Origin of the sequence: Mycobacterium sp. OAE908 (assembly GCF_017872775.1) — a bacterium.
Taxonomy (GTDB): domain Bacteria; phylum Actinomycetota; class Actinomycetes; order Mycobacteriales; family Mycobacteriaceae; genus Mycobacterium.
This window is the reverse complement of sequence record NZ_JAGGJL010000001.1, coordinates 740709-1195897: the sequence shown is the minus strand read 5'-3', so window position 1 is coordinate 1195897 and position 455189 is coordinate 740709. Positions and strand designations below refer to the sequence as shown.

General features: G+C 65.6%; 443 protein-coding genes, 6 tRNA genes and 7 pseudogenes (2 of these 456 cut by a window edge). 240 read left to right on the top strand and 216 right to left on the bottom strand.

Annotation, left to right across the window (positions count from 1 at the left end; all coding sequences use genetic code 11):
- Positions 1–16 carry the 5' portion of an OB-fold domain-containing protein gene (locus J3E61_RS05765; RefSeq protein ID WP_210082914.1) on the bottom strand. 974 nt of this gene lie to the left of the window's left edge, so the window shows 16 of its 990 coding nt (coding positions 1–16); its start codon is at positions 14–16; its stop codon lies beyond the left edge, outside the window.
- A gap of 58 nt (positions 17–74) precedes the next feature.
- Between J3E61_RS05765 and J3E61_RS05760 the strand changes: the two genes are divergently transcribed.
- The 4 genes from J3E61_RS05760 to J3E61_RS05745 are packed head-to-tail and all read left to right on the top strand — an operon-like array spanning position 75 to position 4886.
- Positions 75–1106, top strand: a complete 1032-nt coding sequence (locus tag J3E61_RS05760) for an LLM class F420-dependent oxidoreductase (protein ID WP_210082913.1) — start codon at positions 75–77, stop codon at positions 1104–1106.
- Positions 1107–1149: 43 nt separating this feature from the next.
- Complete coding sequence (locus J3E61_RS05755; protein WP_210082912.1) at positions 1150–1881, top strand: acetoacetate decarboxylase family protein; 732 nt, start codon at positions 1150–1152, stop codon at positions 1879–1881.
- Entirely contained in the window at positions 1878–3107 is a 1230-nt protein-coding gene (locus tag J3E61_RS05750) for a cytochrome P450 (RefSeq protein ID WP_210082911.1), read from the top strand. Before J3E61_RS05755 ends, J3E61_RS05750 begins: the two co-directional genes overlap by 4 nt.
- A gap of 27 nt (positions 3108–3134) precedes the next feature.
- Positions 3135–4886, top strand: a complete 1752-nt coding sequence (locus J3E61_RS05745) for an AMP-binding protein (RefSeq protein WP_210082910.1) — start codon at positions 3135–3137, stop codon at positions 4884–4886.
- Between the two features lie 34 nt (positions 4887–4920).
- Here J3E61_RS05745 and J3E61_RS05740 read toward each other — a convergent pair whose 3' ends face one another.
- Positions 4921–5730 carry a crotonase/enoyl-CoA hydratase family protein gene (locus tag J3E61_RS05740; protein WP_210082909.1) on the bottom strand — a complete coding sequence of 270 codons (810 nt, stop codon included), beginning with the start codon at positions 5728–5730 and terminating at the stop codon, positions 4921–4923.
- Between the two features lie 70 nt (positions 5731–5800).
- Here J3E61_RS05740 and J3E61_RS05735 point away from each other — a divergent pair, with 70 nt between their 5' ends.
- Genes J3E61_RS05735 through J3E61_RS05725 form a run of 3 tightly spaced genes read left to right on the top strand, consistent with a single transcriptional unit; the run spans position 5801 to position 9299 of the window.
- Positions 5801–7453 carry an AMP-binding protein gene (locus tag J3E61_RS05735; protein ID WP_192724305.1) on the top strand — a complete coding sequence of 551 codons (1653 nt, stop codon included), beginning with the start codon at positions 5801–5803 and terminating at the stop codon, positions 7451–7453.
- Entirely contained in the window at positions 7453–8574 is a 1122-nt protein-coding gene (locus J3E61_RS05730; RefSeq protein WP_210082908.1) for a nitronate monooxygenase, read from the top strand. Before J3E61_RS05735 ends, J3E61_RS05730 begins: the two co-directional genes overlap by 1 nt.
- A 23-nt stretch (positions 8575–8597) precedes the next feature.
- Complete coding sequence (locus J3E61_RS05725; protein ID WP_210082907.1) at positions 8598–9299, top strand: alpha/beta hydrolase; 702 nt, start codon at positions 8598–8600, stop codon at positions 9297–9299.
- Between the two features lie 50 nt (positions 9300–9349).
- Here J3E61_RS05725 and J3E61_RS05720 read toward each other — a convergent pair whose 3' ends face one another.
- Positions 9350–10069 carry an LpqN/LpqT family lipoprotein gene (locus J3E61_RS05720; RefSeq protein ID WP_192724302.1) on the bottom strand — a complete coding sequence of 240 codons (720 nt, stop codon included), beginning with the start codon at positions 10067–10069 and terminating at the stop codon, positions 9350–9352.
- A 219-nt stretch (positions 10070–10288) separates the two neighbouring features.
- Here J3E61_RS05720 and J3E61_RS05715 point away from each other — a divergent pair, with 219 nt between their 5' ends.
- A complete protein-coding gene (locus J3E61_RS05715) occupies positions 10289–10684 on the top strand; it encodes a VOC family protein (RefSeq protein WP_192724301.1) in 396 nt (131 codons plus the stop codon).
- Here J3E61_RS05715 and J3E61_RS05710 read toward each other — a convergent pair.
- Genes J3E61_RS05710 through J3E61_RS05695 form a run of 4 tightly spaced genes read right to left on the bottom strand, consistent with a single transcriptional unit; the run spans position 10597 to position 15170 of the window.
- Complete coding sequence (locus J3E61_RS05710) at positions 10597–11349, bottom strand: AraC family transcriptional regulator (protein WP_210082906.1); 753 nt, start codon at positions 11347–11349, stop codon at positions 10597–10599. The genes J3E61_RS05715 and J3E61_RS05710 overlap by 88 nt on opposite strands.
- Before the next feature lie 35 nt (positions 11350–11384).
- The gene (fadD17, locus tag J3E61_RS05705; protein ID WP_210085445.1) at positions 11385–12899 is read right to left on the bottom strand and encodes a long-chain-fatty-acid--CoA ligase FadD17; all 1515 of its coding nucleotides are present in this window, start codon (positions 12897–12899) and stop codon (positions 11385–11387) included.
- Positions 12886–13977, bottom strand: coding sequence for an acyl-CoA/acyl-ACP dehydrogenase (locus tag J3E61_RS05700; RefSeq protein ID WP_210082905.1), 1092 nt, complete (start codon positions 13975–13977; stop codon positions 12886–12888). Before J3E61_RS05700 ends, fadD17 begins: the two co-directional genes overlap by 14 nt.
- A gap of 8 nt (positions 13978–13985) precedes the next feature.
- Positions 13986–15170, bottom strand: a complete 1185-nt coding sequence (locus tag J3E61_RS05695; protein WP_192725195.1) for an acyl-CoA dehydrogenase family protein — start codon at positions 15168–15170, stop codon at positions 13986–13988.
- Between the two features lie 161 nt (positions 15171–15331).
- Here J3E61_RS05695 and J3E61_RS05690 point away from each other — a divergent pair, with 161 nt between their 5' ends.
- The 12 genes from J3E61_RS05690 to J3E61_RS05635 all read left to right on the top strand — a co-directional run bounded on the left by J3E61_RS05690 (position 15332) and on the right by J3E61_RS05635 (position 27165).
- Positions 15332–15523, top strand: a complete 192-nt coding sequence (locus J3E61_RS05690; RefSeq protein WP_015309489.1) for a ferredoxin — start codon at positions 15332–15334, stop codon at positions 15521–15523.
- A gap of 13 nt (positions 15524–15536) precedes the next feature.
- Positions 15537–16457, top strand: coding sequence for a 3-oxoacyl-ACP reductase (locus tag J3E61_RS05685; RefSeq protein WP_192724298.1), 921 nt, complete (start codon positions 15537–15539; stop codon positions 16455–16457).
- 257 nt (positions 16458–16714) lie between these two features.
- Positions 16715–17479 (top strand): ABC transporter permease, encoded by a 765-nt coding sequence (locus J3E61_RS05680; protein ID WP_192724297.1) that lies wholly within the window; start codon positions 16715–16717, stop codon positions 17477–17479.
- Positions 17476–18330: an ABC transporter permease gene (locus tag J3E61_RS05675; RefSeq protein WP_192724296.1), complete on the top strand. Its 855-nt coding sequence runs from the start codon at positions 17476–17478 to the stop codon at positions 18328–18330. Before J3E61_RS05680 ends, J3E61_RS05675 begins: the two co-directional genes overlap by 4 nt.
- Positions 18331–18341: 11 nt before the next feature.
- Entirely contained in the window at positions 18342–19532 is a 1191-nt protein-coding gene (locus tag J3E61_RS05670) for an MCE family protein (protein WP_192724295.1), read from the top strand.
- Positions 19532–20566, top strand: a complete 1035-nt coding sequence (locus J3E61_RS05665; RefSeq protein ID WP_210082904.1) for an MCE family protein — start codon at positions 19532–19534, stop codon at positions 20564–20566. The genes J3E61_RS05670 and J3E61_RS05665 overlap by 1 nt, the downstream gene beginning before the upstream one ends.
- On the top strand, positions 20559–21605 hold the full coding sequence (locus tag J3E61_RS05660) for an MCE family protein (protein WP_192724293.1): 1047 nt from the start codon (positions 20559–20561) through the stop codon (positions 21603–21605). The genes J3E61_RS05665 and J3E61_RS05660 overlap by 8 nt, the downstream gene beginning before the upstream one ends.
- On the top strand, positions 21602–23038 hold the full coding sequence (locus J3E61_RS05655) for an MCE family protein (protein ID WP_192724292.1): 1437 nt from the start codon (positions 21602–21604) through the stop codon (positions 23036–23038). The genes J3E61_RS05660 and J3E61_RS05655 overlap by 4 nt, the downstream gene beginning before the upstream one ends.
- A 53-nt stretch (positions 23039–23091) precedes the next feature.
- Positions 23092–24234: an MCE family protein gene (locus J3E61_RS05650; RefSeq protein ID WP_210085444.1), complete on the top strand. Its 1143-nt coding sequence runs from the start codon at positions 23092–23094 to the stop codon at positions 24232–24234.
- Entirely contained in the window at positions 24234–25982 is a 1749-nt protein-coding gene (locus J3E61_RS05645) for an MCE family protein (RefSeq protein WP_192724291.1), read from the top strand. The genes J3E61_RS05650 and J3E61_RS05645 overlap by 1 nt, the downstream gene beginning before the upstream one ends.
- On the top strand, positions 25982–26677 hold the full coding sequence (locus J3E61_RS05640; protein WP_210082903.1) for a mammalian cell entry protein: 696 nt from the start codon (positions 25982–25984) through the stop codon (positions 26675–26677). The genes J3E61_RS05645 and J3E61_RS05640 overlap by 1 nt, the downstream gene beginning before the upstream one ends.
- A complete protein-coding gene (locus tag J3E61_RS05635) occupies positions 26677–27165 on the top strand; it encodes a mammalian cell entry protein (protein WP_192724289.1) in 489 nt (162 codons plus the stop codon). Before J3E61_RS05640 ends, J3E61_RS05635 begins: the two co-directional genes overlap by 1 nt.
- Here J3E61_RS05635 and J3E61_RS05630 read toward each other — a convergent pair.
- The 5 genes from J3E61_RS05630 to J3E61_RS05610 all read right to left on the bottom strand — a co-directional run bounded on the left by J3E61_RS05630 (position 27152) and on the right by J3E61_RS05610 (position 30122).
- Positions 27152–28618 (bottom strand): trehalose-6-phosphate synthase, encoded by a 1467-nt coding sequence (locus J3E61_RS05630; protein WP_210082902.1) that lies wholly within the window; start codon positions 28616–28618, stop codon positions 27152–27154. The genes J3E61_RS05635 and J3E61_RS05630 overlap by 14 nt on opposite strands.
- Positions 28619–28780: a hypothetical protein gene (locus J3E61_RS05625; protein WP_192724287.1), complete on the bottom strand. Its 162-nt coding sequence runs from the start codon at positions 28778–28780 to the stop codon at positions 28619–28621. It abuts the gene before it with no gap.
- 47 nt (positions 28781–28827) lie between these two features.
- Positions 28828–29178 (bottom strand): intersectin-EH binding protein Ibp1, encoded by a 351-nt coding sequence (locus tag J3E61_RS05620; RefSeq protein ID WP_210082901.1) that lies wholly within the window; start codon positions 29176–29178, stop codon positions 28828–28830.
- 122 nt (positions 29179–29300) lie between these two features.
- Entirely contained in the window at positions 29301–29654 is a 354-nt protein-coding gene (locus tag J3E61_RS05615) for an intersectin-EH binding protein Ibp1 (protein ID WP_192724285.1), read from the bottom strand.
- A 123-nt stretch (positions 29655–29777) separates the two neighbouring features.
- Positions 29778–30122, bottom strand: coding sequence for an intersectin-EH binding protein Ibp1 (locus J3E61_RS05610; RefSeq protein ID WP_192725193.1), 345 nt, complete (start codon positions 30120–30122; stop codon positions 29778–29780).
- A 245-nt stretch (positions 30123–30367) separates the two neighbouring features.
- Between J3E61_RS05610 and J3E61_RS05605 the strand changes: the two genes are divergently transcribed.
- Both J3E61_RS05605 and J3E61_RS05600 read left to right on the top strand, forming a co-directional pair.
- Positions 30368–31303, top strand: coding sequence for an enoyl-CoA hydratase (locus J3E61_RS05605; protein ID WP_210082900.1), 936 nt, complete (start codon positions 30368–30370; stop codon positions 31301–31303).
- Between the two features lie 45 nt (positions 31304–31348).
- A complete protein-coding gene (locus J3E61_RS05600) occupies positions 31349–32185 on the top strand; it encodes an SDR family oxidoreductase (protein WP_210082899.1) in 837 nt (278 codons plus the stop codon).
- On the opposite strand, the gene J3E61_RS05595 is transcribed toward J3E61_RS05600, so the two are convergent.
- From J3E61_RS05595 to J3E61_RS05560, 8 genes are all read right to left on the bottom strand, one after another.
- A complete protein-coding gene (locus J3E61_RS05595; RefSeq protein ID WP_210082898.1) occupies positions 32182–33096 on the bottom strand; it encodes an NAD(P)-dependent oxidoreductase in 915 nt (304 codons plus the stop codon). The genes J3E61_RS05600 and J3E61_RS05595 overlap by 4 nt on opposite strands.
- A gap of 56 nt (positions 33097–33152) precedes the next feature.
- On the bottom strand, positions 33153–33479 hold the full coding sequence (locus tag J3E61_RS05590; protein WP_192724281.1) for a DUF732 domain-containing protein: 327 nt from the start codon (positions 33477–33479) through the stop codon (positions 33153–33155).
- A gap of 73 nt (positions 33480–33552) precedes the next feature.
- Entirely contained in the window at positions 33553–34026 is a 474-nt protein-coding gene (locus J3E61_RS05585; RefSeq protein WP_192724280.1) for a 2Fe-2S iron-sulfur cluster binding domain-containing protein, read from the bottom strand.
- Positions 34019–34894, bottom strand: a complete 876-nt coding sequence (locus J3E61_RS05580; protein WP_210082897.1) for an FAD binding domain-containing protein — start codon at positions 34892–34894, stop codon at positions 34019–34021. The genes J3E61_RS05585 and J3E61_RS05580 overlap by 8 nt, the downstream gene beginning before the upstream one ends.
- A complete protein-coding gene (locus J3E61_RS05575; RefSeq protein WP_210082896.1) occupies positions 34891–35583 on the bottom strand; it encodes an SRPBCC family protein in 693 nt (230 codons plus the stop codon). Before J3E61_RS05575 ends, J3E61_RS05580 begins: the two co-directional genes overlap by 4 nt.
- Entirely contained in the window at positions 35583–37898 is a 2316-nt protein-coding gene (locus J3E61_RS05570; RefSeq protein WP_210082895.1) for a xanthine dehydrogenase family protein molybdopterin-binding subunit, read from the bottom strand. Before J3E61_RS05570 ends, J3E61_RS05575 begins: the two co-directional genes overlap by 1 nt.
- A 55-nt stretch (positions 37899–37953) precedes the next feature.
- Positions 37954–39072, bottom strand: coding sequence for an XdhC family protein (locus tag J3E61_RS05565; RefSeq protein ID WP_210082894.1), 1119 nt, complete (start codon positions 39070–39072; stop codon positions 37954–37956).
- A 56-nt stretch (positions 39073–39128) separates the two neighbouring features.
- Positions 39129–40358, bottom strand: coding sequence for a cytochrome P450 (locus tag J3E61_RS05560; protein ID WP_210082893.1), 1230 nt, complete (start codon positions 40356–40358; stop codon positions 39129–39131).
- A 92-nt stretch (positions 40359–40450) separates the two neighbouring features.
- Between J3E61_RS05560 and J3E61_RS05555 the strand changes: the two genes are divergently transcribed.
- Positions 40451–41107 carry a D-alanyl-D-alanine dipeptidase gene (locus J3E61_RS05555; protein ID WP_210082892.1) on the top strand — a complete coding sequence of 219 codons (657 nt, stop codon included), beginning with the start codon at positions 40451–40453 and terminating at the stop codon, positions 41105–41107.
- 16 nt (positions 41108–41123) lie between these two features.
- On the top strand, positions 41124–41993 hold the full coding sequence (locus J3E61_RS05550; RefSeq protein ID WP_210082891.1) for a DKNYY domain-containing protein: 870 nt from the start codon (positions 41124–41126) through the stop codon (positions 41991–41993).
- A gap of 11 nt (positions 41994–42004) precedes the next feature.
- Here J3E61_RS05550 and J3E61_RS05545 read toward each other — a convergent pair whose 3' ends face one another.
- The 3 genes from J3E61_RS05545 to J3E61_RS05535 all read right to left on the bottom strand — a co-directional run bounded on the left by J3E61_RS05545 (position 42005) and on the right by J3E61_RS05535 (position 45103).
- Positions 42005–42481, bottom strand: coding sequence for a hypothetical protein (locus J3E61_RS05545; protein ID WP_210082890.1), 477 nt, complete (start codon positions 42479–42481; stop codon positions 42005–42007).
- A 4-nt stretch (positions 42482–42485) separates the two neighbouring features.
- The gene (locus J3E61_RS05540) at positions 42486–44564 is read right to left on the bottom strand and encodes a DUF4185 domain-containing protein (RefSeq protein ID WP_210082889.1); all 2079 of its coding nucleotides are present in this window, start codon (positions 44562–44564) and stop codon (positions 42486–42488) included.
- A 173-nt stretch (positions 44565–44737) separates the two neighbouring features.
- Entirely contained in the window at positions 44738–45103 is a 366-nt protein-coding gene (locus J3E61_RS05535) for a hypothetical protein (protein ID WP_210082888.1), read from the bottom strand.
- Positions 45104–45218: 115 nt separating this feature from the next.
- Between J3E61_RS05535 and J3E61_RS05530 the strand changes: the two genes are divergently transcribed.
- Positions 45219–45872: a cutinase family protein gene (locus J3E61_RS05530; RefSeq protein WP_192725192.1), complete on the top strand. Its 654-nt coding sequence runs from the start codon at positions 45219–45221 to the stop codon at positions 45870–45872.
- Here the strand turns inward: J3E61_RS05530 and J3E61_RS05525 are convergent.
- The 4 genes from J3E61_RS05525 to J3E61_RS05510 are packed head-to-tail and all read right to left on the bottom strand — an operon-like array spanning position 45869 to position 51118.
- Complete coding sequence (locus tag J3E61_RS05525) at positions 45869–47431, bottom strand: hypothetical protein (RefSeq protein ID WP_210082887.1); 1563 nt, start codon at positions 47429–47431, stop codon at positions 45869–45871. The two genes, J3E61_RS05530 and J3E61_RS05525, sit on opposite strands and share 4 nt — an antisense overlap.
- Positions 47432–47439: 8 nt before the next feature.
- On the bottom strand, positions 47440–48549 hold the full coding sequence (locus J3E61_RS05520; RefSeq protein ID WP_210082886.1) for a response regulator: 1110 nt from the start codon (positions 48547–48549) through the stop codon (positions 47440–47442).
- A complete protein-coding gene (locus tag J3E61_RS05515; protein WP_210082885.1) occupies positions 48549–48929 on the bottom strand; it encodes a response regulator in 381 nt (126 codons plus the stop codon). The genes J3E61_RS05520 and J3E61_RS05515 overlap by 1 nt, the downstream gene beginning before the upstream one ends.
- Positions 48926–51118, bottom strand: a complete 2193-nt coding sequence (locus J3E61_RS05510) for a GAF domain-containing protein (RefSeq protein ID WP_210082884.1) — start codon at positions 51116–51118, stop codon at positions 48926–48928. The genes J3E61_RS05515 and J3E61_RS05510 overlap by 4 nt, the downstream gene beginning before the upstream one ends.
- A 154-nt stretch (positions 51119–51272) precedes the next feature.
- On the opposite strand from J3E61_RS05510, the gene J3E61_RS05505 reads away from it, so the two are divergent.
- The gene (locus tag J3E61_RS05505) at positions 51273–53108 is read left to right on the top strand and encodes an acyl-CoA dehydrogenase (protein WP_210082883.1); all 1836 of its coding nucleotides are present in this window, start codon (positions 51273–51275) and stop codon (positions 53106–53108) included.
- 12 nt (positions 53109–53120) lie between these two features.
- Here J3E61_RS05505 and J3E61_RS05500 read toward each other — a convergent pair whose 3' ends face one another.
- Positions 53121–54341 (bottom strand): cytochrome P450, encoded by a 1221-nt coding sequence (locus J3E61_RS05500; protein ID WP_210082882.1) that lies wholly within the window; start codon positions 54339–54341, stop codon positions 53121–53123.
- A 91-nt stretch (positions 54342–54432) separates the two neighbouring features.
- On the opposite strand from J3E61_RS05500, the gene J3E61_RS05495 reads away from it, so the two are divergent.
- The gene (locus J3E61_RS05495; RefSeq protein WP_210082881.1) at positions 54433–55059 is read left to right on the top strand and encodes a TetR family transcriptional regulator; all 627 of its coding nucleotides are present in this window, start codon (positions 54433–54435) and stop codon (positions 55057–55059) included.
- Between the two features lie 6 nt (positions 55060–55065).
- On the opposite strand, the gene J3E61_RS05490 is transcribed toward J3E61_RS05495, so the two are convergent.
- Genes J3E61_RS05490 through J3E61_RS05480 form a run of 3 tightly spaced genes read right to left on the bottom strand, consistent with a single transcriptional unit; the run spans position 55066 to position 59771 of the window.
- Positions 55066–56328, bottom strand: coding sequence for a DUF445 domain-containing protein (locus tag J3E61_RS05490; protein ID WP_210082880.1), 1263 nt, complete (start codon positions 56326–56328; stop codon positions 55066–55068).
- The gene (locus J3E61_RS05485; RefSeq protein ID WP_210085443.1) at positions 56325–57026 is read right to left on the bottom strand and encodes a DUF4393 domain-containing protein; all 702 of its coding nucleotides are present in this window, start codon (positions 57024–57026) and stop codon (positions 56325–56327) included. The genes J3E61_RS05490 and J3E61_RS05485 overlap by 4 nt, the downstream gene beginning before the upstream one ends.
- 18 nt (positions 57027–57044) lie before the next feature.
- Positions 57045–59771 (bottom strand): AAA family ATPase, encoded by a 2727-nt coding sequence (locus tag J3E61_RS05480; protein ID WP_210082879.1) that lies wholly within the window; start codon positions 59769–59771, stop codon positions 57045–57047.
- 254 nt (positions 59772–60025) lie between these two features.
- Between J3E61_RS05480 and J3E61_RS05475 the strand changes: the two genes are divergently transcribed.
- The gene (locus J3E61_RS05475; protein ID WP_210082878.1) at positions 60026–61351 is read left to right on the top strand and encodes a hypothetical protein; all 1326 of its coding nucleotides are present in this window, start codon (positions 60026–60028) and stop codon (positions 61349–61351) included.
- 87 nt (positions 61352–61438) lie between these two features.
- Here the strand turns inward: J3E61_RS05475 and J3E61_RS05470 are convergent.
- Positions 61439–61537, bottom strand: a pseudogene (locus J3E61_RS05470) (SHOCT domain-containing protein); the annotation flags it as partial.
- Positions 61538–62315: 778 nt separating this feature from the next.
- Between J3E61_RS05470 and ponA2 the strand changes: the two are divergent.
- On the top strand, positions 62316–64829 hold the full coding sequence (gene ponA2, locus J3E61_RS05465) for a transglycosylase/D,D-transpeptidase PonA2 (RefSeq protein ID WP_210082877.1): 2514 nt from the start codon (positions 62316–62318) through the stop codon (positions 64827–64829).
- 22 nt (positions 64830–64851) lie between these two features.
- Here ponA2 and J3E61_RS05460 read toward each other — a convergent pair whose 3' ends face one another.
- The 10 genes and pseudogenes from J3E61_RS05460 to J3E61_RS05415 form a co-directional block, all read right to left on the bottom strand.
- On the bottom strand, positions 64852–65739 hold the full coding sequence (locus tag J3E61_RS05460) for a sucrase ferredoxin (RefSeq protein WP_210082876.1): 888 nt from the start codon (positions 65737–65739) through the stop codon (positions 64852–64854).
- Complete coding sequence (locus J3E61_RS05455; protein ID WP_210085442.1) at positions 65736–66941, bottom strand: cupin-like domain-containing protein; 1206 nt, start codon at positions 66939–66941, stop codon at positions 65736–65738. Before J3E61_RS05455 ends, J3E61_RS05460 begins: the two co-directional genes overlap by 4 nt.
- Positions 66942–66954: 13 nt before the next feature.
- Positions 66955–67200: a BatC protein gene (locus tag J3E61_RS05450; RefSeq protein ID WP_192724257.1), complete on the bottom strand. Its 246-nt coding sequence runs from the start codon at positions 67198–67200 to the stop codon at positions 66955–66957.
- Between the two features lie 250 nt (positions 67201–67450).
- Complete coding sequence (locus J3E61_RS05445) at positions 67451–68227, bottom strand: hypothetical protein (RefSeq protein ID WP_210082875.1); 777 nt, start codon at positions 68225–68227, stop codon at positions 67451–67453.
- Between the two features lie 190 nt (positions 68228–68417).
- Positions 68418–68738: a hypothetical protein gene (locus tag J3E61_RS05440; RefSeq protein WP_210082874.1), complete on the bottom strand. Its 321-nt coding sequence runs from the start codon at positions 68736–68738 to the stop codon at positions 68418–68420.
- Between the two features lie 59 nt (positions 68739–68797).
- Positions 68798–69040 (bottom strand): annotated as a pseudogene (locus J3E61_RS05435) (hypothetical protein); the annotation flags it as partial.
- A gap of 62 nt (positions 69041–69102) precedes the next feature.
- Positions 69103–69267 carry a hypothetical protein gene (locus J3E61_RS05430; protein ID WP_192724253.1) on the bottom strand — a complete coding sequence of 55 codons (165 nt, stop codon included), beginning with the start codon at positions 69265–69267 and terminating at the stop codon, positions 69103–69105.
- A 61-nt stretch (positions 69268–69328) separates the two neighbouring features.
- Positions 69329–72157, bottom strand: coding sequence for an AAA family ATPase (locus J3E61_RS05425; protein WP_210082873.1), 2829 nt, complete (start codon positions 72155–72157; stop codon positions 69329–69331).
- 72 nt (positions 72158–72229) lie between these two features.
- Positions 72230–72634: an HNH endonuclease gene (locus J3E61_RS05420; protein WP_210082872.1), complete on the bottom strand. Its 405-nt coding sequence runs from the start codon at positions 72632–72634 to the stop codon at positions 72230–72232.
- Positions 72635–72678: 44 nt separating this feature from the next.
- A tRNA-Thr gene (locus tag J3E61_RS05415) sits at positions 72679–72753 on the bottom strand.
- 49 nt (positions 72754–72802) lie between these two features.
- Between J3E61_RS05415 and J3E61_RS05410 the strand changes: the two genes are divergently transcribed.
- Positions 72803–73132 (top strand): hypothetical protein, encoded by a 330-nt coding sequence (locus J3E61_RS05410; protein ID WP_210082871.1) that lies wholly within the window; start codon positions 72803–72805, stop codon positions 73130–73132.
- Between the two features lie 2 nt (positions 73133–73134).
- Here J3E61_RS05410 and J3E61_RS05405 read toward each other — a convergent pair whose 3' ends face one another.
- Entirely contained in the window at positions 73135–73836 is a 702-nt protein-coding gene (locus J3E61_RS05405; protein ID WP_210082870.1) for a hypothetical protein, read from the bottom strand.
- A 126-nt stretch (positions 73837–73962) separates the two neighbouring features.
- Here J3E61_RS05405 and J3E61_RS05400 point away from each other — a divergent pair, with 126 nt between their 5' ends.
- A complete protein-coding gene (locus tag J3E61_RS05400) occupies positions 73963–74682 on the top strand; it encodes a response regulator (RefSeq protein WP_192725189.1) in 720 nt (239 codons plus the stop codon).
- A gap of 21 nt (positions 74683–74703) precedes the next feature.
- Positions 74704–76140: a HAMP domain-containing protein gene (locus J3E61_RS05395; RefSeq protein ID WP_192724248.1), complete on the top strand. Its 1437-nt coding sequence runs from the start codon at positions 74704–74706 to the stop codon at positions 76138–76140.
- A 3-nt stretch (positions 76141–76143) separates the two neighbouring features.
- On the opposite strand, the gene J3E61_RS05390 is transcribed toward J3E61_RS05395, so the two are convergent.
- Positions 76144–76548, bottom strand: a complete 405-nt coding sequence (locus tag J3E61_RS05390; protein ID WP_210082869.1) for an HIT family protein — start codon at positions 76546–76548, stop codon at positions 76144–76146.
- 73 nt (positions 76549–76621) lie between these two features.
- Between J3E61_RS05390 and J3E61_RS05385 the strand changes: the two genes are divergently transcribed.
- From J3E61_RS05385 to J3E61_RS05360, 6 genes are all read left to right on the top strand, one after another.
- On the top strand, positions 76622–77833 hold the full coding sequence (locus tag J3E61_RS05385) for a bifunctional glycosyltransferase family 2/GtrA family protein (RefSeq protein ID WP_210082868.1): 1212 nt from the start codon (positions 76622–76624) through the stop codon (positions 77831–77833).
- Positions 77834–79058: 1225 nt separating this feature from the next.
- A complete protein-coding gene (locus tag J3E61_RS05380; protein ID WP_210085441.1) occupies positions 79059–83306 on the top strand; it encodes a PQQ-dependent sugar dehydrogenase in 4248 nt (1415 codons plus the stop codon).
- A 27-nt stretch (positions 83307–83333) separates the two neighbouring features.
- A complete protein-coding gene (locus J3E61_RS05375) occupies positions 83334–83792 on the top strand; it encodes a GtrA family protein (protein WP_210082867.1) in 459 nt (152 codons plus the stop codon).
- On the top strand, positions 83770–84585 hold the full coding sequence (locus J3E61_RS05370; protein WP_210082866.1) for a glycosyltransferase family 2 protein: 816 nt from the start codon (positions 83770–83772) through the stop codon (positions 84583–84585). Before J3E61_RS05375 ends, J3E61_RS05370 begins: the two co-directional genes overlap by 23 nt.
- A complete protein-coding gene (locus J3E61_RS05365; RefSeq protein WP_210082865.1) occupies positions 84582–86144 on the top strand; it encodes a glycosyltransferase family 39 protein in 1563 nt (520 codons plus the stop codon). The genes J3E61_RS05370 and J3E61_RS05365 overlap by 4 nt, the downstream gene beginning before the upstream one ends.
- A 3-nt stretch (positions 86145–86147) precedes the next feature.
- A complete protein-coding gene (locus tag J3E61_RS05360) occupies positions 86148–87695 on the top strand; it encodes a glycosyltransferase (protein ID WP_210082864.1) in 1548 nt (515 codons plus the stop codon).
- Positions 87696–87706: 11 nt separating this feature from the next.
- On the opposite strand, the gene J3E61_RS05355 is transcribed toward J3E61_RS05360, so the two are convergent.
- From J3E61_RS05355 to J3E61_RS05310, 10 genes are all read right to left on the bottom strand, one after another.
- Positions 87707–88537 carry an SDR family oxidoreductase gene (locus J3E61_RS05355; protein WP_210082863.1) on the bottom strand — a complete coding sequence of 277 codons (831 nt, stop codon included), beginning with the start codon at positions 88535–88537 and terminating at the stop codon, positions 87707–87709.
- 28 nt (positions 88538–88565) lie between these two features.
- Entirely contained in the window at positions 88566–89012 is a 447-nt protein-coding gene (locus J3E61_RS05350) for a nuclear transport factor 2 family protein (RefSeq protein WP_210082862.1), read from the bottom strand.
- 13 nt (positions 89013–89025) lie between these two features.
- Complete coding sequence (locus J3E61_RS05345; RefSeq protein ID WP_210085440.1) at positions 89026–90978, bottom strand: FAD-dependent oxidoreductase; 1953 nt, start codon at positions 90976–90978, stop codon at positions 89026–89028.
- Positions 90979–91028: 50 nt separating this feature from the next.
- On the bottom strand, positions 91029–92156 hold the full coding sequence (locus J3E61_RS05340; RefSeq protein WP_192724240.1) for an NDMA-dependent alcohol dehydrogenase: 1128 nt from the start codon (positions 92154–92156) through the stop codon (positions 91029–91031).
- 93 nt (positions 92157–92249) lie between these two features.
- Positions 92250–92795, bottom strand: coding sequence for a nuclear transport factor 2 family protein (locus J3E61_RS05335; protein ID WP_210082861.1), 546 nt, complete (start codon positions 92793–92795; stop codon positions 92250–92252).
- A 2-nt stretch (positions 92796–92797) separates the two neighbouring features.
- Entirely contained in the window at positions 92798–93004 is a 207-nt protein-coding gene (locus tag J3E61_RS05330) for a ferredoxin (protein ID WP_210082860.1), read from the bottom strand.
- Between the two features lie 9 nt (positions 93005–93013).
- Positions 93014–94366: a cytochrome P450 gene (locus J3E61_RS05325; protein WP_192724237.1), complete on the bottom strand. Its 1353-nt coding sequence runs from the start codon at positions 94364–94366 to the stop codon at positions 93014–93016.
- Positions 94363–95190 (bottom strand): SDR family oxidoreductase, encoded by an 828-nt coding sequence (locus J3E61_RS05320; protein ID WP_210082859.1) that lies wholly within the window; start codon positions 95188–95190, stop codon positions 94363–94365. The genes J3E61_RS05325 and J3E61_RS05320 overlap by 4 nt, the downstream gene beginning before the upstream one ends.
- The gene (locus J3E61_RS05315; RefSeq protein WP_210082858.1) at positions 95191–96387 is read right to left on the bottom strand and encodes a cytochrome P450; all 1197 of its coding nucleotides are present in this window, start codon (positions 96385–96387) and stop codon (positions 95191–95193) included.
- Positions 96384–96968, bottom strand: a complete 585-nt coding sequence (locus J3E61_RS05310; protein WP_192724234.1) for a TetR family transcriptional regulator — start codon at positions 96966–96968, stop codon at positions 96384–96386. The genes J3E61_RS05315 and J3E61_RS05310 overlap by 4 nt, the downstream gene beginning before the upstream one ends.
- A 141-nt stretch (positions 96969–97109) precedes the next feature.
- On the opposite strand from J3E61_RS05310, the gene J3E61_RS05305 reads away from it, so the two are divergent.
- The 5 genes from J3E61_RS05305 (at position 97110) to J3E61_RS05285 (ending at position 101898) form a co-directional block, all read left to right on the top strand.
- Complete coding sequence (locus J3E61_RS05305; protein ID WP_192724233.1) at positions 97110–98576, top strand: aldehyde dehydrogenase; 1467 nt, start codon at positions 97110–97112, stop codon at positions 98574–98576.
- A 77-nt stretch (positions 98577–98653) separates the two neighbouring features.
- Positions 98654–99403, top strand: coding sequence for an SDR family oxidoreductase (locus tag J3E61_RS05300; RefSeq protein ID WP_192724232.1), 750 nt, complete (start codon positions 98654–98656; stop codon positions 99401–99403).
- On the top strand, positions 99400–100254 hold the full coding sequence (locus J3E61_RS05295) for an NAD(P)-dependent oxidoreductase (protein ID WP_210082857.1): 855 nt from the start codon (positions 99400–99402) through the stop codon (positions 100252–100254). Before J3E61_RS05300 ends, J3E61_RS05295 begins: the two co-directional genes overlap by 4 nt.
- Positions 100254–100682, top strand: a complete 429-nt coding sequence (locus J3E61_RS05290; protein WP_192724230.1) for a carboxymuconolactone decarboxylase family protein — start codon at positions 100254–100256, stop codon at positions 100680–100682. The genes J3E61_RS05295 and J3E61_RS05290 overlap by 1 nt, the downstream gene beginning before the upstream one ends.
- The gene (locus J3E61_RS05285; protein ID WP_210082856.1) at positions 100672–101898 is read left to right on the top strand and encodes a hypothetical protein; all 1227 of its coding nucleotides are present in this window, start codon (positions 100672–100674) and stop codon (positions 101896–101898) included. The genes J3E61_RS05290 and J3E61_RS05285 overlap by 11 nt, the downstream gene beginning before the upstream one ends.
- Here J3E61_RS05285 and J3E61_RS05280 read toward each other — a convergent pair.
- The gene (locus tag J3E61_RS05280) at positions 101875–102513 is read right to left on the bottom strand and encodes a TetR family transcriptional regulator (RefSeq protein WP_210082855.1); all 639 of its coding nucleotides are present in this window, start codon (positions 102511–102513) and stop codon (positions 101875–101877) included. The two genes, J3E61_RS05285 and J3E61_RS05280, sit on opposite strands and share 24 nt — an antisense overlap.
- A gap of 37 nt (positions 102514–102550) precedes the next feature.
- Here J3E61_RS05280 and J3E61_RS05275 point away from each other — a divergent pair, with 37 nt between their 5' ends.
- Together J3E61_RS05275 and J3E61_RS05270 are read left to right on the top strand one after the other, a co-directional pair.
- On the top strand, positions 102551–103576 hold the full coding sequence (locus J3E61_RS05275) for a Rieske (2Fe-2S) protein (RefSeq protein WP_210085439.1): 1026 nt from the start codon (positions 102551–102553) through the stop codon (positions 103574–103576).
- Positions 103576–104661 (top strand): dihydrodipicolinate reductase, encoded by a 1086-nt coding sequence (locus J3E61_RS05270; protein ID WP_210082854.1) that lies wholly within the window; start codon positions 103576–103578, stop codon positions 104659–104661. The genes J3E61_RS05275 and J3E61_RS05270 overlap by 1 nt, the downstream gene beginning before the upstream one ends.
- Here J3E61_RS05270 and J3E61_RS05265 read toward each other — a convergent pair.
- Positions 104651–105250 carry a TetR/AcrR family transcriptional regulator gene (locus J3E61_RS05265; protein WP_210082853.1) on the bottom strand — a complete coding sequence of 200 codons (600 nt, stop codon included), beginning with the start codon at positions 105248–105250 and terminating at the stop codon, positions 104651–104653. The two genes, J3E61_RS05270 and J3E61_RS05265, sit on opposite strands and share 11 nt — an antisense overlap.
- 9 nt (positions 105251–105259) lie before the next feature.
- Positions 105260–106489: a cytochrome P450 gene (locus J3E61_RS05260; protein WP_210082852.1), complete on the bottom strand. Its 1230-nt coding sequence runs from the start codon at positions 106487–106489 to the stop codon at positions 105260–105262.
- A 59-nt stretch (positions 106490–106548) separates the two neighbouring features.
- Between J3E61_RS05260 and J3E61_RS05255 the strand changes: the two genes are divergently transcribed.
- The gene (locus J3E61_RS05255) at positions 106549–107319 is read left to right on the top strand and encodes a N(G),N(G)-dimethylarginine dimethylaminohydrolase (protein WP_210082851.1); all 771 of its coding nucleotides are present in this window, start codon (positions 106549–106551) and stop codon (positions 107317–107319) included.
- 13 nt (positions 107320–107332) lie between these two features.
- Positions 107333–108601 (top strand): phosphoribosylamine--glycine ligase, encoded by a 1269-nt coding sequence (gene purD / locus J3E61_RS05250; RefSeq protein WP_192724223.1) that lies wholly within the window; start codon positions 107333–107335, stop codon positions 108599–108601.
- On the opposite strand, the gene J3E61_RS05245 is transcribed toward purD, so the two are convergent.
- Positions 108598–109506 (bottom strand): alpha/beta hydrolase, encoded by a 909-nt coding sequence (locus J3E61_RS05245; protein ID WP_210082850.1) that lies wholly within the window; start codon positions 109504–109506, stop codon positions 108598–108600. The two genes, purD and J3E61_RS05245, sit on opposite strands and share 4 nt — an antisense overlap.
- The gene (locus J3E61_RS05240; RefSeq protein ID WP_210082849.1) at positions 109503–110081 is read right to left on the bottom strand and encodes a TetR/AcrR family transcriptional regulator; all 579 of its coding nucleotides are present in this window, start codon (positions 110079–110081) and stop codon (positions 109503–109505) included. Before J3E61_RS05240 ends, J3E61_RS05245 begins: the two co-directional genes overlap by 4 nt.
- Before the next feature lie 48 nt (positions 110082–110129).
- On the opposite strand from J3E61_RS05240, the gene J3E61_RS05235 reads away from it, so the two are divergent.
- Positions 110130–110966: an SDR family NAD(P)-dependent oxidoreductase gene (locus J3E61_RS05235; RefSeq protein ID WP_210082848.1), complete on the top strand. Its 837-nt coding sequence runs from the start codon at positions 110130–110132 to the stop codon at positions 110964–110966.
- A gap of 50 nt (positions 110967–111016) precedes the next feature.
- Positions 111017–111646, top strand: a complete 630-nt coding sequence (locus J3E61_RS05230) for a TetR family transcriptional regulator (RefSeq protein ID WP_192725184.1) — start codon at positions 111017–111019, stop codon at positions 111644–111646.
- Here J3E61_RS05230 and J3E61_RS05225 read toward each other — a convergent pair.
- Positions 111643–112485 (bottom strand): DUF429 domain-containing protein, encoded by an 843-nt coding sequence (locus J3E61_RS05225; protein WP_210082847.1) that lies wholly within the window; start codon positions 112483–112485, stop codon positions 111643–111645. The genes J3E61_RS05230 and J3E61_RS05225 overlap by 4 nt on opposite strands.
- 40 nt (positions 112486–112525) lie before the next feature.
- On the opposite strand from J3E61_RS05225, the gene J3E61_RS05220 reads away from it, so the two are divergent.
- The 4 genes from J3E61_RS05220 to J3E61_RS05205 are packed head-to-tail and all read left to right on the top strand — an operon-like array spanning position 112526 to position 116563.
- Positions 112526–113944: an adenylosuccinate lyase gene (locus J3E61_RS05220; RefSeq protein ID WP_210082846.1), complete on the top strand. Its 1419-nt coding sequence runs from the start codon at positions 112526–112528 to the stop codon at positions 113942–113944.
- 8 nt (positions 113945–113952) lie between these two features.
- Entirely contained in the window at positions 113953–115170 is a 1218-nt protein-coding gene (locus J3E61_RS05215; RefSeq protein WP_210085438.1) for a cytochrome P450, read from the top strand.
- On the top strand, positions 115167–115646 hold the full coding sequence (locus J3E61_RS05210; protein WP_210082845.1) for a RidA family protein: 480 nt from the start codon (positions 115167–115169) through the stop codon (positions 115644–115646). The genes J3E61_RS05215 and J3E61_RS05210 overlap by 4 nt, the downstream gene beginning before the upstream one ends.
- A complete protein-coding gene (locus J3E61_RS05205; RefSeq protein ID WP_210082844.1) occupies positions 115643–116563 on the top strand; it encodes a tellurite resistance/C4-dicarboxylate transporter family protein in 921 nt (306 codons plus the stop codon). The genes J3E61_RS05210 and J3E61_RS05205 overlap by 4 nt, the downstream gene beginning before the upstream one ends.
- Here the strand turns inward: J3E61_RS05205 and J3E61_RS05200 are convergent.
- Both J3E61_RS05200 and J3E61_RS05195 read right to left on the bottom strand, forming a co-directional pair.
- Positions 116484–117350 carry a DUF559 domain-containing protein gene (locus J3E61_RS05200; protein WP_210082843.1) on the bottom strand — a complete coding sequence of 289 codons (867 nt, stop codon included), beginning with the start codon at positions 117348–117350 and terminating at the stop codon, positions 116484–116486. The two genes, J3E61_RS05205 and J3E61_RS05200, sit on opposite strands and share 80 nt — an antisense overlap.
- Before the next feature lie 99 nt (positions 117351–117449).
- Positions 117450–118067 (bottom strand): hypothetical protein, encoded by a 618-nt coding sequence (locus J3E61_RS05195; RefSeq protein ID WP_210082842.1) that lies wholly within the window; start codon positions 118065–118067, stop codon positions 117450–117452.
- A 30-nt stretch (positions 118068–118097) separates the two neighbouring features.
- Here J3E61_RS05195 and J3E61_RS05190 point away from each other — a divergent pair, with 30 nt between their 5' ends.
- Positions 118098–118985, top strand: a complete 888-nt coding sequence (locus tag J3E61_RS05190; protein WP_210082841.1) for a phosphoribosylaminoimidazolesuccinocarboxamide synthase — start codon at positions 118098–118100, stop codon at positions 118983–118985.
- Positions 118982–121087: a S9 family peptidase gene (locus tag J3E61_RS05185; protein WP_210082840.1), complete on the top strand. Its 2106-nt coding sequence runs from the start codon at positions 118982–118984 to the stop codon at positions 121085–121087. Before J3E61_RS05190 ends, J3E61_RS05185 begins: the two co-directional genes overlap by 4 nt.
- Here the strand turns inward: J3E61_RS05185 and J3E61_RS05180 are convergent.
- A complete protein-coding gene (locus J3E61_RS05180; RefSeq protein ID WP_192724211.1) occupies positions 121046–121495 on the bottom strand; it encodes a DoxX family protein in 450 nt (149 codons plus the stop codon). The genes J3E61_RS05185 and J3E61_RS05180 overlap by 42 nt on opposite strands.
- An 83-nt stretch (positions 121496–121578) precedes the next feature.
- On the opposite strand from J3E61_RS05180, the gene J3E61_RS05175 reads away from it, so the two are divergent.
- From J3E61_RS05175 to J3E61_RS05160, 4 genes are all read left to right on the top strand, one after another.
- Positions 121579–122136, top strand: coding sequence for a WHG domain-containing protein (locus tag J3E61_RS05175; protein ID WP_192724210.1), 558 nt, complete (start codon positions 121579–121581; stop codon positions 122134–122136).
- Positions 122137–122145: 9 nt separating this feature from the next.
- The gene (locus tag J3E61_RS05170) at positions 122146–122637 is read left to right on the top strand and encodes a glutathione peroxidase (RefSeq protein WP_210082839.1); all 492 of its coding nucleotides are present in this window, start codon (positions 122146–122148) and stop codon (positions 122635–122637) included.
- Positions 122638–122700: 63 nt separating this feature from the next.
- Positions 122701–123405: a DUF2334 domain-containing protein gene (locus J3E61_RS05165; protein ID WP_210082838.1), complete on the top strand. Its 705-nt coding sequence runs from the start codon at positions 122701–122703 to the stop codon at positions 123403–123405.
- A 24-nt stretch (positions 123406–123429) separates the two neighbouring features.
- On the top strand, positions 123430–125073 hold the full coding sequence (locus J3E61_RS05160) for an FAD-binding dehydrogenase (protein ID WP_210082837.1): 1644 nt from the start codon (positions 123430–123432) through the stop codon (positions 125071–125073).
- Here J3E61_RS05160 and J3E61_RS05155 read toward each other — a convergent pair.
- Complete coding sequence (locus tag J3E61_RS05155; RefSeq protein WP_210082836.1) at positions 125070–125723, bottom strand: MBL fold metallo-hydrolase; 654 nt, start codon at positions 125721–125723, stop codon at positions 125070–125072. The genes J3E61_RS05160 and J3E61_RS05155 overlap by 4 nt on opposite strands.
- Before the next feature lie 45 nt (positions 125724–125768).
- Here J3E61_RS05155 and J3E61_RS05150 point away from each other — a divergent pair, with 45 nt between their 5' ends.
- The 9 genes from J3E61_RS05150 (at position 125769) to J3E61_RS05110 (ending at position 132688) form a co-directional block, all read left to right on the top strand.
- The gene (locus J3E61_RS05150) at positions 125769–126449 is read left to right on the top strand and encodes an ATPase (RefSeq protein ID WP_210082835.1); all 681 of its coding nucleotides are present in this window, start codon (positions 125769–125771) and stop codon (positions 126447–126449) included.
- Between the two features lie 27 nt (positions 126450–126476).
- Positions 126477–126716: a phosphoribosylformylglycinamidine synthase subunit PurS gene (gene purS / locus J3E61_RS05145; RefSeq protein ID WP_192724204.1), complete on the top strand. Its 240-nt coding sequence runs from the start codon at positions 126477–126479 to the stop codon at positions 126714–126716.
- On the top strand, positions 126713–127387 hold the full coding sequence (gene purQ, locus J3E61_RS05140; RefSeq protein WP_192724203.1) for a phosphoribosylformylglycinamidine synthase subunit PurQ: 675 nt from the start codon (positions 126713–126715) through the stop codon (positions 127385–127387). Before purS ends, purQ begins: the two co-directional genes overlap by 4 nt.
- A 185-nt stretch (positions 127388–127572) precedes the next feature.
- The gene (locus J3E61_RS05135; RefSeq protein WP_210082834.1) at positions 127573–127857 is read left to right on the top strand and encodes a hypothetical protein; all 285 of its coding nucleotides are present in this window, start codon (positions 127573–127575) and stop codon (positions 127855–127857) included.
- Positions 127858–127880: 23 nt separating this feature from the next.
- Entirely contained in the window at positions 127881–129203 is a 1323-nt protein-coding gene (locus J3E61_RS05130) for a hypothetical protein (RefSeq protein ID WP_210082833.1), read from the top strand.
- Complete coding sequence (locus J3E61_RS05125; protein ID WP_210082832.1) at positions 129200–129925, top strand: hypothetical protein; 726 nt, start codon at positions 129200–129202, stop codon at positions 129923–129925. Before J3E61_RS05130 ends, J3E61_RS05125 begins: the two co-directional genes overlap by 4 nt.
- 220 nt (positions 129926–130145) lie before the next feature.
- Complete coding sequence (locus J3E61_RS05120) at positions 130146–131252, top strand: hypothetical protein (RefSeq protein WP_210082831.1); 1107 nt, start codon at positions 130146–130148, stop codon at positions 131250–131252.
- A 21-nt stretch (positions 131253–131273) separates the two neighbouring features.
- Positions 131274–132008: a hypothetical protein gene (locus J3E61_RS05115; RefSeq protein ID WP_210082830.1), complete on the top strand. Its 735-nt coding sequence runs from the start codon at positions 131274–131276 to the stop codon at positions 132006–132008.
- Between the two features lie 83 nt (positions 132009–132091).
- Positions 132092–132688, top strand: a complete 597-nt coding sequence (locus tag J3E61_RS05110) for a hypothetical protein (protein WP_210082829.1) — start codon at positions 132092–132094, stop codon at positions 132686–132688.
- 81 nt (positions 132689–132769) lie between these two features.
- Here the strand turns inward: J3E61_RS05110 and J3E61_RS05105 are convergent, their stop codons facing one another.
- Positions 132770–133567, bottom strand: a complete 798-nt coding sequence (locus J3E61_RS05105) for an encapsulin (RefSeq protein ID WP_210082828.1) — start codon at positions 133565–133567, stop codon at positions 132770–132772.
- Complete coding sequence (locus J3E61_RS05100; protein WP_210082827.1) at positions 133564–134595, bottom strand: Dyp-type peroxidase; 1032 nt, start codon at positions 134593–134595, stop codon at positions 133564–133566. The genes J3E61_RS05105 and J3E61_RS05100 overlap by 4 nt, the downstream gene beginning before the upstream one ends.
- Positions 134596–134638: 43 nt before the next feature.
- Here J3E61_RS05100 and J3E61_RS05095 point away from each other — a divergent pair, with 43 nt between their 5' ends.
- Positions 134639–135895: a M18 family aminopeptidase gene (locus tag J3E61_RS05095; protein ID WP_210082826.1), complete on the top strand. Its 1257-nt coding sequence runs from the start codon at positions 134639–134641 to the stop codon at positions 135893–135895.
- Positions 135896–135910: 15 nt separating this feature from the next.
- On the top strand, positions 135911–136258 hold the full coding sequence (locus J3E61_RS05090) for a VOC family protein (RefSeq protein WP_192724193.1): 348 nt from the start codon (positions 135911–135913) through the stop codon (positions 136256–136258).
- Between the two features lie 213 nt (positions 136259–136471).
- Here J3E61_RS05090 and J3E61_RS05085 read toward each other — a convergent pair whose 3' ends face one another.
- On the bottom strand, positions 136472–138283 hold the full coding sequence (locus J3E61_RS05085) for a thiamine pyrophosphate-requiring protein (RefSeq protein WP_210085437.1): 1812 nt from the start codon (positions 138281–138283) through the stop codon (positions 136472–136474).
- Between the two features lie 77 nt (positions 138284–138360).
- On the opposite strand from J3E61_RS05085, the gene purL reads away from it, so the two are divergent.
- Genes purL through J3E61_RS05065 form a run of 4 tightly spaced genes read left to right on the top strand, consistent with a single transcriptional unit; the run spans position 138361 to position 143788 of the window.
- Positions 138361–140637: a phosphoribosylformylglycinamidine synthase subunit PurL gene (gene purL, locus J3E61_RS05080; RefSeq protein ID WP_210085436.1), complete on the top strand. Its 2277-nt coding sequence runs from the start codon at positions 138361–138363 to the stop codon at positions 140635–140637.
- Positions 140638–140644: 7 nt separating this feature from the next.
- Positions 140645–142369: an alpha/beta hydrolase gene (locus J3E61_RS05075; protein ID WP_210082825.1), complete on the top strand. Its 1725-nt coding sequence runs from the start codon at positions 140645–140647 to the stop codon at positions 142367–142369.
- The gene (locus J3E61_RS05070; RefSeq protein WP_210082824.1) at positions 142369–143010 is read left to right on the top strand and encodes a CPBP family intramembrane metalloprotease; all 642 of its coding nucleotides are present in this window, start codon (positions 142369–142371) and stop codon (positions 143008–143010) included. The genes J3E61_RS05075 and J3E61_RS05070 overlap by 1 nt, the downstream gene beginning before the upstream one ends.
- On the top strand, positions 142997–143788 hold the full coding sequence (locus J3E61_RS05065; RefSeq protein WP_210082823.1) for an SDR family oxidoreductase: 792 nt from the start codon (positions 142997–142999) through the stop codon (positions 143786–143788). The genes J3E61_RS05070 and J3E61_RS05065 overlap by 14 nt, the downstream gene beginning before the upstream one ends.
- Before the next feature lie 11 nt (positions 143789–143799).
- On the opposite strand, the gene J3E61_RS05060 is transcribed toward J3E61_RS05065, so the two are convergent.
- From J3E61_RS05060 to J3E61_RS05050, 3 genes are all read right to left on the bottom strand, one after another.
- Positions 143800–144675, bottom strand: coding sequence for an LLM class flavin-dependent oxidoreductase (locus J3E61_RS05060; RefSeq protein ID WP_210082822.1), 876 nt, complete (start codon positions 144673–144675; stop codon positions 143800–143802).
- A 111-nt stretch (positions 144676–144786) separates the two neighbouring features.
- A complete protein-coding gene (locus tag J3E61_RS05055; protein ID WP_192724188.1) occupies positions 144787–145209 on the bottom strand; it encodes a PPOX class F420-dependent oxidoreductase in 423 nt (140 codons plus the stop codon).
- A 40-nt stretch (positions 145210–145249) separates the two neighbouring features.
- Entirely contained in the window at positions 145250–146455 is a 1206-nt protein-coding gene (locus tag J3E61_RS05050) for an MCE family protein (RefSeq protein ID WP_210082821.1), read from the bottom strand.
- A 16-nt stretch (positions 146456–146471) separates the two neighbouring features.
- On the opposite strand from J3E61_RS05050, the gene J3E61_RS05045 reads away from it, so the two are divergent.
- Entirely contained in the window at positions 146472–146867 is a 396-nt protein-coding gene (locus tag J3E61_RS05045) for a hypothetical protein (RefSeq protein ID WP_210082820.1), read from the top strand.
- A 133-nt stretch (positions 146868–147000) separates the two neighbouring features.
- The gene (locus tag J3E61_RS05040; protein WP_192724185.1) at positions 147001–148527 is read left to right on the top strand and encodes an amidophosphoribosyltransferase; all 1527 of its coding nucleotides are present in this window, start codon (positions 147001–147003) and stop codon (positions 148525–148527) included.
- Here J3E61_RS05040 and J3E61_RS05035 read toward each other — a convergent pair.
- Together J3E61_RS05035 and J3E61_RS05030 are read right to left on the bottom strand one after the other, a co-directional pair.
- Positions 148524–149483 carry an NAD(P)H-binding protein gene (locus J3E61_RS05035; protein ID WP_192724184.1) on the bottom strand — a complete coding sequence of 320 codons (960 nt, stop codon included), beginning with the start codon at positions 149481–149483 and terminating at the stop codon, positions 148524–148526. The genes J3E61_RS05040 and J3E61_RS05035 overlap by 4 nt on opposite strands.
- A 24-nt stretch (positions 149484–149507) precedes the next feature.
- Entirely contained in the window at positions 149508–149939 is a 432-nt protein-coding gene (locus tag J3E61_RS05030) for a cupin domain-containing protein (RefSeq protein ID WP_210082819.1), read from the bottom strand.
- 107 nt (positions 149940–150046) lie between these two features.
- Between J3E61_RS05030 and J3E61_RS05025 the strand changes: the two genes are divergently transcribed.
- Positions 150047–151120, top strand: a complete 1074-nt coding sequence (locus tag J3E61_RS05025; protein ID WP_192724182.1) for a phosphoribosylformylglycinamidine cyclo-ligase — start codon at positions 150047–150049, stop codon at positions 151118–151120.
- On the opposite strand, the gene J3E61_RS05020 is transcribed toward J3E61_RS05025, so the two are convergent.
- The gene (locus tag J3E61_RS05020) at positions 151117–151308 is read right to left on the bottom strand and encodes a DUF3073 family protein (protein WP_192724181.1); all 192 of its coding nucleotides are present in this window, start codon (positions 151306–151308) and stop codon (positions 151117–151119) included. The two genes, J3E61_RS05025 and J3E61_RS05020, sit on opposite strands and share 4 nt — an antisense overlap.
- Before the next feature lie 164 nt (positions 151309–151472).
- Positions 151473–152546 (bottom strand): folate-binding protein YgfZ, encoded by a 1074-nt coding sequence (locus J3E61_RS05015; RefSeq protein WP_210082818.1) that lies wholly within the window; start codon positions 152544–152546, stop codon positions 151473–151475.
- A 32-nt stretch (positions 152547–152578) separates the two neighbouring features.
- Here J3E61_RS05015 and J3E61_RS05010 point away from each other — a divergent pair, with 32 nt between their 5' ends.
- Positions 152579–153457 carry an aminodeoxychorismate lyase gene (locus tag J3E61_RS05010; protein WP_192724179.1) on the top strand — a complete coding sequence of 293 codons (879 nt, stop codon included), beginning with the start codon at positions 152579–152581 and terminating at the stop codon, positions 153455–153457.
- 67 nt (positions 153458–153524) lie between these two features.
- Positions 153525–154400: an adenylate/guanylate cyclase domain-containing protein gene (locus J3E61_RS05005; protein WP_210082817.1), complete on the top strand. Its 876-nt coding sequence runs from the start codon at positions 153525–153527 to the stop codon at positions 154398–154400.
- 228 nt (positions 154401–154628) lie between these two features.
- Here the strand turns inward: J3E61_RS05005 and J3E61_RS05000 are convergent, their stop codons facing one another.
- Positions 154629–155693: a sodium:calcium antiporter gene (locus J3E61_RS05000; RefSeq protein ID WP_210085435.1), complete on the bottom strand. Its 1065-nt coding sequence runs from the start codon at positions 155691–155693 to the stop codon at positions 154629–154631.
- A 68-nt stretch (positions 155694–155761) separates the two neighbouring features.
- On the opposite strand from J3E61_RS05000, the gene J3E61_RS04995 reads away from it, so the two are divergent.
- Positions 155762–156613: an amino acid ABC transporter substrate-binding protein gene (locus tag J3E61_RS04995; protein WP_210082816.1), complete on the top strand. Its 852-nt coding sequence runs from the start codon at positions 155762–155764 to the stop codon at positions 156611–156613.
- Here the strand turns inward: J3E61_RS04995 and J3E61_RS04990 are convergent.
- The 8 genes from J3E61_RS04990 to lmeA all read right to left on the bottom strand — a co-directional run bounded on the left by J3E61_RS04990 (position 156610) and on the right by lmeA (position 161167).
- A complete protein-coding gene (locus J3E61_RS04990; protein ID WP_192724176.1) occupies positions 156610–156870 on the bottom strand; it encodes a hypothetical protein in 261 nt (86 codons plus the stop codon). The two genes, J3E61_RS04995 and J3E61_RS04990, sit on opposite strands and share 4 nt — an antisense overlap.
- On the bottom strand, positions 156870–157544 hold the full coding sequence (locus J3E61_RS04985; RefSeq protein ID WP_210082815.1) for an FABP family protein: 675 nt from the start codon (positions 157542–157544) through the stop codon (positions 156870–156872). Before J3E61_RS04985 ends, J3E61_RS04990 begins: the two co-directional genes overlap by 1 nt.
- Before the next feature lie 108 nt (positions 157545–157652).
- A complete protein-coding gene (locus J3E61_RS04980; RefSeq protein ID WP_192724174.1) occupies positions 157653–157976 on the bottom strand; it encodes a DUF732 domain-containing protein in 324 nt (107 codons plus the stop codon).
- 136 nt (positions 157977–158112) lie between these two features.
- Positions 158113–158415, bottom strand: a complete 303-nt coding sequence (locus tag J3E61_RS04975) for a DUF1416 domain-containing protein (RefSeq protein ID WP_015309369.1) — start codon at positions 158413–158415, stop codon at positions 158113–158115.
- Position 158416: 1 nt separating this feature from the next.
- Complete coding sequence (locus J3E61_RS04970) at positions 158417–159250, bottom strand: sulfurtransferase (RefSeq protein ID WP_192724173.1); 834 nt, start codon at positions 159248–159250, stop codon at positions 158417–158419.
- Positions 159240–159722, bottom strand: a complete 483-nt coding sequence (locus J3E61_RS04965; RefSeq protein ID WP_210082814.1) for a DUF4395 domain-containing protein — start codon at positions 159720–159722, stop codon at positions 159240–159242. Before J3E61_RS04965 ends, J3E61_RS04970 begins: the two co-directional genes overlap by 11 nt.
- Before the next feature lie 210 nt (positions 159723–159932).
- A complete protein-coding gene (locus J3E61_RS04960) occupies positions 159933–160355 on the bottom strand; it encodes a thioredoxin family protein (protein WP_192724171.1) in 423 nt (140 codons plus the stop codon).
- Positions 160352–161167: a mannan chain length control protein LmeA gene (gene lmeA, locus J3E61_RS04955; RefSeq protein ID WP_192724170.1), complete on the bottom strand. Its 816-nt coding sequence runs from the start codon at positions 161165–161167 to the stop codon at positions 160352–160354. Before lmeA ends, J3E61_RS04960 begins: the two co-directional genes overlap by 4 nt.
- A gap of 158 nt (positions 161168–161325) precedes the next feature.
- Here lmeA and J3E61_RS04950 point away from each other — a divergent pair, with 158 nt between their 5' ends.
- From J3E61_RS04950 to J3E61_RS04920, 7 genes are all read left to right on the top strand, one after another.
- Positions 161326–162108, top strand: a complete 783-nt coding sequence (locus J3E61_RS04950; RefSeq protein WP_210082813.1) for a response regulator transcription factor — start codon at positions 161326–161328, stop codon at positions 162106–162108.
- Positions 162105–162992 (top strand): mycothiol synthase, encoded by an 888-nt coding sequence (gene mshD / locus J3E61_RS04945; RefSeq protein WP_210082812.1) that lies wholly within the window; start codon positions 162105–162107, stop codon positions 162990–162992. The genes J3E61_RS04950 and mshD overlap by 4 nt, the downstream gene beginning before the upstream one ends.
- Before the next feature lie 100 nt (positions 162993–163092).
- Positions 163093–164229: a phosphate ABC transporter substrate-binding protein PstS gene (gene pstS, locus J3E61_RS04940; RefSeq protein ID WP_192724167.1), complete on the top strand. Its 1137-nt coding sequence runs from the start codon at positions 163093–163095 to the stop codon at positions 164227–164229.
- 48 nt (positions 164230–164277) lie between these two features.
- Positions 164278–165333, top strand: coding sequence for a phosphate ABC transporter permease subunit PstC (gene pstC / locus J3E61_RS04935; RefSeq protein WP_192724166.1), 1056 nt, complete (start codon positions 164278–164280; stop codon positions 165331–165333).
- Complete coding sequence (pstA, locus tag J3E61_RS04930) at positions 165330–166244, top strand: phosphate ABC transporter permease PstA (protein WP_192724165.1); 915 nt, start codon at positions 165330–165332, stop codon at positions 166242–166244. The genes pstC and pstA overlap by 4 nt, the downstream gene beginning before the upstream one ends.
- A 9-nt stretch (positions 166245–166253) precedes the next feature.
- A complete protein-coding gene (locus tag J3E61_RS04925; protein WP_192724164.1) occupies positions 166254–167030 on the top strand; it encodes a phosphate ABC transporter ATP-binding protein in 777 nt (258 codons plus the stop codon).
- A gap of 35 nt (positions 167031–167065) precedes the next feature.
- Positions 167066–167989 (top strand): NADP-dependent oxidoreductase, encoded by a 924-nt coding sequence (locus J3E61_RS04920; protein WP_210082811.1) that lies wholly within the window; start codon positions 167066–167068, stop codon positions 167987–167989.
- 4 nt (positions 167990–167993) lie between these two features.
- Here J3E61_RS04920 and phoU read toward each other — a convergent pair whose 3' ends face one another.
- The 4 genes from phoU to J3E61_RS04900 all read right to left on the bottom strand — a co-directional run bounded on the left by phoU (position 167994) and on the right by J3E61_RS04900 (position 173160).
- Positions 167994–168662 (bottom strand): phosphate signaling complex protein PhoU, encoded by a 669-nt coding sequence (gene phoU / locus J3E61_RS04915; protein WP_210082810.1) that lies wholly within the window; start codon positions 168660–168662, stop codon positions 167994–167996.
- A gap of 106 nt (positions 168663–168768) precedes the next feature.
- Positions 168769–170805 carry an LCP family protein gene (locus J3E61_RS04910; RefSeq protein ID WP_210082809.1) on the bottom strand — a complete coding sequence of 679 codons (2037 nt, stop codon included), beginning with the start codon at positions 170803–170805 and terminating at the stop codon, positions 168769–168771.
- 196 nt (positions 170806–171001) lie between these two features.
- A complete protein-coding gene (dusB, locus tag J3E61_RS04905) occupies positions 171002–172165 on the bottom strand; it encodes a tRNA dihydrouridine synthase DusB (protein ID WP_210085434.1) in 1164 nt (387 codons plus the stop codon).
- Positions 172153–173160 carry an acyl-ACP desaturase gene (locus J3E61_RS04900; RefSeq protein WP_192724160.1) on the bottom strand — a complete coding sequence of 336 codons (1008 nt, stop codon included), beginning with the start codon at positions 173158–173160 and terminating at the stop codon, positions 172153–172155. Before J3E61_RS04900 ends, dusB begins: the two co-directional genes overlap by 13 nt.
- A gap of 204 nt (positions 173161–173364) precedes the next feature.
- Here J3E61_RS04900 and J3E61_RS04895 point away from each other — a divergent pair, with 204 nt between their 5' ends.
- Both J3E61_RS04895 and J3E61_RS04890 read left to right on the top strand, forming a co-directional pair.
- Positions 173365–173739: a hypothetical protein gene (locus J3E61_RS04895; RefSeq protein WP_210082808.1), complete on the top strand. Its 375-nt coding sequence runs from the start codon at positions 173365–173367 to the stop codon at positions 173737–173739.
- Between the two features lie 99 nt (positions 173740–173838).
- A complete protein-coding gene (locus J3E61_RS04890) occupies positions 173839–174261 on the top strand; it encodes a hypothetical protein (protein ID WP_192724158.1) in 423 nt (140 codons plus the stop codon).
- Between the two features lie 3 nt (positions 174262–174264).
- Here the strand turns inward: J3E61_RS04890 and J3E61_RS04885 are convergent, their stop codons facing one another.
- A complete protein-coding gene (locus J3E61_RS04885; protein ID WP_210082807.1) occupies positions 174265–174849 on the bottom strand; it encodes a TetR/AcrR family transcriptional regulator in 585 nt (194 codons plus the stop codon).
- A gap of 72 nt (positions 174850–174921) precedes the next feature.
- Between J3E61_RS04885 and J3E61_RS04880 the strand changes: the two genes are divergently transcribed.
- Positions 174922–175929: a DUF2236 domain-containing protein gene (locus J3E61_RS04880; protein WP_210082806.1), complete on the top strand. Its 1008-nt coding sequence runs from the start codon at positions 174922–174924 to the stop codon at positions 175927–175929.
- On the opposite strand, the gene J3E61_RS04875 is transcribed toward J3E61_RS04880, so the two are convergent.
- Positions 175926–176282: a DUF2510 domain-containing protein gene (locus J3E61_RS04875; protein WP_210082805.1), complete on the bottom strand. Its 357-nt coding sequence runs from the start codon at positions 176280–176282 to the stop codon at positions 175926–175928. The genes J3E61_RS04880 and J3E61_RS04875 overlap by 4 nt on opposite strands.
- 74 nt (positions 176283–176356) lie before the next feature.
- Here J3E61_RS04875 and J3E61_RS04870 point away from each other — a divergent pair, with 74 nt between their 5' ends.
- The 4 genes from J3E61_RS04870 to J3E61_RS04855 all read left to right on the top strand — a co-directional run bounded on the left by J3E61_RS04870 (position 176357) and on the right by J3E61_RS04855 (position 179156).
- Positions 176357–177205, top strand: a complete 849-nt coding sequence (locus tag J3E61_RS04870) for an SPFH domain-containing protein (RefSeq protein ID WP_210082804.1) — start codon at positions 176357–176359, stop codon at positions 177203–177205.
- A gap of 61 nt (positions 177206–177266) precedes the next feature.
- Complete coding sequence (locus J3E61_RS04865; RefSeq protein ID WP_192724153.1) at positions 177267–177524, top strand: hypothetical protein; 258 nt, start codon at positions 177267–177269, stop codon at positions 177522–177524.
- A 40-nt stretch (positions 177525–177564) separates the two neighbouring features.
- Complete coding sequence (locus J3E61_RS04860; protein WP_192724152.1) at positions 177565–178713, top strand: protein kinase; 1149 nt, start codon at positions 177565–177567, stop codon at positions 178711–178713.
- Positions 178714–178790: 77 nt separating this feature from the next.
- The gene (locus tag J3E61_RS04855) at positions 178791–179156 is read left to right on the top strand and encodes a group 1 truncated hemoglobin (RefSeq protein WP_210082803.1); all 366 of its coding nucleotides are present in this window, start codon (positions 178791–178793) and stop codon (positions 179154–179156) included.
- A 9-nt stretch (positions 179157–179165) separates the two neighbouring features.
- On the opposite strand, the gene J3E61_RS04850 is transcribed toward J3E61_RS04855, so the two are convergent.
- Positions 179166–179241, bottom strand: a tRNA-Lys gene (locus J3E61_RS04850).
- A gap of 122 nt (positions 179242–179363) precedes the next feature.
- On the opposite strand from J3E61_RS04850, the gene J3E61_RS04845 reads away from it, so the two are divergent.
- The 3 genes from J3E61_RS04845 to J3E61_RS04835 all read left to right on the top strand — a co-directional run bounded on the left by J3E61_RS04845 (position 179364) and on the right by J3E61_RS04835 (position 179662).
- Positions 179364–179436, top strand: a tRNA-Glu gene (locus tag J3E61_RS04845).
- A gap of 35 nt (positions 179437–179471) precedes the next feature.
- Positions 179472–179548 (top strand) — tRNA-Asp (locus J3E61_RS04840).
- 37 nt (positions 179549–179585) lie between these two features.
- Positions 179586–179662: transfer RNA gene (locus tag J3E61_RS04835), tRNA-Phe, on the top strand.
- A gap of 15 nt (positions 179663–179677) precedes the next feature.
- Here J3E61_RS04835 and J3E61_RS04830 read toward each other — a convergent pair.
- A pseudogene (locus J3E61_RS04830) lies at positions 179678–181141 on the bottom strand (HAMP domain-containing protein); the annotation flags it as partial.
- The gene (locus J3E61_RS04825; protein WP_192724150.1) at positions 181138–181908 is read right to left on the bottom strand and encodes a winged helix-turn-helix domain-containing protein; all 771 of its coding nucleotides are present in this window, start codon (positions 181906–181908) and stop codon (positions 181138–181140) included. The pseudogene J3E61_RS04830 and the gene J3E61_RS04825, both read right to left, overlap by 4 nt.
- Positions 181909–182122: 214 nt before the next feature.
- Between J3E61_RS04825 and J3E61_RS04820 the strand changes: the two genes are divergently transcribed.
- A complete protein-coding gene (locus J3E61_RS04820) occupies positions 182123–182416 on the top strand; it encodes a PepSY domain-containing protein (RefSeq protein ID WP_210082802.1) in 294 nt (97 codons plus the stop codon).
- 61 nt (positions 182417–182477) lie between these two features.
- Here the strand turns inward: J3E61_RS04820 and J3E61_RS04815 are convergent, their stop codons facing one another.
- Entirely contained in the window at positions 182478–184733 is a 2256-nt protein-coding gene (locus tag J3E61_RS04815) for a bifunctional SulP family inorganic anion transporter/carbonic anhydrase (RefSeq protein WP_210085433.1), read from the bottom strand.
- Between the two features lie 295 nt (positions 184734–185028).
- Here J3E61_RS04815 and J3E61_RS04810 point away from each other — a divergent pair, with 295 nt between their 5' ends.
- Both J3E61_RS04810 and J3E61_RS04805 read left to right on the top strand, forming a co-directional pair.
- A complete protein-coding gene (locus J3E61_RS04810) occupies positions 185029–185337 on the top strand; it encodes a hypothetical protein (RefSeq protein WP_210082801.1) in 309 nt (102 codons plus the stop codon).
- A 56-nt stretch (positions 185338–185393) separates the two neighbouring features.
- Positions 185394–186014, top strand: coding sequence for a TetR family transcriptional regulator (locus tag J3E61_RS04805; RefSeq protein WP_192724147.1), 621 nt, complete (start codon positions 185394–185396; stop codon positions 186012–186014).
- A 13-nt stretch (positions 186015–186027) separates the two neighbouring features.
- On the opposite strand, the gene J3E61_RS04800 is transcribed toward J3E61_RS04805, so the two are convergent.
- Entirely contained in the window at positions 186028–187512 is a 1485-nt protein-coding gene (locus J3E61_RS04800; RefSeq protein ID WP_210082800.1) for an NAD(P)/FAD-dependent oxidoreductase, read from the bottom strand.
- 158 nt (positions 187513–187670) lie between these two features.
- Between J3E61_RS04800 and J3E61_RS04795 the strand changes: the two genes are divergently transcribed.
- The 5 genes from J3E61_RS04795 to J3E61_RS04775 are packed head-to-tail and all read left to right on the top strand — an operon-like array spanning position 187671 to position 193139.
- Positions 187671–189026, top strand: a complete 1356-nt coding sequence (locus J3E61_RS04795; RefSeq protein WP_210082799.1) for a cytochrome P450 — start codon at positions 187671–187673, stop codon at positions 189024–189026.
- A complete protein-coding gene (locus J3E61_RS04790) occupies positions 189023–189928 on the top strand; it encodes an alpha/beta hydrolase (RefSeq protein ID WP_210082798.1) in 906 nt (301 codons plus the stop codon). Before J3E61_RS04795 ends, J3E61_RS04790 begins: the two co-directional genes overlap by 4 nt.
- Positions 189925–190794: an SDR family oxidoreductase gene (locus tag J3E61_RS04785; RefSeq protein ID WP_210082797.1), complete on the top strand. Its 870-nt coding sequence runs from the start codon at positions 189925–189927 to the stop codon at positions 190792–190794. Before J3E61_RS04790 ends, J3E61_RS04785 begins: the two co-directional genes overlap by 4 nt.
- Positions 190791–192131, top strand: coding sequence for a cytochrome P450 (locus J3E61_RS04780; RefSeq protein ID WP_210082796.1), 1341 nt, complete (start codon positions 190791–190793; stop codon positions 192129–192131). Before J3E61_RS04785 ends, J3E61_RS04780 begins: the two co-directional genes overlap by 4 nt.
- 3 nt (positions 192132–192134) lie before the next feature.
- On the top strand, positions 192135–193139 hold the full coding sequence (locus J3E61_RS04775) for a zinc-binding dehydrogenase (protein ID WP_210082795.1): 1005 nt from the start codon (positions 192135–192137) through the stop codon (positions 193137–193139).
- 11 nt (positions 193140–193150) lie between these two features.
- Here J3E61_RS04775 and J3E61_RS04770 read toward each other — a convergent pair whose 3' ends face one another.
- A complete protein-coding gene (locus tag J3E61_RS04770; RefSeq protein ID WP_192724140.1) occupies positions 193151–193585 on the bottom strand; it encodes a MarR family transcriptional regulator in 435 nt (144 codons plus the stop codon).
- Positions 193586–193679: 94 nt separating this feature from the next.
- On the opposite strand from J3E61_RS04770, the gene J3E61_RS04765 reads away from it, so the two are divergent.
- Both J3E61_RS04765 and J3E61_RS04760 read left to right on the top strand, forming a co-directional pair.
- The gene (locus J3E61_RS04765; protein WP_210082794.1) at positions 193680–194561 is read left to right on the top strand and encodes an NmrA/HSCARG family protein; all 882 of its coding nucleotides are present in this window, start codon (positions 193680–193682) and stop codon (positions 194559–194561) included.
- Positions 194562–194703: 142 nt separating this feature from the next.
- On the top strand, positions 194704–196086 hold the full coding sequence (locus J3E61_RS04760) for an HNH endonuclease (protein WP_210082793.1): 1383 nt from the start codon (positions 194704–194706) through the stop codon (positions 196084–196086).
- Positions 196087–196107: 21 nt separating this feature from the next.
- Here the strand turns inward: J3E61_RS04760 and J3E61_RS04755 are convergent, their stop codons facing one another.
- Genes J3E61_RS04755 through J3E61_RS04730 form a run of 6 tightly spaced genes read right to left on the bottom strand, consistent with a single transcriptional unit; the run spans position 196108 to position 201380 of the window.
- Positions 196108–196872, bottom strand: coding sequence for an aldolase (locus J3E61_RS04755; protein ID WP_210082792.1), 765 nt, complete (start codon positions 196870–196872; stop codon positions 196108–196110).
- A 7-nt stretch (positions 196873–196879) separates the two neighbouring features.
- A complete protein-coding gene (locus J3E61_RS04750; protein ID WP_210082791.1) occupies positions 196880–197827 on the bottom strand; it encodes an aldo/keto reductase in 948 nt (315 codons plus the stop codon).
- Complete coding sequence (locus J3E61_RS04745) at positions 197827–198624, bottom strand: ABC transporter ATP-binding protein (protein ID WP_210082790.1); 798 nt, start codon at positions 198622–198624, stop codon at positions 197827–197829. The genes J3E61_RS04750 and J3E61_RS04745 overlap by 1 nt, the downstream gene beginning before the upstream one ends.
- Complete coding sequence (locus J3E61_RS04740; RefSeq protein WP_210082789.1) at positions 198621–199430, bottom strand: ABC transporter ATP-binding protein; 810 nt, start codon at positions 199428–199430, stop codon at positions 198621–198623. Before J3E61_RS04740 ends, J3E61_RS04745 begins: the two co-directional genes overlap by 4 nt.
- 1 nt (position 199431) lies before the next feature.
- Entirely contained in the window at positions 199432–200370 is a 939-nt protein-coding gene (locus tag J3E61_RS04735; protein ID WP_210082788.1) for an ABC transporter permease, read from the bottom strand.
- Positions 200367–201380: an ABC transporter permease gene (locus J3E61_RS04730; protein WP_210082787.1), complete on the bottom strand. Its 1014-nt coding sequence runs from the start codon at positions 201378–201380 to the stop codon at positions 200367–200369. The genes J3E61_RS04735 and J3E61_RS04730 overlap by 4 nt, the downstream gene beginning before the upstream one ends.
- A 102-nt stretch (positions 201381–201482) precedes the next feature.
- Between J3E61_RS04730 and J3E61_RS04725 the strand changes: the two genes are divergently transcribed.
- The 5 genes and pseudogenes from J3E61_RS04725 to J3E61_RS04705 all read left to right on the top strand — a co-directional run bounded on the left by J3E61_RS04725 (position 201483) and on the right by J3E61_RS04705 (position 207832).
- Positions 201483–203090 carry an ABC transporter substrate-binding protein gene (locus J3E61_RS04725; protein WP_210085432.1) on the top strand — a complete coding sequence of 536 codons (1608 nt, stop codon included), beginning with the start codon at positions 201483–201485 and terminating at the stop codon, positions 203088–203090.
- A complete protein-coding gene (locus J3E61_RS04720) occupies positions 203087–204268 on the top strand; it encodes an exo-alpha-sialidase (protein WP_210082786.1) in 1182 nt (393 codons plus the stop codon). Before J3E61_RS04725 ends, J3E61_RS04720 begins: the two co-directional genes overlap by 4 nt.
- Positions 204265–204948, top strand: coding sequence for an SDR family oxidoreductase (locus J3E61_RS04715; protein ID WP_210082785.1), 684 nt, complete (start codon positions 204265–204267; stop codon positions 204946–204948). The genes J3E61_RS04720 and J3E61_RS04715 overlap by 4 nt, the downstream gene beginning before the upstream one ends.
- Positions 204927–207040, top strand: a pseudogene (gene pdxA / locus J3E61_RS04710) (4-hydroxythreonine-4-phosphate dehydrogenase PdxA). Before J3E61_RS04715 ends, pdxA begins: the two are co-directional and overlap by 22 nt.
- Before the next feature lie 9 nt (positions 207041–207049).
- On the top strand, positions 207050–207832 hold the full coding sequence (locus J3E61_RS04705; RefSeq protein ID WP_210082784.1) for a DeoR/GlpR transcriptional regulator: 783 nt from the start codon (positions 207050–207052) through the stop codon (positions 207830–207832).
- A gap of 17 nt (positions 207833–207849) precedes the next feature.
- Here the strand turns inward: J3E61_RS04705 and J3E61_RS04700 are convergent, their stop codons facing one another.
- The 6 genes from J3E61_RS04700 to J3E61_RS04675 all read right to left on the bottom strand — a co-directional run bounded on the left by J3E61_RS04700 (position 207850) and on the right by J3E61_RS04675 (position 211500).
- On the bottom strand, positions 207850–208626 hold the full coding sequence (locus J3E61_RS04700) for an MBL fold metallo-hydrolase (protein WP_210082783.1): 777 nt from the start codon (positions 208624–208626) through the stop codon (positions 207850–207852).
- Positions 208623–209246 carry a TetR family transcriptional regulator gene (locus J3E61_RS04695; RefSeq protein ID WP_210082782.1) on the bottom strand — a complete coding sequence of 208 codons (624 nt, stop codon included), beginning with the start codon at positions 209244–209246 and terminating at the stop codon, positions 208623–208625. Before J3E61_RS04695 ends, J3E61_RS04700 begins: the two co-directional genes overlap by 4 nt.
- Positions 209239–209706, bottom strand: coding sequence for an ester cyclase (locus J3E61_RS04690; protein ID WP_192724135.1), 468 nt, complete (start codon positions 209704–209706; stop codon positions 209239–209241). Before J3E61_RS04690 ends, J3E61_RS04695 begins: the two co-directional genes overlap by 8 nt.
- Before the next feature lie 70 nt (positions 209707–209776).
- Positions 209777–210199, bottom strand: coding sequence for an SRPBCC family protein (locus J3E61_RS04685; protein WP_210082781.1), 423 nt, complete (start codon positions 210197–210199; stop codon positions 209777–209779).
- A gap of 11 nt (positions 210200–210210) precedes the next feature.
- On the bottom strand, positions 210211–210999 hold the full coding sequence (locus J3E61_RS04680; protein WP_210082780.1) for an MBL fold metallo-hydrolase: 789 nt from the start codon (positions 210997–210999) through the stop codon (positions 210211–210213).
- 9 nt (positions 211000–211008) lie between these two features.
- Positions 211009–211500, bottom strand: a complete 492-nt coding sequence (locus tag J3E61_RS04675; protein ID WP_192724132.1) for a DUF2834 domain-containing protein — start codon at positions 211498–211500, stop codon at positions 211009–211011.
- Positions 211501–211569: 69 nt separating this feature from the next.
- On the opposite strand from J3E61_RS04675, the gene J3E61_RS04670 reads away from it, so the two are divergent.
- The 3 genes from J3E61_RS04670 to J3E61_RS04660 are packed head-to-tail and all read left to right on the top strand — an operon-like array spanning position 211570 to position 214809.
- Positions 211570–212175 (top strand): TetR family transcriptional regulator, encoded by a 606-nt coding sequence (locus tag J3E61_RS04670; RefSeq protein ID WP_192724131.1) that lies wholly within the window; start codon positions 211570–211572, stop codon positions 212173–212175.
- 54 nt (positions 212176–212229) lie between these two features.
- Positions 212230–213789 carry an NAD(P)/FAD-dependent oxidoreductase gene (locus J3E61_RS04665; RefSeq protein WP_210082779.1) on the top strand — a complete coding sequence of 520 codons (1560 nt, stop codon included), beginning with the start codon at positions 212230–212232 and terminating at the stop codon, positions 213787–213789.
- A gap of 39 nt (positions 213790–213828) precedes the next feature.
- Complete coding sequence (locus J3E61_RS04660; protein WP_210082778.1) at positions 213829–214809, top strand: NAD-dependent epimerase/dehydratase family protein; 981 nt, start codon at positions 213829–213831, stop codon at positions 214807–214809.
- Here the strand turns inward: J3E61_RS04660 and J3E61_RS04655 are convergent.
- From J3E61_RS04655 to J3E61_RS04645, 3 genes are read right to left on the bottom strand one after another with little or no spacing between them, the layout of a single operon-like run.
- Complete coding sequence (locus J3E61_RS04655) at positions 214806–214970, bottom strand: hypothetical protein (RefSeq protein ID WP_192724128.1); 165 nt, start codon at positions 214968–214970, stop codon at positions 214806–214808. The genes J3E61_RS04660 and J3E61_RS04655 overlap by 4 nt on opposite strands.
- Entirely contained in the window at positions 214967–215908 is a 942-nt protein-coding gene (locus J3E61_RS04650) for a cation transporter (RefSeq protein WP_210082777.1), read from the bottom strand. Before J3E61_RS04650 ends, J3E61_RS04655 begins: the two co-directional genes overlap by 4 nt.
- A gap of 6 nt (positions 215909–215914) precedes the next feature.
- A complete protein-coding gene (locus J3E61_RS04645; RefSeq protein ID WP_192724126.1) occupies positions 215915–216265 on the bottom strand; it encodes a UBP-type zinc finger domain-containing protein in 351 nt (116 codons plus the stop codon).
- A 284-nt stretch (positions 216266–216549) separates the two neighbouring features.
- Here J3E61_RS04645 and J3E61_RS04640 point away from each other — a divergent pair, with 284 nt between their 5' ends.
- The 8 genes from J3E61_RS04640 to J3E61_RS04605 are packed head-to-tail and all read left to right on the top strand — an operon-like array spanning position 216550 to position 225734.
- Complete coding sequence (locus tag J3E61_RS04640) at positions 216550–217314, top strand: ABC transporter permease (protein WP_210082776.1); 765 nt, start codon at positions 216550–216552, stop codon at positions 217312–217314.
- Positions 217311–218120, top strand: a complete 810-nt coding sequence (locus J3E61_RS04635) for an ABC transporter permease (RefSeq protein ID WP_192724124.1) — start codon at positions 217311–217313, stop codon at positions 218118–218120. The genes J3E61_RS04640 and J3E61_RS04635 overlap by 4 nt, the downstream gene beginning before the upstream one ends.
- Positions 218121–218125: 5 nt before the next feature.
- Positions 218126–219457, top strand: a complete 1332-nt coding sequence (locus J3E61_RS04630; protein WP_210082775.1) for an MCE family protein — start codon at positions 218126–218128, stop codon at positions 219455–219457.
- Positions 219454–220482, top strand: a complete 1029-nt coding sequence (locus J3E61_RS04625) for an MCE family protein (protein ID WP_210082774.1) — start codon at positions 219454–219456, stop codon at positions 220480–220482. Before J3E61_RS04630 ends, J3E61_RS04625 begins: the two co-directional genes overlap by 4 nt.
- Positions 220479–221882, top strand: a complete 1404-nt coding sequence (locus J3E61_RS04620) for an MCE family protein (protein ID WP_210082773.1) — start codon at positions 220479–220481, stop codon at positions 221880–221882. The genes J3E61_RS04625 and J3E61_RS04620 overlap by 4 nt, the downstream gene beginning before the upstream one ends.
- Positions 221879–223204 (top strand): MCE family protein, encoded by a 1326-nt coding sequence (locus tag J3E61_RS04615; protein WP_210082772.1) that lies wholly within the window; start codon positions 221879–221881, stop codon positions 223202–223204. Before J3E61_RS04620 ends, J3E61_RS04615 begins: the two co-directional genes overlap by 4 nt.
- The gene (locus tag J3E61_RS04610) at positions 223201–224322 is read left to right on the top strand and encodes an MCE family protein (protein ID WP_210082771.1); all 1122 of its coding nucleotides are present in this window, start codon (positions 223201–223203) and stop codon (positions 224320–224322) included. Before J3E61_RS04615 ends, J3E61_RS04610 begins: the two co-directional genes overlap by 4 nt.
- Positions 224322–225734, top strand: a complete 1413-nt coding sequence (locus J3E61_RS04605; RefSeq protein WP_210082770.1) for an MCE family protein — start codon at positions 224322–224324, stop codon at positions 225732–225734. The genes J3E61_RS04610 and J3E61_RS04605 overlap by 1 nt, the downstream gene beginning before the upstream one ends.
- Here J3E61_RS04605 and J3E61_RS04600 read toward each other — a convergent pair.
- A complete protein-coding gene (locus J3E61_RS04600; protein ID WP_192724117.1) occupies positions 225731–226174 on the bottom strand; it encodes a nuclear transport factor 2 family protein in 444 nt (147 codons plus the stop codon). The two genes, J3E61_RS04605 and J3E61_RS04600, sit on opposite strands and share 4 nt — an antisense overlap.
- Before the next feature lie 32 nt (positions 226175–226206).
- Between J3E61_RS04600 and J3E61_RS04595 the strand changes: the two genes are divergently transcribed.
- From J3E61_RS04595 to J3E61_RS04560, 8 genes are all read left to right on the top strand, one after another.
- Positions 226207–226650 (top strand): SRPBCC family protein, encoded by a 444-nt coding sequence (locus tag J3E61_RS04595; protein ID WP_210082769.1) that lies wholly within the window; start codon positions 226207–226209, stop codon positions 226648–226650.
- Between the two features lie 74 nt (positions 226651–226724).
- Positions 226725–229340 carry a helix-turn-helix transcriptional regulator gene (locus J3E61_RS04590; RefSeq protein ID WP_210082768.1) on the top strand — a complete coding sequence of 872 codons (2616 nt, stop codon included), beginning with the start codon at positions 226725–226727 and terminating at the stop codon, positions 229338–229340.
- A gap of 61 nt (positions 229341–229401) precedes the next feature.
- A complete protein-coding gene (locus tag J3E61_RS04585; protein WP_210082767.1) occupies positions 229402–229611 on the top strand; it encodes a hypothetical protein in 210 nt (69 codons plus the stop codon).
- A gap of 112 nt (positions 229612–229723) precedes the next feature.
- On the top strand, positions 229724–230035 hold the full coding sequence (locus J3E61_RS04580) for a hypothetical protein (RefSeq protein ID WP_192724113.1): 312 nt from the start codon (positions 229724–229726) through the stop codon (positions 230033–230035).
- Complete coding sequence (locus tag J3E61_RS04575) at positions 230032–230721, top strand: ATP-binding cassette domain-containing protein (RefSeq protein ID WP_192724112.1); 690 nt, start codon at positions 230032–230034, stop codon at positions 230719–230721. The genes J3E61_RS04580 and J3E61_RS04575 overlap by 4 nt, the downstream gene beginning before the upstream one ends.
- Positions 230721–233279, top strand: coding sequence for an ABC transporter permease (locus J3E61_RS04570; RefSeq protein ID WP_210082766.1), 2559 nt, complete (start codon positions 230721–230723; stop codon positions 233277–233279). The genes J3E61_RS04575 and J3E61_RS04570 overlap by 1 nt, the downstream gene beginning before the upstream one ends.
- A gap of 97 nt (positions 233280–233376) precedes the next feature.
- The gene (locus J3E61_RS04565) at positions 233377–234450 is read left to right on the top strand and encodes a hypothetical protein (protein WP_210082765.1); all 1074 of its coding nucleotides are present in this window, start codon (positions 233377–233379) and stop codon (positions 234448–234450) included.
- A gap of 183 nt (positions 234451–234633) precedes the next feature.
- Positions 234634–236139, top strand: a complete 1506-nt coding sequence (locus J3E61_RS04560; protein WP_210082764.1) for a PE-PPE domain-containing protein — start codon at positions 234634–234636, stop codon at positions 236137–236139.
- 679 nt (positions 236140–236818) lie between these two features.
- On the opposite strand, the gene J3E61_RS04555 is transcribed toward J3E61_RS04560, so the two are convergent.
- From J3E61_RS04555 to J3E61_RS04545, 3 genes and pseudogenes are all read right to left on the bottom strand, one after another.
- A complete protein-coding gene (locus tag J3E61_RS04555) occupies positions 236819–239986 on the bottom strand; it encodes an AAA family ATPase (RefSeq protein ID WP_210082763.1) in 3168 nt (1055 codons plus the stop codon).
- A gap of 2 nt (positions 239987–239988) precedes the next feature.
- Complete coding sequence (locus tag J3E61_RS04550) at positions 239989–243171, bottom strand: AAA family ATPase (RefSeq protein ID WP_210082762.1); 3183 nt, start codon at positions 243169–243171, stop codon at positions 239989–239991.
- Positions 243168–246331: pseudogene (locus J3E61_RS04545) on the bottom strand (AAA family ATPase). The gene J3E61_RS04550 and the pseudogene J3E61_RS04545 overlap by 4 nt, the downstream one beginning before the upstream one ends.
- A gap of 156 nt (positions 246332–246487) precedes the next feature.
- Between J3E61_RS04545 and J3E61_RS04540 the strand changes: the two are divergent.
- From J3E61_RS04540 to J3E61_RS04525, 4 genes are read left to right on the top strand one after another with little or no spacing between them, the layout of a single operon-like run.
- Entirely contained in the window at positions 246488–247567 is a 1080-nt protein-coding gene (locus J3E61_RS04540; protein WP_210082761.1) for a CoA transferase, read from the top strand.
- 59 nt (positions 247568–247626) lie between these two features.
- Positions 247627–248070: an SRPBCC family protein gene (locus tag J3E61_RS04535; RefSeq protein WP_192724106.1), complete on the top strand. Its 444-nt coding sequence runs from the start codon at positions 247627–247629 to the stop codon at positions 248068–248070.
- A gap of 9 nt (positions 248071–248079) precedes the next feature.
- On the top strand, positions 248080–248538 hold the full coding sequence (locus tag J3E61_RS04530; RefSeq protein ID WP_192724105.1) for an SRPBCC family protein: 459 nt from the start codon (positions 248080–248082) through the stop codon (positions 248536–248538).
- 39 nt (positions 248539–248577) lie between these two features.
- A complete protein-coding gene (locus J3E61_RS04525; RefSeq protein WP_210082760.1) occupies positions 248578–249489 on the top strand; it encodes an LLM class F420-dependent oxidoreductase in 912 nt (303 codons plus the stop codon).
- On the opposite strand, the gene J3E61_RS04520 is transcribed toward J3E61_RS04525, so the two are convergent.
- The gene (locus J3E61_RS04520; RefSeq protein WP_210082759.1) at positions 249472–250647 is read right to left on the bottom strand and encodes a pyridoxal phosphate-dependent aminotransferase; all 1176 of its coding nucleotides are present in this window, start codon (positions 250645–250647) and stop codon (positions 249472–249474) included. The two genes, J3E61_RS04525 and J3E61_RS04520, sit on opposite strands and share 18 nt — an antisense overlap.
- A gap of 199 nt (positions 250648–250846) precedes the next feature.
- Here J3E61_RS04520 and J3E61_RS04515 point away from each other — a divergent pair, with 199 nt between their 5' ends.
- A complete protein-coding gene (locus tag J3E61_RS04515) occupies positions 250847–252058 on the top strand; it encodes an acetyl-CoA C-acetyltransferase (RefSeq protein ID WP_192724102.1) in 1212 nt (403 codons plus the stop codon).
- Positions 252059–252073: 15 nt separating this feature from the next.
- Positions 252074–254221 (top strand): enoyl-CoA hydratase/isomerase family protein, encoded by a 2148-nt coding sequence (locus J3E61_RS04510; RefSeq protein WP_210082758.1) that lies wholly within the window; start codon positions 252074–252076, stop codon positions 254219–254221.
- A gap of 53 nt (positions 254222–254274) precedes the next feature.
- Here the strand turns inward: J3E61_RS04510 and J3E61_RS04505 are convergent, their stop codons facing one another.
- On the bottom strand, positions 254275–255483 hold the full coding sequence (locus J3E61_RS04505; RefSeq protein ID WP_210082757.1) for an FAD-dependent monooxygenase: 1209 nt from the start codon (positions 255481–255483) through the stop codon (positions 254275–254277).
- A gap of 77 nt (positions 255484–255560) precedes the next feature.
- Here J3E61_RS04505 and J3E61_RS04500 point away from each other — a divergent pair, with 77 nt between their 5' ends.
- Positions 255561–256106 carry a TetR/AcrR family transcriptional regulator gene (locus J3E61_RS04500; protein WP_210082756.1) on the top strand — a complete coding sequence of 182 codons (546 nt, stop codon included), beginning with the start codon at positions 255561–255563 and terminating at the stop codon, positions 256104–256106.
- Between the two features lie 7 nt (positions 256107–256113).
- Here J3E61_RS04500 and J3E61_RS04495 read toward each other — a convergent pair whose 3' ends face one another.
- Complete coding sequence (locus J3E61_RS04495; protein WP_210085431.1) at positions 256114–257673, bottom strand: alpha/beta fold hydrolase; 1560 nt, start codon at positions 257671–257673, stop codon at positions 256114–256116.
- Positions 257674–257731: 58 nt separating this feature from the next.
- Positions 257732–259063: a glycoside hydrolase family 27 protein gene (locus tag J3E61_RS04490; RefSeq protein ID WP_210085430.1), complete on the bottom strand. Its 1332-nt coding sequence runs from the start codon at positions 259061–259063 to the stop codon at positions 257732–257734.
- A 93-nt stretch (positions 259064–259156) separates the two neighbouring features.
- Here J3E61_RS04490 and J3E61_RS04485 point away from each other — a divergent pair, with 93 nt between their 5' ends.
- Positions 259157–260695, top strand: coding sequence for a long-chain fatty acid--CoA ligase (locus J3E61_RS04485; RefSeq protein WP_210085429.1), 1539 nt, complete (start codon positions 259157–259159; stop codon positions 260693–260695).
- Here J3E61_RS04485 and J3E61_RS04480 read toward each other — a convergent pair.
- The 4 genes and pseudogenes from J3E61_RS04480 to J3E61_RS04465 form a co-directional block, all read right to left on the bottom strand.
- Positions 260671–261264: pseudogene (locus J3E61_RS04480) on the bottom strand (class I SAM-dependent methyltransferase). The gene J3E61_RS04485 and the pseudogene J3E61_RS04480 overlap by 25 nt on opposite strands.
- A 3-nt stretch (positions 261265–261267) precedes the next feature.
- The gene (locus tag J3E61_RS04475; protein ID WP_210082755.1) at positions 261268–261693 is read right to left on the bottom strand and encodes a pyridoxamine 5'-phosphate oxidase family protein; all 426 of its coding nucleotides are present in this window, start codon (positions 261691–261693) and stop codon (positions 261268–261270) included.
- Positions 261694–261741: 48 nt separating this feature from the next.
- A complete protein-coding gene (locus tag J3E61_RS04470) occupies positions 261742–261963 on the bottom strand; it encodes a hypothetical protein (RefSeq protein ID WP_210082754.1) in 222 nt (73 codons plus the stop codon).
- A 109-nt stretch (positions 261964–262072) separates the two neighbouring features.
- A complete protein-coding gene (locus J3E61_RS04465) occupies positions 262073–263437 on the bottom strand; it encodes a phenylacetate--CoA ligase family protein (protein ID WP_210082753.1) in 1365 nt (454 codons plus the stop codon).
- 54 nt (positions 263438–263491) lie between these two features.
- Here J3E61_RS04465 and J3E61_RS04460 point away from each other — a divergent pair, with 54 nt between their 5' ends.
- The 5 genes from J3E61_RS04460 (at position 263492) to J3E61_RS04440 (ending at position 266273) form a co-directional block, all read left to right on the top strand.
- A complete protein-coding gene (locus J3E61_RS04460; RefSeq protein WP_210082752.1) occupies positions 263492–263680 on the top strand; it encodes a hypothetical protein in 189 nt (62 codons plus the stop codon).
- Positions 263681–263691: 11 nt separating this feature from the next.
- On the top strand, positions 263692–264681 hold the full coding sequence (locus J3E61_RS04455) for an LLM class F420-dependent oxidoreductase (protein ID WP_210082751.1): 990 nt from the start codon (positions 263692–263694) through the stop codon (positions 264679–264681).
- Between the two features lie 69 nt (positions 264682–264750).
- Positions 264751–265491, top strand: coding sequence for a hypothetical protein (locus J3E61_RS04450; RefSeq protein WP_210082750.1), 741 nt, complete (start codon positions 264751–264753; stop codon positions 265489–265491).
- 20 nt (positions 265492–265511) lie between these two features.
- Positions 265512–265835: an ESX-1 secretion-associated protein gene (locus J3E61_RS04445; protein WP_210082749.1), complete on the top strand. Its 324-nt coding sequence runs from the start codon at positions 265512–265514 to the stop codon at positions 265833–265835.
- Between the two features lie 9 nt (positions 265836–265844).
- Positions 265845–266273: a YbaB/EbfC family DNA-binding protein gene (locus J3E61_RS04440; RefSeq protein ID WP_210082748.1), complete on the top strand. Its 429-nt coding sequence runs from the start codon at positions 265845–265847 to the stop codon at positions 266271–266273.
- Position 266274: 1 nt separating this feature from the next.
- On the opposite strand, the gene J3E61_RS04435 is transcribed toward J3E61_RS04440, so the two are convergent.
- Together J3E61_RS04435 and J3E61_RS04430 are read right to left on the bottom strand one after the other, a co-directional pair.
- Positions 266275–266709, bottom strand: coding sequence for an SgcJ/EcaC family oxidoreductase (locus tag J3E61_RS04435; protein ID WP_192724090.1), 435 nt, complete (start codon positions 266707–266709; stop codon positions 266275–266277).
- On the bottom strand, positions 266618–267331 hold the full coding sequence (locus J3E61_RS04430; RefSeq protein ID WP_210082747.1) for an SDR family oxidoreductase: 714 nt from the start codon (positions 267329–267331) through the stop codon (positions 266618–266620). Before J3E61_RS04430 ends, J3E61_RS04435 begins: the two co-directional genes overlap by 92 nt.
- A gap of 118 nt (positions 267332–267449) precedes the next feature.
- Between J3E61_RS04430 and J3E61_RS04425 the strand changes: the two genes are divergently transcribed.
- Complete coding sequence (locus J3E61_RS04425; RefSeq protein ID WP_210082746.1) at positions 267450–268391, top strand: LysR family transcriptional regulator; 942 nt, start codon at positions 267450–267452, stop codon at positions 268389–268391.
- On the opposite strand, the gene J3E61_RS04420 is transcribed toward J3E61_RS04425, so the two are convergent.
- Complete coding sequence (locus J3E61_RS04420) at positions 268288–269466, bottom strand: YbfB/YjiJ family MFS transporter (RefSeq protein WP_210082745.1); 1179 nt, start codon at positions 269464–269466, stop codon at positions 268288–268290. The genes J3E61_RS04425 and J3E61_RS04420 overlap by 104 nt on opposite strands.
- A gap of 183 nt (positions 269467–269649) precedes the next feature.
- Here J3E61_RS04420 and J3E61_RS04415 point away from each other — a divergent pair, with 183 nt between their 5' ends.
- Positions 269650–269982 carry a hypothetical protein gene (locus J3E61_RS04415; RefSeq protein WP_192724086.1) on the top strand — a complete coding sequence of 111 codons (333 nt, stop codon included), beginning with the start codon at positions 269650–269652 and terminating at the stop codon, positions 269980–269982.
- A 29-nt stretch (positions 269983–270011) separates the two neighbouring features.
- Here the strand turns inward: J3E61_RS04415 and J3E61_RS04410 are convergent, their stop codons facing one another.
- Positions 270012–270839, bottom strand: a complete 828-nt coding sequence (locus J3E61_RS04410; RefSeq protein ID WP_210082744.1) for an NAD(P)H-binding protein — start codon at positions 270837–270839, stop codon at positions 270012–270014.
- Between the two features lie 85 nt (positions 270840–270924).
- Between J3E61_RS04410 and J3E61_RS04405 the strand changes: the two genes are divergently transcribed.
- A complete protein-coding gene (locus tag J3E61_RS04405; protein ID WP_192724084.1) occupies positions 270925–271269 on the top strand; it encodes a cupin domain-containing protein in 345 nt (114 codons plus the stop codon).
- On the opposite strand, the gene J3E61_RS04400 is transcribed toward J3E61_RS04405, so the two are convergent.
- From J3E61_RS04400 to J3E61_RS04380, 5 genes are all read right to left on the bottom strand, one after another.
- Positions 271266–271700: a hypothetical protein gene (locus J3E61_RS04400; protein ID WP_210082743.1), complete on the bottom strand. Its 435-nt coding sequence runs from the start codon at positions 271698–271700 to the stop codon at positions 271266–271268. The genes J3E61_RS04405 and J3E61_RS04400 overlap by 4 nt on opposite strands.
- Positions 271701–271738: 38 nt before the next feature.
- Positions 271739–272104 carry a VOC family protein gene (locus J3E61_RS04395; RefSeq protein WP_210082742.1) on the bottom strand — a complete coding sequence of 122 codons (366 nt, stop codon included), beginning with the start codon at positions 272102–272104 and terminating at the stop codon, positions 271739–271741.
- The gene (locus J3E61_RS04390; RefSeq protein WP_192724081.1) at positions 272101–273750 is read right to left on the bottom strand and encodes a helicase-associated domain-containing protein; all 1650 of its coding nucleotides are present in this window, start codon (positions 273748–273750) and stop codon (positions 272101–272103) included. Before J3E61_RS04390 ends, J3E61_RS04395 begins: the two co-directional genes overlap by 4 nt.
- Before the next feature lie 72 nt (positions 273751–273822).
- On the bottom strand, positions 273823–275256 hold the full coding sequence (locus J3E61_RS04385; RefSeq protein WP_210082741.1) for an esterase family protein: 1434 nt from the start codon (positions 275254–275256) through the stop codon (positions 273823–273825).
- A gap of 53 nt (positions 275257–275309) precedes the next feature.
- Positions 275310–277562, bottom strand: coding sequence for a helicase-associated domain-containing protein (locus tag J3E61_RS04380; RefSeq protein ID WP_210082740.1), 2253 nt, complete (start codon positions 277560–277562; stop codon positions 275310–275312).
- 65 nt (positions 277563–277627) lie between these two features.
- Between J3E61_RS04380 and J3E61_RS04375 the strand changes: the two genes are divergently transcribed.
- The 4 genes from J3E61_RS04375 to J3E61_RS04360 are packed head-to-tail and all read left to right on the top strand — an operon-like array spanning position 277628 to position 279205.
- Complete coding sequence (locus J3E61_RS04375; RefSeq protein ID WP_192724078.1) at positions 277628–277819, top strand: hypothetical protein; 192 nt, start codon at positions 277628–277630, stop codon at positions 277817–277819.
- Positions 277820–277875: 56 nt separating this feature from the next.
- Positions 277876–278301, top strand: a complete 426-nt coding sequence (gene moaC / locus J3E61_RS04370) for a cyclic pyranopterin monophosphate synthase MoaC (protein WP_192725174.1) — start codon at positions 277876–277878, stop codon at positions 278299–278301.
- The gene (locus tag J3E61_RS04365; protein ID WP_192724077.1) at positions 278301–278780 is read left to right on the top strand and encodes a MogA/MoaB family molybdenum cofactor biosynthesis protein; all 480 of its coding nucleotides are present in this window, start codon (positions 278301–278303) and stop codon (positions 278778–278780) included. The genes moaC and J3E61_RS04365 overlap by 1 nt, the downstream gene beginning before the upstream one ends.
- Entirely contained in the window at positions 278777–279205 is a 429-nt protein-coding gene (locus J3E61_RS04360; protein ID WP_192724076.1) for a molybdenum cofactor biosynthesis protein MoaE, read from the top strand. The genes J3E61_RS04365 and J3E61_RS04360 overlap by 4 nt, the downstream gene beginning before the upstream one ends.
- A 4-nt stretch (positions 279206–279209) precedes the next feature.
- On the opposite strand, the gene J3E61_RS04355 is transcribed toward J3E61_RS04360, so the two are convergent.
- From J3E61_RS04355 to J3E61_RS04340, 4 genes are all read right to left on the bottom strand, one after another.
- Positions 279210–280439, bottom strand: coding sequence for a transglycosylase family protein (locus tag J3E61_RS04355; RefSeq protein WP_210082739.1), 1230 nt, complete (start codon positions 280437–280439; stop codon positions 279210–279212).
- A gap of 435 nt (positions 280440–280874) precedes the next feature.
- Complete coding sequence (locus J3E61_RS04350) at positions 280875–281129, bottom strand: MoaD/ThiS family protein (protein WP_192724074.1); 255 nt, start codon at positions 281127–281129, stop codon at positions 280875–280877.
- Position 281130: 1 nt separating this feature from the next.
- Positions 281131–282183: a GTP 3',8-cyclase MoaA gene (gene moaA / locus J3E61_RS04345; protein WP_210082738.1), complete on the bottom strand. Its 1053-nt coding sequence runs from the start codon at positions 282181–282183 to the stop codon at positions 281131–281133.
- Positions 282180–282584: a YccF domain-containing protein gene (locus tag J3E61_RS04340; RefSeq protein ID WP_210082737.1), complete on the bottom strand. Its 405-nt coding sequence runs from the start codon at positions 282582–282584 to the stop codon at positions 282180–282182. The genes moaA and J3E61_RS04340 overlap by 4 nt, the downstream gene beginning before the upstream one ends.
- 156 nt (positions 282585–282740) lie before the next feature.
- Here J3E61_RS04340 and J3E61_RS04335 point away from each other — a divergent pair, with 156 nt between their 5' ends.
- Together J3E61_RS04335 and J3E61_RS04330 are read left to right on the top strand one after the other, a co-directional pair.
- Positions 282741–283151, top strand: coding sequence for a cold shock domain-containing protein (locus tag J3E61_RS04335; protein ID WP_192724071.1), 411 nt, complete (start codon positions 282741–282743; stop codon positions 283149–283151).
- 86 nt (positions 283152–283237) lie between these two features.
- Entirely contained in the window at positions 283238–284242 is a 1005-nt protein-coding gene (locus J3E61_RS04330) for a glutathione S-transferase C-terminal domain-containing protein (RefSeq protein WP_210082736.1), read from the top strand.
- Positions 284243–284244: 2 nt separating this feature from the next.
- Here J3E61_RS04330 and J3E61_RS04325 read toward each other — a convergent pair whose 3' ends face one another.
- The 3 genes from J3E61_RS04325 to J3E61_RS04315 are packed head-to-tail and all read right to left on the bottom strand — an operon-like array spanning position 284245 to position 286895.
- Positions 284245–284787, bottom strand: a complete 543-nt coding sequence (locus J3E61_RS04325) for a hypothetical protein (RefSeq protein WP_210082735.1) — start codon at positions 284785–284787, stop codon at positions 284245–284247.
- Between the two features lie 27 nt (positions 284788–284814).
- Positions 284815–285300, bottom strand: a complete 486-nt coding sequence (locus J3E61_RS04320; protein ID WP_210082734.1) for a DUF2771 domain-containing protein — start codon at positions 285298–285300, stop codon at positions 284815–284817.
- Positions 285297–286895 (bottom strand): MFS transporter, encoded by a 1599-nt coding sequence (locus J3E61_RS04315; RefSeq protein WP_210085428.1) that lies wholly within the window; start codon positions 286893–286895, stop codon positions 285297–285299. Before J3E61_RS04315 ends, J3E61_RS04320 begins: the two co-directional genes overlap by 4 nt.
- Positions 286896–287084: 189 nt before the next feature.
- Here J3E61_RS04315 and J3E61_RS04310 point away from each other — a divergent pair, with 189 nt between their 5' ends.
- On the top strand, positions 287085–287843 hold the full coding sequence (locus J3E61_RS04310; protein ID WP_192724067.1) for a DUF3027 domain-containing protein: 759 nt from the start codon (positions 287085–287087) through the stop codon (positions 287841–287843).
- Here the strand turns inward: J3E61_RS04310 and J3E61_RS04305 are convergent.
- Positions 287840–288292: an SRPBCC family protein gene (locus tag J3E61_RS04305; RefSeq protein WP_192724066.1), complete on the bottom strand. Its 453-nt coding sequence runs from the start codon at positions 288290–288292 to the stop codon at positions 287840–287842. The two genes, J3E61_RS04310 and J3E61_RS04305, sit on opposite strands and share 4 nt — an antisense overlap.
- Positions 288293–288311: 19 nt before the next feature.
- Entirely contained in the window at positions 288312–288551 is a 240-nt protein-coding gene (locus J3E61_RS04300) for a DUF2530 domain-containing protein (protein ID WP_192724065.1), read from the bottom strand.
- 86 nt (positions 288552–288637) lie between these two features.
- Here J3E61_RS04300 and J3E61_RS04295 point away from each other — a divergent pair, with 86 nt between their 5' ends.
- From J3E61_RS04295 to J3E61_RS04285, 3 genes are read left to right on the top strand one after another with little or no spacing between them, the layout of a single operon-like run.
- Positions 288638–289069, top strand: coding sequence for a MarR family transcriptional regulator (locus tag J3E61_RS04295; protein ID WP_192724064.1), 432 nt, complete (start codon positions 288638–288640; stop codon positions 289067–289069).
- Positions 289070–289106: 37 nt separating this feature from the next.
- Positions 289107–289922 (top strand): RNA methyltransferase, encoded by an 816-nt coding sequence (locus tag J3E61_RS04290; protein WP_210082733.1) that lies wholly within the window; start codon positions 289107–289109, stop codon positions 289920–289922.
- Between the two features lie 37 nt (positions 289923–289959).
- On the top strand, positions 289960–290214 hold the full coding sequence (locus J3E61_RS04285) for a DUF2537 domain-containing protein (RefSeq protein ID WP_210085427.1): 255 nt from the start codon (positions 289960–289962) through the stop codon (positions 290212–290214).
- On the opposite strand, the gene J3E61_RS04280 is transcribed toward J3E61_RS04285, so the two are convergent.
- The 3 genes from J3E61_RS04280 to J3E61_RS04270 all read right to left on the bottom strand — a co-directional run bounded on the left by J3E61_RS04280 (position 290204) and on the right by J3E61_RS04270 (position 293040).
- The gene (locus J3E61_RS04280; protein WP_210082732.1) at positions 290204–291007 is read right to left on the bottom strand and encodes a TIGR03620 family F420-dependent LLM class oxidoreductase; all 804 of its coding nucleotides are present in this window, start codon (positions 291005–291007) and stop codon (positions 290204–290206) included. The genes J3E61_RS04285 and J3E61_RS04280 overlap by 11 nt on opposite strands.
- Positions 291008–291052: 45 nt before the next feature.
- A complete protein-coding gene (locus tag J3E61_RS04275) occupies positions 291053–291838 on the bottom strand; it encodes a DUF3071 domain-containing protein (RefSeq protein ID WP_210082731.1) in 786 nt (261 codons plus the stop codon).
- An 89-nt stretch (positions 291839–291927) separates the two neighbouring features.
- Positions 291928–293040 carry a phosphoserine transaminase gene (locus J3E61_RS04270; protein ID WP_210082730.1) on the bottom strand — a complete coding sequence of 371 codons (1113 nt, stop codon included), beginning with the start codon at positions 293038–293040 and terminating at the stop codon, positions 291928–291930.
- A gap of 146 nt (positions 293041–293186) precedes the next feature.
- Here J3E61_RS04270 and J3E61_RS04265 point away from each other — a divergent pair, with 146 nt between their 5' ends.
- The 5 genes from J3E61_RS04265 to J3E61_RS04245 all read left to right on the top strand — a co-directional run bounded on the left by J3E61_RS04265 (position 293187) and on the right by J3E61_RS04245 (position 297831).
- On the top strand, positions 293187–293708 hold the full coding sequence (locus tag J3E61_RS04265; RefSeq protein ID WP_210082729.1) for a CAP domain-containing protein: 522 nt from the start codon (positions 293187–293189) through the stop codon (positions 293706–293708).
- 168 nt (positions 293709–293876) lie between these two features.
- Complete coding sequence (locus J3E61_RS04260) at positions 293877–294893, top strand: diiron oxygenase (protein ID WP_192724059.1); 1017 nt, start codon at positions 293877–293879, stop codon at positions 294891–294893.
- Positions 294894–294909: 16 nt separating this feature from the next.
- Complete coding sequence (locus tag J3E61_RS04255) at positions 294910–296565, top strand: FAD-dependent oxidoreductase (RefSeq protein WP_210082728.1); 1656 nt, start codon at positions 294910–294912, stop codon at positions 296563–296565.
- Positions 296566–296674: 109 nt separating this feature from the next.
- A complete protein-coding gene (locus J3E61_RS04250) occupies positions 296675–297415 on the top strand; it encodes an LpqN/LpqT family lipoprotein (protein WP_210082727.1) in 741 nt (246 codons plus the stop codon).
- Positions 297416–297429: 14 nt separating this feature from the next.
- Entirely contained in the window at positions 297430–297831 is a 402-nt protein-coding gene (locus tag J3E61_RS04245) for a hypothetical protein (RefSeq protein ID WP_192724056.1), read from the top strand.
- A 6-nt stretch (positions 297832–297837) separates the two neighbouring features.
- Here J3E61_RS04245 and J3E61_RS04240 read toward each other — a convergent pair whose 3' ends face one another.
- Entirely contained in the window at positions 297838–300858 is a 3021-nt protein-coding gene (locus J3E61_RS04240; protein WP_210082726.1) for an AAA family ATPase, read from the bottom strand.
- Positions 300859–300977: 119 nt separating this feature from the next.
- Positions 300978–301292 (bottom strand): TM2 domain-containing protein, encoded by a 315-nt coding sequence (locus tag J3E61_RS04235; RefSeq protein ID WP_210082725.1) that lies wholly within the window; start codon positions 301290–301292, stop codon positions 300978–300980.
- A 114-nt stretch (positions 301293–301406) separates the two neighbouring features.
- Between J3E61_RS04235 and J3E61_RS04230 the strand changes: the two genes are divergently transcribed.
- Positions 301407–304001 (top strand): family 1 glycosylhydrolase, encoded by a 2595-nt coding sequence (locus J3E61_RS04230; protein ID WP_210082724.1) that lies wholly within the window; start codon positions 301407–301409, stop codon positions 303999–304001.
- A gap of 113 nt (positions 304002–304114) precedes the next feature.
- Here the strand turns inward: J3E61_RS04230 and J3E61_RS04225 are convergent, their stop codons facing one another.
- From J3E61_RS04225 to J3E61_RS04215, 3 genes are read right to left on the bottom strand one after another with little or no spacing between them, the layout of a single operon-like run.
- Positions 304115–304564, bottom strand: a complete 450-nt coding sequence (locus tag J3E61_RS04225) for a VOC family protein (RefSeq protein WP_192724052.1) — start codon at positions 304562–304564, stop codon at positions 304115–304117.
- A gap of 40 nt (positions 304565–304604) precedes the next feature.
- Entirely contained in the window at positions 304605–305219 is a 615-nt protein-coding gene (locus J3E61_RS04220) for a maleylpyruvate isomerase N-terminal domain-containing protein (RefSeq protein ID WP_210082723.1), read from the bottom strand.
- On the bottom strand, positions 305216–306343 hold the full coding sequence (locus tag J3E61_RS04215; RefSeq protein ID WP_192724050.1) for a citrate synthase: 1128 nt from the start codon (positions 306341–306343) through the stop codon (positions 305216–305218). The genes J3E61_RS04220 and J3E61_RS04215 overlap by 4 nt, the downstream gene beginning before the upstream one ends.
- A 116-nt stretch (positions 306344–306459) precedes the next feature.
- Here J3E61_RS04215 and pdxH point away from each other — a divergent pair, with 116 nt between their 5' ends.
- The 7 genes from pdxH (at position 306460) to J3E61_RS04180 (ending at position 315711) form a co-directional block, all read left to right on the top strand.
- Positions 306460–307116: a pyridoxamine 5'-phosphate oxidase gene (gene pdxH / locus J3E61_RS04210; RefSeq protein WP_210085426.1), complete on the top strand. Its 657-nt coding sequence runs from the start codon at positions 306460–306462 to the stop codon at positions 307114–307116.
- Positions 307116–308393: an MFS transporter gene (locus J3E61_RS04205; protein ID WP_210082722.1), complete on the top strand. Its 1278-nt coding sequence runs from the start codon at positions 307116–307118 to the stop codon at positions 308391–308393. The genes pdxH and J3E61_RS04205 overlap by 1 nt, the downstream gene beginning before the upstream one ends.
- Before the next feature lie 60 nt (positions 308394–308453).
- Positions 308454–309113: a TetR family transcriptional regulator gene (locus J3E61_RS04200; protein ID WP_192724048.1), complete on the top strand. Its 660-nt coding sequence runs from the start codon at positions 308454–308456 to the stop codon at positions 309111–309113.
- Positions 309114–309208: 95 nt separating this feature from the next.
- Positions 309209–310516: a citrate synthase gene (locus J3E61_RS04195; RefSeq protein ID WP_192724047.1), complete on the top strand. Its 1308-nt coding sequence runs from the start codon at positions 309209–309211 to the stop codon at positions 310514–310516.
- A 139-nt stretch (positions 310517–310655) separates the two neighbouring features.
- On the top strand, positions 310656–312116 hold the full coding sequence (locus J3E61_RS04190) for an MFS transporter (RefSeq protein ID WP_210082721.1): 1461 nt from the start codon (positions 310656–310658) through the stop codon (positions 312114–312116).
- Positions 312106–312525 (top strand): MarR family transcriptional regulator, encoded by a 420-nt coding sequence (locus J3E61_RS04185; protein WP_192724045.1) that lies wholly within the window; start codon positions 312106–312108, stop codon positions 312523–312525. The genes J3E61_RS04190 and J3E61_RS04185 overlap by 11 nt, the downstream gene beginning before the upstream one ends.
- Positions 312526–312573: 48 nt before the next feature.
- Complete coding sequence (locus J3E61_RS04180; RefSeq protein WP_210082720.1) at positions 312574–315711, top strand: AAA family ATPase; 3138 nt, start codon at positions 312574–312576, stop codon at positions 315709–315711.
- On the opposite strand, the gene J3E61_RS04175 is transcribed toward J3E61_RS04180, so the two are convergent.
- Both J3E61_RS04175 and J3E61_RS04170 read right to left on the bottom strand, forming a co-directional pair.
- Positions 315708–317246: an NAD(P)/FAD-dependent oxidoreductase gene (locus J3E61_RS04175; protein ID WP_210085425.1), complete on the bottom strand. Its 1539-nt coding sequence runs from the start codon at positions 317244–317246 to the stop codon at positions 315708–315710. The two genes, J3E61_RS04180 and J3E61_RS04175, sit on opposite strands and share 4 nt — an antisense overlap.
- Positions 317243–317491 carry a DUF2630 family protein gene (locus J3E61_RS04170; protein ID WP_192724043.1) on the bottom strand — a complete coding sequence of 83 codons (249 nt, stop codon included), beginning with the start codon at positions 317489–317491 and terminating at the stop codon, positions 317243–317245. The genes J3E61_RS04175 and J3E61_RS04170 overlap by 4 nt, the downstream gene beginning before the upstream one ends.
- Positions 317492–317514: 23 nt before the next feature.
- Between J3E61_RS04170 and J3E61_RS04165 the strand changes: the two genes are divergently transcribed.
- Positions 317515–317877 carry an FKBP-type peptidyl-prolyl cis-trans isomerase gene (locus tag J3E61_RS04165; RefSeq protein ID WP_210082719.1) on the top strand — a complete coding sequence of 121 codons (363 nt, stop codon included), beginning with the start codon at positions 317515–317517 and terminating at the stop codon, positions 317875–317877.
- Positions 317878–317882: 5 nt separating this feature from the next.
- On the opposite strand, the gene J3E61_RS04160 is transcribed toward J3E61_RS04165, so the two are convergent.
- Entirely contained in the window at positions 317883–319223 is a 1341-nt protein-coding gene (locus J3E61_RS04160; protein WP_210082718.1) for a HAMP domain-containing histidine kinase, read from the bottom strand.
- A 3-nt stretch (positions 319224–319226) separates the two neighbouring features.
- Positions 319227–319937, bottom strand: coding sequence for a two-component system response regulator PrrA (gene prrA / locus J3E61_RS04155; protein WP_192725168.1), 711 nt, complete (start codon positions 319935–319937; stop codon positions 319227–319229).
- Between the two features lie 151 nt (positions 319938–320088).
- On the opposite strand from prrA, the gene J3E61_RS04150 reads away from it, so the two are divergent.
- The 6 genes from J3E61_RS04150 to J3E61_RS04125 are packed head-to-tail and all read left to right on the top strand — an operon-like array spanning position 320089 to position 327888.
- Positions 320089–321078, top strand: a complete 990-nt coding sequence (locus tag J3E61_RS04150; RefSeq protein ID WP_210082717.1) for a cardiolipin synthase — start codon at positions 320089–320091, stop codon at positions 321076–321078.
- Positions 321071–321634 (top strand): chromate transporter, encoded by a 564-nt coding sequence (locus J3E61_RS04145; RefSeq protein WP_192724039.1) that lies wholly within the window; start codon positions 321071–321073, stop codon positions 321632–321634. The genes J3E61_RS04150 and J3E61_RS04145 overlap by 8 nt, the downstream gene beginning before the upstream one ends.
- On the top strand, positions 321631–322179 hold the full coding sequence (locus J3E61_RS04140; RefSeq protein WP_210085424.1) for a chromate transporter: 549 nt from the start codon (positions 321631–321633) through the stop codon (positions 322177–322179). Before J3E61_RS04145 ends, J3E61_RS04140 begins: the two co-directional genes overlap by 4 nt.
- Before the next feature lie 52 nt (positions 322180–322231).
- A complete protein-coding gene (locus J3E61_RS04135) occupies positions 322232–324124 on the top strand; it encodes an ABC transporter ATP-binding protein (RefSeq protein ID WP_210082716.1) in 1893 nt (630 codons plus the stop codon).
- 15 nt (positions 324125–324139) lie between these two features.
- On the top strand, positions 324140–326068 hold the full coding sequence (locus J3E61_RS04130; RefSeq protein ID WP_210082715.1) for an ABC transporter ATP-binding protein: 1929 nt from the start codon (positions 324140–324142) through the stop codon (positions 326066–326068).
- Entirely contained in the window at positions 326065–327888 is a 1824-nt protein-coding gene (locus tag J3E61_RS04125) for an ABC transporter ATP-binding protein (RefSeq protein ID WP_210082714.1), read from the top strand. Before J3E61_RS04130 ends, J3E61_RS04125 begins: the two co-directional genes overlap by 4 nt.
- Positions 327889–327943: 55 nt before the next feature.
- Here the strand turns inward: J3E61_RS04125 and J3E61_RS04120 are convergent, their stop codons facing one another.
- From J3E61_RS04120 to J3E61_RS04100, 5 genes are all read right to left on the bottom strand, one after another.
- A complete protein-coding gene (locus tag J3E61_RS04120; protein ID WP_210082713.1) occupies positions 327944–329326 on the bottom strand; it encodes an NAD(P)-binding protein in 1383 nt (460 codons plus the stop codon).
- Positions 329327–330436 (bottom strand): epoxide hydrolase, encoded by a 1110-nt coding sequence (locus J3E61_RS04115; RefSeq protein WP_210082712.1) that lies wholly within the window; start codon positions 330434–330436, stop codon positions 329327–329329. It lies immediately after the preceding gene.
- A gap of 3 nt (positions 330437–330439) precedes the next feature.
- Positions 330440–331069, bottom strand: coding sequence for a hypothetical protein (locus tag J3E61_RS04110; RefSeq protein ID WP_210085423.1), 630 nt, complete (start codon positions 331067–331069; stop codon positions 330440–330442).
- Between the two features lie 183 nt (positions 331070–331252).
- Positions 331253–331678 carry an Hsp20/alpha crystallin family protein gene (locus J3E61_RS04105; protein WP_210085422.1) on the bottom strand — a complete coding sequence of 142 codons (426 nt, stop codon included), beginning with the start codon at positions 331676–331678 and terminating at the stop codon, positions 331253–331255.
- A gap of 81 nt (positions 331679–331759) precedes the next feature.
- Positions 331760–332596: a helix-turn-helix transcriptional regulator gene (locus J3E61_RS04100; protein WP_210082711.1), complete on the bottom strand. Its 837-nt coding sequence runs from the start codon at positions 332594–332596 to the stop codon at positions 331760–331762.
- Between the two features lie 58 nt (positions 332597–332654).
- On the opposite strand from J3E61_RS04100, the gene J3E61_RS04095 reads away from it, so the two are divergent.
- Complete coding sequence (locus J3E61_RS04095; protein ID WP_210082710.1) at positions 332655–334346, top strand: AMP-binding protein; 1692 nt, start codon at positions 332655–332657, stop codon at positions 334344–334346.
- On the top strand, positions 334343–335956 hold the full coding sequence (locus tag J3E61_RS04090; protein WP_210082709.1) for an AMP-binding protein: 1614 nt from the start codon (positions 334343–334345) through the stop codon (positions 335954–335956). The genes J3E61_RS04095 and J3E61_RS04090 overlap by 4 nt, the downstream gene beginning before the upstream one ends.
- Before the next feature lie 79 nt (positions 335957–336035).
- Here the strand turns inward: J3E61_RS04090 and J3E61_RS04085 are convergent, their stop codons facing one another.
- Positions 336036–336752, bottom strand: coding sequence for a helix-turn-helix domain-containing protein (locus tag J3E61_RS04085; RefSeq protein WP_210082708.1), 717 nt, complete (start codon positions 336750–336752; stop codon positions 336036–336038).
- The gene (locus J3E61_RS04080) at positions 336749–338206 is read right to left on the bottom strand and encodes an APC family permease (protein WP_210082707.1); all 1458 of its coding nucleotides are present in this window, start codon (positions 338204–338206) and stop codon (positions 336749–336751) included. Before J3E61_RS04080 ends, J3E61_RS04085 begins: the two co-directional genes overlap by 4 nt.
- Positions 338207–338428: 222 nt before the next feature.
- Here J3E61_RS04080 and J3E61_RS04075 point away from each other — a divergent pair, with 222 nt between their 5' ends.
- The 5 genes from J3E61_RS04075 to J3E61_RS04055 all read left to right on the top strand — a co-directional run bounded on the left by J3E61_RS04075 (position 338429) and on the right by J3E61_RS04055 (position 344855).
- Positions 338429–339931 (top strand): aldehyde dehydrogenase family protein, encoded by a 1503-nt coding sequence (locus J3E61_RS04075; protein WP_210082706.1) that lies wholly within the window; start codon positions 338429–338431, stop codon positions 339929–339931.
- A gap of 111 nt (positions 339932–340042) precedes the next feature.
- Positions 340043–341494 carry an APC family permease gene (locus J3E61_RS04070; RefSeq protein ID WP_210082705.1) on the top strand — a complete coding sequence of 484 codons (1452 nt, stop codon included), beginning with the start codon at positions 340043–340045 and terminating at the stop codon, positions 341492–341494.
- The gene (locus J3E61_RS04065) at positions 341491–343425 is read left to right on the top strand and encodes a primary-amine oxidase (RefSeq protein WP_210082704.1); all 1935 of its coding nucleotides are present in this window, start codon (positions 341491–341493) and stop codon (positions 343423–343425) included. The genes J3E61_RS04070 and J3E61_RS04065 overlap by 4 nt, the downstream gene beginning before the upstream one ends.
- A gap of 128 nt (positions 343426–343553) precedes the next feature.
- A complete protein-coding gene (locus J3E61_RS04060) occupies positions 343554–343961 on the top strand; it encodes a hypothetical protein (RefSeq protein WP_210082703.1) in 408 nt (135 codons plus the stop codon).
- 60 nt (positions 343962–344021) lie between these two features.
- On the top strand, positions 344022–344855 hold the full coding sequence (locus J3E61_RS04055; RefSeq protein WP_210082702.1) for a hypothetical protein: 834 nt from the start codon (positions 344022–344024) through the stop codon (positions 344853–344855).
- 22 nt (positions 344856–344877) lie between these two features.
- Here the strand turns inward: J3E61_RS04055 and J3E61_RS04050 are convergent, their stop codons facing one another.
- On the bottom strand, positions 344878–346017 hold the full coding sequence (locus tag J3E61_RS04050) for an FAD-dependent monooxygenase (RefSeq protein ID WP_210082701.1): 1140 nt from the start codon (positions 346015–346017) through the stop codon (positions 344878–344880).
- Positions 346018–346111: 94 nt separating this feature from the next.
- Here J3E61_RS04050 and J3E61_RS04045 point away from each other — a divergent pair, with 94 nt between their 5' ends.
- From J3E61_RS04045 to J3E61_RS04030, 4 genes are all read left to right on the top strand, one after another.
- A complete protein-coding gene (locus J3E61_RS04045) occupies positions 346112–346657 on the top strand; it encodes a TetR family transcriptional regulator (RefSeq protein WP_210082700.1) in 546 nt (181 codons plus the stop codon).
- A gap of 237 nt (positions 346658–346894) precedes the next feature.
- Complete coding sequence (locus J3E61_RS04040) at positions 346895–347218, top strand: hypothetical protein (protein WP_192724021.1); 324 nt, start codon at positions 346895–346897, stop codon at positions 347216–347218.
- 150 nt (positions 347219–347368) lie between these two features.
- Positions 347369–347797: a hypothetical protein gene (locus tag J3E61_RS04035; RefSeq protein WP_210085421.1), complete on the top strand. Its 429-nt coding sequence runs from the start codon at positions 347369–347371 to the stop codon at positions 347795–347797.
- A 3-nt stretch (positions 347798–347800) separates the two neighbouring features.
- Positions 347801–348049: a hypothetical protein gene (locus tag J3E61_RS04030; RefSeq protein ID WP_192724020.1), complete on the top strand. Its 249-nt coding sequence runs from the start codon at positions 347801–347803 to the stop codon at positions 348047–348049.
- 3 nt (positions 348050–348052) lie between these two features.
- Here J3E61_RS04030 and J3E61_RS04025 read toward each other — a convergent pair whose 3' ends face one another.
- Positions 348053–348928 (bottom strand): SMP-30/gluconolactonase/LRE family protein, encoded by an 876-nt coding sequence (locus tag J3E61_RS04025; RefSeq protein WP_210082699.1) that lies wholly within the window; start codon positions 348926–348928, stop codon positions 348053–348055.
- 167 nt (positions 348929–349095) lie between these two features.
- On the opposite strand from J3E61_RS04025, the gene J3E61_RS04020 reads away from it, so the two are divergent.
- Positions 349096–349713, top strand: a complete 618-nt coding sequence (locus J3E61_RS04020; protein WP_192724018.1) for a DUF1326 domain-containing protein — start codon at positions 349096–349098, stop codon at positions 349711–349713.
- Positions 349710–350507 carry a DUF2182 domain-containing protein gene (locus tag J3E61_RS04015; RefSeq protein ID WP_210082698.1) on the top strand — a complete coding sequence of 266 codons (798 nt, stop codon included), beginning with the start codon at positions 349710–349712 and terminating at the stop codon, positions 350505–350507. The genes J3E61_RS04020 and J3E61_RS04015 overlap by 4 nt, the downstream gene beginning before the upstream one ends.
- Here the strand turns inward: J3E61_RS04015 and J3E61_RS04010 are convergent.
- From J3E61_RS04010 to J3E61_RS03995, 4 genes are all read right to left on the bottom strand, one after another.
- Positions 350504–351142: a hypothetical protein gene (locus J3E61_RS04010; RefSeq protein ID WP_210085420.1), complete on the bottom strand. Its 639-nt coding sequence runs from the start codon at positions 351140–351142 to the stop codon at positions 350504–350506. The two genes, J3E61_RS04015 and J3E61_RS04010, sit on opposite strands and share 4 nt — an antisense overlap.
- Before the next feature lie 69 nt (positions 351143–351211).
- Positions 351212–351910: an alpha/beta hydrolase gene (locus tag J3E61_RS04005; RefSeq protein ID WP_210082697.1), complete on the bottom strand. Its 699-nt coding sequence runs from the start codon at positions 351908–351910 to the stop codon at positions 351212–351214.
- The gene (locus J3E61_RS04000; RefSeq protein ID WP_210082696.1) at positions 351907–353376 is read right to left on the bottom strand and encodes an acetyl-CoA carboxyl transferase; all 1470 of its coding nucleotides are present in this window, start codon (positions 353374–353376) and stop codon (positions 351907–351909) included. Before J3E61_RS04000 ends, J3E61_RS04005 begins: the two co-directional genes overlap by 4 nt.
- Before the next feature lie 28 nt (positions 353377–353404).
- The gene (locus J3E61_RS03995) at positions 353405–354376 is read right to left on the bottom strand and encodes an esterase family protein (protein ID WP_210082695.1); all 972 of its coding nucleotides are present in this window, start codon (positions 354374–354376) and stop codon (positions 353405–353407) included.
- A gap of 171 nt (positions 354377–354547) precedes the next feature.
- Here J3E61_RS03995 and J3E61_RS03990 point away from each other — a divergent pair, with 171 nt between their 5' ends.
- From J3E61_RS03990 to J3E61_RS03965, 6 genes are read left to right on the top strand one after another with little or no spacing between them, the layout of a single operon-like run.
- Positions 354548–355282, top strand: a complete 735-nt coding sequence (locus J3E61_RS03990) for an enoyl-CoA hydratase (RefSeq protein WP_192724014.1) — start codon at positions 354548–354550, stop codon at positions 355280–355282.
- Positions 355282–356394: an MBL fold metallo-hydrolase gene (locus tag J3E61_RS03985; protein ID WP_192724013.1), complete on the top strand. Its 1113-nt coding sequence runs from the start codon at positions 355282–355284 to the stop codon at positions 356392–356394. Before J3E61_RS03990 ends, J3E61_RS03985 begins: the two co-directional genes overlap by 1 nt.
- 18 nt (positions 356395–356412) lie before the next feature.
- On the top strand, positions 356413–357987 hold the full coding sequence (locus J3E61_RS03980) for a serine hydrolase (RefSeq protein ID WP_210082694.1): 1575 nt from the start codon (positions 356413–356415) through the stop codon (positions 357985–357987).
- The gene (locus J3E61_RS03975; protein ID WP_210082693.1) at positions 357984–360365 is read left to right on the top strand and encodes a cation-translocating P-type ATPase; all 2382 of its coding nucleotides are present in this window, start codon (positions 357984–357986) and stop codon (positions 360363–360365) included. Before J3E61_RS03980 ends, J3E61_RS03975 begins: the two co-directional genes overlap by 4 nt.
- A gap of 9 nt (positions 360366–360374) precedes the next feature.
- Entirely contained in the window at positions 360375–360554 is a 180-nt protein-coding gene (locus J3E61_RS03970) for an antitoxin (protein WP_192724010.1), read from the top strand.
- A gap of 5 nt (positions 360555–360559) precedes the next feature.
- Positions 360560–361006, top strand: coding sequence for an SRPBCC family protein (locus J3E61_RS03965; protein WP_210082692.1), 447 nt, complete (start codon positions 360560–360562; stop codon positions 361004–361006).
- Here the strand turns inward: J3E61_RS03965 and J3E61_RS03960 are convergent.
- The 13 genes from J3E61_RS03960 to J3E61_RS03900 all read right to left on the bottom strand — a co-directional run bounded on the left by J3E61_RS03960 (position 361003) and on the right by J3E61_RS03900 (position 373546).
- On the bottom strand, positions 361003–361404 hold the full coding sequence (locus J3E61_RS03960; RefSeq protein WP_192724008.1) for a hypothetical protein: 402 nt from the start codon (positions 361402–361404) through the stop codon (positions 361003–361005). The genes J3E61_RS03965 and J3E61_RS03960 overlap by 4 nt on opposite strands.
- A gap of 21 nt (positions 361405–361425) precedes the next feature.
- Positions 361426–362139, bottom strand: coding sequence for a hypothetical protein (locus J3E61_RS03955; protein WP_210082691.1), 714 nt, complete (start codon positions 362137–362139; stop codon positions 361426–361428).
- Positions 362140–362265: 126 nt separating this feature from the next.
- Positions 362266–363051, bottom strand: coding sequence for a CbbQ/NirQ/NorQ/GpvN family protein (locus tag J3E61_RS03950; protein ID WP_210082690.1), 786 nt, complete (start codon positions 363049–363051; stop codon positions 362266–362268).
- On the bottom strand, positions 363048–364577 hold the full coding sequence (locus tag J3E61_RS03945) for a MorD protein (protein ID WP_210082689.1): 1530 nt from the start codon (positions 364575–364577) through the stop codon (positions 363048–363050). The genes J3E61_RS03950 and J3E61_RS03945 overlap by 4 nt, the downstream gene beginning before the upstream one ends.
- A 134-nt stretch (positions 364578–364711) precedes the next feature.
- Positions 364712–365311 (bottom strand): TetR/AcrR family transcriptional regulator, encoded by a 600-nt coding sequence (locus J3E61_RS03940; RefSeq protein ID WP_210082688.1) that lies wholly within the window; start codon positions 365309–365311, stop codon positions 364712–364714.
- Between the two features lie 47 nt (positions 365312–365358).
- A complete protein-coding gene (locus tag J3E61_RS03935) occupies positions 365359–366060 on the bottom strand; it encodes a hypothetical protein (RefSeq protein ID WP_210082687.1) in 702 nt (233 codons plus the stop codon).
- 27 nt (positions 366061–366087) lie between these two features.
- Positions 366088–366687, bottom strand: coding sequence for a TetR/AcrR family transcriptional regulator (locus J3E61_RS03930; protein ID WP_210082686.1), 600 nt, complete (start codon positions 366685–366687; stop codon positions 366088–366090).
- The gene (locus J3E61_RS03925) at positions 366684–367337 is read right to left on the bottom strand and encodes an NAD(P)H-binding protein (RefSeq protein WP_210082685.1); all 654 of its coding nucleotides are present in this window, start codon (positions 367335–367337) and stop codon (positions 366684–366686) included. The genes J3E61_RS03930 and J3E61_RS03925 overlap by 4 nt, the downstream gene beginning before the upstream one ends.
- Before the next feature lie 25 nt (positions 367338–367362).
- Positions 367363–368838, bottom strand: coding sequence for a long-chain fatty acid--CoA ligase (locus J3E61_RS03920; protein WP_210082684.1), 1476 nt, complete (start codon positions 368836–368838; stop codon positions 367363–367365).
- A 25-nt stretch (positions 368839–368863) separates the two neighbouring features.
- Entirely contained in the window at positions 368864–369640 is a 777-nt protein-coding gene (locus J3E61_RS03915; RefSeq protein WP_210082683.1) for an SDR family oxidoreductase, read from the bottom strand.
- Between the two features lies 1 nt (position 369641).
- Positions 369642–371198: an AMP-binding protein gene (locus tag J3E61_RS03910; RefSeq protein WP_210082682.1), complete on the bottom strand. Its 1557-nt coding sequence runs from the start codon at positions 371196–371198 to the stop codon at positions 369642–369644.
- 9 nt (positions 371199–371207) lie between these two features.
- The gene (locus J3E61_RS03905) at positions 371208–371945 is read right to left on the bottom strand and encodes a GntR family transcriptional regulator (RefSeq protein ID WP_192723997.1); all 738 of its coding nucleotides are present in this window, start codon (positions 371943–371945) and stop codon (positions 371208–371210) included.
- Positions 371942–373546 carry an SMP-30/gluconolactonase/LRE family protein gene (locus J3E61_RS03900; RefSeq protein ID WP_210082681.1) on the bottom strand — a complete coding sequence of 535 codons (1605 nt, stop codon included), beginning with the start codon at positions 373544–373546 and terminating at the stop codon, positions 371942–371944. The genes J3E61_RS03905 and J3E61_RS03900 overlap by 4 nt, the downstream gene beginning before the upstream one ends.
- Before the next feature lie 138 nt (positions 373547–373684).
- Between J3E61_RS03900 and J3E61_RS03895 the strand changes: the two genes are divergently transcribed.
- From J3E61_RS03895 to J3E61_RS03835, 13 genes and pseudogenes are all read left to right on the top strand, one after another.
- Positions 373685–374539: an SDR family oxidoreductase gene (locus J3E61_RS03895; RefSeq protein WP_210082680.1), complete on the top strand. Its 855-nt coding sequence runs from the start codon at positions 373685–373687 to the stop codon at positions 374537–374539.
- The gene (locus J3E61_RS03890) at positions 374536–375888 is read left to right on the top strand and encodes an aromatic ring-hydroxylating dioxygenase subunit alpha (protein ID WP_210082679.1); all 1353 of its coding nucleotides are present in this window, start codon (positions 374536–374538) and stop codon (positions 375886–375888) included. The genes J3E61_RS03895 and J3E61_RS03890 overlap by 4 nt, the downstream gene beginning before the upstream one ends.
- Positions 375885–377744 carry an NAD(P)/FAD-dependent oxidoreductase gene (locus J3E61_RS03885; RefSeq protein ID WP_210082678.1) on the top strand — a complete coding sequence of 620 codons (1860 nt, stop codon included), beginning with the start codon at positions 375885–375887 and terminating at the stop codon, positions 377742–377744. The genes J3E61_RS03890 and J3E61_RS03885 overlap by 4 nt, the downstream gene beginning before the upstream one ends.
- A complete protein-coding gene (locus J3E61_RS03880; protein ID WP_210082677.1) occupies positions 377745–378632 on the top strand; it encodes an SDR family NAD(P)-dependent oxidoreductase in 888 nt (295 codons plus the stop codon).
- Positions 378625–379788 (top strand): CoA transferase, encoded by a 1164-nt coding sequence (locus J3E61_RS03875; protein ID WP_210082676.1) that lies wholly within the window; start codon positions 378625–378627, stop codon positions 379786–379788. Before J3E61_RS03880 ends, J3E61_RS03875 begins: the two co-directional genes overlap by 8 nt.
- 2 nt (positions 379789–379790) lie before the next feature.
- Complete coding sequence (locus J3E61_RS03870) at positions 379791–380942, top strand: acyl-CoA dehydrogenase family protein (protein ID WP_192725161.1); 1152 nt, start codon at positions 379791–379793, stop codon at positions 380940–380942.
- On the top strand, positions 380939–381856 hold the full coding sequence (locus tag J3E61_RS03865; protein WP_210082675.1) for an acyl-CoA dehydrogenase: 918 nt from the start codon (positions 380939–380941) through the stop codon (positions 381854–381856). The genes J3E61_RS03870 and J3E61_RS03865 overlap by 4 nt, the downstream gene beginning before the upstream one ends.
- Positions 381853–383025, top strand: coding sequence for an acyl-CoA dehydrogenase family protein (locus J3E61_RS03860; protein WP_210082674.1), 1173 nt, complete (start codon positions 381853–381855; stop codon positions 383023–383025). Before J3E61_RS03865 ends, J3E61_RS03860 begins: the two co-directional genes overlap by 4 nt.
- Positions 383025–383969, top strand: a complete 945-nt coding sequence (locus J3E61_RS03855; RefSeq protein ID WP_210085419.1) for an acyl-CoA/acyl-ACP dehydrogenase — start codon at positions 383025–383027, stop codon at positions 383967–383969. The genes J3E61_RS03860 and J3E61_RS03855 overlap by 1 nt, the downstream gene beginning before the upstream one ends.
- A gap of 15 nt (positions 383970–383984) precedes the next feature.
- Positions 383985–385691, top strand: coding sequence for a thiamine pyrophosphate-binding protein (locus tag J3E61_RS03850; protein WP_210082673.1), 1707 nt, complete (start codon positions 383985–383987; stop codon positions 385689–385691).
- 15 nt (positions 385692–385706) lie between these two features.
- A complete protein-coding gene (locus J3E61_RS03845; protein WP_210082672.1) occupies positions 385707–387131 on the top strand; it encodes an aldehyde dehydrogenase family protein in 1425 nt (474 codons plus the stop codon).
- A gap of 18 nt (positions 387132–387149) precedes the next feature.
- The gene (locus J3E61_RS03840) at positions 387150–388046 is read left to right on the top strand and encodes an amidohydrolase (protein ID WP_210082671.1); all 897 of its coding nucleotides are present in this window, start codon (positions 387150–387152) and stop codon (positions 388044–388046) included.
- 1 nt (position 388047) lies between these two features.
- Positions 388048–388206: pseudogene (locus J3E61_RS03835) on the top strand (VOC family protein); the annotation flags it as partial.
- On the opposite strand, the gene J3E61_RS03830 reads toward J3E61_RS03835, so the two are convergent.
- A complete protein-coding gene (locus J3E61_RS03830) occupies positions 388178–389899 on the bottom strand; it encodes an NAD-binding protein (protein WP_210082670.1) in 1722 nt (573 codons plus the stop codon). The pseudogene J3E61_RS03835 and the gene J3E61_RS03830 sit on opposite strands and share 29 nt — an antisense overlap.
- Before the next feature lie 49 nt (positions 389900–389948).
- Between J3E61_RS03830 and J3E61_RS03825 the strand changes: the two genes are divergently transcribed.
- On the top strand, positions 389949–390677 hold the full coding sequence (locus tag J3E61_RS03825; protein ID WP_210082669.1) for a 3-keto-5-aminohexanoate cleavage protein: 729 nt from the start codon (positions 389949–389951) through the stop codon (positions 390675–390677).
- Here J3E61_RS03825 and J3E61_RS03820 read toward each other — a convergent pair.
- Positions 390667–391113, bottom strand: a complete 447-nt coding sequence (locus J3E61_RS03820; protein ID WP_192723983.1) for a cupin domain-containing protein — start codon at positions 391111–391113, stop codon at positions 390667–390669. The genes J3E61_RS03825 and J3E61_RS03820 overlap by 11 nt on opposite strands.
- 43 nt (positions 391114–391156) lie before the next feature.
- Between J3E61_RS03820 and J3E61_RS03815 the strand changes: the two genes are divergently transcribed.
- The 3 genes from J3E61_RS03815 to J3E61_RS03805 are packed head-to-tail and all read left to right on the top strand — an operon-like array spanning position 391157 to position 392991.
- Positions 391157–391960: an alpha/beta fold hydrolase gene (locus tag J3E61_RS03815; RefSeq protein ID WP_192723982.1), complete on the top strand. Its 804-nt coding sequence runs from the start codon at positions 391157–391159 to the stop codon at positions 391958–391960.
- Positions 391961–391969: 9 nt separating this feature from the next.
- Entirely contained in the window at positions 391970–392398 is a 429-nt protein-coding gene (locus tag J3E61_RS03810) for a hypothetical protein (protein WP_192723981.1), read from the top strand.
- Complete coding sequence (locus tag J3E61_RS03805) at positions 392395–392991, top strand: GNAT family N-acetyltransferase (RefSeq protein WP_192723980.1); 597 nt, start codon at positions 392395–392397, stop codon at positions 392989–392991. Before J3E61_RS03810 ends, J3E61_RS03805 begins: the two co-directional genes overlap by 4 nt.
- Before the next feature lie 70 nt (positions 392992–393061).
- Here the strand turns inward: J3E61_RS03805 and J3E61_RS03800 are convergent, their stop codons facing one another.
- The 4 genes from J3E61_RS03800 to J3E61_RS03785 all read right to left on the bottom strand — a co-directional run bounded on the left by J3E61_RS03800 (position 393062) and on the right by J3E61_RS03785 (position 397251).
- Positions 393062–393511, bottom strand: a complete 450-nt coding sequence (locus J3E61_RS03800; protein WP_192723979.1) for an Hsp20 family protein — start codon at positions 393509–393511, stop codon at positions 393062–393064.
- Positions 393512–393636: 125 nt separating this feature from the next.
- On the bottom strand, positions 393637–394494 hold the full coding sequence (locus tag J3E61_RS03795; RefSeq protein ID WP_210085418.1) for a helix-turn-helix transcriptional regulator: 858 nt from the start codon (positions 394492–394494) through the stop codon (positions 393637–393639).
- Positions 394495–394526: 32 nt separating this feature from the next.
- The gene (locus J3E61_RS03790; protein WP_210082668.1) at positions 394527–396038 is read right to left on the bottom strand and encodes a carotenoid oxygenase family protein; all 1512 of its coding nucleotides are present in this window, start codon (positions 396036–396038) and stop codon (positions 394527–394529) included.
- Position 396039: 1 nt separating this feature from the next.
- A complete protein-coding gene (locus J3E61_RS03785) occupies positions 396040–397251 on the bottom strand; it encodes an acetyl-CoA acetyltransferase (protein WP_210082667.1) in 1212 nt (403 codons plus the stop codon).
- Between the two features lie 204 nt (positions 397252–397455).
- Here J3E61_RS03785 and J3E61_RS03780 point away from each other — a divergent pair, with 204 nt between their 5' ends.
- Entirely contained in the window at positions 397456–398142 is a 687-nt protein-coding gene (locus tag J3E61_RS03780) for a GAF and ANTAR domain-containing protein (RefSeq protein ID WP_210082666.1), read from the top strand.
- Here J3E61_RS03780 and J3E61_RS03775 read toward each other — a convergent pair whose 3' ends face one another.
- Positions 398143–399420: a helix-turn-helix domain-containing protein gene (locus tag J3E61_RS03775; protein ID WP_210082665.1), complete on the bottom strand. Its 1278-nt coding sequence runs from the start codon at positions 399418–399420 to the stop codon at positions 398143–398145.
- 386 nt (positions 399421–399806) lie between these two features.
- Between J3E61_RS03775 and J3E61_RS03770 the strand changes: the two genes are divergently transcribed.
- Both J3E61_RS03770 and J3E61_RS03765 read left to right on the top strand, forming a co-directional pair.
- Positions 399807–401762, top strand: coding sequence for a GMC family oxidoreductase (locus J3E61_RS03770; protein WP_210082664.1), 1956 nt, complete (start codon positions 399807–399809; stop codon positions 401760–401762).
- Positions 401763–401831: 69 nt separating this feature from the next.
- A complete protein-coding gene (locus J3E61_RS03765) occupies positions 401832–402266 on the top strand; it encodes a hypothetical protein (RefSeq protein WP_210082663.1) in 435 nt (144 codons plus the stop codon).
- Here J3E61_RS03765 and J3E61_RS03760 read toward each other — a convergent pair.
- The gene (locus J3E61_RS03760; protein ID WP_210082662.1) at positions 402263–403219 is read right to left on the bottom strand and encodes an esterase family protein; all 957 of its coding nucleotides are present in this window, start codon (positions 403217–403219) and stop codon (positions 402263–402265) included. The two genes, J3E61_RS03765 and J3E61_RS03760, sit on opposite strands and share 4 nt — an antisense overlap.
- Here J3E61_RS03760 and J3E61_RS03755 point away from each other — a divergent pair.
- The gene (locus J3E61_RS03755; RefSeq protein WP_210085690.1) at positions 403131–403493 is read left to right on the top strand and encodes a hypothetical protein; all 363 of its coding nucleotides are present in this window, start codon (positions 403131–403133) and stop codon (positions 403491–403493) included. The genes J3E61_RS03760 and J3E61_RS03755 overlap by 89 nt on opposite strands.
- 12 nt (positions 403494–403505) lie before the next feature.
- Here J3E61_RS03755 and J3E61_RS03750 read toward each other — a convergent pair.
- The 3 genes from J3E61_RS03750 to J3E61_RS03740 form a co-directional block, all read right to left on the bottom strand.
- Positions 403506–403578 (bottom strand) — tRNA-Arg (locus tag J3E61_RS03750).
- Positions 403569–403826, bottom strand: coding sequence for an ANTAR domain-containing protein (locus J3E61_RS03745; protein ID WP_210082661.1), 258 nt, complete (start codon positions 403824–403826; stop codon positions 403569–403571). Before J3E61_RS03745 ends, J3E61_RS03750 begins: the two co-directional genes overlap by 10 nt.
- 44 nt (positions 403827–403870) lie before the next feature.
- Positions 403871–404692, bottom strand: coding sequence for a TIGR03621 family F420-dependent LLM class oxidoreductase (locus J3E61_RS03740; protein WP_210082660.1), 822 nt, complete (start codon positions 404690–404692; stop codon positions 403871–403873).
- A gap of 160 nt (positions 404693–404852) precedes the next feature.
- Between J3E61_RS03740 and J3E61_RS03735 the strand changes: the two genes are divergently transcribed.
- Positions 404853–405944 (top strand): glutamate--cysteine ligase, encoded by a 1092-nt coding sequence (locus J3E61_RS03735; protein ID WP_210082659.1) that lies wholly within the window; start codon positions 404853–404855, stop codon positions 405942–405944.
- On the opposite strand, the gene J3E61_RS03730 is transcribed toward J3E61_RS03735, so the two are convergent.
- Genes J3E61_RS03730 through J3E61_RS03720 form a run of 3 tightly spaced genes read right to left on the bottom strand, consistent with a single transcriptional unit; the run spans position 405941 to position 408011 of the window.
- Entirely contained in the window at positions 405941–406654 is a 714-nt protein-coding gene (locus J3E61_RS03730) for an anti-sigma factor (protein ID WP_210082658.1), read from the bottom strand. The genes J3E61_RS03735 and J3E61_RS03730 overlap by 4 nt on opposite strands.
- Positions 406651–407214: an ECF RNA polymerase sigma factor SigK gene (locus J3E61_RS03725; protein ID WP_192723966.1), complete on the bottom strand. Its 564-nt coding sequence runs from the start codon at positions 407212–407214 to the stop codon at positions 406651–406653. Before J3E61_RS03725 ends, J3E61_RS03730 begins: the two co-directional genes overlap by 4 nt.
- Positions 407215–407219: 5 nt before the next feature.
- The gene (locus J3E61_RS03720; RefSeq protein ID WP_210082657.1) at positions 407220–408011 is read right to left on the bottom strand and encodes a DUF1365 family protein; all 792 of its coding nucleotides are present in this window, start codon (positions 408009–408011) and stop codon (positions 407220–407222) included.
- Positions 408012–408063: 52 nt separating this feature from the next.
- Here J3E61_RS03720 and J3E61_RS03715 point away from each other — a divergent pair, with 52 nt between their 5' ends.
- Entirely contained in the window at positions 408064–409647 is a 1584-nt protein-coding gene (locus J3E61_RS03715) for an amidohydrolase (RefSeq protein WP_210082656.1), read from the top strand.
- An 11-nt stretch (positions 409648–409658) separates the two neighbouring features.
- On the top strand, positions 409659–411005 hold the full coding sequence (locus J3E61_RS03710; protein WP_210082655.1) for an amino acid permease: 1347 nt from the start codon (positions 409659–409661) through the stop codon (positions 411003–411005).
- A 4-nt stretch (positions 411006–411009) separates the two neighbouring features.
- Here J3E61_RS03710 and J3E61_RS03705 read toward each other — a convergent pair whose 3' ends face one another.
- Positions 411010–412116, bottom strand: a complete 1107-nt coding sequence (locus J3E61_RS03705) for a beta-lactamase family protein (RefSeq protein ID WP_210082654.1) — start codon at positions 412114–412116, stop codon at positions 411010–411012.
- Positions 412095–413165: a poly-gamma-glutamate hydrolase family protein gene (locus J3E61_RS03700; RefSeq protein WP_210082653.1), complete on the bottom strand. Its 1071-nt coding sequence runs from the start codon at positions 413163–413165 to the stop codon at positions 412095–412097. Before J3E61_RS03700 ends, J3E61_RS03705 begins: the two co-directional genes overlap by 22 nt.
- A 93-nt stretch (positions 413166–413258) precedes the next feature.
- Between J3E61_RS03700 and J3E61_RS03695 the strand changes: the two genes are divergently transcribed.
- Entirely contained in the window at positions 413259–413711 is a 453-nt protein-coding gene (locus J3E61_RS03695; protein WP_210082652.1) for a PaaI family thioesterase, read from the top strand.
- Here J3E61_RS03695 and J3E61_RS03690 read toward each other — a convergent pair.
- From J3E61_RS03690 to J3E61_RS03670, 5 genes are all read right to left on the bottom strand, one after another.
- The gene (locus J3E61_RS03690; protein WP_210082651.1) at positions 413665–414891 is read right to left on the bottom strand and encodes an Nramp family divalent metal transporter; all 1227 of its coding nucleotides are present in this window, start codon (positions 414889–414891) and stop codon (positions 413665–413667) included. The two genes, J3E61_RS03695 and J3E61_RS03690, sit on opposite strands and share 47 nt — an antisense overlap.
- A gap of 82 nt (positions 414892–414973) precedes the next feature.
- Positions 414974–415219: a hypothetical protein gene (locus J3E61_RS03685; RefSeq protein ID WP_210082650.1), complete on the bottom strand. Its 246-nt coding sequence runs from the start codon at positions 415217–415219 to the stop codon at positions 414974–414976.
- Positions 415220–415257: 38 nt separating this feature from the next.
- Positions 415258–415542 (bottom strand): hypothetical protein, encoded by a 285-nt coding sequence (locus J3E61_RS03680; RefSeq protein WP_192723958.1) that lies wholly within the window; start codon positions 415540–415542, stop codon positions 415258–415260.
- A gap of 30 nt (positions 415543–415572) precedes the next feature.
- On the bottom strand, positions 415573–416649 hold the full coding sequence (locus tag J3E61_RS03675) for a diacylglycerol kinase (RefSeq protein WP_210082649.1): 1077 nt from the start codon (positions 416647–416649) through the stop codon (positions 415573–415575).
- An 11-nt stretch (positions 416650–416660) separates the two neighbouring features.
- A complete protein-coding gene (locus J3E61_RS03670) occupies positions 416661–417452 on the bottom strand; it encodes an SDR family oxidoreductase (protein WP_192723956.1) in 792 nt (263 codons plus the stop codon).
- A gap of 156 nt (positions 417453–417608) precedes the next feature.
- Between J3E61_RS03670 and J3E61_RS03665 the strand changes: the two genes are divergently transcribed.
- Positions 417609–418076 carry a glucose-6-phosphate dehydrogenase gene (locus J3E61_RS03665; RefSeq protein ID WP_210082648.1) on the top strand — a complete coding sequence of 156 codons (468 nt, stop codon included), beginning with the start codon at positions 417609–417611 and terminating at the stop codon, positions 418074–418076.
- On the opposite strand, the gene J3E61_RS03660 is transcribed toward J3E61_RS03665, so the two are convergent.
- From J3E61_RS03660 to J3E61_RS03645, 4 genes are read right to left on the bottom strand one after another with little or no spacing between them, the layout of a single operon-like run.
- Positions 418077–419006, bottom strand: coding sequence for a Ku protein (locus tag J3E61_RS03660; RefSeq protein WP_210082647.1), 930 nt, complete (start codon positions 419004–419006; stop codon positions 418077–418079).
- 9 nt (positions 419007–419015) lie between these two features.
- Positions 419016–419984: a carbohydrate kinase gene (locus J3E61_RS03655; RefSeq protein WP_210082646.1), complete on the bottom strand. Its 969-nt coding sequence runs from the start codon at positions 419982–419984 to the stop codon at positions 419016–419018.
- Positions 419981–421396 carry a mannitol dehydrogenase family protein gene (locus tag J3E61_RS03650; protein WP_210082645.1) on the bottom strand — a complete coding sequence of 472 codons (1416 nt, stop codon included), beginning with the start codon at positions 421394–421396 and terminating at the stop codon, positions 419981–419983. The genes J3E61_RS03655 and J3E61_RS03650 overlap by 4 nt, the downstream gene beginning before the upstream one ends.
- Positions 421393–422394, bottom strand: a complete 1002-nt coding sequence (locus tag J3E61_RS03645) for an NAD(P)-dependent alcohol dehydrogenase (protein WP_210085417.1) — start codon at positions 422392–422394, stop codon at positions 421393–421395. Before J3E61_RS03645 ends, J3E61_RS03650 begins: the two co-directional genes overlap by 4 nt.
- A gap of 142 nt (positions 422395–422536) precedes the next feature.
- On the opposite strand from J3E61_RS03645, the gene J3E61_RS03640 reads away from it, so the two are divergent.
- The 7 genes from J3E61_RS03640 to J3E61_RS03610 all read left to right on the top strand — a co-directional run bounded on the left by J3E61_RS03640 (position 422537) and on the right by J3E61_RS03610 (position 430672).
- Positions 422537–423538, top strand: coding sequence for a MarR family transcriptional regulator (locus J3E61_RS03640; RefSeq protein WP_192725156.1), 1002 nt, complete (start codon positions 422537–422539; stop codon positions 423536–423538).
- A gap of 14 nt (positions 423539–423552) precedes the next feature.
- The gene (locus tag J3E61_RS03635; protein ID WP_192723951.1) at positions 423553–424917 is read left to right on the top strand and encodes an extracellular solute-binding protein; all 1365 of its coding nucleotides are present in this window, start codon (positions 423553–423555) and stop codon (positions 424915–424917) included.
- Positions 424917–425891, top strand: coding sequence for an ABC transporter permease subunit (locus tag J3E61_RS03630; protein ID WP_192723950.1), 975 nt, complete (start codon positions 424917–424919; stop codon positions 425889–425891). Before J3E61_RS03635 ends, J3E61_RS03630 begins: the two co-directional genes overlap by 1 nt.
- Entirely contained in the window at positions 425891–426772 is an 882-nt protein-coding gene (locus J3E61_RS03625) for an ABC transporter permease subunit (RefSeq protein ID WP_192723949.1), read from the top strand. The genes J3E61_RS03630 and J3E61_RS03625 overlap by 1 nt, the downstream gene beginning before the upstream one ends.
- Positions 426773–426787: 15 nt before the next feature.
- A complete protein-coding gene (gene ugpC / locus J3E61_RS03620; RefSeq protein ID WP_192723948.1) occupies positions 426788–427867 on the top strand; it encodes a sn-glycerol-3-phosphate ABC transporter ATP-binding protein UgpC in 1080 nt (359 codons plus the stop codon).
- Between the two features lies 1 nt (position 427868).
- Entirely contained in the window at positions 427869–429128 is a 1260-nt protein-coding gene (locus J3E61_RS03615; protein ID WP_210082644.1) for a DUF4032 domain-containing protein, read from the top strand.
- A gap of 110 nt (positions 429129–429238) precedes the next feature.
- Positions 429239–430672 (top strand): HNH endonuclease, encoded by a 1434-nt coding sequence (locus J3E61_RS03610; protein WP_210082643.1) that lies wholly within the window; start codon positions 429239–429241, stop codon positions 430670–430672.
- Position 430673: 1 nt separating this feature from the next.
- Here the strand turns inward: J3E61_RS03610 and J3E61_RS03605 are convergent, their stop codons facing one another.
- Positions 430674–430898, bottom strand: coding sequence for a hypothetical protein (locus J3E61_RS03605; RefSeq protein WP_210082642.1), 225 nt, complete (start codon positions 430896–430898; stop codon positions 430674–430676).
- Between the two features lie 31 nt (positions 430899–430929).
- On the opposite strand from J3E61_RS03605, the gene J3E61_RS03600 reads away from it, so the two are divergent.
- Both J3E61_RS03600 and J3E61_RS03595 read left to right on the top strand, forming a co-directional pair.
- Positions 430930–433221, top strand: a complete 2292-nt coding sequence (locus J3E61_RS03600; protein ID WP_210082641.1) for an ATP-dependent DNA ligase — start codon at positions 430930–430932, stop codon at positions 433219–433221.
- Between the two features lie 82 nt (positions 433222–433303).
- Positions 433304–436285: a DUF1668 domain-containing protein gene (locus J3E61_RS03595; protein WP_210082640.1), complete on the top strand. Its 2982-nt coding sequence runs from the start codon at positions 433304–433306 to the stop codon at positions 436283–436285.
- Here the strand turns inward: J3E61_RS03595 and J3E61_RS03590 are convergent.
- The 4 genes from J3E61_RS03590 to J3E61_RS03575 all read right to left on the bottom strand — a co-directional run bounded on the left by J3E61_RS03590 (position 436278) and on the right by J3E61_RS03575 (position 439190).
- On the bottom strand, positions 436278–436895 hold the full coding sequence (locus J3E61_RS03590) for an FHA domain-containing protein (RefSeq protein WP_192727122.1): 618 nt from the start codon (positions 436893–436895) through the stop codon (positions 436278–436280). The two genes, J3E61_RS03595 and J3E61_RS03590, sit on opposite strands and share 8 nt — an antisense overlap.
- A 73-nt stretch (positions 436896–436968) precedes the next feature.
- Positions 436969–437916, bottom strand: coding sequence for a hypothetical protein (locus J3E61_RS03585; protein WP_192727121.1), 948 nt, complete (start codon positions 437914–437916; stop codon positions 436969–436971).
- 97 nt (positions 437917–438013) lie between these two features.
- Positions 438014–438427 (bottom strand): tRNA (N6-threonylcarbamoyladenosine(37)-N6)-methyltransferase TrmO, encoded by a 414-nt coding sequence (gene tsaA / locus J3E61_RS03580; protein ID WP_210082639.1) that lies wholly within the window; start codon positions 438425–438427, stop codon positions 438014–438016.
- Between the two features lies 1 nt (position 438428).
- Positions 438429–439190, bottom strand: a complete 762-nt coding sequence (locus J3E61_RS03575) for an SDR family oxidoreductase (RefSeq protein WP_210082638.1) — start codon at positions 439188–439190, stop codon at positions 438429–438431.
- 56 nt (positions 439191–439246) lie between these two features.
- Between J3E61_RS03575 and J3E61_RS03570 the strand changes: the two genes are divergently transcribed.
- Together J3E61_RS03570 and J3E61_RS03565 are read left to right on the top strand one after the other, a co-directional pair.
- Positions 439247–440308, top strand: coding sequence for an AraC family transcriptional regulator (locus tag J3E61_RS03570; protein WP_210082637.1), 1062 nt, complete (start codon positions 439247–439249; stop codon positions 440306–440308).
- Complete coding sequence (locus J3E61_RS03565; protein WP_210082636.1) at positions 440305–440697, top strand: hypothetical protein; 393 nt, start codon at positions 440305–440307, stop codon at positions 440695–440697. Before J3E61_RS03570 ends, J3E61_RS03565 begins: the two co-directional genes overlap by 4 nt.
- Here the strand turns inward: J3E61_RS03565 and J3E61_RS03560 are convergent.
- Genes J3E61_RS03560 through J3E61_RS03545 form a run of 4 tightly spaced genes read right to left on the bottom strand, consistent with a single transcriptional unit; the run spans position 440694 to position 445243 of the window.
- The gene (locus tag J3E61_RS03560; protein WP_210082635.1) at positions 440694–442535 is read right to left on the bottom strand and encodes a PAS domain S-box protein; all 1842 of its coding nucleotides are present in this window, start codon (positions 442533–442535) and stop codon (positions 440694–440696) included. The genes J3E61_RS03565 and J3E61_RS03560 overlap by 4 nt on opposite strands.
- A 46-nt stretch (positions 442536–442581) precedes the next feature.
- Complete coding sequence (locus tag J3E61_RS03555; protein WP_210082634.1) at positions 442582–443340, bottom strand: STAS domain-containing protein; 759 nt, start codon at positions 443338–443340, stop codon at positions 442582–442584.
- On the bottom strand, positions 443340–444347 hold the full coding sequence (locus J3E61_RS03550) for a chemotaxis protein CheB (protein ID WP_210082633.1): 1008 nt from the start codon (positions 444345–444347) through the stop codon (positions 443340–443342). Before J3E61_RS03550 ends, J3E61_RS03555 begins: the two co-directional genes overlap by 1 nt.
- 29 nt (positions 444348–444376) lie before the next feature.
- On the bottom strand, positions 444377–445243 hold the full coding sequence (locus J3E61_RS03545; RefSeq protein WP_210082632.1) for a TIGR03619 family F420-dependent LLM class oxidoreductase: 867 nt from the start codon (positions 445241–445243) through the stop codon (positions 444377–444379).
- A 66-nt stretch (positions 445244–445309) separates the two neighbouring features.
- On the opposite strand from J3E61_RS03545, the gene J3E61_RS03540 reads away from it, so the two are divergent.
- Positions 445310–445579 carry a DUF4235 domain-containing protein gene (locus J3E61_RS03540; protein ID WP_192727112.1) on the top strand — a complete coding sequence of 90 codons (270 nt, stop codon included), beginning with the start codon at positions 445310–445312 and terminating at the stop codon, positions 445577–445579.
- 20 nt (positions 445580–445599) lie between these two features.
- A complete protein-coding gene (locus J3E61_RS03535; protein ID WP_210082631.1) occupies positions 445600–446811 on the top strand; it encodes an MFS transporter in 1212 nt (403 codons plus the stop codon).
- On the opposite strand, the gene J3E61_RS03530 is transcribed toward J3E61_RS03535, so the two are convergent.
- Together J3E61_RS03530 and J3E61_RS03525 are read right to left on the bottom strand one after the other, a co-directional pair.
- Entirely contained in the window at positions 446751–447461 is a 711-nt protein-coding gene (locus J3E61_RS03530; RefSeq protein ID WP_210082630.1) for a DUF4873 domain-containing protein, read from the bottom strand. The genes J3E61_RS03535 and J3E61_RS03530 overlap by 61 nt on opposite strands.
- A complete protein-coding gene (locus J3E61_RS03525; protein WP_210082629.1) occupies positions 447458–448363 on the bottom strand; it encodes a diiron oxygenase in 906 nt (301 codons plus the stop codon). Before J3E61_RS03525 ends, J3E61_RS03530 begins: the two co-directional genes overlap by 4 nt.
- Before the next feature lie 115 nt (positions 448364–448478).
- Between J3E61_RS03525 and cobF the strand changes: the two genes are divergently transcribed.
- Genes cobF through J3E61_RS03510 form a run of 3 tightly spaced genes read left to right on the top strand, consistent with a single transcriptional unit; the run spans position 448479 to position 450509 of the window.
- Positions 448479–449222, top strand: a complete 744-nt coding sequence (cobF, locus tag J3E61_RS03520) for a precorrin-6A synthase (deacetylating) (RefSeq protein WP_210082628.1) — start codon at positions 448479–448481, stop codon at positions 449220–449222.
- A 5-nt stretch (positions 449223–449227) separates the two neighbouring features.
- A complete protein-coding gene (locus J3E61_RS03515; protein ID WP_210082627.1) occupies positions 449228–449629 on the top strand; it encodes a phage holin family protein in 402 nt (133 codons plus the stop codon).
- Between the two features lie 16 nt (positions 449630–449645).
- Positions 449646–450509: an Fpg/Nei family DNA glycosylase gene (locus J3E61_RS03510; RefSeq protein WP_192727106.1), complete on the top strand. Its 864-nt coding sequence runs from the start codon at positions 449646–449648 to the stop codon at positions 450507–450509.
- On the opposite strand, the gene J3E61_RS03505 is transcribed toward J3E61_RS03510, so the two are convergent.
- Entirely contained in the window at positions 450502–453684 is a 3183-nt protein-coding gene (locus tag J3E61_RS03505; protein ID WP_210082626.1) for an AAA family ATPase, read from the bottom strand. The two genes, J3E61_RS03510 and J3E61_RS03505, sit on opposite strands and share 8 nt — an antisense overlap.
- A gap of 88 nt (positions 453685–453772) precedes the next feature.
- On the opposite strand from J3E61_RS03505, the gene J3E61_RS03500 reads away from it, so the two are divergent.
- Positions 453773–454522 (top strand): SDR family oxidoreductase, encoded by a 750-nt coding sequence (locus J3E61_RS03500; protein ID WP_210082625.1) that lies wholly within the window; start codon positions 453773–453775, stop codon positions 454520–454522.
- A 163-nt stretch (positions 454523–454685) separates the two neighbouring features.
- Positions 454686–455057: a hypothetical protein gene (locus J3E61_RS03495; RefSeq protein ID WP_210082624.1), complete on the top strand. Its 372-nt coding sequence runs from the start codon at positions 454686–454688 to the stop codon at positions 455055–455057.
- On the opposite strand, the gene pgi is transcribed toward J3E61_RS03495, so the two are convergent.
- Positions 455054–455189 carry the end of a glucose-6-phosphate isomerase gene (pgi, locus tag J3E61_RS03490; protein ID WP_210082623.1) on the bottom strand. Its footprint extends 1532 nt past the window's final position, so the window shows 136 of its 1668 coding nt (coding positions 1533–1668); its start codon lies beyond the right edge, outside the window; the stop codon is at positions 455054–455056. The genes J3E61_RS03495 and pgi overlap by 4 nt on opposite strands.

Genomic DNA, 455189 nt, shown 5'->3' with positions numbered 1-455189 from the left:
TTTGGCTGGTGGTCACGGCATCGAGTAGAACAGGTTCTAAGAATGGTTTCAACCACGGGTCGAGAGGCAGGCTAATGAAGCTGGGTTTGCAGCTGGGATATTGGGGCGCGCAGCCGCCGGAAAACCACGCTGAACTCGTGGCCGCGGCCGAGGATGCGGGCTTCGACACCGTGTTCACCGCCGAAGCCTGGGGCTCGGACGCCTACACGCCGCTGGCCTGGTGGGGCCGCGAGACCCAGCGCATGCGGCTGGGCACCTCGGTCATCCAGCTCTCGGCCCGCACGCCCACTGCCTGCGCGATGGCGGCGCTGACGCTCGACCATCTGTCCGGCGGCCGCCACATCCTCGGGCTTGGAGTGTCCGGGCCGCAGGTCGTCGAGGGTTGGTACGGCGCGAAGTTCCCCAAGCCGCTGGCCCGCACCCGCGAGTACATCGACATCCTTCGTCAGGTCTGGGCCCGCGAGGCCCCCGTGCACAGCGACGGCCCGCACTACCCGCTGCCGCTGTTCGGTGAGGGCACCACCGGGCTCGGCAAGAACCTCAAGCCGATCACTCATCCGTTGCGCGCCGACATCCCGGTGATGCTCGGCGCCGAGGGGCCGAAGAACGTCGCGCTGGCCGCCGAGATCTGCGACGGCTGGCTGCCGATCTTCTACTCGCCCCGGATCGCGGGCATGTACAACGAGTGGCTCGACGAGGGCTTCGCGCGGCCGGGCGCTCGCCGCGGCCGCGAGGACTTCGAGATCTGCGCGACCGCGCAGGTGGTCGTCACCGATGACCGCCCGGCGATCATGGAACTGATGAAGCCCCACCTGGCGCTGTACATGGGCGGCATGGGCGCCGAGGACACCAACTTCCACGCCGACGTCTACCGGAGGATGGGCTACGCCGAGGTGGTCGACGACGTCACCAAGCTGTTCCGCAGCGACCGCAAGGACGAGGCCGCCAAGATCATTCCCGACGAGCTCGTCGACGACTCGGCGATCGTCGGCGACCTCCCCTATGTGCAGCAACAGATCAAGGCATGGGAGGCCGCAGGCGTGACGATGATGGTCGTGGGCGCCCGGTCGCCGGAGCAGATCCGCGACCTTGCCGGATTGGTGTAGACACTTCTTGCTACTTGTCTAGAACGCGTTCTAGATTGGCCGGATGACCGGCTCAGCGTCTTCGCAGCACACCATTGCAGGCACCGTCCTCACCATGCCGGTGAAAATCCGCAAGGCCAACCAGCACATGGCGATGTTCTCGGTGGACGCCGACGCCGCGCAGCGACTGATCGACTACAGCGGCCTGAAAGTGTGTCGGTACCTCCCTGGTCGCGCGATCGTCGTCCTGATGTTGATGCACTACCTCGACGGCGACCTCGGCCAGTACCTGGAGTACGGCACGAACGTGATGGTCAATCCGCCGGGCTCGAATGCGTCCGGGGTCAAGGCACTTCAGGATGCCGGGGCGTTCATCCACCACCTTCCCGTCGACCAGGCATTCACCCTCGAGGCGGGCACAAAGATCTGGGGCTATCCAAAAGTCATGGCGGACTTCACCGTTCGTGACGGCAAGCCGTTCGGTTTCGATGTGTCCATCGACGGTCAATTCGCAGTCGGCATGGATTTCCGTCCGGGGCTGCCGATGCCTGCAGCGCTCACGTCGCGCCCGCAATCCAACCCCACTTACTCGTATCGCGACGGGGTGCTACGCGAAACCATCGGAGAGATGACGATGCACGACGTGCGCTACCGGCTCGGCGGCGCCCAGGTGCGTCTTGGCGATCATCCGTACGCGAAAGAACTGGCCTCGCTTGGTTTCCCGAAACGCGCCCTGGTCTCCAGTTCGGCGGGCAATGTGGAGATGACATTCGCCGACGCGCGGGAGATCTCATGACGGACGTTTCATCCTCGGCTGCGCGTCGGGCTACCGTCCCCGACGTCGACTTGACCGACGGCAATTTCTACGCCGACCGCCCGGCCTCGCGCGAGGCCTATCGCTGGATGAGGGCCAACCAGCCCGTGTTCCGCGACCGCAACGGGTTGGCGGCGGCCGCCACCTATGCCGCGGTGATCGAGGCCGAGCGCAACCCCGAACTGTTTTCTAATGCCGGCGGCATCAGGCCCGACCAGCCTCCGCTGCCGATGATGATCGACATGGACGATCCGGCACACCTGTTGCGCCGCAAGCTCGTCAACGCCGGCTTCACGCGCAAGCGGCTCAAGGTTCAAGACGAGTCGATCGGTCGGTTGTGCGACATGCTCATCGACGCGGTATGCGAACGCGGGGAATGCGACTTGGTCAGAGACCTTGCCGCACCTCTGCCGATGGCGGTCATCGGCGACATGCTCGGCGTACTGCCGGACGAGCGGGAACTGTTCCTCAAGTGGTCCGACGACTTGGTCAGCGGACTCAGTTCCACGGTGTCCGAGGCCGACATGCAGGCCACCATGGATGCGTTCGTCGCCTACAACGACTACACCCGCAACAAGATCGAACAGCGTCGCGCCGAACCGACCGAGGACCTGATCAGCGTCCTGGTGCACTCCGAAGTCGACGGCGAACGGCTCAGTGATGACGACATCCTTCAGGAGACGCTGCTGATCCTCGTCGGCGGTGACGAGACGACGCGTCACACGATTTCCGGTGGTATCGAGCAGCTGATACGCAACCGGGACCAGTGGGAGCTACTGCGCAACGATCCTGGCCTGCTCCCCGGAGCGATCGAGGAGATGCTGCGCTGGACATCACCGTTGAAGAACATGGCCCGAACAATCACCGCCGACACGGAGTTTCACGGCACCAGCCTCAAGCAGGGTGAGAAGATGCTGCTGCTGTTCGAGTCGGCGAACTTCGATGAGGCCGTTTTCGGCGACCCGGACAACTTCCGGATTCAGCGGGATCCCAACAGCCACTTGGCATTCGGCTTCGGCACGCATTTCTGCCTTGGGAACCAGCTGGCCAGGATCGAGTTGATCAACATGACGAGTCGCGTGCTCAACCGGCTACCCGATCTGAGGCTGGCGGACGGCGCTGACCTTCCGCTGCGCCCGGCGAACTTCGTGTCCGGCCTGGAGTCGATGCCGGTGCAATTCACCCCGACCAAGCCGCTGACCGGCTAGGACAGCGGGACTGCATACCCTGTCTCCATGGCCGGGTTGCTACAGATCGAGGAATGCCTCGCCGCCGACGGCAGTGTCGTGGTGCCGCCCGGTGTCACGCTGATCTCGCTGATCGAGCGCAACATCGCCAACGTCGGTGACTCGGTGGCCTACCGATACCTCGACTTCACGCGATTGGAGGCAGGGCAACCGACGGAGATCACGTGGAAGCGACTCGGGCTTCGGCTGGAAGCCATCGGCGCACGCATTCAGCAGGTCGCGGGCCATGGTGACCGAGTGGCGATCTTGGCTCCGCAGGGCCTGGAGTACGTCTCGGCGTTTTATGCGGCGATCAAGGCGGGAACCATTGCGGTGCCATTGTTTGCGCCGGAATTGCCCGGCCATGCGGAGCGGCTGGAAACGGCGCTGAACGACTCGCAACCCGTCCTCGTGCTGACCACCGCAGCCGCCAGGGATTCGGTTGACGCGTTCCTCACAACGATGGCGCCCGCGCGAAGGCCGCACGTGATCGCCGTCGACGAGATCCCGGATTCGGCGGCAGACGAATTCGCCCCTGTGACAATCGACGTCGCCGACATCTCTCATCTGCAGTACACCGGAGGCGCGACGCGGCCACCCGTCGGCGTCGAGGTCACCCACCGCGCCGTCGGTACCAACCTCATCCAGATGATCCTGTCGATCGACCTGTTGGACCGAAACACCCACGGCGTCAGCTGGTTACCGCTGTACCACGACATGGGATTGTCGATGATCGGGTTCCCCGCGGTGTACGGCGGCCACTCGACACTGATGTCGCCGACGGCGTTCATCCGCAGGCCGCAACGGTGGATCAATGCGCTATCGGCGGGGTCCCGCGAGGGACGCGTGATCACCGCCGCGCCGAACTTCGCCTACGAATGGACGGCGCAGCGCGGCGTGCCCGATCCCGGCGACGACATCGACCTGAGCAATGTGGCGCTGATCATCGGATCGGAACCGGTGAGCATGGATGCGATCCGTGCTTTCGATAAAGCGTTCGCGCCCTTCGGTTTACCGCGCTCGGCGTTCAAACCGTCCTACGGGATTGCAGAGGCAACGTTGCTGGTGTCGACCATCACGCCCGACGCGGAGCCCATCGTGCGTTACTTCGATCGCGAAGAACTGGCCCGCGACAGGGCGGTTACGACGACCGCCGACGATCCCAGCGCGATGCCGCACGTGTCGTGCGGTCAGGTGGCGCGAAGCCTCGTAGCGGTGATCGTCGACCCCGATGCCGCCGAGGAGTTGCCCGCCGGATGCGTCGGCGAGATCTGGTTGCAGGGCAACAACATTTGTCGGGGCTATTGGGGCAGGCCCGACGAAAGCCGCCGCACGTTCGGCGCCAGGTTGCCGTCGCGGCCCGGCGACTGGCTGCGCACCCGCGATCTGGGCGTGTATCTGGACGGCGAGCTCTACGTCGTAGGCAGGATTGCAGACCTGATCACCGTCGACGGGATGCATCATTACCCGCAGGACATCGAGGCCACGGCTGCGGCGGCGTCGCCGATGGTACGGCGGGGCTACGTGGCTGCGTTCACCGACGACAGTCAGCGGCTCGTGATCGTGGCGGAACGCGCTGCGGGCACGTCCCGCGACGATCCGGCGCCGGCGATCGAGGCCATCGCGGAGTTGGTGTCGCACAAACACGGGCTGACGGTGTCCGATGTTCGCTTCGTGCCCGCGGGTGCCATCCCCCGCACCACGAGCGGCAAGCTCGCCCGGTGGGCCAGTCGCGCCCGCTACGCGATTTCGGCGCGCTAATCCACGCTGAGCGACGGTTTGCGCGCCGAAATCGCTATTTCATCTTGAAATTCGGCGCGCGCTTCTCCTTGAACGCCAGCGGGCCTTCCTTGGCGTCGTCGGAGAGGAACACCTCGATACCGATCTTGGTGTCGATCTTGAACGCGTCGTTCTCGTGCAGACCCTCGGTCTCGTGGATCGTGCGCAGGATCGCCTGCACGGCCAGCGGCCCGTTGTTGTTGATCACCTCGGCGATCTCGAGCGCCTTCTCCAGTGCGGTGCCGTCGGGGACGACGTAGCCGATCAGGCCCATCTCCTTGGCCTCGGCGGCCGTGATGTGCCTGCCGGTCAGCAGAATGTCGCAGGCCACGGTGTAAGGAATCTGGCGCACCAGCCGAACGGCCGAGCCGCCCATCGGGTACAGGCTCCACTTGGCCTCCGAGACACCGAACTTGGCGCTCTCGCCCGCGATGCGGATGTCGGTGCCCTGCAGGATCTCGGTGCCGCCGGCGATCGCGGGGCCTTCGACGGCTGCGATCAGTGGCTTGGTCAGCCGCCTGCCCTTCAGCAGGGCATCGATGCGCGACGGGTCATAGCTGCCGTCCTTGAACGAGTCGCCCGGCGGTTTGGCCGTCGCGGCCTTCAGGTCCATGCCCGCACAGAAGTAGCCGCCGGCGCCGGTCAGGATGCAGCTGCGGATCTCCGGATCGTTGTCGACGCGGTCCCAAGCCTCGACCATGATCGAGAGCATCTCGGTGGAAAGCGCGTTGCGCGCCTCGGGCCGGTTCAGCGTCAAGATCAAAGTGTGTCCGCGCTGCTCAATGAGGGCGTCGGGGCCTTTTTCCGATGTTTGCGCGTCGCTCACGACCAGCCTTCTTTCCAGCGTCGATGCCACAGACTTGAATGAAAATGTAACACGTTCTAGTTTAGGTCTCGTGGCCCTGAACATTGCCGATCTCGCCGAGCACGCCATCGACGCTGTGCCTGACCGTGTTGCCCTGATCTGCGGTGACGAGCAGATCACCTACGCCGAGTTGGAGGAGAAGGCCAACCGCCTTGCTCACTACCTCCTCGACCAGGGCGTGAAGAAGGACGACAAGGTCGGCCTGTACTGCCGCAACCGCATCGAAATCGTGATCGCGATGCTCGGCATCGTGAAGGCCGGCGCCATCCTGGTCAACGTCAACTTCCGCTACGTCGAGGGCGAGTTGAAGTACCTGTTCGAGAACTCCGACATGGTCGCGTTGGTACACGAGCGCCGCTACTCCGACCGGGTCGCCAACGTGTTGCCGGAGACGCCGAACGTCAAGACCATCCTGGTCGTCGAGGACGGCAGCGATGACGACTTTGCCCGCTACGGCGGCATCGAGTTCTACTCCGCGCTCGAGCAGGCCTCAGCCGAGCGTGATTTCGGTGAACGCAGCGCCGACGACATCTATCTGCTCTACACGGGCGGCACGACCGGTTTCCCCAAGGGCGTGATGTGGCGCCACGAGGACATCTACCGAGTGTTGTTCGGCGGCACCGACTTTGCGACGGGCGAGTTCGTCAAGGACGAGTACGACCTGGCCAAGGCCGCAGCGGAGAACCCGCCGATGATCCGCTACCCGATTCCGCCGATGATCCACGGTGCCACGCAGTCGGCCACGTGGATGTCGCTGTTCTCGGGCCAAACCACTGTTCTTGCACCGGAATTCGACGCCGACGACGTGTGGCGGACGATCGAGAAGTACAAGGTCAACCTGCTGTTCTTCACCGGTGACGCGATGGCGCGCCCGCTGCTCGATGCGCTGACCAAGCTGCACGACGGTGGCCACGAGCCGGACTTGTCGAGCCTGTTCCTGCTGGCCAGCACGGCCGCGTTGTTCTCGACCAGCATCAAGGAGAAATTCCTCGAACTGCTGCCCAACCGGGTCATCACGGACTCGATCGGTTCGTCGGAAACCGGGTTCGGCGGTACCAACATCGTCGTCAAGGGGCAGTCGCACACCGGCGGGCCGCGCGTCACCATCGATCACCGCACCGTCGTCCTCGACGAGAACGGCAACGAGGTCAAGCCGGGCTCCGGAGTGCGCGGGATGATCGCGAAGAAGGGCAACATCCCGGTCGGCTATTACAAGGACGAGAAAAAGACCGCCGAAACCTTCAAGACCTTCAACGGCATCCGCTACGCGATCCCCGGCGACTACGCAGAGGTCGAGGAAGACGGATCGGTGACGATGCTCGGTCGCGGCTCGCAGTCCATCAACAGCGGCGGCGAGAAGATTTACCCCGAAGAGGTCGAGGCCGCGCTCAAGGGCCATCCGGACGTTTTCGACGCGCTCGTGGTTGGCGTTCCCGACGAGCGGTACGGCAACTGCGTCGCCGCCGTCGTGCATCGCAGGCCTGGCACCAACCCGACGCTTGCCGAACTCGACGCCTTCGTGCGCAACGAGATCGCGGGATACAAGGTTCCGCGCAAGGTTTGGTGGGTCGACGGGATCCAGCGGACCCCGGCCGGGAAGCCCGATTACCGATGGGCGAAAGACCAGACCGAGGAGCGGCCCGCCGACGATGCGCACGCCAACCACGTGGGGTCCTCGAGCTGATGCGCACCGAGCTGTGTGACCGCTTCGGCATCGACTATCCGATCTTCGTTTTCACACCATCGGAAAAGGTTGCCGCTGCTGTCAGCAAGGCCGGTGGACTCGGTGTGCTCGGGTGTGTGCGGTTCAACGATGCCGACGATCTCGAGAACGTGCTGTGCTGGATGGACGAGAACACCGACGGCAAACCGTACGGCGTCGACATCGTCATGCCCGCCAAGGTGCCGCAAGAAGGCTCCGCAGTCGACATCGACAAGCTGATTCCACAGAGCCATCGTGACTTCGTCGCCAAAACCCTTGCCGATCTTGGTGTTCCGCCGCTGCCCGACGAGGGGGAGCGCAACGAGGGTGTACTCGGGTGGTTGCACTCGGTGGCGCGCTCGCACGTCGAGGTGGCCCTCAAGCATCCGATCAAGCTGATCGCGAACGCGCTTGGCTCACCGCCGCGCGACGTCATCGACCAGGCCCACGAGGCCGGTGTTCCAGTGGCGGCGCTGGCCGGCAGCGCCAAGCACGCGCAGCGCCATGTCGACAACGGTGTTGACATCGTTGTCGCGCAGGGCCATGAGGCCGGTGGACACACCGGTGAGATCGGGTCGATGGTGTTGTGGCCGGAGATCGTCGACGCTCTCGACGGTAAGGCGCCGGTGCTGGCGGCCGGCGGCATCGGCACCGGCAGGCAGGTGGCCGCGGCGTTAGCCCTTGGCGCACAAGGTGTTTGGATGGGTTCGGCGTTCCTGACGTCGGCGGAGTACGACCTCGGTCACCGTAAACCGGGCGGGGTTTCGACGATTCAGGAAGCGCTGCTGCGGGCCAACTCCAGCGATACGGTCCGCCGCCGCATCTACACGGGCAAGCCGGCCCGGCTGCTCAAGACTCGCTGGACTGACGCGTGGGACGAACGCGATGCGCCGGAGCCACTGCCGATGCCGCTGCAGAACATCCTCGTCAGTGAGGCCCATCAGCGGATGAACGAGTCCGACAATCCCGACACCGTCGCGATGCCTGTCGGCCAGATCGTCGGCCGGATGAACGAGATCCGGCCCGTCGCCGACATCATCGCCGAGCTCGTAGCCGGCTTCGAGCAAGCTACTCGCAAGCTCGACGACATCCGGGAGGGTTAGCTAGAGTCCCCTGAGGGGGGATGATGGCGACTTTTGCGTTGGTGCACGGGGCGTGGCTCGGCCCGTGGTGTTGGGAAAATCTGGTACCCGAACTCGAAGCACAAGGTCATCGAGTGATCGTGATGGACCTACCGGTAGACGACAGTGCAGCAACGTTCGACGACTACGCCGACATCGTCTGTGCCGCAATCAGAGACGTCCGCGGCGATGATCTGGTTCTTGTCGGTCATTCAATGGGCGGACAAACGATCCCACTCGTCGCTGCGCGCAGGCCGTTGCGATGCCTGGTCTATTTGTGCGGCGTACCACCGATTCCTGGTCGGCCGTTCGCGCAGCAGATGATCGACGAACCGGAAATGCTCAACCGCGACTATCCGAGTGGGTTGGGCGTGAAGGATGCCGAAGGTCGTCGCAACTGGATAGACCAGAAACTGGCGCACTCTCACGTTTTCGGTGATTGCGACGAAGCGACGGCTTCGGCCGCTTTCGCCCGGCTTCGTCCGCAATCCATGGAGCCGTACAAGGTGCCGTGTTCGTTGCCCGCGTATCCCGCCGTCGACACCAAATACATAGTGTGCGAACAGGACCGCATGGTCAATCCGCCGTGGTCGAGGCGGATCGCGCGGGACTGGCTCAAGGCCGAAATCGTTGAACTGCCAGGCGGCCATTCGCCGTTCTACTCGCGGCCAACCGATTTGGCTGCTGCTCTGAGCGGTCTGGCATAACGCAAACGCCGCCGGAATGCAGATCTCCGGCGGCGTTGCGTCGCAGTCGGTCAGGGCGTGATCGTGGTGTCCGTGTCGATCACATCGGTTGCCGCGCCGATGATTTCCTTCTGGTCTTCCAGACCGTCGGCGTTGAGCTGCAGGACGTAAAGGCCGTCGCTGCCTGGGATCACGACCGTCTTCTGCGCGACGATCTTCGTCTGGCCGTCCTGGGTCCAGGTGCCACCGAGCTGGAAGGCCGGGTACTCGCCAAGTGTGCTCGTCTCGCCCTCGTTCATCGCCTTCCAACCGGGCAGGTTGTTGAGCTCACCGGGAGCCAGGTCGATGATCTTCTGGGGATCGACGTTGCCGGTCAGTTTTGAAACCAGGGCGACGATGCTCGGTGTGTAGTCGCCGGCGTCAGGTCCGGTGTAAACGATTGCGCCGTATGCCCAATCGGGCGTGTCCTCACCGGCGGGCTCCCAGCCGTCGGGAACCGGCAGATCGATGGTGGGCGAACCGGGATCGCCGCGCTTGACCGGGGTCTCCTGGATGTTGTTCTCCGCGATGTAGCTGGCGATGGTCGGGTTCGGTCCCTTTGCGTCCTCATCGCGCGGGGCCACCTTGGGTTTCGACGACGGGGCGGCCTTCTTGCTCGTCGAGGAACTGGTGGAGGTCTTCGAAGAGGTGGATGTGCTGGGTGCAGTCTTCGTGTCAGAGCCGCAACCGGACAGCAGGACGGCGAGCGTCGCGGCTATCGCGACGGTCCCAGTGATTGCTGTGCGTTTCACTAATTACTCCTGTCGATCTGTGCTCGCCGGTCGCCGTGACGGCAAACGGATTCGGCGGATGTGCCGTAGCGAAGCGTAGTGCAAAATCGCCCATATGCAGGCAGAGTAGATCTACTTATTCTTCCCCTGCGAACTACCTAGCAAGGGTCGGCGAGTGCGCACCGTTCGTGTCCGATTTGTTCACGACAGCGCCGCAGGCCGCGACCTAGCGTGCTGGACATGGACATACACCTGAATTCGGCCGTGTTCCAAGTCTTCGCGTCGGACCTCGAGCGATCGATTGACTTCTACCGCCTGCTGGGCCTGCGCATACCGGATGGCGAAACCCCGCACGTAGCGGTTGACCTACCTGGTGGAAACAAGCTGTCGCTCGACACTGAGAACACGATCGCCGGCATGCATCCGGGTTGGGCGCCGACTTCCTCGGACAGTCGACTGGCATTGGCGCTGGGGGTCGGATCACCGGCGGAAGTCGACGCGTTGTTCGAGAAGGTCACGGCCGCAGGTCATGCCGGGCCGTTGCCGCCCTATGACGCGCCGTGGGGAATGCGGTATGCGACTGTCGCCGATCCCGACGGCAATTGGGTCGATCTGTTCGCGCTACTGGATTCCTGACGCAACTTCGCCAGCGGCACTCCCGCAAGGTCGCGCACCTCGCGGTACAGGTGTGGCTGGTCTGCATATCCGGCCCTGGCGGCCACCTCCGTCGGCGGCAGCCCGTCGCGTGCCAGAACCACAGCGCGCCGGAATCGCAAGATGCGGCGCAGTGTTGCGGGACCGTAGCCGTATACAGATGTGCACTGGCGCTGCATGGTTCGGTTCGACCAACCGATCTCGCGGGCCACGCCGGCGACCGCTGAGCCCGTGGCGAGCCTTTCGGTCACATGGCCCAGCAGCGACAGCGACCAGGGCGCGGTCTCTGGGCGGGGTTCGTTGGCTGCGAGCTCCGTCGCGAGATCAACCAGAGAACGACGGCGGGGGAGCCCGCTGCGCAACTCGGTCAGTGCCACGCGGTCGTCGCGCAGCTCTGCGGCGGGCACACCGAGTAAGCGGGGCAGTACGCCTGGACGAAACCGCAAGCCCACGAACGGCTCTCCACCGTTTGGGGTGACCGACGCGCTGGTATCGGGTCCGGCGACCATGATGCGGCCGTCCATCCGAATCAGATCCATGCAGCCATCGGGAAGCACACGCACCACCTGGGGCGGGCCGTCCACCACCCACGCGCATTCGACGAGATCGCGCAGCGCGGTCGGGGGCGAAAACTCGCGATAGCCCACGATCGCCAGGCTACCGCCGCGCTACGACAACGGCGTCAGCGCTTGATCGGATACACCGGGTCGGGGCAGTCGGTGCCTTGCGCTTGCAACTGTCGCTTGATCACCTTGAACGTCTCGGTCCTCGGCAGTTGCGCGCCGACGCGCACGAACGAGGGCCATTGCTTGGGCCCGAGATCGGGTTGTTCGGCCAGAAACGCCGTGAACTTGTCGGGGTCGAACTCCGCATCCTCGGTGAGCACCAGCGCCGCCATCACCTGATCGCCGACGTCAGGAGCGGGGACACCGTACACCGCGACCTCGACCACGTCGGGGTGGCGCAGCAGCACCCGTTCGATCGGCGCGGACCCGAGGTTCTCGCCGTCGACGCGCATCCAGTCGCCGAGCCTGCCCGCGAAGTACGCGTAACCGTTCTCGTCGCGGTACGCCAGGTCCCCGCTGTGATACATGCCTCCGCGCATCCGCTCGGCCTCGGCATCGGGGTCGTTGTAATAGCCCTCGAAACGCCCTGCGTCCGAAGCGTTTACCAGCTCGCCGGTCACGCCGGGCGGGCACGGCGCACCGGTCTCGACGTCGATGATCTCGGTCCCAGGCGGTAACGGGCCAAGTGCGCCGGGCGGCGTGTCGGGTGTGCGGCCGATCGCGATGCCGCCCTCCGTCGACCCGAACCCGTCCATCACCAGGGTGTCGAACCGCTTGGCGAACCGCTCCACATCGGCAGGCGCGCCCTCGTTGCCGTAGACCGCTCGCAGCGGGTTGTCCGCATCGTCGGGACGCTCGGGCGTGGCAAGCACGTACGACAACGGTTTGCCGACGTAATTCGCATACGTCGCACCGTAGTGGCGGACATCGGGAATGAACTGCGACGCAGAGAACTTGCGCCGCAACACAAGTGAGCCACCGCATGCGATCGCCACCGCCCAGCCGACCAACACCGCGTTCGAATGAAACAGCGGCATCGAGACGTAGCACACGTCTTGGGGGCCGAGCGAGAAGCGCTGCGCCATCGTCACTCCCGCGATCGCGACCTTGCCTTCGCTGCATTTCACGGCTTTGGGCTCGCCGCTGGTGCCCGACGTGTAGATGAGCATGAACAGGTCGCCGGGATCGGCGTCGTACGCGACGACGGGTGTGTCCCGGTAGGTGGCCACCTCTGTCGCCCACTCCGGCGAATCGACATCGATGTAGTCGACATCGAGTCCGGTTGCCGACGCCGAATCGGCCAGCACCAGTTGGCAATCCGCGTGGGTGAAGTCACGGGCCAGCGCCGCTCCGCGTCGCACCGGATTCAGTCCCACCGGGACGATTCCCGTCAGCGCCGCAGCGACGAGCACCGCGGAGAAGAACGGCGTGTTCTGCAGTAGGACACCGACGTGCGGCGGTCGTGCGGGGTCCAGGCGCGCCTTCAAAGCGGCAGCGATCGCGGCCGCGTGCGCGATGTGGTCGCGCCAGCTGGTGAAGTCGTCCTCGAAGAAGACGCCGCGATCGTCGACCTCGACCAGCGGGGTCAGCAGGCCGGTGACAGTTGGAAGATCCACGCTAAGCGGGCGTATCGGCCAATTCACGGCCGATGCGCAGCAACTGTCCCGTCGCGCTGCCGACGGCGAACTCGGTCTGCTTGGCCGCCAGGAAGTACCGGTGCACGGGATGGTCCAGGTCGATACCGACGCCGCCGTGCACGTGCACGGTGGTGTGCGCCACGCGGTGGCCGGCGTCGGCCGCCCAGAACGCCGCCGTATTGACGTCGATGTCTGCGGGTAAGTCCTCCGACAACCGCCACGCGGCCTGGGTGACCGTCAGGCGCAGCGCCTTCACGTTGATGTAGTCATCGGCCAGCCGCGATGACACCGCCTGGAAACTGCCGATTGGCCGGTCGAACTGCTCACGTTCACGGGCGTAGGACGCCGTCAGCTCCAGCGCCCGGTCGAGCACGCCGAGTTGATACGCGCTGCGACCCAACGCGCCGTGGATGGTCAGCCAGCCGATGACCTCCTCGCCGCCGACGACCCGATCGGTCTCGACACCCTGCAGTTCGAGGTGGCCGATGCTGCCGAGGCCGGTGGTTTCGAGGCTCGTCACCGTCACGCCCGCGTCTGCCTTGCCGATCAGAAAAACCTTTGTCCCGGAATCGGTTTCGGCCGGAACCAGGAACGCGTCTGCGACGGGCCCGAAGGCGACCTGCGTGCACGAACCCGTCAACCGATAGCCAGAGCCACTAGCCTGAGCCCGTACCGGGCCTTCGCCCATCTCGCCGTCAAGCGCCACTGCGATGATCTTCTCGCCGGCGACCGCGGGCGTCGCCCACTCCTGCTGCAGCGCCTCGGAGCCGAACTTCGCCAGCGCGCCTGCGCCGAGCACCACCGAATCCAGATAGGGCACCGCGGCAAGCTGACGGCCAAGCGCCTCCAGCACGGCCACCTGCTCCAGCACGCCAAAACCGCCACCGCCCAGTGCCTCTGGCGCGGCTGCGGACAGGATGTCGGCCTCGATCAACTTGCCCCACAGGTCGCGGTCGAAGCGCTCGTCGAGCTTGTCGAGCTCGCGCTGATGCTCATTGGTGCACACCGAATCGGTGATGGTGCGCGCCAGACCGCCCAGATCGTCCGCGGCTTCCGTCGTCTTGAAATCCATGATCTTCCTTACCGATTGACCCGGGGCAGTCCGAGCGCCACCATTCCGATGATGTCGCGCTGAATCTCGTTGGTGCCGCCGCCGAACGTGAGGATCAGGCAGCTGCGATGCATGCGCTCGACGCGTCCACGCAGCAGCGCGCCGGGGGAGTTCGTGCGAAGCGTGCCCGCGGTGCCGAGCACCTCCATCAGCAGCCGGTAGGCCTCGGTGGCCAACTCGGTGCCGTACACCTTGGCCGCCGACGCGTCCGCGGGAGACGGGGAGGCCTCGGCAGAGGACGCCAGTTCCCAGTTGATCAGCTTGAGCACCTCGGCCTTGGCGTGCACCCTTGCCAAATTCAGCTGCACCCATTCGGAGTCGATCAGCCGGTTGCCGTGGATGTCCTTGGTGTTCTGCGCCCATTCGCGAACGCCGTTGAGCGCCACGAAGATCGGCTGGGCAGAAACGAGTGCGACGCGCTCGTGGTTGAGCTGGTTGGTCACCAGCTTCCAGCCGGCGTTCTCCTCGCCGACGAGGTTCGTGACGGGCACCCGCACGTCCTGGTAGTAGGTGGCGCTGGTGTCGACGCCGGCCATCGTGTGCACCGGCGTCCACGAGAAGCCCTCGGCGGTGGTCGGCACGATCAGCATCGAAATGCCGCGATGCTTCTTGGCTTCCGGGTTCGTGCGCACGGCCAGCCACACGTAGTCGGCGTAGGCGATCAGGCTGGTCCACATCTTCTGGCCGTTGATGACGTAGTCGTCGCCGTCACGCACCGCGGTGGTGCGCAGCGCGGCGAGGTCGGTGCCTGCACCCGGTTCGGAGTAGCCGATCGAGAAGTGCAGTTCACCGGCGGCGATCTTGGGCAGGAAGAACTTCTTCTGCTCCTCGCTGCCGAAATGCATGATCGTCGGCGCGACGCTGTTGATGGTCAGGAACGGCACCGGCACATTCGCGATTGCGGCTTCGTCATTGAAGATCAGGCTCTCCATCGGCGTGCGCTCCTGGCCGCCGTACTCCTTGGGCCAGTTCAGCGTGAGCCAGCCGTCCTTGCCCATCTGCTGGACCGTTTCGCGGTAGACGTTGCCGCGGCCCATCTCGCCGCCATCGCCCGCGGACAGCGCCTCGGCACGCTCAGGTGTCATGAGTTTGGTGAAGTAGGACCGCAGCTCGCGGCGCAACTCCTCCTGCTCCGGGGTGTAGCCGATCCGCATCGCCATGTCCTCACGTCTTGGATACTTCTGGTGTATTAAGAAAGCCGTCATACGGCCCGCCTTCACTCCCGGTTGTAACACGTTCTAGTCTTGGGGTCCAGGCCGGTGCCACACTGGCGCGCAAAGCAGCAGGGGCCGCGTGGCCCCGAAAGGAGACTGTCATGCGAGTGGAAGTGGACCGTGACCGCTGTGAGGGCAACGCCGTTTGCGTCGGAATTGCCCCCGACCTGTTCGATCTCGACGACGAGGACTATGCGGTGGTCAAGGCTGACCCGGTGCCTGCCGACCAGGAGGACCTGGCCGAGCAGTCGATCGCCGAGTGCCCACGAGCTGCCCTGATCCGCAGAGACTAGAGGTATTCATAAAGTGACTGTTTCGAACGACGCGACCGATCTGTCCGGACTGGTCGCGGTGGTCACAGGCGCGGCGGCGGGGCTTGGCCGCGCCGAGGCCATCGGGCTTGCCCGGGTGGGCGCCACCATCGTCGTCAACGACATCGCGAGCGCGTTGGACCGCTCCGACGTCATCGACGAGATCACGGCTGCCGGCTCCAAGGCTGTCGCTGTCGCAGGCGACATCAGCGAGCGGTCGACCGCCGACGAATTGGTGCAGACCGCCGATGGTCTCGGGGGTCTCGGCATTGTGGTGAACAATGCGGGGATCACTCGTGACCGGATGTTGTTCAACATGTCCGACGAAGACTGGGATGCGGTGATCGCAGTGCATCTGCGCGGCCACTTCCTGTTGACCCGCAACGCGGCCACCTACTGGCGGGCCAAGGCCAAGGAAAACGATGGACAGGTCTACGGCCGCATCATCAACACCTCCTCGGAGGCCGGCCTGGCAGGACCGGTCGGCCAGGCGAATTATGGTGCCGCCAAGGCAGGCATCACCGCGCTGACGCTGACCGCGGCACGTGCGCTCGAGCGCTACGGGGTACGGGCCAACGCGATCGCGCCCCGCGCGCGCACCGCGATGACCGCCGACGTCTTCGGCGATTCCCCGGAACTCGCCGACGGGCAGATCGACCCGCTGTCGCCCGAGCACGTGGTCAACCTCGTGCGGTTCCTCGCGTCGCCCGCGTCACGAGACGTCAACGGACAGCTGTTCATCGTCTACGGTCCTACGGTGACCCTCGTGGCGGCGCCGACGGCAGAGCACCGCTTCAGTGCGGATTCCGAGGCTTGGGACCCGTCCAAGCTGTCGGAAACGTTGCAGAATTACTTTGCTGGCCGTGATCCTGAAAGGAATTTCTCAGCAACGGCCCTCATGGCTCAAGGAGAATGACGTTCTCTCTTTGAGGGCCTTGTGTAGAGCTAGAACGTGTTACAGAATGACCTGGGTCACAGTGGCTTTGACCTGCACAAAAGTTACGATTTAGAGTAGTTTTTCCGTTCTTTGACACTGCGAACTTGTTCTAGTTAGTATGATCCGGCTCACTAAGAGCAACGCTTAACAAAAGGGTGGGAGAACCGCCGCGGGGAGTGGTTTCGAACTCTTCGCCAAGGCGCACTTTCCGCGCCCCGCCAGAAACGGAGCCGAGGTTGAGGGAGCAACTCGCCATTCCGGCTCGGGCCGTCGGCGGGTTCATGGAAATGTCTCTCGACACCTTCCGGGCGATCTTTCGTCGACCCTTTCAATTCGGTGAGTTTCTCGATCAGACCTGGATGATTGCGCGGGTTTCGATCGTTCCGACGCTGCTGATCTCGATTCCGTTCACCGTGCTGGTCGCCTTCACCCTCAACATCTTGTTGCGCGAGATCGGCGCCGCGGACTTGTCCGGATCGGGTACCGCTTTCGGCACCGTGACGCAGCTGGGCCCGGTCTCAACCGTGCTGGTCGTTGCCGGCGCGGGGGCGACTGCGATCTGCGCCGACCTGGGTGCCCGCACCATCCGCGAGGAAATCGACGCGATGCGGGTGCTGGGTATCGACCCGATCCAGCGCCTGGTGGTGCCTCGCGTTCTGGCTTCGACGTTCGTGGCACTGCTTCTCAACGGTCTTGTGATCGCGATCGGCCTGAGCGGCGGCTACGTATTCTCCGTGCTGTTACAGGGCGTGAACCCCGGCGCGTTCATCAACGGCCTGACCATCCTGACCGGGTTGGGCGAGTTGGTTATTTCTGAGTTCAAGGCATTGCTGTTCGGCGTCATGGCGGGGCTCGTCGGCTGCTACCGCGGTCTGACCGTGAAAGGCGGACCCAAAGGTGTCGGAGAAGCCGTCAACGAGACGGTCATCTACGCGTTCATCTGCCTGTTCGTGATCAACGTCCTCATGACGGCAATCGGCATTCGGATCCTCGGCAGATGAGCGAGCTGGGGAGCTACGACGTCACGCTGCGGTTGCGGCGGGCGCTTCGACGGGTGACGGCCGCGGTGGACAGCTTCGGTGAACAGGCCCTGTTCTACTCGACGTCGGTCCGATTCATACCTCTGGCGCTGAGGCGATACCGCACGGAAACCGTGCGGCTGATCGCAGAGATGACGTTGGGCACCGGTGCATTGATACTCATCGGCGGCACAGTGGGCGTCGCGGCGTTCCTGACCCTCGCCTCTGGCGGGGTCATCGCCGTGCAGGGCTACCAGTCGCTGGGCAACATCGGGATCGAGGCGCTGACCGGCTTCCTGTCCGCCTTCCTCAACGTACGCATCGTCGCCCCGATCATCGCGGGGATCGCGCTCGCCGCCACGATCGGCGCCGGCACCACAGCCCAACTCGGCGCGATGCGCATCGCCGAGGAGATCGACGCGGTCGAGGCCATGGCCGTGCACTCGGTGGCTTATCTGGTTTCCACTCGGATCATGGCCGGCCTGGTGGCGATCATTCCGTTGTACTCGCTGGCCACGCTCGCGGCGTTCTTCTCTGCCCGCGCGATCACCGTCTATGTCAACGGACAATCCGCCGGCCTCTACGACCACTACTTCAATACGTTCCTGATACCGACAGACCTACTGTGGTCGTTCGCCCAGGCCATCGTGATGTCGATCGCGGTGATGCTGGTGCACACCTACTACGGCTACAACGCGTCGGGTGGCCCCGTCGGCGTGGGCGTCGCCGTGGGTCAGGCGGTGCGGACGTCGCTCATCGTCGTGGTCGTCATCACTTTGTTCATCGCCCTCGCCGTATACGGCGCGTCCGGTAACTTCAACCTCTCGGGGTAAGGGGAGACGTCGTGTCGAGGACTGCCGCGATCAGAATCGCCGCCGCTGTGTTGGCGTTGATCATCGTGGCGTTCACCGTGTTCACCTATCTGGCATATACCGCCGCCTTCACTCCCACCGACTCCGTGACCGTGACGTCGCCGCGCGCCGGTTTGGTTATGGACAAGGAGGCCAAGGTCAAATACCGCGGTGTCCAAATCGGCAAGGTCGAAGACATCGCGTATACCGGTGACCAGGCCAAGTTGACATTGGCGATCAACCGCGACCAAATGCGTTATGTCCCATCGAACGCGTTGGTGCGCATCGGCAGTACCACGGTGTTCGGCGCGAAGTCGGTGGAGTTCATTGCACCGCCGCAGCCGGACCGCACGCCGCTGCATCCTGGCGCCAACGTGCAGGCTTCCTCGGTGCAGCTGGAAGCCAACACGTTGTTCCAGACGCTGACCGACGTGCTGCACAAGATCGACCCGATACACCTCAACGCAACCCTGACGGCGATCGCCGAGGGCTTGCGTAACCATGGCGACGACGCCGGCGCCGGCCTTGCGGGGCTGAATCAGTTTCTGGCGCAGGTGAATCCAAAGCTGCCAACGCTCGAGTCGGATATCGCGCAGACGGCGAAGGTCGCCAACATCTACGGAGATGCGGGCCAGGATCTGGTCACTGTGATCAACAACGTGCCGAAGATCAATCAGACGATCATCGATGAGCAGGACGACCTCAACGCCACGCTGCTCGCCACAATCGGTTTGGCGAACGTCGGAGCCGACACGCTCGAACCGGGAGCAGACGATTACATCGCCGCGATCCAGCGACTGCGGGCACCGCTGAAGGTGCTTGGCGACTATTCGCCGGAGATCGGTTGTGTCTTGCAGGGCACCAAGATCGCCGCTCAGCGCGGAGAACGGGTTGTCGGCGGCATGCACCCCGGCGCAATGGTGAGTTCCAGCTTCGTGCTCGGCGTGCCGTCGTACACCTATCCGGAGAGCCTGCCCATCGTCAACGCGTCCGGCGGTCCCAACTGCCGCGGCCTGCCTGACATCCCCACCAAGCAGTACGGCGGCTCCTGGTACCGGGCACCGTTCCTGGTCACCGACAACGCCTACATCCCGTACGAGCCCTTCACGGAGGTTCAGGTCGACGCGCCAAATACGTTGCAGTTCCTGTTCAATGGCGCATTCGCAGAGCGGGACGATTTCTGATGGGCCACCGAGCACTCCTGCTCAAGGTGAGCATCTTCGCGGTGGTCATGCTGTTGGTATCCGCTGCCTTGGTGGTGATCTTCGGCGAGTTCCGGTTCGCCTCCACCAACACCTACCACGCCACCTTCACCGACGCGTCGCGGTTGGAGAGTGGCAACGATGTGCGCATCGCGGGCGTACCGGTGGGCAGTGTCAAAGACGTGAAGCTGAACCCCGACAACACCGTCGATGTGGCGTTCACCGTCAACAAGAAGTATCAGATGTATACGTCGACGCGTACGGCGATCCGATACGAGAATCTGGTTGGCGACCGCTACATGGAAGTCACGTCGGGGCCCGGTGACCTTCGGAAGTTGCCGCCTGGCGGTACGGTCAACATCGACCACACCGAGCCCGCTCTGGATCTCGATGCCTTGCTCGGCGGGCTGCGTCCGGTGGTCAAGGGCCTGAACGGCACGCAGATCAACCAGATCAACAATGCGATCCTCGAGCTCTTGCAGGGCCAAGGCGGTGCGTTGTCGCAATTGCTGTCCGACACCGGAACATTCAGCCAATCTCTGGCCGATCGCTATCAGGTGATCTCGGAGGTGATCCACAATCTCAATGAGGTGCTCGGCACCATCGACGGGAAGAGCGCACAGTTCGATGCCAGCGTGGACCAGCTGCAGAAGCTGGTAAGTGGATTGGCCCAAGGCCGCGACCCGATCGCCGGGGCCATTCCACCCCTGGCATCCGCTGAGACGGACCTGACCGACCTCCTGGTGAACTCGCGCCGGCCGGTGCAGGGCATACTCGAAAACCTTCGCCCGCTGGCAACCGAGCTCGACAACCGCAAGGGAGACATCAACAAAGTCATCGAACCGCTCGCCGAGAACTACCTGCGGCTCAATTCCCTTGGCGCATACGGCTCATACTTCAACTACTACATCTGCTCGGTGTCGCTGAAGTTCAACGGGCCAGCGGGCAGCGATGTGTTCCTGCCAATAGGTGGCGTCCCGGACCTGTCGAAGGGGAGGTGCTCGGAAAATGGATAAGACACTGCGCTCGGGCATCTTCGGACTGGTGATCGTCATATGTGTCTTGATCGTCGCGTTCGGTTACACCACACTGCCTTTCTATCCGCAGGGCAAGCAATACGAGGCTTACTTCGCCGACGCCGGCGGCATTTCGCCGGGCAATGACGTCAACGTCTCCGGCATTGCGGTCGGCAAGGTGACCGGGGTCGAACTCGCGGGCGACGTCGCAAAGGTGACGTTCACCGTCAACCGCAAGGTCCGAGTGGGTGATCAAACGCTGGCCTCGATCAAGACCGACACCGTGCTGGGTGAGAGGTCGCTAGCGGTGACACCGCGAGGCGGCGGGTCAGTGACATCAATTCCTTTGGGGCGCACCACAGTTCCTTACACGCTGAACATGGCGCTGCAGGATCTCGGTCAGAATTCCGCCGAACTCGACAAGGGGCAGTTGGACCAGGCGTTGAGCGTGTTGACCGAATCCCTGCGCGACGCGACCCCGCAGCTGCGTCGAACACTGGACGGAGTTGCGTCGTTGTCCCGCAGCATCAATGCCAACGATGAGGCATTGGGGCAGCTGTTGGACCACGCTCAGAAGGTGACCAAGGTGCTCGCCGACCGGGCCGGTCAGGTGAACCAGCTCGTCACTGACGGCAATCAACTATTCGCCGCGCTCGACGAGCGCCGTACCGCGTTGAGCACCTTGATCGCAGGCATCGACGATGTCTCACGCCAGATTTCGGGATTTGTCGCCGACAACCGCCGTGAGTTCGGTCCGGCTCTGACGAAGTTGAACCTCGTGCTCGACAATCTCCTCGAGCGCCGCGAGCACATCAGCCAGGCGATTCGTCGGTTGCCGCCGTATGCCACCGCCCTCGGCGAATCGGTCGGTTCCGGTTCGGGCTTCAACGTCAACCTGCCCAACGCGGTACCAAACATTTCTCAGCAGGAGCTGTTGCTGGACCTCTACTTCCAACCGGGCAAGGTTCCAGACAGCCTCGCCGATTTCATCCGCGGATTCATCGACGAGCGGTTGATAGTAAGGCCGAAGTCACCATGAGCCGCTGGTTGCGTTATGGAGTCATCGGTGCGCTGGTGGTGGCACTGATCGGCGGCGTGTACGTGGTGTGGCCGCGAGTCGGCACTTACCGCGTGGTCGGCTATTTCACGTCGGCAACCGGCCTGTACCCCGGGGACGATGTCCGCGTTGTCGGTGTCCCCGTCGGCTCGATCGAATCGATCTCGGCGGAAGCCGATGCAGTCAAGATCACGATGCGGGTGCAGGACGACGTCAAATTGCCCGCTGATGCCCGCGCGGTCATCATTGCGCCGAATATCGTTGCGGCCCGGTTCATTCAGCTCACCCCCGCATTCAAGGGCGGCGCGGCGATGAAGGACGGCGGCAGCATTGGGCTGCAGCACACCGCTGTTCCGGTGGAATGGGACGAAGTCAAAACCGAGCTGACGCAACTCAGCCAGCAGCTCGGACCGCAGGCGGGCCAGGTTCAAGGTCCATTGGGCGCATTCATTGACCAAGCGGCCGACACGTTCGACGGAAACGGCGATTCGTTCCGGAAAGCCCTGCGCGAGTTGTCCCAGACCGCAGGGAGATTGGGTGACTCACGCACCGACCTGTTCGGTACGGTCAAGAATCTGCAGATCCTGATCGACGCACTGTCGCGCAGCAACGAGCAAATCGTGCAATTCAGTGGGCATTTGGCGTCGGTGTCGCAGGTGCTTGCCGAAAGCTCGCAGGGGCTGAACAACACCCTCGGCACGCTCAACCAGGCCCTGTCAGACATTCGCGGCTTCCTGGGCGAGCACAATCAGACCCTGATCAGCAGCGTCAACAAGTTGACCGACTTCACCAGCCTGCTGTCGAACCAGGGCGAGGACATCGAGCAGTTGCTGCATGTCCTTCCGAACGCGATGGCGAATTTCTACAACATCTACAACCCGGCCCAGGGCACCGCGAACGGTCTGCTCAGCCTGCCGGAGTTCACCAACCCGGTGCAGTTCATCTGCGCAGATTTCGACGCTGCAGGCCAGCCCGACAACTACAAGCGAACCGAAATCTGTCGCCAACGGATGGCCCCCGTGCTGCGGCGCTTGATGATGAACTACCCGCCCATCATGTCGCACGGAATCAACACGATCACCGCGTACAAGGGCCAGATCATCTACGACACGCCAGCGACCGAGGCCAAGGCGCAGACCTACATCCCGTATCTGCAGTGGATACCGTCAGACGGACGGTATCCGCCCCGATCCGGTGAGGGCGGTGATGTCAGTTCGTTGCTGCTGCCGCCGAATCCCACTCCCGGCCCGCCGCCACCGGCGCAGCCGTACACGTTGGGTCCCGTAGTGCCGCCGCCAGGACCAGCGCCGGACGCGCCTGCGCCCGCTGCGGCCGGTCCGCTCCCTGCGGAGGCGCCGGTGCCGGCCGACGCCGTACCACCGATGCAACCGGTCGGCCCTGGAGGCGGCGGATGATGCGAAAGTCGATGAGCCTCAACGTCGGCCGCGCTACCCGCGGCACCGTGGCCATGGGTTCCGGCGTGATGCTGCTGGCCGGCTGCCAATTCGGCGGGCTGAACTCGCTGAACATGCCGGGCACCGTTGGCCATGGCGCAGGCGCTTACTCGATCACGGTTGAGCTGCCGGATGTGGCCACCCTGCCGCAGAACTCGCCGGTGATCATCAACGACGTCACCGTCGGCAGTGTGTCGGGCGTGGAGGCCGTACAGCGCGCGGATGGCACTTTCTATGCGGCGGTGAAACTCTCGCTGGAACGCAACGTCAAGTTGCCGGCCAACGCGACCGCCCAAGTCGGGCAGACGTCGCTATTGGGCTCGCAGCACGTCGAGCTGTCGGCGCCCGTGGGCCAGCCCGCGATTGGGGAGCTGCGTGACGGGTCGCGGATCCCCGAGAGCCACGGCGGCCGCTTCCCGTCCACCGAGGAAGTGCTGTCCGCGCTGGGTGTCGTCGTCAACAAGGGCAACCTTGGTGCGCTGCAAGACATCACCCAAGAAGTCTCGACCGCGGTGGCCGGACGTGAAGGCCAGTTCGCTGACCTGATTCCGCGGCTCGCCGAGCTGGCGGCGTCGTTGAATCGGCAGACCGACGACATCATCAGTGCGGCCGAAGGTCTCAACCGTTTCGCCGGAATCCTCGCGAACCAAAAGGACAGCCTGAACCGCACCCTTGACACGCTTCCCGCAGCGTTGAAGGTGCTCAACGACAACCGCGCCAACATAGTCGACGCGTTCGCCGGGCTGCGCAGGCTCGCCACGGTCGGGGCACGCATCCTCTCGGAGACGAAGACTGATTTCGCCGCGGAAACGAAGGACCTGTACGCAGTCATCAAGCCGGTCAACGACAATCGCTCTGCGCTGGTGGACTCCCTGGACTTCCTGGCGACCTTCCCGTTCCCTGGTAAGAACCTGAAGCGCGTGGCAAGAGGCGACTACTTCAACATCTGGGAAGTTTTCGACCTGACCCTTCGCCGACTGGGCGAGACGATCTTCACGACGTCGTTGGGCCTGGACCCGAACATGAAGCACCTCGACGAAGTCGTCAGCCCGCCGGACTTCCTGGTCGGGGAGATGGCCAACCTCTCGGGGCAGGCCGCAGATCCGTTCAAGATTCCGCCCGGTACCGCGTCGGGTCAGGAGGTACCACCCAAGTAATGCTGAACCGAACTGCGCGAATCCAACTCGTCATCTTCGCCCTCGTGACCGTGCTCACGGTCGCGGCGATCGCGATGTTCTACCTGCGCGTCCCGGCTCGGCTGGGAATTGGCGCCTATGAGGTCACGGCGAACTTTGCCGCAGGCGGTGGCCTCTATCAAAACGCCAACGTCGCTTTCCGCGGTGTGCAGGCTGGACGCGTTGAGTCCGTGACACTGACCGACGATGGCGTCGCCGCGCGGTTGCGGCTCAACAGCGACGTCAAAATCCCGGCGAACTCGACCGCGACGGTCAAGAGCGTCTCTGCGGTCGGCGAACAGTATGTGGACTTCGTGCCGCCCGAGCATCCGTCGCAGGCGGTGCTGGGTGACGGTTCCGTGATCCCGAAGGAGCGGACGGCGCTCCCGCAGGACGTAGCCGACCTGTTGCACCAGGCAGACCAATTGGTGAGCAGCCTCAACAACACGCGTCTTCAGGACCTGCTGCGAGAAACGTTCAAGGCGTTCAACGGTTCTGGGCCGGAACTCGCGCGGCTGATCCAATCGACGCGGTTGTTGATCGACGAGGCCAACTCGAGCTGGCCGCAGACCTCGGCGCTCATCGACCAGGCCGGGCCGTTCCTGGACACTCAGATCCGTAGCGGCGACGACATCCGGTCTTTCGCCGACGGGCTTGCCCGCTTGACGACGGAGGTGGCCAACGCCGATCCTCAGCTGCGGTCGGTGCTGGCGAACGCGCCGTCGACGGCCGATGAGGCCAGTCAGACGTTCGAGGGCATTCGCCCGTCCTTCCCGGTGCTCGCGGCCAACCTTGCCAACCTCGGCCGCATCGGTGTCATCTACAACAGGTCGATCGAACAGGCGCTGGTCATCTTCCCCGCCCTGCAGGCTGCTCTCATCACCATCGGCGGTCAGCTACCCGCGGACGAAGGCGGCAAACAGGACTTCAAGATATCCATCAACGACCCCCCTCCGTGCAACGTCGGGTTCCTGTCGCCGATGGATATTCGATCGCCGGGCGACACGACGTTGCGCGAGTTGCCGACGGACCTGTATTGCAAGGTGCCCCAGAACGATCCGAGCGTGGTGCGCGGCGCGAGGAATTACCCGTGCCAGGAATTCCCCGGTAAGCGGGCTCCAACGGTTCAGCTCTGCCGGGATCCGAAGGGATACGTCCCGATCGGCAGCAACCCGTGGCGGGGGCCGCCGATTCCGACGGGTACACCGGTTACGGACCCTCGAAACATCCTGCCGCCGAACAAGTTCCCGTACATTCCACCGGAAGCCGACCCCGACCCGGGCTATCCGGTGGCACCGGGGTTGATCCCGCCGGGGATCCAGCCGGGTCCGGGGCCTGCGCCGCATCAACCGTGGCCGTATATCCCGCCACCGAACGACAATGGGCCCCCACCCCCGGCGACGGCATGGATACCGCCTGCACCGTATCCGGATGCATGGCCGCCACCGGCGAATCCCCAACCGCCGTTCATGTTTCCGGGACCGTACAACCCGGTGGCACCGCCACCGGGGCCGGCTCCGGCACCACCACCGCCACCGGCGCCTGCTGAGCTGCCACCGTCGGCGGTGAGCCCGCCGCTGGCCAGCGGAACCGCTTACGGCACGTACGATCAGCACACCGGTGTGTTCGTCGACCCGGCAGGCGGTACCGGGGTGTTCGCGGCAGGTGCCTCTGACATGCGGCCACAAGAGAATTGGGTAGATCTCATGCTTTATCCGAGGCAGACGTGATGACGTCCAGTCCTACACGCTCCCCGCAGGCTGCGCGCCGCCGCCGCGCATCGAGGGCCGCTGGTCCCGCGAACGGAAAGTCGGCCGAGACAATAGCGGTGCGCGTCGAGGCGCCCGTTTCAACCAGCGGCACCAGCGCTCGCAAGGCCGGCAGGCCCGCGGCGCCTGCACGCCGACCGGCAAACCGTCGGATGGTGGCGGTCGTTGCGCTGAGCGTCGGACTCGTGGCAACGGCTCTGCTGGCCACTGCGGTGTCGGTGATGGTCGTCCAGAGAAACCACGCGGAAGCCGCGCAGGCGCGCAACCAGCGATTCATCGACACCGCCACGCAGACGGTGGTGAACATGTTCAGCTTCAAACAGGACACCATCGATGACAGCGTTAACAGGTTGTACGACAACACAAGTGGGCCGCTGCGCGACATGCTCGGCCGAAGCAACAATGTCGAGAACCTGAAGGCGATTTTCCGGGACACCGGTGGTAGCTCGGAGGCGGTGATCAACGGCGCCGCGCTGGAAGGCGTTGACGGCATCAGTGGCAACGCCTCGGTGCTCGTGTCCGCCCGCGTCACCGCGAGCGACATGAACGGAAACAACAGGCCGTCGCAGCCCTACCGACTGCGCATCGTCGTGCATGAGGGCGACGACGGACGCATGACGGCATATGACCTCAAGTACCCCAACGGCGGGAACTGATGCGCTGGTTCGCGAGCATCGTCGCCGGCCTACTCACCGCCGCATTCGTGGGGTTGGCCGCGGTGGGCGGTTCGATGTATTGGCAACGAGTCGAAATGCGTAGTGAGCAAGCCGCCCGCGATGAGCTGGGACCGCTTGCGCAACAGCAGATTCCTGCCGTGTTCAACTACGACTACAAAACCGTGGAGCGCAGCCTCACCGACGCCTACAACCTGCTGACTCCGGACTACCGCAAGGAGTTCCAGAGCCGAGCGAATTCAGACATCATCCCGCAGGCGCGGCAGCGGGAGGTGGTGAGCCAAGCCAACGTGGTCGGCGTCGGAGTCATGGACGCGCAGCGCAACTCCGCAGCTGTGATGGTGTACCTCAACCGGACGGTGTCCGATAAGTCGAGTCGCGAGCGGCCGATCTACGACGGCGTGCGATTGCGCGTGGAATACAAGCGCATCGACGGCAAATGGTTGATCAACTACATCACTCCGATTTAGCGGCTTCGCCGTTCGTGCCAGCCAATGCATCGAGGAACGACCGTGCCCATCGGTCGACGTCGTGTGCCAGCACCTGCCTGCGCAGGGCGCGCATGCGCCGCCTGCCCTCTTCGGGGGCCTGATTCAACGCCGCCTCGATCGCATCCTTGACACCTTCGAGGTGATGGGGGTTGGTGAGATAGGCCTGGCGGAGTTCGGATGCGGCGCCGGTGAATTCGCTGAGTACCAGCGCACCTCCCAGATCGCTGCGGCAGGCCACATACTCCTTGGCCACCAGATTCATTCCGTCGCGCAACGGGGTGACCAGCATGACGTCGGCCGCCACGAAGAACGCGATCAATTCTTCGCGGGGGATCGGCCGGTGTAGGTAATGCACGATGGGATGACCGACCTCGGCGTACTCGCCGTTGATGTGCCCGACCTGCCGTTCGATGTCCTCGCGCATCTCGATGTAGCTCTCGACGCGCTCCCTGCTCGGCGTCGCGAGCTGCACGAGCACCGTGTCTTCCCGCTTGGCCCGATGTTCGGCGAGCAGTTCCGAAAACGCCCGCAGCCGAACGTCAATGCCCTTCGTGTAGTCCAACCGGTCCACACCGAGCAGGATCTTGCGCGGGTTGCCCAGCTCGCTGCGGATCTCTCGCGCGCGCTGCCGGATGGCGCGGCTGCGGGACTGCTGGTCCAGGGCCGTTGAGTCGATGGAGATCGGGAAGGCGCCGACCTTGACCGTGCGGAAGCCGACGTCGATCTCGCCGAATTTGGAACGCACGCCGACTGTCCCGCGTGAGGTGTTCGCCCCGACAAGCCGGCGCGCCAGGATCATGAAATTCTGTGCGCCGCCGGGCAAGTGAAACCCGACCAGGTCGGCGCCGAGCAGGCCCTCGGTGATCTCGGTGCGCCACGGCATCTGCATGAACAGCTCGACCGGTGGGAACGGAATATGCAAAAAGAAGCCGATGGTCAGATCGGGCCGCAGCATCCGCAGCATTTTCGGGACCAGCTGCAGCTGATAGTCCTGCACCCACACGGTCGCGCCCTCGGCCGCCACTTTGGCGGTGGCCTCGGCGAAGCGACGGTTGACCGTGACATAGGCGTCCCACCACTCTCGGTGGTAGATCGGCTTGACGATCACGTCGTGGTACAGCGGCCACAGGGTGGCGTTTGAAAAACCCTCGTAATAGTCGGCCACCTCGTCGGCCGACAACCGGACCGGGCACAGGTACATGTCATCCTGCTCGATCGGTTCGTCGTCGGCATCCGGTATACCCGGCCAGCCGATCCACGCGCCGCGGCGACGGCGGAGCAGGGGCTCCAGCGCGGTGACGAGGCCACCGGGGCTCCGCTTCCACGTCGTGCTGCCATCGGGCAGCCGCTCCATGTCGATGGGTAGCCGGTTGGCCACCACGACGAAGTCCGCCTCACCGGGGCCGTGCGCTTGGCGGTCCCCCGGACTCACTTAAGCCTCGAGCTTCGGTCCAATGCCGAGCATCGATAAAAAGATCCGGCATTCGTCGGCGTCGTTCGCGTATGCAGCGACGACGCGCCTGGCCTGGCGTGCAGTGCTGTCGGCAAGCGGCTCCACGTCGCCGATCTCGGCGGGGTCAGATTTCGCAGGCATATGACAACCTTACCGACCGCGTGGTCAGGAAGGGTCGACGCCGTCCGCTACGGGCTCGAACTGACGGTCGAACGCGGGACCGGCTGTGGCCCGAGGTCCTCCGATTCCTCGGCCAGGCCGATGCACTGGCCGGAGTTGTGGCCGGTGCAGGGGACGCCATCGACCGATGGCAGGTCCGGATTGCCGGGGATGCTGCTGAACACTGCCCCCGAGTTCGGCACCGTGTGCGGGACGCAGGTGCCGGTGTACAGGTCTTCCTCTTCACCCGACGGGCACTGCGCCAGCGGCACCGAGGCGCTCGGAATGGTGGCGACGGCGATGGCCGGGGCCGCCGCTACTGCGACCGCGAATCCGCCGGCCAGGATCAGACGTCGTACTGAAAGCTCAAGGGTCGCCATCGTCACGCCTCACGTAGTCATTGACAATCTCGTCGGGGATTCTATGGAAGCTGAGAGAAACCTGCAGATCTTCCGTGAGTTCCCTGAGAGTGCGACCCTTCGGCTTGCCAAGCACCCAGTGTTTACGGGCTGGCTTCGATGGTCGAGCGCGGCACAGGTTGAGGGCCCGCGTCCGCCTCATTCTCGGCCAGGCCGATGCACGCGCCTGAACTGCGCCCGCCGGTGCACGGAACGCCCTCGATTTCTGGAATGTCGGGATTGGCTGCCGTCGAGGTGAATCCCTCGGGTGAGTTCGGCACCAGGAAAGGCGTGCAGGAAGCCGTGTAAACGTCTTCTTCTTCGCCGGTGTCGCATTGCGCTATCGGCCTGGAATCCGTTGGATGCGCGGCGATTGCGACGGCCGGCGTGAGGGCAACCGCGAACGCAAATCCGCCGGCAAGCAACAGGCGTCGAGTGGTGATCGAATCTTTCGTCATCGTCGAATTCTACGAATGCTGAAAGCAATCTGCAGACATTCTCCGTGTTCGCTGGGAATCTCTCTGCGGCGCAAACAAAAAGCCGGGGCACACCTGCGCGCCCCGGCTTTTCTGAATTGTCCGCTAGGGGCTCGAGCTCACGGTCGAATGCGGCACCGGCTGCGGGCCTTCTGCCTGCTCCTCTTCGGACAAGCCAATGCACTGGCCGGAATTGCCTCCGGTGCACGGAATGCTGTCCACCTCCGGGAGGCCACCCGGCGAGGTCACGCCAACCTCAGGGGAATTCGGCACCAGATCCGGCGTGCATTCACCGGTGAACGTGTCCTCGGACTCGCCGCCGGGGCAGGCCGCGATCGTGGGCACGTGGGTGGGCGTGGCGACGACGGCGACCGCAGGCGCGGCCGTAATAGCGACTGCGAACCCGCCGGCAAGGAGCAGTCGTTGAAGTGGAAGCTTGAAGGTCGGCATCGTCACGCTTTCTGTAGTTTTGCTGTTTGTTTGTCGCCCGAAGTTGTGGCGGCAGAGGGGATCTGCTAGCGGAGACCTTACGCTGCCGACTGGGAAAACGCCCGGTCAACGTCAATAAAGTGGTGCGGTTGTGCCAATTCTGAAAAGTTGCTGTCAGGTGGCTGTGGCACCACTTCGCGACCGCTTGCGCCGGCACCGTAATGTGCAAGCCGTCAATGGTTTTTAAGCGAACGAGGTGGTCCGCTGTGGCAAGCCCTGACCTGACCAGCACCGAGGAGATCGGCGGCGACGCGCCCCAGCAGGTGACTTACGAGACGCTGGAAGACGGCACGATCGCGCGGATCTGGCTGAACCGGCCCGAGGCCCAGAACGCCCAATCGCGAACGCTGTTGGTGCAGCTCGATGAGGCCTTCGGCCGCGCAGAAGCCGACGACACGGTGCGTGTGGTGATCCTGGCCGCCCGCGGCAAGAACTTCTCGGCAGGCCACGACCTCGGTTCGGAGGAGGCACTGGCCGAGCGCAAGCCCGGACCGGGGCAGCATCCCACGTTCCAACTCAACGGCGCGACAAGGTCTGCCGTTGCGGAGAGGACGTATCTACAGGAGTGGCACTACTTCTTCGAAAACACCCGGCGCTGGCGTGATCTGCGCAAGATCACCATCGCGCAGGTGCAGGGCAACGCGATCTCGGCGGCGCTGATGCTGATCTGGGCGTGCGACCTCATTGTCGCCGCCGACGATGCGAAGTTCAGCGATGTGGTCGCCGTACGGATGGGGATGCCAGGCGTTGAGTATTACGCGCATCCATGGGAATTCGGCGCGCGCAAAGCAAAAGAGCTTCTGCTGACCGGTGATTCGATTGACGCGGAGGAAGCATATCGGCTTGGCATGGTGTCCAAGGTTTTTCCGCGCGCAGAACTCGAGGACAAGACGCTGGCGTTCGCGCGGCGCATCGCTGAGCGGCCGACCATGGCCGCGCTGCTGGTGAAGGACTCCGTCAATGCGGCGGCCGACGCGATGGGGTTCACCGAAGCCTTGCGACACGCATTTCACATTCACGAGCTCGGCCACGCACACTGGGCGGCGGCCAACGAGAACCGCTATCCGGTCGGCCTGCCGCCCGACGTACCGGACTGGCGCAGCCTTGGTGCCCCCAAGCTCGCCCACCGCGACGAGCCGTGACGTATAACTAGAACCTGTTCTAGTAACGCGGCGAAGGGGGCAGCGGTGCAGCTGTCATTGGCGGAGCGAACGGTTCTGGTCACCGGCGGTGGCAGCGGGATCGGCAAGGGTACGGCCGCCGCGGTGGTGGCTGCCGGCGGCAACGCGATGCTGGTCGGTCGCAACGCCGACAAACTGGCTGCTGCGGCCGATGAGATCACGGCGCAAGGCGGCCCCGGGGCGGTGCTGTACGAACCGGCCGATGTCACCAGCGAGGACGAAGTGGCACGTGTCGTCGAGGCGGCGACCGCGTGGACCGGACGGCTGTGGGGCGTGGTGCACTGCGCGGGCGGCAGCGAGACCATCGGACCGATCACGCAGATCGACTCCGAGGCGTGGCGGCGCACCGTCGACCTGAACATCAACGGCACCATGTACATGATCAAGCACGCCGCGCGGGAGATGGTCCGCGGCGGTGGCGGATCGTTCATCGGTATCTCGTCGATCGCGGCGAGCAACACCCACCGGTGGTTCGGCGCATACGGGGTCTCCAAGGCGGGCATCGACCATCTGATGCAGTTGGCCGCCGACGAACTGGGTGCGTCGTGGGTGCGAGTCAACAGCATCCGGCCCGGTCTGATCCGCACCGAACTCGTTGCGCCCGTTCTCGATTCACCGGAGCTGAGCGCCGACTACGCGACGATCACACCGTTGCCCCGTCCCGGCGAGGTCGAAGACATCGCGAACGCGGCACTGTTTCTTCTCAGCGACGCGTCGAGCTACATCACCGGCCAGGTGATCAACGTCGACGGCGGCGTGCTGGTCCGGCGCGGGCCTGACTACTCGGCGATGTTGGAACCGCTCTTCGGCGCCGACGGGCTGCGCGGCGTCGTCGCGACCTAGCTTCGGGCGGCGCCCTGGTCGCGTGCCGCCGGGTTCGATCCGCCTGCCTCCCAGGCGGATAGCGCGCCGACGGCCGACCAGTCCAGGTGGGCGCCACCATTGGCGAGCAGCGTCAGGAAGCGATCCCGCAGCAGGCTGGCGATCGGCAGCGGAGTCTGCAGTTCCTCGGCCGCCGCGAGAACCAGTCGGATGTCCTTTTGGCCGAGTTCTGCGGCGAATCCCGCTGGCTCGAACTCGTCGCGCGCGATCAGGCCGCCGTATGTCTTGTACACCGGGGCGCCGAACAGCGTCGAGGTGAGGATCTCGAGATAGTCGTTCTTGTCGACACCCGCTTTGGCTACCAAAGCCATTGCTTCCCCGAGAGATTCGATCACCGAGGCGATCAGGAAGTTGCCGCTCAACTTCACCAGGCTGGCTGCCTTCGGCTCGTCTGACACCTCGAACGTGCGCTGGCCGATCGCGTCGAACACAGGTGAGAGCGATTGCAATGCATCGCCGTCTCCTGCCGCGACCACGAAAAGCTTTGCGGCCGCGGCTGCTTCCGGCCTGCCGAAGACCGGTGCCGCGACGAACCCCTGGCCCGCCTCGGTGTGCGCGGCTGTCAACCGCTCGCAGAGCGCGACGCTGATCGTACTCGACGAGACATGCGTCGCGCCGGGCCTCAGCGAGGCCAGGATGCCGTCGTCGCCGAACGTCACAGCTGACACAGCGTCGTCGTTGGCCAGCATCGTGATCACGATGTCGCCGTCGCACGTCTCCGCCACCGACTTCGCCGGCTTGGCGCCCTGCTCCGCAAGGGCCGCAACCTTGTCCTGCGACCGGTTGTACGCCGTCACCTCGTGGCCGGCCTTCAGCAGGTTCGCGGCCATGCCGGCGCCCATGTTGCCCAACCCGATGAACCCAATCTTCATGGTGTCCACCATGCCGGGTGTTCCTGTGGGAAGCCGGGCGGGGTGACTGGTCGAAGCTAGCCGCCGGTTCCGGCGGGAATCTTGTCCTTGCAGTAGGCGTAGACGGCGATGCCGCCGAAGTCAGCGGATTTCTGCGTCGACCACTTGGTCTTCTTCACGATCATGTTCAGCGCGTCGTTGACAGAGCCACCGCCATTGAGCAGGTCGCACGTGGAGTGGGCCAGGTCGAGGGCGTACTGGTCCGACTTGACGGTGATGCCCTTCTGCTGAAGGCCCTTCAGGAATGCCTGGTCCAACTGATCATCGGCGGAGGCCGGCGCCGCCAGCGCCGTGGCTGTGCCGACCGCAACCGCGATCGCCGCCAACAAATGCTTCTTTCTCATCTGTCTCCCCAGTAACGTCCCCGGCCTTTCAGCAGAGTACGCCGGCAAAGGTATCGCTGCCAGGGGCAGTTAGTCAGGCTTGACTCTCTGCAGCGCGGTGAACTGCGTTGATGATGCCCTGGTAGCCCGTGCAGCGGCAGAAGTTCCCGGACAGGCCTTCGCGGATTTCCTCGTCAGTGGGTGTCGGGTTGTCCCGCAGCAGCGCGGTGATCGACATGACGAACCCAGGGGTGCAGAACCCGCATTGCAGGCCGTGGCACTCCCGCAGCGCTTCCTGCACCGGGGACAGTGCGCCGTCGGCGGACGCCACGCCCTCGACCGTCGTCACTTCGCAGCCGTCCGCCTGCACGGCGAACATCAGGCAGGAGCGCATCGCCTGCCCGTCGACCAACACCGTGCACGCCCCGCAGGCGCCGTGCTCGCACCCCAGGTGCGTCCCGGTCAGGCCGCACCGCTCGCGCAAGTAGTCAGCGAGCGTCAGCCGCGGTTCCACCGTCGCCTCGGTCGGCTGCCCGTTGACGGACACCTGCACCGGCCACTCATGCATCGCTTGCCTCCGCTGTCGCAGACTTCCAGGCGCGCGCCACCATGGTGGCCCCGACCTTGGCTCGATAAGCGGCCGACCCCTGCAGATCGGCAGGGATGTCGATCAATGCACTGACGGCCAGCCTGCCGACGTCATCGGGTGTGATGTCGTCGACGGGGCGCCCGACGACGGCCTGCTCGGCAGGCGAACCCCGCAACGGCGTCGATCCGAGACCCAGCAGCCCTATCCCGCAGCGGCTCACCCGATTATCCGCATCGAGCTGTACCGCGACGGCTGCACCGGCGATGGCGAAGTCGCCGTGCCTGCGCGCGAACTCCTCAACCGCGAAGCCCGACCGCGACCCCCACACGGGAAATCGCACCGCGGTGAGGATTTCGTCGGAGGCCATGGAGTTCTCCCACAGCCCGCTGAAGAACTCGGCGGCCGGGATGTCTCGTGCGCCGCGCGGCGAGACTGTTTCCATCCGCGCATCGAGCGCCAGCGCGACCGCTGCGTACTCCGCCGCGGGATCGGCGTGCGCGATCGCGCCCCCGAGCGTGCCGCGGGTGCGGATCTGGAAATGGCCGATGTACGGCGTCGCCAACGTCAGCAGCGGCACCGACTCTGCGACCTCGTCGTCCATCCCGACGAATACATGCGGCGTCGCGGCGCCAATCCGAATCTCGTTGTCGCGCGCGTCGATACCGACCAGCTCACTGATGCGTGAGATGTCGATGAGGTTGTCGAAATGCGTAAGGCGCATCGCGAGCATCGGTACCAGGCTCTGTCCACCCGCCAGTATCTTCGCATCGTCGCAGTACTCGGCAAGCAGCCCGACGGCTTCGTCGACGCCCTCGGGCCGGTGATACGCGAATGGGGCTGCCTTCATGACACCAACCGTGCCAGCGCATCCAGCAGATCATCGGAGCGGCGGTTACGTCGGCGACCCAGAAGGAAACCGATCACCCCGCCCGCCGCCAGCGCGACCAATGCGGGCGCGAACCGCTTGGCCATCGGCACCGCGACGACCTTGAGCAGGTCGACGGAATCCGCGGCGGCGGGTTGGCTTGCCGCCGTGAGTGTTTCGGCCGTCGGCGCGGCTGTGACGGTCGGCGCGGCTGTGGTGTTCGGTGTTCCACCGATGATGTCGGCCTCGAGCGCCTTGGCGAATTGTGCGATCAGATTGCCCGCGACATCGCCGAGCACGCCGCGACCGAACTGAGCGGCCTTGCCCGAGATGGTCAGGTCCGTCTTGATCACCACGGTGGTGGCGTCGCCTTCGTCCTTGAGTTGCGCCGTGACGACGGCGGCCGCGTTGCCGTTGCCCCTCGTCTCCTTGCCGTTCGCCTTCAGTACCACCCGATGCGCTGTTGGATCCTTCTCCAGGAACGCGGCATTTCCCTTGTAGGACACGGTGATCGGGCCGACCTTGACCTTCACCGCGCCGGTGAACTCGTCGCCGTCGACGGTCAGCAGCGTGGCGCCGGGAAGACACGGCGCGACGCGTTGGACGTCGGTGAGCACCTCCCACGTCTTCGCCGCAGGCACCGCGACCCGAAATTCGTTGTTCAGTTCCATTATTGGGACTCCTCGATCAGTGCGACGATCGCGGCTGGGCTGGCCGGTAGACGGGTGAGTGTGACGCCCAGTGGTGCCAGCGCGTCGTTGATCGCGTTGATCACCGCGGGAGTAGACCCGATGGCCCCGCCCTCGCCGACACCCTTGTAGCCGCCGATGCCAGGGCCGGGGATCTCGACGTGGCCGTACTCGATCGGGGGCACCTCGGTGGCGGTCGGCAGCAGGTAGTCGACAAACGTTGAGGACAGCGGGTTTCCGTCGTCGTCGTAGGCCATGTTCTCCAGGAGCGCGCCGCCGATGCCCTGCGCCGTGCCGCCCGCGATCTGCCCCTCGACCACATTGGGGTTGATCATCGCGCCGACGTCCTCGCTGACGATGTAGCGCGTCAGCGTGACGTGGCCGGTCTCGACGTCGACCTCACACGTGCACGCGTGGGTGGCGTTCGCCCAGTGGATCATGGTCTGCGACGTGAAGCGCGCCGTCGCCTCCAGTGTCGCAGCCATCCCCGGCGGGAGTTGCTGTGGCTCGTAATACGACCGGTAGGCGATATCGGCGAAAGTGACGCTCTTCGACGGGTCGTCGCGGACAACGGCTTTCGATTCGCTCAGCTCGATGTCGGCCTCCTCGGCACCCAGCCGATGCGCGGCCATCGCCACGATCTGCTTGCGCAGCATGCTGCCCGCCTCGTGAACTGCGCCCGCCGTCATCGGACCGGATCGGCTGCCCTGCGAGCCCGCACCGTACGGTGTCACAGCGGTGTCGCCCTGGATGGTGGAGACGTCTTCGATGTTGGCGCCCAGCGCGTCTGCCGTCAGCTGCACGACCGTCGTCTCGATGCTGTTGCCGGTCGACCCGCCGTTCACGTAGACGTTGATCTTGCCCGTGGGCTCCATCCGGATGGTCGCACCTTCGGTGGCGAGGTGCCCCGTGGCCGCGCCCGTCGGCTCGATGTAGGCCGAGAAACCGAGCCCGATATAGCGACCCTGGTCCAGGGCTTCGCGCTGTTCGCGGCGAAACCCTTCGTGGTCAAGTATTTTCACGGCCTGCTCGAAGGTGTCGGCGGGTGCGACGTGGTCGTAGGGCATGCCGTTGGGGTTGAAGTACGGCATCTCGTCGCCGCGCAGGATGTTGCGCCGCCGTAGCTCGACGGGATCCATGTTCATCTTGCGCGCGGCGATGTCGAGAAGAACTTCGCGGGCCAGCGTTTCGTACTGCCACGGCCCCCGGTAGGCCGCCAGCCCCGCGGTGTTCGAGAACACCGTCTTGTAGTTGAAGCTCGCCTTCGGTATGCGGTACGGCCCAGGGAAGAACATCCCGATCGCAGCGGTGGTCAGCACGGGGTAGGGCGTCGGATACGCCCCGACGTCCTGAAGGAAGTCGATGTCGGCGGCGAGGATGTTGCCCTCGGCGTCGAATGCCATCCTGGCCTTGCCGTCGACGTGGCGCGCCTGGCCGGCCGACATCAGGTTCTCGCGCCGGTCCTCTACCCACTTCAGTGCGACAGGGACCTTGCGTGCGGCCAGCAGAATGCACATGTCCTCGCGCATCGGGACGACCTTTTGGCCGAAGCCACCGCCGGTGTCACGCATGATGACTCGCACGCCTTGCGCCGGAATGCCGAGCAGTCGAGCGGCGAATGCCCGCAGTTCGTGGGGGGTTTGGGTGGACGCCCACACCGTCAGCTCCGCCGAAGGGGCGTCCCACTCGACGACCATGCCGCGGGTTTCCATCGGCACCGGCGCGTAAATCTGTTGGTAGACACTCGCTTCCGCGACGTGTGGTGCCGACGAGAAGGTCTCTTCGTCCGGGGGTGCGCCGCCCATACCGCCCGCAACGTTGTCGGGATACGCGTCGTGGACTATGACGTCGGCGCCGATGGCGCGCGTGAAGTCGGCGATCGCAGGCAGCGGCTCGTAGTCCACCTCGACCAATTCGACCGCATCTTCGGCGATGTAGCGGCTCTCAGCGATGACCAACGCGACCGGGTCGCCGACGAACTTGACTTCGCCCTCGGCCAGCGGCGGGCGCGGCGTGTCCGGGATGTCCTTACCGGCGACCGCGTGCCACGCCTCCTTGACCTCCGGATTGATATCAGCGGCCGTCAACACCGCGCGGACCCCCGGCAGTGCGAGCGCCGCGGTCGCGTCGATGGCGCCGAGTTTCGCGTGGGCGAATGGGCTGCGCACGAAGCAGGCGTGCAGCATGCCCGGCCTGGTGACGTCGTCGACGAACGTGCCACGACCGGTGAGAAGCCGGTTGTCCTCGACGCGAGGAACGCGGGTGCCTGCGTAACGAGTAGCTACGGTCTCCGTCACGGAATCACGTTATCGTATTTGAGAGCGACATTTCCACCCTGATTGTCTCATCTAATTAATCGTGGTGGATTCGGCCGTTGACCTCGGTCAGCGGCCGTCCGCCGCCGCCCCATCGGCGCGCGATGATCTCCGCGGCGATCGAAACGGCTGTCTCTTCTGGGGTGCGGGCGCCCAGGTCGAGGCCGATGGGGCTGGCCAGTCTGTCCAGGTCGGCGTCGGTCAGACCGACCTCGCGCAACCGGTTCATCCGGTCTTCGTGGGTGCGCCGCGACCCCATCACGCCGATGTAGTCGACCTCGGGCAGTCGCACCGCCACCTGCAACACGGGCACGTCGAACTTCGGGTCGTGGGTCAGCACGCAGATCGCCGTTCTGCCGTCGATGGCCCCCTGCTCGGCCTGCGCGCGCAGATAGCGGTCGGGCCAGTCGACGATGACCTCATCGGCTTCGGGAAAGCGGGCCTGCGTCGCGAACACGGGCCTCGCATCGCACACCGTGACCCGATATCCGAGGAACGCGCCCTGGCGGGCCAGCGCCGCCGCGAAGTCGATGGCGCCGAAGATCAGCATCCGCGGCCGCGGGGCATGGCTGGCGACGAACACCTCCATGCCCGCTTCCTGGCGCTGCCCGTCGGGGCCATACGACAGCACCGCGGTTCGGCCCGCGGCAAGCAGACCCTTGGCGTCGTCGGCGACGGCGTCGTCGGCGCGCGCAGACCCAAGCGATCCCGTGACCGCTTGGGGCCCGACGACCAACCTGCGCCCGAGCCATGCGGGGTCGGGGTGTGCGATCACCGTGGCAACAGCAGTCGGGCGTTGGCCCGCAATATCGTCAGCGATCGTCTGCAACTGCGGAAAAGTGTTGCGCGACACCGGCTCTGCGAAGATATCGATGATCCCGCCACACGTGAGACCAACGGCGAAAGCGTCGTCGTCGGATATCCCGTAGCGGTGCAGTTCGGGTCGTCCGGTTTCGACGACCTCGTTGGCGAGTTCGTACACCGAGGCCTCGACGCAACCCCCTGACACCGAACCGGCGACGGTGCCGTCGGGGGAGACCACCATGGTGGCGCCAGGCGGGCGCGGCGCGGACTTGATGGTGCGGACGACGGTGGCGACGCCCGCCGTCCCGCCGGCATGCCACACCGCCAGCAGTTCGTCGAGCACGTCTCGCACGGTCGCTAAGTCTATGCCGGTGACCCGGCCGCTCTGTGCGAGTGCTCAGCGCGACGTCAGGCCGCGTCGAATTCCACCGGCAGCATGTCGGGTCCGCTGATGCCGACCAGCGGCTTCCACGGCGCAGGACCTGCGCGACGAAGGTTGCGCATGCGGCGGGCCATCACGGTCAACGCTTCGGCCATCTCGCGCCGGGCCAGGTTCGCGCCCAGGCAGTAATGTGCGCCAGCGCCGAACGACTGCATCGGCGGCGCCCCTTCGCGCGTGATGTCGAGACGGTCGGGATCCTCGTAGACCGATGGATCCCGGTTGGCAGCGGCCGTGTTGACCCAGACGAATGTGTTTGCCGGGATCACGACACCCTCGTACTCGACGTCTTCGGTCGTCATCCGCATCACGCCGAAGGTCACGGGATAGAAGCGCATCAGCTCTTCGACCGCCTTCATCGCCAATTCGGGATGCTCGGCGAGCAGCTCCCATTGCTCGGGATGATCGCAGAGCGCATCGATGGCAGCGGCCACCTGGTTGCGGGTGGTATCGGTGCCTGCCATGAGAATGCCGCCGGCAAGCATGCGAAGTTCGGCCATGGTCAGGTGGTCGCCCTCGTGCTCGGCCCGAACCAGCCCGGTGATCAGGTCGTCGGTCGGCGAAGTGCGTCGCTCGGCCACCATGTCGTCGACGTAGTCGTCGAGTTCCCGCCACGCCTTGAGGATCTCGGCCTCGTACTCGGCCGCCCTCCATGTGAAGGTCTTGAAGAAGTCGTCGGCCCACGCGGAGAACAGCTGCCAATCCTGGCGTGGCGCCCCGAGCAACTCGCAGATCACCGGAACCGGATAGGGGCGCGCGATGTCCGCGACGATCTCCGAGCGGCCGAGCTCCATCAGCGGGTCGGTCAACTCGTTGATGATGGCGGTGATCGTCTTGTCCAGTCTCGCGACCGAGCGCGGGGTGAAGGCCTTGGACACCAGTCGGCGTAGCCGAGCGTGGTCCTCACCGTTGATGCACAGTAGCGACGAGCTGACCCGATCCCACAGCTCGCCAGACGTGATGCCCTGGGTCTCCAGGCCCATCCCCGGCGGCGGGCACATCCGCGGATCACGCAGCGCGATGTGGGCGAGTTCGTATCGCAGGATCTCGGGCCCCTGCGCCCCCATGCCGATCGCGGATTGTTCCCGCGCTCGCTTGAGGTTTTCGTGCGCCGCCTGCGGGCTTGGCGCATCTTGGTAGGAGACGATTGGCAGGTCGGCCTCGAAGACGGTCGGGCACTTGACGGTCGCAGCAGTCATGCTGGCCTCCTCTTTTCGGGACGCCTACATGGTCTGACCGCATACAGGGGGCCGATAGCGTATGCGGATACCTGCTTTTGAGAGGTGTTTGCATGCGAGTACGTGTGGTCGTTGTGCTGGCAACTTTGTGTGTCGCCGGCAGCACTTCTGTCAGCGCATTTGCCGCGCCACCGGTGCCCCCGGTGTCCGACGACGCGCGGGCGGCCGGGCTGATCGACGTGCGCACTGTAGTACCCGACGCGATCATCGACCTTCGATACGCAACGCCGGACAACTTCGTCGGGGTCCCGCTCTACCCCGCGGACGCCCGCTGCCTGGTGCACGAGTCGATGGCGCAGGGCTTGTCTGCCGCCGCTGCGGTATTGCGGTCCAAAGGTGAAGTGCTGCAGTTCTGGGACTGCTATCGGCCCCACGATGTGCAGGTGCGAATGTTTCAGAAGGTGCCCGACCCGAACTGGGTCGCCAAGCCGGGGCCGTACTCGCGCAGCCACGAGACCGGCCGATCCGTCGACGTGACGATCGCCGACACCGCCGGACCTCTCGAGATGGGCACCGACTTCGACGACTTCACTCCGCGCGCACTGGCCTACGCGACCGACGGCGTCAGCGCGGCCGCGCAGGCCAACCGCGCCCGACTGCGCGACGCGATGAGCGCAGGCGGACTGACGGTCTACCAGGGCGAGTGGTGGCATTTCGACACCAGCGGCGCCTACGAGAAGCGCCCGATTCTCAATGCGCCGCTGAATTAGGTGCTTCGATCGTCGCATGCGCAGATCGATCGCGGCCCTGTGCCTCGTCGCGGTGGTGTTGTTGCCGGCCTGCAGCGACAACAAGGCGCCCAACTCGCTGTTCGACGGCGCCGGCTACCACGTCCGCGGCGACAAGGTGTACTACCTGGTCGCGTTCCCGGGTAAGGCGTTCGAAATCCCGGACGCAGACCCCCTGTCGTTCAAGGCGTTTGACACCACTTATGCAAAAGACAAGACCAACGCGTATTTCAACGGCCACCCGATCGCGGGCGCTGATGCAGCCAGCTTCGACGTGCTGAGCCGCAGCAGCTTCGCCAAGGACCGCAGCCACGTCTACCAACTGGACCGGCCGATCAGCGAGGACCCGGTGCACTTCGAGTTCCTCGACGGCGGACTGTCGAAGGACAGCGCCGCCGTGTACTGGACCGACGGTCGGGTGTTGTCCAACGATCCAACGCATTTCGCGGTCATCTCCAGCGACGATCATTACCTGTTCACGAAAGACGGGCGAAGCGTCCACGTCAACGGCAACCCGATCGCCGAGGCGGATCCCGCGACATTCCGTGTGCTGGCAGGCGCATACGCGCAAGACGCTCACCGAGTCTTCTACTTCACCGATGCGGTAGTGGCCGCCGACGCGGCCTCATTTCGTCCGCTCGACGGGCCGTATGCCCGCGACGCCACCCGCATCTACTGGATGGGCAAGGTGATCGACGGCGCCGATCCCGCCACCTTCCGTGTGTTGAACGCGGCGTTCGAATGTTCAGCCGATGCCACCCGTGCGTACTACCGGCAGGCCGTCATCGTGGGCGCAGACCCGAAGACTTTTCCCGCTGGGCGTCAGGCGACCAACTGCAGCGACACCACCATCTCGTTTGCCGAGTAGGGCGCGCCGGCTCAACCGGGGCTTCGGGTCCACAGGCAGTGCCCGCTCAGTTCCACCGAGAACAGACTGGGCAGCAACTGAAGCGAAAGTGGTTGTCCTGGTTCGCCTTCGGAGACCAGCGGTGCGCTCTTGACGCCGGGGCTGACGACCGTCTGTTGCTCGGCTCGGCATCGGCTGCCGGGTTCCAGCGGGGTGGCGGTCCATTGACCCGATGCGACGTCGGGGTTGCGTAGCCCCTGGCCGTGCAACGTGATCGTCGGCCCGACGCTCAACCACCGGTCGTTGGGTGGTTGCGGTGCTGTGAGGGCCTGCCACTGTCCATCGACGCACACCAGGGGTGTCAGTTCATCTGCGGGCCAGGTCATCACGCCGGCCAGGTCGGACGTGCACGCCGTACCGGCCTGTGGCGCAGGCGGTTCGGCGGACGCGACGGGCAGTGCGCCCAGCGCGGCCGCCAGCACCCCGATGGCGAGCGTCGTTCTCAGCATTGGGCTACACCTTCGTCAGGTCGGTGCGCATCAACATCACGTTGTACTGCGACCACAGCGACAGGTTCCAATACAGGTCGGTTCCCGTACCCATCGTGGACGGCGACCACGGATGCATCATCGGCGCGTAAATGCCGCCGTTCTGCTGCGTCAGAATGGTTTTCGCGGTTGACCACGCGCCTTGCGGACTGTCCGAGGTGCGGATCACGATGTTGTTGAACTGGTCGCCGTAGAGGACGACATACTTGTTGAGCGTCTTGTTGTATTGCACCGACATTTCGCTGACGGTGTTGCCCGCGCTGGCGACGCCGCAGGCCCCGCCCTCCTTCCCGAAGACAGGGGTGGCCTTGCCGGGGTCGTTCTTGTACCACCCGGCGGGCGTGCTCGAGAACCAGCTCTTCGTGCCCTTGCTGTAGTACTCGTACTTCGTCGTGTCCAGGATGTCCTTGGGCAGCACGCGGGACACATACGCAGCGCCCTGACGGCCGTTCGGTGTGCCGTACGCGTAGACGTAACCGTCGTTGCCCAACACGAACGCCGCCTGCTGGAAGTTCTTGTTACCGCTCCACGACTGGTTGTACCGGACGGATGTCGGTGCGACGGTCCAGTTCTCACCGTTGTCCGTCGAGTAGGCGATCGCGGAGTAGTTCGTGGTCCACGAGCCCGGGTTGCCCCACTGCTTGACCGACATGAAGCTCATGTACTGGGTGGCCCCGAACCGAGTGCCCGGCGTCGGGAGGCTGATGCCCGCCGTCGGGATCAGCGTCACGCCCGCGGGCAGCTTGCCGGGGAAGATGACCTGCCGTGCTGTGGTCGGACTCGACAACGGCGCGCCGCCGAACATGTTGCCGTTGAACCACTCTCCGTCGGGGATCGACATGCCGTCGACGAGCAAGGTGTCGCCGCTGCGCAGAATCGTGTTGGACCGCCAGTCACCCGTCATGTTGGCGCCGCTGAATGTGTCGCCGACGGCGATGAGTATTTGGTGTTCGTTGTACGGCGTGCTCGGGTCGTCGGGAATACCGTTGTCCCACATCGTCCCGACGTCGGTGCCCCAGATCGAGAATCGCTGGGACGTGTTGTTGGGCAGGAAGTTTCCCGTGACCCAGTCGACGAAGTTCGTCGACGTGCTGAGTTGCTGACCGGGAGCGGGGAAGGCAGGTCGAGGCGGAATGGGGTTATTGATCGAGGCAAGCGCGAGGCTGGTGAGGCGCGCCACCGGCGAGGCGGTGTCGGCCGTTGCGCCGGCCAACACCGCGAAGAAGTTGTCGAACTCCTTGCGCGCGAATGCGAGCAGGCTCCAGATCAGCGGGGGCTGCGCCGGTGTCGTCGGCATGTTGCCTGCCAACGGGTCCAGCACGAAGCCCAGGACGTTCGACACCAGCTTGGTGACGGCGGTCAGCGGACTTTCCGGTGCTGTGGTGACGGCCGGCTGCGTTGTGTCGACGGAGGTGACTTGGGCCGCCATCATCGGCGAGATCCTGGTCGGCGACGCGGCGGCCAGCGTTCGTGCATCGGCGAACACGGCGACCGGATCGGTCGACTCGAGTGCCGCGGTGGGATCGGCGACGGACCGGACAGTGTGGGCGGCCACCGAAGTCGTCGACTCCTCGGCCGTTTTGGTCGACGCCTTTTTGACGGCGGCCGGCTTTGGCTTCGGAGTTTCTTCGGGTGTTTCGGTCGCTGGTGCCTGCGTGGGCTCGGCGCTTTGCGTGGGCTCGGTGGTCGCCTCTGCGGCCTGAGTCGGCTCTGTCGTGGTGCCGGTGGTGGCGGTCGTCCCGGTGTTGGTCTGCGCGCTCACCACGGTGCCGTCCTTGACCGTGGTCGTGGTGGTGCCCGCCGCAGTGCTGGGTTTGTCGGGCTCCGGTGTCGACGGTTCGGTCGACGCCTTCATGTCGGTGGTGGTGGCCGGCGCTTTGGTGTCGGTCGCCCCGCCCGTCGCTGCGTCGGTCGTGTCAGCCGACGGCGGGGTCGCGGGCGCATCGTCGGCGGCGGCGACCCCCTGTCCTGTGGCGATCGCCGTTCCAACGCCCAACGCGACCGCCAGTCCCCCGACGCGTCCGATGTACGCTGCCGCTCCCATGCCCTGCCTCCATGAAGCTTCTCCCCCGTCAATTAGCAATATGGGCCCATTAAATCGAATCGAGGGGACGGCCACAGCAAAAGGGACAAACGTCTCAAGAACAACAGCTGTCGCAGTGGTTTTGATCTTGGTGGGGTTTTTTCGCGGTTTTTGCGTGTGGAGCTATACCTGCGCTAGGGGTACAGCCCGGCCTGTTGAAGCGCCTGCTCGTAGAGTTTGCTCGCCTCGGCGATGCCGTCACCGACCCACGCGTCGACGACTCCGACCCGGTCGGCGACGAGCTGGACGCGGTTCACCCAGACCTGGAAGTCGTCGTCGTGACGCAGCGCGTCGACCTGCGCCTGGGTGCCCTGAATCAGGAAGAAGCCGCCCAGCTCGGTGGTCTGTGGCCGCAGAATCGCGATATCGAACCGCTCGATCCGGTCATTCCCTGCCAGACGCTCGAGGTAGGACCTCGACTCGGTGAGCAAGTCGAGGGCTTGTTTTTCCCGGCCCTGTGTGGGTAGTCCCCATGCGACCCAGAATCCGGATTCGGCCATGGCCCCGACCTTAAACTGAGGATCGGTCTATTCGGGGAAATGTAGGAGTTCACTCATGAAGGACCGAATCGCTCGTTTTCTGCATCTCGCGGGTGTCGCAATCCTGGCTATCGGGATGCTGCTGACCGCACAAATCCCGGCCGCGTCCGCGCAGCCGTGCCCGGACGTAGAGGTGGTTTTCGCGCGGGGCACCGGCGAGCCGCCGGGAGTCGGCGGTGTCGGGCAGGCGTTCGTCGACACGCTGCGCTCGCAGATCGGCGCGAAATCGATGGATGTGTACCCGGTCGACTACGTCGCCAGCGGCGACTTCGGTGACCGCATCGGGTTCGCGAGAACCGTCGTCGACGGGATCAGGGACGCCGGCACCCACGTGGAGGCGACCGCGGCGAACTGTCCGAACACCAGGATCGTAATCGGCGGGTACTCCCAGGGCGCCGTGGTGGCGGGTTACGTGACCGCTGCGGTCATCCCGGATTCGGTCCCTGCCGAATTCCGGTCCTTCATCCCCAATCCGATGCCGCCCGAGGTGGCCAACCACGTCGCCGCGGTCGTTCTGTTCGGCAAGCCGTCGACTCAATGGCTGAGCGACGCGGGCGCCCCGCCGGTGGTGATCGGTCCGCTGTACGTGCCCAAGACTCTCGATCTATGCGCCGACGGTGACACGATCTGCAACGGCGCCCCGTTGGGTGGCCCCTCGATGGCGCACGCCATGTATCCGATGAACGGCATGGTCAACCAGGGCGCAGAGTTCGCGGCAGGCCGGCTCTAGCCGATCACGCAGCCTTCTTCGAGTGCCTGCCCCGCCTCCTGCAGGACGACGGACTGGGCCAACTCGTACAGGCGCGTGGCGTCCTCGGGGGTATCGCCGACTGCGGTCAAACCGACGCGGCCGCACTCGGTGAGGCAGCTGATCATGTGGAACACCACGCCGGTTCGCCGAGCCTGATCGAAATGCAGACCGTGACGCACGACGACGTCGAACAGCTCGCGCACCGTCAGCGCCTTGAGGCGGTCGTCCTCGAAATGGTCGGTCGCGATCAGATGTTTCTCGCTGCCGCTGGGTGTCAGGAACACCCCGCGCTCGCCGTCGTAGGTGCCGTCGGTGAGGAACTGCAGGGTGAGGAACGGATGGGTGGTACCGCCCTTGCGGAGGTTCAACTCGATCGCATATGGCGTCCATGCTCCCGTGTTGTCTTGCACCACAACGAAATCCACTGCGAACCTACCGAGAGCGCCCAACTCGGCCAGGCGTCTGCCGATCACCATGGCGGGCTCGGCGATAGCCGCCGCGTAGTCCGGGTTGGCCGGGAAGACGCAGCCTAGATACTTCTGGCCGCTCTTGCCGCCGAGCAACTGGTCGTGGGTGGACAACAGCTCGACGGTGCCGTCGGGCAGGGCCCGCATCTGCACGCTCGGGCTTTCCAGCGCCTGGCCGGTGATCCGCTCCTCGACGATCCCGCCGTCCTTCTCGAACGCGGCCAGATACGAGTCGACGGACAGGGTTTCGGCTTCCGGCGCCATGTTCATGATGCGGTCCTTGATGACGGCCGCCTCATCGGGCGCGTCGGGAGCGGGCAGGTCGCTGAGGTCCACCATCGCGTTGCCCGCCCCGGAGACCCCTTCGTTGAGCTTAACGATCGCCTGGCTCAGCGACGGCCGCCGCCGCCGCATGCTCTGCACGCCCGCGATGATGTCGTCGACTGTGCGGAGGTCCTCTGCGCCAACCGGACACCGCACGCCGAGATCCTCGAACATCCTGCGGCAGCCGGTCTTGCTGCCAAGATCCTCGAGCCGGGGGTCCGCGCCGTACATCGGAATTCGCAAGCTCAGCGCGACGTCCCGCTCGAGCGGCGTGGTGTTGTACGGGATCAGGTGGCTGCGGTCCGGATCGGGAATCAGTGACCTGATCTCACGCAGAAGTCGCGGCCGTGCAAGCAGTTTCGCACTCAGCGGAAGCGTCGATGCGTCACCGACGGGAACCAACGTCAGGCGGGCGCGCGCGTGGCTGGGGATCACGCCGGGCAGCAGCCCGAGGTAGTACTCGATGATCGACTCGGAGACCGGCTGGCTGGTCACGTAGATCATCTGCAGCCGAGGCTGGCGCAACAACAACAGCAGAAACAGCGCCCGCTCCTCCATGGCCTGCATGACGGTGCCGCTGCCGGATGTGGTGCGGGCGATGCTGATCGAGGGCACCACCACGACCGATTCACCCTCCAGGTCGCGCCGCATCGACTCCCAGACGCCCGGCATGGTCAGCTGTAGTTTGTCGAAGTAGTTGTAGCGTTGGTCTTCGTCGAGCTCCGACAGTTTCTGACTGGGTGCCATGTCTTTCCTTAACTCTCGTTGAGTGCGCTGATGTTGTGCACCCGTACCTTGCGGCTGAATCCCTTGGGCTGCACGTCCCCAACCATTTCGGAGACGCAGATGTCCTCGGTGGCAGCGAGCACGCGGTCGGTCACCAGCACCTGCCAGGGGCCCGCATCCGAACACAGCCTCGCGGACAGATTGGTGACGCTGCCGATGGCGGCGTAGTCGAACCGCCCCTCGAAACCGATCCGGCCGAGCGTCGCATGGTTCTGGGCGATGCCGATGCCCACGGCGAGCTCGTAGCCCCTGCGGCGCCAGCCATCGGCCAGATCGCGCACGGCGTCACGGATCTCAAGTGCCATCCGCACCGCCCGCTGCGCGGGGTCGTCGCATTGGACGGGGTCGTTGAAGAACACCATGATCCCGTCGCCGGTGAACCGTTCCAGCGTGCCTTCGTAGGCATGGACGAGGCGGCCGATGGCGTGGTGATATTCGGCGAGTACGCCCATCACCTCCTCGGGCTCACTGGTCTCTGCGAACGGGGTGAAGTTCCTGAGATCGGTGAACAGGACCACGATTTCGCGGCGGTGGCTGGCAAGCAGGCTCTCGTCGCCGACCACGAGGTCAGCAAGCTGGGGGGACAGGAAACGGCGTAACCGGTTGGTGCGCTCCAATTCCGAAACCTGTTGGGCGACGCGGCTTTCGAGTTCGGCGTTCCACTCGGCCAGCTCGGCGGCCTGGCGCAGGATGGTGTCGTGATAGCGCTTGATCCGCGTCAGCGACGCCACCCGCGCCAGCAGCTCGCTCTTGTCGAAGGGTTTGGTGACGAAGTCGTCGGCGCCAGCCTGCAGTGCCGCCAGCCGTTGTTCACTGCCGCTGGCCGTGATCATCACGACCGGAAGGAATTCCGTAGCGGGAGTTGACCGTATCCGTCGGCACACCTCATAACCGTCCATCTCGGGCATCAGGATGTCGAGAAGAACGATGTCGATGTCCTCCTTCTCGAGCAGCGCGAGCGCTTCGGGGCCCGATTGCGCGGTCAGCACGCGGTGCCCGCGCGGGGCGAGCACCGCGTCGAGCAACTTCAGGTTGGTCTGCTGATCGTCGACAGCCAGTACCGTCGCCGTGATGTCCATCAGTCCGCCTGTCCGCCGAGGAACGCTTCGATCTGGCCGGGTAATGCACGCACGCTGATCGGCTTCTCGATGTAGCCGTCGAAGCCGGCACGCGCTGCCCGCTCCTTGTCCTCTGCCATCGCGAAGGCAGTCACGGCGACGATCGGCACGTCAGGTCCGAGGGTGTCCCTGCGCAGTCTGTGCAGCGTCTCGGTTCCGTCGATACCGGGCAGTTGGAGGTCCATCAGCACCAGGTCCGGGGGAGTCTCCTTGGCCGCGCGCAGGCCCTCCTCGCCCGACTGTGCCTCGATGACGTCGTAGCCGGCGAAGCTCAATACATCGCGGACCAGCTTGAGGTTCAACGGATTGTCCTCGACTACCAGGATGCGGTGTTGCGTCAAAGCGCACCAACTCGTTTCAATGCTTCGATCAACTCATCGCGGCCAATTGGCTTGCGCAGGTAGGCATCCGCGCCGAGGGCGAGCCCGCGGGCCCGATCGTCGACGTCCGTGGCGATGATCACCGGGATGGTGGCGGTGCCGGAATCGTCCTTGAGGTCGGCCAGCACCTGCCAACCGTCGCGCCTGGGTAACCCCACTTCGAGGACGACGGCGGCCGGGCGTTCTTTGCGCGCCATCTCGAGAGCCTCGACGCCGTCTCTGGCCCGCAGCACCCGCGTCGGCGAACCGTCAAGGTAGGCCGAGTTGAGGTCCAACGAGGCCCGGTCGTCGTCGACAAGGAGGATGGCCGGCACATCCGCAGGCACTGCCTCGTCACCCTTGAGCACCCCGGGGATCGAGAAACCGAACGTGCTGCCTTCGCCGGGAGTGCTGTCCAGCCACATGCGCCCACCCCACAGCCAGACGAAGCGACGCGACAGCGTCAGGCCAAGGCCGGTGCCTTCCTCCTTCGGCGCGCCACGACGGCCCTGCTGGAAGGACTCGAAAATCCGTTCCTGGTCTTCGAGTGGTACGCCGACGCCGGTATCGGTCACCGTCACCAACAAATCGCCCGCGTCGCGGAAGGCGCGGACGGCAACGGATCCGCCGTCGGGGGTGAACTTGACGGCGTTGGACACCAGGTTGAGCACGACCTGCTTGAACTTGCGCTCATCGGCATCGATCGTCGCGATTTCGTCGGCGACCTCGACGGTGACTGTGATCGCGTGCTGAGTCGCGCGCTCCCGCAGCATCGTCACGCAGTAGTCGATGGCGCTGATGACGCTGAATGTGCTTTGTTCAAGCACCATTTGGCCGGCCTCGACCTTGGACAGGTCGAGGATCTCGTTCAATAACTCCAGCAGGTGTTTGCCGGAGTTCCAGATGTCGCGCAGGTACTCGTCCTGGCGCTCGTTGAGTTCGCCGAACATCCGGTCCAGCAGCACCTCTGAGAAGCCGATCACCGCATTGAGTGGGGTCCGCAGCTCGTGGGACATGCTGGCCAGGAACTCGGATTTGTGTTGGCTGGCGACCTCGAGTTCCCTCGTCTTGGTTTGCAGCTCACCGAACAGGCGCGCGTTGACGATGGCAAGTGCCGACTGGCCTGCGAAGGTCTCGAGCAGTTCGACGTGGGGACCGAACGAGCCGGTGGTGCGGCGCCGGATCACCAGGACGCCCAAGATCCGCGCCCCTCGCAGAATCGGAACCGCCAGCACGGAACGCCAGCCCTCGCGGAACAACGCGTCCAGGTGGGGGTCGAGTTCGGTCTCGGCGGTCAGGTCAGGGACCTCGAGCGTGTGGTGATCGGTTGCAGCCAGGCCGACCAGCGTCGTCTTGCGGTCAATTGTGATGGCGCGCAACTGCTTCAGCAGTTCGGGGCTGCTGCCGTATGCGGCCCGAACGTGGAACGTATCGGTCGACTCGTCGTACTCCATGATGGATCCGCCGTGGGTGTTGGTCAGCCGCACGGCGTTGCTGACGATCTGGTCCAGCACTTCGTCGAGGTCGAGCGTCGAGCCGACGGCATCGCCGACTTCCCCCAGCACCTCCAGCTGTTCGACCTTGCTGGCCAGTGCGCGGCGCAGCGCGTCCTGGCGCATCACGATTGCGCCCTGCACGGCGAACTCCTCGAGGAGCTCGCATTCGCGGGTGTTGAAGGGCTTGACCCTGGTGCGCCACATCGACAGCACACCGACGACCTCGTTCTGCAGGATCATCGGCGTGGACAGCAGCGTGCGATAGCCGGCGAGGCGTTGCAGGTCTTGGCGCCCGAACTCGGCGTCGTTGAACACGTCGGGAATCTGGATTGTCCGCATCTCTTCGGCGGCGCGACCGACGGTGGATGATCTGTTCCTGGCGAGCGGGCGGTCGAGGACCTGCCTGCGAAATTCCTCGGGGATCTTGCCGGAGTGGCGCGACAGTCGGAACACATCCTCCTCGGGGATGTACAGCGTTGCGGCCTGCGCACGGCAGAGATGGGTGGCGCGCTCGAGGATGGTGTCAAGGATGACCTCGGGGTCGGCGTCGGCACGTCCTAGAGCTGCGAGGATCTCGCGACTTGCCGTTGACTGCTCGCGCGCGTCGCGCAGCGCCTCATTCAGTTGTGTCGAGGCGCGCGAGACTCGCGTCGTACGTTCGCTTCGCTCACCCACTGGTCCCTCCCGAACCCGTCTAAGTCTGCTGTTTACACAGCGACTTGACAGCCAATTGGCCGTGACAGTTTCGTCAATTTCGTCACACGCATGTGATATGCGGCCGCGCTGCGGCGACGGTTACTCTGAGCGCACCGACGGCGAAAGGCTGCCGATGAGCCATTACAAAGCCAACGTGCGCGACCTGGAGTTCAACCTCTTCGAGGTGCTCGACCTCGAGAAGGTGCTGGCCACAGGCGAATTCGGCGACCTCGACGGGCCGACTGTCCGGGACATGCTGTACGAGGCCGCGCGGCTGGCGGCGGGTCCCTTGGCCGAATCGTTCGCCGAGGGCGACCGCAATCCGCCAACCCTCGATCCGCAGACCCATGACGTGACGCTGCCCGACGCGTTCAAGGAGTCGGTGCGGGCGTGGAACGATGCGGGCTGGGTGCGGGTCGGACTGCACGAGGAAATCGGCGGCGTGCCTGCGCCGGCCAGCGTGGGCTGCGCGATCAACGAGTTCCTGTTCGGCGGCCAACCCGCGGCGTTCTTCTACCTCGTCGGCCCGCCCATGTTCGACGTGCTCTACCGCGTCGGCAACGCGCAACAGCGGCACTGGGCGGCGCTGGGGATGGAACGCAATTGGGGCTCGACGATGGTGCTCACCGAACCCGACGCCGGGTCCGACGTCGGCGCCGCGCGCACCAAGGCCGTCGACCAAGGCGATGGCACCTGGCATCTGGAGGGTGTCAAGCGTTTCATCACGTCGGGAGACTCCGACGACCTCTTCGAGAACATCGTGCACCTGGTGCTGGCCCGGCCCGTCGGCGCCGAGCCGGGCACCAAGGGCCTGAGCATGTTCTTCGTGCCGAAGTACCTTCCGGACCCCGAGACCGGTGAACCAGGTGCACGCAACGGAGTTTTTGCCACGGGTCTGGAACACAAGATGGGCCTGACCGCGTCGGCCACCTGCGAGCTGACGTTCGGCCAGCACGATGTACCCGCGGTCGGGTGGCTGGTGGGGGACAGTCACAACGGCATCGCGCAGATGTTCAAGATCATGGAGTTCGCGCGAATGATGGTGGGCATCAAGGGCGTTGCCACCTTGTCCACCGGCTACCTGAATGCCCTCGAATACGCCAAGACACGGGTCCAGGGTGCCGACCTCACGCGGATGACGGACAAGACGGCGCCTCGCATCGCGATCATCGGACACCCGGATGTCCGCCGATCATTGCTGACGCAGAAGGCCTATGCCGAAGGGCTGCGTGCGCTGTATCTCTACACCGCCGCCCATCTGGACGACGTTGCTGCACAACTGGTCTCGGGTGCCGACCCGGCAATGGCCGCGCGCGTCAGCGGCCTGCTGCTGCCCGTCGTCAAGGGGGCCGGATCGGAGCGGTCCTACCAGTACCTCACCGAATCACTGCAGACACTGGGCGGTTCCGGCTACCTCAACGACTATCCGATCGAGCAGTACATCCGCGACGCGAAGATCGACTCGCTTTACGAGGGCACCACCGCCATTCAGGCGCAGGATCTGGTGTTCCGCAAGATCATTCGTGATCAGCGCGGCGCCCTGGACCACCTCCTGCTGCAGGTTCGGACGTACCTCGACAGCGGTGCCGTGCCGCCGAGTCTGCGCGACGCCACCGCGCACCTTGCCGCGGCCGCCGCCGACATCGACGCCATCGTTGCGACGTTCACCGACGTGCTCGTGCAGTCGAGCAGCGAGCCTCGCAACGTCTATCGGATCGGGTTGCAGGCGGTGCCATTCCTACTCGGCCTGGCCGACCTGCTGATCGGTTGGCTGCTGCTGCGCCAGGCCGACATCGCGCTTCGCACGCTCGATCAACAGCCGTCCCCGCGGGATGAGGCGTTCTATCGCGGGAAGGTGGTAACCGCAAGGTTTTTCGCGACCACGGTGCTTCCGCGGCTGAATGCTCTGCGTCGCACGATCGAGGCCGACGATCTCGCGATCATGGAGGTCAGCGAAGACGCCTTCTGATGCGTCGGCGTTTCACCACGTGACGGGCAACTCTTTCATGCCGTAGATGTCCGACTCACCTTTGAACTTCAGTTGCTCCGGTGCTGTCGCCAAGCGCAGCCCGGGGAGGCGCCGCGCGAGCGTGGCGAAAGCGACCTGCATCTCCACCCGGGCGAGGTTCTGTCCGATGCATTGGTGCACGCCGTAACCGAAACCCAAGTGCCCGCGGGCGCTTCGTTCGACATCGAACGTCTCGGGGTTGTCGACGAACTCCGTGTCCCAGTTGCCTGCGGGAAGGTTCATCACGAGCATGTCGCCTGCCCGGATACGCTGCCCGCCCAGTGTGAAATCCTCGAGGGCCACCCGGTCCACCTGGCTGTGCACGATGGTGAGATAGCGCATCAACTCCTCGACGATGTTGGCGACGACGGCGCGATCTTCGGTGGTGGCGAGGCGTGCGAACACCTCGGGATGTTCAAGCAGCGCAACGGTTCCCAGCGAGATCATGTTGGCCGTCGTCTCGTGGCCCGCCTGCATCATGATCACGCCGTTCATGGCGGTGGTCTCGCGGGTGAGTTCGCCGGTCGCTACGTACTCGGAGACGAGATGGCTGATCAAGTCATCGCCGGGAGAGCGCTCTTTGCGGTCTATCAACTCCAGCAGGTAGACGTACATGACGGCGAAGGCCTCGGCCTTCTGCTCGTCGGAGGAGTTCATGTCCATTCCGCGCGACGTGTTGCTCTGGAAGAACTCGAGGTCCTGCGGCGGCACCCCGAGCAGGTGCGCGATCACGAGTGACGGAATCGGCAACGCGAAGTCGCGTACGAGCTCCGCGGGTGGTCCGTTGGCGATCATCGCGTCGAGGTGTTCGTCGACGAGTTCCTGGATCGCCTGCCGCATCGCGTCGGTGCGTCTGAAGGTGAAGACGCTGGTCATCATCCTTCGCAGCCGATGATGCTCGGGATCGTCGGTGCGAGCGAACATCACGGGTATGTGGTGATCCTCGGTGTCGGGAATCAGATAGTCCGGAATGGTCTGCGCGGACAGTCGTGGGTCGACGAGCGCGGCCCGGATGTCTTGGTAACGGCTCACCACCCAGGCCGGTTGGCCCCGGTACATCGCCCGTCGCAGGCCGGGTTCCGACCGCCATTGAGTGAATTCCGCAGGCGGATGCAGCGGGCAGTGCGCAGCACGTGAGGCGGGAATGACGGGCAGTTCCGTCTCCGGGGTCAGATCGGAAGTCGTTGATACCACCGGCGTTTCCCATCAAGTGTCAGATGCCTGTCAGTTGGTCCGAGCCTAGGACGCGCTTTATTGGCAGTCAACTGTCAGTTACGCTGACCACGTGACAGCGGTTACCGAACGGCCATTGCGGGCGGACGCCGCCCGCAACGCGGAACGCATCCTGCGCGCCGCGCGCGAGGTCTACAGCGAGGTGGGACCGGATGCGCAAATCGACGCGATCGCGCGCCACGCCGGCGTCGGCGAGCGCACGATCTACCGAAGGTTTCCGACAAAGGGTGACCTGATCGGGGCCGCCCTGGATCAGAGCATCGCCGAAGACCTCAGCCCGGCGATCGAAAAAGCGCGCCGGGCAGACAACCCGCTGCGCGGCCTCGCGCAACTGATCGAGGCCGCGATCTCACTGGGCGCCCGCGAACACAACTTGTTGACCGCGGCGCTGCGGGCCGGTTCGTTGAGCACCGACATCTCGGCCCCGCTGCATGAAGCGCTCGCCGAGCTTGCCGAGAGGGGCCAAGAGGCCGGCCTGGTGCGCGCCGACCTGGTCGCCGATGACCTGCCGCGAATGATCGCGATGCTCTACACGGTGTTGTTCACGATGGATGCGCGAAGCGACGGCTGGCGACGTTATGTCGCGCTCATTCTGGACGCGATCTCGACCGGTGCCCCCGAGCCGCTGCCCGTTTCGGCTCCGCTGCGTCTAGATCGCGCGTCGAGCAGTTGGATGTGACTGCCTTCAGTGTCCGAACTGTTCGATGAGCAGGACCTGCAACTCGCCGACGACGCCGCCGAGCACGCCGCCGACCGCGATCATCAGCGGTTCGTCGTCCTTGAAGATGGGCCGAAGAATCGACTCGTACTGCTCGTTGGTGAGCTGATTCATCTTTTCGACGATGGTGTTCTCGAGGTCGATGGCGCCAACGGCGTACTCCTGCGCCTCGACCAACGTGGTCGGAAGACGGTCGAGCACCAGCTGCACCACCCGGTCCTTCAGTGCGCGATAGCGTTTCGTGCCGACGGCGAGCACGACGATCGGGCCCGCGATCCCGGTCTGCGCATCGATGGCAGCCTCGACTTCCTTGGCCGCCAACGCGAACAGCTTGTCCGAGCCGGGTCCCTTGAGGATGCCGTCGAGCAGGATCTCGGGTGAAAAGAGGTCGTCGGCAAGGATTTTGGCGTAGTCGCGGGTGATCTTCTCCCGTTGCGCGTGCAGCATTCCCTGGAATGCGAAGATGCCGAGAAACTTCTTGGGCTGCACAGGCCGGAACAGCATGTTGAGTGCGATGTAGTCGCTGATGAAGCCGACGGCGAAACCGAACGCAGGCATGATCCACGGGTTCTTGAACAGGGCCCACGCGATCATCTGCACGAGGCCTATGGCAAGCCCGAAGTAGATTCCGCTGCGCCGGACGAAGGCCATCGCGTCGTCGCTGACGCCGCGCATCAGCTTGACCAGCTTCTCCTTGTTGCGCACCAGCGTGGTGACGGCGAGGAATTGCAGATCGACGTACCGGCCGAGGTCCGCCTTCATCTCGTTGAGCATGTTCTCGGTGACGCGCGGTGCCTGTGCCTGGATGCGCTCTTGCACGGCCTTTCGTGCTGCCTCGGGCAGCGAGTCCCAGAGCCCGGGCCGAATCTGCTCGGCGAGGTCGCGGGAGATGTCGTCGACCGCCTGAACCAGCGGATCACGCAGTGCCTCAACGGCTTCCGCCGCATCGATGCGTTCCAACAACTCCTCGGGCTTGAGCAGGTTCGAGGTCAGCAATTCGATGGTCTTCGAGCCGACCTTGCCTGCCCGTCTCGGCACAATGCCCTGCCAGCCGATCGGCCCGATGCCCTTGAACTCGAGCGGGCGGTAAATCATCTCCAGCGCAACGATCTTGGTGCTCCAGCCGACGAAGGCGGCCACGAACGGCATCGACAAATAGATCAGCCAGTTGGCGCCGAAGTCATGTTTGATCTCCTGCCAGGACTGCAGCGCGACCACAAGGTCGGTCACGACCCGCCCTGTCGCATCGTGGCGGCCCACAGTGACTGGCCGAGGCCGGACAGCGTCAGGGTGAACTTCTCGATCTTCGCGGCGAGGGGCCCGCGGGAGGCGGTCTTGATGGCAGCGAGTACCGACGGCTCGGCCATCAGCACTTCGTAGTCGTCCTTCAAATCGGGGTCCTCGGGACCGATCTCCACCAGGCCGAGTGAGAGCAGATGGCTGACATACGACGGGACCATGCCGGGCAATGCGACGTTGGCGGTCCGCCCGATCAACGATGCGTTCTCGAGCACGGCTCGGCCCTGGACACGGCGCCGGGTCCAATCGTGAATGCTCACCAACGGCGAGGACGAGCCGTCGGACAGCGCGCTGAGGATCCGCGCCTCGTCGGCGACCAGTTGGTCGAGGATGTGATGGAACAGCTCCATCTGACTGCTGCTGGTGCTGTGGTCGAGGGCCCGGTCGAGCAACCCGCGCATCTTCGAGCCCAGCGCTTCGGTGTCCGTGGGCTCTGCTGCGGCCTGGGGCGGGCTCGTCGGCGCCTCGGGCTCCTCAGCCTTTTCGCCGAGCAGCCCGATCAGCTGTTCCTGGGTCCGGATCGAGGTGCGCAGCCAGAATCTCGCGACTCCTGACGCCATTCCGACCAGTCCGAACGGATCTTGGGAATTCCCCACGAGTGAACCGTAGCGGCTGGGGGTACGGCGCAGCAGCGAGACGTCGTCAACTCATGACGAGCGCTCGCGGTAGGCGTTGGTCAACTGCACACGCGAGTTCACGTCGAGCTTTCGGAACACGGCACGCAGATGCGTGTTGACGGTGTTCGGTGAAACCCCCAGTTCCGCTGCGGCTGAACGGTTCGTGTGACCCGAGCTGATCAGGTCGACGACGCTGAGCTCTGTCGGTGTCAGCGCCGCCCATCCAGTGGACGGTCGAGGGGCGGGCGCGTTGATGCGAACGCCGCGGATGCCGTGGCTGCGAAGAAGAGTCGACACCGCACGGCTGCCCCCTTCCGCGCCGGCAAGCTGATAGATTTCAGCCGCTTCGACCAGAGCTTCGACGGCCTCGTCCGGCTGCGTGTGGTCCAACAGGGTTGATCCGAGATCTTTCAGCGCGTCGGCGAGCAACAACGGGCGTGGGGAATCTCGAAGGACACGCACCGCATCGGCAAGCGGGCGGGGATCGTCGGCCAGCGCACCGTGGATGTGCAGTGCGGTGCCTTCCAATGTTGGGACCCCTGGATTGCGTTGTGCGACAAGGTCAGCGATGTCAGCAGCCTTGCTCGCAAAGATGCGGTCGCCGGCGTCGAGGCCGATGCGGGCCAGTATCCGCATCCACGGCGGCGACCACGGCCACGGATCCTCGAACTCGCCGGCCCTGTCGAGCAGCGGGCTCAGAATCGTCAGGCTGCCACCGAAATCGCCCATGCTGGCCTTCAACCAGCCCTGCATCAGGCGCAGGCGCGGGGCATTTCCGTCGTCTTCGACGGGAGCCAACAGCTCCGTCGCCTTGGCCGGATCACCCCGGTAGGTCGCCACGGCGGCGAGCACCATGCGCGCGTTGAGTCGGTAGCCGTAGTTTCCGGTCTCGTCGGCAAGTGTCAACAGTGTCCGTGCGCCGGCTTCGGCGGCGTCGAGGCGCGCGAGGTTGTGATCCTGCCACATCTGGGCATACAGCATCGGCGAGCTGTCGATGTCGTCGGCGGCCTCGCGAGCCTTGACGAGCATGGCTTCGGCATCGTCGTAGCGATCCAGATGCTGCAGTGTGCGGATCTCTTCGGCCAGATACGCCGTATCCGACAGCCGGCGCAGGTCGCTGAAGCGATCCAATGCCAGGCGATGCCGGCCTTGGTTGCGGGCGGCCTCGATCAACGCGACGACGGCCAGCCGCTGAGAGTAGTTGTCGTTCAATCGGTTTCCCTCGGCGAACGCCTTCTGTGCCATGGCCTCGGCGTGTGCCGCCGACTGCGTCCGCGACGCGGCCAACGCGACAGCCGCCGACAATCGCGCTCGCAGCGCCTCGGAGACGCCGTCGTGAGCGAGTGCGACTGCGGCACGTCGCTCCATCTGAACGCATTCGCCTGCCACCCACAGCGCCCGGCAGGCGTGCAGTTCGATCCTGGCGATGATCTCGGGCTCCGCAGCGACGGCCAGCAGCCGATCCGCCACTGCCAGCGCCTCGCCGTCGCGCTGCATGTTGACCAGGGTCTCGACGGCGCACTCACCGGCGCGCAACCACAACCGGTGGCCCTGTGTCGTCAGCGCGAACGCCTGGCGCGCGAGTTCGGCGGCTTGATCCGGCATCGAGACCATGCATTCGCGCGCGGCCTGTTCGAGTGCGAGCACCGCCTCTTCGTCGTCCCGCACGGCGCTGGCGTGAAAGTGGTTGGCGGCGGCCAACGCTGATCCACCTTCGCCGGTGATGTGTCGTGCACACGCGCGGTGCAGCGCACGCCGGTCCGCGGGCAGGATATCCGCGTACACCGTTTCACGAACCAGGTCGTGTGGGAAGAAGACTTCGCCCTCGGCGCTGCCGAGCAAGCCGTTGTCGATGGCTTCCCGCGCCAACAGCCGCAGTTGGGCGTCCGACACGTTGCCGAGGAGGTGTCCCGCGTCGGCCATGCTCATGGCGCGACCCCACACCGCGGCCAGCCGGATCAACGCAGCCGTCTGCGCCGACAGCGCGTCGAGGCGAGCCCGCACCCCGACCGAAAGCTCGGCATTCAGGTCGCCGATGTCCTGGCCCCGTTCGTGGCGACGGGCGAGGCCCTCGATCACCTGCACCGCCCAGAATGGGTTACCGCCAACTCCGCCAAGAAGTTTGCGGGTATGCACCGACGGTTCGGCGCCAAGGAGATCCGCTGCGATGTCGTCGATGTCGGCGGCCCTCAGCGGTCCGAGTTCGATGCGGGTGACCGTGGTGGCGTCGGCCGTCCCCGCGATCAACTCTTCGACGGGTTCGCTGGGCAGCCACCGACTGGCGACGGCCCACACCACCGGCGAACCTGCCAGTCGGGCGGGCAGCACACGGAGCGCGAACCTGGTCAGGCGGTCGGCCCACTGCAGATCGTCGATCGCGATCAACACCGGGCTGTGGACGGTCAACTCCTCGAGCAGCGCACCGATCCGGTCGACGAGCCATAGCGGCTTGTCATAGAGCGGTGCCAGGCCCGCGAAGACCTCACCCGCCAACAATGGCTGCGGGCCGGAGCGCAGCGCCATCAGAAGTGGTGCGCCCGGCGCGATTTGGTCGCCCTGCTCAGCCTTGCCGCTGCCGACCCGGAACGCGGCCCGCGCCGCTTGTTCGACGACGGTTCGCAGCACGGCCGACTTGCCGATGCCTGGTTCGCCGCTGATCACCACAAGCGCGTCCTGACCGGTGCGCGCCGCGCGATCCAGTGCGGTCAGCGCCTTCGACATCGCGTCGCTGCGTCCTCTGAGCGCGACCCGCGCCATCAGTCGTCCATCCCGTCAAGCCCCAAATCGATACCACTGAGGCCGCGCACCCCCGACGGGCCGAACTGTGTTTTACGTAGTGACTAACGCCGCATCGCCGGAATGATTCCGTCCATCTAATCCGCGCCTGGAAAAAGATCATCCATTCATGCGATGGGCAGGCGATGGCTTTGGTGATTGAGTCAGCGCTGCTTGCGACATTACCCGCAAGTAAGTTCCGCCAGTGCCGGCGATCACCAGCCAAGGGGTTTTCCATGCAAGTTGCCAGTCGTCCACGTTTCACGACAGGTGTCGCGCTCGTCGGCGCGAGTCTTGTCGTCGCCTCGACCGTGGCACCGGTAGCCGACGTCCATCTGCCGGATATCCACCTGCCCGCGATCCGCACCATGGATGTCGATCTCACGGCCGCGGTGAATCCGCTCGCGATCTACTCGCAAGTCCTGCATGACGCGCTCACCAACGTCAGCACGCTCGCCGAGAACGCCAAGCCCGGGCAGGTGCTGCAGGCCATCCTCGCCAACCAGCTCAACAGCGCCGGAACGCTCGGCGCTGCCCTCGGCGCGACCGGTGGTGCCGTCGGTGGCGCCCTGGCTCAGCTGCCGCAGACAGTGCAGACCGCAGTCGGTCAACTCGCGGCGGGCAACGTCGCGGGCGCGGCGAACGCCCTGCTTCAGATCCCGCTGACGCTCGGGTTGCCCCTGCAGGACATCCTGCCCGCGCTCGCGACGATCATCACCAAACCGCTGGAGAACATCGTCAACGTGGTCAAGGCGTTCACCGGCGACACGTTGGGGACCGAGCTGATTCTCGCCGGTTTCATCGGACCGCTGATCAGCACGCCCGCCGCCGCAGCGACCGCCGTCCAGAACGTGATCACTGCCGTGGGTACAGGCAACCCGATGGCGGTCGTCGGCGCGCTTCTCGGCGCGCCGGCCACGGTTGCCGACGGTCTGCTCAATGGTGGTTACGGACCTGACCTCGGGCCGCTCGTCGACAGCCCCTTCCCGGTCAAGGCAGGCGGACTTCTCAGTTCCTCCACGCTGGTCTTCAATCCGGACGGCAGCTTCTTCGTCAACACCGGGGGCCCAATCGCCGCGCTCCAGGCCGCACTTGCGAAGATCGCGGGCGCGCTCGCACCGAAGACCCCGGTCGCGGTCAAGACCGCGGACGTTGCGAGTGTTCCGTCGACCGCCGCCACGACCGTGACTGTGTCGACCGGCGTCCCCGCCCCGACCAAGGAGGCGACGACCGCTGTCGAGGCGACGGCACCGAAGCCCTCGTCGAACGGTTCAACCACTAGTGAATCACCAAGCACCACAACGGATTCGAAGTCCCAGACTGCTTCGACCACCAAGCCCACGGAAACCGGCGTCGACGTGACATCCGGCAACAAAGTGGAGCCGAAGCCCGCCAGCGGTTCCGACGTGACCAAGGCGGGCGACGCGACGGAGTCGCCCACGCAGGAAGCAACGACGGAGAAGACGGATACGTCGTCCGCCGCGGACGCCGCGCCGTCCGGCAGTGCAGCGAAGAGTGTGGAAAAGAGCGCAGGCACGGCCAAGCACGCCAAAGCCAAATAGCGCCCTCTGTCGAGGGGTTGGCCTCCTCCATCAAATGCGATGGGGGAGGCCTCCTTTCATGCGTCGGCTGTCATGTGCCTGCGGTGCTCAGATCTCGGAGATGATCTGCTGGCGTTTGTGGGTGTACTCGGCCTCGGTGAGCACGCCGGTGGCGCGAAGCGTCTCCAGTTCGGCAAGCCGTTGGGCTACCGGCCGCTGTTGGGGCTGGGCCGCCTGGTTGACCATCTGCTGGATGGTCTGACCGTTGATCGTGATGCCACCTGCCGGCGGCGACGACGCGGCGAGCGCGGCGACCACCCGCTGGCTCGCCGCATCCCTGCCCACGACGAACCCGTGCGGAAGGCCCGGGGTTCGTTGGCCGGTCGCCGCGCGCTGGCTGGCGATCTGCTGTGCCATCGGACTGCTGTCGGCGTCGATGGGAAGAAAGAGAATGAGGCTCTGACGATCCTCGGGCATTCCGCTCGCCGCCAACATGGCGTCGCGCCCGGGTTGCGCCCGGAATCCCCCGCGGTCCCAAACCTTGAGCACCTGTCCGGGAACCAGGTCGCCCCGGTGCTGCTTGTCCTCGAGCGCATAGACATGAGTGCGGGTGAGGGCCAGGATGAAGCTCTTCGGCAGGCCGGTTCCGTTCGGAACGCTCTTCCAACGCATCTCGCCGCCGCCGGAGGCATACATTTTCGTCGCCTTGGTCGAGATCTGCTCGCATCGCGTGGCGGCCTCGACCGGCTGGGACAGCACCGTCGCCGCGACCGCGGCGGCTTGCTGGTTCATCAACAGCTCACGGTCGGATAGGCGTTTGAGTTTCATGAGCACAAGTAAAGGTCGACCGGTTGGCTACCGATCCCAAATCGGCGACCCTGGGAGCTTGCTGTAAGCGTCATGCGTTGTCCGCCCGCGGTTTACGTAGTGTCACGCTTTCGTCAATAACCGGAATTCGGGCGGCACCCGCGAATAACCTGGAGTTATGTCGGAGGGGCGGCCGACGGGGGCCACAGTCCGCAAGATGGCGGGCTGCTGTGTGTTGGCCGGAGCGCTCGCAGCGGCGTTGATGTTCCCGTTCGTCGGCGGCATCGGGTTCATGTCGAATCGCGCGGCGGACGTCGTCGCCAACGGCTCCTCGCAACTGATCGCGGGTGACGTCCCGCAGGTGTCGACGATGGTCGACACCGAGGGCCATCCAATTGCTTGGCTGTACGCACAGCGCCGTTTCGAAGTGCCGACCGACCAGATCGCCAACACGATGAAGCTCGCGATCGTATCGATCGAGGACAAGCGATTCGCCGAGCACAACGGCGTGGACTGGCCCGGCACACTGACCGGCCTGTCCGGCTACCTCGCAGGCAACCCCGACACGCGCGGCGGTTCGACGATCGAGCAGCAATACGTCAAGAACTACCAACTGCTGGTGACGGCTCAGACCGATGCCCAGCGGCGCGCCGCTGTCGCAGTGACACCGGCGCGGAAGCTGCGCGAGATCCGGATGGCGCTGGCGCTCGACAAGGCGCTCAGTAAAGCCGAGATCCTGACCCGCTATCTCAACCTGGTGTATTTCGGCAACGGCGCGTTCGGCGTCCAGGACGCTGCGCAGACCTACTTCGGGATCGACGCCTCCGAGCTGAACTGGCAGCAGGCCGCGCTGCTCGCGGGACTGGTGCAGTCGACCAGTCTGCACGATCCCTACACCAACCCCGACAGCGCGATCAGCCGGCGAAACGTCGTGTTGGACACCATGATCGAGAATCTTCCGCAGTACGCCGACGAGCTGAGGGCGGCCAAGAACCAGCCGCTGGGCGTACTGCCCCAGCCGAACGGGCTGCCGAACGGCTGCATCACCGCGGGTGATCGCGGGTTCTTCTGCGACTACGTGTTGGACTACCTCGCGCGGGCCGGCATCAGCACGGACCAGGTGGCCCGCGGCGGCTTTCTGATTCGCACGTCGCTGGACCCGAAGGTGCAGGGTTCGGTCAAGGCGGCGATCGACAAGCTGGCCAGCCCCAAACTCGACAGCGTCGCAAGTGTGATGAACGTGATCAGGCCGGGCAAGGACGCGCACCGGGTGATCGCGATGGCGAGCAATCGCGCATACGGACTGAACGACGATGCCCACGAGACCATGCAGCCGCTGCCGTTCTCGCTCGTCGGCGACGGCGCCGGTTCGATCTTCAAGATCTTCACCACGGCGGCAGCCCTCGATATGGGTATGGGCATCGATGCCGATTTGGATGTGCCTGGCACGTTTCAGGCCAGGGGTCTCGGCAGCAGCGATACGCCGGGCTGTCCGAAGGAGACGTGGTGTGTCAGGAATGCCGGCAACTACCGCGGCTCGCTGAAGGTCACCGACGCGCTGGCTGTCTCGCCGAACACCGCTTTCGCCAAGCTGATTCAACAGGTTGGCGTGACCCGCGCCGTCGACATGGCGGTGCGGCTGGGGATGCGGTCCTATGCGCTGCCAGGAACGGCGCGTGACTATGACCCCGACAGCAACGAAAGCCTGGCCGACTTCATCAAGAGACAGAACATGGGGTCGTTCACGCTGGGGCCGTTCGAGCTCAACGCACTCGAACTGTCGAATGTTGCGGCAACGCTGGCCTCGGGTGGGGTGTGGTGCCCGCCGAATCCGGTCGACAAGATATTCGACCGCCACGGCAACGAGGTTCCGGTTGCCACACAGCCGTGCGAGCAGGCGGTGCCCACAGGGCTGGCCAACACGTTGGCGAACGCCCTGAGCAAGGACGCGTTGAGTCCGGGGACCGCGTCCGGCGCCGCGGCCTCGGTGGGGTGGGACCTGCCGATGTCGGGTAAGACCGGCACGACGGAAGCGCATCGCTCCGCCGGCTTCGTGGGATTCACAAATCAATACGCGGCCGCGAACTATATCTTCGACGACTCCAGCAATCCGGCCGGAATCTGCTCGTTCCCACTGCGCAAGTGCGGCAGCGGCGACCTCTTTGGCGGCAGCGAGCCGGCCCGCACCTGGTTCGAGGCGATGAAGCCGATTGCCACCGACTTCGGCGATGTACACCTTCCCCCGACGGATCTGCGCTACGTCGACGGCACATCCGGCAGCCAGGTGCCGAATGTCTCGGGCATGAAGCTCGATGCCGCGCGAGAGCGGCTGAAGAATGCCGGATTTCAGGTTGCCGACCAGGCCACACCGGTGAACAGCTTCTCGAGCTACGGCACCGTGGTCGGAACCTCCCCAAGCGGTAAGACGATTCCGGGATCGATCATCACGATCAACATCAGCAACGGCGTCCCGCCCGCACCGCCGCCGCCGCCTCCGCCACCGCCGGGCGAGCCGCCGCCTCCGGTCGTTCCGCCCGACGGCATGACCGTCGTCGAGATTCCCGGGCTGCCACCGATTTTCGTGCCTCTGGTCGCGCCGCCGCCTGGCGAACCGCCTCCGCCGTTCGCGCCGCCGCCGCCACCCTTCGCGCCACCACCGCCGCCGCCATTGGCACCGCCGCCGCCACCGTGACGGCCGCGCTCAAGGGATGCGATTACGCCGACGTGATCATGTCGAGGGCGAAGGTCCGGACCCGGCCGGAAACCTGTGCGTGACACTGTGACAGCAGAGGCTCTGACATTTCCTCGCGAAGCCATACCTCGATGGGCCCCGCCGCGCCGCGAAGCAGAACGCGGATTTTGCCCTCGCCGCGCTCCACGGCCAGCGGAGGTAAGCCCGCAATGCGGTCGTCGCCGGTGGCTTCCCGTGCGAAGTATTGCGCGGCTTGCACGGCGTGCGGCAGCGAGGTGCGGCCGCGCAATAGCGTGTTGTCGAGCCGCCCCTCGAGATACAACCGCACCAGGTCGGCCGAATCGGTCGAGTCGACCCGGCCGTAACAGAGTCCCTCGGGTAGCACCAGCATGGTGGCGGCAAACCGATCGCCGCCCAAATGCGAGCATTCCCAAGTGAAGTCGGGGTACTTTGCCGCAATCGCCTTGCATGCGCTGCGGCCGCGAACAGCGCAACACTGGTCGTGCTTGCCGTGGGCGCAGACCGCGACAAGTGGATCCGTACACACCGCGCCATCGCTGCCGTCGAGTGCGAGATCCAGATAGTCGCGCGGATCGCTCACCTCCCCGCTGTAGAGCACCTCGTTGCCGACTTCGGAGTGCGCGATGAACCAGCGCCATCGCGGCGTGGACGGGCGTCGGCCGTGCTTGCGTATGGCCGCGATACGCATCTTTGCCTTCTCGACGCGACGGACAATGGCGCGACCGATTTCGGGATCGATCACCGACGGAGACCGAAGAAACGCCGAATGCCCCCAGCCGCCCGCTAATTCGAGTAGCACCCACGACAGGCCCGCCGAAGCCGTGCCGTACATCGGATCGTCCCTTGCGAGCGACTGGTCACTGCACGGCACCCGCTTAGCAGCCGTCATCCGTTCACCGGTACGACAACCGCCTCCCGCAGCAGGCGGCGGATCAGCACTGTGGCGTCCGCGCGGTCCAGACCCGGCAACGTCTCGGCATCGGCCGTCATCCCCTGGTGAAGCGCCGCCACGGCGTCGGCACACGCGATCGGAAACGTCATCACCTTGTCAGGCAACCGGAGCACGACACGCCCGTCGGAGTATTCCGTGGTGGCGACGAGCCCGCGGCGCCACCGGACCACTGAGGTGCCTGCGCGTTCTGATGCGTCGACCGCAGCAAGCGGACGGACTGCGACGGGCCGTGTCCGCTCGGCGTGGCTTTGAATCAGTTGCGCGGCGGCGCCGGCGCTGAGCACAGCCGCCTCGTCCCGCAACGTGTCGACCACTTCGGCCATCACCTTGGTCACCGTGGCGTCGAGCTCATCCTGGTCGGTCGGGTCATGGCCCAGCGGCAGCGGCTTTCTGAAATCTTCGATCGTCGCAAACTGATCGATGACCGCGCGCGCCACGTCCAGTGCCGTCACGGCAGAGATGCCAACAGTGATGTGGACGGACGTGCTGTCCAAGGCTTGCGCCGCATGCACCCACCCACGCGGTATGTACAGTGCGTCGCCTTCGGAAAGCACAGCGTCGATCACTGGATCGGCGGTCACTCGCTCCGCGATCGCGGACCGATATTGCGTCCACGGTTGAGAGGGCAGCGGATGGTTGTGTACCGGCTCGTGCACTACCCAGCGCTTCTGCCCAGCCGCCTGCAGGACGAAGACGTCGTGGACGTCGTAATGCGGATCGAACCCGCGATTGCCGGGCGGGGTGATGTACGCGTTCGCCTGCACAGGATGGCCGAATTCGTCGACCGCTTGCCGGACGAAGTCGATGAGCGGTGGCCAGAGCCGATGCAAACCCTGCAACACAATCGTTGCGCCAGAAGCGAACTGGGCGAGCACCTTGGCGGAGTCCACTTGGTCGGGCATCTCCGCGCCAAAGCCGGCCGGGCCGAGATAGCAATCCCGGGCCAAGACCTCGCCCTCCTTGGCCAACCGGATGAACGGCGCGCGCACTCCGCGCTCGGCGATCAATTCGTCGACCGTGTCGGCCGAAAGCAAATCGCTGAAACCGCGGGGCAGCGCGCTCGACGGGCTGAGTAGCGGCTTACGGCCCCAGAACTCAGTGGCGAATGATCCGGGGTCGGTCGCGATGCAGCGACTCAGTGCCGCGAAGCGCTCATGCGGTTCCGTCGGCACCGCCGTCGTGGCCTTCAGGGTTCGAGCCGCCGTCGGCCGGGCCTTCGCCGCCCGCGCTGCCGTCGGCTCCGCCGTCGTGGCCTTCAGGGTTCGAGCCGCCGTCAGCTGGGCCTTCGCCGCCCGCGCTGCCGTCGGCTCCGCCGTCGTGGCCCTGCGGGTTTGAGCCGCCGTCAGCGGTACCCTCGCCGCCGCCCGAGGTGGTGATGTCGTCGTCGTTCAGTGCCATGGTGATCCCTTCCCGCGATGCGTGGGCGCAGAGTTACCCGGGACCGTCGTTGTGAAACGCTTTCGTTCTTTCATCTGACGGGTATTGCATCGGCATGGAACCGACGAACGACCCGCAGGCGACGCCGAAGGACGCCACTAAGGCGACGGAAGAACAGCGTGAGCTCCAAAGCGAGCTCGATCATCAACATGACGATCCAGACGCTCCTGGGCGGCACCAGTCGAAGGATCAGGTCGCTGACGAAACCTAGTCACACGTAGCCCCAATCCACGACGAACCGGTGTGAGGGGTCAGCCGGGTCGACCGCACACGTCAGAGGGAGGCCGACGGCCAGGTTGGGAACTTGGGCGACGGGTACCGATTGGACGGCTCTACCGACAGTCGGAGCGAGATTCGGGAGATGAAGCTCGACTTCGAGCATGTAGTGCGGGGCGTCGATGAATTCGGGTCGGCTGGGAGTCCTGCCTAGGCTGCGGGGTGTCGATCCCGTGGCGGCGAACGACTTCAGCACTGCAGGCACGCGCTGACCCGACGCGAGCAAGGCTGCCGCCGATAACACGGCGGCGTTCTGCTGCGCGAAACCCGGTACGGCACTTGGGTTCTGGCTGAACGCACCGTCAACCGCGGCCTTGATTTGATCGGCGAGGTCAGCGGGCTGCGGTGACCCCGACCATCCTGTGTCCGGTGACCACGAGGACTGGTTGAACGTGACCTTCGGCGGCAGGTTGACAACACGCGTCTGGACAGCTGACCTCGCTTGCGGTTGGCTGCGGCCGAGTCGAAGCCTCTTCCGGTTCGTCTCACTGACTTCGACCGCGACAGTGCTTCCCTTTTGGAAGGCACCCAAGTCCCATGGCGCGATATTCCACCACACTTTGACCTCGTAGGGCTCGTGACCGAGGATCGACACCCTCAATCGGAGCCGGCAGATCATCAGAGTCGGGCCGTTTATCGCGACGGAGCCGATCTGCTTCAACGACAACACTTCCGCCGTTCCGGGCACTACCGGCCCGCGGATCTTTCGCATTTGACGAATGACGAACGGGGCCAAGACCGGAACACCGCCGAAGATGGTCGCGGAGAGGATCCCGATCTACAAGCTGATGTGGCCCGAGCCGGACGAGCCGGCAGCCAGATCGGTCAGGTGGACCGTGCCTGTAGCGGTAAACATGTTGTTGGTCATGGCAGTTCGGTGTTCCAGGGGTGGACAGTGCTCATCACAGGCACCACGGATAGCAGCGATCGCTCGGCGGGGGATTGTCTCCGTCCCAGACGTTGGACTCCGGCGGCGGCGGAATGTTCTTGGAGACGTTGCCCTTTCCATAGTCGACGCGGTACCAGGTGTGGCAGATGCCCATGTCCCACACGTATTCGTTCCCTGGCCCCGGGTAGGACATGGGTTGGCCTGGACACCATTGAAATGGCCCCTGGTTATCGGCCTGGGCCACGCCTGCGCCGAATCCCAGACTGGCCACTGCAACGCCGCCAGACAGGACGGCTCCGGCGATGATCTGCTTCAGCGTATGAGCGGAGGTCATATCGTTTTGCCTTCTGTGGTGTCTTCAGTGCGGTCGTTTCTGTCGTTCGCCGGGGCGGCGGTGTAATGAGTGAGAAACGCCGTCGCCGCGATCGCAGCCGCGGCACCGATCACGCCCCACAGCACAATCTGGAAGACCAGCGAGCCGAACAAGAAGTTGTAAGTCAACGTCAGGTACAGGGACCAGATCACCCGGTAGGCGGACCAGAATGCGAGTAGGCCGCAGCTGATTCCAATCGCCAGGCTGCGTTGGCGATCGACGCGGTTGACGTGTTGCTGGATGCTGGTCGGGACGATCTTCATTGGGTTATTCCTTTCGTTTGATGCCGCCTACTTGACGACGTCGTCTTGGTTGACACGAGTCGCTAAACCTCGCGGATCGCGGTCTGGGCGTCCTCGTGACTGCCGCCGCGAAGCTGCCGGTAGCGCCGGATGGCCTCTAGCCGATTGCCGGAGCGGGCCAGCTCGACGACCTCGAGAGGGATTGGGGCGATGGGGAGCTCGGCCGCTGCGTCGTGTTCGTTCTCCATGCGAGCAGCCTGTCGCCGGGAGCGGCGACCGTCATCAGGATCGGCACCCTGATCTTTTGTGTTAGGGTCCCGCCTCGGCGAGCAGCGTCGGCAGTTGCCGGCGCGATCGGATCGCGAGCTTGCGGAACACTCGGTGCAGATGGGCCTCGATGGTCTTCTCGGTCACGAACAACGTCTGCGCGATCTCGCGGTTGGCGAGGCCCGTGGCAGCCAGGTCGGCCACGCGGCGCTCAGCCGCCGTCAGCGCCTCCACACCGGAGACCATCAGTCGTCGTGGTCGCGCGCCGAGCACGACGAGTTCGGCGCGCGCGGCTTCCACAAGCGGCGCCGCCTCACACCGCGCGCCGAGTTCCATGCCCTCCTCGAACAGCGACCGCGCTGCGACGCGCCGCCCGTCGCGTCGCAGCAGCCGTCCGCGATCGACAAGCGCCCGCGCGAGCTCGAGGCGATAAGTGGAGTCGCGCAACGACGCGATGGCGCGGTCGAGCGTCGGACCCCCGTCGCCGTACGGGTCGACGGCCGCGCGCACGCGAAGCGCCATACCCAGGCCCCCGGGCGCGCCCCACGCGCGGGCGATCGTCAACTGCTCGTCGGCCAGCGCGGCCGCGCGCTCGCCCGCGCCCGCCGCAGCCAATGCTTGCGCGGCCCACAGCCGCCACAGTGCGCCGCGCTCCTCATAGCCGCCGGCGAGCGCGGCGTCGCCGAAAGCCAGGAAGTCAGCGGCGGCGCCGTCGGCGTCCTGATCGACGAGGAGCCGCACCCAGCCGCGCCCCGCTCGCGCCCACACGAGCTCGGGTCGCTCGAAGGCGTCGAGGGCCTGGACGCCTTCGAGCACCTTGCGCGCGGCGTCGACCTGGCCCCGGCCCAGCAGCGCCTCGATCAGCCAGCTCGAGGCAAACGCGATCGAGCGGTGTGCGATGGGCGATTCGCCAAGGGACAGCGCCGCGTTGAGTCCGACCTCGAAGTCCGCCGCCGCCGACGCGAGTCGGCCCCGTGCCAGTGCAACCTGGCCGGCGAGCATGGACGCCTGCAACAACTCGGCGACCGATCCGCGCTCTCGCGCCCGCGCCAGCAGCGCCGCGATCTCCGTCTCGGCGACTTCGAGATCCTCGGCCATCACCAGCACGTAGGTGGCTTGAGCGCCGCCAACGTTGTCGACGGGAAACTCCGCGATCAGGGCGCCATCGCCGATCGCGCGGCGGGCGAGTGCCGCCGCCGACTCGCTATCGGAACCGGGGTCGAAGGCCTGTCCAATGGCGGCCTGCACGAGCGCGAAACGCTCCTCGGGCGTGGCGCCTTGCAGGCGGCGGAAGTCTGCGAGCAACGCGTCGCGCCACGGTGGCTGTGTCGAATCTCGGATCCAGTTGGCGAGCAATACGCGCTCGGTGTCGAGCCGCAGCGTGCCGGCGCCGCCGATTCGCCTGCCCTCGCGTTCGAGTGCCGAGAACGCTTCACCGACGCGGCCCTGCGCGAACAGCGCCGACGCGAGCGTGACCGCCGCCCGCACGGACAGCTGACTGTCGGGCCGCAATTGCAGCGCCTGCTCGAGATGCCCGAGTGTCTCCGCGTTTGCGCCGCTGCGGAACTCGGACTCGCCGAGCGCGACGAGCACCGCGGCGAGATCCGCTGGCGCAGGCGGCTCCGTGAGCGCCCGACGCAGCATTGCGGTCGCCGTTTGGGTCGCGCCACGCGCCAGGGCACGCTCGCCGGCAGCGCGCAACGTACTGGCCACCCCCTCGTCGCCGGCCGGGCTGGTGAGTCCGAGATGGTGGGCGACCTCCTCGACCGGCGCCGCAGCGGCGCGCAGCGCGGCGGCCGCAGCGGCATGCAGCCACTCGCGCCGGTCGGGGCGGATGTCGTGATAGATCGCAGTGCGCACGACGGGATGGACGACGCGCGCCGGTTCGCCGGGCGCGGCGATCCCGGCGCGCACCAGGTCATCGAGCATGCCAGCCGTCGCGGGTGCCGGCCGCTGGACCATTGCCGCCAGAACCTGCGCCGACACGCCGTCGCCTGCCACCGCCAACGCCTCGGCCAGCCGGCGGGTGTCGTCACCAATTCGACTGAGGCGCAGCAGAATCGACACGCGGACCTCGTCCGGCACGAGCGTGTCCACCCGCTCGATCAGGGCCCGCTCGTCGACACCTTGGGCGTCCGGCAGCGCGTCCGCGACCTGCCCGAGGAAGAACGGGTTGCCACCCGATACGCGGTGGCAGGCCCGCGCGACCGCGGTCGGCAGCGCGCCGTCGAAGCGTGCGCGTAACAGCGCTTCGCTGCCGGCCTCGCTGAGCGGCTCGACGACGATGGTCCGGACCGCTTGGGCGCGCAGGTGGCGGATCAGCGCGGGGTCCGCGGGCAGTTCGCCCGTGCGGATCGCGACCACGATCAGCACGCGCAGCGATCCGACGCGGCGCGCCAGGTACAGCAGGAACCGCAGCGACTCCGCGTCGGCCCACTGCGCGTCGTCGACGACCAGGACGAGCGGCCCGTCGGACTCGATGTTCGCGACAAGCCAGTACAGACCGTGATCGACGCCGGTGGCCGGCGAGAACTCGACATCCGTATCCGGAACCACCGCGGCCTGTGCCAGCTTCGCCGCACCCGACAGCAGCCGATGCCGCTCAGTGGCCGGGGCGTCGTGCAGCCGTCGCTCGAACAACTGGCGGGCGATCCCGTAAGTCACGTCCATTTCGAGCTCACCGCCCGCGGCCGTCAGGATCGCCATCGGCTGCGCCCGGGCGATCGCGACAAGCTCAGTCAGCAGCCGAGTTTTGCCGGTACCCGCAAGGCCCTCGACGACGAGCAGGTTGCCGGCGCCCTCCAGCGCCTGCCGTATCAATGCGGCGCCAGCCGCCAGTTGGCCTTCGCGCTCGATCAGCTCCGCGACCACGGTCGCATTATCGGGCGTCGGCGCCGCAAACGTCGGTGTCGCAGTGATTTCGCGCCAAGGAGAGTCGCGAGTTCAGTACGACTGGCCGTCGGCGTATCGCTGCCGGCGGTAATGGCGCCCGCTGCCGCGGTTCCGACTCTTATAGGTCGGCAGCTGCGAGTCGCAGTTCGGACAGACCAGCCGCAGGTTGTCCCGTCGATTGTTGGTCGGGTCCCCATCGATGTGGTCCAACACGAACGCCAGGGGCAGGCCAAGCCAGGTGCTGGCGCCGCCGCAGATCGCGCAGCAGCCCGACTGAGCGGCTACGAGATACATCCGGATGTAGTGACCGCGGGAAGTGGCGACGACCGCATCGCCGGACTCGAGCCACCGCTTCGTACCGTTGTCGCGGCGGACCGACGCCTGACATGCGTTGCTGCAGTAGATCTTTTGGCTGCGTTTCAAGAGAACTGAACCGCAACCGCGACACTGTCTCATGCGAGTGACGCTACGGCTGGCTACCGACAACCAGCGCCGCCAAGTGGAGCCTCCTATCGGGATTGAACCGATGACATTCCGCTTACAAGGCGAACGCTCTACCACTGAGCTAAGGAGGCCTGCGGGCTAAGAGTTTATCGGGTCGCCGGTTCGGGAAGTCCGCTGCCCGTGAGTGTCAAAGACGACCTGCTCGATGACTTCTCCCGGATCTATCCGGGCCTGGCCCGGCCGGAGGTCGAGCAGCTGCTGACGCTCCTCGACAAAAGTGCCAGCACCGAGGGCCGCCTTGGCCTCAGCATCGCCACGGCACTGAAACCAGTGGCGCCCGAGGTCGCAGCCAGGATCGAGTCATACAAGCAGTCCGGCGATGTCGATGAATACGTCCGTATCTTGCGCGGCGCCGTCGTCCTATTGCTTCAGGAGTGGCAGGACGACGAGCACCCTCCGGCTCCGGAGAGCATCTCGAAGAGCATCGAGGTCGTCGAAGCGGAGGGCTGAGGTCACTCCTCGGCTTCGATGATCCGCTGCGACGGCACCGTCCGCGACGACGGCCGGCTTCTCGGCCTGCGGCCCGGGAACGGGATGCGGTCGGCGATGTTGCTCAGTGGATTGACCACCTGGCTCAGCGTGATCACGGCCTCCCGCAGCGCTTCGATCGTCGGCTCCAACGCCTCGAGTCCGGGCGTCAGCCGGTTGAGTGTGTCCGCGACCATCGCGAGCTGCTCGAGCGGACCATTCTTCGCGGTGAGGGTGTCGATCACGCCACCTTCGGCGAGAAGCCGATCGGCCACGCCGTCTTCTGCGAGCACCCGGTTGACCAACCCGTCCTCGGCGAGGAGCTGATCGATCAGTCCGCCCGGTTCGATCGCGCGCATCAGGCCACTGTTCTCCTGCGTGGCCCGGTCCAGCACACCTCCCGGCGCGGTCAGCCGGTCGACCAAGCCACCGGGCTGAAGCAGGCGATCCACGGGACCGTCCGGCGCGAGCGCGCGGCCGAGCGGTTGATCGGCATCCATCAGCCTGGCCAGCCGGTTCGCGCGTTCGACGGCGTCGTCGATGCCGAGGATGTGGGCCACCGATCCGGACCCCGATTGGGCCTGCCCCAGCGCGCTCTTGGCGATGTCGAGACCGGTTTCCGCGACCGCGATACCGACGCGTACCGGCGTGGTGGCGAGATCCGTCAGCGCTTTGCCGAGGTTCATGGGCTCAGTCTATGGGTGTAGCGTCGGCGCACCTGAGGCTTCCGCGTAGCGCCTGAAAACAAACTCACAGGGAGTTGACAGGCTTCATGCAGCATGATTCCAAGTGAAGTCGTGGACATTAGCGGAATGGCGATGGCTGCATTACCTGACAACACTCCAGAGGCGCGGGTTCTCGTCGTGGACGACGAGACCAATATCGTCGAGCTCCTGTCGGTGAGCCTGAAGTTCCAAGGTTTCGAGGTCCACACCGCGTCCAATGGGCCCGCGGCGCTGGACAAGGCGCGTGAAGTACGGCCCGATGCGGTCATCCTCGACGTGATGATGCCGGGCATGGACGGCTTCGGGTTGCTGCGCAGGCTGCGCGCGGACGGCATCGATTCCCCGGCGTTGTTCCTGACCGCCCGCGACTCCCTGCAGGACAAGATCGCGGGCTTGACGCTTGGCGGCGACGACTATGTCACCAAGCCGTTTTCCCTCGAAGAGGTGGTGGCGCGGCTGCGGGTGATCCTTCGCCGGTCCGGCCGCGGCGTCGAGGAACCCCGCAACGCCCGGCTCACCTTCGCCGACATCGAGCTCGACGAGGACACCCACGAGGTCTGGAAGGCCGGCGAGCCCGTTTCGCTGTCGCCGACGGAGTTCACGCTGCTGCGCTACTTCATCATCAATGCAGGCACGGTGCTGTCGAAGCCCAAGATCCTCGACCACGTCTGGCGCTACGACTTCGGCGGCGACGTCAACGTCGTCGAATCCTATGTGTCCTATCTGCGGCGCAAGATCGACACCGGCGAGAAGCGGCTGCTGCACACATTGCGGGGCGTCGGGTACGTCCTGCGTGAACCGCGCTAGCAAGTTCGCGAGAATAGGGGGATGGCGGTCCTGCGCGGGCGAGGCATACCCCTAAGAGTCGGGCTGGTCGCCGCCACCCTTGTGCTGGTGGCCGGCGGCCTGCTGGCGTCCGGCATCGCCGTCACCACGATCCTGCGCCACGACCTGACCAACCGCGTCGACGAGACGCTGCTCGACGCCTCCCGCAGCTGGGCGCAGGCCCCACGACGAATGCCCGCCCCGCCGATCGAGGGCCCCAACCCGGCCAGGCCGCCGTCCAACTTCTACGTGCGCGGCATCGATCCCGACGGCCGCATCTGGATGGCGGTCAACGACCGCGCGGCCGAGCCCGCGCTACCGGCCGACAACGACGTGGGGCCGGTGCCGGTGACCGTCGGCTCGATCGACCACTCGAACGTGCAGTGGCGGGCGATGAGTGTGCGCGGAATCCGCGGCGAGCTGACCACCGTCGCGATCGACCTGTCCGATGTCCAGACGACCGTGCGGGCGCTGATTTACGCGCAGCTCGGTATCGGCGGTGCGGTGCTGCTGGTGCTCGGTGTCGTCGGGTATTGGGTGGTGCATCGCAGCCTGCGGCCACTGGTGGAGGTGGAGCGCACCGCGGCGGCTATCGCCGCCGGACAGCTGGATCGTCGTGTCCCAGAACGGGATCCGCGCACGGAGGTGGGCCGGTTGTCGGCCGCGCTGAACGGAATGCTCGCGCAGATCCAGCGGGCCGTGGCGTCGTCGGAGTCGTCGGCCGAGGCGGCGCGCACCTCCGAGGACCGGATGCGGCGATTCATCACCGACGCCAGCCATGAGTTGCGCACCCCGCTGACCACCATCCGCGGTTTCGCCGAGTTGTACCGGCAGGGCGCAGCCAACGACGTCGAGATGCTGATGAACCGCATCGAGAGCGAATCCCGTCGCATGGGTCTGCTCGTCGAGGACCTGCTGCTGCTGGCCCGCCTCGACCAGCAGCGCCCGCTGGACCGTCACCGCGTCGACCTGCTGGCCATCGCCACCGACGCCGTGCACGACGCGCAGTCGATCGCGCCACCGGCACGCAAGATCACGATGGAGGTGTTCGACGGGCCTGGCACGCCGGAAGTACTTGGCGACGAGGCCAGGCTGCGCCAGGTGCTGGGCAATCTTGTCGCCAACGCGCTGCAGCACACCCCCGACACCGCAGGCATCACGGTGCGGGTCGGCACCAACGGGGACAACGCGGTGCTCGAGGTGTGCGATGAGGGGCCCGGCATGAGCAAGGACGACGCGCACCGGGTGTTCGAGCGGTTCTACCGCGCCGACTCGTCACGCGCCCGCGCCAGCGGCGGCACCGGCCTGGGCCTTTCGATCGTCGACTCGCTGGTTCACGCCCACGGTGGCTCCGTCAGCGTCGTCACGGCGCCGGGCGAGGGCTGTCGATTCAAGGTCAACCTGCCGCGAATCGCCGACGTGCCCGCTCAGGTCAGTTGAGGCTCAAGCCAATTCGTTCAGCGCCGCTTTGATCTTCGACTGTGCCTCATCGAGTGATTCGGCCGAAGGGTTCTGATCGGCGTTGGCGAAGCCGAAGTCGCTCAGGTTGCGGGCCGGGAAGACGTGCACGTGTAAGTGCGGCACCTCGAGCCCAGCGATGATCAGCCCCGCGCGCTCGACGTCGAATGCCTTGCAGACGGCCTTGCCGATCAGCTGCGAGACGGCCATCACCCGGTTGAACTCGGGGGCGTCGACGTCCTGCCACTGGTCGATCTCGGCGCGCGGCACCACCAGCGTGTGGCCCTGCGTGATCGGCGCGATCGTCAGGAAGGCGACCACATCGTCGTCCTCGTAGACGAACCGGCCCGGTATTTCCCCGTTGATGATCTTGGTGAAAACGGTCGACATGCCGATGAGCATTCCAGCAAGCTCCCAGGTAGGGCGCAGTGGGGTAGCAGCCTATTTAGAGACGCTCGACATCGTGACTGACCTGGTGGCTTCCCCCACGGCCGAGGCGGCGCCACGTTCGACGCGCAGCTGCGTCCTCGACATCGTGATTCCCGTCTACAACGAGGAGCGCGATCTTCCGGGAAGCGTCCGCCGGCTGCATCACTTCCTGGCCACCGAGGTGCCCTACCCGTCGCGAATCACGATCGCCGACAACGCGAGCACGGACACCACGCTGGCCGTTGCGCACTCGTTGGCTGACGAGCTGGCCGACGTCGACGTCATCCACCTCGACGCCAAGGGCCGCGGCGGTGCGCTGTACACCGCGTGGATGGCTTCCGACGCCGACGTGGTCGCCTACATGGACGTCGACCTGTCCACCGATCTGTCAGCGTTGATGCCCCTTGTAGCGCCGCTCATTTCGGGTCACTCCGACGTCGCGATCGGCTCACGGCTGGCGGCGTCATCGCGTGTGGTGCGCGGGCCCAAGCGCGAATTCGTCTCTCGCAGTTACAATTTGATTCTGCGCGGTGTGCTCGGCGCCAAGTTCTCCGACGCGCAGTGCGGTTTCAAGGCCGTGCGTGCCGACGTCGCACGCCAACTGCTGCCGCACGTCGCCGACACCGGATGGTTCTTCGACACCGAGCTGCTGGTGATCGCCGAGCGTGCCGGGCTGCGCATCCACGAAGTTCCGGTCGACTGGGTCGACGATCCGGATTCGCGGGTCGACATCGTTCGCACTGCGATCAACGACCTCAAGGGCTGTTGGCGGGTGGGCAGGGCGCTGGCGACCGGCGAGCTGCCGATCCGCGAGCTGCAGCGCAGCCTCGGCCGCGAGCCGCTGGTGGCCGGCGTACCGCGCGGCATGGTCGGGCAGATGGTGCGGTTCGGCATCGTCGGCATCGCGAGCACGCTCGCCTTCGCCCTGCTGTATCTGCTGCTTCACCCCGTGATGGGCGCACAGGCCGCGAACCTCACCGCGTTGTTGTTGACCGCGATCGCCAACACCGCGGCCAACCGGGCCTTCACGTTCGGCATCCGTGGGCGTACTGGCGTTGCTCGTCATCAGTTGAATGGCTTGGTGGTGTTCGCGTTCTGTCTGGCCATCACCAGCGGCTCGCTGTTCGTGCTGCATCGATTCGACCCGACCGTCGGCAGGGTTGTGGAGCTGTCGGTGCTCGTCGGGGCGAACCTGGTGGCGACGTTGATCCGATTCGTCGCGCTGCGAAGGGTTTTCAGCGCCTGACGGTCGGCGAAGGTGCGAGGAGCACATCCACTTGTGTGGCCGCTGGGCTGGTCGTCGCGTTTGCGAGGCGGCCGGTCACTCGTCTCCGCAGCATTGACCTTCCCTGCAGTGGCAGGAGAGTTACCCAGAATTCACCTGTGCATCCTTTACAGGACGGGTGCGAATATGCCTAACCGGGCCTTTGTATTGTTGCTAGCAAATTGGTAAAGGTCACCTAGACATTCGCTGTACCGGCACTGAGGCCCGAGCGCCATGGCGGACATGGCACAGCAATATTGACGCCAGTTGTGTTTGTCATTTGATGCGCTTGTCGAGACAAAAACCAGCTCAACTACGCTAAAGCCGATGTCAGGCCATTGCGGTCTCACATGGTAGTCGTTGCAAAAGCAAGATCTTGCCACCCCATGGGCGATAGATATCTCACGTTGCTGACAATTTGGTGCCACTATTCAGTAGCAAATATTGACTGCTGCTGAATATCGGGCCGATCGGTGGGGGGATCATGCGTGCAGCCACTTCGTACGCGAGTTACCGGCCAGCTGAATGGGGGGGCGGTAGCGGGGCGACTCCGCTAACCAATGGGTACGCGAAACACATTGGACGTGTGGGCGCACTCGCGGTCGTGCTCGGCGTAGGCGCGGCCGTCGTTGCCCTCCCGGGGGTGGCGTGGGCGGATGACCCGACCGGGTCCTCTCCGCCCACGTCTACCTCATCGGAGGCGAATGCGTCTCCTTCGACGTCAACGGTGGACAGCTCGACGCCAAGCGAAGCCCCACAGGCGAATTCCGCTGGGTCCTCGGACCCGAACAGCACGAGCGACAAACCGGGCGCATCGGCAACGGCGACGGAGACGGTCACGTCTGACGGCGTGATCGTGCGAAGCTCCGGTGGCGCGCACACGTCAATCGTCGACGATGGTGCTGCCGACGCTGATGAGAACCAGCCGAGCGACCACGACACCGCGGTGCCGCCAAAAGGCGGCGCGAATACTGAGGATGCCTCACCGCGTCAAGCCGTTACGCGTGGCCAGCGCCGGACTGTCTCGAGCGCAACACGATTCGCGCGGAAGCAAGCTGTCGACGCACCGTCCTATACCAGGGCTGATGCGGTCGAGCAGGTGCAGAGTTTTTCGAGCGGCACCGTAGACGCACCCGCGCGTATCGCCGGTACGACCGCCGACCTGGGCTTCAGTACGCCGACCTTTGCGCCCGCAACGGCGGATTCGATGCCCACCATTGCGGCGATTCCCAGAACTGTGATCACCGTGGCGGCAGATTTGATCCGCACAGTACTCGGCCCTATCGGACCGGGCACCGGTGCTCCGCCGGAGTCGCCAACGCTTCTGGGACTACTGGCGTGGGGTCGTCAACAGCTCGTCCAAGCCCTTTCCGGCCAGGGGGCAACGTCGACCGTTGGACAGACGACCCAATTGGAGCTCGACGCATCCGACGTCGAAGGTTTGAATCCCGAGTTCGACAGAACCACCATCGTGTCCGGGCTCAACCAGCCGACTGACTTCCGCTTCCTGCCTGACGGCCGAATCCTCATCGCCGAAAAGGGCGGCGCCATCAAGGTTTACGACGGAACGCTGCACCCCGATCCGGTGATCACCCTGGCCGTGCTGCAGACCGACAACGACGAGGAACGCGGCCTTCTCGGTATCGAAGTCGATCCGAATTTCACCCAAAACGGCTACCTGTACGTCTCCTACACCACTGCGCAGAACCACGATCGCTTGTCGCGCATCACGGTGTCCGGCAACACCGCCGACCCCACGTCCGAGGTCGTATTACTCGAATCCGACCAGTTGGGCAACGTGTTCCACCACGGTGGAGAAATTCATTTCGGCCCCGACGGCAAGCTCTACTGGGCGATGGGGATGAACACGTACAACCCCAATTCGCAGAACCTCGCCAACGTCCACGGCAAGATCCTGCGCATCAACCCGGATGGCACTGTGCCTGCGGACAATCCGTTCGTCGATACCCCCGGGGCATTGCCCCAGATCTGGGCGTACGGACTTCGCAACCCGTTCCGATTCACCTTCACACCCGACGGCAAGCTCATGGCAGGCGATGTAGGCGGCAGCCTTTTCGAAGAACTCGACGTCGTCACACCTGGCGCCAATTACGGCTGGCCGCTGGCCGAAGGAGTCTGTGACGGGTGCGGGTTCGCGAACCCGATCTATTCCTACGCGCACACTGCAGACGAGGCGCACGCGGGTTCGATCACGGCCGTGATGGTCTACACCGGTACAACTTTCGACCCGTCGTATGAGAACAAGGTGTTCATCGCAGACTACACGCTCGGCTGGATCAAGACGCTGACCTTCGACTCCACCTACAGCAGCTTCATCGGCGAGCAGATGTTCGACAGCAATGCCGGCACCGTCGTCAAGCTTGCCCAGGGACCCGACGGCAACATCTATCAACTGAACATCTTCCCCGGCGAGCTGTCGATGATCGCCCCGTCGGGCGGCAACCGCGCGCCGAGCGCAGTCATCACCGCCAGTCCCGACAACGGTCTGTCACCGTTGACGGTCAACTTCTCCTCGCAAGGCTCCAACGATCCGGACCCCGACACGACCCTGACGTATGCGTGGAACTTTGGCGACGGCGCGACGTCGACATCGACCAACCCGACACATACCTACACAGTCAACGGTCCCTATGACGTGACCCTGACAGTCAGCGACGGCGCGAAGATCGGCCAGGCCGCAAAGCGAATCGTCGTCGGCAGTACCGCACCGACCGCTCAGATCCTCAGCCCGACCTCTGCGACCAAGTACAACGCCGGTGATGTGATCACGTTCAGCGGCATCGGTTCCGACGCCGAGGACGGCACGCTGCCTGCCAGCGCGTACAACTGGTCGGTCGTGTTCCATCACGCCGAACACATCCACCCGTTCCGCAACGACATCGTCGGCCCCACCGGAAGCATCACCATCCCGCGCAGTCCCGACAACATCGACACCACGTCCTACATCCTGACGCTCACGGTGACCGACAGCAGTGGCCTATCGACCTCGCGGTCGGTCGAGATAAAGCCAAACCTCGTCAATCTCACCGTCAACGCGAGCGATCCGGAGGCATCCTTCACCATCGACGGCATCCCATACAAGGGCTCGCACACGGAACGAGCCGTCGTGGGTGTGGAACGCGTGATCGGCGGGCTTTCACCGCAATTCGTCAGCGACGGACAGTTCGTATTCGACAACTGGTCTGACGGCCAGGCCCAGACTCACACTCTCACGACGCCAGGCGCCGATGCGACCTACACAGTGAACTACGACAAGTTCTTCACACCGCCTGCGCCATGGCACGACGGCGACATCGGAGTTCGCACCACGTTGGGCTACACGTCGTTTCAAAACGGCGTATTCACAGTGCGCGGGTCCGGCAACGACATCTGGGCCGACACCGACGAATTCCATTATGTCTACCAGTCATTCGGTGGCGACGGCACGGTCATCGCCCGGGTGACCTCGCAGGACGACACCGACCCCTTCGCCAAGTCGGGAATCATCATCAAGGAGTCGACGGATCCGAACAGCAAGTACGTACTGCTGGCCGCCACTCCCGACAACGGCGTCAGATTCCAGTACAACTTCAACGGCGAAAGCGGGAATGCGCCATACACGTATCCCAACGCGTGGCTGAAGCTGGAGCGCCAAGGCGACGTGTTCAGGGGTTACACATCCGCTAACGGCACCGACTGGACCCTCGTAGGCCAGGCCACAGTGGTCATGGGCTCGAATGTCACTGCAGGCCTTGCTGTCACCTCTCATGTGAACGGCACATTGAACACCTCGACGTTCGACAACGTCAGCGTTTCATCTCACCCGGAATGGACGAGCGAGGACGTCGGGGCCCCGTCGCTCGCAGGCAGCACCACCATCATCGGCAGCACCTACACCGTCAAGGGTGGCGGCAACGACATCTGGGGCACGGCGGACCAATTCCAGTTCGTGCATCAGGGTCTGACGGGTGATGGTGAGATCGTCGCGCGGGTCACCAGTCAGCAGGTCACTGACGGATGGGCCAAGGCCGGCCTGATGGTCAAGCAGTCGACGGCGGCCGGGTCACCGTACGCGCTGATCGCGGTGACGCCGGACCATGGGCTGAACTTCCAGTCCAACTTCAACAACTCGGTGGCAGGCCCGGCGATCCCAGCAGGGACCGCGTGGCTGAAACTCACGCGCACCGGCAACACGGTGACGAGCTTCGCTTCGACCGATGGGCAGAGCTGGAACCAAGTAGGCACGGCCACAGTGGCTTTGGGTGCCGCCGTGCAGATCGGATTGTTCGTCACGTCACACAACGGCGCGCAGTTGAGCACCGCGACCTTCGACAACGTCTCGGTGACCAGGACAGTGTTGCCTGCGCCGTGGACCGCCGGCGACGTCGGGGGCCCTGCCGTGTCAGGTGCATCGTCGTATGCCGGTGGCGTGTTCACGGTCAGGGGTGGCGGCAACGACATCTGGGACACCGCAGACCAGTTCCAGTTCGTGCATCAAGCGCTGTCCGGTGACGGTGAGATCGTCGCGCACGTCACTGGCCAGGCACCGACCGACCCGTGGGCCAAGGCCGGTGTGATGATCAAGCAGTCGACGATCGCCGGCTCGCCATACGCGCTGCTTGCCGTCACACCCGGCAACGGGGTGAACTTCCAGTCCAACTTCAACAATTCGGTCGGGGGCCCGGCGGGAGCGTCATGGCTGAAGCTGACGCGTTCCGGCAACACGGTCACGAGTTATGCCTCGGTTGACGGTCAGACGTGGACTCGAGTAGGGACGGCCACCGTCGCTGCTGCGGCCGGCGCTGATGCGCAGATCGGGTTGTTCGTCACATCGCACAATGGTGGGCAGTTGAGCACCGCGACGTTCGACAACGTCCGGGTGACCCAAGGTGTCGCGGCGCCCCCTGCGGTACCCGCGCCGTGGCAGGCAGGTGACATCGGCACACCCACGGTGGCTGGTTCGAGCACGTACTCGGCGGGCTCGTTCACGGTAAAGGGTGCAGGCAACGACATCTGGGGCAGCGCCGACCAGTTCCAGTTCGTGCACCAGAAGTTGACGGGAGACGGCACGATCATCGCGCGAGTCACCAGCCAGACACCAACGGATCCCTGGGCCAAATCGGGTGTGATGATCAAGCAGTCCACTGCCTCCGGATCGCCTTACGCGCTACTTGCTGTCACCCCCCAGCACGGAGTCGCATTCCAATACAACTTCACAGGCAATACCGATTCCGTTCCGTACACACCCACGAATGCGTGGCTGAAGCTCACCCGGTCGGGCAGCGTGATCACCGCCTACGTTTCCGCGAACGGCACCACGTGGACACCAGTTGGCACAACAGTTCTCGCGTTGGGAACCGCTGCGGAGTTCGGCTTCTTCGTCTGCTCGCACAACGGCTCGATGATCAACACGTCGGTATTCGACAACGTGTCCGTGTCGCCGGCAGCAGTCTGAATCGAAAGCGGGGGGAATATGGCAACGGTGGCAGCGGAGACGGGCCTCAACTTCGCCCCCCGGATCGTGCGGTTCGCGGCGGTCGGAATGCTCTGCTACACAGTCCAATTGGGCCTCATGGCTTGTCTCGAACACAGCATGCATCTCTACTGTGCCGACTTGATCGCCTTTCTTCTTTCCGCACAGCTGAATTTCACACTGAGTCAGGTGTTCACCTGGCGCGACCGTCTGCGCGGTGAATCGCTGCTTGCGCGGTGGGCCAAATTCAACACCAGCGCGCTGATCTCGGTCAGCATCATCAATGCGGCCGTCTTCTGGCTGGTTTGTGAGACAGGTCTGTGGCTCTGGCTGGCGCTGCTCGTCGCGAACGCTGCCAGCACAGTCTGGACTTTCCTTGTGAACCACTTCGTCGTGTTCAAAGCCGAACGTAAACCTTCATCGACCGTTCATGGAGAAGAGCATCATGCGGATATTGCCCATTGCTAAAACACCACTGCCCAGTGTCGCGTTGTTCATGCCGGCATTCAACGAAGCAGCCAACCTCGTCGGCGTCGTGACGAAGGCATTCGAATTCTTCGACGCGGTCGGCATCGAGAAGCGAGCCGTCATCATCGTCGATGACGGGTCGACCGACGACACCGCCGCCGTCATCGAAAACCTCAGGAGCACTTACCCTGTCGAGGCCGTCTCACACGAGGTCAACGGCGGCTACGGTCGGGCGCTGCGTTCGGGGTTCAGCGCGGCACTGGCGACGGGTTGTGAATGGGTGGCCTTTTGCGACTCCGATGGCCAGTTCAATCCGAGCGATCTGGCGTTGCTGTTGGTGGCCGCGTACTCGCATGACGTCAACGTCGTGCTAGGGGTACGCACCAAGCGCGCCGACAACTTGGCGCGAAGGGCCGCGGGCCGTATGTGGCACGGCATCAGCCGGCTCGTGTTGAAATTCCAGGCGGCCGACGTGGATTGCGGCTTCAAGTTGATGCACCGAACAGCGATCGGAGCCGTCGTCGGCCGCTTGCAAAGCGATTACGCGGCGATCTCGCCGGAGCTGCTGGCCCGGCTCTACCGCGACGGTCAGAAGTTCGTCGAGGTCCCTGTACCGCACTATCCACGCGTGAACGGCACGCAGACCGGTCTGAAGGTCAGAGTGGTGATCCGGTCCTTCGTTGACCTCTACAACGTTCGACATGAACTCGCGGGGCCTCGTCAGCGTGGCCCGGTAGTCAACGATCCACTTGCCGCGATCGCCATCAGAATTGCGGGACAGGACGCATCGTGATCGTCACCGAAGCGGTAAAGGTCCGTGCCGCAGCCCCCGCGGCCCGTCCCGATCACACATCATGGTGGGTGGCGATCTTCGCTGTCATCACCTCTGTCTGCGCGTACATGTACTTCGTCAGCAAGGGCATCGCCCTCGGCTATGCGGACTCGATTTCGCATCTGCAGATCGCAGCACGCACGCTGGACAGCCCGACCGCGGGCTTCGCGCAGCTGGGCGGCGTCTGGTTGCCGGTACCGCACCTGTTGATGCTGCCGTTCGTGTGGGTGGATTCGTTCTACTACAGCGGTTTCGCCGGCAGTGTGGTGAGCATGGCCAGCTACGTCGTCAGCTGCGTCTTCATCTACCGGATCATCCGAGATCTCACCAATACACGAACTGCCGCGGTCGCCGGAACTCTGGTGTTCGCTCTGAATCCCAATGTGCTCTACATGCAGAGCACCCCGATGACCGAACTGCTCTTCTTCGCCACTGTCGCCGCCGCGACCTACTACGTGCAGAAGTGGATTCAGACAGCCGACCATTCGCGCGGCTATCCGTTCCTCTTCGCCGGTGCGTTCGCGCTGTTTCTCGGTTGCCTGACACGCTACGAGGCCTGGGTCGTCACCTTCGTACTGGCGGCGGTGCTGTTGTTCGCCGCGTGGCGGAAGTTCGGCCGGAGCGCCGCTGAGGGTGTGTTGCTGACGTTTCTGTTCTTCGCAGGCGCCGCCATTGCGCTCTGGATAGGTTGGAACACCCTCATCTTCGGCAATCCGCTGAATTTCCAGAACGGCGAATATGCGAAGCCGTCGCTATGGGTGAGCGAGGGCGAGAAAGCGGTCGGCAACCCGATTGTCGCGATCAAGACGTACTGGTATGCGACGGTGGACAACATCGGGCTGGTCCTCGTCCTCGTCATGTTCGTGGGCGTGGTCATGTTGGTAGTGAAGCGCAGGAAACTGGACTCCCTGCCGACACTCGGCTTGCTGACGATGGCGCCCTTCTTCGCCGTAGCCCTCACTGTCGGCCAGCGCCCGCTACACGTCGCGGAGATCACAGGCGACATCTACAACGTCCGGTTCGGTCTACTGATGGCCATTCCCGCGGCGATCCTCGGGGGATATCTCGTCAGCCTCATCCCTTCGCGCGCACGCGTTTACGGACTCATCTTGGCCTGCGCCGTCACGCTCATCCCCCTCTTCCCGGACGGTCCGACCGGCGCAGTCACTGCCAGGGAAGGCAGCCTCTTCATCGGATTGGAAAGCAACGTCAGGGAGACCAGCGAGTATCTCGCTGCCAATTACCGCAAGGGCGAAGTGATATTGATCGAGTCGTTCGGCAATGAATCGGTCCTCTTCAACGCCAGGGTGCCGCTCACCAACAACGTTTACGAGGGCAGCTACCAGAAGTGGGATCCCGCCCTCAGCGATCCGCCCGGTCAGCAGATCAAGTGGATCGTGATGCGCGTCGGGAAGACCCCCGACAAGACATTCGGCGAGCTGTATTCGTCCAACAAGATCGCTGCCTATACCGAAGTGTTCCGCAATGACCTCTACATCATTTACGAGAGAAAGGCGTGAGGCATGGTCACGCAAGCCGCCGCGCGTCCGGTGCGCTACACCGCCGCCGCTGTCGTCAATACCGGCCAACTGATCTTCTTCGCGACGGTGATTGTCCTGGTCGTCGCGTTCACAATTGTCGCCCCGCTGACCGCGGCGAAAGTGGTTGTCGCACTGGTGCTGACGTTCTTCGCCGTTTTCGTCGGTCTCTTCAAGATGGGCGCATGGTGGGCGTCGACGCGGTATCGGCATCCGGACTACGTCGTGCCGGACGTCACCGACCCAGACCTGCCGCGTTACACCATCTTCGTGCCCTTGTACCAGGAAGCAGCGATGATACCGCCGATGATACGGGGGCTGAATGAATTGCTTTATCCGAGAGACAAATTGCGGGTGATGCTGCTTGTCGAAACCCGCGATCGCGACCCGCAGACTCGTGCCGCAATCGACGAGGCCAAGCTGCCGGATTATGTCGAGGTCGTCGAAGTGCCGCCGGTCAAGCCCTACGGCAAGCAGCGTGCCCTGAACTACGGTGCGCACAAGGTCCTTCAGGACAAGTCGAAGAAGTTCAGGGCCGGCCTTTGCGTTGTGTACGACGCGGAGGACCGCCCGGAGCCGAGCCAGCTGCTCAAGGCCGCGGGTGCATTCCGCGCCTACGAGAAGATCGACCCGGGCGTTGTCTGCTTGCAGGCGCGATTGGCGTTCTCCAACCAGACCAGCAGCTGGGTGTCGCGGTTGATGTGGGTGGAGTACGCGATCCACTTCGAATGGGTGCTGCCCGGACTCGCACACCTCGGCCTGGTACCCCCACTCGGCGGCACGTCCAATCACTTCCGCTTTGAACCGTTGATCCGTGTCGGCATCAGCAGGAGTCGGCTGCCCCGCGACGCCAAGTGGATCGGGATATGGGACATGTACAACGTCACCGAGGATGCCGACTTGGCGGGCGCGTTGGCGCTGCACGGCTATAAGATCGCCATGCTCGACAGCGTCACGTACGAGATCGCGACTACGACGGTGCCTACCTTGATCGGCCAGCGTTCGCGGTGGCTCAAGGGCTACATTCAAACCGCGCTGATCTTCATGCGCAGGCCGTTGCGCACCATCCGCCACATGGGTCTGCGCCGGTGGTTCGTTTACGAATTGTTCTTGATCGGAACACCATTGAGCATTCTGCTCAGCGCATTGTCCTGGGTCTTGACGTTCGTCTACTTCGCCACTCGATCGCCCGGCATCGAAAAGCTCTTTCCCGTGTTGTTGCTCTATCTGGGCGTGCTACTGCTCGTTTTCGGCAACTTCGCGCTTTTCCTGCAGCATGTAGCTGCAGCCAACAAGCGTAAAGGGTTCAGCACGGTCAAATACATGCTCTTGGTGTTGTGCGGAATCTGGCAGATGCTGACCGTGGTGTCACTGGTGAAGGCGGTCTACGAGCTCATGACGCCGACGAAGCGGCATTTCTGGGACAAGACGGCGCACGGACACGATTTGCACACTTTGGAAGTCGCTACCGGCGACAACGTGATTCCGCTGCGGCCCGACGCCGAGAGGCAGGTGCATGAGGAAACGGCGTAGCTGAGCTGTCGCTAGTCGGCTGTGCGGATCATCTCGTCGAGTTCGTTCACCGACCATGGCGGCGACTCATTGTGGTCCCGGTACGCAACGATCGACGGTTTCGGACGGTCGAAGCGGCCGACGAAACCACCTGCGGCGATGAAGATCTGACCCGTGATGCCCTTGGCGAGATCGCTGGCCAGATACGCGTACGCCGGTGCCACGAACTCGGCTGGCGGAGCGTCGAGCGCCGCCTGCATGCTGGTGTCGTCGAGCAGACCGCGGCGGTGCAACGCGACGATGTGGTCTTCGTACTCAGGGCCTGTCGACAGCCGCGTCTTCGCGCCAGGGCACACGACGTTCGCGCGCACGTCGTGCTCCTTCAGCTCGGCCGCGATCGCCATCGTCAGCCCGTTGACACCGCCCTTGCCAGCCGGGTAGCCGGTGCCGCCGTAGTCGCCGAGGTAGGCGAACGAGCTGCTGTTGATGATCGAACCGCCGCCCTGCGCAACCATTTTCGGCGCCGCAGCGCGACACGTCTCGAAGGTCGTGCCGAGGTGCGCGTCGACCAGGTCGCGGAACTGTGCACTGGTCACGGTGAGTATCGACTCGCTGGCCAGCCCGGCGGTGCCCGCGCAGTTCACCAGGATGTCGATCCGGCCGAACTCTTGGACGCAGGTGTCGATCAACGCGTCAGCGACGGCGGGTTCGGTAGGAGAACCCGCGAATGCGACAGCGCCGGTGATGCGTTGGGCCGCTTCGGCGGCCGTGCCCCCGTCGCGTCCGTTGACCACCACGCCGGCGCCGTGCGCGGCCAGCAATTCGGCCACCGCGAGACCGACTCCTCGGGTGCCGCCGACCACGACGGCTCCGCGGCCTGCCAGAAGCGCGCTAATCCTTCTTGTCCGGCTCAGTGAACTGCATGGCGTCCATGTTCCAGTAGCCGCGCAGGTTGGTGATCAGCCCGGCGTCGTTGACCTTGTAGGTGAACGCGCCGCGCACGGTGGCAACCATGCCGTTAGGAAACTCGGTGCGCAGCACCAGAATGTAGGCGATCTCGGTCGGTGAGCTCGACGGGAATGTCTCTTCCCGAGTGACCGTGAGCTTGTTCGGGCCGATGTTCGCGTCGTAGAAGGCGGCAACGGCCTCTTTGCCGCGCACACCGGTGCCGCCAGGATTGGTGAACGCGTCGCCGATCGGGTCCTCGATCATGACGTCGTCGGCCATCAGCGCCAGCCAGCCGTCCCGGTCGCCGGATTGCACGCAGCGCCATGACGACTCCGATGCGGCGACGACGGGCGTCTTTTCAGCTGGCTTTTGCATGGTCTCCTGACTCATTTCACTCCTCTTGTTAGATGGCGCAGGCGGCGCGGGCGCCGTCCTCGGTGGCCTTGCGGATCAGCCCGAGCCCAGTGCAGTCCCCCGCGGCGTGCACAGCGGCATCGGGCAGGGCGGCGACGAGCTTTTCGTACAGTTCCGTGTTCGGTTGTAGCGTGCCTGCAACGACGACGCTGTCCGCAGCGAGCCTGCGGCTGCTGCCGCCATACGGCGTGAAATCCACGCCGTCTGGCGCGATCTGCTCCACCGCGACGCACACGTGCACCGTTACTCCCGACCGGTCGAGCCGGTCCATGTGTTCGGTCTTGCGCTTGTTGCCCAGTTCGGGCGCGATGGTCTTGCCTGTCTCCAGCACCGAGACGAGCCGACCACGCGCGGCGAGGAACTCGGCGAGCTCCAGCGCGACGAGGTCGGCGCCGATGATCACGACACGGCGGCCGAGCGGCATCCATGCCTTCGACGCCACGCGCACCGCCCTGGGGCGGACCAGCCGCTGCCGCCATCCGCCGAACTGTTCACGAAGCGCTTGTCCTGTCTGCACATGCGGCAGCGCGCTGCCTGCGATGCTGGGCACGACGACCTGGCCACCGTTGGCCACCACCACGGCGTCTGGCTGCAGGGCGACGACGTCGTCGGCTGAAACGGCTTGTCCCAGCTCGACATTCACATCGCTGCGGCTGACCTCATCGCGCAGCCACCGCAAGAACGGCTCGTTCTCTGGGTGCAGGATCGACGCCCACAGCAGCGCGCCGCCGGTCTGGGTGTCGCGCTCGAAGAGCGTGACACGGTGGCCGCGCTCGGCGGCGACCCGCGCCGCCTCCATGCCTGCCGGTCCGCTGCCGATCACCACCACGTTCTTGGCGCGCGACGCGCGGGGTGCGGCCAGTTCGCGTTCCTTGCCGGTACGGGGATTGACGGCGCAGTCGACAGAGAAGCGTTGTTCCATGGCGTCGATGCAGTTTTCGCACGAGATGCACTTACGCACGCGGTCGGCGTGACCGGAGGCGACTTTGTTCGGCAGCTCGGGGTCGGCGAGCATCGGACGGCCCATCGCGATGAAGTCCGCGCGCCCGTCGGCGAGAATCTGCTCGGCACGCTCGGGGTCGTGGATGCGTCCGACAGCGATGACCGGCACATCGACGACTTGCTTGACCGCGGCAGCCGCGCCGACGTTGAGCGCGTCGCCGTCGTCTGAGGAGTTGACCATGCCGGTTACGAGCCGGTCGATCACGCCGCCGCTGACGTGGAAGGCGTTCACACCGGCGGCTACCAATTGCGGTGCCACCTGGGCGGTTTCGAACATCGGTCGACCGCCTGCGACCCGCTCATACCCGGAGATGCGCAGCGTGATCGGCAGTGCGTCACCGATCTCGGATCTGATGGCGGCCAGCGCCTCGACGACGACGCGGATGCGGCCCTTGACCGAGTCGCCGCGGTAGTCGTCGGTGCGGCGGTTGCGCTGCGGCGCCAGGAATGAGCCGAGGAACATGTAGCCGTGCGCGGCATGTAGTTCGATGCCGTCGTAGCCGGCTTCGGCCGCTCGACGAACCGCCGCTTTGAACAAGTCGAACACCTCGACGAGCTGTTCATGGGTGACCTCCGCCGACGGCCTACCGGTCAGGTACGACGGAATAACCGACGGCCCAATGGAAGTAACGCCGTACATCTCCTGTCCCAGCCCGTCGGGTCCGGCGTGCACGATCTGCGGCTGGATCTTGGCGCCGTGTTCGTGCACCGCGTCAACCAGTGCGCGGTGGGCGTCGACGGCCGCGTCGGTGCCAAGGTGCAGGCCGCCGGGCGTCTCGGGGTGTTTGGGGTCGATTCCGGTGGCGCCCACGGTGATCAGCCCGACGCCTCCCTTCGCCCGGGCGGCGAAGTAGGCACGCGTGCGCTCCGCGGGTAGGCCGTCCGGCGTTCCGTACATGGTCTCCATCGGAGACATGACGAAGCGGTTGCGCAGCGTCATCGAGCCGATCCGGCCCGGCTGCAACAAGTGGGTGAACCCGCGGGCCACCGCTACCGGTCGTCGTCGGTGTAGCGGATCACGCCGCGAATGTTCTTGCCGTCCAGCATGTCCTGGTAGCCCTCGTTGATCTGCTCCAGCTTGTACTGACGGGTGATCATGTCGTCGATGTTGAGCTTGCCTACCTTGTACATCGACAGCAGCTGCGGAATGTCGTAGTGCGGGTTGCCGCCGCCGAAGATGGTGCCCTGCAGGTTCTTCTGCATCAGCGTGAGCATCGCGAGGTTGAGCGTCACCTGGGTGTCGAGCAGACTGCCGATCGCGGTCGCGACGCAGGTGCCGCCCTTGGCGGTGATCATCAGGTAGTTGTCGATGTCTTCCCCGTGGAGCTCGCCGACGGTGACGATGACTTTGTGGGCCATGAATCCCGCGGTGACCTCGGCGATGCCCATCAGCGCGGTGTTGATGTCCGGATATGCATGGGTGGCACCGAATTTCAGCGCCGCGTCGCGCTTCCACTCGACGGGCTCGATGACGAAGATGTGCCGAGCGCCCGCATTGACCGCACCCTGAAGGGCTGACATGCCGACGCCGCCGACGCCGACGACCGCGACGTCCTGGCCGGGCCGGATGTCAGCGGTGCGTACCGCCGAGCCGTAGCCGGTGGTCACGCCGCAACCCACCAGAGCGGCGACCTCGAACGGGATCGACGGGTCGATCTTCACCACAGAGCTCTTGTGCACGACCATGTACGGCGAGAAGGTGCCAAGCAGCGTCATCGGGAAAACGTTCTGGCCCTTGGCCTGGATCCGGAAGGTGCCGTCGGAGACGGCCGCGCCGTTGAGAAGTCCTGCCCCCAAATCGCACAGATTGCGCAGCCCGGCCTGACACGACGGACAGTGCCCGCACGACGGGATGAAGGACAGCACGACGTGGTCGCCGGGGGCGACTTCCTCGACGCCGGGCCCGACCTCGGTGACGATGCCGGCTCCCTCATGGCCGCCGAGCACCGGGAAGCCGCCCATCGGGATGCCGCCAGTGACCAGATGATGGTCGGAGTGGCACATCCCCGACGCCTCCATCTGGATCTTCACCTCGTCCTTGACGGGGTCGCCGATCTCGATCTCCTCGATCGACCACGGCTGGTTGAACTCCCAGATGAGAGCGCCTTTTGTCTTCATCCTCAGGTGCCTTCCGCTAGTGCCACTGACCACAGACTAGAGCCATTAGTTAGGTGCGTCACACCCGCCCCCAAGCAACCGCTTGGCCGGGAGTCACCAGATGGGCACCGGCGCTTGCCCGAGCGGGTAGTAGCCGGGCAGCTTCTCCCCGGCCAGCGAGCGTTCGATCCGCTTCTGCATGCCCGCGCTGAGGTCACCGGATTCGATCAGCTTCATGAACATCTTGGAGACGTGGCCGAAGTCGAAGAAGTCACGCTGCCACTCGATCTTCAGGTTCGCGTTCAGCCGGAACCAGCTGCCGCCGATGCCGTAGATCTCGTCCTGCGTGCCGTCGGCTTTGTCCACGATCTGCTTCCAGAAGCCGACGATCTCGCCGAGCTTGTCGTCGACGATCACCTTCTGATACTCGTAGCGCCAGTTCTCCAGGCCCTGCATCTCCAGACCCAAGGCGACGTCGCGGATTTCATCGATGCCGACGCACATCACGTCTTCCTTCGGGCCGATGTTCCAGCCGTAGGTGGCGTCGTCTGTGTAGAAGTCGGCGAGAGGTCGCCAGTCACCGTTCTTTTCGCAGTCGCGGTTGACCGCAAGCCACTGCTCGACCCAGTTGTCGAGTTCTTCTCGGGGCAATGACGGCATAGTCAGTCCTTATCTTCTTTGATGGACAGTGCTTGCGTGGGACAGGCCCACACGGCTTGTTCGATCTGGGCCCGATCGTGTTCCGGCGGTTCTGTATTGAGGATTTCGACCTTCCCCCGTTTGGGCACCGTGAAGTAGTCGGGCGCCTCGACCTCGCACATGGCGTGGCCCTGGCAGAGATCCAAGTCGACCTCGATCCGAAAACCCATGGTCTCCTCCTACTTGGCGCGCCTGCGGTAGCGTGCTTTGGCCGGGCGCTCCAGTTGCACCACCATCTTCGAGTGGTCATTGCGGTACGAGTCGGCGGGCTGCGCCATCTCGAACTCGTACTCGCGCAACAACACCGAGAAGATCGCCTTGATCTGCATCTGGGCGAACGCGGCGCCGACGCAGCGGTGCCGTCCCGCGCCGAACGGGATCCAGGTCCAGCGGTTGGCGATGTCGGCCTGTTCGGGCTTGTTGTAGCGATCGGGGATGAAGGCGTCCGGGTCGGGGAAGTCCTCGGGGATCCGGTTGGAGACAGCGGGAGACGCGGCGACGAAGTCACCCTTGTGAATCGGAAAGCCCTGCACTTCGAACTCGCCCTGGGCGACCCGCATCAAGATGATCAGCGGTGGATGCAGCCGAAGCGTCTCCTTGACGACGTTGTCCAGCTTCGGAATCTGGCGCAGCGCATGGAAACTGACCTCTTGGCCGTCGGCGTAGAGCTCGTCGAGTTCGTCGCGCACCTCGGCGTAGATTTCGGGATTGCGGATCAGTTCGATCAGCGTCCACGCCGATGTTCCTGAGCTGGTGTGGTGGCCTGCGAACATCAGCGAGATGAACATGCCGGTGACCTCGTCGGCGGAGAACCGGGGGTTTCCGTCCTCGTCGCGGATCGACACCAGCACGTCGAGCATGTCGCGGTCGGCCTTGTCCTTCGGCGGATTGGCCAACCGCTGGTCCATGATCTCCTGCACCAGCGCAACGAGTTTCACGCGGGCCTCGTCGCGGCGCCTGAAGCTCTCGATCGGCAGGTACGGGTCGACATAGCACAGCGGATCGGTGCCGCGCTCCAGGTCGTGGTAGTACTCGGCGAACCTGTGGTCGAGCTGTTCGCGGAACTTCAACCCGATCAGGCACGCGGTCGAGGTGTATATGGTCAGCTCGGCGAAGAAGTCGAGCAGTTCGATCTCGCCTTCGTCGCCCCAGTCGGCGATCATCTTCTTGACTTCGCCCTCGATGGTCGCGGCGTGGCCCTTCATCTGCTCCCCGCGCAGCGCCGAGTTGTGCAGCATCTCCTTGCGCCGCTCGGGGCTGGCGTCGAACACCACACCCTTGCCGAAGATCGGCGTCATGAACGGGTAGGCCTCGGCCTGGTCGAGATCTTCGTCGGCAGAGCGGAAGAAGAACTCGTTGGCCTCCGCGCCGGACAGGAAGATCACGTGCTTGTCGACGAGTTGGAACCAGCCGACATCGCCGCATTCCTCGCGGATGCGTTTCATCAAACCGATTGGGTCGGTGCGGAATTCCTCGAGGTGGCCGTGCTCTTCTTCGCCCCCGGACACCCGGGGCACAATTGCGGTGGTCATACCGGTGGCATTCCTTCCTCGCCAAGCGCAAGTTTCTGCCGGTCCTTCTTGTCGGCCAACGGCGCCTCGGGCTGCAGTTCCATGTTCGCGATGAACCCGCCACGCGGCGTCTCGGCGACGAACGTGATGGCCCGCGCGAGATCCGCCGCCCGCAGGAAGTAGTCGTGACGGGCCTGGCCCCATTTGGCCCAGTCTTCGAGGGCTGGACCGATCAACTCGGCGGGCAGGCTCCAACCCATGTTGGTCTTGGTCGGGCCGGGATGCACGATCGAGGCACGGACGCCGGTGCCTTCGAGTTCCATCTGGAAGTTGGTGACCATCGCGACCAGTGCGGCCTTGGCCGCGCCGTAGGCACCCATGTGCGGGCGCTGACGAAGTGCGACGTCGGAGCCCACGAAGATCAGGTCACCACGCTGGCGCTCGATCATGCCGGGCAGCACCGCGGCGGCCAGCCGGTTGGCGCCGACCAGGTGGATCTGCAGCTGCGACTCGAACTCGTCGGTGCTGATGTCAGCCAGCTTGCCGAAGTAGGTGTCACCGGCGCCCGCCACCAGTACCTCGATCTCACCGAGCGCCTCGACCGATTGCGAGACAAAGGATTTGACCGAGCCGGGGTCGGTGACGTCGAGGTGGAAACCAACGGCCTCGCCGCCGTCGGCGCGGATCTTGCCGACGATTTCGTCGAGCTTCTCGACGCGGCGAGCGCCGAGTGCGACGGGAAAGCCGTGCGCGGCAAGCTCGATCGCGGTGGCTTCGCCGATCCCGGACGAGGCGCCGGCGACGATGGCTGGTCTGCGCTTGGGCAGCGGTTCAAAGCGGGGCATTCAGCGGGTCTCCACGGTGATCGGTAGATGAGCGAATCCGCGGACGTTACTGGAGTGGACGCGGACGGCGTTGGCCTCGTCGACTTCATATCCGCGGATTCGCTTGAACAACTCGGCCAGCGCCACCCGAGCCTCCATTCGCGCCAAGTGCGCGCCGAGGCAGAAGTGGGCACCGCTGCCGAAACTCATGAGTTTGGACCCGATTTCGCGTCCGATGAGGTAGTCGTCGGGGTTGGTGAAGACTCGCTCGTCGCGGTGGGCCGAACCCGGCAGGAGCAACAGGACGTCGCCGTCGGGAATGGTGGTGTCATACAGCGTCAGGTCTCCGGAGACGGTGCGCGCGAGGATCTGACTGGAGGTGTCGTAACGCAGCGTCTCCTCGACCCACAACGGCACCCGCTCCAGGTCGTCGTAGACGGGCGTCAGCTGGTCAGGGTTCTTGTGCCCCCAGAACGCCGCGTTGGCAAGCAGTTTGGTGGTGGTCTCGTTGCCCGCGATGACCATCAGGAACATGAAGCCCAGAATCTCGTCGTCGGTCAACCGGTCGCCGTCGATCTCGGCCTCCAGCAGCGCCGTCGTCAGGTCGTCGGTGGGCTTCTTGCGACGCTCGGCGACCATCTCCTGGTAGTAGACGATCAGGTTGATGGACGCCTCGACCGCCGCTTGCGGCACGTCGGTGACGCCTTCGTCGCGGTGCATGACACCGTCGGCCCAAGCACGGACCTGAGCCCGGTCGGGCTGGGGAACGCCCATCAATTCGGAGATGACGTCCATCGGGAGCTTGCCCGCGAATTCGTCGACGTAGTCGAAAGTCTCTGACTGCAAAGCGATGTCGAGGTGCTGAATGGCGATCTCGGTGACTCGTGGTTCCAGTTCGCGGATGCGCCGCGGGGTGAAACCCTTGGAGACCAGGGTGCGCAACCGCAAGTGCGCGGGATCGTCCATCGCGAGAAACGACATGGTCTTGGATGCGTGCGGGCCACGTGACGCCGGGTCGAGCGAAACGCCGAACTTGTTCGACAGCGTCGTGCTGTTGCGGAAACCCTGCAGCACGTCACTGTGCCGCGACAACGCCCAAAACCCGAGCTCCTCATTGTGATACAGCGGAGCTTCGTCGCGCAGCCGCTGGTAGTACGGGTACGGGTCTTCGTGGAAGTCGTAGTCGTACGGATCGAGCACGAGGTCGCTTACGGTCACTCTTCTTCTCCCAGGATGAGGCCGACGACGTAGGTGAGGCGGTCGGCGATCTGGTGGTACGTGACGACGCCGCTGCCCGCATGGACCAGCGCGCCGAAATACGTCATCTCGAGCGCGGAAACCGTGCGTGGGTCGGCGTCTGGGCCGACCGCCGACCGGATGCGCTTGTGGATCTCCGCGCCGATGCGATCGCGCACCGCGCGCACGGCCTGATCGCCATTGCTCAGCAGCGCCGTCGTGCACGCGGCCGCGACCTCCGGCTCGTCGGCGATCATCAGTGTCAGCGCACGCAGCGCCTGCTCGACGCGACTGGTGCGGGTGTCGTTGACGTCGGTGAAGTACGGCACTTGCCGGACGAGGTCCAGGTACACCTCGGCAATCAGATGGTTCTTGGACGAGAAGTAGGTGTAGGCGGTCGCCGGGGCGACCTTGGCGCGGGCGGCCACCGCCCGCACCGTCAGATCGGCATATGACGACTCGCGCAGCATTTCGACGCCGGCGGCGAGCACCTTGCGGAACGTCTCCTCCTGGCGGCGGTTGCGTGGCTGTTCTGTGACGGCTGCCACGGCATCGCTGGACACATGTCCAAGTTATCTGACCGGATGGCCGATAGGCAAGTACGCAGGTGAATCGGGTCATGCTTGCAACAAGGACGCTTCGCGGGCTATCGTTCGGATAAGCCAAGTCGGACAGTTGTCCAGCAAAGAAGCGGAGAGTTGGTCATGGGCCTGCGCAGCGATCGCCAGAGTCAGCTGTTCATCGACGGGAAGCTGGTTGCCGGTAGTGGGGGCACGTTTCCGACGATCAATCCCGCCACCGAAGAGGTGCTCGGAATGGCCGCCGACGCGACCGTCGACGACATGGACCGGGCGATCGAGGCAGCTCGCCGCGCGTTCGACGAGACGGACTGGTCGACCAACGTCGAGTTGCGGGTGCGGTGTGTGCGCCAGCTGCAGGAGGCGCTCACCAAGAACGTCGAGGAACTACGCGAGCTGACCATTGCCGAAGTCGGTGCCCCAGTCATGCTGACCTCGATGGCGCAGCTGGAAGGTCCGATCGCCGACCTGAGTTTCTGCGCCGACACCGCCGAGTCCTACCAGTGGACAACCGACTTCGGCATCGCCGAGCCGATGGGCATCAAGACGCACCGCACCGTCGCACGGGAAGCCGTCGGCGTCGTGGGTGCCATCACCCCATGGAACTTCCCGCATCAGATCAACCTGGCCAAGCTCGGCCCGGCGCTGGCGGCGGGCAACACCGTCGTCCTCAAGCCGGCGCCGGACACGCCATGGTGTGCCGCCATCCTCGGCGAGTTGATCGCTGAGCACACCGACATCCCGCCCGGCGTGCTCAACATCGTCACCTCCAGCGACCACGGCGTCGGCGCGCTGCTGTCGAAAGACCCACGCGTGGACATGGTTTCGTTCACCGGGTCGACGGCCACCGGACGCGCAGTGATGGCCGACGGCGCCGCGACACTCAAGAAGGTCTTCCTTGAACTCGGTGGCAAGTCGGCCTTCCTCGTGCTCGACGACGCGGATCTGGCCGGCGCGTGTTCGATGTCGGCGTTCACTGCATCGATGCACGCCGGTCAGGGCTGCGCGATCACGACCCGGCTGGTGGTGCCGCGAGCGCGTTACAACGAGGCGGTCGAGGCTGCGGCGGCAACCATGGGCTCGATCAAGCCGGGCGATCCGACAGACCCCGGCACCGTCTGCGGGCCGTTGATCTCCGCGCGGCAGCGGGACCGCGTTCAGGGCTATCTGGACTCGGCCACCGACGAGGGCGGCAAGTTCGCCTGCGGCGGCGGCAGGCCCGCCGACCGCGACACCGGCTTCTTCATCGAGCCGACAGTCATTGCGGGCCTTGACAACAACGCGAAGGTCGCACGTGAGGAGATCTTCGGCCCGGTGTTGACGGTGATCGCGCACGACGGCGACGACGACGCGGTGCGGATCGCCAATGATTCGCCGTACGGGCTGTCCGGCACCGTGTTCTCGGCCGATCCGGACCGTGCCGCGGGCATCGCCGCGCGGATGCGCGTCGGCACCGTCAATGTCAACGGCGGCGTCTGGTACTCCGCCGACATGCCGTTCGGGGGATACAAGCAGTCCGGCATCGGCCGGGAGATGGGCCTGGCGGGTTTCGAGGAGTACCTCGAGACCAAGGCCATTGCCACAGCAATTTGACCCGCCGAACGTGGGTTACCCGCACGCCTAACGGCGAAAAACGTGCATCAAGTCCACGCTCGGCGGAAAGGAAAGATATGCAGTTCGACGAAAAGGTCGCGATCGTCACCGGCGCCGGTGGCGGCATCGGCCAGGCCTACGCCGAGGCGCTGGCCCGCGAGGGCGCTGCGGTGGTGGTGGCCGACATCAACACCGAGGGCGCGCAGAAGGTCGCCGACGGGATCAAGGGCGAGGGCGGCAACGCGCTGGCGGTCCGAGTGGATGTGTCCGATCCGGACTCAGCGAAAGAGATGGCCGCGCAGACGCTTTCGGAGTTCGGTGGCATCGACTATCTGGTCAACAATGCGGCGATCTTCGGCGGCATGAAGCTGGACTTCCTGATCACCGTCGACTGGGACTACTACAAGAAGTTCATGAGCGTGAATATGGACGGTGCCCTGGTGTGCACTCGCGCGGTGTATCGAAAGATGGCCAAGCGCGGTGGCGGCGCCATCGTCAATCAGTCCTCGACGGCGGCCTGGCTGTACTCGAACTTCTACGGTCTGGCGAAGGTCGGCGTCAACGGCCTCACCCAGCAGCTGGCCACTGAGCTCGGCGGGCAGAACATCCGGGTCAACGCGATCGCGCCCGGTCCCATCGACACCGAGGCGAACCGGACCACGACGCCGCAGGAGATGGTTGCCGACATCGTCAAGGGAATTCCGTTGTCCCGCATGGGCCAACCCGAAGACCTGGTCGGCATGTGCCTGTTCCTGCTGTCCGATCAAGCGAAGTGGATCACCGGCCAGATCTTCAACGTCGACGGCGGACAGATCATCCGCTCATGAGTGACGACATCAAGCTCGGCTATATCGGCCTTGGCAACCAGGGCGCGCCCATGGCCAAGCGTCTCGTCGAATGGCCCGGCGGTCTGGTGGTTTTCGATGTGCGCGCCGAGGCGATGACGCCGCTGGCCGAAGCCGGCGCCAGTCTCGCCGACAGTGTGGCCGACGTGGCGGAGGCCGACGTCATCAGTGTCACCGTGCTCAACGACGAGCAGGTGCGCGATGTTGTCGGGGAGTTGGCGGCGCATGCGAAGCCCGGCACCGTCATCGCGATCCACTCCACGATCAGCGACGGGACTGCCGCCGAGTTGGCCGAGCAGTTGCATTCGGAGGGCATTCACATCGTTGATGCACCAGTCAGCGGTGGCGACCGCGCCGCGAAGAAGGGCGAGTTGGCAGTGATGGTCGGCGCCAGTGATGAGGCGTTCGAACTCGTCGAGAAGCCGTTCTCGCTGTGGGCATCGCTCATCGTGCACGCCGGACAGCCTGGCGCGGGTACCCGAATGAAACTGGCCCGCAACATGTTGCACTTCATTTCCTTCACCGCCGCGGGTGAGGCATTGAAGCTCGCCGACGCAGCAGGTGTGAACTGCCAGGACCTCGGCAAAGTCGTCCGCCACAGTGACAAGCAGAGCGGCGGCGCGGGCATGGTCATGTGGCGCGACGATGCGAAGCCACTTGCCCCTGACCACTTTCTGTATCAACCCTTCCTGCACAACCGCGCGTTAGGCGAGAAGGATTTGCGCCTGGCGCTGGCGCTCGGTGAGGAATTGGGCGTCGAGCTGCCGATGGCGGAATACGCACTGCAAAACTTCGCCGCCAGCCTCGGCGTCCCGCATACGAAGGAGTCGTAATGGAAGAGCTGCGCAAGAAGGGCCTCGCCAAGATGAACGAGGTCTATGGGTGGGAGATGCCGGACATGCCCGGCGAGTACTTCGCCCTGACCGCAGACCACCTCTTCGGCACCATCTGGACGCGCCCCGGCCTGTCGATGCGGGACAAACGGATCATGACGCTGACCGTGGTGACCGCTCTCGGTATCTCTGACTTGGCCGAGATCCAGGCCAACGCCGCGCTCGCCAACGGCGAGATCACCGAGGACGAGCTCAAGGAGATGGCGATCTTCCTTACCCACTACCTCGGATTCCCGTTGGGTTCCAAGCTCGACGGCGTGGTCACGAAGGTGACAAAGCAGCGGAAGAAGCAGCAGGGCGAGGACAAGAAGGCGAACGTCGACGCGGCGCTGAAGATGCACTCGGGAAGCAGTCTCGATGACAAGTAGGTTTGCCGGCCTGTCGCGGGAGCAGCTCGCGACGCTGGTGCCGGAGCTGCTGTTGATCGGTCAGCTGATCGACCGCTCCGGAATGGCTTGGTGCATCAGCAATTTCGGTCGCGAGGAGATGCTGCAGATCGCGATCGAGGAATGGATGGGCGCCAGCCCGATCTACACCAGGCGAATGCAGAAGGCTCTCAACTACGAGGGCGACGACGTCGTCACGATCTTCAAGGGCCTGCAACTCGACATCGGCGCGCCCCCGCAATTCATGGACTTCCGCTACACAGTGCATGACCGTTGGCACGGTGAGTTCCACCTCGACCACTGCGGCGCGCTGCTCGACGTCGAACCGATGGGCGAGGAGTACGTCCGCGGCATGTGCCACGACATCGAGGACCCGACCTTCGACGCCACCGCGGTGGCCACCAACCGCAGGGCGCAGATCCGTCCCATTCACCGCCCGCCGCGGGCGCCTGCCGACCGCCACCCCCACTGCGCGTGGACCGTGGTCATCGACGAGTCTCACCCAGAGGTGCAGGACCATCCCGTCCTCGACGTGATACGCCGAACCCGCGCCGCCCGAACCGAACTCGACCCGATCGACGCTGACGACGAAGGGCAGTCGGATTACTCGGGCGCCTTGGTGTCCGACTTCGACTTCGGCGCGTTCTCACAGTCGGCGCTCGTGCGGATGGCCGACGAAGTATGTCTGCAGATGCACCTGCTGAACCTGTCGTTCGTCATCGCGGTCGGCAAGCGCGCGGGTACGAACACCGAACTGGCGACCGAGATCTGCACCAAACAGCTCATCGGCCTTGCCGGCATCGCCGCCGAACGTATTCACCGCGCTCTGGGCCTGCCCGGCGGCATCGAGGGTGCGGTGCGCACGCTTGAACTGCATCCGATGTTCAATCCCGCCCCGTACGTGACCGCCGAATTCGGCCCGGACACCGTGCACGTCCGCCGCTCTGCGGCGCACGAGGACGGGGCGTGGTTGTCGTTGGTCGGACCGACCGAGATGCGCCCGCTGCAGGCGGCCGTCACCGCGATCGACCCGCGACTCGACGTCGAGGCCGCAGGGACCGACAGCGAGTGGACGGCGCGAATCATCGAAACCGACACGGCGGCAAAGGAATTACCGGAGGTTTCGGTGGTCCGGGTCAGCGGCGGCGCGACGTTTACCTTCGAGCACCGAAAGTCATTGCCGCTCACGGTGATCTGAGCGCTGCACGTACGTCACGATGGCGTTCGTCAGGCCACGCCGCGCCATATCGAGGTCGTAGTAGGAACCGAGTTGGCGCTCCGAGGCGAGGCCCCGCATAGCGCCTGGGATGAACGACGCGACCTCACGGACCCGTTCGGGATCGACATCGACGTCGCGGAACGCCTCTTGGCACGCTTCGATCCAACTGCGCCCCCATGATTGGAGTTCAGCGGCCGTCTTCGGATAGAGCCGCTCCAACTCCGCGCCATCGCGGGGCAACGCTGCCCGCAGCGTCTCGATCGCGCGCGAATCGGGTGCCGACAACCCGTCGAAGAGGAGGTCGATGATGGCGGCCACCCGCTCGCGCAACGGCGCATCCGGGGTGGCCTGTGAAGGCAATTGCCCGCGCCGCTCAGCGGTGCGACGCAACACCGCGGCCCACAAGCCGTCGATATCGCCGAACTGATATTTGACCGCACCCCAAGTCGCGCCGGCGTCCTTGGCGATGCGATTGGCGGAAGCCGCGGCGACATCACCGCTCGCCAGGGCGCGCAGCGCCGCGTCGAGCATGGCGTCCCGCGTCGCCTGACCGCGGCGGTTGCTCCGCCGAGCGCTCGTCGCCGAATCTGACACTTGACGAATGATAGAGCCCTCTGTGATTCTTGTCGACATGGCCAAGCCGCCACTGTCCATGAAGCCGACGGGCTGGTTCCAGGTCGCCTGGTCGGACGAGGTCGGCGTCGGTGACGTACGCGCGATGAAGTACTTCGGCGAGGAGCTGATCGCATGGCGTTCCGAGTCCGGCCAGGTCACGGTCATGAACGCCTACTGCGAACACCTCGGCGCGCACCTCGGGTTCGGCGGCCACGTCGTGGGGGAGGTGATCCAGTGCCCGTTCCACGGCTGGCAGTGGAACGCCGACGGCCGCAACGTCTGCATCCCCTACGAGAGCAGGCCCAACCGCGGCCGTCGGATCAAGACCTATCCCGTCGTTGAGCGCAACGAGTCGATCTACCTCTGGCACGACATTGAGGGTCGCGACCCGTTCTTCGACGCACCGGACGTGTTCGCCGACTTCCATGACGGCCGCAGCCCGGCCGACTATTACCCGCAGCAGCGGCTCTTCGAGCAAGGCCATGAGCTGCATCCGCAGTACGTGCTCGAAAACGGTGTCGACTTCGCGCATTTCAAGTACGTGCACCAGACGCCGATCAATCCGATCTTCACCCGCCACGACTTCGCCGAACCGGTGTCCTATGTCGACTTCACCATCACCTTCGAGGGTGACGACCAACAGTCCATCGACGACGTGGGCAGTGGCGTCGAGGCGATCAACGGCGGACTCGGTGTGGCGGTGACCAAGAGCTGGGGGATGATCGACAACCGCACGATCTCGGCGATCACTCCCGTCGACGAATCGACCTCCGACGTCCGGTTCATGGTCTACATCGGCCGGACGCCCGGCAAAGACACGGAGCGGGCGGCGCAGAAGGCCGCGGAGTTCGGCGAAGAAGTCATCCGGCAGTTCCGCCAGGACATCCACATCTGGTCGCACCAGCGTTATTCCGATCCGCCCGCGCTGGCCAGCTCCGAGTACGAAGGGTTCACGGCGATCCGCAAGTGGGCCCTGCAGTTCTATCCTGACGGCCGCGGCGGCAGTGCCGCGGACCTTGCTTCGGCCAATCAGAAGGGTTGATGTTGTCCAACAAGCCGATTCGTGTGTTCCAGGTCGCCACGGGCAACGTGGGCTCCGAGATGATCAAGCGCTACGGCGCACAGTCCGAGCTCGAACTGGTTGGGGTGCACTGCTATTCGCCGGACAAGATCGGCAAGGATGCCGGCGAGCTTGCGGGTATCGAACCGAACGGCGTCGTCGCCACGGGCACGGTCGAGGAGATCATCGCCGCCAAGCCCGACGTGTTGACCTTCCACGGCGTGTTCCCCGACGAGGACCTCTACGTCAAGGTGCTCGAGGCCGGGATCAATGTTGTCACCACGGCCGACTGGATCACCGGCTGGCACCGCGACACCAACCACCCCCACCCATCGGGCAAGCCGGTCAGCCAGGTGCTGGCAGAGGCGTGCGAGAAGGGCGGCGCTACTTTCTACGGCACGGGAATGAACCCCGGTGTCAACCAGATCCTCGGCGTCGTCTGCTCATCGGATGTCGCCGAGATCGAGAACGTCACCACCATCGAGTCCGTCGACGTGTCGTGCCACCACAGCAAGGACACCTGGATCGAGGTGGGTTACGGTCTGCCCGTTGACGATCCGAGCATTCCGGGCAAGCTGGAAAAGTACACCCGCGTCTTCGCCGACAGCGTGCTGATGATGGCCGACTGCTTCGACCTGAAGCTCGACGAGGTCAAGTTCAGCTACGAACTGGGCGCGTGCACCAAGGACGTCGACCTGGGTTGGTACACCCTGCCGAAGGGATCGCTCGGCGGCAACTACATCAAGTACCAGGGCATGGTGGACGGGGTGCCGCGCGTCGAGACGCACCTCGAGTGGCAGATGACACCGCACACCGATCCGAGCTGGGATATCAAGGGCTGCTACATCACCCAGATCAAGGGCGACCCGTGCATCTACAACAAGCACATGATCTTCCCGAAGCCCGGCGTGGACCTCTCCGATCCGTCGAACTTCGCGTCGATCGGCATGACCGTCACTGGCATGCCCGCGCTGCATGCGATCGAGTCGGTGGTGGCCGCCCCGCCAGGGCTGCTCACCAGTGCCGATCTTCCGCTTCGCGGGTTCGCAGGCCGGTTCAGGATCTAGGCCCGACAGCCGAGCCGACCCACCGCCTCAAGTAGTCGCGCAACTCGGCGCCCTGCCGCGGCGGCCGGCCGGGATCGACGACGAACGACTGGATGATGCGCAGCAGATGCTCGGCGAGTTCGTCGAGATCCGCGTCGCTGAAGCCGAGGCCCGCCCAGTCGACGTCGAACCGACGCAGCATCGAGTTGGCGAACTGCACGGCGACGTCGGAGGTGACCGATTCGGTATGCGCATCGGCGCGGCCCGGAACGATCAGCAGGCCGATGTGCTTGTCCTTCGGTAGCCATTCCAGCGCCGTCGCAATGCCTTCCGTGACCGCTTCGACCGGATCGGTGATGCCCTGCAGATGCGTGGCCAGTCGGTCGAGGAAGTCGGTGGCGGCGTGTACGGCAGCGGCCACGAGCAATGTTTCGGTGCTGGGGTAATACCGGTAGACGGTCTGCCGGGTGACCCCGAGCGTGCGCGCGACGTCGGCGATGGAGAAGTCGGCACCCTTGGCGTCGATGGCCTTGCCCGCGGCGTCGAGGATGCGGGCGACGGCTTCTTCGTCGGTTGCGGGGGCCGAGCCCGACCAGCCGTGGGTGCGCACGCGCCGATGCTATCCGCGATAAGAGACTTGTAGCCGCTTGACCCCGTTGAGCCAGCCTGATCGAAGCCGTTCCGGCTCCGACAGTTTGGCGATGTCGGGGATCTGCTCGGCGATCTCGTTGAAGATCAGCTTGATCTCCATGCGCGCGAGGTTGGCGCCGATGCAGAAGTGTGCACCGTTGCCGCCGAAGCCCAGATGCGGGTTGGGGTCGCGCTGGATGTTGAATCGGAACGGCTGGTCGAACACCGCGTCGTCGTAGTTGGCGGAGCTGTAGAACAGGCCGACGCGCTGCCCCTCACGGATGGCAACGCCGTCGATTTCGGTGTCCGCCAACGCCGTTCGCTGGAAGCAATGCACGGGGGTGGCCCAGCGGACGATCTCGTCGGCCGTCGTCTCGGGCCGCTCGCGCTTGAACAACTCCCACTGGTCGGGGTTTTCGAAGAACGCGTTCATCCCGTGTGTCATCGCGTTCCGGGTGGTCTCGTTGCCTGCGACCGCCAGCAGGATCACGAAGAACGCGAACTCCACGTCTTCCATGGATTCGCCGTCGATATCGGCCTGGACCAACCGCGTGACGATGTCGTCGGCCGGGCAGCGGCGCCTCTCCTCGGCCATGGTGTAGGCGTAGCCCATCAATTCGGCGTTGGCGGCAACGTAATCCGCCTCGAAGTCGGGATCTTCGGTGTTCATGATTGCGTTGGTCCAGTGGAACAACTTTTCGCGATCGGCCTCGGGCACACCGATGAGGTCCGCGATCGCCAGCAGCGGTAGCTTCATCGCGATGTCGTCGACAAAGTCGCCGCTTCCCTTCTCCTTTGCCGCGGCGACGATCTCACGGGCCGCGACGGCGAGCTTGTCCTCCAACGTGGACACGGCTCGCGGCGTGAACAACCGTGACACGAGCTTGCGCAGCCGCGTGTGCTCCGGCGCGTCGTGGTTGATCAGCAAGGCCTTGGTCAGCTCGAGTTGTTCGGCGTCGGTGCCCTCGGGCATCCGCATCACCACACCCTTGCGGTTGGTCGACCACAGGTCGCCGTTGCGCGAGATCTCCTTGATGTCGGCATGACGGCTGATCACCCAGTAGCCGCCGTCGTCGAAGATCGATTCCTTTTGCTCGTTCCACCACACCGGCGCGGTCTTGCGCAGCTCGGCGAACTCGGTGACGGGGATGCCCTTGAGCAGGACGTCGGGGTCGGTGAAGTCGTAACCCTGGCCGAACGGACATGTGGTCTGCGTCATAGTTAGACCATACACCGCGATGTCAAGTGTATGGCCTGATCCGACCGTACGATCGAGCAGTGCACGGCAAGAAGGCGTTGGTGAGGCGGCCCGGCTCACGGCTGGCCGAAGGGCTCCTCACCCACATCGAGCGGTCCTCTATCGACGTGAACACCGCGATGAGGCAGTGGGAGGGCTACCTCCGGGCGTTCGTCGACGCAGGGTGGCGGGTCACCGAGGTCGAGCCCGCGCCTGCGTGTCCCGACAGCGTGTTCGTCGAAGACACCGTCGTGGTGTACGGCGACCTCGCCGTCATCGCACGACCCGGCGCCGCCGAACGGCGGCCGGAAACCGAGGGCACCGAGAAGGCCGTCGCCGAAATGGGTTACCGCATCGCACATATCGCGGCACCCGGGGTGCTCGACGGCGGCGATGTGCTCAAGCACGACGGCATCGTCTACGTCGGACAGTCGGGCCGCACCAACGCCGACGGCATCCGCCAGCTGGCCGAGCACCTCGAGCCGTTCGGCGCGACCGTGCTGCCCGTCGCGCTGTCCAAGGCGCTGCACCTCAAGTCCGCGGTGACCGCGCTGCCCGACGGCACGATCATCGGCTACGAGCCGGTGGTCGACGACCCGTCGGTCTTTCCAACGTTCCTCGCGGTACCCGAGGAGCCGGGTGCCCACGTCGTCCTGCTCGGCGACGGAAAGCTACTGATGTCCTCGGCCGCACCCGAGACCGCCGCGTTGCTGCGGACGCGTGGCTACGAACCGGTGCTCGTCGACATCGGAGAGTTCGAGAAGCTCGAGGGCTGCGTGACGTGCCTGTCGGTCCGGCTGCGCGGCATCTGATTAGGGTGTGCCTGTGCGCGTCCTCGTGATCGGATCCGGAGCCCGTGAACATGCGTTGCTGTTGGCGCTGCGCCGAGACCCCGAAGTCGAGGAGTTGGCTGTCGCCCCAGGCAATGCCGGAACCGCGATCATCGCCGATCAGTACGACGTCGACGTCGGCTCCGGCGAGGCCGTCACCCAACTGGCCCAGCGCATCGGTGCCGACCTGGTTGTCGTGGGTCCCGAGGTGCCATTGGTCCTCGGCGTCGCCGACGCCGTGCGCGCCGCGGGCATCGCGTGCTTCGGGCCGACGAAGGACGCCGCCCGCATCGAAGGATCCAAGGCGTTCGCCAAGGACGTGATGACCGCCGCGGGTGTGCGGACCGCGACGAGCGAGATCGTCGACAACCCTGCGCACCTCGACGCGGCGCTGGACCGGTTTGGTCCCGCCGCCGGCGAGCAGGCGTGGGTGGTCAAGGACGACGGGCTGGCCGCGGGCAAGGGCGTGGTGGTGACCGCTGACCGCGACGCCGCGCGGGCGCACGCCGCGAGCCTGCTCGACTCCGGACACCCGGTGCTGCTGGAATCGTTTCTCGACGGCCCCGAGGTGTCGCTGTTCAGCATTGTCGACGGCGAGACCGTCGTACCGCTGGTTCCCGCACAGGATTTCAAACGAGTCGGCGACAACGACACCGGACCCAACACCGGCGGGATGGGTGCCTACGCACCGTTGCCGTGGCTGCCCGCCGAGGTGGTCGAGCGGATCGTCGACGAAGTGGTCAAACCCGTTGCGGTGGAGATGGTTCGGCGGGGGAGCCCGTTCTCGGGTCTGCTGTACGCCGGGCTGGCGATCACATCGCGCGGCCCTGCCGTCGTCGAATTCAATTGCCGCTTCGGCGATCCCGAGACTCAGTCCGTGCTGACGCTGCTGGACAGTCCATTAGGGCAACTGCTGCGCGCGGCCGCCACCGGTCAACTGGCCGATCAGCCGCCGCTGCAATGGCGCGACGGCTATGCCGTGACCGTCGTCGTCGCTGCGGAGAACTATCCGGGGCGGCCGCGGGTCGGCGACGTGATCGTCGGGTCGGAGGCCGACGGCGTGCTGCACGCGGGCACCGCGCGACGCGACGACGGCGCGATCGTGTCGTCGGGCGGCCGGGTGCTCTCAGTCGTCGGCACGGGCGCGGATCTGGTGGCCGCTCGCGATGCCGCCTATGCGCTGACCAATTCGATTCGCTTGCCCGGCAGCCACTTTCGGTCCGACATCGGGCTGGCAGCGGCGGAGGGCCGCGTCAGCGTCTAAGCAGTCAGCAGGGGAGCCATCCAGGCGATCTCCGCCGGCAGCTGCGAACTCCAGAACGCACCGTCGTGTCCGCCGGGCGAAAACCCGCCCGATGGCGGAGTGGGCAGCTGGCCGATGAACTGCTTGGTCGCCGAGTAGAACGGATCGCTGTTGCCGCAGTCGATTCGGATAGGGATCTGGCCCAGCTGCGGCAGACCCCACACGCTGTTGGTGGCGTAGTCGTCGGCCCCGTCGAACGCACCCGGGGCCGTCGCGCCCGACGATGTCCACAGCGCGGGGCTCACCGCGCAGATCGCCGCGGTGCGGGCGGGGCCGAGTCGCGCGCCGAGCAGCAGCGCGCCGTAGCCGCCCATCGACCAGCCGAGAAAGCCGACCCGTGAAGTGTCGAGCCCTTGCGAGGCCAGCATCGGGATGAGTTCGTTGAGCACCATCGCGCCGGAGTCCTCGCCTGACGCACGTTTGTGCCAGTAGCCTCCGCCGCCGTCGACCGCGACAACCGCGAACGGCGGGATTCCCGCCGCGACGGCCTGCGCCAAACCGTTCTCGACGCCGCCCGCCATCACGCCCGCGGCATCCTGCCCCTTGCCGTGCAGTGCGATCACCGGCCGCAGCGCGGCGGTCTGTCCGGGCGGGCGCGCTATCGCCCAGTTCGTCGCAACACCGCCGCGCGCGGCGGAGACGAACGAGCCGTCGACGTACGTCGGCTGCACGGCTGCGGGTGCGGGCTCCATCGGCGGCGGGGGAGCCAGTGGAGTGCCCGCACTCGTCATCGACACCGACGGCGCGGCCGTGCTCGGCGTGTGCAGCACCGAACCCAGCGCGTAAGCACCGGCGGCCCCGGCCGCGGCGCCGACGCCAAGGCGCAGAATCGCGCGGCGACTGAGTTCAGGCATGCGGGCCATCATGCCAAAGGCGTTTCGACGATCGCCGTGAACACCGCGTCGAGCACGTTGACCAGCTGATCGGGGTCGGCCTGGTTGAGTGCGCGGGTGCCGACCGCCCGGCGCATCAGCAGCACCCCGGCGATCACCGACAGCATGACTTCGGTGCGGATCGGGCGACCGGCTTCGGGAAGCTGACGGGACAGCCGCGTGCCGACGTGACGCTCGATACCGGCGCGCACGATCTCGACGGCCCGCGGATTCGACACCGAGCGCAGCATGATCAGGAACGGCTCGAGGGGGTCGGCGTCCGGATCGGTCCTGGCGACCAGCGCGACGGCCGCGCCGTGCGGAAGGTCGTCGGCATCGTCGGCGATCACGGCCGGAATCGCGAACGACGTCTCGACGGCCTCGGCGAACAACTGCTCCTTCGAGCCGAAGTACCTGTTCACCATCATTGCCGTGACGCCGGCGTCGGTCGCGATCTCGCGCACGCCGACCCCGTCGTAGCCGGCGCGGGCGAAGTTGCGAATCGCGGATTCGAGGATCGCGTCGCGGGTGGCTGCAGCGTTGCGCGGTCGGCGGTGCGTGGATGCCATGGCTCGACGGTAGGGAATAGGAAGCGCTAAGTCTACGTCTGTAGACATATGACATCGAAGGTTTGGTTCATCACCGGAAGTTCCCGCGGCTTCGGCGCCGAGTTGGTGCGCGCCGTCCTCGCCAACGGCGATAGCGTCGTCGCCACCGCACGTAAGCCGGAGCAACTGCGTGCGCTCGTTGCGGGATATGAGGACCGCGCGCGCGTTTTCGCTCTGGACGTGACCGACGCCGACGCCGCCGTCGCCGCACTCGAATTCGCCGTCGCCGAGTTCGGTCGCATCGACGTCGTCGTCAACAACGCCGGCTACGCGAACAGCGCGCCCATCGAGGAAACCGACCCTGTCGACTTCCGCGCCCAGATCGAGGCCAACCTGTTCGGTGTTGTAAACGTCACTCGCGCAGCGCTACCCGTGTTGCGGGCGCAGCGATCCGGTGTGTTCGTTCAGTTTTCGTCGATCGGCGGCCGCGTCGGTGGCACTCCTGGCCTTGGCGCATATCAGACGGCGAAGTTCGCCGTCGAGGGTTTCTCCGAAGTGCTCGCCAACGAGGTGGCTGCGTTCGGGCTGAAGGTGATCATCGTCGAACCCGGCGCGTTCCGCACCGATTGGATGGGCTCATCGATGACGATGCACGAGCCGGGCGCCGACTACCGAGAAGCGATTTCGTTCATTCATGAATTGCGCAGAACCGCCAACGGAACTCAGCCCGGCGACCCGGCGCGCGCCGCACGCATCATCATCGATGTCGTCGAATCACCCGAGCCGCCACGGCGCCTGCTGCTCGGCAGCGACGCCGTCGAACTAGCACTGGCGAATGGCACCGAGCGCAACGAGGAGGCCCGGCAGTGGGCGGCCGTCAGCCGCAGCGCCGACTTCCCTGAGTAAAGCCTGATGATTAGCCGAAAGCGCGATGCCGCAAGGCCGTGACTGGCAGCATGCTAGAGGTGACGGCAGCAGTCACTCCTAAGGGAGAACGTCGGCGGTATGCGCTGGTGAGCGCGGCCGCTGATCTGCTGTGCGAGGGTGGCTTCGACGCGGTGCGGCACCGCGCCGTCGCCCGCCGGGCGGGGTTGCCGCTGGCGTCGACGACGTACTACTTCTCGTCGCTCGACGACCTCATCGCCAAGGCCGTAGAACACGCCGGAACGCGTGAGGCCGAACAGTTGCGGTCGCGGGTTTCGGTGCTGTCGCGGCGGCGTCGCGGTGCGGAGGCCACGGCCGATCTGTTAGTTGATTTGTTGGTCGGCGAGGCCAACGGGCTGCGGGTCACCGAGCAGTTGATCTCACGCTATGAGCGATACATCGCCTGCGCGCGCCAGCCCGGGCTGCGCGAGATCGAACGACGGATTCTGCAGCAGCGCACCGACGCTGTGGTCGAGGTCGTCGAGAGGTCGGGCCGCGCAGTGCGCGCCGAACTTCTCACCGCGCTGGTGTGCGCTGTCGACGGCGCCGTGGTGGCGGCGTTGGTTGGCGACGGCGACGGCCCGCGTGCGACGGCCCGCGCGACACTGATCGATGTGATCGATGTGCTCGCACCGATCGACGAACCGGCGGTGTCCGCCTAGCGCAGCGCCTCGCGGATCGCGGTCAATTCTTTCTGCGCGTCCTCGAGTAGCTCCATCGCACGGATGAGCCGATTCTCGAGTGACGACCGACTGCCTTTGCGCTCCGGAACTGTAGAGGTCCTGACGGGCAGCGTCGGCGTCACGATGTAGCCGTTTTCGTAGTCGCCGTAGATGGTCACGTCCTCCGGCCGGTGATACCAGTACAGCGCGACGTAGGCGGCGATGACCGCGTCGACCGGATCCTCGTCCCTGTCGAGTTGACTCGGTTTGGTGGCGGCCCCGACCCTTCTGCGGAGTTCGACCCACGAGACGCTGCGATTCGCGCGAAGCCTCGGTGTTGCGTTGTCGAGTCCCTCGATCAGCGTCATCAGCTTGAGCAACTCGCGCTGGCGTTCGTCGAACGGCCCCTTCTTGTACTTCAACGTCTTCTCGAGGTTGAAGAGGACGACGGTGGCCGGGTGCGGGTAGACCTCGATGGCCCGCCGGTTCGCGTTCGAGCCCGGATCCATGTCGAGACCGAGGTTGGCTGCCAGCACCGCGGCGCGCGGCGGATTGAAAAGGGGATTGGTGGTGTTGGCCGGATATGCGCCCGCATCGAATTTCTGGAAGTCGCGGTTGAACGCGGTCTCGGCGGCCCGATATCCGGTCGGGTTGTTCACGATCAGCGGCGCGTCGATGGCAACCACGCAGTCGTCGCCGGTGAACGGGGCCACCGCGTCGATGATGCTGGCGTCGTCCTCGGCGATGCCGACGTGAAGCAGGCGCCCGTCGGAGTCGATTGCGGCCACCCCGGTCTGCTTCTTTTCGCCCCACGCAAGATCCAGCCCAACAAAGTGCATGCGCCTAGCCTGCCTTATCCGGGCCGTAAGCTGTGTGTCTGTGACGATCCCCAATGTGCTGGCCAACCGGTATGCCAGCGAGGAAATGGTGGCGATCTGGTCGCCGGAGGCCAAGGTCGTCGCCGAGCGTCGGCTGTGGCTGGCGGTGCTTCGGGCGCAGGCCTCGTTGGGCGTCGACGTACCCGACGGCGTGGTCTCCGATTACGAGCGGGTTCTCGAGGACGTCGACCTATCGTCGATCGCCGAGCGCGAACGGGTGCTACGTCACGACGTGAAGGCTCGCATCGAGGAATTCAACGCCCTGGCCGGCCACGAGCACGTGCACAAGGGCATGACTTCTCGTGATCTGACCGAGAACGTCGAGCAACTGCAGATCCGCCGGTCCTTGGAACTTGTTTTCGCGCACGGCGTCGCGGTGGTGGCGCGGTTGGCCGAACGGGCGATCAGCTACCGCGATCTGGTGATGGCGGGCCGCAGCCACAACGTCGCTGCGCAGGCGACGACGCTCGGCAAGCGATTCGCATCGGCGGCCGAGGAGATGCTGTTGGCCTTGGAACGGCTTCGGGGGCTGATCGACCGATATCCGTTGCGCGGCATCAAAGGTCCGATGGGCACCGCACAGGACATGCTGGACCTGTTCTCCGGTGATACGTCTCGGCTGGCCGAGCTGGAGCGGCGGGTTGCCGAATTCCTCGGCTTCACAGACATTTTCACCAGCGTCGGCCAGGTGTATCCGCGGTCGCTGGACCACGACGTGGTGTCGGCCTTGGTTCAGCTGGGCGCGGGGCCGTCGTCGCTGGCGCACACCATCCGGCTGATGGCGGGCCACGAGTTGGTGACCGAGGGATTCGCCCCGGGCCAGGTCGGTTCGTCGGCCATGCCGCACAAGATGAACACCCGGTCCTGTGAACGGGTGAACGGGCTGCAAGTGGTGCTGCGCGGCTATGGGTCGATGGCGGCCGAATTGGCAGGCGCGCAATGGAACGAGGGCGACGTGTTCTGCTCGGTGGTGCGCCGGGTCGCGCTGCCCGACGCGTTCTTCGCGATCGACGGGCAGATCGAGACGTTCCTGACGGTGCTCGACGAGTTCGGCGCGTACCCCGCGGTGATCCAACGTGAACTCGACCGCTATCTGCCGTTCCTGGCCACCACGCGGATCCTGATCGCCGCGGTGCGCGCGGGGATGGGCCGCGAAGCCGCGCACGAGGTGATCAAGGAGCACGCGGTCGCGGTGGCGTTGGCGATGCGCGAGAAGGGTTCGGAGCCCGACCTTTTGGATCGGTTGGCGGCCGATCCGCGGCTGCCGCTGGACCGTCCGGCTCTTGACGCGGCGCTGGCGGACAAGCAGGCGTTCACCGGCGCCGCGGGCGACCAGGTCGACCGGGTGGTGGACGCGGTCGACGATCTGGTGGGCCGCTATCCCGAGGCGGCAAAGTACACCTCGGGTGCAATCCTGTGAGTTCGTCGTTGTCTGGGTCTTCGGAGTTATCGGAGATCGACTTCACCGATCTGGACAACTTCGCATCCGGCTTCCCGCACGCGCTGTTTGAGGTGCATCGACGCGAGGCGCCGGTGTACTGGCATGTCGCAACCGAGCACACCCCCGATGGGGAGGGCTTCTGGTCGGTGGCCACGCACGCGGAAACGCTTGCGGTGTTTCGTGATCCGGTTACCTTCTCGTCGGTGACCGGGGGGTCGCGGCCGTTCGGCGGCACTCTGTTACAGGATCTGTCGATCGCGGGACAGGTTTTGAACATGATGGATGATCCGCGGCACTCGGAGATCCGCCGACTGGTCAGTTCGGGGTTGACGCCGCGGATGATCGCTCGGGTCGAGGACGATCTGCGGGCGCGGGCTCGTCGTCTGCTGGACGCGGTGGTGCCCGGCTCGCCGTTCGACTTCCTGGTCGAGATCGCCGCCGAACTGCCAATGCAGATGATCTGCATTCTGCTGGGAGTGCCTGAGTCCGAACGGCATTGGCTGTTTCACGCCATCGAGCCGCAGTTCGACTTCGGCGGCTCACGTAAGGCATCCGTTGGGCAGTTGACGGCCGAGGAGGCCGGCTCGCGGATGTACACCTACGGCCAGGAGTTGATTGCGTCGAAGCGGGCCAAGCCGACTGACGACATGCTGTCGGTGGTCGCCAACGCCGGCGGGCTTTCGGATCTCGAACTGTACTTGTTCTTCAGCCTGCTGTTCAGCGCCGGTGCGGAGACCACGCGTAACGCCGTTGCCGGCGGGCTGCTGGCATTGGCTGAACATCCCGCCCAGTTGGCGTTGTTGCGTTCGGATCTTGCGCTGCTGCCGACGGCGATCGAGGAGATGGTGCGGTGGACGTCGCCGTCGCCGTCCAAGCGCCGCACCGCCACTCGCGACGTCTCGTTGGGTGGTTGCCTGATCGAGGCCGGGCAGAAGGTGCAGATCTGGGAAGGGTCAGCCAACCGCGACTCGTTGGTGTTCGCGAATGCCGATTCGTTCGACGTCACGCGTAAACCCAATCCGCACTTAGGGTTTGGCCAGGGCGTGCACTACTGTCTCGGTGCGAACCTGGCCCGACTGGAACTGAGAGTGCTGTTCGAGGAGCTGCTCGGCCGCTTCTCGTCAGTGCAGGTGGTCAAGCCCGTTGAGTGGACACGAAGCAACCGTCACACCGGCATTCGGCATCTGGAGGTCGAGCTGCGATGACATTCGACCAGCGCGTCTCCGAACTCGGCCTGCAGTTGCCGCCGGAGCCGTTGCTCCCACCGGGGGTCCGGATTCCGTTCGAGTGGGTGCGGCTGGTGGATTCGCGGTGTGTGCTCAGCGGCCATGGCGCGCTTGGTTTGGATGGCGCGCCTGCGGGTCCTTTCGGGCGGGTGCCGAGCGAGGTGTCGTTGGAGGCCGCCCAGGAGTCTGCGCGGCTGACGGTGCTGGCGATGCTGAGTTCTTTACGTATCGCGTTGGGATCGCTTGACCGCGTGCGTGATTGGGTGACTCTGACCGGGTTCGTCAACGCGGATCCCGGCTATCCGCAAACGACGGCGGTGCTCAACCCCGCCTCGGACCTATTGCTCGAAGTGTTCGGCGAACACGGCAGACATGCGCGAGCCGCGATCGGGGCGGGCGCGCTGCCGCTGAACCTGCCGGTGATCATGTCGGCAGAGGTGATCGTCACGCCGTGAAACCCGATGCGTTCGCGGCGGTCATGGCGACCGGCATCGTGTCGATCGCGGCTCTGGACCACGGCTTTGACGTCATCAGCGAGGTATTGATCGTGCTGGCCGCCGTGGCGCTGCCAGTGCTCATCGTCGGCGTCGCAATCACGTGGAAACGCGAGTCGTGGAGGCTCACGGATCTCGATGTCTCCCTTGGGTTGTGCACGTATGTCGCGGCGTGTGCGGTCGTCGGTGCACGCCTGGCCGAACACCGATGGGTGCTGTGGGCACTCGCCGGAATGGCGCTGCAGGGGTGGCTTTCGTTGGCGCCCGTGATCGCGCGGCGGATGTGGCGCGACCGCCCGGGCCTGCGTGACCATGCGCGTGGCGGGTGGGAGTTGGCCAGCGTCGCGACGTCGGCCGTGGCGATATTGGTGGCGGACATGCGGATCGTGTTCTGGGCGCTGGTGTTGTGGGCGCTCGCGATCGTCGTGTACCTGATGATGACGGGGCTGATCGTCTGGCGGGCGGCGAATGATTCGTCTGCGCCGGAGTTGGCCCAGCCCGACATCTGGATTGTGATGGGTGGCGCGGCCGTCGCGACTCTGGCAGGCGATCACATCCATAAGGCCGGGTTGACGGTTGTCTGGCCGGTGACGGTGGTGACGTGGATTGTTGCGACGGCGTGGATCCCGGTACTGATCTATGTGGTACTGCGCAGACGAGTTGGACTGGCGTGGCCTGCGGTGTTTCCTCTCGGGATGTACGCATCGGCGACATATGCCACCGCCGTCGAGACCGGCTGGCGGTGGCTGACGACAGTGTCGCTGGTGTTCTTCTGGATCTCGTTTGCCGCGTGGATGCTCACTGCGCTGCGAGCCCTCTCGCGAATCGGATCTCCGCCAGCACCCGCTGGGGGTACTCGGTTAGATCTAGCCACGTGAATCGCAGCACCTTCCAGCCGTGCAGCGCGATCTTGTTCTGTCGTTCGCGATCTGTTTGGAAATCTTCCTGGCTGCTGTGAAAGGCCCAGCCGTCGGTCTCGACGGCGACCCTCTGGCCAGGAAACGCGACGTCGATTTTGAACCCGGCGAGCGGATAGTTGGCTTTCCACCCGGTTATGTTGTTGTCGCGCAACAGCTTGATCAGCAGGCGCTCGGCTTCTGATCGCGCACCGTCGGATGCGGCGTGCAACAGTCGCCGCGCGGCGGGTGAGCCGTGGCGGCCCTTGTTGCGCAGGTGCGCATTCCATAGCTGCGGGAGCTCGACATGACGCTGGAGCGCCGAGTCCATCAGCTTGGCGCCACCGCCGCGTCGCGTGGCGGCCTCGAGGACCGTCAACGGCAGCGCTGTCACTCTCAGCCCGTTCCGCTCGACAATGTCCTTAGGCGCCAGGTCGCGCCGACGAGTTCGGACACCGGGTCGGTGTCGATGATTGCTCACCTTCGGAACGGTTACTTCGACGACCTCCGGAGCGTATCGAGTAACACCGTGCCACCAAGCGGCGGCGAGTCCGCTCGCGGTTGCGTTCGTGCCGTAGGACCAAACCGCCACACGAACTCGCGACGCGTCGGTGAATGGTCGATCGTCAGCGAAAAACACGCCTGGCGAACAACGCAGCCATCGGCCCGCGAGGACTCGTCTGCGGACTGCATCATGGCTGAGCCCTGCGCGCATGGCTTGAGCGAGGGTTATTACGCCATCGTGTTGGCGTAGATACTCGTCGACCACATTCAGGGTGGACGCGTCGCACGCCCTACGGGTTCCACGTCCAGCGATTCGTGCACGAAAATCCGCGCTCGCCGCGTGAAAACGTGCACAAATCGCGGGTTAGCGGCGGAGGCGGACGCCTGCCGCGCGGAGTTCCAGGGCCGCGAGGCCGTGGATCGCCGCGCTGTCGTGGCTGCGCCACGCTCCGACCGGATCATCGTGGATGGCCGCGAGCTTGGCCAGCGGTCGATTCGCCAGCGCGCGCAGCGCCAGCAGTTGCTCGCCTGCCGGCGTCGCCGCCAACGTCAACGCCGTCCACTTGCGACGGAAAAACCGCACCCGCAGGAACAGCCAGGGCATTGCGACGAAGAGGATGGGCGGCGCGGCCACGGCAATGGCCAGTACCCACGCCAGCCACGACGCCGTGGTGTCCAGGCTGTGGCCTGCCCCGGCGATATCGAGCGCGGCGTGGCTGGCTGCCCGCAGCGGCTTGCTCAACGCGTCGCCGATGAGCGGGAAGTCGTCGGTGCGATCACCAGCGGAGTCGAGGTTGTCGGCCACGCCGTTCGCCCCCGTCTCGACCTGACGGCCGACCTCGGCGATGGTCGACACCGCGGAGTGCACCGCAATCCCGACCAGCACCCAGATAGTCGACCAGGCGATCACGACCGCGTCGCTGATCAGCTGCCCGAGCAGCCGCGTCGGGGTGGTGGCATAAGGCACGTAACGGGACGTCATGGCATTGATCCCAGCAGATAGGCTGGCCCGATGCGCCCGTCTCTGTCGGACTACGAACATCTGGCCAGCGGCAAGGTTCGCGAGCTGTACCGCGTCGACGACGAGACCCTGCTGTTCGTCGCCACGGACCGGATCTCCGCCTACGACTACATCCTCGACTCCGAGATACCCGACAAGGGCCGAATCCTGACCGCGATGAGCGTGTTCTTCTTCGACTACGTCAAGACGCCCAACCATCTGGCAGGCCCGCCCGACGATGAACGCATCCCGCAGGAGGTGCTTGGCCGAGCGCTGGTGGTGCAGGAGCTGGAAATGTTGCCTGTCGAGGCCGTCGCCCGCGGATATCTGACCGGCTCGGGCCTGATCGATTACCAGAAAACCGGCAAGTTGTGCGGCATCGCGCTGCCACCAGGACTGACGGAAGCCAGCAAGTTCGCCCAACCGCTGTTCACCCCGGCCACCAAAGCCGAACTGGGACAACATGATGAGAACATCAGCTTCGTCGACGTGATCGAGCTCGTCGGTGCGGTGCGGGCCAACCAGTTGCGCGAGAAGACCCTGCAGACCTATATCCAGGGTGCCGATCACGCGTTGACGAAGGGAATCATCGTCGCGGACACCAAGTTCGAGTTCGGTGTTGACAAGCACGGCAACATGCGGCTGGCCGACGAGGTGTTCACTCCCGACTCCAGCAGGTACTGGCGCGCCGACGAGTACAAAGAAGGCGTCACCCAGCAGAGCTTCGACAAGCAGTTCGTCCGCAACTGGCTCACCGGCCCTGAGTCAGGATGGGACCGCAACGGCGACAAGCCGCCGCCCGCGCTGCCGCCAGATATCGTCGACGCCACCCGAGCCCGTTATATCGAGGCCTACGAACGTATCTCGGGCCTCAAATTCAGCGACTGGATCAAGCCGTGAAACCACCCGAAGCAAAGCGCGTCGAGCACCGCCGCGAGTACCACGGCGACGTGTTCATCGATCCCTACGAATGGCTGCGCGACAAGGACAATCCCGAAGTCGTCGAATATCTCAAGGCCGAGAACGAGTACACCGACCACACGACCGAACGGCTGGCGCCGCTGCGGCAGAAGATCTTCGACGAGATCAAGGCCCGCACCAAGGAAACCGATCTGTCGGTGCCGACTCGCCGCGGCGAGTGGTGGTACTACGGCAGAAGCTTTGAAGGCAAGCAGTACAGCGTGCAATGTCGTTGCCCCGTCACCGATCTCGACGACTGGGTGCCGCCGCAGTTCGACGAGGACACCGAGATCCCCGGCGAGCAGATCCTGCTCGACGAGAACATCGAAGCCGAAGGTCACGACTTCTTCGCGCTCGGCGCAGCAGGCGTGAGCCTGGACGGCAACATCCTGGCTTACTCTGTTGACGTCAAGGGTGACGAACGATACACGTTGCGGTTCAAGGACTTGCGCACCGGTTCGCTGTACGACGACGAGATCGTCGGCATCGGCGCCGGTGCCACCTGGGCCGCGGACAACCGCACTGTCTACTACGTCACGGTGGACGAGGCTTGGCGACCGGACACCGTGTGGCGGCACCGACTCGGCTCCGGTCTGCCCGCTGAGAAGGTGTACCACGAACCCGATGAGAAGTTCTGGCTCGCGGTCGGCCGCACGCGAAGCAACAAGTACGTCATCATCGCGGCCGGTAGCGCCGTCACCACCGAAATGCGATACGCCGACGCTACCGACGGCACTGCCGAATTCACCGTCATCTGGCCGCGCCGTGAGCTGGTCGAGTATTCCGTCGAGCATGCGATTGTCGGCGGCGAGGACCGGTTTCTGATCCTGCACAACGACGGCGCCGAGAACTTCACGCTCGTCGAGGCTCCGGTCAGCGATCCCAACACATTTCGCACGTTGATCGAGCATCGCGACGATGTCCGGCTCGACTCGGTCGACGCGTTTGAGCGCCATCTCGTGGTCAGTTACCGCAGCGAGGCGCTGCCCCGGATTCAGCTCTGGCCGATCTACGCCGACGGTGATTACGGCCATCCCGAGGACATCACCTTCGACTCTGAGCTGATGTCGGCCGGCATTTCGGCCAACCCGAACTGGAGCTCGCCCAAGCTGCGGATCGGCGCGACGTCGTTCGTGATTCCGGTGCGCATCTATGACATCGACCTCGCCAGCGGTGAACGCACGCTGCTGCGAGAGCAGCCGGTGCTCGGCGACTACCACCCTGATGAGTATGTGGAGCGGCGCGACTGGGCCGTGGCTCCAGACGGTGCGCGGGTGCCGATTTCGATCGTTCACCGCATCGGCGTGCCCTATCCGGCGCCGACGCTGCTGTACGGCTACGGCGCCTACGAGTCGTGCGAGGATCCACGGTTTTCGATCGCCCGGCTGTCGCTGCTGGACCGCGGCATGGTGTTCGCGGTCGCGCACGTGCGCGGCGGCGGGGAGCTCGGCAGGCCGTGGTACGAACACGGCAAGCTGCTGGAGAAGAGGAACACCTTCACCGATTTCATCGTCGTGGCAGGCCATCTCATCCAGACCGACGTGACGCGGCCGGAGAACCTGGTCGCCTTCGGTGGCAGCGCAGGCGGCTTGCTGATGGGCGCCGTCGCGAACATGGCACCCGAGCTCTTCTCGGGCATTCTGGCCGCGGTGCCGTTCGTCGACGCGTTGACCACCATCCTCGACCCGTCGCTGCCACTGACCGTTACCGAATGGGACGAGTGGGGAAACCCGTTGCAAGACAAGGACGTCTACTACTACATGAAGTCCTACTCGCCCTACGAGAACATCGAGGCGAAGAATTATCCGCCGATACTGGCGATGACGTCGTTGAACGACACCAGGGTGCTCTATGTCGAGCCCGCGAAATGGGTTGCAGCGCTTCGCCACACCAAGACCGACGATCACCCGGTGTTGCTCAAGACCGAGATGAACGCCGGCCACGGTGGAATCAGCGGACGTTACGAACGCTGGAAAGAAGCCGCATTCCAGTACGCCTGGCTACTGGATGCTGCCAAGGCCAACCACGACGGCAGCGGCTAGGTACACGACCTCCTCGACCGTGCGCACGTCCAGCCGCGAGGTCATCGACTTCGGCGGGTTGGGCATCCGTGCGGCGTAGATGTTGGCGGGGAACATCACCAACATCAGCACGAACAGGCACACGGCTGCAGCCACTCGGGTCGGCGGATACAGCAGCCCGGCTGCGCCCAGTAGTTCGAGGACGCCGGTGATGGTGACGAGCATTCCGGCGGCGGGCAGCCGCGGCGGCACGATCGCGATCATGTCGCGCCGAAGCGGGTTCACGAAGTGCGCGACGCCGGTCATCACGAACATCGCGGCGAGTCCGACGGCGAACGCCTGCGGCCAGCTGTTGACGTAGTCGACCCCAAGCCAGCCGACCACGCGGGCACCCAGCGTCCCGAGGACCAAAGTGATGATGACGGCCATCGCGGCTCCTATCTAGACAGTGACAAGATAAAACGTATCGAATAATCTAGCCACTGTCAAGATTTGGCGGTTAGGATGTCGTAATGAGCAGGGACACCTACCACCACGGCGATCTGAAGGCGGTCATCCTGACCAAGGCCGCCACTCTGGTCGCCGAGCGCGGCGCCGACGGAATCTCTCTGCGCGAGCTCGCGCGAGAGGCCGGGGTATCCCACGCCGCCCCTGCGCATCACTTCACCGACCGTCGCGGCCTGTTCACGGCCTTGGCAGCCGAGGGCTGGCGGTTGCTGGCCGAGGCATTGAAAGGTGCTCGCCCGGAGTTCATCGATGCCGCGCTTGCCTATGTTCGCTTCGCGCTCGACCACCCCGGCCACTACGCGGTGATGTTCGACAGCTCCCTGCTGAATCCGGACGACCAGGAGCTGATCGCCGCGGTGGGCGCCGCTGGGACCGAGCTTGTCCAAGGCGTAGGCACGCTCGACGATTCGCGTGCCAAAGGCGATCCGCAAGCCGCGGCATTGGCGGCATGGTCTCTGGTACATGGCTTTTCGCTGCTGTGGCTCAACAAGGCCATCGATAACGAAGCGGATCCGATCGCGTTGGTGCACCGTGTTGCGGGAATGCTTTTCAAGAACGGTTAATGTGCCGGTATGACTTCGCTGAACGAGATCGCTCTGACGACGCTGGACGGGCGTCCCACCACGCTGGCCGAACTTGCCGACGGCGCTGCGCTGGTGGTGAACGTGGCCTCGAAATGCGGTCTCACGCCGCAATACACCGCGCTGGAGCAGCTGGCGAAGGACTACGGTGACCGCGGCCTGACGGTTATCGGCGTGCCGTGCAACCAGTTCATGGGCCAGGAGCCGGGCACCGCGGAGGAGATCCAGACGTTCTGCTCGACGAACTACGGTGTGACGTTCCCACTGCTGGCCAAGACCGACGTCAACGGCGATGACCGCCACCCGCTCTACGCAGAACTGACCAAGGCCGCCGACGACAGCGGCGAGGCGGGCGACATCCAATGGAATTTCGAGAAGTTCCTGCTCGCACCGGGCGGCCGGGTGGTCAACCGGTTCCGGCCACGGACGGCTCCGGATGCGCCAGAGGTGATCACGGCCATCGAGGCCGTCCTGCCGCGATAGATGGTCAACTGCTGACCACGTGTTGTAAACCGTTGGGACACCTGAGGTTGCCACACTGAACACGTGGCTGGACAACTGATCGTCTCGGTTTCCGGGATCAGCGACCGCACAGTTGCCGACGTCGACGCGTTCTGCCGTCGGCTCGACGAGCGCGATGTGCCCGTCTCATTTCTGGTCGCTCCGCGGATCAAGGGCGGCTACCGCCTCGACTCCGATGCGCCGACGGTCGAGTGGCTGGCGCAGCGGCGTGAGCAAGGCGATGCCATCGTCTTGCACGGCTTCGACGAGGCGGCTACCAAGAAACGGCGCGGCGAGTTCGCGACATTGCCTGCACACGAAGCCAATTTGCGGCTGATGGCGGCCGACCGGGTGCTCGAACACCTGGGGCTGCGGACCCGGTTGTTCGCCGCGCCGGGCTGGACGGTTTCGCAGGGCACTGTAACTATGTTGCCCCGCAATGGCTTTCGACTGCTGGCCAGCCTGAGCGGCATCACGGATCTGGTTCGTCAGACTACGGTGCAGGGCCGCGTGCTCGGCATCGGCGAGGGGTTCTTGAGCGAGCCATGGTGGTGTCGGACGCTGGTGCTTTCGGCGGACCGCACTGCGCGGCGCGACGGTGTCGTCCGCGTCGCGGTCGCCGCGCGGCACCTGCGCAGGCCGGGACCACGGCAGGCCATGCTCGACGCCGTCGACCTGGCGCTGATGCATCAGTGCGTGCCTGCCGTCTACCACTGGGATCCGTATCCAGCGCTCACCGACGCAGCCTGACTCGAGACCGCTACATTGGCGGCCATGGCTGACGCTGATGTGATCGTGGTGGGTGCCGGGCTGGCCGGCTTGGTTGCCGCCTGTGAGCTGGTCGAACGAGGGCGCAGCGTGCTGATCGTCGATCAGGAGAACGCCAACAACCTCGGTGGTCAGGCGTTCTGGTCCTTCGGCGGGCTGTTCTTCGTCGACAGCCCCGAACAGCGTCGGCTGGGTATTCGCGACAGCCACGAACTGGCGCTGCAGGACTGGCTGGGCACGGCGGGCTTCGACCGGCCCGAGGACCACTGGCCGCGGCAGTGGGCGCATGCCTATGTCGACTTCGCGGCGGGGGAGAAGCGCAGTTGGCTGCGGGAGCGGGGGCTGCAGACCTTTCCGCTCGTCGGGTGGGCTGAGCGCGGCGGCTATGACGCCCGCGGCCATGGCAACTCGGTGCCGCGGTTCCACATCACATGGGGGACTGGCCCGGCGATCGTCGACGTTTTCGCGCGCCGGCTGTTAGGCAATGCGAAGGTGCGGTTCGCCTACAGGCACCGCGTCGACGAGTTGATCGTCGACGGCGGTGCGGTTACCGGTGTACGTGGCGCGGTGCTGGAGCCGACGACGGTCGCGCGCGGTGTGGCGTCGTCACGAAACACCTTCGGCGACTTCGAATTTCGCGCACAGGCGGTGATCGTCGCCAGCGGCGGTATCGGCGGCAATCACGACCTGGTCCGGCAGAACTGGCCCAAGCGGATGGGCCGGGTGCCCGAACAGTTGCTGTCCGGTGTGCCCGCGCATGTCGACGGTCGGATGATCGGCATCACCGAATCCGCTGGGGCCCGCGTCATCAATGCCGACCGGATGTGGCATTACACCGAGGGCATCACGAACTACGACCCGATCTGGCCGCTGCACGGGATCCGGATCATCCCGGGGCCGTCCTCGCTGTGGCTGGACGCCCACGGCAAGCGGTTGCCGTCGCCGTTGTATCCGGGCTTCGACACGCTCGGCACGCTCGAGTACATCTCGCAGACCGGACAGGACTACACCTGGTATCTGCTCAATGCGCGGATCATCGGAAAGGAGTTCGGGCTCTCCGGGCAGGAGCAGAACCCCGATCTCACCGGCCGCAGCGTGCGTGACGTGCTGTCCCGGGGGCGGGGAGGCGCGCCGGCGCCAGTACAGGCGTTCGTCGACAAGGGAGTCGACTTCGTCAGCGCAAACTCCTTGCGCGACTTGGTGTCCGCGATGAACGATGTCCCTGACGTGTTGCCGCTCGACTACGGCACTGTCGAGGCGGAGGTCACCGCCCGCGATCGGGAGGTGGCCAATCGGTTCACGAAGGACACCCAGATCGCCTGGATCAGGCTGGCGCGCAACTATCTTGGCGACCGGGTCGCCCGCGTCGCCGCACCGCACCGGCTCACCGACCCGAAGGCGGGTCCGCTGATCGCGGTGAAGCTGCACATTCTGACGCGTAAGTCATTGGGCGGCTTGGAGACCGACCTCGACTCCCGGGCGCTGCGCCCTGACGGCACTGTGTTCGACGGGCTGTATGCAGCGGGTGAGGCAGCCGGTTTCGGTGGCGGCGGCGTGCACGGCTATCGCTCCTTGGAGGGCACGTTCCTTGGCGGATGCGTGTTCTCGGGTCGGGCGGCGGGACGGGCCGCGGCGCGGGCGACGGCCTAGAACTCCCTGCTGCTTTCCTCCTCGAGCACCTGGAAGTCGGTGTCAGTCATCTCGGACAGCCGTCCGTAGTAGATGCCGCGGGCGTTCGGTTCGATGATCGCCTGGTGGATCGGCACCGCGCGGGCGGGCGCGACCGCGCGCAGATACTCGACGGCCTCCGAGATCTTCATCCATGGCGCGGCGGCCGGGGTGGCGAGCACGTCGACGGGCTCGCCAGGGGTGAACAGCGCGTCGCCGGGATGCATCAACCGTGCGGCGTGCGCACCGTCGCCGACCAGATACGAAATGTTGTCGATCACAGGGATTTCCGGGTGGATCACGGCGTGCCGACCGCCGACGCCGCGCACCGTCAAGTGGCCGACGCTGAACTCGTCACCGACGTGCACGGCCTTCCACGGGCCGCCCAGCTGCTGAGCGGTCTGCGGGTCCGCGTACAGCGCGGCCTGCGGGTTGGCATCGACGAGGGCCGGCAGTCGTTCTGTATCGGCGTGGTCGGGGTGCTGGTGGGTGATCAGGATCGCCGACAGGCCGGTGATCCCCTCGAATCCGTGCGAGAAGTTCCCAGGATCGAACAACACCGTCGTGTCCTCACCGGATTCGCCCTTGAAATTTGCGAGTAAGCATGAATGGCCGAAATGCGTCAATTGCATGCCTATATTGTGGCGCGCAAGGGGCGAGCAGGGGGAAGTTAAGCGGTGCGATTGCTACTGGCGATGGCAATGGTGACCTGCGGGTTGGCTGTCGCCCCGACTGCGGCCTGGCCTGCCCACGCGGTGCCAGGCGTGTGCCCGCCGATCTGCGACGCGATCCCCGATTCGGCGTGGATCGCGCCGACGTCCATCCCGCTGTATCCGGTCTATCGCTGGCCAGGACTGGCAGGACTGGCGGTGACGGCGCCGTCGCCGCGCTTCGGCTTCGAGGCGATGTGCGGCAGCCCGTTGGTTGCCAACGACCCTCGTGCGTACGCGGTGGCAGCGCGGTCGGTCGTGCTGCACGAGCAGGGCCAGTGGAACCTGTTGGTGCAGGTGATGCATTGGCGCGGTGACTCCGCGACGGGCGGCCCGACGGCGCTGACCGCGCTGGGGACCGCCAGGTCACGACTGCAGGGCTGCCAGTCGACGGCCGCGGGAGTCTCGCCTTCGATCACCACTGATGAGCCGCGCCGGATTGCTGCCGTGATCAGCGATGCGGGGCATCAGGTCATGCACGAGTACTTGCTGGCCCACCCCGAGAGCAGCACCGTCGTCGAACTGGCCATGTGGTCGACGCTGCCCCCGCGAGTCGACTGGCCTGGGGTCGCCGACGCGCAGCTCTTCGATGCGATGGCCGCGCCACTGTGCGACGCGTACCTCGGATCGTGCCGGTCGGGTGGTTGAGCAGTAGCCGCAGGTAGAGTGATCGCCGTGGCAAGGGTGGTGGTGCACGTGATGCCCAAGGCGGAGATCCTGGACCCGCAAGGGCAGGCGATCGTCGGCGCGCTGGGTCGTCTCGGCTTCGACGGTGTGTCAGATGTCCGGCAGGGCAAGCGATTCGAGCTCGAGGTCGACGACAGCATCGACGACGAGACCCTGGCCGAAATCGCCGAATCTCTGTTGGCGAACACGGTCATCGAGGACTTCAGCGTCAGCAGGGAGCAATCGTGACCGCGCGAGTGGGCGTGATCACATTCCCGGGCACCCTTGACGACGTCGACGCGGCACGGGCGGTTCGACTGGCAGGCGCCGAGGCGGTCAGCCTGTGGCACGCCGATGCCGACCTCAAGGGCGTCGACGCTGTTGTGGTGCCCGGTGGTTTCTCGTACGGCGACTATCTGCGATGCGGTGCGATCGCGAAGTTCGCACCTGTGATGGGCGAGGTCGTCCGCGGCGCGGAGCAGGGACTGCCAGTGTTGGGGATTTGCAACGGTTTTCAGGTGCTGTGCGAGGCGGGCCTGCTGCCGGGCGCGTTGACGCGTAACGCGGGCCTGCACTTCGTCTGCCGCGATCTGTGGCTCGAGGTGGCGTCGAATTCGTCGGCGTGGACCTCGCGTTACGACGTCGGCGCCGACATCCTGGTGCCGCTGAAGTCCGGGGAGGGCCGCTACGTCGCCAGCGAGCAGGTGCTCGACGAACTCGAGGGCGACGGCCGGGTGGTGTTCCGCTACCGCGACAATCCCAACGGATCGATGCGTGACATCGCCGGTATCAGCTCGGCCAACGGCCGCGTCGTCGGCTTGATGCCGCATCCAGAGCACGCCACCGAGGCGTTGACTGGTCCGTCCGACGACGGCCTCGGCCTGTTCTACTCCGCGCTGGATCTGGTGCTCGCGGCCTAACCTCCCGAACCGCCGAGCGTGCGTGTCTGCACACGACACGCGGGCGGATGTTGGCATTTTGCGCACACTCGATGGGAAGCCAAGGTGCGCAAATTGATGTCAGGGGCCCTCTCTGCCCCGTGTTAGGTTCGCATCGGTGGTCGCTGTCACGGCGCCGCCCGGCTTGGTGAACCACGGGAGTATTGGTGCTTGTCGATCCAGAAGTGTTGCGCGCCTTCGCTGCTCAAGTTGATGCCATCGCGGCGACGATCAGTGGAATCGACGTTGGTAATACCTCAACAACTGCGGCCGACGGGTTGCCGGGGTCGGAGACGCAGTGGGCGGCTCGCCAGGTCGGCCACCACCTGGGGCTCGCGGCAAAGGACATCGTGAAGGACATCACGTCCATGGGCCAAGCCGTCCGCGGTGCTGGCGACCGTTACGAGGTCGACGACCACGCGCTGGCAGGCACCCTCAAACAGCTGTTCTGATCTTGCTGCCTTCACGTTCGCGGTTGCAGAGCTGGAACCCTGAGTCGCTGTTGGCGCCGGCATCGACCATCAGGGCCGCCGGAGGATCGATTTACACCGCGGTCCGCGATCTCGATGATCGAATCGACCGGATGCCTGAGGCGCGGGGATGGGGCGGTGAGGCTCACGCCGCGGCCGCGGACATGTTCGGTCGAGCGACTGACAGGGCGTCACGATTCAAAAACTATGCCGAAGCTTTTGCCGGCGCTCTGGAAAAAGGCAGTTCGTCGATCGGTGGGGCCAGGGCCAAGCTATTGGCGACCGCCGAGGAAATCGACAGCGGACCACTGAACGTCACTGACCAGTGGGTCGTGATGATCGACCCGGCGGAGATGTCAGCGGAGAAGGCCGCTCAACTGCAGAAGGAAGCCGAAGCGGCCCAGGGCGAGGTCAACGGGCTGTTGGAGGCCGTTGACGAAGCCGACGCGTCGACCGCTCGGGCGTTGCTGGTAACGAGGGCAGGCGCTGGATCGGTTTTCACGAATCTGGAGTACGGGCCTCCCGGTCCGGTGCCGCCCCTCCCCGGCGACGACGTGGCAGATCCGAGAACAGAGGAGGGGAGGCAGTTCCAGGAAATCGCCCGTGCTCAGGACATGGCGTCGACGGTCCGCGAAGTCAGCCACTCAGTGGACAAGGACGGCAACCAGATCACCACGTTCACGATGCTGGACGGCAGCAAACAGGTAACGACGGAGTACATCGACCAAGGCTTGCCCAGCGAGCAGGTGTACCCGGCGGGGACGATCACGGTGCTGCACACCGACAAGAACGGGAAAACGGTATCGCTGACGTCGACCATTCCGCGTGAGGACGGCGGCAAGTCGACCGAGGTGTGGTACGGCGATGGAACGCACGTCGTGATGTCGGAAACCGCCGACGGAGTCCGCACCGGTAGCTGCACGACGCCTGACGGTCGGCACGCCGTATTGCCGGACTCGTTCTTCAACGACCCGATTCCCACATTGGCCGGCGGTGCGCTCTCGGGGCTGGAAACCAAAGCCGACAAAGGCATTCCGGGGCTGTCGATGGCGGAACTGGAGAAGGTCAAAGCCGGCGCGAAATGGGGTGGGCCGGCGCTGGGCATCGCGACGATGGCCTACAACATGGTGACGGCGGATACCTTGTACGACCGCTGCGTTGCCGCGTGGTCCGGTGGTGTTGGGGTGGCCGGAGGTCTTGCAACCTCTGTTGTCGTGGGAGCCATACCGGGAGTCGGTCCAATCGCGGCGTTCGGCGCAAACACGGCGGGCGGCTTCGTCTTCGGATACGTGGGGGAATTGGTCGGCAACGTAATGTGCGCGCCGTGAAGTCGTCGCTCGCTACCGCCTACCTGTGGATTCTTTTCGGCCCGTTGGGCATTTTCTGCCTCATTTGGGCATTCGTCTACATCGCGCGCGGAGAGTACCTATCGGCCGTCGTGGCACTGGGATTCGCGGTCTTCACGCTGGGCTTGATATTGATGCTGGCCGTCGTCGCCCTGCGAAAAGTGAAGGCACGCATCCAGCGTGAGAGTGATGGAATCATGGTGCGGCCGGACCGGCGAGTGGACACCCTTTTGATGGCTTCGACCTTCGGGGCGTTCCTCGGGATGGCGTGCTACGCCGTCTTCGCACCTCTCGATATGATCGCTATTCGCGTGCCACGCAACGACGTGAGGTACTTCGTGTTCGCTTGTGCCGCCGCAACGTTGGTAGGCGTTTTCAGCGTGCTGCAGATAATCAGGCGACGCGGGCCGAGTTATGTTCGAATGACGGTCGACAACCTGGAGTTGGGAAACACCGTGAACTCGGCGCTGCGAGCATGGGACGAAGTGACAGATGTCGCGGACAGAGCCCAGAACTCGCGCCGCCCCAGTGGAACCACCTATATCACAACCACCGATGGGCGTACTCGAATCTTGCCCTCTGACTCGTACACACCAGGCGGTCACGCGCTGCGGGAGTTTGTGCGCCACTACTGGAAACATCCCGACGACCGCCAGGAACTAACCGAGGGCCGGGCTCTGCGGCGGCTCGAGACAGAATCCTGAGGCACGAATGATGCTGAAACTCCTGTGCCTCATCGCAGCCTGGCTCGTGTTGGTCGGCTGCGGTGGCCGCGCTGCAGAGGAGCAGCCGCATGCCGCACCGTCGGTGACGGGCCTGCCGCAACAGACTCTGCTGTCCTCATCGATGCGTCGGCAGCCGGTGCCCGGATGGACAACGACCGCGAAGGACCTAGGTCTTCCGCCGGGAACAGTAGTGCGGCCGGTGGGCAATATCGGCGATCGTGGCGTCTTCCTGGGTATTACAGGCGAGGGGTGGTGGCTGCTTGGCCTCGACGTGACGAATGGTCGGCGTGTGTTCGGACCGGTGCGCCTCGGATCGGCCGGTGATGCAACGGATTTCAACTGTTACGTCAACGGCCCACCCGCGGTTCTGTGCGTACGACAAGGGCCTGACCCCAAACTGCCGTCAACCGCCTGGGCGGTCGATACGTCGTCGGGCACACTAACCTTCGACGGTCCTACCGATCTGCGCGTAGCGAGAACGGACGGTCAGCCCATTCTCGAGCAGATCGGCGACTACGCCGTTGCGACCGTCACCGGCAAAGGCATCTACGGAGTGGGATCGCGCGGCGAGCTGACCTGGTTCGTGCCCGGCAACGGCATACTTCCCGCTCAGTTCACCAAGATGGCGCGCGACAGCGCTCCATCGACGCTCGCAGTACAAGGCAGTGGCCAGGTAAGTGACATCGTGTTCTCTGTCGTCGACGGAAAAATTGTGAAACCTGCTGTCCCGCAGAATGTTCAGCTTGGTCAGGCGGTTGTCTATCCCGGGGGCTTCGGTTACGAATACACCGAGGGACCTGATCTCACGGAACGGGTCGCCTTCTTCGACAACACCGGCAAGAAGATCGGTGAGCCGGAGGGGGATGGCCGTCTCGAGACCCGCTCCTTAGACCTCCCCGTTGTGGGATCGGCTTCCAGCAATCGTGTTTACAGCATCGATGGCAGAAAGCTGCTCGACCTGCCGCCGTCGGTACCGTCGCCAGATGCACGTCTGATCGGGTCTCGGTTCTACATTTCGACCGATGCCGACCATCGAAGATGGCAGCAATTCGACTTGCGAACGGCCAAGGCAGGGAAAGCGTGTGAAGGCGCAAGCCTCGGTTACCAGTACATCGCGTCAGATGGCGAGGTTGCGGTCGCCCTGACGGCGGAATCGCCTGCACAAGGTGTCGACCTAGCGACCTGCGACACGCTGTGGTCGATTCCGGGTTCCGCGCCGAACGAAGCCAAAGAGGTGTGGAAGGTGAACACGACATTGGTTCAACGCACCGACGACAAGCTCTTCTCGTTGGTGGCTCCCCACTGACGGCCAGGAAGTCCGCCGCTGATGAAGATGTCCACTGCGATACTGGCCTGGCTTTTCTTCGGCACCATCGGAACTGTGGCCGCGTTTTTGGCTGTGCGCAGTCTGGTGCGTGGTGAGTACCCGTCGGCCGTTGTGGCGCTTGGTGGCTGCGCGTTCTGCTACGGGTTGATATTTCCTGTGGCTAAGGCTGTCCGAGGCACGGTGACTCCACGCGTAGAAGTCGACGACGCGGGCACGACGTTTCGGCCCGATCGCGTCATCGACACATCCATCCAGGTGTCGCTCGCCGGCGCCGTCGTAGCCTGCGCCCTGATCGTGGTACTCGTACCACTCGGGAAGCTGGATATCCCGGTGCCACCCTTCATGCGCTACTCGCTGCCGTTTGTCAGCGCCGTGCTTGTGGCGATGGGCGCACCGATGCTGTGGCGAACTGTAAGTCGGGGCAGCACCAAGTACCTGCGCATGACGCGGGCCGGATTCGAGTTGTCAGAAGGTTTTCGGTCAAATTCGGGGGACTGGGAGCAAGTCCACGACGTCACCGACGAGGAACCGAGCAAACAGGCGCCAACACCGAACGCGATCGTGTTCGTCATGTCAGACGAAAGCACCGCCACGATCGCAGCCGGTGGGATGACACCTGGCGGTGCAGCATTGCGAGAACTCGTCCGGTTCTATTGGCAGCACCCAGAATCCCGGGGCGAACTCACCGACGGGAGAGCGCTCAAGCGTCTCGCGCAGCTTCAAGCGAAGAACTGAGCCACCTGCACTGAGAGCAATTTCGCATTCCCCACATAATCCGCCTGTCACAATTGGTGCACGCTGCAGAAGGGGCACGGTCGATGATCGTCTTGACAGACCACGTGCATACCTGGGGTTGCACCGCCACGGTTCACTACTCCCACGCACCGCACTCAGTCGTCGCCCAGTCAACGCTGGCGCTGCATCTGGAGTTCAACTCCAATCTTCCGCCACATCCAATGTTCCGCAGTTATGCGCTCTTTCAGAACGTCGTCGTCAACGGGGCGGCGACCGTGGTGAACGGACCTTCCTTCGTCGCGGCGGGCGTGACCGAGATGCACTTCCAGTTGATCTCCGACAACGGTGCTGCGGCCGCCGTCGTCAACCAGTTCGACACCACGGGCTCATTCAGCGGGCCACCCCAAACGGCCAGCAGTGTGCGGATGGTCTCCTTTCATCGCCCGTCGAACGGAACCGCCGCGTACGTCCACACCACCAAGGTTTATGCCGGCGGCCGGGACATCCCTGAAGACGAAGCCGTCCAGACGGCGATGCACGGCCTGGCGGGCCTCGGCTTGAACCCGGCAGATCTCATCATGAAGGTGACGACGGACGCCGCACACCTAGCTCGTCCGCAACGCCTTGATCTGGAAACGAATGAGCTCGTCGACGAGGTAACCGATCCACGGATCGGCTAATCGAGCGCCGCGAGCGTGCGCGAAATGTACGCAAATTACCGCGTGTCGGCGTGCAGACACGCACGCTCGGCGTAGTTGGGGCTAGGGAGTCAAGGCGACTGAGGCTTCGGCCGTATAGCAGAGGAACGTCAGCGTCTCCTCTAGATAGAGCTCGACATTGTCGGCGTCGTGCGACAGGTAACCGATCGACACGTCGGTGCCCAGCTGCAGGTCGAAATCGCCGCCGCGCGTTGACAACACGAACGCACCGTCGATCGCGGGGGCCCAGATGATGTCGCCGTCGACCAGCCGGTTGAGGTGCTCGCGGATCGGATAGCCGTGTTCGGTGGTCTCGCTGACCTTCGTGTACACATCGGCCGACAGCAGCACGCAATAGGGCCCGTCGACACCCGCGAGCCGCAGCTCCGACAACGCTTGGGCAATCACGTCAGGGATCTCGCGTGCATCCTGCGGCAGGGCCAGCGCCGGGTTCGAGCTGCACGCCCGAATGCCCTCGATGGACGCGGCCTCATACCCTTCGAAGATCGCGCGGTCCTCCACGAACGCCAGCTTCTTCGCCGCGTCCTTCACCGGATCCCAATCCGAATCCTGCGCACCGCGTTCGACATCGTCAATTGCTGTGCGCGACACCGTGAACGGCACCCGCAACCGTACCAGCGGCTTGCTGTCGCGCAGATGCGCCACCACTCCGTCGCCCGGCGCCGTCACATCGCTGAGATGACCCGTGCTGATCGCCGCGGTCACCGGCCCGCCCGGTTCGCTGACGTCGACCACACGCCGTCCCGCGATGTGCCGCTTGAACGTTCGCGTCGCTTCCTCTTCGATCTGCGCCCACGCGCCTTCGGTGATCGGAGCCAGATCGCGATACAGGTTGTTCATTGGCGGGTTCCTTTCAGGCTGCCGATACCCAGCGAGCCGTTCCTGACGGGCGCGGCGGTGACTTCGGGCTGCTCTTCTTCGGGCTCCGAATTCGGAAGCGGGGGAGGGTCATTGAGAAAGTCGACGATCGGCGTGAAGAACTTGCCACCGGTGATCGCGGTCGAGAACTCCAGGATGTGGTCGGTATTGCCCGGCGGGTCGCCGATGAACATGTTGCGCAGCATCTGCTCGGTGACCGCGGCGGTGCGCGAGTAGCCGATGAAGTACGTGCCGTACTCGCCCTTGCCGATCTCCCCGAACGGCATGTTGTGCCGGACGATCTTCAGCTCGTTGCCGTCTTCGTCCTCGATGACATTCAGCGCAATATGCGAATTCGCCGGCTTGACATCGTCATCCATCTCGATGTCCTCGAGCTTGCTCCGCCCGATCACCAACTCCTGCTCCGTGACCGACAGCGCATCCCACGCCGACATGTCGTGCAGGTACTTCTGCACATGCACATAGCAGCCGCCTGCGAAATCAGGATCCTCGTCGCCGATCTCGGTGGCGGACACCGCAAGTGGGCCGTCCGGGTTCTCGGTCCCGTCGACGAAGCCGAGCAGATCCCGGTTGTCGAAAAACCGGAAGCCGTGCGTCTCGTCGACGACCGTGACCGGTCCCAGCGCCTTGACGATGCGGCCGGCCAGCTCAAAGCACATGTCCATCGACATGGCCTTGATGTGGAACAGCAGATCCCCTGGCGTCGCAGGCGCTTCGTGGCGGCCCCCGGTCAGCTCGATGAACGGCGTCAGCTCAGCGGGACGCGGGCCGGAGAACAGCCGATCCCAGGCATCCGATCCGATCGATGTGACCACCGACAACCTCTTGTCCGGGTCACGGAAGCCGACGGCGCGGACCAGTCCAGCGATGTCGGGCAGCGCGTCGTGGACTTCTTGGACCGCCCCCTCCTCTTCATTGATGGTGACCACCAAGAAGATGGCTGCAGGTGTCAACGGCGCCGTTACCGGTTGCGGCAGTGGGTCGGGCACCGTTCGACCTTATCGTCAAGATCGTCGGCAATGATGGTTAACCATGTCCGCAAGTGCACAGGGGCTGTGCGAGTTCATCGACGCCTCACCGTCGCCGTTCCACGTCTGCGCGACGGTGGCGCAGCGCCTCGTCGACGCAGGGTTTACGGAGCTGTCCGAGGCCGACGCCTGGCCCGCCTCGGGCCGCTTCTTCACCGTGCGCGCCGGCTCGCTGATCGCGTGGATCGCCGGCACCGACCCGAACACCCCGTTCCGCGTGGTCGGCGCGCATACCGACAGCCCCAACCTGCGGGTCAAGCAACACCCCGACCGCTTCATCTCCGGCTGGCAGGTTGTGGCGCTGCAGCCATACGGCGGGGCGTGGCTGAACTCGTGGCTCGACCGCGACCTCGGCGTCAGCGGCCGATTGTCACTACGCGTCGGCAACACCGTTGACCATTGGCTGGTCCGCATCGACGAACCGATACTGCGGGTGCCGCAGTTGGCGATCCATTTGGCCGAGGACCGCAAGGCGGTGGCGCTTGACCCCCAGCGGCACGTCAACGCGGTATGGGGCGTCGGCAGCGGCAGCCGATCGTTTCTCCGTTACGTCGCCGAGCATGCAGGCGTCGCGGAAGCCGATGTTCTCGGCTACGACCTGATGACCTACGACCTGACGCCCTCACGGCTGGCCGGCGTCGACCAAGAGCTTGTCAGCGCACCCCGGTTGGATAACCAAGCCACCTGCTACGCCGGCCTCGAAGCGCTGCTGGCCATCGAACCCACCGATCACGTTCCGGTGCTCGCCCTCTTCGATCACGAGGAGGTCGGCTCGCAGTCCGACCACGGCGCGCAGTCCGACCTGCTGCCGACGGTTCTGGAGCGGATCACGCTGGCGGCGCGCGGCAGCCGGGAGGACTTCCTGCGACGGGCGTCGCGCTCGATGGTGGCTTCGGGCGACATGGCGCATGCCACCCATCCGAATTACCCCGAGCGGCACGAACCGGGCCACCTCATCGAGGTCAACGCGGGCCCGGTGCTCAAGGTGCAGCCCAATCTGCGGTACGCCACCGACGGGCGCACCGCGGCCGCCTTCGCGCTGGCATGCGCTCAAGCGGAGGTCCCGCTGCAGCGCTACGAGCATCGCGCCGACCTGCCATGCGGCTCCACCATCGGCCCGATGACCTCCGCGCGCACCGGCATCCCCACCGTCGACGTCGGTGCCCCGCAACTCGCCATGCATTCTGCGCGCGAGGTGATGGGTGCCGCCGATGTCGGCGCCTACTCCGCCGCGCTTCAGGCTTTTTTGTCACCCCTGTGATCTAGGGTCGGCGCCATGGCGCTCAATGTGGAATCGATCACCTTCGACACAACCGACCCCGACAAGGCCGCGCAGTGGTGGGCACAAGCCGCGGGCGGGCAGCTAACCCCTTATGTCCCTGGCGAATACGTCGCCGTCGAACGGCAGCCGGGCCCCAAGCTGCTGTTCCAGAAGGTCGCCGACCCGACGCCGGGGAAAAACAAGATCCACCTCGATTTCTCCGCCGCCGACGTCGACGCCGAGGTGAAGCGGCTCGTAGATCTCGGTGCCACCGAAAATGGGCGGCACAGCATGGGCCCTGTCGCCTGGGTGGTGCTCACCGACCCGGAGGGCAACGCCTTCTGCGTCACCGACGAGGGCTGACCTGGTGATCGTCTAATTCCGCGGCGGCGAGGTGGTTCTGCAATCGAAGGAGGCACTGCTCGGCGTACCACAGGACGTTGTAGTTCCTGTCGCTGAAGTCAACGACGCTGCAAGGTTCGCCGGCGGCGGGCACGAGTAGCACGTACCCGCCGTTTGCCGAGCGCAAACCCGGGGCGTCGCTGACGTAGGTCTCGAGCCGCAGCGCTCGAGCGCCTACGCGCCGCTTTTGGGCGACAAACCCGCGCGCGTAAGGAGTTCCGCCGCTTTGTTTTTCGCAATTTCTCCGACTACATGCCAGCCGTTCGGGTCGCCCTTGAGGAGGGCCTCGGTCATCGACTTCATCTCGTCGTAGGTGGTGTGTGGCGGGATAGGGGGTACCTCGGGATCGGTCCGCATGTCGAGCACGATGGGTTCGTTGGTCGCCAGCGCCTGATCCCATGCCGACCCAACCGCGTCGGGGTCGTCGACGGCGATCGCCTTGAGCCCCATCGTGCGGGCCACTTCGGCGTAGGACACGTCGGGCAGTGCCTGCGACTCGTCGAACTTCGGCGCGCCGCCCATCGCGCGCAGTTCCCAGGTGACGTGGGAGAGGTCGTTGTTGTGGAACACGCACACCACCAGTCGCGGATCCGACCACTGCCGCCAGTACCTGCGGATGGTGAGCAGTTCGGCCAGGCCGTTCATCTGCATCGCGCCGTCGCCTGCCAAAGCGATCACCGGCCGGTCCGGGTGTGCGTATTTGGCGCCGATCGCATAGGGCACCGCCGGGCCCATGGTCGCCAGCGTCCCCGACAGCGACCCGCGCATGTCCGGGCCGAACCGCAGACAGCGCGCGTACCAGTTGGTCGACGACCCCGAGTCACCGACGACGATCGCGTTAGCAGGCAGCCGGCTGGATAGTTCCCACACGACCCGCATCGGGTTCACCGGATCGGCCGACAGCATGGCCTGCCGTTCCACCGTCTGCCACCACTGTGCGACGTTGGCCTCGACGGTGTCCCGCCACGAGCGCTCCGTCTTGCGGGTCAGCAATGGAAGCAGTTGCACCAGAGCGGTTTTGGCGTCCGCAACGATGTTGACCTCGGTGGGATAGCGCATGCCGATATTGGCGCCGTCGATGTCGATCTGCACCGCGCGGGCCTTGCCGTACTCGGGCAGGAACTGGCTGTACGGGAAGTTGGACCCCACGATCAGCAACGTGTCGCAGTCCCGCATCAACTCATAGCTGGCCCTGGTGCCCAGCAGGCCGATCGACCCCGTGACATACGGAAGGTCGTCGGAGAGCACGTCCTTGCCCAGCAGCGCCTTCGCCACACCGGCGCCGGTGCGTTCGGCCACCTCGTGGATCTCGGCCGCCGCACCGCGGGCACCCTGCCCCACCAGAATCGCGACGCGCGATCCGCTGTTCAGAATGTCGGCGGCCAGTGAGACCGCATCGGGATTCGCGGTCAGCACCGGTTCGACGTCGTGTGGCGCGCTCGACGGCACCTGTTTGAATGCGTGCGCCGGTGGCTCGTAGGCCTCCTCCTGCAGATCCGACGGGATCACGATCGCCGTCGGCGCACGCCGCGCCCGCGCGGTCCGGAACGCGCGATCGAGAGCATTGGGCAGCTGGCTGGCGACGTTGACCTCGACCAGGTAGTCGCTGGCCACGTCCTTGAACAGGGTCTGCAGGTCGACCTCTTGCTGGTAACTGCCGCCCATTGCGCTGCGTGCCGTCTGCCCGACGATCGCCACCACCGGGGTGTGGTCGAGTTTGGCGTCGTAGAGCCCGTTGAGCAGGTGAATCGCGCCAGGCCCCGACGTCGCCATGCACACGCCGACCTCGCCGGAGAATTTCGCGTAGCCGGTGGCCTGAAACGCCGACATCTCCTCGTGGCGCGACTGGATGAACCGCGGGTTGTTGTCGGCCTTGCCGAACGCGGCGATCAGCCCGTTGATCCCGTCGCCGGGATAGCCGAAGACCTGGCCGACGTGCCATTCGCGTAGACGGGACAAGATGTAGTCGGCGACGGTTTGGCCCATACGCGTCGCGATACCCGCCATGATCGGCGCCAAACTAGACTGGCCGGGTGACGTCGGAGCTAACCCACGGCCTGAATATCGCTGACACCGTCGACCACGCCACCGCCACTCCCGAGCAACCTCAGCCGTTTCGCGAACTCGGCCTGAAGGATGACGAGTACCAGCGGATACGCGAGATCCTCGGCCGTCGGCCCACCGACGCCGAGCTGGCCATGTACTCGGTGATGTGGAGCGAGCACTGCTCCTACAAATCCTCCAAGGTGCATCTGCGCTACTTCGGTGAGACCACCACCGAAAAGATGCGCGAGGCAATGCTCGCAGGCATCGGCGAGAACGCGGGCGTCGTCGACATCGGCGACGGCTGGGCGGCCACCTTCAAGGTCGAGTCGCACAACCACCCGTCCTACATCGAGCCGTATCAGGGCGCGGCCACCGGTGTCGGCGGCATCGTCCGCGACATCATGGCCATGGGTGCGCGCCCGGTCGCAGTCATGGACCAACTGCGGTTCGGCGCCGCCGACGCGCCCGACACCCGCCGGGTCGTCGACGGTGTGGTGCGCGGCATCGGCGGCTACGGAAACTCGCTGGGGCTGCCCAACATCGGTGGGGAGACCGTTTTCGACGCCTCCTATGCAGGCAACCCGTTGGTGAACGCGCTGTGCGTCGGCGTGCTGCGCAAGGAAGATCTGCACCTGGCGTTCGCGTCGGGCACCGGTAACAAGATCATCCTGTTCGGGGCGCGCACGGGTCTCGACGGCATCGGCGGCGTTTCGGTGCTGGCGTCGGAGACATTCGGCGGCGACGAATCCGGTGCGCCGGGCCGCAAGAAGCTGCCAAGCGTTCAGGTGGGCGACCCCTTCATGGAGAAGGTGCTCATCGAATGCTGTCTCGAGCTGTACGCCAACGACCTCGTCGTCGGCATCCAGGATCTCGGCGGCGCCGGATTGTCTTGTGCCACATCGGAACTCGCGTCTGCAGGCGACGGCGGCATGCGTATCGAGCTGGACACCGTGCCACTGCGGGCGGCCAACATGACGCCGGCCGAGATCCTGTCGAGCGAGTCGCAGGAACGGATGTGTGCGGTCGTCACGCCGGAAAACGTCGACAAGTTCATGGCCGTATGCCGCAAGTGGGAGGTGCTGGCCACCGTCATCGGTGAGGTCACCGACGGCGACCGGCTGCAGATCACCTGGCACGGCGAGACCGTGGTCGACGTGCCGCCGCGCACCGTCGCCCACGAGGGTCCGGTCTACGAGCGTCCGGTGCAGCGTCCTGACACTCAGGACGCGTTGAACGCCGACACGTCGGCCAAGCTTCCGAGGCCGTCGACGGGCGACGAACTCAAGGCGACTTTGCTTGCGCTGGTTGGCAGTCCGCACCTGTGCAGCCGGGCCTTCATCACCGAGCAGTACGACCGGTACGTACGCGGCAACACCGTGCTCGCCGAACACGCCGACGGCGGGGTGCTGCGCGTCGACGAAGCGAGCGGGCGCGGCATCGCGGTGTCCACCGACGCATCCGGGCGCTACACCCAGCTCGACCCGTACACGGGCGCTCAGCTCGCGCTGGCCGAGGCGTATCGCAACGTCGCAGTGACCGGTGCGAAGCCGGTTGCGGTGACCAACTGCCTCAACTTCGGCTCGCCCGAGGACCCCGGCGTGATGTGGCAGTTCAGTCAGGCCGTCCGTGGCCTCGCCGACGGCTGTGCGGCACTTGGCATTCCGGTCACCGGCGGCAACGTCAGCTTCTACAACCAGACGGGGACCGCGCCGATCCTGCCGACGCCGGTCGTCGGTGTGCTGGGTGTCATCGATGATGTCAAGCGCCGCATTCCGACCGGCCTCGGGGCAGAACCCGGCGAAACGCTGATCCTGCTCGGCGACACCCGCGACGAGTTCGACGGGTCGATCTGGGCGCAGGTCACCGCCGATCATCTCGGTGGGCTGCCGCCGCGCGTCGACCTGCCGCGCGAGAAGTTGATCGCCGAGGTGCTCGCCGCCGGGTCTCGTGACGGGATGGTCTCGGCTGCGCACGATCTGTCCGAAGGCGGGCTGATGCAGGCGGTCGTCGAGGCGGCCCTTGCTGGCGAAACCGGGTGCCGCATCGTACTTCCCGAGGGTGCCGATCCCTTTGTCACGCTGTTCTCGGAGTCCGCGGGGCGGGTGCTGGTCGCGGTGCCCCGCACCGAGGAGAGCAGGTTCACCGCGATGTGTGAGGCCCGTGGCCTGCCCGCAGCGCGCATCGGGGTCGTGGACGAGGCCAGCGACGCGATAGAAGTACAAGGCTTGTTCACGGTTTCGCTGGAGGACCTGCGCAGTACGTCGGAGGGCGTGCTTCCCCGGTTGTTCGGGTGAGCTTCGGGTGACCGGGGCACCTCGCGAACGACATCCGCTACTCGTCTGGGCGTGGAGCCTGGTCCACCTCGACTTCACCGGGATCGCTTTCGGTGCGCTGTTCTTCTGCCTCTCGCTGACCCCTTCGCTGCTCCCGCGTGACTGGCTGTTCCAGGGACTGATCGGTGGGCTCAACGCGGCGATCGGCTACGGCATCGGCGCATTCGTGGAAAAGATGTTGCGGCGCTTCGTGGTACGTCGCCTCAAGTGGTGGCCGCCGCCGAGGCGGGCGATGTATGCCGTGAAAACGGTGATCGTCGCGGGATCTGCGACGGCGTGTGTGCTGATGATGATCCCCGCTGCGGCATGGCAACGTCAGGTGTCGGCGGTGATGGGCATGGAGGGCCCGCACACGCTGGGTTACCTGCGCACCCTGATCGTCGCGGTGCTGGTCGGTGCGGTGTGCGTCGGGGTAACTCGGGTGCTGCTCGACCTCATCAAGACGATGGCCCGCTTCTTGATCAGGCGTTGGCATCTGCACGACGAGATGGCGTTGTTCATCGGCACCGCGATCGTCGTCGTGTTGGCCATCACCCTGATCAACGGTGTGCTGGTCCGCGGGTTCCTGGCAGGCGCCAACCGGGTGTTCCAGCCGCAGAACACCACCACCCGCGAGGGGATCGTGCAGCCGCAGCAGCCTGAACGTTCCGGCAGCCCAACATCTTTCGCGCCGTGGGACACGCTCGGCTTCCAGGGTCGCAACTTCGTCGCCACTGGTCCGCACGCCGACGAGCTCACCCGGCTCAACGGTAAACCCGCCAAGGAGCCGGTACGCGTTTACGTCGGCCTGAACACCGCCGACGACGACGAGAGTCGAATGGCGGTGCTGCTGAGCGAACTCGAGCGCACCGGGGCTTTCGACCGCAAGCTGCTCGTCATCGTCCCGACTACCGGCACCGGGTGGATCAACCCGATTGCCGCGCGAGCTCTGGAGATGATGTACAACGGCGACACCGCGCTCGTCGGGTCGCAGTATTCCTTTCTGCCGAGCTGGATTTCGTTTCTGGGCGACGAAGAAAAGTCGATGCGTTCCGGCAGGATGATGATCGAAGCGATCCACGATCGGTGGAGCAAGCTGCCGCCCGATCACCGGCCCAAGCTGGTGCTCTACGGCGAAAGCCTCGGTTCGATGGCGGGGCAGGGCGCGTTCGACTGGTTGCCGGACATCTCGCGGATGGGCTTCTCGTCGGTGCTGTGGGTCGGGCCACCCAACGCCAGCCCGATCTGGAGCGGCATCATCGCGCGGCGCGATCCCGGCACCACGGCGGTGAACCCACGCTACGACAACGGGCGCACCGTGCGGTTCTCACAAGGCGTCGACGCCAACGAGATTCACAGCGACACGATGTCGCCATGGGAGGGCACCCGGGTGCTGTTTCTGCAGCATCCGTCGGACCCGATCGTGTGGTGGTCGCAGGATCTGCTGTTCGACCGCCCAGACTGGTTGAGGGAACCGCCGGGCCGCGACCGCACCTCGTCGATGCGCTGGTATCCGATCATCACGTTCTGGCAGGTGGCCGCGGACATGACGAACGCCTCGTCGGTTCCCGGTGGACACGGCCACAACTACGGCGACTTCGTGCTCGACGGCTGGGCCGCCGTCGCCCCGCCCGACGGCTGGACGCAGCACGACACCGAACGCATCCGCATCGCACTGGAGAAGACGGAAGCCGAAGACGGGCCCGAATACTGATGCGGCCCAGTAAATTACGCGCGGTCGGCCTGGCTGCGGCAATGGTGGGGTGGAGCTTTGCCGCACCGCGAGTGCGCTGGCATCCGATTCCCAACGCGGCGCTTGGCACCGGGCTCGTCGCAGCAACCGGCTCGCCGCTGGGCCTGCGCCCGCCGGCGTTGTGGTCGGGCATCCGGTACGGCTCTGCGGCAGGCGCCGTCGCGGCGCTCGGTGTCTTCGCGACCAGTGCGTTGCCGCCCGTGCGCCGGGCGATGGCTGCGCGCGAGCTACCCGAGCATCCCGCCCGCTGGCTGCTGCTGAGCATTCCGATCGGCACGGTATGGCCCGAGGAAGCCGCCTACCGCGCCACGCTTGGCGCCGTCGCCGAAGAGGCGTTCGGCGCGACGCGCGGCCGGCTGTTGCAAGCCGCGGCGTTCGGGTTGTGGCACATCGTCGATGCCCGGGTCACCGGCCAACCGGTGCTGGGCACCGTGCTGTTCACCGGCATCGGGGGCTGGTTGTTCGGCTGGCTGCACAGGCGGTCCGGCAGCCTGGCCGCGCCGATGCTGGCGCACCTGGCTGTGAACCAGGCAGCCGGACTGGCCGCTCTTGGCGTGCAACGGCGCGCCAGGCAGCTAGGGTCTACCAATGGTCAGCGCTGATCGCGCGAGCTCGCGCACATTCGTCGTCACCGGAGTCGCGTCGGGCATCGGTCTTGCGACCGCGCGTCGGCTGTTGGCCGAGGGCGGCACCGTGATCGGCACCGACTTGGCCGCCCCGCCAGACGATCTCGGTGCGCGGTTCGAGTTCGTGGCGGCCGACATCAGCGACGAATCCGCGGTCGGCTCGGTGTTCACCGCGGTTCCTGATCGACTCGACGGCGTCGTTCACTCCGCTGGCGTGGCCGGTGGCGGTCCCATCCATCTGCTGCCGCAGTCCGAATGGGAACGCGTGATCGGAATCAACCTGACCGGGACGTTCTTGGTCGCCAAGGCAGCGGTGGCCAGAATGATCGAGCAGCCACGGGTGGACGGCGAGCGCGGCTCGATCGTCACGCTCGCCAGCGTCGAGGGCCTGGAGGGGACCGCGGGCGGCAGCGTATACAACGCCTCGAAGGGCGGCGTCGTGTTGCTCACGAAAAACATTGCGCTGGACTATGGTCCGAGTGGAATTCGGGCAAATGCCATCTGCCCCGGCTTCATTGACACGCCGATGCTCGCCAGCGTGATGGGCCTGGACGGAATGGAGGGCCCACTGCGCTCCATCACCGAGGAACATGCGCTGGGCCGCCGAGGTCAACCCGACGAGATCGCCGCGGTTGCGGCTTTCCTTGTCTCCCTTGACGCGTCGTTCGTGACGGGCCAGGCGATCGCGGTGGACGGCGGCTACACCGCCGGCCGCGACCACGGTGTGGTCAAGCTCTTCGGTTTTCCCGACTGAGGTGATGCGGCTCAACCACGCATTGCCGGAATGGTGTGGCCGGCCAGCTTTTCGAACTCGGCGATGCGGGTGCTTGGCGGCATCTCGAAGACGAACTCCGTCATGCCGATCGCGCTGAATTGGTCGACCAGCGCCTCGAAAGAGATTGGCTGGTGCCAGAAGTCGAACGGCCCGAACGGGGTGTACGACCGCCGCAACGACGTCGGCTCCCTGCCGTTGGCCACGCAGAGCTCATCGAGCAGTTTGTTCTGGCGAGCTGTGACCGCGACGATGTCGTCGGCGTCGTCGGTGATGGGGCCGATGGTGTTCCAGACGTCGGCGCGCTCGGCGGTGATGCGCAAGACGGTCGGTGATTGACCGCCCGTGATAAGGGTCGGACGCGGTCGTTGGATTGATTGCGGGGTGGTCGGAACGTCTTTTGCCCAAAGCCATTCACCGTTGTGCGTGAAGCGCTCTTCGTCGCCGCGCAGTATGCCGTCGAGAATCGCAACGTAGTCCGCGAAGCGGCCGGCTCGTTCGCGCGGCGACCACGGCTCCTCGCCGACGGCGTGGTGGTCCCATTCGAACAGCCCGGCCCCGATGCCAAGGTCCAGGCGCCCGCCCGATAAGTGATCGACGGTGAGCGCCTGCCGGGCCAACGTCGCGGCAGGTCGCAGGATCGGATTGCTGACCAGTGTGCCGATGCGGATGCGTTCGGTGGCCTCGGCGGCCAGCGGCAGCACGCTCCAGCCATCGAACCAGGCACCGTCACGATCACGCAGATCCGAGCTGTGGTCGGGTAGGAAAACTTGGTCGAAACCGAGTTCTTCCAGCCAGCGGAACTGCTTGGGCAGCTCCAACAGTGAGGCGTCCGGGTACAGCATCACTCCGAAGCTCAAGGTGGCCATTTGGGGCGCGCTCCATCTATTGCGTTGTGGCAGGGGGCTTTCCACATTAGGTGCCACTGCGGGAACCGCAAGTAGGCACCATTTGGTGCGTTAGGCACCGACGCGTAAGAATTAGACGTCGCGACGGTCCGCCTGTAGCTGATGGGGCTCGCTGAGTTGATCGTCGATGCCGAAGCTGATGATGCGCCGCGGCGTCACCCGGATGATCGCGGTGTCGAGTTCGTCGCCTGCTGCGCCGTGTGAAGGCGGGATCTCGGCCTGTTCGGCTGTGCCGCGGATTTCCAGGCAGCGCACCCGCCACGGGTCGCGTGAGGTGATGTCGTCGACGACGAACGCCACCTTGTTGTTGTGAGCGATGTTGCGGAACTTCTGGCTCTTCGACATCCGATAGCCCGCAATGTCGATGGTGCCAAGTTCTTCGTTGTAGCTGAACCCCACCGGGCTGTTCTGTGGTGTGCCATCGGGCTGGATGGTCGCCAGCCGGCCCAGTTCGGCCTGCTTCAGGAAGTCGAGTTCATGCGGTTTGAACGTCATGACCCCAACGTAGAACCTCAACAATTCTTGAGGTCAACCGTCATGGGTTGATCGTGTACTCGCCGACCTGTCTGCCCCAGACGTAGTCGACCAACAACGGCTGGGCGAGCTCGACGTGGTTGTACGGCGCGATGGATGCGCCGGTGTCCATCACCAGGTACGGCGCGGGCCACAGGTTTCGGCTGATGTCCTGCCAGCAGCCGGGCCGCCCCTCGGGACCGCCGCGGGCGTTCACCCGCGGCAGGTTGTCCGGATAGACGTACGGATTGCCCGCTCCCGCCAGCACGCCCGACGCTGAGGCCAGCGAGTAGCCGTTGCCGCCGAGCACCGCCGCCGAGCGCTTCTGGACGTTCGAGAACTTGCGGATGGTGCAAAAGATCTCGCCCTGGTACGTGTCGAGGAGTTGCGTCGTGGGAACCAGGTCGGCGGCGCCACGGACCAGATACGGCTCGCCGCGTTCGAAGCTGTCGGCGGCGTCGTTGGCGAACCCGACAGCGGCCATCAGCGCCTGATCGATGTCGGTGCTGTGCTCATTGAAGGTCTGCGCGGTCCGTACCGCGTTGTCCAGCCCGTTCCACAAGTCGGGGGATGCGTTGGCATAGACGTCGGCAAGATCGGCCAATTCGCGAGTGTCCTCATTGATTTGCGGCAGCTGCGGATTGAGGTCGTCGAGGATCTCGTTGCCGTTCTGCAGCGACTGCCCGAACCGGTCACCAAGCCCGGTGATTGCCTCGGCGGCGGCGGCCAGCGTCTGATTGAGCTTGATCGGATCCACCTGCTCGGCGATCGCCGTGACCGTCTCGAACAACGTGTTGAATTCTGTGCTCACGCCCGTTGCGTCGATCACGTCGTGAGACGAAATACGTTGCGGTGAAGGGTTTTCCGGTGAGCTGAACGAGATGTACTTGTTGCCGAACACTGTCGTAGCCTGGATCTCGACCGCGACATTGACCGGAATGTATTGAATGTAGCCGGGTTTCACGTCGAGCGTCATCCTGGCCATCGGGGCGCCACGTTCGTCGGTCATGGCGATTCGGGTAACGCGACCGATCTCGACACCGTTGTAGGTCACCTTCGCGCCGGGCTCGACGACGAGGCCCGCCCGCGGCGACAGCAGAGTCAACTGAGTCTTTCCGGACAGCGCGCCGCGGAATTCCAGATAGATGAAGGATGCAACCGCCGCGACGATCACCAGAAGGACCGCACCGGCTGTTTTGTAGGGCGGCCGGTGGCGGTCGACATGCACTTTGAGAATCTAAGGTATGGCCGCCCGCCGCAGTGTCGATCCGGCGAAGACCCGCGCCGCGGTGTCAGCCGTCGCCGAGTGGTTGCACGATCCCAACCGCTCCGAACCGGGCCGATCCGAGCTCGGCGAGGCGGTGCGGTTGACCGCGCGCACCCTGGCTGCCATGGCACCGGGCGCCAGCGTGGAAGTCCGTGTGCCGCCGTTCATTGCGGTGCAATGCATTTCGGGGCCCGAGCATCGGCGCGGCAATCCGCCCAACGTCGTCGAAACCGATCCACGCACCTGGCTGTTGCTCGCCGCCGGACTGCTCGACGTCGCCGACGCCGCCGCCACAGGCGCTGTGCAGTTGTCCGGGTCGCGCGCAACTGAGATCGGGCAGTGGTTGCCCTTGGTCACAATCGACGGTCGGTAACGGAGATGCGGAAATGTCTGGGGCCGGCAGTTTGTTGATGTGTTGCGCGACACTTTGCCGCGATTCCGTGATTACTCGGTGGTAGCCGTAGACTGAACACGTCTACCCACCCCGCCCTGGGAGCAGCCATATTGTGACCGGCCAGCAGCAGACCGATCCAGAACCCCGCGAAGAGTGTGGCGTATTCGGCGTCTGGGCGCCGGGTGAAGAAGTCGCCAAACTCACCTACTACGGCCTGTACGCGCTTCAGCACCGCGGCCAGGAGGCGGCGGGCATCGCCGTCGCCGACGGCTCGCAGGTGCTCGTGTTCAAGGACCTCGGCCTGGTCAGCCAGGTCTTCGATGAGCAGACGCTGGCCGCCATGGAGGGCCACGTCGCCATCGGCCACTGTCGTTATTCCACCAGCGGCTCCACGACCTGGGAGAACGCCCAGCCGGTCTTCCGTAACACCGCCGCCGGTACCGGCGTCGCGCTCGGCCACAACGGCAACTTGGTCAACGGCACCGAACTGGCTGCCCGCGCCCGCGATGCCGGGCTGCTGGGGACGCGTGGCGCGCCCGCAGCCACGACCGACTCCGACATCCTTGGCGCCCTGCTGGCCCACGGCGCTGCCGACGCGACGCTGGAGCAGGCCGCACTCGAGCTGCTGCCGACGGTGCGCGGCGCGTTCTGTCTGACGTTCATGGACGAGAACACCCTCTACGCGGCCCGCGACCCCTACGGCGTGCGGCCGTTGTCGCTGGGGCGGCTGGATCGTGGCTGGGTGGTCGCCTCGGAGACGGCGGCGCTCGACATCGTCGGCGCGTCATTCGTCCGCGACATCGAGCCCGGTGAACTGTTGGCCATCGACGCCGACGGCGTGCGCTCCAGTCGCTTCGCCCCGCCGTCGCCCAAGGGCTGCGTCTTCGAATACGTGTATCTGGCCCGGCCCGACAGCACGATCGCAGGCCGATCGGTGCACAAGACCCGCGTCGACATCGGCCGCAGGCTGGCCCAGGAGAAGCCGGTCGAGGCCGACCTGGTGATCGGCGTGCCCGAGTCCGGCATCCCGGCCGCCGTCGGTTACGCGCAGGAGTCCGGCATCCCCTACGGGCAGGGCCTGACGAAAAACGCCTACGTCGGGCGGACCTTCATCCAGCCGTCGCAGACCATTCGCCAACTGGGCATCCGGCTCAAGCTCAATCCGCTCAAAGAGGTCATCCGCGGCAAGCGCCTGATCGTCGTCGACGACTCGATCGTGCGCGGCAACACCCAGCGGTCCCTGGTGCGGATGCTGCGTGAAGCGGGTGCCGTCGAGGTGCATGTGCGGATCGCCTCGCCGCCGGTGAAGTGGCCGTGCTTCTACGGCATCGACTTCGCCACCCCCGCCGAGTTGATCGCCAACGCCGTCGAAAACGAGGACGAGATGCTCGAGGCGGTGCGGCACGCGATCGGCGCCGACACACTCGGCTACATCTCGCAGCACGGCATGGTCGCGGCCACCGAGCAGCCCGCCTCGCGGTTGTGCACGGCCTGCTTCGACGGCAACTACCCGATCGAACTGCCCGGCGAAACGGCGTTGGGCAAGAACGTGATCGAGCAGATGCTGACCACCGCGGCGCGCACCGGGATTCCGCTGCAGGCCGAGAACGACAACGCCTCAGCGCTGCGCAGGCCCTAACGCCCGACCTGCGCCCACTGCGGGTCGGTTGGTAACGGTCCGTTACGCAACGCGCGTGCGACGGCGTCTCGATATCCGATGAGCCCTTGCCTCGGCGGGGGTATCACCGAGTCGATGTCGTGGTCAGCCATGACCGCGTCGACTTCCAGGGATTCGATCAACGGTCGCGCCAGGCCGGGAGGCATGGGCGTGACCAGCCCCACCCACAAACTCGCGATCGTCGGAGTCAGAAACGGTATCGCCACAATCAGCCGTCTGCGCAGGCCGGCGACCTCGGCGTAACCCTGCATCGCCTCGCCGTACTCGAGCACGTCCGGCCCGCCGATATCCCACGTGCGTGATGTCGGCACCGTGACGTCGGCCGCCTCGGACAGATAGTGCAGCACGTCGTCGATCGCGATCGGCTGAATGCGGTTGTGCACCCACTTCGGAGTCGTCATCGCGGGCAGCCGGTTGGTCAGGTGCCGCATCATCTCGAATGACGCTGAGCCAGAACCGATTACGATTCCAGCCTGCAGCACCACTGTCTCGATGTCTGATTCGAGCAGGATGTCACCGACCGCCGTTCGCGATCGCAGATGAGGCGACAGGTCGACGTCCGGCGGGTGCAGCCCGCCGAGGTACACCAGTCGCTTGACATTCGCGCGGCGCGCCGCCGCGACGACGTTGCGCGCTGAGCGGGCTTCCTCGGCCACGAAGTCCTGCGAAGTGCCCATCGAGTGCACGAGGTAGAAGACGACGTCGACGCCTTCGAACGCTGCTGTCAGCGAATCCGGTTCGCCGAGATCACCGCGAACCACCTCTACACGTTCCCGCCACGGCACCGCGGCCAGTTTGTCCGGATTGCGGGCCAGAGTGCGAACCGCATGGCCGCGGTCCAGCAGCACCGGCGCCAACCGGCCACCGATGTAGCCGGTCGCTCCCGTTACCAGGCAGCGGGTCTTGTCGGTAGACACCGACGCCGGATACCCAAATTGTCCTCAGGCGACGCCGCAGCCCGGATCGGGTACATCGACGGCCTGAGGGCTGCCCGCGGGTTCGATGTAGTCGACCCACAGCACCACTGGGTCAGGCCCCAGGTTGCGGCCGTTGTGCACGTGATTCGACCCGCTCTCCTCGGTGACTGCTGAGCCGGCGGGGGAGACGACGTCGGAGCAATCCCCCATCGTGCGGGTGAGGGTGCCCTCGCGGACCACGCCGAACACCCGGCCGTCGTGATAGTGCCAGCCGGTGCTGCCGCCGGGTTGGATGGTGATCTCCTTGGTGATGTAGTCCACGCCGTTGACGGTCGACTGCGAGATGATGACCGCGTCGATGCCGACGCCGGGAGTCGCCGATGCGGGCGCTGACAGGACCGTTGAAGCCGGCACGATCGCCGTGGCGACGAACGCAAACCAGCGAACTGTTTTCATGGTCGGTCACGTTCTCACACCGGGGGTGATCGTGCGAGCCGATCTGCGGGAAGGCTGATGATCGACCGGTTACCGGCGGGTGGGCAACGACGGTAGCCTTGCTGTCGATGACGGATCAAGCCGAACAACACGGCATCTCCTACGCATCGGCTGGGGTGGACATCGAAGCCGGTGACCGCGCCGTCGAATTGTTCAAGCCGCTGGCCATGAAGGCCACCAGGCCCGAAGTGCGCGGCGGGCTCGGCGGATTCGCCGGGCTGTTCGCGCTGCGCGGCGGCTACCGCGAACCGCTGCTGGCTTCATCGACCGACGGTGTCGGCACCAAGCTGGCCGTCGCCCAGGCCATGGACAAGCACGACACGGTCGGCATCGACCTGGTCGCGATGGTGGTCGACGACCTGGTCGTGTGCGGCGCAGAGCCGTTGTTCCTGCAGGACTACATCGCCGTCGGCCGCACGGTTCCCGAACGGGTCAGCGAACTGGTGTCAGGCATCGCCAACGGCTGCGTGATGGCCGGCTGCGCGCTGCTCGGCGGTGAAACCGCCGAACACCCCGGACTGATGGCACCCGACCACTACGACATCTCGGCCACCGGCGTCGGCGTGGTTGAGGCCGACGACGTGCTGGGACCTGAGCGGGTCAAGCCCGGCGACGTGATCATCGCGATGGCGGCGACGGGCCTGCATTCCAACGGCTACTCGTTGGCGCGCAAGGTGCTGCTGGAGATCGACCGGATGAACCTGGCGGGCCATGTCGAGGAGTTCGGCCGCACCCTCGGCGAAGAGCTGCTCGAGCCGACCCGCATCTACGCCAAGGACTGCCTGGCGCTGGCCGCCGAAACCCAGGTCCGGACGTTCTGCCATGTCACCGGGGGCGGGCTGGCCGGAAACCTCGAGCGCGTCATCCCCCACGGCCTCGTCGCCGAAATCGACCGTGGGACGTGGACGCCCGCGCCGGTGTTCGGGATGATCGCGCAGCGTGGCCGCGTCGACCGGGTGGAGATGGAGAAGACGTTCAACATGGGTGTCGGCATGGTCGCCGTCGTCGCGCCGGAGGACACCGACCGCGCGCTGGCCGTGTTGACCGCCAGGCATCTGGATTGCTGGACGCTTGGCACCGTCAAGAAGGGCAGCAAGGACAGCGCCCGTGCCAGCCTGGTGGGCCAGCACCCCCGCTTCTAGGGCTTGATGCGCCAGTCGTCCTCATCGGGCGCCCATTCGTCACCCGATCCGTCGGTGCCGTTGAGATCGCCAGAGCCGTCCGACCCAGCCAGCTCGCGCTGAAGTTGGGTGAAATCAGTCTGCGGTGAGCTGTATTTGAGCTCACGAGCAACCTTGGTCTGCTTTGCCTTAGCCCGGCCGCGGCCCATGGGGGTACCCCCTCGCGCAATAACGGAGCGGCCCAATTTTTAGGCGGCTCCGATCTGTGTGTCTTTATTGTCCTGCCAACACTTTACCGTGCCCGGCTGTCGCGTGCTGGCAGGCCCGCTCCCGGCTGAGCCGTGAGTCAGGCCCGATCAGTCAGCCGACTACCTCAACGCCCCCGGCCGCGCAGCTGTTCCACCGCGACTCGGCCCGCTCCGACCACATCGGCGGGGGGTAGTGAATCGGGATCGATCACCGCCGCGACCTCCGTCTGCCCGCCCGTGGTCAACGGCGTGTCCGCCGGCAGGCCACGCTTGAGCAGCGCCAAGGCGATGGGCCCGTCGTCGACATGGTCGATGACAGTGCCCAGCCTGCCGACACTGCGCCCGCCTGCCAGCAGAGGATCGCTGGTTGCCGGGCGATCCGCCGAGCCGTCCAGCTGAACGAGCACCAGCATGCGCGGCGGTTTGCCCAGGTTATGGACGCGAGCGACGGTTTCCTGGCCGCGGTAGCAACCCTTGTCGAGGTGCACCGCCGTGCCGATCCAGCCGACCTCATGCGGGATGGTCCGCTCGTCGGTGTCCACGCCAAGACGCGGCCGCAGCGCGGCCACCCGATGGGCTTCGTATGCCCACACGCCTGCAGGCCTGACCCCGGCGTCCACAAGTCGCTGTCGCCACTGGGCGGCTTGTTCGCGGGGTACGACAAGGTCCAACTCGATGCCTTTACCTGGCATTCGCCGCAGAAAACCGCCGCTTTCGAGCGCCACAGCGGTGCCTTCGCCGGGCAGCGAATCGACGCCGAGCGCCTCGAGGACCCCGGGATCGGCCAGCCGCGGGCCGAGTAGTGACAACACCGCCAGTTCGGCCGGTTCGACCGCGACGTCGGACCAGAACACCATCTTGCGCAGGAACGCGAGCAGCGGTTCGCCGCGCCACGGCTCGGTGTCCAGATAAGTGACGCCGTCGAGCTCGGTCTGGATCCAGTGATCTTCGACACGTCCCTGCATGTCGAGGCTCAGATTCTGCGTGACCGCGCCATCTGGGAGCTCGCTGACGTGCTGCGAGGAGATGTTGTGCAGCCAGCTCTTGCGCTCACTGCCGGAGAGCGTCAGCACGGCCCGGTGCGAGCGGTCGACGACGACCGCGTGGTCGGCGGCCGAGCGCTGCTCGCCAAGGGGGTCGCCGTAGTGCCACACGGCACCTGCGTCCGGTCCGGTCTCAGGCGCGGGAACTGCGGACATGCCTTCAACTCTACGGGCTAGGCTGCTACGCCATGGCCAGCCAACCCGGAGTCGTAGTCACCCTCGACGGCCAACTGCACGACCCCGCGGCGCCACTGCTTTTCGCAGACGATCTGGCAGCGGTGCGCGGCGACGGCGTCTTCGAAACGCTGTTGGTGCGCGATGGCAGCCCGTGCCTGCTGGAGGCGCACCTGGCCCGGTTGACGCAATCCGCGCGAATGGCCGATCTGCCCGAGCCCGACCTGCCGCAGTGGCGGGCGGCCGTCGCTGCGGGGGTAGCACGCTGGCTTGCCGATGGCGAAGGCGAGGGCGTGCTTCGGCTGGTGTACAGCCGCGGCAGGGAAAGCGGATCGCCGCCGACGGCGTTCGCGACAATCGGGCAATTGGCCGCGCGGGTCGCCGAGGCCAGGCGTAACGGCGTGGCGGCGGTGACGCTGGCGCGCGGCCTGCCCGCCGAAGGGGCGTCCGACATGCCGTGGCTGCTGGCGGGCGCGAAGACGTTGTCCTACGCGGTGAACATGGCCGCGCTGCGGCATGCGGAGCAGCAGGGTGCCGGCGACGTGATCTTCGTCAGCTCTGATGGCTACGTCCTGGAGGGGCCGCGGTCGACGGTGGTGATCGCGACCGAACTCGATGGGAACCCCGCGCTACTGACGCCGCCGCCGTGGTATCCGATTCTGCGCGGCACCACGCAACAGGCACTGTTCGAGGTGGCGCGCAACAAGGGCTACGACTGCGACTACCGCAATCTGCGGCCAGCCGATCTGTTTGCCGCACAAGGAGTTTGGCTGGTCTCGAGCATCACGCTCGCCGCGCGGGTGCATACGCTGGATGGCAAGCCGCTGTCGTCTGCGCCGCTGGCCGGCGAGATCGCCGAGCTGGTCGACGAGGCCATCTTGAGCGATCGCTGACGTCGCACCCACCCATACGACATCCTGGATGGGTGGGGGACGGGTCGGCTGACGAACGGCTGACGAGGTGGCAGCGGCTGGCGTTGCGCCGCCTGATCAGGCACGCGGGAAGGCGGCCTGGAGAGAGCCGCTGACACCGGGCGACTGGCAGGCCTACTTCGAGTTCTCCACCATCACCAGTACGCGGGCGGTACATCGCGTCCTACGCTCACTGCCGGCCAGCCCGCGGTGCGGCATGTGCGGCGCGCCGTTCGCCGGAATCGGCAGCCGGTTGGTTCGGCCACTGGGCTTTCGCCCGTCGCGGAAGAATCCGACGCTGTGTGCGACGTGCGTCGAGCTGGCGCCGCCGGGTGGCATCACCACAGAGGTCGGCGTCATGTTCGCCGACCTGCGGGGCTTCACCACGCGTTCGGAGTCCATCTCCCCGCAGGAGGCGAGCGCGCTGCTGCGCCGGTTGTATTCCGTCGCAGAAGACGTGCTCTTCCCGGAAGCGCTGATCGACAAGCTGATCGGCGACGAGGTCATGGCGCTTTATCTGCCGATCTTTGTCGCAGGGAGCTCATGGTCACCCGAGGATGACGACCGGCGAACGGTGGCCAACGTGATGCTCGACCATGCCCGCAGGCTGCTCGAAGGGCTGGGCTATGGCAGTCGCGAAGGTGCGGCGCTGGACCTCGGTATCGGCCTCGATTACGGCGAAGCGTTCGTCGGCAACATCGGCGGGGGCACTGCGGTCAGTGAGTTCACGGCCATCGGTGACGTCGTGAACACCGCGGCCCGGCTGCAGTCCTGCGCAAGCAGTGGCGAGGTCATGGTGGCCGAACGCCTCGCGCGATTTCTCGACGAACCGGCCGGTCCGCTCGAGCACGTCACGGTCAAGGGCAAGCACGAGCCCGTCGCCGCCCAGCGGGTGCGTTGGTTCGAGACACCAAAAGTGCGCTAAATCGGTTGTCGCCGTGCGGATGCGAGGGTACGGTCGGCCGTACACAAGGAAGGAGGTGGTCCGACCAATTGATTGACTTACGGACATGTGAGGTGGCTGCGAGCTAGCAGCGCACGGGGAGTCCTCCGCGCGCGCTGGCGAATTCCCCGCAGTCACCCGGCCCCCGAGCCTCTCGGTTTTGTCCAACCAGGTACAACGGCTCGGGGGCCGCTTCATGTCTGCGGTCGGCTAGCCGCTGATGAAGGCCAGTCCGACGATGCCGACGATGTAGAGCACGAGCACGACGATCGAATCCAGCCCCATGCGCAACCATTGGCGCTCCGGGCGAAACACCAATCCGACCATGTAGACCACCGTGAGCAACGCCGCCAGCGCGGTGAGGTAGATATCGGTGTGGTGCGCCAACGGTAAGACGGCGGATCCCGACAGCACTTCTGCGAGCAGGAAGAGCACCGGAAGGAACGCATTGCCGCCAAAGATGTCGCTGACCGCCAGCTTGTAATCGCCAAGGCGGGTCGACGTGAGCCCGGTGGACAATTCCGGCAATGAGGTGGCGGCCGCCAACACCGTCGCACCGAAGACCACGCCGGACATCCCCCAGCGCCCGAACACCGCTTCGCCGCTGCGTTCGATATAGACGCCCGCGACCAAGGTGGCGACAGCCGCGACCGCGAACACCGTGACGGTCCGGGCCGTGCTGACGCCTCCCTGAGTTGCCTTGTCGGCGTTGGTCTTTGCGGAATGGCCGGGCGGCTTCTGCTGGCTGCCCGGTGCGTGACCGCCCTCATGCCACGGCAACTCCCGGTCACCGCGGCGCACCAAGAGCAGACCCACCGCCCAGATGACGGCTATCAACGCGGCACCCGGTGTGACCCGCCAGACGATCAGCGCCGGTGGCAGTTGCGTCGACATCACCACCACAACCAACAACGCCACCACCAACGCGCCCTCGAGGACGAGGGTCAGCGATGCCGCCAGGTAAGTCAACGGCTTCCGGGGCCGCACGCCGGCGGCGTCGAGTGCCACCAGCACTACCGTCTGGATCGCGATGCCGCCGAGGATGTTGCCGACCGCGACGTCGAGTTGATGCGCCAGCGCCGCGCTGGTCGTGATCGCGATCTCGGGCAGGTTGGTGGCAATCGCCAACAGGAGGATTCCGCCCAATGCCGACCCGAGGTGCCACCGTTGGGACAGCACGTCGGTGGCATCGGACAATTTGACGCCGGCCGCCCAGATCACGATCGCGCAGAGGAGGAAAACGCAGAGCAGCACCCACGACGGCAACGACGTCACGCCGAGGCGAATACCCGCTCGACTGCCCAGCATCCCTGTGAAGCTGGCGTGAGTTAGCTGGGTGCGCGATGATGCGCCCCATGGGCAACGTGTGGAGGCTGGCCGTCGCGGCCGTCGCGGTAGCCACCGCATGCGCGCCGATCTCCGAGCGGACCGCCACCGGCACGGCAGACAAGTGCACGAAGGACAATCTCGGAACGCTGTATCCCGGCATCTTCACGTTCGGCACCGACCAACCGGTGTACCCGCCGTGGTACATGGGCGACAACCCCGCCAGCGGTGAGGGATTCGAGGCTGCGCTCGCCTATGCCATCGCGGCCAAGATGAAGTACACGGACGACGAGGTGCGGTGGGTACGGGTGCCGTTCAACACGGCGCTGGCTTTTGGGCCAAAGACGTTCGACGCCAACCTATCTGAGTTCTCGATCACCGAACAGCGCAAGGCCGCAGTGGATTTCTCCTCGCCGTATTTCGACGTGACGCAGGCGGTCGTCACGATCAAGACGTCACCGGCGGCGGCCGTCAAGACCGTGCAGCAGCTCAAGGCGTTGCGACTGGGTGTGCAGGTCGGTACCACCAGTTACACCGCGGCGACATCGGTGAACGGTGACTTTCCTGTCGAGGTGTACAACACCAACGGCGACGCCAAAATGGCGCTGAGCAACGGCGAAATCGATGCACTGGTGGCCGACCTGCCAACAGCGTTCTCCGTCGCCAACGAGCTGCGCAACGGGTTGATGGTGGGCCAATTGCCAAGCGCCTCAGGTGATATCGAGCAGTTCGGCGTCGTGCTGGACAAGGGCAGCGCACTGACTCGCTGCGTATCGTGGGCCGTCGACAGCCTCCGCAAGGACGGCACGCTGGACCGGTTTAAGCAGCAGTGGCTGACCGACGCGGGCAGGGCGCCCGTGCTGGCTTAGCTCGCCGGACCCGGCGCCAGCGACGAGCACGCCTGCATGGCGCTGCGCCAGGTGCTCTCGTCGACGCCAGGCGGGGGACCGGCGGCCGGACCCGGCGCCGCGGGCACACCATGCTCGCTCAGACAATGGGCGAGACTTCCGTGGCCTGCCGGCGTGACCGACGTCGACGGTTGTTGTTGGGGCGGCGGCGTGTTCGACGAACATGCGGCGAGCAGGCCGGCCGCGGCGAGCCCGACGGCGATCGGTCGCACCCGCATCAGCCGACGAATCGTGACAGCCGGGCCGACAGGTGCGGGACCAGGCCGCCGTCGGCGTCCACCCGTTCTTCCACATATGCCAGGTCGCCACCCTCGACGATGCCGTAGAGCCGCTTGGCCCCGCCGACCAGCATTCCGGACTTGCTGCGGGCCAACGCGTCGGTGACCAGCTCCCAGGAGGATTGGGTACGCGGGCTGCCATAGAACAGTTCGATGTAACCGGCGGAATGGGCGAGCAGCAGCTCGATGGCCTGCGACTCGGACGGGTCGGTCGGGTCGTTGACGAACCGCCAGAAGCCGGTTTCCCGCAGACCGGGCGCCTCGTAGTCGCCGCTCTCGGTCAGCCGCCAGGAACGGGCCTCCCAGTTCAGGTAGTCGCCGCCGTCGTGCGAGACGACGATCTGCTGACCGAACCGGTAGTCACGCCCGGCCGCGCGGCCCTCACCCTCGCCGCGCCACACGCCTACCAACGGCAGCAGGGCGAGCAACGCGTCGTTGAGGTTGGCGCCCTCACGCAAATTGGCGGTGTCGGCGGGCAGCGGCAGATCGTCGAACACCGGGATGTTGCGGGCCGCCGTTGTCTTGGCGCGTTCGGCTGCCGCCGCGACGGCGTCGTCGCCGGACGTCACGACTCGTCGGTGATCAGACGGTAGAGCGCGTACAGCGCGAACCACGTGATCACCACGACGGCCGCGACGAGCATGATCTCGAAGAACAGCACCACGGCAGCGAGTCTAGCCGCCGAGGCCCCAATGGTTCTCGCCGGCCGTGGTTGGCCGAAACTACCCGAGTTCCTTCACGAACTCCGGGCAAAACGAGGTAGCCGCGGTGGTGACGAACGTCGCGGCGAGACCCTTGTTTCCGCCGAGACCGCGGCCTGCGATGTCCGCGACGGTCTCTTTGAAGGTGTCCCCGGCCGCGAAATCACGGCATACGGAGTGCCCGGCACTGATCACTCCGACCCGCGCCTGCGGCGGGATCGTGAGACCGTTGCTGGCCAATGCGTCGAGGAATTCGGTGTCGGGGCTGGCCGCAGCCAGCGGTGGGGTTGCTATGGCGAGGAGGGCGAACACCGTCGTCGCGAATCCCCCAATTGCGAATTTCATGATCGGCCCTGTTCATTGTGGTTGTCCCCGCGCAGCGGCGCAGGAACTAACCCCATGGTGGACCGGCCTAGCTAATTTCGGAGCGTTTTCGCAGCGAAAGCTGCGCTGCGGCCGGCAACCCGGCCTCAGCGTCCGCTCACGCGACCTTGACGTCGACCTCGTGGATGCCAGCTCCCGACGGTGCCACGCTGGCGTCGCCGTTGCCCGCGGGCGACAGCGCGCGCAGCGTCCACGTGCCGGGCGCGGCGAAGAACCGGAAGTCACCGGTGGCCGACGCGACGACCTCTGCGGTGAACTCGTCAGAGGCGTCCAGCAGGCGCACGAACGCGCCGCCGACCGCCTGACCCGACCCGTCGACGACGCGACCGGTGATCACCGTCTCCTTCTCGAGGTCGACGCTTGCTGGCAACGTCAGGCCTTGCTTCGGTGCAGAGCACATATCAACTTCCCAACTCGATCGGGGCCCCAACGAGAGAGCCGTATTCCGTCCAACTGCCGTCGTAGTTCTTGACGTTCTTGTGTCCCAACAGTTCCTGCAGCACGAACCAGGTGTGCGACGAGCGCTCACCGATACGGCAGTAGGCGATGGTTTCCTTCTCGCCGTCGAGGCCCGCCTCGGCGTACAACTTGGCCAGATCCTCGTCCGACTTGAAGGTGCCGTCCTCGTTGGCCGCCTTGCTCCACGGAACGTTGATCGCGCCGGGGATATGCCCTGGCCGCTGGCTCTGCTCCTGCGGCAGGTGCGCGGGAGCGAGGATCTTCCCGGAGAACTCGTCGGGGGAGCGCACGTCGACCAAGTTCTTCTCGCCGATCGCGGCGATGACCTCGTCGCGGAACGCGCGGATCGCGTTGTTGGGCTCCTTGGCGGTGTAGCTGGTCTGCGGCCGGTTCACCGGCTCCGCCGACAGCGGGCGCCCGTCGAGCTCCCACTTCTTGCGGCCGCCGTCGAGCAGCTTGACCTTGTCGTGGCCGTACAGCTTGAAGTACCAGTACGCGTACGCCGCGAACCAGTTGTTGTTTCCGCCGTAGAGGATCACGGTGTCGTCGTTGGAGATACCGCGTTCAGACAGCAGTTTGGAGAACTGCTGTGCGTCGACGAAGTCGCGCTTGACGTGGTCCTGGAGATCTTCTTTCCAGTCCAGCTTGATGGCGCCCTCGATGTGGCCGCCGTCGTAGGCGCTGGTGTCTTCGTCGACCTCGACGAAGACGGTGTTCGGCGCGGTGAGATTGCTCTCGGCCCAGTCGGTACTGACCAGGACCTCACTACGAGCCATGAACGAATTCCTTTCGGTTGCTTGGTGATTGAGTCAAACGGGAAATGAGCGGATAGAGCTGGCAACCGAGGCAGATGCCGAAGGCCGCATTGAGGAATGCCGCCACTAGTGCGAAGCCGGTGGCGATCAGGCCGAGAAGCTGTATGCCACAAGCGAATCCGACGACGCCGACGACAGCGAACACGAAACCGACCAGCTGCGCGAATTTCAGCGGCGGCACGGGTTCCTTCTCGGTGGTGGGTCCGAGCCGCGGAAGTACGAGGTGCGCGAATATCAGTCCATAGGGATGCTGACGCGGGCCTCGCCACGCGCCGATGGCGAAAACGACGGCCTGGACACCCAGGATGACGGCCGCGGCGAGCGGGCTGACGGCCGCCGCGAGCAGCGTAGCCACGAGCACGGCGGTGGTGATCCACGCGGCGAAGCGGGGGCCACGCACATCCACCTGCGTGGTCGTGGTGTTGGTCGACATGAAACAGACTCCTGTTGCGTTGACGGGCCGGGAATGAGCAAGCCGAAACGGCTGCTCCGAGCGAGCGCGCTAGACCGCGCGGCTGCGCTCAGCAGCTACAACAACAACAGCAACAACCCGCAACGCGGCACAGATCGACTGCGCGGCGCTTGGTGAGCATGGGCTCGAGGCGGGCGGACACGTCGGACAGCTTACCCAATGACATGGTGATCAAGCCAACAGCGGTTCGACGGCGGAGCGCAGGTCAGCGGCCTTGGGCACACCGGTGGTGCGATAGCGGGGACGGCCGTCCGCATCGAAAATCAACGTCGTAGGCAGCGACATCACCGAAAGCCGTCGAGCGGCTTCGGGATTGGCGTCCATGTCGATCTCGACGTGCGCGACGCCGGGCAGCTCATCGCACACCTGATCCACCACCCGCCGGACCGCCCCGCAGGGTCCGCACCAATCCGCGCTGAAGTGCAGGATGGTCGGCCCGCTTTCGGAAAGCCCGAGGTCGGAGGTGTCGACATTGCTGGCGTCGGAGGCGGCCTTCAGCATCCCGGCACGCAGCGTCACCAGCCGGCCTATTACAAAGGCCACGCCCAAAGCGGCGATCAGCACCGTGACCGCCAGTACCACTGATGAGCTCATGACAAATTGAACCGATCGAGCGGGATGGTTACTCCCTTGGTGATGCCCTCGATGATGACGTCCGAACCGCGGGCCCCCTCGCTGGTTGGTCGCACCCCGAACGGCAGCTTCTGACCAGGCAGGGAATTGCTGAACGCGGCGAGCACAGCAGGGAGTTTGTCCTCGGGGATCTCCTGGTCGGCGGTGCCCGCGCCGGTCAGCACGCCGGTCGCGGTGAAGATCAGCGTTGTCTCGTCGGGCCCGGCGATCGACAGGTCGACGGAGATGCTGACCTTCTTGTCGTAGCCCGCCTTCTTCGGAGTGCCGGTGAACACCAGCCCCCGGTTGCTGGAAATGCCGGACTCGGTGGTGCCGCCCGTCGCGTCGTTGGTCTCCCGCGACGGGGCCTCGACCAGCAGATCGGGGACGCCCATGAACCGCCCGAGATGCGTCGAATCGATGATGATGCGGCTTTCCAGCTTGCCGACCGGCAGCTTCGCATCGGGCCCGATGAGCCAGGAAGCGTCGGCCGCGTCGACCGAATGCAGGGTTGCCTCCAGGCCGACCTTGCCGACGACAGGGTGATCAACGCCACTGGCCTTGATCTCGATCTCATTGAAGTGGTCACTGGTCGCCTGCGTGATGAACGGAAAGCCCAGGATGCTCACCCACGGGTCGAAGTTCAGGTTTGCGGCCGCGCGCACGCTTCTGGCCAGCCGGTATTCGGCGTAGATCGCCGCCCCGAAGTCAGCACCCACGGCACCCACCACGACCACGGTTACGGTCGCGATGGCACCGATCAGCAGCTTTCGCACCCGGACATTCTGGCCCACCGCGACGGGTTGCCCTGCTCGACGCGGCTAACCGCCTGGTGCCGCGCTATCGTTATGTGACCATCGGCCGGGTAACGGCCGTATGTCAGGCGTGAATCTGGGAAGTCACCACCGACATCGTTGTCCGGGCGAGGTCCCTATGGCTGTTGGAGGGCCAGTTGGATCTATTGCTACTGACCGTCGATCCGCATCCCGAAACTGTGCTGCCCTCGTTGGCCCTGTTGGCCCACAACGTGCGGACAGCACCGACGGAGGTGTCCTCCCTTCTCGAGGCGGGCACCGCGGATGTGGCGATCGTCGATGCGCGCACGGATCTGGCCGCCGCTCGCGGCCTGTGTCGGTTGTTGGGTACGACGGGGACCTCGGTGCCCGTGGTGGCCGTCGTGACCGAGGGCGGCCTGGTCGCCGTCAACGTCGAATGGGGTCTCGACGAGATTCTGTTGCCAGGCACTGGGCCTGCCGAGATCGACGCCCGGCTGCGGCTGCTGGTCGGACGCCGCGGGGGCGTGGCGAACCAGGAGAACGTCGGCAAGATCAGCCTCGGCGAGCTGATCATCGACGAGGGCACCTACACCGCCCGGCTGCGCGGACGCCCGCTGGACCTCACCTACAAGGAATTCGAGCTGCTGAAGTATCTCGCTCAGCACGCCGGTCGGGTGTTCACCCGCGCTCAACTGCTGCAAGAGGTGTGGGGTTATGACTTCTTCGGTGGCACCCGCACCGTCGACGTGCACGTGCGACGGTTGCGCGCCAAGCTCGGCACGGAATACGAATCGCTGATCGGCACTGTGCGCAACGTCGGCTACAAGGCGGTGCGGCCCGCGCGCGGCAGGCCGCCTGCGCCGGGATCGGAAGTGTCCGACGACATGGTCGACGACGCGAGCTACGAGACGCCGGACAGCGTGCCCGACGCGCTGGCTGACCCGCTGCGCAGTCCGTGAGCTCAATCGGCTGGCGTGCGGGCCTGTCCGATGATGAGCAGCGCCGGATCCGTGAGCTGATCGCGGCGGCCCGACAAGAAGACGGCGTCGCACCCGTCGGCGACCAGGTGCTTCGCGAACTCGCCCACGATCGCACCCGACACCTGCTGGCCGTTGAGGGCGACGACATCCTCGGCTACCTCAACCTCACCGCAGACCCCGCGATGGCTGAGTTGGTGGTGCGTCCCGACGCCAGACGCCGGGGCATCGGTTCGGCGATGGCGCGCGCGGGGTTGTCCGAAGGCGGCGACGACGCGCGAATCTGGGCGCACGGCAACCTCGAGGCCGCGCGTGCGACAGCCAACGCGCTCGGCCTCGTCACAGTGCGCGAGCTGCTCCAGATGCGTCGGCCGCTGACCGACCTACCCCCGGTCACCGCAGCCGAGGGAGTCCGTATCACCACTTATTCCGGGGCCGCCGACGACTCCGAACTGCTGCGCGTGAACAACGCCGCGTTCGCATGGCACCCGGAACAGGGCGGCTGGACGGCTGCCGACATCGCCGAGCGTCGCGGCGAGCTCTGGTTCGACCCCGCGGGATTGTTCATGGCATTCGATGAGCAGACCGACAAGCTGGTGGGCTTTCACTGGACCAAAGTGCACAACGCCGATCTCGGCGAGGTCTACGTCGTCGGGGTCGATCCGGCCGCGCAGGGACGCGGACTGGGCGCCACACTCACATTGGCCGGATTGCACCATCTAGCCGTGCGGCTTTCCGAAAGTGAACAACCGACGGTGATGCTTTACGTCGAGGCAGATAACTCCGCGGCCGTCAAGACGTATCAACGGCTGGGTTTCGACGTATTCAGCGTCGACGCGGCCTACGCGGCGCCACCTGTGAATTAGCTGACCTGTTCACCTTCCGTTCACTTTCCATCTGAGATTCGTCCACTACGGCCGCATACGTTGCCGTGGAGTTCAAAGCCGTCAACCGAAAGTGGGATCAGTGAAGCTCAACAGCATTGGCAAGGCGCTCGGCACTACCCTCTCAGCGACGGCGATCGCCGCGCTGACGCTGACCGCCTGCGGTAGCGACAACAACGCCTCGGCTCCTGGCACGAGCGCGTCGGGCACGGGCACCGGCACCGCGTCCGCCAAGGCTGATTGCGGCGGGAAGAACTCGCTCACCGGCGAGGGTTCGACGGCGCAGCAGAACGCGATCGCCGAGCTGAACAAGGTGTGGGGCCAGGTCTGCTCCGGCAAGACCCTCGCCTACAACCCGACAGGTTCGGGCGCCGGCGTTGACCAGTTCATCGCCAAGCAGGTCGACTTCGCGGGCTCCGACTCCGCGCTGAAGGACGACCAGGTCAAGAAGGCCGCCGACCGTTGCGGCGGCAACCCCGCATGGAACCTGCCGCTGGTCTTCGGCCCGGTTGCGCTGGCCTTCAACATCGACGGTGTCGACAAGCTCGTCGTGAACGCGGACGTGCTGGCGAAGATCTTCCAGGGACAGATCACCAAGTGGAACGACCCGGCCATCGCCGCCCTGAACAGCGGCACGAGCCTGCCGGACGCCGACATCAAGCCCGTCTACCGCTCGGACTCGTCGGGCACCACCGACAACTTCCAGAAGTACCTGGCCGCCGCCGCCCCGCAGTCGTGGACCAAGGGCGCAGGCAAGGAGTTCCAGGGTGGCGCGGGCGAGGGTGCGCAGAAGTCGTCCGGCGTGGTGCAGGCCATCCAGGCGACGCCCGGGTCGATCGGCTACGTGGAGAAGAGTCCGGCCGCGGCTGCCGGCCTGAAGAATGCGGAGATCGACAGCGGTGCGGGCGCGGTCGCCCTGACCGACGACTCCACCGGGAAGGCCGTTGCCGCCGCCAAGGTCAAGGGCGACGGCAACGACCTGACGTTGGACCTGAACGCGCTGTATGCCAGCAAGGAGCCCGGCTCGTACCCGCTGATGCTGGCCACCTACGAGATCGTGTGCAGCAAGGGCTACGACGCCGACACCGCTGCCGCGGTGAAGTCGTTCCTGACGGTTTCGGCGAACCAGGGCCAGGCCAACCTGTCTGCCGCCGGTTACGTCCCGCTGCCGGACTCCTTCAAGCAGCGCCTGCTCAAGTCCGTCGACGCAATTGCATAGTTGCCCTGCGCGACAGCACGATTGCGGTGAGGATGGGTGCCGGGACCAATGACCGATAGGCTCGATGTGACCGAAGCAAACGGGCTGCCGAACCCAGCGGACGCGGGATCGGGTGAAGTGATCGCTTCACCCTTTCCCGCACCGCCGCCCATCTCCACCGACCCTGCCAAAGGCACGAAGGTCCGGTTGGGAGACAGGGTCTTCCGCGGGCTTGCGGAGGGCTCAGGAGTCCTGATCGTCGTCATCATCGCCGCGATCGGGGCTTTCCTGTTGTGGCGGGCGGTCCCGGCGCTCGCCCGCAACAAAGAGAACTTCTTCCTCTACGGCGGAAACTGGATCACCACCGACACGTCGGCGATGCACTTCGGCATCCTCGATCTGCTCCAGGTGACCGTCTTCGTATCGCTTTTCGCGTTGATCCTCGCCATGCCCGTCGCGTTGGGCATCGCGATATTTCTCACCCACTACTCGCCACGGCGGCTGGCGGGCCCGCTGGGCTACATGGTCGACCTTCTCGCGGCGGTGCCGTCGATCGTGTACGGCGTGTGGGGGCTCTACGTGCTGGCCCCGGTGCTCAAGCCGTTTGCCTTGTGGCTCAACAAGAATCTCGACTGGCTGTTTCTGTTCAAGACCGGCAACGCATCGGTGGCGGGAGGCGGAACCATCTTCACGGCCGGCATCGTGCTCGCCGTCATGATCCTGCCGATCATCACCGCGGTGACACGAGAGGTGTTCATCCAGACGCCCCGCGGTCAAATCGAGGCGGCGCTCGCGCTCGGCGCCACCCGATGGGAGGTCGTGCGCACCACGGTGTTGCCGTTCGGCCTGTCCGGTTACATCAGCGGTGCGATGCTCGGCCTCGGCCGTGCGCTGGGTGAGACGATCGCGTTGTTGATCATCCTGCGCGGCACGCAGAAGGCGTTCAGTTGGACGCTGTTCGACGGTGGCTACACATTTGCGAGCAAGATCGCCGCTACCGCAAGCGAATTCAACGACCAGTACAAAGCAGGCGCGTACATCGCCGCCGGCCTGGTGTTGTTCATCCTGACGTTCGTGGTGAACTCGCTTGCTCGTGCCGCGGTCGCAGGAAGGGGCGCGAAATGACCTCGACTCTGGACCGCCCGGTCAAGGTCACGACCTTCCAGGGCGTGAGCCTTCGCCGCAAGGTCACCAACAACATTGCGACAGTGTTGGTTACGGCGTCGCTGGTGATCGCGTTGGTGCCGCTGCTGTGGGTGTTGTACTCGACCATCACCAAGGGCATCAAGGCGCTCGCCTCACCCGTCTGGTTCACCAACTCCCAGGCGGGCATGACGGCATTCCAGGCCGGTGGCGGGGTTTACCACGCAATCATCGGCACCGTGTTGCAGGGCTTGGTGTGTGCGATCATCTCGATTCCGATCGGCATCTTCGTCGCCGTCTATCTTGTTGAGTACGGCGGCGGTACGCGACTTGGCAAGATCACCACGTTCATGGTCGACATCCTCACGGGTGTGCCCTCGATTGTGGCGGCGCTGTTCATCTACGCGTTGTGGGTGGCCACACTCGGCTTCCAACGCTCCGGCTTTGCGGTGTCACTTGCGTTGGTGCTGTTGATGATTCCGGTCATCGTGCGCGCCACCGAAGAGATGTTGCGCATCGTTCCGATGGACCTGCGCGAAGCCAGTTATGCGCTGGGCGTGCCGAAGTGGAAGACGATCGTGCGCATTGTCATTCCGACGGCGTTGTCGGGCATCGTCACCGGCATCATGCTGGCGCTGGCCCGCGTGATGGGGGAGACCGCGCCGTTGCTGATCCTGGTCGGCTACGCGCAGGCGATGAACTTCGACATGTTCAACGGATTCATGGGATCGCTGCCGGGCATGATGTACGACCAGATTTCGGCGGGCGCGGGCGCCAACCCGGTGCCGACCGACCGACTCTGGGGCGCGGCCCTGACATTGATCCTGTTGATCGCCATACTCAATATCGGGGCGCGGTTCATCGCGAAGATCTTCGCCCCCAAGAAGGTTTAGGAGCTTCAAGTGGCCAAGCGGTTGGACCTCAAGGACGTCAACATCTACTACGGCTCGTTCCACGCCGTGGCCGATGTCGCGCTGTCCGTTCAGCCCCGCAGTGTTACGGCGTTCATCGGGCCGTCGGGTTGCGGCAAGTCGACGGTGCTGCGGACGCTCAATCGCATGCACGAGGTGATTCCCGGCGCCCGCGTCGAAGGTTCGGTGCTGCTCGACGGTGAGGACATCTACGGCGCGGGAGTCGACCCGGTCGGTGTCCGCAAGACCATCGGCATGGTGTTCCAGCGGCCAAACCCGTTCCCTACCATGTCAATTCGCGACAACGTGGTGGCCGGGCTGAAGTTGCAGGGCGTGCGCAGCAAGAAGGCGCTCGACGAGGTCGCCGAGCGTTCCCTCAAGGGTGCCAACCTGTGGAACGAGGTCAAGGACCGGTTGGAGAAGCCCGGCGGCGGCCTCTCGGGTGGCCAGCAGCAGCGGCTTTGCATCGCCCGCGCGATTGCGGTGCAGCCGGATGTGCTGCTGATGGACGAGCCGTGCTCAGCGCTCGACCCGATCTCGACGCTGGCGATCGAGGACCTGATCGCGGAGCTCAAGCAGGACTTCACGATCGTCATCGTCACGCACAACATGCAACAGGCCGCCCGCGTCAGCGACCAGACCGCGTTCTTCAATCTGGAGGCGACGGGTAAGCCGGGCCGGCTCATCGAGATCGACGACACCGAGAAGATCTTCTCCAACCCGAACGAAAAGGCCACGGAGGACTACATCTCCGGCCGCTTCGGGTAGGGAATAATCGACACGCTGCGGCGGTCGTAGTGGCCATGGCCAAAGCAGTGCAGTTCGATCAGTACGGCGACATCGACGTCCTCGCGGTGCGTGAAGTCGACAAGCCTGTGCCTGGTGAGGGCGAGGTGCTGGTTGCGGTCAGGGCGGCCGGAATCAACCCTGGTGAGGCGATGATTCGCCGCGGCGCGTTTCACGATCGGTGGCCGGCGACGTTCCCGTCCGGACAGGGCAGTGATCTGGCCGGTGTGGTCGCCGAGATCGGTGCCGGCGTCGACGGCTTCGCAGTCGGCGACGGGGTGCTGGGCTTCACCGAGAAGCGCTCCAGTCAGGCCGAATTCGTGGCAGTACCCGCTGACCAGCTCACGGCCAAACCCGATCCGGTGCCGTGGGAGGTCGCAGGCGGCCTGCCCGGCGTGGGCGCCACCGCTTACGCTGCGGTCCGTGCCGTTGCGTTGAAGCCGGGTGACACGGTCGCCGTCGCAGGTGCGGCCGGGGGAGTTGGCACCATCGCCGTTCAGCTCGCAAAGCGCGCTGGCGCAACAGTTTTGGGCATCGCCGGCCCGTCGAACGACGAATGGCTCACCGCACACGGCGTGGTCCCCGTCAACTATGGCGACTCGCTGGCCGACCGGCTCCGCGCGGCGGCGCCCAATGGAATCGACGCGTTCCTGGACTTCTTCGGCGGTGGCTACGTCGAACTGGCGGTGACCGAACTCGGCATTGATCCGCAGCGGGTGGACACCATCATCGACTTCGCAGCCATCGAGCGGTTCGGCGTGAAGGGCGACGGCAATGCCGAGGGTGCCGATGCTCGGGTGCTCGCGGAGTTGGCGGAGCTGATTGCCGCGGGTGAGCTGGAGCTGCCCATTGCCGCGGTGTACCCGCTTGACCAGGTACAAGCGGCGTACCGCACGCTGGAGGAGCGGCACACCAGGGGAAAGATCGTGCTGCGGCCGTAACGCCTCAGCGCGGAGTGGGGATCTGTTCCTCGTCGGGGTGATTGCCGGTGACCTGGAAGATGACGCGGCGGGCCACCTCCACGGCGTGATCGGCGAACCGCTCGTAGAAGCGGCCGAGCAGTGTCACGTCGACGGCCGCGGCGACCCCGTGCTTCCATTCCCGGTCCATCAGCACCGTGAACAGGTGACGGTGTAGGTCGTCCATCGCGTCGTCTTCTTCGCGGATTCGCGCTGCCTTCTCCGGATCCCGGGTGATCAGCACCTCCTGCGCGCTGTTGCCCAATTCGACTGCAACGCGGCCCATTTCAGCGAAATAACCGTTGACCTCTTCGGGCAGCGCGTGTTGGGGATGGCGGCGCCTTGCGATCTTGGCGACGTGCAGCGCCAGCGCGCCCATCCGGTCAACGTCGGCGACGATCTGAATCGAGCTGACGATCGATCGCAGATCGCCTGCCACCGGCGCCTGCAGCGCCAGGAGCACGAACGCGCTTTCTTCGGCGCGCGTGCTCATCGCCGCGATCTGCTCGTGGTCGGTGATGACCTGCTCGGCCAGCACGAGATCGGCTTGCAGCAGGGCCTGCGTGGCGCGTTCCATGGCAGTGCCCGCCAGCCCGCACATCTCGCCGAGCTGGGCTGTCAGGGCATCCAATTGCTCGTGGTACGCGGTTCGCATGCGCCAAGCCTACGGTGTTTGTCATCGGTACGTCACGACGCAAGCGGTGAACGAAAGGTGAATGCCACCTGCCTAAATGGGGCCCGAAGGTGGCGGTGCTACAGCGTTATTCGCACGAGGTGTCGGCGGCGTTGGTGACCGTCAGATCCTCGGGCAGATGCGTCGGTGTCGTACTGGTCCCACGCACAACGTGAACCTGCACGGGGGATCCGCTCGGCGACGGCGGAGTCACCGACAGGAAGTCGCTTCCGAGCACCACCCGCACCACATCGCCCAAGCCGCTGACCCGTTCGATGGTGGGATTGGTGAAGGACGACGCAACGGTGGCCGCGGCCTGCTCGTTGCCTGGCGAGAAGAACACCGTCGTCGAGTTCAGCGGTCCGGGATAGTCGTCGGGGCTGGTCACGTTGAAGCCGTGCGACTGCAGTTCGCTCGCTGCGGTGGACGCCAGGCCGTCCTCACCGGTCGAGTTCGACACGCGCACGGTGATGTCCTGCGGGTTGGTGGTGACCGCGCTGACCAACTCGGCGTTCTCCGGCGCAGGCGAAGGAGACGCCTCGGGGGTGCTGGCCTTCGACTCCGGCGTACCGGGCACCGGAGTGTTGTCCGGATTCTTCTCCTCGGGCAGCGGGTCGTCGTTGATGATCGCGTCGAACAGCGCCCGCATGTCGTCGGTGCGGGGGGTTTCGTTGCCGTACTCGTCGGCATATCCGACCGTCGGAACCGTCACGAATGTGATGCGGCCGGCACTGACACCCTGAACGGACTGGCCGAGGTCGACAAGGTCCTTGGTGTCGATGTTGTCGACGAAGCTGTCGTTGATGAACATGTTGACCACGTTGTTGAGCTTGGACAGCGAGAAGAACACTTCCTTGGAGATCATCGAGCGCAGCAGCGACGACAGGAACAGCTGTTGGCGCTTGATGCGGCCGTAGTCGCCGTTGGTCTCGGTGGTGACCTGCCGGGCGCGCACGTACTGCAGCGCGGTGTGGCCGTCGACCATCTGCCTGCCCGCATTGGCCAGCACGGTGCCGAGTTCGTAGTCCTCCAGCGGGGTGGTGCTGCACACCTCGACACCGCCAAGAGCGTCGACCATCTTCGAGAAGCCGGCGAAATCGACTGCCATGAACCGGTTTACCGAAAGACCGGACAGCTTCTGGATCACCTTGACCAGACACTTGGGCCCGCCGACCGCGTACGCGGAGTTGATCTTCGTCTCGGTGTAGACCTGGTCTTGTCCGTAGGCGTCGGACTCTTGGTCGGTGACCGGACCATATTGATGCGTATCGGGATCCCAGTGCTCGCACTTGGTGGGGGTGATCGCGAGATCACGCGGGAACGACACGGCCACAACGCGTTTGCGATTGGCCGGGATGTTCACCAGCATGATCGTGTCCGACCGTGCGCCTGCGGCGTCGTCGGTGGTTCCCGCACCCATATCGCTGTTCTCGCCGAATCGGCTGTCCACCCCGACGATCAAGAAGTTCTCGTCACCGAACTGTGCATTCGGGTCCAGGATGTCTCGCGAGTTGGGATCCAGCGCCGAGACCTTGTTGAGCATGTTGTTCTTCGACGACTGCCATTGCCAGGCACCGCCGGTCAGTGCCAGCGCGCTCACCGCGATCAACGCGGCGGCCACCCGACCGGCCACCATCGTCTTGGTGAAACGCGGCCGCTTCTTCTCGGCCTTGGGCGCGCCGCGTCCGGACCCGATACGCGACGGCTGCACCCGGTCGTCGCTGCGCAGCGTCGCCAGATCCGGCACCTCAGAGGCGTACCCGGCGACCACGGGGATGATCTCCGTGTCCGGATCGTCCAGCTCGATGACGGGCGGAATGATCTCGGTCGCCGGAGCGGGCGGTTCGGGCGCAGGCCGGGGTTCCGGCGCAGGCCGGGGTCGCCTCAGTTCCTCGGGGACGCTCGAAGCACCGTTCAGCTTCGCGATCAGGTCGGCGACGGTGACGCCGTCGGTGTGGTTACCGGCAGGGGCGCCCTTGTCGTCGTCCTCGGCATCGGAATGCCCGCTGCGCTCCCACGGCGCGGCGCCTGGCGATGGCGGCGCACTTCGGGTAAGCCATCGGTTGGGCCCAGCGCTGGGAAGCCCAGGAGTGGCATCAGGGAAATCCCCGTCGCCGTCACTCATGTTCTGGTGGCCTCCGACTTTCTGGACCGTCGCGCGCGTCGGTGCGCGTGGGCGTATGCAGTACTTCGTGTGCCTCTAGCTCGGGTAACGACACTCTGCGGGCTCCGCCGTTGGAGCCGGATACGACAAGAGCCTTATCGTACTGAGACATCCTGAGAGACGGCCAGTCCACCGAAGGTACCGAGAACGTCTCGGTTTAGCCTCCGGAGTGCATGACGTCCGCTCCCGCGGGCACCGTGCAGTCGTCGGGATCGGTCAGCCAGCCCTCGGGCAGGGCCACCGATGCAGCCGAACCTTGCCGTCCGCGCGGCCCCGTCGCCGCAAGTGGAAACGGCACCTGCGGGTCGAGCTGAGCCAGCAGCGAGTCCAGCTCCGAAAGCGTCTTGACCAGGGCCAATGCCCGTCGTAGGTCGGCCCCGGCGGGAAATCCGTGCAGGTACCACGCGATGTGCTTGCGCATGTCGCGCATACCCTTGTCCTCGCCGAAATGGTCGGCGAGCAACTGGCCGTGCCTGCGCATGATGGCGGCGACCTCCCCGAGGGTGGGCGGCGTGGCAGGCGTCGTTCCGGCGAAGGCCGCCGAAAGCTCGGCGAACAACCACGGCCTGCCAAGGCAGCCACGACCGATGACGACTCCGTCACACCCGGTGGCTGCCATCATCGCCAGCGCGTCATCCGCGTCGAAGATATCGCCGTTGCCGAGCACGGGAACCGTCGTGACGTGCTGTTTCAATGCGGCGATCTGCTCCCAGTCCGCAGTTCCGGAGTAGCGCTGCGCCGCGGTGCGGGCATGCAGTGCCACGGCGGCCGCGCCCTCTTCGGCCGCGATCCGGCCTGCGTCCAGATGGGTGTGGTGCGCGTCGTCGATGCCGATCCGGAACTTCACGGTCACCGGGATGCCGGTGCCCTCGGTAGCGCGCACGGCCGCGGCGACGATACGGCCGAACAGCCGCCGCTTGAAGGGCAGCGCGGCACCGCCGCCGCGCCGGGTGACCTTGGGCACCGGACAGCCGAAATTCATGTCGACATGGTCGGCCAGGCCCTCGTCAGCGATCATTTTCGCCGCAGCAAAGGTGTTGTCCGGGTCGACGCTGTAGAGCTGCAGCGAGCGGGGCGACTCGTCGGGCGCGAACGTCGTCATGTGCATGGTGACCGGATGGCGCTCGACGAGCGCGCGGGCGGTCACCATCTCGCACACGTAGAGGCCGCTGACCGTGCCGGCCCGGGCCAGCTCCAGCTCTCGGCACAGCGTGCGGAATGCGACATTTGTCACACCGGCCATCGGGGCCAGTACGACAGGGCTCCGCAGCTCGATCGGCCCTATCCGTAATGCGGGCCGATCGTCGGTTACGACGCTGATGCGGCGAGCTCCTTTGCCGCCTTCTTGTCCGCCATCTGGGCCAGCCGCTCGAGACGGCGCTGCTTGGCGATCTCGAACTTGACGCAGGCCTCCTCGAGCTCCTCGACAAGCTTGGCCAGCTCGTCGCGCTGACGCGCGGCCTCGCCCGTGAAGTCCTCGCGCTCGAAGATGCGCCACTTCTTGAGCACCGGCATGACCACGTCGTCGAGGTGAATGCGCGGATCGTAGACACCACCCGACGCGATGACGACGGCCTTACGCCGGAAGTCCGGAATCGTGTAGCCGGGCATCTTGAAGTTGCTCAGCACCTTGTGCAGCGAGTGCATCGCCTGGTTGGGTGCGATATCGAACCCGGCCGCGGAAACGTCGCGGTAGAAGATCATGTGCAGGTTCTCGTCGGCCGAAACCCGTTGCAGCAGTTGGTCGGCGACGCTTTCGTTGCACGCCTTGCCGGTGTTGCGGTGACTGACACGCGTCGCCAGCTCCTGGAACGTCACGTAGATGACGGAGTCGAACAGGCTTTCTGCGAAGAGGTCGGCGTCGCCCTCGAGCTGCTGGTTCTGGCCGGGGGAGAAGCCGCGGGTGACCTGCTCCATGCGCAGCATCTCGAGCTCGACCGGATCGACGGCGCGGGTGACGACGAGGTAGTCACGAAGCGCGATGCCGTGTCGGTTCTCCTCGGCCGTCCAGCGGTTGACCCAGAAGCCCCACGGCCCGTCCATCGAGAAGTTCATCGCGATCTCGCGGTGATATGCGGGCAGATTGTCCTCGGTCAAGAGGTTGGTCAGCATTGCGACCCGGGCCACCTCGGACAGCTTCGATTCCTCGGGGTCCCAGTCCTTGCCGCCGAGTGCGTAATAGTTCTTGCCGTCCGACCACGGGATGTAGTCGTGCGGGTTCCAGTCCTTGCGCATCGACAGGTGCCGATTGATGTTCTGCTCGACGACGGGCTCGAGCTCGTGCAGTAGCTGCAGATCTGTCAGACCTTGCGCCATGGCCCCTCCCGGTTTATCTGTACCTGATGGTTGCACTCAATATATCTGTGTACTCCGGTGACATCAAGTTGTTGCATCGTCGTCTTCGGAGTGTCACATCCGCCTCACAGGGCAACGTGCGTCGCGCTATTATCTGCGCGGGCATATTGGGGAGCCCGTGATTTCCTACCGCAGCCACTTTGACGACTCGGAGGTCGGGCTCTCATGAAGACTCTCACTGTTCTGTTCGGCGCTGCCGTCGGGGTTGCAGCAACCATCTCGATCGGCGCGGGAGCAGCCACCGCCGCGGTCCCGGATGTCGTCGGCCAGACGTACAAGGACGCCAAGAACACCATCCAGGGCCAGGGGGCGGCGGTCGTCATCGCGACACGCACCGGCGGATCGGCCGATATCGACAAGTGCATCGTCACCAACGCATGGGCCAAACCGAGCGTCGATCAGCCGAGGCAGGCGCCCGGTCCCGACGAGGTCTGGGTGGCACTGAACTGCAATGCCGCGGTCGCTTCGGCTGGATCGGCGGGGCCATCCGCGGCCAGCCCAGAAGGTCGTCAGGCGCTGATAGCGCAAGAAGCGGGCTGACGCTGACGCGCGCGGTAGCGGTGACGCGGGCCACGCAATAGACTCCGGAAATAACAGTTTTTCCCAGGAATTTCTACGATATTTCGGAGGTCGAGCTCAGTGAAGAAGTCTATCGTTCTCTCGGCCGCCGCGGCCGTCGCCGCATCAGCCTCGATGGCGCTGTTCGGCACGGGTGTGGCTGCGGCGGACGATTATGCGGGGCAGACCTACGCGGACGCTTCCTCGGCGGCCAGTGATGCCGGCCAGACGGTGGTCGTCGCAGGCCGCGTCGGCGACAAGCTCTCACAGGACGACTGCCTGGTAACCCGTTCGCAGACAGCACCGTTCATCTCTGCCAATGACGGCGCACACTACGACAGCCAGGTGCAGTTCTACCTGAACTGCAACGGCGGATACGCGACGGCGACCAACCCCGGCGCCTCGCTGGCCAGCCCGGAGGGTCGCGAGGCCAAGGCCGCAGCTGACCAGGCTGCCGCCGAAGAGGAAGCCCAGCTGGCCGAGGTCAGCACTCCCGACCAATAGCGGTCAGTAGCTCGAAACTCGGCTCAGCAGCATGTCGACGCAATAGTCGATGAACTGCTCCCGCGTCGCGGCCAGCCGGCCGTCCAAGTAGGCGGTGAACAACGCCGTCAAGGCACCGATCAGGCCGGTGGCCACCATGGCCTGGACGGCCGGATCGGTGATGCGGGTCAGCTTTCGCTGCAGCAGGTCGATGAAGTTGGGCATCCATTCGGCGCCCGAGCGGGTGAGCACGGGTTCGACGCCTGGCGCCAGCAGCAGCACCCGGCCGCGCGACGGGTCGTCGACCATCAGTGCGACGAAGCGCTCGACGGCGTCGCGCGGGGTTTCGGCGGTCATCAGCGTGGACATCGCCCTCGTGCACACGTCGTCGTAAACGGCGCGGACGAAGTCGTCGCGGTCGGCGAAGCTCTCGTAGAAGTACCGCTCGGTCAAGCCCGCGGCACGGCAGACCGCCCGCACCGTCAAGGCCGGACCGGCGGGGCCGCCCAACAAGTCGACTCCGGCGCTGATCAGTTCGTCGCGGCGCAAGACCTGGCGGTCCTGCAGCGGAACGCCTGACCATCGGCCGCGTCGTTGACTGGACGGCACTTCACTCCCTAAGCTCTGTGGTGACAACGCCCGTAGTCAGAAATGCCACTGACTCCGATCGGAAGATCACCAGTGACTCAAGATACGTCTGAGGTGTGCCCGGAGACCACCGGATCCCCCTCTGCGGCGCCAGGCTGTCCCGTTTCCGCGGGCGGGTATTCCGCCGTGCCTGCTCCGCTCGGGCCGGACTCGTTGACCTGGCAGTTGTTCGGCGACTGGCGCGGTCTGCTGCAGGGGCCGTGGGCGGGTTCGATGCAGAACATGCATCCCCAATTGGGCGCCGCCGTCGAGCAGCATTCGATCTTCTTCTCAGAGCGCATGCCACGACTGCTGCGGTCGCTGTACCCGATCGGGGGTGTGGTCTTCGACGGTGACCGGGCGCCGCAGACCGGCGCCGAGGTACGCGACTATCACGTCGGCATCAAGGGCGTCGACGCCCAGGGTCGCAGGTACAGCGCGCTGAATCCCGACGTGTTCTATTGGGCGCACTCGACGTTCTTCATGGGCACGATTCTGACGGCCGAACGCTTCGGTGACGGTTTGACCGAGGAGCAGAAGCGGCAGTTGTTCGACGAGCACATCACCTGGTACTCAATGTACGGAATGAGTATGCGGCCGGTGCCCAAGACATGGGAAGACTTCCAGGCCTACTGGGATCACATGTGCCGCAACGTATTGGAAAACAACTTCGCGGCACGCGAGGTACTCGACCTGTCGACCATGCCCAAACACCCGTCGCTGCAGTGGATCCCGGATTGGCTGTGGAAGCTGCAGCTGAAAGTCCTTGGGCCCTTTGCTGTTTGGGTGACTGTCGGTCTCTACGATCCCGCGGTCCGCGAATTGATGGGCTATACGTGGTCGGCACGCGATGAGCGATTGCACTGGCTGTTCGGCAGGCTGGTGAACTTGTCCTTCAAGCTGCTGCCGAAGCGTCGCCGTTATCACCCTAGGGCGCGCGCGGGGTGGGATCGTGCGACGGGCCGCCTTCCTGCCGACGCGCCACTGGTGCACACGCCTGCCCGCAATCTGCCGCCGGTAGGGCACCGCGACAACGGCATGCATTACTGCCCCGTCGTCTAGCGCGGCCGCGCGTACGGCGTCCACAGTGCGCCGTCGAAATACCTTAGCTGCGAACGGTTTTGGGGATCCGGAAACCAGCCTGGCTGTACGGGCGGGTAGCGGCCGAAGACGCCGCGAGGATCACCGGCCAGGCTCAGCCGATGCTCGAATTCGGCGCGCGCCCGCAAACCCGCATCGCGGATGGCCAGCGCCCGCCTCCGCCTCGCCACGAAGATCAGCAAGCCGATGACGGCCGTCACGGCCAGCGCGTAATAGGCGCCGAGGTACAGCCACCAGAGCGCCAACACCAGTCCCGCGCCGGTGAATATCGGGTGCCGCCGCCAAAACGACCTGTGAACTTGCTGGAAGAGCATCGCCTTTGATCATACGATTCGGCGGACGTTTCCCCCTGCGAAAAGGAAGGCCCCAAGTGCCTTGGCAAGTGTTTATGGCGATACTGCTCGTCATCGTCACCGTGATCGCCCTGCTGATGCGGGCCACGTCGAAAAGCGAGGCGGCCAGTAGCTGGGCGACGCGGACCGCGGTGATCGCCGGTGGCCTGCTGGTCTTCGTGCTGATCCTCGGCTCGACGACGATCGTCTCCACCCGCAACATCGGCGTTGTGACGACATTCGGCAGGCCCAGCGGCACGCTGACCAACGGCCTGCACGTCAAGGCGCCGTGGCAGTCGGTGACCGAGATGAACGGCACCATTCAGATCGACAACCACACTGGAGACGCGGCGACGACGGTCCGGTTGGGCAACAATTCGACGGCCTTCGTCGACAACAGCGTGCGCTGGCGCATCCAGCCGGCGGCCGCCGATGAGCTGTTCCTGGACTACCGCGACTTCGAAAACGTCCGTGACAACCTCGTCACCCGCGAGCTGAGGGCCGCCCTCAACGAGGTGTTCGCCGACTTCGATCCGCTGGCTCCTGAGAACTCCGACGGCGCCAACGTGCAGGCGCTTGGCGACAAGGTGGCCGACAAGCTACGGGCAAAGGTCGGCGCGCAGATCGAGATCATCAATGTGATTGTGCCGCTGGTCAATTACGACGAAGCCACCCAGTCGCGCATCAATGCGCTGAACGTCGAGAAGGCCAACACCCGGGTGGCCGAACAGCGGGCGAAGACCGCCGCCGCCGAGGCGAAGGCCAACGAGGTTCTGGCCGCTTCGGTTTCCAACGATCCCAACGTGCTGGTGAGCAAGTGCCTGGACGCTGCGCGGGAGGCCCATATCAGCCCGTTGGGCTGCTGGCCGGGCACTTCTGTGGTGCCGACCGTGCCAGCCCGGTAACATTCGGCGTTTTTCGCTATGCCTGGAGCGATTTATGGGGCACGATTCACTTGTGTTTCGTGTGACGCGGTCTGTCGGCTGCGCGGTGATGTCATTGCTCGCCGCGGTGGTCATCGGGCTGTCCGCGCCCCCGACCGCGTCAGCGACGAACGTGACGGACGCTTACCCACCGCCGCCGTCGCCCCTGACCGTGCTGACCACACCGTTTACTTTCGGTATGCATGTCATCGAGACCATCGCCGAGGGGCTTGCCGACGCGGTCGAGATGCTCGCCACTCCTGCGCCGATCGCGGTCCCCGCACCGCGCAGCGGCGCCTAGGGGTGGTTTGACGCCGGTGTAGACCGGCTAGTTTTAGCCTATGCAGGCGCCAGAAGTGCTTGGCGGCCGCTACGAACTGCGCGGCGTGCTTGGGCGCGGCGGTATGGCGGAGGTCCGCGACGGCTGGGATATCCGGCTCGACCGTCCGGTCGCGATCAAACTGCTGTACCCGGTGTTCACTTCGCAGCCGGACAACCGGATGCGCTTCGAGGTGGAGGCCCGTGCGGCCGCCGCGCTCAACCATCCGCACATCGTGTCCGTCCACGACAGCGGCGAGCACGCCGGCATGCCGTACATCGTGATGGAACGGCTGTCCGAGCAGACGCTGGCCGATGTGATTGCCCGGGGACCGCTACCGCAACCCCAGGTGCGCTCGATCCTCGCCGAGGTGCTCTCAGCGCTGGCGGCAGCGCACGCCGCGGGCATCCTGCACCGCGATATCAAGCCGGCCAACATCCTGTTCTCGCCGTCGGGCCACGCCAAGCTCGCCGACTTCGGTATCGCCAAGAGCGCGGCAAGCGCCCACACGGCGACGGGTCAGATCGTCGGCACGATGGCGTATCTGTCGCCCGACCGGATCGCGGGCAGGCCTGCCTCCGTCGCCGACGACCTCTACGCCGTCGGTGTCGTCGGCTATGAGGCGTTGACGGGCCGTCGGGCTTTCCCCCAGGAAAACCTGGCCGAGTTGGCCCGTGCCATCTGCGACGGTGCGCCGGCGCCGCTGACCGCGCTGCGTCCCGACGTGGACCCCGCGCTGGCAGCCATGATCGAACGGGCGATGACGCGGGACCCGGCGTGGCGGTTCGGCAGTGCCGACGAGATGCGGGCGGCGCTGACGGGCCCGGCAGGCCCGCCCGTGCGGCCTGCGACGCGCGTGCTGGCCGCTCCGCTGCCCGACCCGACGACGATGGTGGTGGCGCCGCGGCGCAGCAGGCCGTCGCGGTGGTACCTGGGCGCGGCGGCGGCCGTGATTGCAGTGTTGATCGCCGCGGTCGCGTTCATCGTCGACTCGACGTCGACCCCGGGGATCCCGGAGCCGGCCAGCACCAGCACGTCGGTTCCCGCACCGACACCGTCTTTCGTGCCGCCCCCACCGCCGACGACCACACCGGTTCAGGTGGAGCAGCCGCCACCACCGAAGAAGCGCGGCGGCAACGGAAATGGCAACGGCCACAAGAAGGGTGACTAGCGGTGTGAGGCGTTGTTAGCGCCGCCGCTATTGGAGGGCAACACGGCGGCAATCGGTCGCGCGTTTCCTGGATCGGCATGACAAGCATTTACGAGCAGATCGGTGGCGCCGAGGCACTCGAAGCGGTTGTCGCCGATTTCTACGACCGGGTGCTGGCCGATGACGAGCTGGCCGGGTTCTTCACCGGCACGAACATGGCGCGGCTGAAAGGCAAGCAGGCGGAGTTCTTCGCCGCGGCGCTCGGCGGGCCGGAGCCCTACACCGGGGCGCCGATGCGCCAGGTGCACCAGGGCCGCGGCATCACGATGGACCACTTCAATCTGGTCGCAGGGCACCTGACCGACAGCCTGTCGGCCGCCGGGGTACCCCAGGAGATCGTCGGCAAGATCATCGGCGCCGTCGCACCGCTGGCCGACGACATCGCCACGGCGCGAACTGCGTAGTCCGACGCGTGGTGCCCCCAGCAGGGCTCGAACCTGCGACCTGCGGATTAAAAGTCCGTAGCTCTACCAACTGAGCTATAGGGGCGACGAGTGAACAGGATACTGCGTCCCTGAGGGCATCTCGTTTGAGGATTGGGGTCCCGGTACCCTAAGCTATCGAGGCTCCCAGCGTCACAGCGTTGGGAGTACCCCGGAGAGATTCGGCTGGCCCCCTTCGTCTAGCGGCCTAGGACGCCGCCCTTTCAAGGCGGTAGCGCGGGTTCGAATCCCGTAGGGGGTACACGCGGCGCCTCGTACGATGGAGTCGCAAAGCAAGGCCCTGTGGCGCAGTTGGTTAGCGCGCCGCCCTGTCACGGCGGAGGTCGCGGGTTCAAGTCCCGTCAGGGTCGCCAGTCATGGCGAGGCACTTGGGCGAGTTGGGTGCCTTCCGGCCAGGTAGCTCAGTTGGTATGAGCGTCCGCCTGAAAAGCGGAAGGTCGCCGGTTCGATCCCGGCCCTGGCCACCACGCGGCGGAGTCACCGATTGTGGGAATGCGGACCCGAAATGAGGTTCGCTCATCGTCGGATTCAACGGTCACCGAGCCATGGTGTGCTTCGACGATCGACAACACGATCGCCAGGCCAAGTCCCGTGCTACCCAACTGGCGCGACCGTGCCTCGTCCGCACGTACGAATCTCTCGAACAGGTGCGGCAGAAGTTCATGGTCGATTCCCGGCCCGTCATCGCTGACCGTCAGTTCGGCGTAGGGACCGTCGGCATTCGCGCCGTGCATGATCTTCGTGGTCACCGTCACCCCGGCCGGCGTGTGCACGCGTGCGTTCGTCAGCAGATTGCTCACCAGCTGATGCAGCCGGGCGTGGTCCCCACGCACCCACACCGGGCGCTCGGGTAGGTCGGTCAACCATCGGTGGCCGGGCCCCGAGACGACGGCGTCGTTCACCGCTTGCATGGTCACATCGACCAGGTCCACGTCTTCGGTCTCCAGGTCCTGAGCTTCGTCGAGCCTGGAGAGCAGCAGCAGTTCGTCGACCAGCCGGGTCATCCGGTGTGCCGCAGTCTCTATGCCCGCCAACGCGTACTCGCTCGTCGGCGGCAGGTCAGCGCTGTCCTGGCGGGTGAGTTCGGCGTAGCCCCGGATTGCGGCCAATGGTGTGCGCAGTTCATGGCTGGCGTCGGTGAGGAATTGCCTTGTCCTGCGGTCGGATTCGGCGCGATGGACCAGTGCCGCATCGACGTTCTCGAGTAACCGGTTCAGCGTGTCGCCCACCACGCCCACTTCATTGTCCGGATCGGCGTAGCGCACCCTGGCGGTGATCCGGTGGGCGTCCAATGTGAGGGGTTGGGCAGCGACATTGGCTGCCGTCGCTGCGACGCGGCGCAATGGCCGAAGCGCATACCGGACCACCAAAGCTGTTCCCGCGCATGTGACTATCAGTGCGGCGCCTATCAGGACCACCGTCGTCGCGACCTTGCGGGCTACCGCCTCGTTGGCCGGGGCCATCGACGTTCCCACCACGAGCGTGTTGCCCGCCGCGGATATGGTGCTCTGCACCCGGTATTTGCCAAGGCTCGCCAGCTTGACCGTGCGCGGCGGCCCGCCGTGCCACGCTTCGGCCTCGATCGCCGCAATGACGTCGGGCGGCGCGGACTGTGGTTCACCCTCCGAAAACACTGCCGAGGCGATCAGGGTGCCGTCGCGCACGACGGCGACGAAACTTCCCGGCGCGTGACCGGTGAAGTGCTTGATTGCCTCGTCGGTGACCGCGGCCTGCTTGCTGTCCAGCTTTGCGATTGAATGATCAAGCGCCCCAAGTGAAGTCGCAACCGCTGTATCGGTCATGTTGGTCACGAACGTACGCAGGATCAGCACCGACGCCACCCCGACGGTCAACAACACAACGGAGACGACCGCCGAAACGCCCAGCACCAATTGCTGGCGCACCGAGCGCGGCCACCACCGGCGCCCGCCGTGCGCGGGTCTCATCGAGGCGGGCGCAACATGTAGCCGACGCCGCGAACCGTGTGCAGCATCGGCTCGTGCCGCGCGTCGATCTTCTTGCGGAGATAGGAGATGTAGAGGTCGACGATGCTCGATCGCCCGTCGAACCCGTAATTCCAGACCCGCTCCAGGATCTCGGCCCGGCTCAGCGCACGCCGTGGGTTGCGCATCAGGTAGCGCAGCAGCTCGAACTCGGTCGCTGTCAACGAGATGGGCTCGCCCGCCCGGGTGACCTCACGGCTGGCTTCGGACAACACCAGGTCGCCGACCTTGAGTTGCTCGCCGTGGACGGCTTCCTGGTAGCTGGTCCGCCGGAGTAGACCGCGCAGCCTGGCGACCAGTTCCTCCAGGCTGAACGGCTTGGTCATGTAGTCGTCAGCGCCGGCGGTGAGTCCGATGACACGGTCGGACACCGAATCACGCGCGGTGAGAAACAAGGTCGGCGTATAGGTTTCGGCTTCGCGAACCCGCCGCAGGATCTGCAGGCCGTCGACGTCGGGCAGCATGATGTCGAGTACGAGGACGTCGGGGCCCAGCTCGTCGAATTTGGCGACCGCCTCGCGACCTCCGTGCGCCACGTCCACGGTCCATCCCTCGTAGTGCAGTGCCATCTTGACCAAGTTCGTCAACGCGGGCTCGTCGTCCACCAGCAGGACGCGGATCGGTGAGCCATCCAGGCGCTCAATGCGGGGCAGCTGACCGAGGATGGCCTGACGTGGACGGTTGGGCGCAGGCGCGGACGGCGGTGTCATACACCCATCGTGCGGACTGCACAGACCGTTGTCACGGAATTCATAGCCTTTTCTAAGGTGCCGTCCTGATGTGGCGGTAATCACCTTGCTGCACAGCCCTTTCCATAGACATATGAGTTCGCGATGAGTTCGGCGACAAGCCCGACACGTGCGGTCATGATCGGATGTAGACGACATGTGTTGTCTGGCAATGCAATACGGACAAAGGAGAACAATGAAGATCTTCGCGATAGCTGTCGGTGTGGCGGCTTCTGCTGCGATTGGACTCGCCCCCGTCGCGGCTGCCTCGCCCACCGGCGGCTGGCCGGCCACTGAGACCGTCGACTGGCTGCAGGAGCAGGGCTACACTGTGCATCTCAACTCGGCACCGAACGGGCCTCTATCGCAATGCATTACGACCGGCGTGCACGGGTTGCGTGACTCCAATATCGACGCGCATGGCCGCCAACTGGACCCGACGCGGCACACCGCCGTCTACGTGGATGTCGCCTGTAACGCCACGGCGTAGGTCAACGAGGCCGGCGCTGGCGCGCAACCTCGCGCCAGCGCCGACCTCGACCAGCTAACCGTTACACGCTCTCGTGGACCTCGAACGGCAGCACATACGTGGGCGTCACCTGCAGCGCCCGCGCGCTGGCGATGTCATAGAACAGTCCGAGCACTTCGACGCGGCCCTGTCGATGTGCCTCGGCAACCAGCGGATGCCGCAACAGCGTCTCGACCTGCACCGCGACGTTCACCATGCTGAGTTGGTCGACGGTGTCGAAGCCGGCTTCGGCGGCTGACTGCGCCACCGGATGCGTGCCATCTGCGAATGCCGTCAGCGTGGGTTGGCCATTGGCCAGCCACGGCCGCAGATAGGCGTCGGTGGGACTGCCTGCGCCGGGTGTGATCAGTGCGTTCATCGCGCCGCAACCGGAGTGCCCGCAGACCACAATCGAGGAGACCGCCAGTTTTCCGACGGCAAACGCGATCGCGGCCTGGGTGGACGCATCGCCGTCGCCCGCAGGCACCAGGTTGCCGACATTGCGCACGGTGAACAGGTCGCCGGGCCCGCTGCTGGTGATCACGTTGGGCACCACGCGGGAGTCAGCGCAGGTGATGAACAATGTTTCCGGGCGCTGGCCGTGCGCCAGTTCGCGCATGTGCGGTCTGAGCAGCGGGGCAGTTCGCCGGTGGTAGACCGCCAGCCCGGTGAGCACCGACCGGCTCTGTCCATTGTGGCGCCGTGAACCGTCCGCTTCGCCGTGTTGCCAAGAGTTCCATGGCATTACACCGACACGCTTGTCGATCGGTGCGAACGCCCGGGCAGGTGGACCGTCGACCGTGGTGCCGACTTCCAGGGCGCCGACGTCGTGGATGTGAACCGATCCGCCGGATGCCTGATGCTGCTGGCGCCACTGGGCGATCGCCTCGTGTGCGGCGTGATCCAGAAAGTCGACGGTCAGCTCGAGCGTCACCCTGGTCGCGGGCGGAACGGACGCCAGGGTGGCGGTCAACCGGGGCAGCGAGAGGAACGTGCACGAGCCTTCGACGACGACCCGCCACTCGTCGGCGCTGATCTGCTCGGCGCGCAGCCGGACCCGAATGACCCGCCACACCGTCAGCATCACCGCGAGCGCCAGCCCCAGCAGCACGCCTTCCAGCAGATTGAGGAAGACGACGCTGAGGATCGTCACGAGGTAGACCGCGATGTCGCCGGTTCGGCGGGCGGTTTCGATGTGTGCGCGCTTGACCAGTTGCACGCCGATCACGATGAGCAGCCCGGCCAGTGCCGCGCTTGGGATCTGGCGGGCCAGGCCCGCGAACGGCACTGCGAACATCAATACCCAGACGCCGTGCATGATCGTCGAGGCGCGGGTGCGGGCACCGGCGGTGACGTTGGCCGTGCTGCGCACGATGACGCCCGTGACGGGCAGGCCTCCGATAGCGCCCGAGGCGATGTTCGCTGCGCCCTGGCCGACCAGTTCGCGGTTGAAGTCGGTGCGCGTCCCGCGGTGCATCTTGTCGACCGACACCGCCGAGAGCAGGCTTTCGACGCTCGCGATCAGCGCGACGGTGAGCACACCGGTGGCGAACGCGCCCCACTTGCCGTCGGGCAGTGCGGGGAGTTGGAGCGCATCCAGGAGCGAGCCGTCGATCTGGATGCGGGCCACGTCGATCGGTAGCGCAACCGAGACCAGCGTCGCGGTGACGATCGCGACGAGCGGGCCGGGCACCTTCGACAGCGGGCCCCGCACCCACCGCCACGCCACCATCACGGCGATCACGAGCACGCCGAGGAACAGACCGGCGGGCTCGACGGTCAGCAACTGCGACGGCAGGTCGGTGACGTTGTTCCACGCCGAGCTGTGTGACTCGCCGCCGAGCAGCACATGTACCTGCTGGAGCGCGATGGTGATGCCGATGCCTGCGAGCATCGCGTGCACGACGACAGGGGAGATCGCCAGCGCGGACCGAGCGACACCGCTCATCCCGAAGATGACCTGAAGAATGCCTGCGCACACGGTGATTGCGCACGTGACCGCCCAGCCGAATTCGCTGACCAGCCCGGCGACGATGACGGTCAGTCCGGCCGCAGGGCCGCTGACTTGCAGCGGCGAGCCACCCAGCGCCCCGGCGACGATGCCGCCGACGACGGCGGCGATCAGTCCGGCCAGCACGGGGGCGTCAGAGGCCACCGCAATGCCGAGGGAAAGCGGCAACGCGACCAGAAACACCACAAGCGACGCCGGTAGGTCATACCGAAGTAGCGGCCGGGCGCGGTCCCGCCATGTGGGTGCCGGTTCTTCGGCGCGGGGTTGAGCTTCGCGAAGTTGCAGAATCGGAGTCTCCTTTGTTCGGTCGCGCAGCGCTGTCGGTGCGTTCGCTGGCAAAGCGTGAGAAGAATTAGAGCCCAGCGCATTACGTCCGCGTCGAGCGGTGCGAGCTGTGTGGCGGCGTTGCCTTCATCGAAGCTATTCGCGGAATACGCACAGCGACAAGGAATTCATAGACAACGCATAAAGACGTGTCCCCGATCACGTCGCGTTTCTATGTGTGGTCTATGACTTTATTGCCGACCCGCGCCGGGCGTTCTTAATCTCGAAGTGTCACAACAACTTTGATTGGAGAAACACAATGAATTCCAAACGCATTGCTGCGGCGTCGGCAATCATGCTGGGCGGCTTGGCCGGATCGCTGACGCTTGGCTCTGCTACCGCCGGCGCGGCGCCTGCCGGCCCGTCGTCAGCCGTTGAGACCATCGCGCGCCTGCAGGCTCAGGGCAGCCAGGTCATCGTCAACAAGGTGGGCTCGGGACCGATCAGCCAGTGCACGGTCGAATCGGTTCGGCCGGTTCAGACGCGGCAGGCGCCCACAGGCAACCCGCTGACCGGGGTGCCCAACATGCAGACCACCACGACAGTTCACGTCGGCCTGAAATGCTGATCCCGCAGCGCTGACGCGCGGCCGCCGTACGATGGCTGCGAGATGAGGGCGAGCCGGTGACCGCAGCCAAGACGGCGGGACAACGCGCAGGCGAGGAGAAGAGCAACTTCCGCCAGCGCCTGCTCGACGCGCTCGAAGCATCGGTTGCCGAGGACGGCTACTCGCGCACGACCGTCGCCGACATCGTGCGGCGCGCGCGCACGTCGCGGCGCACGTTCTACGAGCACTTCGACACCAAGGAAGCCTGCTTCGTCGCATTGCTTCACGATGCAAACAACGCGCAGGTTCGGCAGATAGCAGCGGCCGTCGACCCCCACGCGCCATGGCGAACCCAGGTGCGGCAGGCGATCGAGGCCTGGATCTCCACGGGCGAATCCCGGTCCCCGCTGATGCTCAGCTGGTTTCGCGACGTGCCGTCGCTCGGCGAGGCTGCGCGCCGGTTGCAGCGCGACGCGACCGAGAACTTCATCGAAATGGTGCAGGCACTCGGCGGCACCGACGAATTCCGCGCCGCCGGCATCGCTCCCGTTTCCCGTCAACGCATCATCATGCTGCTCGGTGGCCTCCGCGAACTAGCCGCGATCACCGTCGAAGAAGGTGGCCAGATGAGCGACATCACCGAGGAAGCGGTGGACGCCTCGATTGCGCTGCTGACGCCGCGCGATCAGACCGACTAGTCGACCACCCGCATCACGCCATGCTCCTGACCCGTGCTGAGACGGCCGGTGCGAATACGACGGCGTCATCGATCGGGCCGCGACGTAGCAGTCGCACGTCCTTGACGTAGTTCTGGTGCAGTCGCCATGGCGCCCGATCGCCCTGCTTGGGAAGTTCGGCGAGGCTGCGCTTGACGTAGCCCGACGCCAGATCCAGGAAGGGGCCGGCGGCTGTGGTGCCCGCCGCGTCAGGTGTGACCGATGCGTAGCCTGCTGTGTCCATGTGCTTGAGCAGTCGGCACACATACTCGGCGACCAGATCGGCCTTCAGCGTCCACGATGCATTGGTGTAGCCGATTGTCCACGCGAAGTTCGGCACACCGGAGAGCATCATTCCCTTGTAGGACACCGTGTTTGACAAGTCGACGATGCGTCCGTCGACCTCCAGCTGCATCCCGCCGATGGCGAGCAGGTTCAATCCTGTTGCGCTGACCACGATGTCGGCCTCGAGCTCGGCGCCGGACTGTAACCGGATGCCGGTTTCGGTGAAGGTGTCTATCTGGTCGGTGACGACGGATGCGCGGCCCTCGCTGATGGCGGTGAACAAATCACCGTCGGGCACCAAACACATCCGCTGATCCCACGGGTTGTAGGTCGGGGCGAAATGCGTGTCGACGGCGTAGCCCTCGGGCAGTCGCCTGATCGCGTCCTTGCGCAGCATCGACTTCATCATCTCGGGCCGACGGCGGCTCAGGTTGAAGATCGCGATTGCCTGTAATGCGTTCTTCCACCGCACAATCGCGTAGGCAAGCTGCTGCGGCAGCCGTGCCCGCAGCCAGTCGGCGATCGGGTCGCTGGCGGGCCGCGATGCGACGTATGTCGGTGAACGCTGCAGCATCGTCACGTGCGCAGCCTCTTCGGCGAGCGAGGGCACCAGTGTCACCGCGGTCGCGCCGCTGCCGATCACCACGATGCGCTTGCCGCGGTAGTCGAGGTCTTCCGGCCAGTGCTGCGGATGGATCACCGGACCGCGAAAGCCTTGCACACCAGGGAAAGTCGGGCTGAACCCTTCGTCGTAGCGGTAGTAGCCGGTGCAGACGTACAGGAACGAGCAGCTGATCGTGCGCCGCTCGTCGGTGTCTGTGCGATGCACGTCGACGGTCCAGCGCGCGTCATCGCTGTCCCAACTGGCGTTGACCACACGGTGATTGGTTCGGATCAGCTTGTCGACGCCGTACCTCTGGGCGGTGTCATGGATGTAGCGCAGGATACTGGGCCCGTCGGCGATGGCTTTCGGATCGGTCCACGGTGAGAACCGGTAGCCGAGCGTGAACATATCGGAGTCCGACCGGATGCCGGGGTAGCGGAACAGGTCCCAGGTGCCGCCGATGGCGTCGCGGGCCTCCAGTACGACCACTGACTTGTCGGGGCACTCGCGGCGCAGCTGGCAGGCGGCGCCGACGCCCGACAACCCCGCTCCGACGATCAAGACGTCCACTGTTTCCACTGGTTGTGACATCGACGCTGCCTCTCGCCCGGGTTCCGGTACTACCCTGTACCAGCCTCGGTACCAGAAAGTACCACTATTAGACGCGTGTGGAAAGGGGGCTTGTGCGAATCGGTACCTAGGCGTACCGTGACCCGGTACCTGGGAGTACCGCCAACGGAGGTGAATGGATGGCTGTGGCGACCACAGACCCGGTGCGGCTGCCACCGGCGCCGCGGATACCGAAGCTTCTCCAAGGGGTCGGGTTCGTGGCCGCCCGCGAGAAGTCGGTGGCCGCGTTGGCCAGGCGGTACGGGTCGGCCTTCACACTGCGGCTACCGATCTTCGGTGAGACCGTAGTGGTCAGCGACCCGGCCTTGATCAAGGATCTCTTCACCACCAACACCGACCTCATCGCCCGGGCCGGGGTGCTCGGCGAAATGTTCGGTCCCGGCTCGACCTTCAGCCTCGACGGGGCCGAGCATCGCGAGCGCCGCAAGCTTCTGGTTCCGCCGTTCCACGGCAAGCGGATGGCCTCCTACGAAGGGATCATCGAGGAGGAGGTGCTCCGCGAGACCGCGTCGTGGCCCGAGGGCCGGGAATTCGAGACCATGCCGTCGATGATGCGCATCACGCTCAACGCGATCCTGCGGACCGTGTTCGGCGCCGAGGGCGCCGCGCTCGACGAACTGCGCGAGCTGCTGCCCGACATGGTGTTGCACGCTTCCCGGTTCGCCGTGATGCCGCCGGTCCTGCGGCGCAACTTCGGTCGGTTCAGCCCGGGCGGCAAGCTGATGGCGAATCGCGAGCGCTATGACGGGATCATCCGCCGACTGATCGCGGACATCCGCAACGATCCGAAGTTCGGCGAGCGCAACGACGTTCTGACGTTGATGCTGCAGGCGCGCTACGACGACGGCTCGCCGATCTCCGACGACCACATCGCCGACGAACTGCTGACCCTGCTCGCCGCCGGCCACGAGACCACGGCGACGACGCTGGCGTGGACGGTCGAGCGGCTGCGCCGCCACCCGCGGCTGCTCTCGCGTTTGACCGCCGAGGTCGACGCGCGGCAATCCGACCTGGTGCAGGCCACGATCTGGGAAGTGCAGCGCACCCGCCCGGTGATCAACGGCACCGCCAGAATGACGAAGACCCGAATCCGGTTGGGTGAGTGGGTCATTCCCGAGCGCCATGCGGTGCTCGCCGGCATCTCGCTTGCGCACGCCTCCGAGCGCAGCTTCCCCGACGCCAAGTCGTTCAATCCCGACCGATTCAAGGACAACCCGCCCGACAACTACGCATGGATTCCGTACGGCGGCGGAGTGCGCCGCTGCATCGGTGCGGCCTTCGCGAATATGGAGATGAATGTGACATTGCGGACACTGTTGCGAGAGTTCGAGTTCGGGACGACATACGCGCCCGCTGAGCGTCTGCACTCGCGCGGGGTCGCCACCGCACCCGCGCGCGGCGGCCGCGCCGTCGTGTATCGACGCGCCATCAAGTCGGCATCGCGGGCCGGCCAGACGCAGCGGGTCTCGGCATGACCGCCGGTGAGGAGGTGCTGGTCGACGTCGGCCGGGGCATCGAACTGTGTTACGACCAAACCGGCGACCCCGCTGACCCGCCGATCCTGTTGATCGCCGGCCTCGGTCAGCAATTGCACTCGTGGCCAAGTGATTTCGTCACCGCACTGGCCGGCCGCGGCTATCGGGTCACGCGCTTCGACAACCGCGACGCGGGCCGGTCCACCCACATGACGTATCGGCCGCCGAGTCCTTTGGCGACCCTGCGCGGCCGCAACGAGTACCACCTCGGCGACATGGCGCGCGACACCGTCGGCCTGCTCGACGCGCTCGGCTATTCAGACGCGAACCTGGTCGGCATTTCGATGGGCGGCATGATCGCCCAAACCGTCGCCGCACACCACCCGGGCCGGGTCCGCACGCTGACATCGATCATGTCGAACACCGGTGCGCGCCGCGTCGGCCGCCCGGCGCTCTCGACCTGGCGCCGGATGCTGACGTCGCGTCCTCCGCGCACCCGCGCCGAGGCGATGGACCGCGCCGCGATGATGTTCTCCCACATCGGTTCTCATGGCTTTCCGTTCGACGAGAATGCGGTTCGCGAGTATGCGGGCATCGCATACGACCGGGATCCGAGCCCCGCCGGTATCGCCCGCCAGCTCGCGGGCATCTTCGCCTCCGGCGACCGCACTGCCGAACTTCGCAACATCGACGTGCCCACCTTGGTCATCCACGGCGACCGCGATCGCATGGTGCATCCGACCGGTGGAGCGGCGACGGCGCGCGCGATCCGCGGTGCCCGCCTCGAGACCCTCGTCGGCCTCGGCCATGACCTGCCCATCGGGGCGTGGGGCCGAATCATCGACCTGATCACCGAACACGCCACTTCGGCAACCGTCACCCATTCCGAGGAGCACGCATGAGCACCAAACGGACCATCAGCGGCCGCACCGTCGTCATCACCGGTGCGGCATCCGGCATCGGTCGTGCTCTGGCGCAACGACTGTCGGCGCACAGCTGCCCGGTCGCGATCGCCGATATCGACGAGAAGGGGCTGAAGGAGACAGAAGCCTCGCTGAGCGGGCCCGCAATGCTGCGGGTGCTCGATGTGGCCGACGCCGAAGCGCAGCGCGCCTTCGCCGGCGAGGTGGCCTCGTGGGCGCCCAGGCCGATCGGTGCGGTGTTCAACAACGCGGGCGTCGCCACCGCCTCCAGCGTTCTCGATGCGGTGCCCGAGGACGACGACTGGCTGTGGAACATCAACTTCCACGGCGTGGTCAACGGCACGCGCGCGTTTCTGCCGATCCTGGTCGAGCAGAACGAAGGGGCGATCGTCAACACGTCGAGCGTTTTCGGCTTGGTGGGCATGCCCAACCAAAGCGCTTACTGCTCAGCCAAATTCGCGGTGCGCGGGTTCACCGATTCGCTGCGGCAGGAGTTGCGCGGCACCGGCGTGACCGCCATCAACGTCCATCCCGGCGGGATCAACACCAACATCGTGCGCAATGCCAGGTTTCGCAAGGATCCCGAGGGTCGCGGCCGTAGCCACGATCAGATGGTGCAGGAGTTCGCCGCGATCACACTGACCCAACCCGACAAGGCCGCCGAGATCATCCACCGCGGCGTGGAACAGGGCAAGGCGCGCATCCTGGTCGGGCCGGACGCGTACCTTTTCGATACGCTCGGTCGCCTTGCGCCGACGCGCTATTACGACATTCTCGGTCGGCTGGAGTCCGTCCTCAGGCGACGCAGTCAGACGAACGTCCCGTCCGAGGTGACCGTGTCGTGACGGTGGCGAACCTGCCTCCGGGGCCACGGTGGCCGGTGCCGATTCAGGGTCTGGCGTACATCGCCTCGCGAAGGCGGATGATGCAGGCCTTCCGCAAGCGTTACGGCACCGCGTTCACTGTCCGGCTGCCGTTCTTCGGACCAACGGTGATCATCAGCGATCCGGCGCAGGTGAAGCAGTTCTTCCAGACGAAAACCGACGTCGTCCGCAATGTGGAGCCCAATCTGGACCTGGTGCTCGGCCCGGGCTCGACCTTCGGCTTGCAGGACGATGCGCATCGCCGACGCCGCAAGCTGCTGGTGCCGCCGTTCCACGGCAAGCGGATGCGAGCCTATGAGGGTCTGGTCGAGGAGGAGACGCTCAAAGAGGTCGCCACCTGGCCCGAGGGCCAGGAGTTCGCGGTACTGCCGTCGACCAACCGCATCACGCTGAACGTGATCCTGCGGGCGGTGTTCGGCGCCGAGGGTGCCGAGTTCGACGCGTTGCGCACGGTGATGCCTCCGTTGGTGGAACTGGGGTCCCAGCTGGTGTTCCTGCCGTGGCTGCATCGCGACCTCGGTCCATGGAGCCCATGGGGGCGATTCCTCGGTCTGCGAAGGGAATTCGACAAGATCGTCGGGTCGCTGATCGATCGCGTCGTTGCCGACCCGAATCTCGAACAGCGTGACGACGTGCTGTCGCTGATGCTGCAGTCGCGATACGAAGACGGCACTGCTATGTCGCGCAGCGACCTCGCCGACGAGCTGTTCACGTTGCTTGCCGCCGGCCACGAAACCACGGCCACACAACTGGCGTGGGCAGTCGAGCGATTGCGTCGGCATCCGAATGTGTTGTCGCGGTTGGTCGATGAGGTCGACGCGGGCGGATCGGACCTGCTGCAGGCCACCATTCACGAAGTTCAGCGCAATCGGCCCGTGATCGACGGCGCGGCGCGACAAGTCATCGCGCCGACAATGCCGTTGGGGCCGTGGGTGATCCCGCACGGCTACACCGTGCAGGTCGACATTCCGCTGACACATCAGAACGCTTACCCAGACCCGGAGCGATTCGATCCGGATCGCTTTCTCGGAGTGAGCCCCGATTTGTATTCGTGGGTGCCGTTCGGCGGCGGGATGCGACGATGCCTTGGCGCCGCGTTCGCGAACATGGAGATGAACGTCGTATTGCGCATGCTGCTGCGCGAGTTTCGGTTCGTGCCGACGTCGGCGCGTCCCGAACGAATGCACAGTCGCGGTGTCGCGTTCGCGCCCAAAGACGGCGGGCGTGCCGTGGTCTACCGGCGGATTCACACTGCGGGATCCAACGATCTGCCGAAGAGCGCGCACGTTAGCGTCTGACCCATGCGCGCGGTCGTCATAACGAAGCACGGTGACCTGTCGGTCCTGCAGGTGCAGCAACGCCCCGACCCGCCGCCGCCCGGCCCCGGGCAGGTGCGCATCGCGGTCCGCGCGGCCGGCGTCAACTTCGCCGACCATCTCGCCCGCGTCGGACTGTATCCCGATGCGCCAAAACCGCCGATGGTGGTCGGCTACGAGGTGTCAGGAACCATCGAGGCCGTCGGCGACGACGTCGATCAGGCGCGGGTGGGGGAGCGGGTGTTCGCGGGCACCCGGTTCGGCGGCTACTCCGAGATCGTCAATGTGCAAGCGGCAGATGCGGTTGCGATACCCGACTCGATGAGCTTTGAGCAGGGCGCGGCGATTCCGGTCAACTACGCGACCGCGTGGGCGGCGTTGCACGGCTATGGCTCGTTGCAGGCCGGTGAGCGCGTGCTGATCCACGCTGCGGCAGGTGGCGTCGGGATCGCGGCCATCCAGTTGGCCAAGGCAGCCGGCGCCGAGGTGCACGGGACCGCGTCGCCAGGTAAGCACAAGCGGCTAGCGGAGCTGGGCGTCGACCGCGCCATCGACTATCGCCGCGACGGTTGGTGGAAAGGCTTGCCGCCCTATGACATTGTGCTGGACGCGATCGGCGGCAAGTCGCTGAAGCGGTCCTATGAGTTGTTGCGTCCCGGCGGTCGGCTGGTGGGCTATGGCGCATCGGCCATGCAGCAGGGGGAGAAGCGGTCTCTACGCACCGCGCTGCCGCAACTGCTGTCGATGCTGCGCGGTTTCAATCTCATCAAGCAGCTGTCGGAGTCCAAGACGTTGATCGGGCTGAACATGCTGGCGTTGTGGGACGACCGCGGCACGCTGGAGCCCTGGATTGCGCCGCTGTCAACCGCGCTGGCCGACGGCATCGTTGCGCCGGTCGTCCATGCCGCGGTCCCGTTTGCGAATGCTGGTGAGGCTCACCGCATTCTGGCGGCACGCGAGAACGTCGGCAAGGTGGTGCTCGTCCCGTAGGCGTTGACTTCTCAAGCTCGACGTTTGGCTAGGAGGGATTCGAGAACTCGCCCCAGCAGGATCATGAGGTCTTCCTGCTGTTGCGGTGTGAGTGCTGCGACGGTGTCCTCCTCGAGGGTGCGCCACGCGGCGTTCACCGGACCTTCCAACGCCCGACCGGCCTCGGTCAGGGACACGAGGACAGTTCGACGATCCGAGTCGGATCGCTCACGGGCGATCAAGCCGCCTCTTTCCAAGCGGGCGAGCATCTTGGACGTCGTCGGCGGCTCTATTGCGAGCTCACGAGTCAACTCGGCCTGCGAACGCGGCTCTTTGTCCCACAGGAGCATGAGCAACAGTTCCTGACCCGCCGATAGGCCGATTCCGTGTAGCAGCGCTCCGGCATGTTGCCGATGCACTCGCGACACCGCTGAGATCCGCAGGCTGACGGTCTTGTCTGCGCTCACAGCTTTCCTCCGGAATACATTTAGCCGGCTAATGGTTGCAGCCGACGATAGTTAGCCGGCTAAGGGCTAATCGTACACAGTGGAGGAGTTGACCATGACTACATCAACGACGAGGACCATTGCGGTCGCCGGGGCCACGGGCGCCCAGGGCGGAGCAGTTGTCGACGCGCTGCTCGAGCAAGGTGCGCGGGTGCGCGCGCTGGTCCGCAGCACTGGGTCCGAACGTGCCCGCAACCTGGCAAACCGCGGAGTGGAACTCGCACAAATCGATGCGAAAGACCCAGCGTCGCTGAAGAATTCGCTGCAGGGCGTCGACGCGTTCTTCTTCATGACGACGCCTTACGGTGACTCGCACGACACCGATATCGACGGCGAGATCCAGCAGGGTGTCGAGTTCGCCGACGCAGCGGTTGCCGCACAGGTCCCACATGTGGTGTTCAGTTCCGTCGGCGGCGCCGATCGCAACTCGGGTGTTCCGCACTTCGAGTCCAAGCGCCGCATCGAAGAGTACGTGCAGGCCCGTGGCCTTTCCGCCACGATCGTCCGTCCGGTGTTCTTCATGGACAACTTCGCATCGACGGCACCGACGGTCGAAGGCAACGAACTCGTGCTACGACTTCCTGTTCCGGACGGCATCAAGTTGCAGATGGTCGCGACCCGCGACATCGGTGTCGTTGCCGCTACGGCGCTGCTGGACCCTGCGGCGGTCCCCGCGGCGATAGAGATCGCCGGCGATGAGCTGACAGGCAGCGAGATCGCCGCGGCCTTCGGCGCGCACGCCGGCTTGCCCGCACGCTACGAGGCGTTGCCCGTCGAAGTCCTCGACGGTCAGGACGACCTTCAGAAGATGTTCCGTTGGTTCGCCGATACGCCCGCATACCAAGCCGACATCGCGGCCGTTCGCGGTATCGACCCGGATCTCTGGAACCTGCAAGCCTGGCTGCAAGCCACGAATTACAGCCTGGCCGTGGTTTAGCGATCGGGCGCATCTACCTGACGGGTCCGACATCTTTGGGCCCGGGGGTGTAATTATCCCCAGGTTCGAATTCATCCACAGGGTGGCGTCGAGAGTGCTTGTCGCCGACCCGAATTGACGACGAATTCGGAAGAATCGAAGTGTGTTCGAAGGATGTGGTGATGGCGAGTTGCTTGATCTGATGGGTGATGCCCAGCAGGTCGAGCGGGCCGCGTCGGCTCAGCGGTTGCTGGCCATCGGCCAGTACACCGTGCGCCGCATCGCCGAGCAGACCGATGAACACAACTTCTGGGCAGTCGATGGCTGGGAGCAGATCGCCGCGGAGATCAGCGCGCAATTGGGCATCAGCCGCAAACGCGCGTCGTCGCAGATGAGCGACGGGCAAAGCCTCATCGAACGCCTGCCCAAACTGGCCGCGGTGTTCGCCGCCGGGCAGGTGGATTTGCGGGTGATCGCGGCCGCCATTTACCGCACCGATTTGATCACCGACGAGGCCGCGTTGGCGAGCGTTGATGCGCAGTTGGCGGTCAAGGCGCCGGGCTGGAACAAGCTCTCGCGGGAGAGGGTCGCCGAGTTGGTCGACTGGATGGTCATCGCCGCCGACCCTGAGGCGGTGCGGGTCGCCAAACAGGCCCATGCTGATCGCCATATCGCGGTGCGCCCCGGCGCCAACGGGACCGCCGAAATCTATGGCCAGGTCCGCGGCCCGGATGCCGCGGTCTTCGACACCGCGTTAGACGAACTAGCGGCCACGGTGTGCCCCGATGATCCACGCACCACCGCTCAGCGTCGCACCGACGCACTGACACCGCTGGCCGCCCGCGCAATGAACATGGCGTGTCTGTGCGGTGCCCCGAACTGCCCCGCTGCCGGCGCCGAGGTGCCTTCCACGCCGGTGGTGATCAATGTGATCGCCGAGGCCGCCACTGTCGACGGCGCCAGTAGCAAGCCGGGGTATCTGCCCGGCTACGGCGCGGTGCCCGCGGCCACGGTCGCCGAGTTGGCCAACAGCGCCTCGGTGCGCCCGGTACCCACCCCGAAAGACCTGGCCGCTGAACCCCATTACCGCCCGTCGGCGGCACTGACGCGGTTCATTCAGTCCCGCGATCTGACGTGCACGTTCCCCGGGTGTGATCAGCAGGCGGTGGGTTGCGATATCGACCACAGCGTGCCCTACCCGCACGGCCCGACGCATCCCTCCAACACCGGCTTGAAGTGCCGCATCCATCACCTACTCAAAACGTTCTGCGGCTGGAGCGATCGCCAACTGCCCGACGGCACCATCGAGTGGACCTCACCGCGCGGGCGCACCTACACCACCGCACCGGCCGGGGCCCGGTTCTTCCCCCAACTCGCCACCCCCACCGGCGCATTGGAACTACCGAACAGTCCACCGCCCGACCCGAACCGCGACCTGGCGATGCCCCAACGCAAACGCACCCGAACCCAAGACCGCGCCTACCGCATCGACTACGAACGCGCCCAAAACCGCGCCCGCTACGCAGCCGACCCACCACCCTTCTAAGCGGTTGGCGCCGGTTTGTCGTCAGCCGTCGGTCGCCGCTTTGAGGTGCGCTGCCGAGGCCAACTTCAGGTGGACGAGGTCGGAGGCGACGGTTGCAAACGTGAACCCTTCGCGGAGGCGTCGAGCCGCCGTTACGCCGTCCGGTGTGTGGATTCCCGCCGCGACACCCGCATCCGCGGCCGCTTCGCGTACCCGCTTCAGCGCTGCTTCGAATTCGTCTTCGACAGCTGGGTCCTGCGAATGCGCGCCACCAAGTGCGAGTCGCAGATCCGATGGCCCGACGTATACCCCGTCGAGACCGGGTACCGCGCAGATGCTTTCGACGTTGGCCAAACCACCCGGTGTTTCGATCATGGCCAGCACAACCGTGTCTCTGTCAGCGTCCGCCGGGCGCGGGCCGATCCGCAACTGCGCGCGCATCGGACCGTACGACCGGATGCCCGTCGGTGGATAGGTGGCTGCTGCAACGGCTTTCGCTGCCTCGTCCGCATCGTTCACCATCGGCACGATCACGCCAACCGCGCCTGCGTCCAGTGCCCGCCCGATCGCCGTCGCATCGTTGGCCTCTACCCGCACCACCCCCGCCGGTGAACCGGCCGCGTCGATGGCGGTCAACCCCGCCACCATGCCCGAGTAGCCGATCAACCCGTGCTGTATGTCGAGCGCGATGTAGTCCCACCCGACGTGCGCCAACCACTCCGTCGACACCGGACAGTCCATCACGCTCCAATAGCCCAGCAGACGTTCCCGGTTCCGAAGCCGCGCCGCGAATTCGTGTGCGCTCATTGTCTTCCTAACGGTTGTAGCTGGGCATCGGGCCGCGCAACGCGGCCCCGACATCGTCGCAAGCCGCCACCACATCGACGTCCAGCGGCCCCTTCGCGACCGCCGCGATATTCGAATGCAGATGGTCCACTTTCGAGCCGCCGAGCAGGATCGGCCCCGCCGCAGGCCTGGCGACGAGCCAGCGCAACGCCAGCTCCGTCAGCGGCATACCCGCCTTTTCCGCAATCACCGTCAACTGCTGGATCGCATCGAAAATGGCGGCGTTCCAATATCTTTCCTTGTACATCGCGGCCAACCGCGAATCACCGAAACGTCCTTCGTCGGGATCGCTGTCGAAGGAGTGCCGTCCCGTCAGCAGGCCCCCGCCGAGCGGGTTGTACACCACTGTTGTCAGCCCGGTTACGGATGCGAACTCGGCGTATTCCTCTTCGATCCGCCGTGCCAGCAGGTTGTAGAGCTGCTGCGCGGCAACCGGCCGCGGTGCGCCGACGGCATCGGCGGTGTGATTGAGTTCGGCGATCTGCCACGCCGCGTAGTTCGAGACCCCGAGCCTTCCGATTTTGCCTTCGGCGACCAGCTCGGCGACGGTGCCCAGCGTCTCGCTCAGCGGAGCCGCACGGTCGGGCTGATGAAGGTAGAACAGGTCGATGCGGTCGGTGCCCAGCCGCGCCAGGCTGCCCTCGACGCTGGCCCGCAGCCCTGCAGCCGACAGTGGCGAATGATCGCCCGCGTCGGGATGCGGGATGCCCGCCTTGGTGGCCAACGTGACCTGGTCACGTCGGCCCTTCAACAACTGCGCGAGCATGCGTTCGGATTCGCCGCCCGCATACCCATTGGCTGTGTCGATGTGGGTGATCCCGGCCTCCAGCGCGGCGTCGATCATCGCTTCCGCGCCGTCGATGTCGACGGTGTCTCCGAACGTCATCGTGCCGAGAACCAGGGCACCGAACTCCATCAGGCAACTCCCTTCAGCACCTGCCGCGGTTTGACGCCGACCATCGTGGTCGGGTCCAGTGCGGCGGCCCGCAATTGCTTCGTATAAGCCTCGGTCGGCCGGGCGAGAACATCTTCGGTCGCGCCCTTTTCAACGACCGTGCCTGCCTTCATCACAATGATGGTGTCGCTGATCTCCCTGACTACGCCGAGGTTGTGCGAGATGAACAGATACGTCAACCCTGTGTCGCGCTTGATGTCTCGCAGCAGGTCGAGCACCTGCGCCTGCACCGAAACGTCCAGCGCGCTCGTCGCTTCGTCGCACACCAGCAGTTCCGGCCCGCTGGCCAGCGCGCGTGCGATGCCGATCCGCTGACGCTGTCCGCCGGAGAACTCGGCGGGTCGTCGCTTCAGCGCTGTGGACGGCAACCCCACCTGGTCGATCAACGCGGCCGCCTTCTTCGAGCGTTCGGCCTTGCTACGGATTCCCCGCAACTTCAACGGTTCGCCGACAATATCGACCGCCGTCAAGTGTGGATCCAACGAGCCATAGGGGTCCTGAAACACCATCTGGATCCGAGACCGATACGGCCGCATGGCTTTCTGCGACAACCGGGCGATGTCGACGCCGTCGACCTCGATTCGCCCCGACGTTGGCGTGAGCAGGCGCACGATCGCTTTGGCGATGGTCGACTTGCCGCAGCCGGATTCTCCGACGACGGCCAGCGTCGATCCCTTCGCCACCTCGAAGCTGACACCGTCCACGGCGCGAAAGGCGCCATATTCAACGACGAGGTCCTTCACCGACAACAGACTCATACATGAACTCCCAACGCGTGATCGGACAGCCGGGGCACGGCGTCCAAAAGCTTTTTGGTGTAGTCGGTCTGCGGTTTGCGCAGGAGGTCTTCGGCCTCGCCGCTTTCGACGAATCGGCCGTTCTTCATGACGAAGATCCGGTCCGACATCAGGCGCGCGACGCCGAGGTCGTGGGTGATGAGCAGCAGGCCCACTCCCGTGCGCTCCTGCAGTTCGAGCAGTAGGTCCAGGATGCTTGCCTGCACGGTGACGTCCAGCGCGCTCGTCGGCTCATCGGCGACGATCAGTTCCGGTCCGGCGGCCAGGGCGGCGGCAATGAGCACGCGCTGCAGCATGCCGCCAGACAGTTGGTGCGGGTACTTCGCCAGTTGCTGTTCCGGGCGAGGAATTTTCACCTGAGTGAGAAGCTCGACCGCCCGCGCCGTTTCGCGTGCCTTACCGGTGATGCCGCTATGCCGAATCGCATCGCGCAGCTGCGCGCCGACGGTGTGTACGGGGCTCAGCGCGGTCATCGGATCCTGGGGGATCAGCGCGATGTGCCGACCCCGGATCTTCTGTAACGCCTTGGGTTTTCCGAGGATGTCGGTGTCGCCGAAGCGGGCGGACCCGGACAGCACCGCCAGGTCGTCGGGCAGCAGGCCGAGGATGCCCATCGCGGTGGTCGACTTGCCGGATCCCGATTCGCCGATGATCGTGACGGTTTCGCCGGCGTCGATGCAGAAGGACACCCCGTCGACAGCACGAACCACACCTTCTGCGGTGATGAGTTCGATCTGTAGGTCGTCGACAAGCAGCAGGTTACCCATTTCAGCTAGCCTTCTTTCGCAGCACAAACCGTTGCAGCAGAACGAATTTGAAGCCGCCGCGGTGGTCGCGCAGACCGTCGCCGAGTAGGTTCACGCCCACGACTAGTAAAGCGATGACGAGACCGGGCAGCGTCACCAGCCACCACGACGTGGTGACGTAATCCTGTCCGTCGGAGATGATTCGACCCCAGGTGGCGAACGGCCGTTGCGGGCCGGCGCCCAAGTAGCTCAATGCGCTTTCCAGCAGGACAGCCTGGGCCAGCAGCAGCAACGCGACCAGCGATACCTGCTTGATGATGTTCGGCACGATGTGACGCAGCAGGATCGCCGTCGCGCCGAGCCCGAGCACATGTGCAGCTTCGACGTAGGGCTTCTCACGTTCGACAAGGCACAGTGACCGTGTGAGACGGGCGATCTCGGGCCACTGTGCGATCGCAATGACAAAGGTGATGACCGGAATCGACGGGCCGAACAACGCGACCACGAGTAGCAGCATCATCAGCAGCGGCAGCGACAGTTGCGCTTCCAACAGGCGGCTGACGATCGTGTCCACCCACCCGCCCCGGTAGCCGGCGACGGCGCCGAGAACCAAGCCGATCACCCCGGAGACCACCACGGCCAGGACGCCGATCGTCAGCGATACCTGTCCGCCGAAAAGCACCCGCGACAACAGGTCTCGGCCGAGCTGATCGGTGCCGAACAGGTGCCCGTCCGTCAGCGGCGGCAGCCGTCGCTTCGCGAGATCGGTGATGTCGGGCGACGGGAGGGGCAGCACACGTGCGAACGCCACCGGCAAGATGACGATCAACGCACAGACACTGCCAACCAGCATCTTCACCCGACTGTCGCGTGCCCGGCGGGTGGCGCCTGCGCGGGCGACGTCGCGCGGCGTGACCGCCGACGGGCGGGCGGCGGCCGGGGGTTCGATCACGGTGGTCATTTCGCGGTTCCCTTCCCAAGCCGCACCCGCGGGTCAAGGAGCGGATAACAAAGGTCGACAAGCAACTGCACCAGGATCGCGAGCACCGCCGTCACCAGCACGGTGGCCTGGATCAGCGGGTAGTCCCTGGTGTCAAGCGCGCGTACGACGAGTGAGCCGACGCCCGGCCAGGCGAACACCACCTCGACGAGGACGACGCCGTTGAGCATCAACGCGAATCGGGTGCCGAGCGCGGTGAAGACCGGGATGGCGGAGTTACGCATCGCGTAGCGCCAGATCAGCTGTCTTTCGGAGACGCCGCGGGACCGGGCCACAGTGACATACGGCGACGTGAAGGCGCCGGACATCTCACGGCGAACCAGTCGTGAGATCAGGGCGATCTGCAGGATCGCGATGGTGACGGTCGGCAACACCAGGCTGGACCAGGTGGTGAAGCCGGCGGTCGGGAAGATCGGGATGAGAACGGCGAACAGCGTGATGAGCATGAGGCCGGTCCAGAAGTCGGGCATCGACTGCCCTGCGATGGTGACCGCGTTGGCGGCGAGCTCCCGTCTCGTCTCGGCGTTGCGGGCCATCCAGACGCCGAGCGGGACGGCCACCACGGTGGTCAGCAGGATTGCCGCGATCGACAGCGTGATGGTGTACGGCAACCTGCCCATCACCACGTCGAATGCCGGCGCCTGGAACGAGTACGAGGTCCCCATGTCGAGATGCAGGACGCCCCACAGATAGCGCAGGTACTGCACGATCATCGACTGGTCCAGCCCCATGTTCGCCCGGATCCGGGCGAGGTCCTCACTGCTCGCGAGCGGGCCGGCCATCGCGTACGCCGGGTCGCCCGGCGCCAATCGAATCAGGACGAACACCGTGGTCAGGGTCAGGAAAACCGTCAGGACGCTTTGGCCGAGGCGTTTGGCGACGTAACGCGGCAGGGCCCCGGCTGCAAGGCGCGAGGCGGGGCGGGGAGCAGAAGACTCGGCGGGTGCCGGGGCGGCGAGCTGCTGGGTCATCGGTGACCTTTCTGTAACTCAGCTCACAATGACACTTCTGCGTGTTTTGCGCAAGAGTGGAATGAAATCTTGCGTGTTCTGAGCAAGTCGGCGTACAGTCCGATGTGTCCACGATCACAACGCCGGAGGTCGACGGTGACCAAACCGCTCTTTGAGCAGCAGTTCTCGCGCCGAACGATGCTGCGGTCCAGCCTGCTCCTCGGCGCCGGACTCGCTGTCGGCTCCGCAGCGGCCTGCGCGACGCCGACCGGCACCCCCGGACCGACCACGGTCAGCCTCGGCCTGAACCGATCGCTGGTCAGCCTTGACAACAAACTCAACCAGTTCGACGCCGCCGTGACCGTCCAGCGCGGCGTCCGCCAGGCGCTCACCGAGATCGACCAGAGCCTGCGGCCGCGACTGGTGCTGGCCGACCAGTTCAAGCTGGTGTCGCCCACGCAGTGGTACGTACACCTGCGACCCGGCGTGCGCTACTCGGACGGGTCACCCGTGCGCGTCGAGGACATCGCCACGGCGTTGAAGATGTACAGCGAGGTGGACGGGTCGTTCGTCGCCGCATTCTTCCCGGAGTTCCCCACTGTGGAGCGGATCGACGACACCAGCTTCACCCTGAACACCACGCACCCGGTACCGGTGCTCGATTACCTGATGTCGAACATCCTCATCACCCCCGCCGCGACGAACAAGCCCGAGGAACTGCAGTCCGGTGTCGGAACGGGTCCGTACGTGGTGACCGAGAGCAACCGCGGCGCGGGCACCTACACACTGAAGCGCAACGACAAGTACTGGGGCGCACCGGCACACGTCGAATCGGTCCGCGTGCAATTCATGCCCGACGAGACCAGTCGCGTGGTCGCGCTCCGCAGTGGTGCGATCGACGTCATCGACTCGATCACCCCTGACTCGGCCGACCAACTCGCCGGGCTCAGCGGAGTCTCCATCGACCGCGTCGACGGTGTGCGGCTCAACCAATTGTTCTTCAATTTCCGCAAACCACCGAACCATCCGCTCGCCAATCCGCGGGTGCGGCGGGCCCTGACATACGCGATCGACGGGCACTCGCTCATCGACCATGTGTTGCAGAATTCGGCCAGCACCCCACGCGGCGTCATCCCGCAGGGGCTTGACGGTGCCATCGAGACCGGCGAATACACCTACGACCCACAGCGCGCCCGGGCCGAACTCGACGCACTCGGCGTGCGGGACCTCAGTCTCAAGATCATCTGGGAGTCAGGCGAATTCGCCGCAGACACCGACATCATGGAATCTGTGGTCCAGATGCTCGGCGCAGTCGGTGTCCGGGCCCGGTTGCAGCAGTTCGAAGCGGGCGGGGACATTTCGCAGTGGCGGCAGGGCAAGGCGGGCGACTGGGATGTGCTCGGCAACGGGTATCCGAGCCCGACGGGACTGGCGCTGACCATCATGCAGGGCATGTACGCCGGTACCGCTGAAAAGGAAAAGACGCGAGACACCTACCACGGCTACATCTTTCCCGAGATCACGGCGATCATCACGCAGGCATCCGAGGAGCCCGACCCAACGCGGCGCAATGCGTTGCTTGCCGATGCGCAGCGACGGATCTGGGACACGTGCCCGATGATGTGGTCCTTCGTGCCGAAGGCGGTCCTGGCCCGGCGCAACCGCATCGATGGGATCTCGCTACGCCCGACGAACTCCTATGACCTCGCGGCGGTGTCGCTGCACACATGAGCACAGACATCCAAGCGACCGACGGTGTGCTGCGCGACACCGATGAACCCGGCAGGCGCGAAACCCTGCTCCCGGCGCCGCAGGTGCAGAACCACGCCGCGAATCTGGCTGTCCTGCCTGATGATTCGTTGGTGTGCGTATGGTTCGCTGGCACGCAAGAAGGCGTGCCCGACATCAGCGTCTGGTTTTCGCGGCTGGACAACGGCACCTGGTCGGCGCCGGTGCAGTTGTCGGACGATCCCACCCGGTCCGAACAGAACCCCGTGCTGCACGTCCTGAACGCCCATGAGGTGTGGCTGCTGTGGACGTCGCAGCACGCGGGAAATCAGGACACCGCACGGGTCATGCGGCGGATCTCCACCGACGCAGGCCGGACCTGGGGGCCGATCCACACGCTGCTGCCCGAAACCGAAGCGGGCGGTATCTTCGTCCGGCAGCCGATCGTCGCGTTGCCTTCTGGGCGGATGCTGCTCCCGATCTTCCACTGCGTTCGGGTGCCCGGCCAGAAATGGGTGGGCGACCGTGACTACAGCAGCGTGATGATCTCCGACGATTCGGGCGTCACCTGGCGCGAGGTCGTGGTTCCGGACAGCATCGGGTGCGTGCACATGAATATCGGTCGCCTGGGCGACGGCACGCTGGTCGCGCTGTTCCGCAGCCGCTGGGCCGATGCGATCTACCGCAGCACATCCGACGACGACGGCGAGTCGTGGAGCGCGCCGATGCCGACCGAGCTGCCGAACAACAACTCGTCGATCCAGTTCGTGGTGTTGCCCGACGACCGGCTTGCGTTGGTGTTCAACGAATCCAGCGCCGCCGACGCAACCGCGCGTCGCACGTCTCTGTATGACGAGATCGACGACGACGGGCTCGTGGAGGAGGCGCAGCCCGAGTCGACGCCTCTCGATGACCGCGGCCGTAGCGCATTCTGGGGTGCTCCACGCGCACCGATGACCCTGGCGCTCTCCGACGATGCTGGGCTTACCTGGCCGATTCGCCGCAACATCGAGGTCGGCGATGGGTATTGCCTTTCCAACAACTCTCGTGACGGTCTCAACCGCGAGTTTTCATATCCGACCATCACCGCGGCCGCCGGCCGGCTGCACATCGCATTCACCCGCTTTCGGCAGGCGATCGAGTACGTCGAGGTCGCCCCCGAGTGGATCGGCACGCCGTGACCGAGACGAAGACGGCAGTGGTCACCGGGGTAAGCTCCGGGATCGGCGCCGCGGTGGTTCACCGACTACTGTGCGACGACTGGCATGTGACCGGAATCAGCCGTCGCGAGCCGGAAATCCAGCATGACGAGTTCGATTGGACAGCAGCCGATCTGGCGGAACTCGAGGCTTTGGAGAGCCGCCTGTCTGGGCTCGATGTCGTGGATGCGATCGTGCACGCCGCGGGCTTTCAGCGTTCGGCACCCCTCGGCGCATTGAAGATCGAAGACGGCCTCGACATGTGGCGGGTGCACGTCGGCGCCGCCGAGGTCATCGTCAACACCTTGTCGGATCGAATTCGCGACGGCGGGCGCATCGTGCTCGTCGGCAGCAGAACGATGGCAGGAAATGCAGGAAAAAGCCAGTATGCCGCAACGAAATCGGCTCTCGTCGGGATGGCTCGGTCATGGGCGATGGAACTCGTCGGGCGCGGCATCACCGTCAACGTCGTCGCGCCCGGCCCAACCGACACCCCGATGCTGACCGACCGGGCGCGACAGCGCACTCCGCCAAAATCGCCACCGATGGGGCGATTCATCGACCCAGACGAGGTCGCCGGGCTGATTGCATTTCTTGTGAGCCCGTATGGACGCAGCATCACCGGCCAGACAATCGTGCAATGCGCGGGAGCATCACTATGACTGTGCGCATCGCCGTGCTCGCCGACGACTTGTCCGGCGCCGCGGAAGTCGCAGGCGTGTTCCTCGACCGAGGTGTGCCGGTGTCGCTGCAGCTCAATGAGTTTCAGCCATCCGCAGGTGTCACAGTGGTGGATCTGAACACCCGGGCGATGACGCCGCAGCAGGCAACGGACACGGTGCGGAAGGCGGTCGCCGACATCCCCGGCGACTTCCGGATAGTGAAGAAGATCGATTCATTGTTGCGCGGACACATCGGGCCCGAAGTCGCCGTCCTCGCCGATCGTGGTCCGGTCGTGTTAGCCGCGGCCCTGCCTGCGCTTTCGAGGAGTGTGCGCGGCGGCGTGCTGTATCTGGACGGGACACCGCTACACGAATCCGATGCCTGGGCTGCTGAGCGTGCGCAACCGCCGCGCCGAATCGCAGACCTCTTCGCCGCCATACCGGTCGATCTCGAGATCTGTGATGCCGCCACCGACGCCGACCTCGACGCGATTGTTGCCGCAGCACCCGGCGCGCAACTGGTCGGAACCTCTGCGGTGGCTGCGGCGGTCGCACGTACACTTCCCGCCGGGCGACGGGACAACGTCGGACGGCGGTCGTCGAAAACCGTTCTGACCGTCGTCGGCACCGCGGCACCGGTCGCCGCAAGCCAAGTCGAGGCGCTCGTCGCCGACGGTGCCCGCGTTGTCGTGGTCGACGCCCAATCGCTACTGCATGACAATGCGGATCCCGGTCCGGTGCAGGACGCACTCGGCAATGGTTCCGCGGTCCTCACCGTCGGCGGCGTGGTGGAACCCGATGAAGCACAGGCGGTTGCGGCCGCCCTGGGCCAGTTCATCGCCGCTGCCCAGGCTGAGTATCGACCGGACCTGGTGTTGACCGGCGGCGAGACGGCCCGCGCAGTCGTGGACGCTGTCGGTATCACGGCACTGCGCCCCGTCCGCGAAATCCACCATGGCGCGGTCGAATCGGTGACCTCCGACGGCCGGCGCATCGTCACCAGGCCCGGAAGTTTCGGGACCGCCGGCAGTCTGGTGGCCATCGTTCGATACCTGACCCAGCGAAGCGAGGACTACACATGACAAACCCATCCCTGCCGATCGTCGCCGTCACCATGGGCGATGGCGCGGGCGTCGGCCCGGAGGTGGTGGTGCCCGCACTGCTCGACGCCGAAGTCCTCGCCATCTGCAATCCGGTTGTCATCGGTGATGTCAAGCGGCTGCGCAAGGCCGCCGAAATCGTCGGTGTCACAGCCGACATCGTCGCGGTCGATTCGATCGCCGATGCCAAGCAGACACCGGGGCGGATCAACGTCATCGACCTCGACCTGCTGCCCGACGACCTCGCCTGGGGTGAGTTGTCAGCTGTCGCGGGCAATGCCGCCTACGAATACATCCGCGTGGCAGCAGAACTCGCAGTTCGGGGCGATGTGCAAGCGATCTGCACGGCACCGCTGAACAAGGAGGCGCTGCACGCCGCCGGTCACATCTACCCGGGACACACCGAACTGCTGGCCCACCTGACAGGCACCGAAGAAGTGTCGATGATGCTGTCGACACCGAAACTGAAGGTCATTCACGTCACCACCCACATCGGGCTGCTTGACGCGGTGGCCAAGATCGAACCAGGGCTCGTCGAGCGCACGGTCCGCCGAGGGCATGACGCGTTGGTGCGGGCGGGCAACGCCAATCCGAAGATCGGCGTCTGCGGCATCAATCCCCATGCGGGGGAGGGCGGCTTGTTCGGGTACGGCGAGGAGGAGCAGAAGATCATTCCCGCCATCGAGGTGTTGAAGGCCGACGGTATCGACGTGCACGGCCCGCTGCCCGCGGACACCGCGTTCTTCCTGGCGGGGCGCGGCGACTACGACCTGATCGTCGCGATGTACCACGATCAGGGGCACGGTCCGGTCAAGGTGCTGGGCATCGAGGCCGGCGTCAACATCACCGTCGGGCTGCCCGTCATCCGCACTTCCGTGGATCACGGCACCGCTTTCGACATCGCGGGCAAGGGAATCGCCGAGCACGGCAGCATGATCGAGGCGCTTCGACAGGCGGCCGATTTGGCAAGCAGCACAGCCGTCGTCAGGTAGGAAGGCAATATGGCTGGTCGCGAGTCGGATGTCCGGCGGTCGGAGATCGTGCGCCTGGCGAGGTCCAGCGGGCTGGCCAGCGTCGAGGAGTTGTCCGCCCAATTCGGCGTGACCCCATCCACGATTCGCCGCGACTTGAGCCAACTGACCTCGCAGGGACTGATCGCGCGGACGTATGGCGGGGCAATTGCGCTGGCGCGCCAGCAGGAACCGTCGCTGCGCCAACGGGCGATGGAGGGCTTCGAAGCCAAGCGGGCGATCGCCAGGTGGGCCGCCGGACAGGTGGTGCCTGGCGAAACCATCCTGCTCGACGCGGGCACGACCGTCGGCGCGATGGGGGAGTTTCTGCGCGATGTCGACGACCTCGTCGTGGTCACCGCCGGACTGACCGCGCTGGAGGCGCTCGCCGACGCCGATGACGTCCGCGTGGAGTGCATCGGCGGCACACTGCGCCACCTCAGCCAGGGATTCGTCGGTCCGCTGGCCGAGGCGACGCTGCAACGACTGACCTTCGACCGGGCGTTCCTAGGTGCGGATGCCGTCAACGCCGATCTGGGAATCTGCGAGGCCGAGCTGGAACAGACGCGGTTGAAGGAGATCATGATCGAGCGCGCAGGTGAGATTTACGTGCTTGCGCACGCAGACAAGTTGGGGCGCAGACCCTTTCACGCGTGGGCGCCGATTCCGAAGGGCGCGACACTGGTCACCGACAAGGACGCCTCAGAGGCGCAGACGCGGCCGTTCGAGGAGGCGGGACTGCGCGTGGTGCGCGCAGGATCCGACGACGCTTGACCAATGCCGTTACGGATCTAAGCGGTGGCTTGTGCCTTCTCCAGCAGCGTCGCGTCATGCGCGCAGACGATCAACAGGTCCGGCTCCTGCCGCTGATACAGCTCGGCAAGCCGTGAATGATTGTCCATCACAGCTTTTCGATCGAATGCGAACATCGACTCCATCGCGGTCAGGCCGCGCGGCACGGGTGTCCCGTCCAGCGTGCCGAAGTGATAAAACGCGTCGCCGGCGTGCAGCACCCACCGGTGTCCGGCATCGACGGCCACACAGGCGTGGCCGCGGGTATGCCCGGGCAGAGCCACGAGTGCGATGCCCGGCGAGATCTCGGTGAGTTCCTTGGCGGCGGCGAACCCGCGCCACTTCTCGCCGCGCGGATCGTGTTCGACGATGATCGGGCTGTGCGCCCACTGCGCCGAACGATAGCGGATCTTCTCGCGCCTCGACGGAGCCCGTATCGCGCCGAGCGCCTCCGCGGCGGTGAGATGAACCCGCGCGGCGGGGAAGTCCGACAATCCACCGGCATGGTCGATGTCCATGTGCGTGATGATGATGTGCCGCACGTCATCTCGGGTAAAACCGAGTCGGTCGAGCTGATGCACGACGGTTTCGGCGCGGCTCAGGATCGGTCGAACCATGCGGCGTGACGGCCCGACCCGTCGCGGATCGTCGCAGTCATGCGTGCCATAGCCGCTGTCGACCAGAACCAGCCCGTCGTCGGTTTCGATGAGCAGCACGTGGCACACCATCGGGCTCGGACTCTTCATCGTTCCGCAGTTGAGGTGGTGCACCTTCACGGCGCACCCCCGAACCGCGACTCCAGCAGCTGCTCCACCTCGCGGCGCGCTGCGGCGAGGTCGACCTGATCGTCGAGCACGCGTTGCAGCGCCACCCCGCGCAGCATCGCGACGATCACCGTCGCCAGACCAATGGGATCGACCGACGCGTTGACCTCGCCTGCGCTGACCGCCAACTGGATTCGCTTCTCGATCTCCTCGCGGAACTCACGGTCGGCCGAGATCATCTGCGGCCGGACATCCTCGGACGGGCCGGCGACCGCATCGGCCCACAACACCAGCCGCGCCCGGTTCACCGGCTGAAGATCAGAGACCACGGAGAAGTAGAAGTCGATCAGCCGCCACAGCTGATCGACCGGCGAATCCGATTGGCTCTCTTGGACTATCGCGTCGCGAAACTGACTGGTGACCGTCTCGACGAGTCGCTGCATCAACGCACCTTTGGAACCGAAGTGGTGCGTCGCCAACCCGCGGCTGTACCCCGCGCGCTCACCGACATTGGCGAGGGTGACCCGGGTCGGCCCGATCTCCCCGACGAGCTCGGCCGCCGCACGCACCAGTCGCCGTTCGGCCGCTAGCCGGCGCTGCTCCTGTGTGCGGGGCAGGGCAGACTCAGTCACCGAGCGTCCCGGCCAGCGCGAGCAACTCGCCGCGCCCGATCTGAGTCACCAGGCTGGCGGTGTCGAAGTAGATGCGTTCGTTGACGATCCGCTCGTCTTCGAAGAAGAACACCGCGATCAGCGGTACCCGGAACGACTTGCCGGTCGGCGGCATTCCGTAGAACTCACCGAGATTGGTTCCCAGCAAATCGAATTCGACGATCACCGCGTCGTCGGAAACGTGAAAGCGGGCGTTCTCGTGGCGTTGGTCGGGGAACGCGGTGCGGGTCGACAGGTAGTAGCCCATCACCTCTTCGTCGCCGTCGTAGACCTGACCGGTGGCCATGATCTCGTAGCGGGGGTGGCCCTCCCCGTTGGTCTTGAAGGTGGCCAGGGTCGCGTCGAATTCCTTGGTCACCTCGGTGTCCATGTGCTCGCGGATGAGCGCCAGGCGCCGCTGCCGTAGATCGTCAGTGATCACGAGTCCTCCTAAAGCTTGCTTGTTGACGAACAAGTTACGGTACTCGACGGTACCGCGTCAATGGGCGCCCTTAGTTTTGCTTGGTGGCCGCTCGCGCGAGCATGCGCATCAGCACCTGGCACAGAGCCGTCAACGGCGCCTTGACCAGGGGAAAGCTGGCCGAAGTGGCGAGCGTGTAGGAGATGCGGGTGCCCGCCCCGGCCTCACTCAGTCGTACTTCACCGCGATATCCGGGAAACGGCACGCCCGACAGCGCCTTGTACCCCAGCACGTGAGGCGGTTCGGACGTGACGACCTCCTCGACGATGTCGGGTCCGGGGCCCTTTGCCGCGATACGACGAACGGCCCCAACGCCGTTGGGGTCGGTGGAGCCGACCTTGTCCATCGTCACCGTCAGTCCCGGCGCCCACCGGCCGATTCCGACGTGGTCGCTCAGCGCGTCCCATACGGTTTCGATCGGTGCGGCGACAGTGGTTTGCGATGTGACTTGCATTGCGGCCCTCCCTAAGCGGTGGCTTTGGCGTGCTCGAAGTTCGTCCGGTCGTGCGCGCAGATCATCGTCATGTCGGGTTCATGACGCTCGAACAGCTCGACGAGTCGAGCGTGATTCTGCCGCATCATCTTCCGGTCGAATGCGGTCGCCCATTCGAATGCCGCGAGCGCACGCGGCATCACCGCGGTTCCGTCGAGCGTGCCGTGATGAAAGAAGCTGTCCCCACAATGCAGCAGCCAGCGGTGTCCTGCGTCGACCGCGATGCAGGCGTGGCCCCGGGTATGGCCGGGCAGCGACACGAGCACGATGCCGGGCGCCACCTCATCGAGTTCCTTCGCCGCGGCGAAGCCTCGCCACGCTTCACCGTCCGGGGTGTGCTCGACGATCTTCGGTCCGTGCGCCCACTGGATCGCGCGGAACCGGACCTTCTCCCCGCGGGTCGGGGCTCGCAGTGCGCCGAAGGCTTCGGCAGCGGTGACGTGTATCTGCGCCTGGGGGAAGTCGGAGATGCCGCCGATGTGGTCGCCGTCGAAATGCGTGACGACGATGTGCTGTACATCGTCGGTCCGAAACCCAAGGCGCTCAACCTGATTGACGGCGGTCTCCGCGGGGTTGAGCACTGGCCGGATGAACCGTCGCGACGCACCGACGCGACGGGCGGGATCGGCGCAGTCCCGTGTCCCGAACCCGGAGTCGATCAACACCAGGCCGTTGGAGGTCTCGACCGCCAGCACATGGCACACCATCTGTCCGCATCCGAGGGGATACATGGTGCCGCAGTTGAGGTGGTGAACCTTCACATGGCAGTTCTACACGCGAGAGTCGACGGCTACCGCTGCTTCTTGATGCCGGCGTTGCCGTTCGACGGTCGCGAGATAAAACGCCCAGGCGAACGAGAAGCTGGTGAACAGGCTCGACACGAAAAACAGCCACGGGTGCCGGATTCCGCGACGGCGGCCATCGATGATGGTGAACAGCGGAAGCAGTATGACGTTTCCGATGGTGTAGTCCGCGCTCGCCGAACTGGCGGCCGGGTTGTCGTATCCCAGCGCGATGAACTCGGCCCAGCTACCGGGGCCCCACAGCACATTGTGCGAACCGGCGACCGCATATTCCTGTACGTAGCGGAAATTGAAGTACCAACACAGCGGGATCGAAGCGGCGCCGACGACGTAGTACAGCATTTCCAGTGTTGCCGGCCGGGAGTCGGCGGTGACGCGCGCGAAGATCGCCGGATTCAATCGAACGACCAAAGCAATGACCACGACCGCGAGCACGGCGTGCACGACAAGGGCAACCATGATCGGAGTCTCGCGACCGATTCGAGTTTTGTCAATATTGACATAACCGGCTTGCGGTACCTTACGGACATGGTCCGGGCTGCTCAAACGGCGCGCAGCGAGCGCACGCGCGAGGCGTTGCGGCGTGCTGCGGTGGTGCGGTTCACCGCCCAAGGCATCGAGGACACGTCGGCTGAACAAATCGCGGCCGATGCGGGGGTGTCGCTGCGGACCTTCTATCGCCACTTCGCGTCGAAGCACGACCTGCTGTTCGCCGACTACGACGCCGGCGTGCACTGGTTCCGCAAGGCGCTGGCCGAGCGGTCGACCGACGAATCGATCATCGAGTCGGTACAGGCCGCGATCATGGCCCGGCCCTATGACGACTGGGCCGTCACCGAGATCGCCGCCCTACGCGCCCAAGAGCTCGAACCCGGCCGCATCGTGCGCCACATCCGGCAGTTGGAGGTCGACTTCGCCGAAGCGATCGAGGACCGCCTTGCCGGCGACGATCCGCCGAAGGCCGGCACCGACGAACGCATGCACATCACCGTCACCGCCCGCTGCATCGCCGCAGCAGTGTTCGGGGCGATGGAGGTCTGGATGCTCGGCGACGACCGGTCGCTGCCCGAACTGGACCGGCTGTGCCGTGCGGCGCTGAAATCGCTCAGGACGGGTCTCGTCGACCAGGGCTGATTCCAAGTTTTGTCATTATTGACAAAACTATGCGAGGCATGTCAGCCTCAGCCCATGACGGACTTTGACGCGATTGTCGTTGGCGCGGGCCACAACGGGCTCACCGCGGCCGTACTGCTCCAGAAGGCGGGGCTGCGCACCCTCTGCCTGGACTCCAAGCTCTACGCCGGCGGAATGGCGTCCACGGTGGAGCTGTTCGACGGGTATCAGTTCGAGATCGCAGGCTCGGTGCAGATTCCGACCTCGGCGGTCGTGAGCAGGGAACTGGGGCTCGACGGGCTGCCAACCGTTGACCTTGACGTGATGTCGGTGTCGCTGCGAGGCGTCGGTGACGAACCGCTGGTCTACTACACCGACCCGATGAAGCTGCTGACGCACATCAACGAGGTGCACGGTGCCGAGGCCGTCAACGGTATGGCAGGCCTGATGGCGTGGTGCCAGGCGCCGACGCGCGCGCTCGGACGCTTCGACGCGGGCACACCGCCGAAGACGCTCGACGAGATGTATGCCTGCGCGACAAACGAATTCGAGCGTTCGACGATCACCGATCTGCTGTTCGGCTCCGTCACCGATGTGATCGATCGCTACCTGCCCGACAAAGAGAAGAACGGCGCGTTGCGCGGCATGCTCGCGCTGCTGGCGTGCAACACCACCTATCGCGGTCCCGCGACTCCCGGCACCGCCGCGGCGCTGGCCTACGGATTCGCCGTTCCCGACGAGAACGCGCTACTGGTGAAGAAGGTCGTAGGCGGCATCGGTGCGCTGACATCGCATCTGCTGGACGTGTTCACCTCGCACGGTGGCGAACTTCGGCTGCGCAGCAAGGTCGACGAAATTCTGATTGCCGACAACCGCGTCAGCGGCGTCCGACTCGAGGACGGCAGCACGATCAGCGCGCCGGTCGTCGTGTCGGGCATCGCACCGGACCTGACGATCAGCCTGGTCGACGGCGCCGCGGTACCCGCCGACATCCGGGAGCGGTTCTCCCGCGTCGACCACCGCGGCAGTTACCTGCAGATGCACTTCGCGCTCGACGGGGTGCCGGAATTCGCGCCGCCCTACGAGATGCTCAACGACCCCGCGATGCAGTCCAACATCGGCATCTTCAGCACGCCGGAGGAACTGCAGCGGCAGTGGGAGGACTGCAGGCGCGGGATCGTGCCCGCCGATCCCTCGATCGCGCTGCAGATTCCGTCCGTCAACGACCCTGGCCTTGCGCCGGCGGGCAAGCACGCAGCCTCGGCATTTTCGCTCTGGTTTCCGATAGAGGACGGCGACACCGGCTACGGGGAGATGAAAGTGGAGATGGGGCAGCGGGTCATCGACAAAATCACCCGGCTCGCACCGAACTTCGAAAGCCTGATCATCAGGCACACCACCTTCACCCCGAAACACATGGGCACCATGTTCGGTGCGCCGGGCGGCGACTACTGCCACGGGCTGATCCACCCCGACCAGATCGGCATCAACCGGCCGGGGCCGAAAGGCTATGTCGATCAACCGATTCCGATCGACGGGCTCTACCTGGGAAGTGCCGGCTGCCACGGCGGGCCCGGCATCACGTTCATCCCCGGCTACAACGCCGCGCAGGCAGTGCTCGCCGACAACAACTGACGCGTTTCAAGATCCCTGAGGTGGGGAACGCCACCGGGCATGGCAATCACTGTTGCCGTCACGGGTCCCACGGGCGACATCGGCATCTCAGCGGTGCAGGCCCTCGAAGAGGCACCTGAAGTCGAACGGATCATCGGGATGGCTCGCCGACCCTTTGATCCGGCCGCCCACGGCTGGACCCGGACGGAATATCTACAGGGCGACATTCTGGACCGCGGCGCGGTCGACGCGCTGGTCGCCGAGGCCGACGTGGTGGTCCATCTGGCGTTCATCATCATGGGCTCCCGGGAGGAGAGCGCCCGCGTCAATCTCGAGGGCACACGCAACGTCTTCGAGGCGACGGTGGCGGCGGGTCGCCCGCGACGGTTGGTGTACACGTCGTCGGTGGCGGCATACGGCTACCACACCGACAACCCGGTGCCGATCACCGAAGACGTGCCGCCACGCGGGTCGCCCGAGCACTATTACTCCGAGCAGAAGGCCGCATGCGAGGCCGCGTTGGCCGAGATCACCGACGGCACGTCGCTACAGGTGTATGTGCTGCGCCCGTGCATCGTGGCAGGCCCAAAGGCGCCTGCCCTGGCCGAAGCGATGCCGTGGAACCAGCTGCCGGGCCCGGTCAAGCGAGTCGCGCAGGCGCTGCCGTTGCTCAAGCCGCCTTTCCCCGACCCCGGCACTCCGTTGCAGTTGGTTCACCACGACGACGTCGCTGCCGCAATCGCTTTGGCCGCAACGACGTCCGCTCCACCGGGCGCCTACAACATCGCGGGGGACGGGGTGCTGTCGATGTCCGACATCGCCGACACGCTTGGTGCCCGCCCATTCCGGGTGCCCCGGGTGGCGGCGGCGGCGGCATCGGACGTCATCTCGCGCCTGCCGTTCGTGCCGTCGGCGCTGGAATGGTTGCACGTCGGCCGCACGTCGGTGGTGATGGACACCGCCAAGGCGAAGTCCGACCTGGGCTGGACCCCGAAATACACTGCGGCCGAGACGCTGTCGTCCCTGGGGCAGGCGATCTAACGGTCGTCGGTGTCCTCGGCGGGCCCGCTCGGCGTCGCGCCGCCTTCGTCGGACCAGTCAACGCGATCGTCGGTGCCCTTGGCGGGGTCGCTCTGGACGTCGTCATCCGCGCCTGGCGCGCCCGCGTCCGAGTCGGCGGTCTTGGGTTTGTTGCTGCTCACCCGTCCTGACTACCCGCATCGTCTGGCTCGGAAACGGTCAGCACGACGTCCACCACGTAAGGACTCCGCTCCAGTTCGTGCTCGAGCCTGCGCAGAGTACGGGCGACGGAGGACTCGACCTTGTCGCCGACCAAGTCGACCCTGCCGACGATGAAAAGCTGCTTCGGGCCGATGAATTCGAGCCGAAGGTGACGCACCGAAGCGATCTCGGGCATCTCCTTCAGCTGAGTGAGCGCCGCATCGTAGAGGGCCGGCGTGCCGGGCTCGCCGGTCAGGAAGCGGCGATTGCGGTCGATCAACAGCACTGCCACTGCGCCCAGCAACAAGCCGATGACGATCGAACCGGCCGCGTCCCACGCCACCACGCCCGTCACCTCATGCATGGCGATCCCAAGGGCTGCGACGACGATGCCGATCAGCGCGGCACTGTCCTCGGCGAACACCGCGCGCACGGTCGGATCGGAGGTCAACAGCGCGTGGTCGAGCAGATCGCGGTCGAATCGCTTTGCCTCCCTGCGCAACTGGCGCATGGCCTGCAGCCAGGAGACCCCTTCGAGCGCGAATGCCACCGCCAGCACGACATAGGCAACCAGATAGTCCTCGGATCCCCGTTCACCGTGCAGGAGCTCGTCGACACCGCGCCAAACCGAAATCGTCGCACCGATGACGAACAGGCCCACGGCTGCCAGCAGCGACCATACGTAGGCCTCGCGGCCGTACCCCAGCGGATGCTGTTCGTCGGGCCTGCGGGCACTGCGCCGGTCGGCGATCAGCAGAAAGATCTCGTTGCCGGTATCGGCCCAGGAATGGGCGGCCTCGGCAGCCATCGAGGCCGACCCCGAAACCACGGCGGCAACGGTCTTTGCCACCGCGATGGCGAAATTCGCACCGAACGCGACAAGTACGGTCAGTGTGCTTTCGCCACCGGACTCCACCACGAGAGTTCAGTCGCGGTTACGGAGTTGCGCCACCCAGTCCTTCGGCACCCGATCGCTGGGCCCGGGCGCAGGCTGGTCGGTGGGATGGGACTCGGGCGCGGCGAGTTCGGGCCCGTCGTAGTACTCGTTTGTGTCGTAATTCCAGAACCAGTCTTCACCGGGCTCGAACGACCGGATGATCGGATGACCGGTCTCGCGCCAATGTGCCGAGGCGTGCCGGGCCAACGAGTCGTCGCAACAGCCGATGTGCCCGCACGCGGCGCAGCGACGCAGATGCACCCACCAGCCGCCGACAGCGTCGCATTCGACACAGCCCGTGCCGCTCGGCGGAACTGACGGATCCACAGCGGTGCTCATAGCTGACGAGCCTACCGACGCGGCCGCCCGGCGCTAACAAGACTATTAATCAACTTGATTTGATCGAACTGAGCGAAACCAAAGCCGTTGGGGCAACCAGCGAATTCCCCTTATTGACGGCCTTGTCTGCGCACGGTGCCGCGTTGACAGCTAACCCGGGCTCTCTTAGCGTCCCGCGCAAGCTTTGCGACGATGGGAATGCATGTGGGATCTGCGGAGGGGTGCTCGCGCGCGGCAATGACGCTGCAGTCGTCGCCATGCGTTCGTCCTCTCGGCGGTCGACCGTGACAGAGACCGCTTGGTCGAAACCCGCATTCGCGATCGGAGACTTCGTCGTCCTGGTCGGCGAGACGTTCGCCGCCGTGGTGCGACCACCGTTCGCGTGGCGGGAGTTGCTCGATCAGATCTGGTTCGTGGCCAGGGTGTCGATCGTCCCGACGCTGGTGCTGTCCATTCCGTACACCGTGCTGATCGTCTTCACGCTCAACATCGTGCTGATCGAAGTCGGCGCGGGCGATCTGTCCGGTGCCGGTGCCGCGCTGGCGTCGGTGACACAGGTGGGTCCGGTGGTCACGGCTATCGTCGTCTCCGGCGCGGCCGCCACCGCGATGTGCGCCGATCTGGGCGCCCGGACAATCCGCGAGGAAATCGACGCGATGAAGGTCATCGGCGTAGACCCCGTTCAGGCGCTGGTGGTGCCGCGGGTGACTGCCGCGACTTTCGTTGCGCTGATGCTGTATTCGGTTGTCGCCGTCGTCGGCCTCGCGGGAAGTTACTTCTTCGTCGTCTTCATCCAGCATGTGACCCCCGGGGCGTTCGTCGCGGGGATGACTCTGTTGACCGGTCTGCCGCAGGTCGTCGTGTCCCTGGTCAAGGCGCTGCTGTTCGGACTCTCGGCAGGCCTGATCGCCTGCTACAAGGGCCTGCACGTCGGTGGTGGGCCGACGGCGGTCGGCAACGCGGTCAACGAAACCGTCGTGTTCGCCTTCATGGCGTTGTTCCTCATCAACATTCTGGCCACCGCGTTCGGCGTGAAAGTCGCGCCGTGACAACTGCTTTAGTCGACCGGACCCGCAGGCTGGGGGAGCAGACCGCCTTCTACGGCAAGGCGCTGTGGGCTACCCCTGACGCGATGCGGCGCTATCCGGAAATGGTGCTGCGCCAGATCGCGGGCATGGGCATGGGCACCGGGGCGTTGGCCGTCATCGGCGGCACAGTGGCGATCATCGGCTTCCTGACGTTGTGCACAGGCGCCCTGATCGCCGCACAGGGCTACAACACGTTGTCGAATGTCGGAATCGAAGCCCTGACAGGGTTTCTGGGCGCATTTCTCAACGTCCGGTTCATCGCTCCGGCGACCGCAGGCGTGGCGCTCGCCGCAACCATCGGTGCCGGTGCCACCGCACAGATCGGCGCCATGCGCATCAATGAGGAGATCGATGCGCTGGAAGTGATGGGGATCCGGGTGATCACCTACCTGGCGTCCACCCGCATCGTGGCAGGCGTGGTCGCCGTCATTCCCATTTACACGGTGTCCGTGCTGATGTCGTTTCTCGCGACGCGGTTCGGGACGACGGTCGTCTACGGGCAGTCGCGCGGCGTATACGACCACTACTTCACGACGTTCCTGCAGCCGACGGACCTGTTGTGGTCCTTCATCGAGGCGTTGTCGATGGCGGCGGCCGTGATGGCGGTGCACACCTACTACGGCTATACCGTGACCGGTGGTCCAGCAGGCGTCGGCGAGGCTGTCGGCCGCGCGGTGCGAACCTCCATCACCGCAGGCGTTTTCATCCTGCTGACCATCACACTGTCGGTATACGGGCAGTCCGGCAACTTCCACCTGTCGGGGTGACGGGCATGGACAACGCGCCGCGGCGCGGTGGAATCGATCCCATTTGGTGGGCGCCGGTGCTGATCGTGGTGATCGTGGCGCTGTCCACACTGACGGCCCTGTTGTTCAACGGGACCCTGCGCGAAACCATCCCACTCACCCTGGTCTCCGACAGGGCCGGTCTGGTCATGGAGAACGGCGCGAAGGTGAAGTTGCGCGGTGTCCAGGTCGGCGAGGTCGCCACCATCGGCGAAGACGCAAGTCTGTCGAAGCTGACGCTCAAAATGGATCGCGGGCCATTTCAGTATCTGCCGAGCAACGTCGAGGCAGAGATCAAGTCCAGCACCGCATTTGGGGCCAAGTACGTCGATCTCATCGTGCCCGACGCGCCGAGTGCGAAGCCGTTGGCACCAGGCGCGGTGCTGCACTCGCGAAACGTGACCGTGGAGGTCAACACCGTCTTCCAGAATCTGCAGTCAGTGGTCCACTCTGTCGACCCGGCGAAGCTGAACGCGGTGCTTTCCGCCGTCGCCGAGTCGGTGCGCGGCAAGGGCGAACGCATCGGCGAGGCGATCACCGACGCGAACAACGTGTTGCTCGCGGTGAACCCGCGGATGCCGACCGTTCGGGTGGACTGGCAGCTGTTCGGTCAGACCGCCGAAACGTATTCGAATGCAGCACAGGACATCCTGTCGATTCTCGACTCGTTCTCGACAACCAGTGCAACGCTGACGACGCACGCCAAGTCGCTGGATCAGCTACTTCTCTCCGCGGTCGGTTTTTCCCAGTCGGGCATCAACACGATTGGCGCCAACCAGTCGAACCTGGTGCGCGCGATGAACATCCTTGACCCCACCACCGCGCTGCTGATGAAGTACTCGCCGACCTACACCTGCCTGTTCCAGGGCGCGCAATGGTTCCTCGACCATGGTGGCCGAGATGCGTTGGGCGGCAACGGCAAGTCCGTGATCATGGACGCCGGCCTGTTGATGGGCGACGACCCATATCGCTTCCCCGACAACCTGCCGACCGTCAACGCCAAGGGCGGCCCAGGCGGCAAGCCCAGTTGCGGCTCGCTGCCCGACGTCAGCAAGAACTTTCCGGTCAAGTACTTGGTCACCGACACCGGGTTCGGCACCGGCCTGGACATCCGGCCCAACCCGGGCATCGGCTTCCCGGGGATTGCGAATTACTTCCCAGTGACCAAGGCGAACCCGGAGCCGCCGAGGATCCGTTACAACGGCCCGCCCGCACCGGGTCCGTGGCCCGCCTACCCCGGCGCACCTCCCTACGGCGCACCGGAATACGGGCCGGACGGCACGCCGCTCTACCCGCCGCCGCCTGGGGGCACGCCATGAGACGCAGGACCATTCGCGCCGCGACCCGGGTGGCGCTGTTTTCGGCGCTGTGCCTGGTCTCCATGTTCGTTCTGGTGACGGTGTTCGGACAATTCCGGTTCGACTCGCGCGTGTCCTACACCGCGGTGTTCACGAATGTCTCCGGCCTGAAGGGCGGCAACTTCGTCCGCATCGCAGGCGTCGAGGTCGGCAAGGTCAAGGACCTGACCCTGCACAAGGACGGGACCGTCACGGTCGACTTCGCCATCGACAAGGGTCTGCAGCTCACCGAAGGCACCAAGGCTGCGGTCCGGTACGAGAACCTGATCGGTGACCGTTACCTGTCCCTCGAAGAGGGGCCGGGGTCAGTGCGCAAACTTCAACCGGGAGAGACGATCCCGCTGGCGCGGACGTCGCCCGCACTCGACGTCGACGCGCTCATCGGCGGCTTTCGTCCGCTGTTCCGCGCGCTGGACCCCAATCAGGTCAACGCGCTGTCCGGTGAGCTACTGAAGGTGTTCCAGGGTCAGGGCGGCACCATTTCGTCGGTGCTCTCCCAGACATCGGCACTGACAACGACTCTCGCGGGCCGCGACGAACTCATCGGGCAGGTGATCACCAACCTGGACACCGTCCTCGGCACCTTCGCCGCTCGAGACGATCAGTTCTCGGAGGGTCTGGACAATCTGTCACAACTGGTGCAGGGGCTGGCCGACCGAAAGAACGACATTGCGACCGGTACCGCTTACATCAACGCCGCCGCAGGCTCCGTCGCCGACCTCTTGACAGATGCACGGCAACCCATCAAGGACCTCGTGCAGCAGTCCGACCGGGTAGCCGGCCAGATCGAGGCCGATCATGACTACGTCGACGACCTTGTCAAGACGCTGCCCGACGCCTACCAGGTGCTTGCCCGCAACGGCCTCTACGGCGACTACTTCGGCTTCTATTTGTGCGATGCGATTCTCAAGGTCAACGGAAAAGGCGGCCAGCCCGTGTTCATCAAACTCGCCGAACAGACCTCGGGACGGTGCACACCGAAATGACGCGCATCAAGTTGCCGAAGATCAAGCCGCTTGGCGAGCGCAATCGGGTGGTGGTCGGCGCCGTCGGCATCCTGGTTGTCGTCGTCGCCGTGATCGCCGTCTTTTCATACGACAAGATTCCGTTCATCAAAGGCACGTCTGACTATTCGGCGTACTTCTCTGAGGCCGGTGGCATCAAGCCCGGCAGTGATGTTCGGGTGTCGGGTCTCGGTGTCGGGAGAGTTTCGAGCATCCATTTGGACGGAACGAAGGTGTTGGTGGACTTCACGGTCCGCGACGGCGTCGAACTTGGCGACCAGACCGAGGCTGCAATCAAGACCGAAACCGTGCTCGGCACCAAGTTTCTCGAACTGACCCCGCGTGGGGACGGCAATCTCGCCGGCCCGATTCCGCTGGAGCGCACGAAGTCTCCCTACGATCTGCCCGACGCCCTTGGGGACCTGACCACCACCATCAGCGCGCTGGACACCACGCAGCTGTCGTCGGCGCTCACCACACTGGCGGACACGTTCAAAGACACGCCGCCCGATCTGAAAATCGCGTTGGAGGGCGTGGCGCGCTTCTCCGACACCCTCAACACCCGCGATGCCCAGTTGCGCAACCTGCTGGCCAACGCGAATACGGTCACCGCGGTGTTGGCCAAGCGCAGCGACCAGATCGCGAGCCTGGTCGCGAACACCAACGCCCTGCTGGCCGAGCTTCTGTCGCAACGCAATTCGGTCGATGCGTTGATGAACAACCTCACCGCGGTTTCGCACCAGATATCCGGCCTCGTCAACGACAACCGCACGCAACTCAAGCCCGCCCTCGACAAAGTGAACGGTGTACTGGGCATCCTGGACAACCGCAAGAAGGAGCTGCAACGCACGCTGTATCTGCTTCGGCGGTACGCGATGTCGTTCGGCGAGGTGTTGGGATCCGGGCCGTTCTTCAAGGCCTCACTGGTCAATCTGGCCCCGGGGCAGTTCGCGCAGCCGTTCATCGACGCCGCATTCTCCGATCTGGGTCTGGATCCCAACGTGCTGCTGCCGTCGCAACTGGTGGACCCCGGAGTAGGCCAGCCGGGCACGCCTGCGCTGCCCGTGCCGTATCCACGCACCGGGCAGGGCGGAGATCCACATTTGACACTCCCGGACGCGATTACGGGTAATCCAGGTGATCCGGGCTGCGGGCCGCCCGGCCTTCCGCTGCCCGGCCCCACCGGCTGCTACCCCTACCGCGATCCGCTGCCTGCGCCACCGCCAGGTGGACCGCCGCCAGGACCGCCCGCGCTCGCGCCTGCTGCCGGTGAACTGCCGCCCCCGACCTTTGGGCCGCCGGCGCCGGAACCCAGGGTCGGTCCGGCGGTACCGCAACCGAGATCTGATCCGCTGCAGCCGGTTCCCACGGGAGACCAATGATCAGCGCGCGCACGCTGAGGATTGCGACCGCGATCACCTTGGCCGTCACTCTTGTCGTGGCGATAACCGTGGTGGCCACGCCATGGTGGAAGAGCGTCGCCAGGAATACCTACGTCGCCTACTTCGCCAACACCAACGGTCTCTATACCGGCGACGAGGTACGCATCCTCGGGGTCGCCGTCGGGACCGTCGAAGAGATCGACCCGCAGCCGGCCGCGGCCAAGGTGACGTTCTCGGTCGACAGGGAGTACCCGGTACCGGCTGATGTCCAGGCCGCGATCCTGTCACCGTCACTTGTATCCGCGCGTGCGATCCAACTGGTCCCCGCGTACTCCAGCGGCCCGAAATTGGCTGACGGCGCGACGATTCCGAAGGAGCGCACCGCGGTCCCCGTCGAGTGGGACGACCTGCGCCAGCAGCTGGAGAAGCTCACCGACTCGCTGCAGCCCACCACGCCAGGCGGCGTCAGCCCCGTCGGCGAGTTCATCAACAGCACGGCTGCCAACCTGCGCGATCAGGGCGACACGGCACATGACACGGTAGTCAAACTCTCCAAAGCGATTTCGGCTCTCGGCGACCACAGTACTGACATCTTCAGCACGGTGCGCAACCTGCAGATGCTGGTGTCAGCGTTGTCTTCGAGCAGCGATCTGCTCGCCGCGTTCAACACGAACTTGGCGGACATCACGACGGTACTTTCGAACACGCCCAACGAAGTGGCCGATGCGACGAAGGGTCTTGACGCAGCGGTGAACGACCTGCGTGGCTTCGTCGCCGACAACCGAGAGAGCATCGGCGTCACCGTCGATCACCTGAACGCTGTCACCACTGCGCTGAACGAGAGCCGCGGTGACATCAAGCAGGTTCTACACATCGCGCCGACGGTGTTCCAGAACTTCATGAACATCTATCAACCCGCACAGAGCGCCGTCACCGGCATCTTGGCACCGGTCAACTTCGCCAACACCGTCCAATTCATCTGCAGCGCAATTCAAGCCGCGTCACGGCAGAACTGGGAGCAGTCGTCGAAGCTGTGCGTCCAGTATCTCGCGCCGATCATCAAGAACCGCCAGTACAACTTCCCGCCGCTCGGGGTGAATCCCTTCGTGGGAGCGTCGGCGCGGCCGAACGAGATCACCTACAGCGAGGACCGGCTGAACCCGCACCTGCCGCCACAGGCACCGCAGAGTGTCCCGGCCACCGAGCCGGGAGAGCCACTGGCGGCAGAAGCGGCAGTCGGCGACCTGCCCCCGGAAGCGACGTCCACCGACCCGAGCCAGGGTCTGCAGGGCCTGATGGTGCCGCCTGGGGGCTCTCCGTGAGGCGCACGGTTATTGCGGCGCTGATCGTCGCGTGTTTGTCCGCGATCCCTGGCTGTGAGTGGCGCGGACTCAACTCATTGTCCCTGCCGGGGACTGAAGGATCCGGCGACGGCTCGTACATCATCCAAGCGCAGCTACCCGATGTCGTTGTGATTCAACAGAACACCCGGGTGCGCGTCGCCGATGTCAACGTCGGCAACGTCACCAAGATCGAGGTGCAGGACTGGCATGCGCTGGTGACCATGCGCATCAACAAAGATGTCCATCTGCCCGCGAACAGCACCGCCAAAGTCGGGCAGACCAGCCTGCTGGGGTCCATGCATATCGAACTGGCTCCGCCCACCGACGAGCCGCCCCAGGGTGAGCTCAAGGACGGTTCGGTGATTCCGCTCGCCAGAGCCGATACCTATCCCACCACCGAGCAGACGTTGGCGTCGGTGTCGGTTCTGCTCAACGGCGGCGGGCTTGGTCAGCTTCAGGAGATCAACCAGTCGTTCGCCAAGGCGCTGGCCGGGCGCGAGAACGACATGCGCAGCCTACTGAATCAGTTGGATACCTTCATTACTCAGCTCAACGAGCAGACTGACGACATCATCGCGGCCACTGAACATCTCAACTCGCTGGCCGGCCAGGTCGCCGCGAAGGATCAGACCGTCGACAAGGCGCTCACCACGATCCCGCAGGCGCTGGCGGTGCTGTCGGATTCTCGCACCAAGTTGGCGAACGCGATCGACGCGCTGGGCAAGTTCAGCGCGATCGCCACGTCGACGGTGAACCAGACGAAGGAATCGTTCGTGAACAACCTGCGCAACATGGCGCCGGTGTTCAGGGAACTGGCCAACGCCGGGCCCGCGCTCACGAAGGGGCTGGACTTCCTGTCGACGTACCCGTGGGTGAAGAGCACGCTCGCCAACTGGTTCCGCGGCGACTTCGCCAACATCACCCTCGTCATCGATCTGACGCTGAGCCGGATCGACAGCAGCTTGTTCACCGGAACGCGCTGGGAAGGTGATCTCACCGAACTCGAAATTCAATGGGGCCGCACCATCGGGCAGATGCCCAGCCCGTACACCGCGGGCAATCCGCTGATCGCCCCATATCGCTGGGGGGCGTACTAGTGCTGCGTCTGACCCGGCAGGTGTGGATACAGCTGGCGACCATGGCGGTAATCACCGTCATCGCCGTCGGCGTGATGGCGTTCGGTTTCGTGAAAGTCCCCGCGTTGCTCGGGATCGGACGCTACACGGTGACGGTCGATCTCCCCGCCTCCGGCGGTCTGTACCCGACGTCGGTGGTGACATATCGGGGCACCGAGATCGGCAGGGTCAAGTCGGTCGAGGCCACTCGCGACGGCGTTCAAGCGGTTCTTGTTCTCAACTCCGACCCACCGGTCCCGTCCGACGTTTCAGCGGCTGTCCATAGCCGCTCCGCTGTCGGTGAACAGTTTCTCGAACTGACCCCGAAGTCGGCGAACGCACAGAAGCTGCGTGACGGTGATGTCATTCCCGTTGGCAGGGTGCAGATTCCGGCTGATATCGGAAGCCTGCTCGATGCGACGAACAGGGCACTGCAGGCGATCCCGCCAGACAATCTGCGCACGGTCGTCGACGAGGCCGATAAGGCCGTCGGGGGGCTGGGGCCTGAACTGTCGCGCATCGTCGACGGGTCCACCTCGCTGGCGATCGAGGCGGGTAAGACCGTCGATCCGATCAGCCAGCTGATCGATCAGTCTCCGCCCGTATTGAATTCTCAAGTGCAGACCGCAGATTCGATCGCGACGTGGGCGCAGCGGATGGCGTCGATCACGGGCCAATTCAAGGCGCAGGACGCCGCCTTCGCCGATCTGCTCAATGTCGGTAGTCCCGCGTTGGAGGAAGGCAGGGCGCTGTTCGACCGGGTCGCGCCTGCGTTGCCGGTGCTGCTCGCGAATCTGGTCAGCCTCGGCGACATCGCGGTCACCTACCGCAACGACCTGGAGCAGCTGCTGGTGCTTTTCCCGCAGGGCACCGCGGTCATGTCAGCGATCGCCGTCGCCGATTCCGGTGTCAAACAGGCGTATCGGGGCATCTATCTCGACTTCAACCTCAATCTCAACCTGCCGCCGCCATGCAACACGGGCTTTCTGCCAGTCCGGCAGCAGCGATCACCGTCGGACCAGGATTACCCCGAGCGGCCGGCGGGCGAGTTGTATTGCCGCATCCCGCAGGACTCGGACATGAATGTCCGTGGGGTGCGCAACATTCCGTGCGAGACGAAGCCGGGCAAGCGCTCGCCGACGGTGGAGCTGTGCGAGAGCGACGAGCAGTACGTGCCGCTCAACGACGGCCTCAATTGGAAGGGCGATCCGAACGCGACGCTGTCCGGGCAAGGCATCCCGCAGTACGCGCCGCCGCCGCCGGTGGCCGCCGTCCCTTACGACCCGGCGACCGGCGACTACATCGGTCCGGACGGAAAGCGCTACACGCAGGCCGACTTGGCGCACCCCGGCAACAAGACGTGGCAGTCGATGCTGGTGCCGCCGACGCCCTAGCGCGCCATTGTCGAGTCCGGCGAATGCCAGTCGGTCGACACGAAGCGGTGCCGGATCAACCAGTCGTCCCCGACGGGCACGAAGACGTCGCGGTAACGGCCGTAGTGGTCGAGGCCGATCTCGGTGACAACCGTGAAATAACACGCGACGTGCACCTCGGTTGGGGCTACCTGGGTGAAACGGATGTTCGTCAGGTTGTGACGCACGATGCGTTTGGTGCCTGACGTCTGCGCGGCCGCGTTCGGCGTTTCCACCACGCCGCCCAGCAGCTCGACGATCGCGGCACGCCCGCGCACCGGCTCATTGCCGCGCAGCTCGAGCTCGCCGTCCTCGCAGAAGCTTTGAGCCAGCTCGTCGAGCCGCAGCGAGTCGCCCGACCAGTTGTAGCGGGCCAACGTGTCTCTGATGCGTTCGCGAGCAACCAGCTCCCAAAGCTCCATGACGGCAACGGTAAACCCGCTAGGGTCGCGCCATGGCTACCAGCGATTCCCGTGAGGTTGTGATCGAGGCCAGTCCGGAGGAGATTCTCGACGTCATCGCCGACGTCGAGGCGACGCCGACATGGTCGCCGCAGTACCAGAGCGCCGAGGTCCTGGAGGCCTACGACGACGGCAGGCCCAAGCGGGTCAAGATGAAGATCAAGACCGCGGGCATCTCGGACGAACAGGTCGTCGAATACACCTGGTCAGACGATGTCGTCAGGTGGACCCTGATCAGCGCGAGCCAGCTCAAGGCCCAGGATGCGTCCTACACCCTCACGCCCGACGGTGAAAAGACCAAAGTCCGGTTCGACATCTCGATCGACCTGGCGATCCCGTTGCCGGGGTTCGTGCTCAAACGGGCAATGAAAGGTGGGGTGGAAACCGCCACCGACGGCCTGCGCAAGCAGGTGCTGAAGGTCAAGAAGGGTAGCTAGCGCACCTCGTAGCAAAATTCGGGCGAACTCCTCATTACTCCGCGTGGCGCCATCGCCGCTCTTACGCTTCTGAGATGCGCCTGTCGTGGCCGTTAATAGGTCGGACGGAGGAGATGCGGGCCGTCGGTGCCGCCATCTCGGCTTCGGCCGCGTCGGGCATCCTCATCTGCGGAGCGGCGGGGGTTGGCAAGAGTCGGATCGCCCGCGAGGCCCTGTCGGCGGCCGCTTCGCAGGGCTGTGAGACCCGCTGGACGGTCGGCACCGCTTCGGCGCGGGAGATTCCGCTAGGGGCGTTCACCGCGTGGGCACATTCGGGCGTCACGGACACCATTCAACTGCTGCAGGGCGTCATCGAGTCGCTGACTTCATCGTCTGCATCCGCAGGGGTGGTCCTCGGTGTCGACGACATCCATCTGCTCGACGACCTCTCGACGTTCGTGGTGCATCAGATTGTGCAACGCGGGTTGGCGAAGGTGATACTCACTGCCCGGGACACTGCGCCGATCCCCGCGGCCATACAGGAGCTGTGGAAAGCGGGCCAGTTCGACAGGCTCGATCTGAAGCAACTGTCGCTTGACGAAGCCTCTTCGCTGCTGTCGGCGGCGCTGGGCGGTTCGGTGGATTCGGTTGCTGCCGAGCGGCTTTGGAAGCTGACCCGAGGAAACGTTCTTTATCTGCGCAACATCGTCGAGCAAGAGGTTGCCGACGGCCGAATCGTGCACGACAACGGGCTGTGGCGATGGATCGGGGAGCCGATCATGCCGCCCGGGCTGATTGAACTGATCGAGTCCCGTATCGGGGACTTGCCTGCGCCGGTCAGCGATGTGATCGACGTGCTGGCTGTCGCGGAACCGATCGACCTCACGGTGCTGACGAGGATCACCGATGCGGCAGCCGTCGAAGAGGCCGAAATCCGCGACCTGATAACGCTCGAGCCGGCAGGCGGAGGCATCGAGGTGCGGGTGGCGCATCCGCTGTACGGGCAGGTGCGCCGCCGACGCGTGGCGCACACCCGGCTACGCCGGCTACGGGGACTGGTGGCCACCGAACTCGCAGCCTCCGCTGAGCGTGACGAGATTCGAGTGATTGTCCGCCGCGCGGCGTTGAGTCTGGACTCCGACCTCGAACCGGACGCCGACCTGCTGGTCCAGGCAGCGCACGGTGCCGTTTGGCTCGGGGATCTCTCGCTCGCCGATCGACTTGCAGAAGCTGCAACACATGCCGGCGCGGGAGCCGAACCGAACTTCGTTCGCGCACACGCCTTGTCGTGGTCAGGGCGGGGTGAGGAGGCCGAGGCTGTCTTCGCGGATATCGACACCAGTCGGTTGAGCGATCACGACCGCGCCAGGTTCACGTTTCTGCGGTGTAGCAACCTGTTGTGGGCGCTTGGCGATCCGGCGCGAGCCAAAGAACTGATAGACGACGCATCGCGTTTCACCCCGCCGCGCGCTCGCGGGTACATCGATGCGTTCCTCACGATCTACTGGTTTGCGATGGATCAGCCGAAACAGGCCATGCAAGCCTCGAAATCTCTTGCACTGAAGGACATTCCGGTTGTCGGCGCCGAGATAGCGTGGGTGCTGGCGCAGATATCCGCGGATGCGGGGAACACCACAGAGGCGCTGGCCGACGCGAAGGCGGGCCATGGCGTCGCGGCTCGCGCTCTCGACGCTCCGCACATGAGATTCAACATCGCCGACGCCGAGGTCGGAGCGCTACTGCTGTCCGGCCGCGTTGCCGACGCCCTTGACGTCGCCGATCGCACACGGCAGCAGGCGGCCAACCTTCCAGGCGCCGCCGAACTCCTCGGTGCCGCGGTAGCCGGGCGGGCAGCGCTTGGCGCGGGCGATCTGCACAGCGCAAGCCCCCTGCTGGAGCATGCGGCCGAGGGACTGTCGGAATCTCATCCCACCGGATTTGGCTACCGCTATCGGATACCTCACGCGACAGCACTGGCCATCCGCGGGCTGACTGACGACGCGGTCGCAGTCTTGGCCGCCCTCGATGACGTACCGCGCCGATTCCGCTCTCTGGATCACGAAATGAGCCTCGCCAGAGCGTGGGTGGCTGCGAGCCAGGGCGCGGTCAGCGAGGCGATCAACACTGTGCTGTCAGCGGCGGAGCGGGCCAAGGAAACGGGCCGATACGCCGCAGAAGTGCTGTGTCTGCAGACCGCCACCCAGTTCGGGGACCGCACCGCAGCGGCCCGCCTGCGCGAACTCAAGTCGATCGTCGAAGGCCCACGCGCCGGTTTGGCCGCACGCTTCGCCGAGGCCCTTTGTGAAGGTAATGCCACTGAGTTGGCGGCGGTGTCAGAGGAATTCGAGCGCATGGGCGACCTCGTTGCCGCCCTGGATTCGGCCGGCCACGCCGCGCTGGCCTACCGGCGCCAAGACAAGCGAGGATCGGCACTGGGGTGCTCCACACGCGCAGACGACCTGGCCGCCAAATCCGGCGCGCGCACTCCGGCACTTCGTCAGGCGAGCGAAAGCTTGCCGCTCACCGACCGCGAAGCCGAAGTCGTGATGCTCATCGGTGAGGGACTGTCGAACCGCGCCGTCGCGGAGCGACTGACCCTTTCGATCCGAACGGTCGAGAGTCACATCTACCGAGCCATGATGAAAACCGGAACCACCAGCCGCGACGAACTCGCCGCGCTGATGCCGCGAAAGCGGGCGCGAACAGAGTGAGCTGAGAATTCAGTAGCGCTCTACTGAATCGGCGCGACGACAACTGACGCATCCTGGCCCGATGGACACTGAACTCAGCGAGCGTGAGCAGGCATTACGGCGGTTGCCCTTGGCGTATTCGTTGGCACTGAGACTGCGTGACGCCGGCGTCGCCTCCGACGTCATCTGCCAGTACGTCAACGTGGAGCAGCCAGCTCTTGACGGCCTGTATCGCATCGCCGAAGCCAAGTTGCTCGCGGCCCAGCGGGCGAGCACGTATGCGAGCCGGTGACTAGGTACCCGTGCGCCGACACGGGGAGATTGCAGTAGTGCGCTACTGAGACCCTGCCGGCTGACGCGACCGACGATTAATCGGACACATCGCCAAACAAGGGGGGCCCGAAGTGTCCGATCTAGATACGACACCAGCCGATACCCAGGGGGTCGTCGAAAAACGAGAGCAGGTCGTCGGCGAGGCGACTCCGACTCAGCCGCTAGTTGTCATCACCGAGCAGCAGGTGGCGCTCAGCACGGCGGCAGCGCTGGCCGTGCCGGCCACAAAGCGCCGGCGCGGGCTGATCGCGGCGGTGCATGCGATGTTTGTGAGGACATCCGCGGATCCTGAACAGCAACTCTGTGCCCCGCCCTTCTACCCGCCGCTGCGCGACGAGTTCGTCGAGAGCGCGGCCATGCGACGCGAAATGTTCAGGCTGTGACGCCCGTACTGCAGCTCGATCGCGTCGCCAAGAAGTACCAAAGGGGCGACGAGCAGGTGCACGTGCTCGTTGACTTCGACTTCACTTTGGACACAGGGGAATTCGTCGTCGTAACGGGCCCATCCGGCGCAGGAAAATCGACCTTGCTGCACATCGCCGGTGGGTTGGACAAGCCGGACGACGGCACGGTGACCGTGGCCGGCCAGGACATGTGGGCGATGAGCGCCGGCGCCCGCGCGGCGTTTCGCCGACGCAATCTCGGGTTCGTGTTCCAGTTCTTCAACCTGGTGCCGATGCTGAGCGCCGTGGAAAACGTCTCGTTGCCGCTGGTCCTCGACGGGATGCCGGCCCGGTCAGCTGATGCGGTCGCGATGTGCCTGCTGGAGCGGGTCGGGTTGGACGACCGGGCCCGGCACCGGCCGTCGGAACTGTCGGGTGGCCAGATGCAACGGGTTGCGGTGGCGCGGGCGCTGGTGGCCAGGCCGACGATGGTCCTTGCCGACGAGCCAACCGGAAATCTGGACAGCCAATCGTCGACCGAGGTGTTGGATCTACTTCGCTCACTGGCCGACGAAGACGGAACGGCGGTCGTCATGGTGACACATGATCCGGCCGCGGCGCGGTACGGCTGCCGCGAGGTGCACCTCGTCGACGGGCGTTCCTGCGCCGCCGTCGCGGAGCGGTGATGTATCGGCTGCGCGCCGGATGGCAGACGTTTCGCCGAATTCACCTGGCAGCGCTGATCGCCGACTGGCGCCGTACCCTGCTCAGCGCAATAGGCGTCGCGCTCGGCGTGACTGTCGTGCTCGGAACGTTGATCCTCAAAACCGAGCTCGCCCGGCCGTTCGACTCGTTCGGCCCGTCGCTCACCCGCGCCGCCAATACCGGGGTGATGGAGGTAACCCCAAATGTGAGCGGACGGTTGCCAATTGAAACGGTGAGCCGTCTGCGTGCCGAGGTGGCAGGGGCAGCAGCCGTCATCCCGGTCGTCGCCGGCTTGACGCCCGTGGACGTCGCGGGCGGCACTCACGGGTTCTTCCTGCTCGGCGGTACCTGCCAGATCGAGTTGCTCGTCGGTTCGTTCGACTGTGAGCGGCGCGCCCGCAGCGAACAGCCGGCCGCTGGTCCTGGTGTCCCACTTCAGATTCCGGCCGTCATCGCCAAGCGGCACGGCTTACGGCTCGGCGACGAGTTGCATATCCCGGGCTTGCCTCGCGGTTCGGCGCACCTGGGTTGGACGTTTTCGGAGTTCGATCGTGTCGAGGGAATCAACGACGGCTACGTGCTGTTGGCTCCCTCCGCGGATATCGCCGCGCGGCTGCTGTCCTCGCTCGGCTACGCCACCGCGGCGTTCGTATTGCCGAAGCGTGGAGCCGAGATCAAGGCGGACGTCGAGCGCGCCATCGGCGGAATCGCCACGGCGGGGCCGCCGCGACCGCACCAACCGGCCGTTTTCGAGAACGGCACGCAGAGCCTCAACCTGACCGCCGCCGCAGGCGTTCTGATCGGCATCCTCATCGCCGTGAACACCATTCTGCTGGCCGTCGAGGACCGCCGGTCGGTGATGGGAACCATCGGCGCGATCGGTGCCAAGCCTGTCGGATTGTTCGCCGGCATGCTCGGTGAAGGCGCAGTGCTGGGTGTACTCGGAGGGTTGTTGGGCGTACCGAGCGGCTTCTTACTCGGAACCTATCTCGTCAACCGATTCGGGGAGGCCATGCTGGCAGGCTCCGGCGGCACAATCGCGGCACACTTCACGCCGGACCTGGTCGTGATCGGAGCGGTCGCGGGGATCGTCGCCGGAATCCTTGCGATGGCCGGACCGGCCTCGCGGCTGGTGCGCGAAGGGCCGTTGACGTCGATGGCGAGCGCGGGCGGTGTGCAGGGAGTCAGGCGAATTCCGCTGTGGCCGCTCATTTTTGGCGTGGTAATGCTTGTGACCGCCGTTGTGCTGTTGCGGGTCTTCGAGCACGGGTGGCTGCCGCTGGAAGTCGGCATCAACGGGATGTCGCTGGGTTTGTTGGGCGTCGCGTTGGTGACGGTGTGGATCGCGCCGCGTGGCGCAGTGCAGTTGATCAAGCTGCTGACCGCCGCGCGTCCCGATATCGGACGCCTGCTGCGCGCCGATGTTCAGCGTTACGCGCTGCTGTTCGGAATCTCCGCGGCGGTGCTCGCAGAAAGCTCCAGCCTGGCGATCGGCTCCCAGAGCATGCAACTGCTCGGCACCAAACAAATTGCGGAGCAGAAGGCGGATCGCCTGCCCGCCACCTTGCTCATCGCGGCCCAGTCGGTGCTCGATCAGCGCGACAGCCAGATCGCCGACGCCACTTTCCAATTGGTCGATGCCACCGCCGACGGGCGGAGCGTGTCATCGCGGTGGCGGTCGACCATCTCGTCAGGGACGTTGTCGCGCCTCGTCATTGGCGTCACTCCCGGCGATTGGTACAGCCAGGCGATGTACGAACCCAACGGTGCGCGCGACAGAATGTGGCAGGGTTTGAACGCGGGCGAAATCGGACTCAGCGAAGTTGCCGCGAGCCGGCTCGGCGTAGCAACGGGTGGAACGGTCGAATTGCCCAGTGTCGGCGGACCCAAGCGGTACCGGGTGGCCGGGACGTTTCGCCCGCGAATGATCAACGACACCGCCGTGGGCGATATCGTCCTGGTATCGGAAGGGTTGGCGCGCAAGGATTGGGCGGCCGTACGCGATCAGGTCGCCGTGGCGTATCCCTCCGACGCCGAAGCCACCGTCCACCGTGATGACTTTCTCGATCTCGGCGCTGGGCTTTCGGTTTACGACAACAACGAATGGCGGGTGGCTGCAACAGCCGGAATCAAGCGTTTCCTCGAACCGTTCACGGTCGCCGGGTATGTGGTGATGGCGGCGGCGGGCCTCAGCGTGCTGAATGTGTTCGTGCTCGGTCTTGTCCAACGCAAGCGCGAGCGGGCTGCGCTGCGCGCGATCGGCGTATTACCTCTGCAGGAGCAGGCGGTGGTCATCACCCATGCCGGCCTGCTGGCACTCCTCGTCGCGGTTCTGGGAGGGCTTGGGGGTGTCGGCCTTACGTATCTGTGGTCGCTTGGCTCGCCGGTCTACTACGGCATGAAAATCGCGTGGGGCGTCCCGGAGTTGTCACTGCGGACCGGGGTCAGCGCCGTGTTCGTCCTCGTCTTGGCGGCGGCGGTGTATCCGGTAATCCATTCGCGACGGTTGGAGACGGCCGATGTGCTGCGAACCAATTGATGCGGGTCGACCCCTAAGTATTGCCGCGCGCATCGGCCCGATAGTGCAGTGGCGGACTACTGCGGATGTGGGAGCGCCACGAAGCGACGATTTGATGATGAGTAACGCAAGCACATCCCTCGCGTCGGGGCGTCGCGCGAAAGCCTTGGTACATCCCTCCGTGCGCACCTACCTCACCAGTGGTGGCGCCGTCGCAAGCGCAGGCATCCTCGCGCTGGGCCTGGTCGTGATACCACCGGACGCCACCGCGCGAACCGAAGTTCGTGCGGTGCAACTCACGGCTTGGACACTGCCCGAGGTGGCCGAGGGGTGGGGTGCTGTCGTGCGGGAGTTCGCCAGGCATCAATCCAACCCGGTGATTCCCGAGTCGTCTGGCCCCGGCGCCGCGGATGTCCCTGCCGCGGTTGCCAATACATCAACCGGGGAGAGGACCGTGCCGCCCCGGGTCGTGGCGTCGACGGACGTGCCAACGCTTCGGCAAGAGGCGACCGCCAGTGCGCTGGCGGCGACGCCCGCCGCGTTGGCGCTACCCGCGCCGATAGCGGCGTTCCTCGGTGTCCTGGTGTTGTTTGGACCGCTGATAGTGCTCGTCATCCTTGCGTGCCCGCCATGCGCGGTCATCAACTTCCTCAGCTACTTCCTGCCGATACCCACGATTCCGCTGGCTGCTGCAGCCGCCACGGCAACGGTGGAAGAGCCTGCGACCGTCGCTCCAGAGCTCACGAGCGACCCGTCTTCTGATGCCCCCGCGGTGCCAGTGGTTTCAAACGACAAGCGAACCGGCAGCGAGCGCGGATCGGCCACGGAGACCACGACTTCAACCGATCAGAAGTCGGCAGAGACGCCGAAGGATGTCACCGAACCCGTTGCAACAGAACCAGCACCCAAGGAGCAAGGGGCAGTCGACGATACCGAGGCGCCGGTTGATGTCACCGAGCCGACGAAGCCGGCCGAGCAGCCGGCGACGCCGCGCCCTGTGGTGCGCGATTCGCTTGGGGCAGAAAAGAAGACGTCCGATCCGTCGCACCGTGGCACAGGCGGCCGGGCGACCACGGAGGAGCCGGCCGGCAGCCGGGCGGCGACGGCCGGCTCCTCCCCTGCCGACTCTTCTCCCACAGATGCGTCGTCAGCCCGCGGCTCATCGGACGGCAAGTCCGACGGATCCAAATAGATTGACTCGATTTGGCGCCAGCCTGCAGCGGGGGCAGGTTGGCGTCAAGTCGTCAGTGCTTCGATAGCGACTAAGTATCACCACCGAAGTCTGCCCGAATTGCAGTGGTGCGCTACTGCATTCGTCATGCGGTCCCGGGGCGACGATGTCTGTGGCGGAGGTTGACCGGACAGGAGATGAGCCATGAGTACCGGAAAATCCATCGGTCGAGTTGGGGCATTGGCGCTCGCACTCGGGGTGGGGTTTGCGCCTGTTTCTGCGCAAGGAGTCGCGGTTGCCGAGTCGCAGGAGACGACCGCGTTGATCGTATGCGGGACCGCCTGCCCGACACCCGACAAGTACTTTGTCGAGTCGGCCATGAACCAGTACATCGTGCCGACCCACCCGGGTCAGACCATCACGCCGGACGCGGTGACGATACCCGGGGAGTTGTGGCCTATCACGGGGCTTTTGCGCCTTATCGGCTTTGTGACCGGGGATCCGAGGATCTTCGGCCCTGGAGGCGCAGTGTGGCCGGATGAACCGTGGTGGAAACTGTCGGGGCTCTTCGACCTCATCGCCGATCAGTCCGTCCAGGGCGGAGTGGTCGATTTGGAAGCGAGGATGGCCGAGCACGGCAACGACCATCTGGTGATCTTCGGCGACTCCCAGGGCGCGTTTGTCGTGAACAAGGAGAAGCGCAGACTCGCCGCGCAGTACCCGCCAGGCACCGCAGCTCCCGATATCAGCTTCGTGCTGGTGAGCGACCCGAATGTGCCCAACGGTGGCCTCGCTTCGCGGTTCCCGGGCCTGCCTACCGTGATCCTGGGCACCTTCGACGGACCCGAGCCGACCAACACGCAGTTCCACACCGATGTGATCACGTTTCAGTACGACGGCGGCTCCGATCTTCCGTTGTATCCGCTCAACGTCATCGCCGACCTGAACGCGGTGCTGGGCTTCTTTTACGTGCACACCCGCCCGTTCGACTACAGCTTGCCTGCTGATCCCACGACGTCACCGGCCTACCAGGGCACCCACGGCGACAGCAGTTATTACTTCTTCCCGACGGAACACCTGCCGCTGTTCGCGCCGCTGCGTCAATTGGGGGTGCCCGAACCGTTGATCGACGTGGTTGAGCCGTTCTTCCGGTCGATCGTCGAGCTGGGTTATGACCGCAGTATCCCGCCGTGGGAACCCACACCCGCAAGGCTGATCCCCCCGCTGAATCCTGCGAAGGTGACGAGCGATCTTGTCAGTGCCGTCGGTGAGGGCATCAATAACGCGCTAGCTCTCGTCGGGTCGCCTGCTCGGTCGAGCAGTCCTGCGCCTGGTCCAGTTCAGGGGCTGCGTACAACGAAAACAATGACCGTGGCCGACACGCACGCCGGAGCCGCCGATGGTCAGATGTCAACGGACACAGACACTTCGACGAAGGCTGTGTCCGATACCGCCAAACCGGTGGAGCCGTCGACGGATCAGACGGCGGCCATTGCTCCCGAGCCTGCTGCGACGCCTCGGCATGTGGTGCGTCATTCGCTTGGGCCGGACGAGCAGAAGGCCACCCCGCCGAAGCGTGGCAAAAAGGCGGTAAAGGCTGAATCCTCTTCCGCCGCTTCGACGTCGGCCAACTCTCCCTCGGCGGAGGGCCTGTCGTCGGGCGACAACTCGTCTGGCGTCCACGCCGACAGCTCCGAAAGTTCGACATGAGCGGTCGGGTTGGTGCACTGGTTGTTGTGGTCGGAGTTGGGTTTGCGAGCATCACTGCATCGGGATTCGCGTCCGCTGAGCCATCAGATAGGTCGTCAGGAAATTCGACGGCGTTGATCATGGGCGGCACCACCATCCCGACGTGGCACGACGCATACATCGCCGTAATCATGGCCCAGTCCATCACGCCGACCCATCCGGGTGCCCGAACCGTTGATCGACGTGGTTGAGCCGTTCGTCCGGTCGATCGTCGAGCTGGGTTATGACCGCAGTATCCCGCCGTGGGAACCCACACCCGCAAGGCTGATCCCCCCGCTGAATCCAGGCAAGCCGACTCTCGTCAGCTCACCTGCGCCGTCGAGCAGTCCTGCCCCTGTCTCGATGGAGTCGGCGCGGACGGTGGATACCGCAAGCGCGACAGCAGTCGTGCCCGAAAACGAACAGATATCAACGCCCACAGTTACTTCGGTGAGGGACAAGGCTGAATCGACTACCCCGAAACGGCGCGACTCGGTCAGGTCCGACGATCAGCGGTCTGCCTTGACGAAGCACGCCAACCGGTCACGCAAGGCCGAATCCTCTTTGGCTGCATCATCATCCGACCGTTCGTCGGATACAGAGACCAGTGCGTCGCACGGCGACTCGCCTGAAGACAACGCAGGCGGTTCCGATTAGCGAGTCAAATCGCCATCGCTTCGGCCCACACCGTATGCCCTTCGCAGCCAAGCGATTCCGCCATGTTTCGATAGCGACTCAGCAAGTCCTGATATCCAACAGCATCGCCGCAGGCCCTGGCCAGCAGCGCACGCAGCCGCAGCAATGTGATCCCGCAGATCGCCGAACCCTGATTGCTCTGAACATTTTCCAGCCACGCGATCGCCGACCGAGCCTCGGTCGCGTCGGTATCGGCGCCGCGCTCCAGCAACGTCTCCACCAAAAGGCCGGTGCCCCAGACGCCATACGCGAGTCGTCCTGCGCGGTGCAACTCGTCGACGGCTCGACGCATCACCGCAATGGCGGCATCGCGGTCGCCGCGTCTTGCGGTTTCCCTGGCGGCCCACAAGTCGGCAACCGGGACCAGGAACGGAGCACGTTCGCGGATGAACTCACGGAACCGCACCATCAACTGCAGCCCGCGATCACGGTCCGCCGCGGCGTTTCGACTCAGCAGCGTCACAGCCAACGTGTATTCGGCCAGGCGCAAGATGAGATCGTTGCAGGATTTTGCCGCCTGCACCGCCTCTTCGCACTCACGCACCGCGGAGCCATCGGCGCGAAGCACCCCATAGTCGACCATGAGGTTGTAGGTCCATGCGACGACGACCACGAAGGTTGCCGAGTCGGTGTTTCGGGCCATCGCGACCGCATCCCGGAGGTCTTGGCGCCACTCGGGATGGCCCAGCCACCACCGGGCATTGCTGCGCCATGCCAGCGCGATCGCAAGCGGTGATCCGAAACCGAAGCCGGCGCCCTTGACGGCGTCGCCCGCGGCCAGATCGATGACGTTCTGCGCACACCGCATCACTTCACCGAATTCACCGGCATCGGCCCAGACGTTGAACCCGCCGAACGCCAAACCCATGGTCAAGGTGGGATCGCCGATCGACTCGAGCAGCGCCATCTGTTCGGATACCAACCGTGCCCCCTCAGGCGAGTCGCCTGTGTACATGAGCTCAGTGGCCAGACCGGTCATGCCGATGGCCAGCGATACCTTGTCTCCAGCCGCGGTGCACAATTCCCGCAGCTCCGCGAAGCGGCGCCGGCTTTCCTCGATCGCTGGGTTCTGGTAGTCGGTGGCACACAGCATCGTGCGGGGGCCGATGCGCATGGCCAGTCGGTCGTGGTCGTCGGCAGGTAGCGTGTCGGCGATGCGGCACGCCCGCTGCCAGCTGAGGCGGGCCGCGTCGATATCGCGATTGGTTGACCACGCGGCGGCGCGCATGTGCCAGCCGTACGCCGCGGGCACTTCGCCGGCGGCTTCGAGGTGTTCGGCGATCAGCGCTGCGTTCTCCTCCGCGGACTCCGGGCCGCGTTCTTCTATTGCGGCGGCCAGGCGCCGATGTGACTGGGCGCGATCGGATTTCAACTGGGTTTCGTAGGCCACGGCGCGGATCAGCGGGTGTTTGAATGCATACTCGGGGCTGGGACCGAATCGCACCTGATCGATGAGCTCCGCGTCCAGCAACTCGTCGACCACAGAAGCAATCCCCAGCGCATCGAGCAGCCCCAACTCGAAGCGGGCTCCGATCACCGCGGCTGCGTGCACCGTCCGCCTGGCCGGGGTTGTCAGCCGGTCGATGCGCGCCTCAATGGCCGCCTGAACCGTGGCAGGCACCGCGATGTCGGCGACGTCCGCGTGACGTACGTAGTGGCCGCGCTCGCCGATCAGCACGCCGCGCTGGGCCAATTCGCGCACCATTTCCTCGGCGAAAAACGGGTTGCCTGCTGCTCGTTCTTTGATGATCGCCACCAACTCGCCGACCGAGGGATCCGACCCCGCCAGCGCACCCAGCAGGGCTGCGGTATCCGAATCATCCAGTGGGGCAAGCGCGATCGTCTGTGCGCCGTGCACGCGCGTCAACGCTCCTTCATATTCGGGCCGATACGTGATCAGCACCATCGACGGGGCGCGCTGAAGGACGGTGAGCAAGTCCGCCAGCATCGACTCGCTGACCGCATCGATCCAGTGCGCATCCTCGATGATGAACAGCGCCGGCTGGGTGCGGTTCAACGATGCGGTATTGAGAAGTGCGGTCAGCCGCCGCCGCCGCGCGTCCGGGTCGATTGGGGCCCGCGGCACGTCGGCGGCGATGCCGAGCAGATCATCGAGAAGCTGCAGATCCTCCGCGTCCGCGTCAGGAATCTGTTGCCGCACCTGCCCACGGGCGGCCGAGTCATCAAGGCCTTCGATTCCGCTCGCTGCACGCAACAGCCGCGTCACCACATAGAACGGAAGGTCACGGGCGTGGGATTCGCAGAAGGCCCAATACACTTCGGCACCGCGATCCGCTGCGGCCTTCGCCGCTTCGCGGGCCACCCGGCTCTTGCCGATGCCCGGCGGCCCCACGAGGTTCACGACACCACCTCGGCCGGCTACCGCACCGTCGATGATGGCTTCGAGCGTCGCCATTTCCCAGCGCCGACCGACCAGGCTTGCCTCTGGGCGGCTGGCCGCGCATTTACGCGCTGTGATGGCCAGTAGCCGCCGTGCGGGTACGGGTTGGTCGAACCCCTTGATGTGCAGCAACTCCGGCTCGGTCAGTTCCGCCACGTGTTCGACTAGCCGTGACGTGGACTCTGACAGCATTACCCCACCGGGTGGGGCGGCTGCTTCCATCCGCTGTGCCATTCCGACATGCTGCCCCGTCGCGGCGTATCTCGATGAGCCTGAACCAATTCCGCCGGCGATCACCTGGCCCGAGTCGAGGCCGACCCGCAGCTGCAGCTCCACGCCATCGCGACGCCGCACTTCAGGTGCTAACCGGGCGACCTCCTGCTGGATGGCCAGGGCTGCCAGACACGCGCGGAAAGCGTGGTCCTCCAGGGCGACCGGGGCGCCGAAGAGCGCCATCACCCCGTCGCCGTTGTACTCCACGGTTCCGCCGTAGCGCCGCGCCATCGCTGCCGAGCACTCGACGACCTCGGTCATGATGTCGCGCAACCGTTCCATGTCCAGGTTGGCCGCGATCTCCATCGAGTGCACCACATCGGCGAACAACACAGTCACTTGCTTGTACTGCGCGGTATCACTCGAAACCGTAGTGGGAGAGCCGCACTCGTCACAGAACCTGGCGTTCTCCCGCAGGCCGATGCCGCATGATGCGCAGACCACTACGTATACGGTCAACTTCACCCGCCTTCGGTCATCGCCGCCGCCCAGGCCATATGTCCCTCGTAACCAAGCGATTCCGCCATTGCGCGATAGCGGGTCACCAGGTCGCGGTAAGTGACCGCGTCACCGCGGGCGCCCGCGAGCAGCGCCCGTAACCGCAGGAGTGTGATCTCGAGGATCGCCGAGCCCTGATCGGCCCGCAGGCTCGACAGCCAGTCGATCGCTTCGTTGGCTTCCGCCACGTCGCCGTCGGCGCCGCGCTCCAACAGCATCTCTACCAGAATGCCTGCGGCAAGAACGCCGTATCCGATGCGTCCTGGCCGACGTATCTCATCAACAGCATTGCGCGCCAACAGAATTGCGCCATCGCGGTCGCCACGCCTTGCCCTCTCAGGGGCGGTCACCAGGTCAGTGACGGGGAGCAGGGAGGGAGCTTGCTCGCGCTGCCACTCGTAGCCCCGCGCCGCCAGGTCCAGGCCGCGGTGGCGGTCGGCCGCGTCGTCCCGATACAGCAGCATGCCACCCAAGAGGTACTCGGCGTAGAACATAGCGTGATCACTACCAGCCCGATGGGCACTCTGTACCACGGCCTCGATCTCGCTCAGTATGGAGTCATCGGGCCGAAGCACCCCATAAAGGACCGCACCGTACGTCCAGGTGAGCACAAGGGCGGCGGTCGCCGGGTCACTGTTTCGGACCATCGCGATGGCGTCGTCGAGATCCTGCCGCCATCCCGGGCGGCCCTGCCACCACCGACCTATAGCGCGAAATGCCAGCCCGATTGCCAGCGGTGAACCAACACCAAAGCCCGCGCCCTTGGCGGGGTCACCTGCGGCAAGATCGATGACGGTCTGCGACCACCGGGAGATCTCGCCGAATTCTCCGGCTTCGAACCAGATCGCGAACGCAACGAATGCCAACCCGACGGTCAACGTCGGATCGCCGATCGAATCGAGCAGCGCCATCTGTTCGGACGCCAGCCGCGACCCCTCGCGCGTGCGCTGAGCGTAGAGCAGTTCGGTGATGAGCCCGCTCATGCCGACCGCCAGCGACACCTTGTCGCCTGCCGCGCTGCACAATTCCCGCAGCTCCGCGAACCGGCCATGGGTGTGGTGGGTTGCTTGGTGACCTTGCCAGTCGGTGGCGCACAGCATGGTGCGCGGGGCGATGCGCATCGACAGCCGGCCGGTGTCATCGTCGGGTAGCGCATCGGCGATGCGGCAGGCGCGCTCCCAGCTGAGTCGCGCTGCGCCGACGTCGCGGTTCGTCAACCACGCCCCGGCGCGCATGTGCCAGCCATACGCGGCGTGCAGCTCTCCCGCTGACTCCAGATGCTCGGCGATCAGCGCCGCGTTCTCCTCAACCGACGATGGACCGGATTCTTGGATGGCGGCGGCCAGTCGCCGATGCCAGTCGGCGCGATCGGATTTCAACTGAGATTCGTAGGCCACCGCGCGGATCAGCGGATGGCGAAACGCATACCGGGCGGACGGGGTGAACCGCACCTGATCGATCAGCTCCGTGCTGAGCAACTCGTCGACCGACTCGTCGATGCCCAGCCTGGCGAGCAGTTCGGCGTCGAAACGGGCTCCGATGACGGCTGCGGCGTTCAACGTTCGCTTGGCCGGAGTGCTCAGCCGGTCGATGCGTGCCTCGATGGCGGCCTGCACCGTGGCGGGCACGCTCAGCTCGGTGACATCCACCCGGCAGACGTACTCAGCGTGATCGCCGACCAACGCCCCGCGCTGAGCCAACTCGCGCACCATCTCTTCGGCAAAGAATGGGTTGCCGGCGGCCCGCTCGGTGATGATCGCCGCCAGCTCATCAACCGAGGGATCGGAACCGAGGAGCTCGCCCAGCAGTTCTGCGGTGTCCGAATCACCAAGTGGCGCAAGCGCTATCGTTTGCGCGCCATGCACCCGCATCAGTGCTCCGTCATAGTCGGGGCGAGACGTGATCAACACCATCGAAGGAGTACGGGGGATCACCGCCAGGAAGTCGGCCAACATCGACTCACTGACCGCATCGACCCAGTGCGCATCTTCGATGATGAAAAGCGTCGGATCGGTCCGTGCCAGCCAGGCGCTGTTGACCAGCGCGGTCAATCGCCGCCGGCGGGCATCCCGGTCGATCTCGGGCAACGTCACATTCGGCTCGGCGATGCCCAACAGATCATCGAGCAGCAGCAGATCGAGCGGGTCTGCATCGGCGGGCATACGAGCTCGCACTCGCTTGCGGGCGGTCTGGCTGTCGAAATCGGCCACTCCGCTGCCCGCGCGAAGCAGTCGCGTCGCTGCATGGAACGGGACGTCGCGAGCATGTGATTCGCAGAAGGTCCAAAAGACCTCGACTCCGCGACTCGCTGCGGCCGCCGCAGCCTCCCTGGCCACGCGGGACTTGCCGATGCCCGGCGGTCCTACCACGTTCACCACACCACCGCGGCCCGCGATTGCGTTGTCGGAGATGGCCTTCAGCGCCGCCATCTCCCAGCGTCGCCCAACCAGGCTTGCCTCTGCGCGTCTGATCGAGCCATCAGGTGGGCTGATCGCCAATAGCCGACGCGCGCGCACTGGCTCGTCGGCCCCTTTGATGCGCACCCACTCTGGTTCCGTCAGCAGCACGCTGTGCTCGACCAGTCGCGCGGTCGACTCCGACAGCATCACCCCGCCGGGGGGCGCGGCGCCTTCCATCCGCTGTGCAAGCCCGACTGGCTGCCCGGTCGCCCGGTAACCCAGTGACCCCGAGCCGATGTCGCCCGCGATCACTTCACCCGAATTTAGGCCGACCCGCAGCCGTAGCTCGATGCCGTCGCGGATCTGCACTTGGTCGGCAATGGCTTTCGCTTCGTCCTGGATGGTCAACGCCGCAACGCAGGCGCGGAAGGCGTGGTCCTCCAACGCGACTGGGGCGCCGAAGATCGCCATCACACCGTCGCCGTGGTATTCGACGGTGCCGCCGTAGCGGCTCAGCACCGACGCCGAGCGCTCGAGCAGATCAGCCATGATCTCGCGCAGTCGCTCGATGTCCACGATCGCCGCGATGTCCATCGAGCGCACCACATCGGCGAACAGCACCGTGACCTGCTTGTACTCGGCAGGCGTTGACGCCAAGATGATTCGCGCGCCGCACTGATGACAAAAATTATTGTTGGCGCGCAATTCGGCGCCACAGCCTGTGCAGAGCGACGTCACCGCAGTCATGACATCGCCGCCGCGCAAGCGATATGCCCTTCGAAGCCAAGCGCTTCTGCCATTGTGCGATAGCGAATTACCAGGTCTTGGTAGGCGGTTTCGTCGCCCCGGGCCCGGGCTATGAGGGTCTGCAACCGCAGTACCGCAATGCCGCGCATCGCCGAATCCGTACCCGGCAGCAGGTTCGCCAGCCGATCCGTCGCCTGCTGCGCTTCGGCCAGGTCGCCGTCGGCGCCGCGCTGCAGCAGCATCTGCGCCAGGATGTCGTTGGCCATGATGCAATACCCGAACCGCCCGGCCCGGTGCAGTTCGTTGGTGGCATTGCGCGCCATCGCAATGGCATGTTCGCGGTCGCCGTGCTTGGCCCACTCCTGCGCGACCAGCAAGTCGGTGACCGGCCGGAGGGATGGGGCGTGCCGGCGTTGAGCTTCGCGGGCCTGCATCATCAATTGCAGTGCGCGGTGCCGGTCGGCGGCGACGCCGCGATACAGCAGGGCGACGCCCAGCGTGAATTTCACCAGGGCCAGTGCGCTGTCGTTGGTAGCTCCCTCGGCTGTCTGCACCGCTTCCTCGATCACCGCCAATGCGGAGTCGTCGACCACCAGCACCCCAGAAGGCATCTCGATCCCATAGGCCCAGGAGACAACGAAGGCAAGTGTTGCCGGGTCGCTGTTTCGGGCCATCGCGAGCGCGTCGTCGAAATCCTGCCGCCATCCCGAACGCCCCAGCCAACACCGAGCAACGCCGCGAAACGCCAACGCCGCCGCCAGGGGTGATCCGATCCCGAAGCCGCCGCCCTTTGCCGCATCACCCTCGGCCAGGCCGACGATGGTTTCCGACCACCGCAACACCTCGTCGAAGTCGCCGACACTGCACCAGTTGAGGAACGCTACGACGGCCAAACCCATTGTCAGGGCGGGATCGCCGATCGACTCCAGCAGCGCCATCTGTTCGGATGCCAGCCTGGCCCCCTCACGTGATCGGCCGGCGTAGAGCAGTTCGGCGACGAGGCCCGACATGCCGATGGCCAGTGACACCTTGTCATCGGCCGCGCTGCACAACTCCCTCAATTCCTCAAAGCGGCCCCAACCTTCGTGAATCGCACGCCAGTCGGTGGCACACAACATGGTGCGGGGTGCAATGCGCATCGCCAGTTGACTGCCGTCGTCGGCGGACAACTCGTCGGCGATCCGGCGCGCACGCTCCCAACTGAGGCGGGCGGCGTCGAGGTCGCGGTTGGCCGACCACGCACCTGCGCGCATATGCCAGCCGTATGCCGAACGCATCTCGCCGGCGGCTTGTAGATGTTCGGCGATCAGCGCTGCGTTCTCGTCAACGGACTCTGGGGCTGACTCCTGGACTGCGGCGGCCAGCTGCCGATGGCACTGCGCGCGATCGGATTTCAGCTGTGTTTCGTAGGCCACCGTGCGGATCAGCGGATGGCGGAATGCGTATTCGGCATGCGGGGAGGTTCGCAGCTGATCGATCAGCTCGCCGCTGAGCAGTTCGTCGACTACCGCGTCGATGCCAAGGGCGGCAAGCAGGTCTGCCCCGAAGCGAGCGCCGATCACCGACGCCGCGTTCAACGTCTGCCTACCGCGACTGCTGAGCCGGTCGATACGCGCCGCGATCGCAGCTTCGACCGTGGCGGGCACGGCGATGTCGGCGGCGTTGGTATGACACACATGCTTACCGCGGCTGCCTTCCAGCACGCCGCGCTGGGCCAACTCGCGCACCATTTCCTCGGTGAAAAACGGGTTGCCTGCCGCGCGTTCGGCGATGATCGCGGCCAGTTGACTGACCGAAGCATCCGAGCCCAATAGCTCGCTCAACAGTGCAGCGGTTTCCGAATCACCCAGGGGGCAAGCGAGATGGTCTGGGCGTTGGGCATCGTGGTGAGCGCCTCGCCCTGCTCCGGGCGAGACGTGATCAGAACGATTGTCGGGGTCTGCTGAACTACCGAAAGGAAGTCGGCCAGCATCGCCTCGCTGACCGTATCGATCCAATGCACATCCTCGATGATGAAGAGCGACGGTTTGGTGCGCGCCACCATCATCGAATTGATGAGCGCGGTCAGCCTGCGCCGTCTGGCGTCCGGGTTGATCTGGGGGAGTGGCACATTCGCGTCGGAGACGCCGAGCAGATCATCGAGCAGAAGAAGATCCTCGGCATCCGCCGCTGGGATCTGCTCGCGGATCCGGATTCGGGCGGCATGGCCATCGAGGTCACTGATGCCGGTGCCGGCGCGCAGCAGCTGGGAGATGACATGAAAGTGAATGTCGCCTGCGTGGGATTCGCAGAACGCCCAGAACACGTCGGCCCCGCGGCTCTCGGCCAGTGATGCGGCCTCGCGGGCAACCCGGCTCTTGCCGATACCCGGCAGCCCCACCACGCTCACCACGCCGCCGTGGCCGGCGATCGCGCGATCCATCATGGCGTCCAGCGTCGCCATCTCCGATCGCCGACCGACCAGGCTCGCCTCCGCACGCCCGACAGGGGCCGCCCGCGGGCTGATTCCGAGCAGTTGGCGCGCCCTCACCGGGGCTTCGGCGCCCTTTATCTGCAACCATTGCGGCTCGCCCATCAGCACGGCGTGCTCGACCAGTTGTGCTGTCGACTCCGAGACCATGACTGCCCCCGGCGGTGCGGAAGCTTCCATCCGCTGGGCCATCCCGACGTGCTCGCCGGTAGCGCGATAACCCAGCGCGCCCGAGCCGATTTCGCCTGCGATCACCCGGCCCGAGTCGAGACCCACCCGCAGCCGCAGCGCCACGTCGTCACGGACAGCCACCTCGGCCGCCAGCCTGTTGGCCTCGTCCTGGATGGCCAGCGCTGCCAGGCACGCGCGAAAAGCATGATCTTCCAGGGCAAGTGGGGCGCCGAAGAGCGCCATCACCCCATCGCCGTTGTACTCCACGGTCCCGCCGTAGCGGCGCGCCACCGCCGCTGAGCGCTCGACGACCTCGGTCATGATCTCGCGCAACCGTTCCATGTCGAGATTGGCGGCGATGTCCATCGACCGCACCACGTCGGCGAACAACACCGTCACCTGTTTGTAGTTCGCCGAGTCACGCGAGCGCCTGGCCGCGGCGCCGCATTGGCCGCAGAACCTGACGTTTTCCCGCAGATCGCAGCCGCATGACCCGCAGACCACCACGTCCACCGTCATCTCGGCACCACCGATCTGAGGGCCCCGACCCCCGATTGCCCCAGAATAGGGCCTTGACCACCGGACGAACGGCGTTATTGACCGTCATGTAAAGCGATTGTTGACCGGGCAAGCCAACGTGCCCCGGCCTGCCGATCGCCGGGTTACGTTGCTCCCGTGACCTACAGCGGGCCCCTTGCCGGGGTGAAAGTACTCGAACTCGGTGGCATCGGCCCGGGTCCGCATGCGGCGATGGTGCTGGCGGACCTCGGCGCCGACGTGGTGCGGGTGCGCAGGCCCGGCGGCTTGCAGATCCCTGCGGAAAACCTCGACCTACTCCATCGCGGCAAGCGGATCGTCGATCTCGACGTGAAAAGCGAGCCCGACAAGCTGCTGGAGCTGGCGGCCAAGGCCGATGTGCTGCTCGACGGATTTCGGCCAGGCACCTGCGAGCGGCTGGGAATCGGGCCCGACGAATGCGCGGCGCTCAACCCGCGGCTGATCTACGCGCGCATCACCGGCTGGGGTCAGGACGGGCCGTACGCGAAGATCGCCGGGCATGACATCAACTACCTGTCGCAGACCGGGGCGCTGTCGGCGATCGGGTATCGCGACCGGCCACCGGTCGCGCCGCTGAATCTGGTTGCCGACTTCGGCGGCGGGTCGATGTTCGTGCTGCTCGGCATCGTCGCCGCGCTCTACGAGCGGGAACGGTCCGGAAAAGGCCAGGTGATCGACGCCGCGATGGTCGACGGGGTGTCCATCCTGGCGCAGATGGCGTGGACGATGAAGTCGACCGGCTCGCTCAAAGACGAACGCGAATCATTCATGCTCGACGGCGGCGCGCCGTTCTACCGCACGTATGAAACCGCTGACGGCAAGTACATGGCGGTCGGGGCGATCGAGCCGCAATTCTTCGCGCAATTGCTCGCTGGTCTCGGCTTGTCGATGGAGGACGTGCCGAACCAACTCGACGCGGCGGCTTTCCCGGCAGTGCGCAAACTTTTCGCGGACAAGTTTGCGGGCAAGACGCGCGACGAGTGGACCGAGATCTTCGCGGGCACCGATGCGTGCGTCACACCCGTGCTCACCTGGCGTGAAGCGGCGCAGAACGAACACCTCAGAGCGCGCTCAACACTGGTGACATCCAATGATGTTGATCAGGCCGCACCGGCTCCGCGGTTCTCCCGCACCCCGTCAGGGCCGGTGCGTCAACCGCCGCAATCGACCACGCCGATCGAAGAAATCGACTGGTAGGGCAAATTAGCTGTGAAATGAGCTGCGGGCGGCCCGCGAGTTAGCTAGACTTTGCCAGCATGGCTGTCCGAGCATCGCGAGAAGTCGTCTTCGAGGCACCGCCCGAAGTGATTCTGGACGCGCTCGCCGACATCGATTCGGTGCCGACGTGGTCGTCGGTCCACAAACACGCCGAGGTGCTCGACCGGCACCCCGACGGCAGACCGCACCGCGTGAAGGCGACGCTGAAGATCATGGGCGTCACGGACAAGGAAGTGCTCGAGTACAACTGGGGTCCGCGCTGGATGGTGTGGGACGCGGTGGACAACTTTCAGCAGCGGGGCCAGCACGGCGAGTACAACCTCACACCCGAGGGTGAAGACAAGACGCGGGTGCGGTTCGACATCATCCTCGACCTTGCCGCGCCGATTCCCGAGTTCCTGATCAAGCGTGCCAAGAAGATCGTGCTGGACGTCGCGACCGAGAGTCTGCGCAAGCAGGTCATGGAGAAGTACGCGTCGTAGGTTCACCTCGTGGCCGTCCGAACATCACGCAGGCTCGTGATCGAGGCGCCGCCGGAAGCCATCATGGATGCGCTTGCCGACGTTGAGGCCCTGCTGTCGTACACCCCCGCGTACCGGCGGGTGGAGATTCTCGACAGATATGCCGACGGTCGTCCGCACCACGTTCGTCTAGCGGTCAAGGTGCTCGGTCGAGTCGACGAGGAAATCCTCGAATTTCGTTGGGGCCCAGACTGGTTGGTGTGGGACGCGCAGCAGACCAAGCAGCAGTACGCCCAGCACGTCGAGTACACGCTGCGGCCTGATCACGTCGGTTCGTCCACCACTGTGACGGTCGACGTCACCGTCGAGCCCGATTCACTCATTCCCGATTACTTCATCAAGCGAGCAGGCAAGACGATCATCGACGCGGCGAACGAGGGTCTGCGACAACGAGTGCTGAAGGGCAAGGCTTCCGATCAATCCGAGTAGATCGGAATAGCGGGCAGCTGCATACCGGTTGGTCGCTGTATGCCAACCGGAGTGTTTCTTTTTCCCGACCCGAATGCCGCCAACGTCGTGGACGACGTCGTCTCCCAGGCGCGCCGCGCCTACGACGTCGGGGTCAAACAAGTATGGCTGGCTCAGCAGTTCGACCATGACGCGATCTCGCTGGCGGGGCTGGTCGGCGCTGCGGTGCCCGGCCTCGGGGTCGGCACTTCGGTGGTGCCGATCAACCCACGTCATCCGCTGATCGTGGCGTCGTTGGCGCAAACCGCGCAGGCAGCGGCGCACGGCAACTTCAGCCTGGGTCTGGGCCTGGGCGCACACGAGCCCGAGCGTCTGGCGTTCGGCACCGCGTGGCCGAACCCCGTCGGCCGCTTGCGTGAGCATCTGCAGGTCTTACGGTCCATCTTCGACACCGGATCGGTCGACTTTCACGGCGACGATTTCAATGCGAGCCCGGCCTGGCCCGTCAAGGTAGCCGGCGGCACACCACTTCCGGTGTACGTGGCCGCGATGGGCCCAAAGGCGTTGCGCGTCACCGGCGAACTGGCCGACGGCACCCTGCCGTACCTTGCCGGCCCACGCACCATCGCCGAGTTCATCGAACCCACGATCGCGAAAGCGGCCGCCGACGCGGGACGCCCCAAACCCGCGATCATCGCGGCTGTGCCGGCGCTGGTGTCCGAAGACCAGGACGCCGCCCGAGCCCTTGCCGCTGAGCAGTTGAGCTTCTATGAGAGCGTTCCGTCGTACCAGAAGGTGCTCGCTCGCGAGGGCGTGGCCAGCGCTGGTGACCTCGCGGCAGTCGGGTCCGCCGAATCTATCGCCCGTCAACTCCGAAGCTACCTGGACGCAGGTGCGACGGACGTCGTGATCAGCCCGGTGGACCGCGCACAACCCAGCGAGGAACTTTGGCGGTTAGCCGCCGGCCTTTAGCGCCGACAGTCGTCGGATCGCCTCATCGAGCGTCTCGTCGCGCTTACAGAAGGCGAAGCGCACCAAGTGATTCCACGCGTCGGCGTGCGCGGCACCTGGATCGCAGAAGGCGGACATCGGGATCGCCGCGACACCGGCACGTTCCGGCAATTGCGCGCAGAACTCCGTGCTGTCGTGGTACCCGAGCGGTCGCGGATCCGCGCACAGGAAGTACGTGCCGAAACTGTCGTGCACCTCAAAGCCCAGCTCGGTCAACGCCGAGCCGAGCTTGTCGCGCTTGGCCTGCAACGAGTCCCGCAGCGCGGCCACCCACGCCTCCTCGGTGTTGAGCGCATGCGCGACGGCGGGTTGAAACGGCGCACCGCCGACGTAGGACAGGTATTGCTTGGCAGCGCGCACGCCGGCGATGAGATCTGAAGGCCCGCAAGCCCATCCGATCTTCCAGCCGGTGCAGTTGAACATCTTGGCCGCGCTGGAGATCGTCACGGTGCGCCCTGCCATTCCCGGATAGTTGACCAGCGGGATATGGCGATGGCCGTCGAACACCAGATGCTCGTAGACCTCGTCGGTGATCACGAGCAGGTCGGCATCGACCGCCAGTTTCGCCAGGGCCTTGAGTTCGTCGTCGGTGGCCACCATGCCGGTCGGGTTGTGCGGCGAGTTGACGATCAACGCCTTCGTCTTGGGCGTCACGGCCCTGCGCAGCCCGTCGACATCGATCTTGAAGCCGCGGCCGTTCTGCACCAACGGCACTGCGCGCCGCGCACAGCCTGCCATCGCGATGACGGGAGAGTACGAGTCGTAGAACGGCTCTATCAACAACACCTCGGAGCCGGGTTCGACGAGCCCGAGCACCGCCGAAGCGATCGCCTCGGTGGCGCCGACGGTCACCAGCACCTCGGTGTCGGGGTCGTACTCGGTGCCGAAGTGACGCTTGCGCTGTGCGGCAATGGCCTCGCGCAGTGGCGCGATGCCGAGGCCGGGCGGGTACTGGTTGACGCCCTCGGCGATCGCGTTCTCGGCGACCTTGAGCATCGCTGGCGGGCCGTCCTCGTCGGGGAAGCCCTGACCGAGGTTCACCGCGCCGATGCGAGCAGCCAGCGCGGACATCTCGGCGAAGATCGTGACCGCATAGGGCTCGAGTCGCCGCACCGTCATGGTCGTCGAGCCTACGGCTTCGCCGAACGTGGGTTACCCGCACGCAAAACCGTCGATTTGTGTGCGGGTAACCCACGTTCGCGCCGCTGAGCGGGCACCCAACCAGCCGGTTGGGTGGGGCTGTTAGGCTTGCCGGGCAGAGGACTACCGCCCATGTGGGCTGGGCTCCCATAACCCCATCTGAACAGGAAGAATCTTCATGTCTGAAGAAGCCTTCATCTATGAGGCCATCCGCACGCCTCGCGGCAAGCAGCGCAATGGCTCGCTGAACGAGGTCAAGCCGCTCAACCTGGTCGTCGGCTTGGTCGACGAGCTCCGCAGGCGCAACCCCGACCTGGACGAGACGCTGATCAGCGACATGATCCTCGGCGTCGTGTCGCCGGTCGGCGATCAGGGCGGCGACATCGCCCGCACCGCGGTGCTGGCCGCAGGCCTGCCCGAGACCACCGGCGGCGTGCAGCTCAACCGCTTCTGCGCCTCAGGCCTCGAGGCCGTCAACACGGCCGCGCAGAAGGTCCGCTCCGGTTGGGACGACCTGGTGCTGGCCGGCGGTGTCGAGTCGATGAGCCGCGTCCCGATGGGCTCCGACGGCGGCGCGTGGGCGACCGACCCCGAGACCAACTACCAGATCGGCTTCGTGCCGCAGGGCATCGGCGCCGACCTGATCGCCACCATCGAGGGCTTCGACCGCGAAGACGTCGACCGCTACGCGCTGCGCAGCCAGGAGAAGGCCGCCGCGGCATGGTCGGGCGGCTACTTCGCCAAGTCGGTCGTGCCGGTGCGCGACCAGAACGGTCTTGTCATCCTCGACCACGACGAGCACATGCGCCCCGACACCACGCTCGAGGGCCTCGGCAAGCTGAAGACCGCGTTCGACGGCATCGGCGAGATGGGCGGCTTCGACGATGTGGCGCTGCAGAAGTACCACTGGGTCGAGAAGATCAACCACGTCCACACCGGCGGCAACAGCTCCGGCATCGTCGACGGCGCCGCGCTGGTGCTCGTCGGCAGCGAAAAAGCAGGCACCTCACAGGGTTTGACCCCGCGGGCGCGCATCGTGGCCACCGCAACCAGTGGCGCCGATCCGGTCATCATGCTGACCGGCCCGACACCAGCGACCCGCAAGGTGCTCGACCGCGCCGGCCTGACCGTCGACGACATCGACCTGTTCGAGCTGAACGAGGCGTTCGCCTCGGTGGTGCTGAAGTTCCAGAAGGACCTGAACATCCCCGACGAGAAGCTCAACGTCAACGGCGGCGCCATCGCGATGGGTCACCCGCTGGGCGCCACCGGCGCCATGATCACCGGCACCATGGTCGACGAGCTCGAGCGTCGCAACGCGCGTCGCGCGCTGATCACGCTGTGCATCGGCGGCGGCATGGGCGTGGCCACCATCATCGAGCGAGTCTGAGAGGCCTGAGAAAGCATGGCAGAGAACACAATCCAGTGGGACCAGGATGCCGACGGCATCGTCACCCTGACGCTCGACGACCCGACCGGGTCGGCGAACGTGATGAACGAGCACTACGCCGAGTCGATGCACAACGCGGTCGAACGCCTTGTCGCGGAGAAGGATTCGATCACCGGCGTCGTCATCACCAGCGCGAAGAAGACCTTCTTCGCGGGCGGTGACCTCAAGGGCATGATCAAGCTCGGCCCGGAGAACGCCGGCGAGGCGTTCGACATGGTCGAGGCCATCAAGCGTGACCTGCGTGCCCTCGAAACGCTCGGCAAGCCTGTCGTGGCCGCCGTCAACGGCGCCGCGCTCGGCGGCGGTCTCGAGATCGCGCTCGCGTGTCATCACCGCATCGCCGCCGACGTCAAGGGACTTGTCGTCGGTCTGCCCGAGGTGACGCTGGGTCTGCTGCCCGGTGGCGGCGGTGTCACCCGCACGGTGCGGATGTTCGGCATCCAGAACGCGTTCATGAACATCCTGAGCCAAGGCACCCGGTTCAAGCCGGCGCAGGCCAAGGAGACGGGTCTGGTCGACGAACTCGTGGGCTCCGTCGAGGAATTGGTGCCCGCCGCCAAGGCGTGGATCAAGGCCAACCCCGAGGCCCACACCCAGCCGTGGGACCAGAAGGGCTACAAGATGCCCGGCGGCACCCCTTCGTCGCCGGCGCTGGCGGGCATCCTGCCGTCGTTCCCCGCGTTGCTGAAGAAGCAGCTCAAGGGTGCGCCGATGCCGGCGCCGCGAGCGATCCTGGACGCGGCCGTCGAGGGTGCGCAGGTGGACTTCGACACCGCCAGCCGCATCGAGAGCCGGTACTTCACGCAGTTGGTCACCGGCCAGGTCTCGAAGAACATGATCCAGGCGTTCTTCTTCGACCTGCAGCACATCAACGGCGGCGGTAGCAGGCCCGACGGCATCGCCCCGGTGAAGATCAACAAGATCGGCGTGCTCGGCGCGGGCATGATGGGCGCCGGCATCGCCTACGTGTCGGCCAAGGCCGGGTTCGACGTGGTGCTCAAGGATGTCAGCATCGAGGCCGCGCAGAAGGGCAAGGGCTACTCGGAGAAGCTGGAAGCCAAGGCGCTTCAGCGGGGCAAGACCACCGAGGAGAAGTCCAAGGCGCTGCTGGACCGGATCACGCCGACGGCCGACGCCGCGGACTTCGCGGGTGTCGACTTCGTGATCGAGGCGGTGTTCGAGAGCCAGGAACTCAAGCACAAGGTGTTCCAGGAGATCGAGGACATCGTCGAGCCCAACGCGCTGCTCGGCTCGAACACCTCCACGCTGCCGATCACCGGTCTGGCGACCGGCGTGAAGCGCCAGGAGGACTTCATCGGGATCCACTTCTTCTCGCCTGTGGACAAGATGCCGCTGGTGGAAATCATCAAGGGCGAGAAGACATCTGACGAGGCGCTGGCCCGGGTGTTCGACTACACCCTGGCCATCGGCAAGACCCCGATCGTCGTCAACGACAGCCGTGGCTTCTTCACCAGCCGCGTCATCGGCACGTTCGTCAACGAGGCGCTGGCGATGCTCGGCGAGGGTGTCGAGCCCGCCAGCATCGAGCACGCGGGTTCGCAGGCCGGCTACCCGGCGCCGCCGCTGCAGCTGTCCGACGAGCTGAACCTCGAGCTGATGCACAAGATCGCCGTCGCCAGCCGCAAGGGTGTCGAGGATGCTGGCGGCAAGTACGAGGCGCACCCCGCCGAGGCGGTCGTCGAGAAGATGATCGAGATCGGTCGGCCCAGCCGCTTGAAGGGCGCCGGCTTCTACGAGTACGTCGACGGCAAGCGGACCCAGCTGTGGCCGGGCCTGCGGGAGACGTTCGAGTCGGGAACCGCCGATATTCCGTTGCAGGACATGATCGATCGGATGCTGTTCGCCGAGGCGCTGGAAACCCAGAAGTGCCTCGACGAGGGTGTGCTCATGTCGACCGCCGACGCGAACATCGGCTCGATCATGGGCATCGGCTTCCCGCCCTACACCGGTGGCTCGGCGCAGTTCATCGTCGGCTACCAGGGCCCGGCGGGCACCGGCAAGGACGCCTTCGTCGCGCGCGCCAAGGAGTTGGCGGCCCGCTACGGCGACAGGTTCACCCCGCCGGATTCACTGACCAGCTAGCAGCAGTTCGCAACGGCCCCTGGCACAATGGCGTGCCAGGGGCTTTTGCCTATTCAGCGGGTGGCCGCCGTTGGCCCGACGGGCAGCGGCATCGTGTCGTAGAGCCGTACGCCCCTGTCGTTGAGCCGGGCCAGCGCTTGCGTCGCGCCAAGCGGCAGCGCGGAGATCGCGCGGGCGGTGGCGACCAAAGCCCTTAACCGCCAACGACTTCCGGGCACGATCGTCTTGGCGTTGAACCGCGCCAGCGAACGACTGCCGAGGACCGAGGGCATCATCGTGCGTTCGTATGCCGCGAACGCCGCGGTGTGATCGTCACGCGCATCGGCCAGGGCGGTGGCCAGAACGTAGGCGCCGTACACCGCCAGGCTGGTGCTACCACCGACGGCCGGGCCGGGGCAGTACCCCGCGTCACCGACCAACGTGACACGACCGCGCGACCAACTTGTCGACTCCAGTTGAGTGATGGCGTCGAAGTAGAACGTGGGCGTGTGGTCCAATTCCGCCAGCCAGACATCGACTTCGGGCGCCATTGCGCTGAACGCGGCGCGCAACTGGTCGCGCTGGCGGGACGTGTCGCGGTGGTCGAAGTCCAGCGGATGTTCGGGCCGGAAGAGGAAGACTGCGCGCGCGTCGTCGAGGTGATCGGCCGTGTACACCATCGCCACCCGGCGCGGCTCGAAGTACGAGTTCATCAGGCCGTCGCGGGCAAGCGATTTGGGTACCGACACCACCGAGATGTAGCTGCCGAGAAACCGCTCGCCGAAGCTGTCTCCGAAGACGATCTGGCGCACTCCGGAGTGCAACCCGTCGGCCCCGACGACGATGTCGAACCGCCGCGGGGCGCCGTTGCGGAAGGTGACCTCGCCGTCGTCGGAGATGGTCGTGATCTGGTCGCCGAACACATACTCGACGTCATTGCGGCCTGCGTCGTAGTAGATCTCGCTGAGGTCGTCGCGCATGATCTCGACGTGGCGGTCGGACATCACCTTCTCGAGCTTGAGGTAGTTGATCCGCGCGGGCCGCGACGACCACGGCCGGTTGACAGCGAGCACCGTGGTTCCGGTGGCACGCGCTTCGATTCGCGGTAGCACGCCCATCCGTTCGGAGATCTCCATCGCGGGCCGGAACAGGTCGATCGCATGGCCGCCGGTCTTACGCAGTGCGGGGGCGCGCTCGACCACGGTGACTTCGAAGCCGACCCGGCTCAGCCAGTACGCCAGGACGGGTCCGGCGATGCTGGCGCCGGAAATGAGAACTCGCATGATGTCACCCACTTACTTAACGGTCGGTAAGCTAGCGGCATGAGCATACCGACCAACCGCTCCGCCGGGTTGGCTACGTGACGAAGCCCCCGTCGGAGACCCGGCTGCGCATCCAGGACATCGCCAGGGAGCTGTTCTCGCAGAAAGGGGTGCAGCGAACGAGCCTTCAGGACATCGCCGATCGATTGGGCATCACGAAACCGGCGCTGTACTACCACTTCAGTTCACGAGAAGATTTGGTGCGCAGCATCATCCAGCCATTGATCGACGAGGGCGAGCGCTTCGTCACCGAACACGAACGGCGGCGCAAGTCAATGCGGGCGACGCCGCGCGAATTGCTCGAGGGCTACTTCGACTTTCATTTCAATCACCGCGCAGATCTGCTGCTGGTCGTGGCGGAGTTGACGACCTTGGCCGACCTGGGTCTGATCGACCGCATGCTGGCGTGGCGGGAGCGGCTGACCAAGTTGGTGTTCGGCAACAGGCCCACGTTGGAGCAATCCACCCGCGCGGTGGTCGCATTCGGCGGGCTGCAGGATTGCTGCTTACAGTTCCCCGACACCGCATACGACGACCTTCGACGGGCCACCGTCGACGGTGCCATGGCGGCATTGGGGATCTGAGGGCCTGCTATGCGACCAGCGCCTCGTCGTGCGCCAATGGGTTCGCCGCCGGATTGCTCGCCAGCGCGTCCAAAACGACCGACCACACCTGGGGGCTGAGGACGATGCCCTCGTGGCCCGCCAGGACTCCCGGATACAAATCCTGAATGACGATGTTCGTCACGTTGGGGCCATCGAGTGCCTGCTGGGAGTACGGGGTGACCACCTCGTCATGCGTCGAGGTGATCGTGGTGTACAGGACACCCGGGCGGGTGTCGCCGTTGCCGTAGACCTTTTCCTGAAATTCGTTACCCAATGCCTGCTGTTCCAAGGCCGGGCCCAACGCGTTCGCGAGTCCCATCATCAGCGGCCCGAAGATCGGTAAAGCCTGCAGCCCAACCAAACCCATCACATCGGTACCGTGATTACTCGGGGCGAGGCCGATGAGCTGTGACACCTTGGCTGCGCCGCCCAGATTGTTGATGTAGTACGCCGGCAGAATCCCACCGCCTTGCGAATGCCCGATGAGGATCACCTTCGGCGCACCGGTTTCGGCGAGGACCCGGTCTATCTCGGCGTCAAGCTCTTTGGCTGACTGCCTGATGTCGTCGGTGGCCTGGATCGGGAAGTTCGGATCGTTTGTGACGTTGCCGTAATTGAACGTATAGACCTTGTAGCCGGCATTGGCGAGGACCGGCGCTCCGACAGTCCAGTTGGCCCCCTGGGTTCCCGTCGTCCCGTTCAGCAGAATGATCGGCAGCGGATGCTCGGGGGTGACGGTGATCGTCGGATCGTTCGCCCCGGGCGGCGGCTTCTGCGGGTTGAAGAAAGCCAAGCCGTCGATGATCCCGTAGGTGACTTTGAAAGGCCCTGTGCTGACGGTCCCTGCGGGCGCGCCGATCAGGGTTCGGCTAACGGCCGCAGCGGAATTGGCCACCGCGGTGGCCAGTGCATACGGCGCACCCAAGAATGTGTGCGGGCCGAAGGCCTCGGCGAAGGTGTTGGCCACCGTGTACACCGCCGACGCGGCGACGACCCCGACGTCTGATATCAGCCCGACGACTTCCCGAGGCTGCGGGGGTCTGATAGTGGCGGTCCCAGGCGGCGTGCTTGACACCGAGGGCGCGACCGCGGCGATCTTCGCGGTCGCCGGTTGTGGGTCGGGAGCTGATGGCGTGGATGCGACTGCGGCGAGCTTGGCGGCCACGGGCTTCGGGTCGTCGGCGACCGGCTTCGCGGGTTTTGCGGTCTTCGTCGACGCCGTGGTCGAGCCAGGTCGGTGAGCACTGTGGCGCGTACGTGGCTTCGGCGGATCGTCCTTGTCCGAAGCCGCGGCTGTTTTCTCCGCAGTGGTGGTGGTGCTCGCGTCCGCTGGCGGTTCGGATGCATCTGGTTTCGAAGCCTTCGGGGCCTGCGAACCCTGCGAGGTCGACGCATCGCCCGAAGCGGACGTTTCATCGGCATGCGCGACACCGCTGTTGAAGCCGACCGCAACCCAGGCTGACAGCACCAATGCGGCAACGGTCAGCCGCAACCACCAGTAGAGGGACTTCGTGGACACGCGCAGACCTCCAGAGCCGACTGGGATGCAATGTATCCAGACGACAGCCGCGGTTGTCTCGATTTTGGCAATGCTCGTTGTCGGTTCACCGGCAGGCGGGGGAGATCCGCAGCATCACCACGTCGTGGGGCGCGACCGTTCGGGTGATCTCGCCGGCAGTCGTGGTATCGGCGTGCGTCCACAGATCGCGCACCGTATAGCAGGGCGCATCCCGCAGGCCGGCCGCATCGGCATTCGTGACGACGTCGGTGGGCTGGTCAGTGGCGTTGAACAGTGCGAGCGCCACATCCCCGTCGGATAGCGGCTTCACCAGTACCCGGTTGTCCCGCGGTGCCGCCGTTGCCTGCGCGGCGAGCGGGTCCTGGTCGACTGCGGTGACATCGCGGTTGATCAGGATCGCGCGCGTCTGATCGCTCATCGTCCGAATGTCGTTGCCAGCCAGTAGCGGCGCCGCCAACATCGCCCACAACGAAAAGTGGCTGCGCTGTTCGGATTCGGTGAGGCTCGGCTGCGCGTTGGCACGCCACGCAACCTCAGCATCGGACAGCGCAAGCTTCACGCGTAGCTTCTGTAAGCGCTCGGGTGTCAGCTGGTCCTGCGAGACGATGAGCCGGCTGACGTCGAGGTGATTGACGAAGAAGTCGCTCCACGACAGCCCGACGACCATCATGTCGGGGTCGTTGAAGTAGCCTGCACGGCTTCGCGACACGACAGGTGAGGACGCCCGGAACTCGTCGGGCACGCCGAGGTAGGTGCCGGTGAGGAAGGCATCAGAGCTGTCCAGCGGCGGCAACGTGTTGCGCCACACCGGAACCAGGTCGGTGGTGTTGCGGGCCATGTCGGCGATGGGTGACCAGTCGTATCCGGTTCCCGCGTGGTGATTCTCGGAGCTGTTCGGGTTGATGCTGTAGAAGATGCGACGACCACTGGCGCGCAACGCATTTCGCATAGCAGTGAAGAGCCTGACCTGATTGGCATGGTCGGCATCGGTGTGGCACCAGTCGTACTTCAGGTAGTCGACACCCCAGGCTGCGAACGTACGGGCGTCGGTGTCCTCATGACCCGCGCTGGCTACGCGGGGGTCCTGGCCGCATGTCTCGTCGAAGGGGCTGGCATAGAGGCCGAGCAGCATGCCGCGGTCGTGGAGGTAGCGCGCCAACGCCGCGATGCCGTGCGGGAACGTCTTCGGGTCGGCCCGCAATTTGCCGTCGGAGTCGCGCGTCGGTGCCGCCCAGCCTGCGTCGAGGTTCACGTAGCGGTAGCCGGCGTCGCGCATGCCCGAGGACACCATCGCGTCGGCGGTGGCCTTGACGGTGTCTTCGGTCAGCGGGATACCGGAGTTCCACGAGTTCCAGCCCATCGGGGGCGTGAGCCGTTGCGGCGCTCCTGCGTCGGGCGTGGCAGCGCACCCGGTCATGCCCGCACCCGCCAGACTCAGCGCGAGCAGGATCGACCACAGCCGCGCGCCCACCGGCCGAGGATCGCCGACCAGGGTGTGCGTGCGCTGACAATGCGCTGCCTGGCCGCTGTGCATGATCCCGTTGCGTATCGTCTAGACGTGCCCGAAGGCTTTACCGAAACATTCGCGGCAGCGCTCGCGAGCTACGGCGAGCAGCCGTGCATCGAGTTCGAGGGCCGCTGGTACACCGGTAACGACGTCACCGCATACGGCAACGCCATGGCCTCACTGCTGCGCGGCGCGGGCGTTCCGGATAGCGCGCCGGTCGGGCTCGTTGTCCGCAACCGCCTCCCGCACGCCGCCGCGATCATCGGCTTCCTCGCCGCCGGCCGGCCCGTCTCGATGATCTATTCGTTCCAGTCGCCGGAGGCGATCGGCCGCGACATCGAAAAGCTCAACCTCTCGGCGATCGTCGCAGACCGCGAGGACTGGACCGACGAAGTCGTCACCGCCGCCAGTCGGGCGGGTAGCGCAGGCGTCGCCATCTCGTCGTCGCAGCCCCTCGTCGAAGCTGTCAAAGGGCTCGAGCAACGCGACGCGGACCGTCGGCACGCCGACATCGAACCCGGTGTGGCCCTGCAGATTCTGACCAGCGGCACCACCGGCCCGCCGAAACGCCAGGACATCAAGACCTCGGTGCTGCAGCGGACCGTTTTCAGCGTGACCAGCGGCGAGAAGGCCCCGCCCGACGCCCCGCCCGAATTCGCCTACTGGCAGTTCGGCGGCATCGGGGTGTGCCAACTGGTCGCCGGCGTGCACAACGCACGCCGCATCGTGATGCTCGAGCGGTTCACCGTCGACGGCTTCGTCAACGCGATCAAGACCCACCGCATCAAACGCTCCGGCGTGCAGCCCGCCGTCGTCCGCATGCTGCTCGACGCCGACGTGCCCAAGGAGGACCTTGCGTCGCTCGAATTCTTGATCAGCGCGTCGGGCCCGCTCGACCCCGAAACCCGCGACGAGTTCGAGAAGCACTTCGACATCCCGATCCGGTTGGCCTACGGCGCAACGGAATTCGCCGGTTCACTGTGTGCTTGGACACCGGGCGACATCGAGCAATTCGGCGACTCGAAGCGCAACAGCGTTGGCAGGCCGCTGCCGGACACCCAGGTGCGCGTCGTCGACCCGGAGACGGGCGCCGAGCAGCCCACCGGCGAGCAGGGCCTGCTGGAGGCCAAGGTCGCGCCGATCAGCCCGGACTGGATCCGCACCACCGACATCGCTTCGATCGATGCCGACGGGTTCGTCACTCTGCATGGCAGGGCCGACGGTGCCATCAATCGAGGCGGCTTCAAGATCCTGCCGGAAACCGTTCGGCGCGTGCTGATCTCACATCCTGCAGTGAGCGACGCGTGCGTGGTGGGGGTGCCCGACAAACGGCTGGGACAGGTGCCGTTCGCCGCCATCGAAGCCACGCCGGGCATCCCCGTTCCATCCGCGGACGAACTCAAAGACCTTGTCCGCCAAGCCTTGCCGGTGTACAACGTGCCGGTCGACTTCGCCGTCGTCGACGAACTCCCGCGCAACCCCGCGTTGAAGGTGAGTCTGCCCGCCGTCGCCGCGCTTTACGACTCGCGCGCGAACAGGTAGTAGCGCGCGTCGAACTTGTCGTTGATGGACAGTCCCGGTTCACGTCCGGCCGACAACAGCTTCCAATTAGTGCCGAACCGCTGCTCGACGTCGGCCGGTTCGATCCCGCGCACCGGAAACGATCCCGGAGGGAACGCGACGATCAGCAGCCGTGCCCTCGGCCCGGCGAGCGCGGTCACCTCCCGCACATAGGCATCGCGATCGTCGTCGCTCATGCCGTGCAGGCAGCCGTTGTCGATGATCAGCGAGAAATCCGTGCCGACACCTTCAGCGCGCAGCCGCGTGGCGTCGGCATGGACGAAGTCGACGGCCACCTGCTTGGCTGCCGCCTTTGCCCGCGCCTTGTGCAGCGCCTTCGGCACGAAGTCGATCCCGGTGACACGCCAGCCGTGCTGCGCGAGGTAGATCGACGAATCGCCGGTGCCGCAGCCGATGTCGAGTGCGGCGCCAGGAGGCAGGGCATCGTCGCCCTCGATCAGATTGCGCAGGCTCGTCGCGAGCGGGTGTTAGTCCCACGGGGTGAACCCGAGCCGGTACATCAGCTGAAACAGCAGATGCTTCGACGACATGAATCAGACGGATCCGAGGTCGGCTGACAGCCAGTGCTGCGGCTTGAGGTAGATGGCGACCATCGGGAAGTGCTCGCGCCGCGCGAATTCGAGATAGGCGTCGACCTTTTCCGGTGCGAGGTAGCGCTTGGTCATCTCGACGAGGTGCTCGTCGGTGCCTTCCTCGATGCGGCTCACCGGACCGTCGACGGAGACATAACGCACCGTCGGCTCGAGGCGCTCTGCCATCAACGTGAACTCACCTTGCGTCTCGATGAGGCGGTGCTTGCGTGAGCCGGTTCCGGTGATCACCCACGGCTCGCCGCCGGGGCTGTACTGGTACCAGATCGGCACGGTCAATGGGCCGCGCTTATCGCCTGCACTCACGGAAAGCGCGGCGATGTGTGGCTCGGCCAGAAACTGTTCGCGTTCTTCCTTGGAGAGGGCCATGCGGCCCAGGCTAGTCGCGGGTTGTGACAGGGCCGTCGAGAAGAAGCTTCAGCACCAGGCCCTTGAGAAGAAGGCGAGCGCGACGATCCCGATCGCCAGCGCGGCCTGCGTCTGTCCCATCGAAGCCGTACTAACGATCCCCGCGAGTGCGCATATCGCGATCAGGGCCAAGAGCAGGTTCTTGACCCAATGGATGCCGTCGGCATGACCCCCGGCGCCCGCCGGCCTGGCTTTGGGCCCGGGTACCGGGCGACCATTGTGATCGAGCACGGCGCCTCCTCTGTGTCCTAGCTCACAATCTAGTACTGGTGTGAGGCACACCATAGCTCATGATCAGGTTTCGCTGGTTAATTCAGGGTGTCGGTTAGGTCCCGCTTGTCTACAGGGCGATGAAGCGCTTGAGTTTGCCGCTCGCCCGATTGCGGGGGATGCGATCGACTGGCCGGATCTTGACGCTCGGATTCGACAGCCCGCAGCGCTGCAGCGCGGCCGCTACAGATGTCGCCAGGTTGTCGATGTCGGGACGTCCAACAGTCAGGATGTCGGCGCCCCTGGTGGTCTGCATGACCTGGTACTCGGAGACGTGGGGATCGGTGCCCAGAACATGCCGAAAAGTGATGGCGGGCACCGTGATCGAGCCATAGCAGAAGTCGTCGTCGCGCCGCCCGCCGATGTCGGCGACGCGGGCGTATGCGCTGCCGCACTCGCACGGACCCGGTAGCAGTGTGACTTCGTCGCCGAGGTCATAGCGGATGAACGGAAACGTTCGGTTGGCCAGCCCGGTGGCGAGGGTGCGGGCGGCGGGCTGGTCGGGCCCCACCGGCGCGCCGTTCTCGTCGACGCGTTCGATCACCACCTCGTCCTCGCAGATGTGCAGGCCCTCGCCGATACCGCAACCAACCGCCTGCACGCCGATCTCGGTGGATCCCCACAGGTTGTGCACCGGGGCATGCCATGCCTCGGCGATCGCCTGGCGATCCTCGTCGAGAAGGGGCTCGGAATTGGTGCTGACCCGCACCGGACGGCAATCCAGCTCGCCGTCCAGCACCGCGCGGGCCAGCCGGCCGATGACAGACGGGTAGCCGACGAGGTGCGTCGGCCGGGCGGCCGCCACCGCGCTCAGCACCTCGTCGAACGGCCCTCCTGCCGGTATGACGACGGTCTGCATGCCCGCCACGGTCGGCACGTCGAACAGGGGCGTACTCGCATGCGGCGGGGCGCCTGCCTCGAGGACGGCCATCCGGGTCGGGCCGGGGTGCGGCTCCCGTAGCTCCGCGCGCGCCTGAGTCCGCCATGCCAGGCATGCGGCCGAGACGTACAACTGCCAGCTCCACACGTAGACGCCGCGCACGCCACTGGAGCCGCCCGAGCTGAAAATCTGATACCCGTCGGGCGTGTACGAATACCATTCCTGTTCTGCCAGAATGCGTTCCGCGCGGTCGCGATTGAGCCTGCGGTCGGTGACGATGTCGTCCCAGCTGTCCTGCGCGTCGGCCTTCGTCATCACCGGCACCGAGGCAAGGTCGGCGACGGTGACCGAGGACAGCTCGAGGGCGCGCAGGCGCCTGGCGTGAAACGGCGACCGCTGGCGTGCGAACGACAACAGCGCGCGCAGCTGATGTTCGCGGTAGTGCTCGATCTGTTCGGGGGTCCAATCAAGGCGCGCGCTGTGGTCGACGAGCGCAGCCTGGACCGCGTTCAGATGGACCGCGCGCATGCGCTCGTACTTGGCTCGGGCCGTCATCCGCGTCCTACGTTGATCCTATTTAACGTTACCGTAAATCAGCATAGGGCGACCATGACCGATGTTTGCCAATTACCGGCACACGAACTTGTGTGTCTCCTGTCGAACAGGGCGTTGGCGTGCCGGGAGGCGGTCCAGGCCCACCTCGAATGCATCGAGGAGGTCAACGGTGCACTGAACGCGCTTGTGACGGCCGCCGACCCGGAAAGTTGCCTGGATGCCCCGCCGCCGATCGCGGCATAGAGTCGAGACTCATGCGCTTCGGCTTCTTCATCCCGCAAGGCTGGCGGCTCGATCTCGTCGACATTCCGACCGAAAAGCACTGGCAGGTGATGCGCGACCTGGCTGTCTACGCGGACAGCAGTGCGTGGGACTCGGTGTGGGTCTACGACCACTTCCACACGGTGCCGGTGCCGACACGCGAGGCCACCCACGAGGCGTGGTCGCTGATGTCGGCCTACGCGGCGACCACGTCGCGGGTCAAGCTCGGCCAGATGTGTACGGCGATGGGCTATCGCAACCCCGTCTATCTCGCCAAGGTGGCGGCCACCGCCGACATCATCTCCGGCGGCCGGGTCCAGATGGGCATCGGCGGCGGTTGGTACGAGCACGAGTGGAAGGCCTACGGCTACGGCTTCCCATCGGCGGGTGTCCGGCTTGGCATGCTCGACGAGGGTGTGCAGATCATGCGCGACGCGTGGCGCAAGGGCGAAGTCAGCCTCGACGGCAAGCATTATCAGGTCGACGGCGCGATCGTCGAGCCAAAGCCGTTGCAGGACGGCGGTCTTCCGCTGTGGATTGCCGGCGGCGGTGAGAAGGTGACGCTGCGAATCGCCGCGAAGTACGCGCAGTACACCAACTTCACCGCCGAGCCGGACGGTTTCGCGCACAAGTCGAAGGTGCTGGCCGACCATTGCCGCGACGTCGGAACCGATTACGACTCGATCGTGCGGTCGGCCAACTTCAACGCCGTCGTCGCCGAGTCGGAGGCCGACGTCGCCGACCGGGTGGCACGGGTGCGGGACAGGGCGGTCTCGGTGGCGCCCGCGGCCGCCGTCGACCCGATGCTGTCGACGGTGACGTCACCGGACTCCGCCAGCGGCACTCCCGAGCAGATCGTCGAGAAGCTGAAGCGGATGCGAGACCTCGGTTGCGAGTACGCGATCCTGAACTTCCCGGAAGCCGCCTACGACCGCTCCGGCATCGAGTTGTTCGAACGAGAGGTCATCCCCGCGCTCAGCTGAGCGGCGAAATTGATGCGGGGTGGCCGTCCGCTGCGCTGTTAGCCTCACTGAGGAAAGGGTGGCCAGCGCATGGGGATCTTCGACGTCGTCGAAAACGTCTACGACTTCGTCACGGACGCGGCGGGCAAGGTCAAAAACGCCGCACAGGTGGTGGAGTTCGTCGCGAAGCGGGCCAAGCTCTCCGACATCGCAGACGTCGCGAAAAGTGTCGGAAAGGCTGCGTCGCCACTGCATATCGCGCCGACGCCGGTTCTGGTCGGCGGCCAGAAGGTGATTGCAGGCATGCTGTCGACCGTCGGCGAGGGTGATCCCGAGGCGGGTGAGGAATTCGGCAACGGCTCGCGCGCCTTCGACGATCCCAAGAAGAGCCTTGCGGATGCGCACCCGGATTCGTCGTGGGAGGGCGGCCCCGCCCCTGCGGCATATGAGCGACGCGTCGGCGAGCAGGAGAACAGGGTCGCCACGCTGGCCGACGCCGATGGCCAGATCGCGTCGATTGTGAGCCGTGAGGCCGGCGAGCTTGTCGAGACCCGTCGGGTTCTCAATGGGCTGCACAACTGGCTGGCCGACTACGGCGAGTACACCCAGACCCTCGGTGTCATCCCTGAGGTGGGGAAGGCCATCCAGATGCAAGCCGAGATGTTGGCTGTCGGAATGGCTTTGAAGGATGCCTCGGCGAAGATGTGGGAAATGCACAACAACGCCAACGCCAACGCCGCAGCGGTGCATGCTGCGATTGCGATGTATCAGCAGGTGAGTACTGCTGCGACGCAGCAGGATTCGGTCGGCGACTTTGATCCGGCGCGCTAGGTCACGGCAGGAGGAGACTGATGACAGACGGTGAAGAACGGCGAATCGCCGCCGCCGCTATTCGCAGCCTTGCTTCGCATCAGGACGAGGCGGCGCGTGGGATCAGTTCGGCGGTCATGGCAGTGCAGGGTGTCGGCGACAACATGACGAAGACCCACGGCCTGATCTGCGCGGTGACGAGCGCCGCGGTAACGGTGGCCGAAACCGAGCGCGCGACGGCAGGGAACCGCACCGCGGGAGTCAGTGCCGAACTTGCTGCGAAACTGCGTCACGCCGCCGAGAAGTACGATGAGACCGATCTGGCGGAGAAGCAAAAGTTCGACAACCAGATGCCACCTCGCTGAGGGAGGGCCGTGACCGACGACGACGATTACTCGGCGCTAGAGGCGCTTGACGAATACATCCCCGCGCCCGAAGACGGTGTGGAACAAGAACTTTCGTCGCCGTTGTACACCGTGACGAATCCGGCGAGGACGGTGTCGGTCACCGTGTGTCTGGACGGCAGGGTCGATCACGTCGAACTCGCACCCAAGGTCACGGACATGACGGAACGCGAACTGGCCGACGAGATCACCGTCATCGCCGATCTGGCGCGCCAGAAGGCCCGGTCGCAGCTGCACACCTTGATCGTCGAAGGGGTGCGCGTGATGGGTTACGACCCGGCGATCATGCGTGACGGCCTGCGGCGCGAACTGGATATGCCGACCCCGCAGGAAGCGGCCGCTACTGCGGCAGAGGTGTTCGCATCCCGATACGCCGCTGATCAGAGCACAGACCGTTGAGTCAAGCCGGTGACGCCTGGTACTGCAGGATCAGCCATCCAGCGTCGCTGTTCGTGACAACAACGCCGAGGTTCAGACTCACCGTTTCCCTGTCCGGGTACGCGAAGTCAGCCCGAACGTAGCCGACCACCAATCCTGTTGCCGGCCTGCGGGTTTCGAGGATCCGGTAGCTGACCGTCATGCCCAGCGGTTGGCTGGCGTAGTACTCGGTGACACCGTCGCGGCCGACACTGTACGGCCGCAACCCCTGAAAGACCGCGTCTTCGGTGAAGACCGCCGCCACTTGCTGCGGCTCGTGTGCGTCTATGCCCGCCTTCCACTGATCAAGGACGGCGCTCAGAATGTCAGTGTCCTGCACTTTGACCGCCGTCCACGTGCAGGATCTCGCCGGTGACGAACGGCGCCTGCTCGAGATAGAGCACAGCGTCGACGACATCGTCGATCTCGCCGAGGCGGCCGACCGGATGCAGTGCCGCCAGCGCGTCATAGGAGGCCGGTTCGTGCATCGGCGTGCGGATCACACCGAGCGCCACTGCGTTTGCGCGAATGCCGCGGTCTGCGTATTCGATCGCCAACGCCTTGGCCGCGGCGTTCAGCCCACCCTTGGTCAGCGAGGCCAACGCCGAGGGCACCGCGGAATTCGCGTGGTCCACCAGGCTGGTCGAGATGGTCACGATATGACCGCCTCCGTCTCCCGACAGCATTGCGGCCACCGCGGCGCGCGAAACCTCGAAGAACCCACGAAGATTCACTCCGGTGACGGCGTCATACTCCTCGTCGGAGTATTCGGTGAACGGCTTGGAGATGAAGACCCCGGCGTTGTTGATCACGGTGTCGACCCGGCCGAAGCGTTCGACGGCCGCATCGACGACGCGCTGCCCGACGCCAGGCGCTCCGATGTCACCGGCCACCGTCACCACCATCGGGTCGTCGCTCTCGGCGATCGTGCGGGAGTTGGCCACCACGGCGTATCCCAGCTTGCGGTAGGCCCTCACCAGGCTCTCGCCGATGCCCTGGGAAGCACCCGTGATGATGGCGACGCGTTGCGAACTGCTCATTGTCCGATCCCTTCGTTCTGTGGACGCACGCTGCAACGCCGGCCGAGTCCGGGTCGATGCTCGAACGATACGACCGGTTCACTCTCTGGTGGTAGGCGTTGCCTACTAGGCTTGCCTCGTGGAGCTGCGCCAACTGCGCTACTTCGTGACGGTCGCCGAGGAGCTGAACTTCGGCCGTGCGGCCGAGCGGTTGCACATTGCGGGTCCGTCGCTGTCTCAGCAGATCAAGGCGCTCGAACGCGATCTGAAGGTCAGCCTGTTCGACCGGGACCGCCGCTCTGTGGCCCTGACGGCCGGCGGGGCGGCGCTGCTGCCGCACGCCCGCGCACTGGTGGAACAGGCCGACGCCTTGCGTCGACGTGCCGCTGGTCTGGTCGCGTCGGAACCGGTGCGGATCGGATACGTGAACTGGTGTCCCACCGACTGGGCGGAACGCGCCGCCGGGGTGGCGCAGTTGCGCGTCGACACGTGGGTCATGCCCTCGCATACCCAGGCCGCGCGTGTCGCCGACGGAAGTCTGGACCTCGCGATCTGCTGGGTCCAGACAACGGATCTCGAGTCGCTGGACCTCGACGCACGCCTCATCGGCGTTGACGAGCTCTATGCGTTGAGCGTCGGCTCGGACACGTCACCCGTCGACGCGAAGGACACCCTGGTGCTGGTGGACGCCGACGAGGCCACCTGGTCATCGTGGAACCGCTACGCCGAGCAGTTCGCTGCCGACACCGGCGCGAGGGTCGTGCGCGTCGACGACGGGGGCGTCACCGGGCACGACTTTTTCGAGCACATTCGTCGGCTCCGCAAGCCGGTGCTCAACAACCCGAAGGGGCAGAACGCACCTGCGCCCAGGGGTTTGGCGCGCCGCCCCGTCGTCCATCCGACGCCGGTGTGGACCTGGTCGCTGGTCTGGCGCCGCGACGACGATCGTGCCGCGGTGCGCGCTGTCGTCGACGAATTCACCCGCGACGCGCCAGAACTCGTTGATCAAGGGGACTGGCTTCCGGCCGCTGATCCCCATCGGCCGACGGGAAACCCGGCCGAAGCAGACCGGCCACGATAGCTGCCAGCAGTACGATCAGCGCGGCCGCAAGCAGTGCGTGCGAAAAGCCGTGGCGCAGAAGCGGTGTCACCGCGACCGGGCCAATGATCTGGCCGACGGAGTATCCGCTGGTCAGCAGTGCCACGGCACCGGCGAAGCCGAGCAGCCGCCCCGCGGCAAGGGCCATCGTGCTGACGCCGATGAAGGTGGCGCCGAACAGGATTGCGCCTACCAGCGCTGTGACCACACCGGGCGCCAGAGCGGGCAGCGCGATACCGAATGCCTGCAGCAGTAGCGCGCCCGCGAGCAGCGTTGGATGCGACCACCGCCTGCACAGCCACGCCCACAATGCGGCCGATGGCACCGCGGCCACGCCGACGACGAGCCAGGCGCCGCTGCCGAGCCAACCCGGTGAGTCCTGTCGGATGGCCGCTACCAGGAATGTGCCCGCGATGATGTACCCGATGCCCTCAAGGCTGTAGCTGACGAACAGGACGACGAACCAGACGCGCCCTGTCGTCCGGGGCTGCGACGCTGCGGTGGCCGCGGGGTGCGAACTCCCGCGCATCGTCCACGCGCAGGCCCCGAGCACCGCGGCCAGCGCCGCCGCCATCCACCACGCACCCTGCCAGCCCGCGGTGGCGGGCATCGCCAACACCAGCGCACCCGAGAGCGCGATGCCGAGTCCGACACCCCCGAAGCCCCAACCGGGCAGATGGGGCGGCAGGTGATCCATCATCGAGTTGACCGCGATGACGAACACCACCGCGCTGGCGAACCCAGCGACCGTCCGTAGCAGCAGCCAGCCAATTGTGTTCGGCAGCAATGGCATTGCGGCCAGGGTCGCCACCAGCACGGCCAGCGATACCCGCCACGCAACCGACGATCGGGCCAGCCGCGGAGACGCCGTTCCCGCGAGCGCACCGGCAAGGTAGCCGACGTAGTTCGCCGTCGCCAGCGCGCCCGCCGCTTGCGGTGTGAGCGCGGCCTGCGCCGTCATCAGCGGCAGGATCGGGGTGTACGCGAAGCGCCCGAGGCCCATCGCCGCGCCCAGCCCCGCGGCGCCACGGCCGACGTGTGCCCAGTGCGTGTGCATTGCCCAAGGGTGCGTCGGTGCGGTGCGTTGGCGCCACGACCGAATTGCTCTCAGCTGGGAGGCGCTTCCTCACAGCGGGGCCCGGCCCGAAGTGAATGAAGGGTAACGCGAAGCCAACGAAACTTAACGGCCCGGTGAACCTGTGGAGTCGCTGACGTTTCAAACCTCTGTGAGGATTCCTACGTGTTATCGATTCCACGCGAGGTCGACCTCGAACCCCACCGTCCGGTGTGGGTGCCCCGGCCGCACCTCGTCCGGCAGCGCGCCGACACCTGGGCGCGGCCGGCGCATCCCGCCGATATCGCGCAGGCGCGGCTGTTCGACGCCGTTCTACTAGGCGAAATCGCCGAGCTGGAAGAGCTCGTCGCCTCGATGGAAAAGCGTTGGCTGCGGCGATGTGAACGTGGCATCGATGATCCGAACCGGCCCCCGGAGAACTTGGTTCGGATGCGCGGCCGCGTCGCCGAGGCCCAGGAGTTGCTCGACGCGTTGCGTGACCGGTTCCCGTCAGAGTGAGCCTGCGACCGAGATCCGCTCACCGTGAATCAAACTGACGAAGCCCACACTCCGGTCGCGGCGGCCTCGCGGGCGTAGTCGGCGAAGTCCTTCGGTTCGCGTCCCAATGCGCGCTGAACCCCGTCGGCGAGTTCTGCCTTGCTGCCGAGCACTTCGGTGAACAGGTGGTTCAGCAGCCAGATGAAGTCTTGCGGCAGACCGTATTCCGTGAGCATCGAGGTGTAGTCCTCGATCGGCACCGAGGCGAAGTTGATGTGCCTGCCTGCGGCCGCGCCGATCTCGGCCACCGCGTCGCCGAAGCTGAGCAGGCGTGGACCGGTCAGCTCGTAGAGCTGGCCGGCGTGGCGGTCGTCGGTCAACGCCGCCACCACCACGTCGGCGATGTCATCGGCGTCGACGAACGGCTCCTGGACCTGATCGACCGGCAGTGTGACGGTGCCCGCCCGCACCTCGTCGAGCCACGCGCCCTCGTCGAAGTTCTGCGCGAAGAACGCGCACCGCACGATCGTCCACTCCAGTCCGGAGGCCATCACGACGCGCTCGGCTTTCTCGGCCTCGGCTTCGTTGCGGCCCGACAGCAGCACCAGCCTGCGGACGCCTGAGTCCTTGGCGAGTTCGGTCAGCGCGCCGACGGCGCCGACCGAACCCGGGACGGCCAGGTCCGGGTAGTAGGTGACGTAGACCTTGTCGACGCCGGCCAGCGCCGACGCCCAGGTCTGCGGGTTGTGCCAGTCGAATGGGATGTCGGCCGACCGCGAGCCGCACCGGACAGCGACGCCGCGCTGTGCCAGTTGATCGACCACGCGCTTTCCGGTCTTGCCGGTGCTGCCGATGACGAGAATGGTTGTGTTGGTCATATCTCGAATTCAACGACCCGGATTCGAGACGATCCATGGCCAGGACGCTCGATGGCATGTTCAATCGTCTGGAAGGGGATGGGCGATGGAGAAGATCTCACTGACTGCACTTGCCCGGCAGCACCTGGAGTCTGCGCGTGCGGCCAGTAGCGGACGCAGCGCCCATACCGTCTACGGCGGCCACGAACATGCACTCCGCCAGACGCTGATGGCCATGACCGCCGGCAGCACCATGGACGATCACGAAAGTCCGGGTGAGGCGACGCTCGAGGTGCTGCAGGGCAGGGTGCGCGTGACGAACTCAGCATCAGGGTGGGATGGCTCCCCGGGCGACCTGATCGTGCTGCCTCGCGAACGACACGGCTTGCATGCCATCGAGGACTCGGTCGTGCTACTGACCGTGTCGAAACCCGTTGGGCCGCATACTTAGACGGGCATCGAACAGTCCAGTAGCTGCCCCTGGCTTTCGATGTAGGCGAGTGAATGTTCGATCATCCCGCGGGTGATACCACTGAGCACGATCATGTGCGGCGAATAGCTGAGTAGACGCTCACCGTCGAACTGCGCGTCTCCGCCGAACTGCGCCAGCAGTTCGGGGGTGGTGAAGTAGCACCATCGCCGTTGGCCGTCGGAAAACTCCAAAACGACCTCCGGGCTGATACTGCCGTCGAGTGGATCCTCTGTGGTCATTCGCACGAGCTTGACCACCGGCTGACCAGTCAGGTCGAAACAGTAACTGGGGAACCAACGCTTCCTGCCGTTGTCGCCACGCACCTCGACTTGGCCCTTATCGGCGTCATGGGTCAGGATCGCGTACTCGTTGCCGAAAGTGAGGGCCCCGGCGTAGACGCCGACGCTCACGCACGTAGCCGTGTCGGGGGCTGGGCGGTCCATGGCACTCAGAGATCTCGCTGGTGCGTCAGCACGTTGATGACGTTGCCCGCCGCGTCGGCGAAGAAGAACCGCCGCACTCCCCAGTCCTCGTCGCTCAGTGGATGCACGATTTGCAACCCCGCCTCGACGGCCGCCGCATAGGCCGCGTCGACGTCGTCGACCTCGATCGACACGTTCGGGTTGACCGGTGCCGTCTTGTCCTTGGTCATCAGGCTGACCTGGTGCCGAAGTTGGCCCGAGTCGTCCGGTTCGGCCAGCGTGACGATCCAGCCGAGGTTCATCACCTCGCGCAGTCCCAGCACAGCTTGGTAGGCGCGGGCCGCTTCCAGGTCCGGCACCGTGAGGACCGGCATGACGCGACGAACGGTCATATCGCCGGGCCCAGCAGGTCGTCGGCGTCCTTGATGACATAGCCGTAGCCCTGCTCGGCGAGGAAGCGTTGCCGGTGTGCGGCGTATTCGGCGTCCAGGCTGTCGCGGGACACCACCGAATAGAACACCGCGCCGCCGCCGTCATGCTTTGGCCGCAACAGCCGTCCGAGCCGCTGCGCTTCCTCCTGCCGAGACCCGAAGGTGCCCGAAACCTGAACTGCTACCGAGGCTTCCGGCAGGTCGATGGAGAAGTTGGCGACCTTCGAGACGACCAGGGTGGAGATCTCACCGCGGCGGAACGAGTCGAAAAGCGCCTCGCGTTCGGCGGTCTTCGTCGAGCCCTGAATCACGGGGGCACCCAGCTCCTGGCCCAACTCGTCGAGCTGATCGAGGTACGCACCGATCACCAGCGTCTGCTCGCCCTTGTGCTTTTCCAGGATCGACTTCACCACCGCGATCTTGGTGTGCACCGTCGAGCACAGCTTGTACCGTTCCTCGGGCTCGGCGACGGCGTAGAGCATCCGCTCGTTGTCGGTCATCGTGACCCGCACCTCGATGCATTCGGCCGGCGCAATCCAGCCCTGTGCCTCGATGTCCTTCCACGGCGCGTCATAGCGCTTGGGTCCGATCAGCGAGAACACATCGCCCTCGCGGCCGTCCTCGCGGATCAGGGTTGCGGTCAGGCCGAGGCGCCGCCGGGACTGCAGATCCGCCGTCATGCGGAACACCGGCGCGGGCAGCAGGTGCACCTCGTCGTAGATGATCAAGCCCCAATCGCGGCTGTCGAACAGCTCGAGGTGGCGGTATTCGCCCTTGGTGCGGCGGGTGATCACCTGGTACGTCGCGATGGTGACGGGCCGGATTTCCTTCTTCTCGCCGGAGTACTCGCCGATCTCTTCCTCGGTCAGCGACGTGCGGTTGATCAGCTCGCGCTTCCACTGCCTGCCAGCCACGGTGTTGGTCACCAGGATCAGGGTGGTGGCACCGGCCTTGGCCATCGCCGCCGCGCCGACGAGCGTCTTACCCGCGCCGCACGGCAACACCACCACACCGGAGCCGCCCTCCCAGAACGAGTCCGCGGCCATCTCCTGGTAGTCGCGTAGGTGCCAGTTCTCCTGGTCCAGCGCGATCGGGTGCTTCTCGCCGTCGACGTAGCCCGCCAAATCCTCTGCGGGCCAACCGATCTTGAGCAGCATCTGCTTGACGCGGCCGCGCTCGCTGTTGTGCACGATCACGGTGTCGTCGTCGATACGGGCGCCGAGCATCGGGGCGATCTTCTTGTTGCGCAGCACCTCTTCGAGTACCGCGCGGTCGAGACTCACCAGGCACAGGCCGTGCGCTGGATGCTTCACCAGCTGCAGGCGGCCGTAGCGGGCCATCACGTCGACGATGTCGACCAGCAGCGGCTGCGGCACCGCGTAGCGGGAGAAGCTCACCAGCGCGTCGACGACCTGTTCGGCATCGTGGCCCGCCGCGCGCGCGTTCCACAGCGCAAGGGGGGTGATGCGGTAGGTGTGGATGTGCTCCGGCGCGCGCTCCAACTCAGCGAACGGGGCGATCGCGGCGCGCGCCGCGCCGGCCAGCTCATGGTCGACTTCGAGCAGCACGGTCTTGTCGGACTGCACGATCAGGGGGCCATCGGTCATGCGCGATCCGCCTGCGCTTCTCGCTTGAAGGTCATTTTGTCCATTATCCAGGCCCGGCGGACACCCGACCGTTCAGTGCTTGCCCGCAGCCAGCGGACCAGGCCCGCCGCCCCCACTGGGCAGGGCGATCTTGGCCGCGCCGGGCGTGCCGACCTGGCCGGCCAGCCACGGCAGCGAGTCCTTGAAGACGTCCATCGCAAACGGCCAGTCGTGCTTTCCCGGCGACGCGACGACCGCGCAGGCGATGCCGTTGGCCTGGCCCAGCTTGCACAGCGAGTTGGCGGCATCGGTCTGGTCACCGGGATTGCCTGCCGCGTCCTGACCGCCGAGCCCGACCGCGTTCGGATTGCCGTAGCCGCCCTTGCGCGGCGTCGGGGCGTCCGAGGAGATCGCGAACCAGCCGGCCACGCCCTGGTAACGCCCGTGCTTGTCGATCACCGTCGTGGGGTCGTAGACGGCCCATTTGGCGGCGTCCCCGCCGTAGATGCGAGCGATGGTCTGTTCCTTGGTTCCGGCGTTGGGACCCATGTCGCCTGCGATGTCGACGAACGTGCTGAACAAGTCCGGATGCATCACGGTCAGGTCTACCGCGCAGGTGCCGCCCATCGACCATCCGACGACGCCCCAGTGGTCGGCTTGCGTGCCGAAAGTGGTTGCCACGTAAGGCGGTACGTCCTTGGTCAGATGGTCGGCCACATTGCCGCGCGGCCCGTTGACACATTCGGTGTCGTTGTTGAACGACCCGCCGACGTCGACGAACACGAACACCGGCGCGTTGCCGCCGTGCTCGGAGGCGAAACGGTCGATCGGTGCGATCGCGTTGCCGGTGCGCGGCCAGTCGGACGGGGTGTTGAACTCGCCCGCGATCATCATCACCACCGGCAGCTTGGGGGCATTGGCGGCGAACCAGGCGGGCGGCAGGTACACGAGCTCGGTGCGGTGTTTGAAGCCCGACGCGTCGGCGGGAATGGTCACCGGCACCAGCGCCCCATGCGACACGCCGCCCTTGCCGCGCATCGCCATCACGGTGTTCAGATCGGTTTCGTCGGGCAGCGGGCCCGCGGTCAACTCGTTCCAGGCGGCCTGAACCGTGGGGAAGTAGCCGACCCACAGGTTCAACGCCACGCCGGCACTCAGCAGACACAGCGGAATGGCCACCAACGACACCGTCCGACGCCACCACCGGCCGCTGCGCCAGCCGAGCGCCGCGACCGCCACGGCAAGGCCGGTCAGGCCGACCCAGATCCACAACGAGGACGGCGCCGGGTCGCCTGCCATGCCCTGGGAATCGATGAACCAGTGCGTCCACGCCGCCGCGATCAGGCCGACGGCAACTGCCACCGGCAGCCAGACCAGGCGCCACTTCCGCGACCGCCAACCGATCGCGAGCAGGAGCACGACCGCGGCCACCGCCCACACCGTCGGCGGCAGCCACCCGTGCAACAAGGACAGCCCGTGCCGGTAGCCGGCCGGCGCTTGTGGTGCCTCGCTTAACAGCGTTGTCACACAGCCATATTCACCAACGGTCCTGTGAGGATGCTGGCCCGAAGCTGTAAGAACTATCCGGCGTCGGCCGCCACCACCGACGTGACGCGGTGGATCGCGAATTCGCGCACGCGGCCGGAGGCCGGATCGTAAGCGGTCAGCTGGCCGCCCCGGACATTGATCGGTGCCACCACGCGCTGTGTAGCCACGCCGGCGGGGTCGACGTAGCCGATCACCACCGACGACTGATGGTGGGCGGCCTCTTGCAACTGTGAAATCGCGACCGCGGGGTCCAACCGCACGTTCCCGAACGACGTGGAAGCCACCTTGCGCAGCACCGCGACGATCGCGCCGAGTGTCTGGTTGGTCGGCGTCGGCGGTCGATGTGCGCGGCGCCGTCCCGGCGGTGCGGGCACGCGGGCGCCGCGGGCGCGAAGGTCGACGATCGTGCCGGTCGAATCCTCGGCGGCTGGTGCGAATCCGGACTCACGCAGCGCGGCGAGCACCTCGGAAATCGGGGCTTGAGACACCGCGACCGTCGGCGCGAGCAGCCGCATCTCCAGCTGATCGGCCGCGGGCGCCGAGACGGCCTGCGCAAGCAGTGCGGGGTCCTCGCAGCGAACAAAAGACTGCGCCATGCCAACCCGCAGCTGGCCGTGCCTGCGTGCGACGTCGTCGATCAAGTAGGTAAGACCTTGCGGCACAGGTGTTTTCGAGTGCTTGCTGAACAACGCATGCAGCTCGCTTGCGGTGCGGCCGGTGTCCAGCGCTCGTCGGATCGACGCTTCGGTCACCCGGTACACCATCGCCGCGCCAGCCGATTCGACCGTCGCGACAGCAGCCAGTTGTTCGGCCAGGTCGCGTTCGAGTGGTCCGGGAACGATGACCGTCAGGTCGGCCTGCAGCAGGAAGTGGTCGATGGGCGCGGGCAGCGCCTTGTCCATTGCGGCGATGACGTCATCGGCCGGTTGCTCGGCGAGCAGCTTGCGCGCAGGCGACGCGATCGCACCGCGGCCGACCATGCCCAGTGCGTGCGCCTCGGTCAGCAGATCCTCGACCGGACCGGGTTGCAGGCGCGCCGCCCAGCGTGGACGCCGCCACCTCATCGCTTGCGACGCGGAGGCGGCGTCGACTCCTGCACCAGCGGGCAAGTCGGTCAATACGTCGAGCAGCAACCGGCGGTCGAGCGGGGCGGCGGTCGAGAACAGCGAATCCGACAGTGCCGCATAGGGTTTCCCGTCGGGGCCCCGACCGCCGACCAGGCTCGGCCTGCCAGGCAGGTCCAGCCAGGTCGATGCCAGCAGGTGCCATTTGGAGCCTGTCGGCGCATCGACGAACCGGTCGGCGGCCACCGTCGGCGCCCAGTACGGGCCGACACCGCCGTCGTGCGGGTCGGGTTCCGGCATCCCTGCTGCGATCAGCCCCGCGGCCGCCGACACCTCGAGGATCAGCCCGAGCCGTTTCTCGTCGATGCCGGTCACCTTGGTCAGCCGTTTGACGTCGCGCACGCCCAGCCCGCCGCTGCGAAGCTCGGGAACCGGTGTGGCGCCGAGGGTTTCGAGCACCAGCTCGACCTCGCGAAGCAGATCGATCACCGCGCCCGCGGCGACCGCGTCGACGTCGGCGGCCGTCGTGGTCGACACCGTCGGGTCGGGTTGCGTCAGATGAGTCGGCCCTGGCTGCTCGCCGCGCATCACCTGGCCGACCAGCCGCGGCAGGATTACGGTCTCCTCGTCCACCTGACGCAGCAGCCCGGCGGCCAGTAGCCGCTGCACGGGCCGGTCCGGCGGCGTGCCAGGGGCGGCATCGCGGGTGCGGCCCATCGGCGAGCCCTCGAGCAGCCGCTGCAACAGTTCGAGTTGCGGACCGTCGAGCGCCTCGAGCCGGGCGGGGATGTCGGTCTGTTCGCCGTGTTCGAGCACGGCCTGACCCGGGTACCAGGGCAGGCCGGCCGAAGCTTCGGCCGCCACGCGCACGGCGTCGTCACCCCACACCAGCGCGCGCTCGCGAAGGTCGGCGACGGCGGCAGCGACGGCGTCCTCGCTCGCGCGGTCCCCGATCAACGCCAGCAGCTTCGACAGCGGGACCGCGGCGGTGTCCGCATGCAGCACGAGCAGCCCGTCGAGCACCGCCAGGCGCAGGAAGTCGAGTCCGTCGGTAACCGCCTTGACCGACTGCCGGGCCTGGGCACGCGCCGCCAGCGCCGCGATCGTGCCGGGCGGCGGTTGCGTCAGGTCGGGCCGCAGCTCGAGCAGCCGGATCAGCCGCTCGTCGTCAAGCTCGGCCAACCAGGCGCCAAGCGGGACGCCCGGAGAAGTTTCGGTCATCGCTGACCAGCGTAAAGGACCCTGCCGGTGTCGCCACTGGTCGCGGCGCCTGCCACAATGTCCACGTGGCTGACAACAAGGGCAAAAAACAGTACGTCGACCCGGGCTGGCCCGCGCTCGACGGCGATGAGGATCACGCGGTCAGCGAGCTGGCCACTGACCGCACCGGTGCGCTGTCGCCATTCGGTGATCTGGCGTTTCCGCAGCCGGCCGACGAGCTTCCGTACGTTCACCCCGTCACGGTGGTCAACAAGTAGCGGTGTCCGACCCCTCGCGTCGACTTACGCACCTCGACGAGTCGGGCGCGGCGCACATGGTCGACGTCACGGCGAAAGACGCCACCAAGCGCACCGCCGTCGCCGCGGGAACCTTCCGCACGACAGCTGAGGTCGTTGCGCTGATCGCGTCCGGCGGGCTGCCAAAGGGCGACGCCGTCGCGACCGCCCGAATCGCAGGCATCCTGGCCGCCAAGCGCACCAGCGACCTGATCCCGCTGTGCCACCCGCTGGCGCTCACCGGAGTCGACGTCGACTTCGACATCGGCGACGACACCATCGCGATCACCGCGACCGTGCGCACCACCGACCGCACCGGCGTCGAGATGGAGGCGCTGACCGCTGTCAGCGTCGCTGCGCTCACACTGTTCGACATGATCAAGGCCGTCGACCCCGCCGCCCGTATCGATGACATCCGGGTGTTGCGCAAGGAGGGCGGCAAGACCGGCCCGTGGACCCGATGATGACGCGCTCGGGCCGCGTGGTGATCGCGTCGACGCGCGCGGCGGCCGGGGTCTACGACGACCGCACCGGGCCCGTCATCGTCGACTGGCTCAACGCCAAAGGCATCGCGACGCCGGCACCCGTCGTGGTGCCCGACGGCTCGGGTGTGGTCAAAGCGTTGTTCGCCGCGATCGGTGAAAACGTCGACGTGATAATCACTTCCGGCGGCACCGGCATTTCGCCGACCGACCGCACCGCCGACGCCACCGCGGACATCGTCGACTATCAGATCCCCGGCCTAGCCGACGCCATCAGGCGCTCAGGCCTGCCGCACGTGCCGACCTCGGTGCTGTCGCGCGGCGTCTGCGGTGTCAGGGGCCGCACGCTGATCGTGAACCTGCCCGGCTCGACCGGCGGCGTCAAGGACGGTCTCGGCGTGCTCGACGATGTTCTCGAGCACGCTCTTGACCAACTCAGCGGTAAGGACCACACCCGATGAAAGCCGTCGTGCTACGCGTCGATCTGACCGAGCAACCGATCGAACTGTCGGATTACGAGGCGCTGGTTTCGCACGAATCTGCCGGAGCCGTCGTGGGATTCGCCGGTGTGGTCCGCGACCATGACGGCGGCCGCTCCGTGACGCGGCTGGAGTATTCCGCGCACCCCTCGGCGCAGCAGACTCTCGCCGACGTGGCTGCCGAGATCGCGGCGGACAGTCACGGTGTGCGCGCCATCGCGGTCAGCCATCGCATCGGCACGCTGCAGATCGGCGACGCGGCCCTGGTGGCCGCGGTCGCCGCGGACCATCGGGCAGCCGCATTCGAGACGTGCGCACGGCTGGTCGACACCGTCAAGGCGCGACTACCAGTGTGGAAGCACCAGTTCTTCGCCGACGGTTCCGACCAGTGGGTGAACTCGGCCTGATCGCTTAGGCAGGCGGCAGGATCGGTGCGCCCGGTGGCGGCGGCGGGACCGGAGCCCCCGGCGCAGGCGGCGCGGCCGGATCGGCCGGGGCGACCGGCACGTTCGGTCCGGGTCCCTGGTCCGGGTACGGCGTGTTCATCCCGCGCTGCGACAGGCCCATGATCAACGCTTCTTTACCGCTGATGTCGTGGTTCTGGACCGCCTGCCACAAATCCTTGAGGTAGCTGACGTTCGGGCTGTCGTTGCCGTTGGCAGCGGGATCCATCGTCGAGCCGGGCGGCGGTGCGTCCGGGCTGGCCAGATGCGGGACACCGTCGGGCAGCGTCGGCAGCGCCGCAGGCACCGCTGCGGGATCGGTCGTCGCCTGGTTCGCGATGTCGTACGCCTGGCCGGGAATGTTGACCGCATTGAGCGGGGCCAGGGGATCCGGCGCGGGTGCCTCAGCGGCCCCCGGCGCGGGCGGCGCCGGGGGAGCCGGTGGGGCGGGCGGGAGCGGCGGCAGTACGGGGTCGAGTGGCGCCGGCGCGTGCAGCGCCCACACCTCGGGCTGATCGGCGGGTGCCGGGGCATCAGCGTGGTCCCAGTTGTCGGCCAGCGCGACGGTCGAGTCATCGACAGGCGGTGCATCGACGGGCGGTGGCGGAGGCAGCGGCGCGTCCAGCGAAGCGTCGATGATGGGGGCCTGCTCGGGAGCCGGCAGCGGCGCATCCAGTGGCGCGGCGGGCGGTGCATCGGGGGCCGGGGCGGACAGCTCGTCGATCGGCGCGGACTGCGGCGGGGGCGGGGGAGCGAACGGATCGATCGGCGGGGGCAGCTCGCCGTTGACGTCGGGGTTGTCGAGCGGCTGAGGCTCGACCACATTGCGCGGCGTCGAGCCGGACAGTCCGCGGCCGCACACGGGCCATGCGCCCTTGCCCTGGCTCGCGAGGACGCGCTCGGCGACCGCGATCTGCTCTTCCTTGGTGGCCATGTTCGCAGACGGCGCGTACTGGCCGCCGCCATGCGAGGCCCAGGTGCTCTGCGAGAACTGCAATCCGCCGTGATAGCCGTTGCCGGTGTTGATGGCCCAGTTATTGCCGGATTCGCACTTGGCGACCTGATCCCATTCGCCATCGGTGGCAGCGCCGGCCTGCCCGGCAAGGGCGAGGCTTCCACTTCCGATGACGGCGCCAGTGAAGGCGATCTTCGCGACGTTTACTGCCGATGCAGTGGGCTTGCGGTGCCGTCCACTCATAGGTGCGTTAAGTCCTCTCGTATGGGCGCCTACGAGGTCAGCTGTCGGGTTCGGGCTGGAGAGGTTGCCCGGCCGTGTTGGACACGGCTTCACCCCAAGGGGCCGCAAGCGGCTCCTGATCCTTCTGTATTTCGGTGGACCGGTGGGTCCCCCGCCTCCATCCAGAGTTGTTCGTCGTTGTCCCGTGCCCAACGGATGGAGCTCGGCGCTGTTGGGCACGGCAGGCCAAACGATTACGGGTCGATGGCTTGGGACTGAACGCTAACGGGTCGCGTAGAGCACGTCACCTTTTGACGAGCCCGGCGATTCGGCGTCAAGCTAATTCTAAAAAGGCTCTAAATCCCCAGGACGCCAACGCATTTCCGCAGGTGCATTTTCACAGGTAACGGTCTGTGGTCATCTTGTGACCATTCCGTTATGTGACGCAAATCACGCTTATCCGCCGGCGAACGGGGGAAGAACATCGAGCGTCGCAGCGTCACTCAGCGTCATTTCCAAGTCCCGCACCGCAATTCCGTCGCACAAGTACGAGCAACGGCTCAACACTTTCGCGAGGTCGGTACTGCGCTCAGCCAGGTTCTGCACCAGCATGCGGACGGTGGTGCCCGGTGCGATTCCGATGATCTCGTCGTCGAAGCCGGCAGCGGCACGCGCCGCGGCGAAGTAGCGGACTGTCACCTTCGCGCTCACGTCAGCCGCCGATCGCGCTCATCGGGCGGTCCGGCTGTACGAAGTCCGGGTCGTTGATGCCGTGGCCGGCTGCCTTGACCCACATGGTGGCGCGCCACGCCGCCGCCAATGCGTCGTCGTCGGCGCCCGCACGCATCAGGCGCCGCAAATCGGTCTCGTGCCGGGCGAACAGGCAGTTGCGCACCTGACCGTCGGCGGTGAGCCGGGTGCGATCACAGGCCGCGCAGAACGCATGCGAGACCGAGGCGATGATGCCGACCTTGCCCTTGCCCCCGTCGACCTCCCACAACTCCGCGGGGGCCGAGCCGCGCGGTGCCGGGTCCGGCTGCAGGTCGAAGTGTCGGCGTAGGGCGGCCAGCACGTCGTCGGCGGCGATCGCCCGGCCGCGCTTCCACTCGTGGCCCGCATCCAGTGGCATCTGTTCGATGATGCGCAGCTGGTAGCCGTTGTCGATACAGAACTGCAGCAGCGCGACGGCGTCCTCGAGCCCGGTTACCGGATCCAGCACGGCGTTGACCTTCACCGGGCTCAGCCCGGCAGCCTTCGCGGCCGCGAGCCCTTTTATTACGTCGTGCAGGCGGTCACGGCGGGTGATGCGGGCGAAGCGTGCGGCGTCGACGGTGTCGAGGGAAACGTTGATCCGGTCGAGCCCGGCCTCTGCCAGCTTGGCGGCGCGTTTGTCGAGCCCGATGCCGTTGGTGGTCAACGTGATTTCGGGCCGGGGCGCAAGGGCGGCGGTCGCGGCGACGACGTCCTCGAGGTGCTTGGCCACCAACGGCTCGCCGCCGGTGAACCGAACGCTGGTGATGCCGAGCCTGGTGACCGCGATGCGCAGCAGCCGGGCCAGCTCGTCGGCACGCAACAGCTGTTCGCCCGGCAGCCAGTCGAGGCCCTCGGCGGGCATGCAGTAGGTGCAGCGCAGATTGCAGCGGTCGGTCAACGACACCCGCAGGTCGGTGGCGACGCGGCCGAACGTGTCGACCATCGGTCCGTCGGTCGGCATGCCCCGCACGGGGCGCTGCACCGACGGCACGCCGAGTTCGGTGATGGTCATGCGGCGGCTCGCATCGGGGTGTTGAAGGAATCGACCGGCACGATCTCCTTGCCGAGCGGGAACAGCGAGACCGGGACCAGCTTGAGGTTGGCCAGCGCCAGCGGAATGCCGACGATCGTGATCGCCATGGCCACCGCGGTGATCACGTGGCCGATGGCCAGCCAGATGCCGAACAGGATGAGCCAGATGACATTGCCGATCAGTGCGCCCGGCCGCGGCCCCGGCTTGTCGACGATGGTGTTGCCGAACGGCCACAGCGCATAGAGCGCGATGCGCAGCGCGGCGAATCCGAACGGGATCGTGATGATCAAGACGAAGCAGATGAGCGCGGCCAACAGGTAGCCCAACGCCAGCCAGAGACCGCCGAAGACCAACCAAACGATGTTCAGGATCAGGCGCATCTTTCCTCCAGCGGTGCTTTCAGCCTACCGATATAAGGGGGTGCTGAGCGCCGAGGGCGCCGAGTAGGATCACCTAAACGCGTCCCGGCGCAGGCGGGACGCTTTGCTATGTATCCCTATGTAGTCGTTTCCGTCAGAGACAAGCAGGTGAGACCAGTGCCGACCGGCCGGGTTAAGTGGTACGACGCCGAAAAGGGGTTCGGCTTTTTGTCGCAGGAGGAGGGCGAGGATGTCTACGTCCGGTCCTCGGCACTGCCCGCTGGCGTAGAGGGACTCAAGGCCGGGCAGAAGGTCGAGTTCGGCGTGGCCGCCGGCCGGCGTGGCCCGCAGGCGTTGAGCCTGAAGCTCATCGATCCGCCGCCGAGCCTGACGCGGACTCGTCGCGATGCCGCGGCCAGCGAACACAAGCACACCCCCGACGAATTGCACGGCATGGTCGAGGACATGATCACGCTGCTCGAGGGCACGGTGCAGCCCGAGTTGCGCAAGGGTCGCTACCCCGACCGCAAGGTGGCCCGTCGCGTCTCCGAGGTCGTCAAGGCCGTCGCTCGCGAACTCGACGCATAGGGGCCACCTCGCCGAGTGTGGGCTTGACACACGCTTGGCGGCCGCGGCGCGTGCATTAACCCCACATTCGCGGGCATCCTGGTGGCATGGCATATGTCGCCGGTGGCGGTGAGTTCAACCGTGACACCAACTACATCACCACCCGCATCACGGCCGACGGCCGCGATGGCTATCCCGTCGAACCGGATCGGTACCGGCTGGTCGTTGCCCGGGCCTGCCCGTGGGCCAACCGCACCATCATCGTGCGACGCCTGCTCGGCCTGGAAGACGTTCTCTCGATTGGCTTTTGCGGCCCCACACACGACGAGGACAGCTGGACGTTCGATCTGGACCCTGGCGGCGTCGACCCGGTGCTGAAGATTCCCCGGCTCAAGGACGCCTACCTGAAGCGTTTCCCCGACTACGAGAAGGGCATCACGGTGCCCGCGATCGTCGAGGTGGACACCGGTGAGGTCGTCACCAACGACTTCGCGCAGATAACTCTGGACTTCTCCACCGAGTGGACGAAGTTTCACCGCGAAGGCGCTCCGCAGCTGTACCCGGAAAAGCTGCGCGCCGAGATCGACGAGGTCGCCCAGCGCATCTACACCGAGGTCAACAACGGCGTGTACCGCTGCGGCTTCGCGGGGTCACAGGAGGCGTATGACAAGGCCTACGACCGGTTGTTCACCGCGCTCGACTGGCTTTCCGAGCGGTTGGCGAATCAGCGTTATCTGGTCGGCGACACCATCACCGAGGCCGATGTTCGGCTGTTCACCACCCTGGCCCGCTTCGATCCGGTGTATCACGGGCATTTCAAGTGCAACCGCCAGAAGCTGGCCGAGATGCCGGTGCTGTGGGCCTACGCGCGAGATCTGTTCCAGACGCCTGGATTCGGCGACACCACCGATTTCGTACAGATCAAGCAGCACTACTACATCGTGCACAAGGACATCAACCCGACACAGATCGTGCCCAAAGGACCCGACCTATCCACATGGTTGACGCCGCACGGCCGGGAAGCGTTGGGCGGCAAACCGTTTGGTGAGGGAACACCGCCCGGGCCGACGGTTGAGGGTGAGCGGGTGCCGGACGGCCACGGGGCCGGCTAGCGTCACCTGTGGTGCAGGTAGGCCGACAGCGCCAGCAGAATGACGATCGCCGCAAGATATGCCACGGTCTTGATCGCGGCGCGCCGGTTTCGCCGCGCCATCTCGCCGGCGGTGTGATCGTCGGCGATGTGGTCTTGCAGACCGAACCTCTCAATCAGCCCAAGCCATTCCGCTTCGGTGACCACATACCCGGGTCGGTCCGAGCGATCGACGGCATCGAGCCAGCCGTACCGGTACTCACCCCAGTCGCCCTTCATCCGGTCGGGCTTGATTCTCAGCGGTGCCAATCCCGGAACGGTCACCACCAGAACGGATTCGGTGACCGGGTCCACCTCACCGCCGCCGTAGGTGTATATCGCAGGGACCGCGGTCACCTGTGCGAGTGGAGCCGAGGCGATGAGCTCACTCGTCGTCGGGTCACCGACCCGGACGACGTCGGTTGCGTCGATCTGCACGACGAGCGGCGGGGGTGTCGCCTTCGTCCACAAGTTGCCCAAATGACGCTGCGGAAGCGGGACAAGCTCATAGACGTGATCCTGAACCACGCAGGCAAGCTAGCACCGGCGCGTCTGCTACCGATCCCAAATCGTTCGCACGGACCATTCCGCGTGCGGCACCGGGAACTCGTTGCCCGCCTCGTCGCGCACCAGCGTCGGCAGTTGCACGGCGATACCGAACAGCCTGCCGTGATGCGGATCCACGGTGGGGATGGTGACAGCGAGCTTGGTCTCCGGTCGGAACTCGTCGACGGCATCGCCGCCCTCGTACGAGCGCACCAAAACCCATGGCGCACGGGCGATCTCGGCTGGCACCGATAACTGAACGGCGTGACGCGGGTCGACCCGCAGCTCGCCGTCGGTCTTGGGGGTGTCGCAATTGGTGGGGTTCAGCACCTCGCAGTACCGGTACGGTCCCACCCGCACCAGCTGGCCATCCGAATAGGCGCTGATCTCGGGATGGTCCGGCCGCGGCTGGCTGGCGAGGTGCCACACCAGCACGCCGGTGAGGACGGACGCGACGATCGCAACGATCGCCAGCGCGGCGACAACGCGTTTCACTCCGGCGCCACCGCCGCGCGATCCGGCCTGCCGCCCTCTTGCTCTGCGAGCACCGGACGGTTCCCGCCGAAGCCGGGAATCAGCGACTCGCCGAAATAGCTCACCACGGTCTGCGCCAACCCGACGATCAGGATCGCGGAGATCGCCGTGAAGCCGACCCACAGATCGGTGTACACCAACACACCGGTGGCGCCGCCTGCCACCCAGGCCAACTGCAGCAACGACTCTGAGCGGCCGAACGCCGAAGCCCGTGACTTCTCCGGCAGGTCGTCCTGCAGCGACGCGTCGAGTGAGGCCTTCGCGATCGCCGCCGCCGCAGAGGTGACCAACGTGGCCAGCGCCGCCACCATCAGCTTGCCGGTCAGCGCGGTCGCCAAGGCGAACGTGGTGACCGCGATGGTGCAGCGCACGACCAGCAGGGCCGGGTATCCGAGCTTCAACCGGGCGGCGGTGAAGTTGCCCGCGAAGTTGCCGATCGCCGCGGCCGCGCCGATCACGCCGAGGATGCGCAACTGCTCCCACCCGCTGGCGTCATGCGACTTCGCCACGAACGCGGGGTACAGGAACAGAAAGCCGACCATCACCTTGATGGTGCAGTTGCCCCATAACGCGGCAATGATGTTGCGGCCCAACGGTTGTCGTGGCTCAGCCGACGTCTTTTGTTCGGGATGGCGCCGCAGCTCGCCGCTGCCCCCGTGGTAGGACAGCGTGGTCGGCACCTCGCCTGCCGTCACCTCGACCCACTTGGGGATCCGCATCGACAGCGCCGCACCGATCAGCGTCACCGCGACGATGACGTACAGCGCGCCGGGCAGGTGCACCAGGCCGAGCAGATACTCCGCGCCTGCGGCGATTGCACCGCCGACCATCGTGCCGCCGAGCAACCCGAACGTCGTCAGCCGCGAATTCACGCGAACCAGGTCGATGCTGGGCGGCAACACACGCGGGGTGACCGCGCTGCGCAGCACGCTGAATGACTTGGACAGCACCATCATTCCGAGCGCGCACGGATAGAGCACCCACGAGGGGTAGCTCCCGGTGATGCCGTCGTAGTTGGCGACAAGCACCATCACGAGCGCGGTGCGCAACACGAACGAGGCGGCCAGCGCGACGCGGCGGCCGTGCTGCAGCCGGTCCAACGCAGGGCCGATCAACGGGGCGATCACCGCGAACGGCGCGATGGTGATCAACAGGTACAGCGCGACCTTGCCCTTGCTCTCGCCGGAAGCGGCGGCGAAGAACAACGTGTTGGCCAATGCGACGGCCATCGCCGCGTCGACGGCGAAGTTGGCCACCACCGGCCACGTCAGCGCGGTCAGGCCGGACTTGTCGGCACCGTCGGCCGTGGCCGCGCGGTGCACCAAACCGTACATTTTCGAACCCATTTCGCGGCTGCGCTGCGCGGCCGCGCGGGTGACCGTGATCTTCTCGCCCGCACCCGCGCCGACGGTGGGCGGCGGGGGAGCCGACGGATGCTCCCGGCCCGAGCGGTCATCGAGCGGCGGCAACCACCGGTTGGCACTGGGCGTCGACGACGAGCGGCGCGGCCGGCGGTAGCCGCCGCCCACATCGGGGTCGCTGGGATAGTTCGCCATCCCGGGATGCTCCCCGTCGGCATCGGCTGGCGGACGCGGCGGGTAATAGCGGTCTTCACGCCGACCCCGCGGGTCTCGGTGATCACGCCGCGGTCCGGTCACGCCTCGATTCTCCCCCATCGAGGCGGTTGCGGGCGTGCAGGTGACCGGTGTGGCTCGACGTTCCCCGGTCAGGCACTATTGATGGCGATGGACAGCGTGGACACCGAAGATCGCCCCGACCTGGAGGCGGTGCTGATGGGCGCCGCCGAGCAGGCGCGCGCGGCGATCGTCGAGTTCAGCGGTGAGGACACCGTTGGCGAGTATCTCGGCGCCAGCTTCGAGGACCCGACGGCCGCGACGCATCGCTTCCTGGCCGATATGCCCGGCTACAAGGGCTGGCAGTGGGCCGTCGTCGTCGCCGCCTGCCCGGGAGCCGACCACGCCACCATCAGCGAAGTGGTGTTGGTCCCCGGCCCCACCGCGCTGCTGGCGCCCAAGTGGGTGCCGTGGGAGGAGCGCATCAAGCCCGGCGATCTGAGTCCCGGCGACCTGCTCGCGCCCGCGACCAACGACCCGAGGCTGGTGCCCGGCTATACGGCCAGCGGTGACCCGCTGGTGGATGACGTCGCCGTCGAACTCGGGTTGGGCCGCCGTCAGGTGCTCAGCGAATTCGGCCGCAGCGATGCCGCGCAACGTTGGCACGACGGCGAGTTCGGCCCCGGGTCGGCGATGGCCAGGTCCACCCGCCGCGTGTGCCGCGACTGCGGCTTCTACATTCCGCTGGCCGGTGCGCTGGGCACGATGTTCGGCGTATGCGCCAACGAGCTGGCGGCCGACGGGCATGTCGTGGAATCCGAATACGGTTGCGGCGCACACTCGGACACGCCGCAGCCGCCAGGCACAGGGTCTCCGCTGTATGACCCGTTCGACGACGGCGTCCTCGAGGTAGTCGAGCCCGAAAGTTAGTTCTCCGCAGCCGCTTTGATGCGCGACAGCGTCGCGTTCATGCCCTCGACCAGTTCACGTTCGAAACTCGGCACACCGCCCATCAAGGCGTTCACGCTCAGATTCGAAAACGCCGTCACGCCGTTCTCGGCGTGCCTGCTCTCGACCAGTCGCGTTCCGGTTTCGGTCGGTTCGAGCTCGTAGCTCCAGACGGTGTGGTTGATCGGCACCTTGAACGCCAGCTTCTTCTCCGGAATCACCTCGGTGACAACGCTCGTCGTCGGCCAGAACAGGCGACCGCGACGGTTCAGGTTGATCGTCGTCGTGCCCTGGCGCACCGGACCCAGCGCCTTCATCAGCCGGCACTGCGGGCTCCACTGCGGCATCCGGCTCAAATCGGAAACCAGCGACCACACCTTCGCGACCGGTGCATCGATGTCGATCTGTGCCTGCAACAGCGGCTCTGCCATTACCCCTCCTCGATCGAAGTCAACTGAGCCCGCTCTGGGCTCCTCGCGATCCACGGCGCACAGCGCGGCGCTGCCACAGCATGATCGACGTGCCGAGGGCTCCGACGGCCAGGCCCGCGACGGTGAACGGCCGCCACTCCTGCAGGGCGGCCACCGTGAATGCCAGCACCACGGCGACGAGCCAACCCGCCGTTATCACCACGATGACCGGCCATGGTTTGAGCAAGGTCGCCGGCAAGGCGGGCGGTTCCGGTGCCACGCTGACAACGTAGTCGATTACCTACGCGTCAGAAACGCACCGGGTTTTCGAAGATTTCCCGAGACCCGCTAGGTACTCTTTGCCTTGTGAAAGACGTCGACACCCGGCTGGCGAGTGATCTGTCGCTGGCAGTGATCCGTCTGGCTCGCCAATTGCGGTTTCGGCGCCCGGATTCGCCTGTTTCGCTCTCGCAGCTGTCGGCTCTGTCGACGCTTGCTAAAGAGGGCCCGATGACGCCTGGCGCGTTAGCCACGCGTGAACGCGTCCGTCCTCCTTCGATGACGCGGGTGATCGCGTCGCTGTGTGAGCTCGGCTTCGTCGATCGCGACGCGCATCCGGCCGACGGCCGTCAGGTGTTGGTGTCGGTATCGCGGGCAGGCACCAACCTGATCGAGGCCGAGCGTCGTGCCAGCCAGGAATGGCTCAAACAACGTCTCGACCGCCTCCAACCCGACCAGCGCAGGACGCTGTTGATGGCAGCCGATCTGATGTCGGGCATGGTCGACGAAAGCGCATGAGCCCGCTCCGGCGGACACGAGCGAAGCGAGCGGGGGATTGGCAGCAGTAATCGACGTTGCCGACCCGGCGGATCCCAGGCTCGACGACTTCCGCGATCTCAACAGCGTCGATCGCAGACCCGACCTTCCCAGCGGAAAGGGTCTGGTGATCGCCGAGGGCGTGCTGGTGGTGCAGCGCATGCTGGCCTCGCGGTTCCGCCCGCGCGCAATGTTGGGCACCGACCGGCGACTGGCCGAGCTCGGCGATGACCTGGACGGTGTCGACGCGCCCTACTACCGCGTCGATGCCGGCGTGATGGCCGACGTCGTCGGGTTTCATCTCAACCGCGGGGTGCTGGCATCGGCCTCGCGTGCGCCCGAACTGTCCGTCGCCCAAGTGCTCGACGGTGCCCGCACGGTCGCGGTGCTCGAGGGCGTCAACGACCACGAGAACCTCGGCTCGATCTTCCGCAATGCCGCGGGCCTCGGCGTGGACGCGGTGATCTTCGGTTTGGGCTGCGCCGACCCGCTCTACCGGCGTGCCGTTCGAGTGTCGATGGGGCATGCCCTGTTGGTGCCGTATGCGTGGGCGGCGGCGTGGCCCGGCGATCTTCACATCTTGCGGGACAACGGGTTTCGTTTACTCGCGATGACGCCCGACCCGTCGGCGCGCACCCTGGCCGATGAGCTGACAGAGGCGGCCGGCGCCAAGGTGGCGTTCCTCGTCGGTGCCGAGGGCCCTGGCCTGACGGAGACGGTCATGCGAAGCAGCGATGCGCGCGTACGGATTCCGATGTCGCGTGGCACCGATTCACTCAACGTCGCGACGGCCGCGGCGCTCGCGTTCTACGAACGGGCCAGGCTCGCATACTAGATTGACTCAGGTGACCGACGACTCCACTCCATGGGCGATGGGCCTGACGGTGGCCGCGTTCGTCGCAGCGGTGACGGCCGCTGCGGTCGTCGTGCTGAGCCTCGGACTCACCCGTGTGCATCCGCTGCTGGCTGTCGGACTCAACTTGGTCGCCGTCGGCGGCCTGGCCCCGACCGTGTGGGGTTGGCGCAACCTGCCGGTGTGGCGATGGTTTGTGCTCGGCTCCGGCGTCGGCGTGGCGGGTGCCTGGCTCGCACTGCTGGCGATGGCACTCGGCGGCCTCATCGGATGAGCGCTTCGGCCAGCCTGCCCTGCCAGGCCTGCTCGTCGTCGGCGCCCAGCATCCGCACCACCACCTGATCGGCGCCTGCGGCGTGGAACTCCGCGACCCGCGTGGCGATCGAGTCGAGATCGCCCCATGCGGTGATGCCGTCGAGCAATCGGTCGCTCACCTCGTCGATATCCGGCTCAGAGAAGCCCTGCCGCAACAGGTTTCGGCGATATCCGCCGACGGTCGTCAGGAAGCCCAGCGGCTTGGCAGCGGCCTGACGCGCGGCCTCGCGGTCGGTCGTCGGCAGCACCATCACCAACACCGCCAGCGTCTTGTCCGCGCCGAGGGCGGCGCGCGCGTCCGCCACGTACGACGGCGTCACCAGAAACGGATATGCGCCGCTTGCCCGGTCGCGCGCGAGTGCGAGCATGTTCGGGCCCAGCGCGGCCAGCACCCGCGAGTCCGCGGCAACGCCGGCCTCGTCCAATGCGTCGAGGTAGGCGTTGAGTGTCCTCAACGGATGCGCCCCGTGCGCTCCGCCGAGACCGACCAGGAAGCGGCCGGGGTGGTCACGCTGTAGCGATTGATACGTCGCGATCACGTCAGCGGCGGGCACCGAGTCGATGGGGATGATGCCTGTCGCCACCGGAATGCGCGTGGTTGCGCGCACCGCGGCGTCGAGCATCGGCAGATTGCCGGAGCGCCACAGCATCGAAAAGCCAAGGGCCTCAACGCGTTGCGCTTCGTCGACGACGACGACGGCGTCGTCGGTGTATGGGTAGCTGCTTGCGAGCCCGAGCGGTCCCAAAGTCATGAGGTCGACGGTAGGACCTCAACGACGCTTTAGGTCAAGACGGGATCAGCGCTGCCCGCTGGAGCGCACCCCGAGCAGCACGTCCTCCCACGCGGGCACGGCCGGCTTGCCCTTGCGGGCCCGCGTCGGTTTCGGCGCAGGCGGCGGCTCGGCCGCCTCCAACGTCTCGATCGGCAGTTCCGGCTCCAACTCCGGCTCGTCGTACTCCAGTTCCGCCACCGGGGCCAGCGGCCGCAGCGGCCGGGCGAAGTTGGGATCGATCAATTCGTTCGCCGCGTCGTCGAACGCGGTCACGGTGCCGCCGTGCGCCCCCGGCGTGTAGCGGAAGTGCGCGACGTTGTCGGACAGGCCTGCCTTCCAACCCATCTGCACCGTCCAGCGCCCGTCCTCGTTGCGCCACGCGTCCCAATTCGTGCTGTCCGGGTCGAGGCCGCGGGCCACCAGCGCGGCCGTCACCGTCTCCAACAGCGTCAGCACCGATGGACCGTCGGGCAGCACGGGGTGCGCGGCGGTTGCCAGCTCGGCCGCGCGTGAGCGCTCGAGCAGCACCGGGCTGGCGAACCGTCGCACGCGTTCGATATCGCCTCCGGCGGCCGAAGCTACCTGTTCGACGGACGCGCCCGCCCGGATCTTGGCCTGAATCTCCTTGGGACGCAGCACGTTTTGGACCTCGGTGTCGGATTGGGGTTGGGTCGAGCCGGACGTGTCGCCGCGCAGGGCGGCACGCAACCGGTCGTCGGGCCGCAGCAGGAACTTCTCGCCGAGGCCCTCGGCCTCGCAGACGATTCGTTTGCCGTCGATATCGAGACCGACGACCCTGAGTTCCCGCATTTAGACCTCCTCCGGACCGAATCCCAAGCCCGATGAGGGGGACCCTACTGCGTTACCTGTCCGTTACCGCGCAGACACGCCCGGGCAGGTCAGAGCCGTTCCACCACCCAGTCGATGCATTGAGTGAGCGCGGTGACGTCGTCGGGTTCGACGGCGGGGAACATCCCGACGCGCAGTTGGTTGCGGCCGAGTTTGCGGTAGGGCTCGGTGTCGACGATGCCGTTGGCGCGCAGCGCCTTGGCGACCGCTGCGGCATCGACGGAGTCGGAGAAGTCGACGGTGCCGACCACCTGCGAGCGCAACTCCGGATCGGCGACGAACGGCGTTGCGAATTTCGACGCCTCCGCCCAGGAGTACAGCCGCTGCGACGAGTCCGCGGTGCGTTTGACGGCCCAATCCAGCCCGCCATTGCCCAGCAACCAGTCGATCTGCTCGGCAAGCAGGATCAGCGTGGCGATGGCCGGGGTGTTGTAGGTCTGGTTCTTGGTGCTGTTGTCGATCGCGATCGGCAACGACAGGAAGTCGGGCACCCAGCGGCCGGAGCCGGCAATCGACTCGACGCGGGACAGCGCCGCGGGGGACATGATCGCCACCCACAGCCCGCCGTCGCCCGCGAAGTTCTTCTGCGGTGCGAAGTAGTAGGCGTCGACGTCGGCGATGTCGACGGGCAGGCCGCCCGCCGCCGACGTCGCGTCGATCGCGATCAACGCGTCACCGGATCCCTCGGGCCGCTGCACGGGCACCGCAACCCCGGTCGAGGTTTCGTTGTGTGCCCACGCGATCACGTCGACGGACGGATCCGACTGCGGTTGCGGCGCGCTGCCCGGGTCGGCCTTGATGATGATCGGATCGCCGACGAACGGGTTCTTGGCGACGCACGAGGCGAACTTCGAGCTGAACTCGCCATACGTCAGGTGCAGCGAGCGCTCGTCGATCAACCCGAACGCCGCGGCATCCCAGAACGCCGTCGAGCCGCCGTTGCCGAGGATGACCTCGTAACCCTCAGGGAGCGAGAACAATTGGCGCAGCCCATCGCGGACGCGACCGACGAGATTCTTGACGGGAGCCTGCCGGTGCGAGGTACCGAACAGCTCGCCTGCGCCGGCGAGTGCCTGTAGCTGTTCCGGCCGCACCTTGGATGGGCCGCAGCCGAATCGTCCGTCAACGGGTTTGAGTTCGGCGGGAATCGTCAGTTCGGCCATGGGCTCAAGAGTAATGACCGGACCGACGCGCTTTCTGCCGGGAGGGTTGGCCGAAGCGGACGGTGACAAGGCGTTTGCTGTGAAGTTTGCTAATAATGTGCGAACACCCTGCCACTCGAGACTGGCGGTGACCATACTGTTACCTGATGGGTATGGAAAAAGCGACGGCGTTGCTATCCGCATGTGCCGCGGCCTTCACGGTCGCCGGTGCGATGCTCGCCGCCGCTCCGGCGCTAGCTGACGGCGGAGTCGGCAGCCTCCGTACCCCCATCGGCGCCGACCAGGGTGGGGCGGTGCTCAACCAGATCAACGCGACGCGCGCGGCGAACGGGTGTGGCCCTGTTGCCGCCAACCCGCAGCTGACCGTGTCCGCTGCCCGGCAGGCCGACGACATGCTCGAACACGGCGTGCAGGGCCACACGGGTTCGGACGGTTCTTCGCCGGCACAACGCGTCAAGGACGCCGGCTACGCGTCGTACGCGAACCTCGGCGAAATCGTGTTCTGGAGCACCGGCCCCGGCGGAAGCCCCGCCGCCGCGGTCACGTGGTGGATGAACAGTCCGGGGCACCGCGCCATCATCACCGACTGCGGATTCACCGACGCGGGGTTCTCGGCGGTCAGCAACGGCGACAAGTTCGCTGTGGCCGGGGATTTCGGGAAGAAGTAGCTGCCGCCGGCCAGCCCCCTTCAACTGTGGCGCCCGTCACACCCGCTGTGCGCTGGGGCGACGCACCACACCGGGCAACTGGGGCTGTTCAATATGCGATACCTGCGGTACCGTCGTTGGACATTAGGGCCCAAATGTAAACCTCATGGGAGACCTGGAAGGCTGAAAATGGCTCGCACGAAGCTGGTCCGCCGGTGGCGTCGCAACATGGACGTTAGCGACGACATCGAGTACGTCGACATGCTCACCACACTGTCCGAGGGGTCGGTGCGGCGAAACTTCAATCCGTACACGGACATCGACTGGGAGTCACCCGAGTTCGCGGTGTTCCCGAACGACCCGCGCTGGGTCCTGCCCGCGACCGATCCGCTGGGTCGCCACCCGTGGTATCAGGCACAGACGCTGGAACGGCAGATCGAGATCGGCATGTGGCGCCAGGCCAACGTCGCAAAGGTCGGTCTGCACTTCGAGTCGATCCTGATCCGCGGCCTGATGGAGTACTCGTTCTGGACGCCCAACGGCTCACCCGAGTACCGGTACTGCCTGCACGAGGCCGTCGAAGAGTGCAACCACACGATGATGTTCCAGGAGATGGTCAACCGCATCGGCGCCGACGTGCCGGGCATGCCGCGGCTGCTGAAGTGGGTGCAGCCGTTGATCCCGTTGGTGGCGGGGCCGCTGCCGATCCCGTTCTGGTTCGGCATCCTCGCCGGCGAGGAGCCCATCGACCACACGCAGAAAAACGTGCTGCGCGAAGGCAAGTCGCTGCATCCGATCATGGAGCGGGTGATGGCGATCCATGTGGCCGAGGAGGCTCGCCACATTTCGTTCGCCCATGAGTATCTGCGAAAGCGGATCCCGAAGCTGCCGCGCCGCAAGCGATTCTGGCTGTCGATCTATGTGCCGATCGTGATGCGGGTGCTGTGCTCGGCGATCATCGTCCCGCCGAGGGCGTTCTGGAAGGAATTCGACATCCCGCGCTCGGTGCGCAAGGAAGTGTTCTTCAAATCGCCGGAATCCCGTCAGATGTTGCGCGACATGTTCGGTGACGTCCGGATGCTCTGCCGCGACACCGGTCTGAACAATCCGATTGCCAGGCTGGTGTGGCGGATCTGCAGGATCGACGGCCGGCCCAGCCGCTACCGCAGCGAGCCGCAGCGGCAGCACGTGGTGGCAGTGGCCTAGGCGATATAGGAGCCTCATGCCCCACGTGATCACCCAGTCGTGCTGCAGCGACGGGTCTTGTGTCTACGCCTGCCCGGTGAACTGCATTCATCCGTCACCGGATGAGCCGGGCTTCGCGACCGCCGAGATGCTCTACATCGACCCGGCGGCGTGCGTCGACTGCGGCGCGTGTGTGAGCGCGTGCCCGGTCGGGGCTATCGCACCGGAGACCAAGCTGGAGCCCAGTCAGCTGCCGTTCATCGAGCTGAATGCGGCGTTCTACCCGAAGCGCGAAACCAAGCTGCCGCCGACGTCCAAGCTCGCACCGGTGCTCGAAGCGCCGTATGTCGAGCCTCGCGACGGCGGGCCGTTGACGGTGGCGATCGTCGGCTCCGGGCCCGCCGCGATGTATGCCGCCGATGAACTGCTCACGCAACAGGGCGTGCGGGTCAACGTCTTCGAACGGCTGCCGACGCCATACGGCTTGGTGCGCGCCGGGGTCGCTCCCGATCACCAGAGCACCAAGCGGGTGACGAAGCTGTTCGACAGGATCGCCGGACGGCGCGGGTTTCGGTTCTACCTCAACGTCGAGGTGGGATCGGACCTGACCCACGCCGAATTGCTCGAGCATCACCACGCCGTGCTCTACGCCGTCGGCGCGCCCAACGATCGCCGACTCGACATCCACGGCATGGGCCTGCCTGGCACGGGCACGGCAACCGAGGTGGTGGCATGGATCAACGGCCATCCCGAATACGCCGACCTGCCAATCGATTTGGGCCGTGATCGGGTGGTCATCGTCGGCAACGGCAACGTCGCTCTCGACGTCGCACGCATCCTGACCACCGATCCCGATGCGCTGGCCCGCACGGACATCGCCGAGTCCGCGCTGAGCGCGTTGCGGGCGTCGAAGGTCACCGAGGTCGTCATCGCGGCACGGCGTGGACCCCGTGATTCGGCGTTCACACTGCCGGAGTTGATCGGGTTGGCGTCGACGTGTGACGTGGTGCTGGACGCGGCCGACCACGACTTGGTGCTGCGCGATCTTGCCGAGGCATCGGATCCGTTGACCCGCAACAAGCTCGAGGTGCTCTCCAAGCTCGGCGATTCGTCCACCCCGGTGACGCGACCACGCATCCGACTCGCCTACCGGCTGACGCCGAGACGCATCCTGGGGGAGGAACGCACCGACGGCGTCGAGTTCACGGTGACGGGGACCGACGAAGTGCGCACACTCGCGGCGGGGCTGGTGCTGACGTCAATCGGCTACCGCGGCAAGCCTATTCGCGGGCTGCCGTTCGACGAAGCCACCGCGGTCGTGCCCAACGAAGGCGGCCGTGTCATCGGTGCGCCCGGCAGCTACGTCGCCGGCTGGATCAAACGCGGTCCGACCGGGTTCATCGGGACCAACAAGTCGTGCGCGGCGCAGACCGTGCACAACCTGGTCGCCGACTACAACCGCGGGCTGCTGTCCGACCCCGTTGGCACGTCGCTCGACAAGCTGGTGCGCAGCCGGCGGCCCGACGTTGTCGACGGCGCGGGATGGCAGGCCATCGACGCGGCGGAGATCGCCCGCGGCGGCGGACAACGGCCGCGTGACAAGTTCACCGCCGTCGCCGACATGCTTGCCGCGGCAGCAGTCGCACCCGCGCCCACTGTCCGGCAGCGGTTGCTCGCCGGCCTGCTGCGCTGAGCCATTCCAACCAACGGCGCCGCCGGCTTCAATCAAATTCCAACCCATCGTCTCTACGGTGTCCCCGCGGACGTGCTCGACGTCCACTGGACACCGACGAGGAGACACGATGCAGATGCAGCGCCGGCACATGGTCGCCGCATTCACCGCAGTTTGTTTGGCCGCAACTCTGTCGGCGTGCGGGGGTGGAAGCAAAGACAACGCTTCGACCACCACAACGCACAGCTCGAGCAGCAGTGCGTCGGCGACGGCGACGTCGAGCAAGGCGGCGGCGCCGACCGGCAAGCTGCAACCCCGCGGACTGGACACGGCGGGCGCAGGCGCGGCCAACCCCACTATCGCCGACTACATCCGCGATCAGCACATCACCGAAACTCCGGTGCACGAAGGAGATCCGGGCGCTCCGCAGATCAACATCGAGCTGCCCGACGGCTGGGAGAGCGCGGGCGCAGACACCCCCGATTACGCCTACAGCGCGCTGGTCTACACCGGCCCGGAGGCCCAGGGCGCCAACTACACGCCGAACATCATCGCGCTGCTTTCCAAACTCGACGGCCCTGCCGATCCCGACAAACTGTTGCAGCTGGCGGGTGGTGAGATGAAGAACCTGCCGGGATTCGTTGCCGCCGGCGACGAGACGGCGACGGTGTCCGGGTTCCCGGCCTACCGGATTGCCGGCGAGTACGACCTGCAGGGCATCAAGGCCGCTTCCGGTCAGGAGACGGTGGTGATCCAAGGACCTGGCGGCCTCTACGTCCTGCAGATGAACGCGACCAGCAACGAAGACCAGAGCAAGCCGTTGTTCGATGCGCTCGAAGCCATCGACAAATCCATCAACATCACCACCTGACGGGCGGACACACGATGTCCAGCGCCCCTCCGCACACCAAGGCCTATCTATTGAAGAGCCGGGGCAACTCCTGGTGGGTCAACGTCGAACTGGAACTCACGGATACGACGCTGCGCTGCGTCGCCTCCGAGTACTCCAAATGGGTCGACGAGGAACTCGGGCTGACCGACTACAAGGCAAGACTTTCCGCGGGTGAGCCGGTGGTGATCTTCGAATTCGACCGCGACCAACTCGCGATCAAGTGGCTGCGTCAGTTCTATCGCGGAGGTTTTCAGATCAGTCAAGGTGATTCGCGTCAGTGGCTGGTATCGCTGGTCTATCCAACCGGTTTCGGCAGTCTGCTCGACTTGATGACGGACCGCGCAGTGTGGCGGCAATGGCGCGAGGCGCTGCCCGAAGGTGCGGTCAAGAGCTGAGGCGGTTCACGCCGGCGTCAACGCGGCCATTCGTTCGGCGATGAGCCGGTCTTCGCCGTGTTCGCCGGTGGCATCGGCCAAACGTTGTGCCCGCCAGAGCAATTCGTGCGCGCTGTCGAATCGGCCATGGTGGGCTTCGATGTCGGCCAGCAGGACAAGAAACGTCGGGTTCATCGCCACGGACCCGTCGCTGGTGAAGATCTCGAAGGCCTCGAACGCGACGGCGGGGTCGGCGTCGCCGGTATCGAGGGTTTGTGCCCAGACCCGGATGATCCTGGCGCATGCCGCCCACTGCTGGCCGCCTGCGGCGCAGAACTCACGGTCGACCTCGTCGGCCAGTGCTGCGGTTCCCTCGACGACGCCGCGGATGGCCGCGCATTCTATGAATGTGAGCTTGGCGGCCAGGATGTTGAACACATCGCCTCTACTTTGCGCGAGTTCCCTTGCCAACCTGAGGTATTCGCTCATGGCATCGTCGTCGCCGCGCATTGCTTCTGCCAAGGCCATCCAGCAGTACACGCGTGGATGAAAGAAGTGCAGCGGATCGGTGACCGTCTGCGGTGGTGGAAACGTGCTCATCATGTGGTTGCCCGTGGCGATGAGCGCGTCGGCGTCACCGCGTAGGGAGTAGACCATCGCGTGCGCGAAGTCGCTGGCGATACCGATGTCTGGGTCCCCGGATTTGTCGTACTGCTCACGTAGCCCGGTGGCGATGACGAAGGTCTCCTCGATGCGTCCGTACGCGCACAGCATCATGCACTGAAGAGCCATCGCCCCGTAGAAGCTTCGGCCCTTGACCTCGCTGCCGATCTCGAATGCACGCTGCACCGCGTCGGAGGCGGCCTTGCTGGTCTGGCCTTCGAGGATGCCCTTGGCTCCGGCCAGGTGCAGCCACAGCGTGGCCTGCCGCTCCAGGTGTTCGGGTTTGGCCGGCAGCCTGTGGCAGACCTGCAGTGCGTGTTCGGCCAGCACCGCGATGTCGTCATACGCCGAGCGGTTCAGCGCTCGCTGGATGACGGTTTCGTGGATGTCCAGCGCTGTCTCGGCATTCAGCTCAGCGCCAGCCCGCCAGGCGTGATCCGCTGCGGCGATGCTGTCCTCGTACGCGGCGGTTGCGACGGCGGCCGTGCGGGTCGTCGCCACCGCGGCGTGGACGCTGGTGCGTTCGGTGGTGGCCAACTGCGCGAGTAGCCCGTCGCGGACCAGGCCGTGACTGAACCGATACGCCCCCGGACGCTCGACCGATTCGTCGAGTAGACCGGTGTCGTAGGCAGGCCGCAGCCGGGTCTGGACGGCCGAAATCGAAAGGTCGACGATGTCGGCGAGTTCGGCTACGTCGAACTCGGGGCCGACCACAGCGGCCGCGCTCAGCACACGTCGAGACGCGGTTTCGAGAACCCCCAGCCGCCGGCCGACCACCCCGACCACCGCCTCCGGCGGACCCGCAGTCGCGGTGTCGAGCGTCCTTGCGAGCTCCTTGATGTAGAACGGGTTGCCGCCGGACTGGCGCCACACCTCGTGCCGCACCGCCGCAGACATTGGCTCGCCGACGATCGCGTCGACGAGGCGCCCGGTGGCCTTGCGGTCGATACCGCGTAGCCGCACCGTGGCGATGTCGTTGGACTTGAGCAGACGCTCGAACGACTGCCGTTTCATCGGTCGGTCGGCACCGAAGTATGTCCAATTGCCGATGATCTGGATGGGCACGCGCGGGAACTCAGCGGCAAGCAATGCCAGCGTGTCAATCGACGCCTCGTCGGCCACCTGTAGGTCATCGAGAACGAGTAGCAACGGTTGAATCGACGAAAGTCTTTGCAGCGCAAGGACAATGCCTTCAATCAGGGCGAAGCCCGTAGCGGGCACGCCGACCGCAGAACCGATCTCGTCGGCGTGTCCCCACTCGGGAACCAGCGCGTCGACGACGCCGGGCGCGGCGCGCCGTACCTCCCGGCGGCCGGTCTCGCCGAGGGCGGTGCCAAGCTGCCGCAGCAGCTGGATCCACGTCCAGAGCTGTGGCAGCGTGACATCGGTCGGGTGACCGGCCCACGCGACCGTGATGCCGATCCCGTTGGCTTGGTCGGCGGCGGCCTGCGCCAGCGATGTCTTGCCGATCCCGCTCTCCCCGGTCATCAGCGTCATTCCGCCGATGCATTCCTTGGCTCTGCGCACGGCGGTCGTGACGGCACTCATCTCCGAATCCCGGCCGACGAAGGGCGTATGGGGTGCGTCGGGTTCGGGATGGATCCGCCCGCCGGGGGGCTCGGCCCGCAGGTCTGCCGAGCCGTCGGTGATCTTCTGGAAGAGGGTCTGCAGGCCTTCTCCGGGCCGCGTCCCGATCTCCCGGTCGAGGGTGGCGCGGGCGCGGTCGAACGCTCGCAGCGCGTCGGCCGTTCGGCCCGCCCGGTAGAGGGCCAGCATCAGATGTCCCCACAGCCGTTCCTGCAGCGGGTGCTGTGCCACCGCGGCCTCGATTTCGGGAATCAGGTCACGCGCGGCGCCGAGCATCAATTCGGCGTCGAATCGCGCTTCTATCGCGGTGGTCCGCAGTTCGGCGAACCGCAGCACGTCGGGGGCTGCGAAATCACGGAAGGCGAACTCACCGAACGGATCTCCGTGCCACAGCGCAAGAGCTTCGTTGAGTGCGCCCGCCGCGCCCGCGGGGTCGTTGCGGATCAACGCGGCCCTGCCTGCCGAAACCAGCTCTTCGAACCGGTGCAGATCGACAGAGTCGCCGGCGAGCAGGTTCAGTTGGTAGCCGTAGGGGCGCGATTCAAGCCGTTGGCGCTGGCCGTCGCCGGTCGTGTTCAGGATCTTGCGCAGGTTGGCGACGTAGGAGCGCAACGACACCAACGCCTTCGCCGGCGGCTCCTCCTCCCACACGCAATCGATGAGCCTGTCATTGCCGACGACCGTGCCGTGATTGGCCAGCAGCACCGCCAAGACGCATCTCTGCTTGGGTCCGCCGAGCGGCGCGGTCGGACCTTCGACGCGGGCCTCCACAGCGCCCGACAGGTAATACTCGACCATCTCACCCGGCCCTCAGCGATGTTTCAGTTTGCTGAGACGATACATGCGGTCGGCGGATTCGGCTGGTCAGCCGATTTGCTGGGAGTCAGCCGTCAGAACGCTGTGTGCGCCAAGGCATCTCAACCGCGCAGGGTTCGCCCCTGCGCGTCGGGTACCTTGCCCGCGAGGATGAAAATGGCGTCGACCAGCGGCCAGATCCCGCCGATTCCGAGGGTCAACCAAGTCACGGCCACCTGAGCGATTCCGATCGTGGTGTAGCCCAGGTAGAAGCGACCGACCCCGAAGCTGCCGAGGAAGATTCCAAGCAGCCCAGCGGTCAACTTGCTCTTGTCGGACAGGGGCCTGCCTGCGGCGTCAACCGCGTGCGCCGCTTGGGGAATTTGACCAGGAGCGTTCGCCTGGTGTGGTTGTGGCGTCGTCATGACGGCGATCATGCAGACCGGCGGTTGGAGTCCGGTTGGAGGCGGGATTGGACTGCGGCCAGGGGGCGGCCTGTTGTCTTTCGCAAAAACCCTCGCCGCCGACGATTGCTGGCGTATACGAAGACAATGCGTTCATCGATGTACGTCGGTCGGGTTGGGGGATTGGCCGTAGCGCTGGGGGTGGGCGTTGCGGTGGCCACTGGATTCGGGTGCGGACAGGCATGGGCGGACACATCGGGTGCGTCAGGCGAGTCGTCGTCGGAGTCGGCGTCGACAACCACTTCGGGCTCGACTACCACCGAGCAGTCGAAGGGCTCGGACACCACGGCCTCACCGTCGCCTGAGTCGACAGCGTCGCAGACCCCGACCAGTGTCGTGGTCAGCACCGGGGGCGCCAACACGAGCGCGGAATCGAAGGACGACGAATCGGCGACGAAGCCCCCGAAGCCGACGAAGACGACGAAGAAGCCCAAACCTAAGGCGAAGGTGTCGGCGCCCACCGCCAAGGTCGACGGCGCCGAGGCAAAGGTCGACACCGGTTCGAAGGCTGCCGTCGACACCGACACCAGCGAGGCCGACAAACCCGCCAGTTCCTTTGCGGCGCAGACGATGTCGGCGGCCACCGAACTGTCAACTGCCGCCATCGCGACACCGAACGTCCCGTCGCTGCGGCCACGGCCGACGGCTTACGACCCGGCCACCGTCGTCACCTATGTCGGCGGCCTGGTGTCAAGTGTGGTCAAGGCGGTGCTCGACCCGTTCGCCGCGGGCGCTCCGGCCGGGCCGGCCCAGCCGCCGACGGTGTGGACGCTGCTGGCGTGGGTGCGCCGTGAATTGTTCAACGGGACGCCGACCATCCACCCCGTGCTCAACCCGCAATCGAACGGGTTGGTCACCGGCAACCTCGGTGCTGTCGACCCCGACGGCGACCCACTGACGTACACGGTCGTCGGAACGCCGCACAACGGCGGAACCGTCGAAGTCGACCAGAACGGCAACTTCACATACCGGCCGATGAACGCGATGCTCGCGGTCGGCGGCACCGATCAGTTCACGGTCGTGGTCAGCGACGAGTCGGCAGGTCTGCACGTGCACGGTCCGCTGGGATTGGCCAAATTCGTGCCGATCCTCGGCAGTTTCCTCAACCCCGGCGGCGGTGACGCGGTGGCGCAAACCGTCATCGTCAACATCGACCCGCAAGCCGGCGTCGACCTGTCCTTCCCGGCGAGTTTCCACTGGGGCGTCGCCCACGCAGGATTCCAGGCCGAGGGCGGCCCGGGCTCGCCCGTCGATCCGAACTCCGACTGGTACAAGTGGGTGCACGATCCGATCAATCAGCTGCTCGGGCTGACGCACGGCGTGCCCGAGAACGGGCCCGGCACATACGTCCAATACGACAGCGATGCGGGCCTCGCTCACGACGCCCTCGGCATGAACACCTTCCGGATGAGCATCGAATGGAGCCGCATCTTCCCGAATTCGACCGCATCCGTTGACATCTCGGATGAAGGCGGCGGCGTCAGTCAAGCGGATCTGCAGGCGCTGGACGCACTGGCCAACCAGGACGAGGTCCAGCACTATCGCGACGTGTTCACCTCGCTGCGGGCACACGATCTGGAACCGCTGATCACGGTCAACCACTTCACCCTGCCGAGCTGGGTGCATGACCCGACGACCACGCGACTGCTGGCCCAGCTCGGCCTACCCGCGCAGGATGCGGGCTGGTTGTCGTCCGACACCCCAGTCGAATTCCAGAAGTACGCCGCCTACGTCGCGTGGAAGTACGGTGACCAGGTCGACAACTGGACGGTGCTCAACGAACCGGTGCCGCCGGTGCTGACCGAGTTCCTCGCGATCCCCACTCTGGTGCCGAGTTGGCCGCCAGGCCTGATCCGGCCGGACCTCGCGTCGACCTTCCTTGTCAACGAGGCCAAGGGATACGTGGCGGCCTACGACGAAATGCACAAGTGGGACACCACCGTTGCGACGGCCGGCCAGCCCGCCGCGTTCGTCGGCTTCGCCAACAACATGATCCCGGCGCGCCCGGCCAACCCGGTCAATCAGAACGACGTGCAGGCCGCCGACGCGTGGAACGCCTTCTACAACCGGTGGTTCCCGAACGCGGTGATCAACGGCTGGGTCGACGCCAACCTCGACGGCATCCAGACCCCCGACGAGCTGCACCCCGACATGGCGAACAAGGTCGACTTCATGGGCGTGCAGTACTACGGGTCGCAGCCGATGCAGGGTTTCGGCGTCGCGCCGATACCCGGATTCCCTTGGCTGAAGGGACTTCCCGTGCGTTGCGCGGCGTCCGAACCGACGTGCAGCGACTTCAACCAGCCCACCGATCCCGGCGGGTTGCGTGAGGTCCTCGACATCGCGGCGTCGTACGGAAAGCCGTTGTGGATCACCGAGAACGGTATCGCCGACGCCAACGACTCCAAGCGGCCGTCCTACATCGTCAACCACATCGCGGTGGTGCAGGACGAGATCGCGCACGGCATGGACATCCGCGGCTATACGTACTGGTCGTTCGTCGACAACCTCGAATGGGCCAACGGCTATGACCTCGAGTTCGGCCTCTATGGATCCGACCCGACGACACCCGAGCTGGAACGAACCCCGAAGCCGGCCAGCATCTTCGCTATCAACCAGATCACCACGAACAACGGCTTGCCGCTGGCTCTGTTGGGGATGTACATCCCGGGCGTCGTCTAGGAGGAACCTGGCTTTGTCCGGCTCTCGGCGACAAAGTCGCTACGCGCGACAAAGTCGCCAAGAGCCGGGCAATTCACCACTTATGCCCTAAACAGGGACCCGGGGGCGAGCGACTACCCCTGCTTCATCGCCTCAGCGATTTCCTCCGGGCTGACTTCGCGCACCGGCTGGCCCAGTGACCACTGGTGGCCGAACGGATCGCGGACGATGCCGTATCGGTCGCCCCAGAACTGGTCGTCCAGCGGGGCGACCACGGTGGCCCCTGCGTCGATCGCCTGCTGAAACTTCGACTCCACGTCGGTGACGGTGAGGTGGATGGTGACCGGGGTGCCGCCGAGCGCTGCGGGCGTCGACGACTTGCCGTCGTTGTACTCGGGGAAGTCGTCGTTGAGCATCACGGTGGAGCCGTTGATCTGTAGCGCGGCGTGCACCAGCTTTCCGTCGGGCCCTGGAACTCGGCCCAGCTCAACGGCATCGAACGCCTTGACATAGAAGTCGATCGCAGCGGCCGCGCCGTCGACGCACAGATGTGGGGACAGGGAGGGTTGTACTTCGATTGCCATGTTGCCCACCTAAGCACTGCCCACCGACAAGTGGGTGAACTCAGACGGTCGAGAACGACCGTGGCAACTCCTCGCGCCCCGTCAACGCCAGCAGCACCGTCGCGCCATGGCCTTCTGCTGCCGCGATCCGTGCCGCCAACACCGTCGCGTCTTCGAGCACCTCGTCGGGCGGCGTATACGAAATGCCAACGGCCCGAGCAATATCCAGGCTGTGCACCGCCAGCTCGAACGTCCGTGTGGGCAAATACGTGTGTAGCCGGATGCCCGCCCCGCCGATCACCGTGATCAGCGGGTCGCCTGCGCCGGCGAGCTCGTCGAGCACCCGCGCCACCAACGAGTCGACGGTGGCTGCCGGGTCCTCGCCCAGGTCCCGGCCGGCTTGCCTTCCGCGCTCGACGACACCGTCGGGTGCGAGTCCGAGCGCGGCCGGATTCACCCTGGCGTAGTACTCCTGCGGGCTGTGGATGTCCTCGGTCGACGCGGGCTGCAGCAGATAGGTGCTGACGGTGATCAGCGAGCGCGACGCGTGCCCGACCAGTGACCGCAGATCCCACTCGCCGAGGCCTGGTCCGTCCCAGCGGTCGGCAGGCAGGTCGTGTACCAGCGCGGCGAAACTGCGTGCCGCCGTGGCGAATATCCCGACCGGATCAGTCACGACTTGGCGACTTGGTCCCAACCCTCGACGGATTCGGGACTGCGCGGATCGGGTCCGACGTAGATGGCCGCGGGACGGACGAGCTTGCCGAGTCGCTTCTGCTCCAGGATGTGGGCACACCAGCCAGCGGTGCGGCCGCAGGTGAACATGGCGGGCATCATCTTCGTCGGTACCTGGGCGAAGTCCAGGATGACCGCGGCCCAGAACTCGACGTTGGTCTCGATGGCGCGGTCGGGCCTGCGCTCACGAAGTTCAGCCAACGCCGCCTGTTCCAACGCGGCCGCCACCTCGTAGCGGGGCGCCTCCAGTCGCTTGGCCGTGGCCCGCAACACCCGTGCCCGGGGATCCTCGGCACGGTAGACGCGGTGCCCGAAGCCCATCAACTTCTCTTTGCGGTCGAGGATGCCCTTGACGACCGCGCCTGCGTCACCGGTCTTTTCGGCCTCCTCGATCATCGGGATCACCCGGGCCGGGGCGCCGCCGTGCAGCGGACCGCTCATCGCCCCGATGGCTCCCGACAGCGCCGCTGCCACATCCGCACCGGTCGACGCGATCACCCGCGCGGTGAACGTCGACGCGTTCATGCCGTGCTCGGCTGCAGTCACCCAGTAGGCGTCGATGGCCTCCACATGCCTGGGGTCCGGGTCGCCCTGCCACCGCGTCATGAATCGCTCTGTGACGGTGGAGCATTGGTCGATGGTGCGCTGCGGGACGGCGGGCTGATAGATGCCGCGCGCGGACTGCGCGACGTATGACAGCGCCATCACCGACGCGCGGGCCAACTGGTCGCGCGCGGTCTGGTCGTCGATGTCCAGCAGGGGTGGGTAGCCCCAGATCGGTGCCAGCATGGCCAGCCCGGCCTGCACGTCGACGCGGACGTCGCCGCTGTGGATGGGCAGCGGGAACGGCTCGGCGGGCGGCAGGCTGTGGCCGAACTTGCCGTCGACCAGCAGCGCCCACACGTCGCCGAAGGTGATGTGGCCGTTGACCAGGTCCTCGATGTCGACGCCGCGATACCGCAGCGCGCCGCCGTCTTTGTCGGGCTCGGCGATCTCGGTGGTGAAGGCGACCACGCCCTCGAGCCCCTCGACGAAGTCTTCCGGTACAGCTGACGTCGTAGTCATGGCCAGATTCTTGCACTCGTTTCCCTGACCTTGTCTACCGGTCGGTAACAAGCCGGCGAACGGCGAAAGCGTAGCGTTGTCGCGTGGCCACACGTGATGAGGAATACCTGGCCAGAATGCGTGTCGAGTACGGCGCCCTCGAGAAGGACGGCAGCCCCGACCTCGACGCGGACTGGCTCGCCGATGGTTGGGTCGCGCTGCTGCGCAAGTGGCTGGCCGAAGCCGAGGACGCCGGCGTAGCGGAGCCCAACGCGATGGTCGTCGGAACGGTCGACGAGCGGGGAAGGCCCGTCACCCGGTCCGTGTTGTGCAAGAGCGTGGACGAATCCGGCATCTCCTTCTACACCAACTACGACTCCGCCAAGGGTGAGCAACTCGCGTCGACGCCGTATGCCTCGGCGACCTTCCCGTGGTATCTACTCGGCCGCCAGGTCCATGTGCGGGGCCCGGTGACCAAGGTGTCCGCCGAGGCGACTGCCGCGTACTGGCGCAACCGGCCGCGCGGCTCGCAGTTGGGCGCGTGGGCGTCGCAGCAGTCAAAACCGATTGCCTCGCGAGCGGCGCTGCTGGAACAGTTGGCCGACGTGACGCAGCGATTCGCCGACTATGCAGAGGTGCCGGTGCCACCGAACTGGGGCGGCTATCTCATCGCACCCGAGGTCGTGGAGTTCTGGCAGGGCCGGGAAAACCGGGTGCACAACAGGATTCGGGTCGTCACCGATACCGAGCTGCCGGCGGCGGTGCAAACCCGCATCGAGCGGCTTCAGCCGTAGTGCGGAAGTTCTTCGCCGACACCACCCCGCTGAGAACACCGGACTTCCGGCGGCTGTGGCTGTCCGGGATCGTCACGGTCATCGGCGGCAACCTGACCATCTTCGCTGTGCCCGTGCAGCTTTACGCCCTCACGCAGAACTCCGCCTACGTCGGGCTGTCCGGGTTGTTCGCGTTGGTTCCGCTGATCGTGTTCGGGCTTCTCGGCGGGGCCTGGGCCGACGCGATGGACCGCCGCAAGCTGTTGATCATCGCCTCGATCGGGCTCGCGCTTTCGTCGGTGCTGTTGTGGATGCAGGCCGCGCTGTCGCTGAACAACGTCTGGGTGGTGCTGTCGCTGCTGTCGGTGCAGCAGGCGTTCTATGCGATCAACAGCCCGACCCGGTCGGCGGCGATTCCCCGCATGATTCCCGGCGACCAGTTGGCCGCCGCCAACTCACTGAACTTCACGGTGTTCCAGTTCGGCGCGATCGTCGGTCCGCTGCTGGCAGGCGTGATGCTGCACTGGGTCGACCTGTCCACGCTGTATCTGATCGACGCGATCACGTGCGTCGCGCCGATCTGGGCGACGTTTCGGCTCGCGCCGATGCCACCGACCAACGGCGAAAACGGGACGTCGGGCTACGGGTTCAAAGCGGTCCTTGACGGCTTCCGCTACCTGGCGGGCAACCAGGTGGTGCTGATGTCGTTCGTCGTCGACCTGATCGCGATGATCCTCGGCATGCCCCGGGCGTTGTTCCCGCAAATGGCGCATGAGAGCTTCGGAGGACCGGTCGAGGGCGGCACCACGATGGCGCTGCTGGCCGCAGCGATGTCGGCAGGCGCGGTCGCCGGCGGGGTTTTCTCCGGCTGGTTCCCCCGCATTCAGCGCCAGGGCCTGGCCGTGGTCGTCTCGATCGTGGTGTGGGGCGCGGCGATGATCGGGTTCGGTGTTGCCGGTGGATTCGCCCACGGCCACACCGGGGCGTTGCTCTGGATTGCGTTGGCGTTCTTGGCTATTGGTGGTGCGGCCGACATGGTGTCGGCGGCGTTCCGTTCGACGATTCTGCAGCAGGTGGCGTCCGATGATCTGCGGGGCCGACTGCAAGGCGTCTTCACCGTGGTCGTCGCGGGCGGGCCACGGTTGGCCGACGCGGTGCACGGCGCAGCCGCCGCGGTGGTGGGCACGACGGTCGCAGCGGCCGGTGGCGGCGGGCTGGTGGTGGTTGGCGTACTGATCGCCGCGGCGGCGGTTCCGGCATTTGTCCGCTATCGGGTGACCGAGGGCGACAAAGTCTGACCAGCGTCAACTGTCTGGCTTTGCCACTTTCTGAGTCAATACACACTCGGCGGAGTTAGCATGCCCTACGTGGCTGATGTCAGGGGGGAGCCGGCCCTCGGTCTGCGAGAACGCAAGAAGCAGCGCACCCGTGCAACCCTGCTCGATGCCGCCGTCGAACTGTGCGAAAGGCAGGGCTTCGAGCGCACCACGGTCGATCAGATCGCTGCGATCGCCGAGGTCTCGCCGCGCACGTTCAGCCGCTACTTCGCCACAAAGGACGCCATCGCTTTCGCCCTCATCGACGACGCGATCGACCTCGCCGCACTCGAACTGGCCCGCCAACCCCCTGAGTTGAACCACTTCGAGGCGCTGCGCCGGTCATACATTTCGATGTACTCGGCCACGAAGACCGCTCCGGTCGGGTCGTTGTCCGAGGACCGAATGATGTGCATCGTCCGGATCATCATGACCTCGCCGAGCCTCAAGCAAGCCGCCCTCGAGTACCGTCCCCATGCCGTCAATGTCGAGTTGGCCAAGCGGATGGGCGTCGAACTCGGCCACCGGCGGTTGAGGCTGATCTCCGCAATGTGGGGGTCGATCATCATGACTGCGCTCGGCGATCTCTCCGAACCGGGCGTCGACTGGCAGAACGAGAACGTCGACGGCGTCATCTCTCGGCTGGAGGCGACGTTCGACGAGTTCATGGGCGAAATTCAAGACGCCGCGCAGCCCGCCTAGCGAACAGCCCGACCCCACGCGGGCACGACTGCTGGAATGGGACTACCTTTTGTAGGACAGACTTCCGTATTGCCGGCAGCGACGAAGGGATTCCCGTGGCCGATAACTCCTCCAGTGGTGGCGAGCACGCAAGCCTGACGTACCCGGGTGGCGAGCTTGATTTGGACATCGTCAGCGCCACCGAGGGGGCCGACGGAATCGCGCTGGGTTCGCTGTTGGCCAAGAGCGGCTACACCACGTTCGACGAAGGCTTCGTCAACACCGCGTCCACCAAGAGCGCCATCACCTACATCGACGGTGAAGCAGGCATCCTGCGCTACCGCGGCTACCCGATCGAGCAGCTGGCAGAGAAGTCCAACTTCATCGAGGTCAGTTATCTGCTGATCTACGGCGAGCTGCCCACCAAGGACCAGCTGGAGAAGTTCACCACCCAGATCCAGCGGCACACGTTGCTGCACGAAGACCTCAAGCGGTTCTTCGACGGCTTCCCGCGCAACGCGCACCCGATGCCGGTGGTGTCCAGTGCGGTGAACGCGTTGAGCGCCTACTACCAGGATTCGCTGGACCCGTTCGATGACGAGCAGGTCGAGTTGTCCACGATCCGGCTGCTGGCCAAGCTGCCGACCATCGCGGCGTATGCGTACAAGAAGTCGGTCGGCCAGCCGTTCCTCTACCCGGACAACTCGCTGAGCCTGGTGGAGAACTTCCTGCGGATGACGTTCGGCTTCCCTGCCGAGCCCTACGAGGTGGACCCGGAAGTCGTTCGGGCGCTTGACTTGTTGCTGATCCTGCACGCCGACCACGAGCAGAACTGTTCGACGTCGACGGTGCGGTTGGTCGGCTCGTCGCAGGCGAACCTGTTCACGTCGATCTCCGGTGGCATCAATGCGCTGTGGGGTCCGCTGCACGGCGGCGCCAACCAGGCCGTGCTGGAGATGCTCGAGAAGATCCGCCAGTCCGAAGGCGATGTGCAGGACTTCGTAAAGAGGGTCAAGAACAAAGAAGACGGCGTCAAGCTGATGGGCTTCGGCCACCGGGTGTACAAGAACTACGACCCGCGGGCGCGCATCGTCAAGGAACAGGCCGACAAGATTCTCGGCAAGCTCGGCGGCGACGACGAACTGCTGGACATCGCCAAGGCTCTCGAAGAGGTCGCGCTGACCGACGACTACTTCGTCGAGCGCAAGCTGTACCCGAACGTCGACTTCTACACCGGCGTGATCTACCGCGCGATGGGCTTCCCGACGCGGATGTTCACGGTGCTGTTCTCGGTCGGCCGACTGCCGGGCTGGATCGCGCACTGGCGTGAGATGCACGAGGACGGCAGCGGCAAGATCGGGCGTCCCCGCCAGATCTACACGGGTTACACCGAGCGCGACTACCAGGACCTCGGCGCCCGCTAGCTCTCACGGCGGTGAGCGACCATGTTTGTACGGCGACGCGCCGTTGATGGTTGGCAATTTGAGGTCGCTCGTCGCGCTGCGACGCATTTCACGACATCGGCGTTTGCATTGCGAACAGTTGTAGTTTCACAATCATTGTGTGAATGAAACTGTCGTCCGATCCTTGAGTGCACGGCGCAAGGGCATCATCCTGGTGTCCTGCTGCCTGAGCCTGCTGATCGTGTCGATGGACGCGACCATCGTCAACGTCGCCATTCCCAACATCCGCGCCGACCTGCGGGCAACCGCGTCGCAGCTGCAGTGGGTCATCGACATCTACACCCTGGTGCTGGCCTCGCTGCTGTTGCTCTCCGGCGCGACCGCCGACCGCTTCGGGCGAAGGCGCACCTTTCAGATCGGGCTGACGGTGTTCGCGCTCGGCTCGCTGCTGTGCAGCCTGTCGCCCACCATCGAAGTCTTGATCCTTGCGCGCATGCTGCAGGCCGTCGGCGGCTCGATGCTGAACCCGGTCGCGATGTCGATCATCACGCAGGTGTTCACCGGCCGGGTCGAGCGCGCGCGGGCGATCGGCGTGTGGGGCGGCGTCGTCGGCATCTCGATGGCGCTCGGTCCTATGGTCGGCGGCCTGCTCATCGAACTGGTCAACTGGCGCGCGGTGTTCTGGATCAACCTGCCGATCTGCGCGCTCGCCATCGTGCTGACAGCCATCTTCGTGCCCGAGTCACGTTCAGTAACCATGCGCGACGTCGATCCCGTCGGCCAGGGCCTTGGCATGGCGTTCTTGTTCGGTCTTGTCTACGTGCTGATCGAGGGCCCGGTGCGGGGCTGGGCCGACACCCGCATCGTCGCCGTCGCCGTCGTGGCCGCGCTGGCCTTCGCCGCGTTCCTGCGCTACGAGTCGCGCCGCCACGACCCGTTCATCGATCTGCGGTTCTTTCGCAGCATCCCTTTCGCGTCGGCGACGATGATCGCGGTGTGTGCCTTCGCCTCATGGGGCGCGTTCCTGTTCATGATCTCGCTGTACCTCCAGGTCGAACGTGGCTTCTCGGCCATGCGCACGGGCCTGCTGTATTTGCCCATAGCCGTTGGCGCGCTGGTCTTCTCGCCGCTTTCGGGCCGGTTGGTCGGGCGCTTCGGCGCACGTCCCTCGCTGCTGATCGCTGGCACGCTGATCACCGCTGCGACGCTGCTGCTCACTCGGCTGACCATCACCACCGCGGTATGGCAGCTGCTGGTGGTCTTCTCGGTGTTCGGCATCGGTTTCTCGATGGTCAACGCGCCGATCACCAATGCGGCCGTCAGCGGCATGCCGACCGACCGCGCGGGCGCAGCCTCTGCGGTCGCTTCGACCAGCCGGCAGGTCGGCGTGAGTGTCGGTGTGGCGCTGTGCGGTTCGGTGCTGGGCTCGGCCTTGTCGACGACGGGCGCGGACTTCGCGGTTGCGGCGCGGCCGCTGTGGCTGGCGTGCGCGGGCCTCGGCGTCGTCATCCTCGTCATGGGCCTGTTCTCGACGTCGCAACGGGCATTGCGCTCCGCTGACCGACTGGCACCGTTGATCGCGGGGCCGAACGTTCGATACGAGGGTGCCGATGTCAAGTAATGCTCTGGCCGACGGGGTTTGGCGCGCAATGGCCGCTTTGGTGATCGACAACCGCGACGCGTGGAAGCGGGCGGTCATCGAACAAAGCGGCCTGCCGTTCAGCAGAATTCGCGTCCTCAAGCGGCTGAGCCGCCAACCGATGACGGTCAAGCAGCTGGCGCACGCCGCGACGATGGATGCGCCCGCGGCGACCGTCGCCGTCAACTACCTCGAGGACCGCGGGCTGGTGGTCCGCGAAACCGATCCCACCAACCGGCGGTGCAAGGTCGTCTCGTTGACCGACGCGGGCCGCGACGTGATCGCCAAGATCGACGCGGTCGAGGATCCAGCGCCCGACGCCCTGGCAGCTCTGGACCCTGCGCAGCTCAAGGCGCTGAAGAAGATCCTCGACCAGATTGGCGCGAAATAATCAGGCCATTTCACAGCCGGGCCTGCGTCTCGGCGGCACGATTGAGGCGTGGCGACACCGTGCGGAACCTGCGGCGCCGAGCCACGCGAGGGCGCCCGCTTCTGTGACGCCTGCGGTTCACCCGTCGCATCCATCGAAAGTCGCGCTGAATACAAGCAAGTGACGGTGCTCTTCGCCGATGTCGTTCATTCGATGGATATCGCGGCCACGCTGGGTGCCGAGCGGCTGCGGGAGATCATGGGTGAGCTCTTCAACCGGTGTTCTGCGATCGTCCACCGCTACGGCGGCACTGTCGACAAGTTCACCGGCGACGGCCTGATGGCCGTCTTCGGCGCACCCATTGCGCTGGAGGATCACGCGGTCCGCGCATGTCGGGCGGCGCTGGACATTCAAAAGGACGTAAAGAGCCTCGACGATGAGGTCGAGCGTCGCGACCATGTGGTGTTGCAGCTGCGCATCGGGCTGAACTCGGGTGGCGTGATCACCGGCGAGATCGGCTCTGGCCCTTTGGCTTACACCGCCGTCGGCGAGCAGGTGGGCATGGCCCAGCGGATGGAGTCGGCGGCGCCGCCCGGTGGGGTGATGGTCAGCGAATCGACAGCGCGGTTGGTGGAGAACGCAGCCATGCTGGGCGATCCCGAGCTTGTCCATATCAAGGGCGGCCACGAACCAGTGCCCGCACGCCGTTTGCTGGGCATCGCTTCGGGACGGCGTGCGACTCGTGTCGAGACAACGTTCGTCGGCAGGGACTGGGAGATGGCTGCACTGCGCGGACTTCTCGAACGGGCGGTCAACGGACGCGGATGTGTGGTCAGCCTCGTCGGTCCGCCGGGCATCGGTAAGACCCGCATGCTGCGCGAGATCTGCTCGTGTGCAACGGATATGGGCGTCGAGGTGGCCACGACGCTGTGCGAGTCACACACTGCGGACATCCCTTTTCACGCGGCGGGGGCTCTGTTGAGGGCGACGACCAACGCGCAGGGTTTGACCGACGATGCGGCGCGAGCGCAGATACGGGAACGCTTTTCAGGAGCTGAGGAAGAGGATCTGATCATCCTCGAAGATCTGCTTGGCATCGGCGATCCAGCAGCTGCGCTGCCCATGATGGATCCCGACGCCAGGCGACGCCGGATCACCGCAATGGTGAACGCCGCGGCGCTTGCGAGGGATACGCCGACCGTCTACGTCATCGAGGACGCGCATTGGATCGACGACATCAGCGAGTCGATGCTCTCGGACTTCATCGCCGTCGTGCCGCGAACTCGGTCCCTTGTGCTGATCACGTACCGCCCGGAATACAGTGGTGCGCTTACCCGTGCCCCTCGCATGCAGACCATTGCTCTTGAACCGCTCGACGATGCGCACATGTCGAAGCTCAGCACTGAGCTGCTGGGTGAGGACAGATCGGTGGCCGAGTTGGCCGATTTGGTCGCCGAGCGTGCCGGCGGCAACCCATTTTTCGCCGAGGAGATCGTGCGGGATCTGAGGGAGCGCGACGTGTTGATCGGCGGGCGCGGATGCTACCTGTGCGTCGAGCCGGCTCGAGATGTCAACGTGCCGAGCACATTGCAGGCCGTGATCGCCTCTCGCATCGACCGTCTGGACCCCGCGGCGAAGCGCGCACTCAACGCCGCGGCGGTGATCGGATCTCAGTTCGGGCCCGAAATGCTGGAGGCGCTGCAGATCGAACCGGCGCTGAGCGAGCTCGTCGCTGCCGAGCTGATCGACCAGACTGCGTTCGCGCCCCGGCCGCAGTTCGCATTCCGGCATGGTCTGATCCGCGCCGTAGCGTACGAATCCCAACTCAAATCCGATCGTGCGCAGCTACATCGGCGGCTGGCGGAGACGATCGAACCCGACGATCAGAACGCCGCCCTCATCGCCGAGCATCTCGAGGCCGCCGGTGACCCCCGCGCAGCATACGAGTGGCACATGCGGGCAGGCGCGTGGTCGATCATTCGTGATATCACGGCGGCGCGAACAAGCTGGTCGCGCGCAAGGGACATCGCCGACGCGCTGCCACCGGACGATCCGGATCGGCTGCGGATGCGCATTGCGCCTCGAACCCAGCTGTGTGCAACGACCTATCGGTCGGCTTCGAGTTTCGCCGATTCCGGATTCGGTGAGTTGCGAGATCTTTGTTCGCAGGCCGACGACAAGCGGTCACTGGCAATGGGGATGCTCGGTGAGATGACCGAGCGGATGGCAAGAGGACGCGTTCGCGACGCCTCACGGCTGGCCACCGAGCACGAGGCGCTACTGGAGGCGATAGGGGATTCCGACTTCATGGTCGGAATGTGCTTCGGGCCAATGGCAATCAAACAGGAAACCCGTGAGATGGACGACATCCTGCGCTGGTCGGAGCTCAACATCGCGCTGGCGCAAGGTGATCCGACAAAGGGAAATTTCCTGGTCGGCTCCCCGTTGGCTATTGCGCTGGCATTCCGTGGGGTGGCCCGATACCAGTTGGGAATCTCCGGGTGGCGTAACGACTTCGATGATGCCGCCGAGATGGCGCGCGGCATCGACCCGCTGACTTATGCCAGCGTCATTGTCTACAAGTACGCCGCGGCCGTCGGCAACGGGGTACTGCTTGCGGACGACGATGTCCTGGCCGAGCTCGATGAAATGCGACAGATCGCGGTCAACTTCGCCGACCACAATGCAGTTGGCCTGACTACGTACACGCTGGCGCTGGCCCTGCTCGAGGGGGCGTCTGACCGCGATCGCGCACTGAAGCTGCTGTCCGAGGTGCGCCAGATGTGCGACAACGGAAGTTTCTTCAAGTCGGAACTGCCGCTCATCGCCCTCTGCACGGCCCGGGAGCAAGTCAGAGGCGGAGACTTCCGCGGGGTGGCCCAGGCAATGCAAACTGCGCTGGACGCCATCTATGACAACGAGCAGTACGCCTACTGCAGTGCTGCGACCAGGTTGTTCGTGGAAACCCTTCTGGAACAGGGCGATCGCGGTGCATTAGCACAGGCGGAAACCGCTGTTGACAGGTTGGCCGCCGCGCCGCTCCACGGTGTGGTGGTGCGCGACATCGCCGTAATACAGTTGCGCGCCATGCTCGCCAGAGCCCGTGGCGATGAGGGGGCCTACGGCGATCTCAGGGACCGCTACCGCGACATGGCCACCGAACTCGGCTTCGAGGGCCACATGGCATGGGCAGCTGCGATGCCCTAGCTCTCCAGCACCGCCAACGCAGCGTTGTGACCGCCGATGCCCGACACTGCGCCGCCCCGGCGAGAACCCGAGCCGCACAACATGATCCGGTCATGGGCGGTGGCCACCCCCCAGCGTTGTGCGGGCGTGTTCAAGGGCTCGTCGTCCTCAGCGAACGGCCACTGCAACGCACCGTGAAATATGTTGCCGCCCGTCATCCCCAGCGTCTGCTCCAGATCCAGCGTCGTCTTCGCCTCGATGCACGGCCGGCCTGCGGCATCCTCCATCAGGACATCGTGAATCGGCTCGGCCAGAACGGAATTCAACGAGTTCAACACCGCGGAGGTCAACGCTTCCCGCGCGCGGTCGGGGTCGCCGCCGACGACCAGGCTGTGCGGGGTGTGCAGGCCGAAAACCGTCAGCGTCTGCGCACCGGACTCCCGCAACCGATCCGACAAGATGCTCGGATCCGTCAACGAATGGCAGTAGATCTCGCATGGCAGCGGATCGGGCACCACGCCGTGCTCGGCGCGCTGGTATGCGACGTCGAGTTGGCTGTATGTCTCGTTGATGTGGAACGTGCCGCCGAACGCCTGCTCGGGTGTGACGCTGTCGTCCCGCAGTCGCGGCAGTCGGCGAAGCATCAGGTTCACCTTCACCTGCGCGCCTGGCGTCAACGCCGGTTCGGATTCGCCAAGCAGTCGCGCCAGAACCACGGGCGTCACGTTGGCCAACACGACGTCGGCGTGCACGCTGTGTTCCTGGCCGTCGCGGCGGTAGTTCACTTCGCCGCCTTCAGTGAGCGCGTAAACATCTGCACCCGTGAGGATTTCGGCGCCGTGTCCTGCGGCCGACGCGGCCAGTGCGCCGGTGACGGCGCCCATGCCGCCGACAGGGACGTCCCAGTCGCCGGTGCCGCCGCCGAGTAGGTGGTAGAGGAAGCACACGTTCTGCACCAGAGTCGGATCGTCGGTACTGGCGAAAGTGCCGATCAACGCATCGGTCGCCATCACGCCGCGCACCAGATCGTTGCCCACCGCCGCGGTGATCGCCTGCCCGATCGGCTCGTCGAACATGAACCGCCACGCGTCGTCGGCACCCACATGCTTGCGGGCTTCGGCGCGGGTGCGCAGCGGTTGCAACAACGTCGGCCACAGCCGGGATGTGACAGCGCGGCATCGCTGGTAGAACTGCGCGAACCCGGCTTCGTCGCCGGAAGCCCCGACCGCGCCGAACGTCGACGCGGGCCCGATCAACAGGCCGGTGCGGCCGGCCGTTGCCGGATCGGGGGTGTAGGAGGAGTAGCGCCTGCGGACCAACCGCACCCGCACGCCAAGCTCGTCGACGATGCGCTGCGGCAGCAGGCTGACCAGATACGAGTAGCGCGACAGCCGGGCGTCGACACCGTCGAAGGCATGCGCGGACACCGCCGCACCACCGACGTGGTCCAGCCTCTCGAGCACCTGCACACTGCGACCGGCGCGAGCCAGGTATGCAGCGGCGACCAGACCGTTGTGCCCGCCGCCGACGATCACGGCGTCGAAGTGCTGCTTCAGCTCAGGTAGCCCTCGACCTCATCGGCCGGTCGCACCTTGGCCTCGCGCGCGTCGCCGCCGGTCTCGCGCAGTGCTCTGCGCTGCCGCAGCAGGTCCCAGCACTGATCGAGTGCCACCTCGACCGCACGCAATCGCTGATGTTCCTCGGACTCGTCGATCTGGTGGCTCTGCAGCTTGGCCCGTAGGTCCTGCTCCTCAGCCACGAGCTTGTTGACCTGCGCGAGAATGTCTTCATCTTTGGCCACGGATCCAGACTACGGTGAGTGCGGTGACTACCAAGCCAGAGATCGAGTTTCCCGACGGCCCTGCGCCTACGGACCTCGTCATCAAGGACATCGTCGTCGGCGACGGCGCGGAGGCCGTGCCAGGCGGGACCGTCGAGGTGCACTACGTCGGCGTCGAGTACGACTCCGGAGAAGAGTTCGACAGCTCGTGGAATCGCGGCGAGTCGATCGAGTTTCCGCTGCGCGGCCTGATCCAGGGTTGGCAGGACGGCATTCCCGGCATGAAGGTCGGCGGCCGTCGCCAGCTCACCATCCCGCCGGAACAGGCCTACGGTCCCTCCGGTGGCGGGCACCGCCTGTCGGGCAAGACTCTGATTTTCGTCATCGACCTGCTGGCTACCCGCTAAGAGAACTAGCGAGGCCCTGGCAGCCGCAGCAGCAGCCGGACGCCGCCAAGCGGGCTGTCCTCCAATGAGGCTGTGCCGCCGTGCAATTCGGCCTGCTGGGCGACCAGCGCCAGGCCAAGCCCCGAGCCGGAGACCGACGCCGTCGAGCCGCGCGAGAACCGCTCGAACACCAGTTGACGCTCTTCGGCTGGGATGCCGACGCCGTCGTCGTCGATCGCGATCTCAACGCCTTCGCGTGAACTGACCGCCGACAATTGCACCCGTGTCGCGCCACCGTGTTTGACAGCGTTGGCGATCGCGTTGTCGACGGCCAGCCGCAGCCCGGCCGGCAGCCCGACGATGATCACGGTCGGTGCAGGCACCAGGGAGACGTCCAAGTCCGGGTACACCCGCATCGCGTCATGCGCGGCGCGGTCGAGCAGTTCGGTGATGTCGACGGGCACGTGGTCGTCGGAGGTCGACAGCTCGCCCTGCGCCAGCCGCTCCAGCGCCCCGAGCGTGGCCTCGATGCGCGACTGCGTGCGGATGACGTCGTTGACCACCTCTTTGCGCTGCTCTTCGGGAAGATCCAGGGTGGCAAGCACCTCGAGATTCGTCCGCATCGCGGTCAGCGGGGTGCGCAGTTCGTGGGCGGACACCGCGGAGAAGTCGCGGGCAGACGCGAGTGCCGCCTTGGTGCGGCCCTGCTCTTCCCAGATGCGGCCCAGCATGCCCTTGACGGCGTCGGCGATCTCGACGGCTTCGGTGGCGCCGCGCACTTCGATCTCGGGTGGTTCGTCGCCCGCATCGATCTGGCTCGTCTGTTGGGCCAGCCGTTTGAACGGGCGCACCGCGAAAGTGGCCAGCATCCAACCGAACACGGTCGACGCGACGATGGCCAGGAAGCAGATGATGATCACCCGCCGGTGCAGATTGTTCGTGTCGCCGATGGTCGCGTCGTAGGTGTCCCCGACCGCGACCGCCATCGGCTCCGGTGCCCGAATCTCCACGGTGCGGACGCGATATCGCACACCGTCGACAAAGGTGTCCTCGTAGCCGGCCGGCAGCTCAGGGAGCACGACATCCGAGTTGGACGACACCTGGCCGTTCTTGCGCACCGTGATGACGGCGTCCTGGTCGTTCGGCGACTTGGGAATCTCGTCGAGCCCGCGGGGGAGGAACGGGATCGCGAAGCCCGCGGCCTCATCGAGCCTGCGGTCCAGCCGCTCCTTGCGGTCGTTGGTGATGCCGACCCACACCACGGTCCCGACGATGAGGACCGGAATCGCGGCGCCGATAGCTGTCGCGACCACCACTCGGGTTCGAAGCGAAGGCGTGCTGCGGAAGATCCGCGACAGCAGGTTCATGACCTATTGCGTCCTGAGCACAAACCCCACGCCGCGGACGGTGTGCAGCAGCCTCGGCGCACCGCCGGCCTCCAGCTTGCGACGCAGATAACCGATGAACACGTCTACGACGTTGGTGTCGGCCGCGAAGTCATAACCCCACACCAGCTCCAACAGCTGCGCGCGGGACAGCACCGCCGTCTTGTGCTCGGCGAGCACGGCGAGCAGGTCGAACTCGCGCTTGGTCAGGTCGACGTCGGCACCGTTGACGCGGGCACGCCTGCCGGGGATGTCGACCTCCAGCGGGCCGACCGTGATGGTCTCCGAAGAGAACGTCGCGGTCGCGCCACGCCGGCGCAGCAGCGCCTTGACCCGCGCGACCAGTTCGGCCAGCACAAACGGCTTGACCAGATAGTCGTCGGCACCAGCCTCCAGGCCGGCCACCCTGTCGTCGACGGAACTGCGCGCCGACAGCACGCAGACGGGCACGTCGTTGTCCATCGCCCGCAGCGCCGTCACCACGCTGACACCGTCGAGCACCGGCATGTTGATGTCCAGCACGATCGCGTCGGGCCGGGTCTCGGTGGCGCTGCGCAGCGCCTCGGCGCCGTCGACGGCCGTCGCCACATCGAATCCGGACAGCCGCAGCCCGCGTTCGAGCGACGCCAACACGTCGGGGTCGTCGTCCACCACAAGCACGCGGGGCGAAGCCGCTCCACTGTCCATGCCCGCAATCTTGCCTGAAGACCTGCCCCCGATGTGCCAGGTACCCAAGCGACGCGGTATCACCGTGGCTGCGGTCTTATCACCGCCGTGTCACGGCCGGCTGAACGTTCACGCGATAGCAAAGCGACGCTAATGCCCCGGTGCTAGCATCTGCGAAATCATGCTCCCGCTATCTCCGCGTCTGATTGTCGAGCCCGATGACGGCTTGGATCCGGTCCGCGAATTCATCAATTCCGCGCAAAATTCCCTTTTGATCAAGCAATTCACGTTCACCGAGCCGAGTTTGGTCGCCGCCGTCATTGACCGGAAGAACGCAGGCGTCGATGTGAGGGTGCAGCTCAATGCGGCACGATCAGGCGGCGATCGAGCCAATGATGAGACCTTCGAGCAATTTCAAAACGCCGGGATCGCGGTGCAGTGGGCCAACCCGAAGTTCTACGTGACCCACGAGAAATCGATTGTGGTCGACGAAAAAGTTGCGCTGGTCGCGACGTTCAATCTGATGGAAAAGTATTTCACGCTGACCCGCGACTACGGGGTAATCACCGATAACCCCTATCACGTCGCGCAGATCGTCGAAGTATTCAATGCCGACTGGGAACATCGGGATTGGGACTGCTGGGCTTATGAGGGTCTGCTGTGGAGTAATTCGAATTCGCGCTATCACATGGCGCAATTCATCGACACGGCCACCGAGCGCCTGGATGTGCAGCACCCGAAGTACGTCGACGCGGTCATCATGGAGCGCCTCGCCGCCGCGGCCGACCGTGGCGTCAAGGTGCATGTGCTCTGCGGCGGTAAGCACGGCATCAGTGAATGGGACATTCTCGACACTTTCGCGTCGCTGCGGACGCTACGGCGCTTCGGCGTCAAGGTGCACAAACAAAAGAATCTGCGCGTGCACGCGAAGTTGATCATCGTCGACGGCCGACGCGCCCTGGTGGGGTCGATGAACATCGACCGCAGCGCCTTCGACCTGCGTCGCGAGCTCGGCATCATGACCGAGGACCCCGCCATCGTCGGGCGGCTGAAAGAGGTCTTCGACAACGACTGGGACACCTCGCACCACTACGAAGCGCCGGACCCACTCGATCCGGCCCAGCACCACGAGGACGACTTCCCGCACGACCACGATCTGATGCATGAGTGATGTCGACGCGGGGCCCGTCAAGGTCTCGCTCTTCGAGCTCGCGTGGACGTTCAACCACATTGCGCTCGCATCGTTCGGCGGTGGGCTCTCGGCGTGGTCACGCGAAGTGCTCGTCGTCGAGAAGGAGTGGATGGGCGAGGCGGAGTTCCTGTCCGCGATGACGATGTGCCGGATCCTGCCTGGCGCCAATCAGGTCAACATGGCGGTGTTCGCCGGTTCGAAGATGCGGGGTCTACCCGGCGCAGTGGCCGCGGTTGTCGGCCTCTGCCTTCTGCCCGTCGTTCTGATCATGGTGGCCGGCTTCTTCTACTTCCGGTTCAAGGAGATACCCGCGGTCAAGGGCGTCCTGCACGGCGCCTCGGCGGCCGCGGTGGCGTTGACGCTGGCGATGGTGATCCAAACTGGCCGCAAGTGCCTCACGGGGCTGATGCCGGTGCTGCTCTTCGCGGCGGCCTTCGTGCTGAACGGCCTTGTGCGATGGCCACTTCCGGTGGTGCTGGCCATCCTCGCGCCGGTCAGCCTGTTTTGGGCGTGGCCGAGGGAACGGCCCGCATGATCCACACCTACCTGCAAGTCGCGGGGTTGTTCGCGTCGCTTTCGCTGCTGTCGATCGGCGGCGGCAACGCGGTCCTTCCCGAAACGCATCTGCAGGCGGTCAAGGGTCACCACTGGATGACCGACAGCCAATTCGCCGACATCTTCTCGATCTCGCAGACCGCGCCGGGGCCAAGCATTCTGATCGTGACGCTCGTCGGCTACGGGGCGGGACTGACGGTTGGCGGCGTTCCCGGTGCCATCGTCGGCGGGCTGATCGCGACGGTCGCGATGCTGCTGCCCGCCGCATCGCTGATGTACGCCGTCACGCTGTTCTGGAAGAAGGCTCAGCAATCGAAGTGGCGAATCGCTGTCGAGAAGGGCTTCGCGCCGCTGACCGTCGGTCTGATCATGGCCACGTCGCTGGTGATGAGCCGCGCCGCCGACCACGACTGGCGGGCATACACGCTGACAGCGATCTGCACCTTGATCTTCATCCGCACCAAGGCCAATCCGCTGCTCGTGGTTTTCGCTGCGGGCGTACTGGGGTACTTCGGCATCGTCTGAGGTGCGGGGAAGCCGTTGACCTCATCCATTGTTGAGGTTCTACGGTGATTTGATGACCTTTGAAACTGTGGCGCGGCAAAGTCTCTACCGCCAGGTCCGCGCGCGTGGCGGCGATTTGCGGTTGTTGGCCGACCGCCGGTTGGTGGGCCGCATCTGGCGCTTCGCGGGACGGCACCACCGCCGGCTTGGCGCCTTCGTCGCGGTCAGCGTCGTCGGCGCGTTGCTCGGTTTGGCGACGCCGCTGCTGGCGGGCAAGGTCATCGACGAGATCGGCCGAGGCGCGCTCGGCGCCGTCGTTGCGCTAGCCGGGGTGATCGCAGCGGTCGCCGTGGCTGAGACGGTCATATCGCTGGTGACCCGCTGGCTCTCCTCGACCATCGGCGAAGGTCTCATTCTCGACTTGCGGACCGCCGTTTTCGATCACGTGCAGCGGATGCCCATCGCGTTCTTCACCCGCACCAGGACCGGCGCTCTGGTGAGCCGACTCGGCAACGACGTGATGGGGGCACAACGCGCCTTCTCGGATACCTTCTCCGGAGTCGTCACCAACATCGTCACGCTGACGCTGACGCTTGTGGTCATGCTCAGCATCTCCTGGCAGGTCACCCTGCTGTCTTTGATCCTGATGCCGCTGTTCCTGATCCCCGCCCGCTGGATGGGTCACAACATGGCGCAGTTGGCCCGCGAAGCCGCCGTCCACAACGCGACGATGAATACCCAGATGACCGAACGCTTTTCGGCTCCGGGCGCAACCCTGGTGAAGTTGTTCGGCAGCCCGGCAACGGAGTCGCGCGAGTTCGGGGCGCGGGCCGGGCGCGTACGCGACATCGGCGTGCGGACCGCGATGTTGCAGTCGGTCTTCATGAACTCGTTGACGCTGATGTCGGCACTGGCGCTGGCGCTGGTGTACGGGCTCGGCGGCGTGCTTGCGATCGGTGGACACCTTCAGACGGGTGCGATCGTCTCGCTGGCGCTACTGCTCACCCGGCTGTACTCACCGCTGACCGCCCTGGCCAACGCCCACGTCGAGATCGCAAGTGCGCTGGTCAGTTTCGAGCGGGTCTTCGAGGTGCTGGACCTGGTGCCGCTGATCCAGGAGAAGCCGGACGCGGTAGCTGTACCGGACGGACCCGTGACGGTGGAACTCGACGACGTGCGGTTCTCCTATCCGTCTGCCGAGGCAGTTTCGCTTGCTTCGCTTGAAGAGGTGGCCGTCTTGGACGACCGCGGCGGAGACGAAGTGCTACACGGCGTTTCGTTCACCGCGGAGCCGGGTCAGATGGTCGCCCTCGTCGGCTCGTCCGGCGCGGGCAAGTCGACCATCGCGTCGTTGTTCGGGCGGCTCTACGACGTCGACTCGGGTGCGGTACGCCTCAACGGCGTCGATGTCCGTGATGCCACGTTCGCCTCGCTGAAGGAAACCGTCGGCATGGTCACCCAGGACGGCCACCTGTTCCACGAGTCCATCCGCTCCAACCTGAAACTGGCCGCTCCGGACGCGACCGACGAAGAGCTTTGGCGTGCACTGGACCGGGCCCGCCTTGCCGACGTCGTGGCCGACATGCCCGACGGGTTGGACACCGTCGTCGGTGAGCGCGGGTACCGCTTGTCGGGCGGTCAACGGCAGCGGCTCACCATCGCCCGGCTACTGCTCGGCCGCTCGCGGGTGGTCGTCCTCGACGAGGCCACCGCATCGCTGGACTCGGCTTCGGAGGCCGCGGTCCAGCAGGCGTTGGCCGAGGCGCTGGCCGGTCGGACGTCCATCGTGATCGCCCATCGGCTCTCCACGATCCGTGCAGCCGACGTGATCCTGGTGGTCGAAGACGGCCGGATCGTCGAACGCGGCTCGCATGAGCAGCTGTTGCGCCGCGGCGGGCGGTACGCCGAGCTCTATCGGACGCAGTTCGGCACCAAAAAGGATTCCGAGGATGTCGTAGCGGCATGAGACCCTGGAACCGCTTTGACTGAATCGACCATAGATACGTTGCGCTCGGCGCCGGCGATCGCACGACCGCCGGCGCGTCAACGTACCGGTTCGGATCTGTGGCGCCTGATGCCCTATCTGCTGCCGTACCGCGCGCGGTGGATCGCGATGGTGCTCATCGCGCTGTCCAGCCTCGTTGCCACCGTGGCCATTCCGCTGATGACCAAGGCCGTCATCGACGGGCCGGTGGCCCATCGGGACCAGCACGGGCTGTGGATACTCGGCGCCGCCGCGATGGGCGTCGGCGTGTCGGAGGCTGTGCTGTGGTTCATCCGTCGGTGGTTGGTCGCCCGCGCCACCATGGGTGTCGAGGCCGACATCCGCAAGGACCTCTACGCGCGCCTGCAGATTCTCCCGATGTCGTTTCACGGCCGCTGGCAGTCAGGTCAACTGTTGTCGCGAATCATGAACGACCTGAGCACCATTCGCCGATTCATGTCCTTCGGCATGCTGTTCCTGCTTCTGAACACCATCCAGATCGCCGTGGTGACGGCCATCCTGTTGGGGATGTACTGGCCGCTCGGCGTAGTCGTTGTGGTGTCAATTGTGCCGATCACGTTGACTGTCCTGCACTTTCAGCAGACCTACACCAAGCTTTCCCGGCTGGCGCAGGATCAGGCCGGCCACGTCGCAACACACGTCGAGGAGTCCGCTCTCGGTGTACGGGTGGTCAAGTCGTTCGGCCGTGAGGATTACACCTACGACAGGTTCGACAAGCAGTTGACCGACCTGTACGACACCCAGGTCGGCAGGGTGTCGGTATCCGCGAAGTTCTGGACCCTGCTGGAGGTCATCCCCAACCTGACCCTCATCGTCGTGCTCGGCTTCGGCGCGTATGCCGCGGGTCACGGCTACGTGACGATGGGCACGTTGGTCGCGTTCATCACGATGATGCTGTCACTGGTGTGGCCCATCGCGTCGCTGGGCTTTCTGCTGTCGATGACGCAGGAGTCGTTCACCGCCGCCAACCGGATCGCCGAAATCTTCGACGCCCCACAGGAAATCACCGATGGCCCGTCGAATCGGACTCCTCGTGGCGGTCGGCTGGAACTGATCGACGTCGGCTTCCGCTTTCCCGACTCTCAGGAGTGGGCGCTGCGACACGTCAACGCCACCGTCGAGCCAGGGGAGACGATGGCGCTGGTCGGTACGACGGGTTCGGGCAAGTCGGTGCTGGCCTCGCTGCTGTCCCGCCTCTACGACGTCACCGAGGGCGAGATCCGCATCGACGGCCAGGACATCCGCGAATTGACACTGCCGGCACTGCGGCAGGCGGTGGCCACCGCGTTCGAGGACCCGACCCTGTTCTCCATGTCGGTGGCCGAGAACCTTCGGCTCGGCAGATCCGCGGACAACCCAGCCACCGACGAACAGCTGGCGCAGGCCATCGAGGTGGCCGCCGCAGACTTCGTGTACGACCTGCCGTTCGGGCTCGACACCCGCATCGGCGAGCAGGGCATGAGCCTGTCCGGCGGTCAGCGGCAACGGCTCTCGCTGGCGCGCGCCATCCTCGCCGCGCCCAAGATCCTCGTGCTCGACGACACGCTGTCCGCGCTCGATGTGCACACCGAGGCCGTCGTCGAGGAAGCGCTGCGCCGGGTGCTGCACTCGGTGACCGGCATCGTGGTCGCCCACCGGGCGTCGACGGTGCTGCTGGCCGACAAGGTGGCGCTGCTGAGCCGGGTCGATTCTGGCGGGGCAACCATCACCCACATCGGCACACACGCGCAGCTGCTGGCCACCGTGCCGCAGTACCGCTACCTGCTGGCCGCAGACGACGAACTCGACGACGGCGCTGAACGCAGTTGCGCATGGGAAGAAGACGAGGACCGCGGTCGGCTGGAGCACCTCGTGGAAGAGCACGAGCCGCGCGACTACGTCTCCTCGGAGGCTGAGCGCCGATGACCACTACCGAGTGGCGTGGCCGCCTCGACGAGGACAACGACGACAGCCTGCCCATCGACGAAAGCGTGCCGCGCCGCCGCGAAGCCCGGGCCCTGCTCTTTTCGCTGTTGCGCCCGTACCAGGTGACGGTCGCTTTGCTTGCGATCGTCGTCGTGGTGGAAAACCTTGCCCGCCTTTCGGTTCCGATCCTTGTGCAACGCGGCATCGACCACGGCATCCCGCCGATCCTGGCCGGTGGTTCGGCACACACGCTGATGGTCATCGTCGCGGTGCTGGGCGGGGTGGTGGTGATCCAGGCGACCAGCCGGATGTTCTTCCTGCAGCGCTCCGGTCGCATCGGCCAGAAGGTGCTGCTCGAGTTGCGCCGCCGGATATACCGGCACTTCCAGCGCTTGGACATCGCATTCCACGAGCGCTACACGTCGGGGCGGGTGGTCAGCCGCTCCACCAACGACGTGGAGGCCATCCAGGACATGCTGGAGACGGGCTTCGACAGCCTGATCACCGCTGCGCTCACGCTGATCGGCACGGCCATTCTCCTTGTCACACTGGATGTTCGGCTTGGCCTGATGTGCTTGGCGGCGTTCCCGATTCTGGTGGCGCTGGTGTGGTGGTTCCGCAACGAGTCGGCCAAGACGTACCGCAGGGTTCGCGAGAGCGCGGCACTGGTGATCGTGCAGTTCGTCGAAACGATGACCGGCATCAAGGCGGTCCAGGCCTATCGGCGTGAGCCGCGCAATCAGGAGATCTTCGAAGACATCGCCGACCGCTACAAGGCCGACAACGAGCGAACCTTCCGGTTGCTCGCGATCTTCATGCCCGGCGTGAAGCTGGTCGGCAACCTGACTACCGGTGTGGTGTTGCTCTACGGCGGCTATCGCGTGTTGCACGGTCAGATGACCATCGGCACCCTGGCCGCGTTCCTGCTGTATCTGCGGATGTTCTTCGAACCGATGCAGGAGATTTCGCAGTTCTTCAACACATTCCAGTCCGCCTCGTCGGCGCTGGAGAAACTGGCCGGTGTGCTCGCCCAGCGCCCCGGGATCAAGGATCCGGCGCATCCGGTGGCGCTCGGTAAGGTGCGCGGCGACGTCGTCTTCAACGACGTGAAGTTCTCCTATGTGCAGGACCGGTTGGTGCTGCCCGACCTGAGTTTCTCGGTGCCTGCGGGCCAGACGGTCGCGCTGGTGGGCACCACCGGCGCGGGCAAGACCACGATCGCGAAGCTGATCGCGCGGTTCTACGACCCGACGTCGGGTGCTGTGACGCTGGATGGCATTGACCTGAGGGATATTTCGCAGAGTGAGCTGCGACGCCACGTCGTGATGGTGACGCAGGAGAACTTCATGTTCGAGGGCACCGTCGCCGACAACATCCGGTTCGGCCGCCCCGATGCCACCGATGAGCAGGTCCGCTCAGCGGCGGCCGCAGTCGGCGCGGACCGATTCATCGAGGCGCTGCCCGACGGCTACGACACCGACGTCGCCAAGCGTGGCGGCCGGCTCTCGGCGGGGCAGCGGCAGTTGGTGGCCTTCGCGCGGGCCTTCCTCGCAGACCCTGCGGTGCTGATCCTCGACGAAGCCACGTCGTCGCTGGACATTCCGAGCGAGCGGATGGTGCAGCGGGCGCTGGAAACCGTGCTGGCCGACCGCACCGCTTTGGTGATTGCGCACCGCTTGTCGACGGTCGAGGTGGCCGACCGCGTGCTGGTGCTCGAGCACGGCCGCATTGTGGAAGACGGTGCACCCGAGCAGCTGATCGGCCGCACCGGCGGTCGGTATGCCGCGCTGCATCGCGCGTGGGTGGAGTCGCTGGCCTAGCCATCTGCGATTTGCGTGCGTTCGGGAGCGCTCACGGCTCCATAACGCACACAAATCACGTGTTGGCCTGGGCCAGCAGTGTTTCCAGCTTGGCGTTGATCGCCGGCATCTGCGAATTCAACACCGAGATGATCTTTTCGCGGGCGCGCTCACTGACCGCCGCCGAAACGTGGTGCAAGACGTTGAGCCGTGACGCGTCGACCCACGCCATCATGTCGGGGTCGGTGAACCACTGAAGCTGGTTCTTGTTGAAGGCCAACATCATTCGCAACCAGTCGATGGGCTCGCGCGGATACGGCACCGGACCGCAGAACGCATTTCGTGTCTCGTCGTCGGGATAGGCCGCTTCGACGTGGGCGATGACGGCCGCGCTGAACGCGGGCTGACACGTGCGGACCGCCTGCAGCGATATGTGGCCGTCGCTGAAAACCGGCGTCGGCTCTCGGTGAGCGAAACCGTCTGCGGTGCAGTCGATGTACAGCGCTGACCCGTCGATGTCGCGGACACCGTGATCGAGCGTGATGCGACCAGGCGCAATCGACTGCACGTGACCCATCCGCACGACGTCCTCGATGCGACGCAGTTCGGTGAGTTCGGCCTGCGACAGGATCGCGCAGCGATACATCGTCGGGTCGACGGATTCGTCGATGCGCATCAGGCAGCCCTTGGCCTCCAGCCTGTCGAACAGATCGGCGAGCGACTCCGCCTCGACCACCGCGCCAAGCTGGCTCGAGAAGTCGCGCAGCACGCGCTTGGCGAACTGCGAACCTGGCTGCACCGCAGCACGATCCAACACCCACGCATCCCGGGGCTTGATCCACGTCAACCGCTCCGGCGCGATGCCGTGCCGCAGCAGCCACAGGCAGGCGTCCATCGCGGTCTTGCCCGCGCCGACAATCACATAGCGGTCTTTGGGCTCGTGGATACGGGGCAACGAGTTGGGTGGCACGCAGTCAACGCCGTCGACGGCGTAGGACGGCGTACGCATCGACGGCACCACGATCTCCACGTGACTGGTCACGACGCGGCGCGCGGTCACCGTGATGTCCTGCCCGCCGAGCGTGCGGACTCGACCGTCGCCGAGGTATTCACTCATCGGCAGATAGGTCACCCGGCCCGAAGGCAGGAGATCCCGGCGCATCACCGCATCGAAGTACGCGCACACCTCGGCGCCGCTGGCCAACTCGTAGTACCCCGCGTTGAAACCATCCTGGTCGATGGCGTCGCTGCCCAGTTCGCGCGAGTTGACGCCGTAGTACGCCGAGGGCTGATGCAGCCGGACGAACGGATAGGCGCGAGTCCAGTGACCGCCGGGCTGGTCATTGCGATCGACCATGACGATCGTCGCATCTGACTCGCTGACCAGCGTGTCGGCGAATGCAAGTCCCATCGCACCCGCGCCGACCACCAGGTAGTCGGCCTCGATCGTCCTCCCCATCTAGCGCACCGTAGCGAAGAACTTCCGCACGTCGTCAACGAACAGCTCAGGCTGCTCGAAAGCGGCGAAGTGCCCGCCGCGCGGCATGTCCGTCCAATGGGTGATGTGGTAGGCGGCCTCGCACCAATTGCGCGGCGCGCAGAGGATCTCCTTGGGGAATGCGGCGACGCCGGTCGGCAGCTCAACCTTTTTTCGTTTGGCACCACCGAAGACGCGGAAGCTTTCCCAGTACAGCCGCGCCGATGAGGCGCCAGACCCGGTCAGCCAGTACAGCATCACGTTGTCCAGAAGCTCGTCCCGGGTCAGCACGTTCTCGGGATGACCGTCGCAGTCCATCCACGACCAGAATTTCTCGACGATCCACGCAAGCTGCCCGACAGGAGAGTCCACCAATGCGTAGCCGATGGTCTGCGGTCGGGTCGACTGTTGCTTGGCATAGCCGTTGTCCCACTTGCGGTAATGGTCGCCGCGCTCCAGGGCGCGCTTCTCCTCCTCGGTCGGGTCCTTCAGGTCGCCGGTCGGCCGGGCCAGCGGCCCGTTCAGATGAATCCCCACGCAGCGTCCGCCGTTTCGGCCGATCTGCGTCGTGACCGCTGCTCCCCAGTCACCGCCCTGCGCGCCGTAGCGCTCGTAGCCGAGGCGGCCCATCAACTTCTCCCACGTCTGCGCGATCTTCTCGACGCCCCAGCCCGTGCTCGACGGTTTACCGGAGAAGCCGTATCCCGGCAGCGAGGGACACACGACGTCGAACCCCGCTGCGGTCAGCGGCTCGATCACCTTGTGGAACTCCACGACGGAGCCGGGCCAGCCGTGGGTGATCAGCAGCGGAAAGGCGTCCTCGACCGACGACCGCTGGTGAATGAAATGGATGTCGAGGCCGTCGATCTCGGTGGTGAAGTGGTCGAACCTGTTGAGCGCGGCTTCCTGTGCGCGCCAATCGTATTCGTTTGCCCAATAGTCGGCCAGCTCACGCGTATAGCTCAGTGGGATGCCCTGCGTCCAGTCGTCGACGCACTCGGCCTCCGGCCATCGTGTGCGGGCCAGCCTGTCCTTCAGGTCGGCGAGGTCGGCGTCGGGGACCGCGATGCGAAAGCGATTGATCTGGGCCATGCACTACATCCTTGCGCGATAGAAGTCGACGAGGCTGCCGTACCCGCACGATTCGGCCAGCGCCAGTTCTCCTTCGCGGTCGACTTCTTCCAGGCGGTGCATCCATTCGTGCAGCAGGTTCGCCGCCTTTTGATGAAGCGCGTCGTCACGGCGGCCGCTCAAATGCGCCAAGTGGCGAATGTAGCGGTCGGCCAATGTCAATCGATGCACCGCGGCCACCACATCGATGGCTTCGCCTGCCCACAGTCGAACCAGGCGACGATAAGCGGTCAATTCGTCAGCGGGTAATCCGACCGCGTTCAGGGCCGCGCGTGCTTGGGCCAAACTGCTCAGCAAATTCGCACGCTCGGCCTTGAGCGTTTCGCGCGCGTTCAGCAGCGCGTCATCGAGCGCACCGGGCGGCGGCGCGTCTGCCGCGCCAACCACCGGCGGATGCATCTGGTTGGTGAGATCGAGCTGGGCCCAGATGCCGAAACTTTCGACCCACAGCGCGAATTCGCCAATGGCGACGTTCAACTCGGCACGGTGGTTGTCCAGATGTTCGGCGTACTGGCCGTAACCGCCCGCGGCCATCAGCCGAGCGGTCTGTGTCACCGCGGACGTCAATGCGCCGTGCGCGGCGACCACTTCCATCACGGTTTCCCGCGGCAATGGCGTAGCGCTCAAAGCGTCTCCAATGGTTATCCGTCTCTCCGATCCAGTAGAGCACCCCACGTCTGCTGCCTCATCTTCCACTCTCCGTTGGTCAAGATGGGGCCGCCCGCGGACAACGCGTGGGCGGCCCCGCGACGGCCTGACCCGAACCCCGCAGCCAGGTCAGGCGCTGATGGCCTGCTGTGCGCTGGGGAAGACCTCGATCTTGCGCGGCTTGACGGCCTCCGCGACGGGGATCGTGAGACGCAGCACGCCATCGGTGAAGTCGGCGCTGATTCCGTCTACATCCAGGTTCTTGCACAGCGTCAGATGCCGGGTGAACTCACCGTGCGGTCGCTCGGCCAGCAGCCAGTTGCCCTCAGTGGGTTCTGGCCGTCGGGCTGTCACGGTCAGTACGTCATGGTCGGCCGTGACGTCGATCGAGTCGGGAGTGACTCCCGGCAGATCAAGTTCGACGACGACGTTGTCGCCGTCGCGCCATGCGTCCATCTTCGCCATGGCGCGGCGGCTCACCTCGCCGCCCCACAGTTGTTGGGTCAGCCGATCAAAATCACGGAAGAACGGGTCGAACTTCAGCATGTTGATCACCTCCGATGCCAACCGTAGATCTATTTTTGTGGCATAGATAACCTATTTCTGTTGCCATATATTTCCAGGGCCGGCCTTCGGTCAGGGCAGTAACCGCGCGCGGCGAGCCTTGGCGACCGCCTCATGGCGGGTATGCGCGCCGAGCTTGGCCGTCGCACTGCGCAGGTAACTCTTCACCGTCTCCGGCTTCAGCGAAAGGCGTTTGGCCGCTTCGGCATTGGTGCAGCCGAGGGCGACTTGAGCCAGCACGTCGAGCTCGCGCGCCGACAATGCCGCAGCGGGCCCAGCCGATCGGCCCCGGGCCAGCCGCTCAGCGAGCACCCGCAACTGGGCCTGCAACGCAGGCGGTGCGGCCGGATCCGCGGCCAGCCTGCGCAGCTGGGCATGCACTTCCCGGATCTCTTCGGTTGCGGCCCCTCCCGCGACGTGCGCGTCACGCAGCCGCAGCCGACGGTCGACCTCATCGCGGATGCTGAGCTCGCGGCTGAGCCGTCGCGCCGACGCGATCATCAGGTCCGCGGTGCGACCCCCGATCGGCGCCGGCGCCCGATAGGCGCCGTAGAGAACGGCGCGCGCCCTGCCGTCCACCACGACCGGCACGGCCAGGATCGACCTGATCCCCTCTTGCAGCACCGGGCCGTCGTAATCGTGGGTGATCGAGGACGCCTTTCGGTAATCGGAGACGGACAACGGCCGCCGGGACACCACGCTCGCGCCGCCGAGGCCTGCGCTGGGCATGACCGCCAGCCCGCGCATGCCGCTGGTGCGTGCGCCGACGAACTCCGTCAGCAACAGCGTCTGCTCGTGCACCTCGCCGCCGAACGTGAGCGGCATGCCCGACTGGTCGGCGACTCGCCTCAGCTCGGCCCGCAGCGCGTCCGCGTCACGCGGGCGCAGCAGTGGCGAGCCGGAATGCAATCTGAACACCCTCTTTCGGGGGTATCGGGCGACTAGTGTGACGTAGATCCTATCCGCCATGACGTCCAACACCGATCTGTATCGCACCGCACGCGATCAGCTAGTCGACCTGATCGGCGACTACGACAAGGCCGTCGAGGCATTCGCATGGCCTCAGCTCACCGGCAGTTTCAACTGGGCAATCGACTGGTTCGACGTCATCGCCAGGGGCCCCTCCCGCGCTGATCAGACGGCGCTGTGGATCGTCGAGGAGGGCGGCGACGAGCAGAAGGTCACGTTCGCGGAGATGGCGGAGCGCTCGGACAGGGTCGCGACGTGGCTGGCCACGCTGGGCGTCGGCAAAGGCGATCGCGTCATCCTGATGCTCGGCAACCAGGTCGAGTTGTGGGAGGCGATGCTGGCCGTCGCCAAGCTCGGTGCGGTCATCATGCCGACGACCGGCGCGCTTGGCCCTACCGATCTGGCCGATCGCATCACCCGCGGCGGCGCACGGTTCGTCGTCGCAAACGACGTGGACACCACCAAATTCGACGACGTCGCCGGGGAGTACACCCGAATCGTTGTCGGCCGACCGGTGGAAGGTTGGCGTCATTACGCCGACGCATACGGCGTCGAATCGGCCGGCCCGTTCACCGCGCAAACCGCCGTCGACGATCCAATGCTCATCTACTTCACCTCCGGCACCACCAGTAAGCCGAAACTGGTTGAGCACTCGCAGATCAGCTATCCGGTCGGGCATCTGTCGACGATGGCGTGGATCGGCCTGCGACCCGGCGACGTCCACCTTGCGATCAGCTCGCCGGGGTGGGCCAAGCACGCGTGGAGTTGCTTCTTCGCCCCGTGGATCGCCGAGGCGACCATCTTCGTCTACAACTACAGCCGGTTCGACGCTGCCGCATTGCTTCAACAGCTTCGGCGCGCAGGTGTCAACACCTTCTGTGCGCCACCGACAGTGTGGCGCATGCTGATTCAATCCGACCTCGGCGAGAAACCCGACGGGCTGCGCGAGGTGCTCGGTGCGGGTGAGCCGCTCAACCCCGACGTGATCGCACAGGTCGAGCAGGCGTGGGGGTTGACGATCCGCGACGGGTTCGGTCAGACCGAGACGACGCTGCAGGTCGGCAACACGCCAGGTCAACCCGTGAAGCCCGGCTCGATGGGCAGGCCGATGCCCGGTGTGCCCGTCGTGTTGATCGACCCGGTCTCCGGTGAGCTCGCCGACGAGGGGGAGATCTGCCTTGACCTGCAACGCAATCCGCTCAACCTGATGACGGGGTACCTCGACGACCCCGCACGCAATGCCACCGTGACAGCCGGCGGCTACTACCACACCGGTGACGTCGCACAGCGCGATGCTGAGGGCTACATCACATACATCGGTCGAACCGATGACGTCTTCAAATCGTCGGACTACAAAGTGTCCCCCTTCGAATTGGAGAGCGTCTTGATCGAGCATCCCGCCGTCGTGGAAGCCGCCGTGGTGCCGCAACCGGACGAGACTCGGCTCTGTGTCCCGAAGGCGTACGTCTCGCTGGCCGAGGGTTGGCAGCCGACCGCCGAAACTGCGCGGCAGATCATGGAATACGCACGCGACCACCTCGCGCCGTATCTGAAGGTGCGCCGCGTCGAGTTCTACGAACTGCCCAAGACGATCTCGGGCAAGATCCGCCGGGTCGAACTCCGCCGTCGTGAGGAGAACTCTCAACCGATCGAGACGGAATACCGCTACGAGGATCTCGTGGATAGATGAAGTCCTACGACGCTGGTCCGACCGACGTTGCGATCCTCGAGGAGACCGTCGGGGAGAACTTCGAGCGCATCGCGGCCACCCACGCTGATGCCGACGCATTGGTGGATGTGTTCCACGGGATTCGTTACACCTACGCCGAGCTCAACGCCGAGATCGACGTTGTCGCACGGGGTTTGATGGCAATCGGCATCGAGAAGGGCGACCGGGTCGGCATCTGGGCGCCCAATTGCGCACAGTGGACCATCACCCAGTATGCGGCGGCGAAGATCGGCGCCATCCTGGTCAACATCAACCCGGCTTACCGCACGCACGAACTCGGCTATGTGCTCAATCAGTCCGGGGCGCGAATGTTGGTCGCCGCGACCTCCTTCAAGACTTCGGACTATGTCGCGATGGTGAACCAAGTGCGCCCCGAGACGCCGAAGCTGGCCGATGTGGTGTTCATCGGCACACCCGACTGGGATGCGTTGCGCGCCAGGGCCGAAGAAGTGTCTGGCGCCGACCTGCACGTGCGGATGGCCGAGTTGTCGAACACGGACCCGATCAACATCCAGTACACCTCGGGCACAACGGGTTTCCCGAAGGGCGCGACGCTGTCGCACCGCAACATACTGAACAACGGATTTTTCACCACCGAGTTGATCAATCTTGGGTCCGATGACCGGCTGTGTATTCCGGTGCCCTTCTATCACTGCTTCGGCATGGTGATGGGCAACCTCGGCTGTACCAGTCATGGTGCGACGATGGTGATTCCAGCGCCCGGCTTCGATCCGGGGCTGACGTTGCAGGCTGTTGAGCAGGAACGCTGCACCGGTCTCTACGGTGTGCCGACCATGTTCATCGCCATGCAGAACCACCCTGACTTCGCGAACACCGATCTGTCGCGGTTGCGCACCGGAATCATGGCCGGATCGGTGTGCCCGGTCGAGGTGATGAAGCACTGCGTCAACGACATGAACATGTCCGAGGTCGCCATCTGCTACGGCATGACGGAGACGTCGCCGGTGAGTTGCCAGACCCGCATCGACGATGATCTCGAGCGCCGGACCGCATCGATCGGCCGGGCGCACCCGCATGTCGAGATCAAAATCATCGACCCCGAGACCGGTGACGAAGTGGAGCGCGGTGAGCCGGGCGAGTTCTGCACGCGTGGCTACTCGGTCATGCTCGGGTATTGGGAAGACGACGAGAAGACCGCAGAGGCAATCGATTCCGATGGCTGGATGCACACCGGCGACTTGGCGGTGATGCGCGAGGACGGCTACTGCAACGTCGTCGGCCGCATCAAGGACATGGTGATCCGTGGCGGCGAGAACGTCTACCCGCGCGAGATCGAGGAGTTCCTCTACACGCACCCGGACGTCGAGGATGCTCAGGTGATCGGTGTCCCCGACGAGAAGTACGGCGAGGAGATCTGCGCCTGGATTCGGATGAAGCCCGGCCGGACACCGCTGGACGCCGACGCGGTGAAGGCCTTTGCGACGGGGAAGCTGGCGCACTACAAGATCCCGCGCTACGTACACGTCGTCGACGACTTCCCGATGACGGTCACCGGCAAGGTGCGCAAGATCGAGATGCGCGACGAGACGGTGAAGCTTCTCGGCCTCTAGTTCTCGTTGACTCTGCGTCCACGGCGCGGAAGTTCGAGTGGGCACCGCCGTCAATGCAGAGTGAATGCGTCAGGCGCAACTAGGCCAGTAGGGGGCTCAGCCGCTTCGCGCACTCGTTCAGTGCCGGTACTTGCTTGGCCAACAACACATCCTGGTCTGAGCGGCCCGACATGCTCAACGCCGCGACCAGTCCGCCGGCGGGTGCCCTCACTGGAACCGCGACGCATGCGCAGTCCTCGCGAAGCTCGCCGGTCTGCGTGGCGAACCCGTTTTGCCGCACATCGTCGAGCCGGGCCAGTAACTCGTCGCTGACCGGCGCCAAACCGGCGAGATCCTGCTTCTCGGCCAACAGCAGCCTGCCGACGGCGGAACGATGCAGATGCCTGTTCAGTGTCGCCTCGTCGACGGGCGGCGGAAACTCACTGTCCAGATCCGCGGCGCGCACGGCGGTGTTGGTGAAGTAGAACAGATGCACGCCGAACCGCACGGATAGCCGCACTTCGGCGAGCACCTCACGCGCGGCCGTGCACACCGTCGGCGCGACCGCCGCATCGATCAGCACACCCATCCGATGTCCGAGCGAGAAGCCGGAAAGGTCGGGCAGCCGGACGATATACCCGTCAGCCACAAGCAGATTCAGCAGCCGATACGCGGTCGCCGACGGCATCGAAAGGTTCTCCGCGATCTCTTTGGCCGTTACACCAACGCCGGCCCGCGCCACTTCCTCCAGCACGCGCAGCGCACTCTGCACCGCCTTCGGCTGCCGACCCGACAGACTGCCGTCGGCCGGGCTCATCGCCGTACCATCCAGGGGTTGTAGTCGGCGAGCAGGTCGCCCTCGGTTGTCTCGTCGAACACCCCGACCCGCTCGCTCAGTCCAGGCACCCGCCGCAGCCGGAATGCGTACAGCGCAAATCCTGCGGCAAGCAGCCCGCCATATACGGCGGTCGCGATCCACACCGGCGACTCCAATGTCAATGCGGCCCAGACAATTATCGTGATCATCAGCACCGCTGTCGCGACACCGATCACCAGCGGCAGTCGGGTCAGCTCGCCGATGCGACGCAGGAACGCCGGTGTCGCCAGGCACACCAACAGATACGCGCCGACATACCCGTGCGCCGACACCGCGAGCAGTCCGATCAGCGCTTCTCTGCTCGACCCGGTCACCCATAGGTAGATCAGCGGCACCACCACGATGACCGGCATCGCGAGCAGGAGCGCGACATGCGGCGTGTGGAAGCGGCGATTGGTGCTGCCGACGACCCCGGGCACCACCCCCTCGCGGCCCATCGCGAACAAGGTGCGCGACAGCGCGGTCGTCGAACCGATGATGCACGCGAACCACGATGCCGTGATGCCGAGTTCCATCGCGATGGACAACGCCGTCGAACCCGCGCCCGCGCCGGCGGGCAGTGTCAGCACAATCGGCACGGAACCGATTCCCGCCCTGATGGTTTGGGTCGACTGCATGGCTGCGGCGAAGACGTAGAGCAGGCCGACGGCGATGGGCGTCCACCGAATGGCACGGGGCACGGTGACGAACGGCTTGCGGGCCTCGCGGGCCACGGTCCCCGCGCTTTCGAAGCCGACGAACGACGTGATCGCCAGCAGCAGCGCGAAGCCGAGTGCCGAATGCGACTGCCCCTCAGCCGCATCGGGCGGCGCGCGGCCACCGGCGATCGAGCCGCCGAATGCGATCACCAACACCACCGCCGCGACCACGATCGCAAACACCTCGACGGTCAGGGAGATCCTGGCGGACAATCGAATACCCCGGATCATCAACGTCAGTGCCACCGCGCCGACGACAAGAGCGAGCACGGTGATCGTCGCCGCGCCGCTCGGCACGCCGAGCCGGCTCAGCAGTGCGGCGAGGTAATTCGCCGCGCCGACGGAACTGGCCATCGCCGCCGCCGCGTATCCGACAACCAGCGACCAGCCCGCGGCGATCCCTGCTCCAGGGCCGAGGCCCTTGACCGTGTAGCTGTAGAGCCCGCTGACCGCGACCATGCGGGTGGCGAATTGGCCGACGCAATAGCCGACGGCCGCCATCAGCAGCGCCGTGACGACGAACACGCCGAGAGTCCAGCCACCCGCAGCCGGGATCACCAGCGCGGGCAGCGTCACCATGACCGCCGACGGCGCGACCGCAGACACCGACTGACCCAAGACCTGCGCGAACGACAACTGTCCTCGTCGCAGGCCCGAGACCGGTGAGCTGCTTCTGATCGGCCGCACGTCGCCCATCCTCCCGCGTCCACCGCCGTCTGGACGTTAACTTTGCGGATCGTCAAATGAGAATCACGATGACCGTCCAGCTGCTGACCGCCGGATATTGCACGCCAACAGGGCTGAACCGACGCGTGGAATGAGAATCAGCGCGCATTTGGAATGAGAATGTGAATTCGCCGAATTCCCATTCGAAATAAGTAGTGACTTCACTCACAACACGGCGTTACTTTTGCCCGCATGACTATTGCCGCCGAAGCCACCATGCTTGATCCGCGCGTCGTCGAATTCGTGTCTGCGCCCAAGCAGATGTTCGTCGACGGCCAGTGGGTCGACGCGCTTTCCGGCCGCCGCTTCGAGACCGTCGACCCCGCCACCGAAGCGGTCATCACGACCGTGCCGCACGGCGGGCCTGAGGACGTCGAGAAGGCTGTGCGGGCGGCGCGGCGCGCATTCGACGAGGGGCCGTGGCCATCGCTCACCCCGGCCCAGCGGCAGCAGATGATCTGGCGGATCGCCGACGGCATCACGTCCCGCGCCGACCAGTTCGCGCAACTGGAAACCCTCGACAACGGAAAGTCGGTCGCTGTCGCCAGGGCCGTCGACGTGACATGGGCCGCGGAGATCTTCTACTACTACGCCGGCTGGGCCACCAAGATCGAAGGCCGCACCATCGGAGTGTCGGTGCCGTGGGCGCCGGGCGCCCGGTTCCACGCCTTCACGCTGCGCGAGCCCGTCGGCGTGTGTGCGCAGATCATCCCGTGGAACTTTCCGCTGGTGATGGCGGCGTTCAAAGTCGCACCCGCGCTCGCGTGCGGTAACACCGTGATCCTCAAGCCCGCCGAACAGACGCCACTGACCGCGCTGCTGCTCGCCGAGGTCATCGCCGATGCCGGCGTGCCGGACGGAGTTGTCAACGTGCTCACCGGGTTCGGTGACGTCGGTGCGGCGCTGTCGGCGCATCCGGACGTCGACAAGGTCGCATTCACCGGGTCGACCGAGGTCGGCCGCAAGATCGTCAACGCCGCGTCAGGCAACCTGAAGAAGGTCTCGCTGGAACTCGGCGGCAAGAGCCCGCAGGTGGTGTTCGCCGACGCCGACCTGGATGCAGCGATTCCGGGTGCGGCCAGCGGCTTCCTGTTCAACCACGGCCAGACCTGCACGGCAGGCACCCGGCTCCTCGTCGAGGACCGTATCTTCGACGAGTTCACGCAGGGCGTGGCCGAACTCGCGCGTGCGCAGAGAATCGGCCCGGGGCTGGACCCGACCAACGACATCGGGCCGTTGGTCTCGCGCGAACAGCTGACGAAGGTCACCGGATATCTCGACGCCGGCGTCGCCGACGGCGCCCGTGCGCTGGCCGGCGGCGCCCGGCACGGCGACACCGGGTTCTACGTCCAGCCCAGCCTGCTCGTCGACGTGCGACCCGACTTCAGCGTGTACCGCGAGGAGATCTTCGGGCCGGTTGCCGTCGCGATCCCGTTCAACCGCGAGCAGGGTGTGCGTGCGGCCGCCAACGACACCCCGTACGGGCTGGCCGCCAGCGTGTGGACCCGCGACGTGTCGACCGCCCACGAGGTCGCCGCCCAGATCAAGGCGGGCACGGTGTGGATCAATTGCCATAACGCATTCGATACCGCCCTTCCATTCGGCGGCTACAAACAATCGGGCTGGGGCCGTGAACTCGGTGAGGGAGCGATCGCCGAATACACGCAGACGAAGGCTGTCAATATGGCCCTCTAACCCCAAACGCCGTCAAATGAGAATTCACCCCGAAACCATTCTCATTTCATTCATTTCAAGCTTCATGACGCCGCAACCCAAAACCCGATCCGAGACGAAAGCCTTATTGCCATGACAACAGATGCCCTCGCATCCGGACCGCAGGTCCGTGATCGCGAACCCCACCGCCTCGCAGGCCGGCTCGGCCCGGCCGCGATCGTCTTCATGGTCGTGGCGGCCGCCGCGCCGCTGACCGTCGTCGCCGGAACCTTCCCGATCGGGATCGCCGCCGGGAACGGCGCCGCTTACCCGGCGTCTTATCTGGTGTGCACCGCGGTCCTGATCCTGTTCGCGGTCGGCTTCACCGCGATGGCCCGACACGTGCCCGGCGCGGGCGCGTTCTACACCTACGTCGGTCACGGATTAGGCAGGCACCTGGGGCTCGGTGCCGCGTTCCTCGCGCTGCTGTCCTATACCGCGGTGCAGGGCGGGGTCTACGGCTATGTGGGCGCGGCGATCAATGAGCTCGTCACATCCCACGGTGGCCCGTCGGTGCCGTGGTACGTCTACGGCCTGGCGATGATGGCCGTGGTCGCGACACTGGGGTATCGGCATATCGAATTGTCGGGCAAGGTGCTCGGTGTTCTGCTGATCTGTGAGGTCGGCATCGTGATGGTGATCAACCTGGCCGTGATCGGCCACGGCGGCGACCACGGAATATCCACGGCAGCTTTCGATCCCGGCAAGTTCTTCACCGGCGCGCCGGGCATTGCACTGATCTTCGCGCTGGCCGGCTACATCGGTTTCGAAGCGACGGCCGTGTTCCGCGACGAGGCGCGCGACCCGGCGCGCACCATTCCACGCGCGACGTATCTGGCACTGCTGCTCATCGGCGGCTTCTATGCGCTGTCGAGCTGGGCGCTGGTCAGCGCGTGGGGAGATGACGGCGCAGTCAAGCTCGCAACCGGCAATCCCGAGGGCATGTTGACCGAGACCGCGACCCGTTATGTCGGCTCCATTGCGGGCGACCTCGTCCAGATCTTCTTGATCACCAGCCTCTTCGCCGCGCTGCTGTCATTCCACAATGTGCTTGCGCGCTATGTCTTTTCGCTCGGCAACACCGCGGCCCTGCCGTCGAAGTGCGGCCGCAGCCACACCAGGCATGCCTCGCCCCACGTGGCGTCGGCAGTGCAGACCGTTTCGGCGCTCGTCCTCGTCGTCGCGTCGGCGCTGGCCGGCCTCGATCCCGTCACTCAGGTGTTCGCCTGGTTCGTCGGGATCTCGTCGGTGGGCATCATCGCGCTGATGACGCTGACGTCCGTCGCGGTCGTCGTGTACTTCCGCCGCAGCAAGGTCGACACCAGAACCTGGCACACCCTCGTCGCGCCTGGCCTCGGATTGGTCGGGCTCGCCGTCCTACTCGTGATGACCGCCGTCAACCTGCCACTGCTCGTCGGCGGCTCGAGCACCACGGCCGCCGTGATCGGCGTGCTGCTGGTCGGCACGTTCGCAGGTGGCGCCGTACTGGCGGCGCTGCGACCCAACGCCGGCCGTCCTTCGATCGAAAAGGAGTACACCCGATGAGCACTGCCACCGTCGAGACCGTCGACCAAACCGCATCTGCGGCACCGGATCACCCGCTGACGCCGTTGACCGCCGACGAGATCCGTGCGGTGCGCCGCATCGTCGACGTCCACGGCCTTCTCGGCGAGAGCGTCCGATTCGTCTACACCGCACTCGAGGAGCCGCACAAGGAAACCGTGCTGGCCTTCTCGCCCGGCGACCCGATCGAGCGTCGTGCCCGAGTCTTGTTGCTGGACAGGGCAACCGGCCTGGGCGCCGACCTCGTCGTGTCCATCACCGGCGACCGCGTCGTCACGCAACAGTCGATCGACGCCGGAGCTGATGGCCACGTTCCGATCCTCGACCAGGAATTCGAGGACATCGAGGCGTTCCTGCTCGAGAGCGCCGAATGGCTGACCGCGATGCGCAAGCGCAACCTCAACCCGACCGATGTGCGCGCGGTCCCGTTGTCGGCAGGCGTATTCGGACACGAGGACGAGGTGGGCCGCCGCGTGGTGCGCGTGCTCGCGTTCTACCAGTACGACGAGGCCGACCTGCCGTGGGCGCACCCCATCGACGGGGTGGTCGCCTACGTCGACCTCACCGCGCGGCGAGTGACCAAGGTCATCGACGAGTTCGACCTCGCGGTGCCCGCCGAACGAGGGGAGTGGGACGCCGAACCGCACGCAGTACCCGCTCGCACCGATCTGAAGCCGATCGAGATCATCCAGCCCGAGGGCCCGAGCTTCTCCGTCGATGGCAACCAGATCACCTGGGCAGACTGGACTTTCAGGTTCGGCTTCGACATCCGCGAAGGCCTGACGCTGCATCAGATCGCGATCGGAGGACGGCCGGTGGTCTACCGCGCCTCGATCGCCGAGATGGTGGTGCCCTACGCCGATCCGTCGCCGGTGCGCTACTGGCAGAACTACTTCGACCAGGGCGAGTACCTATTCGGCCGTTACACGAACTCACTCGAGTTGGGCTGCGACTGCCTCGGGGAGATCAAGTATTTCGACGTGACAATCGCCGACGAGCACGGCGAGCCGAAGGTGCTGAAGAATGCGATCTGTCTGCACGAGGAGGACTTCGGCGTGCTGTGGAAGCACACCGACATGTTCAACGGCATGGCCGAGACCCGTCGCTCCAGGCGACTGGTCATCTCCTTCTTCTTGACCATCGGCAACTACGACTACGGGTTCTACTGGTACCTGTACCTCGACGGCACGATTCAACTCGAGGCCAAAGCGACTGGCATCGTGTTCACGTCGGCGTACCGGGGGCCCGACGGCTTTGCCACCGAGATGGCGCCCGGGCTTGGCGCACCGTTCCATCAGCATCTGTTCTCGGCACGGCTGGATATGGCGGTCGATGGAAACGTCAACGTCGTCGAGGAGGTCGACGCGGTCCCGGTGCCGATGGGCCCGGACAACCCGTGGGGCAATGCGTTCCGCGCACAGAAGACCAAACTCACCCGCGAGTCGGAGGCGCAGCGGGTAGCCGACAACCTCAAGGCGCGGGTTTGGCACGTCACGAACCCGACCAAACAGAACCGGCTGGGCCAGGACGTCGGCTACGCGCTGTACCCCGAGGGCCAACCTGTGCTGCTCGCCGACCCGTCCAGTTCGATCGCGCAGCGCGCAGCGTTTGCCACCAAGCACCTCTGGGTCACGAAATACGATCCAGCGGAACGGTATTCGGCCGGACAGTTCGTCAACCAGCATCCGGGTGGTGCGGGCCTGCCCGCATTCACTGCCGGGGACCGCAACATCGACGGCGAGGACATCGTCGTATGGCACACCTTTGGGCTGACGCATTTCCCGCGCCCGGAGGACTGGCCAGTGATGCCGGTGGACTACGCGGGGTTCAAGCTCAAGCCGCAGGGGTTCTTCGACCGCAACCCGGCGCTGAATGTTCCCGCTGCGCCGCGGGCCCACTGCTGCGACGATTGACTACTAGATCCGCCGAAACGGTATTCCAGCAGGAAAAGTCCGAGTGGAGGCCTGCTGGAATACAGTTTCGGCGCCGAAAGGGATGAGTTTCGCGCGAACGATGTGTCTACACCTGTATGAGGAGTGAGATGTTCACCGCCACGTCCGCCACCCTCGGGCGACGGGCGTGCGCGGTGCTCGCACTGAGTTCAGCGGGGTTGCATGCCGCCATGCTGGGGCACGCGTCGAATGCCCTGGCAGGTGGTCTGCTGGCCGCGATGATCGTGGCCTGCGTGTACTGCGCGCGCGATCTGTGGACGCAGGGGTCGCTACGCGCGTGGTGTGTGGTCGGCTTGATGAACATCGCGATGATCGCGGTGCATCTGCCGATGCCGGCCCATCATCACCACATGCAGATGGGGTCCATGGGCCAGCAGTCGACGCTGATGGGTCTCGCAACGGGGATCGCCGCGGTGGAGGTGGCCGTCGCGATGGCGGTGCTGTACTACCGCACGCGCCGCCACGCGCAACTGGTCATCGGTACACGAACCCGCTGACGCCAAATCGGTTGTTGAGATCCGGTCCGCCGAGGAAAACTGTCCACGGAGGAGGCGATGATGGTCGAGGTTGGGCCGCATAGCGCGTTCGCGGTGAACAAGATCGGGTTCGACCGGACACCGTTTCCGCTGAGTTTCGCCGTTCGTACGGTCGGCGCGGCATGGGTGGTTGACGCAACCGCGGCGCAGGCTGCCGAACTGGCCGATGTGCTCCAGCGCGCGGCGAACGACACGATCGTGGTGGTGAGCCTGGGGGGCACCTACTTTCTGGATGATGGGCAGCAGCTGTTCTCGCCGTCGCAGATCGCGGCAGCGCAGGGCATCAGCCACCAGGTCCACCGCCTCGACGGGCTGACGTCCACTGACGTGAGCGAGGAAGCGTTGGTGATTCGAAGGGACGATCTGCCTCGGTTTCTCGATGGTTGGACGCCTTACGACTTGGTGTGGGTTGACGTGTCCGGCGCGCCGACGCCCCAACACATCGATGAGATTGCTCTCGCCATTGGCACGATGAATCGCGGCGACGCGGTCTTACCCGAGATTGTCGGCTCGCGGGTGTGTTTTTTTGGACATGACGACTGCTACGTCACTGTCGAGTCCATGGAATCGGCAGTGCCCCCGGCAGTTTTCAGTCGCCTGTTGGCCCTGCTGATCGGTTCGGCGTTGGCAGATGTGTCGCCGGTCGACGTATCAGATCCGGGCGCAGAGGTAGTGGAAACACTCATCGAGCAAAGCTCATCCTGGGGCGGATGGCTTAGCGCCGTGTCGCAGGCTTCGATAACTGTCGACTTGGCTGCAATGCCTGAACCGTGGCGGCTCGGTCAGCGGCTTCCAGAACGCGTTGATCGCAGTGTGACTTACGATGTCAACCAACGGGTTTGGCTTTCCTCGTAGGACAACAGCAACGCGTAGTTGGTCATCGGTATACCAGCCCGCTGAGCCGCATCGCCAGCGCACGTTGCACCGCCGGGATCCGGCCGACCGCACTGATCGCCACGTTGCGAATAGGGCGCAGTGCCCGTGGCAGGGTCGCCAAACGCGTTAGCCTGTCGGTCATTTCGACGATCTGCTGTGCAATGGGGCGCCGCGCCGCGGTGTACTCGTCGAGCACGCTGTCGGGAGCGCCGCCGAGCACCGCGGCCAGGGCGTCGGCCAGCGCGACACCGTCCTGGATGCCGAGGTTCATGCCCTGCCCTCCTGCGGGGCTGTGCACATGGGCGGCATCGCCTGCGAGCAGCAGCCGCCCGGCGCGGTACGTGTCGGCGACGCGGTGGTGGATCCGGAAGCGCGAGCCCCAGATGACCTCGGTGACGACCATCCGCCCGACACCGAGGCCGCGCTCGTCGAGCAGCTGCTGAACGAACTCCGCCGACGGCTCCTCGGGCGCATCGGGAACTGGCGCCACGATGCGGAAGATGTCGCCGGGGAGCGGGGCTACCACGGTCAGACCCGCCTTCGCCCAGAACAGGATGACCTCATCCGCCGGTACGTCGCCCCGCAGTCGGACGTCGGCCAGCGTGAACGACTCCTGATAGACGTCGCCCTCGAAGCCGATGCCTGCCTGCTCGCGCACGGTGCTGTGGATCCCGTCGGCTCCCACCACATAGCGCGCCCTGATCACGTCACCGTCGTCGAACGTGGCCGTCACGCCGTCGGCGTCCTGCCGTACTGACGCCAGCCGCTTCGGCCGGACGACCGTGCCGCCCAGTTCGGTCAACCGATCGAGCAGTAACCGCTCGGTGGTCGCCTGCGGGACCATCAGTGAGTACGCATAATCGGTCGGCAGCGCTGAGAAGTCGACAGGGATCAGGGTGCGGCTGCCGTCGCGAATCGTGAAGCGCGGCGCCTGCACACCCTCCTTGACCAGTCGCCGCGACACGTCGAGACCCGCAAGGACCTCGAGAGTGCGCGAATTGACCACGGCGGCGCGCGACGTGTTGGCGCCCGCAGTTTGTGCGTCCACCACCGTGGTCGCCACACCCTTGTTGACCAGCGACGCGGCCAGTGTCAATCCGCTCGGGCCCGCCCCGACAACCAGGACATCCGTGTCGTACATTTCGTCTCCTTCAGTTCAATGCCAACGCTTGTTGGCATAACTATGCGCCAGCCCCGGGACGTATGTCAACAGGCGTTGGCCTACACTTGTTGGCATGCGCAGATCCTCTACGGAAACGAAGGCGGTGATCTTGGCCGCGGCCAAGCAGCGGTTCGCCGAGTCGGGCTATGAACGCGCCACCATCCGGGCCATCGCGGCCGACGCGAACATCGATCCGTCGATGGTGATGCGCTACTTCGGCAACAAGGACCAGCTGTTCGCCGCGGCCGCCGACTTCGACCTCGAGTTGCCCGATTTCTCCGAGGTGGACGTGCATCAATTGGGCGCCAAGCTGGTGACGTACTTCATGGATCGATGGGAGCGCGACGAAGCGCTGGTGGTGTTGCTGAGGTCCGCGACCACCAATCCCGAAGCGGCGCAACGCATGCGAGAGATCTTCGCGGCTCAGCTGATGCCAGTGATCGCAAAGGTGAAACCGGACGCGCCGGAACGCCGGGCGGGGTTGGTGGCAACACAGATGATCGGGCTGGCGATGTGCCGCTACGTTCTGCAGCTGCCTCCAGTGGTGGAGATGACGCACGCCGAGGTGGTCGCGTGGCTCGGACCGACGATCCAGCGATACCTCGACGGGCCGCAATAACTAATCGCGAGTTGTTTCGATTGGTGATAGCGAGCAAATTCTGTCCACTAAACGAAACGCGGGGCGGTTCATGGCGCCGGCCTCAAATGGAACATAGGGAAACACCCGATTCCTCCTGTTTACATGGGCGGCAGGGTGGGTATCGACGGCTGCGGGGGGTCGTTGGGGCTGGGAACAGACGCGATCACAGCGGCTTGCCAGCAAAGGAAGTTAAATCCAACAAAAGGGGAGAGACCTATGTCATTTGCAAAGAAGGCCATCGCCGGCATCGCGCTGTCGGGCGCCCTGGCCGTGCCTGGAATCGCATTGGCGGCGACGAGTTCAGCCGACGCCAACACGACCGGCGGTTACTGCGTCAAGTCAGCACGAGGATGCCAAGCAGCCCTTGATGCCGGCGCCCAGGGCGGATCGGGCGCGGGCTCGGGTGCGTTTGGCGCCTTCGGGAACTTCGGCGACGTGCAGCATGACTGGCGCGGCGGGGCCAACGGCTTCCAGACGGGGTTGAACAACTCGGCACTCGCCGGAAACCGTCAGAGCACGCAATCTGACCCGACGCCCTGACCTCAGTGCGGCCGAGCGACCCGTGCCTAGGTGGCAGGGGTCGCTTTGGTTCTGGGCGCTGCCCGAGACCTCGGTGGCAGGCACCGTCATGGCTGTGGTCTCCTAGGCACCGTGCCAAGTGGTGACGCCGGCTCGACAATCGCTCTCGTCCTGATCGCCACCACCACGCTCGTAGCCTGCGCCACGCTCGGCGGAGGGCTCTACGAATTCCTGGTCGTCGACCCCGTCTGGCCCAAGCGGCCCGGCATCATCCAACCCCGCAACGGGGGCGTCTCGCGGGCGCGGTTCTGGGTGCCGGTGCACACCGTCTTCGAGATGCTGTTGATCGTCACGCTGGTGGTGGCCTGGGGTCACGCCGACGTCCGGACCGCCTTGTTGGTGGCGCTGGTGAGCCACGCCGCGATGCGGGTGTGGTCGTTGGCCGACTTCGTGCCGAAGGCAGTTGCTTTCGAGAAAGCAGACCCCGCCACGATCGATGAGGCGGCGGCGGTCCGGTGGACCCGCCGCAGCCTGTTACGACTGCCGCTCGACGTGATCACGTGTGGCGCGATGCTCGTGGCGTTGGTTGGGTATAGCTGAGCCATGACGATCTCGAGCGACGATGTGCGCCGCCTGCTGCAGTCCGACGAGCCGGACACCGTGCTGGTGTTGGTGGAGGGGCGAACCGAGGTGATCGGCTCCGGCCAGCTCGCCTCGGATCAGTACCGCGGTGCGCTCGAAGTCATCTCCCGCGACGACCTGGCGAAACGGTTGGGCGACACGCCATCCGAGCACGATGTGGCCGAACAAGCAGCCTTGCTCGATTCGGCGGTCAGCGAGATGGGCGGATAGCTCTCACGGCCAGCCCACACCGGGCGCTGGTGCGTCGACGACGAGGACCTGCCCGGTTCGCGCGGCAAGTGCGCTCTCCACGCCGTCGGTCCCACGCCATTCGGCCGCCATCATGAAAAGTGTTCTGCCAGTTGGTCCGCCGAGCATCGCCGCGAATATCGCGCGGTCGTGTTCGATCCGCTGCAGCACCCTGCCGCCTTCTTCGACGCGTATGCAGGCACCTTCGGGGGCGTCGGAGCGGCCGGTGTGCGTGCGCGTGTCCGCGGCCTGCGTCCACACCGCGCCGTCGGCGTCCAGACAGATCCCGTCGGGGCCCACGTTGTCCGCCCACACCCGGCGGTTCGACAGGCCGCCATCGGCTTCGATGTCGAAGGCAGTCAGCCGACCGGCGAACGACTCGGAAATGATGAGCGTCGAATTGTCGGGCGTGATCACCATCCCATTGGGAAAGTCGATATCGGTGGCGACGCAACGCGCGGTGCCGTCGGGCGTGACCAGCGCGATGATCCCGGGTTCGGGCGGCGCGCCGCCGAGGAAATCGAATGCGAAGCCGTTGAGGTAGATGTTGCCGCGGCCGTCGACCACGATCTCGTTCCAGTTCTGGTCGGCGACTGCTTTGAGATCGGCATGCGCCACCATCGACCCGTCGGGTTCCTGCCGCATCAGCTCGGGGCCGGTGACGAGGAGCCGGCCGTCAGGCAGCCAGTCGATCGACCAACCCAATCCGGGCGGTCCTTGCGCGACGACTTCGCTGCGCCCGTCCATGTCGACCGCGACGACTTCACCGGTTCCCCAGTGCGCGAACCAGAGTCGATCGTCGTGCCATCGCGGTGATTCCACGTAGGCGAGTCCGTCCAGCAGTACGCGTGGTGTGTTCATACGGCTATGACGAGTCGGCGATCATCGAATCGACAGCGTGTCGTGTAACGGTATGCGGTTGTTGACCAACGCAAGGACTCCAGCAATCGATCCTGTGAAAGCGTGACTACGCGTTATACACTCATGTGCTGCTATTTTCGGCAGCAGAAATTCGAGGTGCCAGGTTCATGGCAAACGGATACGAACTTCACGGAACCCTGCTGGAGGCATGCTCTTGTGGCGTGCTGTGCCCCTGTTGGATTGGCGAGGATCCCGACCAGGGAACGTGTGATGCGTTCAACGCCTACCACTTCGACCGCGGCACCATCGGCGATGTCGACGTCAGCGGCCGAACCTTCGTCCGCGTCGTGCAGATCCCTGGCAACGTGCTCACACCGGGCAGTTGGCGGCAGGTGGTGTTCATCGACGACGGCGCTACCGGCGACCAACGTCAAGCAATCCTCGATGCCTACGACGGAAAACTGGGCGGACCACTCGCCGATCTGGCGGCGTTGATCGGCGAGACGGTGGCTGTCCACGATGCGCCGATCAAGCACGAAGTCAGTGATGGCACCGGAATGCTCGAGATCGGTGATGTCGTCCAGGCGACGATGCGTCCCTTCAAAGGGCCCGACGGCACCGTCACGACGTTGCGGGACTCGCTGTTCTCGACGGTGCCGGGCACGCCCGCGTATGTCGCCGTGGCCGACTCGCACGACGTGAACCTTCCGCAATACGACATGGTGTGGTCGTTCACCGGCCGCAATGCCATTCAGGCCGACTACCACATCTCCTACACCCCGTGACGAGCGCGCCGCAGGGCGCCCTCACCACCCCGCGGCGCCGCGTGCCTGCCGTCGTCATAGTCGTGATCGCTTGTGCGTGGGCGCTTGTCATCCTGGCGCAGGTCACCGGGCGAGCCGGGCACCTCCATCACGGAGCGTTGATCGAGGGCGATCAGTCGCTGGTCATCGCTCTTGGGTTCTTCCTGCTGGCGTGGCAGGTGATGATCGCGGCCATGATGCTGCCGTCGAGCCTGCCTTTCTTCCGGCTCTTCGCGGCGGTGTCGGCGGCCGCGCCTCATCCACGCGCCACGGTCGCGGCATTCCTGGCGGGATACCTGTTGGTATGGACGGGATTTGGCGCGTTTGCGTTCGTGGCCGACATCGCCCTGCACCACACCGTCGACGCCAGTCCGTGGCTTTCGGAGCATTCGTGGCTGATCGCTGCAGGAGTGCTGGCATTGGCGGGGCTGTTCCAGTTCACGCCGCTCAAGGATCGCTGCCTGAACAAGTGCCGGCACCCTGGCGCCTACCTGCTGCCACGCTATCGGCGCGGCGTCAGATCCGCATTTACTCTCGGCGGTGGCCACGGGCTGTTCTGCTTGGGTTGCTGTTGGGCACTGATGTTGGTGATGTTCGCGACGGGCGTTGCGAACCTCATCTGGATGGCCGCGCTGACGGTGCTCATGGTCTACGAAAAGACCGCGAGGGCCGGGCAGCGGGTGGTCCCGTTGGCCGGCGTTGTCCTGCTCGGCGGCGCGGTGCTGGTGCTCGCCCTTTCGCCGTGGCTGCCGTCAGGCGTCATGAGTACGAACTAGGCTTCGATCTCGCCCGCGATCCTGCGTTCGATGCTGGCGCGGGTGGCCGCCGGCAGCACGAGGAGCCCGTCGAGTTCCCGTTGCGCACGGGCGTATGCGCTCTGTCGCTCCTGCGGCGTGGCCCCGTTGTCCGACGCGAGGCGCAACAGATGTTGCGCGCGCTCCAGCCGCTCCTGCGCTTCGGCCGAGAAATCACTGCGGCGTCGCCTGATCGCCTCCGACTCCGCGACGTCGAAGGCGGCAACGTATTCGCCTACGGCGTCGCGGTATTCGAGCTGCGCATTGCGATCACCCAGGATGTCGTCCACCGAGTCGGGTCGCAGCCAGTCCGCGCGGCTCTTGGCTTTGTGGAATGCCATGGTCAACGGATCCCGCACGTCGGTCATCAACGGGAAGTCCAACAGCTTGGCGATGTCTATCTCGTATTCCAGCCAGCGCGCGTCGGTGCGATTGTGGCGCTCGAGAACCTTGCTCATCTCGCGCCGGTAGCCGGCTTGATTCTTCTGCGCCCTGCCGGACGCCTCCGCGAGCGCGACCTTCGTCTCCTGTTTGATGCGGTACCGCTCGAGCCGACGCTGCGCCCGTCGTTCATTGGCCACCGCGACCGTCCGCACGGCCCCGCCGATCGCACCCATGAACGGGAAGACCAGCCACCAGAAGTGGCCCGCGACTTCAAAGAGAGGCGCCACAACGCCAGCATGCCATCAGCGCGGTTGGGTGGCGGAAATCGCCTGGCCAATGACGTCGGCGACCGCTTGCGGGTCGCTGAGCATCCGCAAGTGATCCCAATCGCGGCGCGCCACCCACCAGCCCAGCCGTTCGGCTTTGTCTGCCGCGGCATCGAACGGTGCGCCAAGCCGGACGAACGCGCACGCCACTGAGTCCGCGAACCGCGCAGGCGGAGCGGGTTCGTCGAAATAGGCCAACGGCATTCGCGGTATCTCCGCGATGAGACGCCGTCGTCGGTCCGGGTCGGGCACCCATTCCGTCAACTCCCCCGGTGGGAACCACTCGTGGTACGGCGGAAGGACGCCGTCGACGGCGAAGCCGCGCAACTGCGCCTCCAACCCCTGCGGCGCGGTGTCGAACCAGCTGCGGCCCGGTTGCGGCAGCATCGCGTCGACGAACAGCGCGCCTTTCGTGCGGTCGCCGACGGCCTCGGCGATCGCAGGCAGCAGCGCACCTGCCGCGCTGTGTCCGACCAACACGACCGGGTCAGTGCCACCGTCGACGGCGGCCGCCGCCGCGCTCGCATACTTCGGGTAGTACGGTGGGCCCGTCGTCGCCGTAGCGGTCAGGTCCGGCACGACACATTCAAAATCGTTCTGCTGCAACACTTCTGCGGTGTAAATCCACGTCGACGGTCCCGCCACCGGGCTGTGGACGAATAGCAGGGTCGTCACAACCCGATCCGGCGGTAGCGCGCCAGCCTGGCGGCCATCCGTTCGTCCTCAGGTGCGGCACGCAGCGCCGCGAGTTCGTTGGCAATGGTCGCCGATAGCCGGCGCGTGAACTCCATCGGCTCGTCGGCGGCGTCGGGACGTTCGGGCACGATCGCGTCGACGATGCCGTGGCGCAGCAGGTCCGCCGACCGAATACCTTGCGTGGCAGCCAGTTCCGGGGCGTGGTCGACGTCGCGGAACACGATCGCGCTGGCCCCCTCCGGCGGCAGCGGCGCCAGCCAGCCGTGCAGCGCGGCCAGCACTCGATCGGCAGGCACCATCGCCAGCGCGGGTCCGCCGCTGCCCTGGCCGAGCAACACCGACACCGTCGGCGTGTCCAGCGTGACGAGTTCGGCTAAGCAGCGGGCGATTTCACCGGCCAGCCCACCCTGCTCGGCCTCGGTCGACAGGGCGGGCCCTGCCGTGTCGATCACGAGCACAAGCGGCAGTTGCAGGCCCGCGGCCAACGCCATGCCACGGCGGGCCTCCTGCAGGGCTGCGGGGCCGACCAATCCTCCGACGACGCGTTGTTGACCGAGCACCACGGCGGGCTGACCGCTGAACCGGGCCAGCGCCAACATCATGGTGGCCGCTTCGCCGCGTTCGGTACCGGACAGCAGCACCCGTTCAGTTGTGCCGTGCCGCAACAGATATCCGACGCCGGGTCGATCCGGGCGTCGGGATGCCTCGACCGACGTCCACGCAGGCACGTCAGGAAGCGGCCCGGTCTCGGGCCTCGCAGGCGGTGCCTCCGGCGGATCGGCGACCACCTTCAGCGTGCGATCCAGCGTCGAGCGCAGGGCTTCCAGTGGGACGACGCCGTCGATGACGCCGTGCCTGTGCAGGTTCTCCGCGGTCTGGACGCCCGCAGGGAAGGGCTCGCCGTACAGATGCTCGTAGACCCGCGGGCCAAGGAACCCGACGAGCGCGCCGGGTTCGGCCGCCGTGACGTGACCCAGCGACCCCCACGACGCGAACACTCCACCGGTCGTCGGGTGGCGCAGGTACACCAGATAGGGCAGGTGCTGGCGCTTGTGCAGCTCGACCGCCGCCGCGATCTTGACCATCTGCAGGAACGCGACGGTGCCCTCCTGCATGCGGGTGCCGCCCGAACTCGGCGACGCCAGCAGCGGCAGCCCCTCGGCGGTCGCCCACGCCACCGCGGCGGTGATCCGCTCGGCGGCGGCGACCCCGATCGACCCTGCGAGGAAGTCGAACTCGCACGCCACCAGCGCGACGCGACGCCCGAACACCGTGCCCTCGCCGGTCACGACGGATTCGTCCAGACCGGTCTTCACCGACGCCTCGGCCAGTTCGCGCCGGTAGGCCTCGTTGGCGTCGACCGCCAGCGGCGGACTGTCCCAGCTGCGGAAAGAACCCTCGTCCAGCACGGCATCGCGCAGCTGCAGGGCACCGATCCGGCTCACCGCATGAGGCTAACCCGCGAGACGCGCATCACCCCGTGCCCAGTACACGCTGCAGGTCGGGCTTCATGGCTTGCAGCTGTGCACCCCAATACCCCCAGCTGTGGGTTCCGTTGTCCGGGAAGCTGAACGAGCCGTTGTGTCCGCCCGCCGCCAGGTAGCGATCCTGAAAGGCGATGTTGCTTGCGCGGGTCAGGTTCTCCAGGAACTGGGCGGGGAAGTCCGCACCACCCAGTTCGCTCGGCGTCCCGTTGCCGCAGTACACCCAGATGCGGGTGTTGTTGGCGACCAGCCTGTCGACGTTGACGGTCGGATCGTTGCGCGCCCAGGCCGGATCTCCGGCAGGCCCCCACATCGGACCGGGGTCAAAGCCGCCGGAGTCGTGCATCGCAATCCCGACCAAGGTCGGCCAGACGCCGTCGGACAGGTTCAAGAAGCCGGACAGCGAGCCGGCATATCGGAAGTTCTGCGGATGCCACTCGGCGAGGGTCAACGCCGCATTGCCGCCCATGGAAAGGCCGACGATGGCGTTGCCGCTCGGGCTGATGCCTCGGTTCGCCGCCAACCACGGCGGCAGTTCTTGCGTCAGGAAGGTCTCCCATTTGTATGTCCAGGTGTCCCCATTGCCCACCGCGGGCGCGTACCAGTCGGTGTAGAAGCTGGACATGCCGCCGACGGGCATCACAATGGACAGCCCGGATTGGTAGTACCAGTCGAATGCCTGGGTCTCGATGTCCCAGCCGTTCTGGTCATCTCGCGCACGAAGGCCGTCCAGCAGATAGACGGCGTGGCGACCCCCACCCTGGAACTCGACCTTGATATCGCGGCCCATCGAAGCCGAGGGCACCATGAGGTATTCGACCGGCAAGCCGGGCCTCGAATAAGCCGTGGCACTTGGCAAACCCCCGAAAAAGCCGACCGGGACGGTCAGCATCGCCGCGGCCGCGGCTACGATCAACACCCGCAGCGAGCACAGCCGCCGACGCCACTGTGTGTTTGTCATTTCGAGCTGCCCCTTCCCCCACCTGCCTGGTGAATAGCGACGCTGAGTACCCGGTGCGAACCCGGGCAAACGCACCAGGAGGCAAATCCTTTGCGGGTGCGCGTGCTGACCCGCGACGCCGGGCGTTGGTCACCCCGAAGGTCCGATCCCGGTTGCCGCTAGGGTGGCGCCATGATTGGTGTGACCCGCGACGGCCACGTGATGACCCTGGAAATGCAGCGTGCCGAGCGGCGTAACGCGCTGAACAGCGCGCTCGTCGACGGTCTGCGCGAAGCTGTCGAGAAGGCCGCCGCCGAGGACATCCGGGCGATCGTCCTCACCGGCCAAGGCCATGTCTTCAGCGCGGGGGCGGATTTGTCAGACCCGTCGGGCGTGGCCGAGGAGTTGCCCGAGAAGGCCAAGGCGCTGAACCTGGCCATCGATGCGGCACCGGTTCCGGTCATCGGCGCGATCAACGGCCCCGCCATCGGGGCGGGCGTGATCCTCTCGATGATCTGCGACCTCCGCGTCGTCGCGCCCGATGCCTACTTCCAGTTCCCGGTCGCGAAATATGGTCTGGCGCTGGACAACTGGAGCATTCGCCGGCTGACGTCGCTGGTCGGGGCAGGCCGGGCAAGGGCCATGCTGATAGCGGCCGAACGGCTCACTGCCGACGTCGCGCTGCAGACCGGCATGGCCAACCGCATCGGCACGCTGGCCGACGCGCAAGCATGGGCCGCTGAAATCGCCGGCTACGCGCCGCTCGCGCTGCAGCACGCCAAGCGGGTCCTCAACGACGATGGCGCCTACGAGGAGCCATGGCCCGAGCACAAAGACCTGTTCGACAGGGCCTGGGCTTCTCAGGACGTCATCGAGGCCCAGGTGGCCAGGATCGAGAAGCGGCCGCCGAAGTTCCAGGGAGCCTGATGGTGGTGCGGGCAGCCCTGCGGTTCGGGTTCGGCACGGCGTCCGTGCTGGCCGGAAGCTGGCTGTTACGCGCGCTGCACGGCACGCCCGCCGCGCTGGGGGCCTCGCCCGCCGAGATCGAAGCCGTCGCGCGTCGATCGCCGAACTTCCGTGACGGCGCCTTCGTCAACGTCGACCCGGCCTCGGGTATCAGCCTCGACCGCGAAGAGCAGCGGCGGATCATCTGGGACTTGATCGGCTCGCGCGGTAAATCCCGGCCCGCTGCTCCGATACCGATCGTTCAGCCCTTGCCGGCGGGCCCGGCCGCCGGTCTTTCGGTGTGCTGGTTCGGCCACTCCTCGGCGCTGATCGAGGTCGACGGCTACCGCGTGCTCGCCGATCCGATCTGGAGTCGCCGCTGCTCGCCCTCGCAGACGGTCGGCCCCGAACGGCTGCACGAGGTGCCCGCGCCGCTGGAGTCGCTCTCGGCAGTCGATGCCGTGGTGATCAGCCATGACCACTACGACCACCTCGACGTGGACACGATTCTCGGACTGGCCCGCACGCAGCGGTCGCCGTTCGTCGTGCCACTCGGTGTCGGCGCGCACCTGCGCAAGTGGGGGATTCCGGAGAGTCGCATCGTCGAACTCGACTGGAACGAGAGCCACACGATCGGCGATCTGACGCTGGTCTGCACGCCTGCCAGGCATTTCTCAGGCCGGCTCTTCAATCGCGACACCACGCTGTGGGCGTCGTGGGTGATCGCCGGGCCCCAGCACCGCGCATTTTTCGGCGGCGATACCGGCTACACGAAGAGCTTCTCCGAAATCGGAATGGACCACGGGCCTTTCGACCTGACCCTGCTGCCGATCGGCGCGTATCACCCCGCGTGGCCCGACATCCACATGAACCCGGAAGAAGCGGTCCGCGCGCATCTCGATGTCGCAGACGCCGGCGCTGGGCTGTTGGTACCCATCCACTGGGCCACCTTCCGGCTGGCCCCACACCCGTGGGCTGAGCCGGTCGAGCGGTTGCTGAAGGCCGCCGATTCCGCCGGTGTACATGTGGTGGTGCCGAAACCCGGGCAGCGAATCGATCCCGAGACGTCCGTCGACCCGTGGTGGCAGCTGTAACCGGCTACCGTTCACCTCATGAAGGCACTGGCCAGGGCGACGGTTGCCGTGCTGATGCTGGCTCTGGTCTCGGGTTGCGCGAAACCCGCTGAGCAGGCGCCCCCGCCGACGGCGCAGACGCTGTCGGACGCGCCGCCGCCGTTGGTGCCCGCGATGCCGCTGCCGGACAACGCCGTCGACAACGCGGTGGCCAAGCTCGACGGCATCGTCAGCGACCTGATGAAGAAATCCGGCATCCCGGGGATGGCGGTCGCGGTGGTGCATGGCGGGAAGACCGTGTACGCCAAGGGGTTCGGGGTCAAGGACGTGCGCACCGGGGACAAGATCGACCCCGACACGGTCTTCCAGTTGGCCTCGCTGTCCAAGCCGCTGAGCGCGACTGTGGTCGCCCACCAGGTCGGGGCCAATGCGATCGGATGGGACACGCCGGTCGTGTCCAAGCTGCCATGGTTCGCGCTGTCGAATCCCGTCGTCACGCAGATGGTCACGGTCGGGGACATGTTCTCGCACCGGTCGGGGCTGCCCGACCATGCAGGCGACATGCTCGAAGACCTCGGCTACGACCGGCGGTATGTGCTCGAGAGGCTGCGGCAGCTTCCGCTGGACCCTTTCCGAATCTCATACGCCTACACCAACTTTGGTTTGACAGCGGGTGCAGAAGCCGTCGCGGCGAGCGCAGGTGAAACCTGGGAGGATCTCGCCGACCAGGCGCTGTTGCGCCCGCTGGGGATGACGTCGACGAGCTTCCGGTTCGCCGACTACGAAGCCAGGGCCGACCGCGCCGTCGGCCATATTCACATCGACGGGCGCTATGAACCGCTCTACGTTCGCAACGCCGACCCCGAATCGCCTGCGGGCGGCGCTAGTTCGTCGCTCAACGACATGACGCGGTGGCTGAGCATGGTGCTGGCCAACGGCAGCCAGGACGGCAAGCAGATCGTCGACCCGAAGGCGTTGTTGCCTGCAGTCACACCGCAGATCGTGGCGAGTCCGGCGAGCGAGCCCGCGATGCGATCGGGCTTCTACGGCTTCGGGTTCAATGTGGGTACGACGTCGGCGGCGCGGATGTCGCTGAGTCATTCCGGGGCGTTCGAACTGGGCGCGGGCAGCAATTTCGTCGTCCTTCCGTCGGCGGATGTCGCGATTGTCGCGCTGACCAACGCGACGCCATCAGGGGTGCCCGAATCGCTGACGGCCGAATTCGCCGACCTGGTGCAGTTCGGCGAGGTGCGCGAGGACTGGTACAAGCTCTACGGCGACATCTTCAAGCAGATGGAGCAGCCGGTGGGCTCGCTGGTCGGGCAGAAGCCGCCGGCCAACGCCGCGCCCGCTGCTCCGCTCGCGTCCTACGTCGGCACCTACACCAACGACTACTGGGGTCCCGCGCGAGTCACCGAGAAAGACGGCCGCCTGCACCTTGCGCTCGGCTCGAAACTCGATGTGCCCCTGGACCATTGGGACGGGAACGTCTTCACCTATGCGTGGGTGGCCGAGAACTCCCCGCCGGGAACGGTGTCCAAGGCCACCTTCGACGGCAACAAGCTCACGCTGGAGTACTACGACGCGGACAAGAACGGGACGTTCACCAAGTGACCGCGTTGATCGCGACCGGCCTGACCGATGCCGAGGTCGCCGAACGGATAGCCGACGGCAAGGCCAATGACGTACCAACGCGTGCGGCGCGCAGCGTGTCCGACATCGTGCGGGCCAATGTCTTCACGCGTATCAACGCGATTCTGGGGGTGCTACTGGTCATCGTGCTGTCCACCGATTCGCTGATCAACGGACTGTTCGGCCTGCTGATCATCGCCAACAGTGCCATCGGCATCATCCAGGAGTTGCGGGCGAAGCAGACGCTCGACAAGCTCGCGATCGTCGGGCAGGCGAAACCGTTGGTGCGCAGGCGATCCGGCACCGCAGCGCTGCTGCCAAGCGAGGTGGTGCTCGACGATGTCATCGAGATCGGCCCCGGCGATCAGATCGTCGTCGATGGTGCAGTGCTCGAGGAGAGCAACCTCGAGGTCGACGAATCCCTGCTGACCGGTGAGGCGGACTCGGTCGCGAAAGATGCCGGCGACACCGTGATGTCGGGCAGCTTCGTTGTCGCGGGCAGCGGCGCGTACCGGGCCACCAAGGTCGGCCGTGAGGCATACGCCGTCAAGCTGTCCGAAGAGGCCAGCAAGTTCACGCTGGTCAATTCCGAACTGCGCAGCGGGATCAACAAGATCCTGCAGTTCATCACCTATCTGCTGTGGCCGGCCGGCCTGCTGACCATCTACACCCAGCTGTTCACCACCGACGTCGGCTGGCGGCGGGCGGTGCTTGCGATGGTCGGCGCTCTGGTGCCGATGGTGCCGGAGGGTCTGGTGCTGATGACATCGATCGCGTTCGCCGTCGGCGTGATCCGGCTCGGCCGCAGGCAATGCCTCGTGAACGAACTGCCCGCGATCGAGGGCTTGGCCCGCGTCGACGTGGTCTGCGCCGACAAGACGGGCACGCTGACCGAAAACGGCATGCGGGTCTCAGACCTCAAACCGCTGACCGAGGCCGGGGTCGGCGACGTACTGGCGCAGCTGGCAGCCGACGATGCCCGCCCCAACGCCAGCATGCAGGCCATCGCCGAGGCGTACAAAATGCCGCCGGGCTGGACCTCAACGGCCACTGCGCCTTTCAAGTCGGCGACCAAATGGAGCGGCGCGTCGTACGGCGAACACGGCAATTGGGTGATCGGGGCGCCCGACGTGCTGCTCCAGCCGGGGTCGACCGTCGCCGACCAAGCGGAGCAGATCGGGTCGCTTGGCCTGCGGGTGCTGCTGCTCGGCTCCAGCGACCTGCCGGTCGACCGCCCAGACGCTCCCGGCGTCGTCACGCCGGTGGCACTGGTGGTACTCGAGCAACGCGTCCGGCCTGACGCACGCGAAACGCTTGATTACTTTGCTTCGCAGCAGGTTTCGGTCAAGGTCATCTCCGGCGACAACGCCGTCTCGGTTGGCGCCGTCGCGGGCTCGCTCGGCCTCGAGGGCGAGACGATGGACGCCCGCCGGTTGCCGCACGAAAACGACGAGCTTGCTGACACCCTCGAGGAGTACACGACATTCGGCCGCGTGCGTCCGGACCAGAAGCGCGCGATGGTGCATGCACTGCAGTCGCGCGGGCATACGGTCGCGATGACCGGTGACGGTGTCAACGACGTGCTTGCGCTCAAGGACGCCGACATCGGTGTCGCGATGGGTTCCGGCAGCTCCGCGTCGCGGGCGGTTGCCCAGATTGTGTTGCTGGACAACAGGTTCGCAACGCTGCCATACGTCGTCGGTGAGGGCCGCAGAGTCATCGGTAACATCGAGCGGGTCTCCAACCTCTTCCTCACCAAAACCGTGTACTCCGTTCTGCTCGCGGTCCTGGTGGGGCTGGCGGGCCTGGCGTCCAAGATCTTCGGGTCTGATCCGCTGCTGTTCCCGTTCCAGCCGATCCACGTGACGATCGCGGCGTGGTTCACCATCGGAATTCCCGCGTTCATTCTGTCGCTGGCGCCGAACACCGAACGGGCGCATACCGGCTTCGTGCGCCGGGTGATGACGGCGGCGCTGCCGTCGGGCCTCGTGGTCGGCATCGCGACGTTCGTGTCGTACCTGGCGGCATACCAGGGCCGGGCCGCCACGGCGAGTGAGCAGACGCAGGCGTCGACGGCGGCGTTGATCACGCTGTTGATCACCGCGGTGTGGGTGCTGGCGGTGGTGGCGCGACCCTACGAGTGGTGGCGGGTGCTGCTCGTCGCGGCGTCCGGGCTGGCCTACGTGGTGATTTTCGCCATTCCGGCGGCGCAGAAGACGTTCATGCTCGACCCCTCCAACATGGCGATCACCTCGATCGCGGTGGCAATCGGCCTGGTTGGCGCGGCGGTTATCGAGGTGCTGTGGTGGGTACAGGGTGCGATGTTGGGCGAACGACGCCGCTTGTGGCGCGCTAGTTAGGGTGGACGCATGGCATTCCTCGACAAGGTGAAGAATCTGCTGGCCAAGAACGCGGACAAGGTGGACACCGCGATCGACAAGGCCGGTGACATCGTCGACAAGAAGACGCAGGGCAAGTACTCATCGACGGTCGACAAAGTGGCCGACGCCGCCAAGAACGCGGTGGACAAGAGCAACCCGAAGACCTAGCTGCGGTGGCCAAACTTTCCGTCTCCGTCGACGTTCCGCTTCCGCCGGAGAAGGCGTGGGAGTGCGCCTCCGATCTGTCCCGGTACAAGGAATGGCTGTCCATTCACCGGGTGTGGCGCTCGAAGCTGCCCGAAACGCTGGAGAAGGGCACCCAGATCGAGTCCATCGTGGAGGTCAAGGGCATGCCCAACCGAATCAAGTGGACCATCGTCCACTACCGGCCGCCGGAGGCGATGACGCTCAACGGCGACGGTAAAGGCGGCGTGAAGGTCAAACTCATCGGCAAGGTGAAGCCGGCTCAAAACGACCCAGCCGGTTCGACGGTCACGTTCGACGTACATCTCGGTGGCCCTGCGTTATTCGGTCCGATCGGCATGGTGGTCGCAGGCGCGCTCAAGGGCGACATCCGCGAATCGCTGGACAAGTTCAAGTCGGTGTTCGCCCCGGCTTAGCCGCCCGCGGCTTGGCGCGCTACGCGCTCGTCGTGGATGCGCACGAGCTCGCGGAAACCGAGCCGATGATATTTCGGCACCGGCTGAATGCCCCACTGGTCCCGCGCGGTGTCCTTACCCTCAGCGCCTTCGGGTGGGCCCAGCGGCGGGTACGGGTACTTGCATTCCAACGCGTCATCCGAGTAGCGGATCTTCAGTAGCTCGCTGCAGATCTGGGTGAGGCTCAGCGTCGGATAGCCGTAGTAGACAGCCATGAACGGCAGCGTGAAAGCACCCTCGATGACGAGCGCGATCAAGCAGACCAGCACCGCACGCTTGATCCATTTGTGCATCCGCGCGTAGTAGGGCGTGGTGCCTGGTGGCAGATCCTCGGTCTTCTGCTCTTCGGTCGTGGTCACAGTATGGCTCCTCAAAGCTGTTCAGTCGGAGAAGATTTCGCGGTTGACGGTGTGCAGATACGGAATGGCCAAGAACGGGGTGATGTAGAAGATGTCGTAGAGCCACCAACCGATGACGGGGAAGACGACCCCGGCGTAACGAACGTCGGCGTACATGGTCATGTTGAAGACATAGCCGCACCAGATCACCACGCCCATCCAGCAGGTGATGATCATCCACTGCTGGCCCCACCGCTTCATCTGCAGGAAGCCGATCGCCGCGGCGCATCGCATCGAGAAGACGGTCAGAATCAGTCCTGCGACCCAAGCCTTTTCGCCGGGCCCGGCCGCGCCGCCGACCCATAGCTCGTTGTAATGCCAGAAGTAGCCGGCGTCGAACATGTTGCCCCAGCCGACCATCAGCACGCGATTGATCAAGGTGTGGTTGGCGACCAGGTCCAGGGCCCAGCCAAGGCTGTTGAGGCAGCCGTCGATCAGCACCAGATAACCGATCAGCGTGACGATCATCGGCCGGACCGACAGGCCTGCGCGCAGGGCCTGGCGCTGCAGCCAGACGCCCCGCATGAAGATGGGGAACCCGATGAGACCGGGCGCCCACATCCCCATCAATGCCGCACCGACGATCATCCACTTGTCGGCACGGCGCTGAGCCAGCCGCGACTCGTCCTGATGTTCGTCGAGGCTGACCGAACCGTCAGAGCGACTGAGCAAGGGCGAGTTCACAATTCCCACCAACCGCGTGCGAACGACATGTACAGCTGGATTCCGAACATCGTCAACAGATAGCCGTAGATGGCGATCTGCAGGATGATCAGTGCCCTCTTGCGCTTGCGTTCCTTCTGATCCACGATCGCGTCCCTCCTAGATTTCAGCGGCAGCCAGGCAGGCGGCCGCGACTTCTCGTAGTCCTTCGGTGATGGCGCCGTCGGTGCTCAACGGCGCGAGTATGCAGGCATCGGCGGCCTCCAATTCGGTTGCCCCGGAGGCGATCAACTGGCCGGCCGTCACCAACACCCGGGTCGACGGCGGTTCGAAATGAAACGCCTCGTCCGCGGTGCGAATCGCGACCGCGCAGTCCACCAACCGCCGCGCCGTACCGGCGTCGACACCCGCTTCGGCGACAACCACCTCCGCCTCGCGCTCCGGCGGCAGATACGTCATCGGCAGCGTGACGAACCGTTGCCGGAACGACGGTTTGAGCTCCTTGAGCGAGCTGCGATAGGCGGGGTTGTACGAGCAGACGAGCATGAACGTCTCCGGTGCCTGCACGACTTCGCCGGCCCGATCCAGATACAGGGCGCGGCGGTGATCGGTCAGCGAATGCAGGATCGCCAACGAATCATGCCGAGCCTCAACGACTTCGTCCAGGTAGCAGATGGCGCCGGCCTTCACGGCCCTGGTGAGCGGCCCATCCGTCCACACCACGTCGCCACCGGTCACCATGAAGCGGCCGACAAGGTCGGAACTGGTGAGATCGTCGTGGCAGCTGATGGTGACGACGGGCCTGCCCAGCAGTAGACCCATGTGCTCGACCAGCCTGGTCTTACCGCAGCCGGTCGGGCCGGTGAGCATCACCGGGATGCGGCGACGAAATGCCTGCTCGAACAGCTTCACCTCGTTGCCGTTCGCGAAATACGTCTCAGTCATGTGGCCACCAACTCTCTGTGGACATGGGCCAACACCCGCGGCAGTTCCTCAACGCGCCGGATCCGTTGGGACCGTCGGGGTCCGAACACCTCGGGAAGTGGGTCGACGCGGGTTGGTCCGACGCCGACGTAGTACACGGAGACACCGGCGTCGTTGGCCTCCTCGACAGCGTGCGCGGCGTCGGCCCAGGCATAGCGGCCCTCGTAGCCGTCGTCGGAGATCAGCCCGTCGCCGATGACGATCAACAGGCGTCGCTCCGACGGCTGCGCCAACAGCCGGCTCGTCAAGTGACGCAGGGGCGCACCGAGCCGGGTGTAGCCGCCGGTTTCCAGGCCCAACTTGCTTGGCGGCACGAATCGCGGGTCCTCGAAGTCTTTGAGGCAGCGCACCTCGACCCGATGTCGGGTGTTTCCCGTGAACACGAACACGCCGTGCCGTTCGCGGGCGAGTTGCATTGCGCGGGAAAGCGCGTCGGCGCAGGCGAGTTCCAGCCGGAAGATCCGGCCGCCGTGCACCCCCAGCGACGAACTGCCGTCGAGCAGCAGCGCGGTGGTGACGTCACGGCTGGTCGGCAGCAGCTCGCGGAAGATGCGGGGTTCGGCAGCCTCGCCGGTCCTCATGTCGATGTAGTGGGAGACGTACTGGTCGACGTCGATGTCGGAGCCGTCCTCGAGCCGAGTTGTCATGGCCCGATGCGTGTGTTCTTCGAACCATTTCCGAAGCTCGGCCGAGCTCATGCCCGGCTGACGTGTGCGACTGGATAGGGAGCGTTCCAGGACCGCGACGTGGTCGGGCATGAAGCTCTTTGTCCACGTGTTCCATTCGGGATACGGGATTCCCGGCCGGTGCTCCGGGGTGATGTCGAGGTCGTTGTCTTGCGGCCGACTCGGTGGCGGCAGATTCGAGTTCCGCACGCCGCCGTCGCCACCGACGGGCACGGAGTACGGCCGTGGCAGCCGCTTCTGCGTTGTGGTCCAAGGCATCCTGCCGAACGTGCGTCGCAACCTGTCGGTCAGTCCGTGGGGCGCGGTGTAGGCGATCGGCAGGCAGCCAAGCAGCGGATGGACATTCAACTGCTGGCTCGTTGCCGCCATTGCGATTGCCCGGTTTAGTATTTCGCCGCCATCCGCATCCGCTGCGATGAGTTCGAGATCCGGAAGCACCCGTCGCACCTCGGTGAGCAGCCCCGGCCACCGCGCTGCGATCCAGCCGACCGCGACACCGGCCTCGACAATTGTGAGCGCACGCAGTTCCCTGCCCGACAACTCGCTCAGGCGATACTGCGTCACCCGCTCCTTCGACGGTGAACACTGCAGCGCCACACCACATGTCAGGGTGCGCCGGGACCATTTCCTGGTCACGGGATATGGAATGTGTACGTAGCGCAGTGACGCGTTGAGCCCGAAGACACGCCTGTCACCGGTGACCAGGCGCGCGCCTTCGCGCCGCTGGTCACTCAATGCGACCGCTGCGACGGCGCAACTGCGTTCGAGCGCCATCGCATGGGCATTCGACAGGTCTGCCATTGCGGATCAGAACGTGCCGATGTTGGAAAACATCCAATACCAGAACGCGATGATCAAAATCGTGCCGCCCCATGCGGCGACGTATCGAAGGATCTCCCAGAGATAACCCATGATCGACCTCTCTTGTTGACCGGCTAGTGGATTTCCAGGCCACGGACAGCGGACGCGACGAGCTTGCTCAGCATGGTGTCGCGGTTGTCGTTGGCCGTGGTGGTGAGTACGCCGTAGATGCCGAGCAGAAAGAACGTCGCGCTGTAGAAACCGTCGACTTCCGGGTGCACCACGCCGTCGCCTCGTGCCCGCTCGATCTCGCGGACCAGCAGCACGATCAGCGGGTGGTCGGTCCAGTCATCCTTGGTCGGTCGCGACGGCGAAAAGTGCAGCGCCAGCAGCTCTTTGAACAGCAGTGATCCGAGTCGCTGTTCCAACTCGGCGACTAGTCGGACGACCTCGACCAGCGCAGCGATGTGGTCGGACGGTCCGTCCAGGAAGCGCGCGAATTCTCTTGCCATGCGCGCCTCTTCGCGGCGCTCGAGTTCGAGCAGGACGTGCTCCTTGCTCGGGAAGTGGAAGAAGAAGGTGCCGTGCGCGACTCCTGCGGCGGTGACAATCGCGTTCACGTCGGCGCCTGCCATGCCCGCGCGCTTGAACTCGGCGACCGCCGCGCCGAGAAGGCGTTCGCGAGTCTGGAGCCGCCGCGCTTCCCGTGCCGACGGCTTCACCTGTGGCGTCATGGTGAGCCATTTGTAACTCAGATACTGACTTAAGTCAATGAGTGAAGTCAGTCAGAAAAGATCTCGCGATTCACGGTGTGTAGGTACGGAATGGCGAGGAACGGGGTGATGTAGAAGATGTCGTACAGCCACCAGCCGACCACCGGCAACACCACACCCGCGAACCGGACGTCGGCGTACATGGTCATGTTGAAGACATAGCCGCACCAGATCACCACGCCCATCCAGCAGGTGATGATCATCCACTGCTGGCCCCACCTCTTCATCTGCAGGAAGCCGATCGCCGCCGCGATGCGCATGGTGAACACGGTGAAAATGAGGCCGATCTCCCAGCCCTTCTCGCCGGGTCCGGCCGCGCCGCCGATCCACAATTCGTTGAAGTGCCAGAAGTAACCGGCGTCAAACATGTTGCCCCAGCCGGTAAGTAGCACGCGCGCGAGCAGGGAGTGGTTGGCGACCATGTCGAGCGCCCACCCCACGGTGTTGATCGCCGCATCGATGATCACCAGATAGCCGAGCAGTGTGACCAGCATCGGCCGCACCGAAAGCCCATCGCGCTGGGCGCGGCGCAGCAGGAATACTCCGCGCAGGAACAACGGCAGGCCAAAGATGCCGAGCGCCGCGGTCCCGATCAGGATGCTGCCCGAGATCAGCCACTTGTCGGCCCGGCGCTGGGCCAGCCGAGACTTCTCCATGTGCTCGTCGAGGCCAGTGCGGTCAGGGCTGATCCAGGTGCCGGAAACGCTCATGCAGACTGACTATAGTCAGCCAGTCAACTAGTGGAGCTCGATGCTGCGCAGGGTCCTTTTGACGTAGTCGTCGAGCATGGCTTGTTGGCCTGGCCAGCCGTGCGTTGTCGTCAACAACGCGTAGAGGCCGAGGAGAAAGAACACCGCGCTGTTCATCGGGTTGACGTCGGGAGCCACCTCGCCGTCGGCCTGGGCATCCTCGATCTGCTGTGCGACCAAGACGATGACCGGGTGTTCTTTACTTTCGTCGACCGGACGAGTCGGCGAAAAGTGCAGGGCGAGAAAGTCTTTGAAGAGGACGGGGCCAAGACGCCGTTCCAATCCCACGATCAGGCGCACGGACTCCTGCAACGCCGACGCAAGGTCGTGCTCTGACGCCGCGAAGCGACGCAGCTCCTTGGCGATCCGCTCCTCTTCGCGACGTTCCAGTTCCAGCAGCACATGTTCCTTGGTGGGGAAGTGGAAGAAGAAGGTGCCGTGTGCGACTCCGGCGGCCGCAACGATCGCCCTGACATCGGATGCGGCAGTCCCCGAGCGTTTGAATTCGGCGATGGCGGCCCCCATCAGGCGCTCGCGGGTCTGCAAGCGCTTGGTTTCTCGCGTTGACGGCCGGTCCACCACAGTCATTTCCCGTTGAGGGCGTCGGCTATCGGTGTATCACCGGCGATCACGTTGAAGGTCCGGCCTGCGGTGGCGGGGGTGTCCAACACTGCCAGCAGGACCGCTGCCACATCCTCACGGGGGATGTCGCCGCGTTCGGTATGGGTTGCGAGTCTGACGAGCCCTGTCCCGGGATCGTTGGTGAGATGACCTGGGCGGACGATGGTCGTGTCGAGCGCCGCCCGGCCGCGAACGTTGTCATCGGCTGCACCCTTGGCACGCAGGTAGGCGGTGAACACGTCATCTCGGGTGTGCGGCGCGTTGGCATCGGCGTTGATTGACGAAACCATCACGTAGCGAGGAACTTTCGCCGCCGCGGCGGCGTCGGCCAGAAGTATGGCGGCGTCGCGATCGACAGTCTCTTTGCGGGCCGCGCCGCTACCCGGTCCGGCCCCGGCGGCGAACACCACGGCGTCGACACCGGGTAGATGCGAAGCCACGTCGTCGACGGAGGCTTGCTCCAGGTCGACCACCAACGCTTGCGCGCCGACCGCTTGCAGGTCTGCCGCGTGGTCAGGATTGCGGATGAATCCGGCTACCGAGTCGCCACGCTCTGAGAGGAGACGTTCGAGGATCAAGGCAATCTTGCCGTGCCCGCCGGCGATGACCACACGCATGAGGCAATGCTACGGACGGGGCACGCTAGTGAACCAGTCGATCTCGCAGTTCGCGCTTGAGCACCTTGCCGTAGCTGTTCTTGGGGATCTCGTCGACGAACTCGTAGCGCTTCGGCCGCTTGAACCGCGCGATGCGTTCCAGCAGATGGGCATCGAGTTCCGCGGGTGAAGCGGAACCGATGATGAACGCGACGACGACCTCACCCCACTCGGGATCCGGTGCCCCGACGACGCATGCCTCCGCAACACCGGGGTGCTCGATCAGGACCTCTTCCACCTCTCGCGGGTAGATATTGCTGCCGCCGCTGATGACGACATCCTTGGAGCGGTCGCGAAGCGTCAAGAACCCCCGCGCGTCGAATGACCCCATGTCGCCGGTATGCAACCAACCGTCTTGCAGGGTGGCGGCAGTGGCGTCGGGATTCTTCCAATACCCCGACATCACAACGTCGCCGCGGCAGACGATTTCGCCGATCTCACCGATCGCGGCGGGTGAGCCGTCCTCGGCGAGCACCGCGACGTCCACGCCCGACCGCGCGTAGCCCACCGACCCGAGCATTGCGTCGTCGGCGTCGAGATGGTCGGCGCGACGCAGGCCCGTGATCGTCATCGGCGCCTCTCCCTGGCCATATAGCTGCACGAAGATCGGGCCGAACGCCGCCATCGCCTTCTTCAGGCTGTCGACGTACATCGGACCGCCGCCGTAGACCACCGTCTTCAGATTGCGGGGGCAGGAGCGGCCGGTCGCCACCAGCCGCTGCACCATGGTCGGTGCGAGAAAAGCGCTGCAGCCGGGATGGTATTCGCAGAGGTCGAGAAATTCGTCGGGCTCGAACGCGCCCGACGCGGGCACCACCTGCCGTGCGCCGCGCAGCACGTATGGCGGCACGTACAGCCCGGACCCGTGCGACATCGGCGCGCCGTGGATGAGGCTGCAGTTCTCGTCCGGCGCATCGAAGTCGGCGAGATGCGCGACGGTCATCGCCATCAGGTTGCGGTGCGAGAGCATCGCGCCCTTCGACCTGCCCGTGGTGCCGCTGGTGTAGAACAGCCACGCCAACTCCGCCGGATCGGTGTCCGTGGGCGGCGTCAACGGGGTTGCGGCGAACCGGCTTTCGTAGCTTTCTGTGCCGATGACCTCGACGGGCACCGCGGTCACGGGTTTCAGGCCTGCGGCGATCTTCGCCGAAGCGAACACCTGCGTCACCCCGGCGTCGCCGAGGATCTGCTCCATCTCGCGCGGGTGCAGCTTGTAGTTGATCGGGACGAATACCCGTTCGGCGGCCCAGATCGCGAACATCAGCTCGACGATCTCCGGGCAGTTCTCACTGGCGACCGCAACTCGCGCACCCGGCGAACCGAGCCCGCTGAGCGACGCCGCGAGCCGCAACACTCTATCCCGCAGCTCGGCCCACGTATTACGTTGCTGCTCACCAAGATACAGCGCCCCGCGGTCGCCGAACCGTGCGGCGGCCTGGTCGAGCAGTGCGAACAGGTTCACTGCTCTCTGCTCTTCGCGCGAGCGCTCATCGCCGCGCCACCCACTGTGAGTTCAGCGCGAAGTCCGACAGGTACTTGGTGGACGTCCAGCCACCGTCGACCACGATCGTCTGGCCATTGATGAAGCTGGCGCCTTCCGAACACAGGAATGCGACGGTGCTCGCGATGTCGTCGACTTTGCCCAGCCGCGGATACGGTGTCATCTCGGTGTTCATCTTGCGGAACCGCTCGTCCTCCAGGCGGGTCGCCACCATCGGGGTGAGCGTGACGCCGGGGGCCACGGCGTTGCAGCGGATGCCCTGCGGCCCGTACTGGCAGGCGATGTGCGTGGTCAATGCCGTCAGTCCGCCCTTGGCAGCGGAATACGCCCCACCGCGCAAGCCGCCGACGACCGCGAACGTCGACGTGACGTTGATGATCGCCGAGCCCGACTGCATGTGCGGGATGACATCGCGCGCCAACCGGAACGGGGCCCGCAACATCAAACCCAGGAAATAGTCCAGACTTTCGTCATCGGTTTCGTGCAACGGTTTGGGGCTGCCAACGCCCGCGTTGTTGATCAGGAAATCGATGCGGCCCCACCGCTCGATCGCCAACTCGACAATCCGTTGCGGCGCGTCGTCGGCGGTCAGGTCGACGGCAAGGGTGGCGACGCGCTCGTCGTCGTTGATCTCCTGCCGAAGCTCGGACAGCCGGCCTTCGTCGCGGCCGGTGCCGAGCACCGCCATCCCCGCCTCCGCGAGTTTGGTGGCGCATCCGAAGCCGATGCCGCTGCTCGCCCCCGTCACGATCGCTACCTGCATCTCACACATCCACTTTCGTCAGCCTCGTCCGGATCTGATGCTTCAACACCTTGCCCGCGTCATTCTTCGGCAGGGAATCCCAGATCTCCACTCGTTCAGGAACTTTGAACTTGGCCACGCCTTCGCGCATCAACAACTCGCGTACACCGTCGAGGTCCGGCGCCGGCTCGTCGGAGGCCACAATGACCGCGCACGCGCGTTCGCCGGTGCGCTCGTCGGGGACACCGACGACGGCGATCTCCGCAACGCCCGCGTGGCCGATCAGGATGTCCTCGATCTCCTTGGGGGAGATGTTCTCTCCGTTGCGGATGATGATGTCCTTGGCCCTGCCCGTGACCACCAGGTACTCGTCGTCGACCCAACGGCCCAGATCCCCTGTGCGGAAGTAACCCTCCTCGTCGAAGGACTCCGTCTCATCTTCGGGATGGAGATAGCCGACGAGCATCTGCGGTCCGCGGGCCCGAATCTCGCCGTCGACGAGTTTGATGTCGGCGAAGCCTGGTTGGCCATCGGTGTCGGCCGCATGCTCGACATCGCCCAGGGCGCCGACGGTCGTGACCGGCACCTCGGTCGATCCGTACACCCGGCTGACCGCAGCGCGCTCGAAATAGGCTGCGGCGTCGCGAATCAATGACGGCGGTACGGATGCGCCACCGCAGATGAACACCTTGAGATCCGGCAATCGAGTCTCGGCCTGTCGGGCCGCACCGAGTAGACCGACCAGAAACGGTGTCGCCCCGGCCATGTGTGTGCAGCGCTTACCAAGCATCAATTGCACGGCAGACTCCGGGTCCCAACGCTCCATCAGCACCGCCGTGGTGCCCAGCAGAAGCGGGCATTCGAACGCGTAGATGGAGCCGCCGATGTGCGCGATCGGCGAAGGGACCAGGAAGACGTCGCCGTCCTTGACCAGCCAGCGATCACCGATCTGCGAAATCAGCGCATGGATCGAATTATGGCTGTGTAGAACGCCTTTCGGCCGCCCGGTGGTGCCGGAAGTGTAGAGAATCATGCGGACGGCGTCGGGACTCAACACCGGTAGGCCCGCCGTTGCATTGTTGGTGAAGAGTGATTCGTAGGATGTGTGCCGTCCGGCGTTGCCCCGCAGCACCACGACCGCCGGCGGTGAGGCCATGTCGGAGGTGACCCGGTCGAGCATGCCGACATAGTCGTGCTTGCCGAACTCGGCGGGAATGAAGATCGCGCGACTGTCCGCGTCGGCCAGGATGAACCGCAGCTCGCGGTCGCGCAATGACGGCAGCACGGGGTTCACCACCATCCCGGCCAGCGTCGCCGCCAGGTAGATGACCGCGGCCTCATGCCAGTTCGGCAGCATGAACGACACCACGCTGCCAGGCGGCATCCGCGCCATCAGCGTGTGCGCCAGCGCGCTCGCCCGCTCATGCAGCGTCCGGCAGTCGAGTCCAATGTCGCCGTCGACCAAGACGGTTCGGTCCGGCGTGCGTTGCGCGGCATCACGCAGCGCATCGGCCAGCGTGGTGCGAACCCACAGCCCGCTGCGGTACGCCTCGGCCGCGCGGATGTCGTCGACCCTCACGGCCCGAACCTAACCCTTGACCCTGCGCATCGTCATCGAATGGCGATACCGCGCCGACGGATGCGTATTGACGGTGACCTGGGCGATCTCTCCGTCCGATGTCGTGTACGTGCGTTGCATTTCCAGTGCGGCACTGCCCGTTTCGATCTTGAGGAGCGCGGCCACCTCCGGAGTGACCACCACCGCGGCGATTTCCTGGCGCACCTCGACGATGCTCACGCCGAAAAGATCCTCGATGAGCGGGAAGATCGGGCCGGAGTGCCGTTGCAACAGCCTGCCTACCGCGGCGAAGGCGCGGTTGATGTAGTACTCGGTCTTGCACACCGGGGCTTCGCTGTCGTCTGCGCGCCGATAGCCGCGGACCGCCAGCCATTCCGACCCGACCTTCAGCCCGGTGCTGGCCGACATCTCGTCGTCGATCGTCACCATCGCGTTCGACTCGATCGTGAACGGCGCTCCGGTCGCGAAGGCCAGCAGGTCGTTGATCGACATCACGTCCTGCGCATAGGAATTCGCCGCAAGTCGCGGAACGACCAGGGTGCCCGCGCGAGGCCGCGACTCGACCAGATTGTCGTCACGCAACCGGCGCAAGGCTTCCCGAATGGTGTAGCGGCTCACCGCGAACCGCTCGCACAACTCGTGCTCGGTCGGCAGTTGCGAGCCAACCGGGTACACCCCGTCGACGATCTCCTTGCGCAGCGTGCGCGCGACCTGCAAATAGCGGTGGTCGGCCGGCGTGACGGTCATGTGCCCACCGGTCGCAGGGCAAGCACGCTTCCGTCGCCGTCGGCCGAGACGTAGAGCGTGCCGTCGGGTCCAGCGGCGATGCCCGCGAACGGCCCCTGCGGACCGGAGAACGGCGGCATTCCCTTCAGCGGCTTGGGTGTTACGCCGGGAGGTGGTCCGATCGGCAGGCCGGACGCGATCGTGCGGCGCTCCCTGCTGTCGAAGTCGAACGCGACGACCGCCTTGGCGCCGGCGTCGACGATGTAAAGGACACCGCCGACGACGACGATGCCTTGCGGGCACTCCAAGCCGTCCACCATCGCCTGCGCGCTTGATCCCGACAGTCGCACCACGCGGCCCGCGCCGGACTCCGCAACCAGCGGGGCGCCGTCGGGAGCGAACGCGACGCCGACCGGATCTTGCAACCCCGACGCCAGCGTCTCCACACTGCCCGATCGAACGCAGTGCACGCGTCCGGTCCCGAGTTCGGCGAAGACGACGGCGTCACCCGGTCCGGCGGCCACGCCATACAGCTGGTCGAAGTCGGTTGCCAGATAATCGGTTTCACCGCTTCCAGGCCGATACCTGGCGACCTGACCGCCAGACGTCGTCACCACGAACTCGCCTGCTCCGGTCGCCGCCACCCCGCGCAGGAACCCTGGGTAACCGGGCGAGAACAGCATGCCCACCGTCTCCAACGACCCGTCGGCGGCCACCCTATAGAAGTACGTGCCGTCGGCGATGTACAGATTGCCGTCATCGCCGACGGCAAGATCCAGCGGCCAGTTCAGCCCGCCGGGCAGCACGGTGCTGGTCTGACCGCCCGGCAGTATCTCGGTGATCTCGCCGGTGAAGTTCGAGACCAGCAGCCGGTCACCGACGAACGTCAGGTTGTCCAGGCCGGGTGTGAGTTGCGCGAGCACGTTCTGGGAGCCGTCGCGCGGATCGATGCGCAACACCTGTCCGGTGGCCACCTGCGTCGAGACGATGAAGCCCGCGGAGTCGAACTTGACCGCGTCGGGCACACCGAGACCGGCGGCAACCCGTTGTGGTTCACCGCCGTTCGGGTCGATGCGCCAGATCTCGTTCGCCGTCATCAGCGGGAAATACAGCATCCCGTCGGGGCCGACCTCCATCGCGTTTGGCGATGGAAGGTTCTCGGCAAGGACACGCGTGATCGACCCGGTGCCGTCGAGTTCCATCAGCCGGCCGCCGTCGCGACACTCATTGATGAACAGCCTGCCCTCGTGCACGGTGATTCCGTTGGCGCAGGGAAGATCGTCGCGCAGCACACGGGTGTTGCCGCCTGCCTCGCGCACGCTGACCCGGCCGTCCATCACTTCGGTCGCATAGAGGTTGCCGCTCGGGTCGAACGCGACGTCGTCGGGCGCGATGATGTCGCCGCCCTTCGCGCTGACGGTCTCCAGCACTCCCGTGTCAACATCGAGCGCGCTGATCTGGCTGCCTGTCACTTGCGCGACGTAGACGCGCCCGTCGGGACCGGTGCGCAGGCCGTTGGCGCCGAACAACCGACTCGGCGCGGTCAACCGCTCCAACTGCCACCCGCCCGCCGTGGCGGGACTGGCGGCGAGGTAGCGGGCCTGCAGCACGGGCGAGCTCATGACCTGGGACGGTACCAAGCCGGATTAGTCCAGACAATAGCCATGGGTTTAGGCCTGACCACTCTTGACGACGGTATTACTGCTGCGGAATAGTGTTCTGCAATATGCAGAGCAACGTATGTTGTCCGGACAAATAAGATGGCGACGACCGATGTCTTGCGCCTCGACGGCCGCATCGTCGTCGTATCGGGTGCCGGCGGTGGCGGTATCGGGACCACCGTCACGCGCCTGGCCGCCGAAGCAGGCGCCACCGTCGTAGCGGTCAGCCGCTCGAAGGAGAACCTGGACGAGCACGTGACCCCGCTCGCGAAGGAGGGGTTGTCGGTCATCCCGGTCGCCGCCGATGCCTCCACTGACGACGGCATCGCCACCGTGATCGAGCAGGTGCGGCGCGTCGACGGCCCGCTGTATGGGCTCGTGAACGTGGCTGGCGGCGCCGAACCGTCGACGTGGATGCCGTCCACCCGGGTCACGCGCGACGACTGGCGCGATCTGTTCACTCAGAATCTGGAGACGGCGTTCTTCATGAGCCAGGCGGTGGCCCGTGAAATCCGGGAGCATGGCAACCCAGGGTCGATCGTCTCGATCTCATCGATCAGCGGCATGAACACCGCGCCGTTCCACATCGCATACGGAACGGCCAAGGCGGCGGTCGTGGCGATGACCCGCACGATGGCCGTCGAGTTGGCGACCGACAACATCCGTGTCAACGCCGTCGCGCCGGGAGTGACCGAGACGGCGGCGTCGCGCACGTACACCGACGCCGACCCCGATCGCGACAGGCAGGCCATCGCGATGGGGCGGCGAGGACGGCCAGAGGAGCAGGCCGGCGCCATCCTGTTCCTGCTGTCGGACCTGTCGAGCTACATCACCGGGCAGACCCTGCTCGTCGACGGCGGGCTGAATCTCAAATGGACCCACCTCGGCGCTGACAACACCTCCCTGTTCCTCAAGGACGAAAACTTCCGGGCAGCCATTAGGAGAGAGCGGTGAGCCGCGACGCTGAAGAACTTTCGGAGCCGGTGACCATACCGGTAGATGCGTACATCTCGGAGGACTACGCGCGCGCCGAACGCGACAAGCTGTGGCGCAAGGTCTGGCAACAAGTCGGTCGCGTCGAGGAGATACCGGAGGTCGGCAACTACCTGACCTACGACATCCTCGACGACTCGATTCTTGTGGTGCGCACGGGCCCAAATGAATTCGCGGCACACCACAACGTCTGCATGCACCGCGGCCGACGGCTGATCGACACCCCCGACGGCGCCAAGAACGCCTGCGGCCGCACGCGCAAGTCGTTCGTCTGCGGCTTTCACGGCTGGACCTACGGCCTCGACGGAGCCTGCACGCACATTCGCGAACAAGACGACTGGAAGGGCATGCTGACGCCCGAAAACACCCACCTCGCAACGGTCAACGTAGACGTCTGGGGCGGCTGGCTGTTCATCAACATGGATCCCGACTGTGAGCCGCTGGCCGACTACCTGTTCCCGGCGGCCAAGATCCTCGACCCGTTCGGGCTGGAGAACATGCGCTACAAGTGGCGCAAATGGCTCTATTTCGACTGCAACTGGAAAGTCGCGATGGAGGCCTTCAACGAGACCTACCACGTGTTCACCACCCATCCGGAGTTCAACAAGTTCGGCGAGTTCAAGGGCTGGGCCAAAGCGCAGGGCAAGCACAGCAACATCGGCTACGACGCGCCGGCTGACCTGGAGGAGACGAAGTCCAAGATTCGGCTCGGCACCGGCGATCCGCGCATCTCCACCGCCGAAATGCAGGTCTACACAATGGAAGAGACCAACGCGACCACCACGCAGACACTGGTGAACGCCGCGAAGCGATTGGTCGACGAATTGCCGGAAGGCACACCTGCGGACAAGGTGCTCGAACACTGGCTGTCCTCGGCCCGCCGCGACGACGAGGCGCGCGGCGTCGTCTGGCCGACCATCCCCGCCGACATCCTCGGCCAGAGCGGCACCGCATGGCAGCTCTTCCCGAACTTCCAGATCGGCCAGGGCTTGACCAGTGCACTGTGCTACAGCGCGCGCCCACACCCGAGCTACGACCCGAACAAGTGCATCTTCGAAGTCGCGACCTACGAGCTCTATCCCAAAGGCCAAGAGCCGCAGACCGAATGGGTGTACACCCCGGTGGGCGACCCACGCTGGCTGTCGGTACTGCCACAGGATTTCTCGAACATGGCCGCAGTACAGCAGGGCATGAAGTCGGCCGGTTTTCCCGGCACCAAACCCAACCCGTACCGCGAACGCAGCACCGTGAACCTTCACTACCAGCTGTCCAAATACATGGGTATCGGCGAACCAAGAGAGATTCAATGACGACGTTTGACACCTGTGGTCCGACGCAGACCCCAGACGACATCGATATCGATGCGCTGCGCAAGAAGTACCTCCACGAGCGCGACAAACGACTGCGGCCCGACGGGTCGAGGCAGTACCTGGAACTCAAGGACGACTTCGCCGAGTTCGCAGAGGTCGATCCCCACACGCCGGTAACCCCTCGCACGCCGATCAACGAGGACGTCGAGGTGGCGGTTCTCGGTGGTGGCATAGCAGGACTGCTGGCGGGCGCATACCTCAAGAAGGCAGGCGTCGACGACATCCACATCATTGAGATGGGAGGGGATTTCGGTGGAGTGTGGTACTGGAATCGCTTCCCGGGCATTCAATGCGACAACGATGCCTACTGCTACATCCCGATGCTCGAAGAACTCGACTTCATGCCGAGCAAGAAGTTCGCGGACGGCGCTGAGATCTATGAGCACTGCCGCAACATCGGCAAACACTTCGGGCTCTACGACGGAGCCATCTTCTCCACGCAGGTGCGCACCATGCGCTGGGACGAGTCGATCGACCGCTGGCGGCTGACCACCAACCGCGGCGACGACATTCGTGCCCGCTTCGTGGTCATGACGCAGGGAAACTTCAACCGACCCAAACTGCCGGACATTCCCGGTATCAAGGACTACGTGAATGCCGGCGGCCACGTCTTCCATTCCGCCCGTTGGGATTACGACTACACCGGCGGGGACGCCAACGGAGGGCTGCACAAGCTGCACGACAAGCGAGTGGCGCTCGTCGGCACCGGCGCCACCGGTGTGCAACTGGTTCCCCACCTCGGCAGGGATGCCCAGCACCTGTACGTCTTTCAGCGCACACCTTCTTCGGTCGACGTGCGCAACAACGAGCCAACCGATCCGCAGTGGGTGGCGTCGTTGCAGCCCGGTTGGCAGGAGGAGCGCAAGCGGAATTTCCATGAGTGGTCCCCGTTCGGGCAGGGCGTGGTGTTCGGTGTGGCAGATCTGGTCTGCGACTTCTGGACCGAGTTGGCCCGCAACCTGACTGCGCGGGTCGCCGCCTCCGAAGATCCCGCGTCACTCGGCATCGAGCAGATCATGGCGATGCGCGAGGAGGAGGACTACAAGGTCATGGAAAAGCTGCGGCGCCGCGTCGAGGCCATCGTCGAGGACCCGCAGACCGCAGAAGCGCTGAAACCGTATTACCGGTTCTTGTGCAAGCGACCCTGCAGCAGCGACGAGTACCTGCCAAGCTTCAACCGGCCGAACGTCACGCTGGTTGACGTTTCGGAGACCAAGGGTGTCGAGAAACTCACGAAGAACGGCGTCGTCGCCAACGGTGTCGAGTACGAAGTCGATTGCGTCGTCTTCGCAAGTGGTTTCGAGATTTCCACCGAGCTCAGTCGCCGCTATGCGATCGACGCCATCGAGGGACGTGACGGCGTTTCACTTTTCGACCACTGGCGCGACAGCTACCAGACCCTCCACGGCATGACGACCCGTGGCTTCCCCAACCAGTTCCACACCGGCTTCATCCAGGGCGCGCTCTCGGCGAATACCACCGCGATGTTCGAACAGCAGGTGCGCCACATCGCCTACATCATCGGCGAGGCGGTGAAGCGGAAGGCGACGACCGTCGAGCCGAGTCAGGAGGCTCAAGACGCCTGGGTGAGCACGATCCGGGAGCTCGCATACGACAACTCTGAGTTCGAGATGTCCTGTACCCCCAGCTATTACTTCAACGAAGGTGAAGGCAGCGGCGCAGGGCCCCGCTCGGCTCTCGGCGACCCCTACTCGCCCGGCTTCTATGCCTTCGAGGACCTGCTTCAGCAGTGGCGCGACAAGGGCGACCTGGACGGCCTGGTGCTCGGAACGTAGATGGGCGACCTGAGATTCGACGGCCGGGTCGCGGTCGTCACCGGAGGCGGCAGAGGACTGGGCCGCTCGTACGCCCTGCTGCTGGCCGCGCAGGGGGCGAAGGTCGTCGTCAACGACGTCGACGCGGCGCCTACCGAAGAGGTCGTTCACGAAATCGCCGCTGCGGGCGGCGATGCGGTGGCCGTCGTCGATTCGGTGGCGGCCCGCGAGGGCGGCCAGGCGATCATCGATACGGCGCTACAGCGCTACGGCCGCATCGACATTCTGGTGCACAACGCCGGAAACGTGCGTCGCGCATCGTTGAGGGAGATGTCGTACGACGACTTCGAAGCAGTCGTCGACGTTCACCTCCGCGGCGCCTTCAATGTGGTCCGTCCGGCGTTTCCGCACATGTGCGACGCGGGATACGGCCGCATAGTGCTCACGTCCTCCATCGGCGGCCTGTACGGGAACCGCGAGGTTGCGAACTATGCGGTGGCCAAGGCCGGGGTCATTGGTCTTTCGAACGTCGCCGCGATCGAAGGCGCCGACCATGGTGTCAAGAGCAACGTGATCGTGCCCGCCGCGGTCACCAGAATGGCCGAGGGCATCGACACCTCCAACTACCCGCCGATGAGTCCCGAGTTGGTCGCGCCGGTCGTCGGATGGTTGGCACACGAATCCTGTTCCGTCACTGGCGAAATGCTGATTGCCCTGGCGGGTCGGGTGGCCAGGGCGGTTGTCGTCGAGACGCCGGGGGTGTACCGGCCGTCCTGGTCGATCGCGGAGGTGGGTGACCACCTCACCGCTATCCGCGACACGTCTACGCCCGTCGTGTTTCCCGTCGTCCCCGACGGCCACGGCGACCACATCCGCTACAGCTTTTCAATGGCGGTTTCGAATGCCTAGCGGCCCGCTGACCGGCGTGCGGGTGGTCGACCTCACCGCGATGGTGATGGGGCCGTACTGCACGCAGATCATGGCCGACATGGGCGCCGACGTCGTCAAAATCGAACCGCCCGAAGGGGACAACACGCGTTTCATCTCGGTGGGGCCTGCGCCGGGGATGAGCGGCGTGTTCGTCAACGTCAACCGCGGCAAGCGCAGTGTCGTGCTGGATCTGCGAACCGAGGAGGGCAAGACGGCGCTTCGGGCGCTCGTGGTGGAGGCCGACGTCTTCATCCACTCGATGCGCGCCAAGGCGGTTGCCAAACTCGGTTTCGGCTACGAACAAGTCGCAGCGCTGAACCCGCGCATCGTCTACACCAACTGTTACGGCTACGGCAGGCGCGGACCGGACCGCGACCTGCCCGCCTACGACGACACCATCCAGGCCGAGTGCGGGATCCCCGCCGTGCAGGAACAGTTGACCGGTGAAGCCAATTACGTCGGCACCATCATGGCCGACAAGGTCGCCGGGCTGACGGCGCTCTACGCCACGATGATGGCGCTCTTCCACCGGGAACGCACCGGCGAGGGCCAAGAAGTCGAGGTCAGCATGTTCGAAACGATGGCATCGTTCATGCTGGTCGAGCATGCTAATGGGGCGATGTTCGATCCCCCGCTCGGTCCCGCCGTCTATCCCAGGACGGTCGCGCCGAACCGCAAGCCGTACCGCACCAAGGACGGCTACATTGCGGCGCTCATCTACAACGACAAGCACTGGAAAGCGTTCGTCGACGCGGTGCGGCCCGCATGGGTGACCGACAGCCATGCCACTCTCGAACAGCGCGCCCGCCACATCGACACGGTGTACGGGCTGCTGGCCGAGACGATGACGGAACGCACCACCGAAGAGTGGCTCGCACTGTTCCGCGAACTGCAGATCCCGGCCGCCCCGCTCAACACGCCGGATGACCTGTTCGAACATCCCCACCTCAAGGCGGTCGGGTTGTTCGAAACGGTCGACACACCGCACGGGCAGGTGCGGTTTCCCGGTGTGCCGACCTGGTTTTCGCGCACCCCGGGGAAGGTCGCGGGTCCGGCTCCGATGTTGGGGGCCGACACAGAGCAGGTCCTCGGGGAGCTCGGGCTCGTCGATGTGGAGACTGCGGAGTCGGTATGAGCATGGATTTCGAGATGGGTCAGCAGGCGGGCGACCTTCGCCGTGAGCTACGCGACTTGGTGAAAACGCATGTGCCTGAGCACTATTTGGGCGCCTTCACCGACAACCCCGCCGATCTAGAGACCGCGCAGCAGTTCTGCCGGACGCTTGCCGAGCGCAATTTGCTGTGCCTGGCCTGGCCGGAGGAGTTCGGCGGCGCAGGCGCTTCGGTGTGGGAGCAGACGGTGGTGCGCGAGGAGATGTGGGCGCACCACGAACCCCGCGGTGCGCAGTACATGGGCGTGAACTGGGTCGGCCCGATCATCATGCGTCACGGCACAGAAGAGCAGCAGCGCAAGCACCTCCCGCCCATCGCCCGCGGCGACGCGATCTGGTGCCAAGGCTTTTCCGAGCCGGAGGCGGGTTCAGACCTCGCCTCGCTGCGCACGACCGCCCGTCGCGACGACGACGGCTGGCTGGTCAGCGGACAGAAGATCTGGACGTCCTACGCCACCATGGCGCAGTGGTGCTTCCTGCTGGCGCGGACCAGCAAAGGCGAGAAGAAGCAGCAGGGCCTGACGATTTTCCTTGTGCCCATGGATGATCCGGCCATCCAGGTCCGCCCCATCCGCGCCATGTTGGGACCGCACCATCTCAACGAGGTGTTCTTCGACGACCTGCGGGTGACCGAGGCCGACGTGCTCGGCACCGTCGATGCGGGCTGGTCGATCGTGCAGGACGTGATGTCCTTCGAGCGCGTCGGCATCGCACGCTATGCGCGCTGCGAGCGGCTGTTGTCAGCCGCGCCAGCGGTACTCGGCGACCGGTGGGACGGCCTGCCGGCAGAACTTCGGGCACGCTGGGTGCGCATGCTCACGCACTGCCGTCGCGCCCGCCTGATGGCCTACCGGGTCGTCGATCTGCAGAGCAGCGGGCGAATCCAGCCGGGCGACGCCGCGGCATACCGGATCGCGGTCACCAAGCTCGACCAGGACAGCGCCGAAGTGCTGATGGACATCGCGGCAGAGGTGGGCCACGAGGACCCGCGAGCCAAATGGTTCCTCGGCGAAGTCGAGGACCACTGGCGCTATTCGCAGGCATCGACGGTCTCGTCCGGCAGCATCGAGATGCAGCGCATCCTGCTGTCGCGGGCGTTGCTGGCGGGTGCGAAATGATACTTGACCTCGGCGACGACGCCAAAGAGTATGGCAGACAAGCGCTTCGGGCTTTCGAAGCCGCGGGCGGCGACCAGCTGGTACAGCAGGCCGAGGCCAAACCGGATCTGCGTGAGTCACTTGCCGGGCCGGTGCTGAGTGAGCTCGGGGCATGGGACCTCGACGCTCGCAGCGACGTCGACGGGCTCGAGGCCGCCGCGGCACTGTGCCGCAGTGCCGGGTACTGGGCGTTGCCGTATCCGGTCGCTGAGCGCCTCGCCAAACCAACCGATCTGGATGTCGACGGGCTGATCGTCGTGGCCGACAATCGACCGTCCGGTGTAGTCGCCGGCCTGGAATCGACCTGGGCCGCAGTTTCTTTGGCGGGTGTGCGCAGCAGAGTGACCGGCAACGGCGCGGCGGCGCCGGGCTTCGTGGCCGAACTCGAGTTGTCCTCCGTCGACGACAACGGGGCAGGCGACGTCGCGCTCGGTCTCGTGCTGCCATGTTGGACGCTGCTGGGCATGCTCGACCGCGCGCTGGAGCTGACCATCGCGCATGTGAGCCTGCGCAAGCAATTCGGGCAGACACTGTCGTCCTTCCAAGGTGTGCAGTTCCAGCTGACCGACGCCGAGGTCGAGCGCAGCGGCTTGGAGATCCTCGCCAAATACGCGCTGTGGAGCATCGCGACCGATCGGCCCGAGGCGACCGATGACGCTCTGGCGCTGCGGATGTCGGCGATCGAGGCCGCCGAGGTCGTCTTCCGGGTCTGCCATCAACTGCACGGCGCGGTCGGATTCTGTGACGAGACCACACTGTCGTGGCTGTCGCGCTACAGCCAACCACTGCGGCGGCTGCCGCTGGGACTGTCGGCCACCCGCGACGAGCTGACCCGGCGAGTCGGCGGCACGGGCCTGACGGGACTGTTCTCGTGAACTACTCCGCCGATCTCGACGGCTTCCGCGCGACTGTCCGAAGTTGGTGCGAGGAGCACATTCCGCCGGATTGGCGCGAGCAGCAGACCGGCGTCGACGACGACGAGTTCGTCCGCTTCCAGAAGTCGTGGTTCGCCGAACTGCACAGCGCCGGGTACGCGGTGCCGCACTGGCCGCGCGAATGGGGCGGCGGACTGTCGGTGTCCGAGCAGATCGTGCTGTACCAGGAACTGGCCGCGCACGACGCGCCCCGACTGGTGCTGGCGTTCGTCGGCATCCACCACGCGGCCGCCACCCTGCTGGCCGCAGGCACCGACGAGCAACGCCGACGGCATCTGCCTGCAATCCTCGACGGCGAGATCTGGGTGCAGGGTTTCTCCGAGCCTGAGGCCGGCTCCGACCTGGCCAGCCTGCGGACATCGGCGCGGCGAGTCGGCGATTCGTATGTCGTCAACGGTCAGAAACTGTGGGCCAGCGGCGGCAAGCACGCCGACTGGTGTCTGCTGCTGGCGCGCACCGACCCGGATGCCCCTAAGCGCAAAGGCATTTCGTACTTCCTGCTCGACATGACCACGCCCGGCGTCGAGGTGCGGCCGATCCGCAATGCCATCGGTGACTCACACTTCTGCGAGATCTTCCTCAACGACGTCGAGATCCCGGCCGCCAACCTCGTCGGCGCAGAGAACGCCGGATGGCAGGTGGCGCAGGCGACGCTGGGCGCCGAGCGCGGCCTGACCATGCTCGAACTGGCCGAGCGCCTTGGCAACGCGGGCTTCCGCTGGCTGGTGCAGGCGGCCCCGGTCGGCGACCCGGTCGTCGCCGACCGGCTGGCGCAGTTCGACATCGAGATCACCGGCCTGCGGGGTCTGTGCCGAAAAGTGGTCGAGGACAGCGAGGCTGGCACCGCGGGGCCCGCCGACGCGTCGATCGTCAAGCTGTTCTACAGCGAGCTGCTGCAGCGCCTCACCGACTTCGGCGCCGAGATCGGCGGGATGGCCGCGCATACCCGGCTAGCCAAGCCGATGTCGAGCGGGTGGGAGTCCGGTTCGTGGATGCTGGACTTCATCGGCTCGTGGGAGTGGACGATCCCCGGCGGCTCGAGCGAGATCCAGCGCACCATCATCGGCGAGCGCGGACTGGGGTTGCCCCGGGAACCGAGTGCTGTGTGATGGCGCCCGATTTCGCGGAGTTCCACGCCGAATTGCGGTCGGTCGCGGGTGACCTGCTCGCCAAGGACCGGGCCGTGGAGTGGTCGTCACTTGTCGACGCGGGCTGGGTGGGGCTCGAGGTGCCCGAACAGTTCGGTGGTGCGGGCGCGACGTTCGCCGAGGTGGCCGTCATCTGCGAAGAGATGGGCCGCGCCGCCAGCGCCAACAGCTACCTGGGCAGCGCGGTGCTGGCCGTCGGAGCCCTGAATGCATTGCAGCCCAGTCAAACCCGCGATCGGCTGCTGGCCGATGTGGCGTCTGGCTCAGTCAGAATCGCCGTTGTCTTCGAGCCGGAGTTCGTGCCCGACGCCGAGGGCGCCGACCGGGTTCTGGTGGTCACCGACGACGGTGTCGACGTCGGCACTGCGACGGTCACGTCGCAACCCGTCCTCGACGAGACTCGCCGCCTGGCTTCGGTCCGTGAGGTGGAGGTCTCGGAAAGACTCCGGTTCCGCGAACGCGCGACTGTCCGCGGGTTGCTCGACCGCGCCGCCGTCGCCGTCGCCTGCGACAGCCTGGGACTGTGTGAGGCAATGCTTTCCGCAACGGTCGGCTATGCGAAGGTGCGCCAGCAGTTCGGCAGGCCGATCGGATCGTTCCAGGCCGTCAAGCACGCGTGCGCCGACATGGCGGTCGGCATCGCGGTGTCACGTCAACTTGTCGGCGCCGCGGTGCAAGCGATCGCCGGGGATGGGGCGGATGCCCACGCGGCCGCTGCGATGGCGAAGTCCTATGCCTGCGGCACGGCCGTCGACGTCGTCGGTAAAGCCATGCAACTGCACGGCGGCATCGGCTACACGTGGGAAAGCGGCATCCACGTCTACCTCAAACGCGCCGCACTCAATCGTTCGCTGTTCGGCTCGCCGGCGGATCACCGCAAAGAACTGGCTAAACGCTATCTGTAAAAGGAGTTTCGATAAATGGCCGTACCCGTGTACAAACGCATTCTCGACCTGTTCGAGGCCGAGGGTGTCAACACGTTGTTCGGGATACCCGACCCGAACTTCGTGCACATGTTCGCCGAGGCGGATGCGCGCGGCTGGTCGGTCGTCGCGCCGCACCACGAGTTGAGCGCAGGCTTCATGGCCGAGGCGGTGTCACGCATGACCGGCGGGCCCGGCCTGTGCATCGGCACCCTCGGACCCGGGATGGCCAACATCGCGGGTGCGATGATGTGCGCCAAGGTGGAGAACTCCCCGGTGATCTTCATCGGTGGTCAACGGGCGCGCATCACCGAGCGCCGGGTTCGGCGCGGTCGCATCCAATTCGTCCGTCAGGAGCCACTTTTCGCGGCGTCGGTGAAGTACAGCGCGTCGATCGAGTATGCCGACCAGACCGACGAGATCGTCCACGAAGCGATCCGGCGGGCGATGTCGGGCACCCCTGGCCCGACCTACATCGAATATCCATCGCACGTGCTGCTGGAAGAACTCGATGTCGCCGACGCTCCGCCGCCGCATCGCTATCGCCTGGTCAACCAGGGCGCAGGTGCGCCGGAGGTGGCCGAGGCCGCGAAGCTGATCCGCGAGGCGGACAGCCCGATCCTATTGGTGGGCCACGGCGTTCACACGTCGCGCAGCCAGGCCGCGGTCAAGGAACTGGCCGACCTGATGGCGTGCCCGGTCATCCAGACCTCCGGCGGCACCTCGTTCATTCCAGGGCTGGAGGACAGGACGTTCGCCTACGGCTTCTCGCCGTCGGCCGTCGAAGCGGTCGTCAACTCCGACCTGTGTGTCGCGCTTGGCACCGAACTGGGTGAGCCGGTCCACTATGGCAGAACCCGGCATTGGGCCCCGCGCAACGACATTCGTAAATGGATCTACGTCGAGCAGGACCCGACGGCCATCGGCGTGAACCGGCCGATCGACGTGCCGTTGGTGGGCGATCTGCGTGGGGTCGTCCCGCAACTGGTCGAGGCGCTCAGAGAGAATCCCAGGCAGCCCGCGCCCAACCTGGACGTGCTGATCAAGAAAGACGCCGAAGAACTGGCGCAGCTGGCCGAGAACGCGCCGACGGGCAGCACTCCGGTGCACCCCGCCCGCTACGTCGTCGAGGCCACCAAGGCGTTCCCGAAGGACGGCATACTCGTGCGCGATGGCGGGGCCACCGTGATCTTTCAATGGACCTACTCGCAGGCCAAGCCGCGCGACGTGATCTGGAACCAGAACTTCGGCCATCTCGGCACCGGGCTGCCCTATGCGGTCGGCGCCTCGGTCGCCGACGGCGGCAAGCGTCCGGTCATGTTGCTCACCAGCGACTCGGCCTTCCTGTTCCACATCGCCGAACTCGAGACCGCCGCGCGGCAGAACCTGCCGTTGGTGTGTGTGGTCGGCGTCGATCACCAGTGGGGGCTCGAGGTCGGGGTGTACAAGCGCACCTTCGAGCAGCCGTCGCCGCAGCCCGGCGTGCACTGGAGCAAGGACGTGCGGTTCGACAAGATCGCCGAGGGCTTCGGCTGCCACGGCGAATATGTCGAGAAGGACGACGAGATCGGCCCGGCCATTGAGCGGGCGTACGCCAGCGGCAAGACCGCCGTCGTGCACGTCTGCATCGACCCGAAGGCCAACTCGGAGGAAATGCCGAAATACGACGAATTCAGAACCTGGTACGCCGAAGGTACTCAGTAGGGAAAGGTTGGCGATATGCGCGAATATTTGAAGTTCTACATCGACGGTCAGTGGGTCGATCCGGTCGAGCCGAAGTCGCTGGACGTCGACAACCCGGCGACCGAACAGGTGTCCGGCAAGATCGCACTCGGCGCTGCGGCCGACGTCGACAAGGCCGTCAGCGCGGCCCGAAGGGCCTTCGGCACCTGGTCGCAGACCAGCCGCGAGGAGCGCCTCGACGTGCTGCAGGCCATCCTGGCCGAATACCAGAAGCGGACAGCCGACCTGGCCGACGCGGTGACCGAGGAGATGGGCGCGCCGCCGTCACTTGCCGCGGGCCCGCAGGTGAATCTCGGCCTCGGCCATCTGATGACGGCCATCGACGTGCTGAAGAACTTCGAGTTCGAACAGCAGCACGGCAGCACGCTGGTGGTGAAGGAGCCGATCGGCGTGTGCGGGTTGATCACGCCATGGAACTGGCCGATCAACCAGATCGCGGTCAAGGTGTACCCCGCGCTGGCGACCGGCTGCACGATGGTGCTCAAGCCGTCGGAGGTCGCGCCCTACTCCGCGCAGATCTTCACCGAAATCCTCGATGCCGCAGGCGTTCCCGCGGGGGTGTACAACCTTGTCTACGGCGACGGTCCCGGCGTTGGCGAAGCGCTGTCGAGCCATCCGGACATCGACATGGTGTCGTTCACCGGATCGACGCGCGCAGGCGTCGAGGTCGCCCGCAATGCGGCCGCGACGGTCAAGCGGGTCAGCCAGGAGTTGGGCGGAAAGAGCCCGAACATCGTGCTCGACGACGAGGACTTCGCCAAGAGCGTGGCCGCGGGCGTTTCGGTGATGATGATGAACAGCGGGCAGAGCTGCAATGCGCCGTCGCGCATGCTGGTGCCGAACTCGCGCAGAGACGAGGCCGTCGCCGTCGCGAAGGCAACCGCGGAACAGGTGAAGGTCGGTGACCCCGGCGAGAAGTCCGCTATCGGCCCAGTCGCGTCGAAAGCGCAGTACGACAAGATCCAGGGCTTGATTCAGAAGGGCATCGACGAGGGCGCCACCGTGGTGGTTGGCGGCCCGGGCCGGCCCGACGGAGTCGACACCGGCTACTACGTCAAGCCGACGGTGTTCGCGGACGTGAAGAACGACATGACCATCGCGCGCGAAGAGATCTTCGGGCCGGTGCTGTGCATACTCGGCTACGACGACCTGGATCAGGCGCTGGAGATCGCCAACGACACGGAATATGGTCTGGCCGGCTATGTTTCGGGTGCCGACCTCGAGCAGGCACGCGCGATCGCGCGGAAGATCCGCGCCGGGTCCGTCGCGATCAACCACGGCTTCGACATGAACGCGCCGTTCGGCGGGTACAAGCGCAGCGGCAACGGGCGCGAGTGGGGCCAGTTCGCGTTCGACGAGTATCTGGAGACGAAGGCGGCCCTGGGCTACGCGCCGGAGTAATCGCAATACACTGCGGCCATGCCCGGCGAAAAGTACGAATACGGTATCGATTTCGAGCGTGTCGCGGCCATCGACATCCACACCCATGTGGAGGTCGATGGCCACGGCCACAAGGCCTACGACGACGAACTGGTGGACGCCGTCGGAAAGTACTTCAAGCGGGGGCCCGGCGCTCTGTCGAGCGTGGACGCGCTTGCCGACGAGTACCGCAGGCAGAACACGGCCGCGGTGGTGTTCACCATCGACGCGCGCACGGCAATGCGGCATGTGCCGAACTCCGTCGAGGACCTCGTCGCGGGCGCGATCCGCAACAACGACGTGCTGATCCCGTTCGGCAGCGTGGACCCGTGGCACGAGCGACGCGCGGTGCACCGCGTGCACGAGTTGGTTCGTGACTACGGCGTCAAGGGCTTCAAGTTCCACCCCAGCGTGCAGGCCTTCGAGCCGAACGACCGCCGCTTCTACCCGATCTACGAGGCGATCACCGAAGCGAAAGTGCCTGCGTTGTTTCACACGGGGCAGACCGGGCTCGGATCCGGGCTACCCGGCGGGCATCGCATCAAGCTGCGCTACTCCGACCCGATGCTGCTCGACGACGTCGCAGCCGACTTTCCGGACCTGACCATCGTGATGGCCCATCCGGCGGTGCCGTGGGTGGACTCGCAGATCGCGATCGCCTCCCACAAGACCAACGTCTACATCGACTTGAGCGGGTGGTCGCCGAAGTACTTCCCGCCGCAACTGGTGCACGCCGCCAACCGTCAGCTGCGCACCAAGGTGCTCTTCGGCACCGACTACCCGTACATCAAGATGGACCGCTGGCGGCGCGACTTCGACGAGCTGAACATGGACCCGGCGGTGGTGCCGCTGGTCTACAAAGACAACGCGCTGCGGGTGCTGGGGATCTCGCGATGAATTCCTCGGCGCCGACGACGTCGACAAGACCGTGCAGTTGGTTAAGGACAACGGCGGCAACGTGATTCGCGACGCCGAGGACACGCCGTACGCCCGGTTGGCCGCCGTCGCCGATCCGACCGGCGCCGGTTTCAACCTGTCGTCGCTGGATCAGTACTGACAGCAGGCTGCTGGACGCCCTTGCCCTTGCGCAGGGCGTCGAGCAACTCGCGGTACGGTCCCACCAGGTAAGCGGTGTCGCCGCCGGCGAGCCTGGCGTCGCGCCGGGGATGCAGTTGCACCGGAGCATCGGCCCTGGTGACCGCGATGACGCGGGTCTGCGTGGACATGTCGAACATCCGCATTCCGTCCAACTCGCTGCCCGGTGCCACGTACATGCCGCCGACCATGAACGAGCGCTGCCCGACCGAGAACGTGCCGAGCACCTGCAGCCCCAGCGCCGCGCCGATGAACCACGGCGCCGCCAATTCGACTGTGGAGAGCACCGTTTCGAACCCGAAACGCTGAGCGACCGCGGCGCCGAGGGTGCGGTCGTAGATGCGCAGCACGATCGGCACGCCGGTCCGGTGGAGTTCGGGTAGCGTGCGCGGCCCGAGCATCTCGTCCAGCACGATGCCCGTCTCGATGTTGACGATGTCGTCTTGCGTCAGCACCGCGATTGCACGCGCCTCGTCCAGCCGCGCGGACTCCAACGTCTCATGCAATGTGGCGTCGCCGAAGATCACCGGCACATCGAGACGGGCGGCCGTGGACAGGAAGCGGTTTTCGGGATCACGCTCGATGACGGCCACGTCGTAGCCGGCCGCGGTCAGGTCACTGACCACTCGGATGCCGAACGAACCCAACCCGACGACGATGACGTGATGCCGTAGATGCCGCACCTTCCTGCGGCCCGCCGACTGCGCAAGGCGCCGCGACAGCAACACGTCGGCGATGAATGCGACGAGGATCGCGGTGGTGGTCACACCCGCGAACATCAGCCCGATGCCCCAGATCCGCAGCCACATGGGCTGGTGCATGAAGCTGAAGTCGCCGTAGCCGACGGTGGCGATGGTCTCGGTGCTGAAGTACAACGCATCGATCCAGCTCATCCCCGGCGGGTGTTGATAGGCGAACCGCAACAACACCGTCGAGCCGAGCAGCAGGGACAACGACACGGCGAGCGCCCGGTAGAACATCGGGTTGATGTCGTCGCGGATCAACCGCACCGCGTCGACCACCCGCCGCAACGGTGGCCGTCGCCCCCGCGAATGCGACAGCGGCCGAGGAATCGCGATGCCCTGCTCGGTGAGTTCCTCGGCGGTGCCGATCATCGCGGTCCAGTCGCCTGCGCTCACCCGATAGTCGCGACCGGGACACGCGACCACCGCATCGCGCCCGTCGGAGTCCTCGGCGTGGATCACCGCGACCGGCGCCAGATCACCGAAGATGTCGCGCAATGTCGCGTCGCGGGGGGCCTCCGCACCGGAGACGACGAAATCGATGCCGGCCACCGGAATCGTGTGAGCGGTACGGCCCAGGCAGGCCTCCACGACCGACGCCGCCGCCAGATCGGCGACGTCGAGGATCGCGCCGGGGCCGTTGTCCTGTGACATGGCTTCGCGCAGCACGCTATTGGCCAGCCGGGCCACCACGCGCACATCGGGATTGGCTTGCCGTGCCAGCAAGGCGATTTCGAGGTTCAGCGCGTCGTCATCGTCGGCGCAGATGACGGCCTGTGCAGTCGCGACGCCCGCCCCGGCGAGGTCGTCGGGGGCCTGCACCATCACCACGCGCGTGCCCGCGTTGTTCAGCTCCTCGACGATTCGCATTCCGAGCGCATCGTCACCGCAAACGATGATGTGGCCCCGCATATCGCAGAACGGTACTGCGGAAACGCCGGACAGCGCAGAAGATGATCAGATGCCCACCAGTCCCAAGGTCTACGTGAAGGCCTGTATCAACGGCGCCCGCACGCCCGACGCGCATCCGAACCTGCCGGTGACGCCCGATCAGCTGGCCGCAGCGGCGCTCGCGGCCCATGGCGCAGGCGCCAAGGCGGTGCACCTGCATCCGAAGAACGCCGACGGTGTCGATTCACTGCTTCCTCAGCACGTGGACGCCGCGGTGGATGCCGTGCGCCATGCGGTGCCGGGGCTGCCGCTGGGGGTGACGACGGGCTTCTGGGCGCTGCCGGATGCCGACGCGAGGCTGCATGCCGTCGACGGCTGGACCGTACTGCCCGACTTCGCCTCGGTCAATTGGCACGAGCCTGGCTCGGAGGAGTTGGCCCGGCTGCTGTTGAGCAAGGGGATCGGAGTCGAGGTCGGCATCTTCAACGCCGAGGCGGCCGAATCATGGGCGGCCTCGTGGATCGCCGAGCATTGCATGCGAGTGATGATCGAACTTCTCGGGGACGGCGATGTCGCGACCGCCGACGACCTACTGAGTCAGGTGTTGGCCCGGCAGTCACCTGCGCCGGTGCTACTGCATGGGATGGACGAAAGTTGTTGGCCGCTACTGGAACACGCGGGCAAGCGGGGTGTGCAGGTCCGCATCGGGCTGGAGGACACCCTGCGGATGCCCGATGGTTCCACCGCACCCGACAATGTGGCGCTGGTGTCGGCGGCCGTAGCGCTGCTCAGTCGGTAGGGGCGGCCAGCGCGAAGTCGGCGTAGTCGAAGCCAGGGATCACCACACAGCTGACCAGGCACGGCTGGTCGTCGCGGGGGCGGGCCCGCTGCCAATGTCCTGGCGGCACGACGAACTGCGGCTGTTCCCCGGCGAGGATGTCGGCGCCGAGCAAATGCGTTGTGGCGCTGTCCTGTTCGGCGCCGACCTGCAGCAGCAACGGACCGCCGAAATGAAACAGCCACAGCTCGGCGCTGCGCACCGTGTGCCATGCCGACTGCTGACCGGGCATGAGCAGGAACAGGATTGCGGTGCCCGCGCTTCGGGGTCCGGTGTAGTCGGGCGGCAATGCGGACTGGGGCATCGTCAGCCCGCTGCGCCAGGTCTCCTTGAACCAGCCGCCCTCTGGATGAGGAGACAGGTCAAGCCGACGCGCCCACTCCGGAAGGTCGCTCATCAAATCCCCCATTAATCGGTTCGGCGACTCCACAATAGAGACGATGGCTACCGGCAAAGCACCTATTGTGCTGATCCACGGCTTGTGGATGCCGCCGCACAGCTGGCGCGGCTGGATCGAGCGTTACCGCGCCGCCGGTCACACGGTTCACGCACCCGCATGGCCAGGGGTCTCTGAGCTCGACGATGAACTCGACCACACCAAGGCGCCCGCCGAGATCGGGGTCGGTCAAGTGGTGGATCATTACGCCGCGTTCATCCAGACGCTGCCCGAGCCGCCGATCCTGATGGGCCACTCGTTCGGCGGGTTGATCACGCAGATGCTGCTCGGCCGGGGCCTTGGCCGGTCCGCCGTGGCGATTCATCCCGCCGCGCCGCGCGGCGTCTACCGGCTGCCGCGGTCGGTGTTGAGGTCGACGTTTCCGGTCTTCCGTAATCCGGCCAACCGACATCGTGCCGTGCCGCTCACGCCCGCCGAGTTCCACTACGCGTTTGCCAACACTGTGCCGCGGGCCGAGTCCGACGCCTGGCACGCCGAGTTGGCCATCCCCGCACCGGGCAAGCCGCTGTTCCAGGCCGCGCTGGCGAACTTCAGCCGTAGGTCCAAGGCGGCGACGGTGGTCGACTTCACCAAACCCGACCGGGCGCCGCTGCTCCTGATCGCGGGCGGCCGCGATCACATCGTGCCCGCGTCGGTGGTGTACGAGAATTTCAACCGTTACCGGCGATCGCCCGCCGCGACGGATTTCAAGCTGTTCGACGACCGGCCGCATCTGACCGCCGCGCTGGATGGCTGGACCGACGTGGCCGACTACGCGTTGACGTGGACGACGGGGCACAGCGGATAGTCTGAGCGCATGGCTCGCCTGCGCCCCGGTTGGCTGGTGGTGCTATGCGCGGCCGTGCTTGCGATCAGCGCCTGGCTGCCGTGGCTGACCAGTCGGGCCGACGGCGGGGGACGCGCCAATGCGATCGGCGGGATCGTGGGCACCATGCCGGTGCCGCCGCCGGGGTTCGGGGTCGGCCAGCTGATCGTGCTGCTGGCGTCGACGTTGATCGTTGCGGGCGCGATGGCCGCCCGCGGACTGTTCGACCGCCTGGCATCGAGTTCGGCCCTTGCCATTTCGGTGCTGCTGGTGGTGCTCACGATGTGGTACTACCGGCTGTATGTGTACTCGCCGGTGTCGGCGGGCTACGGACTTTTCCTCGGTGCGGCAGCTGCGGTGTGTGCGGTGGTGCTGTCGGTGTGGGCGATGTTCGCCGCCTGGTCCAGGGTGCGCCGATGAGCGGGTTCGTCGAACCCGTGTCGTTGACCGGTCAGCGATGGGTGAAGCTGGAACCGCTTAGCCGCGAACATGTTCCGGAGATCGCCGAGGCTGCCGCCGACGGTGAGTTGGGCAAGCTTTGGTTCACCCACGCGCCGAAGGCGGGCATCGCCGAGCAGTGGGTCGACACACGGTTGGCGGTGCAGAAACCCGATCAAGGTCTGACGTTCGTGGTGCGCAGTCTCGACGGAACGCTCGTCGGGTCGTCGAGCTACCTGAACGTGGACGCGTCCAACCGCCGGCTCGAGATCGGCAATACGTGGTACGTGTCGTCGGCGCGACGCAGCGGGGTCAATTCCGAGACGAAGCTGCTGATGCTCGGGCACGCTTTCGACGAGTTGGGCTGTGTCGCAGTCGAATTCCGCACGCACTTCTTCAACTCGACCAGCCGCTCCGCGATCGAACGGCTCGGCGCCAAGCTGGACGGGATACTGCGCAGCCACCAGGTGCTGCCCGACGGCTCACGCCGCGACACGGTGGTGTACTCGATCCTCGACATTGAATGGCCGGCTGTGCGCAACAATCTGCGCTACCGATTGGAGCGCAATGACTAGCCGAGACTGCGGCCAGATCGCAGTTTCGAGATGATTGGCGATCTGGCCGCAGTTTCGAGGCGGCGCTTGGCTATTCGGATTCGACTCCGGTCGGCTCGATCGAACGTTGTCCGCCGCCGTGGGCGACGTCGATCTTGCGCGGCTTGGCACGTTCGGCCAGCGGGATGGTCACGGTCAGCACACCGTTCTCATACGTCGCGGAGATAGCCGACGCGTCGATGCCCTCGCCAAGCGAGAGTTGCCTGCGGTAGGAGCCGAAGAATCTCTCGCTGGCCAGCCACTGGACGGCGTCTTCGGATCGGGCCGTGCGATGTGCCGCGATTGTCAGGGTGCCGTTGTCGACGTTGACGTCCACCGAGCCCGGGTCGACGCCGGGTAGGTCGGCTGTCAGCACGTAGTGGTCGTCGATCTTGCAGAGATCCATCGGCATGAACCGAGGAGCGCGATTTGATCCGGTCTGGCCGGTAAGCAAGCCCCGGGTCAGAGCATCGAAGTCACTGAACGGATCAAAGCGAAGCACAGCAATCCACCTCCTATGTCGCCTCAAGGCCCGCCACCCTGGCGGGCAGCCAATCACTGTGCAACCCGAAGATTAGCACTCTCACCCCGAGAGTGCCAGTTCTTTTTCGTCCGGTTGAGACGCGCTCAGACCGCGCTGACCTGCGCTCCGGTCAGCGGCTCGGTGCACTGATCGCAGACCAGAACGGCGCCGAACCGCCTGCCGCAGGCCGCGTGAGTCAGCTCCACGGCCGGACCCTCGGCCGCCGGAAACCACCGTTGTGCCCACTGCAGCGCCACCACGAGCACTGCGAACAACGCGCGGCCCTTCTCGGTGAGCCGGTATCGGTTCTCTGCGCACACCAGTACGCCATTGGCCGTGAAGATCGACAGTCGATCGGAGATCGATCCAGGCGGGGCGCCGAGCTGGCTTTGAAAATCGGTGAAGCGACTGACACCGACGAACGCCGCGACCAACAGCGCGAAGCCCCAGCGGTTGCCGAGCACGCTCATGGTCTGAGGGAACAGGCCCGCCGCCCCGTCGCGCTGGTCGGCTTCCGATCGTCGCCGCGTCGACGTGACGGGAATCGACCGCGCCCACGAGCCGCTCGGTCCCCATTGCGCGACAACGTCTTTCTCGCTCGCGCGCTCACCGCACGCGCGGCAGATGAGCAGCGGCGCGAAGTCGGCGTCGCAGGCCCGGTGCCGCATATCAGGCAACCCTTCGGCATGGCCCGGCACCCACCGGCGCTCCCATTCCCAGATCGACAACAGCACCGGCCACAGCGACCGACTGCGCGGGGTCACCAGGTACTCCGATCGGGTCGGGTTCGTCTGGTAAACGCGGCGCTCCAGCAGGCCGTCGCGGGTCAGCGCCTGCAGGCGGCGAGTCAGCACCGAATTCGAGATGGGCAGCCGCGCCTTGAATTCCGCGAACCGGGTCGCGCCGAGCAGCGCCTGCTGAACGACCAGCAGGCTCCACTCGTCGCCGAGCAACCCGAGCATGCGGGCGACGGCGTTGGGTTGCGGCCGCGCCACTACAGCCCGATCGCGGCCGCCGCGGTGTCCGTCTCCCGCCAGCGCCGCAGCTCGGAACCCGCTGCCCAGGTGGAGTGCGTTCCACTCGAAATGCGTTCCGGCAGAGCCAGTTTGCACACCGGTCCGTCACCGACTCTGGCGGCGTCGAACACCAGGCAGTACGAGGCGTCGGCGGTCATGTCGGTGGTCAGCGTGACCAGGTATCCGTCGTCCTCAGCCGTGCTGCCGACGCGCGGCGCCATGGCAGTCTCGCTGCCGTAGACGCCGTCTTCGAATGCATACCGCTGCTCACTGCCGGTTTGCAGGTCGTGCTTGACCAGCCCGTCGAACAAGAACCACGACGGCTTACCGGTCGCGGCATACGTGTAGCGATAGGGCGCTCCGGCATAGCTGGAGTTGATCATGCCGAACTCGGTGATGCTGTCCGAAAGCTGTTCTTCGACAACGTGACCCGTGACCATATTGAAGCGCCAGCGGTGCAGCCGGGCCTGCATGCGATCGAGTGCGAGGAAGCGGAATGCGCGCTCCCATTTGTTGCCCATGCCGTTATCCGCCGGTTCGGGGTCGCCCTGGAAGAACCCGTCGAGCACTACCTCGTCGCCGTCCTCGTAGGCGTTGGTGAAGTGCAGCACGAAGGTCGGCTCCGCCTCGAACCACTGGATGTTGTTGCCGCGGCGGGGGATGATCGCGAATCGCGACGGCATATCGCGATGGAACCGCGCCACGTGCGCGTTGCGCTCGAGCAGTTCGGGATCCCAGAACAACGGAAAGTCGTTGAGGATCACGTAGTTCTCGGTGAACGCCATGTCGTGGGGGAGTCGCGGCCCCGGCAGCGGCACGTCGATGTAGTGCACGAGGTCGTTGTTGTCGTCGACGACTCCGTAGTGCATGTACGGTGCCTGCTTGCTGTAGTTGAAGAACAGCAGTTCACCGGATTTGTCGTCGACCTTGGGGTGCGCCGAGACGCCCCAGTCGAATGGGAACGACCCATTCCACTGTGCCTTGCCGAGGGTGACACCCGAATACGGGTCGAGGCGGTACAGATCACCGCATTGGTAAAAGCTCGTCAGCGCGGTCCCGCGATGCACGATCACGTCGGTGCTCGACGCGTCCTTCATCAGGCCGCGTGCGCCCCACCCGTCGTCGCGCTTGGCCAGCGAGACCGGTTCGGCAAGGCCCGGCCACAGCGGCCCACCCGCTTCGTTCTCGGCGAGAAAGCCGTCGGTCTGGACAAACCTGTTGCGGTAGAACGCTTTTCCATCCCGAAAGCCGACAACGTGCAGCATGCCGTCGCCGTCGAACGGGTGATAGGCCTTCAGCGCCGGGTGCAAGGGGTTCTCGGTGTTGCGCAGATACACCCCGTCGAGATCGGCGGGAACTTCGCCCTCGACCGGCCTCAGGTCGTCGGCATCCCACTCGGTGGTCTGTGGACGCCACGGCCCGGTTCGGTAGGGATGGTCGTCGTCCTCGGGCAGGGTCGACAGACACTTGCCGACGATCTCTGGGGTCATGTCAGGCTCCCGTCACGATAAAGCTCACGGTGGTGGCCGTGCTGCCACCGAAGTTGAGCGTTCCGAACGTCTTTGCGCCCTCGACCTGGTAGCCGCCTGCCGTCCCGCTGACCTGCTTGGCGGCGTCGAGCAGCATGCGCACACCGGACGCGCCGACAGGATGGCCGCCGCCGATCAGCCCGCCGCTGGGATTGATCGGCAACCGTCCGCCCAATTCGATCTCGTTGTTCTCGATCGCCTTCCACGATTCACCGGGCCCGGTCAGCCCGATGTGGTCGATGGCGAGGTACTCGCTTGGTGTGAAGCAGTCGTGCACTTCGAAGCCGTCGACGTCGTCGAGCGTGACGCGGGCGCGGTCGAACGCGTCGAGCACGGCACCGCGGACGTGGGGGAGTACGTAAGGTTGTCCGGCGGCACGGTCGAGTTTCTGCTGCAGACCGAGCCCGACGGTGCGGTGGCCCCAGCCGTCGATGCGCCCGATCGGCCGAGCCTGCGGATGGTCACGCAGGTATTCGTCGGTCACCAGCACCACTCCCGCGCCGCCGTCGGTCATCTGGCTGCAGTCGAAGCGGCGCAGACGTCCTTCGATCACAGGGTTGGCGTCGTCGGCGGCCAGTGGTTCCGGCACGGTCCAATCCCGCGTCTGCGCATTGGGATTCGCGCGGGCGTTGGCGAAGTTCAGTTGTGCGATCGCTCGCAGGTGTGCGTCGTCAAGGCCATAGCGGCGGTCGTATTCGTCGGCCACTGAGGCGAACATGAACGGCCACATGAACTTTGCCTCGGTGCCTTCGTGGTCGGTCCACGCCGCGGCGCCGAGGTGTTGTGCCGCGGTGTCGCCCGGGACGGTCTTCTCGAGTTCGACACCGACGACGAGCGCAGTGCGGTACGCGCCGGAGCGCAGATCGGCGATCGCCGCGAGCGTTGCCACACTTCCCGATGCGCATGCGGCTTCGTGGCGGGTTGCCGGGGTGTCCCACAATCCGTCGTTGACGCTTGCCGGCATCGCGCCAAGATGGCCCTGCCTTGCGAACAACTCGCCGAATGCGTTGGCCACATGTACGACTTCGATGTCCGCCACGTCGACCTTGGCCGCACGCAAAGTGTTGTCGACGATTTCGGCCGTCAGGCCTGCGAAGTCGATGCGTTCGCGGCTGAGGTTGCGCGCGAAGTCGCTCTGGTGACCGCCGAGGATCCAGACGTTGGCAGTGCTCATGGCCAGACGGTACTACAACTAAGAGAGTCACTCGGCCACGTTCGGCAGACGTAGAGGCGGCCCCGCCGGCTCCGGTCTGAACCGACGAGACCTCAGCGAACAGGATGGTCGACCATCTCGTTCGCCTGTACTGGGACATTGCCCACTGCGCCCAATGACAAACGTCCGCGTATAGCCTGGGTCCACAACGGGAAGCCCTTAACGATGACGAAGCCGCGAAATTACGACCTTGCACAGCGCATGGCCGAGCTCGCGCGCGCTTCGGCAGCGCCGCGAAGCGTCGATGACGTGCTGGCTGACGTCACCGCGGCAACGAGGGAACTGATTCCCGGGACCGACGCCGCAGGCATCCTGTTGGTTGGCAGAGGCGGCAAGTTTGAATCCCTCGCAGGCACCTCTGAGCTGCCGCATCAGCTCGATGAGTTGCAGATGACGTTCAACGAGGGACCGTGCGTGGAAGCGGCGCTCGACGAGGTGATCGTGCGAACGGACGACTTTCGCACGGATGAGCGCTGGCCGAAGTACTCACCGGCAGTCGTCGAGATCGGCATCCTGAGCGGCCTGTCCATCAAGTTGTATACCGCCGAGCGCACCGCGGGCGCGTTGAACATGTTCGCGTTCAAGCCCCACGCATTCGATGGCGAGGACGAGACCACCGGCGTGGTGCTCGCCGCGCACGCGGCGGCGGCGATCCTGGCCAGTCGTCACGGCGAGCAGCTCGAGTCGGCGCTGTCGACCAGGGATCGCATCGGTCAGGCAAAGGGCATCATCATGGAGCGTTTCGGCGTCGACGATGTGCAGGCCTTCGAGATGCTGCGCAAGCTCTCCCAGGACGGCAACACCCGGCTGGTCGATGTCGCGCAACGGGTCATTGACACCCGCGGCAGTTGATTATTGATCCTGCAGCACGACGCTGCCGTACCAGTGGCAGAGCAGCAACGCGATCTCGACGTCGAGTCGACCGTCGGTGATTGGTCGGCCACGCCGCTCGATTGCGCGTTGTACCCGGTACTTGATGGAGTTGGTGTGTAAGTGCAATTCCTCAGCCGTGGCCTTGAAGCTTCCTCCGGTGCGAAGGAAGATGCCCAGCGTTTCGCGCAGTCGCTCGTCGTTTTCCGTGGCGGACGCGAGCGCTCCGAGCACCTCGCTCACCCATACCCGCGCCGCGCCGAGGTTGCCGTTGAACAGCGCTGCCGCCGAAAGGCCGGGATCACTTGCAGCAGTGAAGCGTTGAGCATTCGGGCCTGCGGCCATCGCGACGGCATGCGCTTCTTCCGCTAGCTGATGTGAACGCCGGAATCCCTCGACGCCCGGCAACGGATTACCGGCTGCGATCCGCGGGGCGTCGCTTCGTGTGTCGGCGAACGCGCGCATGCACGCGACTGCTGCCGGCCCAGTCTGCGCGGCGAGCGGAATCCAACCCCATCCCGTCATGCGGTCCACCGAGATGAACAACGAAGTTTCGCCGGCGCCGGCAGACTCGGCGAGTTGAGCGACGAAGCGCTCCATCGACGTCGGGTCTTCGCAGAATTCGTCTTCGCCGTGCCAGACAACGACCGCCAGATGAGTCCGCCGCAACGGGTAGCGAATCGCCGTTGTCACCTTGTCGATGTCGAGGTCGGCTCCGTCGAGGAGTTCGCGTACCCGCAGCGCGCGCAGGCTGTTTTGGTTCTCCATCCACCGGTTGCGCTCGCACTGGTAGGTGATCACCACCTGTTGCGTGATCCAGTCGATATAGCCGAACGTCACTTCCGAGATCTGGCTGAACACGGCGAGGCTGAGCGGCGGCTCCAGTCCTGAGGCTCCTATTTCCTCGAGCACCGCGTCGAGTACCGCCTTGTGTCCGAGGCGGTACGCGCGCACCAATGCGTTGACCGTCGTTCCGCGCTGCGCGAGTCGCCGTGCGTGTTCGACGGCGGCGGTGGGCAACTCGACCTTGTCGATCGGGATGGCGTGCCGGATTGCGGAGAACACCGTCGCGACGTTTCCGTCGATGCTGTCCCGAAGCAGCTGTACCAGCTGCGCATCACTGCGCAGTTCGGCAATCTCGGTGACCACGATCTGCTGGATCGAGCTCGTCAGCTCCGCGATTCGATGATCCAGGCGGTCGACGATGGCCGCGGCAGACTCCGCGACGACCACCGGCTCGGCATGGCCCGCTTCCGCCATCACCAGACCATAAACCCGCTGCTACCCGCGCCGAGCGGTTCGCTGCCACTCTTTGGCTCCGCAAGCCAGTAAACCGGCGAAACTTCGGCGTCCGCGGACGTCGCGGCACCCCGACCGGTTCCGTGATTCTGATGGCGACCGCGGCGCGACAACGCGCCGACGCACCCAAGTTCCGCTGCGAAAAGAAAGCGAGTCCCCGATGAGCAGCTACCTCAGCGCCATTGCAGTCATGTTGCTGGTTCTGTGCCCACTCTTCATTCCGGTGACCGTCACGGTGGCTGCTCTGGTGTCCACAGGCGTCCGTCGTCTTCGGCGAGCCGTCGGACTCCGGCGTCACGCCGCCCGCACCGCCTGATCACCACCACGCCAAGCCGAGAGGTCACGTCATGCCCACACAATTCACCACGCTGCAGCGCGAAACCCTGACCGCGATCGTCGACACCTATGTCGCCTCGGTCGCACGGGAGGACGACCCGGATGGGTTCTACGCCGCCAAGGGCAGCGACGTCGGGGCCGATGTGGCAACGGAGCAGTACCTGCTCACCCGCCTACCCGAGGTCCAGCTGGCCGGCATGCTGGCGCTGATCGACGGCTTGGCCCTTTTCGAGTTCAAGGATCAGCCCCAGGCCGCGCGGGAGGAAATCCTTGCCAACGTCGCGGCCATCTCACCCGAGGCGGCGGGGGCGGTCGCCGCGCTGAATCAGCTCTCGGTGTTGTTCGCATACAGCCTTCCGGGCCCGGATGGCCACAATCGGTTGTGGGCAGGCATGGGGTATCCGGGCCCGGCCCAAAATCCGCCGCCGAACTCCCGCAAGACGCTGGAGGTCATCGCCGTCTCCGGTGAGACGACGCTCGAAGCGGATGTGGTCGTGGTCGGCTCCGGCAGCGGCGGCGGAGTGGCCGCCGCAGTGCTCGCCGAGGCGGGCAAGCGCGTCATCATCCTCGAAGCGGGTACCTACCACACCGAATCCGATTTCGTGCAGTCCGAAGTTGCGGCTTATCAAAATCTGTTCCTGCGCGGCGGATTCTTCCCGTCCGCCGACGGCATGGTGAGCATCGCCGCGGGCAGCACGGTAGGCGGCGGCAGCACGGTCAACTGGTCGAACTCGTTGCTCACGCCCAGCACCGTGCGCTCCCATTGGGCCGAGGCCGGGTTGACCGACGTCGACACCCCCGCGTTCGACGAACACCTCCAAGCGGTGTTTGAGCGCATCCAGTGCAACGACAAGGTCGCCACGCAGAACGGCCCGCATGCGCGGCTGTCGGATGGTGCATCGAAGCTCGGGTACGCCTACCGGGTCGCCACACTGAACATCGATCCGGAGCGCTACGACCCGAACTTGATCGGCTACAGCGGGATGGGCGATCAGACCGGCGCCAAGCAGGGCACGATGCGGACCTATCTTCAGGACGCATCCGACGCTGGAGCGAAATTGCTGCCCAACGTCTGGGTCGACCGCATCCTCACCGAGGATGGCGTGGCCGTCGGAGTCGAGGCGACATACACCGACCCGCAGACCCAACAGACGTCTCGTGTCGTCATCAACGCCCCGGCGGTGGTGGCCGCCGCGGGCAGCCTCGAAACGCCCGGGCTGCTGCTTCGGTCGGGGATCGGTGGGCCCGCGGTCGGCGCCGAGCTGCGACTGCATCCCGCCAGCCTGGTCAGCGGGGTGTACGACGAGCCGCAAGACCCGTGGTACGGCCCTGCGATGGCCGGCATCATGAACGAATTCGCGGAAGCCGACGAGGGGTTCGGTTATCTCATCGAATGTGTCCAGCACCTGCCGGGGCTGTTCACCACCGTGGTTCCGTGGCTCGACGGGGCCCAGCACAAAGAGCTCACCCGCAAATACCGGTATCGCGCCGACTGGGTCTTCATCGTCAAGGACCGTGGCGCGGGCAGCGTCACACTCGACGAGAACGGTCAGTCCACGTTCTGGTATCCGTTCTCCGACGAGCTCGACCGTCGTCACTTCCGCGAAGCCGCCGTCACGTCGATCCGCATGCACGAAGCCGCGGGCGCGCAGCAGATCTTCGTTGCAGGCCAACCCTTCGCGCCCTGGAATCGCGGAGAGGACCTGGAGGCCTTCATCGCGAAGGTCAACGATATCCCGATCGGACCCGGCGGCATCCCTGTGTTCAGTGCGCATCAGATGTGCAGTGCGAAGCTCGGCAGCGACCCGCAGACCTCCGTCGCGAAACCGAGTGGCGAGCTGCACGACGCGACAGGTGTGTGGATCGCCGATGCGAGCGGAATGCCCAGCTGTTCGGGAGTGAACCCGATGGTGTCCACGATGGCGCTCGCGCGTCGCACGGCGATGAACATGCTCGGCGAAAATTAGCGCAAGCCTGTTGATTGACGGGCACGTCAACGGGTATGCCCCTCGCATCAGAAGATGCGAGGTGGCGTGGTGCGCGTCGGAATGTGTGTCGTGGTCGGTGCGGCGGTCGTCGCGGCGGCCGCCTGCGGGCCGAAGTCCGCGACGCAGCCCTTGCAGCCGATGCCAACTGTAGAGGCGACGACCGTGGCAGCCGCGATTCGCGCTCCGGTCGCGTTACCACCCAACGACGACGGTGACCCGCCGTGCCCCGCAGCAGATGCCTGGGGAACGGATCCCTTCGGCGCAGGCATCGTCGTCACGCATTGGACCGATGACACGGCACCCGTCACGGTCCTGGTGCGCACGAGAACGGGAATCGATCAGGCCCAACGCGCCGTGCTCGGCCCCGGCGAGTTGCGGTTGTTCGAGTTTCCCGGCATCGACAAGTCCGCCGTCTCCGAAGTGCTGATCATGACGAACACCCGTCGCTGCTACGTCACTGCAGATCCAGCCGCATTGGGCTAAGTGGCGTCGGCACCCACCACGCGCTGCAGGTCGGGTTTCATGGCCTGCAATTGGGCACCCCAGTACGGCCAGTCGTGCGTGCCGTTGTCGGGGAAGTTGAAGGTCGCGTTGTTGCCGCCCGCGGCCTGGTAGTCGTTCATGAAGTCGACGTTGCTCTGGTGCAACATGTTTTCGAGGAACTCCGCGGGCACGTTGGCGCCGCCGAGGTCGGACGGCGTTCCGTTTCCGGCGTAGATCCAAATACGGGTGTGGTTTGCGACGAGCTTGCCGACCTGAACCGTGGGATCGTTGCGTGCCCACGCGGGATCGCTGGATGGGCCCCACATGGCGCCGGCGTTGAAGCCTCCGGCGTCGTTCATCGCGAAACCGACCAGCGTCGGCCAGATTCCGTTGGAGAGGTTGAGGAAACCGGACAGCGAAGCGGCATAGGCGAAGTTCTGCGGGTGGTAGGCGGCAAGGATCAACGCCGCGGATCCAGACATCGAAAGCCCAACTGCGGCATTGCCATTGGGGCTGATGCCTTTGTTGGCCGAAAGCCAGGCGGGCAGTTCCTGTGTCAGGAACGTCTCCCACTTGTATGTCGACGTTCCGCCGTTGCCGACGGCAGGCTGATACCAGTCTGAATAGAAGCTGGACTCCCCGCCCACCGGCATCACGACCGACAGCCCGGATTGGTCGAACCACTCGAACGCGGAGGTGTTGATGTCCCAGCCGTTGTAGTCGTCTTGTGCGCGTAGGCCGTCAAGCAAGTACACGGCGTGCTTGCCGCCGCCCTGGAATTGCACCTTGATATCGCGTCCCATGGACGGCGACGGCACCATCAGGTATTCGACTGGAAGGCCGGGGCGAGAAAACGCAGAGGCGATGCCGACGCTGCCGGTCACACTGACTGCGGCCCAGATCATGGACGCCGCCAGCGCGGCGATCGTCAGCCGTTTTCCAAAGATCTTCACACCAACGCCGAACGCCTTGGAGTCAGCGGCTTATTCGAAATGCGGGAAGTTCTGCGAAAACCCGAAGTTGCCGGTCAGCGGGCTCACAGCCGATACCGAGCTCGGGCCCTCTCGCGTCCGAGGCGATGAGAAGCGTAGCGTCGAGGACAGGTTTCGCGAGGTGGTCGGCCATCCCGCGCCGACTCAGGTCTCGCCGGTTAATGGAACAGCCGGCGAGATCGCTCTCTCCGGTGCCGGCGTGAACGATTCGGGCCGCCACAAAAAGATGGCCTGAAGTGCCACAAAGTGCCCCCGGCAGGATTCGAACCTGCGACACCGGCTTTAGGAGAGCCGTGCTCTATCCCCTGAGCTACGAGGGCGTGACCCGCTCGGAGCTTACCGGTAGGGATTCGAGGAGCGTGCCCCACTCGTATCGGGCGGCGGCGGTGGCGTCGTCGTCCGGCGGCGCGCCCAGAACCAGTGCGACGAGCGCCGAGGCGATGCGCAACGTCGGGATCCGATGACGCTTCGAAGCCTGCACGATCTCGGCGAACGCGGCGTCGATCGTGCAGCGCCTCAGCGCCATCAGCACGCCCTCCGCGCGGTCCAGCATCCTGGCATCGTCCATGACGGGATTGCGATTCCCGGCACGAACAAGATCAAACCGGATCTTCAGCGCAGCTCGGCGATCACCTTCGCGAACGCCTCCGTATGCGGCTGCTGGACGGTGATGTAGGTGATGCCGTAGGTGTCGCGGTAGCCCCGGATGGTGTCCGCCATGTCCTTGGTCGAGCCGGACAGTACCGACGGCGCCCGCAACAACTCCTCGTCGGACAGATGGGGCAGGAAGCGTCGGGGGATCGTCAGGTCAGCTGTGCCCGAATCGTCGGTCGGCATCGCCGTGACCGAAATATTGAGTTCGAGTTCGTCGAAGCGATCGCCTGCTGCGTCGCGCACGAATGCGATTCGGTCGGCGAGCGGATCGTTGTCCGCGGTCACGGGGGCGCCACCTTGGAGGCCGATGATGTGGGCGCGCTGTGCAGCGAGCGTGAGCACTCTGTCGCCGTCGCCCGCGATGAGAATCGGCACATCGGGCACGTTTTCGTTCAAGTGCTTGGTCACGTGACGTAGCCAGTCGACGCGCTTGCCCGCACTCGGGTAAGGCAGCTCGGCCTGCTCGAATTCGACCTCGTTGTATCCGGTGCCGAGGCCCAGCTCGAAGCGGTTACCGGAGAGGTCGCGAAGTGAGGTGACATCGCGGGCGAGAAGAGCGGGTCGGTAGAACCCCGCGTTGAGCACGAAGGTGCCGATGCGCAATCGCTCGGTCACCATCGCAACCGCGGTCAGCATCGGGAACGGGGCCGTCGTGTAGAGGTGATCGGCCATATGCAGGACGTCGTACCCCATGTCCTCGGCGCGGCGCGCGTTGTCCTCGAGCGTGCCTCGACTGCGTACCGCTGTCAGACCCACACCGAATCGAAAGTCCTTGACCATTTCACGATCCTAGGCAGCCGACATTTTTGTTTGGCGGCGGCCGCCAGTGGGCAAACATGATCCGCCGACCTCGAATCCCGAGGTCTCAGAGCAGAAGGACTTACCGCCAGATCCGGCCCGTCGTGAGAGAACTCCGACGGGCCGGATCAATATCGTCATCATGGCCAGCCACCCCACCTTTGGCGTCGAGGAAGAGTTTCTTCTCGTCGACCCGACGACCGGAGAACCCGTCGCCGTGAACAAGGCTGTCGCCAGTCACGCCGCCGAGCATGGCGTCAAGTTGCAGCTCGAGCTGACGAGCTGTCAGATCGAGACGACCAGCGCGGTGGTCGGCGGCAGTGCCGATCTGTTGGAGGAGCTGACCCGGCTGCGGCGCACCGCCGCCGAAGCCGCCGAGTCCAGCGGCGCGCAACTACTTGCCGCCGCGCTGCCGCCGACGCGGCCGCACGAGTTTCCGATCACCGACAGCCCGCGGTATCGGCAAATCGCGGAGAAGTTCGGGCGGATCGCCGAGGAAGGCATTTGTGGCGCGCACGTGCATGTCGCCGTGCCCAGTCGGGAAGTCGCCGTGCGGGTGAGCAACCGGCTGCGGCCATGGCTGCCGCTGTTGCTGGCGCTGACCGCCAACTCCGCGGTGTACCGCGACGCCGACACCGGCTATGCGAGTTGGCGCAGCATCGTGTGGGCGCGCTGGCCCAGTGCCGGTCCGCCACCGCATTTCGATTCGGTCGACGAGTATGACGGCATGGTGCGGATGCTGCGTCAGGCGGGAGCGGCGCTCGACGACGGGATGGTCTATTGGGACGTCCGGCCGTCGGCCACGTTCCCTACCGTTGAGGTGCGCGTCGCCGATGTACCCGCAACGGCGGAAGAAACCGTATTGCTGGCCATGCTGATTCGGGGCAGCGTGATGACCGCGCTAGAGGACGACCGCCGCGGTGAGCCGAGTCCGCCGCTGTCGCCGCACGCACTCAAGGCGGCCTACTGGAAGTCGGCTCGTGACGGCATGGAAGGCGAGGCGATCGACCTGCTCGACAGCCACGCGCCCGTTCCGGCCCGAGAGTTGTTGCAGCGCATGGTCGATCACATCAGACCGGCACTGGAAGACGTCGGCGACTACCAAACGGTGAACAGTGCGCTGGCGCGCCTGGACCGCGACGGCAACGGCGCGATGCGGCAGCGGCGCGCGTGGCGTCGACGACACGACGTGAGGGACGTCATCGCCGAGTTGGCTGCCGCCACCTTGTCTTAAGCCAGCGTGAGCTTGGCGAACGGCGCGCTGGTCGGCTGCGTTGAGCCGCCCGGCGGCTCGACGGTGAACGCCAGCGTCCGCGAGTCGCCGAGGTCGGGCAGCACCGCAGTGGTTGACGGCGCAACGTTTTTGGCGTCCATCGTGCCCGCCGACTTCGCACCTTTGTCGTCGATCAGCCACATCTGGTAGACGGTGCCTGGCGCAGGCGGTGCGACGTTGTTCATCACGAGCACACCGGCGTGCTTCTCGCGGGAGAACACGACCGTCGCGGTTCCGCCGGTGGGAATCTCCCCGGATACCGTCCGCACGTCCGGGGCGGCGAAAACCTCCTCGGCAGTCGACGGTGTCGGTTTCGGCTGCAACGCGATGCCAACTCCCAATGCGCCGAGGCCGATGATCACCGCGGCGGCCGCGGCCAGTCCGATCGTCTGCCAGCGGTTGATCCTCCGGCCAAGCGCCCGCACTGGATCGCTGCTCACTTCGGCCAACAGGCTCGCCCGCAGATGATCCGGCGGCTCGACTGCAGTGGCCGCCGACACCACGGCCATCGTCTCCCGGACGGCGCGCACCTCGTCGGCGAACGCCTGCGCGACGTCCGGGGGAGCGGCGGCGACGCGCCGCTCGATCTCGGCCAGTTCGGCATCGGGCACCGCGTGCAACGCGTACGGTGTCGCGAGCGCGATCAGATCGGGATCAAGTGGTTCGGTCATGCCGCCCCCAAACACCTGCGCAGGCCGCGGATGGCATCGCGCATCCGTGACTTGATCGTCGCAAGATTTGCCGACAACCGTTCCGACACTTGGGCATACGTCAATCCGTCGTAATAGGCGAGCTGGATGCACTCGCGCTGCGCGTCGGTCAGTGAGCCAAGACAGTCGGTGACCTGGCGCCGCTCGTCGCTGAGGATGACCGATTCGGCGACCTGATCCGAAGGCGGGTCGACGTTGGCGGCGCCGTAGCGCGATTCGCGTTGGCCTGCTGCCTGCTCGGAACGCACCCGATCGACCGCGCGCCGGTGCGCCAGCGTCAGCAGCCAGGCCAGCGGCGAGCCGGCGGCCGGGTCGTACCTGTCGGCGGTTCGCCACACCTGCAGGTAGACGTCCTGCGTGGTCTCCTCGCTGTAGCCGGGGTCGCGCAGGACGCGAGTGACCAGGCCGAACACCCTGGCGCGGGTGCGGTCATAGAAGGTGGCAAACGCATCGGCGTCCCGGTGGGCCACCCGGCGCAACAGCGCGTCGAGTTCGGCGGTCACGAACGGTAGCCTAGCCACGGGCGTCAATAACGGCACGAGAATGACGATCTCGGGGCACTGGTCTCGAAAAGGGTTGAGCCAGAAGTAGTTTCGTTAGTCCGGTTTCTGGCGCTCGCTAATGGTACGCGCCGCAGCCGTAATGTGAGGGCCTGAAGCCGGTATTCCGCGGCGGCAATCCGAGGCGCCAGCGGCGCAATACATTGCAGCCACACGATCTCGGGAATCGTGGCAGCACGTCGGGTTCCCCGCAGCGTCGCCACGAATGCCGGTTGATTCGCGCGGTGCAACGACACCATCACATCCAAATCGTTGCCCGGCTGCGGCGCTCGCACCAGGTAGTAGCCATCGGTCCCGTTGAACGGTGACATGGGCAGCTTCTTGGTCACCATCGCCGGTGACTCCGAGGTTGGTGGCAGCAAGTACGCGTGTCGCCCACCGGCGCTGTTGTGCATCTCGACCACCACGTGCCGCAGCGCGTCATCGACGTCGTGACACCAGTACAGCGTCACTGGGTTGAACGCGTGTCCCAGCACATTGGCCTGCAGGAGCGCGGTGATGCGGCCGCCACGTAAGTCGACGCCCTGTCGAGCCAAGAATCCATCGAGGCGCCTGCGAAGCGAATCGTCAGGCTCACCGTCAAAATGAGCGTCGGGCCCGAACCTGGCGAACGGCCGCAGCCAGCGCGGCAGCGTGGGCAATCGGTCCACGTCGACATACCAGCAGTAGCCGCGGTGCTCGAAGTAATGGTGCACCGGAGCGCGGCGCAAATGCGTGATCCTGGTCCGGTACAGCGCCGGGGTCGAGAAGCGTTCCACAGCAGGTATTCGGAACCGCGCGGCGCGCGGATTGGTGCGGTACGTTCCCCGAGTGTCTTCGACGTTCTTTGATGGCGGAACGATCTGGACCGGCGTCAACGGGACGCAAAGCGACGCCTTGTTAGTGGTCGACGGAAGGGTGCAGGCGCTCGGCGAAGCCGCACGCGCCAGGGCCGACGAAGGCGCTCATGTTGACCTCGACGGCGGCTTCCTGATGCCGTCCTTCGGCGATGGTCATGCCCATCCGTTGCCCGGTGGACTCGAGGCGGTCGGGCCGCAGGTGCGGCCATGCACCTCGGTCGACGAGATCGTCGCCGAGGTGAAGCGATTCGCCGCCGATCATCCCGACGACGAATGGATTGTGGGCGCCTCCTACGAGAGCAGCATGGCGCCTGGCGGGCTTTTCGATGCGCGGTGGCTCGACGCCGCTGTGCCCGACCGGCCCGTCGTGCTGCGCGCGTGGGATTACCACACCGTGTGGTGCAACAGCGTCGCCCTGCAGCGGGCGGGCATCGATGCCGATACCCCTGACCCGGAGCTCGGCGAGATTCCGCGTCGCGAGGACGGCACGCCGCTCGGCACGTTGCGAGAGTGGGGCGCCGTCGATCTGGTCTTCAAGGTGCTGCCGGAACGCGACGCCAAGGTCCGCGTCGGGGCGCTGCGCACGGCCGCCCAGTACTACCTGGCCGCGGGCGTGACGTGGGTGCAGGACGCCTGGGTCGAGCCCGCCGACGTGGACACGTATTTGGCCGCCGCACAACAGGATGCCCTCGACATCCGGTTCAACCTCGGCCTCTATGCCGACCCGCGGTATTTCGACGCGCAACTCGAGCAGTTCGTCGACGCGCGTCGCCGGGTGCAGGCCGCCGCGTCACCACTGCTGACCGCGAACACCGTCAAGTTCTTCGCCGACGGCGTGATCGAGAACGAGACCGGAGCGCTGCTCGCGCCGTATTGCGGAAGCCTGCACAACCACGGCATGCAGGTGTGGGACAACCTTGCCGAGGCCGCACGCGCCGTCGACGAGCTCGGCTTTCAGATCCACATTCACGCGATCGGTGATGCGGCGGCGCGCCAGGCACTCGACGCGATCGAGTATGTGGTCAACACCAATGGAAAACGCGACCGGCGGCCGGTGATCGCCCACGCGCAGTTGGTTGATGATGCCGACCTGGATCGGTTCGCGGCGCTGGGCGTGATACCCAACATGCAACCGCTGTGGGCGCAACTGGATCCGTTGATGGTCGAGCTGACGATCCCCCGGCTCGGTCCCGACCGCAGCGAGAAGCAGTACCGCATGCACAGTCTCGTCGAGTCGGGCGCGCCGCTGGCCTTCGGCTCGGACTGGCCGGTGTCTTCGGGCGCGCCATTGGACGGGATCGCGGTTGCCGTGTCACGGGGTGGGTGGACACCGCTGGAGCTCCTCACGGTCGAGCACGCGCTGAGCGCGTACACCGCTGGTGTTGCCAAACAGGCCTTTGCCGAAGGGCATTGGGGCGCAATCGTGCCCGGCGCCAGCGCGGACTTGGTGTGGTTGGATGCCGATCCGCGGAGGACGCCACCGGAGCAACTGCCGGACGTCGGCATCCGCGCCACGTATCTGTCAGGAAAGTCGGTCTACTCGGCCGCTGTGTGAAAGGGATTGCCATGTCGACAGTGTCGTCGGCCCCGCCGGGCGAAGGTCACCTGCGCCGCGTCCTGGGTGTGCCGTCACTAGTTCTGTTCGGGCTGGTGTACATCGTTCCGCTGACGGTGTTCACCACGTACGGAATCGTCGTGCAGGCCAGCGGCGGCCGGCTGGCCGTGTCATATCTGGTGACATTGGCTGCGATGGTGTTCACCGCTCGGTCGTACGCCCGGATGGCCGCCGTCTACCCGGTGGCGGGTTCGACCTACGCATACACGCAGAGAACATTCGGCGCGCCGATCGGCTTCCTGGCCGGCTGGTCCCTGTTGCTGGATTACCTGCTGTTGCCGATGCTGAACTACCTCGTCATCGGCATCTACCTCAATGCCGCGATCCCAGCCATCCCTGCTTGGGTGTTCGTCCTGATCACCATTGCCATCGTCACCGTGCTCAACATCGTCGGTATCGTCTCGGTGGCGCGGGCCAATCTGCTGATCATCGCGCTGCAGGCGGTGTTCATCGGGGTGTTCGTGGTCCTTGCGCTGGTGACGGTATCGCACAGTGGCACAGTCGATTTGATGGCTCCGTTCACTGGCGACGGAAGTGCGACCGGGCTGAGCCCGATACTCGCGGGTGCCGCGATTTTGTGCCTGTCGTTCCTTGGATTCGACGCGGTGTCGACGTTGTCCGAAGAGGCAAACGAGCCGACGCGCAGTGTGCCGCGCGCGATCATGATCGCCACGGTCACGGCGGGTGTGATCTTCGTGATCCTCTCGTATGTGTCGCAATTGGTCTTCCCGTCCAATCAATTCGCGGATGTCGACTCCGGTTCCCTGGATGTGATGAAGACGGCCGGCGGGCAGTTCTTGTCGACGTTCTTCACCGCCGCCTACGTTGCAGGCGCCCTCGGGTCGGCGATCACGTCGCAGGCGTCCGTCGCGCGAATCCTCTACGCGATGGGGCGCGACGGGATCCTGCCTCGGCGGGTGTTCGGGCACATTCCACAGCGATTTACCACCCCGACCTATGCGATCCTGGTCGTCTCGGTGATCTCACTTGGCGCGATCTGGTTCCACCTGGATGCGCTTGCCTCCATCGTCAGTTTCGGTGCGCTGGTTGCATTCTCAGCTGTTAACCTCACCGTGTTCAAGCACTACTTCATAGACGCGGGCGAGCGCGGCGGCGGCTTCTTCAACAACGCCGTGTTGCCGTTGATCGGCTTTGGCCTGACGGTCTGGCTGTGGTTCAGCCTGTCTGGCTTTGCTCTGGTGGTGGGATTGATCTGGTTCGCGCTCGGGTTCCTGTGGCTGTTGTGGGTGACGCGCGGCTTCCAGCGACCGACACCTGTGCTCGAACTGGAGGAGTAGCCGGCTACTTGGCGCAGTAAACCGAGTCCAGCACTGCGGCCCTCGGGTCGTCGGAGAGCATCTCGGTCTCCGGCGGCGCTTGAGTGAAGGTTATCGAAACGGCAGGCCCGGCAAACGCTTTCGCCATCAGGCTGTGGAAGCCCTCGATGTCTCCGCCGTGCCCCCACACCCTCACTCCGCAGTCCAGGTCGATGCCGGTGAGGCCCAAACCGTAGTGAAAGCCAGGCCCGGCGGCGGGCCAGTCGACCGTGTCCATCATCTCGCGCAGTTGCGCAGCGGGGACGACTCGGCCGTCCAGCAAGGCCGTCATGAATGCCGACGTGTCCTCGCCCGTTGAGACGAGCGAGCCTGCCATGCCCGCCGCCGAGGCGTTGAAATTCGTTACGTCCTTGCGCTTTCCGTCGACCGCTTCGTAGCCGTGCGCGAACGGGGCGCGCAGCCCGGTGTCACCGGCCGCCGGGAAGTACGTGTCGGACAGTCCCAGCGGCGTGATGATCCGACGGGTGACCTCCTCGGCCGCGGGGCGACCGGTCAGCTTCTCGATCAGCAGGCCGGCGACGACGTAATTGGTGTTCGTGTATCGGATCGCGGCGCCAGGTGCGAACTGCGCGGGGCGCTTCAGTGCGGCGTCGAGCAGTTGGTCGCCGGTCACGGGTTCGGTTGGTATCGGGGTGTCGGCGTCGAAGTATTCGGGCAAACCGCTCTGGTGGCGGAGCAGCTGACGCACGGTGATGGCGTGCGCGTCGATGCCCCGGCCCCGGATCCTGCCGGGCAGGTAGGTCTCGATCGGCGTGTCGAGGCTGACCCTGCCTTCGGCGACGAGCTGTAGAATCGCCGCAGCCACAAAGGTTTTCGTGATACTCGCAGTCCGGATATGGGTGCGCTGCGCAAAGGTCGTCCTGCCGTCGATGTCGGCGTATCCGGCCGACGATCGCGTGAGGTTGTCGTCGCGGACGACGGCGACGCCGCCGGACAACTGATTCTGAGTCACCGCATGACGCAACGCGTCGCTGACGCCGTGGCTGGGCTGGCCGCATGCAGCAGTCAGTGTGACGAGAAGAAGGATGGCACCGAGACTCGGGATGCGCACTACGTCGAGACTAGTGGCCACGACCGCGCGGTCGCGACCAGGCCCTGCACCAACTTCGACGTCGCAGGCGTCAGACCGTCGTCGCCAGGAAGGCCGCTACGGGGGCTGATGCCGCGCACTCGCGGGGTCAGCTCGAGTTGCGTGCCCCCGCCGCGGACCCGGTTGACGGGGTTGTCGGGATGCATGCCGCGCAGCTCGCGGGGGATCGCGTCGAGGTCCGTGACGACTTGGTAGCCAGGCACGTCGACGTGTTGGGCGAGGTGGTTTGCGAGCTCGCGATTGCGTCCACCGGCGAGCAGTTGTGTGCTGCGGCCGATGCGGCCATACCCGTGCAGTGACACGACAACCTCGACGTGGTCGAGGAATTCGGCCAGCCGCTCGGATTCCTCAGCGCGGTAGCGAGCCGACGACAGATGGTGTGGATAGCGATCGGGGTGGCGCACCACATACACCGACGCGTCGGCGGCGTCTGCGGCGCGCTCGGCGATGACGTCGGTCATCTGCTCCAGTCCGCCGCCGTGGATGGCCATGAAACCGAAACGCGAGCGTAGTGTGCTGTCCTCGATGACACCTGAGTCGGCGAGCAGTTCCGAAAGCGACTGCGGTGCAGCGGAATTCGGGTTGCTAGTACGCATGGGCCAATTCGCCGGATCCCAGCGCCGCAGGAACTCGATCCAGCGGAAGGGCAGGTCGTGGTGCACTGCGCCGTCGACGATGCGCTCCAGGTAGCCCGGTCTCGGCGGGCCGGGATCGACGCGGTGGTCGATGTAGACCCATGCCTCGGCCGGGCCCTCGTCGGTGTGTACGACCAACCGGTCGCGGCGGTATCGCACCGGAACGCCCTCGGCGCTGTCGAGGGTGGCCAGGTCGTGGTCGGTCACCTGCCACACGACGCCGTGCACCTCTGATCCGTCGAACGGTTCGACGGTGGCGACGCCGCGCTGGTTGATCAGCCAGTCGTGATCGGCGAGCTTCGCGGGGCGGGGGTTGACCGCGCCAGGGCACCGCCGCGCCATCTGGTGCACGCACAGGTTGGACCCGTACGCGAAGTAAGTGTGACTTGCCCGCATTGCCTCCATTGTCCCAGATGCGCGACCTGGGCTTTTGCGGCAACCACGGCCACGGGGCCGTCGGGCATGTCACGATTCCTATGGGGGGTCGCCATGATTGATGATGCGCTGTTGCACAGGTCGCCGGTTCACAAGAACCTGGGGATGAGCGTCGTGGAGTACAAGCCGGGCTTCATCGTGCTGTCCATGCCCATCAGCGACGACATCAGTGGACTCTTCGAAGGCACGGTTCACGGCGGAATGCTTGCCACCTTCGCGGATACGGCGTGTGCCACCTGCCTCGTCGGCTGCTATGACGATCAATCCGAGGCCACCGTGACGACCGACATGCATGTCCGCTACTACCGGCAACCGCGCGAGGGTCCGCTGCGTGCCGAGGCCACCATGGTGCACAACGGCCGGACGCTACTGAGTGCCGAGTGTTCGGTGTTCGACGCGGAGGACCGCGTCCTCATTCGCTCTACGGCGACCTACGCGCGAATCTCGGTGCAGGGCAGGGCTACCCACGCACGGTCAGATAGATCAGTACCACGTTCAGCAGGCTGATCACAGCGGCGACCGTCCAGCCGAGTGCCGTCGTCACACGGTGATTCGTGTCGTCGCCCATCAGCGTGCGGTTGCTGGTCAGTCGCACCAACGGGATCAGTGCGAACGGGATCCCGAACGACAGCACGACTTGGGACAACACCAGCGCACGACTCGGGTCGACGCCGATCGCCAGAATCGCCAGCGCCGGGATCAGCGTGACCAGCCGTCGCAATAACAGCGGGTACGACCGGCGCAGCAGGCCCTGCATGATCATCGCCCCCGCGTAGGCGCCCACCGACGTCGACGCCAGGCCCGAGGCCAGCAGCCCGACTGCGAAGAACAGCGCGACCGTCGGGCCGAGAGTGTCGCGCACTGCGGCATGCGCACCCTCGATCGAGTCGGTGTCGTCGTGGCCCTGCAGGTTGGTGGCGGCCACCAGCAACATCGACAGGTTGACCGCGCCCGCGACCAGCATTGCCAGTCCGACGTCCAGCCGCGTCACCTTCAACAGCAAGCGGCGCTGCTTGCCCGGCTCGGGGTGACCGTGCCGGTCGCGGGCCAGCCCGGAATGCAGGTAGACGGCATGCGGCATGACCGTTGCACCCAGCATGGCGGCCGCAAGCAGCACACTTTCGGCGCCTTCGAACCGCGGCAGTAGGCCGGCCGCCACCTCTCCGACGGCAGGTGGCTCGACGAACAGGCTGGTCAGGAATCCGATCGCGATGACCAGCAGCAGCCCGCTGATCACCCGCTCGAACATGCGCTGGCCGCGGCGGTTCTGGATGGCCAGCAGCAGCAGCGACACGAATCCAGTGATGACACCGCCGACCAGAAGCGGCAGATCGAACAGCAGATGCAGGGCGATGGCGCCACCGACAACCTCGGCGAGATCCGTTGCCACCGCGACCAATTCGGCCTGCAGCCAAAAGCAGATGCGCGTCGGGGTGCGGGTGTGGTCGCCGACCGCTTCCGGCAGGCTGCGGCCGGTGACGAGGCCGAGCTTGGCCGAAAGGAATTGCACCAGCCCGGCCATCACGTTGGCGACGATGATGACCCAGACGAGGAGGAAGCCGTACTGTGCGCCTGCGCTGACGTTGGCCGCGACGTTGCCGGGGTCGACGTACGCGATCGCCGCGACGAAGGCAGGGCCAAGCAGCAACCAGCTGGGCCGCAGCCGTGGCGCGGTGTCTTGGATCAACTAACTCACTCTCTATCCGGGGCTGCGAATAGAAAAGTTAGGTTAGCCGAAACCTCTCGGAAGGGCTAGCGCCGGGGCGGCGTTACCAGCCCCAGCCGCCGAGGCCGATGACGATGCCGCCACCGCCCCACCACGGCCAGCCGCCGTTCCAGTTGTTCTGCTGGGGTGAGGTGACGATCGCAGTGCTGCCGTTCGTCTGGCACTGCGTCGTATTGGGAGCGGTGGTCGTGCATTGCGGTGTGGCCGCGGCGACCGGTGCGAGCGCGACGGCTGTGCAAACGACAGCCGCCGCCGAAAGCGTTGTGAGAGAGCGAATCTTGGTCCGCATTGTTGGCCTCCTCAATGGGCCGCGGAAAAACAACTTGGCTAGCGACGGCCCCCGCCGCCACCGATGATCAACGCCGGACCCCAGAACTCGTCATCCCACGGATACGGGTAATCCGGTTCGGGCGGGGTGGCGTTCAGCTGAACGTTGCCGGGTGTGGCGCATTCGGTCGTCCCGGCGCCCATGTCCGTCACGCCGCCGACGCTGGTGCACGACGGCAGGGTGGACGAATCGCCGGGATCGGCGATTGCGGCGGGCGCGGAAATCAAAGCCGCTGCGGCGCCTGCCGCGACAATCAGCGGGGTGAAGTGCCTGGTCCTCCGCATAGGCAAGCCCTTCTTTTGCAAACCCCCGGGTTATCCGCCAGCGTACAGCCCTTTTCCAGTAATAAGGGGCAAGTCCAACGTCGTCGCGATACCGGGCTCGGCGTCGATGACGGCGGGAATCGCATTGACCACTCGCGCGGCGGTGGCGACCAGTCCAGCGTGGTTGTGATCGCCGTTGGGGCTGCTCAGGCACAGGTCCAACGCGTAGGACGGCTCGCCGGTCACCTCGACGCGGTACGAACCGCCTTCCTGGGCGGGCTGCGGCCAGTCGGGCCGCAGGTCGTCGCGCAACCGGGTGACGTGTTCGAGCACGACGGCGACCTTGCCGTCCTTGATGCCCTGCACCTCGAACCGCAGTGCCGCGGCGCTGCCCTTGGGGATGTGGCCCGACGCGATGTCGAAGTCCTCCGGTGCCGGTTCGCGGACGTAGGTTTCCTTGACCTCGTCGAGTTCGATGCCGATGCCCGCGGCGAGTTGGCGGACGACCGAGCCCCAGGCCAGGCTCAGCACACCGGGCTGTAACAGCATCGGAAGCTCGTCGAGCGGCTTGCCGAAGCCCATCACGTCGAACATCACCGTCGCGCTGTCGTAAGTGTCGTAGTTGATGATCTCCATGCAGCGGATCTGCTCGATGCTCTGGCAGGTGCCTGCCAGCGCGAGCGGAACCAGGTCGTTGGCGAAGCCAGGGTCGATGCCGTTGATGAAAATGCTTGCGTTGCCTGCCTTGGCGGCGTCTTCGATCGGGGCGATCAGCTCCTCGGGCAGCGTCTGCCACGGGTACTGCAGGAAGACGGCGGCACTGCCGACCACGTTGATGCCCGCGGCGAGGATCTTGCGGTAGTCCTCGAGCGCCTCGGGCAGGCGGTTGTCTGCCATCGCGGTGTACACGGCGCACTGCGGATTGGTCGACAGCACTGCGTCGAGGTCGGTGGTCGCAACGATGCCCGTCGAATTGTCAAGGCCCGCAAGCTCAGCCGCGTCCTTGCCGGCCTTGGCGTCGCTGGATACCCACACGCCGGTGAGCTCGAAGCGCGGATCGTTGATGAGTTGGGTGAGCGCATGGCGGCCGACGTTGCCGGTGCCGATCTGCGCGACTCTGATGGTCATGAGCTAGCTCCTCACAGGTCCGGGATGGGCAGGTCGAGATTCGGAATATTGAGCCCGCCGTCGATCTCGAGCACCTTGCCGGTGAGGAAGCTGCCTGCAGGCGAGGAGAGATACACCGCGGCCGCGGCGATGTCGGCCGGATCGCCGAGTCGTCGCATGGGCGTTGCCTTTTCCATCGGCTCGCGCAGTTCGTCGTTGGAGGCGACGATGTCGAGCGCAGAGGTCAGGATCGAACCCGGCGCGATCGCGTTGACCCGAATCTTCGGGCAGAGATCGAGTGCGGCCTGCCGCGTGTAGTGCGCGAGCGCACCCTTGGCGGTGGCGTATGCGGCGAAACCACGGCCTGCCAACCGGCCCATGGTCGAGGTGATGTTGATGATGCTGCCGCCGCCGGAGTGCTCCAGCATGAGCGGAACCGCGGCGGTCGTCAGCGCGTGAGCGGTGAGCACATTGAAGGTGAAGGCGTCCTTCATGTCCTTGACCGACGTCGTCAGCAAGGTGTTCGGCATGGTGCCGCCGACGTTGTTCACGACGATGTCTAGTTTCCCGAACGCCTCGACCGCCTCGCCGGCCAGCTTGGCGGTGTCGTCGGGATGCGCGAGGTCGGCGACGACGATGTGTGCCTTGCGGCCCGCCGCTTGTACCTGCTCGGCGACCTCCTCCAGCTGTGACTGCGTGCGAGCGGCAATCACAACGTCCGCACCGACTTCCGCGAATGCCACGGCCATCGCTGCGCCCAAACCGCGGCCCGCTCCAGTCACCACCGCGACCTGGTCGTCCAGCCTGAACCTGTCAAGAATCACGTGTGCCTCTCTTCCCTTGCCGGGCGAACGCTAGCAGGGCTTGGCGTCCAGCGGGAGAGGTTTCTGAAACACGTTCTAGTTTTCTCAGGAACGCCTTCTTCGCTGACGGTTTCAGGCGCACAATAGGGAGGCACGTCCGAAATCTGGGGAGCCGCGATGAGCGAGCAACAGTACGACTTCTTCGGTGAGATCTTCCACCGGTACTTCGGACCCGCGGTCGACTCGTATCCGCATGTGGGTGGAGCACTTGTCGCGAAGCTGCTCACGCTCACGGACGACGTCTCGGATCGATTGGCCCAGCCTCGGCGTGCGGCGATGGCATGGTGCAGGGTCGAAACCCCGAACGTCAGGCGCAGTTCGGAACTCTTCATGATCACCCAACATGGACTGGTGTATGCCGCCATGTTGAACGAGTCGCGCCGGGCACTGTATTACCTCGCCACGCCGCCCGGGTTGTTCGATCCGTTCGTCGATCAGATCGACACCGCAGAGTTGCGCGACGACGAAGTGGTCGTGGTGGACAGCGGGTTCGGCCGTGATCTCGCATCGGCTCATCCGATGGATGCCGCGCTGCGCCGAATACTCGACGAGCACCTGGCGCTGCGGGTGGATCTGCCCGCCTAGCTACTTCTTGGCAGCGGCTTTCTTGGCGGCCTTTTTCGCAGGCGCCTTCTTGGCTGCAGCTTTCTTCGCGGCTTTCTTGGCAGGCGCCTTTTTGGCTGCTGCCTTCTTGGCCGGTTTGTCGCCGTCCGAACCGCCGCCGCTGCGGCGCGCCTTCACGCTGGCCTCCAACTTGGCCAGCAGATCGGAGACGTCCTCGGTCTCGTCGAGCTCCTTGGGCTGCTCTTCGGTGGTAAACGCTTCGCCGCCTTCGAGTTTCGCCTGGACCAGCTCGTGCAGCTGCTCTTGGTAATCGTCGTGGTAGCGGTCCGGGTTGAAGTCGTCGGTCATCGACTCCACCACCTGGCTGGCCATCTTCAGCTCGGCCGGCTTGACCTCTACTTCCTTGTCCAGCACCGGGAAGTCGGGATCACGAATCTCGTCGGGCCACAACAACGTCTGCACGATCATCACGTCGCGTTTGGAAAAGTCCTGCACCCGCAGCGCGGCGAGCCGCGTCTTGTTGCGCAGCGCGAAGTGCACGATCGCAACCCGATCGGTCTCCTTGAGAGTCTTTGTCAGCAGCACATAGGATTTCGACGACTTGCCGTCGGGCTCCAAGAAGTAGCTCTTGTCGTACATCATCGGGTCGATATCGCCCCTGGGGACGAACTCCAGCACCTCGATCTCGCGGCTGCGCTCCTCCGGCAAGGTGGCGATGTCCTCGTCGGTGATCACCACCGTCTGCCCGTCGTCGGATTCGTAGGCCTTGGCGATGTCCCGGTACTCGACGACCTCGCCGCACACCTCGCACACGCGCTTGTAGCGGATACGCCCGTTGTCCTTCGCATGCACCTGATGGAACTTGATGTCGTGGTCTTCGGTCGCGCTGTAGACCTTGACCGGCACGTTCACCAGGCCAAAGGCGATGGAACCCTTCCATATGGAACGCATAAGCCCAGGTTAACCCGGTTGAGGCAACAACGGGCCCGACCCGGCCGCCGCAGCGTCGCGAGTCGCGCGATCAGGCAGGTCAGCGCCCGCGCGGGCCACGGTCAGCGCCGCCGACAGCGCAGCCGTCTGCACCACGCCGGTCAGCGCGTCGACGTCGATGCGGGCCAGGTGCTGCCGTCGCTCGGCCCCGAGCAGGCCCAGCGACCACAGCGCGTCGATCAGGCCCGACATGAACGCGTCGCCGGCCCCGACGGTGTCCACGACGTTCACCCGCAACGCGGGCACCCGCACCGTGCCCGCCGCGCACATCGCGAACGCGCCCGCGTCGCCCATCGTCACTGCGACGATCGACGGGCCAAGCGCCAGCCATGTCTTGGCGATCTGCTCGGGAGAGCGGTTGGGGTCGATCCAGCGCATGTCCTCGTCGCTGGCCTTGACCACGTCGCAGCGTTCGATCCAGCGGTCGATGCGGCCGCGGGCGATGTCGCCGTCCTCGATGAGCGCAGGCCGAACGTTCGGATCGAATGTCACCGTGGCCGACGGTCGATACGTGTCGATCAGCGCGGCGGTGGCGCGGCAACCCGGTTCGAGCACCGTCGCGATCGACCCTGTGTGCGCGACGAGCGGCGGCGCCACCTCCGGCGTTCCCGACAGCTGCCAGTCGATGTCGAAGACGTACTGCGCCGAACCGTTGGCGTCCAGTGTCGCGAGCGCCGTTGGGGTTCGTTCGGCCGTCATGCTGCCCGAAACCAGTTGCACACCAGACTGTTTGATGTATTCGACGATGCGGCGGCCGCGTTCGTCGTCGCCGATGTGGGTGAGGAAGTCTGCTCCGCGACCCAGCCGCGCCAGTCCCACCGCGACGTTCAGCGGGCTGCCGCCGACGTGTTCGCCTGTCACGGAGCCATCCCGCTCGACGATGTCGATCAGCGCCTCGCCGATCACCAACGCCCGCTCCGGCACGCCAGGCCCTGTCATGTGGTCTCCTTCAGCAGCGTCTCCAGCGTCGCGCGCGCTCCGTCGCGGTGCAGCGAATCCAGTGCCCACAGGTATGCCTCGACGAATCGTGGCTGCGTCGCGAGATCGCCGAATACATCCGTGTTTTCGATGAACGCAGACGGGTGCTCGTGCTGTGAGCGGGCCAGCGGCACAAGAGTTTCGGCGAGCTGGTCCTGGACGTCGATGGGCTGGCCCTCTTCGTCGACGCCCTCTGCGTAGCGTGCCCAGCTGGCCACCGTCGCGGCCGACAGCCGGACCGGACCGCCGGAAGCGAGGTTCGCCCTGATGACCGGCAGCAGCCATTTCGGAATCCGGTCCGAGGACCCGAAGCACAACCGCACGATGGTGTCCTTGACGCCGGGGTTGGCGAACCGCTCGATCAGCGTGCGCTTGTAGTCCGGCAAGTCGATGCCGGGCACTGGCTTTAGCGTCGGTGTCGCCTCGGAATCCATGTACTGGCGCAGGAATTCAGCGAACAGTGGATCTCCGGCCGCGTCGTGCACCAACCGGTAGCCGGCCAGGTACGCGAAGTAGCACAGACTCTGGTGGCTGGCGTTGAGCAGCCGCAGCTTCATCAATTCGTACGGCGTCACATCGTTGACCAACAACACGTCGGCCTTCTCCAGCGGCGGCCTGCCGTCGCAGAAGTCGTCCTCGAGCACCCACGACGTGAACGGCTCGGCGGCCACCGGCCACTGGTCCTCGACACCGAAGTCGTCTGCCAGCACAGCGATCACGTCAGGAGTGGTGACCGGCGTGATGCGGTCGACCATCGAGTTCGGAAAGCGGGTGTTGGCTTCCATCCACTCGCCGAGGCCGGGATGCACACGCTCGGCATAGGTGGTGAACGCCTGCCGCGCCACGTTCCCGTTGCCCTCGATGTTGTCGCACGACACGATCGTCGGCGATCCGAGTCCGCGGTCGCGCCGTCGCGCCATCGCGTCGGCGACCAGACCGAACACATTGACGCCATCGATGTTCTCGATGTTGTACCCGCCCTCGGTGATGGTCAGCGAGATGATCCGGGTGCTCGGCGCCGCGAGCAGTTCGACGACCGCTTCCGGATCGTCGGGTGCGTAGCGGTAGTCGACGATCGATCCGATCACTCGGGCGTCGCGGCTGCCATCCGGGTTCTCCAGCAGCAGCGTGTACAGGCCGTCCTGGGCGGCCATCACGTCGGCCATCTTGCGGTCCGCGGGCAGCACGCCGACACCGCAGATGCCCCAGTCCCTGGCGAGCCCCATCTCCAGCAGCCGATCCACATACATCGCCTGATGCGCGCGGTGAAAGCCGCCGACTCCGAAATGCACTATGCCGATGCCGATCTCATCGCGGTCGTAGGTCGGCTTGTCGATCGAGAGCTGCGCCAGTGTCGACTTGGTCAACTTCATGACACCCTCACCACGCTCTTGACGCTACCCGGCGTGCGGTCGGAGTCGAGGGCGTCGGCGGCCTTCTCCAGTGGGAAGTGCGCAGTCACCATCGCGTCGAGGTCCACTCGACCGGACTCGACGAGCGCGATCGCCGTCGGCCATGTGTTGGCGTATCGGAAAACCCCGGTGAGGACCAGCTCTCGGTTCTGGATCAGTTGCGTGGGCAGCTCCATCGATTCGGCACCCGAGCCGACGAGGACGACAGTGCCTGCCGGCCGCACCGCCCGGATACCGTCGACGACTGCCGAAGGAGCGCCCGACGCATCGATGAACGCGTCGACGCCCAATTCACCGATCGGTTGGGCGGACGGGTCGACTACCGCCGTCGCCCCGAATTGCTTTGCCTGCGCGCGGCGGTCTTCATCGGGATCGCTGACCACGATGTCGGTGGCGCCGTAGGCCCGCGCGAGTTGAGTGAGCACGATGCCGATCGGGCCTGCGCCGGTGATCAGCACGCGCGAGCCGCCGTCGAGGCCCGCCTTGCGGACCGCGGCGATGCCGACGGACAGCGGCTCACACAAGGCAGCGGCATCGTCGGATACCGAATCGGGCACCCGATGGGCGTACCCAGCGCCGATGACGACGTAATCGCAGAACGCCCCGTCGATCGGCGGGGTGCCGTAGAAGCGCATGTGCGGGCACAAGTTGTAGTGACCTCGACGCGTCTCGGGGCTGTCCGGGTCGGGCCGCTGCGGCTCGATCGACACCCGCTCGCCGATCCGAGAGGAGTCGACGCCTGCGCCGACACCGACGATCGTGCCCGCTGCCTCGTGGCCGAGCACCAGCGGCGCTTCGACGACGAAGTTCCCGATCCGGCCGTGCCGGTAGTAGTGCGTATCCGACCCGCACACGCCGACCGACGACACGCGGACTAGCACGTCTCCGGCGCCGGGCGTGGGTATCGGCCGCTCTTCCATTTCGATCCGGCCTGGCTCGATGAGTACGGCCGACCGCATTCGGGTATCTGGCGAGGGTGTTGTGTGCGTCACATTCTCCATGCTAACGTGATGAGCATCTACTCGCACCCCTGAGCATATGCTCACCGGTCGGACAGGAGGGGCAGTGGCCACACCGACGTCGAATGGCAAGGTCGCCGACATCGGCGCCCAGGTCGTGTCGAACGCGCGGGACCGCGGAGCCACGCCCGAGGACCTGCGCCTGGCATTGCGTGCAGCCACGCTCTACTACCTCGACGGCCTGACCCAGGCCGAGATCGCCTCCCGCCTCGGTGTGTCCCGCCCGACAGCGGGCCGACTCGTCGCGCGGGCCAAGGCGCGCGGACTGGTCCGGATCGATGTCGTCGTCCCGCCGGACATGCGCGACGACCTCCATGCTGATGAGGAACGCGAACTCGAGCAGCGTTACGGCCTGACCGAAGCCGTGGTGGCCGGCCACGGCGTCGACGTGGGCGCACACGGTCGTCCTGCGGCATACGCCAGCGTCGGCCGCGCCGCCGCGGCGCTGCTGATGCGCCGGCTGTCGCCCGACGATGTCCTCGGATTCACCTGGGGCCCCGAACAGGTCGCGGTGGCCGATGCGCTCACGCCTGGTGTTGCCAGCTGCCGTGCCGTGGTCCAACTCGACGGCGCGATGTCGACGGCGGCCTATCAGACCGGCACCGAGTTCATCCTCGGCCGATGCGCGGATATGTTGCGGGCCACCACGATTCGGCTTCCCGCCCCGCTGTACGCAGACCCCTCGACCGTGGTCTCCATGCGCAGCGACTCGCTGATCTCGCGCACGCTCGAGGCCGGCAGGCAGGCCGATGTGATGCTGTTCGGCGTCGGCGCGGTTTCGACCTCGACGACGCTGTTCGAGGGCAGCTTCGTCGACACCAAGATGCTCGACGAACTGATCTCGCTCGGTGCGGTAGGCGAGATCGGCGGCCGCTTCTTCGACGGCGACGGCTCGCCCGTCGACACCGAACTGCAACAGCGCGCGGTGTCGGTTCCCCTTGAAGACATCCGGGCCTGCGAGAAGACGATCCTGATCTCCAGCGGAGCGACAAAGCACCACGCCACTCTCGGGGCGTTGCGCGGCAAACTCGCCCGACTTCTGGTGTGTGACATCGATTGTGCCCGTTGGTTATTGGCACAGTGAAAGGTGAGGTAAAGGTGAGAGCGCTACAAAAATTAGGAGCGTGTGTCGCGGCCCTCGGGCTGCTGGTTACCTCCGGCTGTGCGGGCGCGGGCAGCCTCGGAGCCTCGAAGAACGAGGTGACGATCGCCCTGGTGTCCAACTCGCAGATGACGGATGCACAGAAGTTGTCGTCGGAGTTCGAGAAGGCCAATCCGGGCACGAAGCTGAAGTTCATCACGCTTTCCGAGAACCAGGCACGTGCCAAGATCACGATGTCGACCGCGATGGGCGGCAGTGAGTTCGACGTCGTGATGATCAGCAACTTCGAAACCCCGCAGTGGGCGAAAGACGGTTGGCTGCTGAATCTTTCGGACTACGCGAAGAAGACGCCCGGCTACGACGCGAACGATTTCATCCCCTCGCTGCGAGATTCGCTGTCCTATCAGGGCAACATGTACTCGGTTCCGTTCTACGGCGAGTCGTCGTTCCTGATGTACCGCAAGGACATGTTCGAGAAGGCCGGCATCAAAGTCGACCAGTCGCCGAACTACCAGCCCCAGTGGCAAGAGGTCGCTCAGTGGGCGGAGACCATCAAGGCGAAAGGCGTTTCCGATGCGGGTATCTGCCTGCGCGGCAAGCCGGGTTGGGGTGAGGTGCTGGCCCCGCTGGACACCGTCATCAACACCTTCGGCGGGCGCTGGTTCGACGAGAAGTGGAACGCGCAACTCAACAGTCCCGAGGTCAGCAAGGCCGTCAACTTCTACGTCGACCTGATCAACAAGGCAGGCGAACTCGGGGCGTCCTCAACGGGATTCCAGGAGTGCGCCAACCTCTTCGGACAGGGCCAGACGGCCATGTGGTACGACGCGACGTCGGCGGTCTCGGTGCTCGAAGACCCGAAGACCTACCCCGATCTGGTGGGCAAGATCGGCTATCTGCCCGCGCCGATCGTCGAGAAGCCGAACTCGGGCTGGCTCTACACCTGGTCGCTCGGCATTCCCAAGGGTGCCAAGAATCCCGATGGCGCATGGAAGTTCATCTCGTGGATGACCAGTAAGGACTACATGAAGCTGGTCGGGGAGAAGCTGGGCTGGGCCCGGGTCCCACCGGGAAGTCGGACCTCGACCTACACGCAGTTGCCGCAGTACCAGGCGATCTCGAAGTCGTACGGGCCGTTGACGTTGAAGTCGATCGAAGGTGCCACACCGAACAAGCCGACGGTGCAGCCCGTTCCGTACACCGGCATCCAGTTCGTCGGGATCCCCGAGTTCCAGGATCTGGGTACGCGGGTGAGCCAGCAGATCAGCGCGGCGATCGCCGGACAGAAGTCCGTGGATGATGCGCTCGCCCAAGCACAGGAATACGCCGAGGTTGTCGGCCGGACCTATCAGGAGAAGTGATGACTGTTACCGCTGATACCGAAGCTGACGCCGGCCAGCTTGGAGTGGCCGAACGGGTCCGCAAGATCCGTGAAGCTCAGGATGCGGGGGTCAGCCGCGCCGAAGGGTGGCGCAGGCGCGGGCCGTTGCTGCCCGCACTGATCTTCATGATCGTGGTCACCCAGATTCCATTCGTGTTCACGCTGTACTACTCGACGCTGTCATGGAACCTGGTTCGACCCGGGTCACGCCAGTTCGTCGGACTGAACAACTACATCGCGGTCGTCAAGGACAGCCAGTTCTGGACGGTGGCATTGAACACCGTTGTCCTAATCGTCGTCGTGGTGTTGGTCTCGGCGTTGCTCGGCCTGCTGCTCGCCCTGTTGCTCGATCGCGCATTCCTGGGCCGCGGCGTCGTACGCACGCTGCTGATCACGCCGTTCCTCGTGACACCCGTTGCGGCAGCGCTGATCTGGAAGACCACGATCCTCGACCCGACGAACGGCATCTTGAACTGGGTGCTCTCGCTGGTCGGTATCGACAAGGTCGACTGGATCGGCCAGTTCCCGCTGACCATGGTGATGGTCGTGCTGATCTGGCAGTGGACGCCGTTCATGATGTTGTTGATCCTCGCCGGCCTCCAGTCGATGCCTCGCGACATCCTGGAGGCCGGTCGAGTCGACGGTGCCGGCGCGTTCCAACTCTTCCGCGAGTTGACGCTGCCCCACCTTCGGCGGTTCATCGAGTTGGGTGTAGTGCTGGGTGCTATCTACCTGGTCAACACCTTCGACGCGATCTACATGATGACCCAGGGCGGGCCGGGTATCGCCAGCGCGAACCTGCCGTTCTACATCTACCAGCGCGCGTTCCTCGGCTTCGACATGGGCCAGGCTGCGGCCTACGCCGTGGTGGTGGTGATCTTCACGATGATCATCGCGAGCTTCGCGCTTCGGTTGATATTCAAGTCGTTCAGTGGCAAGGAAGAGGCAGCCTGATGACAACTCCACTTGTAAAAGGCACCGAAAAGACGACAGCAACAACGGATTCAGCTGGGGCGCCGAAGAAGAAGGGGCGCACGTTCAGCCCATGGGGCGTGGTGGCCTGGCTCGTCGGCCTCGGCTTCTTCTTCCCGGTGTTCTGGATGGTGCTGACGGCGTTCAAGCAGGAGGGCGACGCGGCGACCAGCCCGCCGAAGCTGTTCTTCACGCCGACGCTCGATCAGTTCAAGGCGGTTTTCGATCAGGGCATCGGGCCGGCGATGCTGAACTCGGTGTGGGCCACCGGTGTTTCGACGTTGCTGGTGCTCGCGCTCGGCACGCCTGCGGCGTTCGCACTATCGCTGCGGCCCGTCCGCAAGACCCAGGACGCCTTGTTCTTCTTCATGAGCACGAAGATGCTGCCGATCGTCGCCGCGATCCTGCCGCTCTACGTGATCGTGTCCAATATCGGTCTGCTGGACAACATCTGGGCTCTGGTGATCCTGTACACCTCGATGAACCTTCCGATCGCGGTGTGGATGATGCGGTCGTTCTTCCTCGAGGTGCCCGGTGAATTGCTCGAGGCAGCCAGCCTCGACGGTGCCAGCCTGTGGCGGTCCGTGCGCGAGGTGATCCTGCCGTTGGTGTCGCCGGGTATCGCGGCCACGGCGCTGATCTGTGTCATCTTCGCCTGGAACGAGTTCTTCTTCGCGGTGAACCTCACCGCGGTGAACGCGCAGACCATGCCGGTGTACCTCGTCGGATTCATTGCCGGTGAGGGTCAGTACTGGGCCGTCTTGTCGGCGGCCGCAACCATGGCCGCGCTGCCCGTGATTCTCTGCGGGTGGTTCGCGCAAAACAAACTCGTCCGTGGTCTTTCCTTCGGCGCCATCAAGTAGAGGAGCTAAAACCAAATGGCCGCAATCACTTACAAGAACGCCTCCTGCATCTATGAAGGCTCGGACAAACTGGCGGTTGACTCGCTCAGCCTCGACATCCAAGACGGCGAGTTCGTCGTGCTGGTCGGACCGTCCGGCTCGGGCAAGAGCACCGCGCTGCGCATGCTCGCCGGTCTCGAGGACATCGACGAGGGCGCCATCGAGATCGGTGGCAAGGACATGACGGGTGTGCCGTCCAAAGACCGCGACATCGCGATGGTGTTCCAGAACTACGCGCTGTACCCCAACAAGACGGTCGCCGAGAACATGGGTTTCGCGTTGAAGCTGCGGGGCGTATCGGCCGATGAGCGGCGCAAGAAGGTCGAGGAGGCGGCGAAGATCCTGGACCTGACCGACTTTCTGGACCGCAAGCCCGCCAAGCTGTCCGGCGGTCAGCGTCAGCGCGTGGCGATGGGCCGCGCGATCGTGCGTGAGCCTCAGGTGTTCTGCATGGACGAGCCACTGTCCAACCTCGACGCGAAACTGCGCGTGCAGACCCGTACCCAAATCGCAGCGCTACAACGACGTCTCGGCACCACGACCGTCTACGTCACCCACGACCAGGTGGAAGCCATGACGATGGGTGACCGGGTCGCGGTGCTGCGGTTCGGCAAGTTGCAGCAATTCGCTTCTCCCAATGAGCTTTACGACAAGCCGGCCAACGCGTTCGTCGCCGGCTTCATCGGCTCACCCGCCATGAACCTGGTGACATTGCCGGTGACGTCGGATGGCGTCAAGATCGGCGACTCTACGCTGGAACTCGAACGCGACCAGATGACGAAGCTGAGCGATCTCGGCCTGTCCGAGGTCACGTTCGGAATTCGGCCCGAGCAACTGGAACTCACCGATTCGGGCGGTGTGGAGGTCGTCGTCGACCTGGTCGAGGACCTGGGCAGCGAGGCGTACGTGTACACGCATGCGGGTTCCGGCGTCGAGTTGGTGGCGCGGTGCAATCCGCGCACGGCGCCGAGACTGGCCGACACGGTGCGGCTGCGCAGGCATCCCGAGGGTGCCGTGCACCTGTTCCATCCGGAAACCGGCGAGCGCATCAACTGACATGCAAGCGCCGGAGTTTCGGCTCCGGACACCGACTCCCGGGCTCCTCGGTCTGCCGTGGGACCGGCCGCTGTCGGAATGGACGGTCCCCGATGTCCCACTGCGCGACATCGCCGTCGGTCCCAGCCGCCACCTGGTGAAGTTCGTCGAAGCCGACGAAACGCTGTGGGCCGTCAAGGACATGCCACCGCGCGTCGCCGCCAAGGAGTACGACGTGCTGCGCAGGCTCGAAGAAATGGGTCTGCCCGCCGTGCGCCCTGCGGGCCTGGTGCTCCAACCCGAATTCGAAACCGCGATTCTGGTCACGCGCTACCTCGAAGGGTCATGGCAGTATCGCCGGTTGTTCATGCGGCTGCCGCCCGATCAGAGCAAGCACCGCGAGCGGCTGTTGGACGCGATGGCGGGCCTGCTCGTGGAGCTGCACCGGCACGGGGTGTTCTGGGGTGACTGCTCGCTGGCGAACACGCTGTTCTCCCGCGACGGCCAGATCCTTCAGGCCTGGCTTGTCGACGCCGAAACCTCGGAAGTGCACCCCGTTTTGAGTCGCGGTCAGCGTGCGCACGATCTCGACATCATGGTCGAGAACGTCGCGATGGGCATGGTCGATCTCGCCGAACGGCTGGAACAGTCGGCGTTGGAGGACGTGCTGATCGCCGAGGCGGAGCAGACCAGGAACCGCTACGAGCGACTGTGGGACGCGCTGCACGCCGAGCCGATGTTCGACTTCGCCGACCGCTACCGTGTCGAGGGGACCGTGCGCAGGCTGAACGAGCTCGGCTTCGCGGTCGACGAAGTCGCCCTGCAGCCGGTCGCCGACAATCCGAGCCAACTCAAAATCCGTGTCGCCGTTGGTGATCGGCGCTACCACGCGCAGCGCCTGCAGGAGCTCACCGGTTTGGATGTCGGAGAGGGACAAGCGCAGATCCTGCTCGGCGACCTGCAGGCGTATCAGGCTGCGCTGTGCCGGGAGGCGGGTCATGACGTCGACGATTCGACTGCCGCTCGGTTGTGGGTCATCGAGGTGCTCACTCCGTACGAGCGGTTGGCACACGACGTCGTCGGCAACAAGGGCACTCCGATCCAGGCCTACTGCGACCTGCTCGAGGTGAGGTGGCTGCTCAGCGAACAGGCCGGCCACGACGTCGGCACGAACAAGGCGCTTGCGGCGCTGGCCCGCGACGTGATCCCGATGGATTCCGCGGCGAAGTTGGCGATTGCCGAAGTGCCGACGGCGCCGTTCGCGGTGTTGCGGGATGACTGATTGGGTTGTGGGGCAACGCATTTAGCCGGCGACATTTTAGCGACAATCTCTCATGGTTCTCTTCAGAAATGCGTCCGTAAATCCTTAGAGTTCGAACATATGTTCGAGTCATGGGTTCGGGTGCGGTGCAGACGGCGGTCACCGCGCTGCGCGCCGCCTACGAGGGCCTGGCCGCGCTGCCCGTGGATGCGCTGGGCACGCCGGAGTTGATTTCTGCGCTGGACGAATTGGAGGCGCTGTCGTGCGCCTTGCCGACGCAGCGCCACCGCCTGTTGGCGCGTTTGCAGGAGCAGACCACGGCCACCGAGATGGGTGCCAAGTCGTGGCGTGACGTGTTGGCCACCCGGTGGCGCATCTCCACTAGCGAGGCCGGCCGTCGCCTCGAGGAGGCCGCTCAATTAGGCCCGCGGCGCACACTGACCGGCGAACCACTGGACCCCGCGTTGCCCTGCACCGCGCTGGCCCAAGCCAACGGGGTGATCAATCGTGAACACGTCAAGGTGGTGCGCGAGGCGATGGACCGCCTCCCGGCGACGGTCGACTCGTTGACCCGCGCGCAGATCGAGGTCGATCTGGTGCGCACCGCGATCGGGGTGGGCCCCAAAGAGTTGAAGGACAACGCCGAGCGGATCCTGTTTTTGTTGGATCAGGACGGCCCGCAACCCGACGACGCCGAACGCGCGCGGCGCCGCGGGGTGACGAAAGGACCGCAGGGATCCGACAAGATGACCCCGTTGAAAGGGACTCTCACGCCGCAGGCGTGGGCGATCTATGAGGCGATCTTCGCCAAATGGGCCGCCCCGGGCATGTGCAACCCCGACGACGAACACCCCTGCCTCTCGGGCACACCCACCCAGGCCCAGATCGACACCGATCACCGCAGCCTGGCGCAACGCCAACACGACGCGCTGCTGGCGGTGGGGCGCAGCGTGTTGGCCAGCGGCCAGCTGGGGCAGCACAACGGGTTACCGGTGGCAGTCATCATCCGCACCACCCTGCAAGACCTGGAAAGCCGCGCCGGCATCGGCGTCAGCGGCGGGGGCACCGTCATCCCGATCAGCGAGGTGATCCGCCTAGCCGCCACCGCCAACGCGAGCCATTACCTGGCGGTGTTCGATAAGGCCACCGGATCGGCACTGGACCTGTTCCGCTCACGGCGGGTGGCCTCGGCGGCGCAGCGGATCATGCTCATCGCCCGCGACGGGGGCTGCACCAAACCCGGCTGCACCGTGGGCGCCTACGGCACCCAAGTCCACCACGCCGCCCAAGACTGGGCCGATGACGGCCAAACCAACATCAACGACCTCGCCCTAGCCTGCGGACCCGATAACCGCATGGTCGGCCCCGACGGCTGGAGCACCCGCATCAACGCAACCAACGACGTCGAATGGATCCCACCCCCACACCTGGACACCGGCCAAGCCCGCACCAACGACTACCACCGACCCGAACGACTCCACCAACCACCCCACGATCCGGGAGATACGCCAAGCCTCAACGGCGACAAGGAAAGTCGGGCAGGTCCAGAAGGCGACGCCGCGTGAGCTAGGCCAGCGGTTCGTAGCCCGGGTTCGTGCCAAGAGATACACCCGGGTTGGCGCCGGGCGCGTCTTCGGAAAACACCTGCTGCGGCATGGGCCTGCAGCTGACGTCCATCGGCGACTGGTCCACGGAGCAGTAGGGCAGGCGGTCTTCGGGGTCGGCCGCTGCTTGTGGAGCCGCGATCAGCGCGGCAGCCGTGACCAGGCACGCCGCGAAGATCCTTGTCATAGTGCAACGGTACGCCGGGTAATACCGTGATGTGGTGGATCGATACGGCCGGGTGAGGCTGACCAACCCGGACAAGGTGCTGTACCCGGCGACGGGCACCACAAAAGCGGAAGTGTTCGACTACTACGTCAACATCGCCGAGGTGATGATCCCGCACATCGCCGGGCGTGCGGTCACTCGCAAGCGGTGGCCCAATGGCGTCGAGGAACCATCGTTCTTCGAAAAGCAGCTCGCGTCGTCGGCTCCTGACTGGCTCGACCGCGGATCGATCAGCCACAAGTCGGGCACGACGACGTATCCGATCATCAATAGCGCCGAGGGGCTGGCGTGGATCGCGCAGCAGGCGTCGCTGGAAGTCCATGTGCCGCAATGGCGATTCGTCAGTACCTGGACGCGGGAGCAAGGTGCTGAGCAGACGCCAGGCCTCGCAACCCGGGTGGTGTTCGACTTGGACCCCGGTGAGGGCGTGACGTTCCGCCAACTCTGCGAGGTGGCACACGAGGTGCGCGAACTCATCGCCGGTATCGGGCTGGTCACCTTTCCGTTGACCAGCGGCAGCAAGGGTCTGCATCTGTATGTGCCGCTTGAGAAGCCGATCAGCTCGCACGGTGCATCCGTGTTGGCCCGACGGATCGCGGTGCAGTTGGAGAAGACGATGCCCAAGCGGGTGACGGCCACGATGACCAAGAGCCTGCGAACCGGCAAGGTGTTCCTGGACTGGAGTCAGAACAACGGCAACAAGACGACGATTGCGCCGTACTCGCTGCGCGGCCGCGACGAACCGACGGTCGCCGCCCCACGCACCTGGGATGAAATCGAAGATCCCGATCTGCGGCATCTTCGCTTCGACGAGGTGCTGGAACGCGTGGCACGCGATGGTGACCTGTTGGCCGAGATGGACTCCGACGCACCCGTGGCCGATGCGCTCACCACCTACCGCAGCATGCGAGATGCTGGAAAGACACCCGAGCCGGTCCCCAACGCCGCGCCGACCGCGGGCAACGACAACTTCTTCGTCATACAGGAGCACCACGCCCGGCGACTGCACTACGACTTCCGGTTGGAGCGCAACGGCGTGCTGGTCAGTTGGGCAGTGCCGAAGAATCTGCCCGACACCCCGTCGGTCAACCATCTGGCCGTGCACACCGAGGACCATCCGTTCGAGTACGGCAGCTTCGAGGGAGAGATCCCGAAGGGCGAATACGGCGGTGGCAAGGTGATCATCTGGGACACCGGAACATACGAGACCGAGAAGTTCCGTGACCACGCGCCGGACGGCCCCGAGCGCGGGGGCGAGGTCATAATCACGTTGCACGGCAAGAAGATCGAGGGCCGTTACGCGCTTATCCAAACCAACGGCAAGAATTGGCTTGCGCACCGGATGAAGGAACAGGCCAACCCTCAGGCCAGCGACCTGGCCCCGATGCTCGCTACCGAAGGCTCGATCGCGAAGCTCAAGGCCTCCCAATGGGCCTTCGAGGGCAAATGGGACGGATACCGCGTCATCGCCGAAGCGAACCGAGGCCGGCTGAGCCTGCGGTCACGGCGAGGCCGCGACGTGACACATGAATATCCTCAATTCAAAGCTCTGGCAGCCGATCTCGCCGATCATCACGTGATCCTCGATGGCGAAGCTGTGGCGCTCGATGACAACGGCGTGCCGAGTTTCAGCGAGATGCAGAACCGGGCGCGCTCCACCCGCGTCGAGTACTGGGCGTTCGACATCTTGCATCTCGACGGTCGATCGTTGTTGCGCGCCAAGTACTCTGACCGCCGCCGCCTGCTCGAGGCCTTGGCCGACGGCGGCGGGATCATCGTGCCCGACGCGCTACCCGGCGATGGTCCGCAAGCAATGGAACACGCCCGCAGGCACCGCTGGGAAGGCGTGATCGCCAAGAAGCTGGACTCGACCTACCAGCCAGGCCGGCGCTCGTCGTCTTGGATCAAGGACAAGATCTGGTGCACGCAGGAAGTGGTGATCGGTGGCTGGCGTCAAGGAGAGGGCGGGCGGTCCAGCGGAATCGGCGCACTGATGCTCGGCATCCCCGAGGATGGCGGGCTGCATTTCGCAGGCCGGGTCGGCACCGGGTTCACCGAAAAGGAACTGACGAAACTCAAGGGCATCCTCAAGCCGCTGCAGACCGACGAATCGCCGTTCAATACACGGCTTCCCACTCAGGACGCCAAGAATGTCACGTTCGTCCGCCCCGAATTGGTCGGCGAAGTACGTTACAGCGAACGGACTTCGGATGGCCGGCTGCGTCAGCCGAGTTGGCGTGGCCTGCGCCCGGATAAAGTTCCAGACGAAGTGCGCTGGGAATGATGGAGTAAATCCGGCGTTTATGCAGGTTTTGCTCGGTACCTTTGGAGCAAAGCACCGGCTTTTCTAAAGGGGGCGAGGCACCATGGCGGGCGAGATTGCGTCTGAGCTGGCAGCAGCCGGTTTCGAGGACGCCGTCGAAGTCGGCCGCGGCGGCGGCGGAGTCGTGTACCGCTGTTACCAGAAGTCCCTGGGACGAATCGTCGCCGTGAAGGTGCTCGCGTCCAATCTCGACGAAGACGACCGGGAACGTTTCATGCGTGAGGGCTACGCGATGGGGGGCCTTTCCGGCCATCCGAACATCGTGAACCTGTGGCAGGTCGGCGTCACCGAGAGCAGTCGGCCGTACATCGTGATGCCATATCACGCAGCGGGTTCCCTCGCGGCCCGGGTGCACCGCGACGGCAGGATCTCGTGGCCCGAGGCGTTGCGTATCGGCGTGAAATTGTGCGGCGCGTTGGAAACCGCCCATCGGGCAAACACACTGCATCGCGACATCAAGCCGGCCAATATTCTCGTCAACGATTACGGCGAGCCGCAACTGAGCGATTTCGGAACCGCGCGCATCGCCGGTGGATACAAAACGGTGACCGGGTTCTTCACCGGAACGCTCTCCTACACCGCGCCGGAGGTACTCGAGGGCAAGCCGCCGACCGCCGTGGCCGACGTGTACTCACTCGGCGCGACGATCTACGCGCTGATCGCAGGCCACGCCGCGCACGAGCGCAAGACCGACGAGGAACTCGTCGCACACTATCTGCGGATCACCTCGACGCCAGTGCCCGACCTGCGCGGCGAGGGAATCCCGGCCGACGTCTGCGCTGCGATCGAGAAGGCGATGTCGCTCGACCCGACCAAACGCCAGCAGTCGGCGGAGGAATTCGGCCGCGAGTTGCAACTGGCGCAGCGGCACAACGGGTTGGTCGCGGATCCGATGGCACTCAGCGAGCCCGCCGCTCACGTCCCTGAATCCTCGGGCGGCACGCAGTCACTGCCACTCTCGGAGCCGATCTCTGTGGCGCATCCGGCTGAGGCGCCGCCGATCCCACCGGCCGATTCGATAGCGCCCGCGGGGCCGCCGGACCCGAACATGTTCGCGCACACCTCGTCGGTCAGCGCGTCAAGCCTGCCGTGGCAAGCCCTGCGGCCCGGGCCCCCGCCGGACGCCCCACCGCAGCAGCGGAAGGGCAAGAGAATCCTGATCGTCGCAGGCGCCCTTGCGGCCGTGCTGATTTTGGTGATCGGCGGCATCTTCGTCGTCACGTCGCTGCGCAAGCCCGGCGGCGGCCCGCCCGCGCCACCGCCGAGTCAACCGACCGTCGAAGCGCAGGCCGGTTGGCGTCCGATCGCGGACGCGCGCGTCGCGCTCGACGCGGTTACCGCGACCGAGGCCGACGGCACGATCTGGATCTTCGGCGGGATGGCGGCCGACAACCGCGTCACCGGAAGCCACGAAGGCTATGACCCCAGCATCGACAGCTGGAAGGGCGGCGAGGACCTGCCCGTGCCCGTGCAACACGCGATGTCCGCGACGTGGAAGGACACCCCCGTCGTGCTCGGGGGCTGGCGAACCGAAGGCGCCAACCCGAAGGTCGCGACGGATCGGGTGTGGCGGATCGTGAACAGCCAGTGGACGGAGTTGCCTCCGCTGCTGCAACCCCGCGCCGCAGGGGCAGCCGCCGTGGTGGGTGATCGCTTGATCGTCACCGGCGGTGTGGACGCCGCCGGCAAGCTGCTGAACACCACCGAGATATTCGACGGCAATTCATGGAAGCTCGGCGCCCCGATTCCAACTCCGCGGCAGATGCTGGGCGCGGCATCGGACGGCAAGCTGGTCTACGCCATCGGTGGCACCAACGGAACCGTTGACCTCGGGGCGGTCGAAGCCTACGACCCGGCAGCAGACACCTGGACGAGCCTGCCCGAGGTGCCGGGGCGACGCAGTGACTTCGGCACCACGGTCACCGACGGCCGGCTGGTGGTCGTGGGGGGCGTCTCGCAGGGTGAGGTCCTCAACAGCGTCGTCGCATTCGATCTCGCCACCAAATCGTGGAATGGGTTGCCGGACTTGGGAACTGCGCGCCACGGGTTGGCGGTGGCCAGCGTCAGGAAGAGCGTGTATGCGGTCGGCGGGTCGACTAGCGTAGGCGATGACCAAGTCACATCATCGGCCGAGGCGCTGAAGCTGGCGCCGCGTAAACCTCAGCCTGCGCCGCAATGGCGCGCGCTGCCCGATGCGCCGACCGCGCGGCTGATGACGGCGTGGACCGTGATCGGCGACGAGATCTGGATCGCGGGCGGAATGACCCACGGCGACACCCTGCAAACCGTCGAGAGCTACAACACCCAAACGGGTGAGTGGAAAACGCAGCCGCCCTTGCCGATTCCGCTGAACCATGCGACAGCGGCGACCTATCGCGGGGGGATGGTGGTGATCGGCGGTGCCGAGGACGCCATCGCCGCCGCCTCGAACAAAGTCTTCGCCTTCCGCGACGGTAAGTGGTCGGAGCTTCCGCCGCTGGCCCATGCCCGTGCCGCCGCGGCGGCAGCCGTCGTCAACGACAAGCTCGTGGTCGTCGGCGGACAAAACGAGAAGAAGCTCGTCCCCCAGACTGAGGTGTTCGACGGCAATACCTGGACGCAGGCCGCCGATATGCCCACTCCCCGTGAGCATTTGGCGGCGGTGTCAGACGGCGTCTACGTGTACACCATTGGCGGGCGGTTCTTGAGTGCCGACGAGAACTCGCCGGTGTTCGAGCGATTCGACCCCGTATCCGGGAACTGGGAAAAGCTCGCGAACATGCCGACGCCGCGCGGGAGCTACGGTGCTGCATTCATAGACGGCCGGATCGTCGCCGTCGGCGGCGAAGAGCCGACGCGCGTACTGGCCACCGTCGAGATGTATGACATCGCCAGCGCGAAGTGGCGCTCGGTGGCTCCGATCAACACGCCGGTGCACGGCGAGGCGGTGGCCGCCGTCGGCACGACTGTCTACGTCATCGGAGGCGCCGACCGACCGACACACGAAGGCCCGGTCGCGACCGTCGAGGCCCTCGACTTCATTTAGGGGTGTCGCGCAGCTGGGCGATGGTGACAGCGCCGCGCCGCAGCGCTTCGTTGGCCAGCCGGACTCGCCGGTCTCCCTCAGAGGGGATCGCGAACTTGTCGTACATGTTCTGCAGGTGCTGTTTGACGGCGGCTTCGGTCACGAACAGCTCGGTGGCCATCCGCTTCACCGACGCCGGCTCGGGGAAGGGGTCATCGGAGACCAGGGGGCGGCACAAGACCACGAGCACGTCGAGTTCGCGCCTGGTGAGCTGTGGCGGCTGCTCGACGGGTTTGGCCATCACGGTTTCCTCGTCGAGTTTTCCTGCCCCCGAGTCGCGCACCTCCCAGAAGATCAGCCGTGTCTTGCCGACACGCACCTCGTCTTTGGACCGCAGGACGCGTTCGGCGGTGATCCGTTCGCCGTTGAGATACGTGCCGTTGCGGCTGCCCATGTCCCGGATCGACCACGCAAACCCGAGGTTCTCCAACACGGCGTGCAACCGGGAGACGGTTTCGTCGTGCTCGAGGGGCACCTCGTTGCTCGAGGCCTTACCGATGGTCACTCGCTGACCGGTCAACGGGATCAATTCCCGGCCGGACGGCTTCGACACTTCCAAGTGGCACGACATGGTGGCAATTCTGGCCCAAGCGCCGCGGGTCGTCGGACAATTCCTCGACGACCCGCGGCGGGGTGCGGCCAGGTCATGCGGTCTGGGGCGGACCGATGACCTTCCGGGCGGCCGCGGTGGCACGCTTGACCAGGGCGGTTTCCAGGATCGGGGGCCACGGCCACTCGCTACGCTCCCGTCCGCGCGGCGCCTTCAGGAAGGCGAGCCCGAGGACGAAACCGAAGATCAGGTGCCCGACCAGGGTGATGATGACGGTGGCGGGATTCAGCGGGAACATCATCTCCTCGCCGCGCGGAAGCAGCGCGACGGTTGCCATCAAGCCCGCCCAGGTGGGGAAGACAGCGAAGGCGACCGAGGCCAGCACCGCGTAGACGCTCTTCCACCGATCGATGCCCAGCGCGAACGCGACAACGAAGAAGGCAACACCCAGTCCGCCTGCGTCGCCGATGTAGCGCCAGATGTAGCCGACCGCCGCACTGCCCGTGGTGTCCGGCTCGCCGGTGACAAAGGAGCCCATCACCGGGATGAAGTCGCCCATCAGCCCGAGGACGTGCACGGCGAACAGCCGGGCCCCGTCGTAGACGATGCAGGCCACCATGCCTGCCATCAGGCCACGGCCGACGATCATGTCGGTCCGGTGGGGTGCGAACACGACAAGCGTTCCCAGCAGCGCGGTCAGCACGATCACGACTATCGATGTCGTGCCCTGCGACACCAGGCCGGAAACGTCGACCGAGATCCCGAGGATCGGAATCGACGCCAGCAGGATGACCAGTGCCATGCGAGCGATCTCCCACTTGCTGGGCGGGCGCTTGGCGGTGCCCAGGTCGACGTAGCGCTGTCGCACGGTGTTGGCGACTTTGGCCACGACCGGCAGGTCGAGCGCGCGCATCCGCACTGTCTTGCCGTCCATGCCGCTGACCGCCTTCGGCAGTGCCTTGGTCGGCAACTCGGCAAGGCGCACCCGCGTCGTCTTGGCGTCGATGATGCGCATCCGCACCGTCTTCTCCGTCGTCGTCATGGCATTCATCGTCGCCAGCGCCAAGCGGTTGCGTAATCGCTGAAAAGTTAGATTTCCCCGTTCGAGGGGAAGGTTTCCCTATCCGCCGGGTAAGGCGTCAGCGCTGCCCGCGGGGCTCGAGCGCCGACTTGACATCGACGATCGGTGTCCCGTCGATCGCCTCCAGACCCTGCACGCGAACCCGCAGATCGTCGACAGCCAGGACGGTGACCTGGTGAATGCCGAGCGGATTCGGTCGATGCTGTGACCTGGTCGCGAACACTCCGCGCATCGGCCTGCTGGTGTCCCCGCGGGGGTGCACCTGCAGCACGGTCCGGTCGGCGAGGTGCAGCCACGTGACGACGACGACGTCGTCGCCTGCGGTCAACCCGTCGAGCGCGTCTTGCACACCGGGCTCGAACACCAGCCAGCAGGCGGGGGCGCCTTCGTCTGGCTGGCGCGCGGCCGCCGACGGATCGGTCACCGGTGACTGGACGTGACCGATCGGTCGCAGCGTGAAGTCGTCGGACATCTCAGGTGATCGTGACGCCGCCGTCGACCACGATGGTTTGGCCGGTGACGAATCCGCCTGCATCGGAGGCCAGCCAGACCAGCGTCGCCGCCAACTCGTTCGGATCGCCCATGCGCCCCAACAACACTCGCGGCTTGAGGCTTTCGATGTAGCCGGGCGCGTAGGCGTCGGTCATCTCGGATTCGAAGAACCCCGGCGCGATCGCGTTGACGCGGATGCCCTTGCGAGAACCCCACTGCTGGGCCAAGTCCCGGGTCAGGCCCGACACGCCGGCCTTGCTCGCGCTGTAGGCGGCCTGCGGCAACCCCGCGGTGGTGATGCCGAGCACGCTGGAGATGTTGACGATGGAACTGCCCGGCTGCATGACCTTCGCGCAAGCCTGTGCGGCCCAATAGGACCCGTTGAGGTTGATGTCGATCACCGCGCGGAACTCGTCGGGTGTCTCCCGGGTTGCGGGCACCGCTGTGCCCACACCTGCGTTGTTGACCAGCACGTCGACATGGCCGAACTCGGTCATCGCGGCGTCCACCATCGCCTGGCACTGCGCGGGGTCGGCGACATCCGTCGCAACCGTGACGGCGCGCCGCCCGGCGTCTTCGACGAGACGTGCTGTGGCGTAGAGCTTGTCGACGCGTCTGGCCGCCAGGACCACGTCGGCACCCGCCTCCGCGCATGCCTGAGCGAATGACACACCTAAACCGGAGGACGCACCGGTGACGATGACGACCTTGTCGTCGAGTCGGAACTTGTCTAGTACGGACACCCGGTCAGGCTAATCGACGCCGTCGTACGCCAAGAATCCCGTCAGAGAACCGGTGTATGGTGCGAATACCGGGGGTTGAGCCCCAGCCCCGTTGCTTGTTCCCCCCCATGCGGGAGGTGATCACAATCGACACATTCGCATCGAAAGTCGAACAGCCGGCCCGTTGGCAGGTCAGACTCACCGACGCCGGTGAAGCCGAGCGCTTCCTCGAGGAGGCGTACGGCGTGAGGTTGAGGCTGCGCTGGAACGCTGAACGGCGCCGCGACGACGCACTGCTGACCCATGTTCGCAGGGCGGCGGGGACATTCGCCGTCGACGAGGTGCGGGTGGCCGGCGACGTCGAGGCCGCCCCAGATCCGATGAACAAGGTCATCGGCATATGGACGGCCAGGGGCAGCGTCACCAGCGAGTGCGCAGGGTTGTCCGTCGCAGCCGCCGCGGATCAGGTCGCGCTGCTGAGCCAGCCGGATCTTCCGCACCGTTCCCGTGTCAACGATCTGCGCGCGACAGCGGTCCTGCTCGATCCCGCAGTGGTGGCCAGCGTTGCCGCGGGCGTTCCGACCGGGCAGGCGCCGGCGCCGATACGGTTCACGAGCCTGCAACCGGTGGACGAGGCGGCCGGACGGTTGTGGAAGAACACCGTCGCCTACGTGGTACGGACCGTGTTGTCGGGCGACGTCCCCGTCACGCCGCTGATTGCAGGCCATGCAAGCCGGCTGCTGGCCGCGGTGATGCTCTCGACGTTCCCGAACACCGCCGGGCCGCAGACGACGACAGCTGACCTCACCGACGGCAGGCCGGTGTTATTGCGCCGCGCCATCGAATACATGGACGCCAACGCAACCAACGACATCTCGCTGGCCGACATCGCCGAGACCATTCATGTCACGCCCCGAACGGTGCAGTACATGTTCCGGCGTCATCTGGACTCGACGCCACTGCAGTATCTGCGGCGGATCCGGCTTCACTATGCGCACCTGGAGCTCTCGGCCGCTGACCGCAGACACGACACGGTCACCGAGATCGCCGCGCGCTGGGGATTTGCCCATACCGGACGGTTCGCGGTGCTCTACCGTCAGACGTACGGGCAAAGCCCTCACCAGACCTTGCGGGGGTGAACAACACGGCAATCGGGGACCAGTCGGCGCAATCGCGAGCAGATTGCGCCAGGGGGCGCGCAGACGAATTGCGTACGCGTCTCGACGAGTTGGCTCACGGTTTGCCGGTGACTACTGCGGCGGTGCAACAGGCGAAGGTGCGTGCGGGCGAAGCCCTCGAACGGGCCCGCCGTGCGCATCACGCCGCGGCGAACCGGCATGTCGACGCGGAAGAAGCTCATCTGCGAGCGGCCGCGGTCCACGAGCAGGTCGCCATGCAGGCCAGTGATCGCAACGTCGGGGCTCATCAAGACGCCGCCGAGCGTCACCGCGAAGCCGCCGCCTTCCACCGACTGGCCGCGGGCGAGCAACGGATCGCCGAGGAGAACGACGCGCGACAGCAGCTCTAGGCCTGCGCCTCCATCAACAGCACGGCACCGTTGATGGAATTGGCGGAGTCGCGAAAAGCCGTGCAGGACACGCGGATCCGTAGCGACCGTCCACGCCGGTTGATCGCGTCGACGGTCGCCTCGCCGAACGAGTCGAGGTCGACGAACGCCTTACCGATCAGCTGCTTGACCTCGTCCATAGGCAGCCCGAAGTCCAGATCGGGCAGCATGGCCCCGACCGTCTCCTCGGTCCGCAGGCCCCACAACTCTTCGCAGCCGCGATTCCAGATCAGTACCCGCATCTCCTTGTCGACGACCGTCATGCCCAGGTAGATCGAATCGACCAGCGAGTCGACGAATGTTCGGGCGGTCTCGAGTTCGACGCTGCGGGACTGCAATTCGTCGTTGATCGTGTGCAGCTCGTCGTTGGTCGACTGCAGCTCCTCGTTCATCGTCTCGAGCTCTTCGTTGGTGGATTGCAGTTCTTCGTTGGTGGTTTCGAGTTCCTCGATAGTCGACTGCAATTCTTCGTTGGTGGTCTCGAGCTCTTCGTTGGTGGATTGCAGTTCCTCGTAAGCGGTTTCGAGTTGCTTGTTCGCGTCGACGACCTTGTCGACCAATACCTTGTTGGTGGTCACGTCGAAATAGGCGATGGATATGCCGAGCACACCGTTGTCGGAATCCGTCAGCGGATTGATGTGAACCTCATACCAGCTGGTTTCCCCACTTGCCCGTTGCCACTGCACATCTGGCACCAAGGCGGCCCGCCGATTGTGCTTGACCTGATCGAGGTACGTTCGGAGCTCCAACGGCCGGTAAGACACTTCGAGGTCGCGCAGTAGCCGACCGACATCGCGGGCCGACAGGCCGAAGATCTGCTCTGCACGCTCGTTGACCATCGCCACCGTGTCATCGCCGGTCACCACGATCTGGGGTACCGGGTTGGAACGAAAGGCCAGTTCCCGCACCGCGTTGAGACCAGCCAACTCGCCGTGGCGTGGCAGCGCGGCTGAGGAGTCGTACTTTTCGACGGCCACATGTGAACCCGTCGCCTTCCGGAACACCCTGGCTTCGAGGTTGATCGGGGTGAACCGGTCGGAATGGCTCAGCAGCATCTCGGCGTGGCCAAGGAACAGGATGCCGTGCGGGCCAAGCGCGTAATGCAGGCGGTTCAACACGCCGCGCTGTGTCTCGCCGTTCATGTACATCAGGGTGTTGCGGCACGACAACAGGTCGACCCGGGAGATCGGCGCGTCTCTGACCAGATCGTTGCGGCCGAATATGACGGCGCGACGCAGGTCCTTGCGGATGTTGAACCGGTCGGCGGTGCGGTCGAAGTACTTGTCCAACAACTCTTTTGGAACAGACTCGACCGCTTTGGCTTCGTAACTCGCCGCCCGCGCCTGCGCAAGGGCGTGCTCGTCGATGTCGGTGGCGTAGATCTTGACCCGCCGGCTGAACGCGTCGACGCCGAGCGCCTCGGCAAGCACCATCGCCAGGCTGTACGGCTCCTCGCCGGAAGCACAACCGGCAGTCCACACGCGGACGGGATCGTTCGGTCCGATCCCGGCGAGCAGGCTGGGTATGACGTCGGTCTTGAGAAACTCCCACGCGGACGGATCGCGGAAGAATGTCGTCACATTGATCAAGATCGTGTTGAAGAGCTCGTTGAACTCGTCGGCGCTGGCCTGCAGCGTGTCGAGGTACCGCTCGAAAGAGTCAGCGCCGATTCTCTCCATCCGGTGACGTACCCGACGCATCAGCGACGAGCGCTTGTAACCCGTGAAATCGAAACCCCGGGAATAGCGCATATAGCGCAATAAAGCCTCGAAAGCCTCGTCGCCTACTTGCTCGTCCATCACGTCCCGTCCGCCGAGTGGCCTTCCGTGAACTTACTCGGTTCTGCTACAAGCGGTTCTCAGGACCGAGCACGGCCCAGACGGTTTTTCCGGACGAAGTCGGGGCATTGCCCCAAACCCGTGACAGTGCGGCCACGAAGCGCAGACCCGATGGCATCTGCGTCCCGTCGGACGCTTCGGCCAGTTCGGCCAGATGGTGGCTTTCGTCTTCGACGGCCACCGTGACCGTGACGCCGTCGGTCTCCAGCCGGATGATCGGCGCGCTCGCGGTGTGCTGCAGAACATTTTCGACGAGGCTGGTCGCCACGATCTTGGTCACCGGAATCAGTTCGTCCAGCTTCCACGCCGTCAGCCAACCCTCAACGAGCTGACGTGAATGTGCCAAGCTGCTGATATCGGCAGGCAAGGCGCCTCGTGCGCGCCGTCGTCCCTGAATGCCGTGATGAGCAGTGCCGAGGGCCGCGTCTTCTGCGGTGGGGTAGACGGGGACATACCGGGTCACCCCGTTGCGCCTCAGCGCATCACGCACGGCGGGGTTGGCGGACACCAGCACGATGGGTATCTCGGGCCATGTTCCGACATGCCAGCGTGCGCTCGTGAACACCGCCCACGCCGAAGTGGCGGGCACGACCAGATCAGTGACGTCGATGATCACGGCGGCGGGTTCTGCAAGGGCGGCCTTGATGACGGTGTCGCGCAACGTCAGATAGCTGGTGCTGTCAAGGAGGCCGCCGGCCATCAACAGCGTCATGTCGCCGATTCTGTCCGCGGTGACCAGCAGTGGTGCCCCGGCGCTGGAAGACATCAGTCCTTCAACTGTCCCGGCGAGTCCCACAGCCGTTCTCCGAGGACGGTCATCGCCCGTTCGGCCTCGTCGGCCACTTTGTTGTATCGATCGAAGAGTGCCCCTGGGCCGACTCTCTGCGCCAGGCGGCGGGACAGGTTCGCCTTTTCCTTCAGGCTGCGAAGGGCCACCCAAACCGCTCCCTCGACTTCGTCATCCCTGGCCTTGAGTAACGCGTCGGCGGTCCAGGCGTGCCCGACGCGGCAGCGATAGCTGGTGTCGCTCAGCGTCATCAGCGACCCGTTGCAATCGGGGCAGGTGTATCCCGATGGCGGGCCCAATGTGTCGCCCTCGATCGATACTTCGAATCGCTTTCCCATGGCGATGCGGTTCTCCAGTTTTATGTTCGTGTCGGGGTCGATCGGGCGCTCCTTGATCTCTCGATCGGCCAGGCGCTTCAGGACCGCGCCGACATCGGTCGCCGTGGCCTGCAGATCGGCCACACCCGCGTGGATCGCGTTCTTAGGCATGGTGGGATACAGCGCGTCGTCGGGTTGTTGCACGATCGTCGTTCCTCCTCGGGCTTGGATGGCGCCAAGCCCGGCGACCCCGTCGTCCAGCACACCGGACAGCAGGACACCTATCGTCCGGGGGCCGAATTCCAGCGCAGCAGAACGGAACAACGCGTTGATTGCCGGTCGGTAGCCGTTCTCAGTCGGCCCCTCCGACAACGTCAATCGGTGATCGTGGACCAGCAGGTGGTGGTCGGGGATCGCCACATAGATGCGCCCCGCCGTCAACGGGGCGCCATTCTTCGCCGATTCGGCGGGCAGCGGCCCGCTGCGATCGACGATTCGCGCCAAGACACTTGGTGCGCTCGCCGGCACGTGCAGCACCATCAGCACCGGGAACGCCAGATCTGCGGGCAGCCCAGCGGCCATTCGCGTCAGGGCCTCGACACCACCCGCAGATGCGCCGACCGCGACTACACCCTGTGGTTGAACGTCCGACGGCGATGAGCTCGCCATGCCGAGGGACTACCCACATCAGGCGGTAGTCAGACCTTGGAGATGACCTTTTCTGCGAACTTTTCGACGTGGCGGATCTTTTTGTCCAGCGGCTCGCTGTCCAGACCCATGATGTATGGGTACCGGAAGCCGACGATGACATCGGTGACGCCCTTGTCTTCGAGGCGTTTGATGCCGTCGAGGGTGTACGCGTCGCCCGAGATCACGTGGATCTCGAAAGGGCCGGTGCGGCCTTCCTCTTCGCGAATCTGATTGAGCCGCTTGATCAATCCGTCGAGTTCCTCGGGCGCACCGCCGCCGTGCATCCACCCGTCGCATCGGGCGGCCCGCCGCAGCGCCGCCTCTGCGTGACCGCCGACGAGGATCGGGATCGGCTTTGTTGGCGCGGGCGTCATTTTCGTTTTGGGGATGTCGTAGAACTCGCCGTGGAACTCGAAGTATTCGCCGGAGGTGAGCCCCCTGATGATCTCGATGCACTCGTCCATTCGCTTGCCGCGCTTCGCGAATGGGACGCCCATCAGTTCGTAGTCCTCCGGCCATGGGCTGGTGCCGACGCCGAGCCCGAGCCGGTTGTCGAACAGTGCCGCCACGGACCCGGCTTGCTTGGCGACCAGCGCAGGCGGGCGGATCGGCAGCTTGAGCACGAAGAAGTTGAACTTCAGCGTCGTGGTGACCGCGCACAGCGCGCCCGCCATCACGAAGGCCTCGATGAACGACTTGCCGTCGAGGAACTCGCGGCTGCCGTCGGGGGTGTACGGGTATTTCGAGTCCGACTCCAGCGGGTAGGCGACGCTGTCGGGGATCGTCATCGCGTGATACCCCGCGGCCTCGGCCGCCTTGGCCAGCGGGATGTAGTAGGTGGGATCCGTCATCGCCTCGGCGAAAGTAAAGCGCACATCGCCATACTAGAACGTGTTCTAGTTTAACGTTTAGGGATCGTGTCCACGGGAACGTGGATGTCCATGAGCGCGGCCAAAGCACTGTACAAGCCCCTGTCCATCGTCAGTAGCGTCGCAGGCGGCCTGCTGGCGGGCAAGATCTTCACCGAGATCTGGCAGCGGGTCAGCCCGTCCGACGAGGAACCGCCAGAGCCCCAGGACCTGTCACGCTCCACAAAGGAGGCCTTCATCGCCGCGGCTGTGCAGGGGTTGATCGTCGGTGTCGTGCGCGCAGCGCTGGCCCGCGGCCAAGCGAAGGGGTTTCAGGCGCTGACCAACGAGGATCCGCAGTAACGCCAGGCATCATTGCGTAGGTGCGCGCCTGGCTGACCCGCAATGTGCGGGTACTTTCCGCTGTCTCGTTTCTTCAGGACGCGGCGAGCGAACTGCTGTATCCGCTGCTGCCTATTTACCTGACAGCTGTTCTCGGTGCGCCGCCCTCGGTCGTCGGCGCCGTCGAGGGCGCGGCCGAAGGCGCGGCGTCACTGACCAAGCTGGCGGCCGGACCGTTGGGTGACCGGTTTGCGAAGCGGCCGTTGATCGCAACGGGATACGGCATGGCTGCGCTGGGCAAGGTGATGGTGGCCGCGGCCGCCGGTTGGCCGGGCGTGCTGGCGGGCCGCGTTGTCGACCGGCTCGGCAAGGGAATTCGCGGCGCGCCACGTGATGCGCTGCTGGTGGTCGACATCGACGACTCCGCGCGGGGACGGGTGTTCGGGTTTCACCGCGCCATGGACACGCTGGGCGCCGTGGTGGGCCCGCTACTCGGCCTCGCCGGCTACGAGTTGCTCGACCATCAGATTCCGCCGCTGCTGTGGGTTGCCGTCGTGCCCGCGGTGTTGAGCGTCGCGCTGGTGTTTCTGGTGCGCGAGACCCGGCAGGTGCTGCCGCGTGCGCAGCGGCGCGCGATGTTCGCCAGGGTGCGGGACCTGCCTCGTCACTATTGGCGAGTGACGGCCGCACTGGTCGTGTTCGGTCTGGTGAACTTCCCCGACGCGTTGCTTCTGTTGCGGCTCAACGAAATCGGCTTCTCAGTGGTCGAGGTGATCCTGGCCTACGTCACCTACAACGCGGTGTATGCCATCTCCAGTTATCCCGCAGGCCTGCTGGCTGACCGCATACCCCGGCCTGCCGTATTCGGCATCGGGGTGGTGTTCTTCGCGATCGGCTACACCGGGCTGGGGCTGACCACCGACACGGTGGCTGCCTGGCTGTTGATCGGGGTGTACGGACTGTTCACCGGCTGCACGGATGGCGTTGGCAAGGCGTGGATTTCGTCGCTCGTCGGATCGGATCTGCAAGCCAGCGCGCAAGGGGTGTTTCAAGGTGCGAGTGGTTTTGCGGTGCTGGGCGCCGGGCTGTGGGCAGGCTTGCTGTGGGGCGCCGACGGCCATGTGCCGCTGCTGGTTTCGGGCATTGTCGGTGGCGTGTTCGCGGTGGGCTTGCTGGTCGTCGGCCTGGGCGGCTATCGCACGGCTGTCACTTCGAGCGCGAAGGGAGGCGCCCCCACACCGACGACCGAGTAACCGCCCTGCGGCGTGCGTTCAGTGATGCGGGCAGCAGCGGATCGGTTGCCGATGGTGACGACGGCCGGCTTGGGTAGTTTCTCGGTGCCGTCCAATGCCTCGAGAATCGTTCCCTGCCAATGGTATTGACCATCGATGGGATCGAAGTGCCCGGTCAGCCGGACACGGGCATCACGACCGTCGTCACCGATGTGCACGGTGGCGCGGCCGTCGTACAGCTCGTCTGCGGTGATGCGCGAGCTCAGATCGAATGCGCGCCGGATGTGTTTGGCGACCCGCCGCCATTGGATCCGCCCCGGCCGTTTCTCGGCGAAGTGGCGCTGAGTGCTGTAGCGCACCTCGATGCGGGTGGTTTCGGTGGCGGCCATCACCTGCAAACACTTTGCGATGTAACTCTTTTGCGCGGCGACATCGGAGCCGGTGATGAGAAAGTAGTTCGGCAAGCCGTGCACCGCCACACCGAGATAAGGGTCCAGACCGAGCGAATCGCGGTCGGCGCCGTCCGGCACCGCGCCATCGGTTGCGATCAGCACCCGTGCGCGCGTTCGCTCGCCCTGCAGCGTCCAGGTATGAGTGCTCTCGTCAAAGACCGGACGCAGGCGTGCGATCCGCTCGGCGTTGACGAACGCGACGTCGTCGATCTCACTCACAGAAAGTTACTGCGCTTCCACATCCGCCTGGCAATCGGACCCATCAGCCCGACCTCCTCCAGAAATGCTGCCAGCGGGGCGAACCCGAGTATCTGGGTTTGTTGACGGTGTGCGCTCTCACGGGCCATCCGGCGGGCCTCGCGGGCGTCGAGTCCGACGCGGCGGTACTGCACCTTGTTGGTGAACAGGAAGCGGAAGAACAGCCCGCCGACTCCGTTGATGTTGGCGACGAAGAACTTCGGCAGAGCCCGCATGTGCGGGACGCGCTTACGCAGGCCGTCGCGGGCGAACTGAATGTGCCGAGCCTCCTCGGTGACGTGAATGCGCATGAGGCGCTGGATCATTGGCTGTAGGTCATCGTCGTCCATCATCTGGCGCTGCAGCGAGTCGAAGATCTCCTCGCCGATCAGCGCGGCCACCCACAGCATCGGGCCCTGGAACGCGAACGGCAACGCGTTGATGATGACGCGCTGGTAGTACCTGGGCCGCACCGGCTTTGCGCCGACCCGCTCGATGGCCTTGCCGAACATCACCATGTGCCGCGTCTCGTCGCCGAGTTCGGTCAGTTCGTAGTGCGTGGCTTTCGCGGTCGGATCCTGGTGCATCATCTTGCGAAGCAGCGCCTGGTTGAGGATGTTTTCGAACCAGATGCCCGCTGACAGCGTGTTGACGAGTTCCTGCCGCGACAACTCGATCTGCTGTGCGCGGGTCATGTTGTCCCACAACGGGGTTCCGTACAGCGAAACGGTCTTCGGCGGCAGGAAGAACTTGTCCGGATCCAGCGGGGCGTCCCAGTCGATGTCGACGATCGGCGCGTAGGACTTCTTGACCGAACCCTTGAGCAGGCGCTCGGAGAACTCCTCGCGACCGGCGGCGGCGTTCGCCCGTACCGAAGCTGTCATCGCTGACATCCCTTCGTTGCTGTCACCTAGAAGTTAGGTACCCGATGCCGAAGATGTCAATACCCCCGGTACCGCATACCTGGGGTAATCGCTGGTCAATGGCATACTCGCTTGCGTGACGCGGCGGATCCATGTGATCGGCATCGGCGCGGGCGATCCGGACTATGTGACGGCGCAGGCGGTCGATGCGCTGAACGACACCCAGGTGTTCTTCGCAATGGACAAGGGATCGGCCAAGGACGACCTGGTCGCGCTGCGACGGCTGATCTGCGAGCGGTTCATCCGCGAACCCGGATACCGGTTCGTCGAGCTGCCTGATCCGCAGCGGGCCAAGTCCGGTGACTACCGGCAGGCCGTCGCGGATTGGCATGCAGCGCGCGCGCAGGTGTGGGCCGATGCGATCTCCTCAGAACTGAAGCCCGGCGACGTCGGCGCGTTTCTGGCGTGGGGCGACCCGTCGCTGTACGACAGCACGCTGCGGATCCTGGACCTCGTCGCCACCCGCGTCGACATCGAGTACGACGTGATACCGGGCGTCACCGCGATCCAGGCGCTGACGGCGCGACACCGCATCCCGCTCAACGACGTCGGGGAGCCGGTGCTCATCACTACCGGTAGGCAGCTGCGAGAGGCCGGCTTGTCCGGCGCCGCGGTAGTGATGCTCGACGGCGATTGCTCGTTTCAGGTCTGCCCGCCGCAGACCCGCATCTGGTGGGGCGCCTACCTGGGCACGCCGGATGAATTGCTGGTGTCCGGGGCCGTCGGCGACGTCGGCGACAAGATCGTGGAGATGCGGGCCGACGCGCGCGCCCGCCACGGCTGGCTCATGGACACCTACCTGCTGCGCCCGGCAGACTAGCGGCCATGGGGAGCTTCCTGCTGCGCGCGGCGCTCACCGGGGTCGCGCTGTGGGTGGTCACCCTCATCGTCCCCGGCATCCGCTTCATCGGCGGGGACACCACCCTGACCAGGGTCGGCATCATCTTCGTCGTCGCGGTGATCTTCGGCCTGGTCAACGCGATCATCAAACCGGTCGTCCAACTCATTTCGATCCCGCTGTACATACTCACGCTGGGTCTGATCCACGTCGTCATCAACGCGTTGATGTTGTGGATCACGTCGTGGATCACCGACCACACCACCCACTGGGGGCTGTACATCGACGATTTCTGGTGGACGGCGATCTGGGCGGCGATCGTGCTGTCGATCGTGAGCTGGCTGCTGTCGCTGCTCACTCGCGACGCGGGACGCCGCGCGCGGGATTGATTGGCACACTGGTCCTATGCCGGAACTACCCGAGATCGAGGCGCTGGCCGATCATCTGCGCCGGCACGCCGTCGGGCTGACCGTCGGGCGCGTCGATGTGTCCGCGCTCTCGGTGCTCAAAACGTTCGATCCGCCCATCAACGTGTTGCACGGCCAAACCGTCACCGGGGCCAACCGGTGGGGGAAGTACCTTGGCCTCGAGGTGGGCGAGTTGCATCTGATCACCCACCTGTCGCGGGCGGGTTGGCTGCGCTGGTCGGACAAGCTTGCCGCTGCGCCGCTGAAGCCTGGCAAGGGGCCGATCGCATTGCGTGTTCATCTCGGAACTCCCGGGGAAGCACCGGGATTCGACCTCACCGAGGCGGGCACGCAGAAGCGGTTGGCGGTGTGGCTGGTTGACGATCCGATGAAGGTGCCGCAGATCGCCGGACTCGGGCCCGACGCGCTGTCGCTGGATCCCGAGGGTCTGGCTGGTGTGCTTTCGGGGCAGAGCGGGCGGATCAAGACCGTGATCACCGACCAGAAGGTGATCGCCGGGATCGGCAACGCGTACAGCGACGAGATCCTGCATGTGGCCAAGCTGTCGCCGTTCGCAACGGCGGGCAAGCTGACCGACGCGCAACTCTCTGCCTTGCACGACGCGATGATCAGCGTGTTGACCGATGCGGTTACGCGGTCGGTCGGGCAGCAGGCGGCCACGTTGAAGGGGGAGAAGCGATCGGGCCTGCGGGTGCATGCGCGGACGGGGCTGCCGTGTCCGGTGTGCGGCGACACGGTGCGTGAAGTCTCGTTCGCGGACAAGTCATTTCAGTACTGCCCGACGTGTCAGACCGGCGGCAAGGTGTTGGCCGATCGACGGCTCTCGCGGCTGCTCAAATAACCTCGGCGACCATCCGGCGCGCTTCGGCCAGGCGTCCGCGGGCGTCGAGGCGCTCGACCACCGCCAGGTATTGCGGGGCGAGGGCGGCATATCCGGCGGCGTCGCCTTCCGACTTGGAAACCATGAGCCGGCACTTCAGCCGACACAGGTCGATGGCGGCCACGGGAGCGGGTAGCCGCATTTCTGCGACCGCGGTGGCCACGCTGCGCGCCTCAGCGACGTCCGCTGGTGAGCCGCGCTCCAGAAGTAGTTCGATGAGCGTCTCTGCGGTGCGACCGATCATCGGTGGGCTTCCTGCCCCCAGCGGGCTGCGGTAGGCGCGACGTGCAGTGTCGATGGCGTCGTCTTGCGCACCCTTGCGTGCGTAATCCACAGCGAGGTCGGCGGCGACCGAACACCACAGGAATGTCTGAATCCCCTGCCTCTCTATGCCGGCACGGGCTTCCTCGAGCAGGCCGATGGCTTCTGCGCGTGCGGCGGGATCCGCGCGCAACAGCACCGTGCCGTGCGCCCACAGTGCCGAAACGATGCCGAAGTTGTCGCCGAACGCGCGTGTCTTCAGCAGCGCTTCCCGAGTCTGGGGCATCAGCTCGTCGGCTTCGTCGAGACCCATTGCGACGAACCAGGACCGGCCGGTCAATACCTGTGCGTAGGTCACCGGATGCAGGATTCGCGCCTGCTCGATCGCTTGCCGAAAGTGTCGACGGCCGTTCTCGTAATCACCGGCATAGATCTCGATGGCACCGCGAACGGACAGCGTCTGCGCTTTCGAGATTGCTGCTGACTCACCGGCCAATCCTTTCTGCCGGTCGATTGCGCTGAGGGCAGATGGGAAGTCGCACGCGAGGAAATGCGCCCATGTGACGCTGTGCAGGATTTCCAGCTTGGTCGGTTCGGGGCAGTCGAGGTGATCGACCATTGCGCCCAGTTCCGACGCCAGCTGCGCTGCATCCGAGAGGCGGTTGTGGTTGGTTGACAGCGATATGATCTGGCCTGCCGTGCCAAGCGCCAGTGAGAGCAAATCACCTGCCTGGGTGGTCAATTCGCGAAGCTCGCGATAACGGCCGTCGGTGTCCTCCTCGCCGCCGACGAGATGAGCGGTCGATGCCAGCATCGTGCGCGGGGCAATTCGCATGGATGCAACCGACTCTGCGTCGCCGGGAAGTTGATCGGCGAGTTCGCGGGCCTTCATCCAGCTTGCCCGTGCGGCAGGCAAGTCACGGAATCGCAGCCACTCCGCAGCGCGCATATGCCACACGTAGGCGGCGGCAGCTTCGCCTGCCTGCTCGAGGTGAGCGGCGATCAGCGCCGCGTTCTCCGCTGCGCCTGCCGGATTGCGGGCCTCGATCGCCGCAGCAAGGCGTTTGTGTGCCTCGGCCCGCGTTGCGGTCAGCTGGGACGCGTACGCGACTGTGCGCACCAGCGGATGGCGGAAGCAATACTGTTGTCGCGGAACGAATTCCGTCTGGTCGACGAGTTCGGCTGATACGAGTTCGGCGAGGTGACGTGGCTCCGCGTCGGTCAGCAGTGCCCGCACACTATCGAGGTCGAACCGGGTACCGATGACCGCCGCGGCGTTCAGAATCGACTTTGCGCTTGGCGGTAACCGATCGATGCGCGCTGCGAGCACGGACTGAACCGTCGCGGGAACAGCGATCTCATCTAGGTCGCCGTTCAGCTTGTAATCACCTCGGCTGCCGGTGAGTACGTCACGGCCGGCCAGATCGCGAACGATCTCCTCGGCGAAGAATGGGTTCCCCGCGGCTCGGTCTGCAATGCGTTGTGCAAGCCCAGCGACGCTCGGATGCTGGCCGACCAAACCGGTTATCAGTTCGACCGTGGTCTCATCGGTCAGAGGCTGCAGTGCAACTGTCGTGTCGAAGATCGCTTCCAGCGCGCCGCTGTATTCGGGTCGGTAGGTGACGACGAGAACCGCGGGAGTGGCACGCAACGTGGCGGCGAACTCGGCGAACGTCGCATCGCTGGTGGCGTCGATCCAATGGGCGTCCTCCAGCACGACCAAAGTCCTTGTGCCACGGGCCAGAACGGCGCTGACCATCATGTCGACCAAGCGGCGGCGCTGGGCATCGACGCTGACCTCGCCCGCTGCCGTGGCTGGGTCGCCGATACCGAGCAGATCGAACAGGATTCGAGTGTCGTCAGGGTCCGGTGCAACGCGGCCGAGCTGGTCGAGGACATGTCGGCGTGCCGCGTCGCCGCTGAGCTGGTCGATCCTGAACATCGCGCGCAATGTCCGCGACAGTGCGCGGAACGGGACATCGGCGGTGTGCGCCTCGCAGCGCGCCAAAACGACGTCGACATCTCTTGCCGTGGCCCAGCCGCCGAACTCCCGGATCAGCCGGCTCTTGCCAAGACCGGGTGCGCCGACGACGCCGACGACAGCTCCATGCTCGACGGCAAAGGTGTGCGCGAGTGCGGTCATGGCCGGCCCGCGGCCCAGCATGGGGCCGTAGTCACGCACCGCGACGGTTCGACCGGATTCGACCGCATGCAGCTCTCGCGCGGGCACGGGCTGCGATTCATTTTTGACATCGACCGTCATGACCGGTCCCAGCCGGGCCGCCTGCTCGACGAGCTGCGCGGTCGACATCGAGCACAGCACCCCGCCCGGTGGTGCGGCGGCCTCCATCCGTTGCGCCATGCCGACGGGATGGCCCACCGCGGTGTACGGGTTTGGGCCAAGCCCGATTTCACCGGTTATCGCCTCACCGGAGTTCAGCCCGACACGGAGTTGCATGTCGACGCCGTCGCGCCGATGTAGTTCGGCGGAAAGGCCTTTCGCGACTGACTGGATCTCCAGTGCGGCGAAGCAGGCGCGCAACGCGTGGTCCTCCAACGCAACGGGAGCGCCGAACAACGCCATCAGACCGTCGCCGGTGAACTTGTCGACCGTGCCGTGGTAACGCTGCACGACCGCGCCCGCGCGGTTCAACAACTCGTGCATCAGTTCCTGAAGCCGTTCGGGATCGAGTGTGGCCGCAAGTTTCATCGAGCCGACCACGTCGGCGAACAACACCGTGACTTGTTTGCGTTCGCCCGCAGCGCGCTCCGCTGAGACCGGGGATCCGCACGAATCACAGAACCGCGCGTTGACGCGGAGTTCGTTCCCGCACGCCGCACAGCTCACGGTGGCTTCGCCGACCGGAATGTTCATCCGTTGGCCCCCGGGTTCGTCGCGTCACCCGTGATTATGCCGTCCTACCAGCAATGAGCCGCCAACTTCCGTTGGTTACGCTGACCGCGTGACTCGGCAGAAGATCCTCATCACCGGTGCGTCGTCGGGGCTGGGCGCCGGCATGGCCCGCAAGTTCGCCGCGAAGGGACGCGACCTGGCCCTGTGCGCCCGTCGCACCGACCGGCTCGATGCGTTGCGTGCCGAACTGTTGGAGCGCCATCCCGGCATCACGGTCGCGGTCGCCGCGCTGGACGTCAACGACCACGAACAGGTGCCGAAGGTGTTCGCGGAGTTGTCCGATGAACTCGGCGGCATCGACCGCATCATCGTCAATGCCGGAATCGGCAAGGGTGCGCGGCTGGGGTCGGGCAAGCTATGGGCGAATAAGGCCACCATCGAGACGAATCTCGTTGCGGCGCTTGTCCAGATCGAGACGGCGATCGAGATGTTCACCGCGGCGGGCGGTGGACATCTGGTGCTGATTTCGTCGGTGCTGGCCAACAAGGGCGTGCCGGGTGTGCGCGCGGCGTATGCCGCCAGCAAGGCCGGTGTTTCGTCGTTGGGCGAATCGCTGCGCGCTGAATATGCCAAGGGGCCTATCAAAGTCACGGTCATCGAGCCGGGCTACATCGAATCGGAGATGACAGCCAAGGCCGATACGACGTCGATGATGGTCGACAACGAGACCGGTACGAAGGCCATGGTCGACGCGATCGAACGCGAACCGGGCCGCGCCGCCGTCCCGAGCTGGCCGTGGGCGCCGCTGGTGGCTGTGCTGCGTCTGCTGCCCCCGCAGATCGCGGCGAAGTTCGCCTAGTCAGGCCCCGAACTACCGCGAGCGTGCACGGTCGAGGGCCCGCGAGCGTGACGGAAATGCACGCAAGTTGCGGCGTGTTGGCGGGCAGACACGCACGCTCGCGGTTTGTGTGGTTAGGCGCGCTAGGGGTTTAGTAAGTCGGCGGTCGTGGTAGCCGAACCTCATGATCGTGAAACTGACGAAGATGACCCCCATTTTGTTCGCGGGCGTGGCGGCAGCTTCGATCGCCGCAGCGCCGATCGCCATGGCCGAGCCTGCGCCTCCGCCGCCGTGCGTGAACGCCGACGGCACGCCATGTTCGGACATCGGCAATGTCGGTCCGGGTGGCGCGGAAGTGAACATCCCTTACGGCCCGTCCGGCGAGGCTGACCGCGGCGGCGCCTCCGGTGCGATTCCGTACGGCCCAGGTGGGTCGGCGGACGGCGGTGGCGCTTCGGGTTCGCTGTCGCCCTATGGTCCTGGCGGCTCCGCAGGCCCCGGCGGTGCCAACGGATGCATCCCGAACGTCGGCTGCATCAACATTCCTGCCGGCTAATCAGCTCGCCCGCGCTCGGTGCGGTAGCGGCGCACAAGTGCGTCGGTCGAGGAGTCCGACTGCTCGGCCGGCGACGCGTCGCTGGTGATCACCGGCAGCAGCGCCTTGGCCTGCGTTTTGCCGAGTTCGACG

Bases quoted from the DNA above. Each gene is read 5' to 3' on its own strand.
- J3E61_RS05760 (WP_210082913.1), top strand. From the start codon at position 75: ATGAAGCTGGGTTTGCAGCTGGGATATTGGGGCGCGCAGCCGCCGGAA.
- J3E61_RS05755 (WP_210082912.1), top strand. From the start codon at position 1,150: ATGACCGGCTCAGCGTCTTCGCAGCACACCATTGCAGGCACCGTCCTC.
- J3E61_RS05750 (WP_210082911.1), top strand. From the start codon at position 1,878: ATGACGGACGTTTCATCCTCGGCTGCGCGTCGGGCTACCGTCCCCGAC.
- J3E61_RS05745 (WP_210082910.1), top strand. From the start codon at position 3,135: ATGGCCGGGTTGCTACAGATCGAGGAATGCCTCGCCGCCGACGGCAGT.
- J3E61_RS05730 (WP_210082908.1), top strand. From the start codon at position 7,453: ATGCGCACCGAGCTGTGTGACCGCTTCGGCATCGACTATCCGATCTTC.
- J3E61_RS05725 (WP_210082907.1), top strand. From the start codon at position 8,598: ATGGCGACTTTTGCGTTGGTGCACGGGGCGTGGCTCGGCCCGTGGTGT.
- J3E61_RS05715 (WP_192724301.1), top strand. From the start codon at position 10,289: ATGGACATACACCTGAATTCGGCCGTGTTCCAAGTCTTCGCGTCGGAC.
- J3E61_RS05700 (WP_210082905.1), bottom strand. From the start codon at position 13,977: ATGGATTTCAAGACGACGGAAGCCGCGGACGATCTGGGCGGTCTGGCG.
- J3E61_RS05695 (WP_192725195.1), bottom strand. From the start codon at position 15,170: ATGCGGATCGGCTACACCCCGGAGCAGGAGGAGTTGCGCCGCGAGCTG.
- J3E61_RS05690 (WP_015309489.1), top strand. From the start codon at position 15,332: ATGCGAGTGGAAGTGGACCGTGACCGCTGTGAGGGCAACGCCGTTTGC.
- J3E61_RS05675 (WP_192724296.1), top strand. From the start codon at position 17,476: ATGAGCGAGCTGGGGAGCTACGACGTCACGCTGCGGTTGCGGCGGGCG.
- J3E61_RS05665 (WP_210082904.1), top strand. From the start codon at position 19,532: ATGGGCCACCGAGCACTCCTGCTCAAGGTGAGCATCTTCGCGGTGGTC.
- J3E61_RS05660 (WP_192724293.1), top strand. From the start codon at position 20,559: ATGGATAAGACACTGCGCTCGGGCATCTTCGGACTGGTGATCGTCATA.
- J3E61_RS05655 (WP_192724292.1), top strand. From the start codon at position 21,602: ATGAGCCGCTGGTTGCGTTATGGAGTCATCGGTGCGCTGGTGGTGGCA.
- J3E61_RS05650 (WP_210085444.1), top strand. From the start codon at position 23,092: ATGGGTTCCGGCGTGATGCTGCTGGCCGGCTGCCAATTCGGCGGGCTG.
- J3E61_RS05645 (WP_192724291.1), top strand. From the start codon at position 24,234: ATGCTGAACCGAACTGCGCGAATCCAACTCGTCATCTTCGCCCTCGTG.
- J3E61_RS05640 (WP_210082903.1), top strand. From the start codon at position 25,982: ATGACGTCCAGTCCTACACGCTCCCCGCAGGCTGCGCGCCGCCGCCGC.
- J3E61_RS05635 (WP_192724289.1), top strand. From the start codon at position 26,677: ATGCGCTGGTTCGCGAGCATCGTCGCCGGCCTACTCACCGCCGCATTC.
- J3E61_RS05625 (WP_192724287.1), bottom strand. From the start codon at position 28,780: ATGCCTGCGAAATCTGACCCCGCCGAGATCGGCGACGTGGAGCCGCTT.
- J3E61_RS05620 (WP_210082901.1), bottom strand. From the start codon at position 29,178: ATGGCGACCCTTGAGCTTTCAGTACGACGTCTGATCCTGGCCGGCGGA.
- J3E61_RS05615 (WP_192724285.1), bottom strand. From the start codon at position 29,654: ATGACGAAAGATTCGATCACCACTCGACGCCTGTTGCTTGCCGGCGGA.
- J3E61_RS05610 (WP_192725193.1), bottom strand. From the start codon at position 30,122: ATGCCGACCTTCAAGCTTCCACTTCAACGACTGCTCCTTGCCGGCGGG.
- J3E61_RS05595 (WP_210082898.1), bottom strand. From the start codon at position 33,096: ATGAAGATTGGGTTCATCGGGTTGGGCAACATGGGCGCCGGCATGGCC.
- J3E61_RS05590 (WP_192724281.1), bottom strand. From the start codon at position 33,479: ATGAGAAAGAAGCATTTGTTGGCGGCGATCGCGGTTGCGGTCGGCACA.
- J3E61_RS05585 (WP_192724280.1), bottom strand. From the start codon at position 34,026: ATGCATGAGTGGCCGGTGCAGGTGTCCGTCAACGGGCAGCCGACCGAG.
- J3E61_RS05580 (WP_210082897.1), bottom strand. From the start codon at position 34,894: ATGAAGGCAGCCCCATTCGCGTATCACCGGCCCGAGGGCGTCGACGAA.
- J3E61_RS05575 (WP_210082896.1), bottom strand. From the start codon at position 35,583: ATGGAACTGAACAACGAATTTCGGGTCGCGGTGCCTGCGGCGAAGACG.
- J3E61_RS05560 (WP_210082893.1), bottom strand. From the start codon at position 40,358: ATGACTGCTGCGACCGTCAAGTGCCCGACCGTCTTCGAGGCCGACCTG.
- J3E61_RS05555 (WP_210082892.1), top strand. From the start codon at position 40,451: ATGCGAGTACGTGTGGTCGTTGTGCTGGCAACTTTGTGTGTCGCCGGC.
- J3E61_RS05550 (WP_210082891.1), top strand. From the start codon at position 41,124: ATGCGCAGATCGATCGCGGCCCTGTGCCTCGTCGCGGTGGTGTTGTTG.
- J3E61_RS05545 (WP_210082890.1), bottom strand. From the start codon at position 42,481: ATGCTGAGAACGACGCTCGCCATCGGGGTGCTGGCGGCCGCGCTGGGC.
- J3E61_RS05540 (WP_210082889.1), bottom strand. From the start codon at position 44,564: ATGGGAGCGGCAGCGTACATCGGACGCGTCGGGGGACTGGCGGTCGCG.
- J3E61_RS05535 (WP_210082888.1), bottom strand. From the start codon at position 45,103: ATGGCCGAATCCGGATTCTGGGTCGCATGGGGACTACCCACACAGGGC.
- J3E61_RS05530 (WP_192725192.1), top strand. From the start codon at position 45,219: ATGCTGCTGACCGCACAAATCCCGGCCGCGTCCGCGCAGCCGTGCCCG.
- J3E61_RS05525 (WP_210082887.1), bottom strand. From the start codon at position 47,431: ATGGCACCCAGTCAGAAACTGTCGGAGCTCGACGAAGACCAACGCTAC.
- J3E61_RS05520 (WP_210082886.1), bottom strand. From the start codon at position 48,549: ATGGACATCACGGCGACGGTACTGGCTGTCGACGATCAGCAGACCAAC.
- J3E61_RS05505 (WP_210082883.1), top strand. From the start codon at position 51,273: ATGAGCCATTACAAAGCCAACGTGCGCGACCTGGAGTTCAACCTCTTC.
- J3E61_RS05480 (WP_210082879.1), bottom strand. From the start codon at position 59,771: ATGGCGCGGGTCGCGCTCAGAGGACGCAGCGACGCGATGTCGAAGGCG.
- J3E61_RS05475 (WP_210082878.1), top strand. From the start codon at position 60,026: ATGCAAGTTGCCAGTCGTCCACGTTTCACGACAGGTGTCGCGCTCGTC.
- ponA2 (WP_210082877.1), top strand. From the start codon at position 62,316: ATGTCGGAGGGGCGGCCGACGGGGGCCACAGTCCGCAAGATGGCGGGC.
- J3E61_RS05460 (WP_210082876.1), bottom strand. From the start codon at position 65,739: ATGACGGCTGCTAAGCGGGTGCCGTGCAGTGACCAGTCGCTCGCAAGG.
- J3E61_RS05450 (WP_192724257.1), bottom strand. From the start codon at position 67,200: ATGGCACTGAACGACGACGACATCACCACCTCGGGCGGCGGCGAGGGT.
- J3E61_RS05445 (WP_210082875.1), bottom strand. From the start codon at position 68,227: ATGCGAAAGATCCGCGGGCCGGTAGTGCCCGGAACGGCGGAAGTGTTG.
- J3E61_RS05440 (WP_210082874.1), bottom strand. From the start codon at position 68,738: ATGACCTCCGCTCATACGCTGAAGCAGATCATCGCCGGAGCCGTCCTG.
- J3E61_RS05430 (WP_192724253.1), bottom strand. From the start codon at position 69,267: ATGGAGAACGAACACGACGCAGCGGCCGAGCTCCCCATCGCCCCAATC.
- J3E61_RS05420 (WP_210082872.1), bottom strand. From the start codon at position 72,634: ATGAGACAGTGTCGCGGTTGCGGTTCAGTTCTCTTGAAACGCAGCCAA.
- J3E61_RS05405 (WP_210082870.1), bottom strand. From the start codon at position 73,836: ATGAACCTCGGCAAAGCGCTGACGGATCTCGCCACCACGCCGGTACGC.
- J3E61_RS05400 (WP_192725189.1), top strand. From the start codon at position 73,963: ATGGCGATGGCTGCATTACCTGACAACACTCCAGAGGCGCGGGTTCTC.
- J3E61_RS05395 (WP_192724248.1), top strand. From the start codon at position 74,704: ATGGCGGTCCTGCGCGGGCGAGGCATACCCCTAAGAGTCGGGCTGGTC.
- J3E61_RS05390 (WP_210082869.1), bottom strand. From the start codon at position 76,548: ATGTCGACCGTTTTCACCAAGATCATCAACGGGGAAATACCGGGCCGG.
- J3E61_RS05380 (WP_210085441.1), top strand. From the start codon at position 79,059: ATGCCCACCATTGCGGCGATTCCCAGAACTGTGATCACCGTGGCGGCA.
- J3E61_RS05370 (WP_210082866.1), top strand. From the start codon at position 83,770: ATGCGGATATTGCCCATTGCTAAAACACCACTGCCCAGTGTCGCGTTG.
- J3E61_RS05360 (WP_210082864.1), top strand. From the start codon at position 86,148: ATGGTCACGCAAGCCGCCGCGCGTCCGGTGCGCTACACCGCCGCCGCT.
- J3E61_RS05350 (WP_210082862.1), bottom strand. From the start codon at position 89,012: ATGAGTCAGGAGACCATGCAAAAGCCAGCTGAAAAGACGCCCGTCGTC.
- J3E61_RS05345 (WP_210085440.1), bottom strand. From the start codon at position 90,978: ATGACGCTGCGCAACCGCTTCGTCATGTCTCCGATGGAGACCATGTAC.
- J3E61_RS05340 (WP_192724240.1), bottom strand. From the start codon at position 92,156: ATGAAGACAAAAGGCGCTCTCATCTGGGAGTTCAACCAGCCGTGGTCG.
- J3E61_RS05335 (WP_210082861.1), bottom strand. From the start codon at position 92,795: ATGCCGTCATTGCCCCGAGAAGAACTCGACAACTGGGTCGAGCAGTGG.
- J3E61_RS05330 (WP_210082860.1), bottom strand. From the start codon at position 93,004: ATGGGTTTTCGGATCGAGGTCGACTTGGATCTCTGCCAGGGCCACGCC.
- J3E61_RS05325 (WP_192724237.1), bottom strand. From the start codon at position 94,366: ATGACCACCGCAATTGTGCCCCGGGTGTCCGGGGGCGAAGAAGAGCAC.
- J3E61_RS05320 (WP_210082859.1), bottom strand. From the start codon at position 95,190: ATGCCCCGCTTTGAACCGCTGCCCAAGCGCAGACCAGCCATCGTCGCC.
- J3E61_RS05305 (WP_192724233.1), top strand. From the start codon at position 97,110: ATGGGCCTGCGCAGCGATCGCCAGAGTCAGCTGTTCATCGACGGGAAG.
- J3E61_RS05300 (WP_192724232.1), top strand. From the start codon at position 98,654: ATGCAGTTCGACGAAAAGGTCGCGATCGTCACCGGCGCCGGTGGCGGC.
- J3E61_RS05295 (WP_210082857.1), top strand. From the start codon at position 99,400: ATGAGTGACGACATCAAGCTCGGCTATATCGGCCTTGGCAACCAGGGC.
- J3E61_RS05290 (WP_192724230.1), top strand. From the start codon at position 100,254: ATGGAAGAGCTGCGCAAGAAGGGCCTCGCCAAGATGAACGAGGTCTAT.
- J3E61_RS05285 (WP_210082856.1), top strand. From the start codon at position 100,672: ATGACAAGTAGGTTTGCCGGCCTGTCGCGGGAGCAGCTCGCGACGCTG.
- J3E61_RS05275 (WP_210085439.1), top strand. From the start codon at position 102,551: ATGGCCAAGCCGCCACTGTCCATGAAGCCGACGGGCTGGTTCCAGGTC.
- J3E61_RS05270 (WP_210082854.1), top strand. From the start codon at position 103,576: ATGTTGTCCAACAAGCCGATTCGTGTGTTCCAGGTCGCCACGGGCAAC.
- J3E61_RS05260 (WP_210082852.1), bottom strand. From the start codon at position 106,489: ATGACGCAGACCACATGTCCGTTCGGCCAGGGTTACGACTTCACCGAC.
- J3E61_RS05245 (WP_210082850.1), bottom strand. From the start codon at position 109,506: ATGATGGCCCGCATGCCTGAACTCAGTCGCCGCGCGATTCTGCGCCTT.
- J3E61_RS05240 (WP_210082849.1), bottom strand. From the start codon at position 110,081: ATGGCATCCACGCACCGCCGACCGCGCAACGCTGCAGCCACCCGCGAC.
- J3E61_RS05235 (WP_210082848.1), top strand. From the start codon at position 110,130: ATGACATCGAAGGTTTGGTTCATCACCGGAAGTTCCCGCGGCTTCGGC.
- J3E61_RS05230 (WP_192725184.1), top strand. From the start codon at position 111,017: ATGCTAGAGGTGACGGCAGCAGTCACTCCTAAGGGAGAACGTCGGCGG.
- J3E61_RS05225 (WP_210082847.1), bottom strand. From the start codon at position 112,485: ATGCACTTTGTTGGGCTGGATCTTGCGTGGGGCGAAAAGAAGCAGACC.
- J3E61_RS05210 (WP_210082845.1), top strand. From the start codon at position 115,167: ATGACATTCGACCAGCGCGTCTCCGAACTCGGCCTGCAGTTGCCGCCG.
- J3E61_RS05195 (WP_210082842.1), bottom strand. From the start codon at position 118,067: ATGACGTCCCGTTACGTGCCTTATGCCACCACCCCGACGCGGCTGCTC.
- J3E61_RS05190 (WP_210082841.1), top strand. From the start codon at position 118,098: ATGCGCCCGTCTCTGTCGGACTACGAACATCTGGCCAGCGGCAAGGTT.
- J3E61_RS05180 (WP_192724211.1), bottom strand. From the start codon at position 121,495: ATGGCCGTCATCATCACTTTGGTCCTCGGGACGCTGGGTGCCCGCGTG.
- J3E61_RS05175 (WP_192724210.1), top strand. From the start codon at position 121,579: ATGAGCAGGGACACCTACCACCACGGCGATCTGAAGGCGGTCATCCTG.
- J3E61_RS05170 (WP_210082839.1), top strand. From the start codon at position 122,146: ATGACTTCGCTGAACGAGATCGCTCTGACGACGCTGGACGGGCGTCCC.
- J3E61_RS05160 (WP_210082837.1), top strand. From the start codon at position 123,430: ATGGCTGACGCTGATGTGATCGTGGTGGGTGCCGGGCTGGCCGGCTTG.
- J3E61_RS05155 (WP_210082836.1), bottom strand. From the start codon at position 125,723: ATGCAATTGACGCATTTCGGCCATTCATGCTTACTCGCAAATTTCAAG.
- J3E61_RS05115 (WP_210082830.1), top strand. From the start codon at position 131,274: ATGAAGATGTCCACTGCGATACTGGCCTGGCTTTTCTTCGGCACCATC.
- J3E61_RS05110 (WP_210082829.1), top strand. From the start codon at position 132,092: ATGATCGTCTTGACAGACCACGTGCATACCTGGGGTTGCACCGCCACG.
- J3E61_RS05105 (WP_210082828.1), bottom strand. From the start codon at position 133,567: ATGAACAACCTGTATCGCGATCTGGCTCCGATCACCGAAGGCGCGTGG.
- J3E61_RS05095 (WP_210082826.1), top strand. From the start codon at position 134,639: ATGTCCGCAAGTGCACAGGGGCTGTGCGAGTTCATCGACGCCTCACCG.
- J3E61_RS05090 (WP_192724193.1), top strand. From the start codon at position 135,911: ATGGCGCTCAATGTGGAATCGATCACCTTCGACACAACCGACCCCGAC.
- J3E61_RS05085 (WP_210085437.1), bottom strand. From the start codon at position 138,283: ATGGGCCAAACCGTCGCCGACTACATCTTGTCCCGTCTACGCGAATGG.
- J3E61_RS05070 (WP_210082824.1), top strand. From the start codon at position 142,369: ATGCGGCCCAGTAAATTACGCGCGGTCGGCCTGGCTGCGGCAATGGTG.
- J3E61_RS05065 (WP_210082823.1), top strand. From the start codon at position 142,997: ATGGTCAGCGCTGATCGCGCGAGCTCGCGCACATTCGTCGTCACCGGA.
- J3E61_RS05060 (WP_210082822.1), bottom strand. From the start codon at position 144,675: ATGGCCACCTTGAGCTTCGGAGTGATGCTGTACCCGGACGCCTCACTG.
- J3E61_RS05055 (WP_192724188.1), bottom strand. From the start codon at position 145,209: ATGACGTTCAAACCGCATGAACTCGACTTCCTGAAGCAGGCCGAACTG.
- J3E61_RS05045 (WP_210082820.1), top strand. From the start codon at position 146,472: ATGGCCGCCCGCCGCAGTGTCGATCCGGCGAAGACCCGCGCCGCGGTG.
- J3E61_RS05030 (WP_210082819.1), bottom strand. From the start codon at position 149,939: ATGAAAACAGTTCGCTGGTTTGCGTTCGTCGCCACGGCGATCGTGCCG.
- J3E61_RS05025 (WP_192724182.1), top strand. From the start codon at position 150,047: ATGACGGATCAAGCCGAACAACACGGCATCTCCTACGCATCGGCTGGG.
- J3E61_RS05020 (WP_192724181.1), bottom strand. From the start codon at position 151,308: ATGGGCCGCGGCCGGGCTAAGGCAAAGCAGACCAAGGTTGCTCGTGAG.
- J3E61_RS05015 (WP_210082818.1), bottom strand. From the start codon at position 152,546: ATGTCCGCAGTTCCCGCGCCTGAGACCGGACCGGACGCAGGTGCCGTG.
- J3E61_RS05010 (WP_192724179.1), top strand. From the start codon at position 152,579: ATGGCCAGCCAACCCGGAGTCGTAGTCACCCTCGACGGCCAACTGCAC.
- J3E61_RS04995 (WP_210082816.1), top strand. From the start codon at position 155,762: ATGATGCGCCCCATGGGCAACGTGTGGAGGCTGGCCGTCGCGGCCGTC.
- J3E61_RS04990 (WP_192724176.1), bottom strand. From the start codon at position 156,870: ATGCGGGTGCGACCGATCGCCGTCGGGCTCGCCGCGGCCGGCCTGCTC.
- J3E61_RS04980 (WP_192724174.1), bottom strand. From the start codon at position 157,976: ATGAAATTCGCAATTGGGGGATTCGCGACGACGGTGTTCGCCCTCCTC.
- J3E61_RS04975 (WP_015309369.1), bottom strand. From the start codon at position 158,415: ATGTGCTCTGCACCGAAGCAAGGCCTGACGTTGCCAGCAAGCGTCGAC.
- J3E61_RS04970 (WP_192724173.1), bottom strand. From the start codon at position 159,250: ATGGCTCGTAGTGAGGTCCTGGTCAGTACCGACTGGGCCGAGAGCAAT.
- J3E61_RS04965 (WP_210082814.1), bottom strand. From the start codon at position 159,722: ATGTCGACCAACACCACGACCACGCAGGTGGATGTGCGTGGCCCCCGC.
- J3E61_RS04960 (WP_192724171.1), bottom strand. From the start codon at position 160,355: ATGAGCTCATCAGTGGTACTGGCGGTCACGGTGCTGATCGCCGCTTTG.
- pstC (WP_192724166.1), top strand. From the start codon at position 164,278: ATGACCGATAGGCTCGATGTGACCGAAGCAAACGGGCTGCCGAACCCA.
- pstA (WP_192724165.1), top strand. From the start codon at position 165,330: ATGACCTCGACTCTGGACCGCCCGGTCAAGGTCACGACCTTCCAGGGC.
- J3E61_RS04920 (WP_210082811.1), top strand. From the start codon at position 167,066: ATGGCCAAAGCAGTGCAGTTCGATCAGTACGGCGACATCGACGTCCTC.
- phoU (WP_210082810.1), bottom strand. From the start codon at position 168,662: ATGCGAACCGCGTACCACGAGCAATTGGATGCCCTGACAGCCCAGCTC.
- J3E61_RS04910 (WP_210082809.1), bottom strand. From the start codon at position 170,805: ATGAGTGACGGCGACGGGGATTTCCCTGATGCCACTCCTGGGCTTCCC.
- J3E61_RS04900 (WP_192724160.1), bottom strand. From the start codon at position 173,160: ATGGCGCAAGGTCTGACAGATCTGCAGCTACTGCACGAGCTCGAGCCC.
- J3E61_RS04895 (WP_210082808.1), top strand. From the start codon at position 173,365: ATGAAGACTCTCACTGTTCTGTTCGGCGCTGCCGTCGGGGTTGCAGCA.
- J3E61_RS04875 (WP_210082805.1), bottom strand. From the start codon at position 176,282: ATGCTCTTCCAGCAAGTTCACAGGTCGTTTTGGCGGCGGCACCCGATA.
- J3E61_RS04870 (WP_210082804.1), top strand. From the start codon at position 176,357: ATGGCGATACTGCTCGTCATCGTCACCGTGATCGCCCTGCTGATGCGG.
- J3E61_RS04860 (WP_192724152.1), top strand. From the start codon at position 177,565: ATGCAGGCGCCAGAAGTGCTTGGCGGCCGCTACGAACTGCGCGGCGTG.
- J3E61_RS04855 (WP_210082803.1), top strand. From the start codon at position 178,791: ATGACAAGCATTTACGAGCAGATCGGTGGCGCCGAGGCACTCGAAGCG.
- J3E61_RS04825 (WP_192724150.1), bottom strand. From the start codon at position 181,908: ATGACACCGCCGTCCGCGCCTGCGCCCAACCGTCCACGTCAGGCCATC.
- J3E61_RS04820 (WP_210082802.1), top strand. From the start codon at position 182,123: ATGAAGATCTTCGCGATAGCTGTCGGTGTGGCGGCTTCTGCTGCGATT.
- J3E61_RS04810 (WP_210082801.1), top strand. From the start codon at position 185,029: ATGAATTCCAAACGCATTGCTGCGGCGTCGGCAATCATGCTGGGCGGC.
- J3E61_RS04800 (WP_210082800.1), bottom strand. From the start codon at position 187,512: ATGTCACAACCAGTGGAAACAGTGGACGTCTTGATCGTCGGAGCGGGG.
- J3E61_RS04795 (WP_210082799.1), top strand. From the start codon at position 187,671: ATGGCTGTGGCGACCACAGACCCGGTGCGGCTGCCACCGGCGCCGCGG.
- J3E61_RS04790 (WP_210082798.1), top strand. From the start codon at position 189,023: ATGACCGCCGGTGAGGAGGTGCTGGTCGACGTCGGCCGGGGCATCGAA.
- J3E61_RS04785 (WP_210082797.1), top strand. From the start codon at position 189,925: ATGAGCACCAAACGGACCATCAGCGGCCGCACCGTCGTCATCACCGGT.
- J3E61_RS04775 (WP_210082795.1), top strand. From the start codon at position 192,135: ATGCGCGCGGTCGTCATAACGAAGCACGGTGACCTGTCGGTCCTGCAG.
- J3E61_RS04765 (WP_210082794.1), top strand. From the start codon at position 193,680: ATGACTACATCAACGACGAGGACCATTGCGGTCGCCGGGGCCACGGGC.
- J3E61_RS04755 (WP_210082792.1), bottom strand. From the start codon at position 196,872: ATGAGCGCACACGAATTCGCGGCGCGGCTTCGGAACCGGGAACGTCTG.
- J3E61_RS04750 (WP_210082791.1), bottom strand. From the start codon at position 197,827: ATGGAGTTCGGTGCCCTGGTTCTCGGCACGATGACGTTCGGAGACACC.
- J3E61_RS04745 (WP_210082790.1), bottom strand. From the start codon at position 198,624: ATGAGTCTGTTGTCGGTGAAGGACCTCGTCGTTGAATATGGCGCCTTT.
- J3E61_RS04740 (WP_210082789.1), bottom strand. From the start codon at position 199,430: ATGGGTAACCTGCTGCTTGTCGACGACCTACAGATCGAACTCATCACC.
- J3E61_RS04735 (WP_210082788.1), bottom strand. From the start codon at position 200,370: ATGACCACCGTGATCGAACCCCCGGCCGCCGCCCGCCCGTCGGCGGTC.
- J3E61_RS04730 (WP_210082787.1), bottom strand. From the start codon at position 201,380: ATGACCCAGCAGCTCGCCGCCCCGGCACCCGCCGAGTCTTCTGCTCCC.
- J3E61_RS04725 (WP_210085432.1), top strand. From the start codon at position 201,483: ATGTGTCCACGATCACAACGCCGGAGGTCGACGGTGACCAAACCGCTC.
- J3E61_RS04720 (WP_210082786.1), top strand. From the start codon at position 203,087: ATGAGCACAGACATCCAAGCGACCGACGGTGTGCTGCGCGACACCGAT.
- J3E61_RS04705 (WP_210082784.1), top strand. From the start codon at position 207,050: ATGGCTGGTCGCGAGTCGGATGTCCGGCGGTCGGAGATCGTGCGCCTG.
- J3E61_RS04685 (WP_210082781.1), bottom strand. From the start codon at position 210,199: ATGCAAGTCACATCGCAAACCACTGTCGCCGCACCGATCGAAACCGTA.
- J3E61_RS04675 (WP_192724132.1), bottom strand. From the start codon at position 211,500: ATGGTTGCCCTTGTCGTGCACGCCGTGCTCGCGGTCGTGGTCATTGCT.
- J3E61_RS04670 (WP_192724131.1), top strand. From the start codon at position 211,570: ATGGTCCGGGCTGCTCAAACGGCGCGCAGCGAGCGCACGCGCGAGGCG.
- J3E61_RS04665 (WP_210082779.1), top strand. From the start codon at position 212,230: ATGACGGACTTTGACGCGATTGTCGTTGGCGCGGGCCACAACGGGCTC.
- J3E61_RS04660 (WP_210082778.1), top strand. From the start codon at position 213,829: ATGGCAATCACTGTTGCCGTCACGGGTCCCACGGGCGACATCGGCATC.
- J3E61_RS04645 (WP_192724126.1), bottom strand. From the start codon at position 216,265: ATGAGCACCGCTGTGGATCCGTCAGTTCCGCCGAGCGGCACGGGCTGT.
- J3E61_RS04630 (WP_210082775.1), top strand. From the start codon at position 218,126: ATGGACAACGCGCCGCGGCGCGGTGGAATCGATCCCATTTGGTGGGCG.
- J3E61_RS04625 (WP_210082774.1), top strand. From the start codon at position 219,454: ATGAGACGCAGGACCATTCGCGCCGCGACCCGGGTGGCGCTGTTTTCG.
- J3E61_RS04620 (WP_210082773.1), top strand. From the start codon at position 220,479: ATGACGCGCATCAAGTTGCCGAAGATCAAGCCGCTTGGCGAGCGCAAT.
- J3E61_RS04615 (WP_210082772.1), top strand. From the start codon at position 221,879: ATGATCAGCGCGCGCACGCTGAGGATTGCGACCGCGATCACCTTGGCC.
- J3E61_RS04600 (WP_192724117.1), bottom strand. From the start codon at position 226,174: ATGGAGCTTTGGGAGCTGGTTGCTCGCGAACGCATCAGAGACACGTTG.
- J3E61_RS04595 (WP_210082769.1), top strand. From the start codon at position 226,207: ATGGCTACCAGCGATTCCCGTGAGGTTGTGATCGAGGCCAGTCCGGAG.
- J3E61_RS04590 (WP_210082768.1), top strand. From the start codon at position 226,725: ATGCGCCTGTCGTGGCCGTTAATAGGTCGGACGGAGGAGATGCGGGCC.
- J3E61_RS04585 (WP_210082767.1), top strand. From the start codon at position 229,402: ATGGACACTGAACTCAGCGAGCGTGAGCAGGCATTACGGCGGTTGCCC.
- J3E61_RS04570 (WP_210082766.1), top strand. From the start codon at position 230,721: ATGTATCGGCTGCGCGCCGGATGGCAGACGTTTCGCCGAATTCACCTG.
- J3E61_RS04565 (WP_210082765.1), top strand. From the start codon at position 233,377: ATGAGTAACGCAAGCACATCCCTCGCGTCGGGGCGTCGCGCGAAAGCC.
- J3E61_RS04560 (WP_210082764.1), top strand. From the start codon at position 234,634: ATGAGTACCGGAAAATCCATCGGTCGAGTTGGGGCATTGGCGCTCGCA.
- J3E61_RS04550 (WP_210082762.1), bottom strand. From the start codon at position 243,171: ATGACTGCGGTGACGTCGCTCTGCACAGGCTGTGGCGCCGAATTGCGC.
- J3E61_RS04535 (WP_192724106.1), top strand. From the start codon at position 247,627: ATGGCTGTCCGAGCATCGCGAGAAGTCGTCTTCGAGGCACCGCCCGAA.
- J3E61_RS04525 (WP_210082760.1), top strand. From the start codon at position 248,578: ATGCCAACCGGAGTGTTTCTTTTTCCCGACCCGAATGCCGCCAACGTC.
- J3E61_RS04520 (WP_210082759.1), bottom strand. From the start codon at position 250,647: ATGACGGTGCGGCGACTCGAGCCCTATGCGGTCACGATCTTCGCCGAG.
- J3E61_RS04515 (WP_192724102.1), top strand. From the start codon at position 250,847: ATGTCTGAAGAAGCCTTCATCTATGAGGCCATCCGCACGCCTCGCGGC.
- J3E61_RS04510 (WP_210082758.1), top strand. From the start codon at position 252,074: ATGGCAGAGAACACAATCCAGTGGGACCAGGATGCCGACGGCATCGTC.
- J3E61_RS04505 (WP_210082757.1), bottom strand. From the start codon at position 255,483: ATGCGAGTTCTCATTTCCGGCGCCAGCATCGCCGGACCCGTCCTGGCG.
- J3E61_RS04490 (WP_210085430.1), bottom strand. From the start codon at position 259,063: ATGACCGGGTGCGCTGCCACGCCCGACGCAGGAGCGCCGCAACGGCTC.
- J3E61_RS04485 (WP_210085429.1), top strand. From the start codon at position 259,157: ATGCGCTGCCTGGCCGCTGTGCATGATCCCGTTGCGTATCGTCTAGAC.
- J3E61_RS04475 (WP_210082755.1), bottom strand. From the start codon at position 261,693: ATGGCCCTCTCCAAGGAAGAACGCGAACAGTTTCTGGCCGAGCCACAC.
- J3E61_RS04465 (WP_210082753.1), bottom strand. From the start codon at position 263,437: ATGACGGCCCGAGCCAAGTACGAGCGCATGCGCGCGGTCCATCTGAAC.
- J3E61_RS04460 (WP_210082752.1), top strand. From the start codon at position 263,492: ATGACCGATGTTTGCCAATTACCGGCACACGAACTTGTGTGTCTCCTG.
- J3E61_RS04455 (WP_210082751.1), top strand. From the start codon at position 263,692: ATGCGCTTCGGCTTCTTCATCCCGCAAGGCTGGCGGCTCGATCTCGTC.
- J3E61_RS04450 (WP_210082750.1), top strand. From the start codon at position 264,751: ATGGGGATCTTCGACGTCGTCGAAAACGTCTACGACTTCGTCACGGAC.
- J3E61_RS04445 (WP_210082749.1), top strand. From the start codon at position 265,512: ATGACAGACGGTGAAGAACGGCGAATCGCCGCCGCCGCTATTCGCAGC.
- J3E61_RS04435 (WP_192724090.1), bottom strand. From the start codon at position 266,709: ATGTCGTCGACGCTGTGCTCTATCTCGAGCAGGCGCCGTTCGTCACCG.
- J3E61_RS04430 (WP_210082747.1), bottom strand. From the start codon at position 267,331: ATGAGCAGTTCGCAACGCGTCGCCATCATCACGGGTGCTTCCCAGGGC.
- J3E61_RS04420 (WP_210082745.1), bottom strand. From the start codon at position 269,466: ATGCACACGCACTGGGCACACGTCGGCCGTGGCGCCGCGGGGCTGGGC.
- J3E61_RS04410 (WP_210082744.1), bottom strand. From the start codon at position 270,839: ATGACCAACACAACCATTCTCGTCATCGGCAGCACCGGCAAGACCGGA.
- J3E61_RS04405 (WP_192724084.1), top strand. From the start codon at position 270,925: ATGGAGAAGATCTCACTGACTGCACTTGCCCGGCAGCACCTGGAGTCT.
- J3E61_RS04395 (WP_210082742.1), bottom strand. From the start codon at position 272,104: ATGACCGTTCGTCGCGTCATGCCGGTCCTCACGGTGCCGGACCTGGAA.
- J3E61_RS04390 (WP_192724081.1), bottom strand. From the start codon at position 273,750: ATGACCGATGGCCCCCTGATCGTGCAGTCCGACAAGACCGTGCTGCTC.
- J3E61_RS04380 (WP_210082740.1), bottom strand. From the start codon at position 277,562: ATGACCGAAACTTCTCCGGGCGTCCCGCTTGGCGCCTGGTTGGCCGAG.
- moaC (WP_192725174.1), top strand. From the start codon at position 277,876: ATGGTCGACGTCACGGCGAAAGACGCCACCAAGCGCACCGCCGTCGCC.
- J3E61_RS04365 (WP_192724077.1), top strand. From the start codon at position 278,301: ATGACGCGCTCGGGCCGCGTGGTGATCGCGTCGACGCGCGCGGCGGCC.
- J3E61_RS04360 (WP_192724076.1), top strand. From the start codon at position 278,777: ATGAAAGCCGTCGTGCTACGCGTCGATCTGACCGAGCAACCGATCGAA.
- J3E61_RS04355 (WP_210082739.1), bottom strand. From the start codon at position 280,439: ATGAGTGGACGGCACCGCAAGCCCACTGCATCGGCAGTAAACGTCGCG.
- moaA (WP_210082738.1), bottom strand. From the start codon at position 282,183: ATGACCATCACCGAACTCGGCGTGCCGTCGGTGCAGCGCCCCGTGCGG.
- J3E61_RS04340 (WP_210082737.1), bottom strand. From the start codon at position 282,584: ATGCGCCTGATCCTGAACATCGTTTGGTTGGTCTTCGGCGGTCTCTGG.
- J3E61_RS04330 (WP_210082736.1), top strand. From the start codon at position 283,238: ATGGCATATGTCGCCGGTGGCGGTGAGTTCAACCGTGACACCAACTAC.
- J3E61_RS04315 (WP_210085428.1), bottom strand. From the start codon at position 286,895: ATGGCGAACTATCCCAGCGACCCCGATGTGGGCGGCGGCTACCGCCGG.
- J3E61_RS04310 (WP_192724067.1), top strand. From the start codon at position 287,085: ATGGACAGCGTGGACACCGAAGATCGCCCCGACCTGGAGGCGGTGCTG.
- J3E61_RS04305 (WP_192724066.1), bottom strand. From the start codon at position 288,292: ATGGCAGAGCCGCTGTTGCAGGCACAGATCGACATCGATGCACCGGTC.
- J3E61_RS04285 (WP_210085427.1), top strand. From the start codon at position 289,960: ATGGGCCTGACGGTGGCCGCGTTCGTCGCAGCGGTGACGGCCGCTGCG.
- J3E61_RS04280 (WP_210082732.1), bottom strand. From the start codon at position 291,007: ATGACTTTGGGACCGCTCGGGCTCGCAAGCAGCTACCCATACACCGAC.
- J3E61_RS04275 (WP_210082731.1), bottom strand. From the start codon at position 291,838: ATGCGGGAACTCAGGGTCGTCGGTCTCGATATCGACGGCAAACGAATC.
- J3E61_RS04270 (WP_210082730.1), bottom strand. From the start codon at position 293,040: ATGGCCGAACTGACGATTCCCGCCGAACTCAAACCCGTTGACGGACGA.
- J3E61_RS04265 (WP_210082729.1), top strand. From the start codon at position 293,187: ATGGGTATGGAAAAAGCGACGGCGTTGCTATCCGCATGTGCCGCGGCC.
- J3E61_RS04260 (WP_192724059.1), top strand. From the start codon at position 293,877: ATGGCTCGCACGAAGCTGGTCCGCCGGTGGCGTCGCAACATGGACGTT.
- J3E61_RS04255 (WP_210082728.1), top strand. From the start codon at position 294,910: ATGCCCCACGTGATCACCCAGTCGTGCTGCAGCGACGGGTCTTGTGTC.
- J3E61_RS04250 (WP_210082727.1), top strand. From the start codon at position 296,675: ATGCAGATGCAGCGCCGGCACATGGTCGCCGCATTCACCGCAGTTTGT.
- J3E61_RS04245 (WP_192724056.1), top strand. From the start codon at position 297,430: ATGTCCAGCGCCCCTCCGCACACCAAGGCCTATCTATTGAAGAGCCGG.
- J3E61_RS04240 (WP_210082726.1), bottom strand. From the start codon at position 300,858: ATGGTCGAGTATTACCTGTCGGGCGCTGTGGAGGCCCGCGTCGAAGGT.
- J3E61_RS04235 (WP_210082725.1), bottom strand. From the start codon at position 301,292: ATGATCGCCGTCATGACGACGCCACAACCACACCAGGCGAACGCTCCT.
- J3E61_RS04230 (WP_210082724.1), top strand. From the start codon at position 301,407: ATGCGTTCATCGATGTACGTCGGTCGGGTTGGGGGATTGGCCGTAGCG.
- J3E61_RS04225 (WP_192724052.1), bottom strand. From the start codon at position 304,564: ATGGCAATCGAAGTACAACCCTCCCTGTCCCCACATCTGTGCGTCGAC.
- J3E61_RS04215 (WP_192724050.1), bottom strand. From the start codon at position 306,343: ATGACTACGACGTCAGCTGTACCGGAAGACTTCGTCGAGGGGCTCGAG.
- pdxH (WP_210085426.1), top strand. From the start codon at position 306,460: ATGCGTGTCGAGTACGGCGCCCTCGAGAAGGACGGCAGCCCCGACCTC.
- J3E61_RS04200 (WP_192724048.1), top strand. From the start codon at position 308,454: ATGCCCTACGTGGCTGATGTCAGGGGGGAGCCGGCCCTCGGTCTGCGA.
- J3E61_RS04185 (WP_192724045.1), top strand. From the start codon at position 312,106: ATGTCAAGTAATGCTCTGGCCGACGGGGTTTGGCGCGCAATGGCCGCT.
- J3E61_RS04160 (WP_210082718.1), bottom strand. From the start codon at position 319,223: ATGAACCTGCTGTCGCGGATCTTCCGCAGCACGCCTTCGCTTCGAACC.
- J3E61_RS04150 (WP_210082717.1), top strand. From the start codon at position 320,089: ATGCTCCCGCTATCTCCGCGTCTGATTGTCGAGCCCGATGACGGCTTG.
- J3E61_RS04145 (WP_192724039.1), top strand. From the start codon at position 321,071: ATGAGTGATGTCGACGCGGGGCCCGTCAAGGTCTCGCTCTTCGAGCTC.
- J3E61_RS04140 (WP_210085424.1), top strand. From the start codon at position 321,631: ATGATCCACACCTACCTGCAAGTCGCGGGGTTGTTCGCGTCGCTTTCG.
- J3E61_RS04135 (WP_210082716.1), top strand. From the start codon at position 322,232: ATGACCTTTGAAACTGTGGCGCGGCAAAGTCTCTACCGCCAGGTCCGC.
- J3E61_RS04125 (WP_210082714.1), top strand. From the start codon at position 326,065: ATGACCACTACCGAGTGGCGTGGCCGCCTCGACGAGGACAACGACGAC.
- J3E61_RS04120 (WP_210082713.1), bottom strand. From the start codon at position 329,326: ATGGGGAGGACGATCGAGGCCGACTACCTGGTGGTCGGCGCGGGTGCG.
- J3E61_RS04115 (WP_210082712.1), bottom strand. From the start codon at position 330,436: ATGGCCCAGATCAATCGCTTTCGCATCGCGGTCCCCGACGCCGACCTC.
- J3E61_RS04110 (WP_210085423.1), bottom strand. From the start codon at position 331,069: ATGGAAGTGGTCGCCGCGCACGGCGCATTGACGTCCGCGGTGACACAG.
- J3E61_RS04095 (WP_210082710.1), top strand. From the start codon at position 332,655: ATGACGTCCAACACCGATCTGTATCGCACCGCACGCGATCAGCTAGTC.
- J3E61_RS04090 (WP_210082709.1), top strand. From the start codon at position 334,343: ATGAAGTCCTACGACGCTGGTCCGACCGACGTTGCGATCCTCGAGGAG.
- J3E61_RS04085 (WP_210082708.1), bottom strand. From the start codon at position 336,752: ATGAGCCCGGCCGACGGCAGTCTGTCGGGTCGGCAGCCGAAGGCGGTG.
- J3E61_RS04080 (WP_210082707.1), bottom strand. From the start codon at position 338,206: ATGGGCGACGTGCGGCCGATCAGAAGCAGCTCACCGGTCTCGGGCCTG.
- J3E61_RS04075 (WP_210082706.1), top strand. From the start codon at position 338,429: ATGACTATTGCCGCCGAAGCCACCATGCTTGATCCGCGCGTCGTCGAA.
- J3E61_RS04070 (WP_210082705.1), top strand. From the start codon at position 340,043: ATGACAACAGATGCCCTCGCATCCGGACCGCAGGTCCGTGATCGCGAA.
- J3E61_RS04065 (WP_210082704.1), top strand. From the start codon at position 341,491: ATGAGCACTGCCACCGTCGAGACCGTCGACCAAACCGCATCTGCGGCA.
- J3E61_RS04060 (WP_210082703.1), top strand. From the start codon at position 343,554: ATGTTCACCGCCACGTCCGCCACCCTCGGGCGACGGGCGTGCGCGGTG.
- J3E61_RS04055 (WP_210082702.1), top strand. From the start codon at position 344,022: ATGGTCGAGGTTGGGCCGCATAGCGCGTTCGCGGTGAACAAGATCGGG.
- J3E61_RS04050 (WP_210082701.1), bottom strand. From the start codon at position 346,017: ATGTACGACACGGATGTCCTGGTTGTCGGGGCGGGCCCGAGCGGATTG.
- J3E61_RS04045 (WP_210082700.1), top strand. From the start codon at position 346,112: ATGCGCAGATCCTCTACGGAAACGAAGGCGGTGATCTTGGCCGCGGCC.
- J3E61_RS04040 (WP_192724021.1), top strand. From the start codon at position 346,895: ATGTCATTTGCAAAGAAGGCCATCGCCGGCATCGCGCTGTCGGGCGCC.
- J3E61_RS04030 (WP_192724020.1), top strand. From the start codon at position 347,801: ATGACGATCTCGAGCGACGATGTGCGCCGCCTGCTGCAGTCCGACGAG.
- J3E61_RS04025 (WP_210082699.1), bottom strand. From the start codon at position 348,928: ATGAACACACCACGCGTACTGCTGGACGGACTCGCCTACGTGGAATCA.
- J3E61_RS04020 (WP_192724018.1), top strand. From the start codon at position 349,096: ATGGCAAACGGATACGAACTTCACGGAACCCTGCTGGAGGCATGCTCT.
- J3E61_RS04010 (WP_210085420.1), bottom strand. From the start codon at position 351,142: ATGGGTGCGATCGGCGGGGCCGTGCGGACGGTCGCGGTGGCCAATGAA.
- J3E61_RS03995 (WP_210082695.1), bottom strand. From the start codon at position 354,376: ATGACAAACACACAGTGGCGTCGGCGGCTGTGCTCGCTGCGGGTGTTG.
- J3E61_RS03990 (WP_192724014.1), top strand. From the start codon at position 354,548: ATGATTGGTGTGACCCGCGACGGCCACGTGATGACCCTGGAAATGCAG.
- J3E61_RS03985 (WP_192724013.1), top strand. From the start codon at position 355,282: ATGGTGGTGCGGGCAGCCCTGCGGTTCGGGTTCGGCACGGCGTCCGTG.
- J3E61_RS03980 (WP_210082694.1), top strand. From the start codon at position 356,413: ATGAAGGCACTGGCCAGGGCGACGGTTGCCGTGCTGATGCTGGCTCTG.
- J3E61_RS03970 (WP_192724010.1), top strand. From the start codon at position 360,375: ATGGCATTCCTCGACAAGGTGAAGAATCTGCTGGCCAAGAACGCGGAC.
- J3E61_RS03950 (WP_210082690.1), bottom strand. From the start codon at position 363,051: ATGACTGAGACGTATTTCGCGAACGGCAACGAGGTGAAGCTGTTCGAG.
- J3E61_RS03945 (WP_210082689.1), bottom strand. From the start codon at position 364,577: ATGGCAGACCTGTCGAATGCCCATGCGATGGCGCTCGAACGCAGTTGC.
- J3E61_RS03940 (WP_210082688.1), bottom strand. From the start codon at position 365,311: ATGACGCCACAGGTGAAGCCGTCGGCACGGGAAGCGCGGCGGCTCCAG.
- J3E61_RS03935 (WP_210082687.1), bottom strand. From the start codon at position 366,060: ATGAGCGTTTCCGGCACCTGGATCAGCCCTGACCGCACTGGCCTCGAC.
- J3E61_RS03930 (WP_210082686.1), bottom strand. From the start codon at position 366,687: ATGACTGTGGTGGACCGGCCGTCAACGCGAGAAACCAAGCGCTTGCAG.
- J3E61_RS03925 (WP_210082685.1), bottom strand. From the start codon at position 367,337: ATGCGTGTGGTCATCGCCGGCGGGCACGGCAAGATTGCCTTGATCCTC.
- J3E61_RS03915 (WP_210082683.1), bottom strand. From the start codon at position 369,640: ATGCAGGTAGCGATCGTGACGGGGGCGAGCAGCGGCATCGGCTTCGGA.
- J3E61_RS03905 (WP_192723997.1), bottom strand. From the start codon at position 371,945: ATGACCGTCACGCCGGCCGACCACCGCTATTTGCAGGTCGCGCGCACG.
- J3E61_RS03900 (WP_210082681.1), bottom strand. From the start codon at position 373,546: ATGAGCTCGCCCGTGCTGCAGGCCCGCTACCTCGCCGCCAGTCCCGCC.
- J3E61_RS03895 (WP_210082680.1), top strand. From the start codon at position 373,685: ATGGCGACGACCGATGTCTTGCGCCTCGACGGCCGCATCGTCGTCGTA.
- J3E61_RS03885 (WP_210082678.1), top strand. From the start codon at position 375,885: ATGACGACGTTTGACACCTGTGGTCCGACGCAGACCCCAGACGACATC.
- J3E61_RS03880 (WP_210082677.1), top strand. From the start codon at position 377,745: ATGGGCGACCTGAGATTCGACGGCCGGGTCGCGGTCGTCACCGGAGGC.
- J3E61_RS03875 (WP_210082676.1), top strand. From the start codon at position 378,625: ATGCCTAGCGGCCCGCTGACCGGCGTGCGGGTGGTCGACCTCACCGCG.
- J3E61_RS03870 (WP_192725161.1), top strand. From the start codon at position 379,791: ATGGATTTCGAGATGGGTCAGCAGGCGGGCGACCTTCGCCGTGAGCTA.
- J3E61_RS03865 (WP_210082675.1), top strand. From the start codon at position 380,939: ATGATACTTGACCTCGGCGACGACGCCAAAGAGTATGGCAGACAAGCG.
- J3E61_RS03855 (WP_210085419.1), top strand. From the start codon at position 383,025: ATGGCGCCCGATTTCGCGGAGTTCCACGCCGAATTGCGGTCGGTCGCG.
- J3E61_RS03850 (WP_210082673.1), top strand. From the start codon at position 383,985: ATGGCCGTACCCGTGTACAAACGCATTCTCGACCTGTTCGAGGCCGAG.
- J3E61_RS03845 (WP_210082672.1), top strand. From the start codon at position 385,707: ATGCGCGAATATTTGAAGTTCTACATCGACGGTCAGTGGGTCGATCCG.
- J3E61_RS03840 (WP_210082671.1), top strand. From the start codon at position 387,150: ATGCCCGGCGAAAAGTACGAATACGGTATCGATTTCGAGCGTGTCGCG.
- J3E61_RS03830 (WP_210082670.1), bottom strand. From the start codon at position 389,899: ATGCGGGGCCACATCATCGTTTGCGGTGACGATGCGCTCGGAATGCGA.
- J3E61_RS03825 (WP_210082669.1), top strand. From the start codon at position 389,949: ATGCCCACCAGTCCCAAGGTCTACGTGAAGGCCTGTATCAACGGCGCC.
- J3E61_RS03820 (WP_192723983.1), bottom strand. From the start codon at position 391,113: ATGAGCGACCTTCCGGAGTGGGCGCGTCGGCTTGACCTGTCTCCTCAT.
- J3E61_RS03815 (WP_192723982.1), top strand. From the start codon at position 391,157: ATGGCTACCGGCAAAGCACCTATTGTGCTGATCCACGGCTTGTGGATG.
- J3E61_RS03810 (WP_192723981.1), top strand. From the start codon at position 391,970: ATGGCTCGCCTGCGCCCCGGTTGGCTGGTGGTGCTATGCGCGGCCGTG.
- J3E61_RS03805 (WP_192723980.1), top strand. From the start codon at position 392,395: ATGAGCGGGTTCGTCGAACCCGTGTCGTTGACCGGTCAGCGATGGGTG.
- J3E61_RS03795 (WP_210085418.1), bottom strand. From the start codon at position 394,494: ATGCTCGGGTTGCTCGGCGACGAGTGGAGCCTGCTGGTCGTTCAGCAG.
- J3E61_RS03790 (WP_210082668.1), bottom strand. From the start codon at position 396,038: ATGACCCCAGAGATCGTCGGCAAGTGTCTGTCGACCCTGCCCGAGGAC.
- J3E61_RS03785 (WP_210082667.1), bottom strand. From the start codon at position 397,251: ATGAGCACTGCCAACGTCTGGATCCTCGGCGGTCACCAGAGCGACTTC.
- J3E61_RS03780 (WP_210082666.1), top strand. From the start codon at position 397,456: ATGACGAAGCCGCGAAATTACGACCTTGCACAGCGCATGGCCGAGCTC.
- J3E61_RS03775 (WP_210082665.1), bottom strand. From the start codon at position 399,420: ATGGCGGAAGCGGGCCATGCCGAGCCGGTGGTCGTCGCGGAGTCTGCC.
- J3E61_RS03770 (WP_210082664.1), top strand. From the start codon at position 399,807: ATGCCCACACAATTCACCACGCTGCAGCGCGAAACCCTGACCGCGATC.
- J3E61_RS03755 (WP_210085690.1), top strand. From the start codon at position 403,131: ATGCCGACGCTGCCGGTCACACTGACTGCGGCCCAGATCATGGACGCC.
- J3E61_RS03745 (WP_210082661.1), bottom strand. From the start codon at position 403,826: ATGGACGATGCCAGGATGCTGGACCGCGCGGAGGGCGTGCTGATGGCG.
- J3E61_RS03740 (WP_210082660.1), bottom strand. From the start codon at position 404,692: ATGGTCAAGGACTTTCGATTCGGTGTGGGTCTGACAGCGGTACGCAGT.
- J3E61_RS03735 (WP_210082659.1), top strand. From the start codon at position 404,853: ATGGCCAGCCACCCCACCTTTGGCGTCGAGGAAGAGTTTCTTCTCGTC.
- J3E61_RS03730 (WP_210082658.1), bottom strand. From the start codon at position 406,654: ATGACCGAACCACTTGATCCCGATCTGATCGCGCTCGCGACACCGTAC.
- J3E61_RS03710 (WP_210082655.1), top strand. From the start codon at position 409,659: ATGTCGACAGTGTCGTCGGCCCCGCCGGGCGAAGGTCACCTGCGCCGC.
- J3E61_RS03700 (WP_210082653.1), bottom strand. From the start codon at position 413,165: ATGCGGGCAAGTCACACTTACTTCGCGTACGGGTCCAACCTGTGCGTG.
- J3E61_RS03695 (WP_210082652.1), top strand. From the start codon at position 413,259: ATGATTGATGATGCGCTGTTGCACAGGTCGCCGGTTCACAAGAACCTG.
- J3E61_RS03685 (WP_210082650.1), bottom strand. From the start codon at position 415,219: ATGCGGACCAAGATTCGCTCTCTCACAACGCTTTCGGCGGCGGCTGTC.
- J3E61_RS03680 (WP_192723958.1), bottom strand. From the start codon at position 415,542: ATGCGGAGGACCAGGCACTTCACCCCGCTGATTGTCGCGGCAGGCGCC.
- J3E61_RS03675 (WP_210082649.1), bottom strand. From the start codon at position 416,649: ATGACCATCAGAGTCGCGCAGATCGGCACCGGCAACGTCGGCCGCCAT.
- J3E61_RS03665 (WP_210082648.1), top strand. From the start codon at position 417,609: ATGAGCGAGCAACAGTACGACTTCTTCGGTGAGATCTTCCACCGGTAC.
- J3E61_RS03660 (WP_210082647.1), bottom strand. From the start codon at position 419,006: ATGCGTTCCATATGGAAGGGTTCCATCGCCTTTGGCCTGGTGAACGTG.
- J3E61_RS03655 (WP_210082646.1), bottom strand. From the start codon at position 419,984: ATGACAGGGCCTGGCGTGCCGGAGCGGGCGTTGGTGATCGGCGAGGCG.
- J3E61_RS03650 (WP_210082645.1), bottom strand. From the start codon at position 421,396: ATGAAGTTGACCAAGTCGACACTGGCGCAGCTCTCGATCGACAAGCCG.
- J3E61_RS03645 (WP_210085417.1), bottom strand. From the start codon at position 422,394: ATGCGGTCGGCCGTACTCATCGAGCCAGGCCGGATCGAAATGGAAGAG.
- J3E61_RS03630 (WP_192723950.1), top strand. From the start codon at position 424,917: ATGACTGTTACCGCTGATACCGAAGCTGACGCCGGCCAGCTTGGAGTG.
- J3E61_RS03625 (WP_192723949.1), top strand. From the start codon at position 425,891: ATGACAACTCCACTTGTAAAAGGCACCGAAAAGACGACAGCAACAACG.
- ugpC (WP_192723948.1), top strand. From the start codon at position 426,788: ATGGCCGCAATCACTTACAAGAACGCCTCCTGCATCTATGAAGGCTCG.
- J3E61_RS03615 (WP_210082644.1), top strand. From the start codon at position 427,869: ATGCAAGCGCCGGAGTTTCGGCTCCGGACACCGACTCCCGGGCTCCTC.
- J3E61_RS03610 (WP_210082643.1), top strand. From the start codon at position 429,239: ATGGGTTCGGGTGCGGTGCAGACGGCGGTCACCGCGCTGCGCGCCGCC.
- J3E61_RS03605 (WP_210082642.1), bottom strand. From the start codon at position 430,898: ATGACAAGGATCTTCGCGGCGTGCCTGGTCACGGCTGCCGCGCTGATC.
- J3E61_RS03595 (WP_210082640.1), top strand. From the start codon at position 433,304: ATGGCGGGCGAGATTGCGTCTGAGCTGGCAGCAGCCGGTTTCGAGGAC.
- J3E61_RS03590 (WP_192727122.1), bottom strand. From the start codon at position 436,895: ATGTCGTGCCACTTGGAAGTGTCGAAGCCGTCCGGCCGGGAATTGATC.
- J3E61_RS03585 (WP_192727121.1), bottom strand. From the start codon at position 437,916: ATGACGACGACGGAGAAGACGGTGCGGATGCGCATCATCGACGCCAAG.
- tsaA (WP_210082639.1), bottom strand. From the start codon at position 438,427: ATGTCCGACGACTTCACGCTGCGACCGATCGGTCACGTCCAGTCACCG.
- J3E61_RS03570 (WP_210082637.1), top strand. From the start codon at position 439,247: ATGGTGCGAATACCGGGGGTTGAGCCCCAGCCCCGTTGCTTGTTCCCC.
- J3E61_RS03560 (WP_210082635.1), bottom strand. From the start codon at position 442,535: ATGGACGAGCAAGTAGGCGACGAGGCTTTCGAGGCTTTATTGCGCTAT.
- J3E61_RS03555 (WP_210082634.1), bottom strand. From the start codon at position 443,340: ATGTCTTCCAGCGCCGGGGCACCACTGCTGGTCACCGCGGACAGAATC.
- J3E61_RS03550 (WP_210082633.1), bottom strand. From the start codon at position 444,347: ATGGCGAGCTCATCGCCGTCGGACGTTCAACCACAGGGTGTAGTCGCG.
- J3E61_RS03540 (WP_192727112.1), top strand. From the start codon at position 445,310: ATGAGCGCGGCCAAAGCACTGTACAAGCCCCTGTCCATCGTCAGTAGC.
- J3E61_RS03525 (WP_210082629.1), bottom strand. From the start codon at position 448,363: ATGACAGCTTCGGTACGGGCGAACGCCGCCGCCGGTCGCGAGGAGTTC.
- J3E61_RS03515 (WP_210082627.1), top strand. From the start codon at position 449,228: ATGGGGAGCTTCCTGCTGCGCGCGGCGCTCACCGGGGTCGCGCTGTGG.
- J3E61_RS03510 (WP_192727106.1), top strand. From the start codon at position 449,646: ATGCCGGAACTACCCGAGATCGAGGCGCTGGCCGATCATCTGCGCCGG.
- J3E61_RS03505 (WP_210082626.1), bottom strand. From the start codon at position 453,684: ATGAACATTCCGGTCGGCGAAGCCACCGTGAGCTGTGCGGCGTGCGGG.
- J3E61_RS03495 (WP_210082624.1), top strand. From the start codon at position 454,686: ATGATCGTGAAACTGACGAAGATGACCCCCATTTTGTTCGCGGGCGTG.